Below are 461,373 nucleotides of genomic sequence, written 5' to 3' on the forward strand. Positions count from 1 at the left end.
GCCTTGCCCTCGTCCTTGGCCAGGCCTGCACCTTCGTAGCCCGCCACTTCGGTAGTGCCGACCGCGATCTTGGCGACGGTGCCGGCCGGTGCGGCCTGGATCGTGTACGGAATACCGGCCTTGGCCAGCGCCGCGGTCGCGATGTCGCAGGAGTTGGTGAAGACCTTCTTGCCGACCGGATCGAACTGGAACGAACAGGTGTCCGGGTCGGCATGCACCACCGCAGGTGCGCTCGCGCTGGCTTCGGCGACCGCCGGATTGGCGTAATGGGTCAGCGCCTTGAACAGCGGGAAGTAGGTCAGCGCGGCGATCAGGCAGCCGGCCATGATGATGCCCTTGCGCCCGATCTTGTCCGACAGCCAGCCGAAGAAGACGAAGAACGGCGTGCCGAGCACCAGCGCGGCGGCGATCAGCAACCAGGTCGTGGTGGCATCGACCTTCAGCGACTGGGTCAGGAAGTACATCGCATAGAACTGGCCCGCGTACCAGACCACGGCCTGGCCGGCGGTGGCGCCGAGCAGGGCGAGCAGCACGATGCGGCCGTTCTTGGTGAAGAAGCTCTCGGTGATCGGCGCCTTCGAGCCCTTGCCCTCGGCCTTCATCTGCTGGAACAGCGGCGATTCGTTGAGCTGCAGGCGGATCCACACCGAAACGCCCAGCAGCACGATCGACAGCAGGAACGGAATGCGCCAGCCCCAGGCCTCGAAGGCCTCCGTACCCAGCCAGGTACGCACGCCCAGGATCACCAGCAGCGACAGGAACAGGCCCAGCGTCGCAGTAGTCTGGATGAAGCTGGTGTACAGGCCGCGCTTGCCGTGCGGTGCGTGCTCGGCGACATAGGTCGCTGCGCCGCCGTACTCGCCGCCGAGCGCCAGGCCCTGCAGCAACCGCAACGCGATCAGGATCGCCGGCGCGGCGAAGCCGATGCTGGCATAGTTGGGCAGCACGCCGACCAGGAACGTCGACGCGCCCATGATCACGATCGTGACCAGGAAGGTGTACTTGCGCCCGATCATGTCGCCCAGGCGGCCGAAGAACACCGCGCCGAACGGACGCACCGCGAAGCCGGCGGCGAACGCCAGCAGCGCGAAGATGAAGGCGCTGGTGTCGTTGAGGCCGCTGAAGAACTGCTTGGCGATGATCGCGGCCAGCGATCCGTACAGGTAAAAGTCGTACCACTCGAACACGGTGCCCAGGCTGGAGGCGAAGATGACCTTCTTGTGTCCCTGGGTGAGCGGCGCGGGTGCGGCTTCGACGGTGGTGGTGGACATGTGGTCTCCCCTTTAGAAGCTGAACTTGACGTGGGTGTGCAGGCGGCTCAGGTCGCCTTCGCGGTCGTCCTCGAGAAAACGCTGACCGTAGATCAGCTCCGCGCCCAGGTCCAGCTTCGGGAACGGCGAGTAGATCAGGTTGGCATGCAGCGAATGCGCGCGCTCGGTGACCCCGTAACCGGTGATGTCGACGTCGTTGTCGAAATGCGCCATCGAGTAGAACAGGTTGCCGCGCAGTTTCGGATTGAAGGCATGGCGCCATCCGGCGAAGGCGCCGTAGCCGTCGAGCGCGTGCAGGTCGCCGTTCGCATCCTGGACCACGTCGCTGCCCAGCCCGAGGGCGAGATAGCGGCCGATGCCGCTGCCGGCGTTCACCGCGTAGCGGATGTCGTCGTTGGCGCCCAGATTGAACTTGCCCGAGACGCTGATCGCCGCGCCGGTTTCGGTGTCGTCGCCGAACTTGAACTGGCGCACCAGGCCGGCGACGGTGAAGTGACCCCAGTCGCCCTTGGTCAGCCAGCGTGCGGTGATGTCCGGCGCGACGTTGTCGCCGGTATTGAAGCGCGCGGCCGTGCCGAGGTACGGCGTGACCGTGGTCTGCGGATTTTCCACCGAGACCGACCACGGCCCCTTGGTGTAGCGCAGCTGGGCCTGGCGGACGAACACGGTGCCGTCGGTCGGGCCGATGAAGTCGACCGCGTCCGGCAGCGCGGCCACGTCCATGAAGTTCGACCAGGTCTGGCCGGCCAGCCACTCGTTCCAGCTCACGTAGGCCTGGCGCAGGGTGATCCCGTAGGTATTGGTCGCGGTCTCGTTGCCGGCCAGCGCGTTGTTGCCGCCGCCGAACATGTCGGCTTCGATGTAGGCCTTGAACTTGTCGCCAGCATCGGTGACGTGGTCGGCGCTGAACCAGAAGCGCGAGAACTGGGCGTGGAAATCGGTGTAGGCATCGCCGCCTTCGGCGGTGTCGTCGCCCACCGGGATCTGGCTGGGCAGGTAGAACATGCGTCCGGCGGAACCATCCGCGATGCGTCCGTCGCTGGTGTCGGTGGCCATCGCATCCATCTTGATGAAGCCGCCGTAGGAGAACGTGGTCCCCGGGTTGGCGGTGGCCATGATCGTGGTGCCCTGAATTGGCTGCTTGCCTTCTGGCGCCGGCTTGGGCATCTGCGCCTGCGCGGTCTTCACCTCGGTGACCTGCGCCTGGGTGTCGGCCACCTGGGTCTGGGTCTGCTGCTGCTGCGCCACCAACTGCTCGACCATCTTCTCCAGCTGTGCCACCCGTGCTTCGAGCTCGCGTTCCTTGGCGGTCTGCGCCAGGACCATGCCGGGTGCGGCCAGGGCCAGCGCAACGGCCAGCGACAGCCGCGCCATCCCCGGCGCCCGGCGCCCGACGGTGTGCCGCGCAATGCGGTCCGAATCCGACATGTTCCCCTCCCGCGCAGTCCGGCGGCCCAGTGCCGCGCCGCCGACCATGCCCGCCCGGGCCGGGCGCGTCGATTCGCCAATGGTCGATACGACCAAGGTCTAAGCCCCAGCCATGCCCGCGGCACCGCGGCTGGGGCACACTGGTGGCAAACCACCCGTTATGGGGAGCTCGCCATGACCGCTCAGGACCTCTACCCGATTCCAGAAACGTTTGCCGCAACGGCGCGGATCCGCCGCGACGCGTACGAGCGCCAGTACGCGGCGTCGCTCGCCGAACCGGACGCGTTCTGGGGCCAGGTCGCGACCCGCCTGGACTGGATGCGCGCGCCGACCCGGGTGAAGGACACCAGCTATGCGCTGGACGATTTCCACATCCGCTGGTTCGCCGACGGCGAGCTCAACGCCAGCGTGAACTGCCTGGACCGCCATCTCGAAGCCCGTGGCGACAAGACCGCGCTGATCTTCGAACCTGACGATCCGTCGCAACCGGCCCAGCACATCAGCTATCGCGACCTGCATGCGCGCGTGTGCCGGCTGGGCAACGCGCTGCGCAACCTTGGTGTCGCGAAGGGCGACCGGGTCACGATCTACCTGCCGATGATCCCCGAGGCGGTGGTGGCGATGCTGGCCTGCGCGCGGATCGGCGCGGTGCATTCGGTCGTGTTCGGCGGCTTCGCGCCGCAGTCGATCGCCGACCGCGTGCACGACTGCGCCAGCAAGCTGATCATCACCGCCGACGAAGGCCGGCGCGGCGGCAAGACGGTGCCACTCAAGGCCAACGTGGACACCGCGTTGAAGCTGCACGGCACCAACAGCGTTGAGACCGTCCTGGTGGTCCGCCACACCGGCGGCGCGGTCGACATGCAGATGCCGCGCGACCGCTGGTACGAGGCCGTGGTCGAAGGCCAGCCGGAAACCTGCGAACCCGAGCGCATGAACGCGGAAGATCCGCTGTTCATCCTCTACACCTCCGGTTCCACCGGCAAGCCCAAGGGCGTGCTGCACACGACCGCCGGCTACCTGGTGTATGCGAGCTACACCCACGAAGCGGTGTTCGACCTGCGCGAGGACGATGTCTACTGGTGCACGGCCGATGTCGGCTGGGTCACCGGTCACAGCTACATCGTCTACGGGCCGCTCGCCAATGGGGCCACCGCCCTGGTCTTCGAAGGCGTGCCCAACTATCCGACGGTCTCGCGCTTCTGGGAGGTGGTCGACCGCCACCAGGTCACGATCTTCTACACCGCCCCCACCGCGATCCGCGCGCTGATGCGCGAAGGCGAGGCCCCGGTGAAGCGCACCTCGCGCGCGTCGTTGCGGCTGCTCGGCACCGTCGGCGAGCCGATCAATCCCGAGGCCTGGCGCTGGTATCACGACGTGGTCGGCGATGCGCGCTGCCCGGTGGTGGACACCTGGTGGCAGACCGAGACCGGCGGCATCCTGATTTCGCCGCTGCCGGGGGCGATCGAAGCCAAGCCCGGCTCGGCGACCAGGCCGTTCTTCGGCGTGCAGCCTGCCATCGTCGACGCCAACGGCAACCTGCTCGAGGGCGCGGCGGAAGGCAACCTGGTCCTGCTCGATTCCTGGCCCGGGCAGATGCGCACGGTCTACGGCGACCACCAGCGCTTCATCGACACCTACTTCAAGACGTACCCGGGCATGTATTTCACCGGCGACGGCTGCCGACGCGATGCCGACGGCTACTACTGGATCACCGGACGGGTGGACGACGTGATCAACGTCAGCGGCCACCGCATCGGCACCGCCGAAGTGGAGAGCGCGCTGGTCTCGCACCACGACGTCGCCGAAGCCGCGGTGGTCGGCTTTCCGCACGACATCAAGGGGCAGGGTATCTACGCCTACGTCACCCTGAAGCAGGGGATCGAGGCCACGGACGAACTGCGCAAGGCCCTGGTCGGTCAGGTGCGTCAGGAGATCGGACCCACGGCCACGCCCGACCACATCCAGTGGGCGCCCGGCCTGCCCAAGACCCGCAGCGGCAAGATCATGCGCCGGATCCTGCGCAAGATCGCCGAGAACGCACCGGACCAGCTCGGCGACACGAGCACGCTCGCCGATCCGTCGGTGGTCGAGTCGCTGGTGCAGCATCGACGTGTGCCCTGAGGGCCGGGAATGGGGATTCGGGATTGGGGATTAGCCAGCCCGGAAAGCAAACCGAATCTCCAATCCCGAATCCCCATTCCCCGCTGTTATGCCAACCCTGCTGATCGCCGACGACCACCCGCTGTTTCGCGAAGCCCTGCGCGGAGCGGTCGCGCGGGTGCTGCCCGAGGCGCAGCTGCGCGAAGCGCAGAACGTCGAGGCGCTGTACACGCTGGTCGAATCCGAGCCGGACGCCGACCTGCTCCTGCTCGATCTCAACATGCCCGGCGCGCACGGCTTCAGCGCGCTGGTGCATCTGCGCGCGCTGCATCCGCAGCTGCCCATCGTGGTGGTGTCGGCGCGAGAGGAGCCTGCAGTGATGCGACGCGCGCTCGATCACGGCGCCATCGGCTTCATTCCCAAGTCGGCTGATGCCAAGACCCTCGGTGAGGCGATTTCCGCGGTGCTCGAGGGCGACCGCTGGGCGCCTGCGTCGGCGCTGGCAGCGCCGGCGACCGGGCCGGACGAATACGATGCGGCGCAGCGCCTACGCGATCTCACCCCGCAGCAGTTCCGCGTGTTGCAGATGCTCGGCAGCGGCCTGCTCAACAAGCAGATCGGGTTCGAGCTTGGCGTGTCCGAGGCCACGATCAAGGCGCATGTCACCGCGATCCTGCGCAAGCTCGGCGCCGGCAACCGCACCCAGGCGGTGCTGATCGCCGCGCGCCTGGCCCTCGACCCCGGCGCGATCGTGCCGCCGCCGGAAGAAGCGGACTGACCGGCCAGACCGGTTCCAACCGCACCGCGCGATCTGCTCCAATCGGCGCATGACCCGCGCCCTGCACCTGCCGATCACCCTGGCCTACGCCAAGGGCGCCTACACCGTCGCCCTGTCGATCGGCAGCGGGCGGCGCCCGGCCAACCTGGCGCTCGATACCGGCAGCAGCACGCTGGTGGTTTTGCCGCATGCCTACGATCCCGACCGCGACGCCAGCCACGCGCCGACATCGTGGGCGCAGGAAGTGCGCTACGGCGGCGGCGTCTGGGCCGGGCCGGTGCTGTCGACGGAAATCCATCTGCAAGGCCTGTATGAAGACGTGCACCTGGACGGCGCACCGATCGCGCTGATCGAAGCGCAGGCGCAGGACCTGCATGATGCCGATGGCCTGTTCGGCCTCGCCTATTCAGGCCTGGACACCGCGCACGACATGCGCGACTACCTCGGCGCGCACGGCGTCGACCCGCCACAGACCTGGCCGTGGCCGTTCGACCGGGAAGATTCCGACCTTGCCGCCTTCGCCACGCTGCTGCGCGCGCAACCAGCTGTCGCGCTGCAGCCGCTGTTCACCGCGCTGGCCGACGCCGGCCGCATCGAGAACCGCTTCGGCCTGCTGCTGCGTCGTGCGCTGGTGCACGTCGCGGACGACGGCGCCGACGACGCGCAACTGGCCGCCGACCCGCTCAACCAGGGCGTGATAGTGCTCGGCGGTTCGCTGCATGCCGACCAGGACGACCCGCATCGCCTGCACGAAGGCCGGCTCTACGAAGGTGAGTTCCACGATATCCAGATCGTCCACGATCTTTACTACAACGCGTGCCTGGTCGCGGTGCAGGTCGGCGACGGTCCGCGCATCGTCGCGCCGCCACTGGATGCCAGCTACGCACACCAGGCCGCGAGCAACGCGATCCTCGACACCGGCTGCAGCTTCGTCATCCTCGAGGCAACGCTGTACCAGGCCGTGATCGACGCCTTCGCCCAGCGCGATGCGCGCATCCCCGCACTGGTCGAGCGATTCCAGCAAACCTTCCGCCAGCAACAGCAGGGCGTTGCGAATGCCGACGTGGACGCGCTCGACTGGCCCGAGCTGCATTTCTTCCTGCAGGCACCCGATGGCAGCGAAACGGTGCTCAGTTGCGCGCCCGAGCATTACTGGCCGCGCAATGCGATGCGCGCCGGGCAGGCCTATTTTTTGCTGGCGAGCCAGCTCCAGGGCTGGCCCAACCAGTCGATCCTCGGCCTGCCGCTGCTGGCGGGCCACTACTGCGTGTTCGACCGCAGCGCAGCCAACGGCGGCTGCGTACGGGTGGCATGGGCGCGCGGGACGCCCTGAAAGATGGCGACGATGGAAACCGATCGCCTGCGCCTGCGCCCGATGGAGGCACGCGACGAAGCGATGTTCTGCCACCTCTACACCGATCCCGACGTCATGCGCCGCATCGTGGCGCCGCTGTCGGCCGATGCCGCCGCGCAGAGCTTCCAGAGCGCGCGCAGACACAACGCGAAAGACCAGCCCGGGCACCGCTTCTGGGCGATCGACGACAAAGGCTCAGAAGAGGCGATCGGCATGGCCGCCCTGCTGCGCACGGGAGACAGCGCCGAACTCGGCGTGATGCTGCGCAATGGCTGGTGGAACCGCGGCATCTCCAGCGAGGCATTCGTGCCGCTGATCGACCACGCCTTCCTCGGCATGGGCCTGGCGCTGGTCTACGCGCAGCGCCCGGACGACGACCATGCCCTGATCATCGACAGGCTACTGGGCCGGTTCGGCTTCGCGCGTACGCCCGACCAGGTCGAGGACAAGACCCTGTGCCGCTGGGAGCTGCCCCGGGCCCGCTGGCTGATCCGGCGCGCCCCGGCCTGATCCCATCTTGCAAAATCAGATGGGCCGAGTATCGTCGCTGGGTCTTCAGGGGGATGACGAACCGTGTCCACGACCGGAGAGCCGGGCAGCCTGGTCTGCGTCGGCCTGGGGATGATGCTGGGTGCCCATATCGGCCCGCGTACGCGCAGCCATATCGAGCAGGCCGATGTGGTGTTCGGTGCCGCGTCCGATCCGGTGGTCGAGCTGTGGCTGCAGCAGATGCACCCCGACGTGCGCAGCCTGCAGCCGCACTATGCCGAGGGCAAGCCGCGCCACCAGACCTACCGCGACATGGTCGAAGCCATGCTGGTCGAGGTCCGCGCCGGCCGCACCGTGGTCGGCGCTTTCTACGGCCATCCCGGCGTCTTCGCCAAGGTCCCGCACGACGCCATCGCCCAGGCCCGGCGCGAAGGCTTCCCGGCCCACATGGAGCCGGGCGTCTCCGCCGAGGACTGCCTCTATGCCGACCTGGGCATCGACCCCGGCCGGCTGGGCTGCCAGCACTACGAGGCCAGCCAGCTGATGTTCTACCGGCGCCGGCTCGACCCATCCGCCTACCTGGTCCTGTGGCAGGTCGGCATCGCCGGCGACCGCACCTACCGCCGCTTCGCCACCGGTCCGGAGTATCGCCGCCTGCTGGTCGAGCGCCTGCGCGAGGACTACCCGGCCGACCACGAAGTCATCGTGTACGAGGCCGCCACCCTGCCGATCACCCAGCCGCGCATGGAAACCGTGCGCCTGCGCGACCTGCCGGACACACCGCTGCACATGCACTCGACGCTGGTGGTGCCGCCGTGCGCACCGCTGCAACGCGACGAGGCGATGCTGGCGAAGATCGAGGCGCTGGAGCGCGCCGAAGCTGCCGCGGTTGAACCAGCCGCGGTCGAACCCGCCTGAAACCCAAGCCCGTCCACCACCCACGCAAGGAGTCGAAGATGTCCAACGTCGTGCAGTTCCTGGAAACCCTGGCCCGCAATCCGAAGCCGATGTCGCCGGAAGAGTTCGCTGCGGCAATCGCTGACGCGAGTCTGGAAGCAGCAGAACGGCAGGCGCTGATCGCGCGCGATGCCGATGCCCTGAACCAATTGCTCGGCGGCCGTCTCTCCATGATGTGCTTGATTGCGCCGGCAGAAAACGATGAGCCGCAGGAAGAGGAACAGGAAGGTGAGGAAGAAGCACCTGATCGTGAAGCAACTTCCCGCGCGGCCTAATGGCCTGTGACCGTGATGCCTGGCTACAGGTTCGCAGCCAGGCATCACGGCTCGGTTCCGCAGATCGCTGGAGATGCGAAATGAAGTCGGAAATACTTCGGGTTGGCTTCGTTATATTGCTCCTTGGCTTGCTGCTGCCACTCTCGGTGGCCGCCACGTCAAGTATCGATCCGTTGCTGCGCGAGGCCGAAACACTGCGCACTAGTGACCCAAAGGCATTTGCGACGGCTCTAGTTGAGCTTGGGAAAATGGAGGACTCCGCTACCCCAAACCAAAAGCGACAAATCAGATTGTTGCATGTGTATCAGCAAATGGCCGGAGGGCAATACGACGCTGCGATAAAGGATGCCCTTTCCGTTTACGAAGAGTCGTCGGAAGCTCCTTTGAAGTTTCGGGCCGCTTTACTCGTTGCCAATGGAGCCGCCATCACTCGAGAGTTCTCGCTTGGGCTTCGCTATCTGGAAAGCGCGCTGGCGATCCAAGACCAGGTGAATGACGCGGGGGCGAGAGAGCTGGGTTCACTAACCGCGGCAATTCTTTATAACCAGTATGGGCAGTTTGCACTTGGCCAGCACTTTGCCGAACGCCTTCTTGCACAGGACTCATCGCCACGAAGCAAATGTTTTGCACAGCAATTACGTGTAGAGGCGCTGTTCGGACTAGGTGTGCCACCGGGCGACGAGAAAGAGATCAATGCCGCCATTTCCCAGTGTGTTACGGCTCGAGAGCCGATCGCCAGCAATCTGTTGCGCGGATACTTGGCACGATACTGGGTGTCCAAAGGAAAGACCGCGCAAGCAATCGAGCTCCTGGAGGCACACCTGTCAGAAGTCGAAGCCACGGGTTATCCGCGCCTCATTGGCGAGATCAATGGCCTTCTCGCCGAATATCGGCTAAGCGTAGGTGATCTTTCCGGCGCAGAAGATCACGCCCATCGTGCCTTGGCCAAAGGCGGCAAGGACGCGTACTCGCTACCACTGGTAACCGCGCACAAGGTGCTGTACGAAGCCGCGCTGCGTCGGGGCAATCTGGCCACCGCGCTCGACGAATACCGTCAATACGCCGAAGCCGACAAGGCCCGTCTGGACGAGGTTAAGGCGCGCGAATTCGCCTTTCAGCTCAGCCGCCACGAGCTGCAGCAGAAGAACCAGTCGATCGAATTGCTGCAACGCCAGAACGATGTGCTGAAGCTGCAGCAGGAAATCGCCAAGAAGTCGGCGCTGAACACGCGTCTGGGCATGGCCATGCTGCTGCTGATGCTTGGCGTTGGTGGTTACTGGGCCTACAAGGTCAAGCGCGTGCAGATGATGTTCCGCCGCCTGGCGCAGGTGGACAGCCTCACCGAGATCAGCAACCGCGGCCACTTCCGCGAGCAGGCCGAGGCGCAGCTGGCACGCTGTGCCGGCAGCGGCCGCGAAGCGGCGCTGGTGCTGCTGGATCTGGACAACTTCAAGCGCATCAACGATCGCCACGGCCATGCGACCGGCGACTGGGTGCTGAAGCAGGTGGCGGCCGCGTGCCGCAACGCATGCCGCGAAGGCGACCTGTTCGGCCGCCTGGGTGGCGAGGAATTCGCCATCCTGTCCGGCGGCGCCGACCTGGCGGCCGCGCAACGCATCGCCCAGGAATGCCGCGAGCAGCTCGCACGGATCGACACGTCCTCGATCGAGCATGCGCCGGCGATCACGGCCAGCTTCGGTTGCGCGACGACCAAGCTGTGCGGCCACGCATTCGAGAACCTGTTCATGCATGCCGACCGCGCCATGTACCGGGCCAAGGCGGAAGGCCGCGATCGCGTGTGCACGTACGAGGACAACCCCGCCGTGCCGCTACGCGCGCCTGCGATCGCATGAGAACGTAGGGCGGGTCTTGGCCCGCCGAACGAACGTGCGATGCACGTCGTATTCGAGTCACAAAAGTAGAACGAGTCCCGACCGACCGCCCGGATTCGCGATACATGTGGTGGCGGGTCAAGACCCGCCCTGCGTTTGCTCAAGGACCCGAGCCGCATCGCACGTCGTCTGACGGGCCAGGGCCCGCCCTACGCGACTGCAGCCGTCTGCCGCACCGACGCGAGCAGCGCCCGCAGCGACGCCGGTTTCACCGGCTTGGTCAGCACCACGCAGCCGCGATCGCGCGCGCCCAGCTTCACCGCGTCGCTGCCATCGCCGGTGACCAGCGCCGCGGGCAGTTCGCGCCCGGCGCGTCGGCGCAGCGCGTCGATCAATCCCAGGCCGTCGAGGCGGTCGTGCAGGTGGTAGTCGATCAGCAGGACATCGGGTGGCATCGCGTCCAGCTGCGCCAGCGCCTCATCGACATCGGCGGCGAGCAGCGCGTGCACACCCCAACGCGTGAGCAGTGCGCGCATGCCGTCGAGGATTTCGCGGTCGTTGTCGACGCATAGCACGCACAGGCCGGCGAGCGAGTGCTCCGGCGCTTCGCTGCGCGCTTCTTCCGCCGGCACGGCAGGCGTCGTGACGCCGAACGGCACGGTGATCGAGAACATGCTGCCGTGGCCGACGCGCGAGCGGACCGTGAGCGGATGGTCGAGGGTGCGCGCGATGCTTTGGCAGATCGACAGGCCCAGGCCGAGCCCACGTTCGCCGCTGATGCCGAAGTGCTCGAAGCGGCGGAACTCCTCGAAGATCTGGGCCAGATGATGTTCCGAAATACCAGGGCCGGTATCCCAGACCTGCAATACGACGGCGCCGCCGCGCACGCGCGCGGTCATCAGCACGCCACCGTTTCGCGTGTAACGCAGCGCGTTGGCCAGGAAGTTCTGCAGCGCGCGCCGGAGCAGGCGACGGTCGCTGTATATGGGCATGGGCTCGTCGTGCAGCCGCACGCGCAGTTGCAGGCAGCGCTCGGCGGCCATTGGCGCGTACTGCGTGGCCAGTTCGCGCAGGAGCTCGCCGGCATCGAAGTTGCTGGGTTCGGGCTGCAGCGCGCCGGCTTCCAGGCGCGAGATGTCGAGCAGGCCGTCGAGCAGTTCCTCCGCCGCGCGCAGCGAGGCGTCCACCCGTTCGGCCAGATGCGACTGCTCGCCGCTGCGGCTGCTCTCGCGCAGCGCCGAGGCGAACAGGCGCGCGGCGTTGAGCGGCTGCAGCACGTCGTGGCTGACCGCGGCGAGAAAGCGGGTCTTGGATTGTTGCGCGGCTTCGGCCTCGCGCGTGCGCAGCTCAACCCGCTGCTCCAGGGTCTCGTTGATCTCGCGCAGCTGGCTTTCCGCGCGCTTGTAGTCGGTGACGTCGCTGTAGCTGGTGACGTAGCCGCCGCCCGGCAGCGGCTGGCCGCGCATTTCGATCACCTGGCCGCTGGCGCGCACGCGTTCGAACAGATGCGGCGTACCCGCGCGCAGATGTTCGAGCCGGCGCACCACCTGGGTGTCGATGTCGGCCTCGGCGCCCATCTCGCCGCGTTCGGCGTTCCAGCGGATCAGGTCGCTGACCGGGCGACCGACGTAGAGCATCCCGTCGGGATAGTCGAACAGCTGCTGGTAGCGGCGGTTCCACGCGACCAGGCGCATCTGCGCATCGACCACGCTCACGCCCTGGCTGATGTTCTCCAGCGTGGTCGCCAGGACCTGGCGGTTGAAGCGCAGTTCCTGGCTGGCTTCGTCCAGCAGCGACACCACCTCGCCCAGCTCCATGCCCGAGCCGCGCAGGGCCGAGGTCAGGGTCAGGCGCGCGGAGGCCGCGCCGATCGCCGAGGCGAGCAGGCGTTCGGTGAACTGCATCAACGCGCGGTCGGCCGGCGCCTCGTCGTTCCAGGTGCGGGCCTGCTGTTGCGCATATTCCTCGAAGGCGCGCTGCGCCGGGCGTTCGCCGAGGATGCGCGCGGCCAGTGCGAGCAGATCGCCCGCGCGCACCCCGGCGGCCCATCCGCCCGGCCCCAGCGGCTGGCGCTGGACATAGGGGTCGAGGAAGGGCGCGGCCAGCAGCTGGTCCTGCATGCGCGGGCGATAGCGCACCGACACGAACACGAACGTGCCCAGGTTGAGCAGCAGCGACCAGAACACGCCGTGGGTCAGCGGATCCCAGCCCTGCAAGCCGAGCAATTGCTGTGGGCGCAGGGCAGCGACGTCGAACGGGCCGCGCGCGATCCAGGCATGGTCGAACCAGCCGGCTCCGGCCAGTTCCGGCAGCAGCAGGGTGTAGGCCCAGATGGTGGCGCCGACCAGCAGCCCGGCGAATGCGCCGACGCGGCTGGCCCCGCGCCAGTACAGCCCGCCGATCAGCGCCGGCGCGAACTGCGCCACCGCCGCGAACGCGAGCAGGCCGAACTGCGCCAGGCTGTCGCTGCCCAGCGCGCCGCGGTGGTAGGCGTAGGCGAACAGCGCGATCGCCAGGATCGTGGCGCGCCGTACCCACAGCACCTGGCGGTCGATCGAATCGGTGCCGCGCAGCGCCCGCCGGCGCAGCAGCAGGGGCATGACCAGGTCGTTGCTCACCATCGTCGCCAGGGCCACGCTGGCCACGATCACCATGCCGGTGGCGGCGGAAAACCCGCCGATATAGGCCAGCAGGGCCAGGTCCTCTCGCTCCAGCGCCAGCGGCAACGCCAGCACATACGAGTCCGGCGAGATCCCGCTTCCACCCAGCACATCGGTGCCGGCCAGGGTGATGGGCACCACCATCAGCGAGACCAGCACCAGATAGGCGCCGAACATCCAGCGCGCCGGGCGCAGATCGGCCACGTCCTGGCATTCGACCACCGCAACGTGGAACTGGCGCGGCAGGCACACGATCGCAGCGAAGGCGAGCAGGGTCTGCGCCAGGAAACCGCCCGGCAGTCCCGGAGCGGTCACCACCTGCGCGGCCTGCAACGCGCGCGCGCCGACGCCGCCGCTTCCCGGCAGGTGCAGCAGCGCGAACACGCCGATCGCCAGGAAGGCGAGCAGCTTGACCAGCGATTCCAGCGCCACCGCCAGCACCATGCCGCGATGGTGTTCGGTCGCGTCGATCTGACGGGTGCCGAACAGGATCGCGAACACCGCCAGCAGCAGGGCCACGTACAGGGCCGGGTCGCCAAAGGTGCCGGCGCTGCTGCCGGGCGCGAGCACTTCCACGCTCATCGCCACCGCCTTGAACTGCAGGGCCATGTACGGCACCGCCGCGATCACCGCGACCGCCGCCACCAGTGCGGCCAGGCCCGGCGCGCGGCCGTAGCGCGAGGACAGGAAATCGGCGATCGAGACGATGCGCTGCTCGCCGCAGATCAACACCAGACGCTCCAGGATCCGCCATGCGAACGCGAGCAGCAGCAGTGGGCCCAGGTAGATCGGCAGGAAGCCCAGTCCGGTGCGCGCGGCGGTGCCGACCGCGCCGTAGAAGGTCCAGGACGAGCAGTACACCGCCAGCGCCAGCGCGTACACCGCCGGGCGCAGCCAGCGCCAGCGCGTGGTGAGCGCGCGCTGGTCGCCGGCATAGGCGACCGCGAACAGCACGCCGACATAGCCGGCCGATACCAGCAGCAGCACCCAGCCCGGGATCACGGCATCGCGCCCTCCGCAGTCGCCCTGCGAGTGTAGGCCGGTTCCACGCCGGCGCACGAATCGGCCTGGTCCGGGTTCGGGATGGCGATCGGTGCGCGAGGGTGACGCGGACCGGTGCGCCTGGCGAGGTGCGGCGCATTGCGGACGGCTCGCCGTTTGGCGCTAAGCCGTGTCTTACGGTCGTCGCCGGCCGGAGACAAACAAAAAGCCCGCCTTGCGGCGGGCTTCGAAGACGCTGGACCCCCGCCTACGCGGGGATGACGATTTGCTGGCGCCGCGCTGCGCGCGGCTGGCAGATCGTCACTTGATCTTGCCTTCCTTGTAGATCACGTGCTTCCGGACGACGGGGTCGTACTTCATGACCTCCATCTTGTTCGGCGTGTTCTTCTTGTTCTTGTCGGTGGTGTAGAAGTGGCCGGTGTTGGCCGAGGAGATCAGACGGATCTTGTCGCGCTTGCTGGGCATGGTGTTCTCCTCAAACCTTCTCGCCGCGGGCACGCAGTTCGGCGAGCACGGCGTCGATACCGTTCTTGTCGATGGTGCGCAGGGCCTTGGTGGAAACGCGCAGTTTCACCCAGCGGTTCTCCGAAGCGACCCAGAAACGGCGCTCGTGGAGGTTGGGCAGGAAACGACGGCGGGTCTTATTGTTGGCGTGCGAGACGTTGTTGCCGCTCATCACACGCTTGCCGGTCACTTGGCATTCGCGGGACATCTGTGCACCTCGATTGATTTGGCGCCGTGCTTAGCCAGCACGACTTCGGCTTCCCGCGGGCGATGGAACGGCCGCGACGCGAACGAAAGGATTTCAGGCTGCCGGCGGCGGGCGGGAATCGCGCTTCCCGGGCCCACCCGGTCTGGCCAAAGGCCGACCGGACGCAGCGAGCCGCGCATTATGCAGCGCCGCTCGGCCGCGGGCAAGGACTTATCCACAGGGAACTTGGGGGTCCGATCGTGGGGGGGGGGGGGGGGGCGGGGGGGGGGGGGGGTGGGGGGGGGGGGGGGGGGAGAGGGCGGGGGGCGGGGCTGGGGCCCTATTCCCGCCCCCCCCCCCCCCCACCCCGCCCCCCCCCCCCCCCCCCCCCCCCCGCTCCCACAGGCTCAATGGCTGGCCTTGTCCCGCCGCCAGCCCCGGTGCCGGATGTCCAGGTACAGGCTGTAGGCCGCGGTGAAGCTGGGAAACAGGTTCTGGATGACCCCCACCGAGTCCTGTTTGTGCGAGAACACGAAGTAGCTCAGGGTCATGACGCTGCCCACCAGGCTCATGTACCAGAACGCGCGTGGCATGACCGGCTTGCCGTAACGCTTGGAGGCCGCGAACTGGACCACCCAGCGGCCGCCGAACATGAGCGCGCCGGTCAGTCCGATGAGCTTCCACGGGCTCATGTGCAGGCCCGTCCACTCCAGCCAGGAGATCGGCAGGTTCATGAATTCGGCGGTCATCGGAGCGGCTCCGGCAGTGGAGCGCCAATTGTAGGAGCGCCGCTTCGGCGCGACTGCGCCGCTGCTGTAGTTCCGCCGCGATGACGTTCAAGCCGCCGCAGCGGCCTGGGAGACCCGCTCGCATTTGGCCAGACCCACGCGTTTGCGTGGCGCCGTCGCGCCGAAGCGGCGCTCCTACAGGTGGTCGGAGGAGTGTGGGGACGAACGTACTTCCTCCACTTCGGTGCGCCGGGTGCGCCGGATCAGCCAGGCGACGCCGCGCAGGTCGCGCAGGCCCACCCAGGCGCGCTGCAGGTTGTTGTACTTCGACACCCCGCTGGCGCGGTGGCGGTGGTGGACCGGGACGCTGAGCGTCTTCCAGCCGGCGCGCTGCATCAGCGCCGGCAGGTAGCGATGCATATGGTCGAAGTAGGGCAGGTCCAGGAAGGCGGCGCGCTGGAACAACTTGATCCCGCAGCCGGTGTCGGGGGTGGCATCGCGCAGCGCGCGGGCGCGGATCGCGTTGGCCCACTTCGAGGCCCAGCGCTTGCTGCCAGAATCCTGCCGATCCACCCGCCATCCGGCGAACATCTTCACTTCCGGCGCCGCGCGTTCGCGCTCGGCCAGCAGCTTGGGGATGTCGGCCGGATCGTTCTGGCCGTCGCCGTCGAGCGTGGCGATCCAGTCCGCGCGCGCAGCCTTCACGCCATTGCGGATCGCGGTGCTCTGGCCGCTGTTGCGCAGATGCCGCACCACGCGCAGCTCCGGCGTGTGGGACTGCAGCTGCTTCAGGCGCTCGAGCGTGGCATCGCGCGAGCAGTCGTCGACATAGACGATCTCGAAGGCCGTGCGCCCGCGCAGCGCGGCGACGATCTCGGCCACCAGCGGCGCGACGTTGCCTTCCTCGTTGTAGACCGGAACGACGACCGAAAGCTCAGGCGTGGGCGAGGTGGTCACGTGGGGGGTTTCCGCTTTCGTCAGGCCGGCATGGGAATGGCCGGCACCATTATCGCGGATGCACAACCGCGCCTAGGCATTCGCGCCGAAGTAGGTCCGGCACCATTCCACCACCATCGGCATGCCGGCCTCGATCGACGTGGCCGGGTCGAAGCCGAACGCCGCCTGGGCCCGCGACGTATCGGCCATGGTTTCGATCATGTCGCCCGGCTGCATCGGCTTGTAGACCTTCTGGACGGGCTTGCCGGCGGCTTGTTCGATGACGGCGATGAACCGCTCGAGTTCCACCGGGGTGTGGTTGCCCAGGTTGAAGCAGCGATGCGGCGGGTCGTCCTGGGGTGGGGCATCGAGCGCGCCGAGCACGCCGGCGACGATGTCATCGATGAAGGTGAAGTCGCGACGCATACGCCCGTGGTTGAACACGTCGATCGGCCGCCCCGCCAGCACCGCGCGGGAGAAGATCAGCGGGGCCATGTCCGGCCGGCCCCAGGGACCGTACACGGTGAAGAAGCGCAGCCCGGTCGCACGCAATCCGTACAGGTGCGCATAGGTATGCGCCATCAGTTCGTTCGCGGCCTTGGTCGCGGCGTACAGCGAGCGCGGCTCGTCGATGCGTTGGTCCTCGGAAAACGGCGGCGTGGCCGAATCGCCGTAGACCGAGGACGAGCTGGCATAGACCAGATGCTGCACGCCACGGTGCCGGCACAGCTCCAGCAGGTTGACGAAGCCGACCAGGTTGCTGTCGACGTAGGCGTACGGATTCTCGAGCGAATAGCGCACGCCGGCCTGCGCGGCGAGGTGGATCACGCGGGTCGGCGCCGCCTGCTCGAACAACGCCGTCAGGCCTGCACGGTCGACCAGGTCGAGTGCGCGGACGCCCGTGTCCGGGCACAGTGCCGCGACCCGGTCGCGCTTGAGCTGCGGATCGTAATAGTCGTTGAAGCTGTCCAGGCCGACGACGGTTTCGCCACGTGCCTGCAGGGCGCGACAGACGTAGGCGCCGATGAAGCCGGCCGCGCCGGTAACCAGGATCGTCATGCGCGCATTATCGCGCGAGCGCTGCCGTTGTCGGTGCGGGTGCGCCCGCACCTGTTCTGTTTCTGGATGGTTTCGCGGGAGCGGCCTCAGCCGCGACCGCTTTTGATTTTCCACTCGTGCGATCGACGGCGATCGCGGCCGAGGCCGCTCCTGCAGATTGCAGCAGCGTTCGCTTCAATGGCCGCCGCGAATGGATCAGGGCTTGCCGCGCAGCCGCTCGAGCACCCCGTCGAGCGTATCCAGGTCGCTGTAATGGATCACCAGCCGGCCCTTGTTGCCGCGGCCATGCTGGACCACGACCCGCGTGCCGAGGCTTTCGCCGAGTTCGCGTTCCAGGCTGGCGATATCCGCATGCGGCGCCGCCTTGCCGGCCGACTTGCGCGCCGCGGCTCCCGGGACCTTGCCTGAGGCCAGCTGCTGCACGCGGTGTTCGACCTCGCGCACCGACCAGCCCTGTTCTGCCGCGTCCGAGGCGAGCTTGCTGGCCATCTCCGGCGACAGCGTGAGCAGGGCGCGCGCATGGCCCATTTCCAGGCGTCCGGCCTCCAGCAGCGCGCGGATCGCAGGCGGCAGTTCGAGCAGGCGCAGCAGGTTGGAAACCGCGGCTCGCGATCGGCCCACGGCGTCGGCGGCTTCGGCATGGGTCAGGTCGAACTCATCGATCAGGCGCTGCAGCGCCTGCGCTTCCTCCAGCGGATTGAGGTCCTCGCGCTGGATGTTCTCGATCAGCGCCATCGCCACCACGGTGCGATCGTCGACCTCGCGCACCACCACCGGGATCTCGTCCAGCCCGGCCAGCTGCGATGCGCGCCAGCGGCGCTCTCCCGCGATGATCTCGAAGCCAGCGGCGGTTTCGCGCACCACGATCGGCTGGATGACGCCTTGTGCCTTGATCGATTCGGCCAGCTCGCCGAGCTTGGCTTCGTCCATGCGCTTGCGCGGCTGGTACTTGCCAGGGCTCAGCGCGTCCACGCGCAGCTTGCGCAGGGTGTCCTGGGGCGTGGCTTCCAGCTTGGGCGCCTCGGCGGCGGCCCTGGGGCCGAGCAGGGCTTCGAGCCCGCGGCCGAGCCCACGCTTTTTCGCGGGGGCCGGCTTCGAAGCGGGATGTTTTGCAGCGGTCATGCCGCCTTCTCCGGAATGTTCGATTTGTCCTGCGGGGTGCTCTCGCGCTCGCGTTGGCGGCGCAGCACTTCGCCGGCCAGGCCGAGGTAGGCGATCGCTCCGCGCGAGCCCTTGTCGTAGCCGACGATGCTCTGTCCGTGGCTTGGCGCCTCGGCCAGGCGCACGTTGCGCGGCACGATGGTGCGGAACACCTTGTCGCCGAAATGCTGGGTCAGTTCGGCCGAGACGGCGTTGGCCAGGTTGTTGCGCACGTCGAACATGGTGCGCAACACGCCTTCGATCTCGAGCGCGGGGTTGAGCTTGGCCTTCAGCGCATCGATCGTCTGCAGCAGGGCGGTGAGGCCTTCGAGCGCGTAGTACTCGCACTGCATCGGTACCAGCACGCTGTCGGCGGCGGTGAGCGCATTGAGCGTGAGCAGCGACAGCGCCGGCGGGCAGTCGACGATGATGAAGTCGTAGCGCTCGCGCAGCGGATCGAGCGCGCGCTTGAGGCGCTGTTCGCGCCCAGCTTCGTCCATCAGCTCGATTTCGGCCGCGGTCAGGTCGGTGTTGCCGGGCATCAGGTCGAAACCCTCGGCCGATTTCACGATCGCCGCGTCGGCATGCTGCTCTTCGAGCAGGACATCGCAGGTCGATGCCTGCAGCGCGTGCTTGTCGACGCCGCTGCCCATCGTGGCGTTGCCCTGCGCGTCCAGGTCGACCAGCAGTACGCGCTTGGGCGTGGCGGCCAGCGCCGCGGCCAGGTTCACGGCGGTGGTGGTCTTGCCGACCCCGCCCTTCTGGTTTGCGACAGCAATGATCCGGGCCATGCGCTGGAGGCGCCTCGTTGGAATTTCGCGGGGTCCCGGTGCAGCGGAGGCGCCCGGGTCAGGGATTATGCCGCGCCACGGCCGCGGTGCGGCCGCGGCGGCGATTAAATGCGCCTGCTGGCGCCTCACAACGCGTCCCGGCGCGTCCTGAGGCCGTGCCGGCGGTCGCGCGAGGCCTGGGTCGCCGCCGGACTGGCCTTCGAAAGCTCCAAAGCGCGCAGCAGCGGCGAATGCTTCAACCGACCGGGTCGGCCCGCCGCACCACCACCAGATGCCGTTCCGCCTCCAGCCCAGGTACCCGCAGTGGATGGATCGCCTCCACCTGCCAGCCCGCCGGCAATCCGGCGATCTCGTCTTCCGGCACCACGCCCTTCATGGCCAGCAGCTTCCCGTGCGGCGCCAGCAGGTGCCCGCCGAGCTGCAGGATCAGCGGCAGGGTGGCCAGTGCGCGCGCGGTGATGGCGTCGAAGCGGCCGGAGGCATCGACCGACTCGATCCGGGCTTCGTGCACCTGCACGTTGGCCAGGCCCAGGGCCCGCACGACCTCGCGCAGGAACCGTGCCTTCTTGCCGCTGCTTTCCACCAGCGCGACCTGCAGCTGCGGATGGACGATGGCAAGCGGAATGCCCGGCAGGCCTGCCCCCGTGCCCAGGTCGGCCAGCGATCCGATCCCGTCCAGGTGGTTGTGCATCGCCAGCGAATCGAGCAGGTGCTTGGCCACCATCGCGTGCGGATCGCGGATCGCGGTCAGGTTGTAGGTACGGTTCCAGCGGTCGAGCAGGGCGAGATAGGCGAGCAGTGCATCGGCATGCGCGATATCGACGCCTAGCGCCTGCATTCCGGCTTCCAGTTCGCGGCGCAGAGGCTCGGTCATTGCCACATTGTAGAAGCGACGCTGCGAGGCGACCGGATCGGCGCGCACTGCGGCCCGGCACACCCGTCATGCGCGAGCGGCGCTGTCAGACAGGCGCGCGCCAGGCCAGCGCGGCGTGGTAGCCCGGCAGCGGCATGAACTCATGCAGCGACCAGGCGTGCTCCGGTCCCAGCGCCGGATCGGCCTGCAGCAGACGCATCGCTCCGTCGTGCTCGCCGACCCGGAACCGGTGCAGGCCGAAGGCGATGCCGCGACCATGCGCTTTGAGCACCGCTTCCTTTGCACACCACAGGCGCACGAAGGCGGTTTCGCGCGCAGGCGCCGGCAGCGATTCGAGCCAGGCGGTTTCCCCCGGTTCGAAGAAGCGCCGCGCCAGCTCCAGCGCGCGCGGGCGCGGGCGCAGGCGTTCCAGGTCGGCGCCGACATCCACGCCCTCGCTCAACGCCACCAGCAGCCGGTCGCCGCTGTGGCTCCAGCTCACGTCGTGCCCGGTCGGGGCCGCCGGCAGGCGCGGGCGCCCGTGCGGATCGCGCGACATCGCCAGCGCGGCTTCTTCCACACCCAGTTCCTGCGCCAACCAGGTCTGGGCCAGCGACTGCGCGGCGATTCCGGCCGGGTGCGGCAGTTGCACCCAGCGGACGGGGCCGATCCGGTTGGCGGTGGGCGGGCTGGGCATGCGGACCGTTCGCGCCTGTCAGGCTGGTCAGCGTAAGCTACAAAGCGGGGAGGAACGGCGCTCGACGCGCCGGGAGCAGAATGATGTCCGCGGTTCTGGGACGCGACAACGAGGGCTTCGGCCGCCCAGGATCCGGTCAGGCGGGGCCAAAGCCGATTGCCGACGGCGACGCGCAGCGGGCCGTGGCCTTCGACGCCGAAGGCCCGGTCGCGCTCGGCCGTTTCCTGGGCCATGTCCGCGCAGTGGCGGCGATGCTTCCCGAAGGACGGCACGCGATCAACCTGTGCGAGGACCGGTACCGTTTCGTGGTGACCCTGTGCGCGGCCGCAGTCCGTCGGCAGGTCAACCTGCTGCCGCCCTCGCGCACCCCGGCCGTAGTCGCCGGTGTGCGTGCCAGTCACCCCGACAGCTACTGCGTGAGCGATGGCGAGATTTCCGGGATCCAGTCGTGGAAACTGCCGGCCGTGCTGCCGCTACAGGACGGACCGGTGCCGTGCGTGGACGACGATGCGCTGGCGGTCATCGGCTTCACCTCCGGCAGCACCGGCGTCCCGGTGCCCAACCCCAAGACCTGGCGCAGCTTCCGCACCAGTACCGAGCAGAACCTGGCGGCGCTACGCGATCTATGGCCGCAGCACGAGATCGCCCATGTGGTCGCGACGGTACCGCCGCAGCACATGTACGGGATGGAGTTGTCCGTGCTGCTGCCGCTGTTCGCGCCCGCGGCGGTGCACGCGGCGCGGCCGTTTTTCCCGCACGACATCGCCGATGCGCTGACGCACGCCCGCGGACATCGGCTGCTGGTGACCACGCCGGTGCACCTGCGCGCGCTGGTGGAATCGGGCGTGGCGCTGCCCGCGCTGGCCGGCATCGTCTCGGCCACCGCGCCGCTTCCGGCGGAACTGGCGGCGGCGGCGGAAGCCAGCTTCGGCTGCGAAGTGCGCGAGATGTTCGGCTCCACCGAGACCTGCGTGATCGCCACGCGCCGCACCGCACGCGATGCCGCGTGGTCGCCATTGCCGGGGGTTTCGGTGATGCCGCAGCCCGACGGCGCGCTGGTGCGCGCGAAGCATCTCGCCGCGCCGGTGAAACTTGCCGACCTGGTTGAAGTGCTCGGCGATGGCCGCTTCGAACTGCGCGGTCGCAATGCCGATCTGCTGGAGATCGCGGGCAAGCGCGCATCGCTCGGCGACCTGACGCGCAAGTTGCAGGCGATTCCGGGCGTCGTCGATGGGGTGGTGTTCCAGCTCGACGAACAGATCGGCGGCGTACGCAGGATCGCTGCGTTGGCGGTGGCGCCAACGCTGGACGAAACACGGATCCTTGCGGCTCTGCGCGAAGCGGTCGACCCCGCCTTTCTTCCGCGTCCGCTCAGGCGCGTCGATGCATTGCCACGCAACGATACAGGCAAGTTGCCGCGCGACGCGCTGCTCGCGCTGCTGCGCGGCAGCATGCGCTGATCGCATAATTCGGCTACAACGCAGGGGACCGGCATCCACCCCGTTCCGGTCCGGGTCTCGCTGACGCGACCGTCACGTAGGGCCGCCCAGACTTGCCCCGCCCCCACGCAGGGGAGCACTTCCATCGTTCACCTGTCTAAGGAGTCGAGAATGGGCATCATCATCTGGTTGATCGTGGGTGGCGTCGTTGGCTGGCTTGCCAGCATGATCATGAAAACCGATGCGCAGCAGGGCATCCTGCTCAATGTGGTCGTCGGTATCGTCGGCGCGTTCATCGGTGGCTGGTTGATCGGCCCGCTGGTCGGCGCCGGATCCATCAACGACGGTTTTTCCGTCATGAGCCTGGTCGTGTCGCTGGTCGGCGCGGTCATCCTGCTCGCAATCGTCAACCTGTTCCGTCGTGGTCGCGTACGCTGATCGCGTAACACACAGACAAGACGTTTCTCAGGGATTCGAGTGGAAGGCCCGGCGCAAGCCGGGCCTTTTTCTTTGCAACGCGTCCGCACCAGTCACGCGTCGGCGATTTCAACCCAGACCGGGGTGTGGTCGCTGGGGCGTTCCCAGCGCCGCGGTTCCAGGTCGATGCCCGCGGACGTACAGCGGCCGCGCAGCGCGTCGCTGACCAGCACCAGGTCGATGCGCAGGCCCCAGCCGCGCTGGAACGCCGCCAGCCGGTAGTCCCACCAGCTGTGGTGGCCGGCATCTTCGTTGAACAGGCGGAAGCTGTCGTGCAGCCCGAGCGACAGCAGCGAGCCCAGCGCCTCGCGCTCGGGCGTGGAGCACAGGATCTTCTCGCGCCAGCGCTTGGGATCGTGCACGTCGCGATCGTCGGGTGCGATGTTGAAGTCGCCGAGCACCACCAGGTTCGGATGCTGCTCCAGCTCCTGGCGCAGCCACTCGCGCACCGCGGCCAGCCAGCGCAGCTTGTATTCGAACTTCTCGCTGCCGACGGCCTCGCCGTTGACCACGTACAGGTCGACGATCCGCAGTGCCTGGGGCGAGCCGGGCTCGCCGCCGATCGTGGCCGCCAGCACGCGCTTTTGCGGGTCGTCGAAGGCCGGGATGGCGGTGATGCATTCGCCGACAAACGGGAGACGGCTGACCAACGACACACCGTTGTAGGTCTTCTGCCCGCAGAAGACGCTGCGATAGCCGAGTTCGGCCAGCGCCGCATCGGGGAAACGGGCGTCCTCGAGTTTGGTTTCCTGCAGCGCGACCACGTCGGGCCTGGCTTCGTCGAGCCAGCGTTGCAGATGCGGCAAGCGCACGTTGAGCGAATTGACGTTCCAGCTTGCGATCTTCATGCGCGGGCCTGTGCTGCGGGGACGCGCCGGCGAGGCTACCATGCCCGCACCCCGCACGAGGACTGCAGATGGAGTCGCGCGAACGCTATTCGCCCGGTCGCCGGCGTTTGCACTGGCTGATGGCGCTGCTGGTGCTGCTGGTCTACCTGGCGATGGAGCAGCGCGGGCTGTTCGCGCGCGGCACGCCGCAGCGCACCGCGATGATGCAGAGCCATTTCTGGCTGGGGCTGACGATATTCGCGCTGTTGTGGTGGCGATTGCGTCTGCGCGTGCGCGACCCGGAACCGGCGATCGTACCGCCGCTGCCGCGCTGGCAGCATGCCGTTGCCAGGGCTACCCACATCGCGCTCTATCTGTTTCTGGCCGGCATGCCGCTGATGGGCTTGACCACGCTGTGGCTCGAGCACCGGCCGCTGTACCTGCCGTTCACCGACATCGCGCTGCCCTCGCCGCTGGCGAAGAACGAGGATCTCGCCGCGACCTTCGAGCATTGGCACACGACGGTCGGCGAAGCGTTCTACTGGGTGATCGGCTTGCACGTGCTGGCGGCGCTGTACCACCACTTCTGGCGTCGCGACGACACCCTGCGGCGCATGCTCTGAACCGGCTCAACGCACCAGCATGCGGATGAAACGTTCGATCTTCGCGTACGGTGGCTTGAGCAGATCGCTGCCTGCGCGCCGGGCCTGCCACATCACCGACAGTTGCTTGCTCATTGCGTCAAACCCGGCGCGGCCGTGATAGGCGCCCATGCCACTGGCGCCGACGCCGCCGAAGGGCAGGGCGTTGACGCCGAAATGGATCAGCGTGTCATTGACGGTGACGCCGCCCGCGAGCGTGTTGCTCAGGATGCGCTCCACCCGCGCCCTGTCGTTGCTGAAGGGATACAGCGCCAGTGGGCGATCATGTGCGTTGACGTAGGCGATCGCCTCGTCGAGCGATGCGTAGGTCCTGATCGGCAGGATCGGACCGAAGATTTCCTCCTGCATCAGCTGGGCATCATCTGGCGCGTCGAGGACCAGCGCAGGCGCGAAGCGTCGCGAGGGGGCATCCGATTCGCCGATGCGCAGCACGTGCGCGCCGCGTGCCTGGGCATCGTCCAAATACCCCTGCAGGCGCGCGAACTGCGCGGCGTTGACGATGCGGGTGTAGTCGCCTTCGTTGCCGCTGCCGTAGCGCGTGGCGAGCTCGCGCTGCAGGGCCTGCACCAGCGCATCGCGGCGACCGGCGTCCACCAGCACATAGTCGGGTGCGATGCAGGTCTGGCCGCCGTTGAACCACTTGCCGGTGGCCAGGCGCGCGGCAGCCAGCTCCAGCGGGAAATCCTCGCAGACGATCGCCGGCGACTTGCCGCCCAGTTCCAGCGTCACCGGCGTGAGATTGCGCGCCGCAGCGGCCATCACCTTGCGACCGACGGCGGTGGATCCGGTGAACACCAGATGGTCGAAGGGCAGGGCGGCGAACGCCGCTGCGACCTCCGCATCCCCCAGCGCCACCGCAACGCGATCGGGCGGAAAGACCTCGGCCAGCAGTTCGCGCAGGAACTGCGCGCTGCGCGGCGTGTGCTCGGACGGCTTGAGATAGACGTGATTGCCCGCGGCGATCGCGGTCGCGAGCGGAATCAGCGCCAGGTTGACCGGATAGTTCCACGGTGCGATCACGCCAACCACGCCGACTGGCTCGGGCCGCACCTCCGCGCGCGCCGGCCAGAAGCTCCAGCCCACCGGCACGCGCCGCGGCTTCATCCATCCGCGCAGGTGGCGCAGCAGGTGATCGATTTCGCCCAGCACGGTCATGCCGTCGGCGATCAGGCTCTCGTGCCGCGAACGACCGCCGAAGTCCTGCGAGATCCGCTCGGCCATGGTCTCGAGCTGCGCCTTGAGCGCACGCCGCAACCGCTGCAGGTCGGCCCGCCGCTGCGCGTAGTCGGGCTTGGCCGCCTGCCAGGCCGAACGCAGGCGCGCGCGCGTGGGTTCGAGTTCGCTGACGTGCGTGGCGTCGATCGGGTCCATGCGCGGCAGTGTAGTCGCCGTCCCACTCCGTGGCACTGGCTCTAGAATGACGCCATGAACAACCTGCGCCCCTATCGCGGCACCGTGCCCACGCTCGGCGAGCGCGTCTACGTCGATCCGTTCGCCAGCGTGATCGGCGATGTGGTCCTGGGCGAAGACGTGTCGGTCTGGCCGTTCACCGTGGTACGCGGCGACGTCAACTTCATCCGCATCGGGGCGCGCAGCAACATCCAGGATGGCACGGTGATCCACGTCAGCCACGACGGCCCGCACGCCAAGCTGGGCGGCTTCGCCACCGTCATCGGCGAGGACGTCACCATCGGCCACAAGGCGATCATCCACGCCTGCCGGATCGAGGACGCCTGCCTCATCGGCATGGGCGCCACCGTGCTCGACGGCGCGGTGGTCCGCAGGCACGGTTTCGTCGGCGCCGGCGCGCTGATTACGCCAGGCAGGGAGGTCGGGGAAGGCGAGATGTGGCTTGGCAGCCCGGCCCGTTTCGCGCGCCGGCTCACCGACGCCGAGATCGAGGCGCTGTACTACAGCGCTCAGCACTACGTACGGCTGAAGGATGAGTACCTCGCCGGCCGGGTCTAGGCCGGGATTCGATCAGTCCGCGGTCACCAGCCGCGCATGTTCGGCGCGCAGTTCGCCGTACACAGGGTCGGTATCCGGCTCCACGCCGTGCCAGCGGGCGAAGCTGATCGCGGCCTGTTCGACCAGCATGCCGAGGCCGTCGATCATGTCGTGGCAGCCATTGGCGCGCGCCCACGCGAGGAACGGAATCGCCGCCTCGCCATAGTTCAGATCGACCGCCGCGGTACGTCGCCCGACCAGCGACGGCGGCAGGTGCAGCAACTGCCCGGCGCGCCCGGCCGAGGTGGCGTTGACGATCAGGTCGAACTCGCCGAGCGCGGCCAGGTCGTCGATATAGCGCGGGTGCACGCGTCCGGGCTGGCCGAGCAGGTCGACCAGGGCGTCGGTGCGATGCGAGGTCCGGTTGACGATGAACAGGTCGCCGATGCCCGCGTCGAGCAGTTCCGGAGCGACACCACGCGCCGCGCCACCCGCCCCGATCAGCAGGGTGCGGCGCGCGCGCAGGTCAAGCGCGTGGCGACCGGTGAGATCGCGCACCAGCCCGGCGCCGTCGGTGTTATCGCCGTGCCAGGTGTCGCCGTTGCGCACCAGGGTGTTCGCGGCGCCGGCGCGGCGCGCCCGCTCGGTGGCGTCGCTGCACAGGGTGAACGCGACTTCCTTCAGCGGCGAAGTGATGTTGGCGCCTGCGCCGCCGCGCTCGGCGAACACCGACAGCGCTTCCTCGAACGTCGACGGCTCGGCGTCGATGGCGACGTAATCGACCGGGATGCCGACCTGTCGGCCGAATGCGGCATGGATGCGCGGCGAGAGCGAATGCGCGACAGGATGGCCGAAGACGGCGTAGTGCTTGCTCATCACCGATGACCTCTGTTTGCGTGGCCCTGGCAGTCTACTCCGGCGTGCCAGCGCTCAGCGTAGCGGCTTGACATAGGCATGCTGGGTCTTGGTCCGCAGGAAACCAAGCTGCTCGTAGAACGGATGCGCCTCGGTGCGCAGGACGTTCGAACGCAGGAACAGTTCCGGCATGCCGCGGGCGCGCGCCCAATCTTCGGCGGCGGCGACCAGGCGGCGGCCGGTGCCGGTCCGGCGTGCCTGCTCGTCCACCACCAGGCCGACGATCTCCACACGCTCCCCGCTTTCGATCATCAACCGCTGTTCCAGTCCGACGAATCCGGCCAGTCGATTCCCTTCTCCCTCATGGACGAGCACGGCATGCGTGTCGCGGGACTGCAGCTGGCGCAGGCGCTCGGCGAAGGTGGCGATCGCGGCTGGATACCCCAGCTGGGCCGATAGCCTGGCGATCTCGGGAGCGTCGTCGGCGGTAGCCCTGCGGATCATGCGATGCGTGTGCCGATGAGATGGGAATTCAGCTTCGGCCCGATTTCCGCTCTCCGCGAGCCGTCGCGCCGAAGCGGCGCTGCTACAGGCGATCGCGCAGCCAGCGCGCCGCGTCCAGCGCGAAGTAGGTCAGCACCCCGTCGGCACCGGCGCGCTTGATCGACACCAGCGCCTCGAGCGCACAGGCGCGCTCGTCGAGCCAGCCGTTCTGCGCCGCGGCCTTCAACATCGCGTACTCGCCGCTGACCTGGTAGACGAACGTCGGCGCGCCGAATTCGTCCTTCACCCGGCGCACGATGTCGAGGTAGGGCAGGCCGGGCTTGATCATCACCATGTCGGCGCCTTCGTCGAGGTCCAGTGCCACCTCGCGCAGTGCCTCGTCGGAATTGGCCGGGTCCATCTGGTAAGTGTTCTTGTTGCCCTTGCCCAGCGCGCCGGCGCTGCCCACGGCATCGCGGAACGGTCCGTAGAAACCGGACGCGTACTTGGCGGCATAGGCCAGGATCCGGGTATGGATGAAACCTTCCTGTTCCAGCGCGCCGCGGATCGCGCCGATGCGCCCGTCCATCATGTCGCTGGGAGCCACGACGTCGGCGCCCGCCGCGGCGTGCGAGAGCGCCTGCTTCACCAGTGCCTCGACCGTCTCGTCGTTGACCACGTATCCGGTGGCATCGACCAGGCCGTCCTGGCCGTGCGAGGTATATGGATCCAGCGCCACGTCGGTGATCACGCCCAGTTCGGGGAACCGCGACTTCAGGGCGCGCACCGCGCGCTGGCACAGCCCATCCTCGGCCCATGCGGCCTCGGCGGCAGCCGACTTCGCCTCGGGCGCCGTCACCGGGAACAGCGCCAGCGCCGGAACGCGCAGTTCGCTGGCCTGCTCAGCGATGCGCAGCAGTTCGTCGACCGAAACCCGGTCCACGCCCGGCATGGACGGCACTGCCGCACGGCCATGGAGTTCGTGCACGAACACCGGATAGATCAGGTCGTCGACCGTCAGGACGTGCTCGCGCATCAACCGGCGTGAGAACTCGTCGCGGCGCATCCGCCGCGGGCGCTCGAAGGGGTAGCTCATGCGCGCATTCTAGAGTGGGAGCGGCCTTGGCCGCGATTGCCTTGGACTTTCGATGCAGGCCCGGGAAAAAGCAATCGCGGCCAAGGCCGCTCCCACGGGCTTCAGATGACGCCGCCGCCCAGTCCCAGCCGCCACATGGCCACGATGATCACGATGCCGTTGAGCACCAGGCCGGCCTTAGCGCGCCCGCGCTTCTCGCGCGAGGTCAGGGCGATGCCGATCGCGGCGATGATCGCGCCGACCGCGGCGAAGGGAATCAGGAACCAGTTGCCCCATCCAAGCAGCGGAATCAGGGCGAGCACCATCCACAGCATGGCGAAGATGCCCCAGACCAGGCTGATCAGTCCCATCGTCTTCCTCCGGTGCGGCGGAATCGCCGTCGTTCGGGCGCAATATGCGCCCTGGCGCGTGGCGATCAAGTGCCGTGGACGCCGTCGATCTCCACGGCCAGTTCGCGCCGGCAGATGGCGGCGTGCAGCAGGATCCGCGGCACGCTGTCGCCGAAGCGGGCCTGCAGCGCCTGTTCGACCTGGGGCAGGTCGTGATCGTCGCGCACGTAGACCTTCAGTCGGCTGCTGGCGTCGAAATGGGGCGACAGCTCCGGGCGCCGGACGCGCGCGGCGCCGATCAGGCTGTCGAAATTGCGGAAAGTCTCGTCCAGCTGCGCCTGCAGTTCGCCGGCGTGCTGGGAGGCATGGCCGACCACCGCGGCCGTGCCGGAAATCAGCAGCGGCATGCCATCGGTCGGCGGCAGCATGGCGCGGGCGAAGCTCGGCGGCTGCGGTCCGTACTGGCGCGGGTAGCGGTACGCGCTGACCTGGCGCGGGTTCTCCACCGGCGTCCCGGGCATGCGCGCGGTCAGCCAGTAGACCTGGACCACGCGCTCGGCGTCGCTGCGGCCGATCGCGGTGGCGGCGGGCAGCTGCGTGGCATCGAAGTCGCCCAGCCCCTGTGCGCGACCGACGCAGAACTCGCGATAGCGCTCGGTGTCGCCTTCGCCCTGGGTGATCGCATCCAGGTAGTTCCAGACCCGCAGCAGGTGCGGAGTGCCGCTGGCCTGCAGGAAGCCGGTCATGCGCGCATAGGCGTGGCGGGCCGCGGCGGCGACGCCGATGGCGGCCTCGTCCACTTCGATCGCGCCGAACAGCAATTCGCCATCGGTCGCCCAGGCGATATCGCCTTCGCGTCCGCTATGGACAGGCGCGTTCGCGCGCCAGACTTCATATGGGGTGCTTCCGGACGGTACCGCGCCATGCGGTTGCAGCGGCACGCGCAGATAACGCGGGTCGTCGTACGCCGGCGCAGCGCTGCCGAAGCCGAGCACGGCCAGCACCGAAGCGTCGGCCAGCAGCGCCTGCGGCGAATCGGCATGTTCGTAATCGACCGCGAGGGCGGCCGAAAAGGAAGGCGTATGCGAAACCGGGCGGCTCAAGGGTTTCCCGCCTGGAGCGTGTCGCCGTCGAACGATTGTCCAATCTGGCGACGGCGCTTCAGCCAGCCGCGCACCGCGCGCGGCGCCATGGCCAGGGCATTGGCGGCGTAGAGCAGGCGGAAGATCCGCAGCCGTCGCAGTACGGCACGGTTGTCGAACACGTCGCCGGCGAGCATCGAAATCACCGCCTGCTCCAGCTGCCAGTCGTTGCGCGGATGCGCGAACAGATGCTGCATGACCGGCGTGGTGAAGCGATGAATGAACCAGGAGAAGTGCCCGAGGCCTCGTTTGAGCCGCTTTTCCATCGCCCGCTGCAGCGCGGATTCTCGGCCGGGCTCGCGCAGCGCCCCGTCGACGACCTCGACCGCACGCTCGGCGCTGTTCATGCCAAGGAAGACGCCGGACGAAAACACCGGATCGATGAAGGCGTAGGCGTCCCCGACCATCACCCAGCCCGGGCCCGTCATCCGGCTGCAGGTATAGGAATAGTTGCCGGTGGCGTGCACCGGCGCGATGCGTTCGGCATCGCCCATGCGCGCCCAGACCGAAGGCCTGGCCTGCAGCGTCTGGATCAGGAACGTCTCGTTGTCGCCGCGTCGCTGTTTCAGGTACTCGGGAAAACACACTGCGCCCACGCTCATCACGTCGTCGCGCAGCGGGATCAGCCAGTACCAGCCGTGCTCGAAGCGGTCCACGGTAATGTTGCCTGCATCCGCGCCGTCGCGACGGGTCACGCCCCTGAAATGGCTGAAGATCGCGGCGGACTGGTGCAGCCTGCTCCTGCGCTTGAGCTTGAGCTTGTTGCCCAGGAAGGTGTCGCGGCCGCTGGCATCGACCAGGTAGCGAAAGCGGAACGTGTGTGCGTTCCCGGCCTTGTCGCGCGCGAGTGCGGTGCGCGGACGATCGCCTTCGAACTCCACGCGCTCCACGGCTATTTCGTCGCGCGCATCCACGCCGTTGGCGCGTGCGTGGTTGAACAGCAGCTGGTCGAATTCATCGCGCCTGACCTGGAAGGCGTAGCCGTACTGCGGATCGATCGCGCGTTCGAAGCGGAACACATGGGTGGTGCCGGCCTCGTCCGGGACCGGAAAGTCGGCGCCGACCTTGTGCACGCCGATCGCACGTACCTGTTCCAGCACCCCCAGCCGCTCCAGGATCGGCAGGTTCATCGGCAGCAGCGACTCTCCGATATGGAAACGCGGATGCCTGGCCTTCTCCAGCAGGACGACCTTCCAGCCCTTGCGTGCAAGCAGCGTGGCGGCAGTCGTGCCCGCCGGACCACCGCCGATGACCAGCACATCGGCGTCCTGCACTCGGGGTTCGGCGACCGGGAGGTTCGCTTCCTTGGCTTCGGTGGTCATCGATGACATGCGTGGTGAACCACGGCCCATACGCTAGAATTCGGGGCGCGAATGATAGCGCGCGGCCTGTGTGGCCCCTCCGTACCGCATCTCCGGGAACCCTGAATGTCCGCCCAAACCCCCGCCGAGCTCGAGCTCGCCCAACTGCTCGTGGAAAGCCTGAATCTGGACGGGGTGGATCCGGCGGGGATCGATCCGGAGGCGCCGCTGTTCAACGCCGGCCTGGGCCTGGATTCGATCGATGCACTGGAACTGGCGCTCGCGATCTCGAAGACCTACGGGTTCCAGCTGCGCTCCGAAAACGACGACAACAAGCGCATTTTCGGCTCGCTGCGCGCGCTCTCGGCGCATGTGGAGCAGAACCGGACCACCTGACGCGGTCGCGCCCGCACGCTCGCGTGCAGGCGCGGTCGCCTCCGCCGGACGCGCCATGACTCCGCCGTACTCCCCGCCCTGGCTGGTGCCGGCGCTGCGCGTCGCGCTGGCGATCGCCTATCCGTTCCTGGCGCACGCGGCGAGCCTGCGCGACAGCGGACCGCTGGCGGCCTGCGCGCTGGCGGTGATCGCGCTGATGGCGCTGGTCGAAGGCCTGCTGGCACGACGCGCGCGTGCATGGCTGGTCCTGCTGGTGATCGGCCTCGCCCTGGTCGGGCTGGCGCGCTCGTCCTATGCACAGCTGCCATTGCTGCTGGTGCCGGTGGCGTTCATCGGTCTGATCGGCTGGAGCTTCGGGCGAACGCTGCGTGCCGGGCGGCTTCCGCTCATCACCCGCATCGTCTCGGCACTCGAACGAAAAGCCCCCGATGCGCTGGAACCGGAGTTGCGCGTCTACACGCGCCGCCTGACCCTGGCCTGGACCGTGGTGCTGGCGGCGCTGGGGGCATGCAACCTGGTGCTGGCGGCCATCGCGGTGCCCAACGGCCTGCTGGGCAGCGTGGGTATCGTCCCGCCGGTGGCAGTGACCGAGGCGCAGTGGTCGTGGTTCGCGAACTGGCTCAATTACGGACTGGTTGGCGGCTTCTTCCTGTTGGAGTACCTGTACCGCAAGCGGCGTTTTCCGGGGCGCTACCGCAATTTCGCGGATTTTGCGGGCCGCATGTCGCGGCTGGGGCCCGCGTTCTGGCGCGACCTGTTCCGCTGACGCGGCGAAGTGCGCAGGGCGTCACGGTATCCTTGGCGCTTCGAAACACATGGATCGAAGCCGAATGCGACAAATGGAACTGCGCACCACGTCCAGCCGCGCCCAGCAGGCGAAGGCACTGGCGTGGTCACTCTTCAACGGACTGCAATTCGCGTTCACCCTGTTATGGACCGCCGGCTGCATCAGCGCGGCGATGGCGGTGCTGGCCATCACCGGGCGGCGCGATCTGCCGCTGCGCATGGCCTCGGTCTTGTGGGCGCCTGGACTGCTGGGCGGCGCCGGCGCCGACCTGGTGGTGGAAGGTGCCGAACACATCGACTGGTCGCGCCCGCACATGCTGGTGTCCAATCACCAGTCGGTGATCGATATCTGCGCGCTGTTCCGTGCCGTGCCGGTGCCGCTGCTGTTCCTGCTCAAGCAGGAAATGACCAGGGTTCCGTTCGTGGGCTGGTACGCCCGCGGCATGGGCATGCTGTTCATCGATCGCGACAATCCTCGCGCCGCGCCGGCGGTGCTGCGCAGTGCGGCGCAGCTGGTCAAGGGCGGTGCCCAGCTGTGCATCTTCCCGGAAGGCACGCGCAGCCGCGACGGCGCGGTCGCCCCGTTCAAGGGAGCGGCGTTCCAGTCGGCCATCGATGCCGGCGTGGACGTGCTTCCGGTGGCGCTGGAAGGGACCGGCGCGGTGCTGCCGGCGGAGGGGTTCTTCGCGGTCCGGCCGGGCACCATCCGGGTGCGCTTCGGGCAGCCGATCGCCACCGCCGGCGAGGGCGCGATCGGGCAGCGCCAGGCGCTGGCACGCCGCGCGCATGACGAGGTCGTTGCGCTGCTGCGCCGGCGCCCGGCAGCCTAGCCAGACTCACGGCAGCCACGCTCGCCCACCCGCCCGCGGCCGGCTCCGGAGCACGACAAGGCTTTGCCGGCGGCGTTGCTAAGCTGCTCGAATGCATTTCCCCGTACCCGTCTCCGTCCCTGCGGACCACCGCTGCCTGCCGGGGCATTTCCCCGGGCGCCCGCTGGTGCCAGGCGTGGTGATCCTGGATCGGGTGATCGCCGCCATCGAAGCGGCGAACGGCACGCTTGGCGGCCTGCGCCTGCCGCAGGTGAAGTTCGTGCGGCCGCTGCTGCCGGAACAGGCAGCCACCATCGAGCTCGAAGGCGAGCGGCCGCGCTGGCGCTTCCGGGTCCTGCATGCCGACGGCGCGCTGATCGCCAGCGGCGAAGTGGTGGCGGTATGACCGACTGGAAGCAGCGTCCCGAAGGCGGGGGTCGGTTCGCGATCTGGCTGATCCGTTCGATCGCGCGTTACGGTGGCCGCGCCGTCGCGCGGCTGTGCCTGTATCCGATCACGGCCTACTTCACCCTGGTGCGCGCTCCGGAGCGTCGTGCGTCGATCGAATACCTCACCCGCGTGCTCGGTCGCCCGGCCGGCCTGCGCGACGGTGCGCGCCATGTGTACACGTTCGCTTCCACCATCCTGGACCGGGTGTTCCTGCTGGGCGGCCGCATCGACGCCTTCGACGTCGCGCTGCACGGGCTGGACGACATCCATGCCGCGCTCGACCGCGGCAAGGGCGTGCTGTTGTTCGGTTCGCACCTGGGCAGTTTCGAAGTGCTGCGCGTGCTCGCACGCAGGCGTCCGGAGTACACGATCCGGGTGGTCCTGGACAAGCAGCAGAGTCCGGTCATGACCCAGTTGCTGGACGAGCTGAATCCCGAGATCGCCGCGGGGGTGATCGATGCCAGCCAGGACGGGCCGTCGATCGTCATGGCGATCCATCAGGCCTGCAGCGCGGGCGCCATGGTGGCGATGCTGGTGGATCGGGTGCGCGGCGACGAGCCGAGCCTGCCGGCGCCGTTCCTGGGGGCGGAGGCACGTTTTCCGACCGCACCGTGGCTGATCGCCGCGGCACTGAAGGTGCCGGTGGTGCTGGGCTTCGGCCTGTACCGCGGCGGCAACCGTTACGAACTAGTCTTCGAATCGTTCGCCGACGGCATCGAGGTGCCGCGCGGACAGCGCGCGGCGGCGTTGTCGGCACTTATCCGGCGTTACGCATCGCGGCTGGAGACTTGCGCCCGCTCGGCCCCCTATAACTGGTTCAACTTCTATGACTTCTGGCAACCGCACCCCGACGATGCGCGCGCGCAGCCACACGCTGCGCCTGTGCTGGATGATGCTGCTGTCCAGCGCCGTACTGCCGTGGGCCGCCGCGCAGCCGGCGGTTGATCAGCCGGCGCAGGTCGATGCCGGGTGGGTGCTGGCGCGGCTGGCACGGCCGGCGCCGATGCGTACCAGCTTCGTCGAGGTACGCGAGTCGCGGCTGCTGAAAGAGCCGCTGCGACTGTCGGGCGAGTACCTGCGCCCGCGCGAGGACACCCTGGTCCGGCAGGTACGCAGTCCCTATCTGGAGACCACCACGATCGTTTCGTCCAAGGGCGACGCCGGCCAGGCGACGATCGAGCGGGCAGGCAAGTCGCGGACCTATTCGCTGACCCGCGTGCCCGAACTGGCGAGCCTGCAATCGAGCTTCGGCGCGATGCTCGCCGGCGACCAGGCCAGGCTCGAACGCGATTTCCGCATCGCCTCGCAGGGCACCCGGGCGCGATGGACCCTTGTGCTGACGCCGAAGGACGCCGGGCTGGCGACGCGGCTGAAGCAGATCCTGCTGTACGGGCGCGGCGCCGAACTGCGCTGCATCGAGACCGTACCGGCCAAGGGCGTCGAAGTGCAGCGCACGCTGCTGGCCACGGCGGCGCGCGCGGCCGGCGACGAGGCCGATGCCGCGGCGCTGACCGCGCTGTGCCAGGGCGAAACCGGGTAGCGCGTTCGGCGTCACTCTGGAAGCAGCCTGTGGGAGCGGCTTCAGCCGCGATCGCCCTGTTCGTCATCAGGTGCAGGCAATCGCGAGCAAGCTCGCTCCCACAAGTCATCCGTCCGTGCAATCCGGCTCCAGTGGCGACACTGCGGGCTGCTAGTCTGATGCGATGCCCGCCCGCGTCGAACCTGCCGATCGCAACAACCCCCATGCCGCGCGCGCGGCGGATGATCTGCGCACGGGGAGTATTGGGCTGGCATGAAGCCGTTCGCTGCCAGAACGAGGATCGCTTTGGCCCTGCTGTGGCTGGCGCTTCTGGCCGTCGCCGGCTGGGCGATTTCGCAGCGGCTCGAGCTTAGCGGCGATCTGCGCAAGTTCATGCCTTCCGCCCAAACCCCTGCCCAGAAGCTGCTGATCGACGAACTCGGCGAAGGCCCCGGTTCGCGCCTGCTGCTGGTCGCGCTGTCCGGCGCCGATGCGCAGACCCTCGCCGCGCAATCGCAAGGCCTGCGCAACGCGCTCGCGGACGATCCGAAGTTCACCCTGGTGTCGAACGGAGAGGCTGCGCTGGAGGCGTTTCCAGAGCGCCTGCGTGCATACCGCTACCTGCTGTCGCCCACGCTCGATGTCCAACCATTGGATGCGGACTATCTGCGCAGCGAACTCGACCAGCGCCTGCAGGACCTGGGGTCTCCCGCCGCGGGACTGATCGAACCGCTGCTGCCCTCCGACCCCACCCTGGAAACCCTCAAGCTGGCCGAAAGCTGGCAACCGGCGCACGCGCCAAATCGGCTGCACGAGGTGTGGTTCGACCGGGCGGGCCGGCAGGCGCTGCTGGTGGCCGAAACCAGGGCCGCCGGCTTCGACCCCACCGGCCAGGAAACGGCTGTGAACGCGATCCGGGCCGCGTTCGCCAAGGTGCGAGGCGATGCGTCGACCCAGCTGGCGATGACCGGGCCGGGCGCGTTTTCGGTGGAGATCGGCGGGCGGACCCAGCGCGAGGCCGGCTGGATCGGAATAGTCGACACCATCGGCCTGGTGTTGCTGCTGTGGATCGCGTACCGCAGTTGGAAGGCCCCGCTGCTCGGCGTGCTGCCGCTGGCGAGCGCCGGGCTCGCAGGACTGGGCGCGGTGGCGCTCCTGTTCGAGGGTGTGCACGGCATCACCGTGGCGTTCGGCTTCACCCTGATCGGGGTGGTGCAGGATTATCCGATCCACTTGTTCAGCCATCAGCGCGCCGGGCTTTCGCCCTGGAACAACGCGCGCGCGATCTGGCCGACGCTGGCCACCGGCGTGGTGTCCACCTGCATCGCCTACGTCACCTTCCTGGCATCGGGGGTGGAGGGGCTCAAGCAGCTCGCGGCGTTCACTATCGCCGGGCTGCTGACGGCCGCGCTCGCCACGCGCCTGTTGCTGCCTGCGCTGATCGATCCGGCGCCACGCGATCCTGCCGCATCGCGCCGGCTCGCAATCCTGTGGCGGCGCATCGCCGCGATCCCGCGCCCGCGCTGGTCGCTACTGGCGCTGGCTGTGGCCGCGGTGCTCGTGCTGTGGCTGCGGCCGGGCGCGTTCTGGCAGAACGATCTGTCCAGGCTCACGCCGGTGCCGCCCGCGGCGATGGCGCGCGACACCGCGCTGCGCAGCGAACTGGGTGCGCCCGACGTGCGCTACGTGCTCTCGCTGGAAGGCCCCGATGTCGAAACGGTGCTGCAGGCCTCCGAGCGTCTGCGGCCGGCGCTGGACGCGCTGACCGCCCGGCGGGTCATTGCCGGTTACGACCTGGCCGCGCGCTACCTGCCGAGCGCCGCGACGCAGCGCGCGCGCCAGGCGCGGTTGCCTACGCGCGAACAGCTCGCGCAGTCGCTGGAGCATGCGCTGTCCGACAGTCCGTTCCGCACCGACGCGTTCGCCGATTTCGCCGTCGACGTGGAGCGCGCGCGCAGTGCCACGCCGCTCGCGCCGCGCGATCTTGCTGGAACGCCGCTGCACGCGACCACGGCCGGCTTGCTGCTGGAGCGTCCGGGACACGCGATCGCGCTCGTGTCGCTGACCGGCCTCACCGATCCTGCGGCAGTGGCCACCACTGCCGCCGCGAACGGCGCGCAGCTGCTCGACCTGAAGCAGGCCTCCGAATCGCTGGTGGCCAGCTATCGCGAGCGGGTCCTGCTGGCGCTGACGGTGGCCGCGGTGCTGCTCGCGCTCACCGTCTGGATCGCGCTGCGTGCGCCGGGCCGGGTCGGTCGCGTCCTGCTGCCGATGGCGCTGACCACGCTGCTGATCCTGGCGGTGCTGCGCGGCTTCGGCGTCGAACTGAACCTGTTCCACCTGGTAGCGCTGATCCTGGCGGCGGGCCTGGGCCTGGACTACGCCTTGTTCTTCGACCATGCCGGCGAGGATTACGCCGACCAGCTGCGCACCCTGCACGCGCTGATCGTGTGCAGCCTGATGACCCTGCTGGTGTTCAGCCTGCTGGCGCTGTCCTCGATCCCGGTGCTGCGCGCGATCGGCAGCACGGTGGCGCTGGGCGTTGTGATCAACTTCGTGCTGGCGCTGCTGGTCTCGCGCCGCGCCGCGAGCGCTTACCCCGGGCGACTGACGTCAAGCCGCCGCAGCGGCCCCGGACAAGGGGCGGCCTAAGCGAAACACTGGCTCGACGGATCGCGTGTCGCGACTCGCGTCGCACCTACAATGCGCCCATGATCGACCGCGACACGCTGCTCACGCTGATCCCGCACCAGGGCGCGATGTGCCTGTGGGATGAGGTGATCGAATGGGATGCGCAGCGCCTTCGCTTGCGGACGCACAGCCACCGCGATCCATCGCATCCGCTGCGCAGCGACGATCGCCTGCGCGCGTTGCACCTGTGCGAGTACGGCGCCCAGGCGATGGCGGTGCACGGCGGATTGCGCGCCCGGGATGGCGGCGGCAAGGCGCCGCCCGGCATGCTCGTGGCGCTGCGTGGGATCGCGCTGCATGTGGCGCGCATTGACGATCTGCCCGGCGACCTCGAAGGCGAGGCGGAGGTCCTGATCGAGGCCGAGGATAGCCAGCAGTACGCCTTCCGCATCCGGCATGCGGGCACACTGCTCGCCGAAGGCCGCGCCGTGGTGATGTTGCGCCAAGGTAGCGACGCGGCCTGAGGCCGCCTCGCTTCACGCCGCGCGCAGTGCAAGCGACAATCTCCCCATCTTCCGCTCGTGGACACTCGCATGCCCTCCAGCCCGATGCCGCGTCGCGCACTCGTCACCGGCGGCAGCGGCGATCTCGGCGGTGCGATCTGCCGGCAACTGGCAGCCGACGGCTTGCATGTGATCGTCCACGCCAATGCCAACCGCGCGCGCGCCGATGCAGTAGTCGCCGCGATCCGTGAGAACGGCGGCAGCGCCGAGCCGGTGGCGTTCGACGTCGCCGATGCTGCAGCCGCGCACGGCGCGATCGAAGCGTTGCTCGCCGATGGGCCCGTGCAGGTCGTGGTCAACAACGCCGGCATCCACGACGACGCACCGATGGCCGGCATGTCCGACAGCCAGTGGCGGCGCGTGATCGACGTGTCCCTGCACGGCTTCTTTCACGTGACCCAGCCATTGCTGCTGCCGATGGCGCGTACCCGATGGGGACGGATCGTCAGCATCTCGAGCGTGGCGGCGGTGCTCGGCAACCGCGGCCAGAGCAACTACGCCGCGGCCAAGGCCGCGTTGCACGGCGCATCGAAGTCGCTGGCGCGGGAGATGGCCAGCCGCGGCATCACCGTCAACGTGATCGCTCCGGGGGTGATCGCCGGCAGCATGGCCGAGGCGAGCTTCTCGCCTGAACAAGTCAGCCAGATGGTGCCCGCCGGGCGCGCTGGCACCCCCAAGGAGGTCGCTGCGCTGGTCGGCTTCCTGTGCTCGGACGCCGCCGGCTACATCAACGGCCAGGTGATTGGCGTCAACGGCGGCATGGGTTAACTCCCATTCGGGTTTTCCTGCCGCGGATCACGCCGTCTACGCGATCATTGCGGATGATCGAACCACTCATCGATTCCTGGAGAACCGTCATGGCCGGTTTGTTGCGCTGTCTGGCCCTGTCTGGCCTGTTGCTGCTGGGCGCCTGCGCGAGTTCCCACATGCTCACCGGAACGCCGCGTCCGCCGATCTCGCCCGAGCAGGTGCGCATCTACTACGCGCCGCCGCCAGGCGCCTACGAGGAAATCGCGCTGCTCGACGTGAGCAGCGGCGCGTTCACCTACGGCGAGCAGAACAAGAACAATGCGGTGATCAAGCGGCTGAAGAAGGAAGCGGCGAAGCTGGGTGCAAACGGCGTGGTGTTCGGCGGCACCGCACGCGGCTACGGAGGCGGCGGAGTGAACGTCGGCGCCGGCGGGGGCCGCATCGGTCGCCACAGCTATGGCGGCGTCGGAGTCGGCGTGGACATCAGCCCAGAGCAGAAGTACGGCCACGGCACCGCGATCTACGTGCCGAACCCGCCGCCGCCCCAGCCCTGATCCGGCCGCTCGCCGGCGGTCACACGCCCCACGTCCGGGCGCGGTCCCGCGCGCCGCGCGGCGGCGTGAACTTCCGCGCGTTGCGCACGGACCGGTAACATGCGTGCCGGCAGCCGGGACGGGGAAAGGATTCCCGGCGCCTTCCATCGACACAGGGGACAACATGATCAAAGTCATCAGCAGCGCGTTGCTGGCGTTCTGCCTTGCCGGCGTGGCACGGGCACAGGAGGCAACGCCGCCCGCCGAAGGCGCCATGAATGCGCCGGCGGCCGTTGCGCTCAATTCGTTCCAGCGTTTCGAAATGGCGCCGGTCGCCATGGGCGCTCCGTTTGCCGGCCAGAAGGGCAATGAAGCGGCGAAGACCATGCTGCAGGCCAACCTCGACGAGCGCGTCGGCACGGTGCTGGCGGAATGGAACGCGAAGGCAGGCGCAGGCGGCAGGACCCTGCGGATCCAGCCCGAGATCCGCTACGTGCGCTTCATCACCGGCGGCAAGCGGTTCTTCGCCGGCGGCCTGGCCGGCGGTTCCTCGGTCATGGTCAAGGTCAGGCTGACGGATGCGGACACCGGCCAGCTGGTCGGCGAACCCGATTTCTACCAGCACGCCAATGCCATTGGAGCCGCGTGGAGCTTCGGCGCGACCGACAAGACCATGCTGATCCGCATCGCCAGCATGCTGCGCGGCTACCTGCAGTCGAACTACGAGGCTCCCACGGCCATATCGATCAGTCAGGCCCCGGAAGTGCAGGACTGACGGCGACAGAAGCGAAACACAGGACGCGGCCCCACGCGCAGACACGCGGGCCGCGGCCCTGCAAGCCGGGTGCCCTCAGGTACCGAACCGCCTACGGCGTAATCGTGTGGAGCAAAGCTCCTCGCACTGGTGCGCTGTAACGAGCCTCAGGCCGCCTCGGCGTACCACTGCGACGACAGCGAGGGTCGTTGCGTGGCTTCACGAACGAGCAGGGCATCCAGGCCGTGGTCGCCGATCTGCGGGTGCGTGGCGCGCGCACGGGTCAGGATCTCGTTCGCCAGCCAATCCATGCGCGCCACGTTGTCGGCGATGCGCGCCTCGAAGGCCGCGTCGTCCAGGGTGTCGTTGAGTGCGCGGTTCATCTCGTGGAACCAGTCGATCCGGTACTGGTCGAGCATGCGCCCGTCGTGCACCGCTGCAGATACCATCCCGGCCGCGCGATTGCGTTCGCCCCATTCCCGCAGCAGCGGCTGCATCGCCAGGTTCAAGGCGCGCGCGGCATCGAACTTCGGCCGCAGCCGGCCCAGCATGGATACATCGGTGAGCTTTCCGGCGAAGAACAGCGGCGCCAGCAGCGCCCAGTAGAAGGTGTAGTCCCAGATCACCTTGACCGGCATCACCTGGGTATCGCCGAACAGCGGGTACTGATCCTGGTACAGGGTGAGCGTGTTCTCGTAGAACGAGAAGTACAGCTGCTGGTAGATCTCCGCATGCGAGCCGAACGGCTTGCCGGCACGCTCGCGCCCGATCAGATCGCAGATGTAGGTGTTGGCGATCCCGATGAAATCGGTGCCGGGCGAATAGAACGGATCCAGGAACAGACCGGCTTCCCCCGTCAGCGCCCAGCGCCGCGGCGAGAACACCTGCTTGCAGCCGTAGGAAAAGTGGCGCAGGAACAGGAAATCCTGCAGCGCGTGGCCAGGCCGCTCCAGCGATTCGGCAACCTGCGGCTGGTGCTCGCGCAGCCAGGACATCGCCTTCTCGTGCGTGTTCATGGTCTCGAGCGGGTGCATCCTTGCATCGCAGACGATGCCCAGCGAATGCGCGCCGGACGCCAGCGGGATCAGCCAGAACCAGTAGCCCGGGCCGCACATGTGGTTGGTCGAGCGCCAACGGTCGGGTGGGATGCAGCGCGCCAGCCATTCAGGATCGTGGGACCACGCGTTGGGATCGACGATGCCGTCCACGCGCCACCACACCGCGTTGACGTCGTGCGCATTGTCCTGCGCCAGATCGAGCTTGCGCTTGAGCAATCCGGCGCGGCCGGAGGCGTCCACCAGCCAGCGCGACGACAGCTCGGCCTCGCCACCCGCGGACTCGTATCGCACCACGTGATCGCCGTCGTCGTCGGCCAGGGCGATCTCGCGCACGACCGAGCCGTCGAGGAAGCGCACGCCCAGGGCACGCGCGTGCTCGCCCAGGAAATTCTCGAACCGGCCGCGATCGATCTGCCAAGACGGCGTCGGCAGCAGTTCGCTCACCCCCAGTTCGGTGCAGCGGTCGATCGCACGGCTGCCTTCGGAGAAGAAGAAGCGGAAGCCGAACTTGCGGATCTGCCCGGTTTCCAGGTGTTCGCGCAGCCCCAGGACCTCGGCGAGATAATGCGCACCGATCTCGACCGTCGATTCGCCGACCTTGAAGGCCGCCTCGCGCACCGGGTGGCTGCGGCGCTCCAGGACCGTGATCGCGATCGCCGGCTGCTGTCGGCGCAGCTGGATCGCCAGGGTCAACCCCGCGAGCCCGCCGCCCAGGATCACCACGTCGCTGCGCGTTGTGTTCATCCCCGCACCTGCGCCGGCGCAAACACGGTACCGAATTCGCCGTTGGCATCGTCGATCACCGGCGGGTGGGCATGCGAGCGCCGGCAGTAGGCGAGGGTGTTGCCGTAACGCAGGCCCTGCGCGACCACGTGCGAGGTGATCTTGTACAGGTCGCGGAACACGCGGAAATGGCTCTTGCGGAACTGGTCGCCCGAATGCACGGTCTTGTATCGCGATTCGATCGGCACCGACACCACCCGCATGCCCAGTTCGCGTGCTGCAGACAGCAGCAGTTGCGCTTCGTAAACGAAATCCTCGCCCGGGATGTCGCCCAGCGAGCATAGCGCGGCCGGGTACAGACGCTGGCCGCACTGGGTGTCGCGGATCTGGAAGCCGCACACCAGGCTGATGCCCCAGTCGCCGAAATCGTTGCCGATCCGCCGGTACAACGGCTGCTGCGAGCGCTTGCGCAGGCGCGCGCCGTTGATCAGGCAGTGCGGGTGGCGGTTGGCCGCTGCGATCAGGCGCGGCACGTCCGCGCCCAGGTGCTGACCGTCGCCGTCCATGGTCACCACTGCGCGCATGCCGCGGCGCATCGCTTCGGCGAATCCGTCGCGCAGGCTCGCGCCCTTGCCCATGCGGTGCGGATGGCGCAGCAGCACGATCGGCAGGTCGGCGATCGCCTCGGATGTGCCGTCATCGGAACCGTCGTCCACCACGATCACATGCGGACAGTACGCCAGCGCGTCCTGGACCACCTCGCGGATCCGCAGGACTTCATTGAGCGCCGGAATCAGCACCGCGACGTTGTCGCGATGCAAGCCGTTGGGTTCAGTCATGCTGCAACTCTACCCGCAACACGCGGCCAGGCCCTGCATGCAGTATCGCGCCCGGGGCGTAAGCGGCCAGTGCATCGAACAGCGGCAGCATCGGCGCCATGGCATTGCCAGCGCCATGCGCGGCGAGCGGACCGGTAGCGGTGGACACCCTGCCTTCGCCCAGGGTCGCGGTCAGGCGCGGGCCGGCGCCGGTGCGAGCCAGGACCAGCGCTCCGCCGAGCAGCCCGGTGCTGGCCCAGAGCGTGGCCGCCGGGCCGACCGCGGTGGTGTCGTAGGCGGCCAGCAGCACCGCCTCCTCACCCGCGGCCAGCTGCGAGAGCGCCTCGAGCAGGCCCTGGGCGAAGCTGGCATCGAACGCGCTGATCGCGGTGGTGGCCGCGGTGCAGCCGTTGCCGATCGTCCAGTAGCCGGCGGCGGCGTTGTGCACGGAGTTGTGGAAGCGGGTGGGCGAGAGCGCCGCTGGATCGGTAGCCAGCGTGGCGCACATGTAATCGGTGATCGCCAGGTCGCCATGGGTGGACGCGAATACGCTGGGCAGCGTCGCCGGATCCAGTTCTGCGTCCGTGCAGGCAGCCAGCGCGACCTCCAGCGCGACGGCCACCGATTCGGGCGCGCGACGGCGTTCGTTGGGCGCGAGCAGCTGCGGCTGGGGTTTCGCCGGCGGCTCGGAAGGCAGCGCTCGGTTGGCGACGAAGTCGCGCGCGGCCTGCCAGGACGGCAGCCCGTTGCACCAGAAGCCGATGCCGGCGATGCGGGCGTTGAGTGCGGTCATGAGCGGCCTGCCCATGATCCCGTATGTAGGAGCGGCGTAAGCCGCGCGCCTTTCGCCGAGCCTGCGTGGAAGATCAAGAGCTCGCGGCTTACGCCGCTCCTACGGGGCGATGGTCTCGGCATCGTCATGCCCGTCCGAATACCAGCGAGCAGTTGTTGCCGCCGAAGCCGAACGAATTGTTCATGGCGTAGCGGATTTCGGCATGCGCATTGTCGAAGCGGATCTGCGGACCGTTGCCGGGGTCGGGAGCATCACCGCCGAGGATGCCGGGCAGCAGTCCGTGTTCCAGCGCCAGCAGGCTGAAGACCGATTCGACGATCCCGGCCGCACCGAGCGTGTGCCCGGTCCAGCCCTTGGTCGAACTCGCATGTAGCGTGTCCGGGAACAACGCCGCCACCGCGCGCGCCTCCACCGCATCGTTCGCCGGCGTGGCGGTGCCGTGCAGATTCAGGTAACCGACATCGCCGGCGTCGATGCCGGCACGCGCCAGCGCATCGCGCATCGAGATGCGCGCGCCCAGGCCTTCGGGATGCGGTGCCGACATGTGGTGCGCATCGCTGGACTCGCCGTAGCCGCGCAGCTGCAGTCCGCCTTCGGCGTCCGCCTTCTCCAGGATCGCGAAGCCGCCGGCTTCGCCCAGGGACAGGCCGTCGCGGTGCGCGTCGAACGGGCGGCAGGGCGCTTCCGACACCAGTCCGAGCGAATTGAACCCGTACAGCACGCTGCCGCACAGGGTGTCCACGCCGCCGACCAGGGCGGCGTCGGCCTGGCCCGCCGCGATCAGGCGTGCTGCCTGGGCGAAGACCTTGGCGCTGGAGGAGCAGGCCGTGGCCACGGTCACGCACGGCCCACGCAGGCCGGTTGCGGCCTGCACGAAGCGGCCAGGCGAATGCGGGGTGTGCACGATCGGCCGCAACAGGTCCGCGGGAAGACAGGGATTGCCCTGTTCGTCGCGTTCGAGCCGGGCATAGCCTTCCTCGGTGGCGCCGATGCTCGAGGTCGAGGTGCCGATCACCACCGCCACCCGCTCCGCGCCGTAGCGTTCGCCCAGGGCGATCGCGTCGGCGAGCATCGCGTCCTGCTGCAGGGCAAGCCAGGCGAGGCGGTTGTTGCGGCACTCCCATGCGGCCAGGTCGTCGGGTAGCGCTGCCAGCTCCAGTCCATTCACGCGCCCGATCCACGTCGGCAGCAGGCTGCCATCGCTGCGCGCGGGGCCGAAGTCGTTGCGGCGCAGCCCGCTGCGCCGTTCGCGCAGCCCCGCCAGCTGGGCGGCGCGGCCGGGGCCGAGCGCGGTGGTGGCGGTGAAGTTCCTGATCCGGAGTGGGCGGATCGCCAGCGGCGGCATTGCAGTTGGCGGGGACAACGGACGCTCTCTCGCGAAAGGGCGGCGAGTATACCCAGCGCCCTGGGAGCGCCCGCTGACCGGACTGGCTTGCGGCCGGTCGGCGCAGTTCGGTCCACGCCGCAGGCTGAACAGGTTCACAGACGAGCTCGGATTCCTGCGCGCGCGTGCTCAGCGCGCGCCTTGGGCCAGTCTCAGCGCGCGCCTGCCTTGTGCGCTGGAATGAACTGCGTGCGTACCGCCTCGGCGAGCAGCTTCGGCGGCAGCCGGCCCTGGTCGAGCAGGAAATTGTTGAAGGCGAGCCGGTCGAAGCGCTCGCCAAGGGCGAGTTCGGTTTCCATACGCAGTTCCATGATCCGGCTGTAGCCATAGAAATAGCTGCCGGCCTGGCCGGGGGAGCGGAACTGATAGCGGTCCAGTTCCTGGGTGGCCATGCCCTTGGACAGCACCACGTCCTCCATCAGTACCTTCTCCGCGCGCGGGCGGTCGATCAGGCCCAGGTTGAGCATCGGGTCGAGCATCGCCCGCGCGGCGCGCATCAGGCGGAACTGCAGCGCGATCAGCTGTCCGTCGAGCGGCTCGTACGGCACCATCTCGGCCTCGGCATACAGCGCCCAGCCTTCGGAATTGACCGAGTTCCCGGCGAACAGCGCGCGCGCCAGCGACACGCCGCGCTCGATCATGCTGGCCGACTGCAGCTCGTGGCCCGGGCGGCCCTCGTGTGCGCTCAGGGTCCACGCCGCGGAGGGATAGTTGAAGTCGTCGTACATCGCCTCCTTGCCCGCGGCCGGGTTGCCCAGCGGCAGCACGAACTGGCCCTGCTCGCCGGTGTTGCCGATCAGCTGCGCGCCGCGGAAATGCGGCGCCGGCTGGGCCGCGCTTTCGGCCGGCGTGCCCAGGCGCATGATCATCGGCCGCGTCGGCACGTCGACGATCTTCTCGCGGCGGATGATCGGATCGATGGCATCGATCACCTTGCGGTATTCGGTTTCGAGCTGGTCATTGGGAATGGTGTCGCGCTTCAGCGCGCGGATCACCTCGCGGTAATCGCGGGCGTCAAGGTTCTTCTCCTTCGCCACCAACGGCGCCAGTTGCTGCATCGCCGCGCGCGTTTCCATGAAGGCGGCCTGCGCGCGCTGGATCAGCAGCTCCGGCGCGATGTCGATGCCCACCTGGCGCAGGTTGTAGGCATACAGCTCCGGCGGCAGCTTCGGATCGGTGCGCGAGACCGGCAGCACCTGCGCGCGCAGCCATTCGGCATAGGCCGTGGCCTGCTGTTCGAATGCGGCGAGCGCGGCATCCGAATCCGGCTGCGGATATTTCTGGTACAGCTTGCGCACGCCGTCGACATAAGTCGCAGCATTGGCGATGGCTTGCTCCACTTCCAGCCGCGTGGGTTCGAGCTTGCCGGCACCCTTGCTGTCCTCATAGCGGGCGCGGGCCTGGTCGAAGATCGATGTGCTCTGCGGCCACAGACCGACGTAGCGCTGCAGCCGTTCGAGCGCCTTGGGCCGGCGCGCGGCCGCGATCTGTTCCTGCAGCAGCGCCTGCTCGCCGTCGAACACGCGCAGCGCGGCGTCGGTCCAGTTGCGCTCGTATTTCTGCGACAGGTCGATGCCTTCGATCCGGCGGTCCACCGCCTCGATCATGATCTGCAGGTCCTGGCGCACGTTGGGATCGCGTTCGCGCGCAAGCCCGGCCTGCAGGTCCGCCTTGGCCTTGACCAGCGCCGCGCGCCGGCGCTGGTCGACGTCTGGCCCGAGGTCCGCGGCCAGTCTGTCGAACTGCGTTAGCCCCCTTTCCGATACGCTTTCTGGATTGAACTGCGCTTCGGTTTCCAGCAGCGCGTTGGCGTAGCCATTGCTCGTGGCGACCCAGGCGGGGGTAGCGCGTTCGACGGTGGCGGTCGGCGCCGCCTCCTGCGCCCACAGCGGAGCGGGCAGCGCGAGCGCCAGGGCGATGGCGAGGGACAGGATTTTCATGGCGGGCTCGGGGTCGGGAAGCTGCCGACCCTAATCCGGGTGGCGGAGCGGCGCAATCTGCAACGCGCCACCCATGCGCGCGGAGCCCGGGACCACTATCGCCTTATCGCGACGCGCCCCTGACCAAGGTCATGCGCCCCGAGCAGGGGCCGCACCTACAATGCCGCGGCAAACAACGATCGGGGAGTCCGGATGACAGGCAGGGCGAGTTGGCAGGGATTGGCGCTGTTGCTGCTCGCGCCGATGGCATGGGCGCAAACGCCGCAGCTGACGCCAGCAGACTACGCGCGTGCCGAGTCGCGACTCGCGCACAAGGCCACGCCGCTGGTCGACAACGCGCTGTCGGGCATCACCTGGCTCGAGGACGGCAGTGTCTGGTTCAAGCGGCATGATGCGTCGGGCGACCATTTCGAGCGCTTCCAACCGCCTGCCGGCAAGACCGAGCCGCTGTTCGACCACGCCCTGCTCGCCGCTGCGCTGTCGAAAGCCGGTGGCAAGGCCGTCACTGCGGACAAGCTGCCCATTACCGAATATTCGGCCCGGGCCGATGGCGGTTTCACGATCAAGGCCGGCGACAAGCGGTATGCGTGCTCCATCGCGGAGAAGGTCGGTCGTTGCACCGAAGTAAAAGGCCCCGGGTCCGAGCCGGGCGTGCTTTCGCCGGACGGCAAGCGCGAGGCCTTCATCCGCAACTGGAACCTGTGGCTGCGAGATGCCGAAGGCGGCAACGAACGACAGCTCACCACCGACGGCGTCGTCGACTACGGCTATGCCACCGACAACGCCGGTTGGGTGCACAGCGACCGCCCGATCCTGGTGTGGTCGCCCGACTCGCGCAAGATCGCCACGTTCCAGCAGGACCAGCGCAAGACCAGCACCATGACCTTGGTCGCCACCAACGTGGGCGCGCCCAGGGTCGAGCAGTGGAAGTATCCGTTCGTCGGCGACAAGGACATCACGATGATCGAACGCGTGATCATCGACCTGACCGCCGAGGCGCCGAAGACGATCCGCCTGCAGATGCCGCCGGACCAGCACCGTTCCACGTTCTGCGACGACGTGAGCTGCAACGGCGGCTGGGAAGACGTGCAGTGGGCGAAGGACGGCAACACCCTGGCGTTCGTCAGTACCGACCGCGGCCACAAGTCGGCGCAGCTGCGCATCGCCGATGCCGCAACCGGCAAGGTCCGCGACGTCTACAAGGAAACCGTCAGGACCCATTACGAAAGCGGGCAGGGCGAGGCCAACTGGCGCTATCTGCCGGACAGCAACGAGTTCATCTGGTTCAGCGAGAAGTCCGACTGGGGGCATCTGTATCTGCACGACCTCGCCACCGGCAGGCGCAAGCGCCAGATCACCCAGGGCGAGTGGAACGTCACCCAGATCGCGCACGTCGATGAAGCTTCGCGCACCGTCTGGTTCCGCGGCGTGGGCCGCGAGCCCGGACGCGATCCGTACTACGTGCACTACTACAAGGCGAGCCTGGACGGCGGCGGGGTGCAGCTGCTCACGCCCGAGGACGCGAACCACGCGATCACATTGTCGAAGGACGGCCGGCACTTCGTCGACGTGCATTCGACCATCGGCACCGCGCCGGTCGCGCTGGTGCGCGACGCCGATGGCGCGCAACTCGCCGAGCTGGCGCGCGCAGACTTCACCCGGTTGAGGGCCAGCGGCTGGGTGCCGCCCGAGTCATTCACCGTGAAGGCGCGCGACGGCCGGACCACGCTGTACGGGCAGATGTTCAAGCCATCGGGCTTCGATCCGTCGAAGAAGTACCCGGTCATCACCTACATCTATCCCGGCCCGCAGGTCGGCTCGATCCGCTCGCGCAGCTTCCTGCCCGCGCACCTGGACCATCAGGCGCTCGCGGAACTGGGCTTCATCGTGATCGCAGTCGACGGGATGGGTACGCCGCTGCGCAGCAAGTCGTTCCACGACACGTGGTACGGCGACATGATCGACAACACCCTGCCCGATCAGGTCGCCGCGCTGAAGCAACTGGCTGCGCGGCATGCATGGATCGACGCGAGCCGAGCGGGCATCTGGGGCCATTCGGGAGGCGGCAACGCGACCGCGACGGCGATGTTCAAATACCCGGACGTGTACAAGGTCGGGATCGCCGAATCCGGCAACCACGACAACCTCAGCTATGAGGACGACTGGGGCGAGCGCTACCAGGGCCTGCTGGTGAAACGCAGGGACGGGAAGAACAACTACACCGGCCAGGACAACGCCACCTACGCGAAGCAGCTGAAGGGCAGGCTGTTCCTGATCCACGGCATGATGGACGACAACGTGCCGCCGCAGATGACCCTGCTGGTGGTCGATGCGCTGATCAAGGCCAACAAGGACTTCGACCTGCTGCTGCTGCCGCATGCGCGCCACGGCTACGGCAACGATGGGTATTACGTCATGCGCCGGCGCTGGGATTACTTCGTGCGGCACCTGCTCGGCGCCGAGCCGCCGGCCCAGTACCTGCTCAAGGCACCGGAATAACCGACGCCTTCAACCAATCGGAGCGTCGGTAGGAGCGACGGTAGAGCGTCGCTCCTACAGCGGATTGGTCCGCATTTGGGCCGATCAGCGCGCCCCCTGCCCGAACAGCAGTTTCCTTTCCTGGTCGCCCATCGGCTTGCCCGCGTCAGGATTGACCTGCTTGGCCAGGGCATACGCGCGCTGCGTCGCCGGGCGCTGCCGGATCGCCGCATGCCAGCGCCGCACATTGGCGAACGGCGTCAGGTCCAGCGGCGCCTTGTCGTAGGGATTGATCCACGGATAGCTGGCCATGTCGGCGATGCTGTACTCGTCGCCGGCGATGAAGGCGCGTCCAGCCAGGCGCTTGTCGAGCACGCCGAGCAGACGTTCGGCTTCGTTGCGGTAGCGGTCGCGTGCATACGCGATCGGCTCGGGGGCGTACACGTGGAAATGGCCGTACTGCCCGGTCATCGGCCCGAGCCCGCCCATCTGCCAGAACAGCCATTCGTTCACGGTGATGCGTGCGCGCAGCGCATCGCCGGCGTCGGCGCCCGGGGCGATGCCGAGGAACTGCCCGGTCTTGTTGGCCAGGTAGAGCAGGATCGCGCCCGATTCGAACACGCTGATCGGGGCGCCGCCGTCGACCGGGGCGTGGTCCACGATCGCGGGCATCTTGTTGTTGGGCGAGATCTTCAGGTAATCCGGCTCGAACTGCGCGCCCTTGCCGATGTCGACCGGCTTGATCGTGTAGGCCAGCCCCTGTCCCAGTTCGGCAAGCTCTTCCAGGAACAAGGTGATCTTGTGGCCGTTGGGAGTGGGCCAGTAATGCAGGTCGATCATGACGGCGTCCGCAAGCGAGTGGGGTGGAAGAGTCTAGGCGTCGGGCCCGCATGCAGGTGGCGGGTGGATAAAACACTCAGTCCCGGCAATGTCGCCTCCGGTACCACGTTCCGGTTCGCACGCCGGAACGGCGCTTGGCAGTTGCGCGCGGGCTCGTTACCCTGCGCGCAGTTTTGCGCCCGCCGAGCACATGTCGAACCAACGCCCCGAACGCCTCAATCCGCTGCCCGCGCTGATCTTCTCCTCGCGCTGGCTGCAGCTGCCGCTGTACCTGGGCCTGATCGTGGCCCAGGGCGTGTACGTGATCCTGTTCCTGAAGGAGCTTTGGCACCTCGTCCACGGCGCCACCACGCTCACCGAGCAGGACATCATGCTGCTGGTGCTGGGCCTGATCGACGTGGTGATGATCAGCAACCTGCTGATGATGGTGATCGTGGGCGGTTACGAGACCTTCGTCTCGCGCATGCGCCTGGAGCGTCATCCGGACCAGCCCGAATGGCTGAGCCACGTCAACGCCAGCGTGCTCAAGGTGAAGCTGGCGATGGCGATCATCGGCATCTCCTCGATCCACCTGCTCAAGACCTTCATCGAAGCCGGCACCCTGGGCGCGCTGCCGGTGTGCGGCACTGCACAGGCCTTCGCCGGAGCGCAGGCGGCGGACCTGGTGGACTATCTGGGCAAGACCTGCACCACGGTGTCTCCAACCGGGGTGATGTGGCAGTCGATCATCCACGGCCTATTTATCCTGTCGGCCATCGGCATCGCCTATACCGACAAGGTGATGACTGGCAGCGCCGGCAAGCGCGAGCAGCTCGCACACTGAGCCGGATCGAAGCGCGTGATCAGCGCGCGCGCATGATCGTCGTGCGCAGGCGCGCAGCGGCATCACCCTGGCTGAAGCGCAGCGTTGTCCCATTTCCGGACAGCCCAAGCGCGCGGTAGGCGGCGGCGAGATCGGGAAACGCAGTTGCGGCCGCGTACTTGCGGTACAGGCGAACGAACATCCCATGCCCGTCGATGCGGTCCAGCGCCTGGGCGAAGCCCAGTGGCGTGGACTCGCTGCGATCCGACAGACAGCAGCGCGCGTAGGCCGAGAGCACCGTGTCCAGCGACGAGCCGCGCTCGCGCAATGCAAGATCCGCGTGCAGCCAGTACGCGGCTCCGGCCCAGTAGATACGCATGGTCGCGCCGCGTCCCTTTGCCGAGGACAGCGGCCTACCGGCCGGGGCACCCAGGCCGCGCCCGAAACCCGCATCGAGCCGGCGCCAGGCCTCATCCGGGGACATCAGGCCGGCGCGCGCGCGCAGCACGTTCTGGTAATAGCTGGCCAGGCCTTCGGCCATCCAACGCCCTTCGCGGCCCAGATACGGATGCATGAGGTGCGAGAACTCGTGCACTGCGGTCCAGTCGTCGCGCAGCTGCTCGAGCGTGGCATCGGGCCGCACGTAGAGCAGCACCGCAACGCCGTCCCTGCGCAGGGTCTGGCCCCAGGGCACCGGGCTGGGGTCGCGGCTGTCGGTCTCGCGCACCACTGCGCGAACGCGCGGGAGCGGGAAGCGGTCGGAAGCCGTCAACAGGGTCTTGGCAGCCTCTTCGGCCCATTGCTGCAGCATCGCCTCGCGCGCGGGATCGTCGATGCCGTTCACCACGATCTCCAGCCGCCCGCTGCCCGCATGCAGGATGCGCTCGCCCGCGAACGCCTGCGTCATCGATGTGAACGCGAGCAGGCAGCCGAATGCCACCAGCGGGGAAGCAGGCCGCTGCCGGCGCGATGAAACCGGTTGGGACGCGCGCATGACGCGTAAAATACGGCAATGGATGTTTCGTACCTGCTCGACGACCTCAATTCCGCCCAGCGCGAGGCCGTCACCGCAGAATCCGGCCACTACCTGGTCCTGGCCGGCGCCGGATCCGGCAAGACCCGCGTGCTGACCCACCGCATCGCCTGGCTCAACCAGGTGCACGGCGTGCCGGTGCACGGGATCTTCGCCGTGACCTTCACCAACAAGGCCGCGGGCGAAATGCGCCACCGCGCCGACGCGCTGCTTCGGCACGGTTCGCGCGGCCTGTGGATCGGCACCTTCCACGGCCTGGCACACCGCCTGCTGCGCCTGCACTGGCAGGATGCGAAGCTGCCCGAAGGCTTCCAGGTGCTCGACAGCGACGACCAGCTGCGCCTGGTCAAGCGCGTGGTCCAGGCGCTGGAGATCGACGAGGCGCGGTTCCCGCCGCGCCAGATCGCGTGGTGGATCAATGCGCAGAAGGACGAAGGCCGGCGCCCGCAGCACATCCAGTCCGATCGCGACGAATGGTCCGACGTGATGCTGCGCAGTTACGCGATGTACCAGGAACGCTGCGACCGCGCGGGCCTGGTCGACTTCGCCGAGCTGCTGCTGCGCGCGCATGAAGTGCTGCGCGATACCCCGGCGCTGCTGGCCCACTATCGCCATCGTTTCGGCGAGCTGCTGATCGACGAGTTCCAGGACACCAACGCCATCCAGTACGGATTCGCGCGGTTGCTCGCCGGCGACACCGGCCGGGTGTTCGTGGTCGGCGACGACGACCAGGCCATCTACGGCTGGCGCGGGGCCAAGGTCGAGAACGTGCAGACCTTCCTGCGTGATTTCCCGGGCGCCAAGACCATCCGCCTGGAGCAGAACTACCGCTCCAGCGCCAACATCCTCAGCGCGGCCAATGCGGTCATCGCCCACAATCCCGATCGCCTGGGCAAGCAGCTGTGGACCGACAGCGGCGAGGGCGAGTCGATCGACCTGTACGCGTCCTACAACGAGATCGACGAGGCGCGCTTCGTGATCGAACGCATCCGGCTGTGGGTGCGCGATGGCGGCGGATACGGCGAGACCGCGATCCTGTATCGCAGCAATGCGCAGTCGCGCGCGTTCGAGGAAGCGCTGCTGGCCCAGCAGATCCCGTACCGCGTGTACGGCGGCATGCGCTTCTTCGAACGCGCCGAGATCAAGGACACCCTGGCCTACCTGCGCCTGGTCGCCTCGCGCGCCGACGATGCGGCGTTCGAACGGGCGGTCAACACGCCCACCCGCGGCATCGGCGAGCGCACCCTGGACGAGGTGCGCAAGCGCGCGCGGCTCGATGGCGTGCCGCTGTGGGAAGCGGCGATCCGCATCGCCCGCGAAAGCATGCTCGCCGCGCGCGCGCGCAACGCCCTGGCCGGATTCCTGGCGCTGGTCGACGGCATCGCCGCGGAAACCGACGACCTGCCGCTCAAGGACAAGATCGACCACGTGCTGTTGCGCTCCGGGCTGCGCGAACACTACGCCAACGAGTCGAAGGGATCGATCGATTCGCGCGTGGACAATCTCGACGAGCTGGTTTCGGTCGCCTCGCGCTTCGTGCGCGGCGACGACGAGGAAGCTGCGGCGCTGACCGAACTGGTGGCTTTCCTCTCCTACGCGGCGCTGGAAGCGGGCGAAGGCCAGGCCCAGGCCGGCGAGGACGGTGTCCAGCTGATGACCCTGCACAGCGCCAAGGGCCTGGAGTTTCCGCTGGTGTTCCTGGCCGGGCTGGAGGAAGGGCTGTTTCCGAACGCGCGCTCGATCGAGGAGCAGGGCCGGCTGGAGGAAGAGCGCCGCCTGGCCTATGTCGGCATCACCCGCGCGCGCCAGAAGCTGGTGCTCAGCTACGCCGAGGCGCGGCGCCTGCACGGCCAGGACATGTACGGCATCCCGTCACGGTTCCTGCGCGAGATTCCGAAAGAGTTGCTGCACGAGGTGCGTCCACGCATCCAGGTTTCGCGGCCTGGCTTCAAGGGACCGTTCATGCCCGGTTCGCGCCGCGACGCGGCGTTCAACCGCGGCCACGCCGCCATCGAAACGCCGCAGATCGCGCTCGGCGCCAGCGTGCGCCATCCCAGCTTCGGCACCGGCACGGTGACCGACTACGAGGGCAGCGGTTCGCACGCGCGGGTGCAGGTGAATTTCGACGATGCGGGGAGCAAGTGGCTGGTGCTTGCCTACGCGAACCTGTCGCCGGCGTGACCGCGCGCTGAAGCGCAAGGATCAGCGCCTGCTGCGCCAAGGTGGATCGGACGGCGCTTGATCGCTCGCGGCGCGGTACGCGTGACAACGCATACGCAACGCCAGCACGACGGGGCTTTGACTTGCCTGCAGGTACGGTCGCAGGTCCGTGTCCCACCAGGAGCCAGACCATGGCCTCGCGCAAGCCCGCCAAAGCGTCCGCGACCGCCAGCCGCCAGCGCAGGATCCAGCAAGGCATCGACGCCAGGCCCGCGGCGAAGAAGAAGACAGCGAAGAAGAAGGCGGTGCAGGCCGGTGTACGCCGGCAGCCGGAAAACCCGATGCCCGCGCAGCACCTGAAAAAGCCGGGCCGGGAAGCCGACCTGGACCTGCAGCCGCGCTACCTGGCGCCCGCCTATGTGGGTAGCGGCAAGCTCGAAGGGATGGCGGCGATCATCACCGGCGGCGACTCGGGCATCGGTCGCGCGGTGGCCGTGCTGTTCGCGCGCGAAGGCGCGGACGTGGCCATCCTGTACCTGGACGAGCACGAGGACGCCAGGCAGACCAAGCGCGCGGTGGAGGAGGAAGGTCGCCGCTGCCTCGCGATCCCCGGCGACGTGCGCGACCCGGCCTTCTGCAAACACGCGGTCGACCGGGTGAAGAAGGCGTTCGGCCGGATCGACGTGCTGGTCAACAATGCCGCCTTCCAGCTGCATGCGCAGCGGATCGAGGACATCAGCGACGCGCATCTGCAGGAAACGCTGCAGACCAACATCGCCGGCTACTTCCACATGGCGCGCGCCGTGCTGCCGCACATGCAGCGCGGTGCCAGCATCGTCAACAACGGGTCGGAAACCGGCCTGTTCGGCAGCAAGCACCTGCTCGACTACTCGGCGACCAAGGGCGCGATCCACGCCTTCACCAAGTCGCTGGCCAGCAACCTGCTGGAGCGCGGGATCCGGGTCAACTGCGTGGCGCCGGGCCCGGTGTGGACCCCGCTCAACCCTGCCGACAAACCTGCGCAGGAAGTCGCGAAGTTCGGGCAGGATAGCGACATGGGGCGCCCGGCGCAGCCGGAGGAGATCTCGCCGGCGTTCGTGTTCCTGGCCTCGCCGGTCACCGCCTCGTACATCAATGGCGTGATCCTGCCGGTGATGGGCGGGCCGCGCGGCTAGTCACCCGGCGTTGCGGATGGCGAAAGGACAGGGTCGCAGAGGATCGGATACCCGGATGATCGCGCTGAATCTGCTCACCGCCAACATCCACATGGGTTTCAGCTTCTCGCGCCGGCGCTTCGTGCTGCCGGAGCTGCGCGAGGCCATCCGCGAAGTCTCCGCCGACGTGGTGTTCCTGCAGGAAGTGCAGGGCGCCCACAGCGGCCACGCGCGCCGCCACGCACGGTGGCCGGATGTTCCGCACTACGAGTTCCTCGCCGACAGCCTGTGGCCGCAGTTCGCCTACGGCCAGAACGCGGCTTACCCGCACGGCCATCATGGCAATGCGCTGCTGTCGAAGTTTCCGATCGTGCAGCAACGCAACCTGGATGTATCCGTGGACGGCCACGAGGGTCGCGGCCTGCTGCACTGCGTGCTGGAGATCCCTGGCAGCGCGGTGCGGTTGCATACGCTGTGCGTGCACCTGGGCCTGCGCGAGGCGCACCGCCGCCGGCAGCTGGACCTGCTGTGCCGGACCGTTGCCGAGCAGATTCCCGCCGATGCGCCGCTCGCGGTCGCCGGCGACTTCAACGACTGGCGCGGGCGCGGCCACGCGGCGCTGGCCCGCTGCGGATTGCGCGAGGCGTTCCTCGACGCACATGGGCGGCTGGCGCGCACCTTTCCCGCGCGCTGGCCGCTGCTGCCGCTGGACCGCATGTACCTGCGCAACGTGCAGGTGCATGAGGTGGCAGTACTGTCGTCGCGGCCGTGGTCGCACCTGTCCGACCACGCCACGCTGTTCGCGCGCGTGGGCATCGACGCGACGTCGATCGTTGCAGAAGGTCATGGGCGGCAACGATCCCTGGCGTGAAGGCAACCGCGTCGCGCTGCTCGAGAACGGCGAGGCGTTCTTTGCCCGCGCGTTCGCGGCGATCGCGCAGGCGCGCGAAGAAGTCCTGCTGGAGACGTTCATCCTGTTCGAGGACAAGGTCGGATGGGAACTGCACCGGCAGCTGACCGCGGCGGCGCGGCGCGGCGTGCGGGTCGAGGTCATGGTCGACGGGTACGGCTCGCCGCGATTTTCGCCATCGTTCCTGGATGGGCTGGCCGAAACCGGCGTGATCCTGCGCGTCTTCGATCCCCATCGGACCCTGCTCGGCCTGCGCCTGCACATTTTCCGCCGCCTGCACCGCAAGCTGCTGGTGGTGGATGGCACGCGCGCCTTCGTCGGCGGCATCAACTACTCCGCCGACCATCTCGAGGATTTCGGACCGACTTCGAAACAGGACTACGCGGTCGAGCTGCAGGGTCCGGTGGTCGACGACATCCGCACGTTCGCGGCCGCGGCCATGCGCGGCAACGCGGAGTCGTGGCGACACCCACCGTCCGCCGCGACCGTACATGCCGGCAACGGCAGGGTGCTGTTCGCGCTGCGCGACAACGCCGCACGGTCGACCGAGATCGAGCGGCAGTACCGCATCGCCATCCGCGCAGCGCGCGACGAGATCGTGATCGCCAATGCCTACTTCTTTCCTGGCTACGGATTGCTGCGCGATCTGCGCCACGCGGCGCGCCGCGGCGTGCGGGTGTCGCTGATCGTCCAGGGCGAGCCCGACACGCCGCTGGCCCTGTTGGCGGCCAGGACCCTGTATCGGCACCTGATCGCCGCTGGCGTGTGCATCCATGAGTACTGCAGGCGTCCGTTCCACGGCAAGGTGGCACTCGTCGACGACACATGGTCGACCGTCGGCTCCAGCAATCTCGATCCGCTCAGCCTGTCGCTGAACCTGGAGGCCAACATCTTCGTTCGCGACCGCGGTTTCAATCGTGATCTGCACGCCCGGCTGGCGACGTTGCGGGAGCGCGACTGCCGGCCGGTCGATCCGGCCGGGCTGCCGGAGCGCCGGCTGTGGCCGCTGCCCTCGTCGCTGCTGTTCCACGTGCTGCGTCGCTTCCCCGCATGGGCTGGATTGCTGCCCGCGCATACGCCCAGCGTCGTTGAGCTGGCCCCGCGCGACGGCCCCCGGATGGAAAGCCGATGACCGGGCGCCGGAGGCGTCGCGATCGCGCGATCCAGATCGTCACCCTGGCGATCACCGCGATCGCGCTGGTGCTGCTGATCCGCCATGCGCGTTCGGTGGACTGGCCGCAGGTGTGGCAGGCGCTGGCAGGATACCGCCTGCATGAGGTGACGACCGCCGCGGCGCTGGCGGCACTGAGCTACCTGTTGTATTGCAGCTACGAACTCGGGGCGCGGCACTACGCGGGCCATGGCCTGTCGACGCGGCGGACCATGCTGATCGGCTTCACCTGCTACGCGTTCAGTCTCAACATCGGCGCGCTGATCGGCGGCGGTGGCTTCCGCCTGCGCCTGTACTCGCATTCGGGATTGCGCGCCGGGGCCATCGGCCGCATCGTCGCGTTCGCCGTGAGCACCAATTGGTCCGGCTATCTCGTGCTGGCCGGCGGCGTGCTGATCGCGCAACCGATCGTCTTGCCCCAAGGCGCTGCCAGCATCGCCGGGCGCGTGCTCGGTCTCGCGATGCTGGTGGTGGCGGCTGCCTATCTGTTCGCGTGCGCCCGCTGGCACGACCGCGCCTGGCATCTGCGCGGTCATGCGTTCAAGCTGCCGTCCCTGCGCATGGCATTGCTGCAGCTGGGTCTGTCCAGCGCAAACTGGCTGACGATCGCTGCGTTGCTGTTCGTGCTGCTGCAGCAGCGGATCGATTACCCCACGGTGCTCGGCGTGCTCCTGCTCGCGGCCGTTGCGGCGGCGGTCACCCACATCCCGGCCGGCCTGGGCGCGTTGGAAGCGATCTTCCTGGCGATGCTCGGCGAGCGGGTCGCGCAGCCGGAACTGCTCGCCGCGCTGCTGGCTTATCGGGCGATCTATTACCTTGGGCCGCTGTTGCTTGCTGCGATCGCGTACCTGGCGTTCGAGTCCGGGGCCGTGCGTAGACGCGGCCCACATCCGGATGATGTCGGATGACGGGAAGGGTGAAGCACAGCACAGCTTTCGCTTGCCGGCGAGTTACTTTTCTTTGCTGGTGCACTGCGCCGAAGGCGCGAACGGCGAAGCCGGCCCGAAGGGCGAGCCACGTAGTGGCGAGTAAAGAAAAGTAACCAAAAGAAAGCACCCTTCTCGTGAGATCAAACCCGCTCAAGGGATGTGCGGTGTCGTTGCCATTTTCGCAGCGGACATCCCTGTCCGCTCCGAAAACGGCCGGCATCCATGCCGGCCGCCCTCCGGGTGTCCGGATGCGGATCGCATGGCCCATGCCTTTGACTTTCCTGGTCCCGCAGTAGCTGTCAGCCCCCGGAAACCCCGAAGGGGCGGCGGCCATGGATGGCCGCCGTTTTCGGACCGAGCCATGGATGGCGAGTCCGAAAATTGCTTCGGCATCCACATTCCTTGAGCGATGTGGATCCACTGAGGTGCTTTCTTTTGGTTACTTTTCTTTACTCGCCACTACGTGGCTCGCCCTTCGGGCCGGCTTCGCCGTTCGCGCCTTCGGCGCAGTGCACCAGCAAAGAAAGTAGCCCGCCGAAAGGCGGAAGCTCTAAGCCCTTAACGCGAAAACTCCCGTTTCCCGGATCAACGACGCCAGGACGCCACCGTCATGGCTTGGTATAGGTGATCTCCAGCCGGTAGCTGCCTGCCGCATAGCCGCGCACCATGACGTGAATCTTGCTGCGGTTGCCCGGCACCTCGAGCTCGCAGGTTTCGTTGGCGTGGCTAAGGTAGGGACGGCAGTTCCAGCGGCTCGTGTCGGGCGGGCCGAGATAGCGCACGTACAGATCAGGATCGCCTGCATTTGCGCCGACGGCGGTCATGCGCACGGTCGCGATCGATCCGGGTTTCACGTCGAAGGCGCCGTACTGCTTCTTCTCGCCCTTGGCGACGGCCTGGTTCTCGAAGACCTTGGTTTCCACGGTGCCGGTGGTCGGTGCGTCGGGGGCCTGGTAGACGCATTGCGCCAGATCCTCGGTATTGGCCGTGCCCTTGCCGTAGAGGCAGGCCGAACCGGCCTTGTCCAGCGCCGTCAGCTGCAGCGACCAGTCGCCGCCGCCGTTGCACTGCGGGTAGTGCATGACCGAGAAGCGGTCGTACTCGGTGATCGGAGTGAAATTGCTGTCCTCGAAGCAGGTGCCGGCTTCGGGCCGGGTATGTTCGTGGCGCAGCCCGAGCGCATGGCCCAGTTCGTGGCGCAGGATGCCGACCAGCGTCAGCGTGTCGTCCGGATCCATCTCGAACGATGAATTGTCGATCAGCACATTGCGGTCGGTGCGCGTGTCCGCGGGGAAGAAGGCGCGCGCCAGGTATTCGCCGTCCACGTCCACCGGGCGCACGTCGAACTCGACCTGGGGATTGCTGGCCGTGCAGCTGGCATCCTGAGCGGCGACATGCACGAAGTCGACATCGGCCGCCTGTTCCCAGGCGTTGGTTGCCGCCACCATGTCGGCCACGACAGCGGCCTTGCGCGGGCCGAACTGATCGCTGACGCAATAGTTCAGGCGCTTCCTGCGTGCGCTGGTCCAGATGTCGACGCCGCCGTCCACGCCCTGGGCCGCCGCGAGCGCGCGGACGGTGAGCTTGCCATGTGCGGTTTCGTCGTCCTCGCGCTGCAGGCTTTCGAAGAACTCCTGCAGGTGCTTGCGGTCGGCAATGGCCAGATCGCCGCTGACGATGTACTTGCCGTGTTCGCCCGGTTCCTTGAACACCGATGCCTCGAACTCCTCGAAGGTCTTGCCGCGCCACTTCTCGCGCGCGGCCTTGGCCGCGTCGGCGAGTTGTTGCTGCGCGGCTTCGATGGTCTGCTCGTTGGCTTCGACCGCACCGGTTGCGGGCCTGATGTCGTGGCTCGGCGGTCCTACCGGCTCCGCGGGAGGTGGGGTGGTGGTGGCCGACGGTGGCGTGGCGGGCGCGACAGGCTCGTCGCGCTTGCAGCCCGCAAGCGCGAAGGCGACGGCGACTACCAGCGCGAACGCCGGCATGGAGGAATTTGACCGTAATGAGGGCAGGTTCATGGCTTGCTTTCCTTGGGGGACGGGCATGGCGCGTCGGAGACGTCGAGCAGCTCGACGCCCGCGGCGCGCTGGCGGATTTCGGACAGGGCGGCCTGCGCGTCCTTCGCGCTGCGGAATTCGGCGCACAGACGGGTTTCGCCTTCCAGGCCGATGCGCTGGGCGCGCAGATCGGTGATGGCGTACGCGGAGCGCTGCTTGTCGAGCAGCGCGCGGATGTCGTTGTAGGCCGCGCGCGTGGCCTCGGGTACGCCCTTGCCGCGCGAGAGCATGGTGACGGTAACCGTCGTCGGCGCCGTGTCGCCGGTTTGCGCAGCCGGGGGCGTCGGTTCCGGGGTGGTGGCCGGAGAGGGTGGCGGCGGCGGAGCGGGCGTCTGTGCCGGCGCTTCCGAAGAAGGCGTGGGCGATTCCGGCGGTGGTTTGGTTGCAGAAGGCGACGCAGACGTCGGCAATTCGCTTGTGGAAGGGGATGGCGGCTGTGGCGGCGAAGGCGCTGCCGCAGACGCATCCGCGGCGTCCTGCGCAGGCGCTTCGTCCGGGGGCGGCGGTGCCGGTGCGCTGCACGCCGCACCGATGCAGGCCGCGCCGAACACGGCCAGCGACAGGCTCGTCGGCTGGCGCGCTGCGTTCACGGCGTGGCCTGCAGCTTCGCGGCGAGCGCGCGCGAGGCCTTCGGCCGCAGGGTCGCAGCCGGCGCACGCAGCGCATCTGCACTGGGCGCATCGAGCGCCTGCCGGAAGGCATCCGGGTCGCGCATGGCCAGGTCGAGCAGTTCCGGCCCGAAGCGCCGTAGCGTCGCATCGAGCGTCCCCGGTTCCGCGGACAGCATGCGCTGCAGGCCCGATCGGACTTCAGCCGGATCGCGGTCGAGCGTACGCGAGAGCAGGTTCACCGTGTCGTCCTGCGGCGGCGCGCGCAGCTGGGTGCGCGGCGCGCCGAGCGGCTGCCGCAGCAGCGCGTCCAGGTCGAGGATGCCCGCGCCGAAGCGCGAGGTGTCGAAGCCGGCCGGCTTGCGCGCGCTGGCCTGCATCGCCTGGACGAACAGGTCGCGCCGGGTCAGGCTGCCCCGCGCCGCGTCGATGCGCGCGCGTCCGTGGAAGGCGAGCCAGTCCGCGGCTGCACCGGCGACCGCTGCGGTGGCGAATGAAGTGCCGTTGCCCGGGCTTGCGCGCGTGCCGGTCGTCCCCGCGACCGCATCGGCGACATACACGTCCTCTCCGGGAGCGGCGATGTCGACCGCGCGGCCCTTCGACGAGCCCTTCCATGGCTTGTCCTGCGCATTGGTCGCCGCCACCGCGATCGCGTTGTCGTAGGACGCCGGCGCCACCACCATGCCGATGCAGTTGCCGGCAGCGTTGACCACGATCGTGCCGCGACGCACCGCGTCGTTGATCGCGCGCTCGAGGCCGAAGAACGCGCGCCCGCCCAGGCTCATCGAGATCACGTCGCACTGCGCGGTGGTCGCGTGCCGCACAGCGCGCGCGGTATTGCTGTCGAGCACCCGCACCACGCTGTTGAAGGTGCGGATCGGCACCAGCGTCGCCTTCGGCGCCAGGCCGACCACGGTGCCGGGCGCCGTGGTGCCGCTGGAGGCGCCGAAGCCGCCGTCGCTGACGATCACACTGCCGGTCTTGGTGCCGTGGCCGGGATTGCCCTGATAGCCGAGCGGATCGCGCGCGTCGCTGCCGCCCTCCATCAGGTTCAGCGACTGGCTGCGGTCGATGCGCGCGCCGTCGAGATCCACGTGGTCGGTCCATCCGCTGTCGGGATGGCATACGCGCACGCCCTCGCCGAGCGTCTTGCCGCCAGCGGGCGGCGTCAGTCGGCGCGCCTGCGGCACGCGCATCGCAGCCAGCGACCAGGCCGGATCGGCAGGCGCCGGCACGCCGTCGTCGCCGAAACACGCGGTCACCGCACTGCGCTTCTGCGCCTCGACCAGGGTGTCCTCGGTATCGGGTTCGACGCGGACGAATCCGCCGCGCTCCTGCAGCGCGTAGGCCTGGTCCCAGGCGCCAGCGCCGCTGGTGACCGGATCGGCCACGCGCACGCGCCAGATGCGCGACAGGCCCTCGGGATCGTCGGCCGCATCGGCGTCGGGGAACAGGCGTTCGATCGAAACCACGTCGGCGAAGATGTCTTCGGCGGCGCTGCGCAGGTCGGCTTCGGTCTGCTGCGGTGCCAGTTCGACCGCATAGCCCTGGGCGTAGGCCGCGGGCGTCGCCGGCTCCGGCACGGGCGTGGAAGGTGGTGTCGGGGTCTGCGCGGGCGTCGGCTCTGCGGGCGGTGCGGCGCGGTTGCATGCGGTGGTCGACACGAGAAACAGGAGGCAGACGGCGAACACAGCGCGCATGTGGATGACCCCGGACTGGCTTTGAAGGGAAGGGCGGATGAACGATCGGACGTGCGGGGGTTCCATCACGTCCCCGGCTGCACGCATACGCGCGGATCGCTGCGCCATTCCGGGGCGGCGGCGTCCAGGCGTTCGATGACCTTGGCGATCGGCAGGACCGCCTCGTGCGAGCGCCAGCCCGGTGCCCAAGGCTGCGACAGGTCTTCCTGCCCGTCGAACAGCAGCCCCACGACCGCATGACTGCGGCGGTGGTAGACCGGCGAGCCGGAATTGCCGCGATAGGTATCGCTGTCCACGCCGATCGTGGGCTGCTGACCGAAGCGCACGCTGATGTACTCGTAGTACGGCGCGTCGCCGTCCTCGCGGCGCTGGTAGCTGTCGACGAATTCCTTGAGCTTGCCCTCGCGATAGGACTGTTCCTCGGCCGCGATCGAATCGAACTCCGCGCTGACCAGCAGCTTGAGTTCGATGTACTCGTCCTCGCTCAGCCGGAACGGGAAGTACACGAAGGTGTTGTCGTGCACGGTGCGTGGTTCGCCCAGCGGATAGCCGACCACGTACAGCGGCTCGTCGCGCAACACGCGTGCGGTCGACAGGCACTGCACCGGATACAGCGCGCCGGGCAGGGCGCCGGTTTCGTTCGCGCCCAGTTCGAGCAGGACGAAGTCGAGCTTGCCGCGCTCGTCCTCGTCGGTCAGGCGGATCGCATTCACGGGAAAGGTCTTGCGCGGCAGCTGGTTGCCAGCCAGGTCATCCTCGTAGTCGAACATCGCCTCGAATTCGTCCGGCGCCTCTTCGAAGATGCAATGGTTGTTGGTCAGGGCCAACCGCTCTCCGATCAGCACCGCGCTGCAGCGCGGCTTATCCTCATTGCGCGAACGCAGGGCGAAGGCGCCGCGCGAGTTGGCGTAGATGCGCTCGTAGGTCTGCGGCGGATAGCGGTCGTCGCGGCCGTACAGCGATTTCTCCAGGCGGCGCAACTCTGCGTGCTGCTCGACCAGGGCGCGCTGTTCGCTGCGGTCGCCTTCCGGCAGCGTCTTGTAGGCCGCGACCACCTGTTGCTGCGCGACATCGGTCGCCTGCTTGAGCTGTCGCAGGTCGGCCTCGCTTGCGTCGGGCGCGAGCGCGCGTTCGGCGACCGCGTCCAGCCGCTGCTGCGCGACATCGACGTTGCGGTACTTCGCGCGCCAGGCCGGCGAGCGGTCGTTCCAGTTCTTGCTCGCCTGCAGCTGCACGTCCTGCACCTGCACCGCTTCGCCCGGCGCATCGCTGATCACGGCCTGCACCGGCATCTGCCGTACCTGCTGGGAGATGACATCGGGGTTGGCCACCGGCACCGCGCCGTCTGCGGTCTGCAGCACGGCGCGATCGCCCTGCTTGGTGATCTCCACCGGCACTGCCACGCCTTGCGGTCGGGACAGGACCCGTTCGCGCAGGGCATCGCTGCTGATGCGCTGCTTGGCGGGAGCATCCTGTGCGGAGGCCGCCGCCGCTGACAACGAAGCTGCGATCGCGCCGAGCACCAGCGCGTGGCGGACGTACCGAAATCGGGAACCCATGACTCCAACCTCCGGGGGAAGGTGTGTCGCACTGCGCATTGGCGCAGCTGATGGGGACAACGCCGTTTGTCGCGGGTGTGGGCCAACATTGCGGCCTTCACGCGTGCGCTCACACTTTTGCCGGGCAGCCGACACATTTTGGCTGCGGCTGTCCGCTGTGGGCGAAGGCCTGCGTTGTCGCCATGAAACGGCACCAGGCCGCGTCCGCCGTGCGACGCAGCCCTCGCGATGCTTCCCCACGCCCGCGCCCCCGCGCGAGGAGGTTTCATGCACATCCGTCGTACGCGGCTCGCCATCGCCTTGCTGGCACCGCTCGCCCTGGCGACCTGCGCACGCGAGGACGTGCGCGATGCGGCGCCCGCCGCCGCAACCGGGACATCGGCGACCGCAGTCGCCAGGGAAGAAGCTGGCGATGCCGTCGATGCGCGCACCGCGCTGCTACCCGCCGCCAGTGACTGCGCGCCCGGCGCGCGCTGCCTGTCGGTCACCGGCACCGGGCGCCCACAGGCGAGCGGCAGCTTCGTCGCGCAGTGCCGCGGCAGGTTCGCCGACTTCATCGTGCCGAAGGCGACGTTGCCCAATGGCTACGACGGCCCATGGTTCCAGCCCAACCTGCTCGAGCAGGCGTCGACCGGCGTTCCGAGCGGCTCGCGACCATGGCGCGCATTCGATCCGCGCGATCCGGACGAACGCCTGGCCTACGCACTGGCGCTGCGCAATTACGCCTTCAGCAGCGCCGCCGCGCGCGCGCTGACGCCTAACCTCAGCGCCGATTCGCACTACTTCGACCCTGGTGGCGGCAGCGTGCCCGCGTCCCAGCGCAACCAGAAGTGGTATCCGGCGCCACGAATGTTCTACGGCCCGACCAACGCGCCGGGCACGCGCGAAGCCGCGCACGGCATGACCCTGGAGCGCACCGTGCGCGTCGGCGAACTCGGCGACAACACGATCGCCTTCCAGAACTATGCGGTGGCCTACTACGATGCCCGCGGTGGGCGCATCTTCCAGCGCCTGTGGAACACGTCCGAGGACGGCGTCGACACGCCGCGCCTGAACCGCATGCGCTTTGCCGAGCACAGCTTCGTGTTCAAACTACTGTTCAGCGCCGCACCGGCGAATGCGTTCCCGCAGGACCTGCTCACCGGTGCGCTGCAGGTCGATATCCTGCCGAACCCCGATGCCGATCCGGTGCGGGTGCGGCTGATGCAGATCGACATCGCGGTGAAGGACAAGCGCGCCGGTGCCACCGGCTGGTACTTCGCCACCTACGCCTACGACCGCAGCCTGCCCGGCACCTCGCCGTGGAAGAAGATGGCGCCGGTCGGACTGATGTGGGGCAACGATCCGGGCGGTCCGCCGATCGAACAGTCATGGATCAATCCCGACGCGCCGGCATACGCGCGTGCGCATCTGGGTGTCGACGACCGCCTCAACGGCCCGGTCGACAACCCGGCCTCTGCATGCATGAGCTGCCACAGCACCGCGCAGGCACCGGTGGTTGCGAGCATGCTGCCGAGCGGCGCGTGCGCGCAGACCCATCGCGACGACTGGTTCCGCAACCTGTCAGGCACGACCGCGTTCGGTCGCCGCCAGAACAGCGGCGGCAGTTGCCAGACGTCCGCCTCCGGCCTCGACCTCGCCGCCGCCGATTACTCGCTGCAGATGGCCGCGACCGTGGATCGCGCGCTCGACGGCGATACGTTCAACCCCTGCACGTGGGACGAGGACAACCCGCCCACCGCGCTGGTCGCGGCACCGGTGGATGCGCTCAGACGCGAGGACGTCGAACGGTTCGAGGTGACCCGCGATCCGCCGGAGTAGGTCGGGCCTACGCGCCCGACGCGTGCGCCGGCCGTGATTCGTCGGGGACCTAGCTCCGACCTAAGCGCATGAGGGAAGCCCCTGGCCGGCGGAAGCCGGTCACCACTTGAACAGTTCGTAGTAGGTCATCGGCGGATTGTCGCCGGCCTTGTCGACGAGGCCGTCGCCGTCGCGGTCGTACAGGTAATAGGTCGGGCCGCGCGCGGGCACGACTTTGACCACCCGCAGCTGGGTGCCGACGCGGTACTCAGTGATCACATCGCCGTTGGCCTCGGTCCGCGTGTTCTCGACCGCGTTCTCCGGGATCTCCGGTCCCATGCCGCCGCTGGCGCAACCGGCCAGCGCGATCGCAAGCAGGGCAGTGGCAAGTTCGGTCTTCATCGCGAGCTCCTCTTCACGCACTGCGCGGGCGCCGCGATTATGACGGGCGAGCGCGTTGGGCGGGTGTGAGCGCGACCGCGGCCTGCGTAGAATCGCGGGATGAAGCGATTGGTCCTGATCGACGGCTCCAGTTATCTGTACCGGGCCTTCCACGCGCTGCCGCCGCTGAGCAACGCTGCCGGCGAGCCGACCGGCGCGCTGTTCGGCGTGGTCAACATGCTGCGCGCGCATCTGAAGGAACAGCCCGATTTCGCCGCCTTCGTGGTGGACGCGCCGGGCAAGACCTTCCGCGACGACCTGTATCCGCAGTACAAGGCCAATCGCCCGCCGATGCCGGACGACCTGCGGGCACAGGTGCAGCCGATGTGCGACATCGTGGCCGGGCTGGGAATGCCGATCCTGCGGATCGATGGAGTGGAGGCCGACGACGTGATCGGCACCCTGGCCCTGCAGGCCGCGGGCGAGGGTATCGACGTCACCATCTCCACCGGCGACAAGGACTTCGCCCAGCTGGTGCGCCCGGCCGAAGCCGGGCAGGGAGCGGTCGCCCTGGTCAACACGATGAGCGGCAGCCGGCTCGACAGCGTCGAGCGCGTGATCGAGAAGTTCGGCGTGCGGCCCGACCAGATCGTCGACATGCTGGCACTGATGGGCGACGCGATCGACAACGTGCCCGGCGTGGACAAGTGCGGTCCCAAGACCGCCGCCAAGTGGCTGGGTGAATTCGACACCCTCGACGGCGTCATCGCCAACGCCGGTGCGATCAAGGGCAAGATCGGCGACAACCTGCGCGCCGCGCTCGATCGCCTGCCGCTCAACCGCACCCTGGTGACGATCAAGACCGATGTCGCGCTTGATCAGAGGCCGCAGACGCTGGTGCTGCGCGAGCGCGATGCCGAAACGCTGCGCGGCCTGTATTCGCGCTACGGCTTCAACCAGGCGCTGAAGGAGCTCGACGGCGGTGCGGCGCCCGCATCAATTGCCGAGAAGGAACCCGGCCGCGCGCGCGGGACCGGCTTCGTCGCGCCTTCAGCGCCGGTGGAGGCGGCGATCGATCCGGCGCTGTCGGCCAAGGGCGATTACGAATGCGTGCTCACCCAAGCGCAGCTGGACACATGGATCGCGGCGCTGCAGACGGCCGATGCGTTCGCGTTCGACACCGAGACCGACAGCCTGGATCCGATGCGCGCGAATCTGGTCGGCATCAGCCTGGCGGTGGAACCGGGCCGCGCTGCCTACATTCCGCTGGCGCATGACTATCCGGGCGTGCCGGTGCAGCTCGACCGTAGCGCCGCGTTGCGCATGCTCGCGCCGCTGTTCGCCGACCCGCTCAAGCGCAAGATCGGCCAGCACGGCAAGTACGACCTGCACGTATTGCGCAGGCACGGCATCGACGTGGCCGGCTATGCCGAGGACACGATGCTTGAAAGCTTCGTGCTGAACTCAGGCAGCAGCCGGCACGACATGGATTCGCTGGCCCAGCGTTTCCTGGGCTACGAGACGATCCGCTACGAGCAGGTCGCCGGCAAGGGCGCGAAGGCGATTCCGTTTTCGCATGTCGCGCTGGACGATGCCACCTGCTACGCCGCCGAAGATGCCGATATCACGCTGCGCCTGCATCGGGTGCTGTCGGAGAAGCTCGCCGCGGTGCCGAGCCTGCAGCGCGTCTATCGCGAGATCGAAATGCCACTGGTGCCGGTGCTCGAACGCATCGAGGCCAATGGCGTGCTGATCGACGGCGAAGAACTGCGCCGGCAGTCGGCCGACCTGTCGCGGCGCATGCTCTCGCTGCAGCAGCAGGCGACCGAGCTGGCCGGGCGCACCTTCAGCATGGACTCGCCCAAGCAGCTGGGCGCGCTGTTGTTCGACGAGCTCAAGCTGCCGGCGATGGTGAAGACGCCCAGCGGCCAGCCCTCCACCAACGAGGAAGCGCTGGAAGCCATTGCCGATCAGCACCCGCTGCCGCGGGTGATCCTGGAATACCGCGGTCTGGCCAAGCTGCGCAGCACCTACACCGACAAGCTGTCTGAAATCGCAAATCCGGACACCGGGCGCGTGCACACCAGCTATCACCAGGCGGGCGCGGCCACCGGGCGGCTGGCGTCGAGCGATCCCAATCTGCAGAACATTCCGATCCGGACCGAGGACGGGCGCCGCATCCGCCGTGCGTTCATCGCTCCGCCCGGGCGCAGGCTGGTGGCCTGCGACTACTCGCAGATCGAGCTGCGGATCATGGCCCATCTGTCGGAGGATCCGGCGCTGCTGCGCGCGTTCGAATCCGGCGACGACGTGCACCGCGCCACCGCGGCGGAAGTCTTCGGCAAGGCCTCGCTCGATGAGGTCAGCGCCAACGAGCGCCGCGCCGCCAAGGCGATCAACTTCGGCCTGATGTACGGCATGAGCGCGTTCGGGCTGGCGCGCCAGCTCGGCATTGCCCGTGGTGAGGCCCAGGATTACATCGCGCTGTACTTCAGCCGCTATCCGGGCGTGCGCGATTACATGGAGCGCACCCGGCAACAGGCGCGCGAACAGGGTTATGTCGAAACCGTGTTCGGCCGCCGGCTGTACCTGGACTACATCCACAAGGGCAACCAGGCCCAGCGCGCGGGGGCCGAACGCGCGGCGATCAACGCGCCGATGCAGGGCACCGCTGCGGACATCATCAAGCGGGCAATGGTCTCGGTGGACGGCTGGCTGGCGGACCATCGCCACGACGCCGGAAAAAGCCCCGCGCTGATGATCCTGCAGGTGCACGACGAGCTGGTATTCGAATGCGACGAGGCCTTCGTCGGCACGCTGGTGGGCGAGGTCGGGCGGCGGATGGCCGCGGCCGCCGAGCTGCGCGTGCCGTTGGTGGTGGACAGCGGCACCGGGCTCAACTGGGACGAGGCCCACTAGGCGTATTCAGTGGCCGGACGTGACCCGGATTGCAGGTAAACCCCGGCTGAACCCAACAAATTCTTAACCTACGCCTTCACGAACTATCAATCCGCGGGGTGGTCAGATATGCCGCGACGGATGCAACGTTCGTCGCTGATCTCTCCCTCCCCTGGAGTGATCCCGGAACGGCAAGCCCCTCCCCAGGCTCCGTTCCCCGAGCCCCGCCGGCCCCCCCTGCCAGCGGGGCTTTTTATTGGGCTACGCCCAATAAAAACCCAAGGTTTGCGTTGCAAACCTTGGGCCCCGCTATGTGCTTCCAATCCCCGCGCCTTCGGCGCGCCCCCTTACTAAGGGGGCTCTTCTCCTTGATGCGCAGGGAGAACACGGTAGCTGCGCTCACCTCGTGTCCCGCATCGCTTCCAATTCCTCGACGCTGTCGCCGTGCCCTTGCTAAGAGGGCTCTCAACAATGCCGTCATCCCCGCGCAAGCGGGGATCCAGGGACGCTAGCCCTTCAAAAATCGGATGCCCTTGGGGTTACCGTTGGCGCAATCCCCGCCGAGGATGGGCCATGTCCGATCTGTTCCAGCTTTCCGCGCCGTGGTGGCACTTCGTGCTGCGCGCAGTGGCGGTGTATCTGATGGTGATGGTGCTGATGCGGGTGTCGGGCAAGCGCGCGGTGGGGCAGTTCACGCCGTTCGATCTGGTGCTGCTGATCCTGATCGGGAACGCGGTGCAGAACGGAATCAATGGCGGCGACAATTCGCTGACCGGCGCGTTTGTGATGGCTGGCACGCTGATCGCGCTGAACTACGCGGTGGCGTTCGCCACATCGCGCAGCCGGCGCGCGGAACAGATCATCGAGGGCGTGCCGGTGGTGGTGGCGCGCGACGGCAAACTGTTCGAACAGGTGCTGCGGCGCGAGCTGGTCAGCCGCGACGACTTCGACGAGGCCTTGCGCACCAGCGGCGTGCGCCATCTGCACCAGGTCGGGATCGCGCTGCTCGAGACCAACGGCCGGATCAGCGTGGTGCAGAAGGAAGCGAGCGCCGGCGACGCGCAACCGGCCCGCTAGAATGGCGTGCTAACGACCCACGCCGTGTGGCGTGATCCATCCCATCCAGATCGACAGGACCACCATCAGGATCAGGGCCACCGACAGGCCGATGCGGCGGGTGAGCGCGTTGACCGTGCGTTTGGTCTGGCCCTTGTCGACCAGCATGTAATACAGGCCGGCGCCCAGGTTCCACAGGATCAGCAACAGGAACGCGATGATCAGCAGCGTCTTCAGCGAGTCGCTCATGTCTGGCTCCGGCGAGCGGGTCGAATGACGCCATTATCCGCGCAATCTGGCCCATCCTGCCGTGCGGTGGCCGGGGACCGGGCGTGAGCCGCCGCCGCACCCTGGCGGCCGGATGGTCGCTCGCCGTGCTGGCGATCGCGGCGTTCGCCTCTCTGGGACGCTGGCAGCTGGCGCGCATGCACGAGAAGCAGGCAATGCTGGACGCCGTGCAGCACGTGCTCGATGCGCGCCGCGCGCAGCCGCTCGCGAGCGCGGGCGACACGCAGCGTGCGCGCGACTACGACTGGGCCGAAGGCGAGGGCACCTTTGCGGCCGCGCCGCCGGTGCTGCTCGACAACCAGTCGCGCGACCAGCGCCCCGGCGTGCGCGCCTATCGCCTGTTCCTCGCGCGGGATGGGTCGCGCCTGCTGGTGGAGCTGGGCTGGCTGCCGCTCGCCGGCGACCGGCGCATGCCGGCGGTGGCAGCGGTACCCGGCCCGAGGCGCATCCGCGGCCTGCTGATGCCGCCCCCGTCGCCCGGGCTGGCGGCTGCGGTCGCCGCCCGCCAGGCCGATGGCACAATAGTCACCACCGCCGTGGACGCGGACGACGTTGCGGCCCTGCTCGGGACGCCCGCGTTGCCGCCGCGGGTACTGCGGCTGGATCCCGCGCTCCCGCTTGGTTACGCCCGCGACCTCGACATCCTTCCCAACACCCTGCCGCCGCAGCGGCACCTCGGTTATGCGGTGCAGTGGTTTGCGCTGGCCGCTGCGGTGCTCGCCACCGCGCTGCTGCTGACCTTCCGCAAGCCACGCCCAACCCGATGACCCAGCCCGTTCCGGAACTTCGCCGTCGCAACCGCAGGATGCTGCTGGCGCTCGCCGTGCTGTTCTTCGGCAGCTTCCTCGTCGCCGGCGCGCTGCGCTTTTCCGGCTGGCGCCCGGCCCAGCTGAAGAACCGGGGCGAGCTGCTGCAGCCGTATGGCGATCTGCGCAACGTGGTGCCACGGCTCGAGCGGGGCGGCGATTACGCGTGGGATCCGAAGGCGCGGCTGTGGCGCATTGCCGTGGCACCGCCGGAGCGCTGCGGCGCGCCCTGCGTGGAACTGGCGGGGCAGCTGGAGACGGTATGGCAGCTGTTTGGCCGCGATGCCGACCGGGTGCATCTGCTGTGGATCGGCGCGGCGCCGGACAGCGCCCGCAACCATCCCGCCGCCCGACTGCTGCAGGACGACCCAGCCCTGCGCGCGCAGCTGCCGCGCCTGCGCGATCCGGCCGGCGTGCCGGTGTACGTGATCGATCCCAATGGCTTCGTCATCCTGCGTTACGCGCCCGGCTTCGATCCGGCCGACCTGCGCACCGACGTGGCGCGGCTGCTCAAGCTGAGATGACATGGCGCGCATGATCCGATCCGCCCCGCAGCGGGTTCGCCCTTATCGCCACTTCCACCGCATCGCCTGGCTTGCGGTCGCGCTGGCCCTGGGGGTGATCGTGTTCGGCGCCTTCGTGCGCCTGTCCAACGCCGGCCTGAGCTGCCCCGACTGGCCGACCTGCTACGGGCGTGCCGCCTGGCCAACGGCCGCGGCGCAGGCCGCCGACCATGCGGCGACCGCGATCCGCCCGGTGGAACCGCACAAGGCCTGGCGCGAACAGGTGCACCGGCACCTGGCTGCTACTTTGGGCCTGCTGGTCCTGGTGCTGGCCCTGCTGGCTGCGCGCCGGCAGCGCTTCGGCGTCGCCTGGATTCTCGGCGCGACGCTGCCGATCGCGCTCGGTATTCCGCTGTACATGCACGGACAACACGTGTTGGCCTTCGCACTGGCGGCCTTGGGCGAAAGCCTGCTGCTGGCGGCCGCGCTGCGCTGGTCGATCCCCGCGCCGGATGCGGCACAGGCCCCGTTGCCCGCCCCGAACACGGGCGAGGGCCTGGCGCCGGTGGCCGCACTGATCCTGATGGTGATCGTGTTCCAGGCCCTGCTCGGTATGTGGACGGTGACCTGGCTGCTCAAACCGGTGGTGGTTATGGGCCACCTACTAGGCGGGCTGCTCACGTTCGCTCTGCTCACCTGGATGGCGTGGCGCGCGACCGACGCGCCGATCCGCCTGGCCGAGGCGGTCGCACTGCGGCGCTGGGCGCTGGTGGTGCTGGCGCTGCTCGGGCTGCAGATCGCGCTGGGCGGCTGGACCAGCGCCAACTACGCCGCGCTGGCCTGCGGCAACGACTTCCCGCGCTGCGTGGGCCAGTGGTGGCCGCGCCACGATTTCCGCGAGGCTTTTGTGCTGTGGCGGGGCATCGGCGTGGACTACGAAGGCGGCGTGCTGGACGGCGAATCGCGCATCGCCATCCAGCTTGCGCACCGGATGATGGCGGTGGTCGCATTCGCCGCGCTGCTGGCCTTCGCCGTGCGGCTGTGGCGCAGCGCGGGCATGCGCGGCTGGGCGGCATTGCTGGCGCTGCTGGCCTGCGCCCAGGTCGCGCTGGGCATCGCCAACGTCAAGCTGCAGTTGCCGCTGACGATCGCGGTACTGCACAACGCCGGTGCGGCGGCGTTGCTGTTCGTGCTGGTCACGCTGCTGGCGCGCGTGCGCCGGCCGACGTGAGCATGTTTCGCAATAGGGTGCGCCCAGGCGCACCGCATCGCGGAGTCCGCACGGGCGGTGCGCCAGGGCGCACCCAGTGTTTGCCAAGGGGCGCGACAAGCCCCTGACCACAGCCCGCCCGAAGTGGGGGGGCCGCGGGCCCCCGCCTCGGGGGGGTGCGGGGGGGGGGGGGCCCCCCCCCCCCACCCTGTGTTGGCCATGGGGCGCGACATGCCAGTGACCACTGCCCGCCCGAAGTCGATGCCGCTGCGCAGCTACTGGGCGCTCACCAAGCCGCGCGTCGTCGCGCTGATCGTGTTCACCGCACTGGTGGGCATGTTCCTGGCGGTGCCGGGGTTGCCGCCATTGCGGCAGACGCTGTTCGGCCTGCTCGGCATCTGGCTGGCGGCCGCATCGGCCGCGGCGATCAACCATCTGATCGACCAGCGCATCGACAAGCTCATGGTGCGCACCGCCGACCGTCCGCTGGCGACCGGCTCGCTGCGGCCGGCACAGGTGCTGGCGTTCGCGGTGCTGTTGGGTGTGGCTTCGATGACGGTGCTGATCGCGCTGGTGAATCCGCTTACCGCCGCGCTCACTTTCGCCTCGCTGATCGGCTACGCGATCGTCTATACCGCCTGGCTCAAGCGCGCCACCCCGCAGAACATCGTGATCGGCGGCATCGCCGGCGCTGCGCCGCCGCTGCTGGGCTGGGCGGCGGTAACCGGCATGCACGGCGAATGGGATTGGGCGCATGCATTGCTGCTGGTGCTGATCGTGTTCGTGTGGACCCCACCGCATTTCTGGGCGCTGGCCATCTTCCGCCGCGAGGACTACGCGCGCGCGCTGGTGCCGATGCTGCCGGTCACCCACGGCGTGGAGTACACGCGCTGGCAGATCCTGCTGTACACCGTGCTGCTGATGGCGGCGACCGTGCTGCCATGGGCCACCGGCATGAGCGGCCTGTTCTATCTCGGCGGCGCATTGGTGCTCGGCGCGGTGTTCGTCTGGTACGCATGGAAACTGCTCGACCCGCCGGACGAACTGTTCGCGATGAAGGTCTTCAACTACTCCATCGTCTACCTGATGGCGCTGTTCGCCTTCCTGCTGCTCGACCACTGGCTGCTGCCATGGCTGCAGCCGACGCCGGTGTTCGAGTTGCGGGCGGCTGGCTAGCGACGTCACGGCGCTGATCTTCAAACGAGAATGTTTTGCATTTGAGAATGGTTCGCAATAAGATGCGCGCTCCGCGCCGGCGCTGAGCCGCTGCGCGGTTCTCGCTCCTGTAACGGACCATCATGGAACACCCACTCAAAGCGACGCCCCTGGCGTGCGCGATCCTCCTGGTGACTGGCCTGCCGATCGCCGCGCTGGCCGACGAAGCCGCCGCACCTGCAACCGACCTCGACCGCATCGTGGTCAGTGAAACCCGACCTACGGGATACGCACCGCCGCCCAGCTTCACCGGCACCGGCCTGACGCTGAGTCCGCGCCAGACCCCGCAGTCGGTCAGCGTGCTGACCCGCGAGCAGCTCGACGACTTCGGCCTGGACAACCTCAACGACGCGCTGGAGTCCACCACCGGCATCGGCGTGGAGCGGGTCGAGACCAGCCGCACCTACTACACCGCACGCGGCTTCGATATCACCAATTTCCAGTTCGATGGCATTGGCGTGCCGCTGCCCTATGGCATCCAGAATGGCGACATCGACACCACAGCCTTCGAGCGCATCGAGGTGCTGCGCGGTGCCAATGGGCTGATGTCGGGCACAGGCAATCCTTCGGCCACGATCAATTTCGTGCGCAAGCGACCCGGCGATGATTTCGCCGGCTCGGTCATGGCGACGTTCGGCAGCTGGGACCGCAAGCGTATCGAAGCGGATGTGTCATCGCCCCTCGGTAGCGGCGACGTGCGCGCACGCGCGGCGGCGGCATACGAGGACAGCGACAGCTATCTCGATCGCTACGCGCTGGAAAAGTCCGTCGCCTACGGCGTGGTCGAGGCAGACCTGGGCGAACGCACGCTGCTGACGGTGGGCGTCTCGTACCAGGACAACAACGCCGACAGCCCGCTGTGGGGCGCGCTGCCGCTGTACTACACCGATGGCACGCCGACCGACTACGACCGCAGCACCAGCACCGCGAGCGACTGGTCGTATTGGGACACGCGCGAGACGCGCGCCTTCGCCGAGCTGGCTCACGATTTTGGTAACGGCTGGACCCTTGAGGGCACGCTGACCCACCAAGACAAACGCGAGGACGCGGAAATCTTCTACGTCTATGGCACGCCGGATCGCGCGACCGGGCTGGGCCTGTTCTCGTATCCGTCGTCCTACGACAACAACGTGCGCTTCCTGTATGGCGATGTGCGCGCCAGCGGGATGTTCGCGATCGGCGGGCGGCGGCACGAGCTGGTATTCGGAGCGAGTTCCGCCGACGGCAACGTCCGCGAACTGTCTGGCTACGGCACCGACATCGGCACGCCGCTGCCGCCGCTGGAGCAATTCGACGGAGGTTATCCGAAGCCGTCGTTCGATGCGTTCTCCGATGGATCGGACTTCGACTTCCGCCGCGAGACGCTCTACGCCACCGCGCGCTGGAACCTGGCGGACGCGTTCAAGCTGATCACCGGCGCGAACCATGCCCGCGTGCGCATGGACGGCAGCGGCTACGGCACGCCCAAGGCCACCGAAACCTCGCGCACCACGCCGTTCGTGGGCGCGGTGTGGGACTTCGCACAGAGCTACTCGCTGTATGCGAGCCATGGCGGGATCTTCGCCCAGCAGACCGAGCTGGACGCGAACGGTGCGCCGCTGGATCCGATCGAAGGCACCAACACCGAGGCCGGCATCAAGGGCGAGTGGTTCGGCGGGCGCCTCAACGCGTCCGCATCGGCATTCCGCGTCGAGCAGGACCACCTGGCGCTGTACGCGGGCTTCGATCCGGAAACCGGGCGCTCGATCTACGAAGGGCAGGATGCGCGATCGAGCGGGTTCGAGCTGGACGTGGCCGGCCAGCTCGGCAGTATCTGGTCGCTGGCCGCCGGCTGGACCCGGCTCGACATCGAGGATGGCGACGGCAACGCGTCGCGCACCTATGTGCCGCGTTCGATGCTGCGTGCCTCGGCGGTGGCCCAGGTCGCGGTGGTGCCGGGCCTGCGCGTCGGCGGTTCGTTGCGCTGGCAGGACGGCATTCACCGCGAGGCCTTCCTGGCGGACGGTGCGGCGACCACGATACGCCAGGACAGCTATGCGATCGTCGGGCTGATGGCCGGCTATCGCGCGTCGAACGGCTGGGAAACCACGCTCAACCTCGACAATGTCACCGATGAGAAATACCTGCCGAGCCTGTACTGGGAGCAGGGCTATTACGCGGCACCACGCAACGTCTCACTGACGGTGGGCTATCGGTTCTGATGCGATTTCTCGCCCGCGTCGCAAGCGTATGTCCCGACCTCGCGACGCGCAGCGTAGCTGAGGACCACGTGCAAGCGGCGAGCGTCGCGTTGCAACTGAAACGAGGTGGCTCACTCCGTCCTTGACGGCCGGGCACGCTCGGCCACCTCGTTCAGCGTGTCGGACGCGATATCCCAGCGCTCGGGCCTGTCGTACTCGAATTCGGCATGCAGCTTGCGGGTGTCGCGGCGGATGCGGAATACGCAGGCATCCCACGGCGCCTTGTCCGCGATACGTGTTGCCTCGCGCAGTGCGTCGAGTGCCGGCCCCAGTGCTTCGGTTCGCGGAGTGGCGGCTTCAAAGCCGCCATCGTCGAGGTAGCGAAAGCCGCTGATCCGTCGGGCCAGGTCCGGTTCGCCATAGCGCACGATCAGGGCATAGCCGTCCCAGGGAGCTGCGTCGACGGCGGGGTCGCCCACCAGCAGCATCCCGATGCGGTCGATCAGCGCGTTCTTGTCCAATGCCGCTTTCCTGGTCGCGCCGGCCCGCAGTGCGTTGCTCGCGAGTGTGCCGTCAGGCATTGGCGGTGTCGATCATTTCCTCCATCCGCGATTCGGCGATCGCATCGAATGCCTGTCCGCCGCGGTTCTCGAACACGATCAGCGACGGGTCGTAGACCACGTTGCCGGTGGCGGGATCGATCACCTCGTAGTCGACCTGCACCTCGTCGGGGCGCCGCACGTCGTTGGGCGTCAGGTCGACGTCGATCCGCACTTCCATGCCGTTGGCCAGCCAGTCGCTCCATTCCTGTTCCATGCGCGCGTAGACGCGCTGGTTGAGGTTGCTTTCCTGCGGGAACATGTTGACCGCGCCGTGGCCGTTGACGAAGCGGTAGGCGATGATGTGGCCGACGTCGTCGCCGCTGCCCTTCATGTCGTTGTCGCTGCGGAACCGGCTTTGCGCGTTGGCCTCGATGCGGTCGGACTCGCGGCCGCCGCTGCCCGGCTCCCAGGTCAGCGTGGCTTCGGCCTCGGTCGGCCGGCCTTCGCCATCCAGAGTCCAGATCACGTCGTTGACCTCGCCCGAGCCGGATTCGGTCACGGTGCCGCGGATGCTGTCGCCTTCGACGTCCTCGACCGTGCCCACGGTGCCGTCGAGGAAGGTCCCGTGCAGCAGCATCGCGCTGTAGCCGGCCCGGTCGGCCCCGGCGGGGTCGGCCAGCATCACAGTGTGGCGGCTGAAATCCTCGCGATCGCCCGGAAGCGAGGACGGCCCGTGCTCGCGTGGCGCGTCGAACAGTGCGTTCGAACCGGTCATCACCCGTAGTTCGCCGTCCTCGGTCATTTCCAGCGACAAGCGCAGGTCGTCGATCGAGGCCAGGCCGTTGGCGTCGGCGAGCGCGCGGAAGCTTTCCTCCAGCGGCGTGCCGGCGTAGTCGCGGCCGTAGACCTCGATCCGCGTGCGCTCGGGAATGGTGGCAGGATCGAACGGGTTCACCGCGCGCATCTGCGCCGGCGTGGCGTTCTCGTTGCGCAGGGTCACATCAAACCTGACCGGTACGGTGGTGGTGCCCGTGCCGGGTGCGGACAGCTGCATCTCACCGCTGGCGGTGTAGCGGGTGTTCCACTGGTCTTCATGCTCGCCGGTGATGCGGACCGACTGCGCATCCAGATCGAAGTCGACTTCACCGGGATCCGCCTGCAGCAGGCCAGGCGACAGACCCTCGCTGGCGGGCTGCGCGAACAGATCGCGGAGCGGAGACGGCAGCTCGGCGTAAGGTGCAATCGGCGGCGGAAGGATATGGAACGCTTCGAAAGTCATCGCGGCGCGTCGGAGGCGGTGTCTGAAGCCGTGCGCACCAAACTACAGGGCAGGGAGCGTCGGTGACATCTAGGACGAACCCGAGGTCAAGGGGAAATTTGGATGGCGATGCACGGCGATTGCCTGCGCTCGCCATCGCAACGCGTTGGAAGCTAGGGCAGGTTGTGGCGGGGTTTTTCTTGAAGCCGAACGCTTCGCCGACCGCAACACCGTGCTGTGCAACCCTCGGTCGACGTGCCGCCATTCAGTGAACGGTACCGTGCCCCGTCGCCGGGATCGTGGCCGCAGCGACCGGCCTTCACCTCAGTTCGCTTCGTAGCGCAGATGCAGACGCACGCTGGTGAGCGGATCGTTCTCCGTGGAGCGGTCGGGGTCGCGCTGTACCTGCAACGGCACGTAGACCACTTCCGCGCCCCAGCGCCAGCGCCTGCCGAAACCGCGTGTCGTGCCGAACGCAATGGCGGGCAGCACGTCCTTGGCGGTCAGGCGGGAGAGGTCATGCACGCCGTAGGTCAGAGCATCCACCTGCACCTCGGTTTCGACCCGCACGGCGGCCAGGCTGGCGTGCCATTGCCAGGCGCCGTGGCGCAGGGCCGGGGTCAGCTCGAGGCCGTAATAGTTGAGCCGAAGCCGGTCGTCCGACGGCGCCTGGCAGCCGTAGGGGTTGATGGTGCCGTCTTCGACGCCCGCCAGTTCGGCGGGGCAGGTGATGTCGCCGCTCACCGACCCGTGCTGGCCGAACAATCGGGCCGACAGCGAGAAATCGCCGCGCTCAAGCAGGAGCCGACCGATCGCCGCCGCGACCAGGGCGCGTGGGCGCGCGCCGTCGATTTCCACCGGCGGCGTATAGCCCAGTTCGGCGACCCAGCCGCCAGGCAACCCCAGCAGCCCGCGCAGGCGACCGATCACCGGCGACTTGTTGAGATCCTCGGACTTGGAGCCGCTGAACCCGACCCGCTGCTGCTGGTCGTTGAGGCTCGGGACATGTCCCAGTTCGACCGCAGCCGCCCATTGCCCGGGACGCAGCGTTGGGGTCTGTCCGAATCCCGTCATGAAACTGGTGGCGGTAAAGTAGTGCATCGCCCATGCCTCCGGGCGATCGGGATCCAGCTGTTCATTGCCGCGATGGATCGTCTGGGCACTCGCGATCGTGCTCACGCCAGACAGCAGTAGGGCCGACAGCAGGAAGGATCGTCCGCGCATTCCAGTTCCTTCTCCGTGGGCCGTGGCGATGATGCTACGGTCCGGCCCCTCCGTGCGCAGGTGCCACGGGCACTGGTCCCCCGCGCATAGGACCGTCGGTCAGATGAATGGCATGGCGGGCTGGCGGTGATATCCGGCGCGCGGCGACCGGCGTAAAGTCGGCAAATGGTGTCGACAATCGTGGCACCCAGCTGTGGCAGACGCGGTTCCAAACCCAATAACCGCTCCGAGGTGTGCCATGCGAATGACTGAGACGGTTTGCCCTCGTCTTCCTGCTGGCGATCGAGCGAAGCCAATGGCGACTGCCCTATCGCCGTCCGGTGCTGATAGCGATCATCGAGCTGACGAAAACGATCGCATCATTTGCCGTCGAGCCGGCCGTCGCCGCATAGGTGTCAGATTGTCGATCGCGGTCCTCGGGCTGTTGTTCCAGGCGGCGGCGTTCGCCGCGAATCACACCGTGACCGCGCGTTCCGACCTGACCTTTTCGCCGAGCAGCCTGACCATCACGGCGGGCGATACGGTCACTTTCCGGAATGGCGGCGGATTCCATAACGTGGTTTCCGATCCCGGATCGGTGACTTCATTTCGTTGTGCCAACGGCTGCGATGGTGCCGGTGGAAACGGGAATCTGAGCAGCCAGTCATGGTCGGCAACCGTGGCCTTCCCAACGGCAGGAGCCGTCGGTTATTTCTGTGAGGCGCATGGGTCGGCCGGTGGCGTGGGCATGTCTGGCAGGATCACCATCCAAGCCGCGCCAGTTACCACGCATTGGAGCGACTTCAACGGTGATTTCGATGCCGATGGTCGCTCGGACATCCTGTGGCGCAATGGCAGCACCGGGGCGAACGCGATCTGGCGCTCGGCCAACTCGACGACGCAGCAAGCGGTGCCCGTCGTGTCGACGAGCTGGCGGGCGGTGGGTTCGGGCGACTACAACGGCGACGGCCGTGCGGACATCCTGTGGCGCAATTTCAGCACCGGCGCCAACGTAATCTGGCGTTCGGCCAACCAGGCCACGCCCCAGGCGGTAACGGCGGTGGCCAACCAGGCGTGGGCCGTCGTCGCTTCGGGCGACTACAACGGCGACGGCCGCTCGGACATCCTGTGGCGCAATGGCAGCACCGGTGCAAACACGATCTGGCGCTCCGCCAATTCGGCGACACCACAGACGGTGCCTACCGTGTCAACGAACTGGCATGTGGTCGGTTCTGGCGACTACAACGGTGACGGTCGCTCGGACATCCTCTGGCGCAATTTCAGCACTGGGGTCAACGCGATCTGGCGTTCGGCCAACCAGACCACGCCGCAGGCGATAACGGCGGTGACCAGTCAGGCGTGGGCCGTCGTCGGCTCTGGCGACTACAACGGTGACGGTCGCTCGGACATCCTGTGGCGCAATGGCAGCACCGGCGCGAACACGATCTGGCGCTCGGCCAATTCGGCGACGCAGCAGACGGTGCCCGTCGTGTCGACGAACTGGCGGGTGGTCGGTTCGGGCGACTACAACGGTGACGGTCGCTCGGACATCCTTTGGCGTAGTTTCAGCACTGGCGCTAACGCGATCTGGCGTTCGGCCAATCAGGCAACGCCGCAGGCGGTGACGGCGGTGACCAACCAGGCGTGGGCGGTCATGGGCGCCGCGAACTAGCGTCCTCACGAACCGGACGCCATGATCCGGCGGGCGCTGCCCGCCGGATTGCGTGCCGTTCGCCGCTACGGCGCGAGCAGATGCCGCTACCAGAACAGGATGCTCGCCGAGTCGAACAGCTCGGCATTGCTCTTCTTGCGGAAGCCGTGGGTTTGGTCGTCGAACATCAGGAAACACAGGCTCACCGGGACCGCGCACGGCCTGCACGATCTGTTCGCCTTGGGTGTAAGACACGCGGGGAGCGACGTTCTGTAGCCGCGAAATGCGGTCGAACACCGCCTTAACTTCTAGGCACGCTCGTCGTCGTAAAGGACACGGTGCAGATTCCGGCGATAGTGCCCGCTTGGTCAGAAAGGGGGTGAAGTCGGAGATGCCGACCGCGTCGACGCCAGCGTTGATCCGCCGACCCCCGGCGACGGAATGGCGGCTAGCGCGGCCTCCCGCATGCGTTGCCGGGACGGCATGCGCTAGAGTCCGCCGTCGGGCGAGACCGGATCGGGGAAGCGCATGACGAGTCGACGCGCATTCGTGCAGGGAACAGGATGGGCCGCGCTGGCCGCGTTCACCGGCGTGCCGGCGATGGCCGCTGCCGCGCCGCGCTGGGCGCCGTATCGCGACACGATCTCGATCGACGCGCTGTCGGGCTCCGAGCTGTTCTATCTGCCCGAGGGCGACCCGGGCGTGCCCGCGGCGCTGCAGGCGCTGCGCGACAGCGGCATGACCGCGCTGATGGTCGCGCCCGCGCCGCAGGGCCAGTTCTGGTACACCGACGCCGCGTTCGAGAAGACCAAGCGCGAGATGGAAGCCTGGAAGGCGGTGGTCGCTCGCCATCCGGACGTGCTGACGCTCATCGGGGAGCATGGCGACCTGGAGCGCGCGCGCCGCGAACGCAAGGTCGGCGTGATCTTCACCTTCCAGGGCACCGAGCCGCTGGGCGAGGATCCCGACCGCATCCCGATGTTCCGCGCCATGGGTCTGCGCGTGCTGCAGCTGACCCACAACCGCCGCAACCTCATTGGCGATGGCTGCATGGAGCCGGGCAACGCCGGCCTGAGCAACCTGGGCCACCAGGTGGTGGAGCGGTTGAACGCGGAGAAGGTCGTGATCGACCTGGCGCACGGCTCGCAGCGCACCATCCGCGAGGCGATCCTGGCCTCGAAGGCGCCGGTGCTGATCGGGCACACCGGCTGTCGCGCGCTGGTGGACGTGCCGCGCCTGGTCCATGACGCGGAGCTGAAACTGATGGCCGACCGCGGCGGCGTGGCCGGCATCATCTTCTGGCCGTACCTGCGCGAACAGGGCCAGCAGACCGCGGCCGACGTGATCAGGCACATCGAACACGCGCTCAAGGTCTGCGGCGAGGACCACGTGGGCATCGGCACCGATATCAACCTGACCCCGGTCGACGTGACCCCGAACTACGCGCGCGAGAACACCGAGATGCTTAAGGGCATGATCGCCGACGGCATCTTCGAGAAAGGGCGCGATCCGAACCTGCTGCTGTTCGTGCCCGACCTCAATATGGCCAACCGCTTCGAGGTGCTCGCCGGCCTGCTCTCGGCGCGCGGGCATAGCGATGCGCGCATCGCCAAGATCCTGGGCGGCAACTTCGCACGGGTGATGGGCGAGGTCTGGGGCGGCTAGAGGCGGATCGGGCGTTCCGGACGCCATCGTCGAGGTTCTAAACGGCCCCGCCGACGTTCCGGCGCGTTGGATGCGGACTAGTGGCTGCGGCTGCTCAGCAGCGCGCGCAGCTCCTGCTTCTCGGCGTCGCTCAGTTCGGCCAGGCGCGACTGCAGTTCCTCGCGCCGCTGCTGCAGGGTCTGTGCATCGAGCTGCTCGATCGCGCCGAGCAGATCGGCGCGCCAACCCGCTTCATCGCCCGGGATCGCTTGGCTCGCCAGCTTCTGCAGCGCGGCGCTTTCTTCGCGTTCGGCGAAATGCTCGAGCAGCGCGCCGGTGGCGATGTCGGGGCGTGCATGGATGGTGTCGAGCATCTCCACCAGCAGTTCGACGCCCGGCTGACGCAGCTGCGCGAACGCGAACGGCGGGGTCACGGCCAGGCCGATCGCCGGACGCTGCAACAGCAGCGCGATGGCGCTGCGCACCAGGCTGCGGCGCGGGGTCCCCGAGGCCGCCTGCGACGGCCGCTGCGCCGGCACATGGGTCTGCGGCGCCGCGTTGCGTGCGCCCACGCCGGTCAGCTCGGTCAGGCGCTGCTGCATCAGGTCGCCGAAGGCGCCGTCGGGAATCTGCGCCAGCAGCGGCCTGGCCCGCTCGGCCAGGCGCGCCTTGCCGTCGAGCGTGGCCAGGTTGACGTCGCTGGAGAGTTCGTCGAAGAAGAACTGCGACAGCGGCGTGGCCTGCTGCAGGCGCGCATCGAAACCGGCGGCGCCTTCGTGGCGGACGATGGTGTCGGGGTCCTCGCCTTCGGGCAGGAACAGGAAGAACGCCTGGCGACCGTCGCGCATGCGCGGCAGCACCGATTCCATCGCCTTGCTCGCGGCGCGGCGGCCGGCGTTGTCGCCATCGAAGCAGAAGTACACGTCCGGTGCGTTGCGGAACAGCAGCTCGGCATGGTCGGGCGTGGTGGCGGTGCCGAGGGTGGCCACCGCTTCCAGGATGCCGTGCTGGGCCAGCGCGACCACGTCCATATAGCCCTCGACCACGATCAGCCGCGGGATCCTGGTATGCGTCTGCCGCACCTGCCACAGGCCATACAGTTCGCGGCCCTTGTGGAACAGTTCGGTTTCGGGCGAGTTGAGGTACTTGGGCGAATCTTCCGCATCCAGCACCCGCCCGCCGAAGGCGATCACCCGCCCGCGCCGGTCGTGGATCGGAAACATCACCCGGTCGCGGAACTTGTCGTAGGTGTTGCCCTTGTCGTTTTTCGAGAATAGGCCGGCGCGCTCAAGCAGCGACACCCGGCGCGCGTCGGTACCCAGCGCATCGCGCAGCGCGGAGAAGCTGTCGGGCGCGTAGCCGATCGCGAAGCGCTCGCGCGTGGCCGCGTCCACTTCGCGCCGGTCCAGGTAGGCGCGCGCCTTGTCGCTGGCGGTGAGCTGCTTGACGAAGAAGCGCGCGGCGGCTTCGAGCGCGGCGTAGAGGTCGCGGCTGTCGTTGTTCTCGTTGTGCTGGCGCGTATCGCGCGGCACTTCCAGGCCGGCACGCTTGGCCAGCTCCTCCACCGCATCGAGGAATTCCATGCGGTCGTAATTCATCAGGAAGCTGATCGCGGTGCCGTGCGCCCCGCAGCCGAAGCAGTGGTAGAACTGCTTGGTCGGCGAGACCGTGAACGAAGGCGATCGCTCGTCGTGGAACGGGCAGCGCGCCGAATATTCGCGGCCCTGTTTTTTCAGCGGGACGCGCGCGCCCACCACCTCGACGATGTCGCTGCGTGCGAGCAGTTCGTCGATGAAAGCGTCGGGAATGCGGGCCATGCCGACATGATCGCATCCGCTGCGTATTCATGCGGGTTGCCGCACGGGCCGACCTAGGGTCCTCCCGGATACAGCGGCGCGGAACCCGGCGCTAGCATCCGGCCATCCTCGCGTACCGGGAGTCGCTATGTCCGTCGCCCTCGATCCGGTCGGCTCCACCACCCCGGCCGCGCCCGCCGTCGACGACTTGTCGGCGCCGTACTGCCTGGGCCCGGCCCAGCAACAGGCACTGGCCGAACGCTACGCCCCGGTCCTGTACTTCCATCCGGACGAAGGCAATTTCCTGCAAGACCCCAATACCTTCCTCGAGCAGTCGACGCTGCGCCAGGAGCGCGATTTCTGGGGCGACAAGGAGCTGCACGGACTGGGCGATATTCCCGCCGACGAACTGCCGGAGATCGGCCCGGACAACGCCGATGCCGACGGCCAGATCTTCCTCGACCACCGCGAGGAGGATCTGGGCGATGGCGTGCGCGATGGCGACCTGGCCAACAGCCGCAACCTGTTCCTGTACGACTCCGGCACCAACACGCTCACCTACTACTTCTTCTACGCCTACAACGACGGTCCGCCGGGCCTGGGCGACGTGCAAAACCACGAGGGCGACTGGGAGCGGATCACGATCCAGCTGGATTCGGATTTCCAGCCGGTCGAAGTGCGCTACGGCGCGCACAACGGGCTGAACATCTCGCGCAGCTGGGCCGATGCGCCGCAGGAAGACGGGCGTCCGGTGGTCTATGTGGGCCAGGGCTCGCATGCCAGCTACCCCGAGCCCGGCGAATGGACCACCAACTTCCCGGGCGTGAACGACCAGGCCTCAAGCGATGGCATCCGCTTCGATCTCGCCGACCGGCCCACGGTGAACGTGACCAGCGAACCCTACTTCGGCAGCCACGTGCTCTGGGGCGAGCGCGGCAGCGCGCAGGAATTCGGGATCGGCGACACCAGCGGACCGACCGGGCCGTCGTGGGAGAAGGGGCCGATCACGGACGCCGACCCGCGCGAACCCGAATGAGGTTCAGCCCGACGGCGCGGCCGGAGGCGCCGCATTGGCCTGCGCGATCCGCCGTGCCCGCGCGCGCTCGTCGATCACCGCGGTGATCAGCGCGCCGCCGAAGAACACCACGGCGGCGTAATACATCCACACCAGCAGCAGCACCATCGCGCCCATCGAGCCGTAGGCGCTGCCGGGCGCGGCGCTGGCCAGGTAGATTCCGATCGCCCAGCGTCCCAGCACGAACAGGCCGGCGGTGATCAGTCCGCCGAACAGCGCCTGGCGCCAGCGCACGCGGCGATCCGGCAGGAAGTGGTAGAGCAGGGCGAAGGACAGCGCGTACAGGGCCAGCGACGCGAGCGAGCCGAACACCGGCAGCAGTGAGGGCATGCCCGCCAGGATCAGCTGCAGCAGGGTGCTGACCGCGGTCGCGACCAGCAGCAGGAAGCCCAGCGCCAGCACAACGCCGAAGGACAGTACGCGCTTGCGGATCCAGGCGCGGAGCCCCGGCAGGCGGGCGGCATCGGTGCGGAAGATCAGGTTGAGCGCGTCCTGCAGCCGGGCGAATACGGCGGTGGCGCCGACGAACAGCAGCAGGGTGCTCCACAGGCCGGCTATCGAACCGATCCCCGGCCGCTGGTCGGCATTGGCGATCACGGTGTCGGCCACCGACGCCGCCTCACGCCCGGCGAGCTCGCCCACCTGGTCCACGATCGCCTCCTGCGCCGAGCCGTAGAGCGAGGCGGTCAACCACAGCAGCAGCACCAGCAGCGGCGCCAGCGAGAGCAGCGCGTAGAACGCGAGCGAGGCGGCGTGGGTCAGGATGTCGAGTTCGATGAAGCGCCTGGCCAAGGCCACCGGCAGCGAGCCCTTGAGCCGGGCCAAGCGTCGTTCGCGACGCTGCGCGCGTTGGCGTTCCCGGGTCGGGGGCGGGACACCGGACAAGCAGCGCTCAGCCCGAGAGCTTCTGCTTGACCAGGGCCGAGACCTGGCCCATGTCGGCCTGGCCGGCGAGCTTGGGCTTGAGCGCTGCCATCAGCTTGCCCATGTCAGCCGGGCCGCTCGCACCGGTCTCGCCGATGGCCGCGTCGATGGCGGCCAGGATTTCGGCTTCGCCCAGCTTGGCCGGCAGGTAGCGTTCGATCACGCCGATCTCGGCGCGCTCGATCGCGGCCAGGTCCTCGCGATTGGCCTTCTCATACTGGTCCACCGAGTCCTTGCGCTGCTTGACCATCTTGTCCAGCACCGCGATCACCTGGGTGTCGTCCAGCTGGATGCGTTCGTCGACTTCCTTCTGCTTGATCGCGGCGTTGACCAGGCGGATCACACCCAGCGAGTCCTTGTCGCCGGACTTCATCGCGGCCTTCATGTCGTCGGTGAGGCGTTGCTTGAGGCTCATGGGATCTCCGTCACGTGGAAGGGATTCGTCCAACCCTCGTCGCCACGGGCGCGGCGGGACCGCGCGAAGGTCGGGAGGACAATCTGGGACCCGCAGGTTGCGCAGCAAACCACAGGCCTGTCATGCGCAGCATGAAAAAAGCCGGCAACGCTCGCGCGTGCCGGCTTTCCGGATCGTCAGGTCGGGCCTGGGCCCGTCGCGATCAGTACAGGCGCTGGCGCTTGGTGACGTCGCGCGAACTGCGGCGCGCCTGGCGCTTCACCGCGGCGGCGGCCTTGCGCTTGCGCTCCTGGGTCGGCTTCTCGTAGAACTCGCGCTTGCGGGTTTCGGCCAGCACGCCGGCCTTCTCGCAGGTGCGCTTGAAGCGGCGCAGGGCAAACTCGAAGGGCTCGTTTTCGCGGACTTTGACGCTGGGCATAGGAATCTCGGGTGGGTCGGAACAACCGGGCCTGGCCCGGCGAGCCGCGTATGATAACGGGGCGTCCTGTACAGGCGCAACCTGGCGGGCCGTCGCCTGCGGGCCCGGCTCTTTTCCCAGCCCCTAGCCTCCCCCGTATTGCGGTCATGAAAGTCCTCGGCATCGAAACCAGCTGCGACGAAACCGGCGTGGCCGTCTACGACACGTCCCGCAAGGGGGCCGACGGGCTGCTTGCGCATGCCGTCTACAGCCAGATCGCCCTGCACGCCGAGTACGGCGGGGTGGTGCCGGAGCTGGCCAGCCGCGACCACGTGCGCAAGCTGCTGCCCCTGATCCGCCAGACCCTGGGCGAGGCCGGCCTGGGCGTGGCGGACCTCGACGGCGTGGCCTATACCGCCGGGCCGGGCCTGGTCGGGGCGCTGCTGGTGGGGGCCGGGGTTGCCCGTTCCCTGGCCTGGGCCCTGGACGTGCCCGCGATCGGCGTGCACCACATGGAAGGGCATCTGCTGGCGCCGTTAATGGAGGACGATCCGCTGCGCGGGCCGCCCGAACCGCCGTTCGTGGCCCTGCTGGTCTCCGGCGGGCATACCCAGCTGGTCGCGGTGGAGGCCATCGGCCGCTACCGCCTGCTGGGCGAGACTCTGGACGACGCGGCCGGCGAGGCCTTCGACAAGACCGCCAAGCTGATGGGCCTGCCCTATCCGGGCGGTCCGCAGCTGGCCGCACTGGCGGAGCAGTCCGACAAGGCGCCGGGCCAGCCCGGCGCGTTCAGGTTCTCGCGGCCGATGACCGATCGGCCCGGCCTGGACTTCAGCTTCAGCGGGCTCAAGACCCAGGTGCTGCTGGCCTGGCGCGACAGCGACCAGAGCGAGACGACCAAGGCCGACATCGCGCGCGGTTTCGAGGACGCGGTGATCGACACCCTGGCGATCAAATGCGAGCGCGCGCTCGACGCCGCGGCTTGCGACGTGCTGGTGGTGGCCGGCGGCGTTGGCGCCAACCGGCGTCTGCGCGCAAAGCTCCAGCTCATGGCCGAACGCCGTGGCGGGCGCGTGTGCTTCCCGCGCCCGGCGTTGTGCACCGACAACGGCGCGATGATCGCCTTCGCCGGTGCGCTGCGCCTGCAGGCTGGGCAGCACGACGATGCCGCGGTGCACGTGACCCCGCGTTGGGACATGGCGAGCCTGCCGGCGGTCGCCGCCTAGATGGATCGGGTCTTGATCGAAGGCCTGCAGGTCGAAGCGCTGATCGGCGTGTATGCGCACGAGCGCGGCGCCGTGCAGCCGCTGCTGCTCGATATCGAACTGGGCTACGACAACCGCAAGCCGGCGGCCAGCGACGACGTCGCCGATACGCTCGACTATGCCGCGGTGTGCGCGCGCGTGCGCCAGCTGGTCGCGGAGCGCGAGCCGCAGTTGCTTGAAACCCTGGCCGAGGCGCTGGCCGCGGATTTGTTGCGCTCGTTCAACGCGATCACGGCGAAGGTGCGCATTCGCAAGCCGCTCGCGGCGGCGGCCCTGGGCGCGGCGTCGGTCGGAGTGGAGATCGTGCGTGACGCCGGCGACTAGCGGCGCGGAAGACACCGGCGCTGCAGAGCATGCGCTGGTGATCGGGTCCAATCGGCGCCGGGCCGCCAATATGCGCCATGCCCGGCGGCGGCTGCAGGAGCATTTCGAAGTCATGGACTGCGCCCCGGCGCGGCGCACGCGTGATGGCGACGGGGCGCGTTACCTCAATGCCGCGGTGCGCGTCCGTTCGGCCCTGCCGCCAACGGCGCTGCGAACGATCCTGCATGCGATCGAGGATGAAACCGGCCGCGCGCGCGGCGATGCCGCAGTGACCCTGGATATCGACCTGGTCGCCAGTCGCGATGCGCAGGGTCGGGTACAGGCGCACAAGCCGGACGACCTGCAGCGCGACTACGTGCGGGAACTGCTGGCGCAGATCGGCTTCGACCCGATGTAGGTCGGGCTACGGCCCCGACGAAGGGCATGCATTGCATGGATCGGGTGCGACAACCGCGTCGTGCGCGCAGGCCCGACTTGCGGCGTTACCCGATACGCGTAGAGCGGGAAGATCGCCGATTCAGATCGACAGGTTGCGGCCGCCATCCACGGCCAGCACCTGACCGGTCACGTAGGGCGCTGCGGTCAGCAGCCAGAGCACGGTGCCGGCGATATCGTCGGGCTCGCCCTGGCGCGCGAGCGCGGTGCGTTTTTGCACCGTGTCCAGTGTTTCCGCCTTCACCGGATTGTCCGACCACAGGATGTTGCCGGGCGCCACCGCGTTGACGCGCACGTCCGGGCCCAGCTCCACGGCCAGCGCCTTGGTGGCCATCACCAGCGCGGCCTTGGCCATGCAGTAGACGCTGTGGCCGCGCAGCGGGCGGTCGGCATAGATGTCGGCGATGTTGACGATCGCGCCGCGCGCGGCCTGCAGGTGCGGCGCCGCCGCCTGGGCCAGGAAATAGGGCGCACGCGCGTTACTCGCGAACAGCGCGTCCCATTGCTGTGGCGTCGCGCTGCCAAACGGCGTGGAAAAGTAGGTCGAAGCATTGTTCACCAGCGCATCCAGCCGGCCGAAGCGACCGACCGTCCGGGCCACCAGTTCCGGCAGGCGATCGAATTCGGCGAGCTCGGCCTGCAGCGCGATGACGCTGTCCGCGCGCGCCGATTCCAGTTCGCGCACCAGCGCGTCCATCTCGGTCTGCGAACTGCGGTAGTGCAGCGCCAGGTGGTACCCATGCGCGTGCAGGCGCCTGGCGATCTGCGCACCGATGCGCTTGGCGGCGCCGGTGACCAGGGCGACGGGGCGGGCGGAATCCATGGCCCATGTTCGCATGCCCCGCCATCGCCGTAGGAGCGATGTGAGTCGCGAGCTTTTTGCTTCTGTACGATCGGGGCAAGCGCTTCGCGACTCACGTCGCTCCTACAATGGGTGCCTGTGCCGCGTGCCTGCCGGAGCTTCGCCTGAGTACATTGCCGCCCCCCGATGCCGACGCGCTGGCGCATAGCGAGCGCCTGGGTGCGCTGATCCGGCACGAGATCGTCGCGGGCGGCGGGGCGATCCCGTTCCATCGCTTCATGGAGCTGTGCCTGTACTCGCCCGGACTGGGCTACTACAGCGCCGGCGCGGCCAAGTTCGGCGAGGCCGGCGACTTCGTCACCGCGCCGGAACTGGGGCCGCTGTTCGCCGCCTGCGTGGCCGATGCGGTGGCGCCGGTGTTGCAGCAGCTCGGCCCGCAGGCGCAGGTTCTGGAGCTGGGCGGCGGCAGCGGCGCCTTTGCCGAAACCGCGCTCAAGCGGCTGCTGGCGCTGGATGCCGTGCCCGATCGTTACGCGATCCTGGAACCGAGCGCCGACCTGCGCGCACGCCAGCAGCTGCGGCTGCGCGAGCGCCTCAACCCGCTGCTGTTCGATCTGGTGGAATGGTTGGACGCGCCGCCACCGCAGCGCTGGAACGGGGTGCTGTTCGCGAACGAGGTGATCGATGCGCTGCCCACGCCGCGCTTCACCCTGCGCGAGGGGGAAGTGTTCGAGGAACACGTCGTACTGGCGCCGGATGGCGGCTTCGTGCGCGAGGACCGCCCGGCCGATCCGCTGCTGGCCGCGGCGGTGCGTCACGTCGAACGTTCGCTGGACGAGCGCTTCGCCGACGGCTACCGGTCCGAGCTGCTGCCGCAGCTGCCTTACTGGGTGCAGGCAGTGGCCGGCGGCCTGGACGCGGGCGCGATGCTGTTCGTGGATTACGGCTATCCGCGTCGCGAGTACTATCAGCCCCAGCGCAGCGAAGGCACCCTGCGCGCATTCCGGCGCCACCACGTGGTCGCCGACGTATTCGCCGCACCGGGGCTGCAGGACATCACCGCCTCGGTGGACTTCACCGCCTTGGCCGAGGCTGGCACCCAGGCCGGCTTCGACCTGGCCGGTTACTGCACGCAGGCGAGTTTTCTCATCGGCAATGGTCTGGAACAGCGCCTGCAGGAAGCCGAATCCCGCGCCCGCGGCGAGGCCGCGCTGCAGCGGCTGCGCCAGCAGGCCCGGACGCTGACCATGCCCGATCAGATGGGCGAACGCTTCCAGGCGATGGGGTTCGCGCGCGATGTGGAATTCGGCGCTGCGTTCCTGGCCGGCGACCTGAGCTGGCGGCTGTGAACGGTTCCGCGCCGCGGTTTGCCGCCGGCCGTTCGCTCAAGCCGTTCCGGCGTCCCTGGCTGTGGGCGGGTCTGTGGACCGCGGCGGTCGCGGCGGTGTGCGTGGCTTCGCTGGTGCCGCCATCCAGCCTGCCCTCGGTGCCGGCGGGCACCGACAAGCTCGAACACCTCGTCGGCTACGCGTTGCTGGCGGCCGGCGCGGTGCAGCTGTTCGGACGCCGGCTCTCGCTGCTCTCGGCCTGCGTGGCGCTGGCGCTGATGGGCATCGGCCTGGAATATCTGCAGGGCCAGATGGGCCTGGGCCGCGCGATGGACACGCGCGATGCGCTGGCCAACACGCTCGGAGTGCTGGCCGGACTGGCGACCCAGTTCACCCGCTGGCGCGATGCGCTGCTGCGTTTCGACAACAGGCGACCGTAGCTCGGGGCTACCGCCCCGACGCGCATCTTCCAGCGCAAGCAGGGGCAGGCGCGTAGCCCGACCTGTACGAATGCATGAGACGCGAGAGGTGTCCGGGAAACGAGTCCTTTCGCGTCTATCGGAAAACGCAAGGGCCCGGCCGAAGCCAGGCCCTTGCATGGGAGCGCGGGATGGCTGCGCTCAGAACTTGAAACGCAGACTCAGGTAGTACTGGCGCCCGTTCTCGTAAAACGCGTACGGCAGCTTGCGACCCTCGCCGTTGACCTGGCTGTAGTACTCCAGCTTCGGATCGTTGAGGTTGAGCGCATCGAGCGAGATGCTCATCCAGTCGGTCGCCTTGTATCCCAGCGATGCCGACAGGTTGCCGACGCCGGCCTGGAAGAAGTCGTCCGTCCTGGCCACGCCGGCATAGAAATCGGAACGGTAGGTGTAGCTCAGGCGCGCATTGAACAGATCGTTCTCGAAGTAGCCCGACAGGTTGTAGGTATTCTTCGACGTGCCATACACCGGCTTGGCCCCGTCCGAATCGCTGTCGGCATAGGTGTAGTTGGCGGCGATGCCGAAGTGCTCGCCGATCGGCTGCTCGTAGGTCACCTCGACGCCGCGCACCTGCGCATCGGTATTGGTCGGGCTCGATACGGCGTAGTCCGACACCACCAGCTGACCGGCTGCGGCGCTGGCTGCCTGGTCGATGAACTGCTGGGTGGTGGTGCCGAAGGTCACGTAGTCCTTCATATCCATCGAGTACAGACTCACCGCCAGCAGCGCGCGCGGGGCGAAATACCATTCCAGCGAGGCGTCGAAGTTGGTCGACACGATCGGGTCGAGGTTCGGGTTGCCGCCGCTGCCGGTGTGGGTCAGGTCATCCAGCGACACCGATCCGGCCAGGGCCGAAAAGTCCGGCCGGGTCAGGGTCTTCGATGCGGCCAGGCGTCCGACCAGGGTGTCGCTGAAGTCGTACTTGAAATTTGCGCTCGGCAGCAGTTCGGAATAAGTCTTGCGCACCGGCGTGGGTAGGTAGGGCCCGAACGCGGACCCGTTGATCGTGCCTTCCGGCTGCTGGTCGAGCGGCAGGGTCGGGTTGACCGCCACGTTGCTCACCGTGAGCTGGTTGGTGCGCACGTAACGCAAGCCCAGGTTGCCGCTCCAGCGTTCGCCCTGGAAGTTGGCCTGCACATAGCCCGCGCCGCTCTTTTCGTTCACCCGGTACAGGTCCGGCCAGTAGAAGCGCTCGACCGGGTTGCGGTTGGCGAATCGCTCGTTGAGCTCGGCCAGCTGTTCCGGCGTCCAGTACCAGATGCCGCCTGGTGCGTTGCCGCCGATGCCGCTGCCGTGGTCGCCCGGATAGTTCTGGAAATCACCCAGCGGATAGTTGGCCGAGTTGGTCCAGTCGGTGGCCCAGTTCGGTCCCTGCGCCACTTCAAACAGGTTCTCGCGGGTGTGGTCGGAATAACGCACGCCGAAGTCGAGCGAGGCGAGCGCGCCTTCGACGAAGGTGAACTCGCCGTCGGCCTGCGCCCACTCCTCTTCGTCGAGCGCGTCGATGCCCTGGCCGCCGAAAATCCACCCGGACCCAAGCAGCACTCCCGCGGGCGAAGTGTTGTCGCCGCCGAGGGTCCAGTCCGCAGGCGAATGCGCGCCGTGCATGGTCCAGCTGGCGCCGGCGTTGCCGGCGGTGCCGGTCTCGATCACGTCCTGTGTCGGACTGCGACCATGGCCTTCGGTGTCGCCACCCTTGAACTTGAGATTGAAGTTGTCGGTCACACGCCAGTCGGCGCTGAAGGTGATGTATTTGGATTCGGAGCTGGCGTTCGGCCGCGAGATCATGTCGTACACGCCGTACGGGCGCACCGTGGTCGACGTTTCCGGGCCGTACTCGGCGTGGGTCAGCACGCCATCTTCGATGGTGTAGCCGGGCAACGGGGCCACGTTCGGCACGAACTGGCTTGCCCACATCATGTAGTTGCGGTTGTAGTTGTCCGCTTCCAGCCTCGAATAGAACGCGTTGACGCCAAAGGTGACGTTTTCGCTGGGCTTGACCTGCATGTCCAGCACGCCGCCCTTGCGAGTGCGCTCCTGCTCGAACAGAACGGCACCCATCAGGTTGGGGAACAGCACACCCGCCAGGTCGGGATTGGTCGCGACTACGGGCGCGTCGTCGGCGATCGTCTGGAACCCGCCCACGATCTCCTGGCCGTCGCGGCGCAGGCTGCGCTTTTCGTAGAACGCCTGCACCATCACGCCCAGGGTGCTGTCTGCGTTGCGCCAGTTGAACAGGCCGTTGAACTGAGGATCGGTCTCGCCCGGCAGGTCCGCGTACACGCCGCCGATCATCGCCTCGGCGGTGATCTCATCGGCGAACTGCAGCGGCCGCCGGGTGATGATGTCGACCGAACCGGCGCTGCCGCCTTCGGTGAGTTTGGCCTGGGACGACTTGTGCACCACCACCTGGCTGACGATCTCCGAAGGCAACAGCGAATAGCTGACGCTGCGGCCAACCGTCTGCACCTGGCTGAGCACGAACCAGTCGCCGGTGCCGACGGTATGTCCGTTGACCAGGGTCTGGGTCAGGCTGGGGCTGGTGCCGCGCAGGCTGATCCGGTCGCTCTCATCGAACCCACCTTCGGTCGCGCTCGATGAGCTGATGTTCACGCCCGGCAGGCGTTGCAGGGTGTCGGCGACGTTCTTGGCCGGCAGCTTGCCGATGTCCTCGGCGGTCACCACTTCCACGTGCGAATCGGCATTGCGCTTGCTGTCGAGCGATTTCTCCACGCTGCCGCGGATGCCCACCACGGTGATCGCGTCGAGTTCCTCGACATCTTGCTCGTCTGCGGTTTGCGCGTCGCCGGCGACGGGCTGCGCTGCGCTCTCCTGCGCCCGCACCGGTGTGGACAGGCCCAGGCAGGCGACGATCGCTGCGGACAGGACGGAAGTGCGGTACGTCATGGCGGGTTCTCCTCGTGGATTGGGTGCGATCCGTCGCTTGGTTGTCGTGGTCATCGCATCCGTCGCGGCGCGGCGGATGCGAGTGGAATCAGGAGGGGCCGGACTGGCCCAGGTACCAACTGGCGGCGCCGAGCACCCCGAGGCGGCCGTGCTCGACCAGCTTTACCGGGATGCGTTCGAGCGCCTCGCGCATCAGGCCCTTGTCCAGGAACCGCTCGACGAACCGGCTGCGCACCAGGAACTCGCGGATGCCCGGCAGGATCCCGCCGGCCAGGTACACGCCGCCCTGCGCCCCGTAGGTCAGCGCCAGATCCCCGGCGGTGCTGCCGAGCAGGCCGCAGAACACGGACAGGCTTTCGACCGCACGCGCTTCGCGTCCGGTGATGCCGGCGTCGCTCACCTCGCGCGGCGTGGTGCAGACCGGCGCCTCGCCGTGCAGCGCGCATAGCGCCACATACAGGTTCAGCAGGCCCGGTCCTGACAGCAGGTGCTCGACCGGCAGGTGCGAGCGCGTGCGCAGCAGTTCCTGCAGCAGGGCGATCTCGAGATCGGTGCCCACCGCCAATGCGGCCTGGCCCGCCTCGGTTGCCAGCACCGCCGGGCCCGCGGCGGAGGGGATCCACAGGGCTGAGCCGAAGCCGGTGCCCGGGCCCAGTACCAAAACCGGGCCGGAGACCGCATGCGCCGGACCTGCCAGATGCAGGACTTCACTGGTGTCGAAATAGGGCGCGGCGTGCGCGACGGCCTCGAAATCGTTCACCAGCCGCAGATCGCCCAGGCCCGGCATTGCGCGCAGCTGCGCGAGCTGGACGACCCAGGGCAGGTTGGCCGAAATCAGGCGTCCGTCTTCCAACTGGTACCCGGCGCTGGCGACGACGCCGCCGCTGACTGCGGCCTCGCCGCCCGTTCCGAGAAAATCCGCGATGACCGGTTCCAGTCCGTCGTAGTCCGCGCAGACGTAGGTGCGGTAGTCGAGGACGGTGATCGGCTGCGCTGGGTCGCCGCTTGCGCACACCCGCCCGAGCCGCACGTGGGTTCCCCCGACATCGGCTGCCAGGAACGGCTGGCGGCGGGTCCGATCCGCTGGCGGGGCATGCGCAAGGCTCACGGGGTTCCTCGATCGGACGGTCGAGCGGAGTCTCGGCAGGTAAAGACAACGTTGTCAAGACCTGGCCACGAAGCATGGTCCGGCGCATGGCATCCCTTGGCGCCGGAGGGCGGCTGGATCCGGAAGCTCTGCGCCAGTTGTCTGAATAAGTCTTTGAATCTTATGGAATTTCAGCTATTGCGTGGACCAACCCAGCTCGAAAATGGCGCGACTTGGAGGGTCGTCGAAAAATGCTGCAGTGCACCGTGAGTCTGCGCGGAAATCGTTGACCATTCCTTGGATGATGTGACAACGTTGACAGCACCTGTTCCGCAGAGGCGCCCTTGGCGAACCCAACGTGGCTCACCACCGCAGCCGATACCGCCGCCCGTGCAGCCGCGTCGCCGAACGCGACGTGCAGGAGGTCCCGATGAGCCAACGCCGGGTTTGTACGAAATGAGCGGATCCGAAACCAGCTCGCGGGCACCGCGTCGGGCGACCATCAAGGACGTCGCCGAGCGCGCGAAGGTGTCGCTCAAGACCGTTTCGCGGGTGATCAACAACGAGCCGTCGGTGATGCAGGCCACGCGCACCCGTGTCCTGCATGCGATCGACGAACTCGACTACGAACCCGATTCGTCCGCGCGCAACCTGCGCAGCGCGACCTCGTTCGTGATCGGGCTGGTGTACGACAACCCCAACGCGTACCACATCATCGGCATCCAGAACGGCGTGCTCTCGGCGTGCCGGGAAACGGGCTACGACCTGCAGATCCATCCCTGCGATGCGAGCTCGCCGCTGCTCGCCGACGAGTTGACCGAATGGGCCAGACGGTCGCGGCTGGCCGGCCTGGTACTGACCGCACCGATGGCCGAATCGCTCGAACTGGTGAAGACCCTGGCCGCGCGTGGATTGCGGCTGGTCCGGATCATGGCCGCCACTGAGGATCCTGGCGACGGGTTTCCCTGCGTGTATGTGGACGACCGCGATGCGGCCTACGAAATCACCGAGCACCTGATCCAGCTGGGCCACGAACGGATCGGCTTCCTGTGGGGCGGGTCCGCGCACCGTTCGAGTTCCGAGCGTTACCTGGGCTACGAGCAGGCGTTGAAGGATTACGGCATCACCCTGGACAAGCATCTGGTGGTGCCGGGCGACTACACCTTCGATGATGGCTTCCGCGGTGCCCGCCGGCTGCTGGCCCTGCGTGATCCGCCGACCGCAATCTTCGGCTGCAATGACGAAATCGCTGCCGGCGTGCTCGCGGCCGCGCGCTCGGCCGGCATGAACGTGCCCTACGATCTGTCGATCGCCGGCTTCGAGGACAGTCCGTTCTCGCGCCAGTCCTGGCCGGCTCTGACCACGGCCAAGCAGGCGACCGAGGACATCGCGCGGCATGCCGCGCGGCTGCTGATCAGCGGGCTGCGCGAGGACGCCTACGACGACCATCCGATGCCCGTGCTCAACCAGGGCTTCGTTCCGCAGCTGGTCGTGCGCGGTTCGACGGCGCCGATGCGCCCGCGCAGCGTCCCGCACGGGGATGGTTGAGCCGGGCGATCGGCCGCGCCGATTCGCATCGGTCGACGCGCTGCGTGGCATCACCGTCGCGGCGATGCTGCTGGTCAACAATCCCGGCGACTGGGCGCATGTCTACCCATGGCTGCGGCATGCCCCGTGGCATGGATTCACACCGACCGATCTGGTGTTCCCGCTCTTCCTGTTCGTGGTCGGCGCGTCGATCTCCCTGGGCCTGGCGCCGCGGGCCGATGCGGGCATGCAGACGGCGGAGTTACGCCGGGCTGTGCTGCTGCGGGCGGTCCGGATCGTCGCGCTGGGTCTGGTGCTGCACGCGCTGGCGTATTGGCTGCTGCCGCGCGGTGACTTCCGCCCGTGGGGCGTGCTGCAGCGCATCGGCATCTGTTATGGCGTGGCGGGCCTGCTGGCCCTGCATGCCACGGCGCGCACGCAGTGGGCGGCGATCGCGGCACTGCTGCTGGGTTACTGGGTCTTGCTTGCCAGTTACGGCGGATTCGAACCCGAGGTCAACCTCGCCAGCCGGGTGGACACGGCCCTGCTCGGGTCGATGGTCTACCAGTTCGATCCCGCCAGCGGCCGCGGGCACGAGCCCGAAGGCCTGCTCAGTACGTTTCCGGCCATCGCCACCACGCTCCTGGGCGTGCGTGCGGGCGAATGGCTGCGGCATGCGCGCACGTTGCGCCTCTGGGCCATGGGCGCTGCGTTGTTGTTGCTGGGCGGGTTGTGGAGTCTTCTGCTTCCGCTCAACAAGAACCTGTGGACGCCCTCCTATGTACTGTGGAGCGGCGGCTGGGCCGCACTGGCCCTGGCGACGTGCCATGCGCTGATCGACCGCCGGCACTGGCCCGCGCTCGGGCGCCGCTTCGGGGCCAATGCGATCACCGCCTATGCCGGCTCGGCGGCGATGGTCTACGCCCTGTCGGCAGCCGGATGTTGGGAACCGCTCTATCGCGTCGGATTCGCGCAATGGATGACGCCACGTTGGGGGCCGCATCTGCCGTCGTTGGCCTTCGCCACGACGTTCGTGCTGACGTGGTGGGTCATCGTGTACGCCATGGATCGACGCGGGCTCCGTCTGCGCATCTGATGTCGGCCAGAGGCGCCCCGCACCGGTGAGTTCGGCGTTCGGAGCGGCGTGACCGTTGCCGCGGTGGCGTCGCGTTGGGCCTGGTGCGGGATCGTCCGCGCGCGGAGCATGCCCATGCCCAGATTCATCATCGAACGCGAGATTCCCGGCGCCGGGGCGCTGCCGCCGGAGGAACTGCGCGGCATCTCGCAGAAGTCCTGCGACGTGCTGCGGGAGATGGGACCGCAGGTGCAATGGGTGCGCAGCCACGTCACCGCAAACAAGGTCTATTGCGAATACATCGCCCCCAGCGAAGCCGAGATCCTCGAGCACGCGCAGCGCGGCGGCTTCCCGGCCAACGCCGTGAACCGGGTCACCGCCACCATCGACCCGACCAGCGCGGAATAACGTCGGGCTTCACGCGCGCGCGGCGCGAATGGCGGCGATACGCGCCTTGCGCAGGGCCTCGCCGAAGGCCGGGCCCTGCAGATCTTCGGCGCCGATGTCATCGCTGCGCACCGCCAGGGCAGCGGCATGCAGACGTACCAGTTCGGCCGCCTGCGGATATGCATGGTCCTGCAGTCCGGCACGTCCGCGCTTGTCGGCTTCGCAGGCGACGGCCAGCTGGGCGATCCGCGCAGGCTTGCGGAATGCATCGCAGCGCACCAGCAGGTCGTGCACGGTGCTGTCCTTGAGCTCGAGCAGGCGGTGCACATTGAGGTGTTCGCGGCAGGCCATTTCGGCCAGCTGGCGGTGTTCGCTCGGCACCCGCAGTCGGTCGCACAGCGCGCGCAGCGGCGCCAGGCCGCGGTGTTCGTGCATCAGGTGCCTGGGCAGTTCCTGCGCGGGCGTGAGCGCCTTGCCCAGGTCGTGGGTCAGCGCGGCGAAGCCGATCACGGCATCGCCGGGCGCCAGCGTCGCGGCCATGTCGCAGACCAGCTCGACGTGCACGCCGGTATCGACTTCCGGATGGTATTCGGCTCGTTGCGGCACGCCGTAGAGCGCATCCGCCTCCGGCAGGACCACCGCCAGCGCACCGGCATCACGCAGCGTGCGCAGAAATGCAGATGGCTGCCGGGCCGCGAGGCCGCGCACCAGCTCCTGCCAGACGCGCTCGGGGGTGAGTGCATCCAGTTCGCCGCCTTCGACCATCCTGCGCATCAGGGCCATGGTTTCGTCGGCGATGCGGAAGCCGAGCGGCGCCAGCCTGGCCATGAAGCGCGCCGCGCGCAGCACCCGCAGGGGATCCTCGACGAATGCCGGGCCGACATGGCGCAGCACCCGCGCATCGATGTCGCGCACGCCGCCGAACGGATCGATCAGGTCGCCTTCCTCGCTCTGGGCGATCGCATTGATGGTGAAATCGCGCCGCGCCAGATCCTGCTCGAGCGTCACCGAGGGATCGGCGTGCACCACGAAGCCGGTGTGGCCGCGCGCGGACTTGCGCTCGGTGCGCGCCAGCGCGTATTCCTCGGCGGTTTGCGGATGCAGGAACACCGGGAAGTCGCGCCCGACCTGTTTGAATCCGGCCGCCAGCATCGACTCGACGCTTTCGCCCACCACGACGTGGTCGCGGTCGCCGCCTTCGATGCCGAGCAGGCGATCGCGGACCGCGCCGCCGACGAGATAGCTCTGCATGCGGACAGCCTTGCCGGAGCCGCTATTTCGACGTGTTCTGCGCCAGCACCGCCATGATCTGCGCGGCACCGCCGCCGCGTTCCAGATGCAGGTCCAGCGGCGCGGCCTGGCCGTTGATCCAGATCCGCAGGTCGGTCTCCAGTTCGAAGTGGCCCGCGGTTTCGAGCGCGAACATGTTGATGGCGCGGTAGGGAATGCTGCGGTATTCCACCTTCTTCGCGGTCACGCCCTGCTTGTTGACCAGGATCATGCGCCGGTCGGTGAACACAACCAGATCGCGGACCATAGCGAAGGCGCGCTGCAGGGTTTCGCCCGGCGCCAGCAGCGGCGCGAATTCCTCCGCGATGGCGTCGATCGGGGTCTCGCCAGCGTGGCCGAGGAGGGTGTCGATCAGGCCCATGTGTCTGACTCCGATATAGACAGCGACAGTATTGTAGGTCGGCCCTACGCGGCCGACGCTCGGTAGATTCGGCTCAAGCGCACGTCGCGTCGCCCCGACCTACCTCGCCAGCGGGCAGGTGAACTTCTTGCGCGGGCCGCTGCGCCCATGCATGCGGTCGGTCAGGCGCAGGGCATCGCCCTCGCGCTTGTCCGAAGCGCTCATGCGCCAGTCGTAGACGGTGGAGAAGGACAGCACCCGCGCCACGTAGTCGCGGGTTTCCTTGTAGCTGATGGTCTCGATCCAGATGTCCGGATCCATGCCGGGGCGTTGGGTCTTCCAGCGGGCGAGCGGCGCGGGCCCGGCGTTGTATGCGGCGATCACTTCATAGGGCTTGCCTTCGTATTTGTCGAGCAGCTGGCGCAGATACGTGGTGCCGAGGACGATATTGGTGTCCGCGTCGTACAGGCTCTGCGCGCCGCCCCAGGGCAGCCCGGCCTTGCGCGCGACTTCGGCGCCGGTGCCGGGCAGCACCTGCATCAGGCCCATCGCATTGGCGGGCGAGCGCGCACGCGGATCGAACACGCTCTCGGCGCGGATCTCGGCGGCCACCCAGGCCGGATCCAGCCGATGCTTCGCGGCCTCGCGCCGGATCGTATCGGCGTGGTGAATCGGAAAGCGCAGCTGGTACAGGCGCGTTTCTTCGGGATAATTTTTGCCGCCGACGTTGACCAGGCCGAACACGCCGCGGTCGAACCAGCCGCCTTCCTGGGCCACGGCGACGGCCAGCCGGCGCTGGGCCTGGTCGAAGCGCGATAGCGCGTCCTCCCACTCCTTTTGCGCCCAGGCCTTGCGCTCGGCGCGGAACAGGGAAATCGCGCGGACCAGGGCGGGATCGCGCGCGACGGCGGCTTTCGCTGCCGCGCTGTCGTCCGGTAGCCACGGGCATAGCGCATAGGGCTGATCGAGGCGGTCGGCGGCGAGGAAGCCGTGGAAATCGGATTTCTGCGCCGCCTTGCGATACAGCGCCTGCGCGCCGGCCTTGTCGCCGGTGAGTTCCGCGGTGCGGGCCTCGAACCAGGTCCAGCGCGAATCGCTGCGCTGCTTGTCGCCCATCCGCCGGATGGCCTCCAGCGCTGCGCGCCAGTCGCTGCGCGCCAGGGCTTCGCGCACCCGCCATTCGTGCAGGCGCTCGTCGTAGGCGGAAGCAGGCACCGCGGCCAGGCGACGCGCCGATTCGGGTTCGTACGAGGCCACCGTCCACAGCGCGATCTGGTACAGCACGCGAGCGCGGTCTTCTTCGGTGAAGCCCAGCGCCTGCGCGTACTTCGGCAGTTGCGCTTCGGCGGTGCCCGGCACCGACTTGCCTAGGCGGGCCAGCCCATGCGAGGCGATCAGCCGGCTGCGCGCGGTCTTGGGCCAGTTCAGTGCGCGCGGGTGGATGGCCTGGACGAAGGCGGCGTAGTCGTTGGCGAGCGCGGCTTCGTCGGCGGGCAAGCCCGCGGCGGCGCTGCGCATCACTTCCGGGTCCCATTCGGCTGCGGCTTTCTCCAGGCGTTCCCAGCGCAGCGCCGGGGTCAGGCCGCCGCGCATGGCCAGCGCCGCGAATGGCTCGCCGCATTCGCTGGGGAAAGCCTTGGCACTGCTGCGCCACAGCGCCTGGGCATCGCTCGTCCACTGCGCGTCCGCCGCACCGGCGGCCAGGCGTGCGTTGAGTTCCGCGCAGCGCAGCGACGTGCTCCGCACCTGGGGCGACCAGGCTGCGCGGAAGCCTGCCCAGTCCTTCACCCGAGAACGCGAGGCCAGCCAATCGGCCCGGAAGGCCTCGGCCACGGGCTGGTCGCGATAACGGCCCAGGAATGCCTGGGCCTGCGCGGGCAGCATCAGGTCCATGTTCCGCCGCAGCGCGGCGTATTCCACCCAGCCGTAGGCAGGATGCGCGGCGATGCCGGGATACTGCGCGGCGTCGAAGCGGCCCGCTTCGGCCGCGGCGATCGCGGTGCCAAGGACGCTGTCGTCGGGCGGGCGTTGCCCAAACACGGGCGAAGCGATGCCGCACAGCAACAGGGTCAGTGTCGGCAAACGTCGGGCAATCAAGGATTTAGCGGGGGATCGGGCAGGCATCGGGCGACTATAGCCGAGCGATGTGCAGGCGATGCCGACGCTGCGTTGGCTGCCGCCATGACGGCACGTGGTCGGTTCAGCAAATGGATGCGCTCCGTGCGCGCGCCTGCAACGTACGCGGCGGAGGTTGGCGCCGCGATGACACACTGCACGGCATCCGTCCTGGGTTGCCAACGCATGGAATACGTCGCCTACCTCGTCCTCGGCGCGATCGCCGGCACGCTCGCCGGCCTGCTCGGGATCGGCGGCGGTCTGGTGCTGGTGGCGGCGCTGGCCTGGATCCTGCCGCTGCTGGGCGTGCCCGCCGAGGCTGCCATGCACGCCGCGCTGGCGAGTTCGATGGCCAGCATCGTCCTGACGGCCGCGTCCTCGGCGCGTGCCCACCACCTTCGCGGCAGCGTGTTATGGCCCACTGCCGCCTGGATGGTGCCCGGCGTGCTGGTGGGGGGCTGGTTGGGCAGCCGCTTCGCGATCGGTCTGGATGGCGACGTGTTGCGCTGGTGCGTGGCGGGCTATTGCTTCCTCGCCGCCGCCCAGTTGCTGTTCGGAGGCGAGCGGGTGCGTGCCGACGGCGCGCCCGCACCGCGCGGGCCCGGCTACACCGCGGCGGGCATCGGCATCGGCGCGATCTCGGCCGTGGTCGGTATCGGCGGCGGCAGCATGACCGTACCGCTGCTGGTCTGGCGTGGGGTGGCCCCGGTGCGCGCGGTGGGGACGTCATCGGCCTGCGGCATCTTCATCGGCATCGGCAGTGCGCTGGGCTATGCGCTGCAGGCCCCCGCCGGTGCCCTGTCGCTGCCTGGCGCGGTCGGCTATGTCTACCTGCCGGCCGCCGCCGGCGTGGCCGTGGCCTCGGTACTGGCGGCGCCCTACGGCACCCGGCTGGCCCATCGTCTGTCTGGACGGGCGCTCAAACGGGTATTTGCGGTGTTCCTGATCGCGGTGGGTTGCAGTTTCTTCTTCCAGTAAGCGGTTACATCCGAAAGGGACTTGCCGAGCCTTTACGAAACGTTTACAAACCTGGTCAGGCCGCGTGACAGGGGACGCGGACGCATGTTCATCCACAGGTCCGGGAGAGAACCCATGTCCACCCCACGCCGCCATCGGCTGGCCACCGCTGTCCAGATTTCGCTGCTCCTGACCCTGCCGGCGCTGGCCGCCGCGCAGGAACCAACGCCTGCTCCGGCTGCGCCCGAGACTGCCGAGGAGGCCCGCACCCTCGACACGGTGGTAGTCACCGGCACCCGCATCCGCAGGGCCGAGGTCGAGGGCCAGGTACCGGTGCAGGTGCTGACCCGCGAGGACATCGACCGCTCGGGGCAGACCTCGATCGGCGACATCGTCCAGGAACTCACCGGTTCGGGCTCTGCGCTCAATACCAGGTTCAACTCGTCCGGCAACTTCGGCTTTTCGCCTAACGGCGACGGCGTGGGCGCGGGTTCGGCCCAGGTCGACCTGCGTCACCTGGGTCCCAAGCGTGTGCTGGTGCTGGTCGACGGCGTGCGCTGGGTCAACGAGTCCTCCGCCTCCGGCGTGGGCGCGGCGACCGATCTCAACACCATTCCGCTGGCGATCGTGGAGCGGATCGAGGTGCTCGAGGACGGCGCCTCGTCGCTGTACGGATCCGATGCGATCGCCGGTGTGGTCAACATCATCACCCGCCGCAATTTCGAGGGTGGCCAGGTCACGCTCAACTACGGCCAGTACGGCGAAGGCGATGGCGCCACCAGCGGGGCCGACTTCGCCTGGGGACACACCACCGATCGCAGCAGCCTGTTCGTGGGCGTGAGCTACGTCGATCAGGACGTGGTGTATTCCAAGGACCGCGAGCAGTCCAGCTTCCCGGTTCCCGGCACCGGCCTGACCTTCGCCAGCTCCGGCACGCCGAACGGTCGTTTCATCTTTTTCCCGGGCACGCCCAGCAGCGCATGCCCGCTGACCGATCTGGACGACGATCCGGCCACGGCTCCGGTCGCGTTCTGCAACATCACCACGCCCAACGGCAGCAGCTTCAGCCCGATCCCGGTCTATCCGGACGATTTCATCGGTTTCGGCACCGCCAATCGCTTCAACTTCGCCCAGTACAACCTGCTGGTGACGCCCTCCAAGCGCACCGGTGTGTTCGGCCAGTTCCGTTTCGACATCAACGATGGGCTGCAGTGGTACGTGAAGGCGCTGGCCAACCGGCGCGAATCGGTCAACCAGGCCGCGCCCGAACCGATCTTCCTCGGTCCCGACGCCGGCACCGGCAATCCGCTGGCCGACAACATCAACATTCCCGCGAGCCATCCGTTCAATCCGTTCGGCATCGACCTGAACTCGCGCGGCCCCGACGCCAACCTGGTGCTGATCGGGCGCCGGCCGGTCGAAGGCGGACCGCGCATTTTCGAGCAGGAAGTCAACACCCAGTACCTGTCGACCGGACTGGTGGGTAGCTTCGACGCCGCCGACCGGCTCTGGTCGTGGGACGTGAACCTGGCCTACAGCCGCAACAAGGCCGAGCAGACCAACTATGGCAGCTACAACATCCGCAACCTCGCGCTCGGTCTGGGCGATACGCTCGCCGACGGTTCCACCTGCGCGACCACGCCCGGATGCGTGGACGTCAATATCTTCGGCGGTCCCGGCACGCTGACCCCGGCGATGCTCGCGTGGATCCAGCCGGTGGTACGCGACGAGAGCGAGCAGAAGCTCTCGCTGGTCTCGGCCAACATCTCTTCTGACCTGTTCGAGGGCTGGGCCGGTCCGATCTCGTTCGCCACCGGTTACGAGTACCGCAAGTACGAAGGCTGGTACCAGCCCGATCCGATCACAGTGGCCGGCTTCTACAACGGCGTGCCTTCGCTGCCGACCGAGGGCGAATACGACGTCAACGAGGCCTATCTCGAACTCAACATTCCGCTGCTGAGCGATTCGGCCTGGGGCAAGAGCCTCGACCTGAGCCTGGCCGGACGCTACTCGCGCTATTCCACCTTCGGCAGCGAGTTCACGCCCAAGTACGGCCTGCGCTGGCAGCTGACCGACGAGTTCCTGCTGCGCACCACGTTCGCCAAGGGCTTCCGTGCCCCGTCCATCGGCGAGCTGTTCGGCTCGGCCAGCCGCGCCGACCTGCAGATCGACGATCCCTGCCTGATCGGGCTGGATGGCTCACCGCCCACCGGCAATGCCGCCAACTGCACGGCGCTGGGCGTGCCGGGCGGTGCGCAACAGTCCAACGCGCAGATCTCGGTCACTACCGGCGGCAACGAGGATCTGGATCCGGAGCGCGCCAACAGCTTCACCGCGGGCATGGTGTACAGCCCGGGCTGGGCGACCGACGCGAGCTGGTCCGAGCGCCTCGATTTCGAGGTGACCTACTACCGCCACGACATCGAAGGCGCGATCCAGGCCATCGACGCGCAGACCCAGCTCAACCTGTGCGTGGAAACCCTCGATCCGATCTACTGCGATGGCATCACCCGTTCCTCGGTGGGCAGCATCAATGGCTTCGCCAACCGGCTCACCAACCTGGGTTCGATCCGGACCAGCGGTTGGGATGCCGATCTGTTCTGGACCCTGCCCGCGACCGATCTGGGACAGTTCAAGCTGACCTGGCAGAACACCTTCGTCAGCGAGTACGAGGCCATCGGCGCGGCCGGGCAGGTGCAGCCGCGCGCACCGGGCATCGAAGTCAACGACAGCGCGATCCCGGAATGGACCTCGACCGCGACCCTGGATTGGAAGCGCGACGCCTGGAGCGGAGCGTGGACGGTGCGCCACATCTCCGACCTGACCGAGAATTGCGGCGATGCGGTGGATTTTGCGGTGTGCAGCTCGCCGGACACCGGCACCAACGATCTGCCGGACACCACCTATGTCGACGTGCAGCTCGGTTACAAGTTCGACCTGCTGCAGGGGCTGCAGCTGACGGCAGGCGTCAACAACCTGTTCGACCAGGATCCGCCGATCTGCCTGTCGTGCTCGCTCAACGGCTACGACGCGTCCACCTACGACATCCCGGGCGGTCGCTTCTGGTATCTGCGCGCCGATCTGCGGTTCTGATCGGCCACGGCATGGCGTGAATCCAGCGGGCGGCGATGCGAATCGCCGCCCGCTTCATTGCGACCGTCGCGGACCGGATCCGGCTTCGTAGGAGCGACGTCGGTCGCGAGCCTGCCTTCGGGCGACCGGCGTTTACGTGAAGCGCTTGGCAGCGATTGAAGTCGCGACGGTATCGATTCACGCCGAGCGAAAGCCGCGACTTCGATCGTTCCCACGGAAAAGGCGCGCGACTGACGTCGCTCCTACGGCAGGGTGGTCAGGCCTGCAGCGCCGCTTCCGGCACGTCGAGTTCGATCGACAGCGCGAGGTGATCCGACGCGGCCGCGGCCAGCGCGCGATGCCCGGTACAGCCGCCCAGGCCCGGGGTGACCAGGATGTGGTCGATGGCGCGCTGCGGACGCCAGCTGGGGAAGGTGGCCACCACGCATTCGGGCGGCTGCAGGCGCGTGCGCCTGTACAGCTGCAGCATCTCCGCCGAATCCGGCGGGCAGTTGAAGTCGCCCATGAGCACGGCGTGCTCGTGCTGGTCCAGCACGTCGGCGATGAAATCCAGCTGCGAGCGCCGCGACTGCGCGCCCAGCGACAGATGCGCCACCGCGACGACCAGTCCCGCATCGCCTTCGCCGAACTGCGCCAGCAGCAGGCCGCGCCCGGCGATCCGGCCGGGCAGGGGATGGTCGGTGACGTCCACCGGTTCGAGCTTGCTCAGCAGTCCGTTGGCGCTGGAGGCGACGCCGCCGACGCTGCGATTGGGCTGGTGGCTCCAGTAACCGAAGCCGCCACGCTCGGCCAGGTAATGGGTCTGGTTGGTGAAGCCCGAGCGCAAGCTGCCAGGGTCGCTCTCGTTGAGGCCGACGATGTCGTGTTCGGCCGCCACCTCGGCGATCGCGTCGAGCGCGCCGCGCTTGCGCCCCGCCGGCAGCGCATGCGACCAGCTGCGGGTCACGTAGTCGCTGTAGCGGCGGGTGCTTGAGCCGGCCTGGATATTGGCGCTGAGCAGCTTGAGGCGGCGCGTGCTGGGCGGCATGCGGGTGGGGCCCGGCGTGGCCTGATGCGTCAGTTCCCGCTGGCCGCCGAGCGTTCCATTGCGATCAGCTGGTTGGCGATACGGACCTGGTCGGTGCGGGTGGTGCCGCCGGTCACGCGGTATTTGCCGGCCACGATCAGCGTGGGCGTGCCCTCGACGCCGCTGCGCTGCGCAAACTGCTTGGCCTTGGCGAGCTTGCCTTCGACCGCGAAGCTGCCCATGGTCTCGGCGAACTGCGTCGGGTCGGCGCCGTAGGCCTGGTAGAACCGGCCGATGTCCTGCGGCGTGTCCTGGCCGCGCTCGCCCTTGAGGCTGCGGTCGATGTGGATCGCGCGGTACAGCGGGTCGTGGGTCTTGTCCTGCAGCCCCAACGCCTGCGCGGCGTAGAACGCGCGCGCATAGGTATCGAATGGCCCGCCGAACTGGGCCGGCACGTAGACGAAGTTCACGTCCGCCGGCAGCTTGGCTTTCCACGCGGAAATCAACGGCTGGAACCCGGCGCAGGCCGGGCAGACATGGTTGAACACCTCGACCACTTCGATCTTGCCGGCGATCGGCTCGAACGGCTGGCCGTTGGGAATCACCACGTAGTCGGTGCCTTCCACCGGCGGCGGACCGGCTTCGGACAGGAGCTGCGAAATCTCGGCGTCCGCGGCCCGGGCCTGTTCGGCATCGGCGGCGCTGGCCTGGGCCGGCGCAGCGGTTTGGTCGGCAGCGGCAGGGGCGGCGGCCGGATCTGCGGTTTCGGGCGCCTTCGGCTTGCATGCGGCCAGGCCAACGGCGAGCAGCAGGGCAAACGAAAGCATTGCGAACGATCGACGGGTCATGCGTAGTGCTCCTGCAAACGTTGCCGCTAGGTTATCAGCGGGCGGGTGTACGCAGCTGCGCGATCACCGCATCGGCATTGCGCAGCAGTTCTTCGAGCGAACGGCCCAGGATCCGGTAGCGCCCGTTGACGATGAGGGTGGGCGTGCCCTCCACGCCGCTGCGCACGGCGAACTGGTGCGCCTCGGCCAGGCGGTCGGCCAGCGCCGGGCTGGCCATGGTGGCGCGCAACTTGGCGGCATCCAGGCCGCGCTGGCCGTACCAGGCGCTGAGTTCGTCGATGCTGGGGTTGCGCGGCACCAACTGCTCGTCATGCACCGCCACGAACAGCGGCGCATGGACTTTCGCCAGGGCACCTGCAGCCTGGGTCGCGAAGAAGCCGCGCGCGAACGCGTCGTCGCGCCCGGAGGGCAGGGGCACGTAGCTCAGGCGCACGTCCTTGGGCAACTTGCGCTGCCAGGCCTCGACCATGGGCTGGAACCGGGCGCAGTGGTCGCACCAGTAGGCGAAAACCTCGGCGACCTCAATGCTGCCGGCCAGCGGCTGATATGGGGCGCCGTCCTCGATCAGGGCGTAATCGCGGCCTTCCACCGCGGGTGCCGACCAGGCGAGGACGGGCAGCAGGGCGATCACCAGGGCGAACAGCACGGCTAGGCGTTTCATGGTCGGCGTTGCTCGAGATGTGAGACCGCGGGCAAAAGAATGCCGGCACAGCGGGCTGGCCGGCGGAAATTCTGCAAGGGAGCTGTTCGGGATGGGACCGCGCGCAGCGGCGCGAGTTCCTTCGCGGCGGAACAACTGCCCTATTGCGCGGTCTCGGGAGCCGTCGGGGCTTCGTCTTCGGCCGGTTCCGGAGTCGTCGGTGCCGCGGCCGGGGTCGGGGCAGCGGGAGCGGCAGGGGCGGGCGCCGCTGCGACAACCGTGCCTTCGGGCGCTTCGTCGCTGCGCGCATGCAGGCCTTGCAGGAAGCTGCCGAGCGACTGGATTTCCTCGTCGGTGAGCGACTTGGCCACTGCGGCCATCGTGTCGAACAGGGCCGGGTCGCGTTCGTTGGTGGTGCCCGCGCGGTATTCCTCGAGCCGACGTGCGACGTACCAGGCCTGCTGGCCACCCACGTGCGGGTAGGCCGGGCCAGGATTGCCGGCACCGGCAGGGCCGTGGCAGGCCATGCAGGCGGGAATGCCGCGGGCCGCATCGCCGCTGCGATAGAGCTTCTGCCCGACTTCGTAGAACTTCATCCCGGCATAGGGCCCCTCCGCGATCGCGGTGTCGTCGGCGATGCCGGCGCCCGCCTTCTGGGTGGCGTAATGGGCGCCCAGGTCGCGCATGTCCTGCGCGCTCAACGGCTGGGCGAAGGGGATCATCAGCGCCGCGCTGCCGCCAGTGCGCACGCCCCCTTTGAACAACGCTAGCTGGCGCGCGATGTAGCGCTCGCTCTGGCCGGCGATGCGGGGATACAGGTTGGGTGCGGCAGCGGAGTTGCCGTCCAGGCCGTGGCAGGCCGCGCAGGCACCGGCCAGGGCCGCGCCTTTCTTGGGATCGCCCCAGCGGGTCTTGGCCAGCTCAGCCACCGCCGATGCGTCCAGCGGCGCGGTTTCCACCGGCCCGTTGTCGGGCAAGGGGGTAACCGTGGTCTGGGCAAAGGCGACCGCGGCGACGGCGACGATGGCCAGGCCGGCGATGGCGAAAGCGCGAGCGTGGCGCATGGAGGCTCCGTGATCCCTGGGCGGCGCGCCGACGGCACGCACAACGACCCGAAATTATCGTTGGCCGCCGCAAGCGACGTCAAACCGGAGCGCGCCGGGAGGAAAAACGTACGCGGGCGGGGCGCCGGCGGCTTCCAGAAGGATTCCATCCGGCCTCCAGCCGCTGCCATGCGAAGCTAGGCCGATGAGCCAGCCCAATCCCTTCGCCCGAGCCGACTATCTGCTGGCCGCCCACAACGCCCGCCAGCTGCCGCCCGATGAGGGTCTGGAGGTGGCCTTTGCCGGCCGCTCGAACGCGGGCAAGTCCAGCGCGCTCAACGCGCTGTGCGGGCGAAACGCGCTGGCGCGGGTGTCCAAGACGCCCGGCCGCACCCAGCAGCTGGTGTACTTCAGCCTGCCGCCGCACGAGGGCCGCTACCTGGTCGACCTGCCCGGCTATGGGTACGCCAAGGTGCCGCAGGACCTGCAGGCGCATTGGCAGGCGTTCCTGGACGCCTGGTTCGGCAGCCGCATCGGGCTGCGCGGGCTGGTGGTGGTGATGGACATCCGCCACCCGCTCAAGGAATACGACCTGCAGATGCTCGGCTACGCCATGCAGCGTGGCCTGCCGGCGCACGCGCTGCTGACCAAGGCCGACAAGCTCAGCCGCGGCGCCGCTGGCAACGCAGTGCTGGCAGTGCGCAAGGAGCTGCAGGCGCGCTGGGGCGATAGCGTCGGGGTGCAGGCGTTCTCGGCCGAATCGAAGCAGGGCGTGGAAGAGGCGCGGAAAGTGGTCGCGGGCTGGCTGGAGCTTTAGCCGCCCTGCCATCCCGGAAAGCAAGAACCCCGCGCTGGGCGGGGTTCTTGCATGCATTGCGGAATTGCGGACGCCGGCGATCAGAACTTGTAGGTGAGACCCAGCAAGGCGGTGCGCCCGTACTCGTTGAACATCCGCGGCAAACTGACGAAGTCCGGGAAGTATTCCCGGTAGGGCTCGTTGGTCACGTTGTTGATCTGGAACAGAAGCGACAGCCCGTTGAGTGTGCTGCCCTCCGGGAAGGCATAGCCGATCTGGAAATCGACGATGTCCTCGTGGTTGATATAGCGATCCTGGCGGTCGTTGCCGAAGCCGGTGACTTCACCCAGGAACGGCGAACGATGGCGGCGGCTGACGCGGGTCGAGAAGCCGTAGCGCTCGTAGTACAGGGTGACGTTGGAGACTTCCTTCGACAGGCCGGGCAGGTCGATCGCGGGTTCTTCCGGATCGGGCTTCACGCTGCTGTGGGTGGTCGAGTAGCTGGCCTGGATGCCGAAGCCCTCCAGCGGCGCCCATAGCAGGTCGAACGGCACCGATACCGCAGCCTCGAAGCCGTACAGGATGCCGCCGTTGACGTTCTCCGGCCGGGTGAACTCGCCCACCGAGGAGATCGGGCAGATCGGACGCGTGCCGCAATCAGGGTTGCCGAAATCGTAGGGCACCGTGGTTTCGCGGATCCAGGTGTGCAGATCCTTGTGGAAGCCGGCCAGCGAGAAGTAGCCGCGGCCGCCGAAGTATTTCTCGTAAGAGAGGTCGAAGGCGGTTGCGCGCCAGGGCTCGAGCTCGGGGTTGCCGCCGCTAGCGGTCCAGATTCCCCGATCGTTATTGATACTGATGTTGTTGTTGGCGCGCATCTGGTCCATGCGCGGCCGCGCCATCTGCTCGCCAAGACCCACGCGCAGGGTCTGGTCGTGCGGCAGGCTGAAGGCCAGGTTCAGGCTCGGCAGGAAATCGGTGTACTTAGCCCCGCCGCTAAGCGGGATCGGGTTGTCCGCTTCGGAGAACGGCACCTGGTAGCCGCTCGAGGATTGATCCGCACGCACCATCTGGAAGCCGACATTGCCGCGCAGCGGGATCGAACCCCAGTCGGCGTTGATGTTCCACTGCACGTAGCCGGTGGTGAGTTTTTCCTCGACGGTCCAGTTCTTGTTGGTCACGTCCTGGTGGATCAGCTGGTCGACGTCGTACAGCCCCATGATCTGGTCGAGGTCGTAACCGATGCTGCCGGGGATGCCGGTGAAGCCCAGATCGGCCGGGTCGAGCAGCGCACCGGACGGGATCGCGACTTCATCGCCGTCGCGCAGGCGCAGGAAGGCTTCCAGGCCGCTCTCGCGGGTCTTCTCGCGGTCGGCGAAGTTCACGCCGAACTCGAAGCTGCTGAAGATGCCGGTTTCGAAGCTGCGCTCGGCCGACAGGCGCAGCGAGGACAGCTTGTCCTCCACTCGCGGCACCTTGAGGAAGCCGTCCTGGCCCCAGCCGCCCGGATCGGTCAGCACGATGTTGGCCGGGTCGCCGTAGTCCTCGCCATAGCTGAACTGCGGCAGGCCGCTGCCGCCGATCACGAAATCGACCGTATCGAAGGCGTCGGGGTTGCTGGCATGTCCCAGGCCGGAATACGTCTCCAGAATCGTCTCTTCGCGCTCGGCCTTGGAAAAGCTCACGTCGGCCACCGCCGACCAGTTTTCGTTGAACTCGAACTCGTTGCGCCAGCCGGCGGCGAAGATGGTGTCGTCCTGGGTGTTGCGGTCGTTGCGCAGCACGGGGCGCACGCCGGTGAAGGTGCCCGAGACCACTGCGCCGTTTTCCACCACGGCATTGCTCAGGGTGGCGCTGGACCAGGCGAGGCCAGTCTCCATGAAGCGCAGGGTCTCTTCCTTTTCGAAGGTCGAGTAGTACAGGTCGAGGATGCCGTGGTAGAAGTCGTTCGGCTTGAACTCGACGGTGGCCATCAGGCCGTCGCGCACGTTGTCGACCGACGAGACCTGCGATTTGAAGCCACCGAGCACACGGTCCCGATTCGCCCCATATTCGGGATAGCCCCACGATTCCCAGCGATTGGCCTGTCCGGGCGAATCCAGACGCGCATAGCCGATCGCCACGCCGAGACGGCCGTCGAGGAACTGGTCGATATATGAGCCGCTGACGCGATAGCCCGTGTCGTCGCTCTCGGGGTTGAGCTTGCCGAGCGAATTCTGCTCGCCGCGCACGTTGAACGCCATGACCCGCTCGTTGAACGACAGCGGTCGCACCGTCTGCAGGTCCACCGTGCCTGACAGCCCCTGGCCGATGAGCGACGCGTCCGGCGTCTTGTAGACGACCACCGCGCTCATCAGCTCCGATGGGTACTGATCGAATTCGACGCCGCGGTTGTAGCTCACGCTGACCTGCTCACGGCCGTTGAGCAGGGCGGTGCCGAAATTCTCCGACAGGCCGCGGATGTTGATCGTCGACGAGCGACCCGCCACGCGCTGGGCCGTGAGGCCCGGCAGGCGTGCGATCGATTCGGCGATGCTCACGTCCGGCAGCTTGCCGATGTCTTCGGCCGAGATCGCCTCGACGATCGAGTCAGACGACTGCTTGGTGTCGATCGCGTTTTCAATGCCGCGGCGAATGCCGGTGACCACGACCGCGTCGAGTTCGGTGGCCTCCTGGTCGGCGGTCGTGGCAGTCGTGGCCTGGTCGGTCGACGTGTCCTGCGCCTGCGCGTTGGCGGCCAGCATCAGCGTTGCCGAGGCCAAAGCCACGGACAGCAGGTTGCGCTTGAGTTGCATCGTTGTTTCCCCTCCCAGGGCCCCTGGCACCGTGACCGCATGCGAACGCGCACGCTAGGAATTCACGGAACCGTAACGTTGTGGCCATGGTAGTCGCGGGCACCGCCGTGCACCGCTGCCTGCATACGTATTCAATGTTCAGGCCGCAGCTCGCGCAACTTGAACATGCACTGCTGCAACGCAGCAATCAGCGGGCGCGCACTCCCAGCAGGAAGATCAGCGGGATATCGACCCGCGCGCGCCACGCCCGCTCATGATGCTCGGCGCCCGGGTAGACGCGGCTGATCCAGTGGCTGCCTTCCCGATAGCCGCCTTGTCGCAACGCCGCATCCATGCGCTGCTGGTAGGGCGCGTAGTTTGCATCCAGCGTGACCGTGCCATGGTCGAAGTACAGCCGGTGGGTACGCGGGTTGGGCAGGTGCGCGCCGAACCAGTCGACCATTGCACCATCGCCCGCCAGCCAATGGGTCGAGAGGGCGCCGGCGCCGCCGAACACCTGTGGATGTTCGGCGATCGCGTAGAGCGAGATCATCCCGCCCATGCTCGAGCCCATCACGAAGGTGTCGTCGCGGCCAGGCAGGGTGCGGAAGTCGCGATCGATCGCCGGCTTCAGTTCTTCCACCAGGTAACGCAGGTAGGCGTCGCCCAGCATGTCGCGAGCAGGAACTGGCGGATACGCATCGACGCCGGTGGCGACCGATTCGCCGTTCACCGCTTTCTGCGGCATGTATTCGGCGAAGCGTTTGGGGGAGTTCCAGATGCCGACCACGATCGCCGGCCGCACTTTTCCCGCTGCGATCAGCCGGGTCATGGCCTCGTCCACGCCCCAGTCGACCCCGGCATAGGTGTGCTTCGGGTCGAACAGGTTCTGCCCGTCGTGCACGTACAGCACCGGATAACGCCGGCGGGCGTCGGAGTCGTAGCCGGGTGGCAGCCAGACGTCGACCTGGCGCGCCGCGACGTGTCGCGACGCCAGCGCCGGCAGCGTACGCAAGTCGCCGGTGACGCCTGCGGGTGGCGGCTGCGGCGATGGTGGCGGGGTGGCGGCGGCTGGGGTCGGCCCGGATGGTGCCGGAGTGCTCTGGCAGCCGCCGAGGCATGCCAGCAGCAAAGCGCAGGCAAACCGATGTGATGGTTTCATGTGTCGAGCCGGCGAGTGCAAGTGAAGAAGCCGTTGATGGTCAGCCGGCCGCGACTCGGATCGTCGTCGAGCAGGTCCGGGCGTGCGATCTCGCCGGTGTGCAGGATCGTGCCGGAGTAGAAGATCAGTCGGTTCCAGCGGGCCGGGATGCTGAGCACCTTGCGGAACCAGTCGTTGGAAGCGGTCATGTAACCGGAAGCGATGCCGTACTCGGCCGCGAATCGCACTGGCGGCAGAGTGCTGGCAGCCTGCTTCATCGCAGCGATCTCGGCCAACGGACGGCTGGGCACGTAGAACCCGGTCCCACCGAGGTCCGGTTGCCGGAACAAGTACAGCACGCTCGCCAGGATGCATTGGCCCGGCTCGAGTCGGGCGTTGTCGACGTGGCACATCCATTGCAGCGGATGCAGTTGATCTGGCTTGCGCGTGGTGAGCGACAGCCGCGCCCGGCTGTCCAGAGTGCGGCGGCCGCCCAGGGCAGTGCGCACATGCGTGTTGAAGTAGCGCGCGAACGCCTCGAGTAGCGGCTGCGGGAAGCGCAACTCCGGCCCGGGGAAGGCATTATCCGGGAAGTCCCGGAACTGGTCGCGATGCGCGACCGCGTACTCGACCCAACGTTCCGGCTCCAGCAAGGCGTCGTCAATCACGTAGCAGGCGTGCCGCGGCGTGATCGGGATGGCCTGGATTTTGGGGTTGGGCTTGAACACGTACGGTGCCTAACGCGGTGCCACGAAGCGGATCGCCTGTCCGCCGCCCGGCGCCAGGCGCAGGGTCAGCGTGTCCTTGGCGGTGACCTGGCGTGTCTCCTTTTCGAACCTGAAGCGCTTCTCGCCCTGGTAGCTGCTGTCCTTCGCATCGCGATAGATCTGCGCCTCGTAAGCCCTGCCTGGTTCCAGAAAGTCGAGCCTGACCTTGAGCGTGCGCGGGTTCTCGTCGGTCACGCTGCCCAGGTACCAGTCGGCGCTGTTGCGGTCCTTGCGCACGATGGTGGCGTAGTCGCCGACCTCGCCATTGGACACGCGCGTGATTTCCCAGTCGGCAGGTACGTCCTTGATGAACTGGAACGCATCCATGTGCTTCTCGTAGTTTTCCGGCAGGTCGGCCGCCATCTGCACCGGGCTGTACAGCACCACGTACAGCGCCAGCTGCTTGGCGATGGTGGTCTGGATCGGCATGCCGTTCTTGCCCACCAGGCTGAGCACGCCGGGGGTGAAGTCCATCGGGCCCGACAGCATGCGGGTGAAGACCAGCATCGCCTCGTGCTCGGGTGGATTCGGCGGTTCGCCCCAGGCGTTGTACTCCATGCCGCGCGCGCCCTCGCGCGAGATCCAGTTGGGATAGGTGCGGCGCAGGCCGGTGTCCTTGATCGGCTCGTGGGCGTTGATCGCGATGTGGCGTTTGGCCGCTTCGGTGACGACACGCAGGTGGTGGTTGGAATTCCACTGGCTGTCGTGCCATTCGCGGATGACCGGGCCGTTCTTCTTCTCCTGGCGCTCGATCTGGCCGGCGTCGCAGACATAGCCGGTCTTGATCACGTCGATGCCCAGCCGCTCGTACAGGGCGAAGGCGTCCTTCATCTGCCGCTCGTAATGACTCACCGCGCAGGCGGTCTCGTGGTGGCCGATCAGGTGCACGCCCTTGGACCTGGCGTAGGCGGCGAGCTTTTCCAGGTCGAAATCGGGTGTGGGCTTGAGGAAGTCGAACACCCAGCCGTTCGCGAACCAGTCCTTGTCCCAGCCCGTGTTCCAGCCTTCCACCAGCACGCCGCGGAAGCCGTGCTCTGCGGCGAAGTCGATCATGCGCGTCGTGTATTCGGTCGTCGCGCCGTGCTTGGGGCCGACGCCCCAGCTCTGCGTATCCAGATGCATGCCCCACCACACGCCGACGTACTTGGCCGGCTTGAACCAGCTCACGTCGCCGAGCTTGTTGGGTTCGTTGAGGTTGAGGATCAGATTGGACGACTCGTACAGCTTGCCGGCGTCGGCCGCGATCTGGATCGTGCGCCAGGGCGTGTGGAACGGCGCCTGCTTCAGCACGGCGCCCGTGGAGGTGGGCGACAACACCGCACGGAACTTGCCGCTGTCGATGCGCTGCAGCCACATGCCGGAATAATCGACCAGCGCGGCCTCGTGGAAGGCGACATGGGTGCCGTCGCCGAGTTTGATCGTGATCGGCGTGTGCGCGATGCCGACGTTATCCAGCGGCGTCGTGCGGTAGATCTGCTCGTAGCGGTTCCATTCGCCGGCCGGGATCCACCAGGCCTTGGCCGATGCAGGATCGGCCAGGGTGAACTCGGTGAACTCGCCCTGGATCGCTAGCTCCTGCTGTTTCGGCTGCTTCGGGAACTCGTAGCGGAAGCCCACGCCGTCGTCGAAGACCCGGAACACGATGTCCATGCGCCGCTGGTCGCGGCCGGTTTCGGCGAACTGCGTGCGCAGTTCGCTGTAATGGTTGCGCACGGTCCTGCTCTCGCCCCAGGGTTGTTCCCAGGTGTCGTCGACCGTCGAGGTTTGCTGGCCCTGCAGCTGGAACCAGGGGAACAGCTGCGCACCATCGCGCAGGCGCAGGCCCAGCAGCGAGTCGGTGATCACTGGCTTGCCGTTGCGCTGCACCCGGTAGCTGATGCGGCCTTCCTTGGACAGGTCGATCTCGACGTTGAGTACCTTGCCCGGAGAGGCCACGGTGGCGATCGTGGCAGCGTGCACCGGCAGGCTGGCACCGGCGAACGCCAGGACAGCGGCCAGCGGTATGCGCAACCTGCGTTGCCTGGTCTGGGCTGGCACGGTCATGGCGTTCTTCCTCTGCTGCGGTTCGATGAAAAGGGTGGTCCGAGGCTGTCAGCGACGATCAAATCGGAACTATCGCGATCATCGCAGGACGTAGACGACCGCGGTCCGGGCCGGGACGTGGAATCGGCCGGTCTGCGGATCGTACTGCGCCTCGCGCAGCGCACGCGCGTCGGCTGCGGACGGGCTGTGCTGCACCGGGTGCAGGACGTAGCGTTTTGACGCATGTTCCGGCAGGGTCAGCGTCTGCGCATCCAGGGATACGTTGACCAGGTACAGGATCTCGCGAAACGCAGCCTGCGGATAACCCGCACCGTCCAGGTGCCCGGCAATGACCGACGGGTTCTGTTCGGGCCCGCTGTTGGGAAAGCGCAGGCGTTCGCGGATGTCCTGCGCGGTGCGCATCCGGAACAGGGAGGAGCTGGCGCGGATGCGCAGCAGATCGTTGAAGGCATCCCGGGTAAAGGCGATGTCGGCTGGTGTCGGCTTGATCTTTGCGTCCATCAGCAGCGGCCGCATCAGCGGCCAGTCTTCGCCGTTGTCCGGCTTCGGCGGCAGGCCGCTGCCGTAGAAGTTGTCGCGCCCGCTCCAGTCGACGCGGTTGAACCAGTCGCCGGAATCGAAACTGTTGCGGTCCAGCGATTTCGAGCGCAGCAGTTCGCCACCGGCGTGGAAATAGGCGATCCCCTGGCTGAACGCGTTCAGCGCCAGCGCGAGCAGCTGCACGCGCGCGCGATCGTTGCGCGAGGTGTCCCGCGGCAGCTTCCAGACGTTGATGTCGAACAGGGTCTGGTTGTCGTGGTTCTCGACATAGTTCACCACTTCGCCCGGCTGGCTGACGTAGCCGGCGGCCTGGCCCTTGTAGTCGACCTGCTCAAGCGCGACTTCGCGGCCGCGCGCATCGGTCATGCGGTAGTCGCGCAGGCTGCCGGCTAGGCCCACGCGCACCAGGTCGGCGGCGTGGAGCAGTTCGTTGGACGGTTTCGCGCGAAGAACGTCCTTCGACTTCGCGCCTGCGGCGCTGCGCTCAGGACTAACGGAGTCCTTGTCCGCCACCAGATCCGTCACCGGATTCCCTGATTCCGTTTGCCCAGAGCGTAGCGGGACGGCAGTCCCGCGAAGTCGAAGGGGGCGTGGACGCGCAGCGCCGAAGGCGAAGGACGCTTCCGCAAGTCCATTGATGTAGCCCGGCACGAACAGCGCCCCGCCATGATCCGCCGGTCCGCCGCCGCGGATCGCATCGCGCGTGCGGTCGCTGAAGGTGCCGATGCCGCTGCCGTTCAACGACAGCTGGGAGGCCTGGACGAAGCGTTTGCCGTCGGCGATCTCGCCGAAGTTCCAGCCCTCGCCGATCAGGTCGACATGGCGCCCGGCGGCGGCGTCCACCTCGCGCTGCAGGCGTTCCATTTCGGCGCGCGGCTGATGCCCCATCAGGTCGAAACGGAACGAGTCGATCCGGTAATGCCTCGCCCACAGCGCGACCGAGTCGCGCATCAGCTTGCCCATCATCCGGTGCTCGGTGGCGGTGTTGTCGCAGCAGGTCGAGCGTTCGACCGAGCCCTTCGCATCGAGCCGGTGGTAGTAGCCTGGCACGATGCGGTCGAGCACCGACTTCGGATCCTGGCCCGAGGCGCTGGTGTGGTTGTAGACCACATCCATGCCCACGCGCAGGCCGGCGGCATGCAGCGCCTGCACCATCGCCCGGAACTCGCGGATGCGCGCGGCGCCATCGCCCGGATCGCTGGCGTAGCTGCCTTCGGGCGCATTGAAGTGAAACGGGTCGTAGCCCCAGTTGTAGCAGTCGCCGGCTGCGACCCGCATAACCGCCGCCTGCTGAGCCTCGCTGTCGGGCGCCGCATCGGGGATCGCCGGCGCGACGCAATCGCGCTCGGGCACGCTGGCGATATCGAATACCGGCAGCAGATGCACGTCGGTCATGCCGGCCTGGCGCAGCGCGCGCAGGTGGCGCATGCCGTGGGAATCGGTGTCGGTGAAGGCCAGGTACTTGCCGCGATGTGATCCGGGCACGCTGGGATCGTCGCGCGAGAAGTCGCGCACGTGCAGTTCGTAGATCGCCATGTCCGTGGGCGCGGGCAGCGGATCGGGGCGCGGCGCGGCGTCCCAGCCTGCCGGTTTGGTCGCAGCCGCATCCAGGCTGGTGATGAAGCTGCGCGTGGAATCGGCCGCCAGGCCGACCGAATACGGATCGGTGACGCGGTTGCGGATCATCCCGGCGCCCGGCACGTGGACTTCGACCAGGTAGGTGTAATAGCTGCCCGACAGGGCCCGCCCCGGACCTGATCCGGGGTCGCGCGGCAGGCGCAGCGACCAGGTTCCGGTGGCGTCGTCGCGCCGCATCGGTTCGGCCGCAATCGCAGGCGACACGCCGTCGCGGTACAGGCACAGCGTCACCATGCGTGCGGTCGGCGCCCACAGCTTCCATTGCGTGGCGCGTCCGGACACGGTGACACCCAGGTCGGGCTGCGCCTCGGCGGCTGCATAGAGCGCATCGAGTGCGCCGGGCAGCTGCAGTCGCGTGGCCTCCAGCACGCGGCCCTGTGCGTCTTCGCGCACCAGCAGCAGCTGGCCGCGCAGCAGTTCCGACAGACGCGCGGCGTCGGCGTCCGCCAGCACCAGGTCGACGCCCGCGCCGGTGAAGGCGAAGCGTTCGGCCACTGCGGGCGGCAGCGGTCCGGCCGGCGCCAGGTCGAAGCCGTGGTCCGCGCCCGTGATCGCGCTCCCGGTCTGCGCACGCATGCGCCCGTTGGCCGAGGCATACAGGCGGTAGCGCCCGGGCGCCGCGCCGGGCCAGCGCAGATGGCGGCCGTCGAGCCAGTAGCCGCGTGCGTCGCTCGCGCCGTCCGCGATGGGCCGGGGCGTGCTGGCGACTTCCGTCGCATCGCAGCCGGCCCGACGCCAGCGTTCCAGCGATGCAGCCGGCGCCTGTTCGGCGCGAATGAACGGGCTGCCCAGCGCGCTGCATACGAATGCAACCACCCAGAAGCGGGCCAGCCGCAGCGCAGAATGACGGGCGGACCGCGGCGCCGCATACTCGCCGCCTGCACGGGAACGGGTTTCAGTCATGATCGAGCGCATCCGGGACATCGTCATCGTCGGTGGCGGCACCGCCGGCTGGATGACCGCTGCGGCGCTGTCCAAGGTGATGGCCGGCACCTACAACATCCGCTTGGTCGAATCCGACGAGATCGGCATCGTCGGCGTGGGCGAGGCCACGATTCCGATGATCAAGCTCTACAACCAGGCGCTGGACCTGGACGAGAACGAGTTTGTGCGCCAGACCCGGGGCTCGTTCAAGCTCGGCATCGAATTCCGCGACTGGGGCCGGATCGGCGACAACTACATCCATGGCTTCGGAAAGATCGGCCAGGACCTGGGCGTGGTCAGCTTCTACCACTACTGGCTGAAGATGCACCAGGCCGGCAAGGCCGCGCCGCTGGAAGACTATTCGATCAACACCGCCGCCTGCCGCCACAACAAGTTCATGCGCGCGGTGACCGACCGGCCGAAGTCGCCGCTGGCCGACATCGCCTACGCCTACCATTTCGACGCCGGCCTGTACGCGCAGTTCCTGCGCCGCTACGGCGAGGCGCGCGGCGTGCGCCGCACCGAGGGCAAGGTGGTGGATGTGCAGCTGGACGGGGAAACAGGCTTCGTCGATGCGATCGTGCTCGACAGCGGCGAACGCATCGCCGGCCAGCTGTTCATCGATTGCTCCGGCTTCCGCGGCCTGCTGATCGAGCAGGCGCTCAAGACCGGCTACACCGATTGGTCGCACTGGCTGCCCTGCGATCGTGCGGTGGCGGTGCCTTCGGCCAATGCCGGGCCGACCACGCCGTACACCCGCTGCACAGCGCGCAGCGCCGGCTGGCAGTGGCGCATCCCTCTGCAGCATCGCACCGGCAACGGCTACGTCTTCAGCAGCCACTACATCAGCGAGGACGAAGCCGCCGCCACCGTGCTGGCGAATCTGGAAGGCGAAGCATTGGCCGAGCCGCGCGTGCTGCGTTTCACCGGCGGCAAGCGCAACAAGACCTGGCACCGCAATGTTTATGCGATCGGCCTGTCGAGCGGGTTCCTGGAACCGCTGGAGTCCACCAGCATCCACATGATCCAGTCCGCGATCGCGCGCCTGACCGCGTTCTTCCCGCATGCCGGGTTCGACCAGGCCGACATCGACGAGTGCAACGCCCATGCCAATTTCGAGATCGACCGGATCCGCGACTTCCTGATCATGCATTACAAGGCGACCGAGCGCGACGACTCGCCGTTCTGGGATCACTGCCGCACGATGGAGATCCCCGATTCGCTGCAGCAGCGCATGGATCTGTTCCGCAGCAACGGCCGGGTGTTCCGCGAAGGCAACGAGATGTTCGCCGAGGTCAGCTGGTTGCAGGTGATGAACGGCCAGCGCGTGCCGGTGGCCGGCTACCACCCGTTGGTGGACGTGTATCCGGAAGCGAAGATCGCCGAGTTCCTGGAGGGCGTGCGCAGCGTGATCGGCAAATGCGTGGAAGTCATGCCCGGCCACGATGCGTTCATCGCGCGGCATTGCGCCATCTCGCCAGAGACCATGGCGGCCTGAACCTGGCCCTGGCGTAAGCGGCCGGTGGGAGCGGTCCTGGTCGAGAATGCTCTTCGGAACACGGTGCCGGCCGCCGAGTGGGGAATGCGATTGCGATGATTGCGCAAAAGCATTCGCGGCCAAGGCTGCTCCCACGGGAAGATTAATCGCGGCCAAGGCCGCTCCCACGGTGCACGTTAGATCTCGGCGAACGCGGCGGCGTAGGCGGGCAGGGTCACCGATGAGTCCTGTGGTTGGGCGCCGATCTGCCCGGCCAGTTCGAGCCAGCGCGGCGAGAGTTGCGAAGGCAGATCCCAGGCCACCGGCTGCGCCGACAGGTTGAACACGGCCAGCAGCGACTGCCCATCATGCTCGCGCACGAAGGCCAGCACCGGTTCGGGCGCATCGAGGAAGCGGATCGATCCGAGCACCAGCGCCGGCTGCGCGCGGCGCCAGCGCAGGAACGCACGGGCGGCCTGCAGGACCGAATCGGTCTCGGCTTCCTGCACGGCGACGCTGCGCGCGGCGTGGCGCGCATCGACCGGCAGCCACGGCGCGACCTGGCTGAAACCCGCGTGTGCGTCGCCGGCATCGGATGTCCACGGCATCGGCGTTCGGCAGCCGTCGCGTCCCTTGAACGTGGGCCAGAACGCGACGCCGTAGGGATCCTGCAGTGCTTCGAACGGAACATCGGCTTCGACCAGGCCCAGTTCCTCGCCCTGGTACAGGCAGACCGAACCGCGTAGCGCGCACACCAGCGCCACCAGTTGCCGGGCCAGCGCTTCGGCCGCATCCGCGCCGCCCCAGCGGCTCACCGCGCGCTGCACGTCGTGATTGGAGATCGCCCAGCACGGCCAGCCCTCGCCGAGTTTCGCTTCCAGCGTTTCCACCGTGCTGCGGATGTAGGCGGCGGAGGATTCGTCGGTGAGCAGTTCGAAGCTGTAGCCCATGTGCAGCCGGCGCGGCGTGACGTATTCGGCCATCGTCGCCAGCGAATCCTCCGACGAGATCTCGCCGAGCATGCCCACGTCGGTATAGCCGTCGCTCAGCGCGCGCAGCCGTTCCAGGTAGTCCAGCATCTCCGGCTGGGTGTTGTTGTACAGGTGGTACTGGAAGGCGTAGGGATTGTCGGGGCTGAAGCCGCGGCCGGTGCGCAGCTCGGCCGGCTTGGGCGGGTTGTCGCGCAACGCGCGGTCGTGGAAGCAGAAGTTGATCGCGTCCAGGCGCACGCCGTCCACGCCCTTGTCGAGCCAGAAGCGCACGTTGTCCAGCTGCGCGGCCTGCACTTCGGGATTGTGGAAATTGAGGTCGGGCTGCGCGGCCAGGAAGTTGTGCAGGTAGTACTGACCGCGCCGCGGCTCCCACTGCCAGGCCACGCCGCCGAAGATCGACAGCCAGTTGTTGGGTGGCGTGCCGTCGGGCCTGGCGTCGGCCCACACGTACCAGTCGGCGCGGGGGTTGTCGCGGCTGGCGCGGCTTTCGCGGAACCAGGCGTGCGCCTCGGAGGTATGGCTGAGCACCTGGTCGATCATCACCTTTAGGCCCAGCGCGTGGGCCTTGGCCAGCAGGCGGTCGAAATCGGCAACCGTGCCGAACAGCGGATCGACATCGCGGTAGTCGGCGATGTCGTAGCCGAAATCGGCCATCGGCGAGGTGAAGAACGGCGAGATCCAGATCGCGTCCACCGCCAGCGCGGCGACGTAGTCGAGCCGTTCGGTGATGCCCGGCAGATCGCCGACGCCATCGCCATTGCTGTCGAGGAAGCTGCGCGGATAGATCTGGTAGATCACCGCGCCGCGCCACCAGGGGGTGTGGGTCATTGCCGCGTCTTGCATCCATGTGCGTGCCGCGCATGGGGCGCGCGAGCCGGCGCACATCCTGTCATGCGCCTGCGCCGATCCGGGCGGACCGATGCGCGCGCCGCGCTCCACAGGGCGATGAATACGTATGCATGCCGGTGGGGTCGCACGCGACCGCAGTGCAGCAAGCCAAGTTGCCAGGCATTGGTCACACTTGCCCGATTCCAAGTTCAGGCAACCACGCCATGCAGGCCGCACGCGAGAAACCGCAACTGACGTTCTGGCAGATCTGGAACATGTGCTTCGGCTTCCTCGGGATCCAGTTCGGGTTCGCGCTGCAGAACGCCAACGTCAGCCGCATCTTCCAGACGCTGGGCGCGAGCATGGACGACATCCCGATCCTGTGGATCGCCGCGCCGCTGACCGGGCTGATCGTGCAGCCGATCGTGGGCTATCTGTCGGACCGCACCTGGACCGGCCTCGGCCGACGGCGGCCGTATTTCCTGGTCGGCGCGGTGTTGGCTTCGCTGGCGCTGCTGTTCATGCCGAACTCGCCGGCGCTATGGGTCGCGGCCGGGTTGCTGTGGGTGCTGGATGCCTCGATCAACATTTCGATGGAACCGTTCCGCGCCTTCGTCGGCGACCAGCTCGCTCCGCGCCAGCGCCCCAGCGGCTATGCCATGCAGAGTTTCTTCATCGGCGTGGGGTCGGTGGTGGCCAGCATGCTGCCGTTCCTGCTGGAGAAATGGGGCGTGGCCAATACCGCCGGTCCCGGCGAGGTGCCCGATACCGTGCGCTATGCGTTCTACGCCGGCGGCGCGGTGCTGCTGGGCGCGATCGGCTGGACCGTGCTGCGCACGCGCGAATACTCGCCCGAGCAGCTGCGTGCGTTCAGCGATTACATGCCCGACGAACGCATGCCGCACGTCGACGGCGCGGCGCAGCCGGCGCCGGCCCCGGGACCGTTGCGCAGGGGCGGGCAGGGGGCCGCGTGGCTGGCGGCCGGCGCGTTGGGCGCGCTGGCGGTGTGGCGATACGGCCTGGACAAGCAGCTGTACGTACTGGCCGGGCTGGCGGCCGGCTACGGGCTGGCGCTGATCCTGGCCGGCTTCACCCGTCCCCAGGGCATGCTCGCCAGCATCGTGCGCGACGTGCACGACATGCCGGCGAACATGCGCCGGCTGGCGGTGGTGCAGTTCTTCAGCTGGTTCGCGCTGTTCGCGATGTGGATCTACGCCACCGCGGCAGTGACCGGCGTGCACTACGGCACCAGCGATACGACATCGGCGGCCTACAACGAAGGCGCCAACTGGGTCGGCGTGCTGTTCGCGGCCTACAACGGCTTCGCCGCGGTGGCGGCCATCGTGATTCCATGGATGGCGCGGCGTTTCGGGCTGCGTGTCAGCCACCTGATCAATCTCACCCTGGGTGGGCTCGGTCTGCTGTCGATGCTGCTGATCCGCGATCCGCAATGGCTGTTGCTGTCGATGGTCGGCGTGGGCTTCGCCTGGGCCTCGATCCTGTCGCTGCCCTATGCGCTGCTCTCGGACAGCGTGCCGGCGGAGAAGATGGGCGTGTTCATGGGCATCTTCAATTTCTTCATCGTGATCCCGCAACTGGCGGCGGTCGCCCTGCTGGCGCTGCTGGTGAATCTGCTCGGCGGTGCGCCGATCCAGGCGATGGTGATTGGCGGCGTGTGCATGATCGTGGCCGGGCTGTGCACGCTGTGGGTGGCCGAACCGAGGCTGGCGCAAGCTCCCGTCGCGGTGCCATAGCCGCAACGGTTCCGTGGGAGCCAAGTTTGTGGGAGCGGCCTTGGCCGCGAATGCTTTTCTCAACGTCGCAGCCAAAGGCGAAGGGCATTCGCGGCCGAGGCCGCTCCCACAACCACAAAGGCGCTATCCCCGGGCGGGGCAGGAGCGCCGCACCACCAGTTCGGTCGGCAGGCGCTGGCTTTGCGCCGGGTGCCCGTCGACCAGGCTGACCAGGGTCTCCACCAGCAGCTCGCCGGCGCGCACGGTGTCCTGGCGCACGGTGGTGAGCGCGGGGGTGGTGATGCGCGCGGCGGGGATATCGTCGAAGCCCACGACCGCCACGTCGCCGGGCACGTCCAGGCCGGCCTCGGCCAGCGCGCGCATCGCGCCGATGGCGATCAGGTCGCTGGCGCCGAACACGGCATCGAAGATCGCGCCGCGGCGCATCAACTCGCGCGCAGCGGCATAGCCGGCGTCCTCGGAGCTTTCCGCATCCACCTGCAGCGCGCGATCCATCGCCAGGCCGGCATCGCGCAGCGCCGCATCACAGCCGAGGAAGCGGTCGAGGAATTCGGGGTAGTGGCTCGACGCATCGCCGAGGAAGGCGATGCGCCGGCGCCCGCAGGCGAGCAGGTGCGCGCCGGCCTGGCGGCCCCCGCCCATGTTGTCGCAGCCGATCGAAATGCCGGGCTGGTCGGGCATCACCGCGCCCCAGCGCACGAACGGCGTGCCCTGTTCCACCAGCTTCGACAACTTGCCCAGGTAGGCCAGGTAATCGCCGTAGCCGAGCAGCAGCAGGCCGTCGGCTTTCTTGCTGTCGCCGTAGTCGGCATGCCAGTCGTGCGAGAGCTGCTGGAACGAGATCAGCAGGTCCTGGCCATGGCTTGCGCAGGCGCGGGTGATCGCGCTGAGCATCGGCAGGAAGAACGGATTGATATGGGATGCGTCGCTGGTGGGATCCTCGAACAGCAGCAGCGCCAGCGTGCCAGCGCGCTGGGTGCGCAGGCTCGAGGCGTGCTTGTCCACGGTGTAATGCAGCTGCTCGGCCGCTTCCAGGATCCGCCGGGTGGTTTCCGGATTGACCAGCGGGCTGCCGCGCAGGGCGCGCGACACCGTCGACTGCGAGACGCCGGCCAGGTAGGCGATGTCGAACGAGGTGGCCTTGCCTTTCGCCATATCGGGCGCTGTGCCTCATGGACGCCGAAGGGAAGTCTAAGTCATGTCGTCTGCGCTCGCCGTGGCGCGCAACAGTGGTGGAACGCTGCGGACGGCGCGCGCCTGCTTTCGTCAGGCAGGCGGAGGCTATAGTGCCGCATCGCGACGGCCCGGCCCGCCCGCGCAACTGCATTCCCATCCGGTCGCCCGCATGTCCAGTCCCAGCAACGTCGCCGATTCACCCATCACCCATCGCGACCAGCTGGTGGAGTACATCGCCTCGGGCGGCAAGCCCAAAGCCGACTGGCGGATCGGCACCGAGCACGAGAAGTTCGGCTTCCAGCTCGACGACCTCAGACCGCCGACCTTCGACGGGGAGCGCGGCATCGAGGCCCTGCTCAAGGGCCTGACGCGGTTCGGCTGGGAGGAAGTACGCGAGCAGGTGGGCGATGCGCCGCCGCGCACCATCGCCCTGCTCAAGGACGGCGCCTCGGTCACCCTGGAACCGGCCGGCCAGCTCGAGCTCTCCGGTGCGCCGCTGCTGCGCGTCCATGACACCTGTTGCGAGGTCGATACCCACCTGCTCGAAGTCAAGACGGTGGCCGACGCGCTGGGCCTGGGCTTCCTCGGCATGGGGTTCCAGCCGAAATGGCGGCGCGACGACATGCCGTGGATGCCCAAGGGTCGCTACAAGATCATGCGGTCGTACATGCCCAAGGTGGGCGGGCTGGGCCTCGACATGATGACCCGCACCTGCACGGTGCAGGTCAATCTCGACTTCAGCGACGAAGCGGACATGGTGAAGAAGTTCCGCGTGTCGCTGGCCCTGCAGCCGGTCGCCACCGCGCTGTTCGCGGATTCGCCGTTCACCGAAGGCCGGCCCAACGGCTACCTGAGTTATCGCTCGCACATCTGGACCGACACCGACCCCGATCGCACCGGCATGCTCGACTTCGTGTTCGAGGATGGTTTCGGCTTCGAACGCTATGTCGATTACCTGCTCGACGTGCCGATGTATTTCTCCTACCGCGACGGAAAATACATCGATGCGTCCGGCAAGTCGTTCCGCAGCTTCCTGCGCGGCGAGCTCGACGTGCTGCCCGGAGCGCTGCCGACCCTGCGCGACTGGTCGGACCACATGACCACCGCCTTCCCCGAAGTGCGTCTGAAAAAGTACCTGGAGATGCGCGGCGCCGATGGCGGCCCATGGAACCGGCTGTGCGCGCTGCCCGCGTTCTGGGTCGGTCTGCTGTACGACGACGCGGCGCTGGATGCGGCCTGGGACCTGGTCAGGGATTTCAGCCTGGCCGAACGCAACGCATTGCGCGATCACGTGCCCAAGCTGGCGTTGAAGACGCCGTTCCGCAACGGCAGCCTGCGCGATCTCGCGCTGCAGGCGCTGCGGATTTCCGCCGCCGGCCTGCAGCGCCGCAACGAGCGCAACGCCAATGGGGCCGACGAGAGCATCTTCCTGACCCCGCTGATCGATTTCGCCGAAACCAACGAAACCCCGGCCGAGCGCAAGCTCAAGCTGTTCCATGGCGAATGGAACGGTTCGGTGGATCCGGTGTTCCGAGAGTTCGCCTACTGATCGATCCGGGCGCGGGCGCCGCTTCCGCGAGGCCGTTGGCCGGCGCATGCTGCACCGCGTCAAAAAAAGCGCTAGCCTGCGGGGATGAACCTTCCCCAGCCGGACGAACCGCTGCGCGGGCCGCTCGCATTCAGCCAGACCGATGCGCTGCTGCGCGACGACGTGCGCGAGCTCGGGGCGCTGGTCGGCGAGATCCTCGCCGAGCAGTGCGGCCCGGCCTTCCTGCGGCACGTCGAGGACATCCGCCGGCTGGCGATCGCGCGCCGCGAACAGCACGCCCCGGTCGATGCGCTGGCCGGGAGCCTGGCGCAGGTGACGCTGTCGGAAGCCGAGCAATTGGTGCGGGCCTTCTCCAGCTACTTCGGCGCGGTCAACCTGGCCGAGCGCGTCCACCGCATCCGTCGCCGCCGCGACTACCAGCGCACCGGTGCGGCGCCGCAGCCGGGCAGCCTGGAAGACGTGCTGCGTGGCCTACGCGATGCCGGCGTATCCCTGGCCGACCTGCAGGCCCTGCTGCCGCGGATGCAGGTCGAGCCGGTGTTCACAGCGCATCCCACCGAAGCGGTGCGGCGCGCGCTGCTGTTGAAGGAACACACCATCGTCGAGCGGCTGGTCGCCGATATCGATCGCACCCGTACCCCGCCGGAGCGTCGCGCCGACCAGGCCCGCATCCGCCAGTCGCTGACCACCGCCTGGCAGACCACCGAATCGCCCGCCCACCAGCCCAGCGTCACCGACGAAGTCGAGCACATCGGCTTCTACCTGGTGAACGTGCTGTTCCGGGTGCTGCCGGTGTTCTACGAAAGCTTCGGCGACGCAGTCGAGGCCGTGTACGGCGAGCGCATCGCATTGCCGCCGGTACTGCGCTTCGGCACCTGGGTCGGCGGCGACATGGACGGCAATCCGAACGTGGGCGCCGATACCATCCGCGCCGCGCTCGCCGCGCAGCGCAGCCAGGCGCTGGCCGCCTATCGCAGCGACCTGCGTGCGCTTGGCGACATCCTGACCCAGGGCAGCGCCCGCGTCGCGGTGGATGACGACATCGGGCGACGCACCGCGCGCTATCGCGCGATGTTGCCCGCAACCGAGGCCGAAGCGAAACCGCGGCTGGCCGACATGCCCTACCGCCAGCTGCTCGAGCTGATGCGCCTGCGCCTGGCCGCCACCGCCGGCGAAGCCAGCGGCCTGGGCTATCGCGATGCCGCCGACTTCATCGACGACCTCGAGGCGATCGACACCAGCCTGGCGCGCCACGGCGGCGAGCACGCGGGGCGTTTCGCCCTGCAGCGCGTGCTGTGGCGCGCGCGCAGCTTCGGCCTGCACATGGCCGCGCTCGACCTGCGCCAGGATTCTGCGGCGCACGACGAGGCGCTGGCGGCGCTGGAAAACGTCGACTGGGCTTCGCGTTCCCCAGCGCAACGCATCGCGCGCCTGCACGCGCTGATCGACGGTGCGCCGCCGGCATCGCCAGACGCGGAAGGCGCCTCGTCCACGCTGGCCGTGTTCCGCGCCGTCCGCGAGCTGCGCACACAGTTCGGTGAGCACGCCTTCGGCCCCTATATCATCAGCATGAGCCGCAGCGCGGCCGACGCACTGGCGGTGCTGGCGCTGGCGCGCATCGCCGATTGCATCGAAGGCGATGGACGGGTGCCGCTCGACATCGCGCCGCTGTTCGAGACCGTGGCCGACCTGGAAGCGGCGAATGGCGTCATGCGCGCATTGTTCGACGATCCGGTATATCGCCGCCATCTGGCTGCGCGCGGCGACCGCCAGGTGGTGATGCTCGGTTACTCCGACAGCGCCAAGGATGGCGGCCTGCTGGCCTCGCGTTGGGCGCTGCAACGCGCACAGGTGGAACTGCTGGAGCTGGCGGGCGCGGCCGGTGTGCGGATCGTGTTCTTCCACGGCCGCGGCGGTTCGGTCAGCCGCGGCGGCGGCAAGACCGAGCGAGCGATCATCGCCGCGCCGCGCGGCTCCATCGACGGCCGCCTGCGCGTGACCGAGCAGGGCGAGGTGATCCACCGCAAGTACGGGATCCGCGCACTTGCATTGCGCAACCTGGAGCAGGCTGCCGGCGCAGTGCTGCGCGCTTCGCTGCGCCCACGTGCGCCAGAACCGCGCGAGGCGCAATGGCGCACGATCGCGGCCGAACTCGCCGGCGTCTCCAGCGCCACCTATCGCGCGCTGGTCCACGAACGCGAGGACTTTCCGGCCTACTTCCGTGCCGCCACCCCGATCGACGTGATCGAGCGGATGCGGATCGGTTCGCGCCCCTCGCGCCGCCGCGACGGCGGCATCGGCAATCTGCGTGCGATCCCCTGGGTCTTCGCCTGGTCGCAGAACCGCTCCGGCCTGACCGGGTGGTATGGCGTCGGTACCGCGCTGCACCACGGCATCGCCACGCACGGTCTGGAGGCGATGACTGCGATGGCGCGTGAATGGCCGTTCTTCGCGGCGATGCTCGACGATGTCGAGATGCTGATGGCCAAGTCCGACCTCGACATCTTCGAGCGTTATTCGCACCTGGCCGACGATGCGCACGACGCGTTCTTCCCGGAGATCGCCGCCGAGTTCGCGCGCGCCCGCGACGCGATCCTGCAGCTCAAACAGCGCAATGCGCTGCTCGCCGGCGACTACCGGCTGAGCCTGTCGATCCGCCTGCGCAATCCCTACGTCGATCCGATCAGCGTGCTGCAGGTCGAGCTCCTGCGCCGCTGGCGCGCGGGCGACCGCCAGGACGACGCGCTTCTGCACGTGTTATTGGCCACGGTCAACGGGATCGCCGCGGGCATCCAGAACACCGGTTGAGGGCCGCCCGCGATCGCCCGGCCCCGCGGCCGGTCACGCCGCGCCCATGCGTTTTTCCCTGCTGGCCGTGCCGCGTCGCAGCGTGCACATCGGCCACGGCTACGTATACTCCCCGCCAGTATCCATCCGGGTCGCACCCTTGCCACATTCTCCCGAGGAAAAAAAACGCGCCATCACCCGCCTGCGCCGCATCCGCGGCCAAGTGGAGGGGCTGGAACGCGCGATCGCGGCGGGGACCGACTGCGGGCCGGTGCTGCAGCAGATCGCGGCGTTGCGCGGCGCGGTCAACGGCCTGATGGCGGACATCCTGGATGGTCACCTGCATGAGGAGTTCACCCAGGTCGCGGTCGATCCGAAGATCCGCAAACAGCACCAGGCGAGCATCGAACAGGTGATCGCACTGGTGCGTTCCTACCTCAAGTAATCCCTGAAGCGATTCCCCAAGTAATTCCTGTTCCGGAGCCGTGCCCATGAAATCCCGTGCCGCTGTCGCCTTCGCCGCAGGCGAACCCCTGAAGATCGTCGAGATCGATGTCGAGCCGCCGCGCGCCGGCGAGGTGCTGGTCAGGATCAGCCATACCGGCGTCTGCCACACCGACGCGTTCACCCTGAGCGGCGACGACCCCGAAGGCATTTTCCCCTCGGTGCTCGGCCACGAGGGCGCCGGCGTGGTGGTCGAGGTCGGCGAAGGCGTCACCTCGCTCAAGCCCGGCGACCATGTGATCCCGCTGTACACGGCCGAATGCCGCGAGTGCAAGTTCTGCAAGTCCGGCAAGACCAACCTGTGCCAGAAGGTGCGTGCGACCCAGGGCAAGGGCCTGATGCCAGACGGCACCAGCCGCTTCTCCTACGAAGGCAAGCCGATCTACCACTACATGGGTTGCAGCACCTTCAGCGAATACACGGTCGTCAACGAGATCTCGCTGGCGAAGATCAACCCCGAAGCGCCGCATGAAAAGGTCTGCCTGCTCGGCTGCGGCGTCACCACCGGTATCGGCGCGACCCGCAACGCCGCGCGCGTGGCCGAGGGCGACAGCGTCGCGGTCTTCGGCCTGGGCGGCATCGGCCTGGCGGTGATCCAGGGTGCGCGCCAGGCCAAGGCGGGCAGGATCATCGCGATCGACACCAATCCGGGCAAGTTCGAACTGGCCAGGTCGATGGGCGCCACCGACTGCGTCAACCCGAAGGACCATGACAAGCCGATCCAGGAGGTGATCGTCGAGATGACCGACGGCGGTGTGGACTGGAGTTTCGAGTGCATCGGCAACGTCAACGTGATGCGTGCGGCGCTGGAGTGCTGCCACAAGGGCTGGGGCGAGAGCGTCATCATCGGCGTGGCCGGCGCGGGCCAGGAGATCTGCACGCGCCCGTTCCAGCTGGTGACCGGGCGCGTCTGGCGCGGCACCGCCTTCGGTGGAGTCAAGGGCCGCACCCAGTTGCCGGGCATGGTCGAGCAGGCGATGTCGGGCGAGATCGACCTGGACCCGTTCGTCACCCACACCCTGCCGCTGGAACGGATCAACGAAGCCTTCGACCTGATGCATGAAGGCAAGTCGATCCGCACGGTGATCCATTACGACTGACCCGGTTCCCTCTCGCGCGAGCGGGAGAGGTCAGGACGGGGGCCGCCTTTCATTGCCGCGGCCACTCGCCCGGCGCGTCGCGCCACCCTTCTCCGCAGGCGGGGAAGGCTTCCTCCTTCGCAATGATGAGGAGTCCAGCATGGCTACGGTCCCGATCCATCCTGCGGTCGACAACGGCATCGTCAAGGGCGATCCCAACTTCGCCGGCGGCACGCTCGAATGTCATTGCGCCAGCGACAAGGTCGAGGTGAAGGTGGACAGCAACGTCGCCCACAACCACGCCTGCGGCTGCACCAGATGCTGGAAGCCGGAAGGTGCGGCGTTCTCGGTGGTCGGCGTAGTCCCGCGCGACAAGGTCACGGTGACCGCGCACGAGGAAAAGCTCGCGGTCGTCGACGACAAGGCCACCATCCAGCGCCATGCATGCAAGGGCTGCGGCACCCACATGTACGGGCGGATCGAGAACAAGGATCATCCGTTCTACGGGCTGGATTTCATCCATACCGAGCTTTCGCCGCAGCGTGGTTGGGAAGAGCCGCGCTTCGCTGCGTTCGTGTCCTCGGTCATCGAGGGCGGCGGCGCCCGGCCAGAACAGATGGACGCGGTGCGCGCCCGCCTGGCCGAGCTCGGCCTGCCGCCATACGACGCGCTCAATCCGCCGCTGATGGACGCCATCTCCACCCACATCGCCAAGCGCAACGGCGTGCTGTAAAGCTTGCCCCGGACCCGATCCGGGGGCGGGTCTCGACCCGCCGCACGGTGAGATGGAAGGCACGGCGGGTCAAGGCCCGCCCTACGAGGTCAACATGCAACAGCTCGAATCGCACGCCTGCTTCGGCGGTACCCAGCAGGTCTGGTCGCACCGCTCCGACGCGCTCGACTGCGAGATGAAGTTCGCGATCTACCTGCCGCCGCAGGTGCAGCAGGGAGCGGTGCCGGCGCTGTACTGGCTGTCCGGCCTGACCTGCACCGAACAGAACTTCATCATTAAGGCCGGCGCGCAACGCTACGCGGCCGAATACGGCATCGCCCTTGTCGCGCCGGATACAAGTCCGCGCGGCGCCGGCGTTGCCGACGCCGAGGGCTACGACATCGGCCTGGGCGCAGGGTTCTACGTCAATGCCACGCAGGCGCCATGGTCGGCGCATTACCGGATGTACGACTACGTGGTCGATGAACTGCCCGCGTTGGTGGAAGGCGAGTTTGCGGTTACGTCCGCGCGTGCGATCAGCGGACATTCGATGGGGGGACACGGCGCGCTGGTGATCGCGCTCAGGAACCCGGACAGATACCGCAGCGTGTCGGCGTTTTCGCCGATCGTGGCCCCGTCGCAGGTGCCCTGGGGCGAGAAGGCGTTCCGCCAGTATCTGGGCAACGACCGTGAAGCCTGGAAGGCCTACGACGCCACCGAGCTGGTGCGCGACGGCAGCGGCGACCTGCCGCTGCTGGTCGACCAGGGTGAGGCCGACGAATTCCTTGCATTGCAATTGAAGCCGCAACTGCTGCAATCCGCGTGCGAAGCCGCAGGCCGTCCGCTGAACTTGCGCATGCAGCCGGGTTACGACCACAGCTATTACTTCATCGCCAGCTTCATCGGCGAGCACGTCGCCCATCACGCGGCCGCGTTGAAGGCATAGCAATCCCTACGGCGATCCGGCGAGCAGGAAGTCGGTATAGGCGAAGCGGCCGTCGCGCAGTACGGTTTCACCGCATTGCAGCGCGAGCGGACGGGCGAACATCGGGCCGGCCCAGGCGCAGGTGTGGAACTCGCCGTTCTCGCCGCAGAGGTCGATGCCCGCAGGCAAGGCATCGAGCAGGGCGGCGTCGAATGCGCGGCCCGCGAACCTGGCGTCGAGCTGCGTGGTGTCCACGCAGCACACATGTGCGCGCAAGCCGCCGTCGATCATCTCCCGCGCCAGCATCGACGTGTCGCTGTCGAACAATGGGAACAGCGGCGTCCACCCCAGCGTCGCGCACAGCGTCTCGCGCCAGGCGCGGATGTCGGCCAGGAACAGGTCGCCGAATGCGATCGTTGCAAGGCCGGGCCAGCGCGTGCGGGCTTCGGCCAGACCCGCCGCGAAGCTCGCGACATAGGCCTCGTTGTCGGCATCGCGCGGGATCCGCGCTTCGATCACCGGCAATCCCACGGCGTCCGCCTGGGCATGCAACACCGCGGTGCGGATGCCCTGCATCGAGATGCGTTCGTATTCCGCGGTGATGGTACTCAGCAGCCCGACCACCTCGACTCGGTCGTGCCGGCGCAGCGCGTGCAAGGCCCAGGCCGCATCCTTGCCACCGCTCCAGGACAGTAGAACCGGTGCGCGCATGGCGTTCTCGCGGCGGGAATAACACAAAAATAACCGATCGTGCCGTGTTGTCGCAAAGCCGACGGAACGTCATACGACGTACGTTCTGCAGTTGCGAGGGCGGCCCGAACTGGGAACCAGTCCTCGGTCCGACATGGCAATCCTCCCCATAATACCGCCCGTCGGATACGCACGGCTTTGGGGAAGTGCGCATCCGCTGACGATGCAAGGAGGTGTCGGAACGGATCCCCCGGATCCAGTCCGGAACGCGCCTGCGCGTTCCGGCACCGGCCTGAAGGCCGGCGTCCAGAGCCCTCCACATCCGGTAGTTCGCCAATGCATTTGTCCCGCGCGTTTCGCCACGCAGGAAGATTCACTGCAGCCTTGCTTCTTCTTTCCGGCATCTTGGCCGGCGTCCCGGTCGGCGCCAGCCTGGCTGCAGCACCCGTCACCAGCACCGGCAAGCCGGTTGCCCTGGAAGGCGAACTCGACGTGTTGGTCGAAGACTATGCCGACGGTCGCAGCGTCACCCGGCACTTTCTCAAGACCACGCATGGCCGCGTCGAACTGAAGTTCGGCCGCAAGCCAACAACGCTGCTCAGCGGCACGCGCGTGCGGGTCCGAGGTCAACTGGCTGGTGGCACTCTGGCGCTGGACGATGGGTCGAGCGCCAACGTCGAGGTGGTCCAGGCCGCGCTCCCCTACACGATGGGCGAGCAGCGCACGGCCGTGATCCTGGTCAACTTCCAGGACGACACCTCACAGCCGGTCACCTCGTCCGCGGCGCACAGCCTGGTGTTCACCACGGTCAGCAACTTCTACCAGGAAGCCTCGTTCCAGCAGACCTGGCTCGCCGGTCAGACGTTCGGTTGGTACACGATCCCGGTGAGCAAGAGTGTTTGCGATACCGGCGCGATCTACACCGAAGCAGACAAGGCGGTCGCCGCCAGTGGCGCCGATCTGTCGGGCTACGGACGCAAGATCTACATGTTCCCGAGGAATGCCTGCGGGTGGACCGGGCTGGCCAACGTCGGCGGCTCGGTCACACGCGCCTGGATCAACGGTTCATTCACCCTGCAGGCCGTCGGTCACGAGCTCGGCCACAACCAGGGCCTGAGCCACGCGCACAGCCGCGACTGCGGTAGCGTCACGCTCGGCGGCACCTGCACCGTGAGCGATTACGGCGACGTCGCCGACATCATGGGCGCCGTACGCGTCGGCCACTTCAGTCCATTCCAGAAGGAGCTGATGGGTTGGCTCAACGACGGCGTGTCGCCGCCGATCCACACAGCCAGCACCAGCGGCCGTTATTCGATCGAACCCTATTCGAGCAGCAGCGTCGGTCCGAAGGCGATCAAGATCCCACGCGGCACCGACACCAGTGGCAGGACGCTCTGGTACTACGTCGAATACCGCCAGCCGATCGGCGCCGATGCGTCGATGGGTACGGTCGGCAATCTGACCAAGGGCGTGCTGGTCCGCCTGGCCACCGAAGGCGATCGCTACAGCAGCGACCTGCTGGATACGACCCCGGCCAGCTATTCGGGCAGTACCGGCGACTTCCAGGACGGCGCGCTGGCGACGGGCCAGAGCTACAACGATGCGGGCGCGGGTGTGACCATCACGCTTGCGTCCGCCGACACCACCGGCGCGACCGTTGACGTCACCTTCAGCGGCTCCACGCCGCCACCGACCTGCACGCGCGCCGCACCGACGGTGAGCATCAGCGGCTCGACCGCCGCCGTCGCCGCCGGCAGCACCGTCAGCTACACGGTGAGCCTGAGCAACAAGGACAGCAGCGCGTGCGCGGCGACGACGTTCAACCTGGCGAAGAGCATTCCGGGCGGTTGGACCGGGACGCTGGCCGCCGGCACGCTGAGCCTGAGCCCCGGCGCCAGCGGCAGCACCACGCTGAGCGTCACTTCGCCGAGTACCGCCACGGCGGCGGGCTATGGCATCGGCGTCGGTAGCAGCAGCGCGGTCGGTAACGCCCACACCGCGAATGCCTCGGCGATCTATACGGTTGCGAGCAGCGGCACATTGAGCGAAACCGTCGGCACCAACAAGACCAGCTACCTGCGGGCCGAGACGGTGTCGATGAGCGCGCTGGTGAAGAACAACGACGTGCCGGTGAACGGCGCCAGCGTGAAGTTCACGGTGACTTTGCCGAGCGGCAGCACCACGGTCATCAGCGCGACCAGCGGCAGCGACGGTTATGCGCGCGGCACGTACAAAACCGGCAAGGGCAAGGGCGCGATCGGCAGCTACACGCTGCGTGCCGACGCCACCAGCGGCAGCAGCACCGCGACGGCCAGCACCGGTTTCAGCGTGCAGTAGCCGCCGAACGCGGAAGAGCGACTGCAGAATGCAGCAAAAAAGAGGGCGGTGGAGGCAACTCCACCGCCCTCGTTCATTAGCACGACCGGGAAAGTCGTGCTGAAGGGCCTCATGCCCGTGCGCTCACCATATCAATGCACGGACTCCGATTGCGGCGGCGGACACAGCTTGCACTGGATGTTGTCAGTGTCGCTGGCTGCCACCTTGCTGATGGCGCCATCGGCGGATGCCAGTGCTTCGTTGCTGAACGTCGCTTCTTCAGGCTCCTCAGTGTCGTTGTCGGTGGCGGTCGGGATGTAGCAGTGGTCGATCGGCGTGATCGATGCGCCCGGCGCGAGTTCGCCGCCGCTGATCAGCGTAGTGCTCGGTGCGTTGGCCGGATCATCGACCAGTTCGATGTTGACCAGCTTTTCGTTCGAGGTGTTGGTCAGCGTGATCGTGTTGCACACCTGCGGTTGCAGGGTGCCATCGACCTGTACCAGCAGGACCGTCTTGCACTCCTTCTCGACGTCGATCATCGGGGTGACGAGCAGTTCGCAGGTGTCTTCGGAAGACATCTGGTAGCCGTCCGTGATGTCGCGAGTGCCGCCCGGGGATGCCGATGCACGCGCGGTGACGTTGTTGAATACCGTGCTCTTGGTGTGATCGCACTCCAAGGTGGCCGTGACCGAGGCGCCAGCGGCCAGTTCGCCTTCCAAGATCTCCTTCAGCTCGTCCTTGTCGAGGTCATTGTCGACCACCGGCGAAATCAGGCGGCAGGCCAGCACGCCCGTGTCCGCATCCGGGATTTCGATGTCTTCTTCAAACGCGGTGTTGAACACCGAGCCGAAGCCGTTGTTGGTCACGGTGACATCGAGCGTGGTGGTCAGGAACGTGCCGGTGGGATCGATCACCGGCGCCGTGCCGTCCTTGCACTTCTTGGTCACCAGGATGGAGCACAGGTTGAAGTCGCCCAGCGCGAAGTCCTTGAGTTCGGCAGTCTCAGAGTGCGAACTGCGTGTCTCAGCCATGAAGCTGGAGAAACACACTTCACCCAGTAGTGCTGTGATGTCGATGCCGCCTTCGTAGAAGCTTTCCTGCGGGAAGGTGCCAGCGGGGCCGGACTTGGGCGTGTAGTTCCACGGGGCGGGTTGCGGACTGTTGTTGGTAGTTGCACATGCCGTGTCGCCATCGGTGCACACGGTGGTGCCGTTGGCCGCGGCGAAGGCAATCTCCTGCAGGTTGCCGAAATCGCCGCTCCCGTCGCCGACCCACTTGAAGATCTGGATCTCGCTGCTGCTGCCGCCCTGGACGAAGTCGACCTGGATCAGCAAGTCGTTGACGATGTGCTCGCCGTCGAAGCCGCCATTGTTGAGGGCCACATCATCCTGGAAGAACCAGAAGCCCAGCGCGGCGTCGCCGTTGTTGGCAAAGCGGTCGGCGCCGAAGTAGATAATGAGGTGGTTGGGCGTCGTCGGATCGTCGTCGTGGTCGACGGAGTAGGGCTTCGCGTAGGCGTTGGTGATGTTGTCCTTGTCAGGAGTGACTTTGGAGGTCATGCGCTCCCAGGTGAGGATGGTGTCGATGTCCTTGTTGCTGCCCTTCCAAGCGCTGGTTTCTTTGCCACCGGCGGCGTTGGGTCCGTCGTTGACGAAGGTCTTGTCTGGGCCGGGGACGGGAACGCCGTTGACGATAGGAGCCAGCGCAGAGTCCCAGTCGTCCAGGGCACTGGTCTTCACGGCGTTGCCATCCAGCTCAAATGGGGAATTCAGGAGGGGAGATGCATCGTCATGCACTGCTTGGGCTGGCTGGGGCGCAAACACCATGACGCTGGCCAACACCAGGCCAATGGCGATACCCAAGGTGGCGGTCAGCCAGCTGGGCTTCCAGTTGAAGGTTTGATTGGCCATGTTCGTAGTCCTCGCCGGTTTGGGGGGCGCAGCCGCCCGGACAGACCGGGCTGCGGGCGCTGGCACAGTGCGGCGCAGGTCGGGGGGAAAAAATCCTGATATCGGGTGATGGGGGATGTGACCGGTTCTGTGGAGCGACGGCGTTCTGGGGGTGTCCGGCTAATTTGGGCGACGGAAACCTTCGCTCACGGGGTTCCGATATGGCAGCGATGCCAGTACTGGCGATCGGATTCGACCCGGTGTGGCGGGCGCGGATGCAGCGCTTGCTCGCCACGCGGGGCGAGCTGGACTGGCTGGGGGCCTACGCCCCAAAGCAGCCGCGCCGCAGCGGCCATAGCGTCCCGGCGTTGCTGCTGCTGGACGGTGACGATCCGCTAATTGAGCGCGAACGCCGACGTCCATTGCTGCCGGCGCCGCGGCGGCTGTACTTCTACCGGCATCCCAACGTGGCGGCACTCCAGCACTGCATCACCAGCGAGGCCAATGCCTGCCTGGACAAGGATGCGTCGCCGGACACGGTGTTGCGCGCAATCCACGCTGCCGAGTCAGGCTTGTTCGTGGTGGCGCCGGAGTTGTTGCTGCGGGCAATGCACGAAGGCGGCGAAGTGCCGATGCCGGCGCCGGCTGATCCACCGGGCGACTGGTCGGCGCTGACCGAGCGTCAACGCGAGATCGTGCGCTGGGCCGCGCGCGGGATGAGCAACAAGCAAATCGCGCGCCAACTTGGGATCAGCCCGGAAACGGTAAAAACCCATTTGCACCATGTGTTCGAGCACGAAGGCATCAGTGGCCGCGTCGCTTTGCTTGTCGCGCATCTCGACGACATCGAAGCGCAAGTGCGCACAACCTGACGTGCGTTGGCTTGGGCGGCGGTGACGTCCGCCCGCGGCTGCCTTCAGGCAGCCGTGACATCCCGCAGTTCCCAGCCGCTGCCGGCCAGCAGGCGCAGGCGATGTTTGAGCACGGCGCCCGGCAGCGTGGTGGTGACGACCAGATCGATGTGCACATGATCCTGCTGACCATGCACGGTCGCGTCCGGATCGGTTGCGCCCAACGTCGGATCCACGGCGTCCGGGTCCTCCTGTCCCGCGCGCCAGCGCTCGAACAGCACGTCGCTGCGCAGCGCGTCCTGCAACTGCGCGGCGAATCCGTCCGCGCCCTGCGCGGAGAACGAGCATGCGCTGTCGCTGCCGCGCGCCTTCTGCGGGTCGGGAAGGCTGAGGTAATAGCGAGTCGCCATGGTCGCATCCCCGTGCAAAGCCAGGGAACAGATTAGCGAATGCATGTTAGCGGCATATCAACGCAGCGGCCCGTCGCCGCGATCCGCGCAGATGTCTAGTCGAATGCCGCGGCCTCGCCTGCGAAGCCCGCGACCAGCGCGCCCTTGCCCACGTTGACCATGCCGGTCAGGCTCATCACGCTTTCGAACACTTCGACATTGTGTTCGGCGCAGACGTCGATCAGGCGCGAGTAGCCCGGCAGGGCACGCATCGCCTCCAGTTCCCCGCCATAGCTCAGCGCGACCGTGGGCGTCATCAGTCCGGCGGCCACGCGCCTGCCGACGAAGCCGAATAGGCGCTCGGCCGCGGCTTCGAACCCCTTCACCTTCGCGACCGGACCGGTCTCGCCGCGGTGGCAGTGCAGGATCGGCTTGATGTCGAGCGCAGTGCCCATGGCCGCGCTCAGGAAACTCACGCTGCGGTCGCCGCGACGCCGGATCCGGTTGCGCAGGTGGTGCAGGTCCGGCGGGACCATGTACCCGTGCGTATGCATCGCCAGGTTCTCCAGCCGCGCGCGGATCTTGGGCGCGCCTTCGCTGGCCGCGCGCAGGCGGGCGGCTTCCACCGCCAGCACGCCGGAGGCGGCAAACACGTTCTGGCTGTCCACCACCCGCAACGAGAACGGCGTGGCGTTGCCCGCGGCCGCCCGCACCGGCTTGTAGTCGTTGAGGATCGAGAAGCTGGCCTGCATCGCGTTCTCGTAGATCGCGCTGCGGGTCCGGGTCATGGTGATGCAGAACACATAGTCGTAGTCGAGCACCAGCCGCGACAGGAACAGGTCGTGGATCTGCTGCACCGTGAACGGCGTGGTGTCGGCCTCGGCCGCGCGTGCGGCGACGTCGCCGCTGAGGAAATTCAGCGCGGCTTCCTCGTTGCGGGTGTCGGCGAGGACGGCGTTGCCGATCTGCACCGTGACCGGCAGGATGGTGACGTGCTCCTGCTCGTAGAACGAGGGGGGCAGGTCGATCGAAGAGTCGACCACGATTCCGATGCGCATGCGCTCTGGTCCGGCGGAACTGCAGGCCCGCAAACTACCGCATCGCGATCAGGCGCGCATGCGGCGGTGCAATGCGTTACAGGCTAGCGGCGCCGCACCCCGACCGGAAGCGAGGCGAGGCGACGCATCTGCGCATCGTCGAACAGCGCTGGGTCGCGCAGCGCCTCCAGGGCGAACGCGTGCGCATCATTGCCCCAGAACAGCAGGTTGCCGACGGCCAGCGTCGGCACGCCGAAGACGCCGGCCTGCAGCGCTTCCTCGGTGTTCTGGCGCAGGGCCTGCTTCACCGCGGCGTCGGCCGGCAACGCCGGGTCCATGCCGAGCCGGGCGCACACGGGCGCAAGCGCCTCGACGCTGTCGCCGGCCCGGCCCTGCACCCAGATCCAGTCGAAGATCGCATCGATCGCCTCCACCGAGGCCCCGGCCGCAATCCCCAGCCGCAGTGCCGCAAGCGGGTTGAACGGGTGTGCGGGCGGGAACACGAGCGGTACGCCTGCGCGCCGCGCCTGCCAGAGCACGTAGCGATAGGTGAACTCGCGCTTCCCTGGAATCTCCGCGGGGCCCTTGTGTCCATGCGCATCGAGCACCGTCGCGAACAGGATCGGCACGCACGCGACCTCGCGTTCGCCCATCAGCGCCCGCACCTTGGGCCAATGCAGATAGGCGAACGGCGAAATGAAGTCGAAATACCAGCGGATCGGCGGCGCGTCGCTCATTGCGTCAATGCCATAGCCCCAGGATCAGTCCGTACAGGGCGAACTGCAGGGTGTGGTAGCTGGCATCGATCAGCCACAGCTTGAGCGAGCGTCCGGCGAAGGCGTAGTTGATGCCGAAGCTGGTGGCCACGTACGCCAGCCCGACCATCAAGCCGGCATGCACCGCGTGGTGCATCTCCGGGCGCGGCCCGAGGAACCAGGCGAAGGCGAAAGCAGCAGCCAGCGAGGCGATGGCCGCGGTGCCGAACACCCGCGCCGGATGGCCGTTGGGCTTGTCCGGGTCCACGCCCGCTTCCCGGCACCAGACGCGCTTGAACAGCGGCCCGTACCAGATTCCGCCAAGCACGAAAGCCGATGCTGCCGCGACCAGCACAGCCCATAGATTGAGATCGGGCATGTTGAGTTCCGGCATGGTGTTCTCCCCAGCGTGGTTGCCCCGCGGCGCAGCTTACTCCGGGCCGCTTGCTGACACCGCCGCATCGTCCGACACTGCGAGCCTGGCTGGGGGATCGACCATGGCGCGCGTGCTGTTCTGCTGGCTGGCTGCGTGTCTGCTGGGTCTGGTATCGGGGCAGGTGGGCGCGCAGCCGAGCGGCATCGTCCAGATCAGTCCCGAAGGCCATTCGGGCGGGCCGCCAACCACGGCGCGCGTGATGCTGCTGACCGGTGCGGTGCAGGGCAGCGGACAGTGGGTCGTGCGACCCGTGCCTGCCGCTGGCCCACGCCTGTTGCTGGTCTATCACCCCTACAGTGCGCGCGTGACGGTTGCGCGTGCGGGCGGCCCGGCCCAGACGAAAACCGTCTTCGATCGCCAGCTGGACCCGCGCTTCTCGCGCCGCGCACTGGTGTTTCCGTTCGAGGGCGACCAGCCGCTGGTGGTGTCGGTGCAGGGCGCGCGCTATCCGCTGCAGGTGCAGGTGCTCGGGCCCGACGAGCATCTGGCCACCGACCTGGTCCACGTCAGGGTGGTCTCGGTCGTGGTCGGCGTGCTGGTCGGCATCGCCCTGGTCGTCATCCTGTTCTGGCTGCTGCTGCGCGAACGCGTCTACCTGCTGTACTCGGCGACAATGGCGCTGCAGCTGCTGTATCTGCTGTGCGCCTATGGCGAAGCGTATGCGCTGCCTGGCCTGCGCGAACTGGCCCGCTTCGGCGCGCCCGGCATCTGGACCGTCGCCACCCTGTCGACCGTGGTCTCGTCGCTGTTCCTGATCGAACTGGCCGACCTGGACACCTATACGCCCCGGCTGAGCCGGCTGTTGCGCTGGATCGGCGCCTGGACGCCTGCGCTGCTGCTGGTGCCGCTGTGGCTACCCTGGCCGGCGGACAAGAGCTGGTTTCCGAACGTCGGCAACCTGCTGCTGCTGGTCGCCAACGTGCTCGGTCTGCTGGCGCTGGCCAACGCCTGGCGCCGGGGCAACCGGCGCGCTGCGTATGCGCTGCTGGCCTGGGTACCGCTGGTGGTGTTGTCCACCGCGCGGGCGGTGCAGCTGTCGACTGGCGCACCGCTCGGGCCGGCGGTCGAGTACGGCCTGCCCGTGGTGCTGGCGCTCGCGGCGGTACTACTGGTCCTGATCCTGGCCGACCGGATGCTTGCGGTACGGCGCGAACGCGACGACGCGCAGGCGGTCGCCGAACGCGACGTGCTGACCGGCGTGTTCAACCGCCAGGGCATCGAACGCCAGCTCGAGCGCGAAATGGCCGAAGCGCGCCACACCGACGGCGATCTTTCCCTGCTGTTCCTGGACCTGGATCACTTCAAGCAGATCAACGACACCCACGGTCACGCCGTGGGCGATGCCTGCCTGCGCGCGATGGTGCGCGCGTCGGTCGGCGAAATGCAGCACCTGGATACCATCGGCCGCCTGGGCGGCGAGGAATTCCTGGTGCTGTTGCCCGGCAGCAACCGCAGACACGCGCGCGATGCCGCCGAGCGCATCCGCCGCACCATCGAAACCCGCTGCGCCACCGTCGCGGACCGGCCGGTTGCGCTGACGCTCAGCATCGGGGTGGCCGAATTCGGCCACAACGACACGCGCGAAGCCCTGTTGCGTCGCGCCGATCAGGCGCTGTACGAAGCCAAGCGCAGCGGACGCAACCGGGTGGTGGTCAGCGCCGCCGAAGCCTAGCGACCCTGCGCGGGGTAGGCGCGCGGCAGGCCGCCGGCTTCCGCAGGCGTGAGCCCGTGCAGATAGCGATCGCGCAGCTCGGTCTGGCGCGAGCGCATCGGGATCGCACGCCCATCCAGCCACACCTGCTGCGCCAGGCTGCTCACTTCCAGCGGATCGCCGCTCCACAGCACCAGGTCGGCCCGGCGCCCCGGTGCGATCTCGCCGATCTGGTCGGCCACGCCCAACGCTTCGGCCGGCACCGAGGTCAACCCGGCCAGGCCGGCTTCCCAGGGCAGGCCATTGGCCACCGCATTGCCGGCCAGCTGGCGCACCTTGCGCGCGTTGTGCGAGGCATCGCCCGATTGGGTGAAGCCGACACGCACGCCCGCGGCCTGCAGCCGCGCGGCATTCTCCATCGTCGCGCCGATACGGTCGAAGTTGCCGGGCAGGTTGGCCAACGGGTCGACGAAGACGGGCACCTTGGCGGCGGCCAGCTGCGGCGCCAGCCGCCAGGCTTCGGCACCGCCGGAAATGGCGATGCGCACGTTGCGCCGCTGCGCCCAGCGCAGCAGCTGGCGGATGTCGGCGGCGCGATCGATGCGCACCATCACCCGGCCACCGCCGCCGAAGTATTTCGCCAGGGTCGCGCGGCCCGCGGGCGTGAGCAGGGCCATGCTCGAATCCTGGCCGATGCGGCCGCGCGATTCATCGATCAGCTGGTCGAGCAGCATCCACTGCGCGGCGCGCGATTCGCCGGTCAACTCCGCCGCCCCGCTGCCCAGGTCCACGAACAGCACGTGCGCGCCGATCGGGTCGGCGCTGCCGTCGAGCCGGACAACGCCGCCCTGTCCGCCGATGATCGAGCCACCGGCGGCGGTGCCGGCGCCCAACAGGGTCCAGCCGATGCCTTCGACCCGCGCCACCGGCACCAGCAGCGAGTCGGGGTTGTAGGCCAGGGTCACGTCGAACTCCGGGCGCACCGTCATGTGCTTGGCGTCGGCCCCGAGCGCGAGCGAACCATCGGTGGTGGCGTCTTCGCCCGAGACTTCCTCGATGCCGATGCCGGTGATGCCGCCGAACAGCGCCGGCGTGACCGGCCGTCCCTGCGCGTCGACCACCTGGGCATCGCCCGCCGCCAGGCCGGTACCAACGGCGGCGATGCGCCCGCCGCGCACCAGTACGTCCGCGTTCTGCAGCGTGCCGCGTGACGTCGCCGTATGCACGGTGGCATTGCGGATCAATACGTCTTGGGCGAGGGTAGGGCTGGCGACAAGCACGGTTGCGAGCACACAGGCGACCAGCCATAGCGGTCGTGGGAGCGGCTTCAGCCGCGAATGCTTTTCGTCGCAGGAGCATTCGCGGCCAAGACCGCTCCCACGCTGGCCGTTCGGACACTCGGCGCCGACACGTGTCATCGCACACCTCCGGTGGCCGCCGCGCCCTGGCCGAGCATGAAATCCGACTTGGGCTGGCGCGATGGATCTGCGCGGTCGTAGACCCGCGCGCCGTCCACGTACACCTGTTCGGCGTGCGCATACACGCTGAAGGGATTGCCGCTCCACAGCACCACGTCGCCCATCTTGCCCGGCGCCAGCGTGCCGGTCATGCCGTCCACGCCCATCGCCTTCGCGGGATTGAGCGTGATCCAGCGGATCGCGCGCTCGGGCGGGATGTCGATACCCACCTGTCTGGCATGCGCCATCACCTTGGCCGCTTCCTGGTTAAGCCGCTGGATGCCCTCGTCCGAATCCGAATGCACGATCGCGCAGCCGTTCTGCGGCCGGTCCACCAGGGCGATGTTCTCCTGGATGCCGTCGAAGGCCTCCATCTTGAAGCCCCACCAGTCGGCCCACAGCGCGCCGCACACGCCTTCCGCGGCCAGGCGATCGGCCAGCTTGTAGGCCTCCACGCCGTGGTGGAAAGCGGCGACCTTGAAGCCGAATTCCTTGGCTAGGTCGAGCATCGTCGCCATCTCGTCGGCGCGGTAGCAGTGGATGTGCACGCGGATGTCGCCGTTGATCGCGCCGGCTAGGGTGTCGAGCTTGAGGTCGCGCTTGCCGCCGGCATCCTTGTCGGAGTCTTCCTTGCCCTCCTTGGCCGGTGCGGTGCGCTTCTTCAGGTACTCGGCCGCATCGATGAAGGCGGCGCGGTAGCCGGCCACGTTGGCCATGCGCGTCGCCGGCCCGCCCTTCTGGCCGTACACGCGCTTGGGATTCTCGCCGCAGGCCATCTTGAGGCCCCAGGGCGCGCCGGGGAACTTCATCCCCTGATAGGTGGTGGACGGCACGTTCCTCAGGGTCACGCCGCGACCACCGACCAGGTTGGCCGAGCCGGGCAGGATCTGCAGCGTGGTCACGCCGCCGGCCATCGCCGCCTGGAAGCCCGGATCCTGCGGCCACACCGAATGCTCGGCCCACACGTTCGCCGTCACCGGCGCGGTGGCTTCGTTGCCGTCGCTGTGCGCGTTCATGCCGGGGCTGGGATACACGCCCAGGTGCGAATGCACGTCGATCAGCCCGGGCGTCACCCACTTGCCGCTGCCATCGACGCGGATCGCGTCCGCCGGCGCCGACAGCCCGCTGCCGACCGCGGCGATCTTGCCGCCCTGCAGCAGCACATCGGCATTGTCGATGCGCTCGCCGCTGCCGGTGAGCACGGTCGCGCCGGAAATCAGCACCGGAGGGGAGGCGATCGCCCGATAGGTGCTGGGATAGGGATCGTCGGTGAAGGACGGACGCGCGGCCGATGCGGACGGGTCCGGGGCATCGGTCCGCGCCGATGTGCTGGCGCAGCCCAGCAGCAACGTGGTCGCCAGCGCGGCGGTCAAGGGTCTGAGCATGGCGGTTCCCCGGGAACGATCAGGAAACCTAGCCGCTGCGCGTCGTGCTGCCAAGCCTGACGATGGTCATGGGACGGTGTGACGAAATACCTGCGTGCTCGGTGAGCGTCCTTCGACTTCGCTGCGCTACGCTCAGGACCAACGGTCCAATACTCCCCGTTCGCCCTGAGCGTAGGGGCCGGAGGCTCCGAAGTCGAAGGGCTTGGAACAAACGGCTTCGTCCCTTCTGGAAACATTGGTCCCCGGATCAAGTCCGGGGCAGGCTCTGAGCGTAGGCGCGCAGCGCCGAAGTCGAAGGACTCGGGGCAGCGGTTTAAGCTAGGCGCATGAAGGAAAAGTCCCAGATCGTCGACAACTGGCTGCCGCGCTACACCGGCGTCCCGCTGGATGGGTTCGGCGAGCACATCCTGCTGACCAATTTCGGCGGTTATCTCGGCCATTTCAGCCGGCTGACCGGTGCCGAGGTCGTCGGCATCGACCGGCCGATGCCCAGCGCCACCGCCGACGGCATCACCATGATCAATTTCGGCATGGGCAGCCCCAACGCCGCGACCATGATGGACCTGCTCTCGGCCATCGCGCCCAAGGCGGTGCTGTTCCTGGGCAAGTGCGGCGGCCTCAAGCGCAAGAACCAGCTCGGCGACCTGGTGCTGCCGATCGCGGCGATCCGCGGCGAAGGCACCAGCAACGACTATCTGCTGCCGGAGGTCCCGGCATTGCCGGCGTTCGCCCTGCAGCGCGCGGTGTCGACCATGATCCGCGACCTGGGCCACGACTACTGGACCGGCACCGTCTACACCACCAACCGGCGCGTGTGGGAACACGACGATGCGTTCAAGGAACGCCTGCGGCTGATGCGCTGCATGGCGATCGACATGGAAACCGCCACCATCTTCGCCGCCGGATTCGCCAACCGCATCCCCTGCGGCGCGCTGCTGCTGGTCAGCGACCAGCCGATGGTGCCGGAAGGCGTCAAGACCGAGGCCTCGGACGCGAAGGTCAGCGCGGAGTACGTCGAGCGCCACATCCAGATCGGCATCGAGGCGCTACGCCTGATCCGCCGGCACGGCAAGTCGGTCAAGCACCTGCGGTTCGACGAGTGATGCGCTGTTCCAGGCCGCTTCGTGGGAGCGAGCTCGCTCGCGAATGCTCCTGGCGAGCTGCTGTGTCCTTTTAAGCATTCGCGGCCGAAGCCGCTCCCACCGGAAGTGAATCTGTTTCGACAAGGAGACCCGAATGGCCATCCAGACCTACACCGGCAGCTGCCACTGCGGCAACGTGAAGTTCGAGGTCGACCTCGACCTGGCCGAAGGCGGCGGCAAGTGCAACTGCTCGATCTGCCGCAAGACCCGCAACTGGTCGGCGAGCGTGAAGCCCGAAGCCTTCCGCCTGTTGAGCGATCCGGAGGCGACGACCGACTATTTCCGCAATGGCGTGGTGCACTGGCCGTTCTGCAAGACCTGCGGCGTCCGGCCCTACGGGCACGGCGACATTCCCGAGGCCGGCGGTCCGTTCGCCTCGGTGCAGCTGGCCTGCCTGGACGCACCGGCCGAGGAGCTTGCCGCGGCGCCGGTGCGCTACGCCAATGGACGCGACAACGACTGGTGGCACGAGCCGTCCGAAGCCGAGAAGAAGTTTCTGTGACGAATCGGACCGATGCTGGCGACGTCGTAGCGTTCTGGCGCGACGCCGGTTATCCGAAGTGGTTCCAGGGCGGCACGACGTTCGACGACGACTGTCGCGACCGCTTCCACGATGCCCATTTCGCCGCGGCGCGCCGCGAGTGCGAAGCCTGGATGGACAGCGCCGAAGGCGCGCTCGCGCTGGTGCTGCTGCTGGACCAGATCCCGCGCAACGTCTTCCGCGGCAGCGGGCATGCGTTCGCGACCGATCCGCTGGCGCGGCATTACGCGGCCCGCGCGCTCGCAGCCGGCTTCGACCTGCAGTGCGATCCGGCGCTGCGGCTGTTCTTCTACATGCCGTTCGAACATTCCGAGGACGCCGCCGAGCAGGCGCGTTCGGTCGAGCTGTTCGCCGCGCTCGGCGACGACAATCTGATGGGCTACGCGGTCGCGCACCGCGATGTCATCGCGCGCTTCGGCCGCTTCCCGCACCGCAACCGCGCGCTGGGTCGCGACAATACGCCCGACGAGCAGGCGTGGCTGGATGCAGGTGGAGGCTTCTGAAGTTGTGTAGGGAACGTTCGCGACCGGAGTCAGGACAGGGTCAGTACCGCGGAATCGACGGATCGACCGCCTCGGCCCAGGCCTCGATTCCGCCTTCGACGTTGTAGACCTCGCGGTAGCCCAGTTCGCGGAAGTGCTCGGCCGCCTCCTGGCTGCGGTTGCCGTGATGGCACAGGAAGGCGAGCGGCGTGTCGGTGGGCAGTTCGCGGATCCGTGCGATGCCCTCGTCCAGATGCAGATACGGCAGCGGCACCGCGGCGAGTGCGCGTTCCTCCGCCGGACGCACGTCGACCAGGGTGAGACTGCCGGCGCGCGTGCGGGCTTCGGCGTCGATCGGCGAAAGCGCGCGCACCGGTGCAGGCGCATTCGGATTCTCGATCACCAGGCCGCGGCCGCGGTCGTCGTCGGCCCAGTCGATCGACAGGCCCTCGGCGCGACGCGCGCCCGCCAGGTCGAACTGCAGCGGGATGCCGTCGACTTCGGTCACGATCGCGGCGGGGTTGCGCGGCGCCAGCTGCAGCCGGGTGCGGAAGCGCGGATCGATCTGCAGCTGGATCACGACCTCGCCACCGGCGTCGTCGAGGGCCTGGCGCAGCATCTTCACTGCCGACGGCGTCAGACGGACCTGCGGCGGGGTGCGGTCGGGCTTCGGCAGGCCGAGCGCGGCATGCAGTTCGCCCGAATTGGCCATCTGCTCGACGATGTCGCTGCCGCCGACCAGTTCGCCGCCGATGTACAACTGCGGGATCGTCGGCCAGTCGCCATAGGTCTTGATGCCTTCGCGGATCTCCGCGTCGGACAGCACGTCGACGTGCGCGTACTCCACGCCCAGGTCGCCGAGGATGCCCACGGCCTTGGCCGAGAAGCCGCACTGCGGCGCCGCCGGTTCGCCTTTCATGAACAGCACCACGCGGTGCGTCTGCAGCAGCGTTTCGATGCGTTGGCGGGTATCGGGGGACAATGACATGACGGCGATCCAGGGCGGGGGCAGCGATTCTACGCCGTGCGATCATGCCGGCATGTCGTTGCCCCGCTTCCATCGGCCGCCGCGCCGTCCGCATGCGTGGCTATGGGCGCTGTTGCTCTCGCAACTGCTCGTGGCGGCGCTGTGGTGGCGCTTCGGCTGGCGGCTGGGGCTGCCGGTCATGATCGCCAGCCACCTGCCGTTATGGTGGGGCGTGCTGTGGCCACAGTCGCGGCTTTACGGGCCCGTGCTCACGCGATTGCCAGTCGAGGACCGGCGCGTATGGCTGACCATCGACGACGGGCCTTCGGCCGACACGCGCGCCATCCTCGACCTGCTGGACGCGCATGGAGCCAGGGCGACGTTCTTCCTGGTCGGCGATCGCGCGCGCGCGCGACCCGACGACGCGCGCGAGATCGTGCGCCGCGGCCACGGCATCGGCAACCACAGCGCGGGCCATCCACAGGCGTGGTTCTGGGCGCTGGGTCCGCGCACCATGGCAGGCGAGATCGAACGCGGGCAGGAAGCGTTGCGCGCGATCACCGGCGTGAAACCGCACTGGTTTCGTGCCGTGGTCGGCATGGCCAATCCGTTCGTGTCGGCGCCGCTGAAGCGGCTCGGGCTCGCGCGCGTGGCCTGGAGCGCGCGCGGCTACGACGGCGTGGGCGCATCGCCCGAACGCGTGGTCCGGCGGATCGCCGGCCAGTTGTCGCCCGGCGCCATCGTGCTGTTGCACGAAGGCGGTGCGGCGACGCGTAGCGTGGAGACCATCGCCCTTCTGCTCGAGCGCATGCGCGCCGAAGACTACCGCACCGTGCTGCCCGAGCAGCTGTAGGCGCTTACGTCCGGGTCGCCACGATCAGCCAGTTATTGAACGGCGTCTTGCCGTACAGAGGCTGGAAGCTGGATTCCAGCCCGGCGGCGTGGAGCCGCTGCTCAAGGAAGGCGCGGCTCGGATAGCGACGCGGATTGGTCTGCATCCATCCGGCCAGATGCCCGAACCAGTCCGCCGCGCGGGTGGTGCGATGGCGCCCACTGTCATCGCCCAGGCCGCTGCGGATGACCAGCCGCGCACCCGGCACCAGCATCGCGGCGGCCGCGTCGAGCATGGCGTGTTGCGCCTCGTCCGGCAGGTAATGCAGCACGTCGAGGATCGCGACGCTGCCGTGATGATCGGGCAGCGCCTGGACCAGATCGGCGGTCGTGAAGCGCGCGTCGTGCAGGCCGGTGCGCTCGGCGATGCGCGCGGCGCGCGCGATCTTGCCGGCGTCGATGTCGACGCCCGCGTACGGCTGGCGCTGGCCGTCGCCGCGCAGCGTATGCGCCAGCAGCCCCAGCCCGCAGCCGAGATCCATCAGCGGCGCATCGCAGCCGCGCAATGCGGCGAGGACCCCCGGATACAGCGGATCGCTGCGCAGCTTGGCGAGCGTGTAGTAGTAGTCGTAGCGGTTGCCGTGCCAGCGTGCGGGCCGGAAGGCGCGCGCGATGCGCGCGGCCGTTTCCCGGTCGAAGGGCTGTACGTCGTTGATCATGGCGTCGATGCGCTCCGGTGAAGCGGCAACCTAGCAGACGAGGCTCACAGCATGCCGCGGTCGGCGCGACTTCGCGCCTGCATCGTGACTCGCGGTCCAACGGCGTTCTATGTGCCGTTCTTCAATGCCGCGCGCACCGCGGGCTGCGCCAGCTGTGCCCAACGCGCGTACATCGCCGGCCCCGGATGCAGGCCGTCGGCGGCGAGCATTGACTCGTCGCCACCACATTCGCGGCTGAGCGGCGTGATGTCGACGAAGGCGACGCCGTGCCTGGCGCAGACCGCGCGCGCGGAGGCGTTGTAGGCGTCCAGTTCTGCCGATACCTGCGCCAGGGCGCGCCCGCTGCCGGCGCCGAATCGGGTAGAGCCCCAGTCCGGAATCGACAGCACCACCACCCGCTCCGGCCGGCCGCCGGCGAAGCCGATCGCGCGCGCCAGCAGGCGCTCGAATTCGGCCGCGTAGTTGTCGAGGTCGCGCCCGCGGTACTGGTTGTTCACGCCGATCAGCAGCGTGACCAGGTCGTAGTCGCTCGCCGGCGCCTCGGCATCGATCGCCGCATCCAGCTCATCGGTCGTCCAGCCGGTCATGGCGATCGTGCGCGGGTCGTGCAGCGCAATGCCCGCGTCGCGCAGCGCGGCGGCGAGCTGATGGGTCCAGCGTGCGTCGGCCGCGACGCCTTCGCCGATGGTGTAGGAATCGCCGAGCGCGAGGTAGGACAGTCCGGTCACATCGCCTCCGGCGGGCATCGCCGGCGGGGGATCACGCTGCAGACTTCGCGCCGACCTTCAGCGGGACGACCTTGCCCGCCGCCTCGGCGCGCCGCGACAGCACCCGGTCGATGCGGGCGAAGACTTCCCGCAGCACCGCGGCCTCGGGCAGCAGCGTGACCCGGAAGCGGTTGCGATAGGGCACGTTGAAGCTGGAGCCGGGCACGATCAGCACATCCTCGGTCTCGAGCATCTCCAGCGCGAAGGCATGGTCGTCGAAGCCGCGCGCCGCGTCGCCGACCACGCCGGGGAAACCGTACAGCGCGCCCTGCGGCGCGACCAGGGACAGGTGTTCGCTGGCCTGGCAGCTTTCGATCAGCGCGCGCCGGGTCTCGTACAGCCGTCCGCCCGGCTGGCACAGCGCGCCGATGGTGTCGGCGCCGTGCAGCGCCTGTTCGATCGCGAACTGCCCCGGCACGTTGGCGCACAGGCGCAGCGCGCCGAGCAGGTCCATGGCGTGGTGGAAATCGCCGCTGGCCAGCGGATCGCCGCTGAGCACCGCCCAGCCCACGCGCCAGCCGCAGGCCCGGTGCACCTTGGACAGGCCGCCGAAGCTCAGGCAGGGCACCTCGCCGGCCACCGGCGCGATCGGCTCGAAACGATGGCCGTCGTAGAGGATGCCGTCGTAGATCTCGTCGGCCATCAGCAGCAGGCCATGCTTGTGCGCGATCGCGACGATGCGCTCGAGCAGCGCGCGCGGGTAGTTCGCACCAGTGGGGTTGTTCGGATTGATCAGCACGATCGCGCGGGTGCGCGCGGACACCAGCGATTCGATCTGGTCCGGGTCGGGCAGGAACCCGTCCTCGGGCGTGCAGCGGTAATACACCGGACGGCCGTCGTTGAGGATCGTCGCCGCGCTCCACAGCGGATAGTCCGGCGAGGGCAGCAGCACCTCGTCGCCCGGGTTGAGCAGTGCGCGCAGCGAGATGTCGATCAGCTCGCTGACACCGTTGCCGATGAAGACGCGCTCGGGCGACGCGTTCGGCGTGCCGCGCGCCTTGTGGAACGCGGCCACCGCCTCGCGTGCCTCCGGCAGCCCCTGCTGGTGGGTGTAGGGGTCGGTATGCGCGATGTGGTCGGCGATCGCGCGCTGCAGGTGGTCCGGCGCGCGGAACCCGAACGCCCCCGGATTGCCGATATTGAGTTTGATCAGGGTGCGGCCCTGGGCCTCCAGTTCGCGGGCGCGCCGGGCCAGTTCACCGCGGATTTCGTAGCGGACTTCCGACAGGCGCTGGCGGGTCTTGAGGCTAGGGGGTGACATCGGGCAGGCGGGCGGGGCAGGGAATATGCCAGCCTAGCGGAAACCGGCGCCGGGTTCAGCCCGGACGAAGCAGATTTTGCGGCGATTTGCTTTTCCCCTGAACCGGATCGAAAGTCGAAGGCACCCGACCCCGGCGACCCACGGGGGCGCCGAAACGGCGCGCTCACGATACCTTTGGTCCCTCCCATCGCTGTTGCTACCGATCCCTGCATGGCTGATATGCCCGTCGAGCTTCCCGAAACCATCGAACGCAGCACCGGCGATGCGCCGGGCTGGAGCGTGGTCTGGCTGCACGGCCTGGGCGCGGATGGCAACGATTTCGTGCCGATCGTGCCCGAGCTGCTGCGGCCGGAGTGGCCGGCGATCCGGTTCGTCTTCCCGCATGCGCCGGTGCGCGCGGTGACGATCAACGGCGGTGCCCGGATGCGCGCGTGGTACGACATCCGCGACATGGACCTGTCCAATCGCGCCGACGCCGAGGGTGTGGACCAGTCGATCGCACAGGTCGGTGCGCTGATCGCGCGCGAGGGCGAGCGCGGGGTGCCGCCTGCGCGCGTGTTCCTGGCCGGGTTCTCGCAGGGCGGCGCGATCGCCCTGGCGGCGGGTATCCGCCGGCGCGAGCCGCTGGCCGGCCTGATCGCGCTCTCCACCTACCTGCCGCTGGGCGCGGCGACCCTGCAGCCGCTGACCGCACAGGCCCGCACGCAGCCGATCTTCATGGCCCACGGCCTGCACGATCCGGTGGTGCCGTACACCGGCGGCAAGCGCAGCCGCGATGCGCTGCGCGACGCCGGATTCGATGTCGACTGGCACGCGTGGCCGATGGCGCACCAGGTGTGCGCCGAGGAAATCGGCGCGCTCTCGGCCTGGATGTCGCGGCGCTTCGCGCAAGGCTGATGGCCGGCGACGCGCCCGCGCCCTGGCTGCCGGATCTGTGCCGGCTCAGCCGGCTGGCGGTGCTGTTCGGGGTGGCGGAAATGGTGGTGCTAGTCGTGGCGCTGGCCCCGGACGGTGGCGCGCCCTGGAATTTGAACCGGTTCGTCTCGGGCAGCGGTTTCGCCCTGTGGCTGGCGCTGACCGTGGCGGTGTTGCTGTGCGTGGCCCGGAGGCGGCTCTCACGCCTGCCGCGCGCGCTCGGCGGTGCGCTCGCCCTGCTGCTCGGGGCCTCGGTCGCGGCGGGCGGCGCGGCGCTGCTGTATCTGATCGACACCAACCTGGGCGCGGGACTGGTGCCCGAGGCCGTGACCGTGCAGCGCTTCGCCTTTGGCAGCGCCGCGCTCACCGTGCTGGTCCTGGCGGCGGTGCTGCCCTACCTGTACGCGGTGGAGGCCTGGCGCGATCAGGTCCGCGCCAGCGCCCGCGCCGAGGTCGACGCGCTGCAGGCGCGGATCCGCCCGCACTTCCTGTTCAACAGCATGAACACGATCGCCGGGCTCGTGCGCAGCGACCCGAAGACCGCCGAGCGCGTGGTGCTCGACCTGTCCGACCTGTTCCGGGCCGCGCTCCAGGCCGGCGAGGTCGAATCCAGCCTGGCCGAGGAGGTCGAGCTGGCCGAGCGCTACCTGGCGATCGAGTCGCTTCGGCTCGGAGCGCGCCTGCAGGTCGAATGGCACAAACAGGACCCGCTGCCCTGGCGCCTGCCGCTGCCCCGGCTGGTGCTGCAGCCGCTGGTGGAGAACGCCGTGCTGCACGGCATCTCGCGTCTGCCCGAGGGCGGCACGATCGAGATCGACCTGGCCGAATCCGACGATCTGCTGCGCATGCGGGTGCGCAATCCGGCGCTTCCGCCACGTGAACGGGATGGCGGCGCCGGGGCTGGACATGCGCAGCGCAGCATCGGCCATCGGCTGGCCTACGCGTTCGGGCCGCGCGCGCGCATGGCGGCCGGGTGGGAGGATGGCTACTATCAGTGCGAACTGCGCATTCCGACGACCCCCCAGCCGCTGAGGACCTGATGGCCGTGGCAGCGATCCAGGTGGCGACGTGCAAGGTAACGGCATGAAAGTGGTCATCGCCGACGACGAGCCGCTGGCGCGCGAACGCCTGCGCAGCCTGCTGGCCGAGCAGCCGGATGTGGAAGTCGTGGCCGAGGCCACCGATGGCCACAGCGCCCTGCATGCCTGTGCCGAACACATGCCCGACGTCGTGCTGCTGGACATCGCGATGCCCGGCATCGACGGGCTGGAGACCGCGCGCCATCTGGCCGCCTTCGAACCGCGCCCGGCGGTGGTGTTCTGCACCGCCTACGACGCGCACGCGCTCTCTGCATTCGAGGCCGCGGCGGTCGACTATCTGGTCAAGCCGGTGCGTCCGGAGCGCCTGGCGGGCGCGCTCGAGCGCGCGCGGCGCTTCATGGCGGGGCGTCGCACCGCCGAGGAACCGGGCGCGGGCAAGCGTCGCACCCATCTGTGCGCGCGCATGCGCGGCTCGCTGCGCCTGATTCCGGTCGACGATGTGCACTACCTGCAGGCCGAAGAGAAATACGTGGTGGTGCATCACGCACGTGGCGAGGACCTGATCGAGGAGTCGCTCAGATCGCTGGAGGAGGAATTCGGCGAGCGCTTCGTGCGCATCCACCGCAATTGCCTGGTGGCGCGCCACGAGCTGGTCGAACTGCGCCGCGCCGCCGACGGCCACGTGCACGCGATCCTGCGCCACGGCCGCGAGCCGCTGGAGGTCAGCCGACGCTGCGTCGGCCAGGTGCGCGAGACGGTGAAGCATCTTTGATGCCGGGATTCGGGATTCGGGATTCGCGAAAGCGGGCGACCGCTAGAATCCGCTAGCAATCCCCAATCCCCAATCCCGAATCCCGTGCTTCTTCGCATCGCCACCCGCAAGAGCCCGCTCGCCCTGTGGCAGACCGAACACGTCGCCGCGCGTCTGCGCGCGGCGCACCCGGACCTGGCGATCGAGCTGGTGCCGCTGTCGACCCGCGGGGACGAAGTTCTGGATCGTTCGCTATCGGCGATCGGCGGCAAGGGACTGTTCCTGAAGGAACTGGAAGAGGCGATGCAGCGCGGCCACGCCGACTGCGCCGTGCATTCGCTCAAGGACGTGCCGATGGCGCTGGAACCGGACTTCGCCCTGCCGGCGATCCTGGCGCGCGCCGACCATGCCGATGCCTTCGTCAGCAACGGCTACACCGGCATCGATGCGCTGCCGCCAGGCGCGCGCGTGGGCACGTCCTCGCTGCGCCGGCAGGCGCAGCTGCGCGCGCGCCGCGCCGACCTGCAGCTGCTCGACCTGCGCGGCAACGTCAACACCCGCCTGGCCAAGCTCGATGCGGGCGACTACGACGCGATCGTGCTGGCCTGCGCCGGATTGCAGCGGCTCGGCTTCGAGGCGCGTATCCGTGCCCGGCTCGATGCTCCCGACTGGTTGCCCGCGCCGGCGCAGGGCGCGATCGCGGTGGAATGCCGGGAAGGCGATGACGCCACCCACGTGCTGCTGTCCGTGCTGGACGACGCCGCCACGCGCACCTGCGTCGAGGCCGAGCGCGCCCTCAACCGCGCGCTCGATGGCAGCTGCCAGGTGCCGATCGCGGCCTTTGCCGCATTGCAGGCCGGACAGTTGCGATTGCACGGCCTGGTGGGCGATGCGGGCGACGGACGCATCGTGCGCGCGGACGGGCAGGGCGATAGGGGTGATCCGGAAGCGCTGGGCCGGCGCGTGGCGGGGCTGCTGCTTGAGGATGGTGCCGGCGCCCTGCTCTAACGTGAGTGCGTGCCGCGCGCGTTTTCACCGTGTCCGGGGTTGCTAGAAGGTGCGGCGCAGCTGGAAGCTGCCCTGGGTCGAAGGCGCGCCGTCGTTCGTCGTGTCGTCGCGAAGCTGTTCCAGGCGGGTGGACAGGGTCCATTCCGGGCGCAGCAGCATTTGCAGGCCGATCGCACTGCGCAGCTGCATGCCCTGGTCGCCGGCCTCGACCAGGACCTGCTGGGTCAAGGATGCGCGCTTGCCGAAATCGCGCTGCATGGTCAGGTTGCCGAGCATGTCGGTGCTGCCGCGACCGCCATCGCCGGCGCTGTCGTGCTCGATCTGCAGGCCGGAATTCAGGCGCAGCTGGGGCATCAGGCGCATGTCCACCCCCAGCGCGTTATGCACATAGGTATTGGCGCGCCCGGTTTCGATCACCAGCTCCTGCTTGAGGTCGGCGTTTTCGCCGATGCGCTGCTCCAGCAGGACCCGGCCGCGGGCGATCGGCCCCAGTTTCGCGGTTCCCTTGTCCAGGTAGGGCTGCAGTCGCACGCCGGTGCCGGCCTCGATCTGCAGCGTGGTGTCGCCATTGCGGATCGGGGCGATGCCGTAACCGGTGACGGCACGGCTGTAATCCACGCGCTGGTAGATCCAGTCAGGACGGGAGACCGCAACCTGGAGTGCGGTGCCGCCGCGTTGCTCGCCCGGAAGCGTGGAACGCACCACCGGCTGCTCGTCATCGCGGTAGGCGTAGGTCGTGGCCGGTGCCGGCGGTTCCCACTCGGCGCCCACGCACGTCAGCCGCAGGCAGGGCCGACGCAGCGAGACCTCGCCCGCGGCGAGCGCGATCGCGGCAGGCTGTTCGGGGACGGCGGCGAAAGGCTGCTGGAAGACCGGAAGACCGGCGACCACGAGCCAGAGCGAGGCAAGCATGGACAGGCTGGAAGCGGTTACAACCCCATTCTGCCGGCCCATCACGACAAATTCCACCGCCGGCGGCGGTCCACGCGCGCACGCGGTTCACGCTTCGACGATTGCGCAGGGACCGGCCGCCCGACGCTGCGGGCCCCTCAGTAGTACAGCGTGACCATGTGCCGTGCCTGGGCGAAAAACAGCCAACGCTCGACGAAGCTGCCTGCCAGGATCGCCGCCGCGGCCGCGCCCCAGCCCCAGCTCGCCTCCAGCCCGGCGTGCATCGTCAGATAGACGGCCAGCAACGGCACGCCAGTGAACAGCAGCAGCGCCAGCGCACGCAATCGCCGCGCATGCCGGCGCGCGACCACGAACGCCATTTCGCGCGTGATGTAGCTGGCTTCGGTATGCGGACGCTCGAAGACCGAGACCGCACGTCCCGGCAGCCCGACCGCGTCGCCGCGATCGGCGGGCAGTTGCGTCCGGTCGAGGGCGCGCCAATAGCCCAGCTTGAGCCCGGCCGCGAGGGTCGCCAACAGCGCCAGCGCCGTGGCGACGATGCGCATCGCAGGCAGAGCGGCAGCTGCGGACAGGATCGCTGCCAGCAGCGCCAGGCCGCCCAGCAGCGCGAAGACCAGGTAGACCGGGACGACCAGCCGGTGGCGCCAGGCAGGTATCGGCTTGAGCGAGGCGTAGATCATCGCGGTGCAGACGATCGTCGCCAGGGCGCAGGCGATGGTGGCCAGGGCGATGACGAGCACTGCGACCGTCGGTCCGGACGAGCGAAAAACGACGGACTCGGGATCGAGCCATTCGAGCCAGGCCATGCCGGCCAGCAGCAGCGCGGGAATGTAGGTGACCACTGCCATCACCCCTTCCCGCGACAGCCAGGAGGTGCGCCACTGCGAGAAGGCGCGCCAGGCGCGCACCGGTTTGCCCAGGTGCAGCATCGAACTGAGCAGGCCGACGGTCGCCAGCACCAGGCCGGTGAGCGCGCACACCAGCAGTCCGCCGGCATCGCCCGGCCGCGCATACAGCGCGACGAGCGCGGTCCAGATCAGCAGGCCGTAGCCGGCGCCGGACAGGGTGGTGAACAGGATGACGGAAAGGGCTGGATGCACGGCGCGGTCGCGGATGGAGGTGCGAAGGAAGGATGCGGTCAGGATGCGCGCGGGCGCTGGCAGGCGGCCGCGCCGGTCACCGCCGCAGGATGCGGTTCAACCAGCGGCCGACGCCGGAATCTTCCGGCTCCGGCTCTTCGGCGACTGCTGCGGCGCCGCCTCGCCGCGGACGCGGCGGCAGATAGCGGTTGACTGGCGCATAGCCGAGTTCCGGCATCAGGGCCACACCGCCGCGCTCGGCGACCAGCTTCGACACGTCCGAGTCGGGATCGCCCAGGTCGCCGAAATGGCGCGCGCGCGTGGGACAGGCTTGCACGCAGGCGGGCTGCCGCTCGCTTTCGTCCAGATGTTCGTTGTAGATCCGGTCGACGCAGAGCGTGCACTTCTTCATCACGCCCTCGACCTCGCTGTATTCGCGCGCGCCGTAGGGGCAGGCCCAGCTGCACAGCTTGCAGCCGATGCACTTGTCCTCGTCCACCAGCACGATCCCGTCTTCGGCGCGCTTGTAGCTGGCGCCGGTGGGGCACACGGTGACGCAGGCCGGGGTCTCGCAGTGCAGGCACGAACGCGGGAAGTGCAGGGTGATCGCCGGCTGCGCCGGGCTTTCGGCCACTTCGTAGCTGTGTACGCGGTTGAACCACACGCCCTGCGGGTCCTTGCCGTAAGGACGTTCGTCGGTGAGCGGCCCGGCGATGCCGCCGGCGTTCCATTCCTTGCAGCTGGTGGCGCAGGCATGGCAACCGACGCAGGTGTCCAGGTCGATCACGAGGCCGAGCTTCTTCGTCGATGGCGGCGGCAGGGCGGTCATCGCGAGGGCTTTCCCTTCTTCAGCAGCCACACCCCTACGGCCAGCAGTGCCAGACCGACCGCAACCAGCGGCAAGTGCGCCATCAGTGCAGGCGAAGCCGGCGCGGATACGCCGGACGCGCCGCCGAGTGCGAACAGCACGATCAACGCCAGCGCGGCCACGATGCAGGCCCAGCCGGCCAGGATGCGCAGTACGTTCATGGGCCGGTCCTGTTGCGGCGGCGCAAGCTGGCGCCGTAGCGCAGCGGTCGGTCATCTGCCGGATGCGCGTGCAGCGGCGCGAACTGCGGCTGCGACACCTCGGACTGCGCTGGCGCCTTGCCGATCGCCACGCGCAGGTCGAACCACGCGGCCTGTCCGGTGACCGGATCGGCGTTGGCGTAATCGCCGCGCGGAGTGAGGTCGGAAATCAGATGGTTGAGCAGGAAGCCCTGCGCCGCTTCCGGTGCATCCTTGGCCAGCTTCCACGCGCCGCGCCGCTTGCCGATCGCGTTCCAGGTCCAGACCGTGCCCGGCTGCACATTGGATGCGAACTTCGCCTGCACCGTTATGCTGCCGTGGTGCGATGACACCGTGATCCAGTCTTCGTCGGCGATCCCGTGCTGTTCGCCGGTGGCCGGATGCAGGTACAGATAATTGCGTGCGGCGATCTGGCGCAGCCAGGCGTTCTGCGAACCCCAGGCGTGGTACATGAACATCGGGCGCTGGGTGACCGCGTTCAGCGGGAACCGCTCGCGCGAGGTCTGGTCGTGCTCGAACGGCTCATACCAGATCGGCAGCGGATCGAAATACATCTCCACCCGTGCGCGGTGCGCCTGCGGCGGCTGGTGTTCGCCATGGCCCTGCGCGGCGAGCCGGAATTTCTGCAGGGTTTCCGAGTACAGCTGCAGCACGATCGGTTCGGTCGCGCCGACGAAGCCGAACCGCTGCGCCCATTGCAGGTAGTCGCGGTTGGCCATCTTGAAATAGCGCGCCGATTCGGGCACCGGCGCGTGCCAGAAGCCGCCGTGCTCGATATAGCGCTGCAGCTGTTCCGGATTCGGCGCGCCCTTGCCTTCCTCGTCGCCCTCGGCGCCGCGCCAGCCGGCCAGCAGGCCGACGCCGGGCGCGCGTTCGTGGCGGACGATGTAGTCGGCGTAGTCGCGGTACCGCGCCGAGCCGTCGGCGTGCACCATGCCAGGCAGGCCCAGGCGTGCGCCCAGGTCGAGCAGCACCGACTGGAAGCCGCGCACGTCGCGCGGGCGCCCCTGGTCGTCGGGCTGCGTGGCCGGTTCGAACACCGGATGCCGGATTGCGTCGCTGGCGGCGTCGGCGTCGGAGATCGGCCGGTCGAGCAGGCTGATCGCGTCGAAGCGTTCCAGGTAGGTCGTGTCCGGCAGCACCAGGTCGGCGTAGGCGACCATCTCCGAGGCATAGGCATCGGAATAGATGATGTGCGGGATCCGGTAGTCGCCGGCTTCGTCCTTGTCGGTCAGCCAGTGCATGGTCTGACGCGTGTTCATGGCCGAGTTCCAGCTCATGTTGGCCATGAACATCAGCAACGTGTCGATCCTGTACGGATCGCCCGCGTGCGCGTTGCGGATCACCGTGTGCAGCATGCCGTGCGCGGAGAGCGGATACGCCCATGAGAAGGCGTGGTCGATACGGCGCGGCTGGCCATCGGCATCGACGACGAGATCTTCGGGTCCGTGCACGAAGCCGAGTGGCGGTGCGTCCAGGGTGCCGTCGTCCCGGCGCGTCCGGCCCGGCCGGTTGGGCGGTGGGATCGGCTTGGGATACGGCGGCTGGAAACGGAACGAGCCAGGCGCATCCACCGCGCCCAGCAACAGCTGCAGCAGATGCAGCGCACGGCAGGTGTGGAAGCCATTGCTGTGCGCGCTGATCCCGCGCATGGCGTGCATCGACACCGGGCGGCCGACCATCTGCGCATGCTCGCGGCCCCAGGCATCGGTCCAGGCGATGGGCAGCGAGAGATTCGATTCGAAGGCAGCTTCAGCGAGTTCTCGTGCGATCCGCCGGATCGTGTGGGCCGGGATGCCGCAACGCTCGCTGACCGCGTCGGGCGAATACTGCGGATCGAGATAGCGCTCTGCGACGAGCTGGAACACCGGCACGGCGCGATGCCCGTCGGGCAGGGTGTATTCGCCGACGATCGCCGGCGAGATGCCGATGGCATCGGCGCGTGCGGGGCGCGCGTCGTCGCGATCCCAGCACAGCACATCGCCCCCTTCGTTGCGCGCGAACAGCCCATCGTCCGCGCCGCCCGGATTGCTGACCACGAGCCAATGCGCGTTCGCGTAGCGCACCAGGAAGTCCAGGTCGATGCGATCCGATCGCAGCAGTTCATGGATCAGCGCGAACGCGAACAACCCGTCGGTGCCGGGACGGATGCCGATCCATTCGTCGGCGATCGCGCCGTAGCCGGTGCGCACCGGGTTGACCGCGATGATCTTCGCGCCACGCCCCTTGAGCTTGCCCAGGCCGAGCTTGATCGGATTCGAGTCGTGGTCCTCGGCCACGCCCCAGAGCATCAGCAGCCGGGTGTGCTCCCAGTCGGGTTCGCCGAATTCCCAGAAGCTGCCGCCGAGCGTGTACAACCCGCCCGCGGCCATGTTCACCGAACAGAAGCCGCCATGCGCGGCGTAGTTGAGCGTGCCGAACTGCTGCGCCCACCAGCCGGTCAGGGCCTGCGACTGGTCGCGGCCGGTGAAGAAGGCCAGCTCGTCGGGATTGCGCTCGCGGATCGGCGCCAGCCAGGCAGTCGCGATCTGCAGCGCTTCTTCCCACTCGATTTCCCTGAACTCGCCGCTGCCGCGCTCGCCAGTGCGCAACAGTGGCTTGCTCAGCCGGGCGGGCGAATAGTGCTGCATGATCCCGCTCGCGCCCTTGGCGCACAGCACGCCCTTGTTGACCGGGTGTGCGGGATTGCCCTGGATATAGCGGATCTGCCCGTCCTGCAGCCACACCTTGATGCCGCAGCGGCATGCGCACATGTAGCAGGTCGTGGTCTTGACCTCGTCGCCGGGCGAAGGCGACAGATTGAGGATGGGCTGCCTCATGCGCACCTGCCGGCGCGCGCACACACGCAGGTCGTGGTCTTGACCTCGTCGCCGGGCGAGGGCGACAGATTGAGCTGCGGTTTGCGCATGGTGCACATTGTGCCGCATGCGTCCCCGGCGGGAGCGACCTTGTGGGAGCGGCCAAGGCCGCTCCCACAGGTTCCCGAATGATTACTGCGGCGGGTCGATCGTGATCGCCGGGTCGTTGTAGCGGGTGTAGCGGATCGTGGTGGTGATCGGCGTACCCTGGTAATCGCTCTGCATCCGCGCCTGGTGGACGAGATCGTCGCTGTTGATCCAGACCGTCACGTCACTGGGCTTGGGATCGGTCTGGTGGATCAGGTACTTGCGGGTGGGCACGCCGTCGATGGTTTCGCGGCCCTGCGCCTCCACGTCCATCGTTTCCTGGCTCTTGTGCATGATGTCCTGCCACTGGTCCATGGTCCCCGGCGGCATGGTGACCTTGCTGGTCCGGCCGTTCATGGTCATCCAGGTGTCGTTGCCGATACGCACGTTGTGCACTTCCATGCCGCGGCTCTTCATGGTGATGCGGTAGCGGTCCGGGGCGACGAAGTCCATTTCATTGGTCATCACCCCTTCCGGACCGCCCTCCATGCGCATGCTGGCGTGGTAACTGCGCACGTCGCGGAACGCCTTCATCGAGGCCAGCATCGCGTCCTTGGGCGTGGCCAGCGGGTTGAGCGCCTGCGCGGTGGCAGCCATGCCGGATTCGCGGCTTTCGCCGCTGGCTGCCGTCGCGGCCGTGCTGCCGTCCGCAACCGGTGCGGCGGGGGAGGAGGCCTTGCAGGCGCCCAGCGTGGCGATGAGGACGATCGCGCTCGTGGCGACGACATAGCGGGTCATGGACTGCTCCGGCGGGCGTGGAACGCGACGATCGCGACCACCATCTCCCTTCAAACGGCAAAGCGGCTGCCTGGCGGCCGACGCGGCATAATCCGCGCATGGACCGTTACGAACGCATCAACGCCCTGCATCGGATTCTCAAGGCCGCGCGTTATCCGGTGACGGTGCCGCGGCTGCAGGAAGACCTCGGCTGCTCGCGCGCCACCGTGTACCGCGATCTGGCCTTCCTGCGCGATGCGCTGATGGCGCCGGTGGTGGGCGACGGTGAGGCCGGTTTCCGCTACGACCAGAAGGAAGGCGATCGCTTCGAGCTGCCGGGTCTGTGGCTCAGCTCGGAGGAGCTGCATGCCCTGCTTGCGGCGCAGCAGCTGCTCGCACGGACCGGCGGTGGGGTGCTCTCGAGCGCGCTCGCCCCGTTGCAGGGGCGGGTCGAGGCGCTGCTGGCCGAACAGGCCGGAGGCAAGCGCTGGCCGGTGGAGCGGGTGCGGGTGATCCCGCACCGCACCCGCAAGCTCGACGAGCACGCCTTCCGCGCGGTGGCCAGCGCGGTGCTGGACCGCAAGCAGCTCGCGTTCGACTATCGCGCGCGCTCCACCGACGAAAAGACCAGGCGCACGGTGTCGCCGCAGCGCGTCACCCATTACCGCGACAACTGGTACCTGGACGCCTGGGACCATGAGCGCGACGCGCTGCGCAGCTTCTCGGTGGACCGCATCGCCGCGGCGCGGGTGCTCGACGCCGCCGCGCGTGACATCGACGAGGCCGAACTCAACCAGCACCTGGCCGGCAGCTACGGCATCTTTTCCGGCGAACCCAAGGGCTGGGCCACCATCGTGTTCAGCCCCAAGGCCGCGCGCTGGGTGGCCGACGAGCACTGGCATTCGCAGCAGCAGGGCCGGATGCTGTCCGATGGCCGCTACGAGCTGAAGATCCCCTACAGCGCGCCCCGCGAACTGCTGATGGATGTGCTGCATTACGGCAGCGACGCCGAGATCGTCGAGCCGCCCTCGCTGCGCGAACAGGCCAAGTCGCTGCTGGCGCTCGCGCTGTCCAACTACGACCGCTGATGGCGGCCGAAGCCCCGAAGATCGCGCAGGGCGAAAAGGTCGCGCTCGCGCTCGGCGCCGGCGGCGCGCGCGGCCTGGCCCAGATCGGGGTGATCGAAGCCCTGCAGGCGCGCGGGCTGCGGATCAGCACGGTCGCCGGCTCCTCCAGCGGCGCGCTGGTCGGCGGCATCTTCGCCGCAGGCAAGCTGTCCGAATTCCGCGAGCAGCTCGAGCGCATGAGCCGCGCCGACTTCCTGCGCCTGCTCGCCGATCCTGCGCTGGGGCAAGGCGGGTTGTTCCATGGCCAGCGCCTGGTGCGGGCGATGCGCGATGTGGTGGGCGATCCCGATATCGAGACGCTGCCGATTCCGTTCGTCGCCGTGGCGGTCGACCTGCTGCGCCAGCGCGAGGTCTGGCTGCGCACCGGGCCATTGTGGCAGGCGATCCGGGCCTCGTTCGCCATCCCCGGCTTGTTCACTCCGGCCGAAGTGCACGGACGCGAACTGGTGGACGGCGGCCTGCTGGCGCCGTTGCCCATTGCGGCGACGCGCCTGTCGGACGCGCACCGGCTGATCGCGGTGGACATGCATGGCTGGCCGGCGCATCCGCCCGGATCTCCCGCGCCCGAGGGCGAAGCGGAAAACGGCGACCCCGGGCGCAACCGGTTCACCCGCTGGGTCGAGCGCCAGCTCGACCAGCGCCTGCGCGACGACGACGAGGCCATCAGCCTCACCGAGATCATGGCCCGCTCGCTCGACACCATGCAGGCCCAGATCTCGCGCGTGCAGCTGGCGCTGGACCCACCCGAACTGGTGATCCGGATTCCGCGCGACGCCTGCCTGTTCTACGAATTCTGGCGCGCACGCGAAGTCATCGCCATCGGCCGCGCCGAGGCGGACAAGGCGTTGGACGCGGCGGGTTATTGAAGCCTGCGGGAGCGATCGTAGGAGCGACGTCAGTCGCGAGCCTTCCGCCAATAGCCGCCCGAAGGCCGTGGAGCGTCTCATGCGCGCTACCCGCTATTCGGTGGCGCGCAAGATCCAAATGTTCCAACCCAATCCATCTCCAAGCCGCTGCGCCGGCCTGGAAGCCGTCGCCGGCGGATACACGCCCGCGGCGCGGCTATTCGTTCTTCGGAATGTCGTAGCCGCGACGGCCGACTTCCTCGGCCGTATGCGGGACGCGCCAGACCTTGTCGGTATCGATCCCATGCGCCTGCATACGCTTGCGCAGCGCCAGGTACTGGGCGTCGTCCATGGTCGGCTTGCGCGAGAAGATCCACGCCAGGTCGCGTCCGGGCGAATCGATCAGCGCCCACGAACCGTCCGGCGCGACCTCCAGGATCCTTTGCCGGGTCGGCACGATCTTGAAGAAGCGCATCCGCCACTCGCGGTTGCCGGTGCCGGGCAGCACGGTGGCCACGATGTCCAGCATCTTCTCCGGCTCCCGCGGTCCGGTGCGATACACGTAATGCACCGCGATCTTGCCGTCGGGCTGCAACGTGTATACGTCGCGACTGGCCATGTGGCCGCGTTCGAGCGCGTTGGGAATGCGCGCCATCACGTACCAGGTGCCCATGAACCGCGGCAGATCCACATAGGCCAGCGGCTCGGTATGCCGTTCGGGCGTACTGCCGCAGCCCGCCATCAGCAGACCCAGCAGCATGGCGGCGAACAGCAGGAGCAATCGGGGGCGTCGGGTCATGGAGACGGGGTGCCTGGATCGGGAAACCGGGTGGATCGGCGATGCATAGCCTAAGTCGCAAGCTGTGAGATGGGGGTGCAGGAGTCTGAACGGCATCGCCAACCGAAGGATCTTCGCCATGTCCAGTGTCCTCGCCATGACACCCGCGGTGCGCCGTCCGCTGTTCCATTCGCCCGACCCCCGGCTCCGGGCTGCGGTGTTGCGGACGCTGTGGCTGGGCGCCACGCTCGTGCTGTTGTTCCCCGCGGCGCGCGGACACAACGCATGGCTGGGCTGGATGCCGTTATGGCTGCTGGGCATGCCGTTGAGCGCGCTCTGGGCATTGCATCGCTTCCGGATTCCGCATTGGCCGGCATCGGCCGCCGCGCGCCGGCAGCCGCGGCGCCGGCGGGGTGGCCAGGCGCGCCGGCGTCCGCTGCGTCCCGGTGCGCGGCGTTCGGTACGCGCGGCCTGAGCGTCGCTTCGGCAAGGGCCGGAACGTGACCTTGGGCAGGCCAATGCGTGCGGACGCCTGTGCTAGCGTTGCCCGCCCTTGAACCGGAGCTCCGCCGCATGTCCAAGCTTGCCCATGCCTGCCATGCCGTAGGGATCGCGGCGGGACTGGCCGCCGCCGGTGCGCATGCCCAAGCCCCCGCCAGCGACGACCCCTATGCCTGGCTGGAGGACGTCAGCGGCGACAAGGCCCTGGACTGGGTCCGCGCGCAGAACGCCAAGGCCGAAGCCGAGCTGGCCAGCACGCCGCAGTTCAAGCAGCTCGAGGCGGACATCCTCGCGATCCTGGACTCCGACGCCAAGATTCCCGGCGTGGAAAAGATCGGCGATTACTACTACAACTTCTGGAAGGACAAGCACCACCAGCGCGGCCTGTGGCGCCGCACCACGCTGGAGGAGTACCGCAAGGACAAGCCTGCCTGGGAAACCGTCATCGATCTGGACGCGTTGAACGAAGCCGAGCAGATTCCCGACGGCAAGAAATGGGTCTGGCACGGCGCCGATTGCCTCAAGCCCGATTACAAGCGCTGTCTGATCGCGCTGTCGCCTGGCGGCTCGGATGCCGACGTCACCCGCGAATTCGACCTCGAGACCAAGCAGTGGGTGAGCGACGGCTTCTTCCGCCCCGAAGCCAAGGGCGGCCTCGGCTGGATCGATGCCGACACGGTCTACGTCTATACCGATTTCGGCCCGGGTTCGATGACCTCATCGGGCTATCCGCGCATCGTCAAGCAGTGGAAGCGCGGGACCCCGCTGGAATCGGCCACCCTGGTGTACGAAGGCGGGCCGGGCGACATGTACATCGCCGCGCTGCGCGACCACACGCCGGGCTTCCAGCGCGATTTCGTCAGCCGCACCATCGCCTTCTACAACGACGAGCTGTACCTGCGCCGCGGCGACGGCACGCTGGCGAAGATCGAGGCGCCCAACTCGGCCAACAAGTCGGTGCATCGCGAATGGCTGACCCTGGAACTGCGCGAACCCTGGGAAGTCGGCGGCAGGACCTACCAGGCAGGCTCGCTGCTTGCGACTAGATTCGACGACTTCATGGCTGGCAAGCGCGAGTTCGAGGTGCTGTTCGAGCCCACCGCGAACAGTTCGCTCGCCGGTTTCGACTGGACCCGGTCGCATCTGGTGCTGAACGTGCTTCAGGACGTCAAGAACCAGCTGAGCGTGGTCACGCCGGGAGAGGGCGGCTGGACGCGCACCGACTTCATCGGCGCGCCGGGCATCGGCACGCTGGCGGTGTCGGCGGTGGATCCGGACGAGAGCGAGGCGGTCTGGCTCACGGCCACCGATTTCCTCACCCCCACTACGCTGTCGCTGGCGCAGGTCGGTGCAGCGCCGGAGAAACTCAAGTCCAACCCGGTGTTCTTCGATGGTTCGAAGCACACGATGGAGCAGCATTTCGCCACCTCGAAGGATGGCACCCGGGTCCCGTACTTCCTGGTGCGTCCGCGCGATCTCGCTCTGGACGGCACCGCGCCGACCCTGCTGTACGGCTATGGCGGCTTCGAGATATCGATGACGCCGTCCTACTCGGGTGGTGTCGGCAAAGGCTGGCTGGAGCAGGGCGGCGTGTTCGCGCTGGCCAATATCCGCGGCGGCGGCGAGTACGGCCCGCGCTGGCACCAGGCCGCGCTCAAGGCCAACCGGCACAAGGCTTACGAGGACTTCGCGGCCGTGGCGCAGGACCTGGTGGATCGCAAGATCACCTCGCCCGCGCACCTGGGCACCCAGGGCGGCAGCAACGGCGGCCTGCTGATGGGCAATATGCTCACCCAGTATCCGGACCAGTTCGGCGCGATCGTGGTCCAGGTGCCGCTGCTGGACATGAAGCGTTACAACCAACTGCTCGCGGGCGCTTCATGGATGGCCGAGTACGGCGATCCGGACAAGCCGGAGGAGTGGGCCTTCATCCAGAAGTTCTCGCCCTACCACCTGTTCGATCCTGCAAAGGATTATCCGCCGGTGCTGTTCACCACCTCCACCCTGGACGACCGCGTCCATCCCGGCCATGCGCGCAAGATGATGGCGAAGATGGCGGCGGCGCAGAAGGACGTGCGCTACTACGAGAACATCGAAGGTGGGCATGGCGGCGCCGCCGACAACAAGCAGGCCGCGCACATGCAGGCACTCGCCTATACCTTCCTCTGGCAACAGCTCGGCGAATGACCGCCGGCGGAGCCGGGTCGTCGCCCCACGCAAGCTGCGTGCCGGCGTCTTGATGACCGTCTCAATCAACAGAAAATCCCGGCCTGCGCCGGGATGACGGAACAAGGATCCGGCGAATGCCGTTGCGATCCCCACCCACGGACCCCATCCATGAAGCCGACTCACTTCTTGCTCGCACTAGGCCTGATGACCACGACCACGCACGCCGCCGCACCGATACCGCCCACCCCGCCTGACGCGGTCAAACAGCCGCACGTGGTCAAGGCTCCGTTCGGCGCCGAGCGCCAGGACGAGTACTACTGGCTGCGCGACGACAAGCGCGAAAACAAGCAGATGCTCGCCTACCTGCAGGCCGAAAACGCGTATACCGATACGGTGATGGCGCCGCTCAAGCCGGTGGAAGAGCGGCTGTACCAGGAGATCGTCGGCCGGATCAAGCAGGACGACAGCTCGGTGCCCTACCGCGAACGCGGCTGGTGGTACTACAGCCGCTTCGAGACCGGGCAGGACTATCCGGTGCACGCGCGGCGCAAGGACGGCCCGGGCGTGGACGCGGCATCGATCCAGCAGGCCAACGCCGCCGGCGACTTCGATGGCGAAGAAGTGCTGCTCGACGTCAACGCCCTGGCGAAAGGCAAGGACTACTACCAGGTCGGCGACTACGAGGTCACCCAGGACAACACCATCCTGGCCTATGCCGACGACACCAACGGCCGCCGCCAGTACACGATCCGCTTCAAGAACCTGGCCACCGGCGAGACCTATCCCGAGCAGATCACCGGCGTGTCCGCCAATCTGGTCTGGGCGGACGACAACCGCACCCTGTTCTACGTCGAGAATGATCCCGAGACCCTGCTCACCAAGCGGGTGAAGAAGCATGTGCTGGGCACGCCCGTCGCCCAGGACGCGCTGGTGTACGAAGAACCCGACGACAGCTTCTACATGGGGATCGACCGCAGCCGCGACGACAAGTACATCTGCATCGGCGTGGAAAGCACGGTCTCGAGCGAGCAGCGCTGCGCGCCGGCCGCCGACCCGGCGCAGTTCGTGGTGCTCGCGCCGCGCCAGCGCGACGTGGAATACCAGGCCGAGCACCTCGGCGACCGCTGGGTGATCCGGACCAACGCCGACGGTGCGAAGAACTTCAAGATCGTCACCGCGCCGAGCGACTCCACCTCGCGCAAGGACTGGAAGGACTGGGTGCCGCACCGCGACGACGTCTACATCGAAGGTTTTGAGCTGTTCGACGGCTTCACCGCCGTGGCCGAGCGTTCCGACGGGCTCGAGCGCGTGCGCATCCTCAAGGCCAAGGGCGAGGAGGAATACGTCAAGGCCGACGAGCCGGCGTATTCGATGGGCCTGGACGTCAATTCCGAGCCCGACAGCGACTGGCTGCGCTACAGCTACACCTCGCTGACCACGCCGGCCACCACCTACGAGCTCAACGTCAGCTCGGGAGAACGCCGGCTGCTCAAGCGCCAGCCCGTGCTCGGCGGCTACGATCCCGCCCGCTATGTCACCGAGCGGGTGTGGGTGCCGGCGCGCGATGGCACCCGGATCCCGGTGTCGCTGGTCTACAAGAAGGGCTTCGAGAAGAACGGCAAGGCGGCGATGCTGCAGTACGGCTACGGCAGCTACGGTGCGTCGATGGATCCGGGCTTCAGCGTCACCAACGTGAGCCTGCTCGACCGCGGCATGGTCTACGCGCTCGCCCATATCCGCGGCGGCCAGGAAATGGGTCGCAAGTGGTACGACGACGGCAAGCTGCTGAACAAGAAGAACACCTTCACCGACTTCATCGACGTCACCGAGTATCTGGTGCGGCAGGGCTACGCGGCGCCCGATCGCGTCGCCGCGCTCGGCGGCAGCGCGGGCGGGCTGCTGATGGGCGCGATCGCCAACATGGCGCCGGACAAGTACCGCGTGATCCTGTCGCAGGTGCCGTTCGTGGACGTGGTCACAACCATGCTCGATCCGAGCATCCCGCTGACCACCAACGAATACGACGAATGGGGCAACCCGGAGCAGAAGGAGTACTACGACTACATGCTCTCGTATTCGCCCTACGACAACCTCAAGGCCCAGGATTATCCGGCCATGTTCGTCGGCACCGGCCTGTGGGATTCGCAAGTGCAGTATTTCGAGCCGGCCAAATACGTCGCACGCCTGCGCGACCTCGACACCGGCAGCCAGCCGGTCGTGTTCCGGATCAACATGGAAGCCGGCCACGGCGGCAAGTCCGGTCGCTTCCGCAGGTATCGCGAAACGGCGGAAATGTACGCGTTCATGCTCGACCAGCTGGGAGTGGCCGAACCGGCGCCGTAAATGCGCATCGCTGCGCGATCGGGTGCCCGCGACCTCTCGTGCCGCGGTGGCGCTCCTACAATCGGGCCATGACGCGTTGGGTGTGGTGGCTGCTGGCCTACGCCAGCCTCGGGATCGGCATCGTCGGCATCTTCTTGCCGGTGCTGCCGACCACGGTGTTCGTGCTTCTGGCAGCCTACGCCGCCGCGCGCGGCTCCAGGCGCCTGCATCGCTGGCTGCTGCGGCACCGGACCTTCGGTCCGGCGATCCGCGACTGGCAACGGCATGGGGCGGTGAGCCGGCGTGCCAAGTGGTCGGCGACGCTGGCGATGCTGGGAAGCGCGTTGATCCTGCTCGCGATCATGACCCGCTTCCCCGCGCATCGCTGGTGGATGACCGTGCTGCCGATCGCCTGCATGGCGATCGTCGGTTTCTGGCTGTGGCGCCGGCCAGAACCGGCCCAGCAGCCACCCTCCTAGCGTTCCGCGTTACCATGCGGACATGAACACGATCATGCGTTTACTGCTGTGCGCCGCGTTGCTGGCGGGTTTGTCGGCCTGCGGCAACAAGGGCCCGCTGGTGCAGGCCGATGCCCCCGAAGCGCAGGAATCCGACACCGCGCCGACCACGGAAACGCCGACCACGACCGAGTCAGCCACCCCCGTGGATCCGGCAACCGAGCCGACGGTGGAGGAGGACGAACCCGCGCCGGCCGATCCGGTCGAACCGCCGCCGCCCGCGGACGATGGCACACCCTGATCCCCGGCGCCTGCGCTTCACCAAGATGCATGGTGCGGGCAACGACTTCGTCGTGCTCGACCTGCGCAGCGGCGCCCCGGATCCTTCGCCCGAATTGTGCCGCGCGCTTGCCGACCGCCACACGGGCGTGGGCTGCGACCAGATCCTGACCATCGAGGCTGCGCGCAGCAGTGCGGCGGTCGCGGCTTACGGCATCTGGAATGCGGACGGCTCGACCTCGCGCCAATGCGGCAACGGCGCGCGCTGCGTGGCCGCCTGGCTGGCGCGCGATGGCGCCGCGCCGGGCGAGCGCTTCGTGCTCGATAGTCCTGCCGGCAGTCATGCCGTGCAGGCACTGGGTGCAGGCCGCTACCGGATCGCAATGGGCGTGCCGCAGTTCGCGCCGCAGGCCGTGCCGTTGCGCGGTTTCGCCGAAGCGCAGGACGAGTATGCGCTGGAGGTCCACGGCGAGCCGCTGCATTTCGGCGCGGTGTCGATGGGCAATCCGCACGCGGTGATCGAGGTGCTCGATGTGGACGCCGCGCAAGTGGCACGTATCGGCGCGTTGCTGCAGGCCGACCCGGCGTTCCCGCAGTCGGTCAACGTCGGCTTCGCACAACCGGTTGCGCGCGATCGCATCCGCCTGCGCGTCTACGAGCGCGGGGTGGGCGAGACCCAGGCCTGCGGCAGCGGCGCCTGCGCGGCAGCGGCGGTGCTGATGCGGCGCGGTCGCCTCGATCGCGAGGCCGTCGTATCGTTGCCGGGCGGCGAGCTCGACATCACCTGGCCCGACGACACGTCGCCGATCCTGATGGGCGGCCCTGCTGCATTCGTTTTCGACGGGGAATGGCTGCAATGATCGATTCAACCGAGAAGCTCGGCGCGCACGAGGTGGCTGCCTTCCTGCGCAGGCACCCGGAATTCCTGCGCCAGTTCCCGGACCTGGCCGTCAGCCTGGTGGTCCCGCGCGACGCAGGCCCGGCCGCGTCGCTGGCCAGCTACCAGCTGGAAGTCCTGCGCGACAAGAATCGTGAGCTCAACCGCCGCCTGCAGGAGCTGTTCGGCAATGCCCAGGTCAACGAACGTCTGGCCGTGCGCACCCACCAGCTCACGCTCGCGTTGCTGAAGCAGAACAGCGCCGCCGACACCCTGCGCGCGATGGCCGCCGCGCTGGCCGAGGATTTCCAGGGGGATCTGGTGCGGATCGTGTCGTTCCGCCCGGTCGTCGGTCTTGACGACGCCGACTGGCTGCAGGTGATCGACCAGGGCGACAAGCATGTCGATCCGTTCCGCGACTGCCTGGCCGATGGCGAACCGCTATGCGGCCGTCTGCAACCGGACAAGCACGCGCTGCTGTACGGCGCGCGCGCCGACGAGGTGCAGTCCAGCGCGTTGCTGCCGATGCCGGGCCAAGGGCTGATCGCCGTCGGCAGCCTCGATCCGAATCGGTTCTATCCCGGCATGGGCACCCTGTTCCTGCGGATGATGGCCGAGTCGCTGGCCACCGCGCTGCGCCGCTTCGATGGGTGACATCGAAGCACTTGTGGGAGCGGCCTTGGCCGCGAATGCCTTGCCCTGCCGAGTCGGTGGCGCGAAAAGCATTCGCGGCCAAGGCCGCTCCCACAGCGGGCTTCCCATGCATTGGCCGCGTCGACGATGATCGACGATTACCTCGCGCATTTGCAGGTCGAGCGCCGCATGTCGGCGCATACGCTCGATGCCTACAAGCGCGATCTCGATGCGCTTGCCGCGTGGGCACAGGCGCAGGGCAGCGACGACCTGTCGGCGCTGCAATCCGAGCAGCTGCGCGCCTTCATCGCCGCCGAGCACCGGCGCGGACTTTCGCCCAAGAGCCTGCAGCGGCGCCTGTCCGCGTGCCGCAGTTATTTCCAGTGGCTGCTCAAGCACGCGCGCATCCCCGCCAATCCCGCCGCCGGCGTGCGCGCGCCCAAGGCGCCGCGCAAGCTGCCACAGGTGCTCGATCCGGACGAGGCCGCGCGCCTGGTCGAGGTGCCCACCGACGTTCCGCTGGGGCTGCGCGATCGCGCGCTGCTGGAACTGTTCTATTCCTCCGGGCTGCGCCTGTCGGAGCTGTGCCAGCTGCGCTGGCACGACCTCGACCTCGACGGCGGCACGGTCACCGTGCTGGGCAAGGGCAGCAAGCAGCGCGTGGTGCCGGTGGGCTCGCACGCGCGCACGGCTTTGGCCGAATGGCGCGCGCACGCGCAGGTGGCAAGCGCTGCGCCGGTGTTCCCGGGCCGCAACGGCCCGATTACCCCGCGCGCGGTGCAGCTGCGCCTGCGCCAGCTGGCCCAGCGTCAGGGTCTGTTCAAGCGCGTGCACCCGCATCTGCTGCGGCATTCTTTCGCCAGCCATGTGCTCGAATCCTCCGGCGACCTGCGCGGCGTGCAGGAACTACTCGGCCATGCCGACATCGCCACCACCCAGATCTACACCCACCTCGACTTCCAGCATCTGGCCAAGGTCTACGACGCCGCGCATCCGCGGGCCAAACGGAAGTAGGTCGGGGCTACGCCCCCGACGCGCGATCTGTGCGTGGGAGCGGCCTTGGCCGCGAATGCCTTCCTGCGGCGTCAAGGAAAGCTTCGCCGCGCACCACCAGGATCGGTTCGCCGGCGATCTCGCAGGTGGCGTAGTCGCCCGCCCCGCGCACCTGGTCCGCGCGCCCGGCAAACTGCCAGGTGCGGGCGAAGGTGCCCCTGTTCACGGCCCCCGCGGCGGCGCGAGGCTGATCGCGATGGACCATCGATCGCGGCGCGGGCTTGCGTCGCCTCGACGGCATCCCCATCCATGGAGCTTCCGCAGGAGGCCGCATGGATCCCAGCCGCAATCCCAACGTATTCCACGCCACCACCATCCTTTCGGTTCGCCGCGAGGGCCGGGTGGTAGTCGCGGGCGATGGCCAGGTCACGCTCGGCAACACGGTGATGAAAGCCAATGCGCGCAAGGTGCGCCGGCTCGGCAAGGACGGGCAGGTGCTGGCGGGGTTCGCCGGGGCTGCGGCCGATGCCTTCACCCTGTTCGAGCTGTTCGAATCGAAACTGGAAAAGCACGGCCAGCTGACCCGCGCCGCGGTGGAACTGGCCAAGGATTGGCGCACCGAACGCCGGTTCGGCAAGCTGGAGGCGCTGCTCGCGGTCGCCGACCGGGAAACCTCGCTGATCGTCTCAGGCACCGGTGACGTCATCGAGCCCGAGGACGGGCTGGTCGCGATCGGTTCCGGCGGGCCGTACGCGCTGTCCGCGGCGCGGGCGCTGCTGGCGCATACCCAGTTGGATGCCAAAGCCATCGCCACCGCAGCGCTCAACATCGCCGGCGACGTGTGCATCTACACCAATCGCAACATCGTCGTCGAAGAACTTTGATGCCCTTGTAGGAGCGCCTCTTAGGCGCGACCGGTGCCGAATCTCCATCCGGAATAGCATGTCGCGCCTAAGAGGCGCTCCTACAGGGAGCTCTTACGCAATCGCTCCCCACGCAGGATCCCATGTCGAAGACCCAGAACAACTCCGCCACCATGACCCCGCGCGAGATCGTGCAGGAGCTCGACCGCCACATCGTCGGCCAGCAGGCCGCCAAGCGCGCGGTCGCCATCGCCCTGCGCAATCGCTGGCGGCGGATGCAGCTCGACGACGAGCTGCGCAACGAGGTGATGCCTAAGAACATCCTGATGATCGGCCCCACCGGCGTGGGCAAGACCGAGATCGCGCGGCGCCTGGCCACGCTGGCCAATGCGCCGTTCGTGAAGGTGGAAGCCACGCGCTTCACCGAGGTCGGCTATGTCGGCAAGGACGTCGAGCAGATCATCCGCGACCTGGCCGACACCGCGGTCAAGCTCTACCGCGAGCAGGCCAAGGCGCGCGTGCGTCACCAGGCCGAGGAGCGGGCCGAGGACCGGATCCTCGATGCGCTGCTGCCGCGCCGCGCCGGCGGCTTCGGCTTCGGCGCGCCGAACGCGCAGGACATCGCGGCCGAGCCCTCGGCCGCCGACAGCGATACCCGCGCCAAGCTGCGCCGGCAGTTGCGCGCAGGCGAGCTGGACGAGCGCGAGATCGAGATCGAAACCGCGATCAATGTCGGCGTCGACATCATGGCGCCGCCGGGCATGGAGGAAATGGGCCAGCAGCTGCGTTCGATGTTCTCGCAGCTGGCCGGCAGCAAGACCAACCGCAAGACCATGCCGGTGCGCGCAGCGCGCCCGCTGCTGATCGAGGAGGAAGCGGGCAAGCTGGTCAACGAGGATGAGGTGCGCGAAGCCGCGATCGAGGCCTGCGAACAGCATGGCATCGTCTTCATCGACGAGATCGACAAAGTCGCCAAGCGCAGCGAAGGCTACGGTGCCGACGTCAGCCGCGAAGGCGTGCAGCGCGACCTGCTGCCGCTGGTGGAAGGCTCCACCGTCAGCACCAAGTACGGCGCGGTCCGCACCGACCACATCCTGTTCATCGCCAGCGGCGCGTTCCATCTGGCCAAGCCGTCCGACCTGATCCCGGAGATGCAGGGCCGGTTCCCGATCCGGGTGGAACTGGGCGCGCTGGGCAAGCACGAGTTCGTGCGCATCCTGACCGAGCCCAAGGCATCGCTGACCCGGCAGTACGTGGAGCTGCTCAAGACCGAAGGCGTGGCGCTGTCGTTCTCGGCCGACGCGATCGATCTGCTCGCCGAGATCGCCGCCCAGGTCAACGAACGCCAGGAGAACATCGGCGCCCGCCGCCTGCATACCGTGCTCGAGCGGCTGCTCGACACCCTCAGCTTCGACGCGCCCGACAAGGGCGGCGAGGTCGTGATCGACCGCGCCTATGTCGACGCGCACCTGGGCGAGCTGGTCCAGGATCCGGACCTGAGCCGCTACATCCTCTGAACGGCAGTCTCTGAACGGCAGCCTCTGAGCGCCAGCGGACGGCGCGCCGGGGTCCGGAATCCGGCAGCGACCGGCAGGCGGCGGTCAGCCGCGCGAACGCGAGGTGCGTGCGGACGCGCCTGCAGCCGGCTTGCGCGCTGCTGCGTAGGTGCGCACGGGCAGCAATGCATGGCGTTCGACCGCGAAACGTTCGCTTGGATCCAGCCATGCACGCAGGCGCAATACATCCGTGGGTCGCTCCAGCACCAGCGGCAGCGAGATCCTGCCCAGGGCGTCGGGCCGGACCCAGTGGGTCGCAACGATCTCACCTTGGGCGGAGACCGCTTCCAGCCAGAACGGCGTGCCCGGACGCTGCTGGGTCCACAGCTGCAGCAGGTAACGGCCGCGGTCGGCGTTCTCGATCCGGTTGGCGATGGTCACCGGCTGGCGCGCGCGTGCGCCATGGCGTGCCGGTCGCCCGGAGACCGCATCCACGTGCACGCCGCGCCGCAGCTGGGTTTCACCGACCAGGCGTGCGCCACGCTCGCGGTCGACCAGTAGCGCGCACCACTCGTTGTCGAGCACCCGGTCCTCGAAGGCGATGCAGCGCTGCACATAGGCCGCAACGTTTCCAGGCCGCATGCGCGCGAGCTGGCGCACGGTGTCCTCCAGCGTGATTCCACTCAACCTGCCTTCGTCGTCGTACTGCAGCAGCACCGGCGGCTCGACCCGCTGTCCGCCGATCGCGATCCGGCCATCGCCGTCCATGCGCAGGTCGCCGCTGCTGTCCGGGGTCCATAGCGAGCGGGAATAGGCCAGATAGCGCGGATAGGCGTCATCGTCGCCCGCCCGTGCGGCCGCGCTGGCGCTGCGAGCCGGTCGGGCGGCCAGCAGCGAACGGCCGAAGCCGATCGCTTCGATCGAGGGGTCGAGCAGCTGCAGCAACGTGGCGCCGGCATCGAGCGGACTGCCCCGGCTGGCCGTGAACTGGCGTGGTGCGATGTCCTTGCCGAGGAACAGCAGCAGATTCTCGCGGTGCAGATCTGCCAGCACCGGACTGAGGTCATTGGGCATCGCCAAGTGGTCTGAGGACACCACGATCAGGGTGTCGTCGGCGTATGGGCTGTTGCGGATCCGGTCGACCAGCGCCCCGATCAGGCGATCGCTGCATTTGAGCGCGTGCAGCAGGCCGATGTCGCCATGCCGGCTGCGATATGGCTGGCCGCGACATGACACCGGCAGGTGCCCGGCCGGATGGTGGGTGTCCATGGTCAGCGCCACCAGCATGAACGGGCGCTCGGCACGCGACAGGCTCTGGAAGCGCTGCCAGGCGTCCTCGAGGAGCACATCGTCGTGCAGGCCCCATTCGGAGAAATGCGCGGGCGCGACGCCGCGGTCGCGGTAATAGGCCATGTCGCGCACGTCTTCGAAGCCGTGGCTGCGCAGGAACCGGCCCTTGCCGGCGAACGCGGAATCGGCCCCGCCGACGAAATGATTGCTGTACCCCTGCCGGCCCAGGTAGTCGGCCAGGCAGTCCGCGTCGGGGAGAAACCGGGCCATGCGCCCCATGCTGTTTTCGTCGCCGGGCGTGGTGGTCAAGGGCACGCCGCACATGGAAGCCACCATTCCGGCGATGGTCCAGCCGGTGCCTTCGACCGAGTCCAGGTCGCGCACGTCCAGGCCCTGGGAGGCCAACCGGGTCAGGTTCGGCGTCAGCCCGGGAAAGGCCACCGGATCCAGATAGGTGCGCTCCAGGCTCTCGGCGTAGATCCACACGATGTTGCGGGGACGGCGGATCGGCTGGGATGGCTTGACGTATTCACCTGCGACCGCGCTGTAGTCGACCGGGCGCTGATTGCGGTACAGGCGCAGGGCATCGGACGGCAGCGGGCTGATCGCCACCGCCACCAGCAGTACGCAGGCGAAGGCCGCCAGCGCCCCGCCGCCATGCGCGATGTCGCGGAAGCGGCGCACGCGCGGGAGCAGCAACGCGCACAGTGACAGCACGACCAGCCCCAGGAAAGTCGCGATCAGGCCGCTGAATTCGCTGATCCCCGCGCCCTCCAGGTCGGCGTGCATGTGGTAGAGCGCGGCCGCATTGAAGCCATCGCCGCTCAGGCGATCGATCAGCCACCAGCTGCTCAGCGCCAGCATGAGCAGCGACAGCGTCGCGGCCTTCCAGCGCACCGCCTTGCCGGAGACAACGACCAGCGCAACCAGGAGCGCCAGAACGGGGAACAGGGTCCAATGCATCGATCGATCCACGCTTGCGCGTCCGGCGGGAAGCCGGAAGCGGAATTCCGGGGGAGCGGAGCGCCAGGACGGGGGTCATGACAGCCGCGTGACACGATCTTGCCGGAGCAATCCTGACTGAAATGTTGTCGCCCGCATTGCGTCCGCGGCCCTCGGCGTCGCGGCGACATCGATGCGCTCTCCCTATCGTCGGGCCACCGCCCGGTGCCGTCGGGGCGGGATGCCGACTGCTGCCAGGTGGATCCTCGTCGAAGTCCCGCCAGCCCCGGCAGCCTCTGCGACCTGCCTGCCACGCATCAGCCCATGGGGAAGCTTGCCGGGTTGGCGACCGGGTCCGCCGCACCTGCAGCCCGGAAAACCCCGCCCCGTTGCCTTCTGCCGGCAGGATTGGGTGGTCCGGACAGGCCTGGAGTTGGCCCAGCACGCAGTCATTGAACGTGGTCAGCGCGTGCCGTGGCCGCCGCCGCTGAGGGGCCTGGCACCGTCGGCTGGCTTGGACCGACCTCGATGTCCTCGCTCAGGAACAGGCGTCCATCGCGGTTGCCTCCAAGCCATTCGCTTGGCGCGCATCCGGGCCATACCACTTCAAGCCTCGCCGATGTCCTCGTTCCACACGTCCGGATTGGCGGCGATCCAGTCGCCGAGCATCGCGATGCAGCGCTCGTCCGCCAGGTCGATCACCCGCACCCCGGATTCGCGCAGCCAGTCGATCCCGCCGTGGAAGTTGACCGATTCTCCGACCACCACCGTACCGATGCCGAACTGCCGCACCAGGCCGCTGCAGTACCAGCACGGCGCCAGCGTGGTCACCATGATGGTGTCGCGGTAGCGTCGCTGCCGGCCCGCCTTGCGGAACGCGTCGGTTTCCCCGTGCACGGACGGGTCGTTCTCCTGCACCCGGCGGTTATGGCCGCAGCCGAGCAGCCGGCCGTCGTCGTGATACAGCGCCGCGCCGATCGGAATACCGCCTTCGGCCAGGCCCTGCCGCGCCTCGGCGATGGCCGTATCGAGCAATGCGCGGTAATCGGGTGTCGCGATCATGCTTGGCGGGAATTCGTTCCCGGCGATGGCGCGATGATGCGCGGCCGGGTCTTTTCAATCGCAAACGGGAACCCCGGCCGCGGCCGGGGTTCCATGGACGAGGGCGCGGAACGACCGCTCAATGTCCGCCGCTGGTGGCGAGCTTGTCCAGGTCGATGCCCTGCTTCTTCAGCACGCCGCTGGCGCGCACCGCGTAGAAGGCCAGGTAGGCAAAGCAGGCGACGCCGACCCAGAAGCTCATGTGGATGCCCACGCTGTCGGCCAGCGTGCCCTGCAGCCAGCTCACGATGCCCCCACCCATGATCATCATGATCAGCAGGCTGCTGCCCTGGTTGGTGTTGTGACCCAGGCCGGTGATCGCCAGGGCGAAGATGCACGGCCACATGGTGCTGCAGAACAGGCCCACGCTGATGAAGGCCACCGCGCTGGCCTTGCCGGTGGTGAACATGCCGATCAGCAATGCCGCGATGCCGCACAGCGCGAAGTAGAGCAGCATCCGCGCCGGGTTGCCGCGGCTGGCCAGGGTGGCCAGGATCATGGTCACGATGACGAAGACATAGCCGTAGAACTGCGACACCTCATGCTGGGCGATCCGGTTGACCGCCAGGAACACGCCGAAGGCGAGGTAGGGCAGGATCAGGGTGAGCATTCTCTTGGCGCCGGCGCCGATCTCGAACGCGCCGGCCGCGCCGGTCCAGCGGCCGATCATCAGGCTGGCCCAGTACAGCGACACGTAGGGCGCCAGCTGGCTGGTGGAGATGCCCAGGTCCTCCTCCAGATAGGCCGGCAGGTTGGCGATGGTCGAAACCTCCACGCCCACGTAAACGAAGATCGCGATCATGCCCAGCACCAGCTGCGGATAGGCGAAGGCGGATTCCTTGTGGATCAGCTTGCCCTCGTCCTGCGCTTCGGATTCGGTCACCGCATCCAGGTCGATCTTGTTGGGGACGGATGAGAACTTGATGAACACCGCCACCAGGATGAAGGCCAGGCCCAGCACCAGGTACGGAGTCTTGACGCTTTCGATGCTGGCATCGGTGCCACCGGCTGCGACGCTGCCGAAGATCGCCACGCTGACCAGCAGCGGCCCGATGGTGGTGCCGAAGTTGTTGACGCCGCCGGCCATGGTCAGCCGCTGCGCGCCGGTGCTCGGGTTGCCCATCACGATCGCCAGCGGATTGGCTGCGATCTGCTGCAGCGAAAAGCCCAGCCCGACGATGAACAGCCCCGACAGCATCAGGCCGAACGAACCCGCGTTCGCCGCCGGATAGAACAGCAAGGTGCCCAACGCCGAGATCACCAGCCCCAGGCAGATGCCGTTCTTGTAGCCGATCCGGTTCAGCACGTCCTGGCCAATCGATTTGGAAATGCCGAAATAGATCAGCGAGCCGACCGTGTACGCCACGTAGAACGCCACCGACACCAGCTGGCTCTGGCCCTGCGTCAGGTCGAAGGCCTTCTTGAACACCGGGATCAGGATGTCGTTACTGGCGGCGACGAACCCCCAGAAAAAGAACACCGTGATGAGCACACCGAACTGCGACCAGCGGGTTTGTTGTGTCGTCATGAAGGTTGCCGTGCCAGAGGAGGGAATGCGTCGCGCCATGTCCCATGCCGCGCGCGTCCGGGGGAGATCCGCACCGGACGTGTCCTTGCGTCCGCGCCGACACCATACTGGCTGCCGTCCCGTTGCGGAACCCTGTCCCGTCGCGATGCCGATCCGTGCGGTGCGCGCGGCGCCGCATCCCATGGTCCCCGCTGCGACGCAGCTTCGTCTGGCGCGGCTACTTCCCGCCCGGCTCTCGGCGCGCGCTGTCGGTGAGCAGCTCGGCGCGCGCTGCCGCCTGCAGATCCGGTACCGGCACTGTGTCCGGGGCACGTCCCAGACGCGCCGTCAACGCCGCGATCAGGCGCTTGTTGGCATAGGTATGCGGCGAATCGATGTTGTCGCTCTGGGCGGTCATGAAACCGCGCAGCCGCTTGCCGCTGACCGTTTCGGCCTGCGCCAGCTCGACCAGCTTCGCGCGGTACTCCAGCTCCCACGACGCCATGCCCGGATAACGGTTCTGGTCGGCGAAGTGCTGGGTTTCGTGCCCCAGGAACACCACCTGGAACGCCTCCGATGCGAGACCTCCATCCTTGTCGTAGGCCGGCACGATCGCGTAGAGCTTTTCGGCCGTGGCCCAGCCGCCGCTGGAGCCGCGTTCGCAGCGGCCGTAGGCCGACCAGCCGCGGGTGACGAAATCATCGAGCAGTTCCACGTGCACGGTATGCGGCCCCTCGGGCAAGCGCACGTCGTAGCTGCGGCTGTCCTGCCGCCGCCACAGCATCAGTTCGCGCAGTGGCGGGGTCCGGCCAAGCTGTGCGTGGAAGCCGCGCCGCTCCAGTTCGGCCGTGAGGATCGGTTCGAGCGCGTCGAAATCCGCAGCACCCTCCGCCGCGGAACCCAGCAGTGCCTGCAGCTGGGCGTGCAAGCGCTGTTCGAGCGATTGGCGTTGCGCCGGCGCCTGCAGTGCGTGCCACCAATAGTCCCGGTACAGGCGCAGGACTTCCACGACGAATTCGTCCTCGATGCTTTCGACCAGGCGCGGCGGTGCGGAGCGCTGCAGGCGGGCGAACATGCAGGCGCGATAGCCGGCATCCTTGGCGGAAAACTCTGCTGCCGGCACGGGTTCGAGCGCGGCGAGCGCTTGGCCGGCATCGCCTTGCAGAATGGCGCTGGTCGACGCGGCGATGGCGTCCTGGGCTGCAGGCGAGCTTTCATGGCGGCTGGCGGCAGCCGTACCGGCGATCAGGGCGGCCAGCAGGCAGCTGCCGGGAAGCGAGCGAATCGTTGACATGGGGTTTCCGGCGATGGTGGCCGTGGAGCGGCCGTCATGCCGATTGCGCCATGCGCGAACCGGAAGCGTCTTGTACGCATTTGATCTGGGCGCGCAGCCGCGCCGGGGTCAGCCCGCTGCAGCCCCGGACCACCCGGTTGAAATGGCTCTGGTCCGCGAAGCCTGCCAGCGCAGCGACGTCGGCCAGGGAAGCCGCCCCGCCCAACAGGCCCAGCGCGCGCCGCCAGCGCAGCTCCAGGCGCAGCGCCCGCGGACCCATGCCGTGCGAGCGCCGGAATGCGCGGCTGGCGTGGGCGGCGCTCACCCCGAGCCGGGCGGCGATGGCACCGCAGGACTCATCGGAGTCGCGCAATGCCGACAGGAAGGCCGCCTGCCAGTCCGAGGCGGCCGGTTGCAGGGGCTCGGAGGCTTCGAACAGCGCGCGGACCGCCCGGGGGCCGGCCATGCGTAGGACCTGCTGCGCCTCGGACAGGCTCGGCACCGTGCAGGCCACCGCGCGATGGAGCTTGAGGTCGGCTTCCAGCGGCAGGTTGAGCACGCGCGCGCCCTGCCGGCCGAAGGTATTGCCATGCGCATGGAAAGCCGGATGCAGCAGCAGCGTGCCGGGTTCGCACAGGATCGGTCCGTCGATGCTGGCTTCGACATGGCTGCCGTCCACCACCAGCGCCGCGTAAGGTCGGGTATGGCGATGCGTGTCAAGAGCGTTCCCGCCGCCGTGACGGGTCTCGTAGCAGCCGGCTGAGTCCATCGTCCGGATCGTACGGCGCGAGTCTGGAAGGTCACGCCCCGAAAGTCACGGCGCAGGGCCGGGATCGGCCGCAAAGGGGTGCGATAATGCGGTATGGGTACCGACCAGACCACCAGGCCAGCCACCACCCACTTCGGCTACCGCGAAGTGCCTGCGGCCGAGAAGCAGAAGCTGGTCGGCGAGGTGTTCTCCTCGGTGGCCGGGCGCTATGACCTGATGAACGACCTGATGTCGCTCGGCATCCATCGGGTGTGGAAGCGGTATTACGTCGCGACCGCGCCGGTGAAGCGCGGCGACCGCGTGCTCGACCTCGCGGGCGGTACCGGCGACATCGCCGCGCTGCTCAGGGATCGCGTCGGTGAGACCGGCGAGATCGTGCTGGGCGACATCAACGGCGCCATGCTGCGCACCGGCCGCGATCGCATGACCGACCGCGGCAACGTGCGCGGCTTCGAGTACGTGCAGTGCAATGCCGAGGCGCTGCCGTTTCCCGACGCCAGCTTCGACCTGGTCACCATCGCCTTCGGCCTGCGCAACGTCACCGACAAGGACGCCGCCCTGGCCGAGATGCGGCGCGTGCTCAAGGTCGGCGGACAGGCGCGGGTGCTGGAGTTTTCCGAGGTGAAGGCCGAGTGGTTCAAGCCGGTTTATGATTTCCATTCGTTCAACATCCTGCCGCGGCTGGGCAAGCTGTTCGCGAACGATGCCGGCAGCTACCAGTACCTCGCCGAATCGATCCGCAAGCATCCCTCGCAGGAAGCCCTCAAGGGGATGATGGAAGCCGCCGGATTCGATCGCTGCAGCTACCGGAACCTGTCCGGCGGCATCGTGGCGATCCATATGGGGTATCGCGTCTGACCAGGGCTTGAAACAGGCGGTGAGCCAGGGTGATACCGGCATCGGCCGGACTTCCTGACAGACACTTTTCGGGGGACCCGGATTTGCCGGGTGCGGCGCAGTGGTTTGCGCAAAGGGGGGGAGATGCACGTAGCAACGTGGACGCGCCGGGCGGCCTGCATCAGGCCCCGCGCGCATGGGCTGCCGCGATGAAGACATATGCGGTCTTCTCGCACCTGTTTCCGCATTCCTACCGGGCCAAGATCATGGCGGTGATGCTGGTGTGCATCGCCCTGCCGATGCTGGCGCTGGTGGCGTGGCTGGCCAGCAACAACGACGCGGCGCCGGAGCGCATCCTGCTCGGCATCGGCATCGGGCTCGCCGCGACGCTGGTGGGCACGGTGGTGGCGCTGCTGCTGGTCTACCACCTGCTGCAGCCGTTGCGCCGCGCCGTTGCGGCGCTGGACGATTACGAAGGCCAGCGCGTGCTGCCCCGGCTCGTGCCGCACGAGCTGGGCCAGGATGAGATGAGTCGCCTGCTCAACGGGATCCAACGGGTCCTGCATAACGTCGACGGGGCGCGACGCCACCTCGAACAGTACGCGCTGGAAGACCCGTTGACCGAAGCGATGAACCGTCGCGGCTGCACCAACGCCCTCAATGCCTCGGTGGAGGAAGCCCGGACCGGCCGTACCCCGTTCACGCTGTTCGTCGTCGACCTCGACAACCTCAAGACCATCAACGACGAACACGGGCACGCCGCAGGCGACTTCGCGCTGGTCTCGCTGGTGCGGATCGCACGCGAATGCTGCCTGGGCGAGCGCGACTGGATCGGCCGCTGGGGCGGAGACGAGTTCGTGCTCGGCATGCACGCCGATCCCGACATCGCGCTGGACCGGATGCGGGTCTGGATCGAAGTGCTGTCGCGGCCGGTCGATGGCATGCGGCCCGTGCATGTGAGCGTGGGCGCCGCCGCGTGGCGTCCCGGGCTGGAGGCGGGCCAGCTGTATCGCATGGCCGACGCGGTGATGTACCAGGCGAAGTTCGCGGGCGGGCGCAGGGTGCTGGTGCACGAAGCGCAGGACGAAGACAGCGAGATCGCGAGCCCGCTCCGCGCCTGACCGGCGCGCGGGGGCAAGGCCTTACACTGCGGGTTTCCCGATCACGCAGGCCAATCGCCCGATGCGCCATCCGATCCTGATGCTGTCCCTCGCCGCCATTCTCGCCGCCGGTTGCAACCGCGATCCGGCACCGGCCACTGAAACCGCCCAACCCGCCGCGCCTGCCACGGCAGCGGCGCCCGCCGCGGCCGCGATCACCGACGAATTCTCGTACGCGCAGCCGGACAAGGTGCGGATCGCCGACCTGGCGCTGGACCTGGCGCTCGACTTCGCCGCGAAGCAGCTGTCGGGAACCGCCACCTACACCCTCGAGTGGAAGGACCAGTCCGCGACCGAACTGGTGCTGGACACGCGTGCGCTGACCATCGACAAGGTCGAGGCCGAGGGCGCCGGCGGCGCCTGGGCCCCGCTGCAGTTCGCGCTCGCACCGGAGGACAAGACCCTGGGCAGCAAGCTCACCATTCAGACGCCGCAGCGCCCGGCCAAGGTGCGGGTCACTTACAAGACCTCGCCGGAGGCCTCGGGCCTGCAGTGGCTGGAAGCCTCGATGACCGCAGGCAAGCAGCATCCCTTCATGTTCAGCCAGTCGCAGCAGATCCACGCGCGTTCCTGGGTGCCGCTGCAGGACACGCCGCAGGTGCGCTTCACCTACACCGCGCACGTCACCGCACCGGCGGAGGCGATGGTGCTGATGAGCGCCGACAACGATCCCAAGGCGGTACGCGACGGCGACTACAGCTTCAAGATGCCGCAGAAGATCCCGTCCTACCTGCTCGCCATCGCCGCGGGTGACCTGGTGTTCGAGCCGATCTCGCAGCGTGCGGGCGTGTGGGCCGAGCCGGACATGGCATCGAGGGCGGCGGAAGAATTCTCGGACACCGAGAAGATGATCCAGACCGCCGAGAAGCTGTACGGCCCCTACCGCTGGGACCGCTACGACATCCTGGTGCTGCCGCCCTCGTTTCCCTACGGCGGCATGGAGAACCCGCGCCTGACCTTCGCCACGCCCACGGTGGTTACCGGCGACAAGTCGCTGGTCTCGCTCGTGGCCCACGAGCTGGCCCATAGCTGGTCGGGCAACCTGGTCACCTTCGCCACGCCCAACGACGCCTGGTTGAACGAAGGGTTCACCAGCTACGTCGAGAACCGCCTGATCGAGGCGCTGTACGGCCAGGAGCGTGCGGCGCAGGAAACGGTCATTGGCCGCAACGAGCTGAAGGCGGAATACAAGACCATCGACCCGAAGCTGCAGGTGCTCTCGCTCAAGCCCGGCGCGGTGGCCGATCCGGACGAGGCCTCCAGCTCCACCGTGTACACCAAGGGCGCGTGGTTGCTGCAGTTCCTGGAGCAGCGCTTCGGGCGCGCGGATTTCGATGCGTTCCTGCGCGGCTACTTCGACCACTACGCGTTCCAGAGCATTCCCACCACCGAGTTCCTGAAGTACGCCAAGGCCAATCTGCTCGACAAGCATCCGGGCAAGCTGACCATGCAGGAACTGGAGCAGTGGGTGTACGAGCCCGGCATTCCGCCCGGCGCACCGCAGGTGCAATCGCGCGGGTTCAGCGTGGTCGATGCCGCGCGCGTGGCCTGGCTCGGCAGCGCGCAGCTGCCGGCGCCGGCGGTGACCTCCGCCTGGAGCACACAGGAGTGGGTGCACTTCATCGAAAGCATGCCCGAGACGCTCACCCCCGAGCAGCTCAAGCAGCTCGACGATGCCTACAAGTTCACCGGTACGCCCAACGGCGAGATCGCCCAGCGCTGGTATCCGCTCACCGTGCGCAGCGGTTATGCCGAAGCGCGCCCGGCCATTGCCGAATTCCTGCAGCGCATCGGCCGGCGCAAGCTGATCATGCCCACCTACGAGGCGCTGGTGAAAACCGACGACGGCCTGGCCTTCGCCAAGGACGTGTTCGCCAAGGCCAGGCCCGGCTACCACCCGATCACCACAGCTTCGGTGGAAGCGACGATCGCGCAGGCCAAGCCGGCAGCGGCCAGTGCGACGCCTGCGTCCGATGCTGCGGCGGCGGAAGACAAGCCGACCGCAGATGACGCGGAGAAGAACGCTACCCACACCGACGGCACCTCCGGAACGGCGGAGCCCGCCGAAACGAACTAGGCGTGCACCTGGAGCGAACACTCCGTCGGATCCTGATCGCGGCCGCCGTCATGGCGGCCGCGCTGTTCGCGATCGCGGCGATCGTGGTCTGGCGCGATCCGTACGCCGTGGTTCGCACCGAGTACGCGCGCCAGCGCATCGCCGCGGGCCTGTCGCAGGCTGTCGTGCATGCTGCCGGACACCGATGGGTGTATGCCTACAGAGACAGCGCGTCCACGGGCGCCCCGACCGTGGTGATGCTGCATGGCTTCACCGGCAGCAAGGAGAACTGGTATCCGGTCGCGAAACGCCTGCAGGGGCGCTACCGGCTGCTGATCCCGGACCTGCCCGGCTGGGGTCAGAGCGAACGCAGGCGTGGCGTCGACTATGGCTACATCGCAGAGGCCGAGCGCGTCGCTGCGTTCCTGCGCGCGATCTCGCCCGGCAAACCCGTCGTGCTGCTCGGGCATTCCATGGGAGGCGGCATCGCGCCGCTGGTCGCGGCGCGCCATCCCGACCTGGTGTCGCATGTGGGCCTGCTCGCTGCGGCCGGCGTGCGCTTCCGCGACAACCAGTTCGGCAAGGATGTCCTGGCCGGGGAGAATCCGTTCGGCGTGCAGGACGCCGGGTCGCTGCAGCACTACGTGGACATCCTGTTCCAGTCCGACGCAGCCAAGCCGTGGATTCCGTGGCCGGTGTCGGAAATCGTGATCGCGCGACGTCGCGCCGATGCGCGTTTCGAGCAATCCGTGCTCGACCGGATCGGGCGCAGCAACGAGCGCTTCGCACCCGGCAATGCCGCACGCGAAGCGCACCAGCCGGCGCTGCTGCTATGGTGCCGCCAGGATCAGGTCATCGACGCCAGCGCGATGGAGTTGTATGCCGCGGACATGCCGCAGGCGCGCAAGGTGCTGCTGGAAGGCTGCGGGCACATGTCGCTGGTCGAGCAGCCGGACAATGTCGCGCACGCCATCATGGAACTGATCGAAGAGGGCAAGCCCAGATGAAATCCACATCTCTACCTGATTCCGTTTGCCCTGAGCGTAGCGCCGCAGGCGCGGAGTCGAAGGGCGGTTCTTGCGAAACTCCGGACGGATCCTTCGACTTCGGCGCTGCGCGCCTACGCTCAGGACGAGCGGTGATCCTGGCGCTCGCGGTCTGTGGCGCGATCCTGTTGCCCGCCTGCAAACGCAGTGACCCGCAGGCCGAGGCCGCAGCCGCCGCCGCGAAAACCGCCGCCGCAGAAGATGCGGCCAGGCAGTCCGCCGCCGCCTTCGATGATGCGGTCTCCAAACAGAACTGGCCGCTCGCCAAGGCCCAGGGCGACGTGCTGCTGGCGCAGTATCCCGATACCGAAGCGGCCAGGCGCGTGCGCGCGCAGTTCGATGAAGTGAAAGCCAAGGCCGACGCGATGCGCGAGCAGACGCGCATGGCCTCGCTGTGGAGCTACAACAGCGAAACGGTCGAGGGCGGACAGCAGCTGTCGGCATCGATCTACGCGAAGGAGGACATCGACACCGACGGCAGCGGCGCGAAGCCGGTCCGCCTGATCTTCCGCGACCATCCTTCCTGGGGAAAGAGCGCCTACCTGGTGCTGCAGGCCGGCGACTTCGACTGCTACGGCGGCTGCCGCGTGCCGGTGACGCTGGACGACAAGCCGGCAAAGACCCTGCCGGCCTCCCGCCCGAAGACCGACGAGGCCATCGCCATGTTCATCGACGACGAGCGCGCGCTTTGGCGGATGACCAAGGGCGCCAAGGTCATGCGCATCGAGTTCCCGACCAAGGCCGTGGGCAAGAAGACCGCGGTGTTTGAAGTGGGTGGGTTGGACCGGAGCAAATTACCCGGTTGGGATTAACGTAGGGCGGATCTCGACCCGTCTAACCATGTTGCTTCTTGCAAGGCGGGTCGAGACCCGCCCTACAGGGTTGAGTGCGACAATCTGGACCGGCGATTAATCATGGTCGCGAGCTTTTCGAAATCTGCATGCAATCCAGATGCAGATCGCAATCCCAGCGCCTGAAGCGACTAGGACCCACCAGCCACCTGCGTATATCAGCCATTCCCACGTCTGATCAGCGCTGCAATAACGACCCGGTTTCCAGCCATTGCAGAGTCGTGCCGCAACGTTCCATGCCAAGAAACAGCATAGGGCGATGGCGATGACAATCAGGCCGAAGCTACCCGTTTCTACGTGTTTCGGAAAAGCGGATCGTTTGCCGCGCCGCTTCATTGGTATCGATTACAACGCATACCCGAACTGCTGCTTGAACTGCTCGGCGAATTCGTCGTAGTCGAAGCGCTGGTTCTGGGTGCCGGGATGTTCCACTTTCAGCGCGCCCATCAGGTTGCCGATGCGGCCGATGGTCATCCAGTCGCAGCCGCGTTCGATGCCGAAGATCAGGCCGGCGCGGAAAGCGTCGCCGCAGCCGGTGGGATCGGTGACCCGGCGCTCGTGCGCAGGCGGGACGTCGTAGGTCCTGCCGTCGGCGTAGATCACCGCGCCCTTGGGGCCGCGGGTGGCGATGTAGGCCTTCACCTTGCCGGCGATTTCGGCCTCGCTCCAGCCGGTGCGTTCGACCAGCAGGTTGGATTCGTAGTCGTTGACGGTGACGTAATCGGCCTGCTCGATGAACTCGCGCAGCTCGGCGCCGTTGAACAGCGGCATCGCCTGGCCGGGATCGAAGATGAAGGGGATGCCGCCTTCGGCGAATTCCTTCGCGTTCTGCAGCATGCCCTCGCGGCCATCGGGGCTGACGATGCCGATGCTGACGTCGGCCACGTCGCGCACGTGGTTCTCGTAGCTGCGCATCATCGCCCCGGGGTGGAAGGCGGTGATCTGGTTGTTGTCGTGATCGGTGGTGATGAACGCCTGCGGGGTGAACAGCTCGTCGATGACCTTGACGTGGTCGAGCACGATCTCGTGCTCGGTGAACCACTCGCGATACGGCCCGAAGTCCTGGCCGACGGTCGCCATCGGGATCGGATGGCCGCCGAGCAGCTTGAGGTTGTAGGCGATGTTGCCGGCGCAGCCGCCGAACTCGCGCCGCATCCGCGGCACCAGGAACGACACGTTGAGGATGTGCACCTTGTCCGGGAGGATGTGGTTCTTGAACTGGTCGGGAAACACCATGATGGTGTCGTAGGCCAGGGAACCGCAGATCAGGGCTGCCATCGGAATCGGACTCGGTCGGGTGCGTCAGGGCCGGGTAGGGTAGCCGGGCGGGCGCAGGCGGGCCAGTTGCGTCCCGCTGCACAAGCACCGTGCCGGATCGGAAGCAGCGGTGGCAGGGCGTCGTACCGCATGTCGATCGCACCCGGTCGCGCAACCGACTCTGGCGCCGCCTGGCAGTCTCGCGCCGGGCTCGGCCGGTGGGAGGGAAGGAGGTAAAGCTGCTAGGCTAACGCCCCTTTTTCACCGATTCCTCACGGCGCCCCCGACCGATGTTCAAGAAGTTCCGCGGCATGTTTTCCAACGACCTGTCCATCGACCTGGGCACGGCCAATACCCTGATCTATGTCCGCGGGCAGGGCATCGTGCTGAACGAGCCGTCGGTGGTGGCGGTGCGCCAGGACCGGCTGGGTGGCGCGCGCTCGGTGGCGGCGGTGGGCAGCGAGGCCAAGCAGATGCTCGGCCGCACCCCCGGCCACATGCACACGGTGCGGCCGATGAAGGACGGCGTGATCGCAGACTTCACCTACACCGAGGAGATGCTCAAGCACTTCATCCGCAAGGTGCACAAGTCGCGCTTCCTGCGGCCCAGCCCGCGGGTGCTGGTGTGCGTGCCCTGCGGCAGCACCCAGGTCGAGCGCCGCGCGATCAAGGAGTCGGCCGAGGAAGCCGGCGCACGCGACGTCTACCTGATCGAGGAGCCCATGGCGGCCGCGATCGGCGCCGGTATGCCGGTGACCGAGGCGCGCGGCTCGATGGTGGTCGACATCGGCGGCGGCACCACCGAGGTCGCGGTGATCGCCCTCAACGGCATCGTTTATTCGCAGTCGGTCCGGATCGGCGGCGACCGCTTCGACGAGGCGATCATCGCCTACGTGCGCCGCCATCACGGCATGCTGATCGGCGACACCACCGCCGAGCGGATCAAGCTGGAGATCGGCTGCGCCTATCCGCAGCAGCACGTGCGTGAGATGGAGGTCTCGGGCCGGCATCTGGCCGAGGGCGTGCCCAAAATGATCTCCATCAATTCCAACGAGGTGCTCGACGCCCTGCGCGAGCCGCTGTCGGGCATTACCGCGGCGATCCGCCAGGCGCTGGAGCAGACTCCGCCCGAGCTGTGCGCCGACGTGGCCGAACGCGGCATCGTGCTCACCGGCGGCGGCGCCATGCTGCGCGACCTGGACCGCCTGATCAGCGAGGAAACCGGCCTGCACGTGCAGGTTGCCGACGACCCGCTGACCTGCGTGGCCCGTGGCGGCGGCCGCGCGCTGGAGCTGGTCGACATGCACGGCAACGAGTTTTTTGCCTCGGAATGAGCGCGTGCGGGCACCGGACGCTCGACCCTAGGCCCTGAAACGAGCTGCGGGAGGGGGCAGGGTGAGCCGCGTGGTCCCGCCAGTTCCAGGCGCGTCCGGAAAGGGGAGGGCGCAACGCCCGGTGTCCAGCGTCGAGCCTCGCCACCGTCCGCGTCGCCCGCGTTCCAATCGTTTCAATCCGTCGCCGAGTCTTCGCCCCTGACATGCCCCGATACGCCGGCCCCACTGCCAAGCGCACCGGCGACGTCGCCGGCACCCTGCGATTGCTGGCCTATCTGGCGGCGGCGATCACCCTGATGGTCGTGGACCACCGCGGCGGCTGGCTCGGCCAGCTGCGCGCGCAGGGTGAGGTCGTGATGCAGCCGGTGTGGTGGCTGGCCGGACTGCCCGGCCGCATCGGCGACAGTGCCCGCGGGACCGCGCGGACCCATTCCAGCCTGACCGCGGAAAACCGCACGCTGCGCAACGCGCTGCTGGTCAGCGGCGCGCGCGTGGCCCGGCTGCAGGCGGCGGCGGACGAAAACCAGCGCATCCGCGACCTGCTGGGGGCCGCCCGACGCGGCCGGCTGGACGTGCAGCTGGTGCCGATCCTGGACATCGACCTGGACCCGAGCCGCCAGCGCGTGGTCCTGGATGGCGGTGAGCGCGACGGGGTGCGCCTGGGTCAGCCGGTGATCGATGCCGGCGGAGTGGTAGGCCAGATCATCGCGGTCACCCCCACCACGGCCACGGTGCTGCTGATCACCGATCCGGCGCATGCCATGCCGGTGGAAGTGGCGCGCAGCGGTGTTCGACTGATCGTGTACGGCAACGGCCGCAGCGACCAGCTCAGCCTGGTCAACGTGCCGCTCTCGAGCGAGGTGAAGGTGGGCGACACCATCGTGACCTCCGGGCTGGGCGGCCGCTTCCCGGGCGGCTTCGCGGTCGGCACGATCACTGCGCTGCGCCCGGACGAGAGCCGCGCGTTCCTGGTCGGCGAGGTGAAGCCCGCAGCGCGGCTCGATCGCGGCCGCGACGTGCTGCTGCTGCGCGAATCCGCCATCGCCGCGCGCGCAGCGACGACCGGTGCCAGCCGTCCCGCCGGTGCTGGTGTCGACGCGCCGGCCACGGCGATCGGTGCGGAAGCCTTCGCCCGCCCGGCCGATGCGCCGACCCGTCCCGCGCCCGACGGTGCAGGCAGCCAACCCGCCGCTGCGCAGCCGCCCGCGCCCACCACGGAGCCCGCGCCATGAGCCGCACCCGCAACAGCTGGCTGCTGCCGGTGAGCCTGCTGCTGGCGTTGCTGCTGGGCCTGTTGCCGCTGCCCACGTCGTTGCAGCCGTTCCGGCCGTATTGGCTGGCGCTGGTGCTGGCGTACTGGGTCCTCGAGGAAGAGGACCGTGCCGGCCTGGGTCTGGCGTTCCTGGTCGGGGTGGCCGCCGACATCGCCTACGGCGGCCTGCTCGGCGAACAATCGCTACGGCTGGTGGTCATGGTGTTCATCCTGCAGCGTTTCCGGACCCAGCTGCGCTTCTTTCCGATGCCGCAGCAGGCCCTGGTGGTGGGCGGACTGCTGCTGAACGACCGCGTGATCAGCGCTGGCCTGCGCCTGGCGCTGGGCGAACCGCAGCTGCCGTGGAGCTACTGGTGGGCGCCGCTCGCCGGCCTGCTGCTGTGGACGCCGCTGTTCGTGCTGCTTGATTCGCTGCGGCGGGAACGGCGATAGGCAGGCCCTGATGATCCAGCGCCGCCAGCGCAAGGCGTTGAAGAACCCGCGTGCCGAAGCGGACCTGTTCCGGGTACGCGCGGCGATCGGTTTCGGCGTAGTGTTGCTGTCGCTGGTGGGGCTGGGCCTGTGGTATTTCCGCCTGCAGGTGCTCGAGCACGAGGACTACGCCACGCGCTCGGAAGCCAACCGGATCAAGCCGCGCCCGGTGGTGCCCGGACGCGGTCTGATCTACGACCGCAAGGGCCGGATCCTGGCGGACAACGTGCCCGCGTACCGGCTCGACGTAGTCCCCGACGATGCCGGCGACATCACTCGCCTGCTCGCCTCGCTCTCCAGGATCGTCTCGCTCACGCCCGAGGACATCGCCCGCTTCCAGGAGGCGCGCAGGGCGGGGCGTGGCTTCCGTCCGATCACGCTCAAGCTGCGCCTGAGCGATGCCGAGGTCGCACGGTTCGCGGTGGACCGCTGGCGCTATCCGGGCGTCGAGATCGTGCCCTACCTGAGCCGGGTCTATCCCTACGGTGAGCTGCTGGCGCACGTGGTCGGCTACGTCGCCCGGATCGACAAGCAGGACATGGCGCGCTTCGGCGAAAGCACGCCGTTCACCCATATCGGCAAGACCGGACTGGAGCGCTATTACGAAGACGCGCTGCGCGGCAAGCCGGGTTTCCAGCAGATCGAAACCAACGTGGACGGGCGTGCGATCCGCTCGCTGGGAACCGTGCCGGCGGTGCCGGGCACCGACCTGCGGCTGTCGATCGACGTCGACCTGCAGCGCGCGATGGTGCTCTCGTTCGGCGAGCTGGAAGGCACCGCGATCGCGGTGGATCCGCGCACCGGCGAGATTCTGGCCATGGCCAGTCTGCCGTCCTACGACCCCAACCTGTTCGTCAACGGCATCTCGCACGCCGACTTCAAACGGCTCAACGAAAATCCTTCGCGTCCCCAGTTCAACCGCGCGGTGCTCGGTGGGGTCGCACCGGGCTCCACCATAAAGCCGTTCTTCGGCCTGGCCGGCCTGGACAGCGGCGCGCGCAGGGCCGAAGACCGGACCCTGTCGACCGGCATGTTCTACATCGGCGGCCAGCGCCGCGGCTACGGCGACTCGCACCGCGGCGGCCACGGCTGGACCGACCTGCGCAAGTCGATCTACGAATCGGTCAACACCTATTACTACAGGCTGGCGCTGGACATGGGCATCGCGCGCGTCGATGAGTACATGGCGCGCTATGGCTTCGGCCAGCCCACCGGGGTCGATCTGGCCGGCGAGATCCCCGGCATCCTGCCATCGCCGGCATGGAAGCAGAAGAATGCGGGCAGCCAGGGGCGCTGGTACCCCGGCGATACCGCGATCACCGGCATCGGCCAGGGCTTCTGGAAGGTCACGCCGCTACAGCTGGTGCAGGCGACCGCGGCGCTCGCGAACGACGGCTGGTTGCGGCGTCCGCACCTGGTGCGCGATGTGCGCACCGGTTACGCCGCGGCCTGGACGCCCGCGCCGCAGCCCGAACCGAGGCGGATCAGCGACAACCCCGCGCACCTGGCTGCCGTACGCGAAGGGATGATCGCGACCGTGCACGGGCCAGGCACCGCCACCAATATCCGTCCCGGCCTGACCTATCTCATCGCGAGCAAAACCGGCACCGCGCAGGTGGTCAGCCGCCGCAGCCAGGGTGCGATCAACCCGCGAAGCCTGCCCATGCATCTGCGCCATCGCGCGCTGTTCATCGCCTACGCGCCCGCGGACCAGCCGACCATCGCGGTGGCGGTGGCGATCGAAGGCGGTGGTTACGGCAGCGCCACCGCAGCGCCGATCGCGCGCAAGATCCTCGACGCGTGGGTCGTGGGCAAGATGCCGGAGGTGCCGGACGACACCCGGATCCAGGTCGGCACGATCGCCGTGGAAGAGGCCGCACCGCCCGCCGACGACGTGCCCTCGGCCTCGACGGCGCCTGCGGCGACCTCCCGGCAATGAGCGCCATCCTGCGCTGGCTGCTGGACATCTTCGTGCGTCTGACGCGCACCCTGGACTGGCCGCTGTGCGCGGCGCTGATCGCGCTGATGGCGATCGGTCTGGCGGTGCTGTACAGCGCCGGTGGCGAAAGCCCGCGCCTGGTCTACGCGCAGGGCGCGCGCTATGCGGTCGGCTTCGGTGCGATGTGGCTGCTGTCGCGCCTGTCGCCGCACAGACTGCGCAACGCCACCCCGCTGGTGTATGCGCTGACCCTGGTGCCGTTGCTGCTGGTGCTGGTGATCGGCGAAGGACGCAGCGGCGCGCACTGGATCAACCTGGGCGTGTTCTATTTCCAGCCCGCCGAGCTGCTCAAGCTCAGCCTGCCGATGATGGCCGCCTGGACCCTCAACCGCGGCCGCTTGCCGCCCGGTTTCGGCACCGTGCTGGTGAGCTCGGCGATCATCGCCCTGCCCACGGGGCTGATCCTGCTGCAGCCCGATTTCGGCACTGCGATGCTGGTCGCCGCCAGCGGCGCATTCGCCCTGTTCCTGGCCGGGCTGTCCTGGTGGTGGTTCGTGGCCGGCGCGGCCGGGATCGCCGCGGCCGCGCCGGTGGCGTGGTTCTGGCTACTGCGTCCCTACCAGAAGGACCGCATCCTGACCTTCCTCAACCCAGAATCCGATCCGCTCGGGACCGGATGGAACATCATCCAGTCGAAGATCGCGATCGGCGCGGGCGGGTTGAGCGGCAAAGGCTGGGGGCAAGGCTCCCAGTCGCACCTGGATTACCTGCCCGAGCACACCACCGACTTCATTTTCGCGGTGCTGAGCGAGGAATTCGGCTGGATCGGCGTGGCCACGGTGCTGACCCTGTACCTGTTCGTGATCGGCCGCTGCCTGTGGATCGCCAGCGAGGCGCGCGATGGCTATTCGCGCCTGCTCGCCGGCGCGCTGGGGCTGGCCATGTTCGTGTACGTGATCGTCAACGGCGGCATGATCTCGGGCCTGCTGCCGGTGGTGGGCGTGCCGATGCCGCTGCTCAGCTACGGGGGGACGGCGGCGGTGTCGCTGCTGGCGGGGTTGGGGGTGGTGATGTCGGTGCGGGCGCACGCGGTGCGGTAAGAGACCGCAACTCCCTGCGCGTCTCCGGAGTGCGGGGTCGCGCGACTGATCAACGTGTGGGGCATATCGAATTTTGCTTCGGGCGTGAGCAGCTTTGATTTTCGGCGGCTACTGCAAGACTTGGAATTCCTTGTCATCCCCGCGCAGGCGGGGATCCAAGGACGTTGCTGCTTGCCCTGCTCGTGGGTTTCGCGCTGATTACCTTTAAGAGCAGGGCTTTCGCCTACCGGCGAGTTACTTTTCTTTGCTGGTGCAAAGAAAAGTAACCAAAAGAAAGCACCTTTCTCGTGAGATCAAACTCGCTCAAGGAATGTGCGGTGTCGACGCCATTTTCGCAGCGGACATCCGTGTCCGCTCCGAAAACGGCCGGCATCCATGCCGGCCGCCCTCCGGGTGTCCGGGTGCGGATCGCTTGCACAGGGTTGGGAAGGTCAAGGGCCCGGTCGAGCCATGAACCGCAGGCGCGTTCGGCGAATGCATTGCTTCTGCTTTTCAGCTTTTGACTTTCTTGCCCCGCCAGCAGCCATCAGCGTTCGGAAACCCCGGAGGGGCGGCGGCCATGGATGGCCGCCGTTTTCGGACCGAGGCAGGATGCCGAGTCCGAAAATTCCTTGGCCACCCAGAGACCTTGAGCGACTTGTCGAGGAAGGTGCTTTCTTTGGTTACTTTCTTTGCACCAGCAAAGAAAGTAACTCGCCTTCAGGCGAAAGCTCTTTCATAAATTGCCGGTGGACGACGCAACTCATGATTTCCAGCTGTCTTGGATGGGCGCACTTAGGCGCCTCCACGATCCAAGAACCCACCACAACAACCCTGTATAAGCCCCTGATGTGATTGGGGTCCGTGGCTTTACAAAGGGGCGGGTCGTGCTACCCTCGCCGCCGATGATCCGACGCGCCGCCATCGCCTCCGCGCCCGCCGTGATCGCAGCGCTGCTGCTGGCGGCCTGCGCGACGCAGGTGCCTCCGCCCTCGCCGCAGCCGCAGGCGTCCGTGCCGCCATCGCAGCCCGTGGCGCCGGCCCTGTTGCCGCCCGTCCCGCAACCGCCCGAGCGACCGGTCGCCCCGCCGTCGGTCACCGATCCGGCGATTCCGCAGCCACAGCGCGAGGCCGCCTTCGTCGAATACGCGGCCAGCACCTATGGCGTGCCGCCCGAGACGATTCGCGCCACGCTGGCCCAGGCGGTGTACCAGCAGAAGATCATCGACGCGATGACCCGTCCGGCCGAGGCGGTGCGGCCATGGCGCGACTACCGGCCGATCTTCCTCAACGATGCACGCATCAACGGCGGTCGCCAGTTCTACCTCGACAACCGCGTCGCCCTGGATCGCGTCGCCGCCGAGACCGGCGTGCCCGCCGAATACATCGTCGCGATCATCGGCGTGGAAACCAGTTACGGGAAGATCACCGGCAACTACCGGGTGCTCGATGCGCTCTACACCCTGGCCTTTTCCTATCCCAAGCGCGCGCCGTTCTTCGCTGGCGAACTCGCGCAGCTGTTCGGGCTGGTCAAGGCCGAGCCGCAGCTGGACCCGCTCACGCTCAAGGGCAGCTACGCCGGCGCCATGGGCATGGGCCAGTTCATGCCGTCCAGCTACCGCCTGTGGGCGAAGGACGGCGACGGCGACGGGCGCCGCGACCTGCTGACGCATACGCCGGATGTGTTCGCCTCGATCGCCAACTATTTCGTGCTGCACGGCTGGCAGCGCGGCGCGCCCGTCGTGGCGCGGGCACAGCGCGCGCCGAGTGCCGCAGACTTCGTGCCCGAGGGCGATCCGAAGTCGCTGGAACCGAACAACCCGCTAGCGCTGCTGGCGCAGCGCGGCTACACGCCGATGGCGGGAGAGCCAACCGCGGAAGGCGCCACCGTCATCTCGCTCGATGGCGACGCCGGCCGCGAATACTGGCTGGGATACCGGAATTTCTACGTGATCAGCCGTTACAACCGTTCGCCCATGTACTCGCTGGCGGTGCATCAGCTGGCCCAGGCGATCCGCGCGGGAGTGCCCTCGCAATGAACCGTCTCGCTCTGGGCGCGTGCATCGCGCTCGCGCTGTCGGCGTGCGCGAGCGCGCCGAAGAAATCGGACTCCCAGGCCGTCGCGCTGGGCGACCCGGGCAGCATCGCCCGCGCGGAGCTTCCGCCGGCGCAGCGCAAGCGTTCGCCCTACGCGCCCGCGCAGGAAGACATCGGCAAGCGCGGCAACTACACGAGCGGCGGACTGTATGCGCCGCATATCCAGGACAGTGCGCCGGACGACCCGCTCCACGACGTGGACCAGATTCCGGAACCCGACGTGGTCGACGAACCGCGCTCGCGCTACGGCAACCGGTCTCCGTACAAGGTGCTGGGCAAGTCGTATTCGGTGCGCGATTCGGCCGAAGGCTATGTCGAGCAGGGCCAGGCCTCCTATTACGGCAACAAGTTCCATGGGCGCCGCACCTCCAACCTGGAGGTGTACGACATGTACGCCCTCACCGCGGCGCACAAGACCCTGCCGCTGCCCAGCTTCGCGCGCGTGACCAACCTGGAGAACGGCAAGTCGGTGGTGGTGCGGGTCAACGATCGCGGGCCGTTCCACGCCGGGCGGGTCATCGATTTGAGCTATGCCGCCGCGGTCAAGCTCGGCTACCGCAGCAAGGGCACAGCACGGGTGGAAGTGCGCGGATTGAGCGCCGGCGAGAACGCGCGCGAGCGCTACGACGGCGTCGCGAAAGCCCCTTCCTCCGCACCCGCCAGAACGGCCCCGGCGGAATTGACCCTGCCACCGGGCGTGCGCATCGCCACCGGCCGGCCTGCGACCATCCCGGCTGCGGCGCAGACCACGGCCTCGACCGCGATGGACCGCCTGGTCGGCATGTTGCCGGTCGCGGCTGCCAATGCCGGTGAGCGCCCGCCGCAGGGGCAATCGGGGGGCGCAACGTCGGCCGCCAGCCGCACCGTGGCGGCTTCCGCGCCCGTCACCGCCAAGCCCGGCACCGAATGGCGCTTCGATATGCTCCAGGACGGCAAGGCGATGACCGCCGACGAGTTCGACGCCTGGATGAAGTCGCGCAAGGCACGGGTCGCGACCGGCAAGGCCGGCACCCCCGATCCGACCGGGTCTGCCGCGCCGGGCTCCGCCGTCGCCGCTGCTTCCTCGCCTGCCGCACCGCCACCGCCGACACCGCAGGCGGCCGCCGCGCGCGTCGCCGCCGTCGCGCCGGCCGGCAGCGGCCTGGTCACCTTGCAGGTTGCCGCCTTCGCCAACCAGCAGAACGCCGGACAGGCCCTGGCCATGCTCCGCGATGCCGATATCGCCAATGCGCGCCTGCTGGACGCCAGCGTCAACGGCAAGCAGGTCTGGCGCCTGCGGGTGGGGCCGGTGGATGCGGCGCGCGCGCCGGAACTCGCCGCCCGCGTCGTGGGTCTGGGCTTCGACCAGCCGCAACGCGTTCGCGAATAGCGTTCAGACTAGAATTCCGGGCTGCCGCACGCGGCATCCACCTGTCGAAACCACCGCCCGGCGCAGATCGGGCGCTCCGGAGCCTCTCCAGTCGATGAAGTCCCTTGCCCCGAAGTCGAGCCTGCTCGCTGGTATTGGCGCCAGCCTCATAGTCACCGCCACTCTTGGGCTCGCCTTCGCGCAGACGCCATCCACGCCCCGCCCGGCCACCCCGAAACCCGCCGCCGCCGCGCTGAGCGACAACCTGCCGGTGCCGCCGGCGCCGGCGCCTGAGACCTCAAAATCCTGGGTGCTCATGGACTACGCCACCGGTCAGATCCTGGCGGGCGAGAACGCGGATACGCCGGTCGAGCCGGCCAGCATCACCAAGGTCATGACCAGCTACGTGATCGCCGCAGAGATGGCCGCCGGCAAGGTCAAGGCCACCGATCCGGTGATGATGAGCGAGAACGCCTGGCGCAGCGGCGGCGCCGGCACCGACGGCAGCTACAGCGGCTTCGAGGTCAACAAGACCGCGCCGCTGGAACAGATGGAAAAGGGCATGGTGGTGCAGTCGGGCAACGATGCGGCGATCGCGCTGGCCGAACACATCGCCGGCAGCGAATCCGCCTTCGCCGCGCTGATGAACGCGTATGCGAAGAAGATCGGCATGCGCAACAGCCACTTCGTCAATCCGCATGGCCTGCCCGCGGAGGGACACATCACCACCGCGCGCGACCTGGCGCTGCTCGGACGCGCGCTGATCCGCGATTACCCGGTGGCGTATTCGTACAACAAGATCAAGGAATTCACGGTCGGGCCGATCACCCAGCCCAACCGCAACCTGCTGCTGTGGCGCGACCCGTCGGTGGACGGCATCAAGACCGGGCACACCTCCAGCGCCGGATACTGCCTGATGGCGTCGGCCAAGCGCGGCGACCAGCGCCTGATCAGCGTGGTGATGGGCGATACCAGCGAGAACCAGCGCGCGGTGGATTCGCAGGCGCTGCTCAACTGGGGCTTCCGCTTCTACGAAACCCACCAGCTCTACCCGGCTAACAAGCAGGTCACCCAGCAGAAGGTCTGGAAAGGCCAGGCCGACGCGGTCTCGCTCGGCGTCGCCGAGCCGCTGCTGGTCAGCACGCCGCGCGGCAAGTACGGCCAGCTCAAGGCGACCATGGACGTGCCCAAGGTGCTGGAAGCGCCGATCGCCAAGGGCCAGAAGATCGGCACGGTCAAGGTCAACCTTGGCAACCAGGTGGTCGCGCAGCAGCCGCTGATCGCCCTGGAAGGCATCGAGCAGGCCGGCTTCTTCAAGCGCCTGTGGCATGCGTTCCTGATGTGGTGGGATTCGGTGTAGGCACCGGTCCATCGAGGGCGCGCGGTGTTCGGCTCTGCGCGCCAGCGTTCACCGATCGCAGCTGCGGGGCGCCATCTGGCCGGAACTTGGCTTTGATGCGCCGGACCCCATAATCCGGCGATGGAGATCAAATCCGACAATCCCCAACACGGCTTCCAGTTTCCCGGCACGTTCGAACTCTCGGCCATGGGCGCGGCGGAGAAGGACCTGGAAACGGTGCTGCCGACCCTGTTGATGGACGCCGGGATCGAGGTGCTGCACGAATCGGTGACCTGGAAGCATTCGTCCAACGGGCGCTACGTGTCGGTGCGCATCGCCTTCCGCGCCGATTCGCGCGAACAGTACGACGCTGCGCATGCCGCGCTGCGCGCGCATCCCGAGGTGAAGTGGACGCTGTAGCCCCCGGCGCCCTGGAGGTGGTCCCGGCTCCGGGCGCGGCCGAAACCGGCATCGTGCGCGACCTGGGACGCCAGCCCTACGAGCCGGTCTGGCGGGCGATGCAGGCCTTCACCGATGCGCGCGATGAGGCGACGCCCGACGAGCTGTGGCTGGTCGAACACGAACCGGTGTTCACCCTCGGCCAGGCCGGCAAGCCCGAACACGTGCTGATGCCGGGCGACATCCCGGTGCTGCACGTGGACCGCGGCGGGCAGGTGACCTACCACGGCCCCGGGCAGATCGTCGCGTATCCGCTGCTCGACCTGAGACGGCTGAAGATCGGGGTGCGCGAATACGTGCATCGCATCGAGCAGGCGGTGATCGACACATTGGCCGAATGGAACATCGAAGGCGCGCGCCGCGAAGGCGCGCCCGGCGTGTACGTCGCCGACGCCAAGGTGGCTGCGCTCGGGATCCGGGTGCGACGCGGCTGTACCTTCCACGGCCTGGCCTTCAACGTCGCGATGGATCTGGAGCCGTTCGGACGGATCAATCCCTGCGGTTACCAAGGGCTGCAGGTGGTGGCCATGGCCGACCTGGGCGGGCCGTCGAGCCCGGACGCGGTCAAGCCGGTGTTGCTGGAGGCGCTCGCCAGGCAGTTCGGATTGCGGCTGCCGTCGGCCCGGGCCAGCGGCTGAACCGCGATGGCGACGCCGGTCCGCGCCTCGTCGCTGCCGCCCGGTGCGTTGTTGGCCGCCTATCACAGCGCGGGGCATTACACCGACTGCTACCAGACGCGTATCGACGCGCGGCCCTCCCAGGCCGCCTACGTCGAGGCCTTCTACACCTCGTGGCTGTTCAAGCTCGAGCGCCGGATCCTGGCGCTTGCGTCGATGCCGTCCACGGATGTCGAAGCGGCGGAACTCGCCGCAGGCACGCGCGAACATTTCGCCGCCTGGCGGGTCGAGGCACGGACTCCGGAACAACTGCTGCTGTGCGACGTGCAGGGGCGCACGCGCTCCTGGCTGATGAGGGCGGACGCCGCGCCTGGCACCGGCAGAACGCTGTATTTCGGTTCCGCCATCGTGCCCGCCCCAGACGCCCGGCCCGGCGCGGCGGCGCTGGATTTCCCCTACGGCGCGCTGCTCGGCTTCCACCGGCTCTATTCGCGGCTGCTGCTGGCGGCGGCGGCGCGTCTGGAACGCGGCGCCAGCCGACTACAATGAGGCCCTCATGAGCACCACGTCCTCCCGCAGCATCCCCCTGCAGATCCTCGGCGAGACAGCGTCCGCCGGTACCCAAACCGCCCCGCTGCAACCGGGGGCGAAGCAGGTCGCGGGCGACAAGATCGCGCGCTCGCCGGTGCAGTTCGCCGACGCGCCAGTGCTGCGCAAGCCGTCCTGGATCCGGGTGCGGATCCCGTCGGACAACTCGGTGGCCCGACTCAAGGCGAAGCTGCGCGAGAACCGGCTGGTGACGGTGTGCGAGGAAGCCAGCTGTCCGAACATCCATGAGTGCTTCGGCCACGGCACGGCCACCTTCATGATCCTCGGCGAGGTCTGCACCCGGCGCTGCAGTTTCTGCGACGTGGCCCACGGACGGCCCAAGCCGCCCGATCCGGCCGAGCCCCTGCACCTGGCGCAGACCATCAAGGACATGGGCCTGCGCTACGTGGTGGTGACCAGCGTCGACCGCGACGACCTGCGCGACGGCGGCGCCACCCATTTCGTCGACTGCATCAGCGCGATCCGCGAGTTCAGCCCGGCGACGAAGATCGAAATCCTGACCCCCGACTTCCGCGGCAAGGGCCGCATGGAACGCGCGCTGGAAATCCTGGCGGCGAATCCGCCGGATGTGTTCAACCACAATATCGAGACGGTGCCCGACCTGTATCCGAACGTGCGTCCGGGCGCCGATTACCAGTGGTCGCTGACCCTGCTGCAGAAGTTCAAGGCGCAGCATCCCGGTCTTCCGACCAAGTCCGGGATCATGCTCGGCCTGGGCGAGACCATGGAACAGGTGCAGGAAACCCTGCGCGACCTGCGCGCGCACGATGTGAACATGGTCACCATCGGCCAGTACCTGCAGCCCAGCGCGCACCACCATCCGGTGATGCGCTACTGGACGCCCGACGAATTCAAGGCGCTCGAGGAATTCGGCATGGCGCTGGGGTTTACCCACGTGGCGTCCGGCCCGCTGGTGCGCTCCTCCTATCACGCCGACCGGCAGGCGGCCGAGGCCGGCGTCGCCGCCGCGTAGGACGCCCGGCCGGCTTGAAACACACGCTCGCTTCCTGCGTGCCCCCAAGACCGCCCTCCACCACCCTGAATAGCAGCGGACCGGCGGTACCGGGGCGCCGACGATTCGTTCACATCCGCACCGTTTGCCGCGGTTAGAGTGAATCCGACGCTGGCGAAGCAACTTCCGGCACTGTCGTGTGGTCCGAGGCCTTCCCAAGCTGTCCTTGACGTTCAGACCGATGCGACGGCCGTATGGCCGCGAGAGAACTAGATGAAGACGCAACAAACCTTGCTGTTCCTGTCCCTGACCCTCTCCGCCGCCCTGTTGTCCTCGGCCAGCGGCCAGCAGACGTCTCCGACCAGTCCGGCCGAAACGCCGGCCGGAGTCGACAAGTCGCTGATCAAGGACATTCCGCCGGCGCGCGCGGTCGATGCGCCGGAAGTCAGCGCCGCGCAGACCACCACCTCCAAGCTGGTCTACGGCCTGCTCTCGGACAGCCGCTACGCCTACCGTCCACGCGCGCTCGACGATGCGCTGTCGCAGAACATCTTCACCGATTATTTCGAAGCGCTCGACGGCGCCAAGCTCTATTTCACAGCCCAGGACGTAGAACAGCACGCCGCGCTGCGGACCGGCTTCGACGAGGCGATCAAGGAGGGCAACGTCGGCCCGGCCAACGAGATCTTCGCCCTGTACCAGAAGCGCGCGGTCGAGCGCATGGACTACGCGCGCAGCCTGCTCAAGCAGGACATCTTCGATTTCACCGGCAACGAAAAGTGGTACTACGACCGCGAGGATGCGCCCTGGGCGAAGGACACGGCCGAACTCGACGGGTTGTGGAAGCAGGCGGTCCGCAACGACTGGCTGCGTCTGAAGCTGGCCGGCAAGCAGCCGGCGGAGATCGTCAAGACCCTGGACAAGCGTTACGCGAACCAGGCCAAGTCGGCGCTGGAACTCGACGGCGAGGATTCGTTCCAGCTGTTCATCAACGCCTACGCCAACGCGATCGATCCGCATACCGATTATTTCAACCCGCGCGCGGCCGAGCGCTTCAACCAGAGCATGTCGCTCTCGCTCGAGGGCATCGGCGCCGTGCTGCAGAAGCAGGACGACGTGGTGGTGATCCGCGAAATCGTGCCAGGCGGTCCTGCCGACCTGAGCAAGAAGCTCAAGCCCGGCGATCGCGTGGTCGGCGTGGGTCAGGGCGCCGGTGGCGCGATGGAAGACGTGATCGGCTGGCGCATCGATGACGTGGTCGAAAAGATCAAGGGCCCCAAGGGCACCCAGGTGCGGTTGGACGTGGTGCCGGCCGAGGCCATGCTCGACAGCAAGCCGGCGCGGCTGCTGATCACCCGCGCCAAGGTGCGGCTGGAAGAGCAGGCGGCCAAGTCCAAGGTGATCGAGATTCCGGCCAATGGCGACATGCCAGAGCGCCGGATCGGCGTGATCGAGCTGCCCGCGTTCTACCAGGATTTCGAGGGCCGCCGGAACAGCAATGGCGACTATGCCTCCGCCACCCGCGACGTGGGCAATCTGCTCGAGCAGTTCAAGCAGCAGAAGCTCGACGGCGTGGTCCTGGACCTGCGCAACAACGGTGGCGGTTCGCTGAACGAGGCGGTGGAACTGACCGGCTTGTTCATCGACCAGGGGCCGGTGGTGCAGGTGCGCGAATCCGGCGGTCGGGTCGCTGTGGAAGGCGACCGCAATGCCGGCGTCGCCTGGGAAGGGCCGCTGGCGGTGCTGATCAATCGCGGCTCGGCGTCGGCGTCGGAAATCTTCGCTGGCGCGATCCAGGACTACGGGCGCGGCCTGGTGATCGGCGAGACCACTTTCGGCAAGGGCACCGTGCAGAACCTGGTGGACCTGGATCGCTGGCCGGCGAACGAAGGCCAGCAGTTCGGCCAGGTGAAGCTGACCATCGCCCAGTTCTTCCTGCCCGGCGGCAGCAGCACCCAGAACAAGGGTGTGGTGCCCGACATCGCCTTCCCGGTGACGGTGGACGCGAGCGAGTTCGGCGAGAGCACCTACGACAACGCGCTGCCGTGGTCGAAGATCGCGGCCGTCGAGCACACCCGCTACGGCAATTTCGAGCCGCTGCTGCCCAAGCTGGACGCACTGCACGATGCGCGCGTGGCCAAGGACAAGGAATTCCAATGGACGCTGGAGGACGTGGCCGAGTTCAAGGCCGAGCGCGACAAGAAATACGTCAGCCTCAACGAAACCGAGCGTCGCGCCGAACGCGACAAGCAGTCGAGCAAGACCAAGCAACGCCAGGCCGAACGCAAGGCGCTGGGGCTGCCGCTCGATCCGCTGGCCGACGACTCGGATGACGACGGCCTGACCGCGAACGAGCGCGACGTGGCCAAGGACGCCGCGCGCGAAAAGGCAGCCGAGGACCGTCCCGATCCGCTGCTGCGCGAGTCGGCCGCGATCCTGGCCGACGCGACCACCCTGCTGCAGACCGATCGCGCGCTGTCGGCGCAGGTGCTGACTGCGGCGAAGACGCCGGGGCACTGGGCAGATTGATCCGCGCTGCGCACGGATCAATCCCCAAAATTTGCTACGCAAATCTTGGGTCCCGGCCTGCGCTGCCAATCCCCCGCCCCTTCGGGGCCCCCCCTTTACCAAGGGGGCTTTCCTCCAGCAAGCGCATGGAGCGCGGCAATAGGTTCGAACTCGCCGAACCCGCATGACAAGGCGCAAGAATCGGATAGCGGGCGCCCTGGGCGCCCGCTATCGTTTTCGCCATGGACAAGAACACTGACAAACTCGAACGCGTCCGCCAGCTGCTCGACGGCGGAGAGCCGACGCTGACCGAGCTCGGCAAGGCGGTCGGCATCAGCCCCTCGCACCTGCAGCGCCAGTTCAGCGCGCGCTACGGACTGAGCCCGGCCGAGTATCTGCGCCAGCGCAAGCTCGGCACGCTCAAGGCGCAGCTGCGCGAAGGAAGCGACGTGACCACCGCGCTCTACGACGCGGGCTACGGCTCGCCTTCGCGGGTGTACCAGGACGGCGCCGCGCAGCTGGGCATGACGCCTGGCCGCTATCGCGCCGGAGCGCCCGACGAAGACATCCGCTGGAGCCTGATCGATACCGCGTTGGGCACCGCGCTGGTAGCGACCACTGCCCGCGGCATCTGCATGGTCGAGCTGGGCACGGATCCGCGCGCGCTGGAAGCCGGGCTTCGCCGCGAGTTTCCGCACGCGCGTCTGCAGCGCGTCGACGCCGGCCGCGACGAGTTCCTGGCGCCGCGCGTGCGCGCCGTTGCTCAGCGGCTGGCCGGACGGGGCGACGAGGTCGAGCTGGATCTGGTCGGGACCGCGTTCCAGAAGCGGGTCTGGGATGCGCTGATGAAGATTCCCCGCGGCCAGACCCGCAGCTACGCCGAACTGGCCGCCGCGCTCGATGCGCCGCAGGCCACGCGCGCGGTCGCGAGCGCCTGCGCGCGCAACAAGGTGGCGGTGGTGGTGCCTTGTCACCGCGTGGTGCGCGGCGACGGCTCGCTCGGCGGCTACCGCTGGGGCCTGCCGCTCAAGCAGCAGCTGCTCGAGCGTGAGCGCGCGGCGTGACCCGACGGTGGGAGCGCGCTTGCTCGCGAATGCCTTTGAATTCCTGCCGGAGTGTGGGGAAGAGCAATCGCGGCCAAGGCCGCTCCCACGTGTCGATTTACTTCCGCGGCGCCGCACGCGTGGGCAGGGCCAATCCGCGCTTGACGGTGTCGAACACCAGATGGGTGTCGTAACGACGGATGTTGCCGTCGTCCTTGAACAGGCGTTCGGCGGCTTGCCGGTATTCGGCCAGGCTGGTGGTGGCCATGATCACCAGATAGTCCTGCTCGCCCGCCAGCTGGTAACACTGCTGGACTTCAGGCGCGGCGCGCATGCGGGCATAGAAAGCCTTGAGCTGGCGCGTGGACTCGCGCTCCATCGTTACCCACACGGTGGCGAGCACCAGATTGCCGAGCAGCTCCGGTTCGAGCACCGCCATTTCCCGCATCAGTCCACTGCTGCGATAGCGGGTCAGGCGCCGCTGCACGGCGCTGGCCGACAGGCCCACGGCGTCGCCAAGCGCAGTCAGCGTTTGTCCGGCATCGGCCTGCAGCAGGTCGAGCAGGCGGTGATCGAAATCGTCGAGCAGAAGGGGAGCGTCGGGCACGCAAAATTTTTGCGCGTTTGCGCAGGAATTTTCAAGCGACTTCCGTCATTCAACGCTAATCTGATCGCATGAATACGATCACGGCAGCCTCCGCCCAGCCCACGCCGGCGCGCTGGAGCGTGCCGCTCGCGCTCGCCGCCGTGTACCTGATCTGGGGGTCGACCTACCTGGCGATCCGCTTCGCGCTGGAGGGCGGTTTCCCGCCGTTCCTGCTCGGCGGGATCCGCTTCACCCTCGCGGGCGTGCTGATGTTCGGCTATCTGCGCCTGCGCGGTGCGGCGGTGCCCACCCGCGCGCAGTGGGGCAACGCCGCGGTGATGGGCGTGCTGCTGCTGCTGCTGGGCAACGGCATGGTGAACGTGGCGGAGAAGACCGTCTCCTCCGGCATGACCGCAGTCGCGGTGGCGTCCGCTCCGCTGTGGATGGGCATCTTCGCCGCGATGCGCGGCGAGCGCCCGACCCGGATGGAATGGACCGGCCTGGGCGTCGGCTTTCTCGGGGTGCTGTGGCTCAACGCCGGCAGCAGCCTGACCGCCTCGCCGGTCGGCCTGGTCTGCCTGCTGGTGGCGTCGGTGGCGTGGTCGTTCGGTTCGATCTGGAGCCGCGGACGCGACATGGCGCCTCCGTTCATGGGTGCGGCCGCGCAGATGCTGTGCGGCGGTGTGGCGATGCTGGTGGTGGGTGTGGCGACCGGCGAGCGCCTGCACGCGATGCCCACACCGGGTGGGCTGGCGGCGTTCGCCTATCTGGTCGTGCTCGGCTCGCTGATGGGTTTCACCGCCTACATCTGGCTGCTCAACCACGTGCGGCCGGCGTTGGCCGGCAGCTACGCCTACGTCAATCCGGCGATCGCGGTGCTGCTGGGCGCGTTGCTGGCCAACGAGCGTTTCGGCGCAGGCGAACTGGTGGCGATGGGCGTGATCCTGCTGGGCGTGGTCGCGATCACATTCGCCAAGGCGGCCAAGGCCAAACAATGATGCGGGAGCGGCCCTGGCCGCGACTGCTTTCCCTGCGTCGCCAGTAAAGTCGATGGCAATCGCGGCCAAGGCCGCTCCCTCAGGCTCTCGCGAGACGCCCGACGCTTCGGCGCTCCGCTTGTTACGGACCGTATCCATGTCCTCGAATCGACGCGACACCATCGCCGGCCTCTGGGTCGCCGCGGCCACCTTCGCGGTCTGGGGCCTGATGCCGTTGTACTGGCATCTGCTCAAGTCGGTCCCTTCGCTGCAGATCGTGCTGCACCGGATCGCATGGAGCGCGGTCTTCGTGTGCGGCTGGCTGCTCTGGAAACACGGCCGCGGCTGGTTGCGCAACGCATTGTCGCAGCCGCGCCTGGCCTGGATGCTGGCCTGCAGCGGCGTGCTGATCGCGTTCAACTGGGGCCTGTACATCTGGGCGGTGAATGCCGGGCACGTGGTCGAGACCAGCCTGGGCTATTTCATCAATCCGCTGCTCAACGTGGTGATCGGCGTGCTGTTCCTGCGCGAGCGGCTGTCGACACTGCAGTGGCTGTCGGTGGGCATCGCCGCGGCCGGGGTGCTGTGGCTCACCTTCAACTACGGCAGTTTTCCGTGGATCGCCATGGCCCTGGCGCTGTCGTTCGCGCTGTACGGCCTGATCCGCAAGCTGGCGGCGGTCGACTCGGTCGTCGGGATGGGCGTGGAAAGCGCCTACCTCTTCGTGCCGACGCTGGCCTGGCTGCTGTGGAACGAAAGCCACGGCATGGGCGGTTTCGGCGCAGGCTACGGTGCGTGGACCAGCGCATTGCTGGTGTTCGCCGGCATCCTCACCGCGCTGCCGCTGGTCGGCTTCGCCTTCGCGGTGCGCCGGATTCCGCTGTCGACCGTGGGCCTGATGCAGTACATCGCGCCGACCCTGCAGTTCCTGATCGGCGTGTTCGTGTTCCACGAGCCGTTCGACCGCGACCGCGCGATCGGCTTCGCCTTCATCTGGCTCGCGCTGGCGGTGTTCGCGGGCGATGGCCTGCTGCGCTCGCGCAGGGTCGCGTTGCCGGCCGCCGCATGAGCGGCGCGGGCGAAAAGGACCGCACCATGATCGACGCCACCACGCTCCAGGCCCTGCGCGACTTTCCCCGCCAACTGCAGGCGCACTACCGCGCGATTCCGGAAGGTCGCGCGCACTGGGCGCCGCGCTCCTGGGACGGCATTCCCAGCGAGCGCTTCACCGCGCACGAGCAGGTGTGGCACGTGCATGACATCGAGCTCGAGGGTTACCGGGAACGCTTCCGCCGCACCCTGCATGAGCATGCACCGGTGCTGGTGGACATCGACAGCGAGGCGGTCACCCCGGCGCGCAACTACGCGGCGCGCGATATCGAAGCGGCGTTCGCCGGTTTCGCGCAGGCGCGCGCCGAGACGGTCGGGATGATCGCCGCCTGGGACGACGCCACGCTCGCGCGGCCGGCGGTGTTCGAAGGCTATGGCCCGACCACGCTGCGCGGTCTCGTGCACTTCCTGTGCAGCCACGATCAACAGCATCTCGCGGGGTTGCAGTGGTTGGCTGGGAAGATCGCCGCGGAGGGCATGCAACGCGGCTAGCGCGGCAGTAAGGCAACGGTGGACACTTTTTTCATACCCCCGTGCCGGGTCATGTGGTTGGGCAGGGCGACATCGGCGGGACTGCCATGGCGGCCGCCTCAGGCTTTGCCCGGTTGGGTCGCCGCGGGTTCCAGTGGCAATTCGCGCAGGCGTTGGCCGGTCAGCGCGAAGACCGCGTTCGCCACCGCCGGCGCGATCGGCGGCACGCCGGGCTCGCCGATGCCGGAGGGTTTCTCGGTGCTCGGCACGATGTGCACCTCTACCTGCGGCATCTCGTTGAAGCGCAGCACGCGGAAGTCGTGGAAGTTCGACTGCTGTACGCGGCCGTCCTTGAAGCTGAGCCGGCTGTGCAGCGCGGCCGCCAATCCAAAGGCGATGGAGGATTCCATTTGCGCACGGACGCCCTCCGGATTGACCACGATGCCACAGTCTACCGCGCACACGACGCGATGCACGCGGATCGCGCGGCCGGCGACCGGGTCGTCTTCCATCGATACCTCCGCCACTTCGGCGACGTAACTGCCGGCAGTTTCGAATACCGCCACGCCGCGCGCGCGGCCCTGCGCCCGTGGCGTCTTCCAGCCGGCCTTTTCCACGGCCAGGTCGAGTACGCCCAGGTGGCGCGGATAATCCTTCAGCAGCAAGCGTCGGTATTCGACCGGGTCCTTGCCGGCCGCGTGCGCGAGTTCGTCGATGAGGCTTTCCATCACGAACACGTTGTAGCTGGGCCCGACCGAGCGCCACACCAGCACAGGTATGCCCGTCGCGGGCGAATGCAGGTCGACGCGATGGTCCGGGATGGCCTTGAGATAGGGCGCATCGATGACGCCACCGACCGAAAAGGCGTCGACGCCGTTCCTCACCATCATCGGTTCGAGCGGCGTGCCGGCGGCGAGCGACTGCCCGACCAGCGTGTGCTGCCAAGCGACCGGCAAGCCGCCGGCGCCGAGTCCGACATGCACCTGTTGCACGAACATCGGCCGGTAGTAGCCGCCCCGAATGTCGTCCTCGCGCGTCCACACCGTCTTGACCGGCGCACCGGCGGCCTTGGCGACATGCACGGCCTCGATGACGAAATCCGACGGCAAGCGCCGGCCGAAACCGCCGCCGAGGAACATCGTGTGGAGCCGGACCTGCTCGGGATTGAGGCCAGTGATCTTCGCGGCGGCCAGCTGGTCACCGGTCTGGGACTGGGTGCCGGTCCAGAGCTCGCAGCCATCCTTGTCGATCTTCACCGTGCAGTTGAGGGGTTCCATCGGCGCGTGTGCGAGATAGGGCACGGCGTACTCCACGTCCAGCGTCTTCGCCGCCTTCGCGAGTGCGGCCTCCACGTCGCCTGCCTGTGCCGCCACGTTGCCGGGCGTCGCCGCGAGCCTGCGGAATTCCTCGCGCAGCTGCGCAGTGTCGAGGCCGGCATTCGGGCCGAGGTTCCAATCGATCTTCAGCGCATCGCGGCCGAGTTTGGCGGCCCAGAAGTGATCGGCGACAACCGCCACGCCACTGGGCACTTGCACCACATTGCGTACGCCGGGGATGGCCTTGGCCGCGGCGTCGTCGAACGATTTCACCGTGCCGCCGAACACCGGCGAGCGCGCGACCAACGCGGTCAGCAGGCCAGGAAACTGCACGTCCATGCCGAACTGCGCGCGGCCACTGGTCTTCTCCGGCGTGTCGAGGCGTTTGGTGGGCTTGCCGATGAACTTCCAGTCCTCCGGGTCCTTGAGCTTGAGCGAGGCCGGGTCGGGCGGTGCGAGCTTGCCGGCATCGTCGGCAAGCTCGCCATAGCGAATGCGCTGCGTGCCGGCGACGACTGTGCCGTTCTCGGTGCGCAGTCGTTCGACCGGCAGGTTCAAGCGCATGGCCGCGGCCTGCAGCAGCATCGCGCGCGCGCCGGCGCCGGCCTGGCGGTAACGATCGAACTCCGACCAGGTGGAGCTCGAACCGAAGGTAGTCTGGCCGCCGAACGCGGAGTGCATGTAGGCCGGCGCAACCGGCGCGTGCTCGACCCTGATCCTCGACCAGTCGGCGTCGAGTTCCTCGGCGATCAGCATCGGCAGCATGGTCCAGATGCCCTGGCCCATTTCCGAATGCGCGCTCAGCACGGTGATACTGTCGTCAGCGGCGATGCGCAGGAAAGCGTTGGGGGCGAAGGCGGCCAAGGCCTGCGCTTCCTGCGCGAGCGCAAACCGCTTCGCCACTGGGATGGCGATGCCGATGACCAGGCCGCCGCCGGCCAGCGTGGCGGTTTTGAGTAAATTGCGGCGGGACAGCTTGCTTGCGGCGTTCACGGAGGCCTCCGTCGCTGGTCTTGTCCTTCTCCCTCCGTGAGAAGGTGCCCGGAGAGCTTGCCCCGGACTCGATCCGGGGGCGGATGGGGGTTTGCCTTCGACAACGTGATTGGAGGGCGAGACCGGTTGTTGTCGCTGCGTCAGGCATGACGGGCTTCTGCAGGGCCGGGCTTGCCTGGAACCCAGGAGCTAGCTGTCCGGGCAGACTCGGATCTACAGACAAGCTGCGGCTTGCCGGGCGTATTCAATCGATCGCGCGGCGGGCACATGAACGTGCCCGCCCTGCGCCGTTCGAAGTCACTCAAGCGCCGGGGCAGGGGGCGCCTGCGTCCATCCAGGTCTTGAATGCGGCCACGAAGCGCTCGTGCGGCACCGGCACCGGCTTGCGCTCGCCGCCCGGCTCCCAGCCCCACAGCACCAGCTTGTCCTCGCTGACATGCTTGAACATGGCGTCGAGGTCGCGATCGCCGTTGCGCTTCTTGTCCTTGATCATCGCGCACAGCTCCGCCGCGGGCACGCCGATCCAGGCCATCTTCTGGTCCGGCGGCGGCAGGCCCCAGTGCGGGGCGCCGGGCGGCGCGTGCGGGCCGTAGCTGGCCGGCGAATTCTTCTCGCCATGGCAGGTGCTGCACGGCAGGCCGGGCGCGCCGTGTCCGTCGGGGCCGCGCACCACGTTCATCGCATGTGGCGTCTGCGTATCGAACTGCAGCGGCGCGTCGCCGGGGATGTGGCAGTTGCTGCAGCGCGGGTGCTGGAACACCTGCTCCACGGTCTTGAACGCCTCCAGCCCCTGTGCCTGCTGCTCGGGGCTCGCGCGCTTGCAGGCAGCGGGCGCGAGGGCGAGAAGGATTGTCGCGGGAAGGATCGCGAGTAACCGGCGCATGCGCATGCCTCCTCAGGACTTCGCCGCGGAAGTGGCGGCGGTGTCATTGGCGGCGAGCCGCAGCGGCAGCTCGCGCAGGCGCTGTCCGGTCAGCGCGAACACCGCGTTCGCAACCGCCGGCGCGATCGGCGGCGTGCCCGGTTCGCCGACGCCGCCCATCTTTTCGCTGCTCGGCACGATGTGGACCTCGACCTTCGGCATTTCCGACATGCGCAGCACCCGGTAGTCGTGGTAGTTGGATTCCTGCACGCGGCCGTCCCTGAAGGTCAGCTTCGAGTACAGCGCCGCGCCAAGACCGAATGCGATCCCGGATTCCATCTGCGCGGCCACGGTCAGCGGGTTCACCACCGGACCGCAGTCGATCGCGCAGACCACGCGATGCACCTTGATCGCACGGCTGCCATCGCGCATGTCCTCGACCGAGACTTCCGCCGCCTGGGCGACGAAGCTGCCGAAGGACTCATGCACGGCGATGCCCTTGCCGCGGCCCTTGGCGAGTGGCGTGTCCCAGCCGAATTTTTCCGCCGCCAGGTTGAGCGCGGCCAGATGGCGCGGATGGTCCTTGAGCAGCTGGCGTCGGTATGCGAGCGGATCCTTGCCGGCGGCATGGGCGAGCTCATCGACCAGGCTCTCCATCACGAAGCCGTTGTAGCTGTGCCCGACCGAGCGCCACCACAGCACCGGGATGCCGGTCTTGGGCGAATGCAGGTCGACCCGATGCGCCGGCGTGCCCTTGACGTAGGGCGAGTCGGCGACGCCCTCGACCGAGGTGGCATCGATGCCGTTCTTCACCATCATCGGCTCGAACGGCGTGCCGGCGAGGATCGACTGTCCGACCATCACCTGCTGCCAGGCAACCGGAACACCATCGGCGTCCAGCCCGACCTTCGCCTTCTGCACGTAGGCCGGTCGGTAGTAGCCGCCGCGCATGTCGTCCTCGCGCGACCACACCGTCTTGACCGGCACCTTGGCGGCCTTCGCCACTTCCACCGCCTCGTTGACGAAATCCGACGTCGGCGTGGCGCGCCGGCCGAAGCCGCCGCCGAGGAAGGTGGTGTGAATGAGGATCTGCTCGGGCTTCAGACCGGTGATCTTCGCGGCGACCTGCTGATCGATGGTCTGGAACTGGGTGCCGGTCCAGATCTCGCACTGGTCGGCATCGATCTTCACCGTGCAGTTCAACGGCTCCATCGTTGCGTGCGCGAGATAGGGCACGGTGTATTCGGCTTCCACCGTCTTCGCCGCCGTGGCCATTGCCGCGGCGGCGTCGCCGGCCTGCACGGCGACCGCGCCGGGCGTGCCGGCGAGCTTCGCGAACTCGGCGTGCAGGGCCTGCGTGTCGAGCGCGGCGTTCGGGCCCGGATCCCAGTCGACTTTGAGCGCGTCGCGGCCGAGCTTCGCGGCCCAGTAATGGTCGGCGATCACCGCGACGCCGCTGGGCACCTGCACCACGTCGCGCACGCCGGGCACGGCTTTCGCGGCCGTGGCGTCGAAGGATTTCACGCTGCCGCCGAACACCGGTGCGCGCGCGACCATCGCGGTCTTCAGGCCATCGAACTGCACGTCGATGCCGAAGATCGCACGGCCGCTGATCTTTTCCGGCGTGTCCAGGCGCCGGGTCGGCTTGCCGATGAGTTTCCAGGCCTTCGGGTCCTTGAGGGCCAGGGACTTCGGATCCGGCGCGGCGAGTTTGCCGGCGTCGTCGGCGAGCGCTCCGTAGCGCACGCGCTGATCGCCGGCGACGACTTCGCCGTTCTCGGTTCGGATCTCCGCCGCCGGCACGCCGAGCCGCGCGGCGGCGGCCTGCACCAGCATCGCGCGCGCCGCAGCCCCAGCCTGGCGATAGCGGTCGAACTCGCTCCAGGTCGTGGTCGAACCGCCGGTCATCTGCATGCCGAAGCCGGTATGCGCATAAGCCTGCGCGGCGGGCGCATGCTCGACCGTGATCCTGGACCAGTCGGCGTCGAGCTCCTCGGCGATCAGCATCGGCAACGCGGTCCAGATGCCCTGGCCCATCTCGGAATGCGCCAGCAGCACGGTGATGCTGTCGTCGCCCGCGATACGCAGGAAGGCATTGGGCGCGAAAGAAGCCGTGGTGGCGGCTTGCGCCTGCTGCGCCAACGCCATGCGCGCGGCGACGGGCACCACGAAACCGATCACGAGTCCGCCGCCGGCGAGCGCGCCGGCCTTGAGGAACCCACGCCGGCTGGTTTTCTGGATGGCGTTCATCGCGCGGTCCTCAGGCCTTGGACAGTTCGGCCGCGCGATGCACCGCCGCGCGGATACGCGGATAGGTGCCGCAGCGGCAGATGTTTCCGCTCAGCGCATGGTCGATGTCGGCATCGCTGGGGGTCGGTACCTGCGCCAGCAGCGCCACGGCCGACATGATCTGCCCGGACTGGCAGTAGCCGCACTGGACCACGTCGAGTTCGGCCCATGCCTTCTGCACCGGATGGCTGCCGTCGGCCGACAGGCCCTCGATGGTGGTGATCTTCTTGCCGGCGACTGCTTCGACCGGGGTCACGCAGCTGCGCAATGGCGCCCCGTCCACATGCACCGTACAGGCGCCGCATTGCGCGATGCCGCAACCGAACTTGGTGCCGGTCATGCCCATCAGGTCGCGCAGCACCCAGAGCAAGGGCATGTCGGCCGGGGCGTCGACCTCGTGCGTACTGCCGTTGACGATCAGTTTCATGCACAACTCCCTGGCGGCGGCTGGGGGTGCTTGCAGCTTACTCCCGACAGGATGCGGACCGTAACCGGGGTTTCGTTCAAACCGGATGACGCAGCCGGCACCGTCCCTCGACCTGTGAGGGCTCGACCGCGCAGCCGCGGCGGCCCGGCCTGCGGGCAGCGGACCGCAAGCTCAGCGCTGCAACAGCAGCCAGCCGACCAATGCCGCGATCAGCGCGCTGGCGCACGACACCACGGCCCATGCCCGGCGTGCGCGCAAACGCGCGCGTGCGATCAGTTCGTCGCGCAGCCTGGCGCCCTGTGCCACCAAGGGCGCCGCTTCGGCTTCGGCCCGGGCGAAGTGGGCCTGCGCGCGCTGCGGTTGCGCGTGCGCGCGCAGGGCGGCGTCGTCGTGGATCTCGAGGATCCGCGCCTGCAGCTCCGCCAGCTGTCGGCCCTGTTCGGCCAGCGATGGCCTGCGCGCGCCGCTCACGCCGCGCGCAGGGCCTCGGTCACCGGCATCCGCGCCGCGCGGATCGCCGGGAACAGGCCGCCGACGAAACCGATCGCCAGCGCCCACTTCAGTCCCGTCCACAGCACCTCGGGCGAAACCTGGAACGCGAACGTAAGCTGGCCCACGCCGCCGGCGATGGTCGAGGCGGTGTAGCCGTTGAAGATCAGCCAGGCGATGAGCCCGCCGATCAGCCCGCCGAGCAGGGCCAGCAGCATCGTCTCCAGCATCACCGCAACGACCACGGGCACGCCGCGGAAGCCGATCGCGCGCAAGGTGGCGATCTCGCGCGCGCGCGAGGCGACCGTGGCGAACATGGTGTTGAGCGCACCGAACACCGCGCCGATCGCCATGATCGCCCCGACCACGATGCCGATGATGCGGATGATCTTGGTCATCTGCTCGGACTGCTTGCTGAAATAGTCCAGCGTGGTCTGGGTGTCCACCTCCACCCGCGGATCGGAGGCGAGGTTCGCCTTGAAGGTCTTGAACGCGTTGGCGTCGGCCAGCTTGACGGTCACCGAGGTGCGGGTACTGCCGCGGCGATAGGTGGCCGCGACGATGTCGGCGTCGCCCCACACCTCCGAATCCATCGCGTCGCCGGCATGGAACACGCCCGCCACCGTCCACAGTTCGCTGCCCAGACGGATCTGCTTGCCGACCTCGAGGCCGCGGAACTGGCCCTGCGCGCCGGTGCCGACCACGACCTCGCGCCGGCCGGATTCGAACTTGCGGCCCTGCACGATCTTCAGGTCAGGACGCACGGCCCACGCCTGCGGACCGACGCCGCGCAGCTGCACGCTGCCGTCCTCGTCCGGGCCACCGTCCTTCAGCGGCAGGTTGGCCGCCACCACGATCTCGGGCGAGGCGATCGCACGGCCGTCGGCATCGCGCGCGATGCCGGGCGCCTGCTCGATGACCTTCACCGCATCGTTCATCAGCGTCGACATCACCTCGGCCGCCGAAGCACCGCGCATCACGATCGCGGTGTCCTCGCTGCCGCTGGCCCGCAGGGTCTGGCGGTAGCCCTCGGCCATCGCCAGCATCGCCACCAGCACGCCGACCACGCCGGCGATGCCGAGCACGATCACCGACGAGGCGCCCAGCCGCTGGCGCAGCGTGCTGATGCCCACGCCGGTCACCGAGGCCGCCTGGCGGCCGCGCCGGGTGACCAGCATCCACACCGCAAACAGCGCCGCGATGCCCAGCAGCACGAACCACGGCAGTACCAGCCAGGCGACGATGCCGGCGAGCACCGCCAGGAACAGTCCGAAGCCGCCGAAAAAGTTTTTCACGCGATTCATTGCAATGTCCTCATTGAGTCCGCGTTATCCATCCGGCCGGCCCGGCCCGGCACGCCGGGTGTTCGCCATGACCGTGCGGCGATGCCGCGCAAACGGTCGCTGTCCATCTTCAGCGTCCGGCCAGTGCGTCGACGATGTTCAGGCGCATCGCCCGCAGCGCGGGCAGCGCCCCCACCAGCAGGCCGATCGCGACCATCAGGGCCAGGCCGAGCAGCCAGCTGCTCAGCCCGATCGGCGGCAGGTTGATCATGCCGCCCGAACCCGCACCCACGATCGGCCCGAGCACGGCCGCGAGTGCGAGTCCCAGCACCCCACCGATCAGCACCAGCAGCACCGATTCGGCCAGCACCAGTCCCAGCACGCTGCCGTCGCGGAAGCCGATCGTCTTGAGCACGGCCAGTTCCGGGATGCGCTCGCGCACCGCCTGCGCCATCGTGTTGCCGGTGAGCAGCAGCAGGGTGAAGAACACCGCGCCCATGATCGAACCCACGATCAGGCCGATATCGGCGGTCTGCTTCATCCACGCCGCGGTCGCGGCGGCTTCGGTCTGGGTCTTGGTTTCGTTGGCCGAATTGGCTGACAGCGCATCGATCGCCTTGGCCACGCGGTCGGCCTGGCTGGCGTCGTTGACGCGGACCACGTACCAGCCGGCCTGGCCCTGGTTGTAGGGCGTGGACTCGTCGAAGTACTTCCATTGCAGCAGCAGCATCTGGTCGTACCAGCCGCCGCTCTTCTTGTCGGTGGCGCTCAGAGTGCCGACGATGTCGAAGTCCCAGTTCTTGCTGCCGTCGCGGTTGGGGAAGATGGTCGACTGCAGCGGGATCTTCTGCCCCACCTTCCAGCCGAAGCGCTTCATCAGGCCTTCGCCGACCAGCACGCCGGTGCGGGTGCTGTTGAACGCAGCGCGCTGCTTGGGATCGACCGCGATCTCCGGATACACGTCGAGATAGTTCGGTGCCACGGCGAAGCTGAAGATCTGGTTGCGCGGATCCTGGTAGGCGCCGCCGAACCAGTTGGCGTAGGTGACGGTCTTGACGCCGTCCACCTGCGCGATCCGGCTGTTGAGGGCCATCGGCAGCGCCTGGATGAAGGACAGGCGCGAGCCGACCTGCAGGCGCTCGGCGCCCTGCGCGCTGCGCCCGGCCTCGGCAAAGCTCTCGCGTACGCCATTGAGCAGGCCGAACAGCAGGAACGCCGCCAGGATCGACAGCAGGGTGAGCACGGTACGGGTCTTGCGCCGGAACAGCTCGGCCCAGATCAGATGCAGGTATTTCATGTCGGTATCCCGTTGTCGGAAAACAGGAACTAGGGGCTAGAAACTAGGAACTAGCGAGGACGGATGCGGCAGCTTCCCCTCTAGTTTCTGGTTCCTCATCACTAGTTCCTTTCCACTGCGTGCTCGACCTGTTCCACCAGCACACCCTTGTCCAGGTGCAGCGTGTGGGTCGCGTACTCGGCGGCCTTCGGATCGTGGGTCACCATCACGATCGTCTTGCCGTGCTCGCGGTTGAGGGTCTGCAGCAGGCCCAGGATCTCCTCGGCCGACTGGCGATCCAGGTCGCCGGTGGGCTCGTCGCAGATCAGCAGGGTCGGGTCGGACACGATCGCGCGCGCGATCGCCACGCGCTGCTGCTGGCCGCCGGACAGTTCGTTCGGCTTGTGTTTGATACGGTCGCCCAGGCCGACCAGCTTGAGCGCGGTTTCCGCGTTCTGCTTGCGCTGCGATGCGCCCAGCGGCGTGAGCAGCAGCGGCAGCTCCACGTTCTTCTGCGCGCTCAGCATCGGCATCAGGTTGTAGAACTGGAACACGAAGCCGACATGGTCGCTGCGCCACTGCGCCAGCTGGCCGCCGCGCATCTGGTCGATGCGTGCCCCGTCCACGGTGATCTCGCCCGCGGTCGGCGCGTCCAGCCCGCCGATCAGATTGAGCAGGGTGCTCTTGCCGGAGCCCGAAGGTCCCATCAGCGCGATGAAATCGCCGCGGTCGATCTCCAGGTCCACGCCGTGCAGCACCTCGATCCTTTCCGGGCCGCGCTGATAGGTCTTGCTCAGGTTGCGGGTCGATACCAGGGTTGCCATTGCGTCACTCCGTTAGGTAGTCCTGCGTTGCTGTTTGCATTGCCGTACAAGGGTGCCGACGGATGGGGAGGCGTCATTTCGACGCTTCCGCCTCCGCCTTGCGTACCTTCCCGCCGTCCTGCAGCTCTGCCGGCGGATCCAGCACCACGGTCTCGCCGGCGCTCAGGCCGGACAGCACCTCGCGGTCCCCGCCCAGCGCGCGGCCCAGCTTGAGCGTGCGCAGTTCGGCGCGATCCGCGTCCTCGCCGGTGACCGCGAAGGCCACGTCGCCACCATCGCGCTGCACGATCGCGTCCGACGGCACGCGCACGCCACGGCGCGCGGGTGCGTCGGCCGGGCGCGCGGCCTCGAGGAAGCTGACGTTGACGCCCATGTCCGGCACGATCCGCGGGTCCTTCTGTTTCAGCGCCACCCGCACCTTGACCGTGGCCTTGCCGCGGTCGGCGGCGGGAATGATCGCGATCACCTCGGCCGGGATCTTCCAGTCCGGATACGCATTGAGCGTGGCTTCCACCGGCATCTTCGGCTTGACCCGGCCGATGAAGGCCTCGCCGACTTCCACCTCGATCTCCAGCGAATCCATGTCGACCACGGTGCCGATGCCGGTGCGGGTGAAACCGCCGCCTGCGGACAGCGGCGAAACGATCTCGCCCGGCTGCGCGGCCTTGGCCGTCACCACGCCTGCGAACGGCGCACGCACGATGGTGTTGTCCACGCCGAGGTCGGAGATGTGCAGCGAGTCCGCCGCCACCTTCGCGTTGCGCTGCGCGGTGACCAGTTCGGCACGCAGGGCATCGCGCTCCGCCACCGCCTGGTCGTACTGCGCCTTCGACACCAGCTGCTGGCCGACCAGGCGCGACAGCCGCGCGGCATTCGCCTCGGCCTCGCGCAGGCGTGCCTGCACGCCGGTCGCCTGGCTGCGCGCCGCCTGCAGCTGCGAGGCGCTGAGTTCGCGCTGGGCATCGGCATCGATCGGGTCGAGCGTGGCCATGACCTGGCCTTCCTCGACGCGCTGGCCTTCCTCGATCAGCACTTCACGCACCTTGCCGGTGATCTTGGCCGAGACCGTGGCCATGCGCCGCGCCACCACATAGCCGCTGGCATCCAGTACCGACGCCGCCGCGCCGCCATTGCCACCCGTGGCGGTGACCGTCGCGGTTTCCACCACGACGCCCTGGTCGCGGGTGAAGAACAGCCACGCCGCCGTGGCGATGAGCACGAGCGTTGCGACCACCGCCAGCGCGATCCACAGGCCCTTGCGCGATGCGGGCGGTGGCGGGGCGCTGCGGTCGATCCTGAGCGAATTGAGCAGGTCGGCGTTCGAACTCATCGGCACAGCGCTCCTTGCAGCCTCCGGTCGCGGGGCGGGGCGTAGTTTGACTACCCACCCGACGGTGGGGAAGGGCCACTTTCGACCCGGCATTGCCCGCGCGCTCGTGCGCTGCGGCCATCCCCAGGCTGTCCGTGGTTCGCGTCAGGGCACGGTTTCTCACAGGTTCGCACTCATCCGGCGGCGGCGATCACATCGCGCAGCGCACGCAGGTGGCGGTCGAGCGCCTTGCGCCCCGGTTTCGTCAGCGCGTACCAGGTCACCGGTTTGCGCTCGACGAAATCACGCCGCAGCGATATGTAGCCGGCATCCTCGAGCTTGCGCAGCTGCGCGCCCAGGTTGCCGTCGCTCATGTCGAGCTGCTGCTTGAAGCTGGCGAAGCTGATCTCGCCGTGCCGCGCCAGCAGCACCGCGATCGCCAGCCGGGCGCGGTGTTCCAGCACTGTATCGAGCCCCTCCAGGGCTTTCATGCACCCGCGTCCTGCGCGAGCGCGCGCTGCGCCGCCAGGCCCGCCCACACCAGCGACAGCGCGATGACGACACCCGTGATGGTCCAGGCATAAGGCGGCACGAACACGGTCATGACGCCGTAGGCGGCGAGCATGAGCACGCCGCTCCACAGCAACGGGCGTTCCAGGTGCACGCCCGCCAGCGCATACAGCAGGCCTGTGGTGAACAGGAAACCGGCACCGCCCTGCTGCGGGCTCACCCGGCCCATGAACATCGGCAACGCGGTGAGCAGGAAGGCGATGCCGCCGATGCCCCAGTGCAGGCCGTAGCGCAGGCCCAGCTCGCGGTCGTTGATGCCGCTGCGCTGTTCCGCGCGCGCGCCCAGCCACCAGCTCAGCAGTCCGCCGCCGACGCCGGCCGCGAGCCAGAATAGGTTGGTGGCCCGTGGCGCGAAGTCGGGCAGGGCGAATCCCACCGCAATGATCGCGGCCCACAGGAAATAGATCGCCGGCACGCCCATCGGCCGGTCGCGGCGGCGCACGGCGCCGGCGATGTAGTCGAGATCCTGCTGCAGCTGCTCGTGACTGGGCATGTGTGTGCTCCGTTCGTGGAGATATCGCAGAGTACTCTATAAACTAGAGTTGTCAAGGGTATCAATGGCGCATATGCACGCGGATAGCCGCGCCGTGCGCCGCTGTCGATTGCGTATGATTCCGGCGGCAGGCGATGGCCTGCTCCGGCAAGCGCGAACCGCCACCATGGCGGATGCCTGCCCCCGGCGCCGGGTGCGTGCTGGCGCAACGCCGGCTGGGCGAAGAAGTGTTGCGGCAGCGGTATGCGCCGAAGCCGTAGAGGAGACCCGCGTGGATGCGATGGCAGCGTTGAGCGTATTCGTCGGGGCGGGCCTCGGGGCGCTGTTGCGATGGGGTCTGGGCAGCGCGTTGAATCCGCTGTTTCCGAACGTCCCGCTGGGCACCCTGGCCGCGAACCTGGTCGGCGGTTTCCTGATGGGCCTGGTGCTTGGCCTGTTCGTGCAGTTCGAGACCCTGCCGCCGGCGCTGCGGCTGGCGGTGACGACGGGCTTTCTCGGCGGCCTGACCACGTTCTCGACGTTCTCGGCGGAAACCACGACCCTGCTCCTGCGCGGTCAGTACGGCTGGGCTTCCGTCGCCGTCGCTGCGCACGTGGTCGGTTCGCTGCTGGCCACGCTGGCCGGCATCCTCGCCGTGCGCATGTTGCTGCGATATTCGGGAGGTGGCGCATGAAGGGCGTGCATCTGCGGCTGTACACCTACGAGTACCGCAAGCATCACGGCGAGCCGGTCTACGCCTGGCTGCTCGACCACGCGCGCAAGCTCGGCATCCCGGGCGGCTCGGCCTACCGCGCGATGGCCGGTTACGGCCGGCATGGCCTGCGCCACGAACAGCATTTTTTCGAGCTTGCGGGGCAGGAACCGGTGCTGGTCGAGTTCATCGTGTCGGCGCAACAGGCGGACGCGTTTATCGCGGCACTCGAAGCCGAAGGCCTGGATCTGTTCTACGCCTGCCTGCCGGTCGAATATGGCGTGACCGGTGCGCGCGAGGCGCCGCCACGAGATGACGACTAGCCTGCGACGCCTGCGATCCGGCCGCCGGCGCCGGCCTGGTCGTGCCGCTTAGGCGTAGCGCGCTTTCAGCATTGCGAACGCGGCGCGCAGCGCCTGCGCCTCGCCGCCCACCGGGCGGCCCGCACGCTCGCTGTCGTTCCAGCTGTACACGTCCAGATGCGCCCAGGCCTGGCCCTTGGGCACGAAGCGCTGCAGGTAGATCGCGGCGGTGATGCTGCCGGCCATGGTCGAACTGCTGGCGTTGGCGATGTCGGCCACGTGGCTGGTCAGATAACGCACGTACGGCTGCCATAGCGGCATCCGCCACAGCGGATCGCGGGTCTGCGTGCCGGCCGCCAGCCAGTCGTGCGCCAGCGCATCGTCGTTGCTGTACAGCGCCGGCAACTCGGGGCCCAGTGCGATGCGCGCCGCGCCGGTGAGGGTGGCGAAGTCCAGCAGCAGTGCGGGCGATTGCTCGCCGGCGTAGGCCAGCGCATCGCACAGCACCATCCGGCCTTCGGCATCGGTGTTGTCGATTTCCACGCTCACGCCCTTGCGCGTGGCGACCACCTCACCGGGGCGGAAGGCGTTGGGTCCGATCGCGTTCTCCACCGCCGGCACCAGCAGGGTCAGCCGCAGCGGCAGCCTGCGCGCCATGACCAGCTCGGCCAGCGCGATTGCATGCGCCGCGCCGCCCATGTCCTTCTTCATGTTGCGCATGCCGGCGGCGGCCTTGATGTCCAAACCGCCGGTGTCGAAGCACACGCCTTTGCCGACCAGGGCCAGATGCGGATGGCTGGCATCGCCCCAGCGCAGTTCGATCAGGCGCGGTGCGCGGTGCGAGGCCCGTCCCACCGCATGGATCGCCGGGAAATTGGCCTCCAGCAGCGCATCGCCTTCCACCACCTCGACTTCAGCGCCGTGGGCCAGCGCGATCTCGCGCACCACCTGCTCGAGCTCCTGCGGGCCCATGTGCTCGGTCGGGGTGTTGACCAGGTCGCGCACCCGCGTGCAGGCCGCGATCAGGTCGGCGGTTTCGGCATCCGCATCGTCCAGCACCAGCCGCGCGGGTGCGCGCGTGGCCGCCTTGTAGCGGGTGAACCGGTACGCGCCCAGGCCCCAGCCGAGCTGCAGCGCACGGCGCGCGTCATCGTCCAGTTCGCCCTGCAGGCGCCAGTCGCCCGGCGGCAGCGCATAGGGCGCGTGCGCGTAGGCGAATGGATCGTGCGGGTCCGCAACGCCGAGCACCGCGCCGCCGATGCCGTTGCCACCCGGCAGCAGCACCAGGCTGCCCGTGCCCGCGCTGAAGGTCTGCGCGTCCAGCCACTGTCCGATTTCCGGCAGCTGCGCCTGGCGCCATTCGTCCAGTCCGGCCTGCTGCACGCAGTGCAGCGGACGGGCGTCGGCGGAGCTGGCGGCGAATGCGTCGGCTGGATTCATGTCGATGCGCTGCGGAAGGGCCGTTGGTCGGCCACGGAGCCATTCTAGCCGGGCGCCGCGGTGCCGGTTTGGCGCGCGCGTGTGGATGCGCGAGGCGCTCACGCGGTCGCATGACTGTCGCCACTGCCTGCGGCAGGCGTGCCCATGATGGAATCCGGGCGGATTTTTTACCGAGGTGATGCGTGATGCGTTGGCGCTGCTTGCTGTCGACCGTGCTGCTGCTGTGTGTGTGCGTCGCTGCGCGCGCTGAAGGCCCGCAGGCCCCGGCGCCCACGCGCGTGGTGGTGCTGGGCGTGAACCACGCCGCGCAGCTCGTGTCCGAGGCGGACCAGCCGGGCATGCTGCTCGCCTTCATCCGGCAGCTGGCGCCGGACGCGGTGTGCGTGGAGCGCGAGCCGGAGGCATACGCGCGCAACGACCACTACGAATTCACCTACGAGATCCAGGACGTGGTGCTGCCCTATGCGCGCGAGCACGGGTTGGAGATCTGCCCGTTCGATTGGGAGCCCCCGCGCGAAGACCAGATGCTCGGATGGGGCCTGGCCCTGTCCGAGCCACCCGAGGTGCGGCGACCCTCCGGGTTCCAGGGCTTCCTTTCGTTCCCCGAAGTCGAGGCGCTGCGCCGCGGATTCTTCCAGGCCGACGATGTCGAGTCGCTGGCCAAGGTGCACGAATGGATCCGCACCCCCACGCAGCCTGCCTCGCGCGACCTGGCCCGGCGCATGTATCTGTACCGCACGTTCATGCAGGCGCAGCGGATCCGGGCCGCGGCGCGGCGCTGGCCCGGCGGCACCGTGCTGGTGGTGGTGGGCGAGTTCCACAAGCACGACATCGAGTCGATCCTCGCCGACGATCCGCGCATCGCGCTGGTGCAGCCGTCCTCGCTGCCGGCGCCGACGTTGCAGGAGGCAGAGCGCGTCAGCAACCGCGCGCACCGCGTCGCCATCGCCAGCTTCAACCTGCTCGGTGCCCAGGCGGGCACCGGCAACGTCGACTGGCCCTGGGTGGCGCGCGTGCTCGATGCGCTGGAACGCGAGCGCGAGGATCCGGAAACCCGCTTGCTGCGCACCCGGCATGCGCGGCTGACCGGGCGCATCGATGCGGCCGCCGCCGTCGTACGCTACCGCGCCATCGCCGCCGACCCGGCCGCGCGTGCGATGCCGACCTGGAACGGCGTGCTCGACCGCAGCCGCGTGGATTCGTATTTCGATCCGTTCGGCAATCTGCGCACCGACCAGCGCGCACGCGTGGAACTGGCGCGCGAACTGTACCGGCAGGGCGATGCCGCAGCGGCCGATGCGCTGCTGCCCGCGCTGCAGGCCGAACTCGAGCCGAAGGAGGCGCGCCAGCTGCAGGCCTACTGGCAGCGCGAACTGGCTGCCGTCGATGCCGGGCAGGGCGCGGCCGGCAAGGAAGCCGCGCGGCCCAGGTGATCCGCGCCGCCGCCTAGGCGGCAGCCGATCTCACCGCCGCGGCATCCAGCCAGTCGGCGAGCGCGGTCAGCGAATCGAACTGCAGGTCGGGCGCGGGTTCGTGCGCCGGCCACGGCATCGCGTCGCCGGGCTTGTCGCCGCGGTGGATCCAGCAGCTGCGCAGTCCTGCGCGCGACGCGCCGAGCATGTCCAGCGCGATGTCGTCGCCCACGTGCAGCACCTCGTCCGGCGCGCATTGCAGCCGGGCGCACGCGGCCAGGAAGATCCCGGCTTCGGGCTTGGGCGTGCCGTGCATCAGTGCGCTGAGCTGATCGGCGAACAGATGGTCGATGCCGATCGCCGCCAGGTCGGCATTGCCGTTGGACAAGGCGAGCACCGGCACGCGTGCGGCGATGCGCTGCAGGCCGTCAAGCGCATCGGGGTAGAAGTCCACCCGGTTGCGCTCGCGGTGGAACAGCGCATGTGCGGCGTGGGCCAGGCCCGGATCGCCGCCGGTCTCGCGCAGCGCGCGCTCGATGGTCAGGCGCCGCAGCGCGGACAGGTCGTGCACCAGGTGCGGATTGTCGGCGTGCACCTGGCTGCGCAGGGCGTGCATGCCGGGGGACGTGCCGTTCAACAGCGGAAAGCGCTCGGCCGTCGCCGGACTGTGTTCCAGGAACCAGTCGTGCAGGCTCTGTTCGATCCTCGCGCCGATCGGCGCGAAGGGCCAGAGCGTGTCGTCGAGATCCAGGGTGATGGCGCGGACGGTGAAACTCACGCGCGCATTGTAGAGCAGAGCTTGCTCCGCTTTGTGGGCTACGTCGTCCGCGTCTTCCGGTGCTCCCGCAGCAGCGGAGCAGGTCTCGCGCTACTCCAGCACCTTCGCCCAGCCTTCCAGCCCATCGATCTTGGTCAGCACGATCTTGACGCACACGATCAGCGGCACCGCCAGCAGCAGGCCGATGATGCCCCAGGCCCAGCCGAACACCATCAGCGCCAGCATCAGCACCAGCGGCGAGATCGCCATGCGCTTGCCGAGCACCAGCGGGGTCAGGATCTGGCCCTCGATCGTATGCAGGCCCAGGTAGATCGCGGCCGGCAACATCGACGGCAGCGGATAGTCGAACTCCACGAAGCCCATCAGCAGCATCAGCAGCACGCCGATCAGCGGGCCCACGTAGGGCGCGAAGTTCAGCACCGCCGCGACCGTGCCCCACAGCAGCGCTTCGGGCATCGACAGGTCGCAGAACCAGTGCAGCGCGGCCGCCAGCACCAGTCCTACCGCCACGTTGATCAGGCTGATGGTCAGCACGTAGCGCGAGATCTCCTGCTCGATCGACTGCAGGATGTCCACCGTCAGCCGCTTCTGCTGGCGGTTGGGCAGGTTCGCGATCGCCGCATGCTGCAGGCGTTCGCCGAAGATCATGAAGAACAAAGTCAGCAGCACCACCGCCAGCACCGAGGCCAGCAGCTTGGGCGTGGTGGTGAGTGCGCCGTAGGGATCGTTGAGTTCGGTGCGCACCACCTGCACGTTGCGGGCGCTGCCGTCGGCCGCGCGGGCGATATTTTCCGCGGCCTTGTTGGCGTCGGCCATCGGCTTGGTCATGCGCTTGAGCTGCGGCCCCAACTGGCGCAGCTCGCGCGGTACCTGCTCCACCCATGCGCTCGCCGGTTCCACCAGTTCGCGCCCGAGCGCGACCACGCCGGCGATCCCGGCGGCCACCAGCAGCACGGCCGCCAGTGCGCGCGGGATCCACAGCTTGCCCAGGACGCGGATGATCGGATTGCCGACCAGGGAGAAGAACAGCGCCAGCAGGATCGGCAGGATCAGGTCCTGCGCGGCCCATGCGGTGAAGATGATCGCCAGCGCGGCCAGGATCCGCAGCGAGGTGCTGGCGCGGACGACCCCACCGCGCTCACCCGGTGACGCGGGACCGGTCGTGCCGCCGGCGGCGGCAGGTGCCGGCGCAGCGGGCATGGCGTCGGGCGTGCTCACAGGTGGCCGCTGCCGCGAAAGGTCTCCGGAACCTCGTAGGGCGGCGGTGGTTCCGGGGTGTCGTCGTTGGCCGGCGGCGGCATGCCGTCGGTCTTACGCTCGACGGTTTCGGCGGCCTGCTTGGCATCCGAGGCCTCGCTCGCCGCGGCCTGCGCGCTGCCGCCGGCGAACAGGCTGCTCAGCGCGCTGATCAGCTGCAGGGTGCCGCCGCCCGCCGCCTTCTTGAACGGCTCGGCGCGGCCCACGATGAAGCCGCTCACCAGGCCCGCGATCACGATCCGCCCCGGCGTCCACATCGCGCGCCAGGACGATTTCACCTGGCGCCAGTCGGCGCCGGTCTGGCGTTCCTTGGCCTCGAGCGCGACCTCCGCCTGTCGCACTTTCTCGATCAGTTGCTCGAAACCCACGTGGGTCTGCTCCAGGTGCGATGGTGCGTTGGACGGATGATCGCTCACGGCAGCGTGTTATGGCGACATGCCTATGGCGGGGTGATGTCGACGCCGAGTCCTTTCTTCACGGGTTGGCCGTCGGTGCTTTCGGCCACTTGCTCGGCCGCTTTCTTGGTGGACTGGCCCGAACTCGGCTCGGGCATGAAGTCGGCCAGCTCGCCGATGCCCAGCCGCGCCAGCTGCCGGCGCGTGGCCTGCATCCGGGTGTGGTCGAAGTAGCGCTGCGCCTGCCAGATCGCCCAGCCGGTGATCGCGGCGCTGAGCACCGCGCACAGCAGCAGCGCCGCGGCGAACGACATGCCCAGGCCGCGGCTGAGCCAGGTCACCAGCGCGGCCATCAGCAGCAGCCAGCACGAGGCGCCGAACGCGATCGCTACGCCGGTGAGCGCCAGCGTGCGGCCGAAGGCGCTGCGCGCCAGCGACACGTCCGCACTGAACAGGATCCGGAACGCCTTGAACGCATCGTTGCCCGCGCTCCAGGTGGCGCGTCCGGTGTCCTTGAGCTGCGCGAACGCCTCGTCGATGCCCGGTGCGCGCTGGGCCTCGTCCCGCCGCGTTCCCGGCTGGTCGCCTTCTTCCGCCATCGTCGCGTGGGCTTACTTGTCGCCGCTGCGCGCCAGCTTGGCGATGATCCAGCCGGCGGCGAAGGCCATGCCGAACGAGGCCAGCGGGCGTTCGCGGATCAGGTCCGAGGCGCTCTCGATCAGGTCGCGGCCCTTGTCCATCAGCACGTCGACCTGCTCCATCGACGCAGCGCCCGCGCTCTCGAGCGCGGCGATGCCCGACAGTGCGCCGTCGGCCAGTTCGGCCTTCACCTGCGCCTTGCCGAGCTTGGCTTCATCGCCAGCCGCAGCGGCCACGCCCTTGATCGCATCGCCCGCCGCGCCTGCGGCCTGCTTCAGATGCGCGCCGGTTTCACCCAGGTTGCTCTTGAGGTTGTCGGTGGCGGTCGGTGTCATGTTCGGGTCCTCGTTTTGTTGGAAGGCACGCGCCGCGGCGCAGTGGGTGCAGCATGGTCAAGCCGGTGAAAAGCCCGCGTGAGCGTAACGCCAGCAAAGCTCTGAACCACCAAACCGGCGCCAATTAATGTGGGAGTGGCTTTTGTGGGAGCGGCCTTGGCCGCGATTGCTGTCCCCAGGAAACCCAGCTTCCGATTCCGATTCGGAACGCCGAAAGAGCAATCGCGCGCAAGCGCGCTCCCACAGGCCTCCCTAGCGCAGCAGCAACCGGCCTTGTTCGCGGCCACGCAGCACCTGCAGCGCCAGCTGCTCGGGCGCACGCGCCAGGCTCGCGCGGAATCCGTCGAGATCGCTGAACGCGCCGCTGCTCGCGGCCAGGATCACGTCGCCCGCCTGCAATCCGTTCTGCGCCGCGCGGCTGCCGCGCGCCACGCTTTCCACCAGCACGCCGCGGATGCCCTGGCGGCGCAGCGCCTCGGGCAGGTCGGCAAAGACCGCGCCGGCCAGGCGCGGGTCGAAGCTCGCGCCATCGCGCGGCGCCAGGCTCAGCCCGGTGGTCAGCTGCAGCGCGCGGCCATCGCGGCGCACGTCCAGGGCCACCTGCGCATCGGCCGCCTGCAGGCCCTGGAAGTTGCGCAGCGCTACGCTGCTGTCGATGCGCTCGCCGTTCGCGGCCAGGATCACATCGCCCACCTGCAGGCCCGCCTTGGCGCCCGCGGATCCCGGATAGACCCGCGTCACCACCACGCCGCGCGCCTCGTCCAGCCCCAGGCCGCGATAGGTGCGCTCGTCCACGTCCTGGGTGTCGATGCCGAAGGTGCCGCGTCGGACCACGCCATTGTTCGCCAGCAGCTGGTTCTTGATGCTCACCGCCAGGTTTGAGGGAATGGCGAAGCCCAGGCCGATGTTGCCGGCCATCGAGCCGCGCGGATTGAAGCTGGCGGTGTTGATGCCGACCAGCTGGCCGGCCAGGTTGACCAGCGCGCCGCCGGAGTTGCCCGGGTTGATCGAGGCGTCGGTCTGGATGAAGTTCTGGAAGCCCACGCCCGGCAGGTTGGCGCGGCCCACCGCCGAGACGATGCCCGAGGTCACCGTCTGGCCCACCCCGAACGGATTGCCGATCGCCACCACGAAGTCGCCCACCTTCAGGCTGCCCGAATCGGCCAGCGGGATCGCGGTGAGCGGCGCGCCATCGGTGGGGATCCGCATCACGGCCACGTCGGTATCGGCATCGGAGCCTTCGAACTCGGCCTTGAGCGTGCGCCCGTCGGCCAGGGTCACCGACACGTCGTCGGCGCCCTCGATCACGTGGTGGTTGGTCAGCACCAGGCCCTGCGCCGCGTCGATGATCACGCCCGAGCCCAGCGATTCGTTGATCCGCTCCTGGGTCAGCTCGGGGAACATGCGGCGGAAGAACGGATCGTCGCCGAACGGGCTGACCCGCACCCGCTGCTTGGTGTGCACGCTGACCACGGCCGGCATCACCCGCTGCAGCATCGGCGCCAGCGAGGGCAGGGGCTGGCCGGGCAGCGATGCCGGCAGCTGGGCCACCGCGGGCACGCTCGCGGCGGCGCCGGGTTCGGCCCGCGCCGGCTGCTCCAGGCCGTCGCGCAGCGCGGTGGCGGCAAAGCCGCCGAACGCGGCGGCAAGGGACAGGGCGAGCAGGGTGGTCAGGGGCTTGGGGCGTTGCATGGACGTTCTCGAAAATCGTTCGGGCGGCCGCAGCCGCGCAGGCATTGGGGCAGGAGCGCTATCAGATCGCGTCCCGACGCGGGGATTCAAGCGTCCGGCGCGTTCGGGGGCTGCCGCCGGGGATCCACTGCAGTGTCCGCCCGGCGCCCGAAATCGGTGCTGAAAGCGGTTTCGCGGCAGGTCGCCAACCGGGCGCCGGGAATGTCCGGGGAATCTGCGCATTCATCGAAATACTGTTGACATGCCAACTGTGACGGGCGTAGCGTGGTATCCCGCGCCGCCACTACATCTTGGGGTCGACGCGGCGGGCAGGGCCCAGACATTGGGGGTTTGTGCAAAGCACCAATCCTCAAAACAGGCCGGAATACCGCGGAGCAGTCGCTACACCAGCCGGAGTAACAGCCGGAAAACCGACGCCTTGGGGAGGGCTCGTGACGGCAGTCGAGGCACAACGCAGAACAGTCAGCATCCAGGCGGCAGGGCGTGGCCCCACGAGGGCACAGCCGGTCGCGGCATCGCCGTCGGCGCGGTTCGCGCCCCGGCGCCGCTAACGGTTTTTTGCCCGCACGGGCACAGGCAAGGCGCTACACCTACAACCACAAGAAGGCCGCCGCCCCGCGGCACGCAACACGGAGAACACCAGGAATGAGCACAGTACGTCTGGAGGCGGTGAAAAACCCGGCGGGCGGAGCCCCTGCGCAGCAGGAAATCCCGATGCAGCCCGCCTCGACCGACATCTGGGACAAGAAATACCGCCTCAAGACCAAGGCCGGCGTGCCGATCGACACCGACATCGACGCCACCTACCAGCGCGTGGCGCGGGCTCTGGCCGATGCCGAGCCCACGCCCGAGCTGCGCGCCTACTGGAACGAGCGCTTCACCTGGGCGCTGCGCCGCGGGGCGATCCCCGCCGGCCGCATCACCTCCAACGCCGGTGCGCTCGAGCACAAGCCCGCCACCAGCACCATCAACTGCACCGTGTCGGGCACCATCACCGATTCGATGGACGGCATCCTCGACAAGGTCCACGAGGCCGGCCTCACCCTGAAAGCCGGCTGCGGCATCGGCTACGAGTTCAGCACCCTGCGCCCGCGCGGCGCGTTCGTGGCCGGCGCCGGCGCGTACACCTCCGGCCCGATGTCCTTCATGGATATCTACGACAAGATGTGCTTCACCGTGTCCTCGGCCGGCGGCCGCCGCGGCGCGCAGATGGGCACCTTCGACGTCAGCCATCCGGACGTGCGCGACTTCATCCGCGCCAAGCGCGAGGACGGCCGCCTGCGCCAGTTCAACCTCAGCTTGCTGATCACCGACGGCTTCATGCAGGCGGTGGCCGACGATGCCGACTGGCCGCTGGTGTTCCCGATCAACGAGAAGGAAATCGGCGACGTCGACCTGGCCAACGCCGACCAGGTGGTCTGGCGCGACTGGCCCACCCACACCAACTACGTGGTCCGCGACGACGGCATGGTCGCCTGCAAGGTCTACGGCCACCTCAAGGCCCGGCACCTGTGGGACATGATCATGGTGTCCACCTACGACTACGCCGAGCCGGGCTTCATCCTGATCGACAAGGTCAACGAGATGAACAACAACTGGTGGTGCGAGAACATCCGCGCCACCAACCCCTGCGGCGAACAGCCGCTGCCGCCCTACGGCGCCTGCCTGCTGGGTTCGGTCAACCTGACCAAGTTCGTGCGCAACGCCTTCACCGACCAGGCCAGCTTCGACTGGGAGGAATACAAGGAAGTCGTGCGCGTGTTCACCCGCATGCTCGACAACGTGGTCGAGGTCAACGGCCTGCCCCTGCAGCAGCAGCGCGACGAGATCCTGCGCAAGCGCCGCCACGGCATGGGCTTCCTGGGCCTGGGCAGCACCGTGACCATGCTCAAGATGAAGTACGGCAGCAAGGAGAGCTGCGAGTTCACCGAGCGCATCGCCCGCGACATGGCGGTGGCCGGCTGGGAAGTCGCGCTCAGCCTGGCCGAGGAAAAGGGCCCGGCGCCGATCATGGAGGAGCGCTTCACCGTCACCGCCGAGATGCTGCGCAAGCGCCCGGAAATGGCGGCCGACGGCTGGAAGCTCGGCCAGGAAATCCCCGGCAAGGTGCTGCACGCCAAGTACAGCCGCTACATGCAGAAGGTCGCCGAAGTGGCGCCCGAGCTGGTCGAGCAGCTGGCCGAAACCGGCGCGCGCTTCACCCACCACAGCTCGATCGCGCCCACCGGCACCATCTCGCTGAGCCTGGCCAACAACGCCAGCAACGGCATCGAGCCCAGCTTCGCCCACCACTACAGCCGCAACGTGATCCGCGAGGGCAAGAAGACCAAGGAGAAGGTCGACGTGTTCTCCTTCGAGCTGCTGGCCTACCGCCACCTGGTCAATCCCAAGGCCGTGCCGTTCGCCGAGGACCCGGCCGCCAAGCTGCCGGACTACTTCATCTCGGCCGACGACATCACCCCCAAGGAGCACGTCGACGTGCAGGCCGCGGCGCAGAAGTGGGTGGACAGCTCCATCTCCAAGACCGCCAACGTCCCCACGGATTACCCGTACGAGGACTTCAAGGACATCTACCGCTACGCCCACCAGCAGGGCCTGAAGGGTTGCACCACCTTCCGCTTCAACCCGGCCGCCTTCCAGGGCGTGCTGGTCAAGGAAGCGGACCTGGAAAACACCCTCTACCGTTTCGAGCTGGAGGACGGCTCCACCGTCGAGGTCAAGGGCAACGAGCAGATCGAATACGACGGCGAAATGCACACCGCGGCGAACCTGTTCGACGCGTTGAAGGAAGGCTATTACGGCAAGTTCTGAACACGCTCCCTCCCCCGATTGCGGGGAGGGTCGGGTGGGTGCGCGGCGCAAGCACGCGGCCTACACGCTGCAAAGCATGCAAGTCGGGTATAGGATCGCGCCAGCAGTCAACCTGCTCGCAGTACCCGTGAAACATCGCAACCTGCAACGCAAACAGAACTTCCACCCGATTGACCGCCCTTAAGGAGGGCACCCATGGCCAGGAAAAAGAGCAAGGGCAACGGCGTGACCGCAACCATTTCGGCCGCCGCCAGCAACGTCGCCGACACCGCCGCCAACGTCGGCAGCACCATCGCCTCCACCGCCGGCGGCGCCGTCGCCACGGTCAAGAAGGCCGCTTCCAAGGCAACCAAGGCCGTCAGCAAGACCGCGGCCACCGCCAAGAAGGCGGTCACCAAGCGCGTCACCAAGGCCAAGAAGACCCTGGCCGGTGCCAGCGCCGCCGCCAAGAAGGAAGTCGCCGCACTGCGCCGCAAGGGCGCCGGCAAGAAGGCCGCCAAGAAGAAGACGGCGAAGAAGTCGACGGCCAGAAAGGCACCGGCCAAGAAGGCCGCCGCCAAGAAGGCCGCACCGCGCAAGGCGGCCAAGAAGTCGACGGCCCGCAAGGCCACCGCCAAGCGCGCCGTGAGCAAGGCCGCCAAGGCCGTGCGCAAGTCCACCGCCACCGCCAAGCGCAAGACCGCCGGCGTGGCGAAGAAGGCCAAGCGCAGCGCCGCAGGCAAGAAGGCCGCCGCCACCCGCGCGGCGAAGAAGTAAGCCATTCCTCTCCCTCCCCTGCGAAGGCAGGGGAGGGTTGGGGAGGGGTGCTCTCCATCGCCTGTCGCCCCCATATCAATAGCAACACGCACTGCACCAGGACCCACACGCAATGGCCGTCAAGATCGACAAGAAAATCAAGGGATACGCCGTGGTCACCCCCGAGGACAAGGCGCGCGAAGGCGCAGCCCCGGTCTCCGGCGAAAGCGTGCCCCGCTCCACGATCGAGGCGGAAGTCTCGGCCAAGCCCATGGCCGACGTGATCCAGATGCACGAGCGCATCGAGCGCCCGGAAGTGCTGATCGGCTCCACCTACAAGATCAAGTCGCCGCTGGTGGAACACGCCATGTACGTGACCATCAACGACATCGTGCTCAACGCCGGCTCCGAGCACGAGCAGCGCCGCCCGTTCGAGGTCTTCATCAACTCCAAGTCGATGGAGCACTTCCAGTGGATCGTGGCCCTGACCCGGATCATGTCCGCCGTGTTCCGCAAGGGCGGCGACGTGACCTTCATCGTCGAGGAGATGAAGGCCGTGTTCGACCCCAAGGGCGGCTACTTCAAGGCCGGCGGCGTGTACATGCCCAGCCTGGTCGCCGAGCTCGGCACGATAGTGGAAGACCACCTCAAGACCATCGGCCTGATGCACGACCCGGAACTGAGCGAACACCAGCGCGCCATGATCGCCGAAAAGCGCCGCGCCTACGACGAACAGCAGAACAACGGCTCAAAAAAAAACGCTGAAGTAGCCAAGACCTCCGCTCGCACCGAGCAGCGGAGCGAAGTCGAAGGGCAAGCCCCCGACCGCAGCACCGCCGAAGGCCGCTCTGAGGAAGTCATCGAAGTCACCGGCGACGGCGCGTCTTTCCCGCCGTCCGCCACCATGTGCCACAAGTGCAACACCAAAGCCATTGTGATCATGGATGGGTGTGCGACTTGTTTGAATTGTGGGTATAGCAAGTGCGGATAAGGCGTCTTGCGATCCATGCCTAAGGCAAAGGGTTAGGTCCAGCAAAGGGCTTAACCCTTTTTAGTTTATGGCCTTTGTTGATTGCGGTTTGCGTAGCTATATTGAGCAGAGCAACTGGAGGAAACATGTTGGCGAAGGCGCTCAATTGGGAAAATCTCCTCGCGACCGATCGGCTCGATGGCCCAGATAGAAAAAAAAGCATTCATGCGAAAATAATTGATCACAGAACCGATCATGAGCGTGACTTCGATCGGGTCGTTTTCTGCGCTCCCGTCCGTCGACTAAAGGACAAAACACAGGTTTTCCCTCTCGACATGCACGATGGGGTCAGGACGCGGCTCACGCATTCAATAGAAGTCTCAAACCTTGCTCGGTCAATGGGCACGTCGATTTCGTACGATGTGCAGGAGATAGCCGCTGTTCCGAATTCAAGTAGGAATGTGCCTGCTCTGCTCGCGGCAATTGCATTGACTCATGACTTAGGTAATCCGCCATTCGGTCACCAAGGTGAAGTCGCGATCCAGCAATGGGTTGCTTCTAGGGAGGATGAGATCCGTGCGCTGACCACTAAAAGGGAGTTCAAGGCAGCCCTATTCAAAGATTTCCTTCATTTTGAAGGAAATGCTCAAGGATTCCGTATTCTTGCGAGACTTCAGCATCAAGACCATCGCTCATCTCTGCGGCTGACAGCGTCTACGCTAAGGTCATTCATGAAGTATCCGTGGTCGTCAGAGCGGATATCTGATTCAAGCGATTCAACCAAGTTTGGCTTCTTTCAATCTGAGAAGAATGTCTTTGAGTGGGCAAGCGCGAAAACTGGTTGCGAGGGGCGCCATCCACTTAGTTATCTGATGGAGGCGTGCGATGACATCGCATATTCCGTTCTCGACATTGAGGATGCGGTTAAAAAGGAATTGATCAGCGTTGCTGACTTGGCTGTATTTATGGGTTCTATCGAGTATCGAGACGATGATCGCGTGAACGAATTGATAGCCCAGTATCGGGACGACAGGGATTGGTTGAGTTCTTTAACCATGCCTGGAGAGGACGGCAAGCAGGTACAAATAAGCAATAAAGAGATACGAGATTCGCAGGTAGATCTACTTCGAAGCTATGCAATCGGGTTGATGGTTTCAGATGCTATTGAGCGGTTTAAGGAGTTGGTCATCGATGGCATGCTTGGAAAAATAGAGAAAGACATAGCAGGTGATTTTAGATCCGCCGTTTTAATGAAGGCTCTGAAGAAGTTTGCAAAGCTAAGAGTTTACAAGCATCCCGATGTCCTGAAAGCTGAGTTACAAGGGCATCGCGTTATTCCAGCACTCATGGATGTGTTCTGGAGGTCAGTGGTCAATCATCATCGGGGGACTCAATCCAAGATTGACGAGTATGTTATGTCGCTTATATCTCCGAATTACATAAGGGTTAGTAAGCAATCAGAAGATTTGAAATTACCGCTTTGGTATCGGCAATTGCAACTTGTATGTGATCAAGTATGTGGAATGACGGATTCATTTGCGATACGCACGTACGACTCTCTTTCTGAGCTAGGCGCTATTAGGTAGCCAAAATGGCGGCATCTCAAGTTGATGGAAGGCTAAGGCGTTACGTGCTTGCGCTAAAGAAGCACGATGGTCTCGCGTCTTTCATTCAATCGATTAATAGTTTCGGCGAAGCCTACATTTTTGGTGGCGCAGCGCGCGATGTCGCGTTCGTTGGTCAAGGTGTTGTGAATGACCTAGACATAATCGTTTCGGGGGGAATAGACCTGGAAGAGTTGAATAAATTCTCTGAAAGCTGGCATCGAACCAACTTTGGTGGTCTGAGAGGAGTTGTAGGTCGTTTCGACGTTGATATATGGGATTTGAGAAAGAGCTACGCATTTCGATATGACAGCTCTAGTTTCATATCAGTCCGAAACTTGCTAAACACTGTGTGCTTTTCCACTGACGGAATTGCCGTTTCTCTGAAGAGCGGGAGATCGATCACGAGTCCAGCATTTGATAGGGCGTTCTCGTCAAAACGGCTCGATTTCATTGTTCCACCAACGAAGCCGGAGCCTGTCGTGGCGGCACGTATTGCCAGGCTTATGATGAAGCTTGAGCTTGAACTGACTCCTTCAGTAGCGAGCTACTTCATCAGTTGCTACGAGACCTTCGGCGTCTCCGAGCTCATAAAGGCCGAGTCGAGATGGGGTGGGAAGCGGATGCTTAACGAAGTGTCCATCGAGCTAATCAAGGCCGATATAGATAATGCAATTCGATCAGTCTATCGCCGGCTTGCGGACGAAGCTTCTGGCAGAGCGCAGAAGCAGCAGATGGGGCATCCCTCATAAGGTTTGCACGGCAGTCAGTCTCTGATCCGTATCGCACCTATTCTTTCCGTCCGGAATCGGGATGGAACGTTGCCAAGAGTTGTTAGAGAGGTTGGCAACCGAATTTAAAGGGGAAGGAGGAAATTGAGCCGCGCTAATTCCCTCAGTCCCTTTTGCGGCAAGGGGACGCCATGGAACGTCAGGAACCAAAGATGGGCCAGGACATGGCCGTAGAACGGCTGGAGCGCGTCAGGTATGGAACTCGCGCGCTGCATGGTGCGCTTGAGCCTCTCTGGGATGAGTTGCCAGAACCTACTAGCAAGCGCGTACTGGCGGTGCGCGGTTTCGCGAACATAGTCAGACAGCATGTGGCGGCCCAGTGGATTCTCGTGCAACAGGAGCTGGATGTCTCCGCAACGGCACTTGTTCGGCCGACCTATGAAGCGTTGGTGCGCGCCATCTGGCTATTACGCGGCGCCCAGGATGCATGGGTTGCTGGCTTTTTCACCCCTCGCCAGGAAGCAGTCGAATCTGATGCAGAGACCCGCAAGGGTCCTGACGTAACCGCAATGCTGGAAGTCATTGCGCTGCATCATCCCGCCGACATCCACCAGCCACTCGTCGCATTGAAGGAAGCGACATGGCGTGCCATGCACTCCTATGTGCATGGCGGCATCCGGCCCGTTGTCCAGAGCTTTGTCGCCTTCCCGCACTGGGAGGCGGGGTCGCTACTCATCAACGCCAACGGCATGCTAATGCTGGCGACGAACGTCGCCCGCATGGCCCATGGCCTAAGCTCGCCCACGTTGTCAGTGTTGCAGCAGCAATATGCGGACTGTCTACCGAACGCCGGGTGAGAAGGATCGACTGGCAGTGCTTAATTAACCGGTCCGAGGAATCAGGGGGCGCTCACAGGGGATTGATAATCCCCGTGTCTGGAAAAAAAGGCATCAGGGACAGTTTCTAAGCCACACTGTCGAGGCGGTCCGCGCGGGGCGCAATATTCGCCAAAGCGGAAGACGGTCCTATATCCGCCAGTACTGGGTTGGAACTGGGAGGAGAGGAGAAATGAGCGAAAACCAGGATGGTGGCGAAGAGCCATCCAGCGCGCCGATCGAAAAGGAGAGCGTGCGCAAGTTCGTCCTGCGCATGTCGCAGCCGTTCTTGCTCGACACTGCGGGACTGGGGACGATCCAGTGCCGGCATTTAACGATGAAGGCCTTCCAAACCTTCATGCAGCGGATGCCCTCGCTTGCCGAAGTGGATGATGAAGCGCTGGTCCGCGCCTATCTGGGAGCGGTTTCAGGCTTTCCTGTCGACGACGATGAGGCACTCCCCCCGCCATTACCGGAAGAGGAGGTCGCACTGCTCACTTCGGCCGATGTTAGTGCGTTCGCTCAGACCTATTTGAAGCAGATCGTTAAGGCGGCGGAGGTCGTTCATCCCGTTCCCGAACTCGCTGCCTTCATCCGCGCCGAGCGGGGACGTATCGAAGAGAGCTTCAAGAAAGCCGCCGAAGCCATTCGTGGGGCGGTCGATGTTAATGCGGTCGCCGATGTCATGAAGAATTGGCGGGCGCTCCACACTAATGTAGCGGGCTCAGTGCTCGGGCTGCGAGACGAGATCAAGCGCCTGTTCGGAACAATGGCTCCCTCCATTGGGGATGCGATTCGCACTCTCCAACAGGATCGTCAGATACAGATTGGAGCCGCCTTGGGCCGAGATCAGGAGCGCTTGAAGGATATCTTGGACGGCCAGCGCGAGATCACAGGCTTGCCGGGGAGCGAATTGAAAGCGCTCACAGACAGGTTCAGCACGACGCATGGGGGGCGCTATGAGCCATTCCGGGTGGAGACCCCTAGGTTCGATACAGACGACTACGTCTCTCGAATTCCGGTCTGGGAGCCGCCAGACGACGAAGAAACGCCTGTCGGCCGGACCGCGATTGCCGTGGAGGAGTTGCGTCAGGTCGGCGTGCGCATGGAAGACGCAATGGACTTGATTGTCGAGCAGGCCGGCAATGTCTCTGGCTTGGTCGGCCAGGTTGTCGTCCAGATCAAGGAGGAGGCGGCCAAGAGCCAGAAGGGGGCAAAGTTCGCCATGGGCGTTGCGGTTCTGGCGCTCCTGGCCTCGCTGGCCACTGGTTTGGCGGGCTACATGGCGGATCGGAGCGAGGCGAAGGCGGGCGATGTAGCGGGTGACCGAATGGTTGCCCACTTGGCGGAGCAGAACCGATTGCTGCGAGCAATGCTGGCGCGGGAGAGTCAGGCTGAACGTCCAAGTCACACGCCTGAGGGCCCGCCGGCTGCGGCGTCGCCACCTTCGAAAACCGAGCTGGCACCGGACTTAAAGGGGACGGCGGCAATTAAGCCGCGCTAGTTCCCTCCGTCTATTTTGATTGCTGCGAAAACAGGGGTCAGAGAACAATTTCTGCTTGAATGTCGTTGCGGAGCCAGCCGTCTCTTTTGAATCGAGTCGCAGCTCATGTCCACAATGACCACCACAAACCACGACGCCCTCAAGGTCATACATATCGACGCATCGCCCGCGCAGGTCTGGCGTGCGTTGACCGATGCGCGCAGCGTGGTCTCGTGGATGTCCGCCGAAGCGCTGAGCATGGAGACCAGCTGGCAGGTCGGCAGTCCGATCGTATTTCGCGGCGTCCTGCACGGGAGGCTCCGGTTCGAGAACACGGGCACGGTGCAGGCCTTCGAGCCGGAGCGCCTGTTGCGCTATACGCACTGGAGCAGCCTGTCCCGGCGTGCCCTGGACGACGTGCCCCGGAACCACGTGACGCTCACCTTCTCCCTGTCTCCCGATGGCAACGGGACGCGACTGCAGTTGCTCCTGGGCAACATGCACGACACCGCGGTGCGCGGACACATGGATTTCCACTGGGATATGACCCTGCCCGTACTGAAGCGCTACTGCGAGGCGACCCGCGCAAGGCGGGCTTGAGCCCGCCCTGCGGCGCTGCGGGAGGTTCCACCCCAGGGCTGACGAGCGGGTGGCAGGCGGTCACCCCCGTCCCCCGACTGCAAGCCTCGCCCGCCCGCGCGCAAGCCAAATTGGGTCGCGGTTGGTATGCGGGAGCCTTGCGCGCAAGCCAAATCCGGTTGCGCGCAAGCCAAATCGGCTCGCGCTTGGACCAAATCCGCTTGCGCGCAAGCCAAATCGGCTTGCGATTGATACGCCGGTGCCTTGCGCGCAAACCAAATCCGGTTGCGCGCAAGCCAATTTGGCTTGCGATTGGGCGAAATCCGCTTGCGCGCAAGCCAAATCCGGTGGCGGCTGGGGCAAATCGGCTTGCGAAGGAGCCTGCGGGGGCGGTTGGGCACCCGTGGCCCCGGGGGGAAAGGCTCAGGAAGGGGCAGTTCACTTAGGGAAATAGGGGTCAGAGAACCATTTCACATTCACTGCCGCAGGAATTAGTTCTCTGACCCCTGCTTTTCGGAGATTGACGGCCGCGCCTTCAAGGAAATAAGCGTCGTCGGCCAGAGCGATGCCGGGCCGACGTAGAGCCCCGGTAATGCGGCCAGGCTCATTCTCTTGGCAGTGCTCGCAGGACGTGATGGAGTTCAAGGAAAGACCAGCACCGACATGCGCGTTGTCGGATGCAAGGATCGAGGTTGTTGTCCGAGGGACGGTCGCCACCAAGTGCCAGCAGGCATCACCCGCTATCGCGTTCCTGCGCCTTCCTTTGGGCACGTCCGATAAAGTCGAGCATCAGCGACGCGGCCACGGCCGCATGCGTCTCGAGCAGCAGGTGGCCGGCGTCGAGGACATGGGCTTCCATCCTCGGCAGCGCGCGCATCCACGACAGCACCTCGGCGAGATCGAAGTAGATGTCATGCCTTCCCCAGACCATCAGGGCAGGGGGCTGCCAGCGCTCGAGGTACTGGGCGATGGCGTCGAAGCGGGCGGCGTAGTTCGCATAGTCCGCAATCAGCGCGCGCTGCGTGTCCATGTGGCCCGGCAGGTTCATCACCCGCCAATCTTCTTCCCAGTGTTCGGCGGGGATCCGCTCGGCCACGTCCGCCGGGACGCCCGAGATATACGTGTCGCGCGTGCCTGCCAGGGTCAGATGCGCGGTGGCCGCCGCTTCGTTCTCCGCGTTGGGCTGCGCCCAGTAGGCTTGCGTCGCGGCCCAGCCCGGTCCCCAACCCGTGCGATGCGCGTTGGCGTTCTGGACGACGAGGCCCAGCACCTGCTCGGGCGCCTGCATGGCGATCTGCAGGCCCACCGGCGTTCCCCAATCATGCAGGTAAATGAAACGCGGCCCGATGCGCAGCCGGTCCAGCAGCTCGCAAATCGCGTCACCGATGGCGGCAAACGAGACCGCCGGCAGCGCGTCGGATTCGCCATGGCCGGGCAGATCGGGCGCAATCACGTAAGCGGACTGCGCCAGCGCGGGCATGAGCTCCCGGAACATGCGCGCCGAGTTCGGCGTGCCGTGCAGCAGCAGCACGGCCGGCCTGGACGTCTCGCCCGCCGTGGCGTACGCCAGCTCAGTACCGCCCGACAAACAAAGTCGTTCCATTTCCATGGATTGCCCTCCATCCGGAATGCAGGGCCGTTGATAGGTGTTGCGGCGTTACCAGTCGGTGAGAATCACAGCAACGCTGGCTAACAACTCGTGCGAAATAGGTCTCAGGGACAGTTTCTACTTCTCGCGCGAAGCGTAATTTGTCCCCTCAGACGACTTTTCTTACGGTGCAATGGCCCGAGGGCCGCTGATCCCGGAGCCACGTAATTGTTGAGCGCCTCCGGGGGTAGTAGTAGTCACCTGTGCAGTGCTGCTTCCGGCGAAGAACGGATTGCTTGGGCGAGCTATATCGCGGACGAATGCCTGGCCGCGGATGGTCGTCTCTTGCGTTGCAGACTCTGATAGATCGGGCCAGGAGCGGCCATGCGCAAATGCTTGGGAGGAACGATGCGATACGCCCTAATGCTGGTTCTTGTTCTGCTATGGCCCGCTTCCGGCTTCGCACAATCGCCGAAGACGTTTTTGGCGATCTTTCCTCATCCAGATGACGAATCCGCAATCGGCGAGGTTTTGGCCAAGTACGCGGATCTTGGCTACAAGGTGCAATTGATTATTGCCACCGACGGTAAGGACGGAACTAGAGTGACGAAGATTCCTCCGGGTGAAGTGCTGGGAAGTATGCGCAAAGACGAAAGTCGCTGTGCTGCGAGAAAACTTGGCATCGAAGAGCCGATCTTTCTTGGGATCGAGAGGCTCGATACGAAGATCGGTGTTGGAAAGTATTTCGGTGAACACAAGAAGCTATTGGAACATCTCAAGGAAAAGATATCAGCCATCGATCCGGAGTTCATAGTCACGTTCGGCCCCGATGGCGACACATCGCATTCGGAACACATCGTGGCCGGTGCGGCGGTGACGGAATTGCTCCTGAGAGAAGGTTGGGTCGACAAGTACCCGCTCTATTACTTGGCGTGGACCAAGGAGCAAGGAAGGCTCTTCGATCTTGGTTATGTGGATAATCAGTACTTGAACGTGAAGATCGAATACACCCAGGAAGCAGAGGACAAGGCGTTGGAAATGATGCCTTGCTATGTAACGCAGTACACCGCAGACGAGCTCAAGGAAGACCGTCAGAAGAAGCTAGTGGACGCATCAAACGCCATTCACTTCCGGAAGTTCGCAGTGGTTGAAGGATTGCGAGGTGGATTCTGAGTCTCTTGGAGAGGGTCCGCTTTGACCTAAAAAGGGACAGATGAAATCAACCTGCGCTGATTCTGCCCGTCCCTTCTGATTTGCCCTCCAGTCATGGGCGGACGTTTCGGCGTAGCGCGCCGTTCTGCATGCGCTGCGATCTGCAGCATCGCCGCCATGCAGCGCGTGCAGCCTCAATGCACGTAGTTGAACGCGACTACCGGCGTCGCGGAGTCGGTTGTCGCGGCTGTGGATCGGGCGCGCGCCGAAGATAATGCCGAAGTGGGGCTGACGTTGTATTCCACCGCGGGCGCCAGGAACCAGGCCTCGCTGGAACCTGACGCGAAGCGCAGCGGCGTGGGCGTGGGGTCCTGTCCGCCGTTGTTCCGCCGATTGGCATTGGTATCGCGCGAGTCCGATCGCGTCGCCCTGCGGCGCCCGATGCGGTGGCGGTCGCGCACCGCGTGTCCGCGCCGAGTTGCTATGATCGGTGCGAGCAAACGCCGGTGCGGGAATCGTCCCGCCGCCGCGCACGCGCGCCGCGCTGGAGCGTCCCGCCGCGTCGCGCCGACTCTTCGATCCGGAATCGCATGCGGCAACGCGCCTGGCATCTTCGGTGGAACGCGGCCGTCCTCGCCGCCATTGCTGTGGCGTGGGCCGTCGTAGCGCTGGTGTTCGCCGCACAGGGCTACGCGATCAGCGCCTACCGGGGCGCGCCCCAGCCGTGGTGGCCGTCGCTGGGGTATTCGCTGGCGATCTTCTCGGTGTGGGCCCTGCTGACCCCGGCCATCGTGCAGGCCGTGGCCCTGATCGAGGCGACGGTGGCGCGGCGTTCCGGTCGCGTGCTGGTCTACGTCGCCGGCCTTCCGGTCGTGTCGGCGCTGCATGTCGCGTTGTTCGCGCTGCTGTACTGGCCCGTCTACAGCGACGGCGGGCGCGTGCCCACGCGTGCGGCGATGGCGGCGCGGATGTTCATGCAGAACGTGGACACCAACACGCTGTTCTACCTGCTGGTCGTTGGTGTCGCCGTGGTCGTGGTGAGGCGTCGCCAGGAGGCGCGGCCAGCCGTGACACCCACGGCCGCGGCACCCAGCGATGCGGCCGAACCGGCCCCGCTGCAGGTCAGGACCCGGGGCCGGCTGCAGCTGGTGCCGCTGGCGCAGATCGACTGGATCCAGGCAGCCGGCGACTACGCGGAAGTGCACGCCGGCCGCCATGCGCACCTGCTGGACGAGTCGCTGAGCTCGCTGGCCGAGCGGCTGCCGGCGGCGGAGTTCGCGCGGATCCACCGGCAGAGCGTCATCCGCGTCGACCGGGTCAAGGAGGTGCGCAGCCTCGGACGCGGCGACGCCGCGGTCGTCCTGGCGAACGGGACCGAGCTGAGGTTGAGCCGTCGCTACCGCGCAAACCTGCTGGGCCGGCTGCCGCGCCCCACGCCTGCCGATCCCGCTCGCCGGTAGCGGTGGTCCCGCTCGCCGAAAACCCGTAGCGCGGCGGCACCGGCGGCGACAGCATCGCCGCACCTCCACTGCGGGACCCTGCGACATGTCGATCCGGTTCACTGCGGCCTGCGCCGCCGCCCTCGCGTTGTTGTCTTTTGCGGCTGCGGACCGGCCACTGCACGCACGCGAACGCTCTGCAGCGCCGGTGCGGCAAGCGGTCGACCTGCAGGTGCCGCATGTGCCGACCGCGCTGCGGACTGGCGATGAGCGGCGGCTGGTTTACGAACTGCACCTGACCAACTTCGCCTCCCAGCCGCTGACGCTGGCGCGGGTGCAGGTGCTCGACGGCGACACGCACTCCGTGGTCCTCGACCTCGCCGACGCACCGTTGCATGCCGCCGCCGCGCTGCCCGGCGCGCCGGAGGCCGAGCAGCGCGCGCGGTCGATCGCCGAGGGTCGCCGCGCGATCGTGTACCTGTCCGTCCCGGCCACCGACACGCGCCAGCGCCTGCTGCATCGGATCGAACTTTCCCCGCCCGGTGCGTCCGCGGTGCCGATCGAGGTGGTGGGTGGCGCGGTGCGGGTCGCGCCGGGTGCGGCACCGGTGCTGGGTGCGCCGCTGCGCGGCGGGCCGTGGGCGGCGTTGTACGACCCGGGGATGGAACGGGGCCACCGCCGCGTGATCTACGCCGTCGACGGCCGGGCGCGCATTCCCGGCCGGCACGCGGTGGACTGGATGGTCGCCGCTCCCTCCGGCCGACACGGTGCCCGCAACCCGTGGGCGGAGAGCGACGGCTTCGGTGCGGACGTCTTGGCGGTCAGCGATGGGGTCGTGGCCGCCACGCGCGATGGCGTGCCCGAGCCAGAGAAGGGCGCGGTGCGCGCGCCCGTGGCCCTCGCCGACGCGCCCGGCAACTATGTCGCGCTCGACATCGGCGGCGGCCGGTACGCCTTCTACGAACACCTCGCCCCGGGTCTGGCTGTGCGGCCCGGCCAGCGCGTCCGCCGCGGGCAGGTGATCGCCCGCGTCGGCTCCACCGGGTCGGCGAGCCGGCCGCACCTGCATTTCCACGTCAGCGACGTCGGCGCGCCGCTGGCGGCGGAAGGTCAGCCGTTCGAACTCGCGGGCTGGCGCGCTCTCGGCGCGTACCGCTCAATCGACGCGTTCGACCGCGACGAGTCGTGGGTCGAGTCCGCGGCCCCTGAAACGCAGCCCGCAGAGGCCGGCTTCCCGACGCCCAACGCCGTGGTCGTTTTCGATTAGCGGTGCGCGAAGCGGAAAAACGGGGTGAAAACAGGGCTCGGAGTTGATTTTCCTGGTGAACTACGAGAAGCGCGACTCTGGCCCCTGCTCTTCATAGGTGGCTCGCGACCGCCTCTGGTGCGACGGCAGCTGGATCCGGGATTTCGAGCGTCATGTAGGTGCTGTTCGGGTCCTCGACGTACGTGCCGAACGGCGCGCATTCGACAAAGCCGAACGATGCATACAGCCGCCGCGCCGGCTCGAAAAAGGCCATCGAACCTGTTTCCAGGCTCACGCGCTGGAACCCGGCCAACCGCGACTCGGCAAGCAGATGCTGCAGGATCGTGCGTGCCACACCTTTGCGCAGATGCGCGCGGGCGGTCCGCATCGACTTGATCTCGGCATGCGCATCGTCCAGTCGTTGCAACGCACCGCAACCCAGTAGCGCATCGCCTTCGTGAAGAGTCCACACGCAGACGTCCGGTTGACGCAGGCCGGCCAGGTCGAGCGCGTGCTGACTTTCCGACGGCGCGGTCGCCTCCATCGCAGCGCGGTGCTCTTCCAGCAGCGCGATAAACGCCGGACTGTCGAGGTCGGCTCGTTTGATCAGCATGGAGTCGTCCTCTGCGACTATCTGGAGGACTCGCAGGGTAACAAAGCAAGCGATGGGAAAGGAGGCAATTAGCCCGCGTCGTCGCGACCGAAAGAGGGCCGGGTCACAAGCTGCGCTAGTGTCCTCCGTCCCTTGATTCGGTAACCCTCATGAATGTCGGGTCCTTTGGCTCCAGGCGCGGACTCACCCGCAGCCCCGTCTGAAGTAATGGCGCATCATCGAAACGGAACCCTACCCGCGTCGGCAGATGCCCATCGGTCGCAAGCAGGTAGGGTTCTGGCGCCAGGCGACGCCATCAACAGGACAGCAGCTTTGCTGCAACTTTTGGGGGTGAACGCAGATGCGCTTTTCTCGAATGGGGATGGGTCGCCGAACATTGCTTGCACTGGCAATTGGCTGTTGTATGCAGGTGGCTCTGGCCCAGGGCCTGGAGACGCAGCGCAACTACGATCTTCCCGCTGGCCGGCTGGTCGAGGCGCTCGATGCCCTCAGCGAGCAAAGCGGTCTGCAGATCGTGTACGACCAGGCGATTCTCTCGAAGACCAACGCCCAGGCGATTCGCGGCGTGATGACCGCGGAACAGGCCCTCAAGGCGCTGCTGCAGAAGCAAGGGCTGGAATTCGAGCATGTCAGCGAACGGACCGTGCGCGTAAAGGTGGCGACCCCGAGCAGAGCGCCAGCGCCGCCGCCACCGCCACCGCGCCAGGCGCAAGAAGCGGTGATCGACCTGGACAAGATCACCGTCACCGGCTCGCACATTCGCGGGGTCCATGCGAGCGCTTCACCACTGCTGACGTTCGACCGCGAAGACATCGAGCGGAGTGGGTATACCTCCTTCGGCCAGTTCGTCGAGAGTCTCCCGCAGAACTTCGGTGGTGGCGCAAGCCAGGACACCGTCGGCACGGACGGCAGCGTTGGCAACGACGGCTTTGGCAGCGCGGCCAACCTGCGTGCGCTGGGCCCAGGCGCAACGCTGGTACTCATCAACGGCCAGCGCCTGGCATCCGGCGGGAACTCGGGGCAGTTCGTCGACATTTCCATGATTCCGCTGTCCGCCATCCAGCGAGTCGAGGTGCTGACGGATGGCGCTTCGGCGCTCTACGGCGCAGACGCTGTCGGTGGCGTCATCAACGTCATCACGCGTGACGACTACGAAGGCGCGGAAACGATGCTCCGCTACGGCAATGTCACCAACGGCGATGCGCCGGAGGTCCTGGCCAGTCAATCGATCGCCGGCAGCTGGGCCACGGGCAACGCGATGCTGGTCGCCGAGTACGGTCGTCAGGACCCGCTGCGCGCGGGCGATCGCGATTTCGCTTTCGCCGCGGATCCGGATACGACACTTCTCCCGCAGCAGCGGCGCAACAGCGTGTTCGGAAGCATCAGTCAGCAGATTACAGGCAACCTATCGGTCTTCGGCAATCTGCTGTACACCAGGCGCGACTCGGAGCACGAGAAAGTCCTTCTCTTTCCCGACACGCTGCATGATCGTCAAACGGCCCGGAACACACAGCTCACCGGTTTGGTCGGGCTTCGCCTGGACACGGACAACTGGAATGGCGAGCTGGTCGCCAATCGCTCCGAATTCTCTTTCGATTCCGAGCTCGATCGTGAGGGAGAGATCACGCGGACGGACGTGGACACCGATGTCAGCGCGATCGACGCCCGGATCAACGGCGCAATCGCCCGCACATCCGCCGGTGACATCAGCGTGGCGCTCGGGGCCGGCTATCGACGGGAAAACGTCGACACGATCTTCGACGACGTGCTTCCTGCCCGAGACGTGCACGTGGCCTTCGGTGAGCTGTTTGTTCCGATTGTGGGACAGGGCAATAGGATGCGCGGCATCGAAGCCCTGGAGCTGAGCATCGCGGGTCGCTACGAGAAGTTCAGCGACTTCGGCAGCAAGCTCACGCCCAAGTACGGTGTTCGATGGAGCCCGGTGCAGGGGCTGGCTTTGCGCGGCACCTACGGGAAGTCGTTCAAGGCCCCGACGATGGCCCAGCTTGCCGGCGGCACCGAGTCCTTTCTCGCGTTCATCCCGAGCGATTTCGGGATCAGTGTGCCTGGAGACCCGTTGATCCTCGCGCGCACCCAGGCCGCTCATCCCGACCTTGATGCCGAAGAGTCCACCAGCTGGACGGTTGGCTTCGACGTTCAGCGGCCTGGCTCGCCCTTCAAGCTGAGCCTGAGCTACTACAACATCGAAATGAGTGGCCGCATCTCGGACCCCTTGGTGGCCGGGTTCGACGCTTTCTTCAATAATCCAGAGGCGTTTGGCGACCTGCAGGTCAGGAACCCCTCGGCAGATTCCATCAACCAGCTCCTCGCCGGCGCGACATCGTTCCTGGATCTCACGGGCGGCGCGTTCTCGCCCGATACCGTCGGCCTGTATGCCGATCTTTCCCTGACCAACCTGTCTTCGGAACGTCAGCGCGGATTCGATCTGGAAACGAGCTACTTGTTCGACACCAGGTGGGGCCAGATCGACGCCTCCCTGAGTGCGAACTACATCACCAAGTTCGAGAAGGCGGTCACCTCGACCAGTCCGGCCGTCAATGCACGCAACGTGTTATCCGCCCCGGTCGACTTTCGCCTGCGCGGCGGTGGAACATGGACGCGAGGGGCTTGGACGTCATCGCTGTTCGTCAATTACACCGACGATTATCGGGTGAGCGACGAACCGGGGACGGCCAAGATCGACTCCTGGACCACGTTCGATGCCAACGTGCGCTACGCCCTTGAATCGGAAGAGGGCGCCTTCTGGCATGGGTTGAGCTTCACGGTCGGGGTGCAGAACCTGTTCGACCGCAACCCGCCGTACGTGGCCACGCCGGTATTTCTCGGTAGCAACCCCGGCTATGACCCGACGAACGCGGACCCGCGCGGTCGGTTCGTGTCGTTGACGGTGGCGAAGTCATGGTAGGCGCAGGCCGGATTGCGCAGCGGATCCGGGTCCTGCTGATCGCGTCGCTTGCCTCCGGATTTGCAATGGCGTCCACACCAATGAGTCGCAAGGATGCTGCTCAAGCGGGAGGATTCGAAATTGCCGACTACTTCCGGTTGCAACGGGTATCCGAACTTGCACTCTCCAGTGATGGCGAGTGGCTGGCCTATATCGTCGAGGGGCAGTCGCTGGAGAAGAACGCGAGGACGCGCGAAGTTCGTATACGACCACTCACTGGACCCGAATCGGTCGCCCCCGAATCGGTGGCCGACGCGAGTGCGATCGCCTGGATCCCCGGCACCCATCAGCTCGCCTTTCTCTCGGATCGGGAGAGGGTGACGCAAGTGTTCTCCTTCGATGTGCAGACCAAGGAACTCCAGAAGCACACCGCCAGCGATCTGCCCGTCGAGAGCTTTCTGTTCGCGCCTGAGGGGGCGTCGATTGCCTATTTGGCGCGACAAACCTCCAGTCCGGAGGCCTCCCTCTATACGCGATTTCGAGAAGACAACACGGGCATCGTCATCGATCCGGCGACCACAAGCTCCCACGACTTCGTCAATCCGAACTGGCACGGGCAAGTACGGCGATCGAATCCGACACTGTGGTTGCGCAGATCCGGGAAGCCCGCAGTGCGCATCCCGGTGCCTGGCGATCCGTCGGACAATGACGGTGCGTACCACTGGTCGTCTGATAGCCGATGGCTGTCGGTCACCTATCTGGCTACCGACCTGCCCGCAGCCCAGTTGCGCGATGAGCGCACGAGCCTGGGCGTATACGCACCGGGTACGGGAGCGTTTCGCGTGCTGGCGGAAGCAACGCCTCGCGAAGGCCAGAAGTTTGGAGAGAGCTTTGCGGGCGGCGAGTGGATTCCCGGGAAACGACGGATGCTCGTAAGGCGGGTCAAGGAGAGCGAACCTTGGGTCAGTTGGGACTTTCCTGAGTGGACCGTCGCCGATCCATTCGCGGAGCTGCCGCGAGATTCCTCGAGATGGCATGCCACGGAAATCTATCCCAGTGGCTTGAGGTTCACTGCCATCGACGACTCGAAGGTACTTGTCGAGAACACCGTGCAGGGGGTGCATTCCCTGTTCGCTCTGCTACCTGGGGGCCTGCGCCCGGCAGAAGTGGTTTCGACCCTGGACGGAAGCAGCTCATTGGTAAGATTCAGCGCGGACGCCAAGGCCGCGGTCTTCGTCAATGAGAGCCTCACGCGCCCGCCCGAGATCTACGCATGGCGCGAAGGTCGGCCGCCACGCCCGATCAGTGACCTCAACCGGTCCATCGCCGCGAAGGTCCACTTCCGTGCGCGAGAGGTGCGCTGGTCGGCAGCTGACGGGCAGACCATCCAGGGATGGTTGCTCGAACCGCCGGCGTCGGCCGGATCGCGTCCATGGCCGCTCCTGACGCATGTGCACGGGGGTCCCGACTTCCCGTACCCCAATGCATTCCAGGCCTATTTTCACTATTGGCCATATGCCCTCGAGGTACTGGCGGAGCAGGGGATTGCGGTCTTCCTGCCCAACTACAGAGGGACGCATACATTCGGCAAGGTGATCGCCCAGGCGCAGGGCAATGAGCCGGTCGAAGACATTGTTGCGGGCATCGACCGGCTGATCGCCGACGGAGTCGCTGATCCGGAGCGGCTGGCGCTATCCGGTCACAGTCACGGCGCGGTGGTCGGACCGCAGGTCATGGCCCGAGCGAAGCGCTTCCGTGCCGCAGCGTTTGCTGAAGGCAGTGCCAACAGTGTCGTGATGTACGAATTGATGAGCGAGCAAGCCAATCGTGAGATCCACGATCCTCTGATGGGCGTCAGTCTGTACGAGGCGCCGCAGCGCTACATCGACGATTCGCCTGATCTGCACTTTTCTGGAGTACCAACGGCGACCCTCTTCGAGGGCGGTGCCTACACCGCTGCAATCCATATGCTCGGTTATCCGAAAGCAGCCCGCCGGGCAGGAATGCCGACGAAGTTCATCATCTATCCCAAGACCCAGCACAACATAGCGCTGCCAAATTTGCAGAGGGAGTCCGCATCCCGATCCCTGGACTGGTTCAAGTGCTGGCTGACCGACCTCGATCGACGGAACCATGGCGCGCTGAGGCCCATACGCGATCAAGCACCGATCTGCGGCGTGACCGACTGAACGACAGCGTGTTTCGAGTTGGGTTCCCGCTATCACGATGGCCGCTGACGCGCACGTTCAGGGGCGTCCGGAAATCCTCCTCCGAACGGGATGCTGCCGGCCCACTCTCGGCATTCCCCATGAAAACCTCGGGGGTGGGGCTGGATTAGCAGCTTTTTGTCCCGCACCCATCGGGGCGCTCATGGCTTCCCAGGCGCAGTCGGGCATGGGAAGGTAGGGTCTGGCCCTGCCTGGCCGCCTTTCACCGTGGAAGGCGCAGAAGCGGGCGGTTCAAATGGTGCATGGGCAGGTGAAGCCGGGTGCGGACATTGAGGGCATCGACCGCGATGTTGCCGCCGGTGAACCGCGGCACCTTGAGGTCTGGTTGCAACAGCTGCGCCCGGCGCTCATGGCATTCCTGCGCCGCAAATTGCACGACCCTGCCGATGTCCACGATGCCCTTCAGGAAACCAGTCTGCGTGTATGGAGCTACGCCGCCCAATCAGAAGTGAGGGCGCCGGTTTCAGTCTGCTTTCACATTGCAGGGCGCGTGGCGATCGACTTCGCCCGGGCCAAAAAGCGTGCGCCCTACACCGAGCAACCTGACGCGCTCGAGCAGAGGGTGGCTACGGAGCCCGGCCCGGAGCGTTCTGCCTCGGCAGCGCAGACGCTGGAGCTGGTGAAAGAAGTGATCGGTCGTTTGCCGCCGGGTTGTCGGCATGTATTTCTGCTCAGTCGCAGCAATGGATTGAGCAATCTCGAGATCGCGAAGCGCTGCGGCGTTTCCATCAAGCTGGTGGAGAAGCAGATCAGCCGCGCACTTCGAGAGCTGCGCGAGCATGCGCGTGTATGGGAAGGAGAATGACGATGACAGGGGCAGCTGTCGGCGACCTGCAACGCATCCAGATCGATTCCCAGGCGCGGGAGTGGCTCCGGAATGTCCAGCGCGGCGATATGAAGCAGGAAGAGCTCGAGGAATTCGGCCGATGGATGGCGGTGGCCGCGCATGCGGAAGCGTTTGCCGTCAGCGAGTGGAGCGGTGCCTGCATCGACGCGCTTGATCATCGACCCGACCCGCAATGGCGCCGCTGGAAGCAGGAGGCGATGCAGCGGGCAGTGCTCGGTACGCCCAAGGTCGAAGCGCTGGCCAATTGGAGCGACCTGGTCTTCTCGCCAACGTCGCGTTCCCGCCAGCACACACGTACAAGGTTCCTCAAGGCTGCGCTCGCTCTGGCGGCCACCTTGGCGGTAGTCGCCGTCGGCCTGCGTTGGCAGCAGACCCCGACGCCGAACGTATTGCATTACCAGGCTGACGAGACGACGCGCGCAGTGCTGCTGCCCGATGGGACGCGCCTGACCCTGGACGCAGGCACGGCTGTCGACTACGTGAGGCTTGGCGATACGCGCCGTCTTGTGCTGCCCGCTGGCCGCGTGTACCTCAATGTAACCAAGGATCCTCGGCATTCACCTTTCGTGGTGGCTAGCGGTCAGGTCGAGACGGTCGTCTTGGGCACGCGCTTCCAGGTCAGTCAGACCGCTGAACGTACAGAGGTCGTACTGGAAGAAGGAAAGGTGCTCATGCAGCGTTCCGGCAGCTCGTTGTCCACGACGCTTGCGCCGGGTCAGCGCGGTTGGTGGACGGTAGGGGCCTCCAGTTTCCAGACAGCTACAGCGAATCCATCCTCAACCTTGGCGTGGACACGCGGACGTCTGTTGTTCGAGAACGTGTCCCTGGCCGAGGCCATCGTCGATGTGAATCGATATTCCAGGCACGTCAGGATCGAACTGGCAGATCCGAAGCTGGCAGAGCTTAGAGTCAGTGGCAGTTATATGGCCGGCGATCCGGAACTCGTCGTCGCGGCTTGGGAAGCGACGATGCCGGTGCGAGCGGAGCACGTAGGCAATCAGATCAAGTTGATGCGCAAATGAAGATTGCACTTGAAGAGGGCTGGAGCTGAAGGGAGCGGAAGGGGCAAGCCGCGCTGATCCCGTCCGTCCACTCCGGTTTGGCCCCCCGTCACAGGCGCACCTTTCGGCGTAGCGCGCCGATCCGCAGCCTCTGCGATCTGCAGCATCGCCGCCATGCCGGCGCAGCCGCTCAATGCACGTAATTGAACGCGACCACCGGCGTCACCGAGTCGCTGGTGTTGCGGCCGCGGATCAGGCGCGCGCCGAAGAGGATGCCGAAGCGGGGGCTGAAGTTGTATTCCACCGCGGGCGCCAGGAACCAGGCTTCGCTGGAGCCGGATTCGAAGCGCAGCGGGGTGGGCGTGGGGTCCTGTTCGCCGTCGTGGACCACGCCGCTGACCTTCGTGCTGTCGCTATGGCGGTAGGCCAGGTCCAGTGCCAGCACCCAGTTCCGGGTCAGGCTGTATTCCCAGGCGGCATTGACGTTCCAGCTGTCGCCCGGGCGGGCGTGGCCGCGGAAGCCTTCCGGGGTGCCGTAGACGCTGACGTCGCGCAACTCGGCCTCGCGCGAGCGCGTGGCGCCCAGGTTCAGGCGCATGCGCAGGATGCGGCCGGTGGGCATCCAGAAATAGGTCTGGGTATTGAGCTGCAGCAGGGTGCCGTGCGCGCCGCCGCCGAAGCCATCGACGCCGCTGGGGTCGAGCCGGTCGTACTTGCCCGTCGGCAGGGTGTGTTGCAGCTGCAGGGAAACGGCGGGCAGCCAGCTGCCTTCCTGGTACTGGCGCAGGCGGTACTGCAGCAGCACGCTGGAATCGGCGAGTTCGGGGCCAGCGCTGTGCATGCCGTCGCCGCCGCCACCAGCCTTGTTGTAGCCGAACACCGGCACCAGGCCGACGGTCAGCGCGTCGGTGGCGCCGTAGAGCATGAAGGTGAGCGAGCCGAAGCTTTCCGCGTCTTCGGAGATCACGTCGTAGAGATAAGGCTCGATCAGGTAATGACCCTGCGGCAGGGTGACGGCGCTGTTGGCGATGATCGGCCCGGTCCACCAGGCATCGTCCAGGGCCTGGCGCGGCGGTGCGCCCGCAGCGAGCGCGGGAATGGCGGCGGGCAGCAGCAGCGAAGCCAGCAGCAAGGCAGACAGCAAGTGGCGTGGCGGCATCGGTCCGTGTGCGGTGGCGGAGCCAGCCCGGATTCTGCCCGCGCGGCGGCGTTGGCGGGCGCGAACGCGCGATTCCTGCTGACGGCGTGTTGGCAACATGTTGCATTCCCCGAATGGCGGCGCGGCGGCCGTTGGCGTGCCGGGCATGCTGGCAGGGCAGCGGGCGCGGAACTATCAAGTTCTTTCGCTGTTAACCCGACGGGGATGGAGTAAATCGAAGGGCGGCGTCACCCGGCTGAGTGGCCGGTGCCGCTTGCGGGCGCAGGTTTAATGGGAGGGAGCCCACATCGGCAACAAAAAAGTATCAGGGACGATTCATGATGCGCAGCGCGGCAGAAGATGTTTGGGATATTTGCTGCCTGAGGAAGGGGAAAATGCGTCAGGGGTGATTCCAAACTGGGCCTCTTGGAAACTGTCCCTGACGCCGTTCTCCCTTTCGGGCATCCGGTGCTCGACCTCAAATCCCGGCTGCGGCCTTCGGCCCTACCCGGGGCTCTGCTACAGCGGGTTGGGCCCCGCGCGATCGTCCTGCTACCAGTTGAAGCGCACTCCGGCCTGCGCGCCCCAGTCGCGTTCCGTGCCGTTGCCGGTCGCTCGCGACGCCTCGAAGAACACGCCCGCGCGCTTGCCGACGCCGAGGTTGGCACCCAATGCGAATTCGCCGCCGGCGCCGGTGCGGTCGACGGTGTCGGGGACGATGCTGCCGCCGTCGCGGGAGGCAGTGATGCGTGGGTCGTCGCCGAAATCCTGTCGTGCGGCGGCTCGGGCGTAGACGTCGCCGCGTAACCGCTGGCCTTGCAATGTGCGGCCGATGGCGACGCCGGCGCGGACGTAGGAGGCGTCGTAATCGTCGTGGCGGACGAGCACGCCGTTGCTGGTGGTGTGCTCGCTGCCGTTGACGCGGCCGACTGACAGGCCGACCTGCGGTTCGATGTACCAGTCCTGCGCGACGTGGATTGGAAAGCCGCCTTCGGCATGGAGCCGGTGCGCACGCGTGTGGTAGCGGCCGCGGATTTCGGCGCCGGTGGAGTCGCGCGCGGCGTAGAGGTTCTCCAGTGAGGCGGTGTCCGCACCGACGAGCACATAGGCGCTGCTGTCGAAGATCCATGTGCTGTACAGGCCGAAGCTGGTACCGGTGAGTTCCCCGTCGCCGCCGGTGTAGTCGGCATTGGCGCGGACGCGGCCTACGCTGATGCCGGTGTAGTTGTCGCCGGCATCGAGCGCGAAGCGGCGGTCGGCGCCGATGGTGAAGCCGGTGTAGTCCTGCTGGTGCTTGCGCGCGTACGCGGCGTCTGCGGTCAGGCGACCGCCATCGACGCGTGCCCAGACGCCGCCGGCCTGCGCATCGCCGTGACCGCGCGCCAATCCCTGCATGCGCCGCTGGCTGCCGGATTCGGCGAGTGTCCACAGGTTGAGGACACTGTCCACGGCTTCGGCTGCGGTGAGGACGGTTTCAGAAGGGCGGATGTCGATGTCCGGACCATCGCCATCGCCGCCACTGTCGCCGTCGCCATCGCCGCCACTGTCGCCGTCGCCGCCATTGTCGCCATCACCATCACCATCACCGCCACCGTCATTGTCGCCATCACCATCGCCGCCACCGTCGCCATCACCATCACCGTCGCCGCCATTGCCGCCATCGCCATCGCCATTACCAGAACCCTGGATCTCGATCCCGGTCAGCATGATGGTGCTGCCGTCGGCGTCCAGTTCCACTTGCGGCGTATAGGTGAACTGCACCAGCGCGTTTTCGAAGGTGCCGCTCCACTGGCGGTCGAGGCCCGCTACTGCCGCGAACGCGGCCGCGCCGCCGGCGGCGGCGCTGGCATCGACGATGACGATCGGTGTCGTGGCCGGGATCGTGGTGCCGTCGCTCAGGGTGGTCTGATTGACCCATGAGGTGTCGTCGAGCACCGGGTCGTAGACGATGGCGATGCCCTGCGCGCCGGTCGCGGAGAAGTTGCTGATGCCACCGCCGAACACGATGCGGTCGGCGGTGGCGGTGCCGGACTGGCCGGTGATGTCGCTGAGCAGATGGAAGCGCGCGCCGTCGCCGAGCGCGACCGTGCCATTGCCCGTGCTGCTGTCGATGACCAGCGTGCGGTAGCCATGCGCGGGCACCGCGCCAGGTTCGAAGCCGCCCCAGTGCGCGGCCATGTCGATCGTGCCGCCGTTGCCGAGGGTGAGCGTGCCTGCGCCGACGTCGTTCGACAGCGTGCCGGCGCCCTGCGGCATCCACGCAGCGCCGTTCGCAAACGTGAGATCGGCGCGGCCGACGCTGTAGCTGGTACTGGTCTGCACGCCGCCGACCAGGCCGCGCAGCCAGGAGTCGGAGGTGTCGAAATTGATGTCGACCGAGCCGATGTTGTCGTTGACGGCTTCGGTCGCGGTCGCGATGTCGCCGTCGAGCTGCACGCGCTGACCGCCGGCCTGGTTGACGGTGACGCTGGCGTCCTGGATATCGATCGGTACGCTCCAGATCGAATACGCAGCGCCGGTGCCGAACGGGCTCGTCGACACGGTCAGTCCCCCGGCGACGTTGACGGTGCCGAAGTTGCGGATGCCGTACACGTCGCGGTCGCGGTCACAATCTGGGTGGTCGGGCGGGTTGCAAATGGCGGTGACGGTGAACGACACCGGCGCGGTGGGCGAGGTGAACTCGATGTGGCCGCTGCTGACCAGGCCGTAGGTTTCCGCCTCCGAAGTGACATCGACGTTCACTGCGCCCTCGAAGCGCATGAGCGCACCGGGGGAGCGGTCATTGTTGAGGCCGGAGGGATTGCCGAACGGCGCGTAGCCGTTTTCATTCCCTTCGCTGAACACACGCACGTCGACGTCGCCGTGCCAGATCATCCACGCGTTGCGGTGTTGGTTGGAGATGCCATGCGCGGAGCGCGTGCCCGTCACGCTGACGGTGGCATCGCCGAAGACCTCCATGTCGCCCTGGTTGCGCACGCCGAATGCGGTCGAGCCCGAGGCAGCCGTGGTCAGCGACAGGTTGCCGTTCACCGTCAGCACGCTGTTGGTGTTGTCGTTGTAGATCGCATGGGCGTTGTCGCTGGGCCAGATCGACAGCGCCGAGATGGTGGTGTCGCCGTTGAAGGTGATGTTGCTGCCTTGCGAGTTGTAGACCGCATCGAGCGTGCCGCGGCTCTCGGCGAGGATCGTGGTCGGGCCGTTGAAGATGATGGTGCTGGCTCCCTCGGCCCAGACCCCGCGCGCAAAGCCCTGCGTGCGGGCGTGGAAGTCGGTGGCGCCGTTGAAGACCGTGGTGCTGCCGCCGCGGCCGATCACCGCTTGCGCGCTGTTGCCGAGGCCCATGCCGTGATCCGTGTCGTCGGCGTTGGCGGAGATCCTGGTGTTGCCGTTGACGGTGACCGTATTGCCATCGTTGAGGATGCCGACAGCTGAGCCACGGACGGTGCTCTCGCCGCGGATCGCCGACAGCTCCAGCCAGCCGCCGCCGGCCACGTCCAGCACCACCGGCGGGTTGCCGCGGGTCACGGACATTGCATGCAGGTCGACGTCGACGCCTTCCAGCGCCACGCTGTCGCCGTCGGCGAACGCGTAATGCAGCATGCCATCGTCGTCGATGGCAATGTCGTAGCCGGGATCGTAGCCGCCGCTGCCGCCGTCGCGATCGTGTTCGGCGACGCCGGTGATCGTGTCGTTGTAGTCGACCGCATGCACCGCGCCGGGTCGTGCGAATGCGCCGGCAACCAGCGCCGTCGCCACGGAGAAAGACAATGTCTTCAGGCGGCGCTGCGACTCTAGGCGACGGGCTTCGAGCCGCGCGTTGTCGATCAGGGATTGTTGCCAGAGCGGCGGGAGTTGCGATTGCCGGATCGCTTGGTACGTGGTGCTCGGTTGGTACGCGGTGCGTGTTGCAAGCAGGCGCTGATCGCGCCTCGACCGTGGATCGGACATGGATCTCCCCAAAATGGTGCAAAGGACTGCATTGCTGGTGCATGCAGTCCGAAATTTCTCCCTTCAGAAAACTAGCATAGTGCCCGCAGAACTGATCGATACGAAGGTCGTTGTGTGACCGCGTTCGCGTGCAGCGGTATGTGGTGAGCAAACGTTGCAAGGGAAGTTCCACGCGCTAGGGCGACGTAGAAAAGCAGCGATCAAGGTTGGGCTTCTGATGCGCGGACATCCCGGCGGCGGGCCGCGCGCGCGCGGCGCAGTGCCCGCCCGATGGCGGATCACTACCTAAACGCGGACATCTTCAGGGCAGATGGCAAATCCGGAAGAGGTGTCGTGGACAATTCCTGAGCTGGTGAGTCCCGGCGCAAGAATCGGATATCACCCATCGTGTCTACCCCGGATCATGGAAGTGCTTGGAACGCATCTCTCGACCAAGTCGATGGAGGGCCTTCCACCGGTAACGCCGGCGCCGCAGTCGCGCGCAGTTCGAACGCAGCACGCGAAGTCCCCAAGCGACAACGCAACCGGAAGAGTTCGCATCACACACTGGAGCATGCATGAAAGCAGGCACAAAACCCGCGGACGCAACCGAACGTGACGTGCGCTGCCTTGCCGGCAGTGCAGGTATTGGCAATCGCATTGATACGCTGGATTGGACCCGGATCGCCACGGATCTGGACGAGCAGGGCAACGCCCTGATCCCGGGCCTGCTCTCGCCAGGCGAATGCGACGCTTTGGCAGGGCAATACGACAACGACCATCTCTACCGGAGCCGGGTCGTCATGGCCCGTCATGGCTTCGGTCGCGGCGAATACAAGTACTTCCGCTATCCCCTCCCCAACATCGTCCAGCAGTTGCGCGCCGCGTTCTATCCACAACTGGTGCCGGTCGCCAATCGCTGGCACCAGGCGCTGAACATCGATGTGCGCTTTCCGGACAGGCACGAGGCATTCATCGATCGGTGCCACCATGCCGGCCAGGTGCGGCCCACGCCCCTGATCCTCAAGTACGGCGCAGGGGACTACAACTGCCTGTACCAGGATCTGTACGGCGAACATGTGTTTCCGCTGCAGGTTGCGATCCTGCTGTCCCAGCCGGAGCACGACTTCACTGGCGGCGAGTTCGTGCTCACCGAGCAGCGCCCGCGTATGCAATCGCGCCCGATGGTGGTTCCCTTGCAGCAGGGCGATGCTGTGATCTTTGCGGTGCACCACCGCCCGGTCAAAGGCACACGTGGCGCGTATCGGGTCAACATGCGCCACGGCGTCAGCCGCCTGCGCTCTGGTCATCGCCATACCGTTGGCGTGATCTTTCACGACGCGACTTGAGCCACGCAAACTCCCTAAGATACGCCGGGCACGGCGTTTGCGTCTCCCATCGGATCGTGCCGCGAGAGGAGGCCAAAAGCCCGCTGAGGCAATCAGTCGGGGCCGTGGGTTGGATCGGCTCCATCAGCCCTGCGTCTCTGATTCAAGTCCTCCACGATGCTTGGTTGGTGGATCCGGCTCATGTGTTCTCGTCGTCCGCACGCCAAGGTCGTGCCGGCCTTAGGCGGCGACCATGACGCCAGAACTGCAATGCAGACAGGATATGTCGCCGGCGTCCTTCGGAAACACCCGGTTACAACTGGCGCGGCAACACCGCTTGCACCTGTTCGCGGCGCCCGCCATCGTCCGGACCACACGACGCGGAACTCCCGGCCGCAGCAGAAGCCGAGCACCTGCCATGTTCAAACATCTCATCACTGTGATTTGCCTTCTTGTGGCGCAGTGCGCTCCCGGTATCGCGAGCGCAGCGGAAAGCGATGTGCCCGCGGGCACGCGGGTGCTGGCCGACATCGCGTACGGGCCCGATCCGCGCCAGCGCTTCGACGTTTACATCCCGCCCGAGGCCAGGAATGCCCCGGTCCTGTTCCTGGTGCATGGCGGCGGCTGGCGACGCGGATGGAAGGATCATCCCGGGCTGATCCCCAACAAGGCCGATTACTGGCTGCCGAAGGGCTACATCCTGGTGTCAACGGGGTACCGGCTGATTCCGGATGCGGACCCGATGGCGCAGGCGCGCGATATCGCCCGCGCGCTGGCGGTCGCCCAGAAGGAGGCGCCGGCCTGGGGCGGCAATCCGGATCGCTTCGTGCTCATGGGGCATTCGGCGGGCGCGCACCTGGTCGCGCTGCTGAGCGCCGATCCCGCTGTGGGCCAGCCCTTCGGCGTGCGTCGGCCGCTGGGCGCCGTATTGCTGGATAGCGGCGCGCTGGATGTGGTCCGGATCATGCGATCGCCACGCCACCCGCGCCTGTTCGACGAGGCATTCGGTGAGGATCCCGCGTTCTGGCGCGCTGCATCGCCGCAGCATCGCCTGACCCCGGCCGCGCTGCCGATGCTGGCGGTCTGTTCGACACGCCGCCCGGACGACCCTTGCAAACAGGCCCGCGCGATGGCGAACGAAGCCGCCCGCCTGCGCACGCGCATGGAGGTCCTGCCGGCGGCTTTGTCGCACATGGCGGTCAATCGCGATCTGGGCTTGCCGGGCGCGTACACGCGGCAGGTGGATGCGTTCATGGAAAGTCTCTTGCACTGAGCACTCGGCCGAAGTGAGGCGACCCGCAGCCGCCCCGATGCGCTTGGAGTAGGCGTATCGATCCGCACTCCAGCGCGTTCATGTCGCTCGCAAGCTTGGAGGTCGCGCTTGCGCGATGCGCTGCCTTGGCGGCAAACAATTCCGGATCGAGCGCCCCGTGGGCTGCACGCCGAAACGCAGTGCTCAGGCTCGGCCAGATGTCCGCGGGTTACGAAACCACGGCACACGATCCACGACCGATTGCGGCGCCTGGGTTTCATCCCGGCTGCTTCATGCGACCGCGCCGCTCCGGTCCGGTCGATCGTGTCGTGCGGCGACGGGCATCGCGCCTTTACGGTGACTGATCGCGGCAATGGTGCCTTGCGCAACCGCGCACAGAACCTCGCCATCCCTCCCCAGGCTTGAAACGTCGCAACGGCAGACGGCCTGCACGGCGCCCGCATGGACGACGCTCGCACGGGCGATGAGCACATCGCCGACAGCTGGACGGACATAGTTGATCTTGAATTCCGAGGTGACCACGGACGGCCCCAGTGCATACCCACCGGCGAACGTGAGGGCGTTGTCCGCCGCGTAAGAGATGACCCCGCCGTGTACGAACCCGTACTGCTGTTTGAGGTGCTCCAGGATGGGGACATGCAGCTCGACCATGTTCTCCGAGAACCGCACGACTTCGGCCCCAAGGAGTTCACTGAATGGCTGAGCCCGCAACACCCGTTGCGCGGCTTCGAGAGAGATGGACATCGCGTTGGACCATTGGAGAGGAAGTGTGGTGACTGCTGGCAGGCTCGACAGGGCAGGGCGCGCTCCAAGCCATGGTCCTGATCGATCAAATCGGCAGCGCTCGATCCACGTGATGCAGGAGGCGCAGAACCTGCGCACCACCGAGACGGGCGCGGCGATTACGGGCACACATCGCCTTCGCGCTGCCCGCGCCTAGGTAGCCGGGCGGATCGAAGTCGGTCAGTGTGCGTCGGTACCCGTCGGTGCGGCGGCAGGCGTGCTCTGGAAGGGTTTGTATTCCGGCGGACCGAACAGGACCTTGACCCGCTGGCTCCAGCCGCGCGCCTGTCGCATGTCGCGGAACATCGTGGTCCAGGCGTGGAAGGCGATGCGCACCGGATTGTAGGAGTGCAGTGGGCTGGTCAGGCCGTATCGCGGCGGTTCCTCTTCACGCTCGCGGCGGAAGCTGCCGAACAGGCGGTCGAACACGATCAGGATGCCACCGTAGTTGCAGTCGATGTAGCCCGGGTTGCTGGCGTGGTGCACCCTGTGGTGGGACGGGGTATTGAAGATGTACTCGATCGGGCGCGGCAGCCTGCCGATCAGCTCGGTGTGCAGCCAGAACTGGTACAGCAGGTTGCCGGCCACTGCCGCCACCACCAGCGGTACCGGAAAGCCGATCCACACCAGTGGGGCAAAGATCACTGCTGCGCCGGTGATCTTGCCCGTCCAGCCGAGCCTGTATGCCGCAGACAGCGTGTACTGGTTGGAACTGTGATGCACCGAGTGGTTCAACCACAGCCAGCGCACGCGATGATCGGCGCGATGCATCCAGTAGTAGCAGAATTCCTGCCCCAGGAAGAGCAGCGCCCAGTGCCACCAGCGATCCATGTGAAAGGTCGCCACGCGCCACTCCCAGACGGCGTACAGGACCACACCGACGACGCCTGATTTCAGCATCAGGTTGACGGCGATGCGGCCTGCGGCGTCGCCCAGCGAGGCCCAGTAGGCTTTCCAGTCGTGGTCGCGGCCGATCCGCCGCAGCAGCCAGCCTTCGACCGCTGCGATCAGCGCCAGCAACGGCAGCGGCGTCAGCACCAGCGCGAACGGTGACACCTCCATGGCTCCAGCCCCTGACGTTTAGCGGCGGAACCGCTGGCGCGCCATGCTCGCGGCTTGCTTGAGTTCGTCGCTCGACAGCCTGCCGTCCTGGTCGGCGTCGAGCTGGTCGAAGCCCTTGGCCACGCGCGGCAGGCTGGCATCGGCCTCCTCGCGGTCGATGTAGCCGTCGTTGTTGACGTCGGCGGCTTTCAGTTTGTCCATCATGGCTTGCCTGGCTTGCGCCCTGCGATCGCTGTTCTGCGCGCATGCGGTGGTGGACACGGCGAGCAGCACGGCCGCGAGTACGTAAAGGCTGGACTTGGACATGGAAAGGTCTCGTGGGTTGAAGAAAGGTGGCCGTCCCTGGCCGGGGGAGGACGGTCAGTTGCGACAGGCGATGACGTCACCGGCCGCATTGGTGCAGCTGTGGCTGTGGGTGACAACGCCGTTGTCGAGCGTGGTCGAACCGTTGTAGCTGTTGCCGTTCCGGCCCGTGGCGCTGGTACTGCGGCTGCCGTCGACATTGCCATCGGCGTCGCGCGTGATGTTGCCGCTGGTGTTCGCAGTGCCGCCATTGGCGCCGTTGACCGAAGCGCTGCGCTGACGGCCGGCGCTACCGTCGGCGTTGCGGTAGGCGCTGTCCTGACGCTGCGCGCTGCCGCCATCGGCGCCGTGCACGGATGCGCTGGCCTGGCGACCGGCGCTGCCGTCGGCATTGCGATAGAAGCTGCCCTGGCGCTGCGCGGTGCCGCCGTCGGCACCGATGGCGTAGGCACGGCTGCGTCCATCGACGTTGCCCTGGCCGTCGCTGTACACATTGCGACCTCGGGCATAGGCCCCGCGTTCGCCGTGGCCGGCGGCACGCGTCGCGGCGAAGCGGCCGCCCTCGGCGGAATGGGCCACGCCACGGCCGCGGACGCGACCCTGCGCGGACGCGTCTGGAACCGTGGAAACCAGGGCGCCGGTCAACGTCAGCAGCGCAAGAAGCACTGGAGTCTTGTTCATGGGTGTCTCCTTCCGGTAGGTGCGACGCGTCGTGCATCGCGGTGGGCACACGCTAAGCCGCCGGTTGGGGAGGGATGTGTCGTATTGGCCATCGGATGTGTCGGGAACGCCGCACGGAAACATCCGATTACAAACTTGCCGGCGGGGGGCGTTTGCGCGGAGCTGCGGCCATCCCCGATAGTGGATGCCATGGACGAACCACTCGCGCGCATCCTGCTGGTCGACGACGACATCCGCCTGCGCGACCTGCTGCTGCGCTATCTCGAATCGCAGGGCTTCGAAGTCAAGGGCGTGGGCGACGGCACGCAGATGCAGCAGGCGCTGGACCGCGGCCATTACGACCTGATCGTGCTGGACCTGATGCTGCCGGGCGAGGACGGGCTGGAGATCTGCCGCCGCCTGCGTGGCCAGGGAGACCCCACGCCGATCGTCATGCTGACCGCGAAAGGCGACGAGATCGACCGCATCGTCGGCCTGGAAATCGGCGCCGACGACTACCTGCCAAAACCGGTCAATCCGCGCGAGCTGCTGGCGCGGATCCGATCGGTGCTGCGGCGCGCGCGCCCGGTGCCGGGCGCGCCGCAGGTGGAAGGCGGCGAGATCCGCTTCGGACCGTTCCGCCTGGATCTGGGCCGGCGCGAACTGAGTCGGGATGGCGAACCGCTGCGGCTGACATCGGGCGAGTTCGCGGTGCTGGCGGTGCTGTTGCGGCACCCGCGCCAGCCGCTCAGCCGCGACCGCCTGATGAGTCTGGCCCGCGGCCGCGAACACGATGCCTTCGAGCGCAGCATGGACGTTACCGTCGGGCGCCTGCGCCGCGTTCTGGAGGATGACCCGCGCAACCCCCGCATCATCCAGACTGTGTGGGGCGTGGGCTATGTGTACGTGCCGCCGGGAGGCTCGGCATGATCGCGCTGCCCCTGCCGCGCAGCGTGTTCTCCCAGCTGGTGCTCGTGATCGGCCTGGTGCTGCTGGGCGCAGCGGTGCTGGCCGTCGCGCTGGGCCGCGAGCTGGCCACCGGGTCTGCGGCGGGACAACTGCTGCGTGCGCTGGACGCGTTCGCCGACGTCGCCGAGGAACTCGCGCGCAGCCAATCCCGGGACCGCGCCGCGCAGCATTTGCGCGAGGCCGGCCTGGAGGTGCGCGACGGCGTTCCGCCCGCGCGGGAAATGCGCATCGCGCCGTTCATGCGCGAAGTGCTGGAGCAGGCGCCGCAACAGCTCGGCCCGGGGCGCGAACTGAGGCTGGGTGCCGTCGGCAAGGCGAATGTGGTGTGGGTGAAGCTGGATACGCGACCAGTGCTCTGGGTTTCGTTCGCCTTCGATCGCGGTGGCAAGCGGGCACTGCGCTTCTCGCTGCTGATGCTCATTGTCGGTGCGGCGCTGGTGTGGCTGGCGGCCGGCTACTACGCGCGCCGCCTGGTGGTGCCGCTGCGACGCCTTGCGCATGCGGCGCCGGCGCTGGTGCGCGGCGAATCGCCACCGCCCGGGATCATGGCCGGGCCGCGTGAGGTCGAGGAACTCTCGCGCGCATTGACCGATTCCAGCAAGGATGTGCGCGAAGCAGCCGAAGAGCGCACCCTGATGCTCGCCGGCATCTCCCACGATCTGCGCACACCGTTGACCCGGCTTCAATATGCCCTTGAGCTGCAGCCCGGCGCCGATCCGGAACTGCTTGCAGGCATGCATCGCGATATCGCCGAGATCGACGCCATCCTGTCGCAATTCATCGCCTATGCGCGCGACGGCCGCGACGAAGCCAGCGAGACGCTCGACCTGGCGGTGCTGTGCCGCAACGCGGCCGGCGCGTCGGAGCAGGCATGGCAGGTCGAAACCCCCGTGTACGCGCCGATGACGGGGAAACCGATGGCCTTGTTGCGTGCACTGGAAAACCTGCTTGCGAATGCGCAGCGGCATGGCGCGCCGCCGTACAGGCTGCGGCTGGCACGCGAGGGCGACGCCTGGCGCATCGACGTGGCCGACCAGGGGCCGGGCCTGCCGGAAACGATGGCCGACCGCGTGCGCCAGCCGTTCGTGCACGGTGACGGCGGCGGCACCGGTCTGGGCCTGGCCATCGTGGATCGCGTGGCGCGACAGCATGGCGGCGCGCTGCTCCTGTCCAGCAACGGGCCCCGCGGCCTGCTGGCAACGCTCGTGTTGCGCGGCAGCTGACGCGTGCAGACTGAACCTGCGCACCACGAATGAAGGAAACAGTACGCATGCCCATCGGATTTTCCCGCAGGCGCCTGCTGCAAGGGGCAGTTACAGCACTGGGCGCCGCCGTGCTGGGCACCAGCGTGGCCTCCAGCGAGCGCAGGACCTATTGCCTGCTGCACGGCTCCACCCATGGACCTGGTGGTTGGCGCTGGCTGGCGCGGGAGCTGCGTCGCCTCGGGCACCGCGTCGTCACACCGAGCGTGCCGTATGAAGATCCGGCTGCGAGCACCGAGCGTTGCATCTCGGCCATCGATGCGCAGCTGCGCGAAGTGTCGGTACGCGGGCCGCTGGTCGTGGTTGCACATTCGATCAGCGGTCTCCTGTTGCCCGCGATAGCGGCCCACAACCACGCGGCGCAACTGATCTACATCGCCGCGGCCGTTCCCGCCGCGGGCTTGAGCTTCCGCCAGCAGTTCGAGCGCACGCCGGACATGTACTGGGCGGACTGGGTGGAAGCGGGGCATCGCAGTTCGAAGGACGAGGCGATCGCGCGCCAGTTCCTGTATCACGACTGCGACCCGGCGGTCGTCGAGGAAATCAAACGCCACCGGATCCAGTTCGCGGCGAAACGGATCTGGCTGGATGTCTTCGCGGACCGGCATCCGGCGATCCAGGCCCGCTATCTGGTCTGCGCGCAGGACCGCGTGTTCCAGCCGGCCTGGATGCGCAGGACTGCGCGGGAAATCGTTGGCGTGACGCCCGAGACATTCGATTCGGGCCACTGCCCGCACCTGGCTGCGCCGCAGGCGCTTGCGCAGGCCTTGGCGCGCGATACCGGACCTCGTGCAGGGAAGGCGTAGCGTTGATGAAAATGGGGCCAGGCCCGGTGGCATTGCGCAGCGTTCGAGGGATGGCGTGCGCCGGGAAGGGCGCACGCACCTATGGATCTTCTCCAAGGCTTGGCGATTGCTGGTTGCCCGGATTGACCAAGCGGGAAACCGGCCCAGGTGCACGTCCTCGAAATCGGAGTATGCGCACGCATGCCGGCTGCGCAGTCACTTGCCTTGCACTGCGGCCTCGATCGCGGCGATGTCGATCTTCTTCATCTGCATCATCGCCTCGAACGCGCGCTTGGCAATGGCCGGGTCGGCGTTGGTGACGGCGTCGAGCAGGACGCGCGGCGAGATCTGCCACGACAGGCCCCACTTGTCCTTGCACCAGCCGCACATGCTTTCCTCACCGCCGTTGTCGACGATGGCGTTCCACAGGCGGTCGGTTTCGGCCTGGTCGTCGGTGGAGATCTGGAACGAGAACGCCTCGCTGTGCTTGAACGTCGGGCCGCCGTTCAGGCCCACGCAGGGAATGCCCATGACCGTGAACTCTACCGTCAGGATGTCGCCCTGCTTGCCGTCGGGGTAGTCGCCGGGCGCGCGGTGCACCGCGGTCACCGCACTGTCGGGAAACGTCTCGGCGTAGAAGTTGGCCGCATCCAGCGCGGTCCCGTCGTACCAGAGGCAGATCGTGTTCTTGGCGGGGTTGGTCATGGCAAGGCTCCTGGGTGAGTGAAGGGGCGCCAAAGCGGCCGCCTGTAGTCCCTCGACGGTTGGCCGACCCTGAAATCGACAAGGAAGTCCGTCCCACGCATCCATGCCGGCGTAGGGTGCAAGGCGGGACCCAGGCCAACCAGAGCCCCGCACCCGCCCCTGCCTCACGCAGCGACCGCCGAGGCTTGCGCGCAAGCCTCTTAGTTCGGCCTTCCGGCCAATTTGGTTTGCGCGCAAGCGAAATCCAGTCGCGCGCAAGCCGAACCGGCTTGCGATTGGTATGCCGGTGCCTCGTGCGCAAGCGAAATCCGGTTGCGCGCAAGCCAAATCGGCTTGCGATTGGTATCGCGGTGCCTCGCGCGCAAGCCAGATCCGGTTGCGCGCAAGGCTTTTTCGCTTGCGCGCAAGCCTCGGCGGTTGGCGTTCGGACCAATCTGGTCGGCGCCTGGAGCTCCGCGCTTTGCGCGCAAGGGTCCAGGGCTTGCACGCAAGCTTCGGGACCTTGAGACAGGCTCCCGGTCAGGTGCGCTCTCACCTTTTCGCTGGACCAGGGGACCCTTCGTTACGGCCCGGCGTTCCACTGAACCCTGCGACGTTTCCCGACGCCCGGCTCAGTCGCTCGTCGACGTGCGGGAGGCGATGACCGTCCGCACTGTGTAGCCGAGCATGAACGCCATGCCAGCGGCGACGACGGCGACCGAAGCGATTTCGGCGCCGCCCCGCGGTGCGAACGCCCACAGCGCGGCGAAGGCGAGGCCCGACAGCGTCATCGCCCAGCCGCCCACACGCAGCACCGACTGCGCCGCCGTCGCTTGGCGGATGGAGCGGGGCGGTCCATCGAGCATCTTCGGCATGGTGTTGCCGAAGGCCGCGAGGCCGAGGCCGATCAGCACCATGACCCCGCGGGTCACGGTTTCCCCGTCGATCATTCCCTGCTTGCGGGCATAGCTCAGCAGCAGGGCGCCGCCGACCTGCACGCCCGCGATGATGAGGGCACTGACGATGCGTTTCCTGGCGGTGCGGGAACTGGGCGTGTCGTTCATTCGACGGCTCCTTTTTGGGCCTGTTCGGGTGCGATCTGTTCGGCGGCATCGGCTGTCGCGGGGGTTCCGGTACCGGCGCCGAACAGCCGCGCGAAGCCCAGCAGCGCGTCCTCCAGCACCGACAACTTCAACTGATAGATGATGCTGGTGCCGATCCTGCGCGCCTCGATCAGGTCCGCCTCGCGCAGCACCGTGAAGTGCGCCGACATGGTCGGGCGCGACACCGGGAAATGGTCGGCCAGCTCCCCCGCGGCCATCGGCCGCTGGCGCAGCAACTCGAGCACCTTGCGGCGGGTCGGGTCGGCCAGAGCCTTGAAGACGGCGTTCATTGTCGCTATTTAGCTAAGTATCGAATATAAAGTCAAGCAGAGCTTTGATGCTTGGCCAAGTGCTTGTTAATTCTGGGGTTCTGGGACCCGCGTGGTCAGACCATCACCTTTCGCTTCGCCGACCAGGAACATCGGTGACGCGTTTGCGCGCCATCCCGGCGGCCCATCAGGCAGGCTAGCGCTCCTGGTCCGCCAGATGCCATGTGTCGAGAATCAGGCCGTCGCGCACGCGGTTGATGGTGAGATGGTCTTCGATGCGTCCGTCCGGGAAGCGGAACTCCTCGATGTCCGCAACCCACTCGCCGAGCGCCACCGAGTCGGTGATGCGCACCTGTGCAGTGGGCCCGTTGGCGAACATCTCACGGTGCGCGCGCGTGCGGCTGGCCCGATCGAAGACCTTTGGCGATGGCGCGCCGCCCAATACGCTGGGATCGCGGCGCGGATGAAAGTGTCGGGCATCGTCGTGAAACAGGCCCACAAAGCCATCCGCGTCTGCGCGATTGGCCGCGATCTGCAACTGCCGCGTCACGGCTTGTGCGTCAGCACCCAGATCGGGCGTGGCATCCTCCACCATGGCGATGTGCCAGATGCGATCGATGGCACCATCACGCACGCGGAAGGCCGTGAGCACATGGTCGGGAGGCGTGTGGTCGGGCAATGTGATGGCCGCCCGCGACACGACCAGCTCCCCGAGTGAAACCATGTCGACGATCTCGTGCCGGGGCCGTGGCTTCTGGAATTCGTCGCGGAAGTAGTTGTGAACCCGATCGTGGGTCCCGACCTGGTCGGAAAGCAGTCCCACCAGGCGATGCGGGTCCTTGGGTCGCTCGTATATCTGCACATCGGGCGACAGCACCGCAAGCAATGCATCAGGATCGGCGCGGTTTCTTGCTTCGAAATGCTTGAGCACGATCGCTTCGGCGACATTGGCGGAGGCGATAGCTGCGAGTGCAGCGGGTGGACACAGCCATGAAGCGATAAGCAGCAAGAGGGCGCGCATGGGTTCGATTCCGTGATGTCTGGGCGTCGCCATTGCCTTTGGAGGGTGGCAGGGGCAGGGCAATAACCTCCCGTCCTTGCCATAAGAAGGCCTTGGCAAGGATTTCCTATAAGGCGGAAAGCGGCGGAGTTGGGTCTTTCAGGATGCTATGGGGAGCTCGAAAGACCCACAACGAGAAAAAGCATCACCAGGCATAAGTGCGGTTTATGTATAAGCCGCCCATCCCCGCCGTTGGGCAATATGGAGCCAATCCAGCTTATGGGCTCGAGCTGCGGGCAATGCCCGCCGCGACCTCCGCAAGACAGCCCGCTTTGGTCGAACGTTGGTTCGTTGGAGAGCGTTTTACGTGGCCGTGCGATATCGCTCCGCGACATGCGCCTGCCTGATGTCCGAAAGGAGGGTCTGCCGTGCTGCATCCAACGCGTCCCAGCGCGCGGCGGCCTGCAGTGGCGGGATGGTCACCAGCTCGCGGCGGTCGAAAGCAACCAGCGCTGCGTCAACCAATTCGCCCACTTCCATCAAATCGGGGAGCGCATTGATGTCGATGCCCGCACGCTCCCAGATCTCCGTGCGGGTACCCGCGGGGAGGACTGCCTGCACGTAAACGCCCTTGGGCGAAAGCTCCAGGCTCAGGCCCTGGGAGAGGAACAGCGCGAAGGCCTTGGTCGCACCGTAGACCGACATGCCGAACTCCGGCGCCAATCCAACCACTGAACCGATATTGACGATCGCGCCTTCGCCGGCCCGGGCAAGCCGCGGGGCGATTGCATTGGCGAGTCGGACAAGAGCGGTGGTGTTGAGCGCGACAATGCGAGCGACATCATCGGTCGCCTGATCGATGAAGCTGCCGGACTGGGTCGCCCCGGCATTGTTGATAAGGATCCCGATGCGGGAGTCGTCGCGCAGGCGCGTTTCGACGGCGGCCAGATCGTCGGTCTGGGTGAGATCGGCCTGGAGGATATCGACTGCAACTCCGTGTTCTTCGCCCAGTCGAGCCGCAAGGGTTTCCAGTCGTGATTGGTCTCGGGCAACCAGCACGAGGTCGTGTCCGCGACGGGCGAAGCGCTCGGCGTAGGTCGCACCGATACCGGACGACGCGCCGGTAATGAGGACTGCAGGAGTAGTGATCATGGTTTGGCTCTCTTTTGCGGGGAGGTGTTTGGTGAATTCATGAAGAGAAATGCGGCGTGCGACAGCGCGGCGTCCGAGCGTTCAAGCCGCACGAGGCGTCAGTGGCGGCGTTCTGACTATTTGACCTTGAGCACGACTTTGCCTTTCGAGCGACCGGATTCGACGTAGGCCAAAGCCTCGTTGGCTGACTCAAAGGCGAAGCTGCGATCGATCACCGGGCGAATGACGCCAGCCTCGACCAGCCGGCCAATCTCCCGCAGCTGTTGGCCGTTGGCCCGCATGAAAAGGAAGGAGTACTTCACAGACCTGCGTTTTGCTCTTCTTCTGACGCCGGCACTCAGCAGGCGAATGACAAGACGGACCAACCACGACGCCCCAATGCCGGTCGCGAATGCCGGGTCGGGAGGGCCGGAGATCGAAATGAGCGTCCCGCCTGGTTTCAGGACACGCAGGGACTTCTCCAAGGCGCCCGCGTCCTGGCTATGCAGAACGACGTCGTAGTTCCGCAGGACCTTCTCGAAATCCTCGTTCTTGTAGTCGATGACGGTGTCCGCGCCCAGGCTCTTCACCAGATCGACGTTGGCACTGCTGGTCGTCGTGGCGACCGTGGCCCCGAGCTGCTTCGCCAGCTGGATGGCGGAGATGCCTACACCGCCGGACCCTGCTTGGATGAAGATCTTTTGCCCGGCTTGCAGATTGGCTCGTTCAACCAGCGCCTGCCAGGCGGTCAGGCTCACCAACGGAAGCGATGCGGCTTCTTCCATGGTGATGTTGCCTGGTTTCAGCGCGACATCGTTCTCGTTCACGGCGACGAACTCCGCGAAGGTGCCGATGCGCAGATCCGAAGGCCGCGAATAGACCTCGTCGCCTACTTTGAACTGCCGAACACGAGGGCCAATGCGGGTCACGATACCTGCCACGTCATGGCCCAGGACGAGCGGCATGCGGTAAGGCAGCATGAGCTTGAATTCACCGCTCTTGATCTTGGAATCCAACGGATTCAAGGCTGCCGCGTGAACCTGGATCAGTACTTCATCGTCCCGGAGCACGGGCTCGGGCACTTCGCCTAACCGCATCGGTTCCTTCTTGCCGTACCGATCGATGATGAAAGCTTTCATGGTGTTTTTCTCTCGTAGATGCATCGAGTTGTGGCAAATGACGAATGCGGTGGTTCGCTTGCGCAGGGCATAGCCCGGCCATTGACCCCAAGGGCGCTTGGAGCGATGCGATATGCGCCTGCTTGCCTTTATCGCGGGCATGGATCGAAGCGATATTCTAATATGACGAATATCATATTTTGTGGCGGCAAATAGGTCGCGGAGTGTCCTCTGCGTTAGTTGTTGGAAATGAGATGGTTCAGTGCGGCCTTGCGCAACGCATCCGAGAGCCGCGGATCATCGACGGCGCGAGCCAATATCAACGCTCCGACCATGGTGGAGGCAGTCACCATGGCGCGTTCGTGCACACCGGGTTCTCCCCAGTCGGGAAACTGGCGTGCGATAAGGTCGATCATTTCCTTGATGCGGCGCGTGGCGGCTCGTCGTACTTCTGGCGCCTGGCGGGGCATCTCCGAGCCGAGGGCGGCCGTCGCGCACCCCGTTTCGATACTGTTTACGTGCATTTCAGAGAGGTAGGCCTGCACCATCGCCTGAAACGTCTGCCCGGGAGGCACGGCCGCAGCCACGCTCTCCATCGCCTGCACGGCCTCGCTACCCGCACGATCCGCCGCCTCGGCCAACATGGCCTCGCGCGAAGCGAAATGGGCATAGAAGCCGCCGTGGGTCAGGCCAGCGGCCTTCATGATGTCCGCAACGCCAGTGCCGTTATAGCCGCTACGTCGGATCGCACGCGCCGCTGCCTCGACGATGCGGTCGTGAGTGGCTTCCTTGGATCGGGTGGCCGTCTTTTTCATATTACACGCATCATATAATATCTGGCGCCTGATGCAAGCGGAGGGCGACGAACGGTAGATGTGGGTCGCGGGATACCGGTGGGTGCCTGGTGGCAGTGACTTCCTGTGCCGTTGGTCGATTTGCCCTGCAACGGCGTTTTAGCCTGGCGAAGCCAGCCCTGCCTATGTGTTCGAGCTGCTGGTAGTGTCCGCGGTGACGTCCGCAAGATCGTCGCCGAACTGGTGTGCGGGCGTGCGGCCAATCGCCCGCCAGCCGCGTGGCGGCATCGGCGGGCAACGGCCCATGGAGTTCACCGGCAACCGGCGCTGACGATCCACGCCCGCGAGTCGAACCACACGCCGTCATCGCGATGATGTTGCGCGACGATTGCGCGGAGTCGCGCCCGCTCGCGCTCGGCGGAAGCCGCATCCAGCGATCGCGACGCTTCGCGCGTGGCCTGGAATTGCCCGATCCATTGCAACGCGGCTTCGACGCTGTCGCCGTAGTACACGGGTTCGTGCACGTCCTGGAACGTCGCATCCGCGAAGCCGGCTGCATCGAGAATCCGCTCGACGACCGCGGAGTCTGCAAGCGAGAACGCGGCCGAGGACTGCGGACGGTCTCCCTGGATCGCCAGGGACCACTCGTTGGCCTCGAGTGCCTGCCACACCATCATGACCAGACGGCCGTCGCCCGCCAGCGCGCCACGGACGTTGCGCAATGCCGTGATGGGATCGGCGAAGAACATCGTGCCGAACCGACTGATCGCGACGTCGAAACCCTGCGCCGGCAACGGATGCGTCTGCGCGTCGCCGTGCTCGAATCGCACGTTGCGCACCCCTTCGGCTGCGGCAAGTTCGCGTGCGCGGGCGATCATCGGTGCCGAGATGTCGATGCCCAACGCGCTGCCGGCCGATGCGGCGCGCGCCGCATCGCGGGTGGTCTTGCCGGCTCCGCATCCGATGTCCAGCACGCGCTCGTGGGCATGAATCGCGCACGCACGGCGGAACGCGCCGTCGTGCAGCTGGAGCTCCGCATCGTAGTCCACGGCACGGACGCCGCTCGTTGCGCGCTCGTCTGGCGAAGTCGTTTCGGGAAACTCCATCATTCTTCCCTGCGTCCTGTCGGCCTCGAGTTGGCAAGCGTAAGGGAAACGGGAACAGGTTCGGTGTTGTGCGAGAGACAAGGCATCCGGGATCGGCGCGGGTACCCCGCATGGCCGGTTCGCTGATGCCCGCTTTCACTCAGCGATCCGGCGATACTGCAACCGGATCGCTTCCCGGAAATGCCCAGGCATGAGTTCGGAATCATCATCCGCAGCAAAGCAGACTGACGCATCCGCCGTCCGGATCGGCGCGCTGGTACCGCTGAGCCGGCCTGGCTGGGTGGAGGCGGGCCAGCACCTGCTCGCTGGGCTCGAGCTGGGCGTTTGCGAAGTCAACGGCGCCGGCGGAATCGACGGAAGGCCACTCGAGCTGATGGTGCGAGACACCACCGCTGATCCGCACCGGGCCGCGGCGGCCGTGGATGAATTGGCTCGCCTGGGCGCGGTTGCCTTGGCGGGGGAGTATCACAGTGTGGTCGCTCGCGCGGTGGCTGCCAGGGCCGACGCGCTCGGCCTGCCCTTCCTGTGCTCGTCGGCGGTGCTCGACGCGCTCACCGAACAGCCAACGCACTGGGTCGCGCGCCTGGCCCCGGCGCAGTCCCGCGGCTGGCGGATCTACGCGGATTTCCTGCTCGGCGCGGGCCACAGCCGGATCGCCGTGGCAGCCCAGTCGAGCGTCTACTGGGCATCAGGAACCCGCATTCTGCGGGATACCCTCGCGCCGCGCGGCGGCACGGTGATCGAATTCGACATGGGTGCGCTTGGCGCCGCGGCGGTGTGCGACGCACTCGTCGACAACCGCGCGACAGCCCTGCTTCTACTGGTCGGCACTCCGGAGCCGGCAGTGTCGATCGTCAAAGCCGTCCGCCGCGATCCGCGCCTGGCCGGGATCATGATCGGCGCGCCGGCCGGGCAACCGGAGTTCGCCGAATGGGCGAGGTTGCTGGGTGACGACGGCGCCGCGATCCCGTTCCTGCGCTATCTGCCCGAGCGGCTCGGGGCACTCGGGGCCCGAGTCGAGACGGCACTGCGTGAGCGGCTGGGCGAAGTACCCTCGTTCGTCGCCTTCGAAGGCTACGACACCATCACCGTGCTCGCTGATGTGCTGCGTTCCCACGGCGTGGACCGGCCGCGCATCGCCGAATCATGGCCGGGTGTTTCCGTCGAAGGCACGCGTGGCCAGATCACGTTCTCGCGCACGCCAGGCATCGGCGTCTGGCAATGGGCCTGGCCGCCCATCCAGGTCGTCGATCGGGATCCGGTGCAGCCCGATCGCTTCCGGATCCTCCACGCCGCGCCTTAGGGTGCGCCCTGGCGCACCTCCGGGCGGTGAGCCAGCCAGTCCGCGTAAGGCGGGTCAAGACCCACCCTGCAAGAGCGGGCTTGAAGCAGGATAGTGTCGGTAATCGCTGGAGATCATGATGCAAAGTGCGGATCACAAGTTCGACCTGGTTCTGTCCTATCCGCAGTGGCAGGGATCAGGGCGTTCGCAGCATCTGCGCAGGGGCGCACTGGCTGCGGCTGAGGTCTGCCGCCGGTACGGGCCGCTGGTGCAGGTTCCCGATGCCGGAGCAGGCGAGGATGTCGGCGGGATCCATCGCTGGACCGCGATCGTCGAGCAGTTCCGTTCGGCCAAGGCGATGCTCGACGAGAAGCAGCCGCGTTCCGTGTTGACCGCTGGTGGAGACTGCGCCTGCGACGTCGCCGTGATCGATTATCTGCATGGACGCTACCCGGACCTGACCGTGCTCTGGGTGGACGCGCATCTGGATGCCAACACGGCAGCGACTTCGCCCAGCGGCAACTTCCACGGCATGCCGGTCGCCGCGATCATGGGCTCGGCCCCGGCCGATCTGCGGGCGCTGCTCTCAACGCCGCTGCCGCCCTCGCAATTCCGTTATGTCGCGGCGCACGTGGGCGATGATGGCGACTGGGAATTCCAACGCAATAACGCCTTGTCGTGGCTCGATCCCGATCGACCGGTTTCGGGGCCTATCCATGTGCATTTCGATCTGGATGCGCTCGATCCCGCCGCATTCCCCCATGTGGCCTATCCGGAGGGCAGGCTGTCGATGGAAGCAGGCCTGGCTGTGGTGCGCGGGGCCGCCGCCGGCGGCGCGCTGGTCGGGCTCACGATCACCGAATTCGCGCCCGCCGACGGGCGCGGTGCGATGGAGGGCAGCCGCTTCCTCGAGCGGTTATGCGAGGCGGCGGTCGCAGGCTGACGCTACAAACAGAACAGGTACGGCTCGCTCTTCCCACATCACTGGAAACGCGTTTTCGTTCGCCTCGTTTGACCGATCGCATGTTCGTTGCGAACGAAAATATGTCAGCGGCAACCGTTACCGGTGCGCTGATGCCATGTGCCATCGGTGCGCTGCGACTGCCACTCGTGTCACGGAAGCGGGTGTTTGCGATTCCTATACTCGGTCGCTGTCTACCCCCGGAGACAGCGCATGATCACACGCAGGCAGTTCCTCGCCACCAATGGACTGATCGTCGCCGGCACGGCAACCGGCGCGGTGAGGAGCGGCTTGTTTGGGCCGAGCCCGCAGGCGTTGGCCGCACCCACCGCAACCGCGTCGGACTCGGGCATACGGTGGACGACCGGCCGGCTGCTGCCGACGTTCGCCGAGCCGGTACATCTGCATGCGGCGAGCGTTGCGAGCCTGCCGGGCGAGGATCAACTCCTGCTCACCACCCTGCAGGGCCTGGTGAACCGGCGCAAGCCCGCGCTGTATTTCGTCTACGACCGCGGCGCGGACACGCCAGACGAACGCTGGCTCGCCGGCTTCGACCAGGACCAGGTAACCCTGCACGCCGACGCGTTGTCGTTGATCGCCGCGTATCGCGATCGCGCCGCGGGCGCGATCGTGTACGACCCCGAGGTGCCGGATTCGATCAACATCGCGACCACCCTGGCCGGACTCGAGAACGCGGTAGTCGCCACCGCGGAGCAGGCGGCGCGGTACGGTTTCCCGATCATCGAGGACCTGCGCGCGCGCTTCGCCGGCCAGGACAACGTGCAGATCTACCGCTGGCAACTCGAGCACCTGTGGCCGCGCTGCGAACACCGGCTGCTCGCCGGGTTGCCGCCAACCCGCGTGGTCGACGTCGAAGGCGTCAGCTGGCGCGAAGTCGCGCGCGAGACGCAGGAAATCCGGGATTCCTCCAACCGCGCGTTCCTGACCTTCGACCTCAGCCAGGAACTGGGCGGCGAAGAGGTGTACCTGCGCTTCGCCGATGCATTCACGTTCGATGGCTGGGGCGCCTCGGTCGGCGGCCTGGTCGCGACCGCCGATGGCGCGGTGATCGCCGAGTTCATTCCCGGCACCGCCGACGAGGAACCGTTCCTGTTTTCCGGCAATTCAGCGATCGGCGGCGACCAGAACCGGTTCGCCGATGGCGGCAACTATTTCGTCTACCGGTTCCAGCCGCCGGCGGGAACGACATCCTTCACCGTGACGGTCGACATCTGGAACCAGTACCTGGTGACCGCGACCGACACCGCGCCGTCACGGCGCGAGCCGGTCGCGTACTTCCGCGACTACGTCGTGGCAACCAGGGCGATGGTGGTGTGGCTGGATCCCAACGGCGAGCCCGGCGAGCTGCTGGCCGAGATCTTCGACCGCACGGCGAGCACCACGCCGTACCTGGGCTGGTTCTCCAACGACGTGGCAGGGGAATGGGGCGGCGTCGATCTGGCGGCGGCGCATCGGGTCGAAGTGTTCGCCGCGGATTTCTACATGAACGGCACCGTGCATGGCGGCGTGCATGCGGACATCTCGACCCGGCCGAGGCGATTGCGGCAGGCGCCGCTGGAGAACAGGATCTATCTGACCCTGACCTTCGGCGAAGGCGACAACCTGCAGTTCTGCCAGCGCCATCTGCGCGAGCTGTGGGACCACCCCGATCGGGGCAGGGTCCCGACCAACTGGACGATCAGCCCGGTGCTTGCAGACGCCGGGCCCGCGATCTACCGCTATTTCCAGAAGACCGCGACCGCCAACGACCTGCTGATCTGCGGGCCGTCTGGCGCCGGCTATACCTACGGCGGATCCTGGCCCGGTGCGAGCTTCGCCGACTACGCCGATGTCACCGAGCGCTATCTGCGCCGCACAGGCCTGGATCTGGTGTATGCCTACAACAATCGCAACGGCAGCGACAACGGCTGGGTTCCACTCGACGGCGCGGTCCTGGAGACCTACCGCACGCGCACCAGCCTGCGCGGCATCATCCAGTCCTGGGAGACGGGCGGGATCCTGGGCACCGGCGAGCTGCCGGTGATCGGCAACTACAGCAAGCCGGGCAATGCGGCCGAATACAAGCAGGCGCTCGACGCGCACGTCGGCGAGTGGAATGGCGAATCACCGTTCTTCATCGCGGCCGGCATCAATGCCTGGAACTGGAACCCGCACGACATCGTCGAGCTGGCCGCGCTGGTGGCCGAAGACGATCGCTACCGGATCGTGCTGGCGGACACCTTCTTCGATCTGCTCAGGCGCGCGCCGAACCCGCAGCCGCGCTAGCGGCTTCGTCGGCGCAGCCCGGTAAGCGAAACGCACCCGGCGCCCTGACGCTGGTGCTGCGAACCACCGGGGCGCGGTCTGCGGCCCGGGGTGCGGCGAGCGCATCCGCACGCGAATGCGAGTCGCTCGGCTCAGTCGGCCGTGGCCCTGTAAATCATGTGTCCCTGGCGAAACGCGCACCGCACCCTGGCGAAGTTGCGCGGATCGTCTGCCGGATCCGCGTCGAGCACGACGATGTCGGCGTCCATGCCCATCGCAAGCCTGCCGCGTCGATCGCTCTCGCGCCACGTCTTCGCCGGCTCCGTCGTGAGCGAGGCGAGAATCTGCATCGGCGACAGGCCGGCGTCCGCCATCAGTGCGTATTCCTGCGCGGGGTCGTAATCGGTCATGTAGCCGACGTCGGTGCCGAAGATCACGCGCCCCCCGGCGGCGGCGAACGCGCGAAAGTGGTCGATCGTCATCTTGATCAGGCTCCTGGCGACATCGTCGGGCACCTGCTGCTTTTTCAACTCGTAGCCGAGCAGCTTCAGCGTCGGAATCATCGCCATGTCCGCATCGACGAACTGGCGCAGGACCTCGTCCGGCCACGGTGTCTCGGCGCCCAGCGTCGTATGCGCCAGGATATCGACGCCGGCGGCGATGGCGGTGCGCACACCCTCGATGTCGGTCGGATGCGCGATCACCAGCTGATCGTGGCGATGGGTCTCATCGGCGGCCGCACGCGCGATGGCTACCGGCATGCGCTTGATGGTGCCACGCTCGTCGGTGGGCGGCGCAACGAAGAGTTTGGTTGCATCGGCGCCGGCGGCGACGTTGTCGCGGACTACCTGAACCGCTGCCTGAGCGGTTCCCGGCTGAGGCAGGCGATCGCGCACTTCCTTCGGGAAGTGCGACAAGTAGATGGGGATCCCCTGTGGCGGAAACACGGGCAGCCCGACGGTCAGTATTCTCGGCCCGGGCACTTCGCCGCTTTCGATCCGCGCGCGCAACGCGAGCGAGTTGTCGCGATCGAATGCAGCGGTGTCGACGACGGTGGTATAGCCGTAACGGGTGAGCATCGAGGTCAGCGCGTCCTTCAGCGATGCTCCGGACTTGTCGCGCGCATTGGTGAACGCCTCGCCGATGAAATGCACGTGGCTGTTCTGAAAGCCGGCAGTGACGATGCCGCCGCTGCATTCCGAGATGGGCGTTCCGTCCGGAATCGCGATCTCGCCAGCGCCCACTGCGGCGATCTTGCCGTCGCGCACGAACACCGCGCCGTTCTCGATGGGTCTGGCATCCGCTGCGACGTAGAGCCTGGTTGCCTTCAACGCCCAGGTGGCGTTGGCGTCGCTCGCGAGCCCGGGCGTAGATGCGACCAGCGAGGCGAGAACGGCGAGATGCGCCGCGTGCCGGATTGCGAGCATGGAAGAGTTCCGGATGACCGCGTCGGCGGCATGATTGCAAATCGGCACCTGCGTTGCCACCAACGGGAGATCTGCATGGGGTGCGCCCTGTCGCACCACCCTGGCCGCCGGGCCAGCGAATCCGCTTAAGGCGGGCTTGAGCCAGCCCCGTCTCAATGGTCGGAAAGAAAGTGCCGGACGATGTCGTTTTCCGAAAGCCCCGTTCGTCGTTCCCGTAGCACGCCGCTGAGGCTGGCTCGAAACTGACCATAGGGTGCGCCCTGACGTACCAGCTGGCCAGGACGACAGATCCAACCCAAGCAGGAATCGCCGCGCACAAAGCCTTGGCAATCAATCATATGGCGCACGATGGCGTCATGCACTCAACTGGAGCCTTGCAATGACCCCCACTATCACCGCCTTTGCAACGTCGCCCGATCGCGGCAAGGGTCTGGCGCGCGACATGCGCGTGCGCTGGGCGCTCGAAGAAGTAGGCCAGCCGTACGACGTGCGTCTTGTTTCGTTCGAGGAGATGAAGCAGCCCGCGCATCTGGCGCTGCATCCTTTCGGGCAGATCCCGACCTATGAAGAGGACGATCTCGTCCTGTTCGAGTCCGGGGCGATCGTATTGCATCTCGCCGAGCGCCATGCGGGCCTGCTGCCGGACGATGCGAATGCCCGGGCGCGCGCGATCTCATGGATGTTCGCCGCGCTCAACACGGTGGAGCCGCCGATCGTCGAGCGTTCGATGATTGGACTGCTGGAGCGCGATGAGACCTGGTACGCGCAGCGCCTGCCGGCTGTCGAGGGTCGCTTGCGCAAGCGGTTGGGCGAACTGTCCCGCCGCCTGGGCGATGCCGACTGGCTCGATGGCGCCTTCAGCGCCGGCGATCTGATGATGGTGTCGGTGCTGCTCAGGTCGAAGAGCTCGGGAATCCTGGACGAATATCCGAACCTCTCCGCCTATGTCGCCCGAGGCGAAGCGCGGCCCGCCTACCAGCGTGCGTTCGCCGCGCAACTGGCGGTATTCGAGACGCAGGGCCGAGCCTGAGGCAGCGTCGCCCGGGTAAGCGACGCGCGGCTGGGTTAGCCATCAGCCTGCAGGCGCTACGGTTCCGGCACGCGCGTCAATTGGGTGTACGCGATCTGCCAACGGCCTTCGCGCCTGGTCCAGACATGCGCGATCCGCAGCACGCGACGGTGCTGCGCACCATCCTGTGTCCATGCCAGGTGCAGCAGGCCGCGGACCAGGGCGGTATCGCCCCACACCGCTTGCGCAGACTCCTCCACGACGTATCGGTCGATCCTGAATCCGGGCAGCCTGAAGTCGTCGAGATACGATTGTTTGGCCTGCAGCGAGGAATCCGAGTTGACGAGGATGTAGTCGTCGGCGACGAGATCCGAAAGTGCCGCGATGTCGCTTCGCATCGTCGCCTGTCGATATGCGCTTACGGCTTCGGCAAGTTCCGGCGGCATTCCGGCGGCGCCGTTGTGCGATGCCTGTGAGGCAAACGTCGCGGTGGGCACCGCCAATACCGTCGCAGCCAGCGCCAATAAAACCAGGCGCAGCAGGCCGATCGCATATCCGCCTCTGTTCGGCATGATGGTTTTCCTCCAAATCGGTCCGCGAGACATTCGTCGTGTCCGGCCGGCACAGACTCCGGCACGAACGACTCATGGACTGAGTAGGGGAAACCCGTATCGCGTTCAAGAACGCACTTCCGGGTAACCACAGGAGGGAATCCGCTACTGAGGCCACACCCGGCGTGGATGCGGGCGACGCATTTCCGTATCAGTCGTCCCGCGCGCCGGCGGTGAAGACGTAGCGTCCCGATCCGACGTCGATCGCCACGGCATCGCCATCCATCGTGGCCGAATGCACGCCGTTGGCGGCGTCGAGCGGAACGCCGGACTCGCGTACCACCGCGGCGCTGGCGGCCGGAATCCGAACGGTCGCCGTCGTTCCCACCGGCACCTGCGCTACCAGCTGCAGTCCCCTGGCCGTGCGCTGCCAGCTGCACGACACCGCGCCGTAGGGCGTGGACAGCGAGGCGCGCGCCGATGCCAGCTGGCCGGTGAGCCGCGGCGCGATCGAGATCCTGCGCCAGCCCGCGCGCTCGTCCGGCCGGATGCCGGCGACGTCGTGGTAGAACCAGTCGTCGATCGTGCCCAGGAAGTAGTGCCCGCGCGAGCGCGCCTCGCGCGCCCAGTGTTCCCACATGGTGGTTGCGCCGTTGGCGAGCTTGTAACCCCAGCTCGGGTAGCTGGTCTGCACCGCGAGCGCGTAGGCAAGGTCGGCATGGCCGTATCGGGTGAGGACCGGCAGCAGGTACTTGGTGCCGAGGGCGCCGGTATTGAGATGGGTGCTCTTGGCACGCACGTCGGCGGCGATGCTGTCGGCGACCCGCTGGGCGGCCGCCGCGTCCGGCGCCAGCTCGAACGCGAGCGCCAGCACGTTGTGCGTCTGGCGGTAGCCGCGATCGCCGGTGCCGCGGTAGTGGCCGGTTTCGGGATCGAGGAACTCGGCATTGAACGCGGCTTTGACGATCCGCGCCCGTGCCGCGAAACCGGCGGCATCGGCGGAACGGCTGCGCACTTCGGCGATGCGTTCCATCGTGCGCAACATCCGGTAGAGAAAAGCGGTTGCGGAAACGCGGGTGTCCTCGGGCGCATTTCCGCCCGCGGGGCTCGCCTCGGGGCTGACCCAGTCGCCCAGGCGTGAGTCGGCGATGCCACCCGGAGAGCGCGCATACTCCAGGTCGACATAGGCCTTCATGCCGTCGTAGTGCGTATCGAGCACCCGCCGGTCGCCCTGGTACTGGTAGAGCCACCAGGGAATGAGCACGTAGGCCGAGTGCCAGGGCGGCGCGATGCCCCAGTCGCCCCAGTCCGCAGAACTGGGCGCGATCACCATCGGCGCTCCGTCCGCGCGACGACTGTCGTGGACATCGCGCATCCATTTCGCAAACAGCTCGCCGGTGTCGAGATTCATCAGGAACATCTCGGCGCCCAGAGCCGCATCGCCGGTCCAGCCGTTCTTCTCGAACATCGGCGTATCGGTGGGAATGCCGTGCAGGTTGTTGTACAGCGTGCGCACCACCGCTTCGTGCGTGGCGTTCATCACCGGCTCGGCGCTGGTGAACGACCCGGTGCGCGCGGCGGCGGTATGCACGACCAGTGCCGTGAACGCCGACAGCGGCGGCGCGCCGCCGGGCCAGCCTGTGACCTGGATGTACTGGAACCCCTTGTACGAGAAACGCGCGTTCCAGCGCTCCGGCGCGCCGGTGCCCGCGAGCACGAACCGGTCGGTCTGGAATCCGGAACCGAATCCGCCGTTGTTGGACACGTCGACCAGGCCCGATGCGAGCAGTTTTTCGCCGTACTGGAACCGGATCGTCGTGCCCGCCGGGCCTTCGGCGACGACGCGCACGTTGCCTGCGATGACGCTCGGGAAGCCGATCACATAGGTCCCGGGCACCGGTTCGGCGATCGACGTGGCGGGCAGCTCCTCCGCGATCCGGATAGGCGGCTGGCGCTGGGCGACGAGCTCGCCGCGCGGCCCGCCGACCACGCTGGCCGCGGCCCAGCCTGCGTCGTCGAAGGCCGCCGTGCCGTAACCGGGCTGCAGGTGGGCGGCATCGTAGGTTTCGCCGGCATACAGATCGTCGAACCGGGTGGGACCGTCGTGGATGCGCCAGGTGTCGTCGGACACGACATCCTGGATGCGGCCGTTGGCGTACTCGATCCGCAACAGCGCGCGCACCACCGGTTCGTCGTGCCAGGGCGCCTGGTGCCACCGCCACACGTTCGCGCCGGTCATGCCGTAGAACCCGCGGCCGAGTTCGGCGGCGATCGCATTGCGCCCCTGGGCGAGCCGCGCCGTCAGGTCGACCGCGACGTACTGGACCGTGTCGTCGTAGTCGGTGAACCCGGGCGAGAGCAGATCCTGGTTCACGGGTCGGCCGTTGACCCGGAAGTCGGCGTATCCCCCGGCTGCGTAGTACAGCGTGGCCGCGGCGATGTCGCCGTCGATCTCGAACGCGCGGCGGACCAGCGGCGCAGGCATTGGTGGCGCCGCCGGGGGACGCGCATCCGTGGCGGGCGGACGCCGGTTGCCAATCCAGCGTGCTTCGCCCCAGTCGCCGTCGTCGAACAGGCCGGTACGGAACCACGACGAAGCACGGGTCACGCCGGCATTGGTCCGCACTTCGACCGTCCACGTATAGCGCGTGCCCGGTGCGAGCGCAGGCCCGGCGTACTCGACTTCGATGGAAGCATCTCCCGCCACCGCACCCGAGTCCCACTGCGTTCCATCGGGCGCGCTCACGACCAGCCGGTAGGACGCCTGGCGCACGTCGCGCGCATCCGAGTCGATGACCCACGAGAAGCGCGGCCGCGCCACGTCGATGCCGAGTGGCTCGGCCCTCCTCTCGACCGCGAGCGCGCGCAGGGCGAGCGATGCCTGACGCGCCGCAGTGGCCGGGAAAACGGCGATGACGAGCGCGAGGCATGCGATCAACTCGCGTAGGCCAGGTGCGATGCGCTGCGCCGGACTGGGGGCACGTGCGGCCATGGTATTGGCGATACATGGCTCCGCCCTTGGGATGCGTCTATGCACGATGTCTCCCTCGTTGCCCGTCAATCGGTCGCGTCTCGGCTCAGCGCAACCGCATGTGTGGTCCATGCCATCTCGCATCTCGGTGGCTGTGCACAGGATTGCATACCGCGCAACGCGCATACCTCGACCCGGACAAAACGGGGCGAGGTGAACGCATGCTCAGCGCGCGTCTTGTCGTTCTTGGCAGCACGCAGCGGCTTGCGCGAGCAGCCAGGTGCGGAAGGCGCGGATTTTTTCGCTGGTACGGAGCGTGGTCGGATAGGTCAGCCAGTAATCGCGCTGGTCGCGCACGACCAGTTCGAACGGCTGCAGCAGGCGGCCGGCCGCGATGTCCTGCTCGAAGAACAGCGGCGAGCTGAGCGCCACGCCGTGCCCGGCGATCGCGGCGGTCACCGCGTGCTGCTCGACGTCCAGCTCGACGCCGGGTTTCGCGGTGAGGTCGGCGTCCGCCAGGCCCGCGGCGGCGAACCAGGCGCGCCACCAGCGCTCGCGGCCGAAACGCGGCAGCGCCAACATGTCCGCCGGCGTGCGCAGACGTTCGCGCAGCGCTGGGCTGCACAGCGGGGTGAACAGGCTGGGCAGCAGGAAGTCCGCATCCAGGCCGGGCCACTCGCCGGCGCCGATGCGGATGCCGACATCGAACTCGCCCCGGTTCAGGTCCACAAGTTCCACTGCGGTGTCCAGCCGCACCGCGAGCCTGGGATGCGCCAGCTGGAACGCGCCCAGGCGCGGGACCAGCCACGCCGCCGCGATCGTCGGCAGCGCGGTGATCGCCAGCTCGGTTTCCACGCGTTCGATCGCCTGCGCGAACGCCGTGCGCAATTGCTTGAACGCATCGAGCACGGCGGGCGCCAGCCGGTGCCCGGCCGGCGTGAGCACCACCTGCCGCGGCTGGCGGTGGAACAGACCCAGGCCCAGGCGCTGTTCCAGCTGCTTGATCTGGTAGCTCACCGCCGCCTGGGTCATGTGCAGCTCGTCCGCGGCCCGGGTGAAGCTGCCCAGCCGGGCCGCGGCCTCGAAGGCACGGATCGCGGGCAGGGGAGGCAGCACTTTTGACATAAGGACACCTTATTGATGAGAGATGGATTTCTCGTTGTGTACGTCGCAGCGCGGACCCTAGGATCGCTGTCATGCAGCGATTTAGCGCCAGACGCGTTCACCACACCCGGCTTGCGGGCGACTATGTGCCAGTAGCCCTGCTAGGGCAAGGCGGCCTGCGATGAACGCCGGCTCCGGCCTGCTCTTCGCAATGGCATTGGCGGCGGCGGTCGCCATGCCTGGGCCGAGCACGGCCGCCGCCGTGGCCCGGGTGCTCACGCGTGGCCTCGGTGGCGCGGTCCGGCTGTGCGCCGGGCTGGTGCTGGGGGAACTGTTCTGGCTGTCGTGCGCCATTCTTGGAGTGGCCGCACTGGCGGACCGCCATCAGGGCCTGTTCGTGGCGATCCGCTACGCAGGCGTCGCCTACCTGCTGTGGTTGGCATGGAAGCTCTGGCATGCGCCGGCCGTCGCAACCGCTGCGGGCGATCGCGACGACGCGCGCCTGCCGTTCGCGGGTCTGGCCATCGCCCTGGGCAACCCGAAGACGATGCTGTTCTACGTCGCGCTGCTGCCCGGCATCGTCAGCCTCGACGACCTGTACTTGCGCGATGCGTTGCTGCTGGGCGCACTCGCGATCTGCGTGGTTGCCGGCGTGCTTGCCGCGTACGTGCTGGCGGCCGAGCGCCTCCGCCGCCACCTCCATTCCCCCGTTGCCTTGCGTCGCGTCGGCCGGGGCAGCGCACTGCTCATGACCGTGGCGGCGGGCGCGATCGTCAGCCGCTAACCACCCAAACCGGAGTACATCATGCGAATCCTGATCCTGTTCATCGCCATGCTGGCGGCGCCGCACGCGCTCGCCACCGAAACCACCGCGACCAATGCCGAAGAGACGGTCGTGCTCAAGGATTCCGCCGCGCTCAATAACGCCGATCTGGATGCGTTGATGGCGGTGCTCTCGCCGTCGTTGCGCATCTACAGCCCCTCCACCGAGCCGCACACCCTGGTCGGGCCGCTGTCGGAGCGGATCGGCACGCGCGAGCAGGTCCAGCGCTACTTCAGCGAAGCCTTCAAGCAAGGGCCGCAGGGGCGCCACGAAGTCGTGGACATGGTGTCGCTGGGTGACCTGGTGCTGGCCCGCGTCGAGTTCCAGCTGCCCGGCGAATCGACGATCCGCCCCATGATCACCGGGTTCCGCGTCCGCGATGGCCAGATCGACAGGATCTGGCATATCGCGCGGTTCGACAGCGAACCCGCCGGGTCCGATGCCGCGCAGGCGGTGATCGATCGTTTCAACGGGGCGGCGGACCGCAACGATGTCGAGACGTTTCTCTCCCTGTTCGCCCCGGACGCGCGCAACTTCCATTTTCGCGCTGCGCCCGACACGCTGGGCGGCGGCCCGTCGAAGAGCATCACCGATGCCGCCAGCCGCGAGCGCGTGTTCCGCACCATGTTCACCGAGCGACCGGCGCGGATCGAAGCGCTCGACGGCTTCGCCTTGGGCGAATGGGTGGTCAGTCACGACCGCGCCACGCAGCAGGATGGTTCGGTCAGCGAGGGTCTGTCGCTCTACCGTGTGCAGGGCGGCCGGATCGTCGACGACTGGTACCTGGCCCAGCAGGCGCGCCCGTCTTCGCGTTCGGCGTTGAATGCGAAACAGTCGGGCGAGTGATCTGCGGCCGGCGCCGGTCGATCGTCACTCGCGCGTGATGCCGCCCGGGCGCCGTGAGTGACGGACATTCATGGTGGGTGGCGTCATCCACCCGGGACGAAGAGAGGGGTTCGCGTCAACCTGCTCCGCAAGCTGGGAAAGCCGCTGCGTTGCCCCTGCGTCGACCAGCTTTTTGCTGCACCCAATCGATCCGATGCGGCCGCCAAAAAGGGCTGTCAGGCCCCTCATTTTTGTTACTAAATCCCAACAATTGGCATCGCACCCTTTTCACTTCAGGGGGCGAATGCTCCGCAGGGTTCAGGGCACCCGCGAGGAGGCCTGCGATGAACCGTCCCGTCCATGAGCCGGGGTCGCCCCGGATCCTGATGGCCGCGTTGGCGGCTGCACTGACCGGCGGTTGCGGCGCGAACGCTGCCGGTGATTCTCCCACCGCAACGCCTGCGCCATCGTCTTCCCCTGCGCTGGTCGCGCAGGGCAAGCAGATCTTCCGTTTCGAAACCTTCGGCGACGAACAGCTATGGACCGACAAGCTGGCGCTGCATACGGTCGTCGAGACCAGCGTCGATCCCACCACTGCGCTCAAGGTCGGCTTGAAGGTCGATGCCGATGCGCTACCGCCGGGGATACTGGAATCCGTGGACCTCAAGAGCCCGGCGACCACCGTCGCGCTGCTCAAGTTGAACGCCGTCGTCGGGTTAAGGGCCACGGTCGATGCGGACAATCACATCACCCGGCTGGGTGTGACCTGCGCCCTGTGCCATTCGACCGTCGACGACTCGGTGCAGGCGGGCATCGGCCGGCGCCTGGACGGCTGGCCGAACCGGGATCTCGACGTGGGCGCGATCATCGCGCTGTCGCCGAACCTGCCCGCCGACAAGAAGGCGGTCTACACCAGTTGGGGGCCGGGCAAGTACGACCCGCGCTACAACATCGATGGCAAGAACACGCCGCTGGTGCTGCCGCCGGCCTACGGGCTGGCGCACATCCGCAACGAGACCTATACCGCGGAAGGGCCGATCTCGTACTGGAATGCCTACGTTGCCGTGACCCAGATGGGCGGGCAGGGTGATTTCCACGACGATGCGCTGAACATTCACATCGACCACGACCCGGACCTGGTCACGGACAAGCTGCCCGCGTTGCGCGCCTACCAGCACAGTCTGGCGGCGCCCGCGCCGCCGGCCGGCAGTTTCGACCGCATGGCCGCCAACCGTGGCCGCGCGGCCTTCGGCCGCAACTGCATGGGATGCCACGTCGGTGCGACGGGGACGGACAACAACGGCGGCAAGCTGCACGCGCCGGAGGAGACCGGCATGGATGGCGCCTATGCCGCCCGCACGAAGAACAAGGCGTACCGGACCACGCCCTTGCGCGCACTGTGGCAGCACCCGCCTTATTTCCACGACGGAAGCGCAGCCACGCTTCCAGACGTGGTCGCGCATTACAACCGCCAGCTCGAACTGGGCCTGGCGGAGAATGAGCAGCGCGACCTGGTCGAATATCTGAAATCCCTGTAACCCGGCCTCTGGACGCAGAGGAGACCGGGGTTGCGATCGAAGGACAGTCTGCGGCGTTCTTGCGGATCGGAAAGCGGGCAAAAACATGTCGGCTTGAATCGTCGGGAGGCATGAGTTGCGGGAAGCATGTCTTCCCCGCCGCATGCCTTCACGGCTCGCACAGTCCCTGTTCGTCGCCCTCAACCGGCCTTCGTCGGAAAGCCCTTGGCGACGGGAGCCGGGCTGACTGACAGTGGCCAACCCCGAAACAGGGATTCGCCATGCGCCGCTTCCTCCTGCTTGCCTTGCTGTCCTGCACCGCCGTCCCGTCCGCCGCCGAGCCGCCAATGCGCGAAGCGCCGATCCATCTCACGCCCGGCGCCGCGCCGGCATCTCCGGAGCTGGTGGCGACGCTGGCCGAGAAGGACAGGCAGTTGTTCGATGCGGTGTTCGGCTGCAAGCCGGAGCTCTTGAAAACGCTGGTGGCGGAGGACTTCGAGTTCTTCCACGACAAGCACGGGCTGACCACGCAATCCGGTGCGCAGTTCGTCAAGGACATCACGGGCATGTGCGCGCGGCAGGCGGCCGGTACCGATTTCCGCGCGCGCCGCGAGCTGGTGCCGGGCAGCATGACCGTCCATGTCATCGGCAACTACGGCGCGATGCAGATGGGCACGCACCGCTTCTTCGCGTTGCGATCCGGCGAACCGGACCGCCTCACCGAAACCGGAAAGTTCATCGACCTGTGGAAGCGTGAGGGCGATGCGTGGAAGCTGGCGCGCGTGATCAGCTACGACCACCAGCTGGCGGAATGAGCCGCGCGAGTGGCCCCGAGTTCCCTTGCATTGAAGCTGCGGATGGAAGGGCGGAAAGGGATCGATGGCCGGCGCCGCCAGTCAGTTGTGTCCGTGCCGCTTCTCGGGCGGATTCTCGCATGGATACCCTCCGGGTCGTCGCCCGAGCGAACGAGTGGGCGACCACGAGCCTGGATGTGCCTGGCAGCTCGCCCGCTTGCGCCTCAGAGCGACATGCCAGGCTGCCAGCCGCTGTCCGCGAAAAATGCCTTCGGATCGGCCATGCGCAGGATTTCGCCGACCGCGCGTCGCTTGTCCGGCGCATTGCGGTAGTAGGCCTTCACGATTCGATAGCCCACCCAATAGCCGAGATCGCCGGGCGTGTCCGCGGTGGCGTTGTCGAGCCATCGCGACAGGTCGGTGTCGTCCATGTCGGTGACGAACTCGGTCTCAATCTGTTTTTCGCGGCCGCGGGTGAGCGGCCCGAAATGGGAATACGCGACCTCGCCGGAGATCAGTTCGGCGATGAACTCGGCGGCGCCCTCGGCCAGCGAACGCTCGAGCACGGTCGGCTGCTCCAGCGCCGCGGTTTCCGCTGCGAGTTGCACATGGGCGTACTCGTGCGCGATCACGTGCACGAACCGGTCCTCTACGTCGGGATTCATCCACTTCACCGCGCACAGGGCTTCCAGTCCGATCTGCAGGCCGGTGTCGGGATAGCCGATGCCCACGGGTTTGCCGCGGCCCACGGCGATGGTTACCGGTGGCATGCGCGCTTCCGGGTACAGCGTGCGCAAACGGTCCAGGGCCAGCGTCAGGCGCTCGCGCACCTGCGGCAGCACGCGCATGCAGCGCCTGGCTTCCACGTACATTTCGGGCTTGCTTTCGAGGGTTTCAGCGATGCGTGCGCCGGTGACCCTGCGCAGCTTGGCGAGATGCCCGAGCCCCTCGGATCCGGCGTCCAGATAATCGCGCTGCAACTGTTCGGCGGTCGGATGCCCGTTGGCGTCGTCGTAGATGCGGTAGAAGCGCGCGACGTCGTCGACCACGACCATCGGCGTGGCTGCGCCGGCATCCTCGGTTTCCGCGGCACGGATCTTGGCCGACGCGGCCGCGAAGGCCAGCAGGCCAAGCAGGAACGCGGCCAGAATGTGCTTTGGGTTCGAACGTGTCATGCAGCAATTCCCAGTGTGGTGAACGAACCGGAGTCTGTCGCTATCCAACAACGATTCGACCTCCCGGCCAAGTCAGCGTAGCGAGGGTGATTGCAGCGTACCCGGGGCATTGGTCATGTCGCGATCCGGCCGGTGCAGGGCCTTGCCCGGACGAGGTGTCCGGTCGAATGCCCGCCTGGAGCGCCAGCATCCGCTCAACGCATCGGCGAACGTCGGGTTCGATCGATGACTGGATGCCACCGCTGGAAGCAAATCCTCCAGGAAGAACGGCGACAGTTCCGGACGACCCGCAAGTCCGGACTCCGCATAACTCGCGCCGGACACACGTGTGCCATCTTCTCGGCGGTACGACGTGCGGTGGGGGAACGTTCGCCAGCAGACGGGCCGCCGCCCGCGCCGTGCCGACAGAAGGTGCCGGCATCTGTCCGTCCTGGCTGCCTGTCGGCGTTGTCTGCGACCGAGCGGATGCGGCTCGGCGCATCGTGCGAGTCACCGGACAGTTTCCCAGCCGAGCCCGGCAGGAGCCAGCCGCGGTCAATGGGTGCGGATGATGCGAAGTGTGGAGCCGGCAGCGCCGGGGCCATGGCCGGGCGTCCGCGTTCATGCCCACGCGTCAGTGGCGATCACCCGGCCGGTCGCGTCGCCACAACCGGAGACATCCCATGAATCGAACCATCATGCTGGCCGCCTGTGTCTTCACCCTGGCCGTGCCCCTGTCGTCTTCCGCTCAGGACATGGCGGTGACGGCGGGCGAGCAGGCCAAGGTCGTGCTGGACAACGACAAGGTCCGGGTGATCCAGCTGGACATCGCTCCCGGCGGCAAGACCGGCATGCACTCGCACGGCGACAGCCTCGTCGTATTCCTCACGGGGGCCGATGCGACCCAGACCGGCGCTGACGGCACCAAGACGCAGCGGCGTACCGAAGCGGGTGAAGTCATGTGGAGCGAGCCGGTCACCCACGACACCGAGAACACCGGCAAGGAAGCGGTGAAGGTGCTGGTCGTGGAGTTGAAGGAGCCGGCGAAATAGGAGGGGCGCTGCCCGGGTTGGGCGGTCCAGCCCGGGCTCGGCTGTGTGGCTTGCAGAGCTGGGATGGAGGCAGCCGCTCGCATAGTCGCGTTCCAGTGGATGCCTCCGCCCCGACCTCTGCGTCTGCATGCCGAAACGGCGCTCAATCCGTCGCTCCGCAGCGCGAAAACGGGCCCGCCGCCAAGCCTTTTTGCACCGCAACATGCCTCTGGTGGATCCGCTGGTAGAGTTCGCCCTCTGCGCGCAATTCGGATCGCAAACGATGTTCCCGATCAGCCGTGCCAACGGCGCCTCCCCCACAACCGGCCGGACAGCGCCTTTTTTTAGGCCGCGTTCTGTTAGCGCTAACATCTACTTGGCCCAAATTGCCGTCGTGCCGGCCTTCCGGCGAGAACGAAGCCATCTGCCGGCTCCAGCCGGGAGGCGTGCATGAGCCTGTTCCTCGGACTCGATGTAGGCACCCAGAGCGTCAAGCTGATCGCCTATGACGCGCAGGCGCGCAAGGTCGTCGCCAGCCATGGCCATGCGCTGGAGCTGATCGCCCACGACGACGGCAGCCGTGAGCAGCGCACGGAGTGGTGGATCGATGCGATCCGCGCGTGTTTCGCCAGGCTTGAGCCCGTGCAGCGTGCGCAGGTCGTGGCGATCGGAGTGTCCGGGCAGCAGCATGGGTTCGTGCCCCTGGACGAAGCCGGGGGAGTCTTGGCCCCGGCCAAGTTGTGGTGCGATACCAGCACGCAGCTGGAATGCGACGAGATCATGGCCGCAGCCGGCGGCGCGGCGAAGAGCGTGCAGCTGGCCGGCAACCCGATCCTGGCCGGCTACACCGCATCGAAGCTGCCGTGGACACGCAAGCATCGGCCCGAGACCTATGCGCAGCTCGCATCGATCCTGCTGCCGCACGACTACGTCAACTTCTGGCTGACCGGCGAGCGCTGGATGGAGCATGGCGATGCGTCCGGCACCGGCTGGCTCGACGTGCGCACGCGACAGTGGTCGAAGCCGATGCTGGCCGCGACCGACGCGCAGCGCGACCTGTCGGCGCTGCTGCCGCCACTGGTCGCGGCCGATGCGAACTTCGCCATCTCACCGGACATCGCAGATGAACTCGGACTGCCGCGCGGCGTGCTCGTGAGCGCGGGCGGCGGCGACAACATGATGGCGGCGATCGGCACCGGTAACGTCGAGCCCGGCGTGCTGAGCATGAGTCTGGGCACCTCGGGCACGCTGTTCGCCTACGCCGACCATCCGGTGGTGGACGATACGGCTGGATGGGCGGCGTTCTGCTCGTCCACCGGTGGTTGGTTGCCGCTGATCTGCACCATGAACTGCACGGTCGCCACCGAGAACGTGGCGAAGGCATTCGGCTTCAGCACGCGCGACGGCGATGCGGTGATGGATGGCACCACGCCTGGCGCCGATGGCCTGGTGATGCTTCCGTTCTTCAACGGCGAGCGCACCCCGGATCTGCCGAATGCGCGCGCCAGCCTGTTCGGCATGGACCTGAACAATCTGAGTCGCGGCAACGTGTACCGCGCGGCGATGGAAGGCGCGACCTACGCGCTGCGCAATGGTTTCGATGCACTGCAGGCCGCGGGCCTGCGGTTCGATGCCATCCGCCTGACCGGCGGCGGCAGCCAGAGCGCGGCCTGGCGGCAGATGGTGGCCGACGTGTTCGAAGTGAAGGTGGATGTCCCGGAACAGGCCGAGGGCGCCGCGTTCGGTGCCGCATTGCAGGCGCTGTGGGCGCACGGTCGTGCCAGCGGCGGCGACGCCGACATCGCCGCCATCGCCCGCGAACACGTGCGCGTGGAGCCCGCGCTGTCTGCGCATCCCGATCCCGTCGCGGTAGCGGCCTACCGCATGCATTACCCGCGCTTCCTGCGCCATCTGGATGTGGCGAGGGAGCTCAATGCCAGCCAAGCAGGGACCGGCATGACCTGATGTCCCGCCGGGCAGCGCGCCCGGCGCGGTCCTGTTCATGCCCCAGGTTTACGGATTCCAGAATTCAACCCACGTCCACGAGCACAGCCATGAGCACACAACCCTTCATCGGTGCCAGGGAGTATTTCCCTGGTATCGGCCGCATTCCCTTCGAGGGCCGCGATTCCGACAACCCGCTCGCGTTCAAGGTGTATGACGCGAACAAGCGCATCGGCGACAAGACCATGGCCGAGCACCTGCGGTTCGCGGTGTGCTACTGGCATACGTTCACCAATGCCGGCCACGACCCGTTCGGCCCGGGCACCCGCAGGTTCCCGTGGGAAGCCGGTTCTTCCATGGCCACCGCCGAAGCCAAGGTCGATGCCGCGTTCGAGTTCATCACCAAGCTCGGCGTGCCGTATTACTGCTTCCACGACGTCGATCTGGCGCCGGACGCCGAAGATATCGGCGAGTACGAGAAGAACCTCAGGCACATGGTCGCCAAGGCCAAGGAGCGCCAGCAGGCCACCGGGGTGAAGCTGCTGTGGGGCACGGCCAACCTGTTTTCGCATCCGCGCTACATGAACGGCGCGGCGACCAATCCCGATTTCAATGTCGTCGCCCGCGCGGCGGTGCAGGTCAAGGCCGCGCTCGACGCCACGGTCGAGCTCGGCGGTGAGCATTACGTCTTCTGGGGCGGCCGCGAAGGCTACGCCTGCCTGCACAACACCGACATGAAGCGCGAGCTGGACCATTTCGCGCGCTTCCTGTCCATGGCCCGCGACTACGGCCGCCTCATCGGCTTCGAGGGGTATTACTTCATCGAACCCAAGCCGATGGAGCCGATGAAGCACCAATACGACTTCGACAGCGCCACCGTCGCCGGCTTTCTGCGCGAGCACGGCCTGGACAAGGACTTCAAGCTCAATATCGAAGCCAACCACGCCACGCTCTCGGGCCACACCTTCGAACACGACCTGCAGGTCGCCTCCGACCATGACCTGCTCGGCAGCATCGACGCCAACCGCGGCAACCCGCAGAACGGCTGGGACACCGACCAGTTCCCGACCGATCTGTACGACACCGTCGGCGCGATGATGGTGGTGCTGCGCCAGGGCGGCCTGGTCGGCGGCCTGAACTTCGACGCCAAGGCGCGGCGCGAATCGACCGACATGGAGGATCTGTTCATCGCCCACATCGGCGGAATGGATGCGTTCGCGCGCGGACTGGAAGTTGCGCACGGGTTGCTGACCGCATCTCCCTGGGAGCAGTGGCGCAAGGACCGGTACGCCAGCTTCGATGGTGGTGCCGGCAGGGACTTCGCCGACGGCAAGCTGTCGCTGGCCGAGCTGCACGCGCTGGCGGTGAGGAATGCCGAGCCGAGGCAGATCAGCGGCAAGCAGGAGCGCTACGAGAACCTGTTGAACCAGTATCTGCTGAAGGTTTGAGTTGCGAGGTGAGCCCTTCCCCGCAAGCGCGGGGAAGGCATGGACGGGAAGTTGTGGAAGGCGGCTTGTCCCGCACTTCAGCCTCCTAGCCCTTCCTGCAAACGGCGGAAGAAGCGGTGGATCGCGTGGTGAGCGGCGTCCGCGGGGCATGCGGATGCAGGGGTTTGACCACTACCAGGGAAGCAGCGGGCATGCGCAGCGCAATGCTTGGAAGTGCCACCTCTACGAACAGCGTGGCGAACATCCGCTTCATCGTTTCCGCCGCTGCTCGCGGTTATCGGACTGGCCAGTGCTCATGTGGAGGGCTGGGCACGCAGCTTCATGCCACCGACCACAGGCGCATTCCGCCCGCTGCGTCCCGGTCAGGCTCCGCTCCTCGTACCCGAGGTGCGCGCAGCCACCGAACCACGCTTGACCAGCACGTGCGCCACGACGTGGTCGACCACCACGCGCGTGTGTTGTTCCTTGCCCCGAATACTGCGCTGCAGGATGTTGACGGCCAGGTCCGCCATCGAGGCGACGGGCTGGTGGATCGTGGTGAGTTCCGGCCAGACATTGGTTGCGGCCGACGTATCGTCGAAGCCGACCACCGACAGGTCGCGCGGAACATCGAGCCCGCGACGGTGCGCCACCGAAACCACGGCTGCGGCCATGTCGTCGTTGCTGGCGAAGATCGCGGTGGGCGCCTTGCGACGGGCCAGCAGCTTTTCCGCGGCTTCCAGCCCGGACCGGTAGGTGTAGTAACCCTGTTGGACCAGGGAGTCATCGAGGTCGATGCCGGCCTCGCCCAATGCAGCCACATAGCCCTGGTAGCGCAGTTCGCTCGCGGTCTGGTTGGGGTGCCCCTTGATGTAGCCGATGCGGGTGTGGCCCAGCGCGGCCAGGTACGCGGTGATTTCCTTGCTTGCATGGAAGTCGTCGATGCGTACGCAGGAAATATCGTCGCTGGAGCGTCCCGACGCGATCGCCACCACCGGAATGCCGGCGCCGACCAGCTCGGAAACCACCGGCCTGGATTCGCACAGCGGCGGTGGCAGGATCACGCCGGCGACGCGCTTGGCGAGCATGCGCGCGGCGTGGCGCTGGGACTTGGCATCGGCCTCGTCCCAGGCCTCGATCACCAGTTGGGTCGCGGTGCGCGCGGTGCCTCGCAGCGCGCCCACCAGCAGCTCGCTGAGGTATGCGCCGCTGGGGTTGGTGTAGATCAGGCCGATGCGGGTGGCCTGGGCGGCGGCAAGCGAACTGGCGGCGAGGTTGGGTGTGTACCCCAGTTCCTCGACCGCGCGCATCACCCGCTCGCGCGTCGACTCACGCACATTGCTGGTGTTGTTGACCACACGCGATACGGTCATCGGCGATACGCTGGCGTGGGCCGCCACTTCGTCGATCGTGACCGCGTGGCCCCTGCGACGAACCGATTTCCGGGACTTTGCTTTCTTGACGTTCCCCAAAGCTCGTCCCTCCAGGTGTGCGATGGCCGCAGTCGCAATCGAAAATCGCCGCCGCGCCGGCCGGATCGTGCAAGGCAAGAACCGGCAAGGCATAAGCCGGCAGCACGCAAAGGCGACGCGACGCGAGGCATGACGGTATTGGCCATGTTAGCGGGTACCGGCTGGACCGGCGACATGGCGCGCCGAGCCGCGAGCCGGGCGGACGCGATGAGGATGGACGGGCAGGGCAGATGAAGGAACCGCTCGCACTGCAACCCGCGCCCGGCCGCCGCTACGGCACTTTCGCATTGAGCCGGGTTCTGGTTGCAGGCGCGGTGGTGCTGGCCTCGATCCTGCCCGTGCAGCAGCTGCGCGCCGAGGACGGCTACGAGCTGTGGCTGCGTTACCGGCCGGTCGAATCCGCGCATGCAGGCGAGTACCGCGGTGCCGTCATGCAGCTGGTCGCGGCTGCCACGACGCCAACGCAGATCGTTACGCGCGCGGAGCTGCGGCGCGGCCTGGGGGGATTGCTCGGTGCCGCCGTGCCGCTGTCGGACGTGGTTACATCCAATGGCGCGCTCATCGTCGGCACGCCGGCCTCGTCGCCGCTGGTCGGGAAGCTGGAGCTCGACACCGACCAACTCGGCGGCGACGGTTATCTCATCCGCAGCGTCATCGTCGACGGACATCGGGCGACGGTGATTGCGGCGAACGATGACCTCGGCGCGCTGTACGGCGCCTTCCACTTCCTGCGCCTGCTGCAGACGCGGCAATCGCTCGATCGGATCGACGTGCGCGTAATCCCTCGGATCAAGCTGCGCGTGCTCAACCACTGGGACAATCTCGACGGCCATGTCGAACGCGGCTACGCCGGGGCCTCGATCTGGGACTGGCACAAACTGCCCGACTGGGTGGATCCGCGCTACACCGATTACGCGCGCGCCAACGCCTCGCTCGGCATCAACGGCACCGTGCTGAACAACGTCAATTCCAACGCGCTCAGCCTCACGCCGATGTACCTGGCGAAGGCGGCCGCGCTGGCGAACGTGTTGCGTCCCTATGGCATCCGCGTCTATCTCAGCGCGCGCTTCTCCGCGCCGAAGGAAATCGGCGGACTGAAGACCGCCGACCCGCTCGATTCGGCGGTGCGACGGTGGTGGAAGGACAAGGCGGACGAGATCTACAAGACGATCCCGGACTTCGGCGGGTTCCTGGTCAAGGCCAACTCCGAAGGCCAGCCCGGTCCGCAGGATTACGGTCGCAGCCACGCTGACGGCGCCAACATGCTCGCCGACGCGCTCGCTCCGCACGGGGGCGTGGTGATGTGGCGCGCCTTCGTCTATTCCAGCGAACAGCCCGACGACCGCGCCAAGCAGGCCTATACCGAGTTCGTGCCGCTGGACGGCAAGTTCCGCGACAACGTGATCGTGCAGGTGAAGAACGGCGCCATCGACTTCCAGCCGCGCGAGCCGTTCCATCCGCTGTTCGGCGCGATGCCGAAGACGCCGCTGATGATGGAGTTCCAGATCACCAAGGAATACCTCGGCTTCGCGACCCACCTGGCCTACCTCGGCACGCTGTACCAGGAGACGCTCCAGTCCGACACGATGGCGCAGGGCCAGGGCTCGACCGTGGCCCGGGTGATCGACGGGTCGCTGCACGGCCACAAAGTCACGGGCATGGCCGGTGTCGCCAACATCGGCACCGACCGCAACTGGAGCGGCTCGCATTTCGACCAGGCCAACTGGTACGCCTACGGTCGGCTCGCCTGGGATCCATCGCAGTCCTCGCGCGAGATCGCCCGGGACTGGGTCCGGATGACCTTCTCGAACGACCAGCCCTTCGTGGACTCCGTTGTCGACATGATGATGGGTTCGCGCGAAGCGGTGGTCGATTACATGACGCCGCTTGGCCTGCACCACCTGATGGGCCGCGACCATCATTACGGCCCCGGCCCGTGGGTCGCCGGCGGACCGCGTGCCGACTGGACCTCGGTCTACTACCACCGCGCCGACCGAAACGGCATCGGGTTCGACCGCAGCGCAACGGGCAGCAATGCCGTTGCGCAATACGCGCCGCCACTGGCGGACAGCTTCGGCGATGTGAAGCGAGTACCGGAGCAGTTCCTGCTGTGGTTCCACCATCTGCCCTGGGATTACCGCACCCGGTCCGGGCGCCCGCTCTGGGACGAACTGGTGCACCGCTACACGCGCGGCGTGAACGAAGTGAAGAAGATGCGCACGACCTGGGACGGCCTGCGCGGTCATGTCGACGCCGAACGCCATGCACAGGTCGCGGCCTTCCTCGCGATCCAGCAGAAGGAAGCGCAGTGGTGGCGCGACGCCAGCATCGCCTACTTCCAGCGCATCAATGGATTGCCGCTGCCGCCAGGATACGCGCCGCCGGCGCAGCCGCTCGAGTACTACGAAGCGCTCTCATTTCCATATGCTCCGGGGAATGGGTGATGGCCAGGGCCTTGCTCTCGAAGGTACTGTCTATGTGCTCCGCGGCGGGTGCGCTGCTGGCGGTTTCGCTGTGCTCTGCGCTTCCCGCGCATGCAGCCGGAGGCGACGCAGCGCTCCTGCACGCGATGTTCCAGGACCACGCCGTGCTGCAGCGCGACCAGCCGATCCGGATCTGGGGTCGTGCGAGGCCGGCGGAGGAAGTACAGGTCGACTTCGCCGGCCACAAGGCGCGTACCCACGCCGGCGACGATGGGCACTGGGAACTGCAGATCCCTGCGCAACAGGCCGGCGGTCCCTATACGCTGACCGCGACCGCAGGCGACAAGGTCCAACGTATCGACGATGTGCTCGTGGGCGATGTGTGGCTGTGCTCGGGCCAGTCGAACATGGAGCTGCAGGTACACCGCGCGCTCGACTCGCATTCCGAGATCAGCGGTGCCGGCAGCGAAACCATCCGCTTGCTCACGGTTCCACAGGCCGGCAGCGCGTTGCCGCAGGAAACCTTCCCCAAGCCGACGCAGTGGATAAAGCTCACGCAGGAGACCGTGCGCGATTTCTCAGCCACCTGCTACTACTTCGCCCGCGAACTGCAGAAGACCGTCGATGTGCCGATGGGGCTCATCAACGCGGCCTGGGGCGGTTCGCGCATCCAGGCCTGGATCAGCGGGGATGCCCTGCGCGCCGCCGGTGGGTTCGATGCCGAACTCGACGTACTTGCCCAGTACGCAACCGATCCGGCGACCGCAGCGGGACGCTGGGGCGAACGCTGGCAGCGGTGGTGGCGGGCGCTCCCCACGGTCGCGCCCGGCGAAGAGCCGTGGAATCCGGAGTACGGCGCCGATGAGGGCTGGGGCGATGCGCCGCGCGAACTGGGTGCGTGGGAGCACTGGGGCATCCCGGAGCTGGCCGACTTCAACGGCATGCTCTGGTTCCGCACCACGGTGGAGCTGACCGCCCAGCAGGCGGCGCAGGAAGCACGGCTTTCGATCGGCGCGGCCGACGAGATCGACGTCACATGGGTCAACGGACGCGCTGTCGGTAGCGCCTATGGCGGCGATGCGCGCGAGTACGCCTTGCCGCGCGGCCTGCTGCGCGAGGGGCGGAACATCGTCGCCGTCAGCGTGCTCGATACCTATCGCGAGGGAGGCCTCACCGGTCCGCATTCGGTACGCGCGCTGCGGTTCGGCGATGGGTCGAGCGTGCCGCTCGATGGCGCGTGGAGATACCGCATCGTGCGGGAAGACGCGAGCCAGGCGCCGCGCGCACCCTGGCAGACCGTGGCGGGCCTGACCACGCTGCATAACGGCATGATCGCGCCGCTCGGCCGCTACGGCCTGCGCGGCGCGCTCTGGTACCAGGGCGAATCCAATACCTTCGAGGCCGATGCCTACCGCGACCTGCTGCGCATCCTGCGCAGCGACTGGCGCGCGCGTTTCGGCGCCGGGCTGCCATTGCTGGTCGTGCAGCTGGCCGCCTACGGCGATGCGCCGACCAAGCCGGTGGAGAGCGGATGGGCGGAACTGCGCGCAGCGCAGCGCGACGTCGCCACCGAGGAAGCGCGCAGTGCGCTGGCAGTCACCATCGACATCGGCGACCGCTACGACCTGCATCCGCCGAACAAGCAGGAACTCGGGCGCAGGCTCGCGCGCGCGGCGCGACACGTCGTTTATGGCGAAAAGCTGCCGCCGTCCGGGCCTGTGCCCCTGTCGGCGCGACGCTTGGCCGAAGCGGGCAAGGGCGACGCGGTCGTGGTCGCGTTTGGTGATGTCACCAACGGCCTGGTCGCCTACGGCGCCGACGCTCCGATCGGCTTCGAGCTTTGCGGCTCGGACGCCGGCTCCTGCCGCTACGCCGATGCCGAAATCCGCGGCAACGAGGTGCTCCTGCGCGCGCCGGTCGCGCAGCCCACGCGCGTGCGCTACGGCTGGGCCGACAGCCCGGTCGTTACGTTGTTCGACGGCAGCAGGATGCCGGCCGGCCCCTTCGAGATCCATATCCAGTGATCAGCTCAAGCAACCCATCCAGGCGAGTCCTTCCACGATGAGCGCAGCATCCCGCACCGAATCCACCTTCCATCGCTCGTCGAACCGATGCGGGACGGGCGAGGCAATGAAGCAACGCCTGAAGGCGATATCCCTCCTGCTCTTCGCGCTGGCTGGCACGGCTCAGGCACGCGAACCGGTACTGTTCGACTGGTTCGAGTACCGCGGCAACGACAAGGCGTTCGAGCAGCCGCTCCCGCCGGGTCATTACCGCAACCCGGTGCTGGCCGGGTTCCATCCCGACCCGGCCGTGACCCGTGCCGGCGACAAGTTCTACCTCGTCAACTCGACATTCACCTACTACCCCGGCATCCCGGTGTTCGAGAGCGAGGATCTCGTGCACTGGAAGCAGATCGGCAACGTGATCGAACGGCCATCGCAGCTCGACTTCGATGGTCTGGACGTATCGCGTGGCGTGTTCGCACCCACGATCGCCTTCCATGACGGCATCTTCTACGTCGCCAATACCGCGGTGGACAGCGGCGGCAACTACATCGCCACCGCGACCGATCCCGCAGGCCCCTGGTCCGATCCGATCTGGCTGCCGACCATCGGCGGCATCGACCCCTCGCTGTTCTTTGACGACGACGGCAAGGTCTACATCCTCAACAACGATGCGCCGGAGGGCACGCCGCGCTACGACGGCCATCGCGCGATCTGGATGCAGGAATTCGATCTCGCCGCGCGCAAGCCCATCGGCCCGCGCAAGGTGATGATCGATGGCGGCGTCGATCCTTCGACCAATCCGATCTGGATCGAAGGCCCGCACATCTACAAGCGCGAAGGCTGGTACTACCTGGTCTGCGCCGAGGGCGGCACTTCGGTCAACCATTCGCAGGTGGTGCTGCGCAGCCGCAAGGTGTGGGGACCGTACGTACCCTACGAGCACAACCCGATCCTGACCCAGCGCGACCTGGCCGCCGATCGCGAGGGCCCGGTGATCAATGCCGGCCATGCCGACCTGGTCGAGGGACTGGACGGCCGCTGGTGGGCGATTTTCCTCGCCAGTCGCGCCTACGACCAGGGGCACTACAACACCGGGCGCGAGACCTTCCTGTTGCCGGTCGAATGGAAGGACGGATGGCCGGTGATCCTCGAAAACGGCCTGGCGATTCCCCAGGTCGCGAAAGCGCCCTCGTTCATGCGCGGAGAAGCGAAGCAAGCACCGATGAGCGGCAACTTCGTCTGGCGCGACGAATTCGACACACCGCAGCTCGATCGCGCATGGATGCACGTGCGGGTACCGAAGCAGCCGTGGGCCGACCTGCGCGCGCACCCGGGACGCCTGGCGATCCACCCGCTTGCGGAAGGCCTGGACACGCTGCGCAATCCTTCCTTCCTCGCGCGCCGACAGCAGCACATCGCCTTCGAGGCCAGCACGGCGCTGGCGATACCGGACGATCCCGGTACCGTGGCCGGCATCGCCGCGTTCCAGAGTGAGATGCACTGGTATTTCCTGGGCGTGCGCCGCGCGGGCAGGGGTGCAACGGTGTTCCTCGAAAAGCGTGCGGGAAAGGCCGTAGAAACCCTCGCCACGGCGAAGATCGCGCCCGGCGAAGCGCTCAAGCTGAAGATCGCTGGCAACGGCGGCGCCTATTCGTTCGCGCACGATGCCGACGGCAAGGGATGGAAGTGGCTGGTACGGGGCGACGACGGCACGATTCTCAGCACCGAAGTCGCCGGTGGTTTCGTCGGTGCGACGGTCGGGCCGTATGCGCGCGTCGAGCCAAAACAATAGACATGGGAGAAGCAGATGCATTCGCGTAGCGTTTCGATGAAGACCGTAGCCCTGAATGTCGCGGCGGTGCTGTTGCTCGCCTCCGCGCAAGGTGCCATCGCGCAGACCGCCGATGCAGCGCGGCCCTGGCTCGATACCAGCCGCAGTTTCGAGCAACGCGCGGCCGACCTCGTTTCCCGCATGACCCTGGAAGAGAAGGCCGCGCAGATGCAGAACAACGCGCCGGCGATCCCGCGCCTGGACGTTCCGGCCTACGACTGGTGGAACGAGGCCCTGCACGGCGTCGCCCGCGCGGGCGCGGCGACGGTATTCCCGCAGGCGATCGGCATGGCGGCGACGTTCGACATTCCATTGATGCAGGAAGTCTCGACCACGATCAGCGATGAGGCCCGCGCCAAGCACCACGAGTTCGCGGCGCGCGGCCAGCGTAACCGCTATCAGGGCCTCACCTTCTGGTCGCCGAACATCAACATCTTCCGCGACCCGCGCTGGGGCAGGGGCCAGGAGACCTACGGCGAGGATCCGTACCTGACCGCGCGCATGGGCGTGACCTTCGTGCAGGGCCTGCAGGGCGACGATCCCAGGTACAGGAAGCTCGACGCGACCGCCAAGCACTTCGCCGTGCACAGCGGCCCGGAAGCCGATCGTCATCATTTCGATGCGAAGCCGAGCGAGCGCGACCTGTACGAGACCTACCTGCCGGCGTTCGAGGCGCTGGTGAAGGAAGGCCAGGTCGCCGCTGTGATGGGCGCTTACAACCGGGTGTACGGCGAGTCGGCCAGTGCCAGCCAGTTCCTGCTGCGCGATGTCCTGCGTCGCGACTGGGGGTTCAAGGGCTATGTGGTGTCCGACTGCTGGGCGATCGTGGACATCTGGAAGAACCACAAGATCGTCGCCACGCGCGAGGAAGCCGCAGCGCTCGCGGTGAAGAACGGCACGGAGCTGGAATGCGGCGAGGAGTATTCGACGCTGCCGGCGGCAGTGCGCAAGGGGTTGATCGGGCAGGCCGACATCGACGATGCGCTGACCCGTCTGTTCGCCACCCGCATGCGCCTGGGCATGTTCGATCCGCCGGGACAGGTTCCATGGGCGCAGATCCCGTATTCGGTGAACCAGTCTCCGCAGCACGATGCGCTGGCGCGCCGCGCGGCACGGGAATCCCTCGTGCTGCTGAAGAATGATGGTGTGCTGCCGCTGTCGAAGGATCTCAAGCGCATTGCAGTGGTCGGGCCGACTGCGGACGACACGATGTCGTTGCTGGGCAACTACTACGGCACGCCGGCTGCGCCGGTGACCGTGCTCAACGGCATTCGCCAGGCGCTACCGGACGCGGAAGTCGTGTACGCGCCGGGCGCCGACCTGGTCGAGGGCCGCGACGATCCCGCAGCCGCACCGCTGATCGAAGCGCGCTTCCTGCGGCCATCGGCGGATGCAAGCGAACGCGGTCTGCTCGGCGAATATTTTCGCGGCCGCCAGTTCGATGGCAAGCCGGTGCTGACCAGGATCGATCCGCAGGTCGGCTTCCGCTGGGACCGGGAGGCGCCGACCAGCGACCTGGTCGCGCGTGGTGAGCTCGCGCCGGATACGGCGCTGAACGACGACGATTTCGCAGTGCGCTGGAGCGGGCAGTTGCTGCCGCCGGTGAGCGGCAGATACGAACTGGAAGTCGCCGCCAACGATGGCTATCGCTTCTGGCTCGACGGGAAACTGCTGATCGATGCCTGGAGCGACGCACCACGCCTGCGTGGCAAAAGCGCCCCAGTCGAGCTGCAGGCAGGCAAGGCCTACGACATCCGGCTCGAGTACTACGAACACGAACACGACGCCGCAGTACGCCTGGCATGGCGGCTACCGGGAGCGAAATCCGCCTTCGACGAAGCGCTGGACGCCGCGCGCGATGCCGAGGCGGTCATCTTCGTCGGCGGCCTGACCGGCGACGTGGAAGGCGAGGAGATGGAAGTCAGCTATCCCGGCTTCGCCGGCGGCGACCGCACCGACATGCGGTTGCCCAAGCCGCAGCAACGACTGCTCGAAGCCCTGCATGCGACCGGCAAGCCCGTGGTGCTGGTACTGACCACTGGTTCGGCCATTGCCGTGGACTGGGCCAAGCAGAACCTGCCGGCGATCCTGGTCGCCTGGTATCCGGGCCAGCGCGGCGGCAGCGCCGTCGCCGACGTGCTGTTCGGCGATGCGAATCCCGCCGGTCGCCTGCCGGTGACGTTCTACAAGGCCGACGAGAAGCTGCCCGCGTTCGACGACTACGCCATGCGCGGCCGCACGTACCGCTATTTCGGGGGCGAACCGCTGTATCCGTTCGGCCATGGACTGTCCTATACGAACTTCGCGTACTCGGGGTTGAAGCTGGATCGCAGCAATGCCGGCAGCAGCGACCAGGTGCGCGTCTCGCTGAAGGTGAAGAACAGCGGCGCCCGTGCCGGCGAGGAAGTCGTGCAGCTGTACCTGCGCCCGAACGAACCGCGGCGCGAGCGCGCGATCCGGGAGCTGCGCGGCTTTCAGCGCGTGAGCCTGCAACCTGGCGAGGAGCGCACGCTGTCCTTCGTCATCTCGCCCGCAGCCGATCTCAGGCACTACGACGATCAACGCGATACGTACGCGGTCGATCCGGGCGACTACGAAGTGCAGGTCGGCGCTTCCAGCGCGGACATCCGACTGAGCCAGGGTTTCAGGGTCACGGGAGACTAGCGATGCCTGGGAACAGGTCGCGTCGCCGCGCCAGGCAACGCCTGGACGTGTGCGGTGACGCGACCCCGCTGCGTTATCGCGTGCGCTAGCGACGCGGGCCCGCGCCTAGCGGGGAAACCCGAGGCCGGTCGCGTTCACCCGGACGCGCGCTAGGAAGGTATGCGAGCTCATGTAGAGCGTTCGGCCGTCATCGCCGAAGGCGCAGTTCGAAACCGCGGTGCCGGTCTCGATGCGCCCCAGGCGCTTGCCGTCGGCGTCGAACACGAGCACGCCGCCGGGCCCCGTCGCAAAGATGCGGCCGTCGCCGGAGACGGCCATGCCGTCGGGCAGCCCCGGGCTGGCTTCGCCGACAAGGTCGGATGCATCGGCGAACACGCGTTTGTCGAGCACGGCGCCGCGGGCATCGAGCGCGTACGCCATCCACACCGGTCTGGCCGGGTCCGAGTTGGATACGTACAGGGTGCGCTCGTCCGGCGACAATGCGATTCCATTCGGAAAGCTGAGCCCGTCGTCCAGCAAGTGGACCGTGCCATCCGGGTCGACCCGATAAACGCCATTGAACTTCAGTTCCTTGACCGGTGATTCGTCGAGGTCCTTCAGGCCGTAGGGCGGATCGGTGAAGAACACCGCCCCGTCGCTGCGCCGCACGACATCGTTCGGGCTGTTGAATCGGTGCCCGTCGTAGCTGGAGGCGAGCGCGGTCTTGCGCTTCGTCGCCGGATCGAGTCTGGCCACGATGCGCGTTCCGGAGTCCGCCATCAGCACCGTTCCCGAGGGTTCGGCAAACAAGCCGTTGGCGCCCGGTTCGCGCAAGGCGCCCAGGTCGGGACCGTCGTAGCCCGAGGGCTTGAGGAACACCGATAGCCCATCGCGTTCCGACCAGCGATACAGCGTGTTCTCGGGCACGTCCGTGAACAGCAGATAGCCCCCGGCCCGGATCCAGGCCGGGCCTTCGGACCAGGTGAAGCCTTCGGCGATCTTCTCGATGCGCGCGTCCGCCGCCACGACATCCTGGAAGGACGCGTCGAATGTCGTCAGGCGCCCGATCGCGGGAGAGTGCTGCGGTGGCGCTTCGGCCGTCGCGCAGGCGGCCAGCATCGCCAGCAGCGGGATCGCAAAAGCAGAGCGGGGCAGGTGGCTCATCGGGATTCTCCTGCGGATCGCCCACACGGCTTCCGGCGCCGGACAGGTCGGTGTCGTTGGCAATGGCAGCCGCGATACGAGAGTCTTGGCCAGATCATCGAAGCCTCTTGTGTATTCAAACCCGCTTCCCCCTGCCTTCCCATACTTCGGGAGGCGCCTTGCAGTAGCGTTCGATGAATTCCTGCTGCGGCGGCATCTGCGTCACCACGCGCGAGATCGGCTGCCGGATCGAGTCCAGCAGGTTTCGCAGGTCCGCATCCGACAGCGCCCGCGCCAGGGGATGGTGCTGCTCCGGCACGATACCCTGGCCAAGCAGGACGTGGGTCCACGAATCCAGCCGGAACAGCTCGTCCGCGCCCTGCCACGCGTGGGCGCGCTCGCGCCACGCGCGCAAGCGGATCGACAACGACTCGGGCAGGTCCATTTCGCGGCACTGCTTCCACATCGGTTCGTCGCGCTGGTTGGCGTGGTAGTGCAGGATGATGAAGTCGCGCACGTGTTCCATCTCGGCGCGGCTGACGTCGTTGTAGAGGTCGACCAGCGACGGTGCGATGCCGTCGAAGGGAAACAGCTGGATCAGGCGCACTACGGCGCTGATGGCGAGGTGGATGCTGGTCGACTCCAGGGGTTCGATGAAGCCGCTGGCCAGGCCAAGCGAAACCACGTTCTTGTTCCAGGCCTTCAGCCTGCGGCCAGTGCGGAACGGCACCAGCCAGGGATCCTTGATCGGCCGCGCACCGACGTCGCGTAATAGCTTGGCCCGAGCTTCGTCGTCGGACATGTGACGGCTGGAGAAGACGAGTCCGCAGCCGACACGGTGCTGCAGCGGGATATGCCAGCGCCAGCCGGCCTCGTGCGCGATCGCGCGCGTGTACGGCACCGGCGGGCCGATCGATTCGGTCTGCACCGCCACAGCACGATCGCTGGGCAGCCAGTGGTTCCAGTCTTCGTAGCCGGTGTGCAGGGCCTGTTCGATCAGCAGGCCGCGGAAGCCGGTGCAGTCGATGAACAGGTCGCCCTCCACGATCTGTCCATCCTCCAGCACCAGCGCTTCGATGGACCCGCTTTGCGAGTGCTGCCTGACCTCACGAATCTTGCCTTCGACGCGTTTCAGTCCGTAGCCCTCGGAGATACGGCGCAGGAAGCGCGCGTAAAGGCCGGCGTCGAAATGGTAGGCGTAGTTGACCTGGGGCTGTGTTTGAAGCGCGAACTGATCGCCGCGCGAAGCAACGGTTTCCAGGCAGAAGTCGCCCAGTTCAGATTGCATGCCGCGACGCAGACTGTCCAGCCAGAAATGATGGAAAGGACAGACCAGGGTGCCCTGCCCGGTGATGCCGAATGGATGGATATAGCGCTCGCCTGGCCGGCGCCAGTTCTCGAAGGAAATGGAGAGCTTGAAGGTGCCGGCGACCGCGCGAAGGAACTCCTGCTCGTCGATCTGCAGGAAGCGGTGGAACGTGCGGATCGGCGGTACCGTGGATTCGCCGACGCCGACGGTGCCGATCTGCTCCGACTCGACCAGGGTGATGTCCAGCCGGTCGCGAAACTGATGCGACAGCGCACAGGCGGCAAGCCAACCAGCGGTGCCGCCGCCCGCGATCACTACCTTGCGTATCTGCCCGGTCTCCAATGCGGTCCCCTTGATGCGTGCCGGCGCAGCCGGCTCAACGGTTGAGTTTGCCGATCAGCATCGCGCGGATCTGGCGTGCCAGCGCATCGTCCACGGGTCCCAGCACCTTGCGCGCCGCTGTAGGCAGGTGCTCGCCGGCGCGTTCGCCGGGCCCGAAGACGTAGTAGTCGAAGACCTGACGCCAGGCCTGCTTTTCGCGCTCCGGGCGGTCGCGGATCGTCCACAACGCGTGTTGCAGCGCGAGCACCGGCGCCGGAATGTGTGCCGGCACGCTGCTCCACCAGTAGTTCACCAGCACGTTGAATGGCTCCAGCCCCTGCACATGGTGCCACCACAGGCTGGGAATGAAGATCGCATCGCCCGGTTCCAACACCGCGCTTTGTCCCGCCGCGAGCGCTTCGCGAAAGCGCGGATAGCGCTCGAAGTCGGGCGCGTCAAAATCGACCACGCTGACCGCCTGGCCGCCGGGCGTGGGCTCCAGCGGACCTGGATACAGGTTGCCGATCTGGTCCGGCGGAAACAAGGTGAAGCGGCGACGCCCGACCGCACAGCAGGCGATGTTGTTCTGCGCGTCGTAATGGCAGGACGCGGTCACGCGGTTGCCGATCCAGATGCTCGGCGGCGCGTGGATGCCGTGCGCGGCGAGGTCGAGGTCGTTCTCCGCGCGCAAGCCCGGTAGGCGCGTATCGACCAGCAGCGAGGCGAGGTACCAGGTCGGCGGCCGTGGGTCGTCGGCGTGCGCGGCGATCGCATCGAGCACCTCGTCCAGCGCGCCGCGCCGTACTTCGATGTTCAAGGCGGTGAAGTCGTCGTTGTAGAAAGGCCGCCCGGCGATCTCCGGGCCGCCGTAGGAGTAGGTCACCGGCTGGCCGTTCCAGGCGCCGCGCAACACGTCCATCGCCGCATCCATGCCGCGCTGGCCGGCGCGGACCAGGCCCCAGTCGCGCGCCACGCCGCGCAGCACCGCGGGCTGGCCAGCGGCGAGCAGTTCGGCCAGCGGCAACGTGCCGGGCCGGCAGTCCGGCACCTCGCGCACGCTGGCGGCGGCCGCGGCCATCGCGCTCAGGCCGCCGCGGCGTCCTGCTGGCGCAGACGGCGCTGCTTTTCCGCCATCAGCCTGCGCAGGTTGTGCATCGAGCCCAGCATCAGGTACGCGCCTTCGAGATAGCCGCTGCGGTGCAGCCGGTGCAGTGCGTCGGCGTCGAGTGCGGCCAGGCGTTCGCGGTCGATGCCGTGCAGTCCGGTCAGGCTCGCGCCGTGCTGCCCGTCGAACTTCAGTTCGACGTTCATCGGCTGGATCAGGCCCAGCTCATCGAATGCGGCGAACATCGCCGTGCCGGCCTCGGCGCCGTCACGGATGCCGCGCAGCACGGTGATGACGTGTTCCAGGTAAGGACTGTGGCCACCGTGCGGCAGGAACACCGCCTCGCCTTCGCCCGCGCCGATGCGCGGGTGTTCCATGTCGACGTGTATCACCGGCTCCTTGCGCAGTTCGCCGTCGACGGTCTGTTCCTGGAAACCGATCAGGAACGGCCCGCGCGCGACGTAACCGGGCAGGTAGCCGGCGTTCCAGCGGTCCTCGCGCAGGAACAGGTTTTCGTTCGCCTCGAAGCCGAGCAGCGCGACCGCCTGCCATTGCCCGCCATCGCGCTCGCGGCGCAGGAAGATCGGGTATTCGCGCTGCAGCTCTGCGAACTCGGTGGGGAACGCCGGCACCATGCCGACCTCGTCGCCAAACGCGCGACCGAAGCCGGTGACGATACGCAAGTCCTTGTGCGTCACATTGTTGAGCAGTTCGTATCTGGCCATGCGGGTTCGACTGCGGAGCCGGCGCGGGACACCGTTATGCCCCGCGCCAGCGGAAAAAGAAAGGGGACCACTGCCTGCGCAGCGGTCCCGTTCCGTCACGACATGCCAAGACTCAGAACTTGTAGCGGACCCCGATCATGTAACGCGGGTTCTGGTCCAGCAGCTTGATGACCTGCTCGTCGGTGCGGCCGTGCCAGCGCACGTCCTCGCCGGTCAGGTTGATTACCTCGAAGCCGGCAGACCAGTGGTCATTGAACGCGTAGTTCACGTTCAGGTCCCACTGCTGATAGGCCTCGACGTAGAACGGATTGCGGCTGCCGCCCTGGTTGGCCATGATCAGGTACTCGTCGCGCCAGTTCCAGGCCAGGCGTGCGGACCAGCCGTACTTCTCGAACATGAAGGCGGCGTTGGCGCTGTCGCTCAGGCCGGTCAGCGAGAATTGGTCGATGCCCGGGTCGCCGCCGTCGTCGAAGCCCACGTCGCCCTTGACGATGGTGTAGTTGGCGAAGATGCCGAACCCGCTATCGCCGAAGAAGTGCTGGCCGGCCAGTTCCCAGCCATGCAGTCCGGCCTTGTGCTGGTTGACCGGCTTGTTGACGTCGAACATGTACAGCGGGTCGTCGGCTTCGCCGACCAGGTTGTAGGCATTCTCCGTCGCCAGCGCCTGCGCGTCGGTGCCGTCGAAGGCTGCCAGCCCGGCCGGATCGTTGCGCAGCAATGCCGTCGCGGTGAACAGCGAAGTGTCGTTGGCCGAACAGGCCGCGGCATTGGCCGCGCCGACCTGGTCCACGCAGGCCTGGCTAGTCAGGAAGGCCAGCGCCGCCTGCGCGTCGGGACCGGACGTCGGGTCGGTCAATCCGTACAGGTTCTCGCGGACGACGGAGTTGCCGACGAAGTTGTCGACCGTCTTGCGCCAGTAGGTCGCCGCGATGAAGCTTGCGTCGTCGAAGTACCACTCCAGCGCCAGATCCAGGTTTTCCGATTCCAGCGGCAGCAGCCCCGGGTCCTGCGCGCTGCCGGTGGCGCGGGTGGACGGGTCGGTGAGGATCGAGCCGCTCGGGGCGTTCGGGCCCGGGCCCGCATAGAGGTTGCCGTAGGGCGCGCGTGCGATGGTCTTGCCGAACGAGGCGCGGCCCTTCAGCTCGTCGGTGAAGTCGATGCTGAAGTCCAGATTCGGCAACACGTAGCTGTAGCTGGCCTTCTCGCTGAACGGCTGCGTCTCGGCGGAACGGACGATGCGGAAATCATTGTTGGCCTGCCATTCGATCGCGCTGGGAATTGCCACCGCCGAGGTCGAGACCACATCGGTCTTCTCGTAGCGCACGCCGATCCGGGTGGCCGTCGGCATGCCGCCCAGTTCGCCCTCGAAGTCGACCTGCACATAGGCAGAGTTCGTCTTTTCCTCGACCCGGTTGTCGGCGGCGAGCACGTCGCTGACGCTGTTGCTGACACCATAGTGCTCGGCGGCCCATCGTGCCAGGTCGTTGGCGTCGCCGGCCCAGGCGCCCTGCGCCGCGCCGGAACCGTCGTAGTCGTCGAACAGGCCGACGATGCTGATCGGGTGCAGCAGTCCGATCAGGCCGTTGGCGCCGTCCTCTTCCACGTTGGCCACGCCCCAGTCGCCGAGGGCGGCATACATCTGGTTGGCCTGCAGGCGATGGGTCGATGACTTCGTGTTGTCGACACCGAACTGGAAGCGGCCATTGTCGAAGTTCCATTCGCCGTCGACGCGGGCCTGCTTGATCTCGCTGATCTGGGTCTGCGACTCGATCCGCAGCACCTGCGAGCCGAGCTCGCCCGGGGCGAAGTCGGCATTGATCACGCCGTTGGTCCCGGCGAGGGCATCGGCCTGGGTCGGATACCAGGTGCGCGCGGAGATGGGTAGGCCGTTGTTGAACCAGTACTCCTGGGCGTAGTAGCCGCCGCAGTGCGCGCTGGCGCTGCAGTTGTTGGTGCCGGCCAGGCTGAAGTAGGTGGCGCCACCGCCGGTCAGCGGGTCGTTGGGCCGGCTCTCGTTCTTGGAGTCGTGCATGTCGAGGCTGAGACGGAGACGGTCGTTGACGTCCCATGCGGCGTTGAAGCCGAGCGAACCGAGCTTGTACTTCTGCCGGTTGCTCTGCTGCTCGAGGCCGAAGTCCTTGGTCTGGACGATCTCGCGGATGTACACCGGCGTGGCCACGGCCCCGCTGGTGTCGAACTCGACGTCGGTGTATTGGCTGTTCTGCAGCCACATGCCCTGCTCGCCGCGGTCCTCGGCGATCTCATTGGTCGAGTAGGTGTAGTCCAGGGTCAGGGTGACGCTGTCGACCGGTGCGAACTGGATCACGGCCTGGCCGTTGATACGCTCGCGCTCGAAATCGGCGAAGGCATAGCGCAGGTCGTTAGGCCGACCGTATAGCTCGCCGAGCCCCGGCGCGTTGACCACGTCGGGGCCGCCCGGCATCGAGCCGGTCCACGGCTGGATGTTCCAGTTGTTCTCGGTTGCCTGCACCGAACCGCCCTTGCGCTTCTGATAGCTGGCGTTCAAGCCGATGCCGAAGGTCTTGTCGGGATTGGTCCAGCTGAAGATGCCGGACAGTTCCGGGGTCGCGTCGTCGCCTTCGAACGGCTGTGACTTGTCGTAGCCCAGCTTGGCGCCGGCGCTGGCGACCACGCCGGAGTGGTTGAGCGGCTTGTCGGTGAGGATGTTGATGGTGGCGCCGATGCCGCCGCTGGGCACGTGCGCCTGGCCGGTCTTGTAGACCTCGATGCCGTTGATCGCCTCGGAGGCCAGCTGGGCGAAGTTGAACGCGCGGGTGCCGCCGTCCACGCCGCCAACCGGCACCTGGCCGGCTGCGCCGAAGGCATCGGCGCCGGGGATCTGGCGGCCGTTGAGGGTGACCATGTTGAACTGCGGGCCGAAGCCGCGCGCGGTGACCTGCGCGCCTTCGCCATCGCGGCGCTCGATCGAGATGCCGGTGATGCGCTGCAGCGACTCGGCCAGGTTGGTGTCGGGGAACTTGCCGATATCCTCGGCGCTGATCGCGTCGACCACGCCGGCAGCGTTGCGCTTGGTGTTCATCGAGTGCGCGAGCGCGTTGCGCATGCCGGTGACCACGACCGTATCGAGCGTGGTCGCGTCGGCCGGCGTCGGCGACGGCTGCGCCTGCTCGGTCTGCTCGGCCTGCTCCGTCTGCAATGCCGGCGGCGGTGCCTGCTGCGCCTGCGTGTCCTGGGCGAACGCAGGATTGATGACGATCACACCACCGATGATGGTGAACATGGCCTTCGATTTGAATCGCTTCAGCTTCTGATTCATGAGCGTGTCCTCAACCCTGGAGTTGTGCGGCCAACAGTGATGTGATCTCCGGTGTGCGACGCGGCTTGAGCAGCCATTGGGCTGTCACAAACCTGCGTCGCACCCTTCGTCATTGGTGCGAAGCATCGGCACCTGCAACCTCTCATCTGGATACCTCCCCTCTTGCGTTCGATGAATGTGATCGCCCCTCCCAAGGCATCCACAGGCTCGCCCTTCACGAACCGGACACGCAAAGCGCCCGGTTCGGCCATGCCGGCTTCGAACCCGCCTCAGAAACAAAAATCTGTGCGACAGCGCCACCGCCCCTTGGCCCCTTACCGATGGCGCCAAGCCCCCGTTAGCGGTAACAATGCGCATTGATAGCGCTATCATTTGCACTTGTCATCGTGCGGTGCAGCAAGGACATCATGGTTCCCTCGTCGCCGATTTCAGCAGCGCCTTCGTCCTCGGCAGCCGGGACGCTTTCGGGCCGGCTGCCCCAGGATGGTCGCGTTCGCGCGGCGTGCTCGCATGTCGGACACAAGGCCGCGTATCGCCTCGCCAGCCAGACCCCGCCGCAGGACGGCGACATCACGACCCGGCCATGAACGACGTCGCGCAAACCCTCTCCGTACGCGAAAAGGTCGGCTACAGCCTCGGCGACCTGGCGGCCAACCTGATCTTCCAGACCCTGGTCACCTTCATCGCGTTCTTCTACACCGACGTTTACCGGATTCCGGCCGACGTCGCCGGCACGGTGATCTTCACCGGCGGCCTGCTCGGCGCCTTCGTGTTCACGCCGATGATGGGGCTGATCGCCGACCGCACCCGCACGCGCTGGGGCAAGTTCCGGCCATGGATCCTGTGGACGGCGATTCCATTCGGAGTGCTGTCGCTCCTCGCCTTCAGCACTCCGGACCTGGGCGAGCGCGGCAAGGTCATCTACGCGATGGCGACCTATACCTTGCTGGTGCTGGTGTACGCCGCCAACAACCTGCCGTATTCGGCGCTCAGCGGCGTGCTGACTGGCGACATGGCCCAGCGCAACAGCCTGTCCTCCTACCGCTTCGTCGCGGTGATGATCGCGCAGTTCATCATCCAGGCCCTACTGCTGCCGCTGGTGCTGATCCTCGGCGACGGCGATAAGGTGCGCGGCTTCGAGAACACCATGCTGGTGTTCGCCGTGATGGGCACGATCTTCTTCCTGATCACCTTCCTGACCACGAAGGAGCGCATCGTCCCGGCGCCCGAGCAGAAGTCGACCATCCGCCAGGACCTGGCCGACCTGGCGAAGAACACGCCATGGCAAGTGATGCTGGTGCTGACCGTGCTGGTCTTCGTGACCCTTGCCCTGAAGGGCGGCCTGTACGTGTACTACTTCAAGTACTACCTCGATGAAGCCGCGCTGGCGAACTTCCTCGAGAACGTCGGCTTCAACCGCCTCATCGCCGGGTTGAACACGGTGCTCACCGGCGTGGGCCTGACCGAGTTCCAATGGCCGAAGGACGCGCCGACCTCGGCCTTCAGCCTGTTCAACGGCAGCGGCATCATCTTCATGATCGTCGGCATCGGTTTCTCCAAGGGCCTGGCCGACCGCTTCGGCAAGCGCGACGTGTTCGGCGGCGGATTGTTCGTCTCGACCTTGTGCCTGCTGGCGTTTTGGCTGTTCCCGCCGCAGGCGGTGGGCCTCGCGGTCGCGGCCCAGGTCCTGCACGGCTTTTTCTACGGCATCACGATCCCGCTGCTGTGGGCGATGGTGGCCGACGTGGCCGATTATTCGGAATGGAAGAACCACCGCCGCGCCACCGCGATCGTGTTCTCCGCGATCCTGATCGGCCTGAAGATCGGTCTGAGCACGGGCAGCGCGCTGGTGGCGAAGATCCTGGCCGCCTACGGCTACGACCCCGACCTCGCCGTGCAGTCGGCCGGTGCCGTGCGCGGTATCCAGATGGCGGTGAGCGTGTACGCATCGATCCCGTTCCTGCTGTGCGTCGCGCTTCTGTTCTTCTACAAGATCGACAAGAAGGCCGAGACGCGCATCGAGCAGGAACTGGCCGCGCGCCGCGCCGCGGGCATCGCGACTCCCTGATCGTCGCCGCAACGCAGCAGGAGCCCGCATGTCCGAAGAATTCGATCCGGTCGAGCTGCAGGCGCTGGCCGAGAAGGCGATTTCGCCGCCGCTGGTCACGCACATCTACACCGCCGACCCATCGGCGCATGTGTTCGACGGAAAAATCTACATCTATCCATCGCACGACATCGATGCGGGCATTCCGTTCAACGATGACGGCGACCATTTCGGCATGCAGGACTACCACGTGCTGCGGATGAACTCGCCCGCGGATGGGGCAGCCGAGGATTGCGGCGTCGCATTGCGCGTCGACGACGTGCCGTGGGCCGAGCGTCAGATGTGGGCGCCGGATGCGGCGACCAAGGACGGCAAGTACTACCTGTACTTCCCGGCCAAGCGCGCCGACGGCCTGTTCCAGATCGGCGTGGCGGTAGGCGACCATCCCGCCGGTCCCTTCGTGGCCGAACCCGAAGCCATTGCCGGCAGCTATTCCATCGACCCGGCGGTGTACGCCGACGACGACGGTGCGTTCTACATGTATTTCGGCGGCCTCTGGGGCGGGCAGCTGCAGAAGTATCGGGACAACGCCTATTCGCCGGCGCACGGGGAACCCGCCGATGGCCAACCCGCGCTGGGGCCGCGCCTGGCGCGCCTGTCCCACGACATGAAGCAGTTCGCCGAGGCGCCGCGGGAAGTTGTGATCCTCGATGAGGCCGGCGAGCCGTTGCGCGCGGGCGACCACGACCGGCGCTTCTTCGAGGCGCCGTGGCTGCACAGGCACGAGGGTCGCTATTACCTCTCGTACTCCACCGGCAACACGCATTTCCTGTGCTATGCGGTGGCCGACAATCCCTACGGACCATTCGTCTACCAGGGCCGGATCCTGGCGCCAGTGGTCGGGTGGACCACGCATCACTCGATCTGCGCGTTCCAGGACCAGTGGTACTTGTTCTATCACGACTCGCTGCTGTCCGGCGGCATCACCCACCTGCGCTCGATCAAGGTCACGCCGCTGCATCACGACGGGCAGGGCAGGATCCGCACCATCCATCCCTATGGAGAGTGACCCAAGGCGGTGCGATCAGGCGGTTCTTGAGCACGAATGCAAAGCGCAGCATCGTCCTGCGACGCAATCTTTCGTCGCGTCACCGGTGGCGCGGGTCGTCAGGCGTGCGCCGCCCAGGCCGGCGATCCTGCGACGTAATCGATGCAAGGGTCGTAGCGGCCCGGCACCTCGGTATAGCGCAGCGCCTGGGTGCAGCCGATCTCGGAAGTGAAGTAGCCCAGCAGAGCGAGCTCCTTCATCATGCGGAAGAACGTGGCTGGCTCGACTGGAGCGTCGGAAGTGATCTCTTCCGCTTCGATGGAATCGTACGGAGGCAGCTGCGCCAGGCCCTGGCGCTTGCGGTCTTCTGCCTCCGTCTCGTACGCCTCCCGGTGTGCCTGGCGATCGAAGGCGGTCAGCACGGCCAGGCGTTGCTGAGGCGTGGCCTGCATGAACGGCACGTTGGCCGCCTTCGTCGCGGCGGCGTCGACCCGGCGCATGCCGTCGCGGAAAGTTTTCTGTTCGCCGGGGTCGTAGCAGTCGGTGACCATGAGCGCCATGAACGCGCCGACTTTCGCATCCTTCGCGCCCGGAGTCCTGGTGGCGGGAACGATCGTTTCCGCGACCTCGTCGAGGAACGCGATTTCCTGGGAGCTGAACTGGCCAAGACGCGTGTTGGCCGGGACGCTTGCCGCCTTTTCTGCCGCCTTCTCCACGTCCTCCACGCGGCCGCAGCCGATCAGCGCCGCGCCGCCGAGCAGCAGGCTCACGCGTCGGATCGCCTCGCGCCGGGTGATCGTCGGGGCCTGTTCGGATTCGGATGGCATGGGTTGAGAGGACATGTTCATGTCGGCCCCGGTCACAGGTTGCGGCGCTTGAGCTCGTCCACGGCGAAGTTGGCCGCACGGGCGGTGATCGCCATGTACGTCAGCGAAGGATTCTGGCAGGCGGAGGAGGTCATGCAGGCGCCATCGGTCACGAAAACGTTGGGGGCGTCCCAGACCTGGTTGTGCGCGTTGAGCACCGAGGTCTTGGGATCGCGCCCCATGCGCGCGGTGCCCATCTCATGGATCGCCATCCCGGGGTAGGAGCCTTCGTCGTAGGTCTTGACCTTCTTCACGCCGGCCTGCTCGAGCATCTGCGCCATGTCGTCGATCATGTCCTTGCGCATCAGGCGCTCGTTCTCCCCGAGCGCGCAATCGATCTTCAGCACCGGCAGGCCCCATTTGTCCTTCTTCTCCGGGTCAAGCGCGATGTGGTTGGAATGCGCAGGCAGCATCTCGGCGAACGCGGTGGAGCCGATCGTCCATGGCCCCGGTGTGGTCGCCTCGTCCTTCATCTCGGCACCGATCCCGAGCTCACGCACCGCGCGCTGCCAGCCCTGCCGGCTCGCGCCACCCTGGTAGCCGAAACCGCGCAGATACTCGCGCTTGTCGCCGAACAGGTTGCGATAGCGCGGAATGTAGAACCCGGTCGGTCGGCGGCCGTAGTAGTACTTGCCTGTCAGGCCTTCGATCTCGCCTTCCGCACCGCAGCGGAAATGATGGTCCATGAGATTGTGACCGAGTTCCCCCGAGCTGCTGCCAAGCCCGCCCGGCCACACGTCGGTCGCCGAGCGCATCAGCAGCCAAGTCGAATTGAGCGTGGACGCGCACAGGAACACGATCTTCGCGCTGTAGTCGGTGACCTGCTCGGTCACCGCATCGATGACGCGCACTCCGCTGGCGCGCTTGCCGGTCTTGTCGAGCAGGACCTCGGTGACGATCGACCAGGGCTTGAGCGTGAGCCGGCCGGTCTTCATCGCCGCCGGCAGCGTGGACGACTGGGTGCTGAAATAGGCGCCGTACGGGCAGCCCAGCCAGCAGGCGTTGCGATACTGGCAGGGCGCGCGCCCAGGCAGTGCCTGGGTGGCGTTCGCGGTGCGCCCCGGGATGATCCGGCGCTTGCCGCCGAACGCGTTGCGCAGGCGTCCGGCAACCAGCTCTTCACCGCAGTTCAGCGGCATCGCCGGCTGGAACTGGCCATCGGGAAGCTGCGCCATGCCCTCGCGGGATCCGGCAATGCCGGCGTGCCTTTCCACGTGGTCGTACCAGGGCGCAAGGTCGGCGTAGCGGATCGGCCAATCGACAGCCACGCCTTCCTTTTCGTTGGCCTCGAAGTCGAAATCGCTCCAGCGATAGCTCTGGCGGCCCCACAGCAACGAGCGCCCGCCCACCCGGTAACTGCGGAACCAGTCGAAGCGCTTCACCTCGGTGTACGGCGATTCCTGTTCGTTGACCCAGGCCGACTCGTTGGTCTCGTCCAGGAGGTCCCGCTTGAGCACGCTGTGCGCCTGCTCCATCGAATAGGTGGCCCTGCCGCGATGCAGATACTCCCAGGGCGCCTTGGTCGCGTTGACGTAGTCCTTGATGTGCTCGACGTTGCGGCCACGCTCCAGGAGCAGGACGCGCAAGCCCTTCTCGGTGAGCTCCTTGGCCGCCCAACCGCCGGAGATGCCTGATCCGACCACGATTGCGTCGTAATCTGTGGATTGCGCCACCATTGCCTCCGGGAAATTGACGAGGGACAAGCGCTGGATGCGTGCGCGTGATGCTATCGTATTTTCCGGATGAATGACTTGCGAGAAGCGATGCCCGCCTTCGGCTCGACTGCTTGCCGACTGCTGTCGCGTCCGTCCGCTGATTTTGCAGAGCGGCGACGCAGACGCCTGGGCACGATCGGGTTCGGAGCACGCACGATGCTTTCGGTCCTGCCCCTTCACTCAAACGAAAGAGTCCGCCATGACCACGACGCGTAGACAATTCCTGGTTCGTTCGATCCAGAGCGGGGCGGCGCTGCTTGTGCCAGCCGTGCTGCCCGGCCGCGCCTTCGCCGGCGAGTCGGGCCGGCCGTTTGGCATCCAGGTCTACGCGGTCAACCAGGCGTTCGAAAGTGATCCGGCAGGCACCTTCAAGAAGCTCCGGCAAATCGGCTTCACGGAAGTGGAATGCTATGCGGGCGGCAAGCTGTCAGCGAGGGAATACCGTCGAATGATCGACGACGCGGGCCTGGTCTGTCCCAGCACCCATCTGGATTTCGATCCGGTCAATCTGGAAGCGTCCTTCGAAACCGCGCATGCGCTGGGGGCGAAGTTCGCCGCCAGTTCTGCGTTGCGCTCGGCCATCGATCCCAAGGTATCGTGGGAATCCGACTTCAGTCTGGACGAAGCCAAGCGCACGGCCGAACTGGCCAATCGGATCGGCGAAGCGGCCAAGCGTGCCGGCCTGCAATACGCCTACCACAACCACGATTACGAATTCGCCGACGTGGGCGAGGGGACGAGCGGTTTCGACTTCCTGTTGCGCGAGACCGACAGCGATCTGGTCAAGTTCGAGATCGACTGCGGCTGGATGACGTTCGCCGGTCGCCGTCCCGAAGAGTATCTCGCCAGAGAGCCGGCCCGGTTCCCGATGCTGCATATCAAGGACTATCTGGCCGCGAGCAAGCCCGCGGCCACGAAAGGTCCGCGGCCGGCCATGGTCGGCGCGGAACTGGGGCGCGGCACGGTCGATTACCGTCCGATCTTCGCCGCGGCAAGAAAGGCCGGCGTGCAGCACTACTTCGCCGAGCAGGAGGGGCCGTTCTCGCGTATGGATCAGCTCGATGCCGCCAAAATCGCCTACGAGTACCTGCGTTCCGTGCCGTGAGCAGGAAGATCGTGCGCAGTACGAGAGGACGGGCAAGTCGCTGAAGCGGCATCCACCCGTCTTCCGTCAGTGAAGTGGTTCGGCGGCGAAGCGCCCCGCTTCGTTTCGACGTTGGCGATTTTGCGCCTGCGCGGATGAAAAACTGAATCGTAGCCAGCATCGGAACGCGCATCTCACCGGCGTTTCACCACCGCAGCGGTATTGGACCTGCACCACACCCTGGAACGGAGGTTGTCGTGCGCAGGCTATTGCTTGGAATGTGTCTTGCCCTGGTGGCATCGGCCGCCAATGCTGATGGGGTGGAAAACAAATGGCGTCTGGAGCTCAGCGGCGGAGCCGAGTCGGCCGGCCGCATCGTGCTGCAGTTGGCGCCGGCCGAGGGGGATCCGATCCGTGCGACCGTGGACGTGGTCCAGGGACGCAGCGAGAACGGCATCGCCAATGACGTGCGCGATGCGCTGCAGGCGCAGGCGGGCAAGCGCTACAGCGTCGAGGTCGACGATGGCGAGGACGTGCTGGTGAAGAAGCACGAGGGCGAGCGCGACTTCGTCGTCACCATCGTCGAGAACAGCGTGCGGGGCGTGCGTATCAGCGTCAATGCCGAGTAGGCGCGCGATCCGGTAGGGGTAGGCGCGGGGTAGGGCGGAACCGCTGTGAGGCGTCCGCCCGTGTCGGAAAGTCGACCTGGATCTGATCTGGCAGCTGCCGCGGGCGGGGCTCTATCCGGGCGGAATCTGCACGATCGTTGCAACCATTGGCTCGGTGGGCGCATCCCATGCACTTCGACCCGATCGGAGGCAATGCGATGCGCAAGCTGCAATGGGGAATGGTGCTGATGCTGGTGGGGGCCTCGTCGGCCTGGGCGCAGGACGACTGCGCGTTCAGCGCGCCGCGCAACCTGGACCTGCCGGCAGGCGCGGTGAAGACCCTGGTGGTCCGCGCCGCGGCGGGCGGGCTGAAGATCGACGGCGAGCCAGGGCTGACCCAGGTGCAGGTGCGTGGCCTGGCCTGCGCCTCGAGCCAGCAGATTCTGGACGGGATCCGCCTGGTGCAACGGCGCGAGGGCGACCGGCTGGTGGTGGCCGCCGAGCTGCCCGAGACCGCAGGCCTGTTCGACGGCCAGCGCAGGCTGGACCTGGAGCTGCGGGTGCCGTCGCGGCTGGCGCTGGAGGTCAGTGACAGCTCGGGCGCGGCATCGGTCGAGCACGTCGCCGCGCTGCGCATGCAGGACAGTTCCGGCGATCTGCGTATCGCCCACATCCCGGGTGCAGTACGCGTGGAGGACAGCTCGGGAAGCCTGAACGTGCGCGACGTCGGCGCATTGCATATCCCCAACGACAGTTCTGGCGAAACCAGCGTCTCGGGCGTGCGTGGCGATGCGATCATCGATGTCGACAGCTCGGGCTCGATCGAGATGCGCGACATCGGCGGCAACGCACGCGTGGGCCAGGACGGGTCCGGCAGCATTGTGGTCGAAAATGTCGCTGGCGATTTCACGGTCGAACGCGACGGTTCGGGCGGGATCGAGCATCGCGGGGTGCGCGGCAAGGTGCGCCTGCCAGAACGTTGAGCGCACCCGTCGCGAAACAGGGCGGGTACGCACATCGGTCGGGCACGAAGCGAGCGCATCCTATGCAGTGGCATGGGTTGCGCCTCGGTGCGGCTGTAAGTCATAACGGCGGCCCCGCAAGCGCAGGTTTCGCAGGAGTGCGATGGCGGGGACTGGGGCTGTCGCTGCCACGTATCACCGCCGGGACTCAGGAATCACGAACGAGTGACTGACACATGGGATGCCTGGATCAGCCGGCTGGAACGCGACCATTCGCTGTTGGAACCGAACCGGTTGCGCCAGCGTATCGAGGTGCTGGATCGACTTGAAAGTCATCCCACCTGGGGGGCGGGTCGAGGTGGCGGCGCAGACCCACGGCTATCGACAGAGCTCCATGACCGGATGGGTCTCCTGTGTGCGGATCTCGAAGCGGCCAACCAGCGGGTCTACGCCTCGATCCGCGAAGCGATACAGCAAGGTAACGGCGCGCAGAGCCTGCTGGAGTGGGCGGCTGCAGTCGGTCCGGTCGACGATGTACGGCACCGGGTCGATAGCGAGGGTTACGACGGCCTCGATGCGCTGCTCAGCGGTGTCCTGCAGATTGAGGAACCCAGCCCAGAAGCCCAGCTGGCGGCTGAAATGGTGTTCTATCAACCCACGCCGGCGCGCCATATCTTCGAACTGATTGTCCGTACCGGACTTTCCGAACATGACGTGCTGTTCGATCTAGGGTCCGGGTTGGGCCACGTTCCGCTGCTTGCCGCCATCTGCACTCGCGCCCGTTGCGTCGGCATCGAGTGGGAAGCGGCCTATGTCGATTGCGCACGGCGCTGCGCGAAAGCACTCAATCTGGCCAATGTCACCTTCGCGCGCCAGGATGCGCGCGCGGCCGATCTGTCGTCGGGGACGGTGTTCTACCTGTACACGCCGTTTACCGGTGCAATGCTGGGCGACGTACTGGCGATGCTGCGGCGGGAAGCGGCCGCGCGCGAGATCCGCATCGGCACACTCGGGCCCTGCACCGCGAACTTCGCCCGCGAGCCTTGGCTGGAGTACGCGGGCATGCCCAATTCGAGTGGGTTGGCGGTGTTCCGGAGCGTGGATCTGAGGGTTTGACGTCTGTATAAGCGGCTGGCTATTTGTCGACTAGCGTAGGCGACTAACGGTCGTGCCGCGGGTTTGGCCTGAGTGGGTGATCTGTCACGTCATCATCTTCCCCGCGAACCGGCACCACAATCCACGCGATATAACTCTTCCGGTGACGCAAGACCCCGCAGAAATGCGGAGCCTTCTATTGCGCTTTCCAGCAGCCAGTCACAGGTTCAACGCACGATTTTCCAGGACTGGTTTGCCACAGACACCAGCGTCTGGGAATTGCTGGCGCTACCGGAGCGCCACAGGACATTTGCCCCGGTGGTCTGGTTGCGCATGAGGATGTCGGAGCGCCCATCCCCGTTGTAATCGCCTATCGCGCTGATGGCGAACTGGAGATTCACATTGGGCAAAGATGTTTTCCTTGCATAGTCGGCATTGCGCCAAATGACGGCCTGGCCGGTGGTGGGCTGGAACCAGAGGATGTCCGATTTTCCGTCGCCCAGAAAATCTCCGATGCCCGCGACCTGCCAGGACAGATTTGTCAGGTGTGTGATTGCCTGCGGCGTAGTGAAGTCACCGGAAAGCCAAATCGCATTCGCGCCCGTATCACTGTGGCGCCACAGAATGTCGGAGACGAAGTCGCCATCGAAATCGCCCAGACCTGCCACCTTCCAGGCAGTGTCGGTCACGCTCCTGACGGACTGCTGCGTCGCGTAGTCGCCCGACAACCACACCGCATTGGCGCCCGTACTGCCATGACGCCACAGGATGTCCGAGCGGCTGTCCAGGTTGAAGTCGCCTATCCCAACGATTTGCCATTTCTGATCCGTCACGGCGTGGAGAATCATGACGTTGCTGGAAGATGCGCCCCTCCATATGTGATTCGCGCCCGTACCCGAATTGCGCCAGAGGATGTCGGCCCGGGCATCTCCGTCGAAATCTCCGGTTCCCACCAACTTCCACGGACCAACCGGCACGTTCGTAAGCGTCGTCGTCGTCGTGCCACCTGCAGACCGCCACACGGCGTTTGCCCCGGTGGAAGAGTTCCTCCAGAGAATGTCGTCGGTCCGGTCGGCGTTGAAGTTGCGTGCGTTGGTGCGCATGCTGCGGATACCGTAGCGGGTAACGAACGCGTCCGAAGCACCGCTGTTGGCCGATTTGAACGGCAGCAGTGTCGAGAAGTTGGTCGAAGCCGTCGAGCCACCAAGGAAAATGCTGCTCGATCCATAACGCGCAATCGCCGCGCCTTGTTCGTTCCCGCTTCCTCCCAGATAGGAGGCCCAGAATCTCTCGCCTTCGTCGGAGTAGCGCGCGGTCATCGCGTCGAAGCCGCCGCCATTGGCGTGCTGCAGGCCAAAAACCGACGACGTTCCGATCAAATCAGTCGAATTCGTCGTGCCGATCACATACGCAGTTCCAAAGTCGTCGACCTTCACGTCCGTCAGGCGATCCTCTCCCGAACCTCCCAGATATGTGCTGTAGGCGAGCGCGGGAGTGGCACCGAGGGTAATCTTTGCCACGAATCCATCTATGCCGCCGGCCGACTCGTCCTGCGCAGGGTTCGCGGTCGGAAACGGCGCTGCCGAGGTTGCCTCGGTTCGGCCTACGACGATTACGTTGCCTTCTGGATCCAGATCGATACCCTCGCCAGCATCTGTGTTGGCGCTGCCGAGGTAGGTACCCAACTCCATTGCGATGTATGGGGCGACAGCAGCAGGGCTTAGCACCACGACAAAAGCGTCGGATCCGCCTCCAAGGCTGGTCTGGATCGCGGTCCCGGCCGACACGGGAAAATCGGTGGACGCGGTTTCGCCCGTGAGGTAGATCGCGCCTGAGCCTCCCGGTGACGGATCGACCGACATCGCGCTGATCTGATCAGTTCCGCCCCCACCAAAATACGTACTGAAAACCAGCGTGTCGCCCGACCGCGTCAGCTTCGCGAGGAATCCGTCTCTCGTTCCCCCGAGCGAGGCATCCATCGCAGAAACCCTTGGAAAGTTGCCCGACTCGGTTGAGCCGGCCACATAAAGATCACCCGATGGAGGCAGATCGATTGCAGTGCCCAGGTCCGCACCAGAGCCCCCGAGGTAGGTACTGAAAGCGAGAGCTCCCGCGCTATCGAGCCGTGCAACAAAAGCATCTTCCAGACCCCCATCCGCGGCATGCGTTCTCTGCAACGCATTGGCCACCGGAAAATTCGTGGATTTCGTGTGCCCGGTGATGTAGGCATTTCCGTGGATGTCGACGGCAATGCCCGTGCCGCCGTCGGCATTGCCGCCTCCCATGAAGGTGCTGTAGATCAGAGCGTTGCCATCCGTGTTGAACTTTGTGACGAAGATGTCGCCGCCACCGCGATTGCTGGACTGGATCGCGTTCTTGAGCGGGAAGTTGAGCGAAGCGGTGGTGCCTATGGCGTAGAGATTGCCGGCGTCGTCGGCAGACAGCGACGCAATGCCATCATCCCCACTTCCGCCGAAATAGCTCGAGTAACCCAGCACCGGGTCGATGATGAGGGGTTTGGCCGTGTCGTACGCCGCGACCTCGAAACCGACGCGATCCCCGCTCAGGAGACGGTAGCCGCCTTGCACAGGCTTGCGCCGGCCATCCACCTGCTGGTAGAGCACAGGTTTTTGCTGGGTGAGCGTGCCCGAGGCGGTTTCCAGGATGAGGTTGCCGTCCGGGTCCAGCCGCAGCCCGTCGACGCCACTGAACTTGACGTTGATGCGCCCCGGATTTCTGCCGGGCGCCACCACGAAGTCGTACTCGAGCTGCTGTTGCTTGCCGTAGTAGACCATGTCGATGCCGGGGTATACCTCGCGGTAGCGCACCCGGTCGTAGCGCTGGACATCGCGTTGCCATTGGTTGGGCGTGGAACCGTAGTAGTAGTGGCTCTTGCCTTGCTGCAGGCCGGCGCCCTCGACGACAGGCTCAGTGCTGGCGCCGAGCAGGGACATGCGTACCACCGTGGGTGCGCCCGCCTGTGTGGACACCTTCGTGGACCCGGGCTTGGATGGCAGGCTCAGCACTGCTTCGGTGGCGGTCAGGAAGATGCCGTACCCCGGACCCCGCGCCAGGAACAGAACCTCGGGATCCGTCTGGCCCACATTGCGCTCGAACGCAAGGGGGATCTGCGCATACCTGTGTTCGGTGCTGGCCACTGCACTGGGAACAGCCTTTGCCAGGATCGGCATCTCTTCGGAATCTGTGCTTGCCCACAGCGCGACAGCGGTACCTATGGCGCCTACCGCAAGCCAGTACGTCTTTTTCATCACTCAACCCGATGTGGCTGGAAGTCCCAGAAAACCCATTCTACTGATTGGCCGGACGTCGTCCATCGACCATTTGTAAGCGTAGCCGTCCACTTCCGGGCCGGCTCATGATGTGCGAGGTGTGGACCACGCTCGATCGGAGTCGGGCCGCGACAACCCGGCATTCCGACGGGCGCCTGCACCCTGTTCAGGAGGACTTGCGCTCCGAGAACACCCCGGGGGCAGTCCGCGGTCCAGGGCTCGATGCACCGACCACCGGCTGCCGGACCAGAAGTCCCGGCTGGAGGCTTTGGGTGGACGGTCACAGTGGGGCCGCGGTGGGTGGCGACATCTGCAGGAGCATCGACGACACCCAGCAGTGTGTAGTCGGACCGCACGACAGCAACGCGCCCGAGCCGGCCAGAGCGGAAATGATGGCTCGCGTGAACGCGGCTAAGACGACGCCCTACTCTTCGGTGCCTACCGATGCTCCAGGCAATAATGCGACAACGGCGTCCGCGATCACCTGCGGCTGGTCGAGCTGCATGTCGTGCGAGGAGTCGGGGACGTGCTGCATGCGACCTTGACGTGAACTGGCGACGATCGCGTCGTGGGTCGCTGCGCGCGCGGCCTGCATTCCCTTGCGCAGGTCTTCCGGCACGCTTGCATGCCCGTTGCCGGCGGCCAGCAGCACCAGCGGCGTCGTACCGTGCGACTCGTCCGGCGACACCGCCGAGCCGAAGATCGCTGCATTCTCGGTGAGTTCCGAGCGCAAGGTGCGCCAGTAGGCCGGCCGTTGCTTGTAGGCAGCAACGGAAGCGGCGACGCGTTCGCTCATCCACGGTGGTGCTGCCCGCAGGCAGCCTTGCAGCTCGGGCGGTGGTACTGCGAGCCTGCCGGTCTGCGCTCCCTGTTCACAGCGATCGAGGAACTGGTCGCGCTGCGCGATCATCGCGGTGTCCTGCACCTTCCACTCGGCTGGGAGGAAGGCGGCCAGATTCTGCTCGGGCGGATCGACCAGTACCAGGCCCGCCACATCACCGGGGTGCTCTTCAGCGTAACGCCGTGCGATGTTGCTTCCGAGCGAATGACCGACCAGCACGACCGGGGTCCGCACACCGGCGGCCTGGATCAGGGCCCGCAGGTCGGCCACGTCGGCGTCGAGCGTACGCGGCTTCGGTCCCTCGTCGCTGAACCCGTAACCGGCGCGATCGTATGCACATACCCGCGTTCGCGCGGCGATCAGCGGCTGCACCCGGAACCACGCGGTCGAATCGGCGTTCGCACCGGCCTCCAGGATCACGGTGGGCGCGCCATCACCCTCGCAGCGGAGATTGAGGCGACGATTCTCCGCGATGTTCACGAGATCGCCAGGGTCGGCGTAGGCGTCGGGCGTGCGTTCCGTAACGGTACTGGCGCCCGCTGTCGACGTGCAGCACGCTATCAGGAGCGCGGCGAGCAGAACGCGGCCCGAGTGGGTTGCCTTCATCGGGGTCTCTCCATGGGGCCGGGAGCCGGGATTTTATCCCGTGTACCTAGCGCGGCATGGTCAGCTTCAATCAGCACCATCTTCCAAATCTGGCGTGCCGGGGCAAGCGGGCTCATCATTCCAGTTCGCCATCATTCCCTGTCACCCATGACTCCATCCGCTGGCCCCCATGTCCACAGCAGTTCGCTCCGCCTTTCGCCCATCGTCGCCGGATGCTGGCGCATGGTGGAGTGGAACAAATCGGTCGAACAGCGCCTGCGCTGGATCGAAGACTCGCTGGCTCTTGGCGTCACCAGCTTCGATCACGCCGACATCTACGGTGGCTACCAGGCGGAGGGTCTGTTCGGGGAGGCATTGGCGGCAGCGCCGGGCTTGCGCGATCGCATGCAGATCGTGAGCAAGTGCGGCATCCGGCTGGTGTCCCCGCAGCGGCCGAGCCATCGCGCCAAGTGCTATGACACATCGCAGACGCACGTCGTGGCATCGGTGGAAGAGTCGCTGCGTGCGCTGCGCACCGACCGGCTGGATCTGCTGCTGATCCACCGGCCCGATGTGTTGATGGACCCGCACGAGCTCGCCCGGGTGTTCGAATCGCTGCATACCGCCGGCAAGGTACTGCACTTCGGCGTGTCCAACCATTCGCCTTCGCAACTTGCGCTGCTACACCAGTTTCATCCGCTGGTCGCGCATCAGATCGAGCTTTCACCCCTGCAGCTGGCGTCCCTGCATGACGGCACGCTGGATCAGTGCATTTCGCTGGGTCTGCGTCCCATGGCCTGGTCGCCACTGGGCGGCGGCCGGTTGTTCAACAACGACGACACGCAGGCGCTGCGCGTGCGCGATGCGCTCGCCCACCTGGGCAAGCGCCACGGGGTGTCGGAGGCGACGATGGCGTATGCATGGATCCTGCGACATCCCTCGGCGCCGTTGCCGATCACCGGCAGCGGCCGCATCGACGGCCTGCGCGATGCCGTGGCCGCGCTCGACCTGCGGCTGTCCGCGGAAGACTGGTACGCCGTCTGGCAGGCGGGCGCGGGTCGCGAAATCGCGTGACGGCGGCGGACCGACTTTGTCAGCGCAGCGATATTACCCACGCTTGTGATCTCGTTCACAAGTCGGGTGCTCCTGCAGCGTAACAGCCAGCCGCACCAGCCTTCCTACCGCCAACCGGAGGCGATCGAGCGAACGCAGATCGCGCGCGATGCTGTCCTGGCGCCAGGACGCCGCCAGCAGGACGGGCTGATTGCCGCCGTCGTTGTCCTCGTCAATACTCGGTGACACTGACTACATTGCTACCTGGTACACGGCGCGGTGGATGTCGCCAGCCGCGCAATAAGGACCGGATGCTACTCAGGGCCTCAATCATCTGGTTGTCGATTGGGCTGGCCGCAGTCGCTGTTGGCGGGTGCGCGTACGGAAGCATGCCGGCGGCAGTCAGGGCGCCACAGGTCGCCGAGGGCGGAAGTGTTCCACGTAGGTGGTCGCAGGCGGTCGTGCGCGCCAGGACCATCGAGCCTGGCGGGAAGCAAAGGCCGGCCGGGCCGGCGTTCGAGTATCAGTACCTGGCGCCGGAGTCGCCCGCGTTGCAGCCGATCTACACGCGGGTGCGTGAAGCCGATCTGCTGCATCGGCTCCCGGCGGTGCAGCAGATCGACGGAATGTTCCAGCTGCCGCGCCCGCTGCGTTATGTCACAGCGGAGTGTGGCGAGTTCGGTGCGTTTTACGTGCCGGAGACCACACGGATCGTGCTCTGCTACGAGACCCTGCGGACGTTGTACGAGCGCGGTCAGATGCAGCATAAGGCTGGCGGCCTCGATCCGGATTATCCCCTGCGCTACACGCGCGCCAATGTGCGTTTCATCGTGCTGCACGAAACCGGTCATGCGCTGGTCGACCTGCTCGATCTGCCGGTGACCGGTCGGCAGGAAGATGCGGTCGATCAACTCGCGGCGATGCTGATGCTGCATTTCTCCGGCGTCGACGAATCGCCCGAACAGGTCATCGAAAGCCTTCGCATGGCGGCCAACTGGCTGCTGACGCGCAGTACCGGCGCATACGACCTGGACGCCTATGCCGATGAGCACGCGCTGGGCGAGCAGCGCTATTTCAACCTGCAGTGCCTTATTTTCGGCACCGACCCAGTCAGATATGCCGAGATCGTCACTGCCGGCGACCTGACGCCGGCGCGCGCCAAGGCATGTCCAAGAGAAACGCGTCAGGTCGGACGCGCCTGGTTGCGCCTGCTCCTGCCGCACCTGGCTCCGAAGTACGAGATGACCGAGGCCGAAGCGATCCGCTACTTCGAGCGGCGGTGAGTGCGCCTGGCGGGAGGAAAGGCGCGCGCCATGATGGGGCAGGGCCCGGATCGCAATTCAGTGAGGGCCGAGAGAGACCAAGGCGCTCACCGGCATGTCGCCCTGGTCACCCGCGCGCCCGTGGACAATGATGAATCCCCGGGTGACGGATGTTTCGGGATTCAACGGCGCATTCATCGCATCCCAGACTTCATCCAGGCGAACCCAGACAGGCGGATATTTGTGCGCGGCAACATCGAGGATGAGCACTCGGTCGCTCTGCGCATGGTAGGCGGCCAGTGGTGAGATGTGCCCTGACTGCGCCTGTCCAATGTGCTTCCGCTCGTAGTTGATCAGCACGTAGTCGCCGTCACGGTTGAGGTTGGTGCGCACCACCTTTCGAAAGGCATCGGCATTCGTACTCGATGCGTTGATGACGCTGACGTTGGCGCCGTGCGCCGAAAGCAGGTCCCCCAGGTCCCGCAGCGACATCCCGATGAAGCTGACTTTCCATGGATTTGCATCCACGGATGGATTGGCGAACAAGGTCTGCTGATCGAGCGGCGTCCCGGCCACCCCGGCGGCATTGAGCGTCGTAATCGCAGTGGCCACACCGCAATACCCCTTGCGCGACTGGGCGACGAAGTTCGCCAAAAGTTCGTCGTAATCGGCGACGGCGTCGCTCTCGTCCAGAAGAGCCTGCCCCATCGTTGAGTCAAGCGGGATCAGGTTCGACGGGAGTGGTTGGTGCTCGACGGGTGGCGCGCGCAGATACTCGTTCCACACGACTCCCGTGCCCAGCAGAAGGGCAATGCCCGTCACGAACGCAAAACCAATAACCAGCCGCTTCATGGCGGTGTCGGAGCCTGGAACGGGGCGCGAACGGTGGCGCCATGCGATGAGATCGCGACAGGCATCAAGTCGTGGTGAAAGCAGTTTTTCGCGGCCATCGCCAGCGGCCGACGACAGAACCGAGCTCACTCCAAGGCGAGCGCGAAGGGGGTGGCTGAACCGAGCGCGGAAATCCATGCGATCGCCGCCCAATGGCGCAGGGCGACATCCACCTGCGATGGTTCGATCGATCGACGACGCGGTGTCAGGAACTGCCGATACCAGGTACGCCCGGGCGCCGACGCGCACGTCGTTCGCGCAACGACATGCGCATCTGCCGCAGCGGTTCCTTGAAGGGCAAGGCGATGCGCCGATAGAAGAAGGATAACGCGCGCCGCGAATCAGGTATCCGGTGCGCCAGTCCTTCCTCGATGGTGTACACGCAAGGCGCACAGATTCCGCAGGGCCTGCCGTGGGCCGGACTGTGGCAGAACCATGTCATGTCCATGATGCCGCCCCAGCCTTCGGCGTCGGCCCGCTGGCCCATGCGCACCTTGTCGAGGTGGAACAGCGGAAAGCCGAAGTAGCGGAACAGTCTGAACTCGGCGGAGTCCGCGTGCCTGGGGTCCACGCGGATGCTGCGATAGCCAGCCGGATGTTCGAATTCCATGGCGAACGGACGCACAAGCGCCTGGACCTTGTCGTCGATGTGGACGCCCAGCTCCATGTCGACGACTCCGTTCTGCTTGCAGAACGCCGGCAACCACGCGTACTGACTGCCAATGAAGACCCGCTTGCGGATCTGTTGCAGCGCCGCCGCGATCTCCGGATCCTCGGCGACATCGCCGACTTCAGCGATGCGCAACGGCTGCAGCAGCGCGCGCGTCTGCGGGTACATCTCGCGCAGGTGGTCGCCGATGCGCGCCATTGTCGAAAGTTCGGTCTGGGTCGAGGCGCGCGTCGGATCTTTCAGGTAATGGGGAACGACCTGGACCCGATGCAGCAACAACAGCTCCAGCAGCCGAAAGGTCGAATCCCAGCCGCCGGTCCAAAGCAGATTCGCGCAAGGGCTGTCTGCAGTGGCGAGGGGTGCATTCATCGGCGGGACTTTCCTCGTATACCTGCGCAGCCACATCGTTTTGGCATGCTGCCGGATAAGTTGCGTAATCGTGTCCGCTCGTAACGAAACATAAACATCACGATCACGTTACGAAGATGAATGCGACTTTGTCGCGTACGAAAGCGCTGCGAGGAGCATGGCAGCGACGGAGTCGACATTACGTTGCGTTCGTTAATGCAAAATGAACTGTGATGCCGATGTCGCAGAGTGTGATCGCAACGAGGTGTTATTCGACTGCCAAGGGCGCAATCGGACGCTACACTCATGCGCGATTTCGTTACTTGGATTGGAAGCGTGACATTGCAGAATGAACTCGGCACGTCAGCGACGCGTTCGGTTCCGGGCCTGGCGATACCGCCCGGTGCGTGGGATCGACAAACCTTCTGGCGCTTCGCCGACAATGCGAAGGAGGCGACCGAAGCCCTGGCCCAGCAGAAGATGAAGGCGTTGGCGCATGCGCCGGTCGAAGCGATGCGCCAGATCTGCACGCAGTACCGCTTCTTCACCATCGACTACATCAGCGACCTTGCACTGCTGGTGGCCAAGCTGCCCTTCGGCGGCTTGCGCAGCCTGTTGAGCCAGATCCTTGCCGAGGAGCTCGGTGAAGGCGACCCGGACAAGGCGCACCCCGAGGTCTACGACCGCTTCCTGGCGAGCATCGGCGTGGAGCCGGAGCAACTGGAGCGTCCCCTGCCCGCGAACCACGCCATCCTGAGCGGGCTGACCGAGGAGTTGTCGCGTCGCGGTCCGGCCTTCGGCGTGGGATTGCGCGGGATGGGCGGCGAATGCCTGTGCCAGACCTATTTATCGGTCATGTTCGAGCACCTGCGCGGGCACCCGTATATGCGCGAGCACGAGAGCAGCATCGACTGGGAGTTCTGGACGATCCATACCGGCGAAGTGGACATCGTCCACGGCGAACTGACGCGCCAGGCCATCGACGATTACATCCGCCAGGACCCCGGCGCGCTGCCGGAGCTGGCCCAGGGCTACGAGCGTAGTATCAATGCGTGGAACCTGTTTTGGCACAACATCTTCGATGCGTATGGTTCCCGGCCCAGAGCCGTGTCCCATGAGCACGCTGTCATGAGCATGACGCCATGAGTTCGATTGCCCAGTTCCACCTCGCTTTCCCGGTGCGTGACCTCGACGAGGCGCGCCATTTTTATGGCGAATTGATGGGTTGCCCCCAGGGCAGAAGCGACACGACCTATCAGGACTTCGATTTCTTCGGTCACCACCTGGTGGCGCACATCTCCGGCGAAGGCGCCCCACTGCACAGCGGGCGCTTCGATGGCGAGGCGGTGCCGATTCCGCACTTCGGCATGAATCTCGACCGCGGATCGTGGGAAGCGCTGGCGAAGCGGCTGAAAGCGGCCGACATCGAGTTCCACGAGGAGCCGCATCTGCGGTTGAAGGGCAAACCGGGGCAACACGTGACGATGTTCCTGTTCGATCCGTCGGGCAACGCGCTGGAGTTCAAGTCCTTCGACGACCCCGAACAGACCTTCATTCCCTGAGCGCGGCGATCCAATGCGCGACGTGAGCGTCGATGCCGTATCTGCTGCCCGCGGCAGCGATCGCAGGCATGTGCTGCATTCGTGGTCGGCACACGGCACCCTGGAGCCGGTCGTGGTTGCGGGCGCCGAAGGCGCACACTTCTGGGACGAGGACGGACGACGCTGGCTCGATTTTTCCAGTCAGCTGGTCAACGTCAACGTCGGCCACCAGCACCCGAAGCTGATCGCAGCGATCAAGGCGCAGGCCGAAACCCTGTGTACGGTGGCGCCGTATCACGCCAATGCGGCCACCAGCGAGGCGGCGCGCCTGATCGCCGAACTCGCCCCGGGCGACTTGAACCGGGTGTTCTTTACCAATGGTGGTGCCGAAGCGGTCGAGAATGCGATCCGCATGGCGCGCCTGCACACCGGCCGCCACAAGATCCTGACCGCCTACCGCAGCTACCACGGTGCGACCGCCGGCGCGATCGCCGCGACCGGCGAGCCGCGACGCTGGCCGTCCGAACCGGGGCCGCCGGGGTTCATCAAGTTCTGGGGGCCGTATCCGTACCGCTCGGCATTCCACTCCGGCAGCCCCGAGGAGGAATGCGAACGCGCGCTCGCGCATCTGGCCGATACGATCATGGTCGAAGGCCCGCAGGGGATCGCGGCGATTCTGCTGGAGACGGTGGTCGGGGCCAATGGCATCCTGGTGCCGCCGGACGGCTACCTGCAGGGCGTGCGCGCGTTGTGCGATGCGCACGGCATCATGATGATCGCCGACGAGGTGATGGCCGGGTTCGGTCGTTGCGGAGAATGGTTCGCGGTCGATCGCTGGGGCGTCGTGCCGGACCTGATCACCTTCGCCAAAGGCGTCAATTCCGGGTACGTGCCCCTGGGCGGGGTGATCCTGAGTGAAGCGATCTCCGCCAGCTTCGCGAACCGCGCCTATCCGGGCGGCTTGACCTATTCCGGCCATCCGCTGGCCTGTGCGGCTGCGGTCGCGTGCATCGGCATCTACAAGGAAGAGAACCTGATCGCCCGCGCGCGCCGTTTGGGTGAAGAAGTGATCGGACCCGCACTGCACGCGATGCAGGGGCGGCACCCTGCGATCGGCGAGGTACGCGGGCTCGGTGCGTTCTGGGCGATCGAGCTGGTCCGCGACCGCACGACCCGCGAGCCACTGGTACCGTTCAACGCTTCCGGCGCGGCCGATGCTGCCATGGTCGAACTTGCCGCGGCCTGCAAAAGGCAGGGCCTGTGGCCGTTCGTCGTATCCAACCGGATGCACATCGTGCCGCCGCTGAGCATCGACGAACAGGCGTTGCGCGATGGCCTGGCGATTGTCGACGAAGCGCTGCACGTCGCGGATCGCCACTACGTCGGGTAGCGGGTGGCCGCAGTTTTTAGACACGCCGCGAGGCCGCCCCAACGCGGCCCCGCGGCGCTCTCCCCGAATCAGAAGAAGCCGAGCTTCTTCGGCGAGTAGCTCACCAGCAGGTTCTTGGTCTGCTGGTAGTGGTCGAGCATCATCCGGTGCGTCTCGCGCCCGATGCCGGATTGCTTGTACCCGCCGAACGCCGCGTGCGCGGGATAGGCGTGGTAGCAGTTGGTCCACACGCGTCCGGCCTGGATCGCGCGGCCGAAGCGGTAGGCGCGGTTGGCGTCGCGCGTCCACACGCCGGCGCCGAGGCCGTACAAGGTATCGTTGGCGATCGCCAGCGCTTCCTCGTCGGTCTTGAACGTCGTCACCGACACCACCGGCCCGAAGATCTCCTCCTGGAAGATCCGCATCTTGTTGTGGCCCTTGAACACCGTCGGCTGCATGTAATAGCCGCCCTCCAGGTCGCCTTCGAATGCCTGCCGCTCGCCGCCGATCAGCACCTGCGCGCCTTCCTGCCGGCCGATGTCGACGTAGGACAGGATCTTGTCGAGCTGCTCGCTGGAAGCCTGCGCGCCGATCATCGTCTCTGGATCCAGCGGATGGCCCTGCTTGATCGCGGCCACGCGCTGCAGCGCGCGTTCCATGAAGCGCTCGTAGATCGACTCTTGGATCAACGCGCGGCTGGGGCAGGTGCAGACCTCGCCCTGGTTGAGCGCGAACAGCACGAAGCCTTCGATCGCCTTGTCGAAGAAATCATCGTCGGCGGCGGCGACGTCCTCGAAGAAGATGTTCGGCGACTTGCCGCCGAGTTCCAGCGTCACCGGGATCAGGTTCTGGCTGGCGTATTGCATGATCAGCCGGCCGGTACCGGTTTCGCCGGTGAAGGCGATCTTGGCGATGCGCTTGCTGGAGGCCAGCGGCTTGCCGGCCTCCAGGCCGAAGCCGTTGACGATGTTGAGCACGCCCGGCGGCAGCAGGTCGCCGATCAGCTCGGCCCAGACCAGGATACCGACCGGCGTCTGTTCGGCCGGCTTGAGCACCACGCAGTTGCCGGCGGCCAGCGCTGGCGCGAGCTTCCACGCCGCCATCAGCAACGGGAAATTCCACGGGATGATCTGTCCGACCACGCCCAGCGGCTCGTGGAACTGGTAGGCGACGGTGTCCTCGTCGATCTCGCCGATCGAGCCTTCCTGCGCGCGGATGCAGCCGGCGAAGTAGCGGAAGTGGTCGATCGCCAGCGGGATGTCGGCCGCCGTCGTCTCGCGGATCGGCTTGCCGTTGTCCCAGGTCTCCGCGCGCGCGAGCAGGTCCAGGTTCTGTTCCATCCGGTCGGCGATGCGGTTGAGGACGTTGGCGCGCTCGGCCGGCGAGGTCCGGCCCCAAGCGTCCTTCGCGGCGTGCGCGGCGTCGAGCGCGGCTTCGACATCGTCGGCATCCGATCGCGGGATCTGGCAGAACACCTTGCCGGTGATCGGCGTGATGTTGTCGAAGTAGCGGCCGTTGCGCGGCGCGACCCATTGGCCGCCGATGAAGTTGCCGTAGCGCTGCTTGAACGACGGTGGTTGCGTGAACTGAACCTTTTCCAGCTTGGTCATGGCGGCCCTCCCGTGGGCGGGTGAGTGTGCGGAGGTGCGCGTCACGCCAATGGAAGCGGATCGCGTCAGGGGCAGGATGGGCGCCCTGCCGGCACCGCGCCTTGAGCTGGGTCAAACCGGGATGCGATCGTGGAATCGGAAGGGCTGCCCGGCTTTCCGGAGAAGCGGTAGGGGTGCGCTCGCGTCTTCCGACGCCCTGAGACCGGACGCACGGCCTGCCGGCCGACCCGGCGCGGTCAACGCCCGCAGTCGGCCGGGAGCGAAGCGCCTCAGCGTTGCTGCATCGCTGCGCCGGCGATCGCCGGCGTTGACCCGGACGCCTGCGGCGGCGGCTCGGCGATATCGCGAAACAGCAGCATGTCGCCGATCCGCAACGACGCGCCGTCGTAGAAGCCGGTCGCAGGCACGAAATCGCGCGGATTGTGGAAGGTGCCGAACAGCAGATCGAACACCGGCAGGTTCGCGTAGTTGTCGCGATGCACCCCGGTGGCGTGATGGTACGAATGGCTCTCGGGGCGCTGCACGAAGTAGCCGAGCCAGCGCGGTGTGCGCACATTGGCATGCTGCAGGATTGCCAGCAGCGTCAGGAGCAGCAGCACCACGGTCGCTGCCGCGGGGGTGATGCCGACGACGACGGTCAGGGCGAAACTCGACACCGCGCTCCAGCCGATCATGTCGGCAGGGCTGAACCAGAACGCGCCGAACGTGTCCAGCCGCTCGGCGCTGTGGTGCATCTGGTGCAGGCCGCGCCACAGGATCGTGCTGCCGTGCATGCTGCGGTGCCAGGCGTATCCGCACAGTTCGTACACCAGCAAGCCTGCCAGCGCACCGCCCCAGGTGCCCAGGGCGCTCAGGTCGAACAGCTGCAGCGGCAGCAGGTACTCCGTCCACAGCAGCGGCAGGTACGACGAGAGCAGGAAATAGACGGCGAAGGCCGCGAGCCCACGCAGCTGCCAGCCGCGCGCGGCGGGCAGCTGCCGGGCCGGAAGCAGGAATTCCCACAGCATCAGCGCGGCGTAGATCGCCAGCACCGTCAGCGAGATGGGGTCGAACAGCAATTCAAGGATCGATGGCATGGCCGTGGCCTGTCTGGTTTACTGGGGCAGGCACGTTAGCCCCGGTACCCTCGACCGGATCAAGCCGATTCGGCAGCGGAAAGGACATTTCGGCCATGTCGCCCGATCCGCAGCAAAAAACCGTCGCCATCCTCGCGATGCCCCAGGCCGGCGCCTCGGTCATCTACGGCATGTACGACCTGTTCCGCTCCGCCGGGCGCGACTGGCAGCTGATCGTGGAGGGAACGCCGGGAGCCGGCGTCCTGCAGCCGGTCGTGGTCTCGGCCGACGGCGCGGCGATCGCCGTGGTCAACGGGGTGCAGGTGGTACCCGAGGCCTCATTCGATGACATTCCGATCCCGGACATCGTCTGCGTGCCGGAGGTGGCGGTGCATCCGCACGAACCCCTGGCGGGACGATTCGATGCCGAGATCGACTGGCTCAGGCGCTGCCATGCCCACGGCGCGATTCTCGCGTCCGCTTGTTCGGGCGCCCTGTTGTTCGCCGAGGCCGGACTGCTGGACGGTCAGGAGGCGACCACGCATTGGGCGTTCTGCGATGCGCTCGGCGAGCGGTTTCCGACCATTCGCATGCGCCCGCGCAGTGCGTTGATCGCCTCCGGCGAGGGCCAACGCCTGGTCATGGCCGGAGGCGGAACGTCGTGGGCCGACCTGACGCTGTATCTGATCGCGCGCGCCGCCGGTGTGGAAATCGCCATGCAGGTCGCGCGGGTCAATGTCATGGACTGGCATACCGTCGGGCAGCAGCCGTACGCGCAGCTGGCGCGCACGCGCCAGGTCGAGGATGCGGCGATCGCGCGCTGCCAGGTGTGGCTGGGCGAGCATTACAACGAGCCGGCACCGGTCGCGGCGATGGTGCGCCTGAGCCGCCTGGCCGAACGCACCTTCAAGCGTCGCTTCGAACACGCCACGGGACTGTCGCCGCTGGAGTACGTGCATACCCTGCGCCTGGAGGAAGCCAAGCACCTGCTGGAGACGGGCGAAGAACCGATCGAAGCGGTGGCCAATGCGGTCGGCTACGAGGATGCGGGGTTCTTCGGCCGGCTGTTCAAGCGCAAGGTCAACCTGACGCCGGCGCAGTACCGGCGGCGTTTCGGATCGATGCGGCGGATGCTCGAAAGCGGGCCTTGAGATGCGTGACCGTGTTTCGCTGGCATCCGGCCGGGCATGGGAGATGGGCTGACAACCAATCCGGTGCCAACGAGGCGCAGCGGACATCGCCAGCGCGTCCGCACGACGATGGCTGCTGGCGATCAATGCCGCATGCGGCTCGCGCGTTCGGCGATCGCCTTGAGTTCGGCGCCCGAAAGCTGGCCGTCATCGTTGGAGTCGAGCCGGTCGAAGTGCTTGGCGATACGCGGCAGGCTGGCGTCGGCTTCGGATCGCGAAATGAGCCCGTCCTGATTGGCGTCCGCGGCCACCAGGCGTTCCTGCACGGCGGCGGGATCGGGGCGCGACGATGGCTGGGTCTGGGCCATGGCAGAGATGGACTGGGCGAACACGGCATAACCGACGAACAGACGCATAACGGAGTTCATTGCGGGATCCTGGACATGAACAGTGGGGTTGGCCGTCCTTGGCCGGGTGGGCCCGGCGGTCGCCACACGATGGGCGCGAGGGGTCGCCGATGCGTGCCTATTGCTGATTGCTCAATTCGCGCGCTGCGCGAACCGGAGGTTCGATCGCCGGGGTGGAAATACCCTATCGCCGCCCCCCGCAGCCGGCGCTGCCCATGCGTCAGCGGATGTGTCGCCTCAGGCCGACTGAAACACCTGCTTACAAAGCCGATGGAGAATGCGCCAGCCGGCAGCGCGCGAACGCCCGGACCATCGCCAGGCGCCTGCGAAAGAAGCCTCCGAGGAGGGGCTTGTCCGTCGGCGTCGGTGCCGCGCTGGCTGCAACGCCATGCGAGGCCCGCGGACGATTAGGACCCGCCGTTCCGGCGCTTCGATGCGCGGCGTTGCCACCAGCGTTCGAGCGCATCGAGCGCGCGTCCTGTCGGGCGGCGGAGAAACGGCAGATCCTGCGCCAGCAGCAGCACGCCCAGCGGCAACATCCACACTCCGAGAATCGGCAGGAACGACAGCACGCCGCCGAGGATCAGGACGATCCCCAGCGGAATGCGTACCCAGCCCGATGCGGGTTTTCTCACCCACCCGAGGAACCGGCCGAACGGCCCAGGCAAGGCCTGTTCCAGGCGTTGGTAGCGCTGCTCGAATTCGTCGTCTCGCTCGTCCATCGTTCCGGATTCCGACCCTGCAGTGCAGGGACGAGAGTTTGCCTGTTATGTGTAGACAGGGTCAGGTCCGTTCATTTCGCAAGCGCGAGCTCGCAGCCGACGGGCCCGGGGGAACGGACCCACGCATGGGTTCGCGTCGATTGCGGAGCCTGACCACCGCCTTCATCGCCCGCCGCTATCTTGTCATCTCCCGAGCACCCGATCCCCATGAATCAACACACCGCTCAAGTCCATGTTGCCCTGATTGGTTACGGCTTTGCCGGCCGCACCTTCCACGCGCCGTTGATCCAGTCGGTGCCCGGCCTGTCGCTGGCGCTGGTCGCTTCGCGCGATGCGGGCAAGGTCCGGGCGGACCTGCCGGATATGGAGGTGATCGGCGAGCCGCTGCAGGCAGCAACCGATCCGCGGATCGGGCTGGTGGTGATCGCCTCGCCCAATCACACCCACGCGCCGCTCGCGCGCGCGGCGCTCACGGCGGGCAAGCACGTCGTGGTCGACAAACCATTCACTCTCGATCTGCGTGAGGCCCGCGAACTGGTGACGCTGGCAAGGCGGCAGGACCGGGTGTTGTCGGTGTTCCAGAACCGGCGCTGGGACAGCGATTTCCTGGCGGTGCGCGAAGCGATCGATGCGGGTCTGATCGGCGAGGTGGTCCATTTCGAATCCAGGATCGAGCGTTTCCGTCCCCAGGTCCGCGCGCGCTGGCGCGAGCAGGCCGGCCCGGGCAGCGGCCTGTGGTGGGACCTGGGGCCGCACCTGGTCGATCAGGCGCTGCAGTTGTTCGGTCTGCCCGACACGGTGCATGCCAGCCTCACCGCGCAGCGCACGGGTGCGACAACCGACGATTGGGCGCACGTCGTACTCGGTTTCGGCACGCGTCGCGCGATCCTGCACGCAGGCATGCTTGCGGCCGGAAGCGTCGCGCGTTTCATCGTGCATGGCTCGAAGGGCAGCGCGGTCAAGCAGCGCCCCGACCCGCAGGAGGCGCAGCTACTCGCAGGCGTGCGTCCCGGGGCCGCACGCTGGGGCCTCGATGACGACGCCCTGCAACTCCATGACGGCAGCGGCATCCAGCTTCGACCGGCGCCGCGCGGCGACCAGGCGCGGTACTACCTGTTGTTACGCGATGCGGTGCTGGGCATCGGAGATAACCCGGTGCCCCCGGCGCAGGCGCTTGCGGTCATGGCGGTGCTGGAGGCCGCTGCGGCGTCCGCGGCGCAGGGACGCACCCTGGCGCCGGCATTGACCGAAGAGGAACGCGCGGCGTTCGGGGAATGATGGACGCGGAGGCGCGCTGTTGCAGCGCGCGTCACTCGGAACCCCATGGAACTCGCCATAGCCAGCCCGGAGGCCCGGAGCGCCACGGACCGCACGCGCCGATTCAGTCGAGTCTGACCACCACCACCGACTTGGCCGGAAGCGCCAGCCGGAGTCTGCCGTCGACCAGGCGCGCACCGGAGTAGGGTGCGGGCGCCAGAGCGGCGGGCTGACCGGGCACGTTGTGGGCATCCATCCTGTCCGCCGTCAGGACTTCCCCCGACACGGCCTTGACCTGCAGCCCAGCCAGATCGATGTCCAGATCGACGCTGTCCCGTGGCGCCATGTTGGCGATGCCGATATGGATCTTCCCGTCGGCGCCGCGTGCGGCCGACGCGCTGACGGCGGGCACCGGGATGCCATCCACGACGGCATTTGGGGTGGTCAGGTCCAGCGGGAGCGAGGTCGCCTCCTGGAACGGCACGTACATGCGAAAGGCGTGGTACGTTGGCGTGAGCGCGATCTTGGCGCCGTCGGTCAGGATCACCGACTGCAGCACGTTGATGGTCTGGGCGATGCTGGTCATGCGCACGCGGTCGGCATGCCGGTGGAAGATGTTGAAATTGACCGCCGCGAGCACGGCATCGCGCAGGGTGTTCTGCTGGTAGAGATAGCCGGGATTGGTGCCCTTCTCGACGTCGTACCACGTGCCCCATTCGTCGACATACAGGCCCACCCGCTTGTCCGGGTCGTGCTTGTCCATGATCGCCGAATGACGGCCGATGTAGTCGTCCATCTTCAGGGTACGGGCGAAGGTATCGGCCCATTCCTTCGCGCTGAAACCGGTGGCGGGGCCTTTGACCTTCCAGTCGCCGGTGGGCAGGGTGTAATAGTGCAGGCTCAGCGCATCGAAGGCGTCTGCGGCGTTCTCCATCAGCACCTGTGTCCATCGCGTGTCGTCGCCGTTGGGACCGGTGGCCACGCGCAGGCCCGTGTTGTCCTGGTTCTTGTGGAAGAAGGCGCTGAAGCGGCGAACTTCGTTGGCGTAGTACTCGGCGGTCATGTTGCCGCCGCATCCCCAGTTCTCGTTGCCGATCCCCCACAGCGCCACTTTCCACGGCTTGTCGCGCCCGTTGCGGCGCCGCTCCTGGGCTAGCGTGTCCTGGCCGGGCGAGGTCATGTATTCGATCCATTCGCGCATCTCCCGCGGCGTCGAGCTGCCGACATTCACCGAGACATAGGCTTCGGCCCCGATCTGCTCGACGAAATCCATGAACTCGTGGGTGCCGAAGGCATTGGTTTCCGGTGCGTCGCCCCACCAGTTGTTCTTGCGGACCGGCCGCTGTGCACGCGGGCCGATGCCATCGCGCCAGTGGTACTCGTCCGCGAAGCATCCGCCGGGCCAGCGCACCAGCGGCGTCTTGAGCGCTTTCAGCGCGGCGACTACGTCGCTGCGGATGCCGCGCACGTTGGGAATGGGGCTGTCCTCGCCCACCCAGATGCCATCGTAGATTCCGCCGCCCAGATGCTCGGAAAACTGGCCGTAGAGGTTGCGGCTGATCTGCGGTCCAGGCTTGTCGGCATGCAGGATCGCCTTCGCCTGAAGCGTCTCTGCGATCGCTGCGTGGGTGCTCAGGCCCAGCGTCAGTGAGATGACGGTCACCGCAAGTGCCTTGAGCATCGAATCCTCCTCGTGTGTCGGCGCAGGTCTGCACACGGATTGGATACGTTTTTGCGCGTTTTATCCAGCGCCGCCGCCATATCGTGATCGCGCATGAACAATGCATTCGACATGTTGCACAGACATATATCGTTTGCCGCGGGCGCGTATATGGAATCTGGATACGAACGCCGCCTCGAGGCAGGTGCCACGGGCCAACAACGGGCTTGGGAATTTCGGAGCTCTGCTCGACCGTCCGCATGATCGCCAGACGCATGGCTGGGCGGCGGCTTTCGCCGCGACTCACTTCCGCTTCGACTTTCTCTTCGGCTTGCGCTTCGCAGCCTGCTTCTCCGCCGCTTGTTGCGCGCGGACCCGCTCGATTTCCGCGGGTAATTGGCGTTCCAGCAGGGCGAGCAGATCGGCGGCCGCGTCGCTGTCGATGGGCCCGCCCCGCAGCGAGGTCGCGGTGACGCGGGTGGCGGTGACGGTGTCGCCGCTGGCCAGCGGCAAGCCCCGCGTGATCAGCAGGAACGGTTCGCCCCGGTAACGCACCGAGTACAGATCCATCATCTGCGAGCGACCGTCGTACACGGCGTCGGGCAGGCGCACGACGATCTGGCCCACCGCATTCCAGGTATCCAGTTTGTCGGCTGCAAGGACGAACTCTCCGCGCGTGCGCATGGGGGTTACCGGTGCAGCCGCTGCTTCGGCCTGGGCGGGTTCCGGTGCAGGTCGGGTCGCGCAGGAGGCCAATGCGATCAGCAACACAGCTGCAGCAGGAAAGCGGGTGTGCATGCAGGCGGAGCGATCAAGTAAAGGAGGCGCTGCAAGTCTGTCCATGGCCGATGCAACGCGGTGTAAACAGCAGCGATGCGTCGCGCCCGACCGCACGGGCGCCCAGTGGCGCTGCGGGCCAACCGCGGGCAGATGCGTGGAAACGATCGAGCGGCGGCGCCAAGCGTGCGGATGACGACGGACTCAGCTCCACATCCGCAGTGGCATCAGTCCCCACCCTGCCAGCACCGCAGCGAACTGCAGCACGGCCAGCATCGACACCACATCGATCCAGGCCAACGCGCGCCATGGCCGGCGCGGCAACATCAGCGCCAGCCCGGCCAGCATTGCCACCGGCAGCAAACCGGTCACCGCGGCAAGCAGGCCACTGGCCGGGGTGAGATCGCCGAGCTGCAGGAACGACTGTTGCAGGAACAACGGCAGCGGCAGCAACAGCGCGGCAACACCGAAGAACGGAACGATCGCGGGATGCGACCATGCAGCGCGTCGCAGTGCGACCAGGCGCACGATACCGGCCACCAGCAGCCAGGCCAGGCCCAGCAGCCCGGCGACCAGGCTGATCCACAGCGGCATCAGCCTGGAGAGCGACACTTGCTCATAGTTCTGCGTGCCGGTGCTGATCGCGCGCCTGCCTTCGGGTGTCGCCACAAACGCGTGCGAGGCGATCACCCGGTCCTTGGCGCGGAACAATGCGCCGCCGGCAGGCGTCAGCGCGACATCCTCCGACTGGAAAGGCTCGAGACGTAATCCGCTCCCGTCGCGGGCGACGCGCAGGAAGTTCAGCGTCGTGTCGAGCCAGGCGAGGCTCGCGAAGCGGTTGGGCGAGGGCACGTAATAGCCTTCCCACGCGCGCGTATCGACCCGCGTCGCCGCCGGTTGCCGTGCTGCCGGGGCCTGCACGCGCAGCGCCTCGATCAGCAACCGGTCGAAGCGTCCATAGTCCGCTGTTTCGTGATCGGCGTTGTGCGCGACAAAGAACGCGCGCTGCTGTTCCGGGAACAGGCAGAGCATGGCGCGATAGCCGACGGTACTCCCGCCATGACATTTGCCGACCGCACCATGCCGGTCGCGCAGCGCCATGCCCAGGCCATAACCGACGCGCAAGCCGGCCACCGCGGCTTCGGTGGTGCTCGCCCGTCCCATTGCCGCCAACAAGGTGCTGTCGACGAACGGACGTCCGTGCACGCTGCCATCGCCCATCAGGAAACTGGCGAAGCGCCCCATGTCTGCGGCCGTGGTGGTGAACTGCGTGGCTGGCCGCACATATGTGGGCACCGCGGCCTGGCGCTTCCCGTCTTCGAAATGGCCCATGGCCAGGCGCGGATCGGCATGCGGCCCGTCCTGGGTAGTGAAGGCGAAAGTGCTGTCGTGCATGCCCAGCGGCCGCAGCAGATGCGTTTCCAGATAGGTTTCGTAGCGCGCACCGGTGACCGCCTCGATCACCATGCCGAGCAGGGTGAAGCCGGTGTTCGAATACGAATGACGGCTGCCGGGCCGGCTGCGCACGCGCAGCGGGCCGCGCCCGCGAAAGGCATCCGCCAGCGGCGTGTCGGCGTTGGGCTGCAGGCTGAAGACCTGGGAAAAACGCGCATCGTCCAGCCCGGCCGTGTGATCGAGCAGATGGCGGACAAGCACCGGATGGCTGGAAGACCACGGATTGTCGAAGATCATTCCGGGCAGCAGTTGCGACACCGGCGTTTCCAACGCGAGCCGGCGCTCGGTGACCAGGCGCAGCACCCCGGTCGCCAGCAGTGTCTTGGCCACCGAACCGACATGGACGCGCGCATCGGCGCGCAGCGCCTGGCCCGTGCGTGCGTCGGCAATGCCCGCGGCACCGGTGGCGATCGTTCCCTCCGCCACGGTCGACCAGACCGCGCCTTCAAGCCCCTGGGCCCGCAGCTGCGCAGCCATCGCTTCATGCAGGCGCGCGCTTGCCAGCGGGGTCTGTGCATCCGACGTCCAGGGCATCAGCAGCCCAAGCAGGAGCACGGCCGTGAACGCCGGTACCCGCATCACGTGCGCCAGGCAGAGGTGGAAGGGGTGCCGTGCATGGAGCGGCAGCTGAGTGGTCTCATGCCGCCAATGTCGGGCCGGCCCGATCCGCTGTCCCGTGTCCGAGGTCATGGTGCGATGCGTTGCGTATGCGGTGACCACGCGGCCTTGCGGCGAAAAGGTCGGTCATCGCGGCCGCACTCAGCCGCATCGCCGCGCAATCCGGGATGCGGTGCAGCGGCAGTCGCGCTACATCACCAGCGCCGCATGCAACGGGGCGTTGCCGTTCCAGCGCCCGCGTCCGCCCAGTGCGGCCAGCTCGATCAGCACCGTCGCGCCCACGACTTGCGCCTGCAACTGTTCGGCCAGGCCGTGCGCCGCAGCCAGGGTGCCGCCAGTGGCCAGCACGTCGTCCACCAGCAGAACGCGCGCGCCAGGGGGCAGGGCTTCGGCCTGCACCTGCAACGCATCCTGGCCGTACTCCAGCGTGTAGGCCTGTGCCAACGTGGGCCCCGGCAGCTTGCCCGGCTTGCGCACCGGCACCAGCCCCGCGCCCAGCGCCCGCGCTAACGGCGCGCCCAGCAGGAACCCGCGCGCCTCGATGGCCAGCACCGCATCGATCCGTTGCGTTCGCCAGGGTGCGGCCAGCGCGTCGATCGCCGCGCCGAACGCCTGTGCATCGGCAAGCAGCGGGGCGATGTCCCTGAAGACGACACCCGGCTTGGGGAAATCCGGCACGTCGCGAATCAGTCGGGTCCAATCGGTCATGCAGGGCGCCCGCGGGAAAGCGCCATCATGCCGCGCCTGCGGCGCTCATGTCTGGGGGCGCGTGCCCGCACCCAGGGCGCGCGATCCGGCCAGGATCATCCGCACCATCTGGGTGAGCTGCGCAATCAGCTCCCGGTCGCGTTCGGCCGGCAGATCCATGGCGGTGGCGCCCATCGCGAACACCAGGCGGGTGATGGCGCGTGCGACCAGCCTGGGTTCATGCAGGGCGACGCCATCTGCGCGGCTCAGCCGCAACAGGTCGGCGTGCAGTTCCTCTTCGAAGAAGGTCAGCTCGCGGTCGACGGCTTGCTTGAACGCATCCGATCCCACCGTGCCCTCGCGCAGCAGCACGTGCAGCAGCTTGTCGTCGGCGCGCACCTGCTCCATGAAGGCCTCCACCGAACCGCGCACGATGCTGCGACGGGTGCGCGCGCGCTGGCGCGCTTCGCCGACGATCCGGCGCAGCGACTCGCCCGCCAGGCCGATCAAGGCCACGGCCAGCTCATCCATGTCTCGGAACTGGCGATAGAAGCTGTTGGGTGCGATCCCGGCCTCGCGCGCTACCTCGCGCAGGCTGAGCGTGGACACGCTGCGATGCGGGCCGATCAGGCGCAGCGCTGCGGCGAGGAGGTCCTCGCGTGAAATCCCGGTCTTGCGGGCAGAGGCCAGGTCGGTGTCCGGGGGAGGTGGAGGGTTCACGGGCTCAGGCTGTGACGTCGATCCGGCTTTGGAACCTGAAGCTACACGTGATCGTCTCGACGCACGAATATACATGTGTATACACAGTTGTGTTTCCGCCTGTATAGTCCTCGCATGACCACTCTGACCCTGCTTTCCGCCCCCTCCAGCCTGCCGCGCCGCCTGCTGGCGCCCGTGGTGGACCCGAAGGTGTTCGATTTCTGGGCCTCGCGGGTGCATCCGGCCTGGTCGTGGGCACGTCCGCTGGCGCAGATCGTCGAGCGCCACCGCGCCAGCGCCGATGCCGTGACCCTGGTGCTGCGCCCCAACCGTCATTGGACCGGCTTCCGGCCGGGGCAGCACGTGAACCTGGGAGTGGAGGTCGATGGCATCCGCCTGACCCGCAGCTACAGCCCGAGCGCCGTGCCGGGCAGAGGCGGGCGGATCGCGATCACCGTGCGCCAGGTCGACGGCGGCAAGGTCAGCACCCAGCTGTGCCGTGACGCCCGCATCGGCGACGTCATGGAGATCGGCCCTGCCTTCGGTGCCATGACCCTCGATGATGCGCCGGCCTGCCCGAGGCTGTTCCTGGCCGCTGGCAGCGGCATCACTCCGCTCATGGCGATGCTGCGCCAGCGCACGGCGCAGCCGATGCCGGCACCGCTGACCCTGGTGTACTGGGCGCGCCGACGCGCCGAGTTGTGTTTTACCGACGAACTGCGTGCACTGGCGCAATGCGACGCCGGATTCCGGCTGCATTTCGGACTGACCGGCGAAACGCCGGACCAGCCCGACGAATTCACCGGACGGATCGATCCGGCGCTGCTTGCAGCGCTGGTGCCCGACCTGGTGCTACAGCGCGTCTACGCGTGCGGGCCCGGCGGCTTTGTCGACGCTGCACGCGCCGCCTGCGCGACCGCGCAGGCGTTCGATGCCGAAGCGTTCACTCCGCCGCCGCGCGCGAGCGATGAATCTGGCAGCGTGCAGGTCACCCTGGCGCGCAGCGGCCGTGTGCTGGAACTGCCACGCGGCGAACCGCTGCTGACCGCGCTGGAGGCGCAGGGCTTCAAGCCGGCTTCCGGGTGCCGCATGGGCATCTGCAATACCTGCGCTTGCGGCAAAGCGTCCGGCAGTACCCGCCATCTGCATACCGGCATCGCCGAGCACGAGCCAGTGTCCGCCCTGCGCCTGTGCGTGAACGGCGCCGCCAGCGACCTCGTCCTCGATCTGTGAACGCCACCATGACCTCGAACCGCAATCGCGCGCTCAGCGTCGCCGAACTCGAATCCTTCGGCGCCGAGCTCGATGCCGTGCGCGCACGCACCGCCGCCACCATCGGCCAGCGCGATGCCATCTATATCCGCCGGATCGTCGCGGCCGTGCGCTGGACCGGCTTCGCCGGACGCGCGCTGCTGATGCTGGGCGCCGTCGGCGGCGCGTTCCTGCCGGCGCTGCTGTGGCCGGCGTGCATCGCCGGCATGGTGCTGCTGGGGCTGTCGAAGATCCTGGAGAACATGGAGCTGGGCCACAACGTCATCCACGGCCAATACGACTGGATGCGCGATCCGCAGCTCGATGGCCGCACCTACGAATGGGACATCGCCGGCACCAGCGAGAACTGGCGCCGCTCGCACAATTTCAAGCACCACACCTATACCAATGTGCGCGGGCTCGACGACGACATCGGCTACGGCCTGCTGCGCATCTTCCCCGAACAGCGCTGGCGTCCGTTCTACCTGCTGCAGCCGGTGGTCGCGGTGGTGTTTGCGGTGCTGTTCGAGTGGGGCGTGGCGATCCAGGAGCTCAAGCTCGGGCGCTGGTTGGCCGGCAAGATGAGCACGGCGACGCTGCGCAAGAAATTCCGCCCGGTCGGGCGCAAGATGCGCCGCCAGATCGTCAAGGACTACGTGCTGTTTCCGCTGTTGGCCGGCCCGTTCTTCCTGCCGGTGCTGCTCGGCAACATCGGCGCCAACATCCTGCGCAACCTGTGGACCTACATGATCATCTTCTGCGGCCACTTCACCGCGGACGTGGAAACCTTCCCCAGGGAATCGATCAAGCACGAGTCGCGCGGTCAATGGTATGTGCGCCAGCTGCGCGGGTCGTCCAACATCGGCGGCGGTCGCTGGCTGGACCTGCTCTCGGGCAACCTGAGCCACCAGATCGAACATCACTTCTATCCGGACATCCCGGCCAACCGCTACGCGGAGATGGCGGTGGAGGTGCGCGCGATCTGCGCGCGCTACGGCCAGCACTACAACACCGGCTCGCTGCCGCGCCAGTTCGGACAGGTGATCTGGCGCATCCTGCGACACGCCTTTCCCAGTCGTCCGCCGAGACGGGCGCTGGTCGCGCAGGCCGCATAAGGCGCCGATCTCCGCGTTGCCAGCGTTGGCAATGCGGCGATGATTTCGCGATGTGCTCGAGCTGTGACGGCGCGCGCCGTGCCGGAGCGAGAAGCACTGCCGAGACAGGCTTGCGCCTTGGGCACGTCTGGTCGAATCCGCAGGTGATCGGGATACGATGCACTGCCACCAGCCGGATCCGTTGAGGAAGCGCAATGACCCTGCATACCCTTGCCGAGCAAAGCCAGTTTCATCACACCGGGCGACTCGACGAGGTCGATGCGCTGTGCGCGGCGTTCGTCGCGCGCTGGCCCGACGCGGCGCGCAGTTTCGTCTACGGTCGTTCGGCCGAAGGGCGGCCGATGCGCGCGCTGGTGGTATCGCGCAGCGGCGCGCTGACGCCCGAGGCGCTGCGCGAGCGCGGCGTTCCGCTGCTGATGATCCAAGCCGGCATCCATCCGGGCGAAAGCGACGGCAAGGATGCGGGCTTCGCCGCGCTGCGCGAACTGCTCGGCGGCGAGTGTCTGCTTGAGGTCGAAGCCGGGTCCCATATCGCCATGCATCCAGCTGCCGAGGGCCTGCTCGAGCGCATCGCCGTGCTGTTCGTGCCGGCCTTCAACGCCGACGGCCATGAGCGCTTCGGGCGCTGGAACCGACCCAACCAGGTCGGGCCGGAGGAAACCGGCTGGCGCGCCACCGCGCACAACCTCAACCTCAACCGCGACTACACCAAGGCCGACGCACCCGAGATGCAGGCCATGCTCGCACTGCTGCGCGAGTGGGACCCGCTGGTCTGCGCCGACATGCACGTGACCGACGGCGCCGACTTCGAACCGGATATCTCCATCCAGGTGGAGCCGGTCAATCAGGGCGATCCGCAGCTCCGCAACGACGGGATCGCGCTGCGCGATGCGCTGATCGGCAAGCTGGCGGCGCAGGGTTCGCTGCCGCTGCCGTTCTATCCCGACCTGACCGAGCCGGACGATCCGTCTTCGGGCTTCCAGCTCAGCGTGTATTCGCCGCGCTTTTCCAGCGGCTACTTCCCGGCGCGCAACCGGTTCACGGTCCTGGTCGAAACGCATTCGTGGAAGGATTACGCAACACGGATGCGGATCGCGCGCAACACGATCGTGGGCCTGGCCGAGCTGATGGCCGCGCGCGGTGTGCAGTGGCGCGCCGCCGTGCTCGATGCCGACGAGCGGGCGAGCCGCCTCGGCGGCGAGGAGGTCGAACTCGATTACGCCGCGGGCTGGCGCGAGCCCACGGCGGGCGAGGCTGCCGCGCCGGCGGAGGCGGGCGCCGAGGCCCAGGTCACCACGATCGAATTCCGCGGCTACGCGTATACCCGCGAGCTCTCGCCGATTTCCGGCGAGCCGGTGACTGTGTACGACCCGCGCACGCCGCAGGTCTGGCGGGTGCCGTTCCGCCGCAACGTGGCGCCGACGCTGAAGGTGCGCGCGCCGCGCGGCGGCTACGTCATCCCGCTGGCCTATGCGCCCGCGATCGGCGAGAAGCTGGCCCTGCACGGACTTGCGTTTCGGCCGTTGCAGCAGGACATCGCAGCGCTGGATGTGGAAGAGTTCCGCGCAACCCGGATGCGTTTTTCCGCGACCCCGTTCGAAGGCCGGATGCCGCTCAGCCTGGAGGGCCAGTGGCATCAACAGGCGCAACCAGTGGCTGCCGGCGCGCTGTTCGTGCCGATCGCGCAGCCGCGCGCACGGTTGCTCATGGCGCTGCTCGAGCCGCAGGCCCCGGACTCGTTCGCGGCGTGGGGCTTCTTCAATGGCCATTTCGAGCAGAAGGAATACATCGAGGACTACGTCACCGAGATCTTCGCTCTGAAGATGCTGGAGGAAGACGCCGCCCTGGCCGCCGAATTCAGGCGGCGGCTTGCGCAAGATGCGGAGTTCAGCGCCAATCCCGAGGCTCGGCGCGAATTCTTCCAGCGGCGGCACGCGTCCTGGGATGCGCGCTACGGCGTTTATCCGATCTACCGCACGGACAGCCTTCCTGTCCTGGCGTGAGCCAAGGGCGGCACACCGCGTGCTTGCGTGCGTCGCGTCCACGCCTTCGATACGGCGGCGCGCTTAGGATGCGGCTCCGACCCCCGGATCCGGAGCACGCCATGGCCGAGGCCACCCGTGAGGACATCGTCATCAAGCTCGACCAGATCGACACCGCACTGGAGGCGCCCGATGCCGACAAGGCGGCGATCCTGCGCGCGAGGACGCCGATACGCTGTATTTCGCCGAGCGCCTGCAGGCCATCCGCGTCCGCCACGGCGCCTGATCGCGCCATGCCGTTCACCGCACGCTACGCAAGCAGCGAGCCGACACCCGCGGAAATCGATGCGCTCACCGGCGACACGCTGCTCGAGTTCGGCGCGCCCTGGTGCGGACACTGCATTGCCGCGCAGCCAGCGATCGAGGCGGCGTTGGCCAGGCGCGACGTCCGGCACCTCAAGATCGAGGATGGACGCGGCAAGCCGCTGGGACGGTCGTTCCGGGTGAAGCTATGGCCAACCTGGTGTTGTTGCGCAACGGCATCGAATGCGCGCGTGCGGTGCGTCCCACGACCCTAGCGGAAGTCGGGAGCCTGCTGGAGGAGTGCCCCAGCGGCGGCGATTGAACATCTGCATTTCGCATTGCAGCACGAATGCACAACGCCTCCACACGATGACGACATCGCTGAATGCAGTTGTCTGAACGCATTCAACACTCGCGGCACCAGTACGCTGCAATATCACGGCGTGTAAAGGAACTCGCGTGCATGTTGTCGCCACCTGCGCAGGGGCGCGGGTTTCGATTCCCCTCGCGAACACACCGGAGATACAGAATGAAACTCCAGAACCATACTCTTGTCGCGCTCGCGATCGGCGCCGCGTTGGCGGCACCGGTAGCGCTTGCGCAGAACGCCAACGCCAATGCCAGTGCCAATGCTGGCGCGCAGGTGCAAGGCGCCGCCAATGCGCAGGTGCCAGATCCGGTGCCAGCCGCGGACCGCGCGGTCGAGCGTACCAGCGGCGCGGTACAGGACAGCACCCAATCCGCGCTGCAGGTAACCGAGCAGGTGCAGGACAAGGCGCACGACAAGATGCAGGACACCACGACTGCCCAGACCGACGACATGGACGATGCACAGGACGCCACGCAGGATGCACCGCCTGCACCGCCGACCCAATCGCAGGGCGCCGCCAATGCCGCCGCGCATGCCTCGGTCACCCAGCGCGATCTGTGGAATCGCCTCGATGCCGACAAGGACGGCATGATCAGTGCCACCGAAGCCGATGCGGATGCCGATTTCGATGGTCGCTTCGCGGCGATGGACAGCGACGGCGACGGATCGATCTCAGATGCCGAATACACCACCTATGCCAAGACCAGCCTTGCCACCAGTGGCGAACACGCCGCCGATCATTCCCAGGCGGCGATGACCAGCGTCTGGAGCAATTTCGACCAGGACGATGACGGCAAGCTGAGTGCGACCGAGGTGGAAGCCGACGCGAACCTCAAGGTGTCGTTCGCCGACATGGACGGCGACGATGATGGGTTCGTCACCCAGGACGAGTATCGCGATTATGCGATGGTCAATCGTAAACCGGCCGAGCCGGAGTCGCCGTAAACAACTAGGCTACAGACGTTGAGCAATCGGCCGGGGCGCGTTGCGCCCCGGCTTTGTTTTGCGCTGCACCATGGGTATGCGCTCGGCGCGGGCCAGATCGTGCGAATCCTCATGGACAATGCGCTGCCATAACCCTTCAGCCAGTACCGTATCTGCTTTGCTCCGAAGGAGACGTACGATGAACAACACGGTGGTCATTCCCCCAGGCACGCGCGTCGTGGTGGCCGATGGCGGCGGCGCGCGCATCCTGCGCAATGCAGGTAGCGATGGCGAACTGTCGCTGGAGCAGGTGGAACTGATCGACCCGGCGCAGCTGCCGCTGGCCACACCTGCGGGCAGCCAGCCGCCGGAGCAGAGCGGGGAGGAAGCCGAGGAAGCCGGTTTCGCCAAGCGGCTGGCGCAGCGTCTCAACGACGACGCGCTCAAGCACCGCTACGAGCATCTGGTGCTGATGGCCGATGCGCAGACGCTCGGCCAGATGCGGCCGCTCCTGCACAAGGAAACCCGGGCGCGGCTGCTCGCGGAGTACGACAAGAACCTGGCCAACTCGCCGCTGGAAGACATCGCGAGAGCGCTCTCCTGAGCGCGAGCGTCAGGCGGCGGGCTGGGGCCCCGGATTGGTGCGTCTGAAGCGGTACAGCACCGCACCGGACGCCAGTGCGATCGCCCCCGCCAGCAGGTTGACGGCGCTGGCGCTGGCGAGCAGGGCCGCCGCCAGCAATGTCGCGGCGATCGGAATCGCCGGACCACCGGGCAGCTGTAGCGCGGCCTCGCGCTCGCCATGACGACGACGCAGCACCAGGACCGAGAGCGCCGTGCCGATGTAGGCGCACAGGCGTGCCACCACCGACAGCAAGGCCAGCTGCACGAACGAGCCCGACAGCGCCAGCACCAGCGAAAGCGCGCCCACGGTCAGGATCGCCGGCACCGGCGTGCGGAAGCGCGGATGGATCGCGGCCAGTACGCGCGGGCCGTAGCCATCCATCGCCAGCGCATGCAGATAACGTGGCCCGAGCATCACCGTGTTGCTGTTGGTGCCCAGGATCGAGACCGCCGCGCCCACGGTCATCAACAGCGCCAGCCATCCGCCGGCGAAGCCCGACGCGGCTTCGGCCAACGGCGTCTGCGACCGGGCCAGGCCCGGCAGCGTGCCGAGCGCGACCCACTGCACGCTGAAATAGATCAGGGTGACCGTGGCGATCATCGACAGCATGGCGAACGGCACGTCGCGCTTCGGATTGCGGTACTCGCCGGCGGCGGCCGGCAGGTTCTCGAAACCCGCGTAGGCGAACATCAGCAGCAGCGCGGCTTCACCCAGGGCGCGCGGCGCGGGTGAGGAAGCCAGGGGCGCGGCCAGCGACATGTCCACGTGCCATGCGCCGATCGCCACGAACAGCAGCAACGGCAGGACCTTGGCGATCGACAGCAGCACGCCCGTGCGTGCGGCCGCGCGGACGCCGACCACGTTGATCGCCACCAGCAGCGCCAGGGAACCGGCGACGATCGCCACCCGCATGCCGCCGCTGGCGGCGTCGGGCCAGAAGTGGGTGACCGCTTCGGCCAGGCCATTGCTCAACGCCGCCGCGCTGGAAATGCGCGTAAGCAGCAGCATCCAGCCCACTTCGAATCCGATGAAGGGCCCGAACGCCTCGCGTGCATACAGATAGCCGCCGCCGGGCTGGTCGAAATAGCTCGCCGCCTGCGCGTAGCACAGCACCAGCAGGCTCACCGCCAGCCCTGCCAGCAGCACCGCCCACAGGCTCGAGGGTCCCAGCAGGGCCGCGGCCGCGGCGGGCAGCAGATAGATCCCGCTGCCGATCACGTCGTTGATTGACAATCCGTACAGCTGCCAACGGCCCACCGCCCGGCGCATGGTGGGCTCCGCCCCAGGCGAGATGGATGTGCGTGCCGGAGGACTCATGCGCGGCACGCTAGCACGATGCGCGGCGAGTCCGGCGGCCGCGCGCGGCGCACGGGCGCCGGTCGAATCGTTTCGTTTACATCTGGCCGGGGCTCGGCATTACGCGCCAGGCTCAGCGCGTGCGCACCGCACGCTTGGCCGTGGCAGCCTTCTTCGCCGTCTTGCGTCCCGTCTGCTTGCGTGGCCCGGGCTTGACGGCCGTCTTCGCCTTCTTCGCCGCCTTCGCAGGCTTGACGGGCTTGCCGGCGCCGCGCTTGCCGATCGCCTTCCTGGCTGGGGCCTTTGCGGTTCTGCTGCGCGCGCCGGCTCCGGGGCGATCGCTGCCCGGCGGCTTGCGGCTGCGTCCGGTGGCCACGTCGACGATCCGGTTTTCCGCCATCACATCGTCGTTGCCGGTCACGCTGGCGATCGCGAACGTGACCGCCTTGCCGATCCAGGTGCCCGGACCGTCCCAGTACTCCACCGTGCGCAGCGCAACCTCGATCAGCACCAGGTTCGGATCCTGTGGACCCTTGGGAAAGAACGCCTTCAGCGCATCGTTCCAGAACCGGTCGATCAGCGCCTGGTCGCGATTGATGCGCGCATCGCCCGCGGCCGAGAGGTAGGTGTTGGCATCCTTCGAGCTGTAGGCCACGTTGATCCTGGGATGGCGACGGATCTCGGCGACCTTGGGACTGTCCGCTTCGGTGAAGAACCACACGCGTTCGCCGTCGAACGAGGCCGCCTGCGTGGACAGCGGACGGCTCACCAGGTAGCCGCCCTGGCCAACGGTGGTCAGCATCGCGATGTCGATCTTTTCCATCAGCTTGGCGAGGTATTCGAGCTGCTGTTTGCGCGTGGTCATCATCGGCTCCCTGGCGGCGTGATGCCTGAGTTTGCGAATCCGTCGACGCGCGGCGCGTGAAGACGCGGGCTCATCCACTTCCGGATTAACAGGGTGAGCTGAAAAGTTCAGGCTGTCCGCCTCGCCGTTGGCGCAGACCTTGATGCGCGGCGTATCGCGGTTGGAACCTGCATGCACGCAGTCACCGATGGAACGCGGACTACACCGGGCCTCGTGGCGCCAGCTGGCGCCGGGGGGCGCATGCATCGTTAGAATCACACCCTTCGCACGGGAGTCGTCCATGGCCATCCAGTCGTTGCAGGATTTCATCGCCAGGTCGAAGGAGAAGGACGCCAGCGGCGAGGCCTTCGAGCTGGAAAGCCCGTACATGCTGGAAGTACGACTGGACGGCATGGTCTGGGCCAAGGCCGGCGCCATGGTCGCGCGCAAGGGCGAGGTGAAGTTCACGCGCCAGGGCGTGCTGGAACAGGGGCTGGGCAACCTGCTGAAGAAAACCATCAGCGGCGAAGGCATGAGCCTGATGAAGGTCGAGGGCCGTGGCCGGGTCTACCTGGCCGACGCCGGCAAGAAGATCACCCTGCTGCGGCTGGCCGGCGAGTCGATCTTCGTCAACGGCAACGACGTGCTGGCGGTGGAATCGGGCATCCGCCACAAGATCACGATGATGCGCAGCATGGCGGGCGCGATGTCGGGCGGGCTGTTCAACGTGCAGCTGTCGGGCAGCGGCATCGTGGCGATCACCTCGCACTACGAACCGCTGACCCTGCCGGTCGGCGGCGATGCCGGCGATGTCTACACCGATCCCAACGCGACGGTGGCCTGGTCCGATGGCCTGCGCACCGAGATCGTCGCCGACATTTCCTTCGGCACCCTGATCGGCCGCACCAGCGGCGAGACCGTGCAGATGAAGTTCAGCGGCAACGGCTGGGTGGTGGTGCAGCCCTACGAGGAACGGCCGATCCTGCAGCCCCAGACCTGAGCCGCGCGTCCCCGGCCGCGCAGGTCGGGGCTACGTCTCCGACGCAGGCATCGACAACCCCATCGCGTCGGCGCGGTAGCGCCGACCTACCGCAATGTGCGCTCGAACAGCGCCAGGGTGCGTTTCCACGCCTCCCGCGCCGCAGCGGCGTCGTAGCGCGGCGTGGTGTCGTTGTGGAAACCATGCTGCGTACCGTCGGGCTGATACACGGCATATTTCAATTTCGCCGCCTTCAGTGCCGCTTCGTACGGTGGCCAGGTCGCATTGACGCGCTCGTCGGTCTCGGCCAGCACCACCAGCAATTCGGCCTTGACCTGTTTCGCCTCCTCCGGCGCCGGAGCGGGGCCGTAGAACGGAGCCGCCGCATCCAAATCGCTCAACTGCGTCGCCAGCCAGTGCGACATGCCGCCGCCCCAGCAGAAGCCGACTACGCCAAGCCGGCCGTTGCCGCCATCGAGCTTCTTCGCGAAGCGCGCCGCGGCCAGGAAGTCCTGCTTGCTCTTGGCCTGGTCGAGCTTGGCGAATTCGGCGCGGGCCTTGTCCTCGTCGCCGGGATAGCCGCCGAGCGGGAACAGCGCATCCGGCGCGAAGGCGATGAAGTTCGCGACAGCAAGGCGTCGCGCCACGTCCTCGATATGCGGATTCAGGCCGCGGTTCTCATGGATCACCAGCACCACCGGCAGTTTGCCATCGGACCTGGCCGGCCTGGCGAGATAGCCGCGCGCCTTGCCGTAACCGTCGGGAGAATCGAAATCCAGATGCGAAGTGGCGATGCGCGGGTCGTCCGGCTTCACCTGCTGCGCCGCCGCGAACTGCGGCGCAAGCATCGCCAGCAGGCCGGTCGCTGCCGCCATGCCACCGGCGATGCGCGCGGTGCCGGACAGGAAGCCGCGGCGATCGATGTCGCCGTGCACGTACTGGTCGAACAGGCGCAGGACTTCCGGGTCGAAATCGCGTGCGGTGGGGCGTGGCATATCGGACATGGTCGCCTCGCGCGGGAGTCAGGATTACGGGAGCCTAGCCCAGCCGATGTTAGTGCCGCGCCAGCGGTCACGCGCGCGCGGTGTTCGACGGTGAATTGCGGATCGAGAAGCGCCGCGGCCGGCGCGGCTCAGCCGCGCGCGCCGCAATAGACGGCATGCAGGGTTTGCAGGATGCGCTCAGCGGGCCCGGGCGCGATCGAATACACGATGCTCTGCGCCTCGCGACGGGTGCGCACCAGGCCGTCGGCGCGCAGCACGGCCAGGTGCTGTGAGAGTGCGGACTGGCTCAGGTCGAGCTGTTCGTTGAGCTCGTTCACCGACCGCTCCGCCTCGACCAGCAGACACAGGATCATCAGCCGCTTCTCGTTGGCCAGGGCCTTGAGCAGCTGGGCGGCGTCGCCGGCGTGATCGCGCATCTGCTCGGCGTCGATGGGGGAACTGGCAGCGCGTCGCGCCATGTCCGCTCCGTTACGGTGTCAGTGGGCAGGTTCGGGCACATGCACCGGCAAATCGGCTTCGGCCCAGCCCATGATGCCACCGGCGATGGAGCGGACGTTGCCGAAGCCCAGTTCGCCCAGGGTCAGCGCCGCCAGCGCGGCGCGGCCGCCGCTGCGGCAATACACCACGACCGGCCGCTGCGGGTCTTCGAGCGACGGATGCGATCCGACCTGGAATTCGAGCACGCCGCGCGGAATGTTGACCGCGCCCGGCAGGTGCCCGGAGACGAACTCGGCGGGTTCGCGTACGTCGATCAGCACGCACGCGGCCTCGGCGGCGACTGCGTGCGGGGGGATTTCGACAATCCGATTGCGGGCCTCGGCAACCAGCTGGTCTGTGCTCGGGGGCATGAGTGGATCCTAAATATTAGTTGACACTAATATAAGCAAACCCTAAAGTAAATGCAAGCAGCGCGTCGCGGGCTTGATCAGGGTCAATACGGCCCTGGCTGGCTCCGACCAACATGAGCCATTACCGGAGGTCCGCCATGGCCAATATCGTCGTTCTGGGAGCAGGCCTGGCCGGCATGAGCGCCGCCTACGAGCTGCGCGACCGGCTGGGAAAGTCGCATCCGATTACGGTGATCGGCGACGGCGAGCGGTTCAGTTTTACGCCCTCCAATCCGTGGCTGGCGGTCGGATGGCGCCAGGCCGACGACTTCACGTTCGCGGTGGGCCAGTACCTGGCCAGGAAGGACATCGAGTTCGTACCGCATCGGGCCACGCGCATCGACGCAGCGGGCAACCGGGTCGAGACGGCCGATGGCCGCGCCTTCGATTACGACTACCTGCTGGTGTGTACCGGCCCGCGCCTGGCCTTCGAGGAAGTGCCCGGCACCGGGTCCGTATCGGGGCATACGCAGTCGGTCTGCACCACGCCGCATGCGCAGGCCGCATGGGAGGCCTACCAGGCCTTCCTCAAGGACCCCGGGCCGATCGTGATCGGTGCGGTGCAGGGTGCGAGCTGCTTCGGCCCGGCCTACGAGTTCGCGATGATCGTCGATGCGGACCTGCGCAAGCGCAAGCTGCGCGACAAGGTGCCGATGACCTTCGTCACCAGCGAGCCCTATATCGGTCACATGGGGCTGGGCGGGGTCGGCGATTCCAAGGGACTGATGGAATCGGAAATGCGCCAGCGGCACATCCAGTGGATCACCAACGCGAAGGTCAAGGAAGTGCGCGCGGGCGAGGCGCTCGTGGTTGAACACGACGGGCAAGGGCAGCCCACCGGCGAGCACACGTTGCCGTTCAAGTTCTCCATGCTGCTGCCTGCGTTCAAGGGCGTGGACGCGGTGGCCCAGGTCGAAGGGCTGTGCAATCCGCGCGGGTTCGTGGTCATCGACAAGCATCAGCGCAGCCCGCGCTACCCGAACATCTTCGCCGCGGGTGTGTGCGTGGCGATCCCGCCGGTGGAGGCCACGCCGATCCCCACGGGCGCGCCCAAGACCGGCTTTATGATCGAGTCGATGGTCACCACCATCGTGCGCAACATCCAGGCGGAACTGCAGGGCAAGCCCGCTGATTTCGAAGGCACCTGGAACGCCGTGTGCCTGGCCGACATGGGCGATACCGGCGTGGCGTTCGTGGCGCTGCCGCAGATCCCGCCGCGCAACGTGACCTGGACCAAGGTCGGCAAGTGGGTGCACGTGGCCAAGGTCAGCTTCGAGAAGTACTTCCTCTACAAGATGCGGCACGGCACCTCGGAGCCGATCTACGAGAAATACGTGATGAAGGCGCTGGGCATCGAGCGCCTCAAGAGCAACGGAAACGGCAAATAAGCCCCGTTCGCGACGAGCAGGAGAGACCCGGCCATGCAATGGAAGAACACCACCGATCGCTACGGCTCGCTGTCGATCGCGATGCACTGGCTGATGCTCGCGCTGCTGGTGGCGGTGTATGCATGCATCGAGCTGCGCGAGTTCTATCCCAAGGGCGGCGATCCGCGCGAGGCGTTGAAGCAGTGGCACTTCATGCTCGGGCTGGCGGTGTTCGCGCTGGTGTGGCTGCGGCTGGCCCTGCGGATGGCGGGAGCAGCGCCGCAAATCCGGCCCGCGATCGGCGTCTGGCAGCACCGCGTGGCGGTCGCCATGCATCTGGCGCTGTATGTGTTCATGCTCGCCATGCCGCTGCTCGGCTGGCTGCTGCTGAGCGCCGAAGGCGAGCCGGTGCCGTTCTTCGGCCTCGAGCTGCCGGCCCTGGTCGGCCCCGACCCCGCGCTCGCCGATTCGGTCGAAGAACTCCACGAAACCATCGGCACCGTCGGCTACTACCTCGTCGGCCTGCACGCGGCGGCGGCGCTGTTCCACCACTACTTCCAGCGCGACAACACGTTGCTGCGGATGCTGCCGCAGCGTCGGCGCTGATCAACGGCTTCGCCAACCCTTCTGCAAGGAGAACTGAAATGAGTCTGGACCGTGCCGTCATGGCCTTCGCGGGCGTGATGATCCTCATCAGCGTCGCGTTGAGCCAGCTGGTTTCGCCGTGGTGGTGGCTGTTGACCGCCTTTGTCGGCCTGAATCTGCTGCAATCGAGCATCACCGGCTTCTGTCCCGCCGCGATGCTGCTGCGCAAGCTTGGCGTCGGCAAGGGCGTAGCCCCGGGCTGCGGCTTCCGCTGATCGAAGCCAGAGAGCGAAGCACCGTCATGCCGATCCGCAGGAAATTTCTCGTGGCAGCCCTGCTGCTCGCCCTGACCGCTTGCGGCAGCGAGCCGCCGCAGGCGGGATTGCCACCATTGCCTGCGTTGCAGACGGTTGTGGCGCGGGCTGCGGACGACACGCACGGTCGCAGCTGGGACGGCGTAGTCGAGGCCGTGCAGCAGGCGGTGCTGACCGCGCAGACCAGCGGGCGGGTCGTTGAGGTCGACGTCGACGTCAACGACCGGGTCGTGGCCGGCCAGGTGCTGTTGCGCCTGAGCGCGGTCGAGCAGCAGGCCGGAGCGAACACCGCCCGGGCGCAATTGCGCGCTGCGGAGGCTGCGGCGGTCGAGGCCGAAGCCAACTACCGGCGCTTCGCCGCATTGGCTGCGGACCGATATGTTTCCCGCGCCCAGATCGACCAGGCGCGCGCAAGCCGGGACAGCGCGAACGCCGCGCGCGATGCCGCGCGTGCGCAGCTCGCGCAGGCCGGTCAGCAGGCCGACTACACCGTGGTGCGTGCGCCCTATGCCGGAATCGTCAGTGCGCGCGAGGTGGAGCCGGGCGAGAGCGTGGCGCCGGGCCAGGACCTGCTGTCCGTGTACGCGCCCGGCGCGTTGCGCATCCAGGTGCAGGTGCCGCAGTCCGATGTGGCCGGCATCCGCGCCGCGAATCGCGCGCGCATCGTGCTGGGCGACGGACGCATCCTGGATGCCGCGCAGGTGATCGTATATCCGGCCGCGGACCCTTCCACCCATAGCGTGGCCGTGCGGGTGATGCTCCCCGATACCGCGGATGCGCCGCAGCCCGGCGTCACAGCCAAGGTCGTGTTTCCGATTGCAGGCGACACCGGCCTGGTGCGCTTGCCTGCCGCCGCAGTCGTGCAGCGTGGCGAGCTGAGCGCCGTCTACGTGCTGGCCACGGGCAATCGCCTGGTCCTGCGCCAGGTGCGGCTCGGACGACGGATTGGCGACGAGTTCGAGATCGTCGCCGGGATCAAGGCGGGCGAGAAGATCGCGCTCGATCCGGTCGCGGCCGGGCAGGCGCTCGCCGTGCAGCGCAAGGCGGTCGCCGGAGTCGGACATGGCTGACAGCACCCGGATGGGACTGTCCGGGCGAATCGCCGCCGCATTCCAGTCCAATCCGCTGACCCCGATCCTGGCGATCATGGGCCTGATGCTGGGCCTGGTCGCGGTGCTGATCACGCCGCGCGAGGAAGAGCCGCAGATCGACGTGACCATGGCCAACGTGTTCGTCCCCTTCGCCGGGGCCAGCGCGCGCGACGTCGAGCAGTTGGTCAGCACGCCGCTGGAACAGAAGCTGTCGGAAATCGAGGGCATCAAGCACATCTATTCGATCAGCCGTCCGGGCATGGCGGTGCTGACGGTGGAGTACACCGTGGGCGTGGAGCGCCAGCCGGCGATCGTGCGCCTGTACAACCAGGTCTATTCCAACCAAGACTGGATGCCGGCCGGTGTCGGCGTCGGGCAGCCGCTGATCAAGCCCAAGGGCATCGACGACGTGCCCGTGATGGCCCTGACCGTGTGGACGGACGACCCGCAGCGCGGCGCCGCCGAGCTGGCCGAGGTCGCGCACACGCTGGAGACCGAACTCAAACGCATCCCCGGCACCCGCGACGTCTACACCATCGGCGCGCCGGATCGGGTCGTGTCGGTCACGCTGGATCCCTCCAGGTTGGCCGCATACGGCCTGGCGGTATCCGACCTGACCCAGGCCCTGCAGGCGGCCAATGCGGTGCGCCAGGTCGGCGAGCGCATCGGTGCGCAGGGCCCGGTGCCGGTGACGGCGGGCCGGTTCCTGGCCAGCGCGGACGAGGTCGCCGAGCTGGTGATCGGCCTCGATGGCGGCCGCCCCCTGCACCTGGCCGACGTCGCGGACGTGCGCGCCGGCGGCGACATCGCCCTGCGCTACGCCTGGCACGGCGCGCCCGCCGGGCGCGAGGGTCCGGCTTCCGGGCTGGCGCCTGCGGTGACGATCGCGGTGGCCAAGAAGCCCGGCAGCAACGCCGCCGATATCACCGGCGCGATCGCGACGCGCCTGGACCAGCTGCGCGGCGAGCTGATTCCCGAGGGCGTGCATGTCACCGTCACCCGGGACTACGGGCTCACCGCCACCGACAAGGCGCAGAAGCTGATCCAGAAGCTGGCGTTCGCCACCGCTTCGGTGGTCCTGCTGGTGCTGTTCGCACTCGGCTGGCGCGAGGCGATCGTGGTCGGCAGCGCGGTCGTGCTTACCCTGGCGATCACCCTGTTCGCCTCGTGGGCGATGGGGTTCACCCTCAACCGCGTTTCGCTGTTCGCGCTGATCTTCTCGATCGGCATCCTGGTCGACGATGCGATCGTGGTGGTGGAGAACATCCACCGGCACATGGTGCGGGGCGGCAAGACCCTGCGCGAGGCGATTCCGCCGGCGGTGGACGAAGTGGGCGGACCGACCATCCTGGCCACCTTCACCGTGATCGCGGCATTGATGCCGATGGCCTTCGTCTCGGGCCTGATGGGGCCCTACATGCGCCCGATCCCCATCAACGCCTCGGTGGGCATGCTGATCTCGCTGGCGGTGGCGCTGGTGGTGACGCCGTGGCTGTCGCTGAAACTGCTGTCGCGGCATGTGGCGACAGCGGAGCAGGAGGCACACAAAACCGCGGACTCCCAAGGCGGGGAAACGCGCCTGCACCGCCTGTTCGGCGCCATCATGCGACCGTTCCTGGACCCGGACGCGGGCAGCCGCCGGCGCAAGCTGCTGTTCGCCGGCATGGCCGCGCTGGTGGTCCTGGCGGCGTCGCTGACGGTGCTGCAGTGGGTGGTGCTGAAGATGCTGCCGTTCGACAACAAGTCCGAGATCCAGGTGGTCGTGGACCTGCCCGAAGGCAGCACGTTGGAAGACACCAATGCGCTGCTCGTCGACCTGGCAGCCGTGGTCGACACGGTGCCCGAGGTGCTCGATTACCAGGGCTATGCCGGCACCGCGGCGCCGATGAACTTCAACGGCCTGGTGCGGCAGTACTTCCTGCGCAGCGGCAGCAACGTCGGCGACCTGCAGATCAACCTGGTCGACAAGCACGAGCGCGACCGTCAGAGCCACGAACTCGCGCGCGCGCTGCGCCCGAAACTGGCAGAAGTCGGCGTGCGCCACGGCGCGTCGGTGAAGGTGGTGGAGGTGCCGCCCGGGCCGCCGGTGCTCTCGCCCGTGGTGGCCGAACTCTACGGCCCAGATTACGCGCGCAGCCGCACTCTGGCGCTGGAGCTGGAAAAGCGCTTCCGCAAGACCGAGGGCATCGTCGACGTCGACACCAGCGTGGAGAGCGATGCGCCGCGCGAAGTGCTGACCGTGGACCGCGAACGCGCCGCGCGCCTGGGCGTGCCGCAGGCCTCGATCGCCGACGCCCTGGCCGCCGCGGTGTCGGGGCTGGACGCGACCTACGTGCACGATGGCAGCTCCAAGTACCCGCGCGCCGTGCGCCTGCGCCTGCCCGCGTCGGAGCAGGCCGGCATCGAGCGCCTGCTGGCGCTGCGGGTACGCGGTGGGGAAGGGCAACTGGTGCCGCTGTCGGAACTGGTGAGCGTGCAGCGTGCGCCGTGGGACGGCGCGATCCATCACAAGGATCTGCTGCCCGTGGTCTATGTCACCGCCGACGAGGCCGGGCGGCTGGACAGCCCGCTGTACGGCATGTTCGATCTGGTCGGGCAGCTGCGCGATGCCAGGGTGGGCGGACAGCAGATCGCCCAGACCTTCATCGCGCAGCCGCAGGACACCAGCGATTTCGCCGTGAAGTGGGACGGCGAGTGGCAGATCACCTACGAGACCTTCCGCGACATGGGCATCGCCTACGCGGCTGGCATGGTCCTGATCTACCTGCTCGTGGTCGCGCAGTTCCGCAGCTATCTGGTGCCGCTGGTGATCATGGCGCCGATCCCGCTGACCGTGATCGGCGTGATGCCGGGCCACGCGCTGCTCGGCGCGCAGTTCACCGCCACCTCGATGATCGGCATGATCGCGCTGGCCGGCATCATCGTGCGCAACTCGATCCTGCTGGTGGACTTCATCAACCAGTCCGTCGCCGCCGGCCGCAGCGCGGCGGACGCGGTCGTGGAAGCCTGCGCGGTGCGCGCCAAGCCGATCGTGCTGACCGGATTCGCGGCGATGCTGGGGGCGTTCTTCATCCTCGACGATCCGATCTTCAACGGCCTTGCGGTGGCGTTGATCTTCGGCATCCTGGTCAGCACCGTGCTCACGCTGGTCGTGATCCCGCTGCTGTACTACGTGCTGCTGGCGGCGCAGGCGCGCCGCGCCGTGGCCTGATCTTGCTACCGGAGAACACGATGAGCGTAGATGAAGCGATCCGCGTCACCCTGGAACAGGAGGACGATTACGCCTTCCGCATCCGGTTCGACAAGGCAGGGATCGCGCCCCTGCTCGGCGACGAAGCCGCCCCGTTGGGTCAGGACCGCGGTCCCAATCCCTCGCGGCTGCTGCTGGCCGCCGTCGCCAATTGTCTCTCGGCCAGCTTGCTGTTCGCGCTGCGCAAATACAAGAACACGCCGGGCCCGGTGCGCGCCGAGATCACCGCCACGCCGATGCGCAACGCCGAAGGACGCTGGCGCATTCCCAAGGCCTTCGCCGAGATCCGTCTGGCCGAGGGCGGCGAAGCTCACGAACACCTGGACCGGATCCTCGAGCAATTCGAGCAGTTCTGCATCGTGACCCAGAGCGTACGCGAAGGCATCGATGTCGAAGTGACGGTGAAGGACGCGCACGGCCGGGTGCTGCTCGGCAACAAGAGCTTCGAAGCCGGATCATGAGCGACACGATCCTTGTCGTGTGCCCGCACTGCCACGCGCCCAACCGGGTGCCGCTGGCGCGGCTGTCCGAAGCGCCGGTGTGCGGACGCTGCAAGCGCGCGCTGTTCGATGCCCAGCCGGTGGCGCTGGATGCGGCCTCGTTCGAGACTCACGTCATGCGCGGGGAGCTGCCGGTGCTGGTCGACTTCTGGGCGCCATGGTGCGGGCCGTGCCGGATGATGGCGCCGCAGTTCGAGGCCGCCGCCGCGCAGCTGGAGCCGCGGGTGCGCCTGGCCAAGGTCAATACCGAGGCGGAGCCCGCGCTGGGCGCACGCTTCGACGTGCGCAGCATTCCCACCCTCATCCTGTTCCGGCAGGGGCGTGAGGTGGCGCGCCGGGCCGGTGCCAGCGGCGCGGCCGGCATCGTGCGCTGGGCGCGTTCGCAGCTGTCCTGAGGCGCGCACTGCGGGTCCAGTTCGCCCAACCGCAGGGGAGCGACCGGCTGCGATAATCGGCCCGGCCCGCCCGGGCGCCGACCGGTGATTCAGCCATGCAGCACTCTGTAACCACGACCGAACTGTTCCTTGTCGCGATGGCGATCATCTTTTCGGTGCCCTACCTGGTATGGCGGGTGGCCCGCACCGAGTATTTCGCGCCCCTGGTCGTCGTGCAGATCGTGGCCGGCGTGCTGCTCGGGCCGGGTGTATTGGGACATGCGTTCCCCGAGTACTACGCCACGGTCTTCACCAAGGACGTGATCACCGCACTCAATGGTGTCGCCTGGTGGGCGGTGATGCTGTTCGTGATGATCGCGGGCATCGAGCTGGACGTGCGCAAGGCCTGGAGCAGCCGGCGCGAAAGCGGGATCACCGCCGGGCTCGCACTGGGAGTGCCGCTGCTGTTCGGCTGCGCCGCGGCGACGGCCCTGTCGCTCTTCCCCGGGTGGATGGGTGCACGGGCGCAGTCCTGGCAGTTCGTGGTGGGCGTGGGCATGGCCTGCGCGGTCACCGCGCTGCCGATCCTGATCCTGCTGATGGAAAAGCTTGGCCTGCTGCGCCAGCCGATCGGCCAGCGGATCCTGCGCTACGCCAGCCTCGACGATGTCGCGATCTGGGGCGTGCTCGCGCTGGTGCTGATGGACTGGGAACGGATCGGTCGCCAGGGCGCGTTTCTGGTTGCATTCGCCGTGGCCTGCATCGGCTTCCGCGCGCTGATGCGGCGCCTGCCCGAGCGCGATCGCTGGTACGTGGCGCTGGTCTGGCTGGCAGCCTGCGCGTTCGGCGCGGACTGGTCGGGCCTGCACTTCATGGTCGGCGCTTTCCTGGCCGGCGTGGTGATGGATGCGGAATGGTTCGACCAGGAAGCGATGGACAAGCTGCGCCACCACGTGCTGCTGGTGCTGATGCCGGTGTTCTTCCTCAGCACCGGGCTGCGCACGTCGTGGACGCTGGGCGGCAGCGTGGTGTTCCTGGTGGCAGGCGTACTGCTGCTGGCATCGGTGAGCGGCAAGCTGACCGGTGTGCACCTGGCGGGACGGATCCTGAAGTGGCCGCGTGGCGAAGCCTCGATCATCGGCTGGCTGCTGCAGACCAAGGCCCTGATCGAGATCATCTTCGCCAACATCCTGCTCGACAAGCAGCTCATCACCAGCGAGATGTTCACCGCGCTGCTGCTGATGGCGGTGGCCAGCACCATGCTGACGGTGCCGGTCGTGGCGCCGAAGCTGCGACGCGCGCTGCTGGACAAGGCGAGTCGCATCGGTATCGTGCGTCCGGCGGATGCGCCCTAGACAGCCGCGAGCCCGCGACCGCCTTCAGCGCAGTTCGACCAGCAGCGGGAAATGATCGGAGGGATAGCGGCCAGCCTCGTTGGTGTCGAGCGTGGTGGCGGACAGCACCTCGAAGCCGCGCACCAACACCCAGTCGATGCGCTGGTCGGGCTGGCCGGTGAAGCCGTGGAAAGTGCCCTCCGGGCCTGAACGCCGCGCCGCGACGGTCCAGGCATCGCGCAGGGCCGATGTCGCCGCGGCATGGGTCGGGCTGCCCGGTGGGGTGTTGAAGTCGCCGGTCACCACCACCGGCACGTCGGACGGCAATGCGGCGATGCGCGACAGCAGCAGGCGCGCGCCGCGCACGCGCGCGCCCTCGTCCTCCTCACGGTAGGGCAGGTGGGTGTTGAACAGGTAGAAGCGTCGGTCGTCGGAGATACGCTGGAACAGCGCCCAGGTGACCATGCGCGGATAGAGATTTCCCCAGCTGATGCTTCCAGGCACTTCGGGCGTGTCCGACAGCCAGAAATCGCCCGCCTCCAGCACGCGCAGGCGGTCGCGGCGATAGAACACGCCCATGTGTTCGTCGCTGTGGTCGCCGCGCCGGCTGGTTCCGAACCAGGCATAGTCCGGCAGCTGCGAGACCAGGTAATCGCCCTGCGGCTTGTGCAGCTCCTGGGTGCCGATCACATCCGGGTCCGCGTCGCGGATGGTTTTCGCCGCCAGGGCGCGGCGCGCTTCCCAGCGGTTGGGTCCGTCGGACTCCACCGGCAGGCGCACGTTGAAGCTCATCACCCGCAGCGTCGGCGCATCGGTCCTGGTGGGTGGGGCCGATGCGCAGGCGGACAGCAGCATCAGCATGAACAGCGCAAGCATGCGGCGTGGAAGCGTCATGGTTCCGGGGCACTCCGATGGCCTGGGGCGAGGATAGCGTCTGCACTGCGACACTGTGACGACGTCGTGCGAGACTGCCCTCGTGCCCGAGCTTCCCGCCTCAGACCCCGGATCCGACCCCGCGTCCAGGCGCGCCCGGCGCCTGCTGCCGGCCTGCCTCGCGGTATTCATGTCGGCCTTCGTCGCCGCCGTGGTGACGGCGATCAACACGGGCGTGGACCGGGGCTATCCGGCGCGCTGGCTGCTGGCCTGGATCATCGCCGGGCCGGCCGCGATCGTGGCTGCATACGTATTCCGGCCGCTGGCCTGGCGCCTGGCGCGTCGCTTGGCGCGCTAGCCGGCTTATGCTCGCGGGCCGACTCAAACGGAAGCCCCGCATGTCAGCCATCGCCCGCATCGGATCCGCATTCGCTCTGGCTGGCCTGCTTGCGGCCGGGTACGCGCCGGGCGCATCGGCGCAGGATGCCGGCGCGTCCTATCGCGGCCGCCTGCCGCAGGACGAAGTCGTGTATTTCGTACTTCCGGATCGCTTCGCGAACGGGTCACCCGACAATGACCGCGGTGGCATTCCCGGCGAGCGTCTGCAGCACGGTTTCGACCCGACCCACAAGGGCTTCTACCACGGTGGCGACCTGGCCGGATTGCTGTCCAGACTCGATTACATCCAGGCGCTTGGCGCCACCGCCATCTGGCTGGGCCCGATCTACAAGAACAAGCCGGTGCAGGGGAGGCCGGGACGCGAATCCTCTGGCTACCACGGGTACTGGATCACCGATTTCACCCAGGTCGATCCGCATTTCGGCACGCGCGAGGAATTCAAGGCGCTGGTCGACGCGCTGCACGCGCGCGGCATGAAGATCTACCTGGACATCATCACCAACCACACCGCGGACGTGATCAAGTACCGCGACTGCGATGCCGACCCGTGCCCCTATCGCGCGCTGGCCGACTATCCCTACACCCGGCGTGGCGGTATCGACGGCGCGCCGATCAATGATGGTTTCCTCGGGGACGATGCGGCGCACCAGGACGCGGCAAACTTCGCGCGGCTGCGTGATGTCGACTATGCCTACCAGGCCTACGTGCCCGATGGCGAGCAGGATTCCAAGACGCCGGCCTGGCTCAACGAGCTGCGCTATTACCACAACCGCGGTGATTCCACCTGGAAGGGCGAAAGCGTCACCTACGGCGATTTCTCCGGGCTCGACGACCTGCTGACCGAACATCCGCGCGTGGTCCAGGGCTTCATCGACATCTTTGGACAGTGGATCGACGATTTCGGGATCGACGGGTTCCGCATCGACACGGCCAGGCATGTGAAGCCCGAGTTCTGGCAGGCCTTCGTACCGGCGATGCTGGCGCGGGCCAAGGCGCGCGGCATTCCGAATTTCCACATCTTCGGCGAGGTCTACGATCCGGATCCGGGCATGCTGGCGCGCTTCACCCGCGTCGACCGCTATCCGGCAGTGCTGGACTTTGCGTTCCAGTCGGCGGTGGCCGATGCGATCGCAGGCAAGGCGGGCACGGACCGGCTGGCACGGCTGTTCTTCTTCGACGCTGATTACGAAGGCGGCGCGCCGGCGGCGCTGCAGTTGCCCACCTTCCTCGGCAACCACGACATGGGGCGCTTCGCACATTTCGTGCGCGAGGCGCGTCCCGGCGTCGGCGAGGACGAATTGCTCAAGCGGGTCGAACTGGCGCATGCGCTGCTGTTCCTGGCCCGCGGCGTGCCGGTGATCTATTACGGCGACGAGCAGGGATTCGCCGGCGACGGCGGCGACCAGGACGCGCGCCAGGACATGTTCGCCAGCCAGGTGGCCTCATACAACGACGACGCCCTGGTGGGCAGCATGCAGACCACGGCGGTGGAGAATTTCGCCAGCGACGGCCCGCTGTTCCGGACGATCGCGCGGCTCGCCGGGCTGCGCCGCGACGACCCCGCGCTGCGCCGCGGCGAGATGCGCGTGCGCTACGCCGGCGACGCGCCGGGGCTGTTCGCCTTTTCGCGCCTGCTCGATGGCGCCGAAACGCTGGTGGCGGTCAACACCGGCGACAAACCGGTGTCCGCGCAGGTGCTGGTCGATGCAGGCTCGCAGCGATGGGAATCCGCGGCCGGCAGCTGCACTCCCACCTCATCGGCGCCGGGCAGCGTCCGCGTCGAGTTGCCGCCGCTGTCGTATAGCGTGTGCCGGGCCAAACCCTGATACTGGCGGCGGGGAACGCGCCCGAGGGCGACAGGGGGTCTCATGCTGAAGGAAGTGCTGGCCGTGCTTGCGCTGGCCTGGCCGCTGGTGGCCATTGCGCAACAGGACGACGGTGCGGACGCGACGGCCGAGACGATCGAATGGCCATTGCCGTGGAAACAGGGCACGAGGATCGAGTACGACCAGAGTTACCGCGCAGTCGAGAGCCGCGACGGCAAGCAGGTCGCGATCACCGGCAGCGACCGGATCGTGCTCGAGATCGTGCGGGCCGACGAGGCCGGCTTCGTGCAGCGCTGGACCAGTACCGATCCCAGGATCGAGACGGGCGATCTTCCGGAGAGTCTGGCGGCGACGCTCAGGGCCACGATCGAAGCCATGCGCGACCTGGCGATCGACGTGCAGCTCGACAAGGAAGGCGCGTTCGCCGGCATCGCCAATCTGGAAGAGATCCACCCGCGCTACCGCGAGGCAATGCGCGAAATGGTCGAGAACCTCACCGCGACGGGCAAGCCCGACGCCGCCGCGAAAGCGGCCGTGGACCGCATGATCGACATGCTCACTGCCAGGCCGGTGCTGGAACAGCAGCTGGCTGACATCCCCGCAGCCTACAACTTCGTCTCAGGCGGTGGGCTGGAGCTGGATGCCGAGTACGAGTACGAGGACAGCGGCACCAATCCGCTGGGTGGCGAGCCGATCCCGATGCGCAACCGCCTTCATCTCACCACGGCAGACGATCCCCGGTTCCATGCACTGACCTGGGAAGTCGAGCCGGACGCACAGGCGGCCTCGGCACTGGCCGCACAGGCAGCCGAACAGATGCTCGCGCCTCAGGCGTTCGGGCAGGACGCGGGCGCGCAGGAGAAGCTGCAGCAGGCGCTGGAGCAGGCGCGCGCCGACGCGAAGTTCACGACCACCGTGAGCTATCTGGTCGACAAGGCGACCGGCGTGATCGAGCGCATGGAACAGGTCGAGGTCAAGCGGTTCGGGGGCAAGGACCAGAAGACTACGACGCTCCTGCAGCGTCGTCACTGAGTTCAATCGCGGGGTCAGGACGCAGTAACCGCCGCACGTCGGGCACGTGCGCAGGCGGTTCAGCTTCCGCGCCTAGAATGCGCGCCATGCTGTCCCGCGGCCTGCTCCTGCTGATGTTGTTTGCGGCCTGCGCCCTGCCGGTGCAGGCGCGCACGGTGTATCGCTGCCTGCGCGATGGCACGGTCAGCCTGGCGACGGCGGCCGAGCCGGGTTCGAAGTGCGAGGCGAAGCAGATCGAGGACCATCCGGCCAAGGTCACCAACATCTGGGGCGACCTGGGCGTGATCCACGGCACGCTGTACGAGTGGGAATCCGAGGGCAAGACCATCTACACCACGCGCAACCTGCCCGGCGCGAAGCCCTACCTGAAGTTCACCGTGGAAACGCCCAAGGGTTCACCCGCGCACGAAGGCCTGGGCAAGGTCGGCAAGCCGCGCCTGGACATGTACGCCTGGCAGTTCAAGGCTGCGGCGAAGGCAAACAAGCTCGACGATGCCTGGCTGCGCGCGATCGCCCACGCCGAAAGCGGATTCGAAGCCGATGCGATCTCGAGCAAGGGCGCGCAGGGCGTGATGCAGCTGATGCCCGAGGTGGCGCGCGAATACGGCGTCGCAAATCCGTTTGCCTCGTCCGATTCGATCAATGCGGGGGCGAAATATCTGCGCAGCCTGCTGCGCCGCTACAACGGCGACCTGACCCTGGCCGCGGCGGCCTACAACGCCGGCATCGGCGCGGTGGCGAAGTTCGGCGGTGTGCCGCCGTACCGGGAGACCCTGGCCTACGTGGGCAAGGTGCGCGCCCTGCACGAGCGCTACCGCGCCGCGATGAAGCTGCCGCCGCTACCGGGGCCGCTGCGCGCGGCGGAATGATCGCGCCACCGATCACCTGCCCACCGCGACTGCTGCAAGCCGCCGCAGCGGCCCTGGACATAGACTTGGCGTGGTTAATCCGGCTTGCCGGCTCATCCGTCGTAGCGGAACGACACAGTAAGAATCTCACCCCGCCGGCATCAGCTTGAGCAGCCGTCCGCCACCGCCGTTGCGCTCGTCCTCGAGCAGCCAGACCGCGCCATCGGGACCCTGTTCCACTTCGCGGATGCGCGCGCCCATCTCGTAGCGGGCGGCTTCGCGCGCGCTGTCGCCGTTGACCTGCACATCGATCAGCGCTTGCGAGGACAGGCCGCCGATCAGCAGATCGCCCTTCCAGTCCGGAAACAGATCGCCCGAATAGATCACCAGCCCGGCCGGCGAGATCACCGGGTTCCAGCTGGTCGCCGGCGCGTGGAATTCCGGGCGCGTGTCGTGGTCGGGGATCGGCCGGCCGTCGTAGTGGTCGCCGTTGGACACGATCGGGTAGCCGTAGTTGTCGCCGCGCACGACCAGGTTGACCTCGTCGCCGCCTGCCGGCCCCATCTCGTGTTCCCACAGCCGGCCCTGCGCATCGAACGCGATGCCCAGCACGTTGCGATGGCCGAGCGTCCACACCTGGGAGGCGATCTCGCCCTGACCGGCGAACGGATTGTCGGTCGGCACGCTGCCATCGTCGTTGAGGCGCACGATCTTGCCCAGGTTGGACTTCATGTCCTGGGCCGGATCGAACTTCTGGCGCTCGCCAGAGCTGATGAACAGCGATTTGCCGTCCGGCGAGAAGACCATGCGATGGCTGTAATGACCACGTCCACTCACTTTCGGCACCTGCCGCCAGATCACCTTCACCTCGGACAGCGCTCCGGCGCCGCTCGCGTCCAGGGTGAGTTTGCCGCGCGCGACTGCACCGCCACGGGTGTCGCCATCGCCGGCTTCGGCATAGCTCAGGTAGACCAGGCCGTTGCTGGCGAACTGCGGATGCAGCACCACGTCACCCAGCCCGCCCTGTCCGCCGTGGTCGACCTCCGGTACTCCGCTGACATCGCCGGTCTTCTTCGATGCGATGTCGAACAGCTTGAGCTGGCCGGTCTTCTCGGTGACCAGCAGGCGCCCGTCCGGCAGGAAGGTCATCGCCCAGGGCTCGTCGAACTCAGCGAACGGCGTCGCCGTAAACGGTTTGCCGGGGGAGCGTTCCGCGGTGCCGGCCTGCGCCGTCTGCGCTGGCTGATCTGTCTCGGGCGCCGAATCGGCAGTGGCGGCGGTGCCGTTGCAGGCGACGAGTACCAGGGCGAGGCAGGTGGTCAGGGGCGCAATGCGCATGGCGATCTCCGAAGGAAGGCAGGCGGGCGTTGTAAACAAGCCGGTGCAAGCGCGCCGTGATGCCGCGCAAGGCGGCGGCTGCTAACGTGCCGAGTGTCTTCCCCCGGAGCGTCCCATGTCCAATATGTCCCTGACGATCCTGTGCGTGATCCTCCTGGCAGCCGGCTGTACGCGTACCCCGCCGGCACCGGAACAGGACACACCGGCTCCTGCCGCAGCAGCGAAGCAGCCGCCCGCGTCCGCGTTGGAAACGCCGCCGCCGATGCCGTCGAACGGGCAGGCCGATGCGAATGTCCCCGCCTTCGCCGACAAGGTCTGGCGCGTGGTTTCATCGACCGGCGTCGAACCGGGCACGACCTACGCGTTTCTGGCCGACGGCACCCTGGTGATCGAAAACCCGATCGGCAATCCGCCCGGCTACGGCAAATGGCGTTACCAGGACGGCAAGCTGTCGATCGAGGAGGAAGGCATCGCCTATCCCACCGACATCCTGCACATGGATGGCAACCGGCTTGAACTGCGCAGCCACAATCCTGGTGGCACTCTGGACATCATCCTGGAGCACGTGCCCGGCGCCACGTTGCCCGAAGCGCCGTAGGCCGGGGTCGTCAATCCGACGTCGTTGTCGGATCCGGGGCCGCATCGGGGCTCGCGCGCCGCGCCACCACCGCGGTAGCGGTCAGGTCGCCGGTGACGTTGCCCACGGTGGCGAACACGTCGGGAATCGTGTCCAGCGCCAGCAGGATGCCCAACGGTTCCAACGGCAGATGCATCGCCTGCGCCACCGGCAGGTTGGTGGCCATGAAGATGGCCTGGCCCGGCAGGCCCACCGAACCCATGCTCACCACGACCGCCAGTGCCGCGCCGCCCGCCAGCGTCACCGGATCGAGCGGAATGCCGTAGGCCCAGGCGATGAACGACGCCACGCAGATGTACTGCACCGGGCTGGTGATGCGAAACAGCGACACCGCCATCGGCAGCACCAGCGATGGCACCGCGACCGGATAGCCCAGCCGCGTGCGCGCCGATTCCATCATCGCCGGCAGCGACGCCAGCGAGGACTGGGTGCTTGCCGCGATCGCCTGCGCGGGGATGATCGCCGATGCAAAGCGGCCGAATCGCTCGCGGCCGGCCAGCACCGCCACCGGATACAGCAGCAGTGTGGTGATCACATACATCACGATCAGCAAGGCGATGTAGTACCCCAGCGCGGCCAGCAGGCTGTGGCCCACGGTCGCGGTGACCGCCAGCGCCAGCGCGAATACGCCCAGCGGTGCGGCCAGCAGCACCCAGCGCACGATCACGATCATGGTGTCGGCGATGCCGTGGACGATGCGCAGCAACGCAACGCGCCGCTCCTCCTCGATCCGGGTCAGGGCGAAGCCGAAGAACAGCGAAAACACCACCAGCGGCAGCATCGCCCCGGCCGCAGCCGCAGCGACCGCGTTGCTGGGGACCACGCCGGCGAGCCACTCTGCGAGTCCGGCGGTTCCGGCGGCGGCTTCGGTGGGTGCCATCGCACCCCGCAGCGCCTGCACCAGGTCCGGATTGCGCGGCAGCAGCGCGAGGAAGGTGGGGGCAAGCACGGCCGTCAGCGCCGAAGCCAGCGACAGCAACACCACGAACACGATGACCGCAGTGCGCGCCGTGCGTCCCGTGGAGGCAGCGCTGCGCGCGGCGTTGATGCCGATCACGATCATGGCTGCGACCAGGGGCACCACCGTCATCTGCAGCGCGTTCAACCAGACCTTGCCGATGGGCTGGGCGATGGCCGCGACGCGCGCTGCCGAATCCGCATCCCAGAAACCCAGCGCCAGGCCGATCAGGGCGCCAAGGGCGAGGGCGAGCAGTACGCGGGTGGTGTTGGACATCAATCGACCTCGGATGTGGGCAGGGAACGGAACGGCGCTGCGAGGATTGTGGGGGCGACATAAGTCGCGAGCTTTTTGGGGGGAAGCGTTCGCGACTTACGTCGCTCCTACGCACATCAGGGCAGATCCCAGCTCTCCTGCAGCCGCTGGTATTCGACCTCCGGCAGCAACACGAACACAGGCTGCATTTCCGGTTTCAGCCAGCGGTACAGCCGCGCCATTGATTCGGGCGCCATCGCGGTGCAGCCCGCGGTGGGTTGGCCCGGCGCTTTCCACAGATGGGCGAAGATGCAGCTGCCGCCGCTTTTGATCGCTGCGGCGTTGTGCAGGATCACGAATCCGTTGCGGTAGCGCTCGTCGCCCTGGTTGTGCAGGTCCAGGCGCATCGGCTCGGTCGAGCCTTCCACCGCCGCCGCGCCCACCTCGCGGGCGTCGACGATGCGGTTGTACAGTGGCGAAGCAGGTACATCCATGCACCAGCTGTCCGCGTGCATCTGCTGGTAGGGCAGGGCCGTGTCGGCGCGCGCCGCGTAACCGAAGGCCGGGCCGATGGCGAACACTCCGGCGGGAGCGCGACCGTCGCCTTCGCGTTTCTGCACGCCAGGCTGGGTCGGGTGCAGGCCCACGCCCCAGGCGCTGCCGCTGCGACCGACGGTGATTGCGACGCTATCGCCCTGTTCCTGCCAGCGGCCGCCGGCGCTGCGTTCGTAGGTGCGCAGCAGGCCCTGGGTCGCGTTCCAGTCGGCAGTGGTCACCAGGATCAGCTGCCGCGACTGCGACCATGCGTTGCCGCCAGATGCGCGCCCGCCCTGCGTGGCACAGGCGGCGAGAGCGAACGCGTAGATCAGCGCGATGGTTGCGGTCAGGATTCTGGACGACACGAAGCCACTCCGGGCCTGCAGGGGATTCAAGTATCCAGCATCGGCTGGATGCGTTCGAGGTTGGTCTCCAGCTGGTCCAGGCGTCCGCGATCCTCGCACAGCACCAGGCCGACCAGATCCAGCAGCTGCTGCAGTGCCGCCTGATACAGCATCGGCTCGACCTGGGTCCGCTCGTCATGAGCCGAAACAAGCAGCGACAGGTTGGCGTGCGCACGCAGCGGATTGGCGCTGTGCCGGGTGATGGTGACCACGGTGCCATGGCGTTCGCGGAACAGCTGGCCGATCCGGCACAGCGAGGCCTGGCGACCGTGTTCGGAGAATACGAACAGCACATCGCCGGCGCCAGCCGACGAGACGCCTGCCGGCATCATCACCGGATCGAAGTGATAGATCGCCAGCACGCCGAGCAGCGACAGCTGCATGGCGAAGGCGCGGGCATGGATCCCGTCACGGCCCAAGCCGATCACGAACACCTTGTCCGCGCCGCGGATGGCGTTGGCGATGGCGTCGATCTTCTCCGGCGGGTTGAGCGAGCGGGTCTCGGCCTCGGCGCGCGCCTTGGCGTGCCAGAGCTCTCCGGCGAGGGCCGCATGCGGATCGTCGGGGTGATCCGCGGCAACGTCGCCGCTCTCGGCGCCATCGCCGCGCGCCAGCGATTCGCCGATCGAGAACTTCAGGTCCGGATAGCCCTTGAAGCCGAGTTTCTGGCTGAACTTCACCACGCTCGACTGGCTGATCCCCAGCGCGTCGGCGAGCTGCTGCGAGGAGTAGTCGCGCAGCAGCTGGGCGTTGTCGAGCAGGAAGTCGGCGATGCGCCGCTCGATCGCCGACATGCTGTCGCGCTCGGCGCGGATCCGGAGCAGGGGCGACATGTGCGTGGCTCAGCCGGGAATCGGTTCCAGGCCGCGGATCTCGCGGATCCCCAGCCCCGGTGCGTCGGAGATCGAGATCTCCGACTCGTTGAAGGTCACGCCACCATCGACCGGGTCGAACCTGGCGAGCGAGGGCCCGTCCAAGTCGACCTTGGTGATGACGTCCGCCTTGGCCACGGCCAGGTGCACCGCCGCCGCCACGCTGATGCTGGTCTCGATCATGCAGCCAATCATGCACTGGACACCGTACAGCGCGGCGATGTCGGCGATCCGCACCGCGTTGGAGATGCCGCCGGTCTTCATCAGCTTGATGTTGATGATGTCGGCCGCGCGGCGCTCGATCAGGTCGATCACCTGCAGCGGCCCGAACACGCTTTCATCAGCCATCACCGGCGTATGCACCCGGTCGGTCACGTACTTCAGACCGCTGATGTCCTGTGCCTTCACCGGCTGCTCGAGCAGTTCCAGATGCACGCCCGCTTCTTCGAGCAGATGCATGGCGTGCACCGCCTGCTTCGCGGTCCAGCCCTGGTTGGCGTCCAGCCGCAGCAAAGCCCGCCCTTCGACCGCGGCATGGATCGCCTTGACCCGCTCGATGTCCACGCCGATGTCCTTGCCGACCTTGATCTTCAGCGACTCGAATCCGCGATCCACGGCCGAAATCGAATCGGCCACCATCTTGTCGATGTGGTCGACGCTGATGGTGATGTCGGTGGTGATTACCGGCTCGCCGCCGCCGAGCATCTGGTACAGGGGCGCGCCGTAGAGCTGGCCCCACAGGTCGTAGACCGCGATCTCGACCGCGGCCTTGGCGCTGGTGTTGCGCTCCAGCGCGGTCTGCACGATGCGGGTGATGCGGTTGAGGTTGGCGATGTCCTCGCCCACCAGACGCGGCGCGATGTGCTTGCGGATCGCCTCGATGATCGAGCCATGGGTATCGCCGGTGATCGGCGCGGTGGCCGGCGCCTCGCCGTAGCCGACGTTGCCGCTGTCGGTATGGATGCTGACCACGATGTCCTCGACGGTATCCACCGTGCGCAGCGCGGTCTTGAACGGTGTCTTCAGCGGCACCCGCAGCATGCCCAGCCGGATCTCGGTGATCTTCATCGTTTTCCTTGTTGCGTAGGGCGGGTCTTTAGCCGCCATCGTGTTGTTGCAGTTCGGCTTCGGGTTCGACGGGCCAGGGCCCACCCTACGGCCGGATCCGTTGGATATTGGTCATCCGATCGATGTAGCTGTGCTCCTGGTCGAACCGCAGCGGCGTCAGCGGCGTGACCGAGACGCCGTTGAGGTGCCCGGAGACCAGCCGGCCGTCCGCGCCACGCCAGCTGCCGCCATTGGTGTCGTGGATCACGTAGGGCATGCCCTGGTCGTGCCCGATCACCATCATGACGTGGCCGGGAATGTAGACCAGGTCGCCCACCCGCAACTCGTGCGCCAGTTGCGCGCGCCTGGCCGCGTCGTCGGCCGCGTTCAGGGCGATGCGGTTGAGCGCCGGGCTCACGCCCTGGTCGCGGGTGTTGCGCGGCAGGATCACCCCCATGCTGCGATAGACCTCGGACACGAAGCCGCTGCAGTCGCGCGCGTCGTAGTCGTGGCCCCAGCCGTAACGTTCGCCGAGGAACTTGAAGCCCTGCCGGAGCAGGTTGCCCGGAGTGAGCGGCAGGTAGTCCGGCGACACGTCCGCGGTGCGCGGCAGCAGCGCCGGCGCGATCCGCAGGCGTCCATCCGCGTCGCGCACCGGCAGCTCGATCACGTACGAAGCATAGGCCGCCTGGCCGTTGACGCCGCGCTCCCCGGGAAAGTCGCGCAGCCACGGCACACGCACGCCCATGTCCAGCTGCAGGTCCGACAACGCCGGTTGTTCGGGCGTGGTGGTGGTGCGGACCTCGGCCCCGGTGACCACGAGGTATGGCGTCCTGTCGGCGTAACCGAGCACCGTGGCCTTGTCTCCTTCCGCCACGAAACGCTTCTCGATCCATGCCGCGTAGAGATTGCCGACTACGAACCACCAGTCGCGGTCGCGGCTCTCGTGCACGATCGCCACCGGAGTACCGGGAAAGAACGCGTTCTCCTGGAAGCGGTCGATGTCGGTGTCGCCGATGCGGTTGAACACGCGGGTCCGCGTCGGGAACGTGCGCAAGGGCGCGCGCTGGACGATCAGGCCATAGCGGGTCGGCTGCGACGGCGGGATCGCCGCCAGATCGAGCGCTTCGACCCAGCCGTCCACCCTCGCGACCGCGATTTCCGCGCCGCCCTGGTCGTAGAGCGTGCGCGCCGGGCGCGACGACAGGGCTTCGATCCAGGCGCGCACCTGCGTCGCGGACAGCGCGTCGGGCAAGGTAGCGATATCGCGGGTCGAGGCGTCCATCTGCAGCAGCCGCCGGTTCTGCGCGGCGATCGCGTCGCGCTCGAGGACGATGGCGTCGGGCCTGCGCTGGAGACCAATCCAATAGGCAGGGTCGAGCTGTGCGGTGTCGACGCCGACGACGCCGGTCGCGCGCGTGGTTTCGCGTGCCTGCAGTGCCGGCTGTACCAGCAGCAGCGCGATGGCGGCCAGCCCGATCCAGCGTCCCAACGCCCACCTGTGCCTGGTCATTGCAGCCTCGCGGGCAAGCGGCCCGAGGGCATCATGGAATACATATTTCTTGATTTGCAAGTTCCTAGAATAAATTATTGACGCCCCCCGGACGCCGTGTTACACAGCGATGACGGGGGATCACAGGGCAAGGGGACGAGACCGGTGCAGCGCGGCACGCCCCAGACAACGATGCGGGTCGGCGGCAGGGCGGTTCCGGCCCTGCTGTATGCCTGCCTGCTGGGTCTGGCATGGGCGCAACAACCCGCCCAAGGCAACGACCCCGAAGCGCAGGTGCTGGCACTGATCGACGCGGGGCGCTTCCGCGACGCCGAAAGCGCCATTGCGCAGGCCCAGGCCAGGCCGGGCATCCCCTCCGACCAGCGCGACCGCCTCGGTTTCCAGCGCGAGCGCATGCGCCGGATCCTGCTCGACTTCACCCTGGACCGGGCCGCGCTCGAGGCCGGCGTACGCAAGCAGATTCCCGACCTGACCGATGCCGAGTTCGGCCGCTGGCTCGCAGCCGGCCTGTTCGAAGCCAGGACCATCGACGACAGGACGCTGTACTTCAAGCGCGCCCCGTCCAACCTGTTCCGCCTGAGCGCCGAAGCGCTGGGCAGACGCGATCCGAAGCTGCCGCCGATCACCGACGGACCCATGGAAACGCTCAACCCGCACCAGCGCGCGATCCGCGATGCGGCTTTGGAACAGGGCCGCACCAGCGTGCGTCCGCTGCGCGTACGCATGACCCAGACATTGACCGTCGACGCCGACGCGGTGCCGGCCGGGGAAACCGTGCGCGCCTGGATTCCGTATCCGCGTGCGATCCCGGGCCAGCAGCAGGACATCCGTGCCATCGACAGCCAGCCGGCGCAACGCAGCATCGCGCCGGAATCCGCGCTGCAGCGGACCGCGTTCCTGCAGCAGCCGGCGGTGGCGGGCAAGCCGACCACGTTCTCGGTCAGCTACGAGCTGACCATCTTCGGGCGCCACCACGCCATCGATCAGGACCGGGTGGTGGCCGCCACGATCACACCGGATCTGCAGCCCTTCGTGCAGGAGCGCGCGCCGCATGTGGTGTTCACCGATGCGATGCGCGCCTATTCGCGCAAGGTGGTCGGCGGCGAAACCAACCCCTACCGCATCGCGCAGAAACTGTTCGCGGCAGTCGACACGATTCCATGGGCCGGCGCGCTGGAATACTCGACCATCGGCAACATCAGCGACTACGCCCTGCACGCCGGCCATGCCGACTGCGGCCAGCAGACCCTGCTTCTCATCACGCTGTTGCGGCTCAACGGCATCCCGGCGCGCTGGCAGTCGGGCATGGTCTTTTCCGACAGCGCCTACGACAACATCCACGACTGGGGCCAGCTCTACCTCTCGCCGTACGGTTGGGTGCCGATGGATGTGACCACCGGTCGCCTGTCCGCCGACAAGGGCACCGGCGACGACCCGTCGATGGAATGGTTCTACCTGGGTGGCCTGGACAACTGGCGCATCGCCTTCAACGACGACTGGTCGCGCGATTTCGTCCCCGCCAAGCGCCACTTCCGCTCCGACACCGTCGACTCGCAGCGCGGCGAAGTCGAGTGGGACGGCGGCAACCTGTACTACGACCAGTGGGATTACAGCTTCCAGTGGCGGCTGCTGCCGCTAGACGCAAACGACAAGCGCACGGCCGTAGCCGTGAAAGACAACCAGTAACGCCAGCGAGGGAAGCAACATGAGCAGGTCCGCCAAGCCAGCACGCCGCAACACACGCAAGACCATCCTGAGCCTTGCCACCGGATTGGCCCTTGCGGTGATGGCCGCGCCGCCGCTGCTTGCGCAGAGCGCAACCGGCGCGATCGCCGGCCGTGCCAGCGCGGGCGACCAGATCACGGTGACCAACGAGGACACCGGTTCGAGTCGAACGGTAACCGTCGGCGCCGACGGCAGCTATCGCGTGACCCAGCTTCCCATCGGAAATTACAGCCTCCAGGTCACGCGCGCCGGGCAGGCGGTCGGCACTCCGGTCCTGGTTGGCGTTTCCGTGGGCGGAACCACCAACGTCAATCTCGGCAGCGAGGGCAACATCGCCAACCTGGACACGGTTCAGGTGATCGGTTCTCGCATCGTCAACCGGGTGGACGTGCACTCCACTGAGTCGGCGACCAATATCACGCGCGAGGAGATCGCGCGTTTGCCGGTGGACCAGAGCCTGAGTTCCGTCGCCCTGCTCGCGCCGGGCGTGGTTGCATCCGGCGCCACCTTCGGCGGTCTCACCTTCGGTGGCTCGTCGGTGGCGGAGAACGTCGTTTACATCAACGGCCTGAACGTCACCGACCCCTACCGGCGGCAGGGCTTTTCAACGGTGCCGTTCGCCTTTTACGAGGAATTCCAAGTCAAGACCGGCGGCTATTCGGCGGAGTTCGGCCGCAGCACTGGCGGCGTCATCAATGCCGTGACGCGCTCGGGCGGCAACGAGTTCCATGGTGGCATGGAAGTCACGTTCGAACCGGAGGGCTGGGCGTCGTCGAAAGAAGATCACTTCCATAGCGACGGCACGCTTGACGAGCGGGATCGAACGAGCCGTGACGAGAATTCGCTGTACAAGGCCAACGTGTGGGCGTCCGGGCCCATCGTGAAGGACAAGCTGTTTTTCTTCGCGATGTACGAAAAACGCGATGCCGTGAACAGGGACGTCGACACCACCGAGGCCTTCCTTTCCAAGGGCGACAACGACTTCTGGGGCGCCAAGCTCGACTGGCAGATCAACGATGATCACCTGCTGGAATTGCTGGCTTTCTCCGACAAGGCGGATACGGTCACCACGACGTACGCATACGACTGGGACACCGCCACGCGCGGTGACGATACGGGCGAGGCAACTTCCGGCTCGGGTGGCGACAACTGGTCGCTGACCTATACGGGCTATTTCGCCGACAACTTCGTCGCCAAGGCAATGTACGGCGTGAACGAGCGCCGCGCCATCGGCAGCAGCCCGTGGGATGCCGATTGCAGCATCGTCACCCGCGCTGGCAGCTACACCGAAATCTTCGGCCCGGCGACCCAGCAGGAAGGCTGCCATCCGACCAACAGCAGCATCAACAACCGCTACGACAAGCGCGAGGCGGCACGCCTCGATTTCGAGTGGACGCTCGGCGACCATCTGCTGCGCTTCGGCATGGACCAGGAGGTCATGGATTCCGACAGTTCGAGGGTGTACCCCGGCGACGGCGTGAGCTACCAGGTGATCGGCATCGCCGCAGACGAGGAGGATCGCGAGCTTCCCAACGGGGAAGACGTTCCCGACGGCGTGACGGCCTATGTCGACGCGCGCCGTTACATAACCGGCGCTCCCGTGTCGACGAAAGCGCAGGCGATCTACATCGAGGACAACTGGAGCGTCACGCCAAATCTGCTGCTGAGCCTCGGCGTCCGCGCCGACAAGTTCGAGAATACGCTTGCTTCAGGCGCGACATTCGCGAAGGCCGACTTCAGCGACATGATCTCCCCCCGTCTCGGCTTCAGCTGGGACATGAAGGGGGACGGCACGACCAAGTTGTTCGGCAACGCAGGCCGTTACTACATCCCGCTGACCAACAAACTCACCGACTACTTTGGCGGTGGGACCACGGATGAGCACACGTATTACGTGCTCAATGGCTGGACCGAGGAGATCGACCCGATCACCGGAGCCCCCTACCTCGCCCCGGAACTGGGCACGCAGATCGGTCCTGTCAATACCGATGGAAACGCGCCCGCGCCCGACGACGTCCGCACCGCGGTCGCCCGCAACCTGAAGCAGGTCTTCCAGGACGAGTTCATCCTCGGCTTTCAGCAGGCCATCAATCAGGCATGGTCGTACGGCATCAACGCCACCTACCGCGAGGTGACCCGCGCCGTAGAAGACGCGCGCATCAACCACGTCGAGGGATGTCCCTGGTATTCCGGCGACTGGCCCATCATCAATCCCGGCGAAACGACAACCCTGTGGTGCCCGGACACCGAAGACTGGGTGACCTTCGACAGCTCCGAGGACGGATACGAGGCGCTGGGCAGCGGCTTGGTCATGGGCTACAAGAAGCCCAAGCGCACCTACAAGGCGGTCGAGTTCCAGCTCGACCGCGCGTGGGACGAGAAATGGGCCTTCAACGCCAGCTACATCTGGTCCAAGTCCGAGGGCAACATCGAAGGTCCGGTGAACTCGGACGCCGGCTACAACGACACAAACCTGGTGCAGTTCTACGACCATCCGGCCGTCAACGAGCGTTACGGCGTCCTGTTCAACGACCATCGTCACCAGTTCAAGCTCCGCGGCAGCTACAAGCTCAACGACATGTGGAGCTTCGGCGCGACCTTTTCCGCAATCTCCGGCGGGCCGATCACCGCGTTCGGCGTGCGCTGGCCCAACGACAACCGCAGCGCCGGCGGCCCCGGCGAGTTCAGCGGCGGCGGCTCCGGCTGGCTATGCGTGTCCGGTTGTGACTCATGGGAGACGCGCGAAATGGTCTACACGGGTCGTGGTGCGTTCGGCCGGATGCCATGGGTCAAGGACCTGAGCGCCAACGTGACCTGGACGCTCCCGGTAGAAGGCATCGACCTGAGGGCGCGTTTGTCCGTCTACAACCTGCTCAACAGCCAGACGGTCGTCAACGTGCATTCCCGCTACGAAAGTACACCCGGTGCCGAGATGCCGTACTTCGGGCAGGGCACTGTGTGGCAGTCGCCCCGTTACACGCAGTTGGTCGTGACCTGGAACTTCTGATGTTCGCTCGTTGGCGGCCCTCGCGTAGGGCCGCCCTCTGTGCCTGCGCGGGGTTCCAGGATGCAAGGGTGCCGCGCGAGATGCGATGCAGGTGCCCCACCTGCTGATCTGCGCAACCCGTGCGCAGCGTCGGTTCCCTGGTGCCCTGACCTGATCCAGCAGACCACTCCGACAGTGCCTTCGGCGGCGTAGGCTCCGCCGACTGGCGTCCGTGCCTGGTTGACGCCCCAGAGTTCGCATGACTCAATGCGGTTAGGGGCAAAGCGGAAGACGCGGGGGCGGGCCCGTTCACAGCCACAATCGAGCTACGGGGAGGTGGTCATGCGAGTGCATCGTCTTGGCAGCGTGCTGTGTACAGGGATACTGGCCGCATCTGCGGTTCCTGCTGCGGCGCAGTCGGCAGACACCGCGGAGCGGGCCGAAGTCACCACCCTCGACCGGATCGCGGTCACCGGCTCGCGCATCAAGCGCACCGAGGTGGAAGAGGCGCTGCCGATCACGGTGATCGACAGGGCGCAGATCGATCGCGAGGGCATCACCTCGGCCGAGCAGCTGCTGATGCACCTGAACATCGCCGGCAACGGCTCGGACAATCTGGCCAGCAATGCCGGCATCGTCCACGAGGAGCAGCGCGGCAACAACGGCGTGTCCGGCGCGAATCTGCGCGGGCAGGGCGCCGACGCCACGCTGGTGCTGCTCAACGGGCGTCGCGTCGCCACCCACGGCCTGAAGGGACGGGCGGTCGACCTGAATTCGATTCCGTTCGCGGCGATCGACCGGGTCGAGGTGCTGCGCGACGGCGCATCGGCGATCTACGGCACCGATGCCATCGGCGGCGTGATCAACTTCATCACCAAACGCGATTTCCAGGGCGGGCAGGTGTCGGCCTTCGTGGATGCGACCGAAGCCGGCGGCGGCAACATCTACCGCACCAGCCTGCTGCTCGGCGGCGGCGATGTCGAGCAGGACGGCTGGAACGCCTTCGGCGCGCTGAGCTTCAAGAAGAACGAGATCCTGCGCGGCACCGACCGCGATTTCTCCAACGCTTTCCAGCCCGAACGCGGGCTGTCGCCGGACACGCGCGGCACGCCGTTCGCGACCGTATTCAACCGTTCGTCCGATCCCAACCTGATCGGTGCCGGCCTGACCGATCCCGGCGACGGCGCCACGGTGACAGCGATCAACCTGCTCGACCTGCCGGGTGGGCCGGGCTGCGAGAGCGGCGGCGAACTGATGGGCCCGTACGACCACCGGCTGTGGGGCCTGGACTCGTCGCGCTATGCCTGTGCCTGGGACTACCCGGCGGCGGCGGTGATCCAGCAACCGCAGGAGAGCGTCGACTTCATCGGCCGCGCCACGTTCAAGATTGCCGACAACCACGAAGCGTATGTCGAGCTCACCGGCTCGCGCGTCGACGTAGAGAAGACCTTCGAGCCCAACCAGATCTCGCCCGGATCCACGTTCGGCCCCGACACCTGGTATCCGGTCACCGGTCCGGCCTACGACATGATCTACGACGGGCTGGCCGCGTATTTCGGCGCGGACCAGCTCAACTACGGCGAGCGCATCGCCTACCGCTGGCGCTGCATCGCCTGCGGGCCGCGCAACATCGAAACCGAAACCACGGCCTATCGCCTGCTGGTCGGCTTCCAGGGCACGCTCGGACGCTGGGATTACGACGTCGGCCTGGCCCGGGCGTCGAGCAAGTCCGAATCCACGCTCGGCGGTGGCTATCACTACACCGACGGCCTGCAGGCGCTGCTCGGCAGCGGGATGCTCAACCCGTTCCTGCTGCCAGGCCAGTCGCAGACGGCCGAAGCGATGGCGGCGCTGGAAGCGATCTCCGCCACCGGCGCCAAACTCTACGGCGGCGAGTCGATCCTGACCCAGTTCGACGCGACCCTGTCCGGCGACATCGGGCTGGAGCTGGCCGGCGGCAGCATCGCGATGGCGGCCGGCATCGATCTGCGCCGCGAGGAGTTCGAGTTCACCGCCGACGATCCCGATGAGCGGCGCCCGATCTTCAACGCGCCTTTCGATGACAACAACGTGCTGGAGAACGTCAGCCGCGACATCAAGGCGGTGTTCGCCGAAGTCTACCTGCCGATCTTCGACAGCTTCGACATCACTCTGGCCGGCCGCTACGACCGCTACGACGGGTTTGGCAGCACCACCAACCCGAAGGTCTCGTTCAAGTACCAGCCGATCGATTCGCTGCTGTTCCGCGGCGCCTACAGCACCGGCTTCAAGGTGCCCTCGTTCAACCAGCTGTTCAACGGGGTCAGCGAGCTGCCGTACACCGGGCTCGATCTCGCCGACCCGGAAACCTGCCCCGGCGCGGTCGCCGATCCCAACGTGCCCGGGTGCGAACTGATCCAGCCCGACGAGCTGTTCGGCGGCAAGGAGGATCTGGAGCCGGAGGAATCCACCCAGAAGAGCTTCGGCGTGGTGTTCGCGCCGAACGAATCGCTCAACATCGCCGTGGACTGGTGGGAGATCGAGCGCGAGAACACGATCCAGGCGGCCAACCGCGACGTGCTGATCGAGTTCTACGACGTGTTCCGGGACAACTGGATCCGCGACGCCAGCGGCGAAGTCGTGGCGATCGATCGCCGCTACATCAACTCCGGTGGCAGCCTCAGTCGCGGCGTCGAACTCGACGCCAACCTGTTCGGCGAGTTATGGGGCGGGCGCTGGCGCATCGGCCTCAACGGCAGCTACATCGACACCTTCAAGACCAAGGCGCTGGAGTCGCTGCCGTACACCGACAACCTGGTGGGCGAGTACGTGCGCTATTACAACCTGCCGATCAAGTGGAAGCACACGCTGAGCCTGGGTTACGAGTACGGCGACTGGTCGCACAACTTCAGCCAGCTCTACCGCGGTGGCTACGACGACGAGGAACCTGTCAGCGTGGCCAACGGCAGCTACGTGCCGCCGGATTGGGATCCCGAAGTCGACAGCTACATCACCTACAACTACAGCCTCACCTACACCGGATTCGAGCAGCTCAAGCTCGGCTTCGGCGTCAAGAACCTCTTCGACGAGGATCCGCCGTTCACCGCGCACCAGAACGACTTCGCCGCCGGCGCCGGTTGGGAAGCCAGGGTGGGCGACCCGCGTGGTCGCTCCTATACCTTCCTGGTGGAGTACAACTTCTTCTGAGCAGGATCGGGGCAATCATCTGGACAGGAGGCGCATGAGGATCGCTTTCGCGGCAGGATTGGCCGCTTTGCTGATGCATGCCGGTTCGACATCCGCGTCGGATGCGGTCTTTGACCGTCATGTCGACGAGGCGATCGCGCGCTACGACTTGCCGGGGATCGCGGTCGGCGTCGTACAGGACGGGAAGGTGGTGTACACGCATGCCGCCGGGGAGTTGGTCACAGGCAGCGGGCGAAAGATCGACAGCGATACCCTGTTCAAGATCGCCTCCAACAGCAAGGCGATGACCGCAGCGCTGCTGGCGCGGCTGGTCGACCAGGGCAAGCTCAAATGGGACGATCCGGTAGTGAAGTACCTGCCGGACTTCCGCATGCATGACCCCTGGGTGACGCGCGAGATGCAGGTGCGCGACCTGTTGATCCACAACAGCGGGCTGGGGGCCGGTGCGGGCGACCTGATGCTCTGGCCAGACCCGAACCTGTTCACGCGCGCGGACGTAATGCACGGGCTGCGCTATCTGAAACCTGTCTACAGCTTCCGCTCGCGCTACGCCTACGACAACACCTTGTACATCGTCGCCGGCGAAGTCGCGGCCGCGGCGGGCGGTGCGACGTATGAGGAACTTGTCCGGCGCGAGCTGTTCGAACCGCTGGGCATGCGCCGCTGCCAGGTCGGCGAATTCAAGCGCGATGCGGTCGGTAATGTCGCACAGCCGCACGCCAGGCGCGAGGGCAGAAACGTGCCGACCCGCGTGGATGGCGACACCATCCCCAACGTGCCGATGATGGCCGCCGGCGGTATCCGCTGCAGCCTGGACGACATGCTCACATGGACGACGATGTGGCTGCAGCCGGACAAGGCCGGCCTGATGGACGGCAAGCCCTGGCTGTCGCAGCAGCAGCGTGAGGAAGTATGGAAGCCGCACACGATCATGCCGCTGAGCAAGCGCATGCGCGAGTGGGACCACAGTCATTATTCGGCTTACGGCTACGGCTGGCGCCTCACCGACGTCGACGGCACCTGGAAGGTCTCACATACCGGCACCCTCGGCGGCATGTACTCGGCGCTGACCCTGCTGCCGGAAAAGAACGTCGGCTTCGTGATCATGATCAATGGCGATGCCGACGACGCGCGCACGGTGCTGACCCAGGCGCTGGTCAAGCATTTCACCGCACCGCAGTCGAATCCCGGCGTCGCCGGCTACGCGGCGATGCTTGAGGCCGGGCAGCGACAGGCAGCCGTTGCCAGGCCAGTGGCGGACACTTCCGACCGGGTACCGGCAACGGCCGCCGACCTGGCCGGTAAGGCCGGCGTCTATCGCGATCCCTGGTTCGGCGAGGTTTCGCTCTGCGCGCAAGACAACGGCGTCGCGTTCGCCGCAGCCAAGTCGCCGAAGATGTCCGGCAAGGTCATGCGTTCGGGCAAGCGTCTGCTGGTGCAATGGCACGGTCCCGATGCCGAAATCGAGCCCTGGCTCGAGTTCCCCGCCGTCAGCGGCAACGCGTCCGTAGCCATGCGCATGGCCAAGATCGACCCGGACGGCGATTTCAGCAGCGATTACGAAGACCTGGCGTTCGAACGGATTCGCGACTGTCCGTGACGGTCCCTATACCGGCCCTGTAAAGCCACATTGCCCGTGGGAGCGGCCTTGGCCGCGAATGCTCTTGCGGTCGATCAGCAGGCAAAAGGCGTTCGCGGCCAAGGCCGCTCCCACGCAATCATTTCACCGGCCGCATGCGCACGATCGCGGTGATCCGGTCGGTCATCGCCTGCGCTTCGCCTGCACGCAGCGGCAGCAGCGGCGTCACCGACACCGCGTTGAGCGGGATGCGTTGCAGCGCGCCCTGGGCGTTGCGCACGCTCACGCCCTGCACGTCGTGGATCACCCAGGGTTCGCCGCGTTCGCGGCCGATCACCATCATCACGTGGCCGGGCACGTAGACCAGGTCGCCGACCTGCAGCCGGCGCAGGGCCGCAGCGCGCTGTTCGGGCGTGGTTGTTGCATCGAACGCGATGCGATCGAACGCGGGGCTGCGCGCCTGGTCGCTGGTGTTGCGCGGCATCAGCACGCCCATGCTGCGATAGACCTCCGACACGAAACCGCTGCAGTCGCGGCCGTTGTAGTCGTGGCCCCAGCCGTAGCGTTCGCCCAGGAACTTGAAGGCCTGGCGCAGGATGTTGGCGCGGGTCAGTGGCAAGGGTTCGCGCGCCACGTCCGCGTTGCGCGGGATCAACGCCGGCGAAAACGCAAGCTGGCCGTCCTCGGTGCGCACCGGCAGCTGCACCGGCCAGGCCGCATACGCCAGCTGGCCGTTGATCACCGCGGTTGGCGGCACAGCGGTCAGATGCGGCACGCGCGTGCCCATGTCCAGCTCCAGCTCCGACAGCGCTGGCGCGCCGGGCGTGTAGACGGTGCGCACCTTGGCGTCAGTGACGGTCAGCGTCGGCGTGCGGTGCACGTAGCCGAACACGTCATCGCGCGTTCCTTCCGCGACCGCCAAACGTTCGATCCAGCCGGTGTAGAGCGGGCTCACCACGAACCACCACTTGCGGTCGCGGCTCACGTGAGCGATCACCACCGGCGTGCCCGGAAACAGCGCGGTTTCCTGGAAACGGTCGATGTCGGTGTCATCGGGCGCGGTGAACACGCGCAGGTGGGTGGGGAAGGTGCGTAACGATGCACGACGCACCACCAGCCCGAAACGGGTGATCTGGGTCTGAGGAATCGCGCCCAGATCCAGCGCTGCCACCAGGCGGTCGATCTGGCGCTCGTTGCCCTGCTTGCCGGCCTCGTCGTACAGCGTCTGCTGCGGCCGCTGCGAGCGGGCGTCCACCCAGGTCTTGACCTGCTCCGCGTCCAGTGTCTGCGGCAGCGCCTCGATGTCGTGCCAGGTGGGATCGGATGCGCGCAGTCGCGCGTTCTGGGCCTCGATCGCCGCCGAATCCAGGATCCGCTGGTCGGGACGCTCGAGCTTGCGGATCCAGTAACCCGCGTCGAGTTGCCCCTGCGAGACGCCGAGTGGATCGGGGGGCGGAAGCTCGATCTCCTGCGCGCGCGCCTGCCACGCCAGCGATGCCAGGCCCAGGCACAGCGCCTGTAGCCACCAGAGCGGACGCACCATCGCGAATGTCATCGGCAACAGCCAACCCGAGCGGAAAAAGCAAGGATACTATCGACTGGTTAAGGTGAAGCAGAAGGCAGGGCAATGCGCATATCGATGCTCGCGGCCGTTGTCCTTGCATGCACGGCCTGCGCCAGCGCCGGTGGCGTGCGCACGTCCGGCGCGGCGGACGCGCAGGCAGCGGGCATGGTGGACGTGGCCACACTGGCACCCGGCATCCGCTTCGACATGCGCTATGTGGGCAGCGCCAACTTCGTTGGCGCGCCGGTACGCGGGTACGAAGCACCGCGCTGCTACCTGCTACGGCCGGTCGCCGAGGCGCTCGCACGCGTGCAGGCCGCCGTCGTTGCACGCGGACAATCGCTCGTCGTGTTCGACTGTTATCGCCCGGTGCGCGCGGTACAGCATTTCGTCGCATGGTCGAGGGATCTCGGCGACCAGCGCACGAAGGCCCAGTATTACCCCAGGCTCGACAAAACCGCGCTGCTCGGCGATTACATCGCGGAGACCTCGGGCCACAGTCGCGGTGCGACCGTCGATCTCGGCCTGCTGACCTGCGCGGATTCGCATTGCCAGGAGGTCGACATGGGCACACCCTTCGATCTATTCGATCCACGCGCAAACACCGCGTCGCAGGAAGTCACGCCGATGCAGCAAGCCAACCGGCGCAAGCTGCTCGAAGCGATGCGGGCTGCCGGCTTCGTCAACTATCCGATGGAGTGGTGGCACTACACCTTCCAGCCCGAGCCCACGCCTCAGACGGCCTACGACTTCCCGGTTCGCTGATCCAGCCATGCTCCACGCACAGATCTGCCAATGCCCGTACTGCGGCGAAGCCATCGAACTGGTGACCGATGCGTCCGCCGGCGCCCAGGCCTATATCGAGGACTGCCCGGTGTGCTGTCGCCCGATTCAGGTGCGGGTTGATGTGGACGACGCCGGTGAGGCGGTCCTGAGGCTCGCGCATGAAGATGACGCGTGATCATCGCCAGTTTGGCGGCTGGGGCTAGCGCTTTTTTTTTATTGCGTGGTTAAGACAACGTAACCATAACAATCACTGAACGGCGGAGGTTCATTTCGCCGCTGGCATGGTGGCCGCACGTGGCGCAGACCGCGTACTCCAAACCCCCCTCCATGGAGACCGAAATGAAGTCCCGCAATGTACTGTTGACCGCCCTGTCACTGGGCCTGACGCTGTCGGCGCCGCTCGCTTTCGCGCAGGACCAGACCGCGTCACCGACCGCGCAGGAGCAGACGGCCGCCGATCCCGCGACGCCTGCCACCCCGGCACAGCCTGCCGATCCGGCCGCGCAGACGGCCGCCACCCCGGCAACGCCGGCCACCCCTGCTTCCCCGGCAGAAGGCGAAACCAAGAAGATCACCTGGTCGGATCTCGACGCCGACAAGGACGGCAAGCTGACCAAGACCGAAGCTTCCTCGGTGCAGGCCCTGACCCAGGTGTTCGATGATGCCGACGCCGACAAGGACGGCGCGCTGACCCCGGACGAGTACAAGGCCTTCGTCGCCAAGAACCAGGCCGACGCCGCGCAGCCGCAGAACGAGGGCTGACCGCAACCCAGTCGCCGCGGCCCGCGCTGCGGGTCTGCGGCGGCGTACCTTCGCTAGTCGCGCATCGCAGGAAGATGATGCCGTCATGACATTCTGGAGCACACACAAGATGAAGACCCTTCGCACCCCGGCGCTGGCTCTGCTCGCGTTCGCCACGCTCGGCCTTGGCGCCTGCGCCAGCACCAACGACGAGAATGCCGAGTCCCCGGCCGCCGAAGCCGCGCCGATGGACAGCAGCACCGCGCCGCCCCCGGCCGATCCGTCCGCGCCGCCGCCGGCCGACGCGACCGCGCCGACCGAAACCCCGCCGCCGGCAGGTACGCCCTAGCCGCGACCTGGCGCGCAGGCGACATGCAACATGCGAAGGCGGCCGAGGGCCGCCTTCGTCGTTCCGGGCGACGTAGACTGTCGCCATGCGCAATGCTTCCGCCATCCGTCTGGTCGGCTTCGATGGTGACGACACGCTCTGGAAGAGCGAGGACTACTACCGTGCCGCGCAGGACGAGTTCGAGCGCATGCTCGCCACCTACGTCGACCTGGACGACGTGTACCAGCGTCTCTACGCCGTGGAGAAGCGCAATCTGGCGCTGTTCGGCTATGGCGTGAAGGGCATGGTCCTGTCGATGCTCGAGGCCGCGTTCGAGATCACCGACGGCGCGATCGGCAGCGACGACATGCATCGCATCGTGCTGCTGGGCAAGTCGCTGCTGCAGCATCCGGTCGAACAGTTGCCTGGGATCCGCGACGCCGTCGCGGCGATCGCCGCCGACCACGCCGTGGTGCTGATCACCAAGGGCGATCTGTTCCACCAGGAAGCCAAGGTTCGCGATTCCGGCCTGGCCGATCTGTTTCCCAGGATCGAGATCGTCAGCGAGAAGGATGCATCGACCTACGCGCGGGTGCTGGACGAATTCGGGCTGCAGCCGCATCAGTTTGCGATGGTGGGCAATTCGCTGCGTTCGGACATCGCGCCGGTGGTCGCGCTCGGCGGCTGGGGTGTGCACATGCCCTACCACGTGACCTGGGCCCACGAGGAGGAAGCCGAGCCCATCGCCGACGGCGCAAGGGTGCGACGGGTCCTGACTCCGGCGGAAATCCCTGCCGCGATCCGCGCGCTGGGGCCGGCATGATCAAGCGCGCCCCGATCCGTGGTTGGGTGCTGCTGGCGGCAGTCATGCTGGTTCTTGCCGCGTGCAGCCGCGACGCAGGGGACGCGCCGGCGATCCTGGCGCCGGTGGAGCAGGGCGACGGACGGCTCGAGTGGGCCGGCATGCAGCCGTGCGCCGATTGCGACGGGATCGAGACCCGGCTGGCGCTGGTGCGCGAAAGCGGGAAGCGCAGTTTCGTGCTGACCGAGACCTACCTTGCCGAGCGGCCGGTGCGCTTCGTCTCCAGCGGCCGCTGGGAGCGCGAGGCCGATCTGCTGGAACTGCAGGCCGACGATGGTGCACGACTCAACTATGCGCTGCTTGGCGACGGCAGCCTGCAACCGCGGGATGGGCGTGGGCGTCGGCTGGCGGGCAACGATGCCGACGGCCTTCTCGTGCCGGTGACATCCTCGCCCCGCCGCTGAACGCCTCAGGGCGGCGCGGTGCGATTTCAACACGCATTCACGGCCGCGTCGCATGATGGCGTTCTCGGCCGCGCAGCAGCGACCACCCCACCGGAGGCTCCCCATGCGGCATCACAGGATCAAGGCCATCGCCCTCGCCGTTGCGCTGACGGCTGCGGCAGGCGCCACATTCGCACAGGACTACGTGTTCAGCTGGAGCCCCCGCACGGGCGACGTGTGGGTGGACACCCGGCTCTCCGACATCAACGACTACGGCTACCGCTATCGCGAGCCCTTCATCAACGAGATGACGCGCTATTACGGCGCGCCGCGCGATCTGGTGTTCGACCTGATCGTCAACCGCCGATGGGCGCCGGGTGACGTTTACTACGCCTGTTCGCTGGCCCAGATCATCGGCCGGCCATGCCGGTACGTGGTCGACGAATGGGAGCGCGACCACGGCCAGGGCTGGGGTGTGGTTGCCCAGCGCCTGGGCATCAAGCCGGGTTCGGCCGAGTTCCATCGGCTCAAGCGCGGCTTCGTGCCGACCTACGACCGCTGGAACCGTCCGATCGTGCTCGACCGCGATCTGGAGCGTGATTTTCCCAATCGCGGCAAGGGCCCGTCAAAAGCCGCGCCCGGCAAGGGCAAGCCGGTGCAGGCCGGCTCGGGCCGCGGCAAGAGCGATGCGCAACCGGCAGACAAGTCCGGCGGCGGCAAGTCGAAAGCGCAGGGCAAGCCCGCTGGCAAGAGCAGCGGGCAGGGCAAGGACAAGGGCGACAAAGGAAAGGGCAAAGGCTGATCGCCTTTCCAATCCGTTAAAGGACCGGCGGCCATGCGCCGCCGGTCCTGTTTGTGACGGACAGCGACGCAGACAACGGGCGGGAACGTTCCGGCGCGAGCGCATCCCGTGCGGCCCCCGCCAACGATTTCGAACCGTGCCGCGGGATTCCCGTCGCCACGTAGAACCTTTGGGGGTCACCCTGGTTTTTGCGACGGCGTACCGTCGTAATTGGACTGGTGCTTGCCGCGCTGCCCGTGCTGAAGGAGCATGGCGCACATGCTGCCCTCCAACGACACCGCGCCGCTCGTCGTCGCCATCCTGCGCGGTATCACCCCAGACGAGATCCTGGACGTCGCCGAAGCGCTGGTCGCGCGCGGCGTGGGGGCCATCGAGGTGCCGCTCAATTCCCCCGACCCGTTCACCAGCATTGCCCGTCTGCAGAAAAGCTTCGGCGCCGATTGCCTGTGCGGCGCCGGGACCGTGCTCGGGCTGGCGCAGGTCGAACAGTTGCACGCCACGGGGGCACGCCTGCTGGTGGCGCCCAATACCGATGCAACGGTGATTGCACGTGCGCTCGAGCTCGGCCTGGTGCCGATGCCGGGCGTGGGCAGCGTCAGCGAGGCTTTCCAGGCAATTGCCGCCGGCGCCACCGAACTCAAGCTGTTCCCGGCCTCCACTTATGGCCCCGGGCATCTGCGCGCGCTGCGCACGGTATTGCCGACCGGCGTACGCGTGCATGCGGTGGGCGGCGTGGACGCGCGCAACGCCGCGCAGTGGCTCGAAGCCGGCGTCGACGGTTTCGGTCTGGGCGCCAGCCTCTATCTGCCCGGCATGGCCGCGGCCGAAGTCGGCGCGCGCGCCGATGCATTCTTCGCGGCGCTGGCCGCATCTGCCGAACGCGTCGAGGGAGGCGCGACCTGATGCTCTCAACCATCGACCTGGCGGTCATCGGCGTTTACGCGGTGGCGATCTTCGTCCTGGCGCAGTGGGTCGCGCGCGAGAAACACGGGCACCAGAAGGACAGCAACGACTACTTCCTGGCATCGAAGGCGTTGCCGTGGTGGGCGATCGGCGCGTCGCTGATCGCCGCCAACATCTCGGCCGAACAGATCGTGGGCATGTCCGGCTCCGGTTACGCCATCGGCCTAGCGATCGCCTCGTACGAATGGATGGCCGCGCTGACCCTGCTGATCGTCGGCAAGTGGTTCCTGCCGATCTTCCTGCGCAACCGCATCTACACGATGCCGCAGTTCCTCGAGCAGCGTTACGGCCCGACCATCCGCACCCTGATGGCGGTGTTCTGGCTGGCGCTGTACATCTTCGTCAACCTGACCTCGATCATCTGGCTGGGCTCGATCGCGGTGACCAAGATCGCCGGCATCGACCAGGACACCGCGCTGTACCTGCTGGCCGCATTCGCCTTGCTCTACCAGCTGTACGGCGGGCTCAAGGCGGTGGCACTGACCGATATCGTGCAGGTGACCTTGCTGGTACTGGGCGGCCTGCTGGTGTCGGGACTGACGCTGGCGAAGATCGGCGGCGATGCCGGGATCCTCGGCGGCTTCCAGCTGCTGACCCAACGGGCGCCCGACCACTTCCACATGATCCTCAAGCCCGACAATCCCTTCTACAAGGACCTGCCGGGGCTGTCGGTGTTGCTGGGCGGCATGTGGGTCGCCAACCTGAGCTACTGGGGCTTCAACCAGTACATCATCCAGCGCGCGCTGGCGGCCAAGGACCTGCGCGAGGCGCAGAAGGGTGTGGTATTCGCCGCGTTCCTGAAGATGCTGATGCCGGTGATCGTGGTGTTGCCGGGCATCGCCGCGGTGATGCTCGCACCGGACCTGGCCAAGCCGGACGAGGCCTACCCGACGATGATGCGGCTGCTGCCCCCGGGCATCCTCGGTCTGGTGTTCGCCGCGCTGATCGCCGCGGTGATCGCCAGCACCGCGTCCAAGATCAACTCGATCGCCACGATCTTCACCCTGGACCTCTACGCCAAGTTCCGGCACGTTCCCAGTCGTGTCGAAGACGGCATTTCCGCGAATGGCGGCGGCGACGCCGCGCACGAGCGCCGGCTGGTCCGGGTCGGACGCATCGCCGCGACGGTCGCGGTGATACTCGCGGCTCTCACCGCGCGGCCGCTGCTGGGCAAGTCCGACCAGGCGTTCCAGTTCATCCAGGAATTCACCGGCTTCTTCACCCCCGGCATCACCGTGATCTTCCTGCTCGGGCTGTTCTGGAAACGGGCCAACGAGGCCGGGGCGATCGCGGCCGCGGCCGGCTCGGTGGCACTGTCGTATCTGTTCAAGATCTTCTGGCCGGAACTGCCGTTCCTGGACCGCATGGGCCTGGTGTTCCTGATCACCCTGGCGCTGGCGGTGGTCATTTCGCTGCTGGTACGTGCGCGCGCGAACGCCAACCGCATCGACACCCAGGATGTCAGCTATCGCACCAGTACCGGGTTCAACATCGGGGCACTGGCAGTCGTCGGCGTCCTGGTGGCGCTCTACGCCACCTGGTGGTGAACGCATGACGCGATTGCTGGAAGTGCTTCCGGTCGCGCATCTGCACGGCGAAGGCGTGCAGTGGAATGCGGACGATGGCTGTCTGTGGTGGACCGACATCAGCGGTTGTGCGCTGCATCGCTATCACCTGGGGCGGGGCGCGCTGGAATCCTTCGCCACCCCGGAACGTCCGGGCTGTTTTGCCTTCATCGAAGGCGATGCGCGCCTGCTGGTGGCGTTCGCCACCGGTTTCGCGCTGTTCGATCCGCGCGACGGGCGGGTGCGCTGGCTGGATCGATGCGAACAGGCCGACAGCGGGCGGCGCTTCAACGATGGCAGGGTGGATCGCCAAGGGCGGTTTTGGGCCGGGACGATGGTCGAAGATGCGACGCGTGCCGTGCCGTACAGCGCAAGCCTGTACTGCCTGGACCCGGACGGCAGGGCAGTGGAGCGGGAGCGCGGGATCGGCATTTCCAACGGCCTGTGCTGGAGCCCGGACGGACGCACCATGTATTTCGCCGATTCCCCCCGGCACACGATCCATGCCTATGACTTCGACCCGGACAGCGGCCTGCCGTCGCGGCGCCGCGAATTCGCGCGCACCGGCCCGGGCGCGGAGCCCGATGGCTCCACGGTCGATGCCGAGGGCGCAGTGTGGAACGCGCAATGGGGCGGTGGCCGGGTCGTGCGTTACTCGCCCACCGGCGAGGTGCTCGAAACCGTCGATACACCCGGCGCGATGCAGCCCAGCTGCGTGGCGTTCGGCGGCGATGCGCTCGAATTACTGTGCGTGACCTCGGCGTGGATCGGCCTGGACGCAGCCGCGCGCGTGACACAGCCGCAGGCGGGCCATGTGTTCCTCTACGAGACCTCCGCACGTGGCCTGCCGGAGAACCGCGCGCGGCTCGCGCCTGCGGTGCTGGCGGCATGAACGGCCGGCGCCGTCGGCTTTGGAACGGACATTTGTTCGAGACGAAAGCAAGGCGAACCAGCAAAGGGGTTCCTGGTCCTGCATCGCCACGAGTGTTTCTGGCGAAACCTTGGCCGTTCCCAGCGCTCCGATTCTTCGTGTTGGTCGTTCTCGCTCAGCCAGGTGCGTTGTCGCAGTCCCGTCCCATAAAACGCCTTCTTCTTGTCTTCCGACCTACACCACATCGCACTGTCAGCACGGACCCTGCGGATGGCTGGATCCGCGGTCAAAATGATCGACCGGAGTCGCGAGCCGGCGTCCTGGCGATGGACGTTGCGTTCGCACGCTGGTAGCGTTAACAGCGAAGCGTTGCGCGATGGTTGCGCCGGGCCGCGGCGGCGGTACTTGGGGACAACCCGGATGCTGGAACGCATTGGCAGGTTCGGCGCCACGGCGCGACGCCGGTACGCAGGGTCGGGCGAGGGAAATCGTGAGGAAGCGGGCATCGCCCTCGCGCCATCACCGGGCGGGTGACGGCAGCGGCGGTGGTCGAAGGGGAAGACGTTGATGGAATTGCAGGGAAGTTACGACGCGGGAGGCTCGGATTCGGCCCGCGATGCATCGGAAGCGCGATCGACAAGCGACCGGATTACCCTGGCGGTGGTCGAAGACGATGCCCAGTACAGGGAATCGTTCCTGGTTCCCAGGCTGGCGGCGGCCGGTTTCTCGGTGGACGGCATGGCGAGCGCGCTGGATCTTTATCGGGCCATGACGGCCCGGCGCTACGACCTGGTGCTGCTCGATGTCTCGCTCCCGGACGAGGATGGCTTCGGCATCGCCGCGCACCTGCGCAGCCTGTCGGGCTCGATCGGAATCGTCATGCTGACCGGCCTCAGCTCGGTACAGGACCAATTACGCGGCCTGCGCGCCGGCGCGGACGTCTACCTGCACAAGCCGACCGACATCGAGACGCTGACGGCCACGCTGTGGAACCTGAAGCGCCGTGTCGAAGCCGCACCGGCCGCGCCAGCCCCCGTTCGAGCGCAGGGCTGGCGTATTGACGAGGCCGCGTGGCGGATCGTGACGCCGGTCGGTGCGGAGGTCGAGATGAGCCTGGCCGAACGCCAGGTGCTTTCGATGCTGGCGGCGCAGCCGGGCATTCCGGTCCGGCGCGATGCGCTGATCGAACGATTGGTGGAGAACGTGCACGATTTCGATCCGCACCGGCTGGAAATGCTGGTCTACCGGTTGCGCCGCAAATGCCTCAAGCACGCGGGAGTGGAACTGCCGCTGCGCGCTGTGCGCGGGATCGGCTACGTGCTGGTGTGGTGATCGGCCGCGACCTACCGCCCCGGCTCCGATCCGGAGCACGTCATCCGCGTTTCGTGCAGGCGTGGCACCGCCCGCGCCGGCCTTCCGCCGCCGCCGACATGGGAAGCCGCGTACGGTGAGGTCGATGCGCCTGCCGCTGGCGGCGTTCGTCCTGCTGACGATCTGCGCCGTGGCCATGGCGGAGGAGCGCGTGGTTCCGGACTACCGGTTCGTGCCGCGGGCGTTCACCCACGACGACGGATTGCCGCAGTCGGGCGTGAACGCCATCGTCCAGGGCCGCGACGGCTACCTCTGGCTGGGGACCTTCGGCGGGCTGGCGCGATTCGACGGATCGACGTTCCGCATCTTGCGCGAACGAACCGCCCGGGACGCGCCATCGGCGATAGGCGGACGCCGCGGCGGGCCGGCCAGCGATCGCGTCCTGTCCCTGTTCGAGGACGACCGCGGGCGCTTGTGGATCGGTACCCAGGACGCCGGGCTGAGCGTGTTCGAGCGCGGTGCGTTCCGTCATCTGTCGATCTGCGGCGGTACCTGCCAGGTTTCCGCGATCGCGCAGGCGCCGGACCGCTCGATATGGGTCGCCAGCGGCGACGGCATTTTTCGGCTCGATCCCACCAGCATGCGCGCCATGCGCCTCGCGCGTCCGGGCCGCGCCGGCTACAACAACCTAGTCATCGACGGCAGCGGCCGGGTGTTCGTCGGCGGCTACGAAGGCTTCCACATCGTGTCCGGGAACAGCTTGCGTGACGTACCGCTGCCCGATGGCGAGACGGACGTATACATGCTCGAGCGCGACGGCGACGGCCTGTTGGTCGGAACTCCGCAGCGGCTCTACCGCTACCGTCACGACGACCGGCGCTGGACGTCGCAGGACGTGATCCAGCCCAGGTACGCGGCCCGGGACGCGAACGGCCGGTGGTGGGTCGCGCAGGGCGACAGGCAGGTCTTGCGCGAACACGCTCCGGGAAGCTGGCGCCGCGTGTCCGAACTGTCCGGAACCGGCATCAGCAGCCTGGCCCGCGACGATGAGGGCAATCTCTGGATCGGCACCACCAGCAGGGGCCTGCTGCGGCTTCGCGACCCGGTGTTCGGCCTGCTTGCGAAGGCGCAGCTGGGAAGCGGCCGATCGGGGCGCGCGGTGGCGCCGGACGGTCGGGGCGGGTTCTGGTTCGGCTTGGCCTGCGGTGCATTGCGCCATTTCGGCGCCGACGGCCGCGTGCGCGAATGGCCGATCGGCGAGGTCCTGGGCAACGACTGCGTTTCCAGCCTGCTGCTGGATCGCAGCGGTGCGCTCTGGATCGGGACCAGTTCGGGCGAGTTGGGGCGGATGACCGATGGTGCGGTCGAGCGCATTGCCTCCTGGCCGCGAATCGGCTCCATCGGCATCGGGCAACAGGACGATGGCGGCCTGCTGGTCAGCGCCGGCGCGTCGACCTTCGTGCTGCGGGTGGACGGCGAAGGGCGTGTGCTCGATCGGCGGCGTATCGCCGCGGTGCAGGGCATGCGCATCAATCGGTTCGTAAAGTCCGCACGCGCCGGGACCTGGTTCGTGGGCGACCAGGGCGTGGTGCGGTTGGTGGGCGATCGGGTCGTCGAACGCTGGTCGCCGCAGCAAGGTCTCTCCTCGCGCTTTGCCCGCGACCTCTACGAGGACCGCGACGGTGCGCTATGGGTGGGAACCTACGGCGGCGGCCTCAACCGCATCGTGGGCGATCGCGTGCACAGCTACGGCAGCGACAATGGCCTGTCGGACGAGGCCGTGTCCTGCATCCTTGCCGACGACCGCGGTCGGCTGTGGCTCGGAGGCAACCGCGGCGTGACCTTGTTGCCGGCGCCGGGCGGGGCGGGAGAGACGATCGAGTCGGTGGTGTTTGCGGCGGATGAAGGCCTGATGCCGCCCGAGATCAACGGCGGGACCACCTCGCCCTGCCTGCGCGACGCACAGGGGCGGCTGTGGTTCTCGCTGGTGGAAGGGTTCGCCGTGCTCGACCCGGAGCGTATCCCCGAAGTCCGTCCGGCGCCGCCACGTGCGCATATCGAAGATGTCGCGGCGGCCGGTGTGGCGCGCGAGATCCCCGATGCCGTCCTGAATCTGGCCTCGTTCACCCGCAATCTGCAGATCCGCTACACCGCGATCAATCTGAGCAGGCCGCGGGAAACCCGCTTCCGTTTCCGCCTGTCCGGTTTCGATGCGGACTGGGTGGAGGCCGGACAGGACCGCAGCATTCTCTATCCCTCGGTTCCGTGGGGCGAGCACCTGTTCGAAGTGCAGGCACGCGTCGCCGGAGGCCCGTGGTCGCCGGTGGCGGCCAGGCTGCGCATCATGCACCCGCAACCGTGGTACCAGCGACCCTGGATCTGGACGCTGGCGACCTCGATGGGGCTGGTGGTGTTGGTTGGCGGCACCCGGCATGAGCGCGTGCGGCTGCCGTCCGCGATCGGCCGCCGCCGGCCTGCCGGTAGCCTCGGCCAGGGACGCGATCGGCACCGCGAGCCCGGCGCCGCGCCCCGCGAATGATCCGAGTAGATCGTCGCTTCGCCGCGCCCGTGTAGAGCTCTTCGAAGGCTCGGCCCCATTGTGAATGACTGCCGTCATTCCAGCGAAGGTGGGAATGACGAGCAAACCAGTGGTTCGGATCTTCCTTAGGCGGCGCGCAGGGCCTGCAACAATCGCTCGTTGTCGAGCGGTTTGGGCAGGTGCACGATCCGTAGGTCGTCGAGGTCAGAGAGGAAGTCGTCCGCCAACAGCATGCGCCGTGCATTGGGCAGCACGTTGCCCAGCTGCCACAGCAGCGTGGCGCCATCGATATCCGGCAAATCCTGGTCGGCGATCACTACGTCGACGTGGCTGGTGTACAGCGCGCACGCCAATGCTTCATCGCCTAGCTTCGCGGCATCGACATGGCAGCCGCCGGCGCGCAGCGCCTGCGCGGCCTGCGTCATGATCGCATCGTCCCCGGTCACCAGCAGTACCCGCAAGCCGTCCACCGCGTCCGTCCGCGGGTCGTCGCCTGCCGCGGCCAGCGGCAGGCGCAGGTGGATGAGCGTGCCGCGTCCGGGCGCGCTGTCGACATCGATCCGCCCACCACTGTCGGCGACGAAGCGCTGCACGATGGTCATGCCGATGCCGGTGCCGCGATCCCGGGGTTTGGTGGTGAAGAACGATTCGAACAGGCGCGCGCGCACCTCGTCGGTCATGCCCGTGCCGGTGTCTTCGACGCGGATCAGCGCGTGGTCGCCGTCGCGTTCGACGGCCAGTCCGAAACGGCCGCCCTCGGGCATCGCATCGCTGGCGTTGCTGGCCATGTTGAGCAGCGCCAGTTCCAGCTCATCGCGGTCGGCCTCGACGAACAGGCGCAGCGAGGTCCTGTCCAGGCGGACGCGGACGCCGGAGTGGAACATCGGTTCGATCAGCGGGCCCATGCCGGCGACGGCTTCGGTGAGATCGAACACCGATACCTGGCGCTCCTGGTTGCGGCTGAAGCTCAGCAGGCGGCGGGTGACCACCGCGCCGCGCTGGGCCGCCTGGAGGATCATCGCCAGCGTGCCGTCGCGTTCCGCTTCCTGCGAGGTGGGCGAGCTGGCGAGCCCCAGGATCACATGCAGGATGTTGTTGAAATCGTGCGCCGCGCCCGCTGACAGACGACCGATCGCCTCCATCCGTTGCGTGTGCAGCAGGCGCGCATGGGCGCGCTCGTTCTGTTCGATCTCGCGTTCGAGTTCCGCGTTGGCCGCATCGAGGGCATTGCTGCGCTCGATCGCGCGCTGCGAGGACAGGATCAGCCGATCGAGAATCACCGCCAGGACCAGGAAGTTCAAGGTCGACAGCACCAGGTCGGGCAGGACCTGCGCAGACGCCGCCGCGTTCGCCGCCCGCATCAGGTCGATGCGCGCGCCGAGCGCAAGGGCGACGCCGCTGGCCAGCGCCGTCCACCAGACCGCGGCGCGGCCGAGCAACAGTCCGGCGAACAGCAGCGGAATCAGATGCGTCATCTGCAGGCCGGCCTGCGCCTGCAGTCCGTAGTTGGCGTAGCTCACGCCGATCAGCACCATCCCGCCGCAGACGGCGAAGGCCGCCGACAGCCGGTAGCGGCTGCGGCGCAGCAGCCACAGGCAGCCCAGCGCGTAGACGGCGATGGCCAGCGGCCCCCAGGTTTCGCTGCTGGCCGCGTCGCGTCCGCCGAGCAGCGAATGCACCGCCATCGATCCTGCGGCGGCAACCGTGATCGCGAGGACGGTCTGCAGCATCAGCGCGTTGCGGCGGTCCTGCGGCGGGACGGCGGGTGCGAGCCCGGGCGGGTCCGCCATGCGCCGAACGGCGCGCTGCGCCTCGGCGCCTACCGTCAGCGGTTCCATCTCTCTTCCCTTCGCGCGTGTTGGTGGCCAGCGGTGGACAGGATAGACACAGGCGTCCCGGAGCGATTGTCAGGTCTGTCGCAGAAACAACCCGCTTCCGGTGAGGATTGGTGAGAGAACGTGATTGATGTCGCATTTTTCCCTGCCTAAAGTGCGCGCGCTTCTTGACGCACTTCACAAAGCCTGGGACTGCACCGGGCGCGTCGGAAGCCCGGTTGGGAAGCCAAGGCTTCGCATCGATGAAGTGTCCGGCGTGACGGACGCCTACCCCTGACCGTGACCGCATGACGAAGACGGCACCGACGCGCACCCATGCGCGCCGGTACGCCGCGGACTTTCCAAGGGGGTTGCAGGTGCGATCGAACAGTATCCGGTGGGCCAGGGCGGCCGCCGCAAGCATGGTGCTGACGCTGGTGGCCGGGTTCTGCGGGCTGACCGCCCCGCCCGCCCGAGCGCAGGCGGCTTCCGTCACCAATACGGCGACGATCGCTGCACCGGACGGCACCAGCGACACCAATCCGAGCAACAACACCGACAGCGCGACGGTCGCAATCGCAGCGGCGGCGAACTACAGCTTCTGCACGGCGCCGGGCGGAGGCGCGACTTCGAACGCCGTCTACAACATCGTCAACGGCGTCCAGGTCTGGCGCTACGAGCCCGGCGCTGGCGCGGATGCGGTGGTGCCCGAGCTGGCATTGCCGACGGTGAGCGGCAACGTCAACGCGCTCATGGTCGACCCGGTCAACGATCGCCTGCTGTTCCACGCCACCACCGGATCCATGCTCTGGGCCTACGACGCCGACAACGGTGGCTGGTACCAGGCGCTTCCCGCGGGCATCCCGAACGGCGACCTGCCGCGCGCCGGCATCGGCCCGGACGGCGTCGGCTACCTGATCGGTAGCGGCAGCTCCCCGGTGGTCTACCGGCTGACCGCGAACGGGACCGGCTTCGGCTACGGCGTGCAGCAGATCGGCAACCTGCAGTACGACGTCCCGCCGACCAACACCGGCTCGGGCGATCTCGCCTTCGACGGCGAGGGCTTCGGCTGGATCGCGACCGGGCAGGACCTGTACCGCATCGACTTCTCGGCGCCGGGCAACCCGCTGGCCGTCCGCCAGACGCGGCCGCTGCTGGGCGGGCAGCCATCGACAATCCAGTGGGCCGGCATCGCCTATGGCGACGACGGCCGCCTGTACTTCGCCAACAACAACAGCCCCAGCCAGTACTACGCCTACGATCCGGCAACGGGCGCCCTGACGCCGTCGGCGCCGACCGGCGCGGGCGGCGCGCGCGACCTGGCCTCGTGCGCGTTCCCGATCCTGGCCGAGCCGGAACTCTCGGTCGAGAAGACCTTGGCCCAAGTCAACGGCCAGCCCTACGTCGACGGCGCCGCGGTCGTTCCGGGCGACGTGCTCACCTATGCCATCACCATCGAGAACACCGGTGGTGCCGCCGGGACGCTGTTCGGTGGCGACGTGGCCGAGACCGTGCCGGCCAACACCACCGACGTGGCGACCGGCAACGACTTCACCTGCACTGGCACCGCCTGCACCAACACCAGCGCGGTCAACCTGCCGGCGAACGGCAGCGCGGTGCTGGACTTCGTGGTGCAGATCGACGATCCGGTGCCCGCGGGCGTGTCCGGCATCGCCAACGCGGTGACCTTCCCCAACGATTCCATCGACTGCACGGCCGCCGGCAACGACTGCGAGGAAACCACGCCCTTGGGGCCGGCGACCAGCGTCGCCAAGAGTTCCGATCCGGCCTCCGGCACGGCGGTAAGCGCCGGCGACACCATCGCCTACACGCTGACGGTGACGGTGGCGAATACCGCGACGACCGAAGACATCACGCTGACCGATACGCTGGGCGACGGCCTGACGCTGGCCGGCGCGCTGCCGGCCGGCTGCTCGGCCAGCGGCCAGGTGGTGAGCTGCGTGCTGGCGGCGGGCGCCACGGTCGGTCCGCACACCTTCGCGTACGGCGCGACGGTGGACGCCGACGCGATCGGTTCGGTCGGCAACGTGGTGGTGCCGACCACGCCGCCGGGCGGCAGTCCGGAGCCGGAGTGCACGAGCTGCGAGACCGAGCATCCGCTGACGTCCTCCGCGACGGTGGCGAAGACATCGAACCCGGCCAGCGGCGCGGCGGTCGCGGTTGGCCAGACGATTGCGTACACCCTGACCGTGACGGTGGCGGGCGCGCCGACGACCGAGGCGATCACGCTGACCGACACGCTGGGCGACGGCCTGACGCTGGCCGGCTCAGTCCCCATAGGCTGCACGGCGAGCGGTCAGGTGGTGACCTGCGTGCTGGCGGCGGGCGCCACGGTCGGTCCGCACACCTTCGCGTACGGCGCGACGGTGGACGCCGACGCGACCGGTTCGGTCAGCAACGTGGTGGTGCCGACCACGCCACCGGGCGGCGGTCCGGACCCGGAGTGCACGAGCTGCGGGACCGAGCATCCGCTGACGCCCGCAACGGCGGTGGCGAAAACATCGAACCCGGCGACGGGAACGGCGGTGAGCCCGGGCGGCACCATCGCCTACACGCTGACGGTGACGGTGGTGAATGCGGCCACGACCGAGGCGATCACGCTGACCGACACGCTCGGCGACGGCCTGACGCTCGCCGGCACGGTCCCTGCAGGCTGCACGGCGAATGGCCAGGTGGTGACCTGCGTGCTGGCGGCCGGTGCCGCGGTGGGCTCGCACGCCTTCGCGTACAGCGCGACGGTGGACGCCGACGCGACCGGTTCGGTCGGCAACGTGGTGGTGCCGACCACGCCACCGGGCGGCGACCCGGACCCCGGCTGCACGAGCTGCGAGACCGAGCATCCGCTGACGCCTGAAACCGCGGTGACGAAGACGTCGAACCCGGGAACGGGCGCGACGGTGAGCCCGGGCGACACCATCGCCTACACGCTGACGGTGGCGGTGGCGAACGCCCCCACGACCGAGGCGATCACGCTGACCGACACGCTCGGCGACGGCCTGACGCTTGCCGGCGCGCTGCCGGCCGGCTGCACGGCCAGCGGCCAGGTGGTGAGCTGCGTGCTGGCGGCCGGTGCCGCGGTGGGTCCGCATGCCTTCGCGTACAGCGCCACGGTGGATGCCGATGCAACCGGTTCGGTGGGCAACATGGTGGTGCCATCGACGCCGCCGGGCGGCGATCCGGACCCAGATTGCACGTCGTGCACGACCGAGCACGAACTGGACGAAACCTCGATCGCGGTAGTCAAAAGCGCCGACCCCGCGCCGGGCAGCGAGGTGTCGCCGGGCGACACGCTGACCTACACGCTGATGGTGACGGTGGCCAACTCGGCGACGACCGAGGCGGTGACCCTGGCCGACACGCTGGGCGAAGGCCTGACCTTCGGCGAAGTGACGAACGCGGGCGCGTTCACCTGCACCGGCACGCTGACCTGCACGCTGCCCGTGGGCACGGTGCCGGGCACATACCCGGTGAGCTACACCGCGACGGTCGATGCGGACGCCGCCGGCACGCTGCGCAACGCGGTGACGGCGAGCAATCCGCCGGGCGGCGATCCGGATCCGGAGTGCACCACCTGCACGACCGAACACGTCGTGGTGGCGCCGGTGATCAGGGTGGCGAAGTCCTCCAACCCGGGCAGCGGCACCGAAGTGCGCGCGGGCGACACCATCGTCTACACGCTGACCGTGACGGTCGGGAACTCGGCGACGATCGACACGCTGACCTTGAGCGACACCCCGGGCGAGGGCCTGACCTTCGCCGAAGTGACCAGCGCCGGCGCGTTCGCCTGCACGGGCGCGCTGACCTGCACGCTGCCCGCGGGCACGGTGCCGGGCACGTACCCGCTGAACTACACCGCCACGGTGGATCCCGATGCAGCGCGCATCGTGAGCAACGTGGTCGCCGCCACCGGCGGCACCGGTACCGGCGGTCAGCCGCCGGCGTGCACGACCTGCAGCACGGAACATCAGCTGGTTTCCCCGCGTGTGGTCCTCGCCAAGAGCGCCACTCCGGGCGAAGACCAGGAGGTCGCCGTCGGCGACACCATCGAGTACACGCTGACCGCGACGATCGAGAACTCGGCGACGCTGGTGGACGTGCGCCTGGTCGACACGCCCGGACCGGGCCTGGCCGTGGGCGCGCTGCCTGCCGGCTGCACGGCCGAAGGCGCGAACGTGGTCTGCGTGCTGCCGGCCGGCTCGGTGCCGGGCGCCTATATCTTCGCCTACCCGGCGACGGTGACCGCCGCGGCCTCGGGCACGGTCGAGAACGTGGTGATCGGCCAGTCCGATGGCGGGCAGGGCCAGCCGCCGCCGGAGTGCAGCGACTGCGACACCCGCCACGAGCTGTCCGACGACGTGCAGCTGCGCATCGTCAAGACCGTCGGCGTGCGCGACGTCGCCATCGGCGACCTGGTCCGCTACACGCTGACGGTGGAGAACGTGGGCGCGGTGAACGTGACCGGCGCCGTCGTCGTCGATACGCCGCCGGCCGGCTTCAGCTACGTCGAAGGATCGATGGCGGTCGCCGACGGCGACGGCGGCTTCGCGCTGGACGGCAAGCATCCGCTGCGCATCGGCGGGCTCGACATCGACGCTGGCGCACACGCGACCATCGTCTACCTGCTGCGCGTGGGCGCCGGCGTGCGCGCGGGCGTGCACGTCAACGAGGCGGTGGCCGTGGACGAGTCGGGCGATCCGGTCTCCAACGTCGCCACCGCGCAGGTCGCGCTCGACACCGATCCGCTGCTCGACGACAGCTTGATCTTCGGCACGGTGTTCGACGACCGCGACGGCGACGGCTGGCAGGATCGCGCCGACCTGGTCGACGTGCGCGTGCAGGGCGGCTTCGCGCCGGGCGCCTACATCGCCGGCTCGACCACGATCGACCGCGGCGACGGCCCGCAGCCGCTGGCCGACGCCAGCGCGCCGCTGCTGCACGGCGTCGACGTGGGCGCGATCTCCGCCCGCCAGTCCGAAGCCGATCCGGTGCAGGCGCATCGCATCACGCTCCGCCAGCGCCTGACCTCGGCCGAGTTCACCGACGACTTCGTGCTGACCAGCGCCCAGGGCGTCACCGTGCGCATGGATGCCGCAGGCAACACGAGGGTGGAGCGCGCAGGCGAAGCCGCCAAGGGCCTAACCGTGGCCGAGCCGACAGTGGAGCGCACGGTGTCCGCGGTGGAGGGCGGCTTCGAGGTGGCCTATGTCATCTCGAACCAGGGTATCGACGAGCGCGGCATCCCCGGCGTGCGCATCGCCTCGGTGGAAGGCCTGCTGATCGAGACCGACCAGTACGGCCGCTACCACCTGGCCGACGTCTGGGGTGGCGACTGGGGCCACGGCCGCAACTTCATCCTCAAGGTCGATCCGGCCACGCTGCCTCCGGGCACGGTGTTCACCACCGAGAACCCGCGCCTGCGTCGCGTGACCCCGGGCATCCCGGTGCGCTTCGACTTCGGCGTGCGGCTGCCGGTGCAGGTGCTGGAAGGCGGCGAGCGCAAGGTGGAACTGGAGCTGGGCGAGGTGATCTTCGCCCCGGGCAGCGCCGAGGTGCGCGAAGCCTACCTGCCCGCGATTGAGCGGATGGCCGAAAAGGTCGATGCGTACCGCGGCGGCGAAGTGGTGATCACCGCCGATGGCGACAGCGAAGCCCTAGCCTTCGCGCGTGCCGCGGCGGTGCGCGACGCGCTCAAGACGCAAGTGGACGCACAGGCGCAGGCCAGGCTGAGCGTGGTCCTGCGCACCGAGGTGAACGACCCGCACAGCCTGGTCGCGGGCGTGGACGCCGGCGGCGCATTGCTAGGCACGGTGCTGTTCGACACAGACAAATCGGACATCCGGCCCGAGTTCGAGGGTCTGCTCGACGCGGTCGCACAGCGGCTCGAAACGCTCGGTGGCGGCGTGGTGGCGATCGTCGGCCACACCGACGTGCGCGGCTCGCACGCCTACAACGCCGCGCTCGGCCTGCGCCGGGCCACCGCCGTGCAGCAGGCGCTGGTGCAGCGGCTCGGCCCGGAAGTGGCCGCCAAGGTGCGCGTCGAGGCAAGCAGCGATCCGACGGCCCCCGTCGCTACGGAACGCAAGTGAGGGGGATCCGGATCATGAAGATGAAACTGCTCGACACCACCCTGATCGGCATCCTGGCCGGCATGAGCGCCACCGCATCGGCGCAGGACGCCGCGCCGATGCAGAACACCACGCCAGCGCCGGCGGGTGCGCCGATCGAATGCGCAGGCGACGCCTGCAGCGACAGCAACGGCGAGCTGGTGTTCCGCGTGCGCACGCGCAGCTACGACCAGCCGGCCACCACCGGCACCAGCGCGGGCTCGTCGTCACAGGCGCTGCAGCCGGACCGCCGCGTCTCGGTCGCGCTCGAACAGCCCGGCCGCGCGCAGGCCCAAGGCACGTTCTCGGCGCAGTTGCCGGGCGGCGGCGCGGTCTGGGCCACCGAGGACCCGGGCTTGGGCGCGCCGGAACTCACCATCACCGCGCCGGCGATGGTCGCCTTCGACGGCGGCCGCATCGCCGAGCCGGTGCGCTTCTTCGTGCGCAGCAACTACGTGGCGTTCGTGAAGCGCTACGAGCTGAGCGTGTACCGCGGCAACGACGCAGACCTGATCGCGCCGGTCATGCAGCTTTCGCTGCCGGTGCAGGCCGCCGCGCAGGCAGAATGGGACGGCGCGCTGCCGGCCAGACTGCAGCTGCGCGACGGCGACGAGCTGGTGTACGTGCTGCGCGCCTACGACGACAAGGGCAACTTCGACGAGACTGCGCCGCGCAAGCTGCAGCTGGTACGCCCCGACGAGGTCGAGCGCGGCCGCATCCAACTGCGCGAGGGCGCCGAGCGCGCGCTCGGCACCGCGCTGAGCGCCGACCAGGCGCTGACCCGGCAACTGGTGGAAGACGCGTTCGCAGGCAACGGCCTGCGCCAGCAGAACATCCCGATCTACGGCTCGCGCGTGCGCGTGCAGGGCCGCAACCTGCCCGAAGGCTACGCGCTGCGCATCAACGGCGAGAACTACCCGGTCGACCTGGAACGCAAGTTCGTCGCCGAATACCTGATGCCCGTGGGCCGGCACCGGTTCGAGATCGGCCTGCAAGGCGCCCAAGGCACGCCGCCGATCACGCAAGCGCTCGACGTGGACGTCAGCGGCCGCTACTTCTTCGGCGTGGCGCTGGCCGACATCACCGTGTACGAGAACAGCGCCAGCGGCACCGGCCAGTCGCTGGCACTGGCCGGGCGCGAGGACGACATCCTCAGCGACGGCCGCCTGGCCTTCTACGGCAAGGCCAAGCTGGGCGGCAAATACCTGTTCACCGCCCAGGCGGATACGCAGAACCGTCCGCTCGAGGATCTGTTCGACGGCTTCACCTCGGCCGACCCGCAGGACGTGTTCCGCCGCCTCGATCCGGACCTGTATTACCCGACCTACGGCGACGACTCCAACGTCTGGCGCGATGTCGACACCATGGGCCGGTTCTACGTGCGCGTGGATTGGGACAAGAACGAGGCCCTGTGGGGCAACTTCGCCACGGGCCTCACCGGCACCGAGTACGGCCAGTATGTGCGCTCGCTCTACGGCGCCGCGTTCAACTGGCGCTCGCGCATGGCCAACGCCTGGGGCGATCCGGCCACGCAACTGCGCGCGTTTGCATCCGAAGCGGAAACCGCGCCCGGGCACAGCGAGTTCCTCGGCACCGGCGGCAGCCTGTACTACCTGCGCCACACCGACCTCCTGCCCGGTTCCGACCGCGTGGTGCTGGAGGTGCGTGACCGCACCACCGGCCGCGTCGAGCAGCGCGTGGAGCTGCTGCGCGGCGCCGACTACGAGATCGACGAACTGCAGGGCCGCGTGCTGCTGACCCGGCCGCTGGCCCAGGTCACCCGCGAAAACATCCCGACCCTGACCCGCGACGCGCCGCTGGACGGTTTCGAGCAGCGCCTGATCGTCGACTACGAATGGCTGCCCAGCGACTTCAACGCCGACGAGGTCACCGCCGGTGTGCGCGGCAAGCACTGGTTCGGCGACCACCTCGGCGTCGGCCTGACCTACGTGGACGAGAACCGCGCGGGCGAGGACTACACCCTGATGGGCGCCGACGTGACCCTGCAGGCCGGCAAGGGCACCTACCTCAAGCTCGAGCACAGCCGCACCGAGTCCACCGGCGCGCCGGTGTTCTTCTCCGACAACGGCGGCCTGAGCTTCACCCGCCTCAACCCGGAAGGCGTGCGCGAGGGCGAGGCCACCGCAGTCGAGGCGCGCGCCAACTTCGAGGAGCTGGGCTGGACCGCGCAGCCGTGGAGCGCCGGCGCGTGGTGGCGGCAGGTGGATGCCGGCTATTCGATCTCGCGCTTCGACACCGGCGCCGACATCGAAGAGTACGGCGCCGAGGTGCTCGGCCAGTTCGGGCCGGACGTGGGCGTGTTCGCGCGCTACAGCCGCGCCGAGCGCGCGGGCGACGTGCTGACCCAGGCCCAGGCGAACGCCGAGTGGCGGATCGGCGACTTCGACGCGCTGGCCTTCGAGCTGCGCCGGGTCGAGGAGCAGCGCGCCGCGCTCGACGCCGCCGGCCTGCTTGGCGCCGCGCGCTACACCCATCGCTTCGGCACCGCGTTCGACCTGTACGGCACTGCCCAGCTCACGCTCGACGACGACGGCGGCCGCTACGCCGACAACGACGCCTTCTCCCTGGGCGGCCGCTACAACTTCGCCAACCTGTCCACGCTCGGCGCCGAGATGACCACCGGGGACCGCGGCGACGCGGCCCAGGTCAGCGGCGAATGGCGGCGTTCGGCGCAGCACAGCTATTACGGCAGCTACACCTATTCCACCGACCGCAGCGACTACGACCCGCTATTCAACCCCAATGCGCAGAACGGCTGGACGCTGGGCCAGCGCTGGCGGCTGTCGAACCAGGTCAACCTGTTCAACGAGAGCCAGTTCCTGAAGAGCCGGCGCGAGAGCGGCCTGGCGCACACCTTCGGCATGGACTTCTACCCGGTGCAGGGCTGGAACGTCGGCTTCACCCTGAGCGAGGGCGATCTGACCAACGCCGGCGGCGGCGATGTCGACCGACGCGCGATCAGCGTCAGCGGCGGTCACACCTCCAGCGACACCACCTGGCAGAGCAAGCTGGAGCTGCGCGAGGACACCGGCGCCGAACGCGTCACCCAGTGGGTGAGCACCAACCGGCTGACCCACAAGTTCGACGAGAGCTGGCGGATCGCCGCACGCCTGAACTACGCCGACACCCAGGACGACATCAACCCGGAGGCGAGCGCGAAGTTCATCGAGGGCAACTTCGGTTTCGCCTACCGGCCGTGGAACAGCACGCGCTGGGGCCTGTTCGGCCGCTACACCTACCTCTACGACCTGGCCACGCTGGGCCAGGTCGGCGGCGCGCAGGTCGACCAGAAGTCCCAGGTGCTGTCGTTCGAGGGCGTGTACCGCCACGACCGGCACTGGGAGTTCGCCGGCAAGCTGGCGCGGCGCGAGGGCGAGGTGCGCTTCGGCCGCGGCACAGGCGACTGGTTCGATTCGGCCACCACCTTCGCCGCGGCGCAGGTGCGCTACGAACTGGTGTACCGCTGGCACGCGATGGCCGAGTACCGCTGGCTGGACGTCGACGATGGCGGCACCCGCCAGGGCTGGCTGGTCGGCGTGGACCGCGACCTTGGCCGCAACTTCCGCGTCGGCGCCGGCTACAACTTCACCGACTTCAGCGACGACCTGACCGACTTCGACTACGACCACAAGGGTTGGTTCGTCAACTTCGTGGGGAGCTACTAATGGCCAGACAAGCCGGGAAACCACGCTTCGGCGCATACACGATCACCGCAGGGGCGGCAATCATGGATTTCGCATCACGCCGGATCCGCCGACGCGGCGGCAGCGCCGCCGGTTCCTTCCCCCGCGCCCTGCTGGCGTTGCTCCTGCTGCTGGGCGCGGTGCCCATGGCCTCAGCCAACGAATGCCGCCTTGCCGATCCGAACTCGAACGGCCTGTACGTCGGCACCATCTGCTGGTTCCAGTTTGGTGCGATCGATGAGGACCTGCCGAGCGGAACGAGCAATGCGCCGCTCGAGTTCGATCTGCCAGACGGCTCCAGGATCCAGCTCAATGTCAGCGTCAGCGGCGGTAGCGCTGCGAACCCGCGCCTGACAGTGCGCCAGGCGCCGACCTGGACGGGTTCGAACTTCAGCGGCAACTCCGGCTTCTACACCATCCTCACGCCGAACGCAGCGGCGCTGCATTCGCCGGACGGGCGCGGCAACAACGCCGTGCTGACGCTGGCCGACATCCGTCTGTACGCCCCGGACGGATCCGAGGTGACCGATCTGCCGTTCGAGATCGTGGTGGCCGACGCCGAGCGTCTGAACGCCAACCCCGAGTACCTGGACTTCGGCGTGGTCTCAGGCGGATCGCCCTGGAGCGTGCTGGAGTGGCTGGGTAACGCGCCGGCTTCGGCCGTGCAGCAGGGCACGCCGGCCACGCTCGATCCAGGAGTGGCTTCCGCCTGCCTGGGCAGCTACGTCGACTGTCTTCGCTTCAAGGGCATGACCGCCGGCAGCGATGCCAATGCCGTGGTGCTGGCGTCACAGAAGGCGGTGGGCAGCGCGCAGCCGTTCACGGTGATGGGACAGATCCACTCCGCCGCCGGGCAAGGCATCGCGGTCGGCGTGCGCTGCTGCGCGATGCGCCTGCGCAAGGTGCTGCCTGAAGGCCGCGTCGACGCTTCGGACCAGTTCATCTATCGCATTGTCAACGTCGACGGCCTGACGGTCGCTTCTGGCACCACCAGCGGTGCGGCGACCGGCGCCTATCCGTACATCGGCACCATGGCGATGTCGGGCAATGCGCTGACCCTGGTCGAGGAGATGGCGCCCGGCAGCGCGTCGACGCTGGATTCCTACGCGCGGCGCGTCGTCTGCGTCAATACCGGTAGCGGACAGACCGTGCTCGACGACGAGTACGACCCCGCCTCGCCGCCGGTGCTGAATATTCTGGAGATGGGCGACGTGGTGGATTGCGATCTGATCAACACGCCGCTGCCGCAGACCGACCTGTCGATTGTGAAGACAGCCGATCCGGCGACGGTCCCGTCCGGCGGTCAGATCGTTTACACCCTGACGGTGGCCAACGCTGGTCCCGCGGCTGGGGACGGAGCGGTGCTGCGCGATCCCGCCGTGGCCGGGCTGGACTGCAGCGCCGGGCCGCTGACCTGCAGCGCCAGCGGTGGCGCGGTGTGTCCCGCGACGCCGACCGTGGTGGACTTGCAATCGTCTTCCGGCATAGCGATTCCCACCCTGCCAGCGGGCGGGCAGGCGAGCTTCGCATTGACCTGCACTGTGACCGCCAGCGGAACGCCGTGAGAGCGGGCGCGATGGCGGCCGTTGCAAGGAGACCGTTTTAAGATGCGCGCCGACGCCCGATCGACCGCATCATCTGCCGAACCTGCATCTGCATTGAACGATACGGCTTCACGCGCGGCGGGATCTGCGCGCATGGATCGGGTTCCCCGACGGGGTTGGGTATAACCTAGCGCCGTACCGGTCAGAATCCAGACACCACTGCTGCGATCGCTCATCGAGCGTGGCCGACGCCTGATGACCGCCTTTTAGGCCCTGTCGCATGTTGGCATCCCTTCGAATGCGCGAGTTCTCGTTGCACGATACGTCTTTGCGGTTATCCGTCGCCCCGATGATGGACTGGACCGACAGTCACTGCCGCGTGTTCCACCGGCTGCTGGCTCCGCATGCGCGCCTGTACACGGAAATGGTGCACGCGAATGCGGTGATCCATGGCGACCGCACCAGATTGCTGGCGATGGATCCAATCGAACATCCGGTCGCGCTGCAGCTGGGCGGCAGCGAGCCGGCGCTCTTGGCGCAGGCCGCACGGATCGGGCAGGCGCACGGCTTCGACGAGATCAACCTCAACTGCGGCTGCCCCTCCGATCGCGTGCAGGCCGGCCGCTTCGGGGCTTGCCTGATGCGCGAACCGCAGCTCGTGGCCGACAGCGTGGCGGCGATGATCGCTGCGGTCTCGATACCCGTGACGGTCAAGTGCCGGCTCGGCGTCGACGACGACCACGACTTCGGCCGCTTCCTCGCTTTCGTCGATGCCGTCGCCGCCGCGGGTTGCGGCATGTTCGTGGTGCATGCGCGCAACGCATGGCTCAAGGGGCTCTCGCCGAAGGAGAACCGCGAGGTGCCACCGCTGCGCTACGACTGGGCATGGCGGCTCAAGCGCGAGCGTCCGCAGCTCCAGGTCGTGGTCAATGGAGGCATCGCCGATGCGGCGGAAGCCGCTGCGCACCTGGCGCATGCCGACGGTGCCATGCTGGGGCGCGCGGCGTATCACGATCCCTATCTGCTGCATCGGATCGATGTCGCCTGGTTTGGCGAAGCATTGCGTACGCGCGGCGAGCTGCTGCGCACGCTCCGGCCCTACGTGGAGGCGCACCTCGCGCGCGGCGTGCCGCTCAACCGCATGAGCCGCCACTGGCTGGGGCTGTTCGCGGGCGAGCGCGGCGGGCGCGCCTTCCGGCAGGTGCTCAGCGAAGGCGCGCACCGCCCGGGCGCGGGCTGGGCGCTGGTGGAGCAGGCGCTCGCCCTGACTGCATCCGGCGAGTGCGCCGCGGCATGAGCGCGCACAGATGCTGACGCGCGATATCGATGCCTTCGTGAACCGTGCCCGTACCTTGCGCACGGACTTCGGATCGCCGACGGCCAGGGCCGCATTCCTGGTGGCGCCGGAAGGATTTGCGCTGGCGACGGAATCGGCGCGCGACAATCGCTACATGGCCTCCGCCGCCGATTTCGAGCCGGCGCGTGCCATGGCGCAGCACCGACAGCTGCACCGTGCGCTTTCGGCCCAGCTCCCGGTCGTTGGATTCGCCGGTGATCCCGATGCGCCCGACGGGCTGTTTCCAAACAATGTGTTCGCCACCGCGCCCGGCAGGCTGATCGTTGGGCGGATGCGGCACCCGGTGCGCCAGCGGGAGGCCGGGCGCGAGGACATCCGCGGCTTCTTCCAACAGGTGCTCGGCTACGAAACAGTGGACCTGTCGCGGCAGCCGCACACTTGCGAGCTGACCGGTGCGCTGGTCATCGACCGCCTGCGCGGCATCGGTTTCTGCGGTTTGTCGGAGCGCTGCGATGCCGAGGGCGCGGCGCTGATGCACGCCGCGTTCGGCCTGCGTGCGACCCTGCTGTTCGACCTGGCGCCGGGCGAATACCACACCAACGTCGTGCTCGCGGTGCTGGCCGGTCGCGCGGCCCTGCTGAGCCCGGCGGGTTTCGCCGATCCGGCGGTTGCCGACGCGATCTGTGCGCTGTACGAGCATGGGCTGCGCGTTGGCCCAGCGGCCCACGCCGCATTCGCCTGCAATGCGATCGCCCTGACTTCAGACGCGGCATGGATGAGTGAGGGCGCGGCGGGCGCGTTGGGCGAGGAGGTGGAGGCGGGGCTGGCGGACGCCGGCTTCGCGTTGCGCGCCGTGGCGCTGGACGCAATCGAGGCCGCGGGCGGCTCGCTCCGGTGTTGCGTCGCAGAAATCTTTTGAAAACAACCGCTTGCCCGCTATAGGCAGGTCTTTGAATTGCTGCCGTTCAGCAAATTAAGGACGGATTCACTGCTTCCTTTCGACAATCCGCATCCACCTGGAGCCGGCTGCATGCTGGCCCGCAGGCCCAGGGGGCCTGCCTTTTGGCCCATGCTGTCGTCGTCTACTGTGGAAACACCGAGTTCTCCGATGCCCCGTTCGCCTGCCCTGGTCCTCGTGCTGACCGCCCTGCTGATGCTGGGGATGGGCGCCGCGTGGGCGCAAGGTCGCGGCCGCGGCGGTCCACCGGCGCCGCAGTTTCCGCCGCAGCCGCAACGCGACCGGCACGACACGCTTTCCGACAGCGTGCGCCGGGTCGAGCGGGATACGCGTGGGCAGGTGTTGAGTGCCGAACGCGTGCCGTTCGACGGCCGCGAAATGCACCGGGTCAAGGTCCTCGACGACCGGGGTCGCGTGCGCGTGTACATGGACGATCCCCAGCGGCGTCGCAGCGAAGAGCGACGCGCCGAACGGCGTCCGCCTACACGCGACGACGACGATTGAGTCATCACGCTGTCGCAACGAGAAGCGTTTGACCGCTTCATCGCAATGCCCGTCGCGCTGAGGGCGGTCCAATTCCGGAGAATCGTATGCGAATCCTGCTGGTCGAAGACGAAGCGCCGTTGCGCGAGACCCTGGCCGCGCGCCTCAAGCGCGAAGGCTTCGCTGTGGATGCGGCGCAGGACGGCGAAGAAGGCCTGTACATGGGGCGCGAGGTTCCATTTGACGTGGGCATCATCGATCTGGGCCTGCCCAAGATGTCGGGCATGGAACTGATCAAGGCGCTGCGCGACGAGGGCAAGCAGTTTCCGGTTCTGATCCTGACCGCGCGGTCGAGTTGGCAGGACAAGGTCGACGGGCTCAAGCAGGGCGCGGACGACTATCTGGTCAAGCCTTTCCACGTCGAGGAACTGCTCGCGCGCATCAATGCGCTGGTGCGCCGCGCGGCGGGCTGGAGCAAGCCGACGCTTGAGTGCGGACCGGTGGTGCTGGATCTCGCCGCGCAGACGGTGAGCGTCAACGGCAGCAACGTCGACCTGACCAGCTACGAGTACAAGGTGCTCGAGTATCTGATGATGCATGCCGGCGAACTAGTGTCGAAGGCCGACCTGACCGAGCACATCTACCAGCAGGATTTCGATCGCGACTCCAACGTGCTGGAGGTGTTCATCGGCCGCCTGCGCAAGAAGCTCGATCCGGAAAGCACGCTCAAGCCGATCGAGACCGTGCGCGGCCGTGGCTATCGTTTCGCCATCCCGCGCAGCAACGAAGGCTGATCCCGCGCGCATCGCCGTCCCGCGGGAATTGCATCCATGATGAGCGCGCGCGCGCCTGGCTTCGGATGGCGGCCGCGCTCCCTGCAATCGCGCCAGCTGTGGGCCGCAAGCCTGGGGCTGGTGGCGTTTCTCGCCCTGACCGGCTATGCGCTGGATCGCGCCTTCATCGACGTTGCCGGCCATGGCCTTCGCGACCGGTTGAAGGGCTACGCGCTGGCCTATGCGCAGAGCATCGAGTTCGCACGCGACGGCAGTCTGATTCCGCCCGAACTCCCACCCGATGCGCGCTTCGACCGGCCCGGCGCCGGCTTGTACGCCGAAGTGGTGCTGCCCAGCGGGCGCTGGGTCTCCAATTCGGCGCAGGGTCCGACCCTGCCGCAGGGCGAGATGCTGGCGCCGCGCGAGGAACAGTTCAGCGAAGCGCTGCCGATCACGCGCAGCAACGGCATGAGCGGTGAGGTCTATCGCTATGGCATCGGGCTGGTGGATGCGACGCGCGGGGATGCGGCTGAATTCCCCTACACGATCTACGTGATGGAGGACGCCGGCAACCTGCCGCTGCAGGTGCAGATCTATCGCCAGGCCCTGTGGGGCTACCTCGGCATCGCGGCGGTGATCCTGCTGCTGCTGCAGGCATTGATCCTGCGCTGGAGCCTGCTGCCGCTGCGCCGCGTGGTGTCGGAACTGGCGCGCGTGCAGCGCGGGCAGGCCTATCGCATGAGCGAGCGCCACCCGCGCGAACTCGAGCCGCTCACCGAAAGCATCAACGCCCTGATCGAGAGCGAGCGCGAGCATCTGGACCGGCAGCGCAACACCCTGGCCGACCTGGCGCACAGTCTCAAGACTCCGTTGGCGGTCCTGCGCACGCGCCTGGACAGCGGTGCGAGCGAGGCCGAGCTGCGCGAGGACCTGGATACCCAGCTGCGGCGCATGAACGACATGGTCGGCTACCAGCTCAGCCGCGCCGCGTCGGGCGGGCACAAGCTGTTCGCTGCGCCGGTGGAAGTCGAGGGCCACGCCGAACAGATCGTGCAGGGGCTGGAAAAGATCCACGCCTCGCGCGGGGTGCTGTGCGAATTCGATGTCGACCCGGCCGCGCGTTTCCACGGCGAGCCCGGGGACCTGCAGGAATTGCTGGGTAACCTGCTGGAGAATGCGTTCAAGTGGGCCAGGTCACGGGTGCTGTTCACCGCGCGCACCGGGCAGACCGCACCCAACCGCCGACCTGGCCTGCGCATCGTGGTCGAGGACGACGGTCCCGGCATTCCGCCCGAACGCATCGCACATGTATTGCAACGTGGCGTGCGCGGCGACGAGCGCGTGCAGGGCCATGGCATCGGCCTGGCGATCGTGCAGGACATCGTGCACGGCTATCGCGGCGAGCTGCACGTGGGCGCGTCGGAGGAACTGGGCGGCGCGCGCTTCGAAGTGGTCCTGCCGCCAGGGCTGTAGGGCGGGGCCGGGCCCGCCATCGTGGAATCCGGACACACCGAAGGCGGGCCTAGGCGCGCCCTGCGTCAGCCAAAGGGGGATGGTCCGTAAAAGCGCCGCAGATGCGTTGCGACCGAGGGCATCGTTTCGTGCAGCAGGGCCGGGTCGCTGAAGTGGTATTCGCTGCAGACCGCGAAGAATTCCTCAGGTGCCTCGGCCGCGTAAGCGTCGATGGCCGTTTCGCGCCCGCCGTCGACCTGGGCTGCGAAATCGTCATACGCGCTCTGGAAGTCGCGCGCCCATTCGCGCTGCCAGTCGCGCGGCAGCGGCGGGGTGCCATCGAGCAGACCGTCGAGCGCATCGAGCTTGTGCGCCATCTCGTGCACCGCCACGCAATAGCCGGCGTCGGGTTCTTCGAGATCGGCGCACACGTCCGCCCACGACAGCACCAGCGGACCCTGCTCCCAGGCCTCGCCGATGAGCTCGTCTTCCCATTCGTGCATCACTCCGGCGGCGTCGACATGGCTCCGGTGCGCACGAAAGGCGTCCGGATATACCAGGACCTGCGACCAGCCATGCAGGCCCTCCGCTCCGAACTCGAGCAGGGGCAGGCAACACAGCGCGGCGAGCAGCACGCGATCGCCGTCCGAAAGCGTGAGCCCGGCGAGCGGCGTGATCGCCTTGCGTTGCAGAAACGTCGCGCTCAGTACGCCCAGCCGTACGTCCCGCGCATTATCCAGTCGCGCGAGCCACGGCAGGCGGCGTTGTGTGTCGCGCCAGAGCTTCGGATCGATCGGTTCGGGGCGGCGCTGCAGAAAGCGCAGCAGCGATCGCGGCATCCCAGGCAGACGCTAGCTGCGCGATGTCAGCGGAACATGCCCGGCAGCACGCTATGCCAGCGCGGCCGCGCCGCACTGTCGCCGCTGCTGCGTACCATCGGCATGGACTTGGTCTTTTCCCGGATAGGCTGGCGCTTGGAAGCAACCGGTGCCGGGGCTTCGGTCTCGATCGTCGCGTCGGGACAGGTGCCGCCTTCGCCGTTGGGCCCGTGCATGCGTCCATCGCGGGCGCTTGCGCCGACGGAGACTGTCAGCAACGCGCCGAGGAGCAGCGCACGTGCGGTCCGGGTACGGAAGAGGTCGGTCATGGCGGCGGCCCTGGTGGCTCGTCCAGCGGACGGGCGTCGTGAACTATAGCTTGGATGCGGCGGCGGCGCAGAAGGTTGCATGTTGCGGCGCAATAGCTACCGATCGGTCGAATTCCGGATCGGCAAGCGAGCTGGCGGATAATCCGGTTTCCTTTCCCGGGCGGGCTGCATGAACGAACACGACCTGCTGCAGCAGCTGATCGCAGGTCCGGCGTCGGGCGATGCGCTCGCCGGCCGCTTCGGAGTGACCCGGGCGGCCGTATGGAAGCGGGTGCAGAGCCTGCGCGAGGCCGGCGTTGCCATCTCCGCGGTCGCAGGGCGGGGTTATGCCCTCGCCCAGCCGCTGGACCTGCTCGATGTTCCCGGCATCCGCGCTGCGCTTTCCCCATCTGCTGCGGCGGCGCTGGCCCGGCTGGAAGTGGCGTGGTCGCTGGATTCGACCAATGCCGAGCTGCTGCGTCGCGAACCCCCGGCAGAGGGGGCGGAAGTGCTGTTGGCTGAGCGTCAGACCGCCGGCCGCGGACGTCGGGGTCGCATATGGTCATCGCCGCTCGCAGCAAACATCTACCTGTCGCTCTCGCGGCGCTACGCGGGCGGGCTCGCGCGGCTGGGTGGCCTGAGTCTGGCGTCCGGAGTGGCGGTGGCGGACGCACTCAATGCCCTGGGTGCCACCGATGTGCAATTGAAGTGGCCCAACGACATCGTCGCGGACGGGCGCAAGCTCGGCGGACTGCTGGTGGAAGGGAGCGGCGAACCGGCGGGAGTTGCCCGCGCCGTCGTTGGTCTGGGCCTCAACGTCTACATGCCGCCAGGGCGGGCGGGCGGCATCGACCAGCCGTGGACCGACCTGGCCAGCCTGCTCGGCGTCGTCCCACCACGCAGCGCCCTTGTCGCGCACCTGCTCGAGTACCTGTTGCCGGCCCTGGATCTGTTCGATCGCGAGGGGCTGGCGCCGTTCCTGCCGGGTTATGCCCGGCATGACGCGCTGTACGGGCGCACGGTGTCGGTGCTGGCAGGCGACGGCAGCGCCCGGGCAGGCACCGCTCTGGGGGTGGCCGAAGACGGCGCCTTGCGCGTGGAGATGGAGGGCACGGAACGGCGCCTGCATTCGGGCGAAGTCAGCGTGCGTACCTCGTGAGGGTGCAGGTGACTGGCGAATGGCTGTTCGACCTGGGCAATACCCGGCTCAAGTTCGCGCCCGTGCTGTCAGGAGGCGAGATCGGCGAGACCGTGGCGCTGGCGCATGTCGATGGCGATATCGCTGCACTTGCGCTCCCCCAGGGCGCAGTGGCGCATGTGGCCAGCGTGGCGTCGGCGGCGACAACGGTCGGCTTGCTCGACGGGCTTGCCCGGCGTTTCGGGCGGATCCAGATCGCGCGGACCCAGGCGCACTGCGGGCCATTGCGCATCGCCTACGCCCAGCCGGCACGGCTCGGCGTCGATCGCTTCCTGGCGCTGTTGGCCGCCGCGCATAGCCGCAATGCGACGGGGGTGCTGCTGGTCGCCGTGGGCACTGCGCTCACCATCGACCTGCTGGACGCAGGAGGCCTGCATCGGGGTGGCCGTATCGCGCCTTCGCCGGCGCTGATGCGCGAGGCACTGCACGCCCGCGCGGCGCAGCTGCCGGCAACCGGCGGCCGGCTGGTCGAGTTCGCTGCCGATACCGACGATGCGCTGGCCTCCGGCTGCGAGGGCGCGGCGCTGGCGCTGGTCGAACGCAGTCTGGTCGAGGCGCGGCGCCTGGTCGGCGCAACCCCGGCGTTGTGGCTGCACGGCGGCGGCATGGCCGCGCTGCTGCAGCATCTGCCGCAGGCGATCCCGGTACCGGGTCTGGTGCTCGAAGGTCTGGCGCGATGGGCACGCATCGGGGTGACCTAGAATCGGCCGCATGTTCGCGCGTGCGCTGATCGTATTGCTGGTGATCCTCAACCTGGGCGTGGCCGCCTGGTGGCTGCTGCGTGCCGATCCGCCTGCACCGGCACCGACGCCGCACCCCCGCGGCGTGCCTCGGCTGCAGCTAGTGTCGGAAACGGCCGCTGGAGCATCGGCCCAGGTTGCGGTTCCGCAGGCCGGCGAACCTCCGTTCACGCCAGCACCGCCGCCGGCAGGTCCAGCGCCGGATGCGCCGGCACCGGCCATCGACGAAACCGGGCAGCCGCTGGCGACCGCTGCGCGGTGTTTCAGCTTCGGACCGTTCCCGGATGCGGCGACCGCCTCCGGGGCGCAGGCGAAGCTGCCGGAAGGCGCCCGCAGTGCACGCATCCGCAGCGAGACCCTCCGCCGCGGCGGTGCCTGGACCGTATTGATGCCGCCGCAACCCGATCGCGCCGCTGCGCAGGCGTTGGCCCAACGGATCGACGCGGCTGGCTTCAAGGACTATTACGTCATCGGCGAAGGCGCATCCATCAATGGCATCGCCCTTGGACGGTTCGGCGCGGAGGAAGCCGCCCGCCGCCATCAGGCCGCGCTGCAGGCTGCCGGTTTCCAGGCGCAGCTTCAGGCGCCGGCCAGCGCCGGCAGCGCCACGTGGCTGGACGTCGAAACCAGCCCGTCCTTCGACGCCGATGCGGCGCGCGCGATGATCGGCGCGACCCGGGCACAGACGCGCGCATGCACGGCCGCGACTGGGGCGTGAGCCCTGCTGGGATAGAATCGCGGGCATCCGCAGCGCCGCCCGGCGCCGTGCGGTTTAACGCCGGCATAGCTCAGTTGGTAGAGCAACCGCCTTGTAAGCGGTAGGTCGTCTGTTCGAGTCAGACTGTCGGCACCATCCGGAGTCGCGTCTTGCTGCACATATCCGCGAAGCTGCGGGCTTTCGCACTGTTGCTGGCCATTGCGCCCGCGGCGCTTGCCGGAACCCCGGTCACTCCGGGGGAACTGGCGTCGCTGCTCGCGCGCGGCCACGAGCAACGTCCGCTGGTGCTCGACGTGCGTACCCCCGAAGAGTACGCGGCCGGCCATGTTCCGGGCGCGATCCTGATTCCCCACGACCAGCTGGCGATGCGGCTCGATGCGCTCGGACGCGATCGGCCGATCGTCGTCTATTGCCGGACCGGTCGCCGCTCCGGCCTCGCGGAAACGCTGCTGCGCCAGCATGGTCATGAGGTGAGCCAGCTGCAGGGGAGTTGGCAGGCGTGGCAGGCCGCGGGGCTCGAATTCCAGACCTCGCCGCAACAGGATGCCTCGCCATGAAGTCGTTTCCCCCGGTCTCGCTGATCGGCGCGCCGACCGATATCGGCGCCGGCCACCGGGGCGCCCTGATGGGCCCGGACGCCCTGCGGATTGCAGGCTTGGGCGAAGCGCTGACCGAGCGTGGCGTCGACGTGGCCGACCGCGGCAACCTGATCGGCCCGGGCAATCCCTGGGCGCCGCCGGTGAACGGCTATCGCCACCTGGAACAGGTCGTGGCCTGGAACCGGCTGGTCATGGACGCGGTCGGCGCCGAACTGCAGGCCAGCCGGCTGCCGATCCTGCTCGGCGGCGACCACTGCCTGGGCGTGGGTTCGATCACCGCCGTCGCGCGTCATTGCCGCGAAACCGGCAAGCAGCTGCGGGTGTTGTGGCTGGATGCGCATGCGGACTTCAACACCAGCCAGGTGACGCCTTCCGGCAACATCCACGGCATGCCTGTGGCCTGCCTGTGCGGCATCGGGCCCGAGCCGCTGGTGCATCTGGGTGGAAACGCGCCCGCGATCCGTCCGGATCAGATCCGCCAGATCGGCATCCGCTCGGTGGACCTGGGCGAGAAGCGCCTGGTCAAGGAATACAACCTCGACATCTACGACATGCGCTACATCGACGAGGTCGGGATGAAGCGGGTGATGGAAGAGGCCTTGGATGGCGTGGATGCCGGCACCCACCTGCATGTCAGCTTCGACGTCGATTTCCTGGATCCGGCGATCGCCCCCGGCGTGGGCACCACCGTGCCAGGTGGCCCCAACTATCGCGAGGCCCAGCTGGTCATGGAAATGATCGCCGACTGCGGACGCATGGGCTCCCTGGATATCGTCGAACTCAACCCGATGCTGGACAATCGCAACGAGACCGCGCGGGTCGCCGTCGACCTGGTCGAAAGCCTGTTCGGCAAGTCGACCCTGATGCGGGATTGAGCGTCACCTTTCGAATCGCCATCAACAAACCGGAGACTCAAGATGAAGCGTGTACTGGCCATGGCCCTGCTGCTGGCGTTCGCCGGCGCCGTGCTCGGGGGATGCAATACCACCGAAGGATTCGGGAAGGATCTGAAGAAGGTCGGCGAGAAGGTGGAAGGCGCCGCCGAGGAAACCGGCGGAACCGATCCGCGCTGACCGCTTCGGCATCCTGCGCAAGCCTTCTGTGTCCTGAACACTGGTGCGCGGTTCATCGCGGGCTCGGCAAGGTCCGGGCAGGATCGGGTGCGCAGCGTGGGCGCATCCACGTAGGCTTCACGCTGCAGTGCGGTTCCATAAGCTGCGTGCCGACCCGGCCCGACCAACGATGAGGATTATTCCATGAAGCGTTTGACTGCCCTGCTGCTGTTGGCCCTGTTTTCCGCCGGCACCCTGACCGCCTGCAACACCGTGAAAGGTGCTGGCCAGGACGTACAGAAAGTCGGCGAAGAGGTCGAAGATGCCGCCGAGGACACTGGCGCAACCGACGACTGAGCCATCGCTGGACGGCGCTCGTCGCCTCGCGCGCCGCGCCGAAGGGCTTCCGTCAGGAAGCCCGCAAAGTGAATCGCAGAACGGGTCGCCTAGGCGACCCGTTCTGCTTTGGGCGTTGCGTAATGCATGGCATCGGGATTGCAACGACTTCTTGACCGTGATTGAAGGTGGTCGCTGCCATGCTCGCGTAGCGGCATTCCCTGCCGCGTAAGTAGTCGAGGTAAACGCATGAACAAGGACATCATTTCCGGCAAGTGGACCCAGATCAAAGGTCAGGCGCAGCAGAAGTGGGGAAAACTGACCGACGACGTGTTCGACGTGGCCGAGGGCGACAGCAAGTATCTGGCCGGCAAGCTGCAGGAGCAGTACGGATGGGACCGCGACCGCGCCGAGCGCGAGGTCCGCGATTTCGAAAATACGCTGCAGTAGCGGTCTGAAACGATGCGGGCCAGCGCCCGTACCCGCTAAAGAGGAAGGGCCGGCTTGCGCCGGCCCTTCGCTTTCCGCCTTCCCTGGCGGCCCTGCCTGGCCCTCGTCCGCCCGGCGTGGGTCGTCGCATCGAATCGGTTACCAGCCGGGAGGGTCAGCGACGAATCCATGGGGGAAGGCGCGCGGCTCGTCGCCGCGGCCGTAGCGCCAGTCGTAGCGCGGCATGACGCCCATGGCGGCCAGCACCTCGCCAGCGTCATAGCGCAGTTGTGTGACCTGGGCCGGGCGCGAGGACGCGCGCACGAAGTCGGTTCGACTGATCGGCGCCCATTCACGCGCGCCATGACCGGTGCCGATGCGCTGCTCGGCGATCGCATCATGGGCAGCGCCCGCCGCCGCCGACTCGCGGGCCGCCGATGGCGTGTGTGCGGATTTGGAGTGCGCACCATCGCGTTCGCGCTCGCCGCGCGCAACGGGTGGCCCCGGCATGGGATAGGGCAGGTAACGCTGGCGCTCGCGGAACACCGCGATCCCGATCACGCCTACGTCGTCCGGGCGACCGGTGCGCGCCGCATAGCTGTCGGGCAGGTCGGTGAAATAGAACTGGGCCACGTCGTCGAGTGATTTGCGCCAGCCGGTGATCTCGGCGCTCTCCCAGGGGGAAAGCACGTAGCCGGCCTGCGAGGGCGAGGCCGTTTCGCCGGTGACCGCGTTGACCCCGTCCACCGACAGCACCACCAGTACCCGTTCACCGGTCTGGTTGCGCAGGCGCACGGCGTAGCGATGGCCCGGCTCGCCGGGCACGTAGGTCCGGCCGCGATGGTCGTATTCGGGCAGTTGCTGGCCGCTGTCGCGGTCGATGAGGTCGATGTCGACCAGCGAGCCGGCCTGCAGCGGCAGGCACGCCGCGGCCGATGCCAGCGCAGCCGAGAGCAGGAGCAGATTGCGGAACATGGGCGTTCTCCTCGATGGGCGAGGGAAGGAACGGGCGGTACCGGAGAGTGGGGTTGATCGATCGGCCGCGGTTGGGCATGGCCGGGAGCGGCGGACGGGCCCTGTACCATTACCGCCCCGCTCATCTGCGCATCTCCATGGCTTCCGGCAACACCCGCATCCTCACCGGCATCACCACGTCCGGCACGCCGCACCTGGGCAATTACGTCGGCGCGATCCGGCCGGCGATTGCGGCCGCCAACGCCGCCGGCGTGGAAAGCTTCTATTTCCTCGCCGACTACCACGCCCTGATCAAGGTCCAGGACCCGGCGCGGATCCAGCGTTCGACCCTGGAGATCGCTGCGGCGTGGCTGGCCTGCGGCCTGGATCCCCAGCAGGTGTGGTTCTACCGCCAGTCGGACATCCCCGAGATCAGCGAACTGACTTGGCTATTGACCTGCGTGGCCGGCAAGGGGCTGCTCAACCGCGCGCATGCGTACAAGGCGGCGGTGGACCGCAACCGCGCCGAGGCGCTGGACGACGATGCTGGCGTAACCGCCGGGTTGTTCATGTACCCGGTACTGATGGCCGCCGACATCCTGCTGTTCAACGCGCACCGGGTACCGGTCGGCCGCGACCAGGTGCAGCACATCGAGATGGCGCGCGACATCGGTCAGCGCTTCAACCACCTCTATGGCGGACCGGCCGGGAAGGAGTATTTCACCCTGCCCGAGGCGGTGATCGAGGAAAGCGTGGCCACGCTGCCGGGCCTGGACGGCCGCAAGATGTCCAAGAGCTACGACAACACCATTCCGCTGTTCGCCCCTCGCGAGCAGCTGCGCAAGCTGATCTTCTCCATCGTCACCGATTCGCGCTCCCCGGGTGAGGCCAAGGACACCGAAGGCTCGGCCCTGTTCGAGATCTACCAGGCCTTCGCCTCGGCAGACGAAACCGTCGCCATGCGCCGCGCCTATGCCGAGGGCATCGCCTGGGCAGACGCCAAGCAGCAACTGTTCGAACGCATCGACGCCGAACTGGCGCCGCTGCGCGAACGCTACGAGGCCCTGATTGGCAGACCCGCGGACATCGAAGCGGTGCTGCGCGATGGCGCGCGGCGGCTGCGTGAACGCCATGCCACGCACTTCCTCGCCCGGCTGCGGCACGCGGTCGGGTTACGCGATCTCGGCATGCAGGAAGCACGGGTGGGCAAGGCGGAGAAAACCGGAACGATGCCCGTGTTCAAGCAGTACCGTGAGGCGGACGGCAAGTTCTACTTCAAGCTGTCCGTCGGCGAGCGTGTGCTGCTGCAGAGCGTAGGGTTCGAATCGCCGCGGGACGCCGGACAGAAGATCGCGGCACTGCGTGGTGCCGGTTTCGACGGCGCCGATACGGAGCTGTCGTTGGCCGGCGACGCCGCGGCTTCGGAGGTGCGCGCAGCGCTGGATGCGCTGGATGCGGCGGACGCCGCGAAGGCGGCGGCGAAAGCAGACGGCGCATGAGTCCGCTGGTCGAGGTCAACCTGGCGCTGATCCTGTTCCTGCCCTGGTTCCTGATCCTTGGCGCTTTGTTCTGGCTGTTTCCGCGGCAGCCGCGTGGCGCGACGCGACGCGGGTTCGATCTGACCGCGCTGCTGGGCGCGGCCATCGCCTTCGTGCTGTCGGTGCAGTGGGCGCATGCCAGCGCCGACCCCGGTTACGGACGCATGTGGAAGCAGGTCTTCGCCACGTCGGTAGGGTACGGCGTGTTCCTGGCGGTGCTGGGGCTTGCGTTCTGGCTGCGCGGCCGCTGGTTGCGGCGGCGGCAGGTGAAATCGCAGGCATCTGAATCCGCCTGACGGTGGGGCATGCGGGCTTGCGGGGCGATTGGCGGGACGAGCCGCTCATCGGGCATGAACTGAACGAGACTTGCGCGACCGGCTGTGCGCGAGGTCAGTGCTCGTCCTCATCGGACGTGGCTTCCGCAGCGTCGCGGTAGATCTGGTATTCGGCGCGGTCCAGTTCGAAATTCTGCAGCGCGAACACCGCCGCGGCCCTTTCCTCGCGCCCGCTCTGCGGATTGTTCGCGATGTCGAGCAACGCATCCTTGATCCGGTCTGAGCGGGTGGCGCTGGAGGTCACACCGGCGATCGCCGCCTCGCGCACCTGCGGCTCGGGATCGAGCAGGGCGCGCTGCAGGATGTCCTCGACACCTGCGCTCTTGTCCCACTGCGCCGATTGCAGCACGGCGGTGGCGCGTACGCCGGGATCGGCGTGATGCCGCAGGCGTTCGAGCTGTCCGAGCATGGGCGCGACGTCCTCGCTGGCGAGCGGGGTGGGCGCGAGCAGCTCCACCAGGGTCTTGAGCAGCGCCGGATCCTGCTCCTGCCCCATCTGCCGGAGCAGCAGTGCGCGCACCGGTGCCTCCTCCACCGAATAGGCGGAGAGCAGGGCAAGTCCGTCGCGGCGCGTGGACGGATCCGGGCTGCCCGCCAGCTCCAGCGCGAATCGCTGCACGTCCTGGTTGGCGACGCCCTGCAGGATGGCGAGCAAGGCACCCTTGCGGTCCGGCTCGGATTCGCCGCGGTAGCGGGCGAGCAGTTGCTGCAGGTAGACCGGATCGGCGGAAGCGCGCGCAACCTGCCTGCCGAGGTCTTCGTCCGCCGGGACCGTGGGGCCGGCACCGCGCCTGCTGGGGATCGACCCGCGCTGCGCTGTCGCAGCATCGGACTGCGCTGGACGCTCCCGAGCGTCGTGGTCCGTCCGTTGCCGGCCCAGTTGGTAGCCGATCGTGCCCGAGAGCGCGACGGCTACCAGCAGGCTGGCCAGGAAGTGCGGTCTGGTCATGGCCGACAGGATGCGCCAGGCGGGCACCTCCGGCAGGAAGGTGCCCTCCCGAAGGTCAGCAGTTGGGTGCGACGCGGCCATCGGTGCCCGTGTAGGTATAGGCGTCGGGAATGTAGCGGCCGCTGCCGATCCGGTTCCACAGATTGCTGGTGCCGTAGGTCCCGGTGATGGATTGGCCCGCGATCTGGCAATAGATCGTGACCTGGGTGCCATCGGCCAGGCTGCCGACGACGGAATAGCTGGTGCTCGGTCCGCTGCGCACGTTGAGGTTCGCGCCGCTGGTATTGACCGTGCCGGTCGCAGTGCCGCTGCCGCAGTTGGCGCTGGTGTAGTTGCGGGTGCCGTAGTAGTAGACGGTCGAGCCGTTGAACTTCGGCCAGACCGGCGATCCGTTGTAGCGCTGTTCGAAATGCAGATGCGGTCCGGTCGAACCGCCGGTACTGCCGACCGTGCCGATCTGGCGTCCGCGTGCGACGGACTGGCCCACGGAGACCGAGAACGAGTTGAGATGGGCGTAGTAGCTGGTCCAGCCGCCGCCATGGTTGATCACCACGTACTTGCCGTAACTGGTGCTGCCCAGGTTCCTCACGGTGGACACCGTGCCGGCCGCGGAGGCGACCACCGGATCGCCGTAATCGTCGGTGCGGTTGAAGTCGATCGATCGCACGGGGCTGTGGTTGCTGCGGGTCTGTCCGGACCAGACCTGACCGCAGGGGAACGGCAGCTGGAACGCCGGTGCAGCCAGCGCTGGCGCACTGGAGACGCTGCTCGCGGCGGCGACGACGCCCGCCAGGAAGGCGGCTGGAGTGATTCGGAACGCAGTGGTCATCTTCGGACTCCCCATTTTCGTTGGTGTTCGGGCGTCCCCTGTCGCGACCCGTGCGCGGTGCGCAGGCCCAGTCTAGGCAGCCGTTGCACGGCACTGCACTTAGGGGTAACCCTATGCGCTTCGGCCAACGCGGCGTTTGCCCTGGTTGCGGCCTTCGACAGCGGAAACCAATGAAACGACTCATACCCGGCGCGCTTTGCGCGCTTTGCGTTGCCGCCGCCGTCGCGGCCGCCGCGCCCGACCAGGGCATCGACGCCGATGCGCTGTCGCGCCACGTGCGCATCCTGGCTTCGGACGAATTCGAGGGTCGCGCGCCGGCCACGCCGGGCGAGGAAAAGACGGTCGCCTACCTGATCGACGCACTCACCAGAGCCGGAGTGCAGCCCGGCGGTGAAAACGGCGAATGGGTGCAGCCGGTGCCGCTGGTGCGGGCGCAGGTCGATGGGCCGGTCACCGCGCGATTGACGGTCGGCGGCGAGAGCCAGGCGCTGGTCAACGGCGACGACGTGGTGCTGCAGACGCTGCAGCCGGTGCAACAGGTCGAGGTGGAACGCGCGCCGCTGGTGTTCGTCGGCTATGGCGTGGACGCGCCCGAACGCGGCTGGGACGATTACAAGGGCGTCGACCTGCGCGACAAGGTGGCGGTGGTGCTGGTCAACGACCCCGACTTCGAAAGCGGTGCAGGCGATTTCGACGGCCGCGGCATGACCTACTACGGCCGCTGGACCTACAAGTACGAGGAGCTGGCGCGCAAGGGCGCACTGGGCGTGCTGATCGTGCACGAGACCGCGCCCGCCGCCTATGGATGGGCGACGGTGCGCGCGTCCGGGCTGTCGCCGGTGTTCGACATCGAACGCAGCGATGCGCAGCGCCACCACACCCATCTGCGCGGCTGGATGCAGCGCGATCTGGCGGTCTCGCTGTTCAAGCGCGTGGGCCTGGATTTCGACGCGGAGAAAACCAAGGCGCAGCGCCGCGACTTCAAGCCGCTGCCGCTGGGCGATGCGAGCTTGTCGGCGCGCTTCGCGGTCAAACGCGAGCGGGTGGTAAGCCGCAACGTGATCGGCAAGCTGGAAGGCGCGAAGTACCCGCAGGAGAGCGTGATCTACTCGGCGCACTGGGACGCGTTCGGCGTCGGCGAGCCGGACGCGCAGGGCGACCGCATCCGCCACGGCGCGATCGACAACGCCACCGGCGTCGCTTCGGTGCTGGAACTGGCGCGCGCGCTGGCCGCCGGTCCGCGTCCGCAGCGCAGCGTGCTGTTCATCGCCTTCTCCGCCGAGGAAAAAGGGCTGCTCGGCGCCACGCACTACGCCGCGCACCCGCTGATGTCGCTGGAAACCACCGCGGCGGTGATCAACATGGAAATGTTCAGCGCCAACGGGCCGATGCGCGACATCGCCTCGTGGGGCAATGGCCGGGTGTCGCTGGAGGGCGACCTGGAGCGCGTCGCGAAGGCGCACGGGCGTGCCTACCTGCACGATCCCAGCCCCGAATCGGGTTTCTTCTACCGCGCCGACCACTTCCCCTTCGCCCGCGCCGGCGTGCCGGCGATCACGGCCGGCGCAGGCGAAGACCTGGTCGACGGCGGCACCAGCAAGGGCAAGGCGCTGATCAAGGAATACTTCGCCGATTGCTACCACCAGCCCTGCGACCGCTGGACGCAGGCCTGGAACGCCGAAGGCCACGCCCAGGACACGCGGCTGCTGCTCGCACTGGGCAAGGAAATCGCCAACGGCCACGCATGGCCGCAGTGGCAGGCAGGTTCCGAGTTCAAGGCCGCGCGCGACGCCAGCGCGCGGGCGCGCGAGTAAACCAGCGCGTTGCGGCGCCGATCAGTCGTTCCAGACGTTCGGTGCGCCGCCCTTTTCCGGGTGCTTCATCCGGACCACGCAGAAGCGCTGGCCGGTCGGCGCTTCCATCACCCACCAGCGCTTGACGAAGCCGATCTTCTTCGCGCCCAGCCGCTCGAGCCGGTCGGCTTCGGCGTCGATGTCGTCGGCTTCGATATCAAGATGCACGCGCGAGGGATGCGCGACTTTCTGCACCTCGATGTGCAGATCGCCTGGGGTATCGCCGAACATCTGGTACTGCGCGGTCTCGTCGCCCGCGTCGCGGTCGGCGATGCTGCAGCCCAGCGCGCGGCTCCAGAAATCGGCGGCGGCGTCCAGGTCGTCGGTGTTGCAGTCGATGATGAAACCGGCAAGACGGCTGCGATGGGTCATGGTGATCTCCGGGGAGGCGCTGGCATCCATTGTAGGAGCGCACCTGGGTGCGACCGCGGCTGCGATCAATGCCTCCGAACCGAATCCGTGTCCAAGCCCGCTGCGGCGGCGCGGGATGCGTCGCAACGGGGAAGGTACTCGCGGCGCGGTCGCGCCAAAGTGGCGCTCCTACATCGGCAATGCTAGATCGTCCAGCATCGCCTTGAGGAAGCGCGCAGCCTCGCCACCGGTGCAGGCGCGGTGGTCGAAGGTCAGCGACAGCGGGATCACGCGATGCGATTCGAAGCCGCCGATCACCGGAGTCATCTGGTGGCGGCCACGGCCGGCGGCGACGATCGCCACGCAAGGCGGCACCACGATCGGCGTCGCGTAGCGGCCGGCGAACATGCCGAAATTCGACAGCGAAATCGTGTAGCCGCTGAGTTCGCTGGCAGGGATGCTGCGATCCCCGACCTGCGCGCGCAGGCGATTCACCGCTTCGCGCACGCCGCGTGCGTCGAGCACGTCGGCATTGCGCAACGCCGGCACGAACAGGCCGTCGTCGGTGTCCACCGCAATGCCGATGTCGACGTGTGGGTGCAAGGTGCGGGTGAGTTTGTCGCCGTCGAACCAGGCGTTCAGCGCCGGCACCGCCTTGCACGCGGCGACGATCGCACGCACCAGGCGCACGGTGACGTCGTTGCCGGGTGCCCATGCGTGGATGTCGGCGTCGTCGCTGAGCGTGGTGGCCACCACCTTGGCGTGCGCGTCGGCCATCACCCTGGCCATGTTGCGGCGCACGCCCTTGAGCTGCTCGGGCTGGCCGCTGACCGAGACGCCGGGCGGTTGCGTGCGCATCGGCTTGCCGCTGGCGGACAGCGCGGTGCGTTCGCGTTCGCTTTCCCTTCTCCCTCCGGGAGAAGGCGCCCGCAGGGCGGATGAGGGTTCGGATGAGGATGCAGCAGCACGATGCTCCGCACCCTCACCCCCGGCCACTCTCCCGGTGGGAGAGGGAAGCAGGGCGCTGGCTTCGCCCGAAGCGGCGCGCTTCACATCATCCATCGTCACCACGCCGTCGCTGCCGCTGCCGCGCACCCGGGCGATGTCGACGCCCAACTTGCGCGCGGTCGCACGGACCGCGGGCATGGCCTTCACACCGCCCACTGCGACCGCGGCCTCGCTGCGCACCGCATCGGACGACTGCATCGCGCCCACCACGGTACCGCTGTCGCTGCGCTCGGTTTCGGCCTGCGCCTTCGGCGCGGGCTGACCGGTCTGCACGATTTCCCCGCCTTCGTCGGACGCGACCACCCGGTCGCCGTCGTCCGGCGCGGGCGTACCGGCACCATGCGATGGACCATGGTGATGGCCGGTGTCCTGGCCCTCGGCACGCTGCGGCTGCTTGGGGTCGATTTCGAATTCGGCCAGCATCGCGCCGGTGACGATCACGTCCCCCGGACCGCCGGCCAGCTTGAGCACCTTGCCCGAGACCGGCGAAGGCACCTCGACCACGGCCTTGGCGGTCTCCATCGACACCAGGTTCTCGTCCAGCCGGATCGTGTCGCCCTCCTTGACGAACCATTCGACGATGGTGGCGTCGGGCAGGCCTTCGCCGAGGTCGGGAAGCTTGAAGGTCTTCTTGTCGGCCATGTGGGTCTTCCGTAGGGCGGGTTTTGACCCGTCGTTTCAAGGTTAGGCAAAGGCGGGTCAAGACCCGGCCTACGTCAATCGTCGAGCAATTCGAGTTTGCGCGCCGGGACCCATCCGCTGTCGCCGCGTGCATTTTCCACCCACCACCATCCGGCGATTTCGCGATGCAGGGTCAGCACCTCGTCGTGATCGACATCCAGTTCCCTGGTGTCGTAATCCTGCAAGGCGCTGGCCTGGCCGCGCTCGGCGTCGAACAGGGCCGAGGGGACCCAGCCGCCCAGGCCGCTGGCGAGCGCGGTCCAGACGAATTCCGGCCATTCGGTGTCGCGGTCGCCCAGGGTCACGCGGTCGCCGGCCTGCACCTGGATCGCAGCGCGCTCGGGTGCGCGGTGCTGCTCGATCACGCGGGCGCGCCTCAGATCCATACGTCGTCGGACGCGGTCATCGCGCCGCCCGCATCGCCGGTGTCGACCGTGCCGCGCGGCTCGATCGGCAGCACATGGCACTCGGTTTGCGCATGCGGCCGGTGCTCGACGCCGCGCGGTTCGAGCCGCATCCCGCCGGCGCCCAGGGTACGCGTCGCGTCGCGGAATTCGATGTGCAGTTCACCCGACTGCACCAGGAATGCCTTGTCGGTGTCGTCGTGCCTGTGCCGGACGAAGTCGCCCTGGATCTTCACCAGCTTGAACATGCGATTCAACGGAATGCCATCGTTGAGTTTCGCGACCACGCGTGGCGACCACGGCGCGTCGATGCGCGCGAGCTGCTCGGCGAAATTGATGGCGGCCGGCATCATGCGTGCGTCACCCCGCAGCCATCGCCCGCTTCGCCGCCGCGACGATCTTGTCCACGCTCGGCAGGTACTTCATTTCCAGGCGGAACAGCGGGATGTGGGTGTCGTAGCCGGTCACACGCTCGACCGGCGCGACCAGGTCGTACATCGATTCCTCGGCCAGGCGCGCGGCGATCTCGGCGCCGAAGCCGGCCGTCTTGGGTGCTTCGTGCACGATCACGCAGCGCCCGGTCTTGCTCACCGATTCGGCGATGGTGGCGAAATCGAGCGGCTTGAGCGTGGCCACGTCGATCACCTCGGCGCTGATGCCGTCCTTCGCCAGGGCTTCGGCCGCTTCCAGGGTTTCCTTGACTTGCGCGCCCCAGGTCACCAGGGTCACGTCGCTGCCATCGCGCAGCACATAGCACACGTCCAGCGGCAGGGCTTCGCCGTCGTCCGGCACCAGTTCCTTGTATTGCCGGTAGATGCGCTTGGGTTCGTAGAAGATCACCGGGTCCGGATCGCGGATCGCCGCCAGCAGCAGGCCGTAGGCGCGCGCGGGCGAGGAGGGCAGCACCACGCGCAGGCCGGGGACATTGGTGAAGATCGACTCGTTCGCCTCGGAGTGGTGCTCCGGTGCGCGGATGCCGCCGCCCCAGGGCACGCGCAGCACCATCGGGCAAGTCAGGCGGCCGCGGGTGCGGTAACGCAGGCGCGCGGCGTGGCAGACGATGTGATCGATCATCGGATAGACGAAGCCGTCGAACTGCGCTTCGGCGACCGGCCGCATGCCCATCGCGGCCATGCCCACGGTCAACCCGGCAATGGTGGTCTCGTCCAGCGGCGTATCGAGCACGCGCTCGGGTCCGAACACCTGCTGCAGGCCGGCGGTGGCGCGGAACACGCCGCCATTGACGCCGACATCCTCGCCCAGCACCACGACCGAGGCGTCCTTGCGCATCTCGTAGGCCAGCGCCTGGGTGATGGCTTCGATCAGGGTGATGGCGGCAGCGGTCACGGGCTGACCTGCGGTCTTCGTTGCGGCGGCTTGCTTGTTCATGCGCGTGGCCCCCGAGCGGCGCGGTCCAGCGCGATCGCGGAGGCGCGCTGCGCCAGCAGATCCGGTGGCGGATCGCCGTAGAGATAGTCGAACATCGCCTCGACCGGCTGCGCCTTGCTTTCCAGGTAGGCGTTGATCTCCTCGTCGACGCGCCGGCCGCAGTCTTCGATCCACGCCTTTTCCTGCGCGTCGTCCCACAGCTTCTGCCCGCCGAGCCAGGTGCGCAGGCGTGGAATCGGGTCGCGCGCCCATGCGGCCTTCACTTCTTCCTCGCCGCGATAGCGGCGCGCATCGTCGGCGGTGGTGTGGTCGTGCAGCCGATAGGTCATGAATTCGATCACGCTGCCGCCGTGGCCGCTGCGCGCGCGATCCATCGCGCGGCGCATGCCTTCGAGTACCGCGATCAGGTCGTTGCCGTCGACCTGCAGGCAGTGCAGGCCGCCGGCGATGCCCTTCTGCGCCAGCGTCTTGGCGCCGGTCTGCGCCTTGCGCGGCACCGAGATCGCCCAGCCGTTGTTGATGATGCATTGCACGAACGGCAGGGTGTAGGCGCCGGCCGAGTTGATCGCCGCATAGGTGTCGGTCTTGGACGAACCGCCGTCGCCGCACGCCGTCACCGCCACCCGCGGTTCGCCGCGCAACTTGAACGCCAGCGCTGCGCCGGCCGCGTGCAGGCACTGGGTCGCGATCGGCACGCACCAGGGGAAGTCGTGTCTGGGCACGGCGAAGTCGCTGCCGCGCTCGTCGCCGCCCCAATACATCAGCACCTCGCGCGGGCGCACGCCGCGCATGAACTGCGCGCCGTACTCGCGGTAGCTGGGGGCGAACACGTCTTCCGGGCGGGTCGAGGCGCCAATGCCGACATGGGTGGCCTCATGTCCCAGGCAGGAGGCGTAGGTGCCGAGCTTGCCGGTACGCTGCAATGCGATCGCCTTGCTGTCGAAAGTGCGCACGAACAGCATCTGCTTGAACAGCGGCAGCAAGGTCTTGGCGTCGAGACCTTCGGGCAAGGCCTGCACCGGCCTGCCTTCCTGGTCCAGATACTGCAGATATTCGATTTCGAAGCTTGCGGCGATGGTCATGCGGGCCCTGCATCGCAGTCGGTACGCGCCGATGATACCCGCAGCCGCCCGCGCGACCGTTGCGCAATGCCGCAAGCGCAGAACGCGGCCCGAAGGCCGCGTCCGTGTGGCAACCTGCGCCCTAGGGCACGCCGACGATGCGGTTGGTATAGGTGTCCGTATTGTCGCTGCCGTCCGGATCCTCGCCCAGCGCATCCACTTCCGCGGCGAGACTGAACGAGCCAGTGGCGTCGGGGCGTGCCGGGATCGCGATGTCGAACCGCAGGCGCTGCGCGGTCCCGACCGCGAGCGAGCCGGTCGACGTGCAGCGCGCGGCGAAGCTGTCGCCGTCGCCGTCGAGCGTGCACTGCCAGCCCGCGGGTGCCGCAATCGAGACGTTCGCCGATGGCGCATCGCCACTCAGCAGCAGCACAGGTTGCCAAGCGACATCCGGGCCGGCGTTGCGAATGGTGGTGGCGAACGACGCGGTGCGGCCGTAATGCAGCTTCTTGCCCGGACCCGCGAGCGAAACAGACAGGTCGGCGAGCGCGTCCACTGCGATGCCGGCGTCGTCGTGGTTGTTGACGCTGTCCGGGTCGTAGCTTTCGGCATCGACCGACGCGGCCAGCGTGACGGTGCTTCCGATGGCATCGACCGGCGCAGTCGCCTGCAGAGCGAACGTCGCTTCGGCTTGAACACCCAGGGAAGTGCCGGCACACGCCACGACGGTGGTTCCGTTGGTGATGCCCGGCGCATCGCAGGACCAGCCCGCGGGCGCGGTGACGACTACGTCCTCCAGCACGGCATCGAACGCGAAGCCCACCCCCGGATAGGACGCCTGCGAACCACCGTGGTTGTGCACGGCCACCTGCCACTGCATCGCATCACCCGCGCGCACCGACGCCTGCGCCGCGGCCACGTCGACCGACAGATCGGCGCTGGCGATGCTGAAGTAGGCGATGGCCGGATCGTGGTCGGCCAGGCGCGAAGCGCTGTCCGGATTGCTGCGATTGGTCTCCGGGAAGTCCGCGTTGATGCGCGCGTGGTCGAGCGCATACGCACCCACCGCTGCGCCCAGCGCCTGGTTGATCAGGATGTGGTCGAGCGACTGCGCATTGCCATCGAACTCGAACGAATAGCGCTGGTCCTCCGGCTCCAGCACGTACAGGTTGAGCAGGTCCGGATCGACCAGGTCGACGCCGTCGCCGGTCACTGCGGTGGCTGCGTCGGCGGATGGCAGGCCGGTCACGGTGCCCATCGCATCGGTCAGCCCATCGTTGAACTCGAAGGCGTTGAAGTCGCCGGCCACCGCGATGTTGCGCTCCGGATCGGCTGCCTGCATCGCCTGCAGCTGCGCGGCGAGATAGTCGGCCTGGCGCTGGCGTTTGGCGCGCACGCGTTCGCCGCCGGCCGTATCGTCGTCGGCGCCATTGAGCGAGCGCTGGTGCACCACCACCGCGGTCAGCGGCACCGCGCGGCCATCGGCGTAATGGATCACGGCGTCGAGCTGCAGCGGCGGGCGGTCGTTGAGCAGGCTCACCGCGCCCGACGGCTCGGTCCAGGTAACGTCCTTGCCCAGCTGGACGACCTGGTCCACCTGCACGCGCGCAACGCCGGGACGCACCACGCCGGTCTTCACCAGGAAGCCCACGTCGATGCCGCCCACGTCGTTGCCCTCCTCCAGGTAGGCGACGTAGGCCGGATCGGGCTGGCCCGCGGCGATCGCATCGGCATTGATCTTCGCGGCCAGCGCCTGCAGCGTGGCCAGGTTCTCCATCTCCACCACGCCCACGATGTCGGGCGCATGCAGGAAGTCGCGGATTCCCAGTGATGCCTTGTGCAGGCGCGTGGCGAAGGCGGCCGGCGTCAGCACGGCTTCATCCACGGCGGGATCGTTCACCGTGTCGAAGAAGCGCTCCAGGTTGTAGCTGGCGAACGTGAACTCATCCGGCGTCGGCGCGCGCGCGGCCGAAGGGGCGGGACCCTGTGTGATTGTCGTCGCCACCGTGGGATCCTGGTGCACGCTGTAACGGCGGAAGCCGTAGTCCAGCGGGCCGACGTAATTGGTAAGCGTGGCGCCCACGGCGAGTTCGTAACGCTGGCCGCCGAGCGCGTCGGTGTCGCTGAACAGCAGTTCGGGATTGAAGTCCCAGCGCGGGATCGGCGGGATGCTGCCGCCGCCCGGTGCCGGATCGGGCGCCTGGATGCCCGGCTCGCGGAACGGCCGCGGCGTGCCGGTGACCACCAGGTTGAGCTGACCGTTGCTGCTGCCGGTGGCATTGGCTTCGCTCACGTTGCCCGCGGTGGCCGCGACCACGGTGAAGCTGGCCGCGGTGACGCGCATGCCCTCCACGCGCTCGAGTTGGTCGAGCGGCCCGGATGGGCTCGGGAAATCGGGCGTCAGCACGACCGGCGTCGGCAGCGCGTTGCCTGCGCTCACGAAAGTCACGGTGGGGCTGCCGATCTCGGTCAGGTTGAGCTGGCCGGGATCCGCTGGTGGAAGGAACTCGATCACCGTGCCCTGCACGATGACGGCATTGCCGATTTGCGCGGCGGTCGGCGGCGCGCTGCCGGTGAAGACGAACACGCCTTCGGAGGTTGCAGGATCGGCATCGGCTTCGGCATCGGGCGTCTGTACGAAGAAGCCGTTGCTGCGACGACCGGTCACGATGCCGCGCGTGGCGACCTGCTGACCCACCAGCGGCGAGGTGTCCGTCGTGCCCTGGATCGCGTGGATGGCGACGGTGGCGATGTCGTCGTTGGCGATGGTGCCGGTGGCGTGCGCCCTTGCGACCGTTGCGCCGGTGGCACCGGTGATGTCGACGAAGAAGGTCTCGTTGTCCTCGGTGACGTCGTCGCCGAGCACGACCACGCCGATGGTGACCGAGGTTGCGCCCTCGGCAATGATCGCGGTGTCCGCTTCGGCGGTGTAGTCGGAACCCGCCGTGGCGGTGCCGTCCCCGGTGGCATAGGTCACCACCACGCCGCCGCTGCCGGCCGGCCGGTTGAGCGAGAGGGTGAACAGGAATTCGGTGCTGCTGCCCGCGCCGCCTTCCGAGGCGGTGGCGTCGCCGATGGACAGCGCCGGTTCGCCGCTGCCGCCGCAGGGATTGAGCGGGCTTGCGGTGTTGCGTGGGGCCGGGGCAACGGCGGCGAAGTCCACGCCGTTGTGGTCGCTGTCGGTGCAGCCGGCTTGTGCGCGCACCGCTGCCGTGCTGTTGCTCAGCGCCGGCGCGGGCGAGGCGCCTTCGAAGTAGTTGGCGCCGCCGAACCCGACCAGGTCCAGGATCCGCGCGCTCTGTTCGGCCGAGCAGGGCGTACTGCCGCCGTTGCAACCCAGGCTGGTCGTGCCCTCGGCCAGCGCCACCTTGCCGGCGCTGCCGGACATGTTGATGGTGCCGCTGGCATCGGTCGCGGGCAGCGGTTCGCCGACGCTGCCGCTGGCAAGCCCGACCAGGTAATACTGCCCTGGCTGCAGGGCGACGTCCGGAAGCGCGACCAGCAATCCGGAATTGGCGCCGAAGTTGCCGGTGCCCGTCGCGCTGGTGTACTGCAGCGATTTGCCCGCCAGCGGGATCGCCTGGTCGCCGCGGTTGAACAATTCGACGAAGTCGCGGTTGTAGGGCGCCCCGGTGTTGCCGCCGCCGCCATAGACCTGGCTGATGGCGAGCTGCGCATGTGCGGATGCCGCGGCGCAGGACAGGACGAAGGCCAGCGCAAGCCGGCGTGCAAGTCGATTCATTCGAAGCATCCCCTCGTGGAAGACGGGCAGCTGCCTGCGCCCGCCGGACGCGGGATTCTGCCCGAGCCGGATTGCCGTTGCATGACTGCGCCCCACGCAGCTGCGGTACCCTGATCGCCATGAGCATCGACCAGAACGAACGCCCGCTCGAGGCCGGCATCCACACCGATCTGTCCGGGCGGATGACCTATGCCGGCTACCTGCGGCTGGACCGGTTGCTGGCGGCGCAGCAGCCGCTGTCGGACCCGCCGCACCACGACGAGATGCTGTTCATCGTCCAGCACCAGGTTTCGGAGCTGTGGCTGAAACTGCTGATGCACGAGCTGTCGGCGGCCATCGGTCACCTGCACAACGACCGCGTGTGGCAGTTCGGCAAGGTCACGGCGCGCTGCAAGCGCGTGCTCGAACAGCTCACCGCGCAGTGGTCGGTGCTGGAAACGCTCACGCCCTCGGAATACATGGAGTTCCGGCACATCCTGGGTCCGTCCTCCGGGTTCCAGTCGCTGCAGTACCGCAGCGTGGAATTCTTGATGGGCAACAAGAACGCCAACATGCTGCGGGTGTTCGCGCACGATCCCGAAGGCCAGCAGGCGCTGCGCGAGAAACTCGAGGCGCCAAGCCTGTACGACGAGTTCCTGCGTTACCTCGCCCGCTGGGGCCATGCGGTGCCGGACCGCCACCTGCAGCGCGACTGGTCGAAGCCGCATGTGCTCGATCCGGAGCTGGTGCGGGTGTTCGAGCGCATCTACGAGGACACCAACCGCTACTGGCGCGAGTACGCGCTGTGCGAGGACCTGGTCGATCTGGAAACCCAGTTCCAGCTGTGGCGCTTCCGGCACATGCGCACGGTGATGCGGATCATCGGCTTCAAGCGCGGCACCGGCGGTTCCTCGGGCGTCGGCTTCCTCAAGCAGGCGCTGGAACTGACCTTCTTCCCCGAACTGTTCGAAGTGCGCACGAGCATCGGCCCCGACGACGGGTACGGCGGCGCGCCGGCGCAGCGCGACGCCGGCGCGTGAACCCAACCGCGTTCGCGCACGATTGCGCGGGCGCGTTGCTGGTGCGTGGCGACGAGGTTCTGCTCGGAAGGCGCAGTGCGGCCCGTACCTGGCTGCCGGGCGCGTGGGACGTGTTCGGCGGGCATATCGAAGCTGGCGAAACGCCCGATGGCGCGCTGCGCAGGGAGTTGCTCGAGGAACTGGGGGTGCATGCCGTCGCCATGCGCGAACTCGGGCTGTTGGAGGCACAGGACGGCGGCTGGCGCTTGCGCCTGTTCGCCGTGGATGCGTGGGAGGGCGAGCCGGCCAACCGGCAGCCGGAGGAACATGTCCAGCTGCGCTGGATGCAGCGCCAGGACGCGTGCGCACGCCTGGCGCCCGCGCATCCGGGCTTCGCCGCGATGATCGATGCGGCATTGGCTGGGGCTCCGCCGCATGGCGGAGGAAGTGCGGCGACGGCATGAAGACCCGCCCGTAGCTGAAATCGATCGGGTGCCCAGGCGTAGATGCGCTGCGTGGGGCGCGCTATTCCACAGCGCTCGTGTTGCGCTGCAACACCCGTGACGGTTTGACGCACCGCGTCGCCGCGGGCCATTCTCGCGCGTCCCCGCGCCGCGGGCACTGTTTCCTGAACACGATCACGGGGGATCCTGCCGCATGAGTTCCACCACCAACGTCGAACCCTCCGGTCCGGGCATGCACGCACCACCGGGCGGCACCCAGCCGCCTGCCTTCGCCACCGTCCTGGGCCATCCGCGTCCGTTGTGGATGCTGTTCATGACCGAGTTCTGGGAACGCTTCGCGTTCTACGGGATCCGCTGGGCGCTGGTGCTGTACATCGTGGCCGAGTTCCATGCCGGCTCAGGCACCGGAGAGGCGCCCGCCAACAGCATCTACGGCGCCTACCTGGCGCTGGTGTACGCGGCGGCGATCTTCGGCGGCTATGTCGCCGACAAGGTGATCGGTTACCAGCGCTCGATCCTGCTCGGCGCAGTGATCATGGCGGCGGGATTGTTCATGATCGCGATGCCCAGCGAGGAGATCTTCAAGCTCGGCCTGGCCACCATCATCGCCGGCAACGGTCTGTTCAAGCCGAACATCTCGACCATGGTCGGCAAGCTCTACACTACGGCCGACCCGCGCCGCGATTCGGGCTTCACCATCTTCTACATGGGCATCAACCTCGGCGCGATGCTGTCGCCGATCCTCACCGGCTGGCTGGCCGCCCGCGTGTTCGGGACCGAGGCGATGCCCGACTACAAGGTGGTGTTCATCACCGCCGGCATCGGCATGCTGATCAGCTTGCTCTGGTTCTGGTTCGGACGCCGGCAGCTGGAGGGCATCGGCCGGCCGATGGCGGGAGACGAGAACAAGCTGCGCGTGCTGTACACGCTCATCGGGGCGCTGCTCGCGATCCCGGCGATCTACTTCCTGTTGACCATCGATGCGGGCACGCTCAACTGGTGGGTGCTGACGCCGATGTTCGTCGCGCTGTGCGTGCTGATCATGGCCGAGGGCATCCGCGAGGGCGCGGTGCAGCGCGATCGTGCGCTGGCGATGCTGATCATCTTCGTGTTCAACATCCTGTTCTGGATGTTCTTCGAGCAGGCCGGCAGCTCGTTCAACTTCCTGGCCGAAAAGATCGTGGATCGCGATTTCGGCGGCTGGATCTTCCCGGTCGGCTGGTTCCAGTCGGTCAACTCGCTGGCGATCATCACCGTCGCGCCGGTGCTGGCGTGGCTGTGGATCCGCATGGGCAGTGCCAATCCGTCGATCCCGCGCAAGTTCGGCCTGGGGCTGATCTTCAACGGGCTGGCCTTCCTGCTGCTGATGTTCGCGCTGTCGAGCCTGGTCGACGACTTCGGCAAGATCCCGTTCTGGACGCTGTTCATGGTCTACGTGATTCAGTCGGTCGGCGAGCTGTGCCTGTCTCCGATCGGCCTGTCGATGGTGACCAAGCTGGCGCCGCTCAAGCTGGTCGGATTCGGCATGGGCGGGTGGTTCCTGTCCACCGGGATCGGCAACAACCTTTCGGGCATCTTCGCCAGCAGCGTCAGCGGCGAAACCGGGATGACGGTGGCCTCGGCCCATGCCGGCTACACCTTCGGGTTCTGGCTGCTGATGGGCGCGGGCGTGCTGCTGTTCCTGATCGCGCCACTGATCCAGCGATTGATGCACGGCGTGAAGTAGGCATCGATCCGATGCGCCGGAAACGGCGGCCTGACGGCCGCCGTTTTCGTTTGAGCCACCACGACGCTTTCGCCAACCCGGCCCGCAGGAGCCCGAGCATGAACCGTCGCGATTTTCTGATCACCGCGTCTGCCGCAGGTATCGGTGCCGCCCTCCCGTGGAGCCAGGCCCGGTCAGCGCGTGGCGAGCGTCTGCGCCTTGCCATGATCGGGACCGGGATGCGCGGGCAGTCGCAGCTCGGTCCACTGCTGAGCCGCGACGATGTCGACCTGGTGGCCATCTGCGACACCCAGCAGGTCATGATCGATCGCGCGCTGGCCATCATCGAGTCGGCCGGCAGGCCGAAGCCGCAGGTGCATGGCAGCGACGGCGACGTCAACGCGTGGAAACGCGTGCTCGACCACAAGGGCCTGGACGGCGTGCTGATCGTGACGCCGTGGGAGTGGCATGCGCCGATGGCCATCGCGGCGATGGAAGCGAAGATCCCGGTCGGCTGCGAGGTCGTCGCCGGCGTCACCCTGGCCGACCACTGGGACGTGCTGCGCACCCAGCTGCGCACCGGCACCCCCTACATGCTGATGGAAAACGTCTGCTATCGCCGCGACGTGATGGCCGTGCTGCAGATGGTGCGCGCCGGCTTGTTCGGCGAGCTCGTGCACCTGCAGGCCGGTTACCAGCACGACCTGCGCGCGGTGAAGTTCAACTCCGGCGATCCCGACCAGCCTTACGGCAGCGGCGTGGAGTTCGGGCCCGGTGCGTTCTCCGAAGCCCAATGGCGCACTCAGCATTCGATCGAGCGCAACGGCGAGCTGTATCCCAGCCACGGCATCGGCCCGGTTGCGATGTACGCCAACATCCATCGCGGCAACCGCTTCACCCATCTCAACGCCTTCTCCACCAAGGCGCGTGGGTTGCACGACTACATCGTCAAGCATCCCAAGGGAGGACCGCAGCACCCGAATGCAAAGCTCGGTTTCAAGCTGGGCGACGTGGTCACCACCACGCTGCGCTGCGAAAACGGCGAAACCATCCTGCTGCAGCACGACACTTCATTGCCGCGCCCGTATTCGCTGGGCTTCCGCGTGCAGGGCACCGAAGGGCTGTGGATGGACCTCAACCAGTCGATCCATGTCGAAGGTCGCAGCGAGGCGCACAAATGGGAGAACGCGCAGCAGTACTACGACCAGTACGACCACCCGCTGTGGAGGAAGTACGCCGACCAGGCCGCCGGCGCCGGCCACGGCGGCATGGACTGGTTCGTGATCCACGCCTTCGTGGAGGCGCTCAAGGCCGGCGACCCGATGCCAATCGACATCTACGACGCGGTCGCGTGGAGCGCAATCACGCCGCTGTCCGAGCAGTCGATCGCCGAGGGCTACCGAACGCTGGAGTTCCCCGACTTCACCGAAGGCAAATGGAAGGACCGCAAGCCGATCTTTGCCTTTGACGACCGCTATTGAGTAGGTCGGGGTTACGCCCCCGACGCGCGCGGTCCGGACAGCCGGCGTCGGCGCGGTAGCGCCGACCTAGGCCGCATCGCCCTTCGTCGCCGACAGCCGCGCGTCGGCCATCGCCATCGCCGCGAGCCCGGCTTCGGCGCGGATCTCGTCGGCGTCCAGGCGGTCCAGCAGGCGATAGAGCAGGGCGCGGTCGGCCTCGTCGAAGCCCTCCAGCAGGCGAGCCTCGAACGCCAGCGCGGTGGGGGCGACCGCGTCGTAGATCCGGTAGCCGCCCTCGCTCAGGGTCAGGACCGAGCGGCGGCGGTCGTCGCCGTGGGTTTCGCGGTCCAGCCGACCGGCGGCGATCAGCCTGGCCACCGCGCGGCTCACCGCGACCTTGTCCATCGCCGTGCGGTCGGCGACCTCGTTCGCCGACAGGCCCGGAAAGCGGCCCAACACCGCGATCACCCGCCATTCGGTAATGCTCAGGCCGAAGCGGTCGCCATAGATCCCCGAGATCGCATGGCTGATGCGGTTGGAGAGCACCGACAGGCGATAGGGCAAAAACCGCTCGAGCGCGAGCACGGCGTGATCCGGGCCGCGGGGAGGAGAATCGGAAGCGGGCGCATTCGAGGCCGTCATGCTGGATCAACTCCTTGCAACTGGTTGCACATGAAACTATAAAGTAGAATGGGCGATGGCCCGGCGGATCCGTCCGCACGTAAGGCCGCATCGCCCGCCAGGCAACACCGTAGCAGCAGGAGACCGTCATGAGCGCGCAACCCCGGACCGCCACCCCCAACCTGGGCATGCAGGTCACCACCTTCGAGAACCCGATGGGCATCGACGGGTTCGAATTCGTCGAGTTCGCCGCACCCGAAGGCCAGGGCGAGGCGATGCACGATTATTTCCGGCGCATGGGCTTCAGCGCCGTCCTGCGCCACAGGACGCGCCCGATCACCGTATACCGCCAGGGCGGAGTGAACTTCCTGCTCAACGAGGATCCGGACTCGTTCGCGGGCGATTTCGCCAAGGCGCATGGGCCGAGCGCCTGCGGCTTCGCGATCCGCTTCACCAAACCGGCCAGCGAGGTGTACGACATGGTGCTGGCGAACGGTGGCGAAGCGCCGGCGGGTCGGGTCGATACCAAGGCGGTCGACGCCCCGGTGGTCAACGGCATCGGCGACTGCATGCTCTACCTGGTCGACCGCTACGGCGACCGGGGATCGATGTACGAGGACTACCTGCCAGTGCAGGGTGCGGAATTGCATCCGCAGGGATTCGGCCTGACCTTCATCGACCACCTCACCCACAACCTGTACTTCGGCAACATGCAGAAGTGGTCGGACTACTACGAGAAGCTGTTCAACTTCCGCGAGATCCGCTACTTCGACATCAAGGGCGCCAAGACCGGCCTGGTCTCCAAGGCGATGACCGCGCCCGACGGCATCGTCCGCATCCCGCTGAACGAGTCGAGCGACCCGAAGAGCCAGATCAACGAATACCTCGACGCCTACAAGGGCGAGGGCATCCAGCACATCGCGCTGTTCACCGACGACATCTACGCCACGGTGGAGAAGATGCGCGAGCAGGGCATCGCCTTCCTCGACACGCCGGATGCGTATTTCGAGGTGATCGACCAGCGCGTGCCCGATCACGGCGAGGACGTGGCGCGTCTGGCCCGGAACAAGATCCTGATCGACGCCGACCCGGAGACCAAGCAGCGCAAGCTGCTGCAGATCTTCACCCAGAACGCGTTCGGCCCGATCTTTTTCGAGATCATCCAGCGCAAGGGCAACGAGGGCTTCGGCGAAGGCAACTTCCAGGCGCTGTTCGAGAGCATCGAACGCGACCAGATCAAGCGCGGCGTGCTGTAGGGTTTCTGGCCCCTCTCCCCTCGGGAGAGGGGCGGGGGAGAGGGTGCGGTAAGTGACGATCATCAAGCCGCCGCTGCCAACTCGTGCGCTGGCAAATGCACGCGACTTGCGACATGAGTCGACCGGTGCTGAGCGCAATCTTTGGCAGCATCTTCGGGCCGGGCGACTGGATGGCAGGAAGTTCCGACGACAGCACCCTATGGGCTGGCGTGTCCTTCGCTTCTGGGATCATGATGCACTGGCACGTACTGAAGCCGTTTTCGACGCGATCTGGAAGGTCGTCGCTGCGCCGAACCCTCTCCCCAACCCCTCTCCCGTCGGAAGAGGGGCTTTAGAGCCGAGTCCATGAACATCGTCACCGAAGACAACGTCATCCACATGCCGCAGCGCGACGCGCGCGGCGCCCACACCAGCTACATGAGCGGCTTCGGCAACGAGTTCGCTACCGAAGCGTTACCGGGCACGCTGCCGCAAGGGCAGAACTCGCCGCAGCGGGTGGCCCACGGGCTGTATGCCGAGCAGCTGTCCGGCACCGCCTTCACTGCACCGCGCAGCGAGAACCGGCGCAGCTGGCTGTACCGGATCCGGCCTGCAGCGATGCACGGCACCTTCGTGCCCTATGCGGACGAGCACACATCGGGAACGCCCGCAGCGCATCGCGCTTTCCACAACGATTTCGGCGATGGTCCGGTCACGCCCGACCAGCTGCGCTGGGATCCGTTGCCGGTACCCGAGACGCGGGTCGATTTCATCGATGGTCTGTACACGATGGCCGGCAACGGTTCGCCCGCCGGTCAGCAGGGTGTGGGCATCCATCTGTATGCCGCCAGTCGCTCGATGGACGGGCGCTACTTTTACGATGCCGATGGCGAACTGCTGATCGTCCCGCAGCAGGGCCGGCTGCGTATCGCCACCGAGCTGGGCGTGCTGGATGTCGAACCCCAGGAAATCGCGGTGATTCCGCGCGGCATCCGCTTCCGGGTCGAACTGCCCGACGGACCCTCGAGCGGCTACGTGTGCGAAAACTTCGGCGCCCTGATGCGGCTGCCGCAGCTGGGGCCGATCGGAAGCAACGGCCTGGCCAATCCGCGCGATTTCCTGACCCCGCATGCCGCATACGAGGATCTCGAAGGCGACTTCGAGCTCATCGCCAAGTTCCAGGGCCACCTGTGGCGCACGACCATCGACCATTCGCCGCTGGACGTGGTCGGCTGGCATGGCAACTACGCTCCGTACAAATACGACCTGCGCAGCTTCAATACCATCGGCTCGATCAGCTTCGACCATCCGGACCCGTCGATCTTCACCGTGCTGACCTCACCCAGCGATACGCCCGGCACCGCCAACCTGGACTTCGCCATCTTTCCGCCGCGCTGGCTGGTGGCGCAGCACAGCTTCCGCCCGCCGTGGTTCCACCGCAACGTGGCCAGCGAATTCATGGGCATCGTGCACGGCGTGTACGACGCCAAGGCCGAAGGCTTCGCCCCCGGCGGCTGCTCGCTGCACAACTGCATGAGCGGGCACGGCCCGGATGCGCAGACCTTCGACAAGGCCAGCCACGCCGACCTGTCGCAGCCGGATGTCATCCGCGACACGATGGCCTTCATGTTCGAGACGCGCGGTGCGCTCCGGCCCACGCAGCAGGCGCTCGATGCGGCGCACCGGCAGCGCGACTACCAGGCGTGCTGGGCGGGCTTGCAGAAGCGGTTCGTTGCGCCGGAGTGAAGGACCCGACCCGCGTTCGCGAAGGATTCACCGCACTCGCTTAGGCTGCAGGCTCCGCAGGAACACGGAGTCGACATGTCACGCACCTTCCTGATGCTCGCACTGGTGGCTTCGCTCGCCGCCTGCACCGCCGAGCGCGCACCCGTCGCCGCCGAACCGCAGCCGGCGCCGGTAACCGACCAGCCGGCGGAAGACGTGCCCCCGGCCACCGCGCCGGCAGCGATGCAGATCGAGCCGGAAACCGCGACCGATGGCGTGGCGCAGAACAGTGGTCCGGATGGCGACCGGGACCTGGCGCGTTTCGACGGCTATGGCGATGTCCGCTTTGGTATCGCGGCCGCCGATATGGAGCGGGCCTGGGGCGGGCGACTGGCGACCCTCGGCAAGGAGGGCAACGAGAGCTGCTATTTCATGACCCCGACCTGGGTGGAGATGCCTGCCGAGTTCAATTTCATGATCGGCGACGGCAGGTTCGCGCGCTACGGCACCGAGAGCGACAGGTTCACCGCGCCCGGCGGCGGCAGGGTCGGCATGACCAAGGGCGAGATCGCGAAGCGCTATGACGGGCGCATCGAGGAACGGCCGCACAAATACACCGATGGGCAGTACCTGCGCATCACCGATCCGGCCGGCGGCAAGGGTGTGCTGGTCTTCGAGACGGACGGCAAGGCCGATGCCGCGGCCGTAACCGAATGGCGCGTGGGCCTTGCCCCCGAGGTCGATTACGTCGAAGGGTGTTCCTGAGACAAGTGTGTTCTGAAGCAGGGAGTCTCGCCGGCGGGCTGATGTCGCCGCCTATACTGCGGCGATGACCTCCGATCCCGGCATCCTCGAGCGTGCCAAGCACGGACTGTCGGAATTCTTCCGGCTCGAGTCCGCCGGCGGCATCCTGCTGATCGCCGCCGCCGCGCTGGCGCTGGTATGCGCGAACTCGCCGCTGGAGGAGTTCTACGACGGGTTCCGCGAGCTTCCCGTCGCGGTGGTGATCGGCGAGCTGCAGATCGCCAAGCCGCTGCTGCTGTGGATCAACGACGGGCTGATGGCCATCTTTTTCCTGCTGGTCGCGCTGGAGATCAAGCGCGAGGCGCTGAGCGGTCAGCTGTCCAGCCGCGACCAGCTGGCGCTGCCGCTGCTGTGCGCGGTCGCCGGCGTCGCGGTACCTGCCGCGATCTTCTGGTGGATCAACCGCGACGATCCGGTAGCGATGCAGGGCTGGGCGATTCCGGCGGCCACCGACATCGCCTTCGCCCTCGGCATCCTGTCGCTGCTCGGCCCGCGCGTGCCGATCGGAATGAAGCTGCTGTTGTCGACGATCGCAGTGGTCGACGACCTGGCCGCGATCGTCATCATCGCGGTGTTCTACACCAGCGGGATGTCGATGGCCGCGCTGGCCTGGGCCGGGGCCGCGATCGCCCTCATGTTCGTGCTCAACCGGCGCGGGGTCCGGGCGCTCACGCCCTACCTGCTGCTCGGCATCGTGGTCTGGGTGTGCGTGCTGAAGTCGGGCGTGCATGCCACCCTCGCCGGCGTCGTCACCGGGCTGATGATTCCGCACTACGACCGGCGCAATGCCATCGACGACGCCTCCGAGTATTCGCCGCTGGAGACCCTGGAGCATGCGCTGCATCCCTGGGTCGCGTACCTGATCCTGCCAGTGTTCGCGTTCGCCAACGCCGGACTCGCGCTGGGCGGATTCGCGCCACGGGACGTGCTGGCGCCGGTGCCGTTGGGCATCGCGCTGGGACTGGTCCTGGGCAAGCCGGCGGGCGTGGTCGGCGCTGCGATGCTCGCGCGTGCCTTGGGCATCGCGCGGTACCCGGACGGCATGGACTGGCGCGCCATGATCGGGCTCGGCCTGCTGTGCGGGATCGGTTTCACCATGAGCCTGTTCATTGCCTCGCTGGCCTTCGCCGACGACGGCGACCTGTTCCAGGCCTCGGTACTCGGCGTGCTGTGCGCGTCGGTGATCGCCGCCGTCGCCGGTTACGCGTGGCTGCGGGCGACGCTGCGCGAGGGAACGGCGCAGGACGCGGGTTAAACTCGCGGCAGTTCCGTTCGAGCTTGTGCCGATGCCCTCATTGCCGCGTATGCCGCAACGCGCAGCGATCATCGTCCTGTTGCTGCTGACCCCGGCCCTCGCCCTCGCGGCAACGCCGGGTGCCGTCGATCTGACTGCGCATTGGGCCGGTTACGCCGCGATGGCGGTTTTCGCCCTGGCCTACGTGTTCGTGGTCGCCGAGGAGTTCACCGGGCTGCGCAAGTCGCAGCCGGTGATGCTGGCCGCCGGTGCGATCTGGGCGCTGCTGGCGATCGCCGCGACGGGTCTTGGGCATGGCGAAAGCGTGCACGAGGCCGTGCGCGAGTACCTGCTCGAGTTCGGCGAACTGCTGCTGTTCCTGCTCGCCGCGATGACCTATGTCAATGCGATGAGCGAACGCAATCTGTTCGAGGCCCTGCGCCTGCAGCTGCTAAGGCGTGGTTTCGGCTACCGCCAGCTGTTCTGGATCACGGGCACGCTGGCGTTCTTCCTTTCGCCGATCATCGACAACCTCACCACCGCGCTGGTGATGTGCGCCGTGGTGCTCGCGGTCGGCCGCGACAGTCCCAAGTTCGTGGCGCTGGCGTGCATCAATATCGTCGTGGCGGCGAACGCCGGGGGCGCTTTCAGCCCGTTTGGCGATATCACCACGCTCATGGTGTGGCAGCGGGGCATCGTCGGCTTCTGGACCTTCTTCGCGCTGTTCCTTCCGTCGCTGGTCAACTGGCTGGTGCCGGCGGCGCTGATGCACTTCGCGCTGCCTGGCGGGCAGCCGCCCGCAAGCCAGGGCAGCGTCCGACTCAAGCGCGGGGCGTGGGTCATCGTCGGTTTGTTCGTGGTCACCATTTTCCTGGCCGTGTCGTTCCACAACTTCCTGCACCTGCAGCCGTTCATGGGCATGATGACCGGGCTGGCGCTGCTCAAGCTCTATGGCTGGCACCTGACCCGGGTCGCGCGCGGCCTCCAGGCGGACGAGTTCGCGCGTGAGGGTGCGCCGGGCGACGTGGATGCCTTCGACAGTTACGAGCAGGTGGCGCGCGCGGAGTGGGACACGCTGCTGTTCTTCTTCGGCGTGATCATGTGCGTGGGCGCGCTCGGTTACTGCGGCTACCTGGCGCTGGCCTCGCAATGGTTCTACGGCGATCTGGGACCGACCAAGGCGAACATCCTCGTCGGTCTGGCATCTTCGATCCTGGACAATATCCCGATGATGGTTGCGGTGCTGCAGATGCAACCGCAGATGGACACCGGGCAGTGGCTGCTGGTCACGCTCACGGCCGGCGTGGGCGGCAGCCTACTCTCGATCGGTTCGGCTGCCGGCGTCGCGCTGATGGGGCAGGCGCACGGCCAGTACACATTCTTCAGCCACCTGCGCTGGACCTGGGCGATCGCCCTGGGCTACGCGGCCAGCATCGCGGTGCATCTGCTGCTGAACGCGCGTTATTTCACGGGAAGCTAGACCGGTGCGGCACGCCCTGGTATTCGGCGCAAGCGGCCAGATCGGCCGGCCGCTGCTCGACCTGCTGCAGGCCGCCGGTTGGCGGGTCACCGCGCTCAGCCGCGAGTCGCGCAGCGACGAGCCCGGTCTGCATTGGCTGCAGGGAGAATTCGCGCAGCTGCCCGCGTTGCCACGCGGCGTGGACGCGATCTTCAGCTGCGGTCCGCTGGATTCGTTCTCGCACTGGTACGCGAAGGCCGCGCCGGACGCTGGGCGCGTGGTCGCCTTCAGTTCCACCAGCGCCGACGTCAAGGCGGAGTCGGCCGATGTGGACGAACGCGATGTGGCGCTGCGCCTGCGGATGGCCGAGGCGCGCATCCTCGACAGCGCCCGCACACGCGATGCAGGCGCGACCCTGCTGCGTCCCACGCTGGTGTACGGCGCGGGGCGCGACCGCACGCTGGCCCGCATTGCCGGGCTGGCGCAGCGATGGGGGCGATTCGTGCTGCCGCGCAGGGCCAACGGGCTGCGCCAGCCGGTGCACGTCGACGATCTCGCCGATGCTGCCTTCCGTGCCAGTGCGACGCCCGCAACCGCGGGCAACACCTACGCGCTGCCCGGGGGCGAGACGTTGCCCTATCGCGAAATGGTGACAAGGGTGCTGGCGACGCTGCGGCCGCCGCCGCCGCTGATCGAATTGCCCGCGCCGCTGTTCGCGCTGGCCCTGAAAACGGCCCAGTCGCGCGGCATCGCCACCGGCCTGGGGCAGGCCGCGGTGGACCGCATGCGCAGCGACCTGGTGTTCGACATCGAGCCGGCGCGCCGCGACTTTGGCTACGCACCGCGACCGTTCCATCCGCAGCGCGGCATGTTCGAATCGCGCTGACGCGCGCGCATTCCTACAGGCACGTCCCTACAGATCGGTTGCAGGTACCGCGGTGCGCGATCTGGCCAACGCCCGCAGCGCGATCACCAGCACTCCGCCCAGCACCATCGCGCCGCCGAGCCAGAGCCGCGGACCCGGTCGGTCGCCCCAGAACGTGATGCCCAGACCCACTGCGAGCATGGGCGAGAGCAGCAGCCACGGCGTCACCTGCGCCACCGGATGCCGCTGCACCAGCACGTAGTACAGACCGTGCCCCAGCAGCGACGCGACGTACGCGGCGAAGGCCGCGCCGAACCAGGCTACCCAGCTGGCATCGGCCAGCGCGGCAAAGCCGCCAGGCTCCCACCATGCGCTTATCGCCAGCAGCGGCAGCAGGCTGATCAGCGCCATCCATCCCTGCTGGCTGCGCACGTCGATGCCGCGCAGCGGTTTCATCAGCACCGTGCCAACCGCCAGGAACATCGCAGCGCCGAGCATCAACAGCAGGGATGCCGGTCGGTCGAGCACCAGCGGATCGAACCCCAGCACCAGCACACCGGCGAAGCTCAGCGCGATCGCCGCGCCGGTACGCCAGCCGAAGCGCTCGCCCAGCCACCACCACGCCAGCACCGTGGTCATCGGCACGTAGCTCTGCATCACGATCGCGGGCGAGGATAAGTCGCCTGCTAGCTTCAGCGCGGTGAAGCTGAGGCCGAAATGAAGCACGCCCACGCACAGGCATACCGCGAGCAGCCGCGGCCATTGCCCGGGTGGCGGGCGGCGCACGAACGGGAGCAGCGGCACGGCCAGCAATGCGAACCGCAGCGCGGTGAACAGGAAAGGCGGCAGCTCGCGCAGCGCGAGCGCCGAAGTCAGGATGTTCACCGACCAGGCCACGACGATCAGCAGCACCAGCACGATGTCGCGCGGAGGCAGGGCGTGCGCGCGCACCGGTGCGTTCAAACGGGCCGGCGCCGGCTCACCACGGTGTGTTCACACCGCGGACTCACCAAGTCAGGCCAAGCCGCCGATAGGCCTTGGCCAGGATCCAGGCCGGACCGATCAGCAGATAGCGCAGGTCGGTGAAGAAGCTTGGACGCTTGCCCTCGAACAGCTTGCTGTGGCCCACGAACTGCGCGATCCAAGCCAGCACGAACACGCCCGCGGCCGCCACGAGCAGGCCCTGCGTGCCCAAGACCAGGTGCAGCCAGCGTGTGAGCCAAGCCAGCGCCACGAACACCAGCAGCATGCCGAAGCCCAGCCGGCGTGATGCGCGGAAATAGAACATCCACGCGGCGAACATCGCCAGCGCGGCCCAGAACCCCGGCAGGAACCACGTGCCGGGCACCGGAATGCACCACAACAGCGCGATCACGCTCCACAGGATCGCAGGCACGGCGAAGACGTGAATCCACTGGTTGGTGTCGTTGCGATGGTCACCGGAATAACTGGCGAACCAGCGATCGATCGGGCGGTCGGTCGCATCGGATTGCATGTTCATCGCGGCGCTCCGCTGAAGGGCCGACGCCAGCATAGCGCCTGCGCCAGTGCTCTCATGCGCGAAGGCGGGCCGTGAGAAGCACTGGGTGTCAGGGACCGGCGAGCGAGTGCAGTCCGCCGCTCCGGCGGCCCGAAAGCAGTCGCGTCGGGAAAGGCTGCGCGGCGCAGTCAATCGACCGAGATGCCCGCCAGGCGTTCCAGCGCCTCGGCGTACTTGGCCCGGGTGCGTTCGATCACCTCGGGCGGCAGGCGTGGACCCGGCCACCGCTTGTCCCAGTCCAGCGTCTCCAGGTAATCGCGCACGAACTGCTTGTCGTAGCTGGGCGGACTGGTGCCGACCTGATACTGGTCCGCGGGCCAGTAGCGTGAGGAGTCCGGCGTGAGCATCTCGTCCATCACGTACAGGCGCCCATGCGCATCGGTACCGAATTCGAATTTGGTGTCGGCCAGCAGGATGCCGCGCCCGGCCGCGTAGTCACGGGCGAAGGCGTACAGCCGCAGGGTGGCGTCGCGCACTTGTTCGGCCAGCTCTGCGCCGACCTTGCGGACCATGGTGTCGAAGTCGATGTTCTCGTCGTGATCGCCCACCGCCGCCTTGGTGGATGGAGTGAAGATCGCGTGCGGCAGCTGTTCGGCCTGGCGCAGGCCGTCGGGCAGGGCGATGCCGCTGACCCGGCCGGTGCGCTGGTAGTCCTTCCAGCCGCTGCCGATGAGATAGCCGCGGGCGATGGCTTCCACCGGCACCGGCTTGAGCTTGCGGGTTACCACCGAGCGCTGCGCATACAGGGCCGGGTCGACGCCAGCTGGCAGCACCGAGGCCACGTCGATGCCGGTGAGGTGGTTGGGCATCAGATGCGCGGTTTTGCCGAACCAGAAGTTGCTGATCTGGCACAGCATTTCCCCCTTGCCGGGAATCGGATCGGGCAGCACCACGTCGAACGCGCTCAGGCGGTCGGTGGCGACCATCAAGAGCAGATCGTTGCCCAGGTCGAACACGTCGCGCACCTTGCCGCGGTGGCGCAGGGTCAGTGCGGGAAGGTCGGCTTCGAGCAGGGTGGTCGCCACGTGCGCGGGGTCATCGGTCGCGGGGCGTCGTAGTGTACGCCGCCGCGCCTGTAAACTGCGGCGATGGAACGATGGTATGGCAAGCTGCTCGGGGTGATCGCTGGCGCGCTGCTGCTGCGCGGCAACCCGCTGTTCGGCGGGCTCGTGGGCCTGATCGTGGGCCACGCCTTCGACGCCGATTGGTTCCGCAGCCCGCGCGACAACCCCTACCGCGTGCTCGGCCTGGATGCCGAGGCCAACCAGGCGGAAATCGACCTGGCCTACCGGCGCCTGATGAGCCAGTACCACCCGGACCGCTTCGCCGGCGCCGCGCCGGAACTGCGGCGCCAGGCGGAGACCAAGGCGCGCGCCATCAATTCGGCCTACGACCGCATCCAGCAGCTGCGCAAGCGCAAGGACTCCTGAGCCCATGCAACCGACCGTGATCGCCCCTTCCATCCTGTCGGCGGACTTCGCCAGGCTGGGTGAGGAAGTCGACGCCGTGCTCGCCGCGGGCGCGGACTGGGTGCACTTCGACGTGATGGACAACCATTACGTGCCCAACCTGACCATCGGGCCGCTGGTGTGCGAAGCGCTGCGCAAGCACGGCGTGACCGCGCCGATCGACGTGCACCTGATGGTGGAGCCGGTGGACCGGATCGTGCCGGACTTCGCAAAGGCCGGTGCCACGGTGATCAGTTTCCATCCCGAGGCCAGCCGCCACGTGCACCGCACCGTCCAGCTGATCAGGTCCGAAGGCTGCCAGGCCGGCCTGGTGCTCAATCCGGCCACGCCGGTCGAGGTGCTGAACTACGTGCTCGAGGAACTGGACCTGGTGCTGCTGATGTCGGTCAATCCCGGCTTCGGCGGCCAGGCGTTCATCCCGTCGGCGCTGGACAAGCTCCGCGCCGTGCGCGCCAGGATCGACAGCTGCGGCAAGCCCATCCGTCTGGAGATCGATGGCGGGGTCAAGCCCGACAACATCGCGCAGATCGCCGCGGCGGGCGCAGACACCTTCGTCGCCGGTTCGGCGATCTTCGGCCATCCCGACTATGCGGACGTGGTCAGGCGGATGAAGGCTGCGGTTGCGGCGGTGCGCTAGCTTCAGCGCGCACGGGAGGCGCGAAAAAGCCGATGCCTTGCGGCATCGGCTCGGTGAAGATGGAGACATCCTGTCTCCGCGTTTCGTCCTTGGCTATGACCTTTCACGCTACGCCGGGATTGTGACGGGCTAGCGACAGCGGCTGGTCCGTCGC

The 461,373-nt window shown here is 67.4% G+C and carries 391 protein-coding genes, 1 tRNA gene and 5 pseudogenes (1 of these 397 only partly in view); 224 read left to right on the top strand and 173 right to left on the bottom strand.

Going from position 1 to position 461,373, the window contains the following annotated elements:
* Positions 1–1,271: the 5' portion of an MFS transporter gene (locus MC375_RS05535; protein WP_242102297.1), read on the bottom strand. Its footprint begins 388 nt before the window's first position; only the first 1,271 of its 1,659 coding nucleotides appear in the window; its start codon is at positions 1,269–1,271; the stop codon falls past the left edge of the window.
* 12 nt (positions 1,272–1,283) lie between these two features.
* Positions 1,284–2,645, bottom strand: a complete 1,362-nt coding sequence (locus MC375_RS05540; protein WP_242102960.1) for a DcaP family trimeric outer membrane transporter — start codon at positions 2,643–2,645, stop codon at positions 1,284–1,286.
* Between the two features lie 228 nt (positions 2,646–2,873).
* Between MC375_RS05540 and acs the strand changes: the two genes are divergently transcribed.
* From acs to MC375_RS05575, 7 genes are all read left to right on the top strand, one after another.
* Positions 2,874–4,823, top strand: coding sequence for an acetate--CoA ligase (gene acs / locus MC375_RS05545; RefSeq protein ID WP_242102298.1), 1,950 nt, complete (start codon positions 2,874–2,876; stop codon positions 4,821–4,823).
* 88 nt (positions 4,824–4,911) lie between these two features.
* Positions 4,912–5,580: a response regulator transcription factor gene (locus MC375_RS05550; RefSeq protein ID WP_242102299.1), complete on the top strand. Its 669-nt coding sequence runs from the start codon at positions 4,912–4,914 to the stop codon at positions 5,578–5,580.
* 49 nt (positions 5,581–5,629) lie between these two features.
* Positions 5,630–6,913, top strand: a complete 1,284-nt coding sequence (locus MC375_RS05555; protein ID WP_242102300.1) for a pepsin-like aspartic protease — start codon at positions 5,630–5,632, stop codon at positions 6,911–6,913.
* 12 nt (positions 6,914–6,925) lie between these two features.
* On the top strand, positions 6,926–7,444 hold the full coding sequence (locus MC375_RS05560; protein WP_242102301.1) for a GNAT family N-acetyltransferase: 519 nt from the start codon (positions 6,926–6,928) through the stop codon (positions 7,442–7,444).
* Positions 7,445–7,507: 63 nt separating this feature from the next.
* On the top strand, positions 7,508–8,341 hold the full coding sequence (locus MC375_RS05565; RefSeq protein WP_343223548.1) for an SAM-dependent methyltransferase: 834 nt from the start codon (positions 7,508–7,510) through the stop codon (positions 8,339–8,341).
* Between the two features lie 38 nt (positions 8,342–8,379).
* Positions 8,380–8,655, top strand: coding sequence for a hypothetical protein (locus MC375_RS05570; RefSeq protein ID WP_242102302.1), 276 nt, complete (start codon positions 8,380–8,382; stop codon positions 8,653–8,655).
* A gap of 80 nt (positions 8,656–8,735) precedes the next feature.
* Positions 8,736–10,508 (top strand): GGDEF domain-containing protein, encoded by a 1,773-nt coding sequence (locus MC375_RS05575; RefSeq protein WP_242102303.1) that lies wholly within the window; start codon positions 8,736–8,738, stop codon positions 10,506–10,508.
* Between the two features lie 188 nt (positions 10,509–10,696).
* Here MC375_RS05575 and MC375_RS05580 read toward each other — a convergent pair whose 3' ends face one another.
* The 10 genes from MC375_RS05580 to MC375_RS05625 all read right to left on the bottom strand — a co-directional run bounded on the left by MC375_RS05580 (position 10,697) and on the right by MC375_RS05625 (position 21,044).
* Entirely contained in the window at positions 10,697–14,149 is a 3,453-nt protein-coding gene (locus MC375_RS05580; RefSeq protein ID WP_242102304.1) for a PAS domain-containing hybrid sensor histidine kinase/response regulator, read from the bottom strand.
* A 300-nt stretch (positions 14,150–14,449) separates the two neighbouring features.
* A complete protein-coding gene (gene rpmG / locus MC375_RS05585) occupies positions 14,450–14,614 on the bottom strand; it encodes a 50S ribosomal protein L33 (protein ID WP_242102305.1) in 165 nt (54 codons plus the stop codon).
* 10 nt (positions 14,615–14,624) lie between these two features.
* Positions 14,625–14,861 carry a 50S ribosomal protein L28 gene (gene rpmB, locus MC375_RS05590; RefSeq protein WP_242102306.1) on the bottom strand — a complete coding sequence of 79 codons (237 nt, stop codon included), beginning with the start codon at positions 14,859–14,861 and terminating at the stop codon, positions 14,625–14,627.
* A gap of 386 nt (positions 14,862–15,247) precedes the next feature.
* Positions 15,248–15,589 carry a lipid-A-disaccharide synthase N-terminal domain-containing protein gene (locus MC375_RS05595; protein WP_242102307.1) on the bottom strand — a complete coding sequence of 114 codons (342 nt, stop codon included), beginning with the start codon at positions 15,587–15,589 and terminating at the stop codon, positions 15,248–15,250.
* A gap of 174 nt (positions 15,590–15,763) precedes the next feature.
* Positions 15,764–16,525, bottom strand: coding sequence for a glycosyltransferase family 2 protein (locus MC375_RS05600; protein ID WP_242102308.1), 762 nt, complete (start codon positions 16,523–16,525; stop codon positions 15,764–15,766).
* Positions 16,526–16,597: 72 nt separating this feature from the next.
* A complete protein-coding gene (locus tag MC375_RS05605; protein ID WP_242102309.1) occupies positions 16,598–17,563 on the bottom strand; it encodes an NAD-dependent epimerase/dehydratase family protein in 966 nt (321 codons plus the stop codon).
* A 195-nt stretch (positions 17,564–17,758) separates the two neighbouring features.
* The gene (locus MC375_RS05610) at positions 17,759–18,685 is read right to left on the bottom strand and encodes a ParB/RepB/Spo0J family partition protein (protein ID WP_242102310.1); all 927 of its coding nucleotides are present in this window, start codon (positions 18,683–18,685) and stop codon (positions 17,759–17,761) included.
* Positions 18,682–19,494: a ParA family protein gene (locus tag MC375_RS05615; RefSeq protein ID WP_242102311.1), complete on the bottom strand. Its 813-nt coding sequence runs from the start codon at positions 19,492–19,494 to the stop codon at positions 18,682–18,684. Before MC375_RS05615 ends, MC375_RS05610 begins: the two co-directional genes overlap by 4 nt.
* Before the next feature lie 235 nt (positions 19,495–19,729).
* Complete coding sequence (gene rsmG / locus MC375_RS05620) at positions 19,730–20,368, bottom strand: 16S rRNA (guanine(527)-N(7))-methyltransferase RsmG (RefSeq protein WP_242102312.1); 639 nt, start codon at positions 20,366–20,368, stop codon at positions 19,730–19,732.
* Between the two features lie 85 nt (positions 20,369–20,453).
* Complete coding sequence (locus tag MC375_RS05625) at positions 20,454–21,044, bottom strand: 4'-phosphopantetheinyl transferase superfamily protein (RefSeq protein WP_242102313.1); 591 nt, start codon at positions 21,042–21,044, stop codon at positions 20,454–20,456.
* A gap of 83 nt (positions 21,045–21,127) precedes the next feature.
* Here MC375_RS05625 and MC375_RS05630 point away from each other — a divergent pair, with 83 nt between their 5' ends.
* Positions 21,128–22,504 (top strand): AMP-binding protein, encoded by a 1,377-nt coding sequence (locus tag MC375_RS05630; protein WP_242102314.1) that lies wholly within the window; start codon positions 21,128–21,130, stop codon positions 22,502–22,504.
* 150 nt (positions 22,505–22,654) lie between these two features.
* Positions 22,655–22,921, top strand: a complete 267-nt coding sequence (locus tag MC375_RS05635; protein ID WP_242102315.1) for a GlsB/YeaQ/YmgE family stress response membrane protein — start codon at positions 22,655–22,657, stop codon at positions 22,919–22,921.
* 92 nt (positions 22,922–23,013) lie between these two features.
* On the opposite strand, the gene xth is transcribed toward MC375_RS05635, so the two are convergent.
* Positions 23,014–23,808, bottom strand: a complete 795-nt coding sequence (gene xth, locus MC375_RS05640) for an exodeoxyribonuclease III (RefSeq protein WP_242102316.1) — start codon at positions 23,806–23,808, stop codon at positions 23,014–23,016.
* 68 nt (positions 23,809–23,876) lie between these two features.
* Between xth and MC375_RS05645 the strand changes: the two genes are divergently transcribed.
* A complete protein-coding gene (locus tag MC375_RS05645) occupies positions 23,877–24,410 on the top strand; it encodes a cytochrome b (protein WP_242102317.1) in 534 nt (177 codons plus the stop codon).
* Positions 24,411–24,416: 6 nt separating this feature from the next.
* On the opposite strand, the gene MC375_RS05650 is transcribed toward MC375_RS05645, so the two are convergent.
* On the bottom strand, positions 24,417–25,820 hold the full coding sequence (locus tag MC375_RS05650; protein WP_242102318.1) for a coniferyl aldehyde dehydrogenase: 1,404 nt from the start codon (positions 25,818–25,820) through the stop codon (positions 24,417–24,419).
* 54 nt (positions 25,821–25,874) lie between these two features.
* Between MC375_RS05650 and MC375_RS05655 the strand changes: the two genes are divergently transcribed.
* On the top strand, positions 25,875–26,417 hold the full coding sequence (locus tag MC375_RS05655) for a gamma carbonic anhydrase family protein (RefSeq protein ID WP_242102319.1): 543 nt from the start codon (positions 25,875–25,877) through the stop codon (positions 26,415–26,417).
* Between the two features lie 12 nt (positions 26,418–26,429).
* Here MC375_RS05655 and aroE read toward each other — a convergent pair whose 3' ends face one another.
* The 6 genes from aroE to MC375_RS05685 form a co-directional block, all read right to left on the bottom strand.
* Positions 26,430–27,272 carry a shikimate dehydrogenase gene (gene aroE / locus MC375_RS05660; RefSeq protein WP_242102320.1) on the bottom strand — a complete coding sequence of 281 codons (843 nt, stop codon included), beginning with the start codon at positions 27,270–27,272 and terminating at the stop codon, positions 26,430–26,432.
* Between the two features lie 54 nt (positions 27,273–27,326).
* Positions 27,327–27,755, bottom strand: coding sequence for a GNAT family N-acetyltransferase (locus tag MC375_RS05665; protein ID WP_242102321.1), 429 nt, complete (start codon positions 27,753–27,755; stop codon positions 27,327–27,329).
* A gap of 82 nt (positions 27,756–27,837) precedes the next feature.
* Entirely contained in the window at positions 27,838–28,830 is a 993-nt protein-coding gene (gene hemB / locus MC375_RS05670) for a porphobilinogen synthase (RefSeq protein ID WP_242102322.1), read from the bottom strand.
* Positions 28,831–28,931: 101 nt separating this feature from the next.
* Entirely contained in the window at positions 28,932–29,180 is a 249-nt protein-coding gene (locus MC375_RS05675) for a hypothetical protein (RefSeq protein ID WP_242102323.1), read from the bottom strand.
* Between the two features lie 65 nt (positions 29,181–29,245).
* A complete protein-coding gene (locus MC375_RS05680; RefSeq protein ID WP_343223547.1) occupies positions 29,246–30,262 on the bottom strand; it encodes a pteridine-dependent deoxygenase in 1,017 nt (338 codons plus the stop codon).
* On the bottom strand, positions 30,259–31,623 hold the full coding sequence (locus tag MC375_RS05685) for an NAD(P)/FAD-dependent oxidoreductase (RefSeq protein ID WP_242102324.1): 1,365 nt from the start codon (positions 31,621–31,623) through the stop codon (positions 30,259–30,261). The genes MC375_RS05680 and MC375_RS05685 overlap by 4 nt, the downstream gene beginning before the upstream one ends.
* Positions 31,624–31,728: 105 nt before the next feature.
* Here MC375_RS05685 and MC375_RS05690 point away from each other — a divergent pair, with 105 nt between their 5' ends.
* The 11 genes from MC375_RS05690 to MC375_RS05740 all read left to right on the top strand — a co-directional run bounded on the left by MC375_RS05690 (position 31,729) and on the right by MC375_RS05740 (position 40,814).
* Positions 31,729–31,998 carry a phosphopantetheine-binding protein gene (locus MC375_RS05690; RefSeq protein WP_242102325.1) on the top strand — a complete coding sequence of 90 codons (270 nt, stop codon included), beginning with the start codon at positions 31,729–31,731 and terminating at the stop codon, positions 31,996–31,998.
* Positions 31,999–32,053: 55 nt separating this feature from the next.
* Positions 32,054–32,764 (top strand): ketosynthase, encoded by a 711-nt coding sequence (locus MC375_RS05695; protein WP_242102326.1) that lies wholly within the window; start codon positions 32,054–32,056, stop codon positions 32,762–32,764.
* Between the two features lie 73 nt (positions 32,765–32,837).
* Entirely contained in the window at positions 32,838–33,614 is a 777-nt protein-coding gene (locus MC375_RS05700; RefSeq protein ID WP_242102327.1) for a lysophospholipid acyltransferase family protein, read from the top strand.
* A 91-nt stretch (positions 33,615–33,705) separates the two neighbouring features.
* A complete protein-coding gene (locus MC375_RS05705; protein ID WP_242102328.1) occupies positions 33,706–33,999 on the top strand; it encodes a hypothetical protein in 294 nt (97 codons plus the stop codon).
* Positions 33,996–34,988: an acyltransferase gene (locus MC375_RS05710; RefSeq protein WP_242102329.1), complete on the top strand. Its 993-nt coding sequence runs from the start codon at positions 33,996–33,998 to the stop codon at positions 34,986–34,988. Before MC375_RS05705 ends, MC375_RS05710 begins: the two co-directional genes overlap by 4 nt.
* Positions 34,936–35,583 (top strand): LolA-related protein, encoded by a 648-nt coding sequence (locus MC375_RS05715; protein WP_345779259.1) that lies wholly within the window; start codon positions 34,936–34,938, stop codon positions 35,581–35,583. Before MC375_RS05710 ends, MC375_RS05715 begins: the two co-directional genes overlap by 53 nt.
* A gap of 252 nt (positions 35,584–35,835) precedes the next feature.
* Positions 35,836–38,214: an MMPL family transporter gene (locus tag MC375_RS05720; RefSeq protein ID WP_242102331.1), complete on the top strand. Its 2,379-nt coding sequence runs from the start codon at positions 35,836–35,838 to the stop codon at positions 38,212–38,214.
* 59 nt (positions 38,215–38,273) lie between these two features.
* The gene (locus MC375_RS05725) at positions 38,274–38,717 is read left to right on the top strand and encodes a phosphotransferase (protein ID WP_242102332.1); all 444 of its coding nucleotides are present in this window, start codon (positions 38,274–38,276) and stop codon (positions 38,715–38,717) included.
* Positions 38,718–38,786: 69 nt separating this feature from the next.
* Positions 38,787–39,524, top strand: a complete 738-nt coding sequence (gene fabG, locus MC375_RS05730) for a 3-oxoacyl-ACP reductase FabG (protein WP_242102333.1) — start codon at positions 38,787–38,789, stop codon at positions 39,522–39,524.
* Positions 39,525–39,613: 89 nt separating this feature from the next.
* On the top strand, positions 39,614–40,060 hold the full coding sequence (locus MC375_RS05735) for a hypothetical protein (protein WP_242102334.1): 447 nt from the start codon (positions 39,614–39,616) through the stop codon (positions 40,058–40,060).
* Positions 40,061–40,223: 163 nt separating this feature from the next.
* Positions 40,224–40,814 (top strand): hypothetical protein, encoded by a 591-nt coding sequence (locus tag MC375_RS05740; protein WP_242102335.1) that lies wholly within the window; start codon positions 40,224–40,226, stop codon positions 40,812–40,814.
* 146 nt (positions 40,815–40,960) lie between these two features.
* Here the strand turns inward: MC375_RS05740 and MC375_RS05745 are convergent, their stop codons facing one another.
* The 5 genes from MC375_RS05745 to MC375_RS05765 form a co-directional block, all read right to left on the bottom strand.
* Entirely contained in the window at positions 40,961–42,595 is a 1,635-nt protein-coding gene (locus MC375_RS05745; RefSeq protein ID WP_242102336.1) for a tryptophan 7-halogenase, read from the bottom strand.
* Entirely contained in the window at positions 42,592–43,413 is an 822-nt protein-coding gene (locus MC375_RS05750) for a glycosyltransferase family 2 protein (protein WP_242102337.1), read from the bottom strand. Before MC375_RS05750 ends, MC375_RS05745 begins: the two co-directional genes overlap by 4 nt.
* Complete coding sequence (locus tag MC375_RS05755; RefSeq protein ID WP_242102338.1) at positions 43,406–44,185, bottom strand: beta-ketoacyl synthase chain length factor; 780 nt, start codon at positions 44,183–44,185, stop codon at positions 43,406–43,408. Before MC375_RS05755 ends, MC375_RS05750 begins: the two co-directional genes overlap by 8 nt.
* A gap of 124 nt (positions 44,186–44,309) precedes the next feature.
* Positions 44,310–45,515 carry a beta-ketoacyl-[acyl-carrier-protein] synthase family protein gene (locus MC375_RS05760; protein WP_242102962.1) on the bottom strand — a complete coding sequence of 402 codons (1,206 nt, stop codon included), beginning with the start codon at positions 45,513–45,515 and terminating at the stop codon, positions 44,310–44,312.
* A 206-nt stretch (positions 45,516–45,721) separates the two neighbouring features.
* Positions 45,722–47,509, bottom strand: coding sequence for a DUF885 domain-containing protein (locus tag MC375_RS05765; protein ID WP_242102339.1), 1,788 nt, complete (start codon positions 47,507–47,509; stop codon positions 45,722–45,724).
* Between the two features lie 192 nt (positions 47,510–47,701).
* Between MC375_RS05765 and MC375_RS05770 the strand changes: the two genes are divergently transcribed.
* Positions 47,702–50,008, top strand: a complete 2,307-nt coding sequence (locus MC375_RS05770; RefSeq protein ID WP_242102340.1) for a S9 family peptidase — start codon at positions 47,702–47,704, stop codon at positions 50,006–50,008.
* Positions 50,009–50,092: 84 nt separating this feature from the next.
* Here MC375_RS05770 and MC375_RS05775 read toward each other — a convergent pair whose 3' ends face one another.
* Positions 50,093–50,827, bottom strand: a complete 735-nt coding sequence (locus MC375_RS05775; protein WP_242102341.1) for a glutathione S-transferase C-terminal domain-containing protein — start codon at positions 50,825–50,827, stop codon at positions 50,093–50,095.
* A 190-nt stretch (positions 50,828–51,017) separates the two neighbouring features.
* Here MC375_RS05775 and MC375_RS05780 point away from each other — a divergent pair, with 190 nt between their 5' ends.
* Complete coding sequence (locus MC375_RS05780) at positions 51,018–51,650, top strand: TIGR00645 family protein (RefSeq protein WP_242102342.1); 633 nt, start codon at positions 51,018–51,020, stop codon at positions 51,648–51,650.
* 19 nt (positions 51,651–51,669) lie between these two features.
* Here MC375_RS05780 and MC375_RS05785 read toward each other — a convergent pair whose 3' ends face one another.
* Entirely contained in the window at positions 51,670–52,536 is an 867-nt protein-coding gene (locus MC375_RS05785; RefSeq protein ID WP_242102343.1) for a hypothetical protein, read from the bottom strand.
* A 105-nt stretch (positions 52,537–52,641) separates the two neighbouring features.
* Between MC375_RS05785 and uvrD the strand changes: the two genes are divergently transcribed.
* The 5 genes from uvrD to MC375_RS05810 all read left to right on the top strand — a co-directional run bounded on the left by uvrD (position 52,642) and on the right by MC375_RS05810 (position 58,965).
* A complete protein-coding gene (uvrD, locus tag MC375_RS05790; RefSeq protein ID WP_242102344.1) occupies positions 52,642–54,843 on the top strand; it encodes a DNA helicase II in 2,202 nt (733 codons plus the stop codon).
* Between the two features lie 170 nt (positions 54,844–55,013).
* Positions 55,014–55,997 carry an SDR family oxidoreductase gene (locus tag MC375_RS05795; RefSeq protein WP_242102345.1) on the top strand — a complete coding sequence of 328 codons (984 nt, stop codon included), beginning with the start codon at positions 55,014–55,016 and terminating at the stop codon, positions 55,995–55,997.
* 55 nt (positions 55,998–56,052) lie between these two features.
* Positions 56,053–56,847, top strand: a complete 795-nt coding sequence (locus tag MC375_RS05800) for an endonuclease/exonuclease/phosphatase family protein (RefSeq protein WP_242102346.1) — start codon at positions 56,053–56,055, stop codon at positions 56,845–56,847.
* The gene (gene clsB, locus MC375_RS05805) at positions 56,822–58,018 is read left to right on the top strand and encodes a cardiolipin synthase ClsB (RefSeq protein ID WP_242102347.1); all 1,197 of its coding nucleotides are present in this window, start codon (positions 56,822–56,824) and stop codon (positions 58,016–58,018) included. The genes MC375_RS05800 and clsB overlap by 26 nt, the downstream gene beginning before the upstream one ends.
* The gene (locus MC375_RS05810; protein WP_242102348.1) at positions 58,015–58,965 is read left to right on the top strand and encodes a lysylphosphatidylglycerol synthase domain-containing protein; all 951 of its coding nucleotides are present in this window, start codon (positions 58,015–58,017) and stop codon (positions 58,963–58,965) included. Before clsB ends, MC375_RS05810 begins: the two co-directional genes overlap by 4 nt.
* A 629-nt stretch (positions 58,966–59,594) precedes the next feature.
* Here the strand turns inward: MC375_RS05810 and MC375_RS05815 are convergent.
* The 4 genes from MC375_RS05815 to MC375_RS05830 form a co-directional block, all read right to left on the bottom strand.
* Complete coding sequence (locus MC375_RS05815; RefSeq protein WP_242102349.1) at positions 59,595–60,971, bottom strand: matrixin family metalloprotease; 1,377 nt, start codon at positions 60,969–60,971, stop codon at positions 59,595–59,597.
* Positions 60,972–61,000: 29 nt separating this feature from the next.
* On the bottom strand, positions 61,001–61,273 hold the full coding sequence (locus MC375_RS05820) for a hypothetical protein (protein WP_242102350.1): 273 nt from the start codon (positions 61,271–61,273) through the stop codon (positions 61,001–61,003).
* 356 nt (positions 61,274–61,629) lie between these two features.
* The gene (locus MC375_RS05825; RefSeq protein ID WP_242102351.1) at positions 61,630–63,351 is read right to left on the bottom strand and encodes a S8/S53 family peptidase; all 1,722 of its coding nucleotides are present in this window, start codon (positions 63,349–63,351) and stop codon (positions 61,630–61,632) included.
* A 65-nt stretch (positions 63,352–63,416) separates the two neighbouring features.
* A complete protein-coding gene (locus tag MC375_RS05830) occupies positions 63,417–64,910 on the bottom strand; it encodes a serine protease (protein WP_242102352.1) in 1,494 nt (497 codons plus the stop codon).
* Between the two features lie 267 nt (positions 64,911–65,177).
* Between MC375_RS05830 and MC375_RS05835 the strand changes: the two genes are divergently transcribed.
* Positions 65,178–66,731 (top strand): hypothetical protein, encoded by a 1,554-nt coding sequence (locus MC375_RS05835; protein ID WP_242102353.1) that lies wholly within the window; start codon positions 65,178–65,180, stop codon positions 66,729–66,731.
* Between the two features lie 99 nt (positions 66,732–66,830).
* Here MC375_RS05835 and MC375_RS05840 read toward each other — a convergent pair whose 3' ends face one another.
* Positions 66,831–67,049, bottom strand: a complete 219-nt coding sequence (locus MC375_RS05840; protein WP_242102963.1) for a DUF2782 domain-containing protein — start codon at positions 67,047–67,049, stop codon at positions 66,831–66,833.
* Between the two features lie 162 nt (positions 67,050–67,211).
* On the opposite strand from MC375_RS05840, the gene polA reads away from it, so the two are divergent.
* Both polA and MC375_RS05850 read left to right on the top strand, forming a co-directional pair.
* Complete coding sequence (polA, locus tag MC375_RS05845; protein WP_242102354.1) at positions 67,212–70,010, top strand: DNA polymerase I; 2,799 nt, start codon at positions 67,212–67,214, stop codon at positions 70,008–70,010.
* Positions 70,011–70,562: 552 nt separating this feature from the next.
* Entirely contained in the window at positions 70,563–71,066 is a 504-nt protein-coding gene (locus MC375_RS05850) for a YetF domain-containing protein (protein WP_242102355.1), read from the top strand.
* A 9-nt stretch (positions 71,067–71,075) separates the two neighbouring features.
* On the opposite strand, the gene MC375_RS05855 is transcribed toward MC375_RS05850, so the two are convergent.
* Positions 71,076–71,294 (bottom strand): twin transmembrane helix small protein, encoded by a 219-nt coding sequence (locus MC375_RS05855; RefSeq protein WP_242102356.1) that lies wholly within the window; start codon positions 71,292–71,294, stop codon positions 71,076–71,078.
* 83 nt (positions 71,295–71,377) lie between these two features.
* Between MC375_RS05855 and MC375_RS05860 the strand changes: the two genes are divergently transcribed.
* From MC375_RS05860 to MC375_RS05880, 5 genes are all read left to right on the top strand, one after another.
* Entirely contained in the window at positions 71,378–72,100 is a 723-nt protein-coding gene (locus tag MC375_RS05860; protein WP_242102357.1) for an SURF1 family protein, read from the top strand.
* A complete protein-coding gene (locus MC375_RS05865; RefSeq protein WP_242102358.1) occupies positions 72,097–72,663 on the top strand; it encodes a hypothetical protein in 567 nt (188 codons plus the stop codon). Before MC375_RS05860 ends, MC375_RS05865 begins: the two co-directional genes overlap by 4 nt.
* Positions 72,664–72,673: 10 nt before the next feature.
* A complete protein-coding gene (locus MC375_RS05870; RefSeq protein ID WP_242102359.1) occupies positions 72,674–73,873 on the top strand; it encodes a COX15/CtaA family protein in 1,200 nt (399 codons plus the stop codon).
* A gap of 210 nt (positions 73,874–74,083) precedes the next feature.
* Positions 74,084–75,028, top strand: a complete 945-nt coding sequence (cyoE, locus tag MC375_RS05875) for a heme o synthase (protein ID WP_242102360.1) — start codon at positions 74,084–74,086, stop codon at positions 75,026–75,028.
* Between the two features lie 122 nt (positions 75,029–75,150).
* Positions 75,151–77,268, top strand: a complete 2,118-nt coding sequence (locus MC375_RS05880) for a TonB-dependent siderophore receptor (RefSeq protein WP_242102361.1) — start codon at positions 75,151–75,153, stop codon at positions 77,266–77,268.
* Between the two features lie 110 nt (positions 77,269–77,378).
* Here MC375_RS05880 and MC375_RS05885 read toward each other — a convergent pair whose 3' ends face one another.
* From MC375_RS05885 to MC375_RS05895, 3 genes are all read right to left on the bottom strand, one after another.
* Entirely contained in the window at positions 77,379–77,768 is a 390-nt protein-coding gene (locus tag MC375_RS05885) for a hypothetical protein (protein ID WP_242102362.1), read from the bottom strand.
* Positions 77,769–77,820: 52 nt separating this feature from the next.
* Positions 77,821–79,068 (bottom strand): DNA/RNA non-specific endonuclease, encoded by a 1,248-nt coding sequence (locus tag MC375_RS05890; protein WP_242102363.1) that lies wholly within the window; start codon positions 79,066–79,068, stop codon positions 77,821–77,823.
* Positions 79,069–79,371: 303 nt separating this feature from the next.
* A complete protein-coding gene (locus tag MC375_RS05895; protein WP_242102364.1) occupies positions 79,372–80,271 on the bottom strand; it encodes a hypothetical protein in 900 nt (299 codons plus the stop codon).
* A gap of 400 nt (positions 80,272–80,671) precedes the next feature.
* Here MC375_RS05895 and MC375_RS05900 point away from each other — a divergent pair, with 400 nt between their 5' ends.
* Together MC375_RS05900 and MC375_RS05905 are read left to right on the top strand one after the other, a co-directional pair.
* Positions 80,672–81,922 (top strand): FG-GAP-like repeat-containing protein, encoded by a 1,251-nt coding sequence (locus MC375_RS05900; protein WP_242102365.1) that lies wholly within the window; start codon positions 80,672–80,674, stop codon positions 81,920–81,922.
* A 507-nt stretch (positions 81,923–82,429) separates the two neighbouring features.
* Entirely contained in the window at positions 82,430–83,566 is a 1,137-nt protein-coding gene (locus tag MC375_RS05905; protein ID WP_242102366.1) for a membrane dipeptidase, read from the top strand.
* A gap of 77 nt (positions 83,567–83,643) precedes the next feature.
* Here the strand turns inward: MC375_RS05905 and dnaG are convergent, their stop codons facing one another.
* Positions 83,644–85,362 (bottom strand): DNA primase, encoded by a 1,719-nt coding sequence (gene dnaG / locus MC375_RS05910; protein WP_242102367.1) that lies wholly within the window; start codon positions 85,360–85,362, stop codon positions 83,644–83,646.
* A 127-nt stretch (positions 85,363–85,489) separates the two neighbouring features.
* Here dnaG and MC375_RS05915 point away from each other — a divergent pair, with 127 nt between their 5' ends.
* Positions 85,490–86,377, top strand: a complete 888-nt coding sequence (locus tag MC375_RS05915) for a Vps62-related protein (RefSeq protein ID WP_242102368.1) — start codon at positions 85,490–85,492, stop codon at positions 86,375–86,377.
* A 3-nt stretch (positions 86,378–86,380) separates the two neighbouring features.
* Here MC375_RS05915 and MC375_RS05920 read toward each other — a convergent pair whose 3' ends face one another.
* The 3 genes from MC375_RS05920 to rpsU form a co-directional block, all read right to left on the bottom strand.
* Complete coding sequence (locus tag MC375_RS05920) at positions 86,381–87,241, bottom strand: YihY/virulence factor BrkB family protein (RefSeq protein ID WP_345779260.1); 861 nt, start codon at positions 87,239–87,241, stop codon at positions 86,381–86,383.
* A 67-nt stretch (positions 87,242–87,308) separates the two neighbouring features.
* Positions 87,309–87,755, bottom strand: coding sequence for a GatB/YqeY domain-containing protein (locus MC375_RS05925; RefSeq protein ID WP_242102370.1), 447 nt, complete (start codon positions 87,753–87,755; stop codon positions 87,309–87,311).
* A 202-nt stretch (positions 87,756–87,957) separates the two neighbouring features.
* Complete coding sequence (gene rpsU / locus MC375_RS05930; protein WP_056134345.1) at positions 87,958–88,173, bottom strand: 30S ribosomal protein S21; 216 nt, start codon at positions 88,171–88,173, stop codon at positions 87,958–87,960.
* A gap of 146 nt (positions 88,174–88,319) precedes the next feature.
* Here rpsU and tsaD point away from each other — a divergent pair, with 146 nt between their 5' ends.
* Genes tsaD through MC375_RS05945 form a run of 3 tightly spaced genes read left to right on the top strand, consistent with a single transcriptional unit; the run spans position 88,320 to position 90,138 of the window.
* Entirely contained in the window at positions 88,320–89,378 is a 1,059-nt protein-coding gene (gene tsaD, locus MC375_RS05935) for a tRNA (adenosine(37)-N6)-threonylcarbamoyltransferase complex transferase subunit TsaD (RefSeq protein WP_242102371.1), read from the top strand.
* Positions 89,379–89,390: 12 nt separating this feature from the next.
* Positions 89,391–89,741: a dihydroneopterin aldolase gene (gene folB / locus MC375_RS05940; protein WP_242102372.1), complete on the top strand. Its 351-nt coding sequence runs from the start codon at positions 89,391–89,393 to the stop codon at positions 89,739–89,741.
* Positions 89,725–90,138: a 2-amino-4-hydroxy-6-hydroxymethyldihydropteridine diphosphokinase gene (locus MC375_RS05945; RefSeq protein ID WP_242102373.1), complete on the top strand. Its 414-nt coding sequence runs from the start codon at positions 89,725–89,727 to the stop codon at positions 90,136–90,138. Before folB ends, MC375_RS05945 begins: the two co-directional genes overlap by 17 nt.
* Positions 90,139–90,258: 120 nt before the next feature.
* On the opposite strand, the gene MC375_RS05950 is transcribed toward MC375_RS05945, so the two are convergent.
* The gene (locus MC375_RS05950) at positions 90,259–90,999 is read right to left on the bottom strand and encodes a pteridine reductase (RefSeq protein ID WP_242102374.1); all 741 of its coding nucleotides are present in this window, start codon (positions 90,997–90,999) and stop codon (positions 90,259–90,261) included.
* A gap of 107 nt (positions 91,000–91,106) precedes the next feature.
* On the opposite strand from MC375_RS05950, the gene MC375_RS05955 reads away from it, so the two are divergent.
* Together MC375_RS05955 and MC375_RS05960 are read left to right on the top strand one after the other, a co-directional pair.
* Entirely contained in the window at positions 91,107–92,327 is a 1,221-nt protein-coding gene (locus MC375_RS05955) for an SAM-dependent methyltransferase (RefSeq protein WP_242102375.1), read from the top strand.
* Complete coding sequence (locus tag MC375_RS05960) at positions 92,324–92,746, top strand: VanZ family protein (protein WP_242102376.1); 423 nt, start codon at positions 92,324–92,326, stop codon at positions 92,744–92,746. Before MC375_RS05955 ends, MC375_RS05960 begins: the two co-directional genes overlap by 4 nt.
* A gap of 180 nt (positions 92,747–92,926) precedes the next feature.
* On the opposite strand, the gene MC375_RS05965 is transcribed toward MC375_RS05960, so the two are convergent.
* Both MC375_RS05965 and MC375_RS05970 read right to left on the bottom strand, forming a co-directional pair.
* Positions 92,927–95,692, bottom strand: coding sequence for a TonB-dependent receptor (locus MC375_RS05965; RefSeq protein ID WP_242102377.1), 2,766 nt, complete (start codon positions 95,690–95,692; stop codon positions 92,927–92,929).
* Positions 95,693–95,780: 88 nt separating this feature from the next.
* A complete protein-coding gene (locus MC375_RS05970) occupies positions 95,781–96,800 on the bottom strand; it encodes a glucokinase (protein WP_242102378.1) in 1,020 nt (339 codons plus the stop codon).
* Between the two features lie 435 nt (positions 96,801–97,235).
* On the opposite strand from MC375_RS05970, the gene MC375_RS05975 reads away from it, so the two are divergent.
* The 3 genes from MC375_RS05975 to MC375_RS05985 all read left to right on the top strand — a co-directional run bounded on the left by MC375_RS05975 (position 97,236) and on the right by MC375_RS05985 (position 99,789).
* Positions 97,236–98,327 (top strand): LacI family DNA-binding transcriptional regulator, encoded by a 1,092-nt coding sequence (locus tag MC375_RS05975; RefSeq protein ID WP_242102379.1) that lies wholly within the window; start codon positions 97,236–97,238, stop codon positions 98,325–98,327.
* On the top strand, positions 98,320–99,402 hold the full coding sequence (locus MC375_RS05980; RefSeq protein WP_242102380.1) for a heparan-alpha-glucosaminide N-acetyltransferase domain-containing protein: 1,083 nt from the start codon (positions 98,320–98,322) through the stop codon (positions 99,400–99,402). Before MC375_RS05975 ends, MC375_RS05980 begins: the two co-directional genes overlap by 8 nt.
* Before the next feature lie 114 nt (positions 99,403–99,516).
* Entirely contained in the window at positions 99,517–99,789 is a 273-nt protein-coding gene (locus MC375_RS05985) for a DUF4242 domain-containing protein (RefSeq protein ID WP_242102381.1), read from the top strand.
* A 9-nt stretch (positions 99,790–99,798) separates the two neighbouring features.
* Here MC375_RS05985 and MC375_RS05990 read toward each other — a convergent pair whose 3' ends face one another.
* The 3 genes from MC375_RS05990 to MC375_RS06000 all read right to left on the bottom strand — a co-directional run bounded on the left by MC375_RS05990 (position 99,799) and on the right by MC375_RS06000 (position 103,480).
* Positions 99,799–101,019 (bottom strand): multifunctional CCA addition/repair protein, encoded by a 1,221-nt coding sequence (locus MC375_RS05990; protein WP_242102382.1) that lies wholly within the window; start codon positions 101,017–101,019, stop codon positions 99,799–99,801.
* A gap of 22 nt (positions 101,020–101,041) precedes the next feature.
* On the bottom strand, positions 101,042–101,419 hold the full coding sequence (locus MC375_RS05995; protein WP_242102383.1) for a PH domain-containing protein: 378 nt from the start codon (positions 101,417–101,419) through the stop codon (positions 101,042–101,044).
* A 99-nt stretch (positions 101,420–101,518) separates the two neighbouring features.
* A complete protein-coding gene (locus MC375_RS06000) occupies positions 101,519–103,480 on the bottom strand; it encodes a transglycosylase SLT domain-containing protein (protein ID WP_345779261.1) in 1,962 nt (653 codons plus the stop codon).
* 219 nt (positions 103,481–103,699) lie between these two features.
* Between MC375_RS06000 and MC375_RS06005 the strand changes: the two genes are divergently transcribed.
* Positions 103,700–104,491: a sulfite exporter TauE/SafE family protein gene (locus MC375_RS06005; protein WP_242102385.1), complete on the top strand. Its 792-nt coding sequence runs from the start codon at positions 103,700–103,702 to the stop codon at positions 104,489–104,491.
* A 114-nt stretch (positions 104,492–104,605) separates the two neighbouring features.
* Positions 104,606–107,563 carry a TonB-dependent receptor gene (locus MC375_RS06010; protein ID WP_242102386.1) on the top strand — a complete coding sequence of 986 codons (2,958 nt, stop codon included), beginning with the start codon at positions 104,606–104,608 and terminating at the stop codon, positions 107,561–107,563.
* A 256-nt stretch (positions 107,564–107,819) separates the two neighbouring features.
* Here the strand turns inward: MC375_RS06010 and MC375_RS06015 are convergent, their stop codons facing one another.
* The 4 genes from MC375_RS06015 to MC375_RS06030 all read right to left on the bottom strand — a co-directional run bounded on the left by MC375_RS06015 (position 107,820) and on the right by MC375_RS06030 (position 111,121).
* Positions 107,820–108,590 carry an endonuclease/exonuclease/phosphatase family protein gene (locus MC375_RS06015; RefSeq protein WP_242102387.1) on the bottom strand — a complete coding sequence of 257 codons (771 nt, stop codon included), beginning with the start codon at positions 108,588–108,590 and terminating at the stop codon, positions 107,820–107,822.
* A 29-nt stretch (positions 108,591–108,619) separates the two neighbouring features.
* The gene (locus tag MC375_RS06020; protein WP_242102388.1) at positions 108,620–109,417 is read right to left on the bottom strand and encodes a thiol:disulfide interchange protein DsbA/DsbL; all 798 of its coding nucleotides are present in this window, start codon (positions 109,415–109,417) and stop codon (positions 108,620–108,622) included.
* A 34-nt stretch (positions 109,418–109,451) separates the two neighbouring features.
* Entirely contained in the window at positions 109,452–110,078 is a 627-nt protein-coding gene (locus MC375_RS06025) for a thiol:disulfide interchange protein DsbA/DsbL (protein WP_242102389.1), read from the bottom strand.
* A 140-nt stretch (positions 110,079–110,218) separates the two neighbouring features.
* A complete protein-coding gene (locus MC375_RS06030; protein WP_242102390.1) occupies positions 110,219–111,121 on the bottom strand; it encodes a c-type cytochrome in 903 nt (300 codons plus the stop codon).
* A gap of 184 nt (positions 111,122–111,305) precedes the next feature.
* Here MC375_RS06030 and yihA point away from each other — a divergent pair, with 184 nt between their 5' ends.
* A complete protein-coding gene (gene yihA, locus MC375_RS06035) occupies positions 111,306–111,917 on the top strand; it encodes a ribosome biogenesis GTP-binding protein YihA/YsxC (protein ID WP_242102391.1) in 612 nt (203 codons plus the stop codon).
* An 80-nt stretch (positions 111,918–111,997) separates the two neighbouring features.
* Here yihA and MC375_RS06040 read toward each other — a convergent pair whose 3' ends face one another.
* The 5 genes from MC375_RS06040 to MC375_RS06060 all read right to left on the bottom strand — a co-directional run bounded on the left by MC375_RS06040 (position 111,998) and on the right by MC375_RS06060 (position 121,699).
* Entirely contained in the window at positions 111,998–114,688 is a 2,691-nt protein-coding gene (locus MC375_RS06040) for a TonB-dependent receptor (protein ID WP_242102392.1), read from the bottom strand.
* A 187-nt stretch (positions 114,689–114,875) separates the two neighbouring features.
* Positions 114,876–115,829, bottom strand: a complete 954-nt coding sequence (locus MC375_RS06045; protein WP_242102393.1) for an alpha/beta hydrolase-fold protein — start codon at positions 115,827–115,829, stop codon at positions 114,876–114,878.
* Positions 115,826–116,536, bottom strand: a complete 711-nt coding sequence (locus tag MC375_RS06050) for a DUF6445 family protein (protein ID WP_242102394.1) — start codon at positions 116,534–116,536, stop codon at positions 115,826–115,828. The genes MC375_RS06045 and MC375_RS06050 overlap by 4 nt, the downstream gene beginning before the upstream one ends.
* 9 nt (positions 116,537–116,545) lie before the next feature.
* On the bottom strand, positions 116,546–118,618 hold the full coding sequence (locus MC375_RS06055) for a glycoside hydrolase family 97 protein (RefSeq protein ID WP_242102395.1): 2,073 nt from the start codon (positions 118,616–118,618) through the stop codon (positions 116,546–116,548).
* Positions 118,619–118,696: 78 nt separating this feature from the next.
* Positions 118,697–121,699 carry an alpha-1,6-glucosidase domain-containing protein gene (locus MC375_RS06060; protein WP_242102396.1) on the bottom strand — a complete coding sequence of 1,001 codons (3,003 nt, stop codon included), beginning with the start codon at positions 121,697–121,699 and terminating at the stop codon, positions 118,697–118,699.
* Here MC375_RS06060 and MC375_RS06065 point away from each other — a divergent pair.
* Positions 121,698–123,218 (top strand): tryptophan halogenase family protein, encoded by a 1,521-nt coding sequence (locus MC375_RS06065; RefSeq protein WP_242102397.1) that lies wholly within the window; start codon positions 121,698–121,700, stop codon positions 123,216–123,218. The two genes, MC375_RS06060 and MC375_RS06065, sit on opposite strands and share 2 nt — an antisense overlap.
* A gap of 176 nt (positions 123,219–123,394) precedes the next feature.
* Here MC375_RS06065 and MC375_RS06070 read toward each other — a convergent pair whose 3' ends face one another.
* Complete coding sequence (locus tag MC375_RS06070; RefSeq protein WP_242102398.1) at positions 123,395–125,017, bottom strand: alpha-glucosidase family protein; 1,623 nt, start codon at positions 125,015–125,017, stop codon at positions 123,395–123,397.
* Positions 125,018–125,241: 224 nt separating this feature from the next.
* Between MC375_RS06070 and MC375_RS06075 the strand changes: the two genes are divergently transcribed.
* Positions 125,242–126,771 carry an MFS transporter gene (locus MC375_RS06075; RefSeq protein WP_242102399.1) on the top strand — a complete coding sequence of 510 codons (1,530 nt, stop codon included), beginning with the start codon at positions 125,242–125,244 and terminating at the stop codon, positions 126,769–126,771.
* Positions 126,772–126,894: 123 nt separating this feature from the next.
* Here the strand turns inward: MC375_RS06075 and MC375_RS06080 are convergent, their stop codons facing one another.
* A complete protein-coding gene (locus MC375_RS06080; protein ID WP_242102400.1) occupies positions 126,895–127,926 on the bottom strand; it encodes a LacI family DNA-binding transcriptional regulator in 1,032 nt (343 codons plus the stop codon).
* Between the two features lie 190 nt (positions 127,927–128,116).
* On the opposite strand from MC375_RS06080, the gene MC375_RS06085 reads away from it, so the two are divergent.
* From MC375_RS06085 to fghA, 6 genes are all read left to right on the top strand, one after another.
* Entirely contained in the window at positions 128,117–129,496 is a 1,380-nt protein-coding gene (locus MC375_RS06085; protein ID WP_242102401.1) for a glutamate--cysteine ligase, read from the top strand.
* 84 nt (positions 129,497–129,580) lie between these two features.
* Positions 129,581–132,304, top strand: coding sequence for a phosphoenolpyruvate carboxylase (gene ppc, locus MC375_RS06090; protein WP_242102402.1), 2,724 nt, complete (start codon positions 129,581–129,583; stop codon positions 132,302–132,304).
* A 139-nt stretch (positions 132,305–132,443) separates the two neighbouring features.
* Positions 132,444–132,728, top strand: a complete 285-nt coding sequence (locus MC375_RS06095; RefSeq protein WP_242102964.1) for a metal-sensing transcriptional repressor — start codon at positions 132,444–132,446, stop codon at positions 132,726–132,728.
* A gap of 46 nt (positions 132,729–132,774) precedes the next feature.
* The gene (locus MC375_RS06100) at positions 132,775–133,887 is read left to right on the top strand and encodes an S-(hydroxymethyl)glutathione dehydrogenase/class III alcohol dehydrogenase (protein ID WP_242102403.1); all 1,113 of its coding nucleotides are present in this window, start codon (positions 132,775–132,777) and stop codon (positions 133,885–133,887) included.
* 139 nt (positions 133,888–134,026) lie between these two features.
* Positions 134,027–134,599, top strand: a complete 573-nt coding sequence (gene gfa / locus MC375_RS06105) for an S-(hydroxymethyl)glutathione synthase (protein ID WP_242102404.1) — start codon at positions 134,027–134,029, stop codon at positions 134,597–134,599.
* Between the two features lie 94 nt (positions 134,600–134,693).
* A complete protein-coding gene (gene fghA / locus MC375_RS06110; protein ID WP_242102405.1) occupies positions 134,694–135,524 on the top strand; it encodes an S-formylglutathione hydrolase in 831 nt (276 codons plus the stop codon).
* A gap of 6 nt (positions 135,525–135,530) precedes the next feature.
* Here the strand turns inward: fghA and MC375_RS06115 are convergent, their stop codons facing one another.
* The gene (locus MC375_RS06115) at positions 135,531–136,214 is read right to left on the bottom strand and encodes an adenine nucleotide alpha hydrolase (protein WP_242102406.1); all 684 of its coding nucleotides are present in this window, start codon (positions 136,212–136,214) and stop codon (positions 135,531–135,533) included.
* Between the two features lie 363 nt (positions 136,215–136,577).
* On the opposite strand from MC375_RS06115, the gene MC375_RS06120 reads away from it, so the two are divergent.
* Complete coding sequence (locus MC375_RS06120; protein WP_242102407.1) at positions 136,578–138,530, top strand: NEW3 domain-containing protein; 1,953 nt, start codon at positions 136,578–136,580, stop codon at positions 138,528–138,530.
* Positions 138,531–138,661: 131 nt separating this feature from the next.
* Here MC375_RS06120 and MC375_RS06125 read toward each other — a convergent pair whose 3' ends face one another.
* Positions 138,662–140,419 carry a hypothetical protein gene (locus MC375_RS06125; RefSeq protein ID WP_242102408.1) on the bottom strand — a complete coding sequence of 586 codons (1,758 nt, stop codon included), beginning with the start codon at positions 140,417–140,419 and terminating at the stop codon, positions 138,662–138,664.
* A 164-nt stretch (positions 140,420–140,583) separates the two neighbouring features.
* Here MC375_RS06125 and MC375_RS06130 point away from each other — a divergent pair, with 164 nt between their 5' ends.
* A complete protein-coding gene (locus tag MC375_RS06130; RefSeq protein ID WP_242102409.1) occupies positions 140,584–141,270 on the top strand; it encodes a response regulator transcription factor in 687 nt (228 codons plus the stop codon).
* Between the two features lie 44 nt (positions 141,271–141,314).
* Here MC375_RS06130 and MC375_RS06135 read toward each other — a convergent pair whose 3' ends face one another.
* The 4 genes from MC375_RS06135 to MC375_RS06150 form a co-directional block, all read right to left on the bottom strand.
* The gene (locus MC375_RS06135) at positions 141,315–141,659 is read right to left on the bottom strand and encodes a hypothetical protein (RefSeq protein ID WP_242102410.1); all 345 of its coding nucleotides are present in this window, start codon (positions 141,657–141,659) and stop codon (positions 141,315–141,317) included.
* 95 nt (positions 141,660–141,754) lie between these two features.
* Positions 141,755–142,696, bottom strand: coding sequence for a DegV family protein (locus MC375_RS06140; protein ID WP_242102411.1), 942 nt, complete (start codon positions 142,694–142,696; stop codon positions 141,755–141,757).
* Positions 142,697–142,779: 83 nt separating this feature from the next.
* On the bottom strand, positions 142,780–143,412 hold the full coding sequence (locus MC375_RS06145; protein ID WP_242102412.1) for a 2-hydroxychromene-2-carboxylate isomerase: 633 nt from the start codon (positions 143,410–143,412) through the stop codon (positions 142,780–142,782).
* A gap of 4 nt (positions 143,413–143,416) precedes the next feature.
* Positions 143,417–143,809: a DUF1761 domain-containing protein gene (locus tag MC375_RS06150; RefSeq protein WP_242102413.1), complete on the bottom strand. Its 393-nt coding sequence runs from the start codon at positions 143,807–143,809 to the stop codon at positions 143,417–143,419.
* A 118-nt stretch (positions 143,810–143,927) separates the two neighbouring features.
* On the opposite strand from MC375_RS06150, the gene MC375_RS06155 reads away from it, so the two are divergent.
* A complete protein-coding gene (locus MC375_RS06155; protein ID WP_242102414.1) occupies positions 143,928–145,538 on the top strand; it encodes a GGDEF domain-containing protein in 1,611 nt (536 codons plus the stop codon).
* Here the strand turns inward: MC375_RS06155 and MC375_RS06160 are convergent.
* Together MC375_RS06160 and MC375_RS06165 are read right to left on the bottom strand one after the other, a co-directional pair.
* On the bottom strand, positions 145,535–146,935 hold the full coding sequence (locus MC375_RS06160) for an amidohydrolase family protein (protein WP_242102415.1): 1,401 nt from the start codon (positions 146,933–146,935) through the stop codon (positions 145,535–145,537). The genes MC375_RS06155 and MC375_RS06160 overlap by 4 nt on opposite strands.
* Positions 146,932–148,359 carry an amidohydrolase gene (locus MC375_RS06165; protein WP_242102416.1) on the bottom strand — a complete coding sequence of 476 codons (1,428 nt, stop codon included), beginning with the start codon at positions 148,357–148,359 and terminating at the stop codon, positions 146,932–146,934. Before MC375_RS06165 ends, MC375_RS06160 begins: the two co-directional genes overlap by 4 nt.
* Before the next feature lie 326 nt (positions 148,360–148,685).
* On the opposite strand from MC375_RS06165, the gene MC375_RS06170 reads away from it, so the two are divergent.
* From MC375_RS06170 to MC375_RS06180, 3 genes are all read left to right on the top strand, one after another.
* Positions 148,686–149,462: an AMP nucleosidase gene (locus MC375_RS06170; protein WP_242102417.1), complete on the top strand. Its 777-nt coding sequence runs from the start codon at positions 148,686–148,688 to the stop codon at positions 149,460–149,462.
* A 133-nt stretch (positions 149,463–149,595) separates the two neighbouring features.
* On the top strand, positions 149,596–150,003 hold the full coding sequence (locus MC375_RS06175; RefSeq protein ID WP_242102418.1) for a GFA family protein: 408 nt from the start codon (positions 149,596–149,598) through the stop codon (positions 150,001–150,003).
* A complete protein-coding gene (locus tag MC375_RS06180) occupies positions 150,000–150,545 on the top strand; it encodes a DUF924 family protein (RefSeq protein WP_242102419.1) in 546 nt (181 codons plus the stop codon). The genes MC375_RS06175 and MC375_RS06180 overlap by 4 nt, the downstream gene beginning before the upstream one ends.
* 40 nt (positions 150,546–150,585) lie before the next feature.
* On the opposite strand, the gene grxD is transcribed toward MC375_RS06180, so the two are convergent.
* A complete protein-coding gene (gene grxD / locus MC375_RS06185; protein WP_242102420.1) occupies positions 150,586–151,512 on the bottom strand; it encodes a Grx4 family monothiol glutaredoxin in 927 nt (308 codons plus the stop codon).
* A gap of 52 nt (positions 151,513–151,564) precedes the next feature.
* On the opposite strand from grxD, the gene MC375_RS06190 reads away from it, so the two are divergent.
* Positions 151,565–152,344, top strand: coding sequence for a polysaccharide deacetylase family protein (locus MC375_RS06190; protein WP_242102421.1), 780 nt, complete (start codon positions 151,565–151,567; stop codon positions 152,342–152,344).
* 4 nt (positions 152,345–152,348) lie between these two features.
* Here the strand turns inward: MC375_RS06190 and MC375_RS06195 are convergent, their stop codons facing one another.
* The 3 genes from MC375_RS06195 to MC375_RS06205 form a co-directional block, all read right to left on the bottom strand.
* The gene (locus MC375_RS06195) at positions 152,349–153,041 is read right to left on the bottom strand and encodes a class I SAM-dependent methyltransferase (protein WP_242102422.1); all 693 of its coding nucleotides are present in this window, start codon (positions 153,039–153,041) and stop codon (positions 152,349–152,351) included.
* A 107-nt stretch (positions 153,042–153,148) separates the two neighbouring features.
* The gene (locus tag MC375_RS06200; RefSeq protein ID WP_242102423.1) at positions 153,149–153,787 is read right to left on the bottom strand and encodes an SGNH/GDSL hydrolase family protein; all 639 of its coding nucleotides are present in this window, start codon (positions 153,785–153,787) and stop codon (positions 153,149–153,151) included.
* A gap of 13 nt (positions 153,788–153,800) precedes the next feature.
* Positions 153,801–155,069, bottom strand: a complete 1,269-nt coding sequence (locus MC375_RS06205; protein WP_242102424.1) for an aminotransferase class I/II-fold pyridoxal phosphate-dependent enzyme — start codon at positions 155,067–155,069, stop codon at positions 153,801–153,803.
* Positions 155,070–155,288: 219 nt separating this feature from the next.
* Between MC375_RS06205 and MC375_RS06210 the strand changes: the two genes are divergently transcribed.
* The 4 genes from MC375_RS06210 (at position 155,289) to hemC (ending at position 158,783) form a co-directional block, all read left to right on the top strand.
* Positions 155,289–155,966 carry an alpha/beta hydrolase gene (locus tag MC375_RS06210; RefSeq protein WP_242102965.1) on the top strand — a complete coding sequence of 226 codons (678 nt, stop codon included), beginning with the start codon at positions 155,289–155,291 and terminating at the stop codon, positions 155,964–155,966.
* Positions 155,966–157,024 carry a sensor histidine kinase gene (locus tag MC375_RS06215; RefSeq protein ID WP_242102425.1) on the top strand — a complete coding sequence of 353 codons (1,059 nt, stop codon included), beginning with the start codon at positions 155,966–155,968 and terminating at the stop codon, positions 157,022–157,024. The genes MC375_RS06210 and MC375_RS06215 overlap by 1 nt, the downstream gene beginning before the upstream one ends.
* 43 nt (positions 157,025–157,067) lie before the next feature.
* Positions 157,068–157,796: a LytTR family DNA-binding domain-containing protein gene (locus MC375_RS06220; protein ID WP_242102426.1), complete on the top strand. Its 729-nt coding sequence runs from the start codon at positions 157,068–157,070 to the stop codon at positions 157,794–157,796.
* Positions 157,797–157,880: 84 nt separating this feature from the next.
* On the top strand, positions 157,881–158,783 hold the full coding sequence (gene hemC, locus MC375_RS06225) for a hydroxymethylbilane synthase (protein WP_242102427.1): 903 nt from the start codon (positions 157,881–157,883) through the stop codon (positions 158,781–158,783).
* A gap of 42 nt (positions 158,784–158,825) precedes the next feature.
* Here hemC and MC375_RS06230 read toward each other — a convergent pair whose 3' ends face one another.
* From MC375_RS06230 to MC375_RS06255, 6 genes are all read right to left on the bottom strand, one after another.
* A complete protein-coding gene (locus MC375_RS06230) occupies positions 158,826–159,695 on the bottom strand; it encodes a DUF481 domain-containing protein (RefSeq protein ID WP_242102428.1) in 870 nt (289 codons plus the stop codon).
* Positions 159,696–159,832: 137 nt separating this feature from the next.
* The gene (locus MC375_RS06235) at positions 159,833–160,795 is read right to left on the bottom strand and encodes a DmsC/YnfH family molybdoenzyme membrane anchor subunit (protein ID WP_242102429.1); all 963 of its coding nucleotides are present in this window, start codon (positions 160,793–160,795) and stop codon (positions 159,833–159,835) included.
* Between the two features lie 76 nt (positions 160,796–160,871).
* Positions 160,872–161,603 carry a 4Fe-4S dicluster domain-containing protein gene (locus MC375_RS06240; RefSeq protein WP_277929291.1) on the bottom strand — a complete coding sequence of 244 codons (732 nt, stop codon included), beginning with the start codon at positions 161,601–161,603 and terminating at the stop codon, positions 160,872–160,874.
* The gene (locus MC375_RS06245) at positions 161,600–161,803 is read right to left on the bottom strand and encodes a hypothetical protein (RefSeq protein WP_242102430.1); all 204 of its coding nucleotides are present in this window, start codon (positions 161,801–161,803) and stop codon (positions 161,600–161,602) included. The genes MC375_RS06240 and MC375_RS06245 overlap by 4 nt, the downstream gene beginning before the upstream one ends.
* Positions 161,800–164,661, bottom strand: coding sequence for a molybdopterin oxidoreductase family protein (locus MC375_RS06250; RefSeq protein WP_242102431.1), 2,862 nt, complete (start codon positions 164,659–164,661; stop codon positions 161,800–161,802). Before MC375_RS06250 ends, MC375_RS06245 begins: the two co-directional genes overlap by 4 nt.
* A 171-nt stretch (positions 164,662–164,832) precedes the next feature.
* Positions 164,833–165,525, bottom strand: coding sequence for a hypothetical protein (locus tag MC375_RS06255; protein ID WP_242102432.1), 693 nt, complete (start codon positions 165,523–165,525; stop codon positions 164,833–164,835).
* 98 nt (positions 165,526–165,623) lie between these two features.
* Between MC375_RS06255 and MC375_RS06260 the strand changes: the two genes are divergently transcribed.
* Complete coding sequence (locus MC375_RS06260; RefSeq protein ID WP_242102433.1) at positions 165,624–166,592, top strand: YafY family protein; 969 nt, start codon at positions 165,624–165,626, stop codon at positions 166,590–166,592.
* Entirely contained in the window at positions 166,592–167,497 is a 906-nt protein-coding gene (locus MC375_RS06265) for a patatin-like phospholipase family protein (RefSeq protein ID WP_242102434.1), read from the top strand. The genes MC375_RS06260 and MC375_RS06265 overlap by 1 nt, the downstream gene beginning before the upstream one ends.
* Before the next feature lie 196 nt (positions 167,498–167,693).
* Here MC375_RS06265 and MC375_RS06270 read toward each other — a convergent pair whose 3' ends face one another.
* Positions 167,694–168,275, bottom strand: coding sequence for a lipocalin family protein (locus MC375_RS06270; RefSeq protein WP_242102435.1), 582 nt, complete (start codon positions 168,273–168,275; stop codon positions 167,694–167,696).
* Positions 168,276–168,393: 118 nt separating this feature from the next.
* On the opposite strand from MC375_RS06270, the gene MC375_RS06275 reads away from it, so the two are divergent.
* The 10 genes from MC375_RS06275 (at position 168,394) to hslU (ending at position 178,866) form a co-directional block, all read left to right on the top strand.
* Positions 168,394–168,729, top strand: coding sequence for a hypothetical protein (locus MC375_RS06275; protein ID WP_242102436.1), 336 nt, complete (start codon positions 168,394–168,396; stop codon positions 168,727–168,729).
* A gap of 98 nt (positions 168,730–168,827) precedes the next feature.
* A complete protein-coding gene (locus MC375_RS06280) occupies positions 168,828–170,942 on the top strand; it encodes a prolyl oligopeptidase family serine peptidase (RefSeq protein WP_242102437.1) in 2,115 nt (704 codons plus the stop codon).
* Between the two features lie 150 nt (positions 170,943–171,092).
* Positions 171,093–173,267: a S9 family peptidase gene (locus tag MC375_RS06285; protein WP_242102438.1), complete on the top strand. Its 2,175-nt coding sequence runs from the start codon at positions 171,093–171,095 to the stop codon at positions 173,265–173,267.
* A 68-nt stretch (positions 173,268–173,335) separates the two neighbouring features.
* Positions 173,336–173,725, top strand: a complete 390-nt coding sequence (locus MC375_RS06290) for a YbaN family protein (RefSeq protein WP_242102439.1) — start codon at positions 173,336–173,338, stop codon at positions 173,723–173,725.
* A 22-nt stretch (positions 173,726–173,747) separates the two neighbouring features.
* Positions 173,748–174,005, top strand: coding sequence for a lipoprotein (locus MC375_RS06295; RefSeq protein ID WP_242102440.1), 258 nt, complete (start codon positions 173,748–173,750; stop codon positions 174,003–174,005).
* Positions 173,992–174,843, top strand: a complete 852-nt coding sequence (gene dapF / locus MC375_RS06300; RefSeq protein ID WP_242102441.1) for a diaminopimelate epimerase — start codon at positions 173,992–173,994, stop codon at positions 174,841–174,843. Before MC375_RS06295 ends, dapF begins: the two co-directional genes overlap by 14 nt.
* Positions 174,840–175,514, top strand: coding sequence for a DUF484 family protein (locus tag MC375_RS06305; protein WP_242102442.1), 675 nt, complete (start codon positions 174,840–174,842; stop codon positions 175,512–175,514). The genes dapF and MC375_RS06305 overlap by 4 nt, the downstream gene beginning before the upstream one ends.
* A 126-nt stretch (positions 175,515–175,640) precedes the next feature.
* On the top strand, positions 175,641–176,507 hold the full coding sequence (xerC, locus tag MC375_RS06310; RefSeq protein WP_242102443.1) for a tyrosine recombinase XerC: 867 nt from the start codon (positions 175,641–175,643) through the stop codon (positions 176,505–176,507).
* 311 nt (positions 176,508–176,818) lie between these two features.
* Positions 176,819–177,370 (top strand): ATP-dependent protease subunit HslV, encoded by a 552-nt coding sequence (hslV, locus tag MC375_RS06315; RefSeq protein WP_242102444.1) that lies wholly within the window; start codon positions 176,819–176,821, stop codon positions 177,368–177,370.
* A gap of 122 nt (positions 177,371–177,492) precedes the next feature.
* Positions 177,493–178,866, top strand: coding sequence for an ATP-dependent protease ATPase subunit HslU (gene hslU / locus MC375_RS06320; protein WP_242102445.1), 1,374 nt, complete (start codon positions 177,493–177,495; stop codon positions 178,864–178,866).
* 84 nt (positions 178,867–178,950) lie between these two features.
* On the opposite strand, the gene MC375_RS06325 is transcribed toward hslU, so the two are convergent.
* From MC375_RS06325 to MC375_RS06345, 5 genes are all read right to left on the bottom strand, one after another.
* The gene (locus MC375_RS06325; RefSeq protein WP_242102446.1) at positions 178,951–181,098 is read right to left on the bottom strand and encodes a phosphoglycerol transferase I; all 2,148 of its coding nucleotides are present in this window, start codon (positions 181,096–181,098) and stop codon (positions 178,951–178,953) included.
* 585 nt (positions 181,099–181,683) lie between these two features.
* Positions 181,684–182,139, bottom strand: coding sequence for a nucleoside deaminase (locus tag MC375_RS06330; RefSeq protein WP_242102447.1), 456 nt, complete (start codon positions 182,137–182,139; stop codon positions 181,684–181,686).
* 118 nt (positions 182,140–182,257) lie between these two features.
* Complete coding sequence (locus tag MC375_RS06335; RefSeq protein ID WP_242102448.1) at positions 182,258–183,706, bottom strand: MFS transporter; 1,449 nt, start codon at positions 183,704–183,706, stop codon at positions 182,258–182,260.
* A gap of 217 nt (positions 183,707–183,923) precedes the next feature.
* Positions 183,924–184,979 carry a hypothetical protein gene (locus MC375_RS06340; protein WP_242102449.1) on the bottom strand — a complete coding sequence of 352 codons (1,056 nt, stop codon included), beginning with the start codon at positions 184,977–184,979 and terminating at the stop codon, positions 183,924–183,926.
* A gap of 34 nt (positions 184,980–185,013) precedes the next feature.
* Positions 185,014–185,727, bottom strand: coding sequence for a helix-turn-helix domain-containing protein (locus tag MC375_RS06345; protein ID WP_242102450.1), 714 nt, complete (start codon positions 185,725–185,727; stop codon positions 185,014–185,016).
* Positions 185,728–185,820: 93 nt separating this feature from the next.
* On the opposite strand from MC375_RS06345, the gene ubiE reads away from it, so the two are divergent.
* From ubiE to MC375_RS06370, 5 genes are all read left to right on the top strand, one after another.
* Positions 185,821–186,585 (top strand): bifunctional demethylmenaquinone methyltransferase/2-methoxy-6-polyprenyl-1,4-benzoquinol methylase UbiE, encoded by a 765-nt coding sequence (ubiE, locus tag MC375_RS06350; RefSeq protein WP_242102451.1) that lies wholly within the window; start codon positions 185,821–185,823, stop codon positions 186,583–186,585.
* 188 nt (positions 186,586–186,773) lie between these two features.
* Positions 186,774–187,685, top strand: a complete 912-nt coding sequence (locus MC375_RS06355; protein WP_242102452.1) for a GGDEF domain-containing protein — start codon at positions 186,774–186,776, stop codon at positions 187,683–187,685.
* Between the two features lie 61 nt (positions 187,686–187,746).
* Positions 187,747–189,801, top strand: coding sequence for a M1 family metallopeptidase (locus MC375_RS06360; protein ID WP_242102453.1), 2,055 nt, complete (start codon positions 187,747–187,749; stop codon positions 189,799–189,801).
* Between the two features lie 2 nt (positions 189,802–189,803).
* On the top strand, positions 189,804–190,787 hold the full coding sequence (locus MC375_RS06365) for an alpha/beta hydrolase (RefSeq protein WP_242102454.1): 984 nt from the start codon (positions 189,804–189,806) through the stop codon (positions 190,785–190,787).
* Between the two features lie 131 nt (positions 190,788–190,918).
* Positions 190,919–191,638, top strand: a complete 720-nt coding sequence (locus MC375_RS06370) for a hypothetical protein (RefSeq protein WP_242102455.1) — start codon at positions 190,919–190,921, stop codon at positions 191,636–191,638.
* Positions 191,639–192,022: 384 nt separating this feature from the next.
* On the opposite strand, the gene MC375_RS06375 is transcribed toward MC375_RS06370, so the two are convergent.
* Positions 192,023–192,955 (bottom strand): carbohydrate kinase family protein, encoded by a 933-nt coding sequence (locus tag MC375_RS06375; protein ID WP_242102456.1) that lies wholly within the window; start codon positions 192,953–192,955, stop codon positions 192,023–192,025.
* Positions 192,956–193,224: 269 nt separating this feature from the next.
* Between MC375_RS06375 and MC375_RS06380 the strand changes: the two genes are divergently transcribed.
* The 14 genes and pseudogenes from MC375_RS06380 (at position 193,225) to MC375_RS06445 (ending at position 210,023) form a co-directional block, all read left to right on the top strand.
* The gene (locus MC375_RS06380; RefSeq protein ID WP_242102457.1) at positions 193,225–194,268 is read left to right on the top strand and encodes a rod shape-determining protein; all 1,044 of its coding nucleotides are present in this window, start codon (positions 193,225–193,227) and stop codon (positions 194,266–194,268) included.
* A 203-nt stretch (positions 194,269–194,471) separates the two neighbouring features.
* Complete coding sequence (gene mreC, locus MC375_RS06385) at positions 194,472–195,500, top strand: rod shape-determining protein MreC (RefSeq protein WP_242102458.1); 1,029 nt, start codon at positions 194,472–194,474, stop codon at positions 195,498–195,500.
* Positions 195,497–195,973: a rod shape-determining protein MreD gene (gene mreD / locus MC375_RS06390; protein WP_242102459.1), complete on the top strand. Its 477-nt coding sequence runs from the start codon at positions 195,497–195,499 to the stop codon at positions 195,971–195,973. Before mreC ends, mreD begins: the two co-directional genes overlap by 4 nt.
* A gap of 10 nt (positions 195,974–195,983) precedes the next feature.
* Positions 195,984–197,834 (top strand): annotated as a pseudogene (gene mrdA / locus MC375_RS06395) (penicillin-binding protein 2); the annotation flags it as partial.
* 113 nt (positions 197,835–197,947) lie between these two features.
* A complete protein-coding gene (gene rodA / locus MC375_RS06400; RefSeq protein ID WP_242102460.1) occupies positions 197,948–199,051 on the top strand; it encodes a rod shape-determining protein RodA in 1,104 nt (367 codons plus the stop codon).
* Between the two features lie 884 nt (positions 199,052–199,935).
* On the top strand, positions 199,936–201,069 hold the full coding sequence (gene mltB / locus MC375_RS06405; RefSeq protein ID WP_242102461.1) for a lytic murein transglycosylase B: 1,134 nt from the start codon (positions 199,936–199,938) through the stop codon (positions 201,067–201,069).
* The gene (locus MC375_RS06410; RefSeq protein ID WP_242102462.1) at positions 201,066–202,496 is read left to right on the top strand and encodes a septal ring lytic transglycosylase RlpA family protein; all 1,431 of its coding nucleotides are present in this window, start codon (positions 201,066–201,068) and stop codon (positions 202,494–202,496) included. Before mltB ends, MC375_RS06410 begins: the two co-directional genes overlap by 4 nt.
* Positions 202,497–202,590: 94 nt before the next feature.
* Positions 202,591–203,835 carry a D-alanyl-D-alanine carboxypeptidase family protein gene (locus MC375_RS06415; RefSeq protein ID WP_242102463.1) on the top strand — a complete coding sequence of 415 codons (1,245 nt, stop codon included), beginning with the start codon at positions 202,591–202,593 and terminating at the stop codon, positions 203,833–203,835.
* 120 nt (positions 203,836–203,955) lie between these two features.
* Positions 203,956–204,234: a DUF493 family protein gene (locus tag MC375_RS06420; protein ID WP_242102464.1), complete on the top strand. Its 279-nt coding sequence runs from the start codon at positions 203,956–203,958 to the stop codon at positions 204,232–204,234.
* A gap of 11 nt (positions 204,235–204,245) precedes the next feature.
* Complete coding sequence (lipB, locus tag MC375_RS06425) at positions 204,246–204,911, top strand: lipoyl(octanoyl) transferase LipB (protein WP_242102966.1); 666 nt, start codon at positions 204,246–204,248, stop codon at positions 204,909–204,911.
* Positions 204,912–204,917: 6 nt separating this feature from the next.
* The gene (locus tag MC375_RS06430) at positions 204,918–205,439 is read left to right on the top strand and encodes a hypothetical protein (RefSeq protein ID WP_242102465.1); all 522 of its coding nucleotides are present in this window, start codon (positions 204,918–204,920) and stop codon (positions 205,437–205,439) included.
* Positions 205,440–205,446: 7 nt separating this feature from the next.
* The gene (gene lipA, locus MC375_RS06435) at positions 205,447–206,472 is read left to right on the top strand and encodes a lipoyl synthase (RefSeq protein ID WP_242102466.1); all 1,026 of its coding nucleotides are present in this window, start codon (positions 205,447–205,449) and stop codon (positions 206,470–206,472) included.
* Between the two features lie 435 nt (positions 206,473–206,907).
* A pseudogene (locus tag MC375_RS06440) lies at positions 206,908–208,980 on the top strand (carboxy terminal-processing peptidase); the annotation flags it as partial.
* 221 nt (positions 208,981–209,201) lie between these two features.
* The gene (locus MC375_RS06445; protein ID WP_242102467.1) at positions 209,202–210,023 is read left to right on the top strand and encodes a methylated-DNA--[protein]-cysteine S-methyltransferase; all 822 of its coding nucleotides are present in this window, start codon (positions 209,202–209,204) and stop codon (positions 210,021–210,023) included.
* 97 nt (positions 210,024–210,120) lie between these two features.
* Here MC375_RS06445 and MC375_RS06450 read toward each other — a convergent pair whose 3' ends face one another.
* Positions 210,121–210,609 (bottom strand): Lrp/AsnC family transcriptional regulator, encoded by a 489-nt coding sequence (locus MC375_RS06450; protein ID WP_242102468.1) that lies wholly within the window; start codon positions 210,607–210,609, stop codon positions 210,121–210,123.
* Between the two features lie 68 nt (positions 210,610–210,677).
* On the opposite strand from MC375_RS06450, the gene yedA reads away from it, so the two are divergent.
* The 3 genes from yedA to MC375_RS06465 all read left to right on the top strand — a co-directional run bounded on the left by yedA (position 210,678) and on the right by MC375_RS06465 (position 213,167).
* Positions 210,678–211,586: a drug/metabolite exporter YedA gene (yedA, locus tag MC375_RS06455; RefSeq protein WP_242102469.1), complete on the top strand. Its 909-nt coding sequence runs from the start codon at positions 210,678–210,680 to the stop codon at positions 211,584–211,586.
* A gap of 136 nt (positions 211,587–211,722) precedes the next feature.
* The gene (rarD, locus tag MC375_RS06460; RefSeq protein ID WP_242102470.1) at positions 211,723–212,634 is read left to right on the top strand and encodes an EamA family transporter RarD; all 912 of its coding nucleotides are present in this window, start codon (positions 211,723–211,725) and stop codon (positions 212,632–212,634) included.
* A 26-nt stretch (positions 212,635–212,660) separates the two neighbouring features.
* Positions 212,661–213,167: a DinB family protein gene (locus tag MC375_RS06465; RefSeq protein WP_242102471.1), complete on the top strand. Its 507-nt coding sequence runs from the start codon at positions 212,661–212,663 to the stop codon at positions 213,165–213,167.
* 98 nt (positions 213,168–213,265) lie between these two features.
* Here the strand turns inward: MC375_RS06465 and MC375_RS06470 are convergent, their stop codons facing one another.
* The 11 genes from MC375_RS06470 to MC375_RS06520 all read right to left on the bottom strand — a co-directional run bounded on the left by MC375_RS06470 (position 213,266) and on the right by MC375_RS06520 (position 225,277).
* The gene (locus tag MC375_RS06470; RefSeq protein WP_242102472.1) at positions 213,266–215,455 is read right to left on the bottom strand and encodes a xanthine dehydrogenase family protein molybdopterin-binding subunit; all 2,190 of its coding nucleotides are present in this window, start codon (positions 215,453–215,455) and stop codon (positions 213,266–213,268) included.
* A gap of 301 nt (positions 215,456–215,756) precedes the next feature.
* On the bottom strand, positions 215,757–216,338 hold the full coding sequence (locus tag MC375_RS06475) for a hypothetical protein (protein ID WP_242102473.1): 582 nt from the start codon (positions 216,336–216,338) through the stop codon (positions 215,757–215,759).
* A gap of 12 nt (positions 216,339–216,350) precedes the next feature.
* The gene (locus MC375_RS06480) at positions 216,351–218,567 is read right to left on the bottom strand and encodes a xanthine dehydrogenase family protein molybdopterin-binding subunit (protein WP_242102474.1); all 2,217 of its coding nucleotides are present in this window, start codon (positions 218,565–218,567) and stop codon (positions 216,351–216,353) included.
* Positions 218,568–218,577: 10 nt separating this feature from the next.
* Positions 218,578–219,033, bottom strand: a complete 456-nt coding sequence (locus tag MC375_RS06485) for a (2Fe-2S)-binding protein (RefSeq protein WP_242102475.1) — start codon at positions 219,031–219,033, stop codon at positions 218,578–218,580.
* A gap of 171 nt (positions 219,034–219,204) precedes the next feature.
* A complete protein-coding gene (locus MC375_RS06490; RefSeq protein WP_242102476.1) occupies positions 219,205–219,504 on the bottom strand; it encodes a hypothetical protein in 300 nt (99 codons plus the stop codon).
* Positions 219,501–220,826: an ABC transporter permease gene (locus tag MC375_RS06495; RefSeq protein WP_242102477.1), complete on the bottom strand. Its 1,326-nt coding sequence runs from the start codon at positions 220,824–220,826 to the stop codon at positions 219,501–219,503. Before MC375_RS06495 ends, MC375_RS06490 begins: the two co-directional genes overlap by 4 nt.
* A 109-nt stretch (positions 220,827–220,935) precedes the next feature.
* Positions 220,936–222,102, bottom strand: a complete 1,167-nt coding sequence (locus MC375_RS06500) for an ABC transporter permease (RefSeq protein WP_242102478.1) — start codon at positions 222,100–222,102, stop codon at positions 220,936–220,938.
* 101 nt (positions 222,103–222,203) lie between these two features.
* Positions 222,204–222,905 (bottom strand): ABC transporter ATP-binding protein, encoded by a 702-nt coding sequence (locus tag MC375_RS06505; protein WP_242102479.1) that lies wholly within the window; start codon positions 222,903–222,905, stop codon positions 222,204–222,206.
* A 73-nt stretch (positions 222,906–222,978) separates the two neighbouring features.
* Positions 222,979–224,235: an efflux RND transporter periplasmic adaptor subunit gene (locus MC375_RS06510; RefSeq protein ID WP_242102480.1), complete on the bottom strand. Its 1,257-nt coding sequence runs from the start codon at positions 224,233–224,235 to the stop codon at positions 222,979–222,981.
* Between the two features lie 173 nt (positions 224,236–224,408).
* Positions 224,409–224,705, bottom strand: coding sequence for a transcriptional regulator (locus tag MC375_RS06515; RefSeq protein WP_242102481.1), 297 nt, complete (start codon positions 224,703–224,705; stop codon positions 224,409–224,411).
* A complete protein-coding gene (locus MC375_RS06520; protein ID WP_242102482.1) occupies positions 224,702–225,277 on the bottom strand; it encodes a hypothetical protein in 576 nt (191 codons plus the stop codon). Before MC375_RS06520 ends, MC375_RS06515 begins: the two co-directional genes overlap by 4 nt.
* A 280-nt stretch (positions 225,278–225,557) precedes the next feature.
* On the opposite strand from MC375_RS06520, the gene crcB reads away from it, so the two are divergent.
* The gene (gene crcB / locus MC375_RS06525) at positions 225,558–225,950 is read left to right on the top strand and encodes a fluoride efflux transporter CrcB (protein ID WP_242102967.1); all 393 of its coding nucleotides are present in this window, start codon (positions 225,558–225,560) and stop codon (positions 225,948–225,950) included.
* Entirely contained in the window at positions 225,947–226,291 is a 345-nt protein-coding gene (locus MC375_RS06530; RefSeq protein ID WP_242102483.1) for a DUF190 domain-containing protein, read from the top strand. Before crcB ends, MC375_RS06530 begins: the two co-directional genes overlap by 4 nt.
* A gap of 48 nt (positions 226,292–226,339) precedes the next feature.
* Here the strand turns inward: MC375_RS06530 and MC375_RS06535 are convergent, their stop codons facing one another.
* Positions 226,340–227,710 carry a leucyl aminopeptidase family protein gene (locus tag MC375_RS06535; protein WP_242102484.1) on the bottom strand — a complete coding sequence of 457 codons (1,371 nt, stop codon included), beginning with the start codon at positions 227,708–227,710 and terminating at the stop codon, positions 226,340–226,342.
* A gap of 185 nt (positions 227,711–227,895) precedes the next feature.
* Here MC375_RS06535 and MC375_RS06540 point away from each other — a divergent pair, with 185 nt between their 5' ends.
* Positions 227,896–229,143 (top strand): hypothetical protein, encoded by a 1,248-nt coding sequence (locus MC375_RS06540; protein WP_242102485.1) that lies wholly within the window; start codon positions 227,896–227,898, stop codon positions 229,141–229,143.
* 13 nt (positions 229,144–229,156) lie between these two features.
* Here the strand turns inward: MC375_RS06540 and MC375_RS06545 are convergent, their stop codons facing one another.
* The 6 genes from MC375_RS06545 to MC375_RS06570 all read right to left on the bottom strand — a co-directional run bounded on the left by MC375_RS06545 (position 229,157) and on the right by MC375_RS06570 (position 234,218).
* The gene (locus tag MC375_RS06545; RefSeq protein WP_242102486.1) at positions 229,157–229,900 is read right to left on the bottom strand and encodes an HAD-IA family hydrolase; all 744 of its coding nucleotides are present in this window, start codon (positions 229,898–229,900) and stop codon (positions 229,157–229,159) included.
* A 90-nt stretch (positions 229,901–229,990) separates the two neighbouring features.
* Positions 229,991–231,118, bottom strand: a complete 1,128-nt coding sequence (locus MC375_RS06550) for an AI-2E family transporter (protein WP_242102487.1) — start codon at positions 231,116–231,118, stop codon at positions 229,991–229,993.
* Entirely contained in the window at positions 231,115–231,573 is a 459-nt protein-coding gene (locus MC375_RS06555) for a protein sip-5 (protein WP_242102488.1), read from the bottom strand. The genes MC375_RS06550 and MC375_RS06555 overlap by 4 nt, the downstream gene beginning before the upstream one ends.
* A gap of 23 nt (positions 231,574–231,596) precedes the next feature.
* Positions 231,597–232,151, bottom strand: coding sequence for a phage holin family protein (locus MC375_RS06560; RefSeq protein WP_242102489.1), 555 nt, complete (start codon positions 232,149–232,151; stop codon positions 231,597–231,599).
* Between the two features lie 12 nt (positions 232,152–232,163).
* Positions 232,164–232,526 carry a hypothetical protein gene (locus MC375_RS06565; protein WP_242102490.1) on the bottom strand — a complete coding sequence of 121 codons (363 nt, stop codon included), beginning with the start codon at positions 232,524–232,526 and terminating at the stop codon, positions 232,164–232,166.
* Between the two features lie 252 nt (positions 232,527–232,778).
* A complete protein-coding gene (locus MC375_RS06570; RefSeq protein WP_242102491.1) occupies positions 232,779–234,218 on the bottom strand; it encodes a trypsin-like peptidase domain-containing protein in 1,440 nt (479 codons plus the stop codon).
* Positions 234,219–234,863: 645 nt separating this feature from the next.
* Between MC375_RS06570 and MC375_RS06575 the strand changes: the two genes are divergently transcribed.
* From MC375_RS06575 to MC375_RS06610, 8 genes are all read left to right on the top strand, one after another.
* Positions 234,864–237,029, top strand: a complete 2,166-nt coding sequence (locus MC375_RS06575; protein ID WP_242102492.1) for an adenosylcobalamin-dependent ribonucleoside-diphosphate reductase — start codon at positions 234,864–234,866, stop codon at positions 237,027–237,029.
* A gap of 195 nt (positions 237,030–237,224) precedes the next feature.
* Positions 237,225–237,785, top strand: a complete 561-nt coding sequence (locus MC375_RS06580; RefSeq protein ID WP_242102493.1) for a hypothetical protein — start codon at positions 237,225–237,227, stop codon at positions 237,783–237,785.
* Positions 237,786–237,897: 112 nt separating this feature from the next.
* On the top strand, positions 237,898–238,755 hold the full coding sequence (locus MC375_RS06585; protein WP_242102494.1) for an NrdJb: 858 nt from the start codon (positions 237,898–237,900) through the stop codon (positions 238,753–238,755).
* A 125-nt stretch (positions 238,756–238,880) separates the two neighbouring features.
* On the top strand, positions 238,881–240,320 hold the full coding sequence (gene dgt / locus MC375_RS06590) for a dGTP triphosphohydrolase (RefSeq protein WP_242102495.1): 1,440 nt from the start codon (positions 238,881–238,883) through the stop codon (positions 240,318–240,320).
* Between the two features lie 5 nt (positions 240,321–240,325).
* Positions 240,326–241,090, top strand: coding sequence for a hypothetical protein (locus tag MC375_RS06595; RefSeq protein WP_242102496.1), 765 nt, complete (start codon positions 240,326–240,328; stop codon positions 241,088–241,090).
* 191 nt (positions 241,091–241,281) lie between these two features.
* Positions 241,282–241,926: a hypothetical protein gene (locus MC375_RS06600; RefSeq protein ID WP_242102497.1), complete on the top strand. Its 645-nt coding sequence runs from the start codon at positions 241,282–241,284 to the stop codon at positions 241,924–241,926.
* A gap of 211 nt (positions 241,927–242,137) precedes the next feature.
* Positions 242,138–243,448: a hypothetical protein gene (locus MC375_RS06605; protein ID WP_242102498.1), complete on the top strand. Its 1,311-nt coding sequence runs from the start codon at positions 242,138–242,140 to the stop codon at positions 243,446–243,448.
* Positions 243,449–243,562: 114 nt separating this feature from the next.
* Positions 243,563–244,027, top strand: coding sequence for an SRPBCC domain-containing protein (locus MC375_RS06610; RefSeq protein ID WP_242102499.1), 465 nt, complete (start codon positions 243,563–243,565; stop codon positions 244,025–244,027).
* 712 nt (positions 244,028–244,739) lie between these two features.
* On the opposite strand, the gene MC375_RS06615 is transcribed toward MC375_RS06610, so the two are convergent.
* Complete coding sequence (locus tag MC375_RS06615; RefSeq protein ID WP_242102500.1) at positions 244,740–245,615, bottom strand: alpha/beta hydrolase; 876 nt, start codon at positions 245,613–245,615, stop codon at positions 244,740–244,742.
* Between the two features lie 363 nt (positions 245,616–245,978).
* On the opposite strand from MC375_RS06615, the gene MC375_RS06620 reads away from it, so the two are divergent.
* The 3 genes from MC375_RS06620 to MC375_RS06630 all read left to right on the top strand — a co-directional run bounded on the left by MC375_RS06620 (position 245,979) and on the right by MC375_RS06630 (position 249,452).
* Positions 245,979–246,767: a PIG-L family deacetylase gene (locus tag MC375_RS06620; protein WP_242102501.1), complete on the top strand. Its 789-nt coding sequence runs from the start codon at positions 245,979–245,981 to the stop codon at positions 246,765–246,767.
* Between the two features lie 569 nt (positions 246,768–247,336).
* On the top strand, positions 247,337–248,206 hold the full coding sequence (locus MC375_RS06625; protein ID WP_242102502.1) for a LytTR family DNA-binding domain-containing protein: 870 nt from the start codon (positions 247,337–247,339) through the stop codon (positions 248,204–248,206).
* A gap of 85 nt (positions 248,207–248,291) precedes the next feature.
* A complete protein-coding gene (locus tag MC375_RS06630; RefSeq protein ID WP_242102503.1) occupies positions 248,292–249,452 on the top strand; it encodes a M23 family metallopeptidase in 1,161 nt (386 codons plus the stop codon).
* A 91-nt stretch (positions 249,453–249,543) separates the two neighbouring features.
* On the opposite strand, the gene MC375_RS06635 is transcribed toward MC375_RS06630, so the two are convergent.
* Positions 249,544–250,044, bottom strand: a complete 501-nt coding sequence (locus MC375_RS06635; protein ID WP_242102504.1) for a GNAT family N-acetyltransferase — start codon at positions 250,042–250,044, stop codon at positions 249,544–249,546.
* A gap of 403 nt (positions 250,045–250,447) precedes the next feature.
* Between MC375_RS06635 and MC375_RS06640 the strand changes: the two genes are divergently transcribed.
* From MC375_RS06640 to MC375_RS06655, 4 genes are all read left to right on the top strand, one after another.
* Positions 250,448–252,970 carry a TonB-dependent receptor gene (locus MC375_RS06640; protein ID WP_242102505.1) on the top strand — a complete coding sequence of 841 codons (2,523 nt, stop codon included), beginning with the start codon at positions 250,448–250,450 and terminating at the stop codon, positions 252,968–252,970.
* A gap of 80 nt (positions 252,971–253,050) precedes the next feature.
* Entirely contained in the window at positions 253,051–255,138 is a 2,088-nt protein-coding gene (locus MC375_RS06645; protein WP_242102506.1) for a prolyl oligopeptidase family serine peptidase, read from the top strand.
* A 289-nt stretch (positions 255,139–255,427) separates the two neighbouring features.
* Positions 255,428–255,982 carry a sigma-70 family RNA polymerase sigma factor gene (locus MC375_RS06650; protein WP_242102507.1) on the top strand — a complete coding sequence of 185 codons (555 nt, stop codon included), beginning with the start codon at positions 255,428–255,430 and terminating at the stop codon, positions 255,980–255,982.
* A 2-nt stretch (positions 255,983–255,984) separates the two neighbouring features.
* A complete protein-coding gene (locus tag MC375_RS06655; RefSeq protein ID WP_242102508.1) occupies positions 255,985–257,046 on the top strand; it encodes a FecR domain-containing protein in 1,062 nt (353 codons plus the stop codon).
* Between the two features lie 169 nt (positions 257,047–257,215).
* On the opposite strand, the gene MC375_RS06660 is transcribed toward MC375_RS06655, so the two are convergent.
* Both MC375_RS06660 and MC375_RS06665 read right to left on the bottom strand, forming a co-directional pair.
* Complete coding sequence (locus tag MC375_RS06660; protein ID WP_242102509.1) at positions 257,216–258,184, bottom strand: transporter; 969 nt, start codon at positions 258,182–258,184, stop codon at positions 257,216–257,218.
* 531 nt (positions 258,185–258,715) lie between these two features.
* Positions 258,716–262,111 carry an autotransporter outer membrane beta-barrel domain-containing protein gene (locus MC375_RS06665; protein WP_242102510.1) on the bottom strand — a complete coding sequence of 1,132 codons (3,396 nt, stop codon included), beginning with the start codon at positions 262,109–262,111 and terminating at the stop codon, positions 258,716–258,718.
* A 557-nt stretch (positions 262,112–262,668) separates the two neighbouring features.
* Here MC375_RS06665 and MC375_RS06670 point away from each other — a divergent pair.
* Positions 262,669–263,439 carry a 2OG-Fe(II) oxygenase gene (locus tag MC375_RS06670; protein WP_242102511.1) on the top strand — a complete coding sequence of 257 codons (771 nt, stop codon included), beginning with the start codon at positions 262,669–262,671 and terminating at the stop codon, positions 263,437–263,439.
* Between the two features lie 232 nt (positions 263,440–263,671).
* Complete coding sequence (locus MC375_RS06675) at positions 263,672–264,691, top strand: alpha/beta hydrolase (protein ID WP_242102512.1); 1,020 nt, start codon at positions 263,672–263,674, stop codon at positions 264,689–264,691.
* 270 nt (positions 264,692–264,961) lie between these two features.
* On the opposite strand, the gene MC375_RS06680 is transcribed toward MC375_RS06675, so the two are convergent.
* The 4 genes from MC375_RS06680 to MC375_RS06695 form a co-directional block, all read right to left on the bottom strand.
* On the bottom strand, positions 264,962–265,435 hold the full coding sequence (locus tag MC375_RS06680) for a PaaI family thioesterase (protein WP_242102513.1): 474 nt from the start codon (positions 265,433–265,435) through the stop codon (positions 264,962–264,964).
* Between the two features lie 219 nt (positions 265,436–265,654).
* Entirely contained in the window at positions 265,655–266,536 is an 882-nt protein-coding gene (locus tag MC375_RS06685) for a sterol desaturase family protein (protein WP_242102514.1), read from the bottom strand.
* An 18-nt stretch (positions 266,537–266,554) separates the two neighbouring features.
* The gene (locus MC375_RS06690) at positions 266,555–266,842 is read right to left on the bottom strand and encodes an EF-hand domain-containing protein (RefSeq protein ID WP_242102515.1); all 288 of its coding nucleotides are present in this window, start codon (positions 266,840–266,842) and stop codon (positions 266,555–266,557) included.
* 54 nt (positions 266,843–266,896) lie between these two features.
* Positions 266,897–267,520: a hypothetical protein gene (locus tag MC375_RS06695; protein WP_242102516.1), complete on the bottom strand. Its 624-nt coding sequence runs from the start codon at positions 267,518–267,520 to the stop codon at positions 266,897–266,899.
* Between the two features lie 189 nt (positions 267,521–267,709).
* Between MC375_RS06695 and ompR the strand changes: the two genes are divergently transcribed.
* From ompR to MC375_RS06710, 3 genes are read left to right on the top strand one after another with little or no spacing between them, the layout of a single operon-like run.
* The gene (ompR, locus tag MC375_RS06700; protein WP_242102517.1) at positions 267,710–268,429 is read left to right on the top strand and encodes a two-component system response regulator OmpR; all 720 of its coding nucleotides are present in this window, start codon (positions 267,710–267,712) and stop codon (positions 268,427–268,429) included.
* Positions 268,426–269,691 (top strand): ATP-binding protein, encoded by a 1,266-nt coding sequence (locus MC375_RS06705; RefSeq protein ID WP_242102518.1) that lies wholly within the window; start codon positions 268,426–268,428, stop codon positions 269,689–269,691. Before ompR ends, MC375_RS06705 begins: the two co-directional genes overlap by 4 nt.
* A 47-nt stretch (positions 269,692–269,738) precedes the next feature.
* Positions 269,739–270,536 (top strand): alpha/beta hydrolase, encoded by a 798-nt coding sequence (locus tag MC375_RS06710; protein WP_242102519.1) that lies wholly within the window; start codon positions 269,739–269,741, stop codon positions 270,534–270,536.
* Between the two features lie 195 nt (positions 270,537–270,731).
* Here the strand turns inward: MC375_RS06710 and MC375_RS06715 are convergent, their stop codons facing one another.
* The 8 genes from MC375_RS06715 to MC375_RS06750 all read right to left on the bottom strand — a co-directional run bounded on the left by MC375_RS06715 (position 270,732) and on the right by MC375_RS06750 (position 277,723).
* Entirely contained in the window at positions 270,732–271,220 is a 489-nt protein-coding gene (locus tag MC375_RS06715; protein WP_242102520.1) for a VOC family protein, read from the bottom strand.
* Between the two features lie 611 nt (positions 271,221–271,831).
* On the bottom strand, positions 271,832–272,263 hold the full coding sequence (locus MC375_RS06720) for a hypothetical protein (protein WP_242102521.1): 432 nt from the start codon (positions 272,261–272,263) through the stop codon (positions 271,832–271,834).
* The gene (locus MC375_RS06725; RefSeq protein WP_242102522.1) at positions 272,260–272,592 is read right to left on the bottom strand and encodes an autorepressor SdpR family transcription factor; all 333 of its coding nucleotides are present in this window, start codon (positions 272,590–272,592) and stop codon (positions 272,260–272,262) included. Before MC375_RS06725 ends, MC375_RS06720 begins: the two co-directional genes overlap by 4 nt.
* Positions 272,593–272,767: 175 nt before the next feature.
* Positions 272,768–273,592 (bottom strand): nuclear transport factor 2 family protein, encoded by an 825-nt coding sequence (locus tag MC375_RS06730; RefSeq protein ID WP_242102523.1) that lies wholly within the window; start codon positions 273,590–273,592, stop codon positions 272,768–272,770.
* Between the two features lie 342 nt (positions 273,593–273,934).
* Positions 273,935–274,723: an SDR family oxidoreductase gene (locus MC375_RS06735; protein WP_242102524.1), complete on the bottom strand. Its 789-nt coding sequence runs from the start codon at positions 274,721–274,723 to the stop codon at positions 273,935–273,937.
* Between the two features lie 116 nt (positions 274,724–274,839).
* Complete coding sequence (locus MC375_RS06740) at positions 274,840–275,841, bottom strand: NADP-dependent oxidoreductase (protein WP_242102525.1); 1,002 nt, start codon at positions 275,839–275,841, stop codon at positions 274,840–274,842.
* A gap of 215 nt (positions 275,842–276,056) precedes the next feature.
* Positions 276,057–276,635, bottom strand: a complete 579-nt coding sequence (locus MC375_RS06745; protein WP_242102526.1) for a TetR/AcrR family transcriptional regulator — start codon at positions 276,633–276,635, stop codon at positions 276,057–276,059.
* A 290-nt stretch (positions 276,636–276,925) separates the two neighbouring features.
* Entirely contained in the window at positions 276,926–277,723 is a 798-nt protein-coding gene (locus MC375_RS06750; protein WP_242102527.1) for a class I SAM-dependent methyltransferase, read from the bottom strand.
* Between the two features lie 187 nt (positions 277,724–277,910).
* Between MC375_RS06750 and MC375_RS06755 the strand changes: the two genes are divergently transcribed.
* The 3 genes from MC375_RS06755 (at position 277,911) to MC375_RS06765 (ending at position 282,249) form a co-directional block, all read left to right on the top strand.
* Positions 277,911–279,023 (top strand): ABC transporter substrate-binding protein, encoded by a 1,113-nt coding sequence (locus MC375_RS06755; RefSeq protein ID WP_242102528.1) that lies wholly within the window; start codon positions 277,911–277,913, stop codon positions 279,021–279,023.
* A 118-nt stretch (positions 279,024–279,141) separates the two neighbouring features.
* Positions 279,142–279,945: an arginase family protein gene (locus tag MC375_RS06760; protein ID WP_242102529.1), complete on the top strand. Its 804-nt coding sequence runs from the start codon at positions 279,142–279,144 to the stop codon at positions 279,943–279,945.
* Positions 279,946–280,176: 231 nt separating this feature from the next.
* On the top strand, positions 280,177–282,249 hold the full coding sequence (locus tag MC375_RS06765; RefSeq protein ID WP_242102530.1) for a GxGYxYP domain-containing protein: 2,073 nt from the start codon (positions 280,177–280,179) through the stop codon (positions 282,247–282,249).
* 131 nt (positions 282,250–282,380) lie between these two features.
* On the opposite strand, the gene MC375_RS06770 is transcribed toward MC375_RS06765, so the two are convergent.
* A complete protein-coding gene (locus MC375_RS06770; RefSeq protein ID WP_242102531.1) occupies positions 282,381–283,715 on the bottom strand; it encodes an amidohydrolase family protein in 1,335 nt (444 codons plus the stop codon).
* 319 nt (positions 283,716–284,034) lie between these two features.
* Between MC375_RS06770 and MC375_RS06775 the strand changes: the two genes are divergently transcribed.
* Positions 284,035–284,685 (top strand): glutathione S-transferase family protein, encoded by a 651-nt coding sequence (locus MC375_RS06775; protein WP_242102532.1) that lies wholly within the window; start codon positions 284,035–284,037, stop codon positions 284,683–284,685.
* A 56-nt stretch (positions 284,686–284,741) separates the two neighbouring features.
* Here MC375_RS06775 and MC375_RS06780 read toward each other — a convergent pair whose 3' ends face one another.
* From MC375_RS06780 to gcvA, 3 genes are all read right to left on the bottom strand, one after another.
* Positions 284,742–285,236 (bottom strand): nuclear transport factor 2 family protein, encoded by a 495-nt coding sequence (locus tag MC375_RS06780; RefSeq protein WP_242102533.1) that lies wholly within the window; start codon positions 285,234–285,236, stop codon positions 284,742–284,744.
* Between the two features lie 190 nt (positions 285,237–285,426).
* A complete protein-coding gene (locus tag MC375_RS06785) occupies positions 285,427–288,207 on the bottom strand; it encodes an alpha-L-rhamnosidase (RefSeq protein ID WP_242102534.1) in 2,781 nt (926 codons plus the stop codon).
* A 204-nt stretch (positions 288,208–288,411) separates the two neighbouring features.
* Positions 288,412–289,311 carry a transcriptional regulator GcvA gene (gene gcvA, locus MC375_RS06790; RefSeq protein WP_242102535.1) on the bottom strand — a complete coding sequence of 300 codons (900 nt, stop codon included), beginning with the start codon at positions 289,309–289,311 and terminating at the stop codon, positions 288,412–288,414.
* Positions 289,312–289,471: 160 nt separating this feature from the next.
* Here gcvA and MC375_RS06795 point away from each other — a divergent pair, with 160 nt between their 5' ends.
* The 4 genes from MC375_RS06795 to MC375_RS06810 all read left to right on the top strand — a co-directional run bounded on the left by MC375_RS06795 (position 289,472) and on the right by MC375_RS06810 (position 293,270).
* A complete protein-coding gene (locus MC375_RS06795; protein WP_242102536.1) occupies positions 289,472–290,074 on the top strand; it encodes a LysE family translocator in 603 nt (200 codons plus the stop codon).
* Between the two features lie 21 nt (positions 290,075–290,095).
* Positions 290,096–290,959: a nuclear transport factor 2 family protein gene (locus MC375_RS06800; RefSeq protein WP_242102537.1), complete on the top strand. Its 864-nt coding sequence runs from the start codon at positions 290,096–290,098 to the stop codon at positions 290,957–290,959.
* A 323-nt stretch (positions 290,960–291,282) separates the two neighbouring features.
* Complete coding sequence (locus MC375_RS06805; protein ID WP_242102538.1) at positions 291,283–292,476, top strand: c-type cytochrome; 1,194 nt, start codon at positions 291,283–291,285, stop codon at positions 292,474–292,476.
* A 260-nt stretch (positions 292,477–292,736) separates the two neighbouring features.
* On the top strand, positions 292,737–293,270 hold the full coding sequence (locus MC375_RS06810) for a nuclear transport factor 2 family protein (RefSeq protein ID WP_242102539.1): 534 nt from the start codon (positions 292,737–292,739) through the stop codon (positions 293,268–293,270).
* 203 nt (positions 293,271–293,473) lie between these two features.
* Here the strand turns inward: MC375_RS06810 and MC375_RS06815 are convergent, their stop codons facing one another.
* Positions 293,474–294,424: a DUF2268 domain-containing putative Zn-dependent protease gene (locus MC375_RS06815; RefSeq protein WP_242102540.1), complete on the bottom strand. Its 951-nt coding sequence runs from the start codon at positions 294,422–294,424 to the stop codon at positions 293,474–293,476.
* 662 nt (positions 294,425–295,086) lie between these two features.
* On the opposite strand from MC375_RS06815, the gene MC375_RS06820 reads away from it, so the two are divergent.
* From MC375_RS06820 to xylA, 3 genes are all read left to right on the top strand, one after another.
* The gene (locus tag MC375_RS06820; RefSeq protein ID WP_242102541.1) at positions 295,087–295,455 is read left to right on the top strand and encodes a hypothetical protein; all 369 of its coding nucleotides are present in this window, start codon (positions 295,087–295,089) and stop codon (positions 295,453–295,455) included.
* A gap of 429 nt (positions 295,456–295,884) precedes the next feature.
* The gene (gene xylB, locus MC375_RS06825) at positions 295,885–297,399 is read left to right on the top strand and encodes a xylulokinase (RefSeq protein ID WP_242102542.1); all 1,515 of its coding nucleotides are present in this window, start codon (positions 295,885–295,887) and stop codon (positions 297,397–297,399) included.
* An 89-nt stretch (positions 297,400–297,488) separates the two neighbouring features.
* On the top strand, positions 297,489–298,826 hold the full coding sequence (gene xylA, locus MC375_RS06830; protein WP_242102543.1) for a xylose isomerase: 1,338 nt from the start codon (positions 297,489–297,491) through the stop codon (positions 298,824–298,826).
* A 362-nt stretch (positions 298,827–299,188) separates the two neighbouring features.
* Here the strand turns inward: xylA and MC375_RS06835 are convergent, their stop codons facing one another.
* Entirely contained in the window at positions 299,189–300,370 is a 1,182-nt protein-coding gene (locus tag MC375_RS06835) for a LacI family DNA-binding transcriptional regulator (protein ID WP_242102544.1), read from the bottom strand.
* A gap of 206 nt (positions 300,371–300,576) precedes the next feature.
* On the opposite strand from MC375_RS06835, the gene MC375_RS06840 reads away from it, so the two are divergent.
* The 4 genes from MC375_RS06840 to MC375_RS06855 all read left to right on the top strand — a co-directional run bounded on the left by MC375_RS06840 (position 300,577) and on the right by MC375_RS06855 (position 309,204).
* Positions 300,577–302,721 carry an alpha-glucuronidase family glycosyl hydrolase gene (locus MC375_RS06840; RefSeq protein ID WP_277929381.1) on the top strand — a complete coding sequence of 715 codons (2,145 nt, stop codon included), beginning with the start codon at positions 300,577–300,579 and terminating at the stop codon, positions 302,719–302,721.
* 32 nt (positions 302,722–302,753) lie between these two features.
* Positions 302,754–304,724, top strand: coding sequence for a sialate O-acetylesterase (locus MC375_RS06845; protein WP_242102968.1), 1,971 nt, complete (start codon positions 302,754–302,756; stop codon positions 304,722–304,724).
* 106 nt (positions 304,725–304,830) lie between these two features.
* Positions 304,831–306,501 (top strand): glycoside hydrolase family 43 protein, encoded by a 1,671-nt coding sequence (locus MC375_RS06850; protein WP_242102546.1) that lies wholly within the window; start codon positions 304,831–304,833, stop codon positions 306,499–306,501.
* A 15-nt stretch (positions 306,502–306,516) separates the two neighbouring features.
* A complete protein-coding gene (locus MC375_RS06855) occupies positions 306,517–309,204 on the top strand; it encodes a beta-glucosidase (protein ID WP_242102547.1) in 2,688 nt (895 codons plus the stop codon).
* Between the two features lie 105 nt (positions 309,205–309,309).
* On the opposite strand, the gene MC375_RS06860 is transcribed toward MC375_RS06855, so the two are convergent.
* The 5 genes from MC375_RS06860 to MC375_RS06880 form a co-directional block, all read right to left on the bottom strand.
* Positions 309,310–310,347 carry an SMP-30/gluconolactonase/LRE family protein gene (locus MC375_RS06860; protein WP_242102548.1) on the bottom strand — a complete coding sequence of 346 codons (1,038 nt, stop codon included), beginning with the start codon at positions 310,345–310,347 and terminating at the stop codon, positions 309,310–309,312.
* A 115-nt stretch (positions 310,348–310,462) separates the two neighbouring features.
* A complete protein-coding gene (locus tag MC375_RS06865) occupies positions 310,463–311,977 on the bottom strand; it encodes a tryptophan halogenase family protein (RefSeq protein ID WP_242102549.1) in 1,515 nt (504 codons plus the stop codon).
* 34 nt (positions 311,978–312,011) lie between these two features.
* Positions 312,012–313,034 carry a cupin-like domain-containing protein gene (locus MC375_RS06870; RefSeq protein WP_242102550.1) on the bottom strand — a complete coding sequence of 341 codons (1,023 nt, stop codon included), beginning with the start codon at positions 313,032–313,034 and terminating at the stop codon, positions 312,012–312,014.
* A 5-nt stretch (positions 313,035–313,039) separates the two neighbouring features.
* The gene (locus MC375_RS06875) at positions 313,040–313,786 is read right to left on the bottom strand and encodes a SapC family protein (RefSeq protein WP_242102551.1); all 747 of its coding nucleotides are present in this window, start codon (positions 313,784–313,786) and stop codon (positions 313,040–313,042) included.
* A gap of 112 nt (positions 313,787–313,898) precedes the next feature.
* Positions 313,899–317,084 carry a TonB-dependent receptor gene (locus MC375_RS06880; protein ID WP_242102552.1) on the bottom strand — a complete coding sequence of 1,062 codons (3,186 nt, stop codon included), beginning with the start codon at positions 317,082–317,084 and terminating at the stop codon, positions 313,899–313,901.
* 583 nt (positions 317,085–317,667) lie between these two features.
* Here MC375_RS06880 and MC375_RS06885 point away from each other — a divergent pair.
* Positions 317,668–319,152, top strand: a complete 1,485-nt coding sequence (locus tag MC375_RS06885; RefSeq protein WP_242102553.1) for an MFS transporter — start codon at positions 317,668–317,670, stop codon at positions 319,150–319,152.
* A gap of 28 nt (positions 319,153–319,180) precedes the next feature.
* Complete coding sequence (locus MC375_RS06890) at positions 319,181–320,200, top strand: glycoside hydrolase family 43 protein (RefSeq protein WP_242102554.1); 1,020 nt, start codon at positions 319,181–319,183, stop codon at positions 320,198–320,200.
* A gap of 98 nt (positions 320,201–320,298) precedes the next feature.
* On the opposite strand, the gene MC375_RS06895 is transcribed toward MC375_RS06890, so the two are convergent.
* Both MC375_RS06895 and MC375_RS06900 read right to left on the bottom strand, forming a co-directional pair.
* The gene (locus MC375_RS06895) at positions 320,299–321,021 is read right to left on the bottom strand and encodes a gluconate 2-dehydrogenase subunit 3 family protein (RefSeq protein ID WP_242102555.1); all 723 of its coding nucleotides are present in this window, start codon (positions 321,019–321,021) and stop codon (positions 320,299–320,301) included.
* A gap of 17 nt (positions 321,022–321,038) precedes the next feature.
* On the bottom strand, positions 321,039–322,718 hold the full coding sequence (locus tag MC375_RS06900; protein ID WP_242102556.1) for a GMC family oxidoreductase: 1,680 nt from the start codon (positions 322,716–322,718) through the stop codon (positions 321,039–321,041).
* A 241-nt stretch (positions 322,719–322,959) separates the two neighbouring features.
* On the opposite strand from MC375_RS06900, the gene MC375_RS06905 reads away from it, so the two are divergent.
* The 4 genes from MC375_RS06905 (at position 322,960) to MC375_RS06920 (ending at position 326,530) form a co-directional block, all read left to right on the top strand.
* Complete coding sequence (locus MC375_RS06905) at positions 322,960–323,865, top strand: sugar phosphate isomerase/epimerase (RefSeq protein ID WP_242102557.1); 906 nt, start codon at positions 322,960–322,962, stop codon at positions 323,863–323,865.
* A 257-nt stretch (positions 323,866–324,122) separates the two neighbouring features.
* Complete coding sequence (locus tag MC375_RS06910) at positions 324,123–324,473, top strand: hypothetical protein (RefSeq protein WP_242102558.1); 351 nt, start codon at positions 324,123–324,125, stop codon at positions 324,471–324,473.
* 197 nt (positions 324,474–324,670) lie between these two features.
* Positions 324,671–325,435 (top strand): hypothetical protein, encoded by a 765-nt coding sequence (locus MC375_RS06915; RefSeq protein WP_242102559.1) that lies wholly within the window; start codon positions 324,671–324,673, stop codon positions 325,433–325,435.
* A 204-nt stretch (positions 325,436–325,639) separates the two neighbouring features.
* Positions 325,640–326,530: a hypothetical protein gene (locus MC375_RS06920; RefSeq protein ID WP_242102560.1), complete on the top strand. Its 891-nt coding sequence runs from the start codon at positions 325,640–325,642 to the stop codon at positions 326,528–326,530.
* A 206-nt stretch (positions 326,531–326,736) separates the two neighbouring features.
* Here the strand turns inward: MC375_RS06920 and MC375_RS06925 are convergent, their stop codons facing one another.
* Together MC375_RS06925 and MC375_RS06930 are read right to left on the bottom strand one after the other, a co-directional pair.
* Positions 326,737–329,778: an SBBP repeat-containing protein gene (locus tag MC375_RS06925; RefSeq protein ID WP_242102561.1), complete on the bottom strand. Its 3,042-nt coding sequence runs from the start codon at positions 329,776–329,778 to the stop codon at positions 326,737–326,739.
* 445 nt (positions 329,779–330,223) lie between these two features.
* Positions 330,224–331,246 (bottom strand): alpha/beta hydrolase, encoded by a 1,023-nt coding sequence (locus MC375_RS06930; protein WP_242102562.1) that lies wholly within the window; start codon positions 331,244–331,246, stop codon positions 330,224–330,226.
* Between the two features lie 147 nt (positions 331,247–331,393).
* Between MC375_RS06930 and MC375_RS06935 the strand changes: the two genes are divergently transcribed.
* Both MC375_RS06935 and MC375_RS06940 read left to right on the top strand, forming a co-directional pair.
* The gene (locus MC375_RS06935; protein WP_277929292.1) at positions 331,394–332,299 is read left to right on the top strand and encodes an aldo/keto reductase; all 906 of its coding nucleotides are present in this window, start codon (positions 331,394–331,396) and stop codon (positions 332,297–332,299) included.
* Between the two features lie 440 nt (positions 332,300–332,739).
* Positions 332,740–333,561, top strand: coding sequence for a DUF4344 domain-containing metallopeptidase (locus MC375_RS06940; RefSeq protein WP_242102564.1), 822 nt, complete (start codon positions 332,740–332,742; stop codon positions 333,559–333,561).
* A 57-nt stretch (positions 333,562–333,618) separates the two neighbouring features.
* Here MC375_RS06940 and MC375_RS06945 read toward each other — a convergent pair whose 3' ends face one another.
* Together MC375_RS06945 and MC375_RS06950 are read right to left on the bottom strand one after the other, a co-directional pair.
* Positions 333,619–334,392, bottom strand: coding sequence for a phytochelatin synthase family protein (locus tag MC375_RS06945; protein ID WP_242102565.1), 774 nt, complete (start codon positions 334,390–334,392; stop codon positions 333,619–333,621).
* A gap of 244 nt (positions 334,393–334,636) precedes the next feature.
* On the bottom strand, positions 334,637–335,470 hold the full coding sequence (locus tag MC375_RS06950; protein WP_242102566.1) for a hypothetical protein: 834 nt from the start codon (positions 335,468–335,470) through the stop codon (positions 334,637–334,639).
* 315 nt (positions 335,471–335,785) lie between these two features.
* Between MC375_RS06950 and MC375_RS06955 the strand changes: the two genes are divergently transcribed.
* Genes MC375_RS06955 through MC375_RS06965 form a run of 3 tightly spaced genes read left to right on the top strand, consistent with a single transcriptional unit; the run spans position 335,786 to position 338,380 of the window.
* Positions 335,786–336,595: an iron-containing redox enzyme family protein gene (locus MC375_RS06955; protein ID WP_242102567.1), complete on the top strand. Its 810-nt coding sequence runs from the start codon at positions 335,786–335,788 to the stop codon at positions 336,593–336,595.
* The gene (locus MC375_RS06960; protein ID WP_242102568.1) at positions 336,592–337,011 is read left to right on the top strand and encodes a VOC family protein; all 420 of its coding nucleotides are present in this window, start codon (positions 336,592–336,594) and stop codon (positions 337,009–337,011) included. The genes MC375_RS06955 and MC375_RS06960 overlap by 4 nt, the downstream gene beginning before the upstream one ends.
* Before the next feature lie 22 nt (positions 337,012–337,033).
* A complete protein-coding gene (locus MC375_RS06965; RefSeq protein WP_242102569.1) occupies positions 337,034–338,380 on the top strand; it encodes an aspartate aminotransferase family protein in 1,347 nt (448 codons plus the stop codon).
* Positions 338,381–338,448: 68 nt separating this feature from the next.
* On the opposite strand, the gene adh is transcribed toward MC375_RS06965, so the two are convergent.
* Entirely contained in the window at positions 338,449–339,969 is a 1,521-nt protein-coding gene (adh, locus tag MC375_RS06970; protein ID WP_242102570.1) for an aldehyde dehydrogenase, read from the bottom strand.
* A gap of 269 nt (positions 339,970–340,238) precedes the next feature.
* Positions 340,239–341,045, bottom strand: coding sequence for a sterol desaturase family protein (locus tag MC375_RS06975; RefSeq protein WP_242102571.1), 807 nt, complete (start codon positions 341,043–341,045; stop codon positions 340,239–340,241).
* A gap of 95 nt (positions 341,046–341,140) precedes the next feature.
* Here MC375_RS06975 and MC375_RS06980 point away from each other — a divergent pair, with 95 nt between their 5' ends.
* A complete protein-coding gene (locus tag MC375_RS06980; protein WP_242102572.1) occupies positions 341,141–342,175 on the top strand; it encodes a helix-turn-helix domain-containing protein in 1,035 nt (344 codons plus the stop codon).
* A 122-nt stretch (positions 342,176–342,297) separates the two neighbouring features.
* Here MC375_RS06980 and MC375_RS17790 read toward each other — a convergent pair.
* Together MC375_RS17790 and MC375_RS06990 are read right to left on the bottom strand one after the other, a co-directional pair.
* A pseudogene (locus tag MC375_RS17790) lies at positions 342,298–342,456 on the bottom strand (hypothetical protein); the annotation flags it as partial.
* A 512-nt stretch (positions 342,457–342,968) separates the two neighbouring features.
* The gene (locus MC375_RS06990) at positions 342,969–343,283 is read right to left on the bottom strand and encodes a hypothetical protein (protein ID WP_242102574.1); all 315 of its coding nucleotides are present in this window, start codon (positions 343,281–343,283) and stop codon (positions 342,969–342,971) included.
* Positions 343,284–343,490: 207 nt separating this feature from the next.
* Between MC375_RS06990 and MC375_RS06995 the strand changes: the two genes are divergently transcribed.
* Complete coding sequence (locus tag MC375_RS06995; protein WP_242102575.1) at positions 343,491–344,561, top strand: oxidoreductase; 1,071 nt, start codon at positions 343,491–343,493, stop codon at positions 344,559–344,561.
* A 103-nt stretch (positions 344,562–344,664) separates the two neighbouring features.
* On the opposite strand, the gene MC375_RS07000 is transcribed toward MC375_RS06995, so the two are convergent.
* The 5 genes from MC375_RS07000 to fabR form a co-directional block, all read right to left on the bottom strand.
* A complete protein-coding gene (locus MC375_RS07000) occupies positions 344,665–346,221 on the bottom strand; it encodes an alpha-N-arabinofuranosidase (RefSeq protein ID WP_242102576.1) in 1,557 nt (518 codons plus the stop codon).
* Positions 346,222–346,503: 282 nt separating this feature from the next.
* Complete coding sequence (locus tag MC375_RS07005; RefSeq protein WP_242102577.1) at positions 346,504–346,884, bottom strand: hypothetical protein; 381 nt, start codon at positions 346,882–346,884, stop codon at positions 346,504–346,506.
* Between the two features lie 297 nt (positions 346,885–347,181).
* A complete protein-coding gene (locus MC375_RS07010; protein WP_242102578.1) occupies positions 347,182–349,122 on the bottom strand; it encodes a serine hydrolase domain-containing protein in 1,941 nt (646 codons plus the stop codon).
* A gap of 117 nt (positions 349,123–349,239) precedes the next feature.
* On the bottom strand, positions 349,240–349,758 hold the full coding sequence (locus MC375_RS07015) for an adenine phosphoribosyltransferase (protein WP_242102579.1): 519 nt from the start codon (positions 349,756–349,758) through the stop codon (positions 349,240–349,242).
* A 45-nt stretch (positions 349,759–349,803) separates the two neighbouring features.
* On the bottom strand, positions 349,804–350,457 hold the full coding sequence (fabR, locus tag MC375_RS07020) for an HTH-type transcriptional repressor FabR (protein ID WP_242102580.1): 654 nt from the start codon (positions 350,455–350,457) through the stop codon (positions 349,804–349,806).
* A gap of 114 nt (positions 350,458–350,571) precedes the next feature.
* Here fabR and MC375_RS07025 point away from each other — a divergent pair, with 114 nt between their 5' ends.
* The 6 genes and pseudogenes from MC375_RS07025 (at position 350,572) to MC375_RS07050 (ending at position 356,985) form a co-directional block, all read left to right on the top strand.
* Positions 350,572–351,669 carry a ferredoxin reductase gene (locus tag MC375_RS07025; protein WP_242102581.1) on the top strand — a complete coding sequence of 366 codons (1,098 nt, stop codon included), beginning with the start codon at positions 350,572–350,574 and terminating at the stop codon, positions 351,667–351,669.
* 8 nt (positions 351,670–351,677) lie between these two features.
* Entirely contained in the window at positions 351,678–352,802 is a 1,125-nt protein-coding gene (locus tag MC375_RS07030) for an acyl-CoA desaturase (RefSeq protein ID WP_242102582.1), read from the top strand.
* Between the two features lie 194 nt (positions 352,803–352,996).
* Positions 352,997–354,805, top strand: a complete 1,809-nt coding sequence (locus tag MC375_RS07035) for a M14 family zinc carboxypeptidase (protein ID WP_242102583.1) — start codon at positions 352,997–352,999, stop codon at positions 354,803–354,805.
* Between the two features lie 272 nt (positions 354,806–355,077).
* Positions 355,078–355,409 (top strand): annotated as a pseudogene (locus MC375_RS07040) (thioredoxin family protein).
* Between the two features lie 207 nt (positions 355,410–355,616).
* Entirely contained in the window at positions 355,617–356,402 is a 786-nt protein-coding gene (locus MC375_RS07045; protein ID WP_242102584.1) for an EF-hand domain-containing protein, read from the top strand.
* A gap of 178 nt (positions 356,403–356,580) precedes the next feature.
* Positions 356,581–356,985: a host attachment family protein gene (locus MC375_RS07050; RefSeq protein WP_242102585.1), complete on the top strand. Its 405-nt coding sequence runs from the start codon at positions 356,581–356,583 to the stop codon at positions 356,983–356,985.
* A gap of 9 nt (positions 356,986–356,994) precedes the next feature.
* Here the strand turns inward: MC375_RS07050 and MC375_RS07055 are convergent, their stop codons facing one another.
* A complete protein-coding gene (locus MC375_RS07055; RefSeq protein ID WP_242102586.1) occupies positions 356,995–358,275 on the bottom strand; it encodes an APC family permease in 1,281 nt (426 codons plus the stop codon).
* A 400-nt stretch (positions 358,276–358,675) separates the two neighbouring features.
* Positions 358,676–359,170 (bottom strand): annotated as a pseudogene (locus MC375_RS07060) (pyridoxamine 5'-phosphate oxidase family protein); the annotation flags it as partial.
* A 277-nt stretch (positions 359,171–359,447) separates the two neighbouring features.
* Between MC375_RS07060 and MC375_RS07065 the strand changes: the two are divergent.
* On the top strand, positions 359,448–360,146 hold the full coding sequence (locus MC375_RS07065; RefSeq protein ID WP_242102587.1) for an AIM24 family protein: 699 nt from the start codon (positions 359,448–359,450) through the stop codon (positions 360,144–360,146).
* Between the two features lie 86 nt (positions 360,147–360,232).
* Here MC375_RS07065 and MC375_RS07070 read toward each other — a convergent pair whose 3' ends face one another.
* The 3 genes from MC375_RS07070 to MC375_RS07080 all read right to left on the bottom strand — a co-directional run bounded on the left by MC375_RS07070 (position 360,233) and on the right by MC375_RS07080 (position 361,977).
* Positions 360,233–361,129, bottom strand: coding sequence for a dienelactone hydrolase family protein (locus MC375_RS07070; protein ID WP_242102588.1), 897 nt, complete (start codon positions 361,127–361,129; stop codon positions 360,233–360,235).
* A gap of 128 nt (positions 361,130–361,257) precedes the next feature.
* A complete protein-coding gene (locus MC375_RS07075; protein WP_242102589.1) occupies positions 361,258–361,587 on the bottom strand; it encodes a metalloregulator ArsR/SmtB family transcription factor in 330 nt (109 codons plus the stop codon).
* Between the two features lie 18 nt (positions 361,588–361,605).
* Positions 361,606–361,977 carry a rhodanese-like domain-containing protein gene (locus MC375_RS07080; protein WP_242102590.1) on the bottom strand — a complete coding sequence of 124 codons (372 nt, stop codon included), beginning with the start codon at positions 361,975–361,977 and terminating at the stop codon, positions 361,606–361,608.
* Positions 361,978–362,114: 137 nt separating this feature from the next.
* On the opposite strand from MC375_RS07080, the gene MC375_RS07085 reads away from it, so the two are divergent.
* The 8 genes from MC375_RS07085 to MC375_RS07120 all read left to right on the top strand — a co-directional run bounded on the left by MC375_RS07085 (position 362,115) and on the right by MC375_RS07120 (position 370,852).
* Entirely contained in the window at positions 362,115–363,404 is a 1,290-nt protein-coding gene (locus MC375_RS07085) for an FAD/NAD(P)-binding oxidoreductase (RefSeq protein ID WP_242102591.1), read from the top strand.
* 33 nt (positions 363,405–363,437) lie between these two features.
* A complete protein-coding gene (locus MC375_RS07090) occupies positions 363,438–363,989 on the top strand; it encodes a cytochrome b (RefSeq protein ID WP_242102592.1) in 552 nt (183 codons plus the stop codon).
* Positions 363,990–364,027: 38 nt separating this feature from the next.
* Entirely contained in the window at positions 364,028–364,243 is a 216-nt protein-coding gene (locus tag MC375_RS07095; RefSeq protein WP_242102593.1) for a DUF2892 domain-containing protein, read from the top strand.
* 50 nt (positions 364,244–364,293) lie between these two features.
* A complete protein-coding gene (locus tag MC375_RS07100) occupies positions 364,294–365,352 on the top strand; it encodes an efflux RND transporter periplasmic adaptor subunit (RefSeq protein ID WP_242102594.1) in 1,059 nt (352 codons plus the stop codon).
* Positions 365,345–368,584 carry an efflux RND transporter permease subunit gene (locus tag MC375_RS07105; protein ID WP_242102595.1) on the top strand — a complete coding sequence of 1,080 codons (3,240 nt, stop codon included), beginning with the start codon at positions 365,345–365,347 and terminating at the stop codon, positions 368,582–368,584. Before MC375_RS07100 ends, MC375_RS07105 begins: the two co-directional genes overlap by 8 nt.
* A gap of 20 nt (positions 368,585–368,604) precedes the next feature.
* Positions 368,605–369,084, top strand: coding sequence for an OsmC family protein (locus tag MC375_RS07110; RefSeq protein WP_242102596.1), 480 nt, complete (start codon positions 368,605–368,607; stop codon positions 369,082–369,084).
* Positions 369,081–369,518, top strand: a complete 438-nt coding sequence (gene trxC, locus MC375_RS07115) for a thioredoxin TrxC (protein WP_242102597.1) — start codon at positions 369,081–369,083, stop codon at positions 369,516–369,518. Before MC375_RS07110 ends, trxC begins: the two co-directional genes overlap by 4 nt.
* A gap of 95 nt (positions 369,519–369,613) precedes the next feature.
* The gene (locus MC375_RS07120; RefSeq protein WP_242102598.1) at positions 369,614–370,852 is read left to right on the top strand and encodes a cation:proton antiporter; all 1,239 of its coding nucleotides are present in this window, start codon (positions 369,614–369,616) and stop codon (positions 370,850–370,852) included.
* Between the two features lie 24 nt (positions 370,853–370,876).
* Here MC375_RS07120 and MC375_RS07125 read toward each other — a convergent pair whose 3' ends face one another.
* A complete protein-coding gene (locus MC375_RS07125; protein WP_242102969.1) occupies positions 370,877–371,692 on the bottom strand; it encodes an endonuclease/exonuclease/phosphatase family protein in 816 nt (271 codons plus the stop codon).
* Positions 371,693–371,807: 115 nt separating this feature from the next.
* Between MC375_RS07125 and MC375_RS07130 the strand changes: the two genes are divergently transcribed.
* From MC375_RS07130 to MC375_RS07145, 4 genes are all read left to right on the top strand, one after another.
* On the top strand, positions 371,808–372,062 hold the full coding sequence (locus MC375_RS07130; RefSeq protein WP_242102599.1) for a DUF2798 domain-containing protein: 255 nt from the start codon (positions 371,808–371,810) through the stop codon (positions 372,060–372,062).
* 40 nt (positions 372,063–372,102) lie between these two features.
* The gene (locus MC375_RS07135; protein WP_242102600.1) at positions 372,103–373,929 is read left to right on the top strand and encodes an alpha-amylase family glycosyl hydrolase; all 1,827 of its coding nucleotides are present in this window, start codon (positions 372,103–372,105) and stop codon (positions 373,927–373,929) included.
* Positions 373,930–373,971: 42 nt separating this feature from the next.
* Entirely contained in the window at positions 373,972–374,961 is a 990-nt protein-coding gene (locus tag MC375_RS07140; RefSeq protein WP_242102601.1) for a hypothetical protein, read from the top strand.
* 86 nt (positions 374,962–375,047) lie between these two features.
* On the top strand, positions 375,048–375,830 hold the full coding sequence (locus MC375_RS07145; protein ID WP_242102602.1) for a lytic transglycosylase domain-containing protein: 783 nt from the start codon (positions 375,048–375,050) through the stop codon (positions 375,828–375,830).
* A gap of 126 nt (positions 375,831–375,956) precedes the next feature.
* Here MC375_RS07145 and MC375_RS07150 read toward each other — a convergent pair whose 3' ends face one another.
* Positions 375,957–377,147 (bottom strand): PQQ-dependent sugar dehydrogenase, encoded by a 1,191-nt coding sequence (locus tag MC375_RS07150; protein ID WP_242102603.1) that lies wholly within the window; start codon positions 377,145–377,147, stop codon positions 375,957–375,959.
* Between the two features lie 115 nt (positions 377,148–377,262).
* Between MC375_RS07150 and MC375_RS07155 the strand changes: the two genes are divergently transcribed.
* The gene (locus tag MC375_RS07155; protein WP_242102604.1) at positions 377,263–377,745 is read left to right on the top strand and encodes a hypothetical protein; all 483 of its coding nucleotides are present in this window, start codon (positions 377,263–377,265) and stop codon (positions 377,743–377,745) included.
* 10 nt (positions 377,746–377,755) lie between these two features.
* On the opposite strand, the gene MC375_RS07160 is transcribed toward MC375_RS07155, so the two are convergent.
* The 5 genes from MC375_RS07160 to MC375_RS07180 form a co-directional block, all read right to left on the bottom strand.
* A complete protein-coding gene (locus MC375_RS07160) occupies positions 377,756–379,018 on the bottom strand; it encodes a cation:dicarboxylase symporter family transporter (protein WP_242102605.1) in 1,263 nt (420 codons plus the stop codon).
* Positions 379,019–379,134: 116 nt separating this feature from the next.
* A complete protein-coding gene (locus MC375_RS07165; RefSeq protein ID WP_242102970.1) occupies positions 379,135–379,872 on the bottom strand; it encodes a L,D-transpeptidase family protein in 738 nt (245 codons plus the stop codon).
* Between the two features lie 53 nt (positions 379,873–379,925).
* Entirely contained in the window at positions 379,926–380,771 is an 846-nt protein-coding gene (locus MC375_RS07170; protein ID WP_242102606.1) for a MurR/RpiR family transcriptional regulator, read from the bottom strand.
* A 9-nt stretch (positions 380,772–380,780) separates the two neighbouring features.
* Positions 380,781–381,878, bottom strand: a complete 1,098-nt coding sequence (locus MC375_RS07175; protein ID WP_242102607.1) for a dipeptide epimerase — start codon at positions 381,876–381,878, stop codon at positions 380,781–380,783.
* An 85-nt stretch (positions 381,879–381,963) separates the two neighbouring features.
* Positions 381,964–383,370 carry an SH3 domain-containing protein gene (locus tag MC375_RS07180; protein WP_242102608.1) on the bottom strand — a complete coding sequence of 469 codons (1,407 nt, stop codon included), beginning with the start codon at positions 383,368–383,370 and terminating at the stop codon, positions 381,964–381,966.
* Positions 383,371–383,541: 171 nt separating this feature from the next.
* Here MC375_RS07180 and MC375_RS07185 point away from each other — a divergent pair, with 171 nt between their 5' ends.
* The 4 genes from MC375_RS07185 to MC375_RS07200 all read left to right on the top strand — a co-directional run bounded on the left by MC375_RS07185 (position 383,542) and on the right by MC375_RS07200 (position 392,867).
* Positions 383,542–385,056 carry a transglutaminase-like domain-containing protein gene (locus MC375_RS07185; protein ID WP_242102971.1) on the top strand — a complete coding sequence of 505 codons (1,515 nt, stop codon included), beginning with the start codon at positions 383,542–383,544 and terminating at the stop codon, positions 385,054–385,056.
* A 19-nt stretch (positions 385,057–385,075) separates the two neighbouring features.
* Positions 385,076–388,102: a TonB-dependent receptor gene (locus tag MC375_RS07190; RefSeq protein ID WP_242102609.1), complete on the top strand. Its 3,027-nt coding sequence runs from the start codon at positions 385,076–385,078 to the stop codon at positions 388,100–388,102.
* A 321-nt stretch (positions 388,103–388,423) separates the two neighbouring features.
* On the top strand, positions 388,424–391,267 hold the full coding sequence (locus tag MC375_RS07195) for a TonB-dependent receptor (RefSeq protein ID WP_242102610.1): 2,844 nt from the start codon (positions 388,424–388,426) through the stop codon (positions 391,265–391,267).
* Positions 391,268–391,301: 34 nt separating this feature from the next.
* The gene (locus tag MC375_RS07200; RefSeq protein ID WP_242102611.1) at positions 391,302–392,867 is read left to right on the top strand and encodes a serine hydrolase domain-containing protein; all 1,566 of its coding nucleotides are present in this window, start codon (positions 391,302–391,304) and stop codon (positions 392,865–392,867) included.
* Positions 392,868–392,985: 118 nt separating this feature from the next.
* Here MC375_RS07200 and MC375_RS07205 read toward each other — a convergent pair whose 3' ends face one another.
* On the bottom strand, positions 392,986–394,401 hold the full coding sequence (locus MC375_RS07205; RefSeq protein ID WP_242102612.1) for an SH3 domain-containing protein: 1,416 nt from the start codon (positions 394,399–394,401) through the stop codon (positions 392,986–392,988).
* Positions 394,402–394,473: 72 nt separating this feature from the next.
* On the opposite strand from MC375_RS07205, the gene MC375_RS07210 reads away from it, so the two are divergent.
* From MC375_RS07210 to MC375_RS07265, 12 genes are all read left to right on the top strand, one after another.
* The gene (locus tag MC375_RS07210; RefSeq protein WP_343223541.1) at positions 394,474–395,175 is read left to right on the top strand and encodes a M15 family metallopeptidase; all 702 of its coding nucleotides are present in this window, start codon (positions 394,474–394,476) and stop codon (positions 395,173–395,175) included.
* 7 nt (positions 395,176–395,182) lie between these two features.
* Positions 395,183–395,371: a CPXCG motif-containing cysteine-rich protein gene (locus MC375_RS07215; RefSeq protein ID WP_242102613.1), complete on the top strand. Its 189-nt coding sequence runs from the start codon at positions 395,183–395,185 to the stop codon at positions 395,369–395,371.
* Positions 395,372–395,535: 164 nt separating this feature from the next.
* A complete protein-coding gene (locus MC375_RS07220) occupies positions 395,536–395,958 on the top strand; it encodes an EF-hand domain-containing protein (protein ID WP_242102614.1) in 423 nt (140 codons plus the stop codon).
* Between the two features lie 109 nt (positions 395,959–396,067).
* On the top strand, positions 396,068–396,286 hold the full coding sequence (locus MC375_RS07225) for a hypothetical protein (RefSeq protein WP_242102615.1): 219 nt from the start codon (positions 396,068–396,070) through the stop codon (positions 396,284–396,286).
* A gap of 85 nt (positions 396,287–396,371) precedes the next feature.
* Positions 396,372–397,088: an HAD family hydrolase gene (locus MC375_RS07230; RefSeq protein ID WP_242102616.1), complete on the top strand. Its 717-nt coding sequence runs from the start codon at positions 396,372–396,374 to the stop codon at positions 397,086–397,088.
* The gene (locus tag MC375_RS07235; RefSeq protein WP_242102617.1) at positions 397,085–397,531 is read left to right on the top strand and encodes a copper resistance protein NlpE N-terminal domain-containing protein; all 447 of its coding nucleotides are present in this window, start codon (positions 397,085–397,087) and stop codon (positions 397,529–397,531) included. Before MC375_RS07230 ends, MC375_RS07235 begins: the two co-directional genes overlap by 4 nt.
* Positions 397,532–397,634: 103 nt before the next feature.
* Positions 397,635–398,312, top strand: coding sequence for a hypothetical protein (locus tag MC375_RS07240; protein WP_242102618.1), 678 nt, complete (start codon positions 397,635–397,637; stop codon positions 398,310–398,312).
* Between the two features lie 258 nt (positions 398,313–398,570).
* A complete protein-coding gene (locus MC375_RS07245) occupies positions 398,571–399,215 on the top strand; it encodes a 2-dehydro-3-deoxy-6-phosphogalactonate aldolase (protein ID WP_242102619.1) in 645 nt (214 codons plus the stop codon).
* The gene (locus MC375_RS07250) at positions 399,212–400,822 is read left to right on the top strand and encodes a sodium/sugar symporter (protein WP_242102973.1); all 1,611 of its coding nucleotides are present in this window, start codon (positions 399,212–399,214) and stop codon (positions 400,820–400,822) included. The genes MC375_RS07245 and MC375_RS07250 overlap by 4 nt, the downstream gene beginning before the upstream one ends.
* 4 nt (positions 400,823–400,826) lie before the next feature.
* The gene (locus tag MC375_RS07255; protein ID WP_242102620.1) at positions 400,827–401,732 is read left to right on the top strand and encodes an SMP-30/gluconolactonase/LRE family protein; all 906 of its coding nucleotides are present in this window, start codon (positions 400,827–400,829) and stop codon (positions 401,730–401,732) included.
* A 546-nt stretch (positions 401,733–402,278) separates the two neighbouring features.
* Entirely contained in the window at positions 402,279–403,043 is a 765-nt protein-coding gene (locus MC375_RS07260) for a response regulator transcription factor (protein WP_242102621.1), read from the top strand.
* 124 nt (positions 403,044–403,167) lie between these two features.
* The gene (locus tag MC375_RS07265; RefSeq protein WP_242102622.1) at positions 403,168–405,561 is read left to right on the top strand and encodes a two-component regulator propeller domain-containing protein; all 2,394 of its coding nucleotides are present in this window, start codon (positions 403,168–403,170) and stop codon (positions 405,559–405,561) included.
* Between the two features lie 125 nt (positions 405,562–405,686).
* On the opposite strand, the gene MC375_RS07270 is transcribed toward MC375_RS07265, so the two are convergent.
* Positions 405,687–407,399 (bottom strand): ATP-binding protein, encoded by a 1,713-nt coding sequence (locus MC375_RS07270; protein WP_242102623.1) that lies wholly within the window; start codon positions 407,397–407,399, stop codon positions 405,687–405,689.
* Positions 407,400–407,797: 398 nt separating this feature from the next.
* Between MC375_RS07270 and MC375_RS07275 the strand changes: the two genes are divergently transcribed.
* The 8 genes from MC375_RS07275 (at position 407,798) to MC375_RS07310 (ending at position 423,732) form a co-directional block, all read left to right on the top strand.
* On the top strand, positions 407,798–413,482 hold the full coding sequence (locus tag MC375_RS07275; protein ID WP_242102624.1) for an OmpA family protein: 5,685 nt from the start codon (positions 407,798–407,800) through the stop codon (positions 413,480–413,482).
* A 14-nt stretch (positions 413,483–413,496) separates the two neighbouring features.
* The gene (locus MC375_RS07280; protein ID WP_242102625.1) at positions 413,497–417,186 is read left to right on the top strand and encodes a hypothetical protein; all 3,690 of its coding nucleotides are present in this window, start codon (positions 413,497–413,499) and stop codon (positions 417,184–417,186) included.
* Positions 417,187–417,248: 62 nt separating this feature from the next.
* The gene (locus MC375_RS07285; protein WP_242102626.1) at positions 417,249–418,769 is read left to right on the top strand and encodes a DUF11 domain-containing protein; all 1,521 of its coding nucleotides are present in this window, start codon (positions 417,249–417,251) and stop codon (positions 418,767–418,769) included.
* Between the two features lie 277 nt (positions 418,770–419,046).
* The gene (gene dusA, locus MC375_RS07290; protein WP_242102974.1) at positions 419,047–420,045 is read left to right on the top strand and encodes a tRNA dihydrouridine(20/20a) synthase DusA; all 999 of its coding nucleotides are present in this window, start codon (positions 419,047–419,049) and stop codon (positions 420,043–420,045) included.
* 10 nt (positions 420,046–420,055) lie between these two features.
* Positions 420,056–420,964, top strand: coding sequence for an arginine deiminase-related protein (locus MC375_RS07295; protein ID WP_242102627.1), 909 nt, complete (start codon positions 420,056–420,058; stop codon positions 420,962–420,964).
* A gap of 189 nt (positions 420,965–421,153) precedes the next feature.
* Positions 421,154–421,507, top strand: coding sequence for a hypothetical protein (locus MC375_RS17795; RefSeq protein ID WP_343223596.1), 354 nt, complete (start codon positions 421,154–421,156; stop codon positions 421,505–421,507).
* An 86-nt stretch (positions 421,508–421,593) separates the two neighbouring features.
* Entirely contained in the window at positions 421,594–422,280 is a 687-nt protein-coding gene (locus MC375_RS07305; protein WP_242102628.1) for a response regulator transcription factor, read from the top strand.
* Positions 422,281–422,361: 81 nt separating this feature from the next.
* The gene (locus tag MC375_RS07310) at positions 422,362–423,732 is read left to right on the top strand and encodes an ATP-binding protein (protein ID WP_242102975.1); all 1,371 of its coding nucleotides are present in this window, start codon (positions 422,362–422,364) and stop codon (positions 423,730–423,732) included.
* A gap of 65 nt (positions 423,733–423,797) precedes the next feature.
* Here MC375_RS07310 and MC375_RS07315 read toward each other — a convergent pair whose 3' ends face one another.
* Together MC375_RS07315 and MC375_RS07320 are read right to left on the bottom strand one after the other, a co-directional pair.
* On the bottom strand, positions 423,798–424,550 hold the full coding sequence (locus MC375_RS07315; RefSeq protein ID WP_242102629.1) for a M90 family metallopeptidase: 753 nt from the start codon (positions 424,548–424,550) through the stop codon (positions 423,798–423,800).
* A gap of 26 nt (positions 424,551–424,576) precedes the next feature.
* Positions 424,577–424,858, bottom strand: coding sequence for a hypothetical protein (locus MC375_RS07320; protein ID WP_242102630.1), 282 nt, complete (start codon positions 424,856–424,858; stop codon positions 424,577–424,579).
* Positions 424,859–425,027: 169 nt separating this feature from the next.
* Here MC375_RS07320 and birA point away from each other — a divergent pair, with 169 nt between their 5' ends.
* The 9 genes from birA to MC375_RS07365 all read left to right on the top strand — a co-directional run bounded on the left by birA (position 425,028) and on the right by MC375_RS07365 (position 429,930).
* Complete coding sequence (gene birA / locus MC375_RS07325; protein ID WP_242102631.1) at positions 425,028–425,996, top strand: bifunctional biotin--[acetyl-CoA-carboxylase] ligase/biotin operon repressor BirA; 969 nt, start codon at positions 425,028–425,030, stop codon at positions 425,994–425,996.
* 8 nt (positions 425,997–426,004) lie between these two features.
* Positions 426,005–426,736, top strand: coding sequence for a type III pantothenate kinase (locus tag MC375_RS07330; protein WP_242102632.1), 732 nt, complete (start codon positions 426,005–426,007; stop codon positions 426,734–426,736).
* A 10-nt stretch (positions 426,737–426,746) separates the two neighbouring features.
* A complete protein-coding gene (locus tag MC375_RS07335) occupies positions 426,747–427,493 on the top strand; it encodes an SPOR domain-containing protein (RefSeq protein WP_242102633.1) in 747 nt (248 codons plus the stop codon).
* A 59-nt stretch (positions 427,494–427,552) separates the two neighbouring features.
* A tRNA-Thr gene (locus tag MC375_RS07340) sits at positions 427,553–427,628 on the top strand.
* A 14-nt stretch (positions 427,629–427,642) separates the two neighbouring features.
* Positions 427,643–428,050: a rhodanese-like domain-containing protein gene (locus MC375_RS07345; RefSeq protein ID WP_242102634.1), complete on the top strand. Its 408-nt coding sequence runs from the start codon at positions 427,643–427,645 to the stop codon at positions 428,048–428,050.
* On the top strand, positions 428,047–428,967 hold the full coding sequence (rocF, locus tag MC375_RS07350; RefSeq protein ID WP_242102635.1) for an arginase: 921 nt from the start codon (positions 428,047–428,049) through the stop codon (positions 428,965–428,967). Before MC375_RS07345 ends, rocF begins: the two co-directional genes overlap by 4 nt.
* Positions 428,968–429,009: 42 nt before the next feature.
* Entirely contained in the window at positions 429,010–429,165 is a 156-nt protein-coding gene (locus MC375_RS07355) for an entericidin A/B family lipoprotein (protein WP_242102636.1), read from the top strand.
* 183 nt (positions 429,166–429,348) lie between these two features.
* Entirely contained in the window at positions 429,349–429,501 is a 153-nt protein-coding gene (locus tag MC375_RS07360; protein WP_242102637.1) for an entericidin A/B family lipoprotein, read from the top strand.
* Positions 429,502–429,729: 228 nt separating this feature from the next.
* The gene (locus tag MC375_RS07365) at positions 429,730–429,930 is read left to right on the top strand and encodes a CsbD family protein (RefSeq protein ID WP_242102638.1); all 201 of its coding nucleotides are present in this window, start codon (positions 429,730–429,732) and stop codon (positions 429,928–429,930) included.
* Between the two features lie 138 nt (positions 429,931–430,068).
* Here the strand turns inward: MC375_RS07365 and MC375_RS07370 are convergent, their stop codons facing one another.
* Positions 430,069–430,884 carry a hypothetical protein gene (locus tag MC375_RS07370; protein ID WP_242102639.1) on the bottom strand — a complete coding sequence of 272 codons (816 nt, stop codon included), beginning with the start codon at positions 430,882–430,884 and terminating at the stop codon, positions 430,069–430,071.
* Between the two features lie 137 nt (positions 430,885–431,021).
* On the opposite strand from MC375_RS07370, the gene MC375_RS07375 reads away from it, so the two are divergent.
* Both MC375_RS07375 and MC375_RS07380 read left to right on the top strand, forming a co-directional pair.
* The gene (locus MC375_RS07375) at positions 431,022–432,362 is read left to right on the top strand and encodes a tryptophan--tRNA ligase (RefSeq protein ID WP_242102640.1); all 1,341 of its coding nucleotides are present in this window, start codon (positions 431,022–431,024) and stop codon (positions 432,360–432,362) included.
* Positions 432,359–432,697, top strand: a complete 339-nt coding sequence (locus MC375_RS07380; RefSeq protein ID WP_242102641.1) for a hypothetical protein — start codon at positions 432,359–432,361, stop codon at positions 432,695–432,697. The genes MC375_RS07375 and MC375_RS07380 overlap by 4 nt, the downstream gene beginning before the upstream one ends.
* Before the next feature lie 94 nt (positions 432,698–432,791).
* Here the strand turns inward: MC375_RS07380 and MC375_RS07385 are convergent, their stop codons facing one another.
* Both MC375_RS07385 and MC375_RS07390 read right to left on the bottom strand, forming a co-directional pair.
* Entirely contained in the window at positions 432,792–433,685 is an 894-nt protein-coding gene (locus MC375_RS07385; RefSeq protein ID WP_242102642.1) for a HEAT repeat domain-containing protein, read from the bottom strand.
* Between the two features lie 55 nt (positions 433,686–433,740).
* Positions 433,741–434,514 (bottom strand): M23 family metallopeptidase, encoded by a 774-nt coding sequence (locus MC375_RS07390; protein ID WP_242102643.1) that lies wholly within the window; start codon positions 434,512–434,514, stop codon positions 433,741–433,743.
* Positions 434,515–434,684: 170 nt separating this feature from the next.
* Between MC375_RS07390 and MC375_RS07395 the strand changes: the two genes are divergently transcribed.
* Complete coding sequence (locus MC375_RS07395) at positions 434,685–436,328, top strand: M28 family metallopeptidase (protein WP_242102644.1); 1,644 nt, start codon at positions 434,685–434,687, stop codon at positions 436,326–436,328.
* A gap of 21 nt (positions 436,329–436,349) precedes the next feature.
* Here the strand turns inward: MC375_RS07395 and MC375_RS07400 are convergent, their stop codons facing one another.
* From MC375_RS07400 to MC375_RS07430, 7 genes are all read right to left on the bottom strand, one after another.
* Positions 436,350–436,739, bottom strand: coding sequence for a VOC family protein (locus MC375_RS07400; RefSeq protein ID WP_242102645.1), 390 nt, complete (start codon positions 436,737–436,739; stop codon positions 436,350–436,352).
* Between the two features lie 168 nt (positions 436,740–436,907).
* Positions 436,908–438,368 carry a dihydrolipoamide acetyltransferase family protein gene (locus MC375_RS07405; protein ID WP_242102646.1) on the bottom strand — a complete coding sequence of 487 codons (1,461 nt, stop codon included), beginning with the start codon at positions 438,366–438,368 and terminating at the stop codon, positions 436,908–436,910.
* Positions 438,369–438,442: 74 nt separating this feature from the next.
* Positions 438,443–438,793, bottom strand: coding sequence for an SH3 domain-containing protein (locus MC375_RS07410; RefSeq protein ID WP_242102647.1), 351 nt, complete (start codon positions 438,791–438,793; stop codon positions 438,443–438,445).
* Positions 438,784–439,164 (bottom strand): cupin domain-containing protein, encoded by a 381-nt coding sequence (locus MC375_RS07415; protein ID WP_242102648.1) that lies wholly within the window; start codon positions 439,162–439,164, stop codon positions 438,784–438,786. The genes MC375_RS07410 and MC375_RS07415 overlap by 10 nt, the downstream gene beginning before the upstream one ends.
* A gap of 7 nt (positions 439,165–439,171) precedes the next feature.
* Complete coding sequence (locus MC375_RS07420) at positions 439,172–440,200, bottom strand: alpha-ketoacid dehydrogenase subunit beta (RefSeq protein ID WP_242102649.1); 1,029 nt, start codon at positions 440,198–440,200, stop codon at positions 439,172–439,174.
* Positions 440,197–441,282, bottom strand: coding sequence for a pyruvate dehydrogenase (acetyl-transferring) E1 component subunit alpha (pdhA, locus tag MC375_RS07425; protein WP_242102650.1), 1,086 nt, complete (start codon positions 441,280–441,282; stop codon positions 440,197–440,199). The genes MC375_RS07420 and pdhA overlap by 4 nt, the downstream gene beginning before the upstream one ends.
* A gap of 121 nt (positions 441,283–441,403) precedes the next feature.
* Positions 441,404–445,003, bottom strand: coding sequence for a Calx-beta domain-containing protein (locus MC375_RS07430; RefSeq protein WP_242102651.1), 3,600 nt, complete (start codon positions 445,001–445,003; stop codon positions 441,404–441,406).
* A gap of 119 nt (positions 445,004–445,122) precedes the next feature.
* On the opposite strand from MC375_RS07430, the gene MC375_RS07435 reads away from it, so the two are divergent.
* The 4 genes from MC375_RS07435 (at position 445,123) to MC375_RS07450 (ending at position 449,651) form a co-directional block, all read left to right on the top strand.
* Positions 445,123–446,022 (top strand): tryptophan 2,3-dioxygenase family protein, encoded by a 900-nt coding sequence (locus MC375_RS07435; protein WP_242102652.1) that lies wholly within the window; start codon positions 445,123–445,125, stop codon positions 446,020–446,022.
* Positions 446,019–446,465 carry an NUDIX hydrolase gene (locus tag MC375_RS07440; RefSeq protein WP_242102653.1) on the top strand — a complete coding sequence of 149 codons (447 nt, stop codon included), beginning with the start codon at positions 446,019–446,021 and terminating at the stop codon, positions 446,463–446,465. The genes MC375_RS07435 and MC375_RS07440 overlap by 4 nt, the downstream gene beginning before the upstream one ends.
* A gap of 232 nt (positions 446,466–446,697) precedes the next feature.
* Complete coding sequence (locus MC375_RS07445; RefSeq protein ID WP_242102976.1) at positions 446,698–448,191, top strand: oligopeptide:H+ symporter; 1,494 nt, start codon at positions 446,698–446,700, stop codon at positions 448,189–448,191.
* A gap of 98 nt (positions 448,192–448,289) precedes the next feature.
* Positions 448,290–449,651, top strand: coding sequence for a Gfo/Idh/MocA family oxidoreductase (locus MC375_RS07450; protein WP_242102654.1), 1,362 nt, complete (start codon positions 448,290–448,292; stop codon positions 449,649–449,651).
* A 66-nt stretch (positions 449,652–449,717) separates the two neighbouring features.
* Here the strand turns inward: MC375_RS07450 and MC375_RS07455 are convergent, their stop codons facing one another.
* Entirely contained in the window at positions 449,718–450,272 is a 555-nt protein-coding gene (locus MC375_RS07455) for a MarR family winged helix-turn-helix transcriptional regulator (protein ID WP_242102655.1), read from the bottom strand.
* A 128-nt stretch (positions 450,273–450,400) separates the two neighbouring features.
* Between MC375_RS07455 and hppD the strand changes: the two genes are divergently transcribed.
* The 7 genes from hppD (at position 450,401) to MC375_RS07490 (ending at position 457,594) form a co-directional block, all read left to right on the top strand.
* Complete coding sequence (gene hppD / locus MC375_RS07460) at positions 450,401–451,507, top strand: 4-hydroxyphenylpyruvate dioxygenase (protein WP_242102656.1); 1,107 nt, start codon at positions 450,401–450,403, stop codon at positions 451,505–451,507.
* Between the two features lie 52 nt (positions 451,508–451,559).
* A complete protein-coding gene (locus tag MC375_RS07465; protein ID WP_242165883.1) occupies positions 451,560–451,856 on the top strand; it encodes a DUF559 domain-containing protein in 297 nt (98 codons plus the stop codon).
* A gap of 29 nt (positions 451,857–451,885) precedes the next feature.
* Entirely contained in the window at positions 451,886–453,232 is a 1,347-nt protein-coding gene (hmgA, locus tag MC375_RS07470; protein ID WP_242102978.1) for a homogentisate 1,2-dioxygenase, read from the top strand.
* A gap of 75 nt (positions 453,233–453,307) precedes the next feature.
* The gene (locus tag MC375_RS07475; RefSeq protein WP_242102657.1) at positions 453,308–453,976 is read left to right on the top strand and encodes a lectin; all 669 of its coding nucleotides are present in this window, start codon (positions 453,308–453,310) and stop codon (positions 453,974–453,976) included.
* A 64-nt stretch (positions 453,977–454,040) separates the two neighbouring features.
* Entirely contained in the window at positions 454,041–455,270 is a 1,230-nt protein-coding gene (nhaA, locus tag MC375_RS07480) for a Na+/H+ antiporter NhaA (protein ID WP_242102658.1), read from the top strand.
* A gap of 49 nt (positions 455,271–455,319) precedes the next feature.
* A complete protein-coding gene (gene nhaD / locus MC375_RS07485; RefSeq protein ID WP_242102659.1) occupies positions 455,320–456,729 on the top strand; it encodes a sodium:proton antiporter NhaD in 1,410 nt (469 codons plus the stop codon).
* A gap of 4 nt (positions 456,730–456,733) precedes the next feature.
* A complete protein-coding gene (locus MC375_RS07490) occupies positions 456,734–457,594 on the top strand; it encodes an NAD-dependent epimerase/dehydratase family protein (protein WP_242102660.1) in 861 nt (286 codons plus the stop codon).
* Positions 457,595–457,621: 27 nt separating this feature from the next.
* Here the strand turns inward: MC375_RS07490 and MC375_RS07495 are convergent, their stop codons facing one another.
* The 3 genes from MC375_RS07495 to MC375_RS07505 all read right to left on the bottom strand — a co-directional run bounded on the left by MC375_RS07495 (position 457,622) and on the right by MC375_RS07505 (position 460,138).
* Positions 457,622–458,536, bottom strand: coding sequence for a DMT family transporter (locus tag MC375_RS07495; RefSeq protein WP_242102661.1), 915 nt, complete (start codon positions 458,534–458,536; stop codon positions 457,622–457,624).
* Positions 458,537–458,579: 43 nt separating this feature from the next.
* Positions 458,580–459,068, bottom strand: coding sequence for an Mpo1-like protein (locus MC375_RS07500; protein WP_242102979.1), 489 nt, complete (start codon positions 459,066–459,068; stop codon positions 458,580–458,582).
* 173 nt (positions 459,069–459,241) lie between these two features.
* Entirely contained in the window at positions 459,242–460,138 is an 897-nt protein-coding gene (locus MC375_RS07505; RefSeq protein ID WP_242102662.1) for a phosphoribosylaminoimidazolesuccinocarboxamide synthase, read from the bottom strand.
* A 63-nt stretch (positions 460,139–460,201) separates the two neighbouring features.
* Here MC375_RS07505 and MC375_RS07510 point away from each other — a divergent pair, with 63 nt between their 5' ends.
* Positions 460,202–460,543, top strand: a complete 342-nt coding sequence (locus tag MC375_RS07510; RefSeq protein WP_242102663.1) for a DnaJ domain-containing protein — start codon at positions 460,202–460,204, stop codon at positions 460,541–460,543.
* A gap of 4 nt (positions 460,544–460,547) precedes the next feature.
* A complete protein-coding gene (gene rpe, locus MC375_RS07515; protein WP_242102664.1) occupies positions 460,548–461,219 on the top strand; it encodes a ribulose-phosphate 3-epimerase in 672 nt (223 codons plus the stop codon).
* Positions 461,220–461,373 lie beyond the last annotated feature (154 nt).

Origin of the sequence: Lysobacter sp. M2-1, assembly GCF_022662495.1 — a bacterium.
In the GTDB taxonomy this organism is placed as follows: Bacteria; Pseudomonadota; Gammaproteobacteria; order Xanthomonadales; family Xanthomonadaceae; genus JAKPBU01.

Coding starts and splice junctions, on each gene's coding strand:
- MC375_RS06760 (WP_242102529.1), top strand. CDS start 279,142: ATGCAAAGTGCGGATCACAAGTTCGACCTGGTTCTGTCCTATCCGCAG.
- MC375_RS06950 (WP_242102566.1), bottom strand. CDS start 335,470: ATGAATGCACCCCTCGCCACTGCAGACAGCCCTTGCGCGAATCTGCTT.
- MC375_RS06850 (WP_242102546.1), top strand. CDS start 304,831: ATGAAGCAACGCCTGAAGGCGATATCCCTCCTGCTCTTCGCGCTGGCT.
- MC375_RS06885 (WP_242102553.1), top strand. CDS start 317,668: ATGAACGACGTCGCGCAAACCCTCTCCGTACGCGAAAAGGTCGGCTAC.
- MC375_RS05550 (WP_242102299.1), top strand. CDS start 4,912: ATGCCAACCCTGCTGATCGCCGACGACCACCCGCTGTTTCGCGAAGCC.
- MC375_RS07080 (WP_242102590.1), bottom strand. CDS start 361,977: ATGCCCCCGAGCACAGACCAGCTGGTTGCCGAGGCCCGCAATCGGATT.
- MC375_RS05755 (WP_242102338.1), bottom strand. CDS start 44,185: ATGACCGCACTCAACGCCCGCATCGCCGGCATCGGCTTCTGGTGCAAC.
- MC375_RS06680 (WP_242102513.1), bottom strand. CDS start 265,435: ATGTCCATCTCTCTCGAAGCCGCGCAACGGGTGTTGCGGGCTCAGCCA.
- MC375_RS06820 (WP_242102541.1), top strand. CDS start 295,087: ATGAATCGAACCATCATGCTGGCCGCCTGTGTCTTCACCCTGGCCGTG.
- hslU (WP_242102445.1), top strand. CDS start 177,493: ATGTCGAAGACCCAGAACAACTCCGCCACCATGACCCCGCGCGAGATC.
- MC375_RS07000 (WP_242102576.1), bottom strand. CDS start 346,221: ATGCTCAAGGCACTTGCGGTGACCGTCATCTCACTGACGCTGGGCCTG.
- MC375_RS07450 (WP_242102654.1), top strand. CDS start 448,290: ATGAACCGTCGCGATTTTCTGATCACCGCGTCTGCCGCAGGTATCGGT.
- xth (WP_242102316.1), bottom strand. CDS start 23,808: ATGAAGATCGCAAGCTGGAACGTCAATTCGCTCAACGTGCGCTTGCCG.
- MC375_RS06610 (WP_242102499.1), top strand. CDS start 243,563: ATGACCACCACAAACCACGACGCCCTCAAGGTCATACATATCGACGCA.
- nhaA (WP_242102658.1), top strand. CDS start 454,041: ATGACCTCCGATCCCGGCATCCTCGAGCGTGCCAAGCACGGACTGTCG.
- hmgA (WP_242102978.1), top strand. CDS start 451,886: ATGCCGCAGCGCGACGCGCGCGGCGCCCACACCAGCTACATGAGCGGC.
- MC375_RS06995 (WP_242102575.1), top strand. CDS start 343,491: ATGAATCAACACACCGCTCAAGTCCATGTTGCCCTGATTGGTTACGGC.
- MC375_RS07010 (WP_242102578.1), bottom strand. CDS start 349,122: ATGACCTCGGACACGGGACAGCGGATCGGGCCGGCCCGACATTGGCGG.
- MC375_RS07260 (WP_242102621.1), top strand. CDS start 402,279: ATGGAATTGCAGGGAAGTTACGACGCGGGAGGCTCGGATTCGGCCCGC.
- MC375_RS05985 (WP_242102381.1), top strand. CDS start 99,517: ATGCCCAGATTCATCATCGAACGCGAGATTCCCGGCGCCGGGGCGCTG.
- MC375_RS06660 (WP_242102509.1), bottom strand. CDS start 258,184: ATGCCGCCACGCCACTTGCTGTCTGCCTTGCTGCTGGCTTCGCTGCTG.
- MC375_RS06215 (WP_242102425.1), top strand. CDS start 155,966: ATGGCCGGCGACGCGCCCGCGCCCTGGCTGCCGGATCTGTGCCGGCTC.
- MC375_RS06230 (WP_242102428.1), bottom strand. CDS start 159,695: ATGCTTGCCTCGCTCTGGCTCGTGGTCGCCGGTCTTCCGGTCTTCCAG.
- MC375_RS05705 (WP_242102328.1), top strand. CDS start 33,706: ATGCATTTCCCCGTACCCGTCTCCGTCCCTGCGGACCACCGCTGCCTG.
- MC375_RS07435 (WP_242102652.1), top strand. CDS start 445,123: ATGAGCATCGACCAGAACGAACGCCCGCTCGAGGCCGGCATCCACACC.
- MC375_RS06600 (WP_242102497.1), top strand. CDS start 241,282: ATGGGCCAGGACATGGCCGTAGAACGGCTGGAGCGCGTCAGGTATGGA.
- MC375_RS06290 (WP_242102439.1), top strand. CDS start 173,336: ATGACGCGTTGGGTGTGGTGGCTGCTGGCCTACGCCAGCCTCGGGATC.
- clsB (WP_242102347.1), top strand. CDS start 56,822: ATGGGCGGCAACGATCCCTGGCGTGAAGGCAACCGCGTCGCGCTGCTC.
- MC375_RS07185 (WP_242102971.1), top strand. CDS start 383,542: ATGCGGGTCGGCGGCAGGGCGGTTCCGGCCCTGCTGTATGCCTGCCTG.
- MC375_RS05615 (WP_242102311.1), bottom strand. CDS start 19,494: ATGGCCCGGATCATTGCTGTCGCAAACCAGAAGGGCGGGGTCGGCAAG.
- MC375_RS05745 (WP_242102336.1), bottom strand. CDS start 42,595: ATGAACACAACGCGCAGCGACGTGGTGATCCTGGGCGGCGGGCTCGCG.
- MC375_RS07500 (WP_242102979.1), bottom strand. CDS start 459,068: ATGCAATCCGATGCGACCGACCGCCCGATCGATCGCTGGTTCGCCAGT.
- MC375_RS05710 (WP_242102329.1), top strand. CDS start 33,996: ATGACCGACTGGAAGCAGCGTCCCGAAGGCGGGGGTCGGTTCGCGATC.
- MC375_RS05655 (WP_242102319.1), top strand. CDS start 25,875: ATGAACAACCTGCGCCCCTATCGCGGCACCGTGCCCACGCTCGGCGAG.
- MC375_RS07200 (WP_242102611.1), top strand. CDS start 391,302: ATGAGGATCGCTTTCGCGGCAGGATTGGCCGCTTTGCTGATGCATGCC.
- MC375_RS06265 (WP_242102434.1), top strand. CDS start 166,592: ATGGCGGCCGAAGCCCCGAAGATCGCGCAGGGCGAAAAGGTCGCGCTC.
- gcvA (WP_242102535.1), bottom strand. CDS start 289,311: ATGTCAAAAGTGCTGCCTCCCCTGCCCGCGATCCGTGCCTTCGAGGCC.
- MC375_RS07005 (WP_242102577.1), bottom strand. CDS start 346,884: ATGCGCACGCGCGGAGAGTTCGTCCTTGCAGCCGACAAACTGGATACC.
- MC375_RS07160 (WP_242102605.1), bottom strand. CDS start 379,018: ATGTCCAACACCACCCGCGTACTGCTCGCCCTCGCCCTTGGCGCCCTG.
- MC375_RS05905 (WP_242102366.1), top strand. CDS start 82,430: ATGACGAGTCGACGCGCATTCGTGCAGGGAACAGGATGGGCCGCGCTG.
- MC375_RS05890 (WP_242102363.1), bottom strand. CDS start 79,068: ATGACTTTCGAAGCGTTCCATATCCTTCCGCCGCCGATTGCACCTTAC.
- crcB (WP_242102967.1), top strand. CDS start 225,558: ATGGCAGCGTTGAGCGTATTCGTCGGGGCGGGCCTCGGGGCGCTGTTG.
- MC375_RS05850 (WP_242102355.1), top strand. CDS start 70,563: ATGTCCGATCTGTTCCAGCTTTCCGCGCCGTGGTGGCACTTCGTGCTG.
- MC375_RS06540 (WP_242102485.1), top strand. CDS start 227,896: ATGCGTTGGCGCTGCTTGCTGTCGACCGTGCTGCTGCTGTGTGTGTGC.
- MC375_RS05965 (WP_242102377.1), bottom strand. CDS start 95,692: ATGACGTACCGCACTTCCGTCCTGTCCGCAGCGATCGTCGCCTGCCTG.
- MC375_RS06685 (WP_242102514.1), bottom strand. CDS start 266,536: ATGGAGGTGTCACCGTTCGCGCTGGTGCTGACGCCGCTGCCGTTGCTG.
- MC375_RS07315 (WP_242102629.1), bottom strand. CDS start 424,550: ATGCCGCGATCGCTGCTGCGCTTTCTGCAGCGCCGCCCCGAACCGATC.
- MC375_RS07320 (WP_242102630.1), bottom strand. CDS start 424,858: ATGACCGACCTCTTCCGTACCCGGACCGCACGTGCGCTGCTCCTCGGC.
- MC375_RS07360 (WP_242102637.1), top strand. CDS start 429,349: ATGAAGCGTTTGACTGCCCTGCTGCTGTTGGCCCTGTTTTCCGCCGGC.
- MC375_RS06730 (WP_242102523.1), bottom strand. CDS start 273,592: ATGCGCGCCCTCTTGCTGCTTATCGCTTCATGGCTGTGTCCACCCGCT.
- MC375_RS06355 (WP_242102452.1), top strand. CDS start 186,774: ATGAAGACATATGCGGTCTTCTCGCACCTGTTTCCGCATTCCTACCGG.
- MC375_RS05625 (WP_242102313.1), bottom strand. CDS start 21,044: ATGCCCAGCCCGCCCACCGCCAACCGGATCGGCCCCGTCCGCTGGGTG.
- MC375_RS06630 (WP_242102503.1), top strand. CDS start 248,292: ATGTCGATCCGGTTCACTGCGGCCTGCGCCGCCGCCCTCGCGTTGTTG.
- MC375_RS05720 (WP_242102331.1), top strand. CDS start 35,836: ATGAAGCCGTTCGCTGCCAGAACGAGGATCGCTTTGGCCCTGCTGTGG.
- MC375_RS06420 (WP_242102464.1), top strand. CDS start 203,956: ATGGAGATCAAATCCGACAATCCCCAACACGGCTTCCAGTTTCCCGGC.
- MC375_RS06380 (WP_242102457.1), top strand. CDS start 193,225: ATGTTCAAGAAGTTCCGCGGCATGTTTTCCAACGACCTGTCCATCGAC.
- MC375_RS06765 (WP_242102530.1), top strand. CDS start 280,177: ATGATCACACGCAGGCAGTTCCTCGCCACCAATGGACTGATCGTCGCC.
- MC375_RS05770 (WP_242102340.1), top strand. CDS start 47,702: ATGACAGGCAGGGCGAGTTGGCAGGGATTGGCGCTGTTGCTGCTCGCG.
- MC375_RS07370 (WP_242102639.1), bottom strand. CDS start 430,884: ATGTTCCGCAATCTGCTCCTGCTCTCGGCTGCGCTGGCATCGGCCGCG.
- MC375_RS07240 (WP_242102618.1), top strand. CDS start 397,635: ATGCGGCATCACAGGATCAAGGCCATCGCCCTCGCCGTTGCGCTGACG.
- MC375_RS05635 (WP_242102315.1), top strand. CDS start 22,655: ATGGGCATCATCATCTGGTTGATCGTGGGTGGCGTCGTTGGCTGGCTT.
- MC375_RS05995 (WP_242102383.1), bottom strand. CDS start 101,419: ATGGGCCTGATCGACACCCTCCTCGGCCACGCTGGCGAGACCCCGATC.
- MC375_RS07275 (WP_242102624.1), top strand. CDS start 407,798: ATGGTGCTGACGCTGGTGGCCGGGTTCTGCGGGCTGACCGCCCCGCCC.
- MC375_RS07110 (WP_242102596.1), top strand. CDS start 368,605: ATGAGCGTAGATGAAGCGATCCGCGTCACCCTGGAACAGGAGGACGAT.
- MC375_RS05950 (WP_242102374.1), bottom strand. CDS start 90,999: ATGGATTCCGCCCGCCCCGTCGCCCTGGTCACCGGCGCCGCCAAGCGC.
- nhaD (WP_242102659.1), top strand. CDS start 455,320: ATGCCGCAACGCGCAGCGATCATCGTCCTGTTGCTGCTGACCCCGGCC.
- MC375_RS06725 (WP_242102522.1), bottom strand. CDS start 272,592: ATGAACGCCGTCTTCAAGGCTCTGGCCGACCCGACCCGCCGCAAGGTG.
- MC375_RS07335 (WP_242102633.1), top strand. CDS start 426,747: ATGTTCGCGCGTGCGCTGATCGTATTGCTGGTGATCCTCAACCTGGGC.
- MC375_RS06835 (WP_242102544.1), bottom strand. CDS start 300,370: ATGCCTTGCCGGTTCTTGCCTTGCACGATCCGGCCGGCGCGGCGGCGA.
- MC375_RS06795 (WP_242102536.1), top strand. CDS start 289,472: ATGAACGCCGGCTCCGGCCTGCTCTTCGCAATGGCATTGGCGGCGGCG.
- MC375_RS06860 (WP_242102548.1), bottom strand. CDS start 310,347: ATGAGCCACCTGCCCCGCTCTGCTTTTGCGATCCCGCTGCTGGCGATG.
- MC375_RS07085 (WP_242102591.1), top strand. CDS start 362,115: ATGGCCAATATCGTCGTTCTGGGAGCAGGCCTGGCCGGCATGAGCGCC.
- MC375_RS07415 (WP_242102648.1), bottom strand. CDS start 439,164: ATGATGCCGGCCGCCATCAATTTCGCCGAGCAGCTCGCGCGCATCGAC.
- MC375_RS05570 (WP_242102302.1), top strand. CDS start 8,380: ATGTCCAACGTCGTGCAGTTCCTGGAAACCCTGGCCCGCAATCCGAAG.
- MC375_RS06915 (WP_242102559.1), top strand. CDS start 324,671: ATGCGCAAGCTGCAATGGGGAATGGTGCTGATGCTGGTGGGGGCCTCG.
- MC375_RS06135 (WP_242102410.1), bottom strand. CDS start 141,659: ATGGCGACTCGCTATTACCTCAGCCTTCCCGACCCGCAGAAGGCGCGC.
- MC375_RS07295 (WP_242102627.1), top strand. CDS start 420,056: ATGCTGACGCGCGATATCGATGCCTTCGTGAACCGTGCCCGTACCTTG.
- MC375_RS07030 (WP_242102582.1), top strand. CDS start 351,678: ATGACCTCGAACCGCAATCGCGCGCTCAGCGTCGCCGAACTCGAATCC.
- MC375_RS06070 (WP_242102398.1), bottom strand. CDS start 125,017: ATGACCCACACCCCCTGGTGGCGCGGCGCGGTGATCTACCAGATCTAT.
- MC375_RS06010 (WP_242102386.1), top strand. CDS start 104,606: ATGTCCACCCCACGCCGCCATCGGCTGGCCACCGCTGTCCAGATTTCG.
- MC375_RS05990 (WP_242102382.1), bottom strand. CDS start 101,019: ATGCAGAGCTATCTCGTCGGCGGCGCGGTCCGCGATCGCCTGCTCGGC.
- MC375_RS07220 (WP_242102614.1), top strand. CDS start 395,536: ATGAAGTCCCGCAATGTACTGTTGACCGCCCTGTCACTGGGCCTGACG.
- MC375_RS07395 (WP_242102644.1), top strand. CDS start 434,685: ATGAAACGACTCATACCCGGCGCGCTTTGCGCGCTTTGCGTTGCCGCC.
- fabG (WP_242102333.1), top strand. CDS start 38,787: ATGCCCTCCAGCCCGATGCCGCGTCGCGCACTCGTCACCGGCGGCAGC.
- MC375_RS07035 (WP_242102583.1), top strand. CDS start 352,997: ATGACCCTGCATACCCTTGCCGAGCAAAGCCAGTTTCATCACACCGGG.
- MC375_RS05810 (WP_242102348.1), top strand. CDS start 58,015: ATGACCGGGCGCCGGAGGCGTCGCGATCGCGCGATCCAGATCGTCACC.
- MC375_RS06270 (WP_242102435.1), bottom strand. CDS start 168,275: ATGACCCGACGCCCCCGATTGCTCCTGCTGTTCGCCGCCATGCTGCTG.
- MC375_RS07285 (WP_242102626.1), top strand. CDS start 417,249: ATGGATTTCGCATCACGCCGGATCCGCCGACGCGGCGGCAGCGCCGCC.
- MC375_RS07205 (WP_242102612.1), bottom strand. CDS start 394,401: ATGACATTCGCGATGGTGCGTCCGCTCTGGTGGCTACAGGCGCTGTGC.
- MC375_RS05675 (WP_242102323.1), bottom strand. CDS start 29,180: ATGGGACTGATCAGCCTGGTCTGGGGCATCTTCGCCATGCTGTGGATG.
- MC375_RS07265 (WP_242102622.1), top strand. CDS start 403,168: ATGCGCCTGCCGCTGGCGGCGTTCGTCCTGCTGACGATCTGCGCCGTG.
- rpmB (WP_242102306.1), bottom strand. CDS start 14,861: ATGTCCCGCGAATGCCAAGTGACCGGCAAGCGTGTGATGAGCGGCAAC.
- MC375_RS06645 (WP_242102506.1), top strand. CDS start 253,051: ATGAGTCGCAAGGATGCTGCTCAAGCGGGAGGATTCGAAATTGCCGAC.
- MC375_RS06085 (WP_242102401.1), top strand. CDS start 128,117: ATGTCCAGTCCCAGCAACGTCGCCGATTCACCCATCACCCATCGCGAC.
- MC375_RS06115 (WP_242102406.1), bottom strand. CDS start 136,214: ATGCGCGCACCGGTTCTACTGTCCTGGAGCGGTGGCAAGGATGCGGCC.
- MC375_RS06720 (WP_242102521.1), bottom strand. CDS start 272,263: ATGAACGACACGCCCAGTTCCCGCACCGCCAGGAAACGCATCGTCAGT.
- MC375_RS06705 (WP_242102518.1), top strand. CDS start 268,426: ATGATCGCGCTGCCCCTGCCGCGCAGCGTGTTCTCCCAGCTGGTGCTC.
- MC375_RS06275 (WP_242102436.1), top strand. CDS start 168,394: ATGTCCAGTGTCCTCGCCATGACACCCGCGGTGCGCCGTCCGCTGTTC.
- rarD (WP_242102470.1), top strand. CDS start 211,723: ATGTCCTCGAATCGACGCGACACCATCGCCGGCCTCTGGGTCGCCGCG.
- MC375_RS06670 (WP_242102511.1), top strand. CDS start 262,669: ATGAAAGCAGGCACAAAACCCGCGGACGCAACCGAACGTGACGTGCGC.
- MC375_RS06240 (WP_277929291.1), bottom strand. CDS start 161,603: ATGACCGCCCTGCCGCCGCCATCGACGAAGAAGCTCGGCCTCGTGATC.
- MC375_RS06295 (WP_242102440.1), top strand. CDS start 173,748: ATGAACACGATCATGCGTTTACTGCTGTGCGCCGCGTTGCTGGCGGGT.
- yihA (WP_242102391.1), top strand. CDS start 111,306: ATGAGCCAGCCCAATCCCTTCGCCCGAGCCGACTATCTGCTGGCCGCC.
- MC375_RS06960 (WP_242102568.1), top strand. CDS start 336,592: ATGAGTTCGATTGCCCAGTTCCACCTCGCTTTCCCGGTGCGTGACCTC.
- trxC (WP_242102597.1), top strand. CDS start 369,081: ATGAGCGACACGATCCTTGTCGTGTGCCCGCACTGCCACGCGCCCAAC.
- MC375_RS07140 (WP_242102601.1), top strand. CDS start 373,972: ATGCTGAAGGAAGTGCTGGCCGTGCTTGCGCTGGCCTGGCCGCTGGTG.
- MC375_RS05880 (WP_242102361.1), top strand. CDS start 75,151: ATGGAACACCCACTCAAAGCGACGCCCCTGGCGTGCGCGATCCTCCTG.
- MC375_RS05740 (WP_242102335.1), top strand. CDS start 40,224: ATGATCAAAGTCATCAGCAGCGCGTTGCTGGCGTTCTGCCTTGCCGGC.
- MC375_RS07400 (WP_242102645.1), bottom strand. CDS start 436,739: ATGACCCATCGCAGCCGTCTTGCCGGTTTCATCATCGACTGCAACACC.
- MC375_RS06210 (WP_242102965.1), top strand. CDS start 155,289: ATGCCCGTCGAGCTTCCCGAAACCATCGAACGCAGCACCGGCGATGCG.
- MC375_RS06030 (WP_242102390.1), bottom strand. CDS start 111,121: ATGCGCCACGCTCGCGCTTTCGCCATCGCCGGCCTGGCCATCGTCGCC.
- MC375_RS06975 (WP_242102571.1), bottom strand. CDS start 341,045: ATGCCATCGATCCTTGAATTGCTGTTCGACCCCATCTCGCTGACGGTG.
- MC375_RS07070 (WP_242102588.1), bottom strand. CDS start 361,129: ATGTCCGATATGCCACGCCCCACCGCACGCGATTTCGACCCGGAAGTC.
- ubiE (WP_242102451.1), top strand. CDS start 185,821: ATGGGTACCGACCAGACCACCAGGCCAGCCACCACCCACTTCGGCTAC.
- MC375_RS07510 (WP_242102663.1), top strand. CDS start 460,202: ATGGAACGATGGTATGGCAAGCTGCTCGGGGTGATCGCTGGCGCGCTG.
- MC375_RS06775 (WP_242102532.1), top strand. CDS start 284,035: ATGACCCCCACTATCACCGCCTTTGCAACGTCGCCCGATCGCGGCAAG.
- MC375_RS06485 (WP_242102475.1), bottom strand. CDS start 219,033: ATGAAACTGATCGTCAACGGCAGTACGCACGAGGTCGACGCCCCGGCC.
- MC375_RS05870 (WP_242102359.1), top strand. CDS start 72,674: ATGATCCGATCCGCCCCGCAGCGGGTTCGCCCTTATCGCCACTTCCAC.
- MC375_RS06815 (WP_242102540.1), bottom strand. CDS start 294,424: ATGACACGTTCGAACCCAAAGCACATTCTGGCCGCGTTCCTGCTTGGC.
- adh (WP_242102570.1), bottom strand. CDS start 339,969: ATGACCAAGCTGGAAAAGGTTCAGTTCACGCAACCACCGTCGTTCAAG.
- MC375_RS06140 (WP_242102411.1), bottom strand. CDS start 142,696: ATGCGCATCGGAATCGTGGTCGACTCTTCGATCGACCTGCCCCCCTCG.
- MC375_RS07170 (WP_242102606.1), bottom strand. CDS start 380,771: ATGTCGCCCCTGCTCCGGATCCGCGCCGAGCGCGACAGCATGTCGGCG.
- MC375_RS06805 (WP_242102538.1), top strand. CDS start 291,283: ATGAACCGTCCCGTCCATGAGCCGGGGTCGCCCCGGATCCTGATGGCC.
- MC375_RS05695 (WP_242102326.1), top strand. CDS start 32,054: ATGACTCCGCCGTACTCCCCGCCCTGGCTGGTGCCGGCGCTGCGCGTC.
- MC375_RS05835 (WP_242102353.1), top strand. CDS start 65,178: ATGCACATCCGTCGTACGCGGCTCGCCATCGCCTTGCTGGCACCGCTC.
- MC375_RS06895 (WP_242102555.1), bottom strand. CDS start 321,021: ATGTCCTCTCAACCCATGCCATCCGAATCCGAACAGGCCCCGACGATC.
- MC375_RS05645 (WP_242102317.1), top strand. CDS start 23,877: ATGGAGTCGCGCGAACGCTATTCGCCCGGTCGCCGGCGTTTGCACTGG.
- MC375_RS05735 (WP_242102334.1), top strand. CDS start 39,614: ATGGCCGGTTTGTTGCGCTGTCTGGCCCTGTCTGGCCTGTTGCTGCTG.
- MC375_RS06360 (WP_242102453.1), top strand. CDS start 187,747: ATGCGCCATCCGATCCTGATGCTGTCCCTCGCCGCCATTCTCGCCGCC.
- MC375_RS06880 (WP_242102552.1), bottom strand. CDS start 317,084: ATGAATCAGAAGCTGAAGCGATTCAAATCGAAGGCCATGTTCACCATC.
- mreD (WP_242102459.1), top strand. CDS start 195,497: ATGAGCCGCACCCGCAACAGCTGGCTGCTGCCGGTGAGCCTGCTGCTG.
- MC375_RS06480 (WP_242102474.1), bottom strand. CDS start 218,567: ATGAACGCCATCCAGAAAACCAGCCGGCGTGGGTTCCTCAAGGCCGGC.
- MC375_RS07145 (WP_242102602.1), top strand. CDS start 375,048: ATGCTGTCCCGCGGCCTGCTCCTGCTGATGTTGTTTGCGGCCTGCGCC.
- MC375_RS06190 (WP_242102421.1), top strand. CDS start 151,565: ATGTCGTTGCCCCGCTTCCATCGGCCGCCGCGCCGTCCGCATGCGTGG.
- MC375_RS07025 (WP_242102581.1), top strand. CDS start 350,572: ATGACCACTCTGACCCTGCTTTCCGCCCCCTCCAGCCTGCCGCGCCGC.
- MC375_RS07015 (WP_242102579.1), bottom strand. CDS start 349,758: ATGACCGATTGGACCCGACTGATTCGCGACGTGCCGGATTTCCCCAAG.
- MC375_RS06945 (WP_242102565.1), bottom strand. CDS start 334,392: ATGAAGCGGCTGGTTATTGGTTTTGCGTTCGTGACGGGCATTGCCCTT.
- MC375_RS06585 (WP_242102494.1), top strand. CDS start 237,898: ATGGCCGTCAAGATCGACAAGAAAATCAAGGGATACGCCGTGGTCACC.
- MC375_RS07055 (WP_242102586.1), bottom strand. CDS start 358,275: ATGCGCCGGGCGGTGGGCCGTTGGCAGCTGTACGGATTGTCAATCAAC.
- mreC (WP_242102458.1), top strand. CDS start 194,472: ATGCCCCGATACGCCGGCCCCACTGCCAAGCGCACCGGCGACGTCGCC.
- MC375_RS06745 (WP_242102526.1), bottom strand. CDS start 276,635: ATGAAAAAGACGGCCACCCGATCCAAGGAAGCCACTCACGACCGCATC.
- rodA (WP_242102460.1), top strand. CDS start 197,948: ATGAGCGCCATCCTGCGCTGGCTGCTGGACATCTTCGTGCGTCTGACG.
- MC375_RS06890 (WP_242102554.1), top strand. CDS start 319,181: ATGTCCGAAGAATTCGATCCGGTCGAGCTGCAGGCGCTGGCCGAGAAG.
- rocF (WP_242102635.1), top strand. CDS start 428,047: ATGAAGTCGTTTCCCCCGGTCTCGCTGATCGGCGCGCCGACCGATATC.
- MC375_RS07045 (WP_242102584.1), top strand. CDS start 355,617: ATGAAACTCCAGAACCATACTCTTGTCGCGCTCGCGATCGGCGCCGCG.
- MC375_RS05980 (WP_242102380.1), top strand. CDS start 98,320: ATGGTTGAGCCGGGCGATCGGCCGCGCCGATTCGCATCGGTCGACGCG.
- MC375_RS05610 (WP_242102310.1), bottom strand. CDS start 18,685: ATGACCGCTGCAAAACATCCCGCTTCGAAGCCGGCCCCCGCGAAAAAG.
- MC375_RS06285 (WP_242102438.1), top strand. CDS start 171,093: ATGAAGCCGACTCACTTCTTGCTCGCACTAGGCCTGATGACCACGACC.
- yedA (WP_242102469.1), top strand. CDS start 210,678: ATGAATACGATCACGGCAGCCTCCGCCCAGCCCACGCCGGCGCGCTGG.
- MC375_RS06125 (WP_242102408.1), bottom strand. CDS start 140,419: ATGGCCAATCAAACCTTCAACTGGAAGCCCAGCTGGCTGACCGCCACC.
- MC375_RS07135 (WP_242102600.1), top strand. CDS start 372,103: ATGTCAGCCATCGCCCGCATCGGATCCGCATTCGCTCTGGCTGGCCTG.
- MC375_RS06465 (WP_242102471.1), top strand. CDS start 212,661: ATGATCGACGCCACCACGCTCCAGGCCCTGCGCGACTTTCCCCGCCAA.
- MC375_RS06200 (WP_242102423.1), bottom strand. CDS start 153,787: ATGCCCGCCGGAGGCGATGTGACCGGACTGTCCTACCTCGCGCTCGGC.
- uvrD (WP_242102344.1), top strand. CDS start 52,642: ATGGATGTTTCGTACCTGCTCGACGACCTCAATTCCGCCCAGCGCGAG.
- MC375_RS07390 (WP_242102643.1), bottom strand. CDS start 434,514: ATGACCACTGCGTTCCGAATCACTCCAGCCGCCTTCCTGGCGGGCGTC.
- MC375_RS05925 (WP_242102370.1), bottom strand. CDS start 87,755: ATGAGCCTCAAGCAACGCCTCACCGACGACATGAAGGCCGCGATGAAG.
- MC375_RS06615 (WP_242102500.1), bottom strand. CDS start 245,615: ATGGAAATGGAACGACTTTGTTTGTCGGGCGGTACTGAGCTGGCGTAC.
- MC375_RS07455 (WP_242102655.1), bottom strand. CDS start 450,272: ATGACGGCCTCGAATGCGCCCGCTTCCGATTCTCCTCCCCGCGGCCCG.
- MC375_RS06695 (WP_242102516.1), bottom strand. CDS start 267,520: ATGAACAAGACTCCAGTGCTTCTTGCGCTGCTGACGTTGACCGGCGCC.
- MC375_RS06305 (WP_242102442.1), top strand. CDS start 174,840: ATGATCGATTCAACCGAGAAGCTCGGCGCGCACGAGGTGGCTGCCTTC.
- MC375_RS06910 (WP_242102558.1), top strand. CDS start 324,123: ATGTGTCTTGCCCTGGTGGCATCGGCCGCCAATGCTGATGGGGTGGAA.
- MC375_RS06665 (WP_242102510.1), bottom strand. CDS start 262,111: ATGTCCGATCCACGGTCGAGGCGCGATCAGCGCCTGCTTGCAACACGC.
- MC375_RS05575 (WP_242102303.1), top strand. CDS start 8,736: ATGAAGTCGGAAATACTTCGGGTTGGCTTCGTTATATTGCTCCTTGGC.
- MC375_RS06040 (WP_242102392.1), bottom strand. CDS start 114,688: ATGCAACTCAAGCGCAACCTGCTGTCCGTGGCTTTGGCCTCGGCAACG.
- MC375_RS05560 (WP_242102301.1), top strand. CDS start 6,926: ATGGAAACCGATCGCCTGCGCCTGCGCCCGATGGAGGCACGCGACGAA.
- MC375_RS05630 (WP_242102314.1), top strand. CDS start 21,128: ATGTCCGCGGTTCTGGGACGCGACAACGAGGGCTTCGGCCGCCCAGGA.
- MC375_RS05555 (WP_242102300.1), top strand. CDS start 5,630: ATGACCCGCGCCCTGCACCTGCCGATCACCCTGGCCTACGCCAAGGGC.
- MC375_RS06165 (WP_242102416.1), bottom strand. CDS start 148,359: ATGCTCAGACCCTTGACCGCCGCGCTGGCGACCACGTTGCTGCTGGGC.
- MC375_RS06990 (WP_242102574.1), bottom strand. CDS start 343,283: ATGGACGAGCGAGACGACGAATTCGAGCAGCGCTACCAACGCCTGGAA.
- MC375_RS06570 (WP_242102491.1), bottom strand. CDS start 234,218: ATGCAACGCCCCAAGCCCCTGACCACCCTGCTCGCCCTGTCCCTTGCC.
- MC375_RS06855 (WP_242102547.1), top strand. CDS start 306,517: ATGCATTCGCGTAGCGTTTCGATGAAGACCGTAGCCCTGAATGTCGCG.
- MC375_RS06160 (WP_242102415.1), bottom strand. CDS start 146,935: ATGACACGTGTCGGCGCCGAGTGTCCGAACGGCCAGCGTGGGAGCGGT.
- MC375_RS06245 (WP_242102430.1), bottom strand. CDS start 161,803: ATGAACGTACTGCGCATCCTGGCCGGCTGGGCCTGCATCGTGGCCGCG.
- MC375_RS06375 (WP_242102456.1), bottom strand. CDS start 192,955: ATGGCAGCCCTGATCTGCGGTTCCCTGGCCTACGACACCATCATGGTG.
- MC375_RS07210 (WP_343223541.1), top strand. CDS start 394,474: ATGCGCATATCGATGCTCGCGGCCGTTGTCCTTGCATGCACGGCCTGC.
- MC375_RS05780 (WP_242102342.1), top strand. CDS start 51,018: ATGTCGAACCAACGCCCCGAACGCCTCAATCCGCTGCCCGCGCTGATC.
- MC375_RS07050 (WP_242102585.1), top strand. CDS start 356,581: ATGAACAACACGGTGGTCATTCCCCCAGGCACGCGCGTCGTGGTGGCC.
- cyoE (WP_242102360.1), top strand. CDS start 74,084: ATGCCAGTGACCACTGCCCGCCCGAAGTCGATGCCGCTGCGCAGCTAC.
- MC375_RS06260 (WP_242102433.1), top strand. CDS start 165,624: ATGGACCGTTACGAACGCATCAACGCCCTGCATCGGATTCTCAAGGCC.
- MC375_RS17795 (WP_343223596.1), top strand. CDS start 421,154: ATGCCCCGTTCGCCTGCCCTGGTCCTCGTGCTGACCGCCCTGCTGATG.
- MC375_RS06045 (WP_242102393.1), bottom strand. CDS start 115,829: ATGAAACCATCACATCGGTTTGCCTGCGCTTTGCTGCTGGCATGCCTC.
- MC375_RS06845 (WP_242102968.1), top strand. CDS start 302,754: ATGTGCTCCGCGGCGGGTGCGCTGCTGGCGGTTTCGCTGTGCTCTGCG.
- MC375_RS05690 (WP_242102325.1), top strand. CDS start 31,729: ATGTCCGCCCAAACCCCCGCCGAGCTCGAGCTCGCCCAACTGCTCGTG.
- MC375_RS06065 (WP_242102397.1), top strand. CDS start 121,698: ATGATCGAGCGCATCCGGGACATCGTCATCGTCGGTGGCGGCACCGCC.
- MC375_RS06345 (WP_242102450.1), bottom strand. CDS start 185,727: ATGGACTCAGCCGGCTGCTACGAGACCCGTCACGGCGGCGGGAACGCT.
- MC375_RS05775 (WP_242102341.1), bottom strand. CDS start 50,827: ATGATCGACCTGCATTACTGGCCCACTCCCAACGGCCACAAGATCACC.
- MC375_RS07280 (WP_242102625.1), top strand. CDS start 413,497: ATGAAGATGAAACTGCTCGACACCACCCTGATCGGCATCCTGGCCGGC.
- MC375_RS07095 (WP_242102593.1), top strand. CDS start 364,028: ATGAGTCTGGACCGTGCCGTCATGGCCTTCGCGGGCGTGATGATCCTC.
- MC375_RS06710 (WP_242102519.1), top strand. CDS start 269,739: ATGCCCATCGGATTTTCCCGCAGGCGCCTGCTGCAAGGGGCAGTTACA.
- MC375_RS05725 (WP_242102332.1), top strand. CDS start 38,274: ATGATCGACCGCGACACGCTGCTCACGCTGATCCCGCACCAGGGCGCG.
- MC375_RS06715 (WP_242102520.1), bottom strand. CDS start 271,220: ATGACCAACCCCGCCAAGAACACGATCTGCCTCTGGTACGACGGGACC.
- MC375_RS07105 (WP_242102595.1), top strand. CDS start 365,345: ATGGCTGACAGCACCCGGATGGGACTGTCCGGGCGAATCGCCGCCGCA.
- hslV (WP_242102444.1), top strand. CDS start 176,819: ATGGATCCCAGCCGCAATCCCAACGTATTCCACGCCACCACCATCCTT.
- MC375_RS06925 (WP_242102561.1), bottom strand. CDS start 329,778: ATGAAAAAGACGTACTGGCTTGCGGTAGGCGCCATAGGTACCGCTGTC.
- MC375_RS07255 (WP_242102620.1), top strand. CDS start 400,827: ATGACGCGATTGCTGGAAGTGCTTCCGGTCGCGCATCTGCACGGCGAA.
- MC375_RS06620 (WP_242102501.1), top strand. CDS start 245,979: ATGCGCAAATGCTTGGGAGGAACGATGCGATACGCCCTAATGCTGGTT.
- MC375_RS07065 (WP_242102587.1), top strand. CDS start 359,448: ATGGCCATCCAGTCGTTGCAGGATTTCATCGCCAGGTCGAAGGAGAAG.
- MC375_RS06530 (WP_242102483.1), top strand. CDS start 225,947: ATGAAGGGCGTGCATCTGCGGCTGTACACCTACGAGTACCGCAAGCAT.
- pdhA (WP_242102650.1), bottom strand. CDS start 441,282: ATGACCATCGCCGCAAGCTTCGAAATCGAATATCTGCAGTATCTGGAC.
- dapF (WP_242102441.1), top strand. CDS start 173,992: ATGGCACACCCTGATCCCCGGCGCCTGCGCTTCACCAAGATGCATGGT.
- MC375_RS05865 (WP_242102358.1), top strand. CDS start 72,097: ATGACCCAGCCCGTTCCGGAACTTCGCCGTCGCAACCGCAGGATGCTG.
- MC375_RS07270 (WP_242102623.1), bottom strand. CDS start 407,399: ATGGAACCGCTGACGGTAGGCGCCGAGGCGCAGCGCGCCGTTCGGCGC.
- dgt (WP_242102495.1), top strand. CDS start 238,881: ATGTTGGCGAAGGCGCTCAATTGGGAAAATCTCCTCGCGACCGATCGG.
- MC375_RS07420 (WP_242102649.1), bottom strand. CDS start 440,200: ATGAACAAGCAAGCCGCCGCAACGAAGACCGCAGGTCAGCCCGTGACC.
- MC375_RS06005 (WP_242102385.1), top strand. CDS start 103,700: ATGGAATACGTCGCCTACCTCGTCCTCGGCGCGATCGCCGGCACGCTC.
- MC375_RS06220 (WP_242102426.1), top strand. CDS start 157,068: ATGAAAGTGGTCATCGCCGACGACGAGCCGCTGGCGCGCGAACGCCTG.
- MC375_RS06080 (WP_242102400.1), bottom strand. CDS start 127,926: ATGGCGAAAGGCAAGGCCACCTCGTTCGACATCGCCTACCTGGCCGGC.
- aroE (WP_242102320.1), bottom strand. CDS start 27,272: ATGAGCAAGCACTACGCCGTCTTCGGCCATCCTGTCGCGCATTCGCTC.
- MC375_RS06785 (WP_242102534.1), bottom strand. CDS start 288,207: ATGGCCGCACGTGCCCCCAGTCCGGCGCAGCGCATCGCACCTGGCCTA.
- fghA (WP_242102405.1), top strand. CDS start 134,694: ATGCAACAGCTCGAATCGCACGCCTGCTTCGGCGGTACCCAGCAGGTC.
- MC375_RS06340 (WP_242102449.1), bottom strand. CDS start 184,979: ATGTCAACGATTCGCTCGCTTCCCGGCAGCTGCCTGCTGGCCGCCCTG.
- MC375_RS06875 (WP_242102551.1), bottom strand. CDS start 313,786: ATGGCCAGATACGAACTGCTCAACAATGTGACGCACAAGGACTTGCGT.
- MC375_RS06510 (WP_242102480.1), bottom strand. CDS start 224,235: ATGAGTTCGAACGCCGACCTGCTCAATTCGCTCAGGATCGACCGCAGC.
- MC375_RS06755 (WP_242102528.1), top strand. CDS start 277,911: ATGAGTTCGGAATCATCATCCGCAGCAAAGCAGACTGACGCATCCGCC.
- mltB (WP_242102461.1), top strand. CDS start 199,936: ATGATCCGACGCGCCGCCATCGCCTCCGCGCCCGCCGTGATCGCAGCG.
- MC375_RS05785 (WP_242102343.1), bottom strand. CDS start 52,536: ATGACGCAGGCGTTCGCGGGCGAGCGCATCCTGCATGCGGGCAGCGGG.
- lipA (WP_242102466.1), top strand. CDS start 205,447: ATGAGCACCACGTCCTCCCGCAGCATCCCCCTGCAGATCCTCGGCGAG.
- MC375_RS07475 (WP_242102657.1), top strand. CDS start 453,308: ATGTCACGCACCTTCCTGATGCTCGCACTGGTGGCTTCGCTCGCCGCC.
- MC375_RS07375 (WP_242102640.1), top strand. CDS start 431,022: ATGGCTTCCGGCAACACCCGCATCCTCACCGGCATCACCACGTCCGGC.
- MC375_RS06780 (WP_242102533.1), bottom strand. CDS start 285,236: ATGCCGAACAGAGGCGGATATGCGATCGGCCTGCTGCGCCTGGTTTTA.
- MC375_RS06520 (WP_242102482.1), bottom strand. CDS start 225,277: ATGCCCAGTCACGAGCAGCTGCAGCAGGATCTCGACTACATCGCCGGC.
- ompR (WP_242102517.1), top strand. CDS start 267,710: ATGGACGAACCACTCGCGCGCATCCTGCTGGTCGACGACGACATCCGC.
- MC375_RS06655 (WP_242102508.1), top strand. CDS start 255,985: ATGACAGGGGCAGCTGTCGGCGACCTGCAACGCATCCAGATCGATTCC.
- MC375_RS06335 (WP_242102448.1), bottom strand. CDS start 183,706: ATGACGACACAACAAACCCGCTGGTCGCAGTTCGGTGTGCTCATCACG.
- MC375_RS06980 (WP_242102572.1), top strand. CDS start 341,141: ATGTCGCCCGATCCGCAGCAAAAAACCGTCGCCATCCTCGCGATGCCC.
- birA (WP_242102631.1), top strand. CDS start 425,028: ATGAACGAACACGACCTGCTGCAGCAGCTGATCGCAGGTCCGGCGTCG.
- MC375_RS07355 (WP_242102636.1), top strand. CDS start 429,010: ATGAAGCGTGTACTGGCCATGGCCCTGCTGCTGGCGTTCGCCGGCGCC.
- MC375_RS07195 (WP_242102610.1), top strand. CDS start 388,424: ATGCGAGTGCATCGTCTTGGCAGCGTGCTGTGTACAGGGATACTGGCC.
- MC375_RS05750 (WP_242102337.1), bottom strand. CDS start 43,413: ATGACTGAACCCAACGGCTTGCATCGCGACAACGTCGCGGTGCTGATT.
- xerC (WP_242102443.1), top strand. CDS start 175,641: ATGATCGACGATTACCTCGCGCATTTGCAGGTCGAGCGCCGCATGTCG.
- MC375_RS05955 (WP_242102375.1), top strand. CDS start 91,107: ATGGGTGCCTGTGCCGCGTGCCTGCCGGAGCTTCGCCTGAGTACATTG.
- MC375_RS05595 (WP_242102307.1), bottom strand. CDS start 15,589: ATGACCGCCGAATTCATGAACCTGCCGATCTCCTGGCTGGAGTGGACG.
- MC375_RS05685 (WP_242102324.1), bottom strand. CDS start 31,623: ATGACCACCGAAGCCAAGGAAGCGAACCTCCCGGTCGCCGAACCCCGA.
- MC375_RS06635 (WP_242102504.1), bottom strand. CDS start 250,044: ATGCTGATCAAACGAGCCGACCTCGACAGTCCGGCGTTTATCGCGCTG.
- MC375_RS06690 (WP_242102515.1), bottom strand. CDS start 266,842: ATGTCCAAGTCCAGCCTTTACGTACTCGCGGCCGTGCTGCTCGCCGTG.
- MC375_RS07230 (WP_242102616.1), top strand. CDS start 396,372: ATGCGCAATGCTTCCGCCATCCGTCTGGTCGGCTTCGATGGTGACGAC.
- MC375_RS07225 (WP_242102615.1), top strand. CDS start 396,068: ATGAAGACCCTTCGCACCCCGGCGCTGGCTCTGCTCGCGTTCGCCACG.
- MC375_RS05800 (WP_242102346.1), top strand. CDS start 56,053: ATGATCGCGCTGAATCTGCTCACCGCCAACATCCACATGGGTTTCAGC.
- MC375_RS07150 (WP_242102603.1), bottom strand. CDS start 377,147: ATGCGCATTGCGCCCCTGACCACCTGCCTCGCCCTGGTACTCGTCGCC.
- MC375_RS06075 (WP_242102399.1), top strand. CDS start 125,242: ATGCAGGCCGCACGCGAGAAACCGCAACTGACGTTCTGGCAGATCTGG.
- MC375_RS06505 (WP_242102479.1), bottom strand. CDS start 222,905: ATGGCAACCCTGGTATCGACCCGCAACCTGAGCAAGACCTATCAGCGC.
- MC375_RS06100 (WP_242102403.1), top strand. CDS start 132,775: ATGAAATCCCGTGCCGCTGTCGCCTTCGCCGCAGGCGAACCCCTGAAG.
- rpmG (WP_242102305.1), bottom strand. CDS start 14,614: ATGCCCAGCAAGCGCGACAAGATCCGTCTGATCTCCTCGGCCAACACC.
- ppc (WP_242102402.1), top strand. CDS start 129,581: ATGAACCTTCCCCAGCCGGACGAACCGCTGCGCGGGCCGCTCGCATTC.
- MC375_RS06330 (WP_242102447.1), bottom strand. CDS start 182,139: ATGATCGCGACACCCGATTACCGCGCATTGCTCGATACGGCCATCGCC.
- MC375_RS06250 (WP_242102431.1), bottom strand. CDS start 164,661: ATGAGGCAGCCCATCCTCAATCTGTCGCCTTCGCCCGGCGACGAGGTC.
- MC375_RS06145 (WP_242102412.1), bottom strand. CDS start 143,412: ATGAGCGACGCGCCGCCGATCCGCTGGTATTTCGACTTCATTTCGCCG.
- MC375_RS06560 (WP_242102489.1), bottom strand. CDS start 232,151: ATGGCGGAAGAAGGCGACCAGCCGGGAACGCGGCGGGACGAGGCCCAG.
- MC375_RS06535 (WP_242102484.1), bottom strand. CDS start 227,710: ATGAATCCAGCCGACGCATTCGCCGCCAGCTCCGCCGACGCCCGTCCG.
- MC375_RS06675 (WP_242102512.1), top strand. CDS start 263,672: ATGACGCCAGAACTGCAATGCAGACAGGATATGTCGCCGGCGTCCTTC.
- rsmG (WP_242102312.1), bottom strand. CDS start 20,368: ATGACCGAGCCTCTGCGCCGCGAACTGGAAGCCGGAATGCAGGCGCTA.
- MC375_RS06060 (WP_242102396.1), bottom strand. CDS start 121,699: ATGACTGAAACCCGTTCCCGTGCAGGCGGCGAGTATGCGGCGCCGCGG.
- dusA (WP_242102974.1), top strand. CDS start 419,047: ATGCGCGAGTTCTCGTTGCACGATACGTCTTTGCGGTTATCCGTCGCC.
- tsaD (WP_242102371.1), top strand. CDS start 88,320: ATGAAAGTCCTCGGCATCGAAACCAGCTGCGACGAAACCGGCGTGGCC.
- MC375_RS06500 (WP_242102478.1), bottom strand. CDS start 222,102: ATGAAATACCTGCATCTGATCTGGGCCGAGCTGTTCCGGCGCAAGACC.
- MC375_RS06175 (WP_242102418.1), top strand. CDS start 149,596: ATGGCCATCCAGACCTACACCGGCAGCTGCCACTGCGGCAACGTGAAG.
- MC375_RS06205 (WP_242102424.1), bottom strand. CDS start 155,069: ATGTCACCCCCTAGCCTCAAGACCCGCCAGCGCCTGTCGGAAGTCCGC.
- MC375_RS06605 (WP_242102498.1), top strand. CDS start 242,138: ATGAGCGAAAACCAGGATGGTGGCGAAGAGCCATCCAGCGCGCCGATC.
- MC375_RS06020 (WP_242102388.1), bottom strand. CDS start 109,417: ATGACCCGTCGATCGTTCGCAATGCTTTCGTTTGCCCTGCTGCTCGCC.
- MC375_RS07120 (WP_242102598.1), top strand. CDS start 369,614: ATGCAGCACTCTGTAACCACGACCGAACTGTTCCTTGTCGCGATGGCG.
- MC375_RS07235 (WP_242102617.1), top strand. CDS start 397,085: ATGATCAAGCGCGCCCCGATCCGTGGTTGGGTGCTGCTGGCGGCAGTC.
- MC375_RS07305 (WP_242102628.1), top strand. CDS start 421,594: ATGCGAATCCTGCTGGTCGAAGACGAAGCGCCGTTGCGCGAGACCCTG.
- MC375_RS06735 (WP_242102524.1), bottom strand. CDS start 274,723: ATGATCACTACTCCTGCAGTCCTCATTACCGGCGCGTCGTCCGGTATC.
- MC375_RS06430 (WP_242102465.1), top strand. CDS start 204,918: ATGGCGACGCCGGTCCGCGCCTCGTCGCTGCCGCCCGGTGCGTTGTTG.
- MC375_RS06025 (WP_242102389.1), bottom strand. CDS start 110,078: ATGAAACGCCTAGCCGTGCTGTTCGCCCTGGTGATCGCCCTGCTGCCC.
- MC375_RS07190 (WP_242102609.1), top strand. CDS start 385,076: ATGAGCAGGTCCGCCAAGCCAGCACGCCGCAACACACGCAAGACCATC.
- MC375_RS06155 (WP_242102414.1), top strand. CDS start 143,928: ATGGCGCGCGTGCTGTTCTGCTGGCTGGCTGCGTGTCTGCTGGGTCTG.
- dnaG (WP_242102367.1), bottom strand. CDS start 85,362: ATGGCCCGCATTCCCGACGCTTTCATCGACGAACTGCTCGCACGCAGC.
- MC375_RS05605 (WP_242102309.1), bottom strand. CDS start 17,563: ATGACGATCCTGGTTACCGGCGCGGCCGGCTTCATCGGCGCCTACGTC.
- MC375_RS05795 (WP_242102345.1), top strand. CDS start 55,014: ATGGCCTCGCGCAAGCCCGCCAAAGCGTCCGCGACCGCCAGCCGCCAG.
- xylA (WP_242102543.1), top strand. CDS start 297,489: ATGAGCACACAACCCTTCATCGGTGCCAGGGAGTATTTCCCTGGTATC.
- MC375_RS06015 (WP_242102387.1), bottom strand. CDS start 108,590: ATGCCGCCCAGCACGCGCCGCCTCAAGCTGCTCAGCGCCAATATCCAG.
- MC375_RS06625 (WP_242102502.1), top strand. CDS start 247,337: ATGCGGCAACGCGCCTGGCATCTTCGGTGGAACGCGGCCGTCCTCGCC.
- MC375_RS05540 (WP_242102960.1), bottom strand. CDS start 2,645: ATGGCGCGGCTGTCGCTGGCCGTTGCGCTGGCCCTGGCCGCACCCGGC.
- MC375_RS07215 (WP_242102613.1), top strand. CDS start 395,183: ATGCTCCACGCACAGATCTGCCAATGCCCGTACTGCGGCGAAGCCATC.
- MC375_RS07445 (WP_242102976.1), top strand. CDS start 446,698: ATGCACGCACCACCGGGCGGCACCCAGCCGCCTGCCTTCGCCACCGTC.
- MC375_RS06410 (WP_242102462.1), top strand. CDS start 201,066: ATGAACCGTCTCGCTCTGGGCGCGTGCATCGCGCTCGCGCTGTCGGCG.
- MC375_RS05895 (WP_242102364.1), bottom strand. CDS start 80,271: ATGCGCGGACGATCCTTCCTGCTGTCGGCCCTACTGCTGTCTGGCGTG.
- MC375_RS05665 (WP_242102321.1), bottom strand. CDS start 27,755: ATGATCCGCAGGGCTACCGCCGACGACGCTCCCGAGATCGCCAGGCTA.
- MC375_RS07245 (WP_242102619.1), top strand. CDS start 398,571: ATGCTGCCCTCCAACGACACCGCGCCGCTCGTCGTCGCCATCCTGCGC.
- MC375_RS06445 (WP_242102467.1), top strand. CDS start 209,202: ATGGACAAGAACACTGACAAACTCGAACGCGTCCGCCAGCTGCTCGAC.
- MC375_RS07410 (WP_242102647.1), bottom strand. CDS start 438,793: ATGGATCTGAGGCGCGCCCGCGTGATCGAGCAGCACCGCGCACCCGAG.
- MC375_RS06580 (WP_242102493.1), top strand. CDS start 237,225: ATGGCCAGGAAAAAGAGCAAGGGCAACGGCGTGACCGCAACCATTTCG.
- xylB (WP_242102542.1), top strand. CDS start 295,885: ATGAGCCTGTTCCTCGGACTCGATGTAGGCACCCAGAGCGTCAAGCTG.
- MC375_RS05650 (WP_242102318.1), bottom strand. CDS start 25,820: ATGGACCCGATCGACGCCACGCACGTCAGCGAACTCGAACCCACGCGC.
- gfa (WP_242102404.1), top strand. CDS start 134,027: ATGGCTACGGTCCCGATCCATCCTGCGGTCGACAACGGCATCGTCAAG.
- MC375_RS06195 (WP_242102422.1), bottom strand. CDS start 153,041: ATGATCAACGACGTACAGCCCTTCGACCGGGAAACGGCCGCGCGCATC.
- MC375_RS06565 (WP_242102490.1), bottom strand. CDS start 232,526: ATGACACCGACCGCCACCGACAACCTCAAGAGCAACCTGGGTGAAACC.
- MC375_RS07175 (WP_242102607.1), bottom strand. CDS start 381,878: ATGAAGATCACCGAGATCCGGCTGGGCATGCTGCGGGTGCCGCTGAAG.
- MC375_RS06905 (WP_242102557.1), top strand. CDS start 322,960: ATGACCACGACGCGTAGACAATTCCTGGTTCGTTCGATCCAGAGCGGG.
- MC375_RS05815 (WP_242102349.1), bottom strand. CDS start 60,971: ATGCCGGCGTTCGCGCTGGTAGTCGCCGTCGCCTTCGCGCTTGCGGGC.
- MC375_RS07125 (WP_242102969.1), bottom strand. CDS start 371,692: ATGCTGATGCTGCTGTCCGCCTGCGCATCGGCCCCACCCACCAGGACC.
- MC375_RS06255 (WP_242102432.1), bottom strand. CDS start 165,525: ATGACCCGCTATGTCGTCGCCACGAGCGCGATCGTCCTCATCGCCACG.
- MC375_RS06170 (WP_242102417.1), top strand. CDS start 148,686: ATGAAGGAAAAGTCCCAGATCGTCGACAACTGGCTGCCGCGCTACACC.
- MC375_RS06740 (WP_242102525.1), bottom strand. CDS start 275,841: ATGAAAGCTTTCATCATCGATCGGTACGGCAAGAAGGAACCGATGCGG.
- rpe (WP_242102664.1), top strand. CDS start 460,548: ATGCAACCGACCGTGATCGCCCCTTCCATCCTGTCGGCGGACTTCGCC.
- MC375_RS07365 (WP_242102638.1), top strand. CDS start 429,730: ATGAACAAGGACATCATTTCCGGCAAGTGGACCCAGATCAAAGGTCAG.
- MC375_RS06800 (WP_242102537.1), top strand. CDS start 290,096: ATGCGAATCCTGATCCTGTTCATCGCCATGCTGGCGGCGCCGCACGCG.
- MC375_RS06640 (WP_242102505.1), top strand. CDS start 250,448: ATGCAGGTGGCTCTGGCCCAGGGCCTGGAGACGCAGCGCAACTACGAT.
- MC375_RS05855 (WP_242102356.1), bottom strand. CDS start 71,294: ATGAGCGACTCGCTGAAGACGCTGCTGATCATCGCGTTCCTGTTGCTG.
- MC375_RS07385 (WP_242102642.1), bottom strand. CDS start 433,685: ATGACCAGACCGCACTTCCTGGCCAGCCTGCTGGTAGCCGTCGCGCTC.
- hppD (WP_242102656.1), top strand. CDS start 450,401: ATGAGCGCGCAACCCCGGACCGCCACCCCCAACCTGGGCATGCAGGTC.
- MC375_RS06495 (WP_242102477.1), bottom strand. CDS start 220,826: ATGAATCGCGTGAAAAACTTTTTCGGCGGCTTCGGACTGTTCCTGGCG.
- acs (WP_242102298.1), top strand. CDS start 2,874: ATGACCGCTCAGGACCTCTACCCGATTCCAGAAACGTTTGCCGCAACG.
- MC375_RS07180 (WP_242102608.1), bottom strand. CDS start 383,370: ATGACCAGGCACAGGTGGGCGTTGGGACGCTGGATCGGGCTGGCCGCC.
- MC375_RS06930 (WP_242102562.1), bottom strand. CDS start 331,246: ATGAAGGCAACCCACTCGGGCCGCGTTCTGCTCGCCGCGCTCCTGATA.
- MC375_RS05840 (WP_242102963.1), bottom strand. CDS start 67,049: ATGGGACCGGAGATCCCGGAGAACGCGGTCGAGAACACGCGGACCGAG.
- polA (WP_242102354.1), top strand. CDS start 67,212: ATGAAGCGATTGGTCCTGATCGACGGCTCCAGTTATCTGTACCGGGCC.
- MC375_RS06750 (WP_242102527.1), bottom strand. CDS start 277,723: ATGATGGAGTTTCCCGAAACGACTTCGCCAGACGAGCGCGCAACGAGC.
- grxD (WP_242102420.1), bottom strand. CDS start 151,512: ATGTCATTGTCCCCCGATACCCGCCAACGCATCGAAACGCTGCTGCAG.
- MC375_RS06575 (WP_242102492.1), top strand. CDS start 234,864: ATGAGCACAGTACGTCTGGAGGCGGTGAAAAACCCGGCGGGCGGAGCC.
- MC375_RS07090 (WP_242102592.1), top strand. CDS start 363,438: ATGCAATGGAAGAACACCACCGATCGCTACGGCTCGCTGTCGATCGCG.
- MC375_RS05975 (WP_242102379.1), top strand. CDS start 97,236: ATGAGCGGATCCGAAACCAGCTCGCGGGCACCGCGTCGGGCGACCATC.
- MC375_RS06325 (WP_242102446.1), bottom strand. CDS start 181,098: ATGCATTGGACCCTGTTCCCCGTTCTGGCGCTCCTGGTTGCGCTGGTC.
- MC375_RS06055 (WP_242102395.1), bottom strand. CDS start 118,618: ATGACCGTGCCAGCCCAGACCAGGCAACGCAGGTTGCGCATACCGCTG.
- MC375_RS07405 (WP_242102646.1), bottom strand. CDS start 438,368: ATGGCCGACAAGAAGACCTTCAAGCTTCCCGACCTCGGCGAAGGCCTG.
- MC375_RS06595 (WP_242102496.1), top strand. CDS start 240,326: ATGGCGGCATCTCAAGTTGATGGAAGGCTAAGGCGTTACGTGCTTGCG.
- MC375_RS06475 (WP_242102473.1), bottom strand. CDS start 216,338: ATGCGCCGGTTACTCGCGATCCTTCCCGCGACAATCCTTCTCGCCCTC.
- MC375_RS06415 (WP_242102463.1), top strand. CDS start 202,591: ATGAAGTCCCTTGCCCCGAAGTCGAGCCTGCTCGCTGGTATTGGCGCC.
- MC375_RS05830 (WP_242102352.1), bottom strand. CDS start 64,910: ATGGGTTCCCGATTTCGGTACGTCCGCCACGCGCTGGTGCTCGGCGCG.
- MC375_RS05700 (WP_242102327.1), top strand. CDS start 32,838: ATGGAACTGCGCACCACGTCCAGCCGCGCCCAGCAGGCGAAGGCACTG.
- MC375_RS07075 (WP_242102589.1), bottom strand. CDS start 361,587: ATGGCGCGACGCGCTGCCAGTTCCCCCATCGACGCCGAGCAGATGCGC.
- MC375_RS06870 (WP_242102550.1), bottom strand. CDS start 313,034: ATGGCCGCGGCCGCCGCCAGCGTGCGCGAGGTGCCGGACTGCCGGCCC.
- rpsU (WP_056134345.1), bottom strand. CDS start 88,173: ATGCCCAGCGTCAAAGTCCGCGAAAACGAGCCCTTCGAGTTTGCCCTG.
- MC375_RS05915 (WP_242102368.1), top strand. CDS start 85,490: ATGTCCGTCGCCCTCGATCCGGTCGGCTCCACCACCCCGGCCGCGCCC.
- MC375_RS06150 (WP_242102413.1), bottom strand. CDS start 143,809: ATGCCCGATCTCAATCTATGGGCTGTGCTGGTCGCGGCAGCATCGGCT.
- MC375_RS07155 (WP_242102604.1), top strand. CDS start 377,263: ATGTCCAATATGTCCCTGACGATCCTGTGCGTGATCCTCCTGGCAGCC.
- MC375_RS05820 (WP_242102350.1), bottom strand. CDS start 61,273: ATGCTCTCGCGCGGCAAGGGCGTACCCGAGGCCACGCGCGCGGCCTAC.
- MC375_RS06515 (WP_242102481.1), bottom strand. CDS start 224,705: ATGAAAGCCCTGGAGGGGCTCGATACAGTGCTGGAACACCGCGCCCGG.
- MC375_RS05825 (WP_242102351.1), bottom strand. CDS start 63,351: ATGCGCGCTGTGTTCGCCGTCTGCCTCCTGTTTCTCGTGTCGACCACC.
- MC375_RS07380 (WP_242102641.1), top strand. CDS start 432,359: ATGAGTCCGCTGGTCGAGGTCAACCTGGCGCTGATCCTGTTCCTGCCC.
- MC375_RS05765 (WP_242102339.1), bottom strand. CDS start 47,509: ATGAAAATCCTGTCCCTCGCCATCGCCCTGGCGCTCGCGCTGCCCGCT.
- MC375_RS07430 (WP_242102651.1), bottom strand. CDS start 445,003: ATGAATCGACTTGCACGCCGGCTTGCGCTGGCCTTCGTCCTGTCCTGC.
- MC375_RS05715 (WP_345779259.1), top strand. CDS start 34,936: ATGCTGCTGTCCAGCGCCGTACTGCCGTGGGCCGCCGCGCAGCCGGCG.
- hemB (WP_242102322.1), bottom strand. CDS start 28,830: ATGAGCTACCCCTTCGAGCGCCCGCGGCGGATGCGCCGCGACGAGTTC.
- MC375_RS06935 (WP_277929292.1), top strand. CDS start 331,394: ATGACTCCATCCGCTGGCCCCCATGTCCACAGCAGTTCGCTCCGCCTT.
- MC375_RS06810 (WP_242102539.1), top strand. CDS start 292,737: ATGCGCCGCTTCCTCCTGCTTGCCTTGCTGTCCTGCACCGCCGTCCCG.
- MC375_RS06280 (WP_242102437.1), top strand. CDS start 168,828: ATGTCCAAGCTTGCCCATGCCTGCCATGCCGTAGGGATCGCGGCGGGA.